Source organism: Microbulbifer sp. YPW16 (assembly GCF_021290385.1).
GTDB lineage: Bacteria > Pseudomonadota > Gammaproteobacteria > Pseudomonadales > Cellvibrionaceae > Microbulbifer > Microbulbifer zhoushanensis.
In genome coordinates, this window is the sequence record NZ_CP089928.1 from 967,844 (window position 1) to 1,429,216 (window position 461,373).

Consider the following 461,373-nt stretch of genomic DNA (forward strand, 5'->3'; position numbering starts at 1 on the left):
TTAAGCATAGAGCTTCTACACAACGGGCGCAGAGAGTAGCATGACGCCTACGTCATCCACTACAGAAAGAACTATAGTGCCATTCATGACCCGTCTGGATCAGTTACTCGTACAGCTGAAGCTGGCCAATTCCCGCACCCACGCCAAGAAACTGATCGACAGCGGCAGGGTGCTACTGGATACAGGACAGGGATGGCGCCCGGCGCAGAAGGCCGGCCAGTCGGTCCCGGAGGACCAGCGACTGCAGGTGGAACCCCTGCCCGAGGACCGCTATGTGTCCCGCGCAGGCCTGAAGCTGGCTGCGATCCTCGACCATACCGGCCTCGACCCAAAGGGCTGGCGGGCACTGGACGTAGGGTGCTCCACTGGCGGTTTCAGCGACTGCCTGCTGCAGCGGGGCGCAGACCTGGTGGTGGGAGTAGACGTGGGGCGCGACCAGCTGGCACAGCGCCTGCGGGAGGAGCCGCGCATGAAGCTGTTCGAGGGCATCAATGCCCGGCACCTGGAACCGGGCCAACTGGCGCCATACGGCGAGACCGGGTTTGACGCGGTGGTAATGGATGTTTCCTTTATTTCCCAAGCCCTGATCCTGCCCCGCCTGCCACCACTGCTCCGCCCCGGCGGGCAACTGCTCAGCCTGGTCAAGCCGCAGTTCGAGGTTGGTGCCGACAATATCGGCAAGGGGGGCCTGGTAAAGGATCCGTCCCTGTACCCGCGGGTGCAGGAGAAAATCACTAACCTCTGCGAAACACTGGGGCTGCAGGTCCGCGACTATATCGAGAGCCCCATCAGGGGCGGCGACGGCAACCGGGAGTTTTTACTCTGGGCCCAGCGAGCAACTGGCTAGTGGGCCGCTGGTGAAGCCCGGCAACAAAGAAGCACAGCCAAATCGATCAGCTCAAGGCGAGAAAGCGCTGGAATAGCAGCGTTATTTAAAGCTTTTTCAACACATAGCCGGGCGAGTCGGCGAGGCGACCTGTTGCCGGACTTTGCGTGCGACCCACTAGCCGAGGATCTTCTCGAGCTTGGCCTTGAACCGCGGGGATGCGGCTTCCGTAGGGGAGGATTTGCGCGGCGGGCGCGCGGTGAGTACACCCTGGCAGTTCACACAGGTGTGGCCCAGCTGCTCGTAGCAATCGGGGCAGTAAGTGCACTCAAAAGAGCAGATATAGGCCCGATCGGTCAGTCCCAGCGATGCACCACAGCGCTCGCAACTCTGCTTCATTTTCAACATGGCGGTTCCAGATCCTTGCATTTACAAACACCGCAGGCCACCGGGCAGGTCGCTCCCACGCGGACGTATCCGCGTATGAATCCACCTGCCGGCGCTGGAGACCGCCAGTCGGGTGGCGCTTACTCTGTCTCGAGCTGCTTATCGGTGCGTGCGGCCATAATAAAATCATTCTTGTGCAAGCCACCGGCCTCGTGGCTCCACCAGGTCACGGTCACCTTGCCCCACTCGGTGAGCAGTGCCGGATGATGCCCCACCTCTTCCGCGATCTCGCCAACGCGGTTGGTAAAGGCCAGGGCCTGCTTGAAATTGCGAAACTTGAATACACGCTCCAGCTGCATCACGCCGTCACGGGTGACAGGCGTCCAGTCGGGAATTTCGCGTATCAGTTGTGCAAGTTCCTCGTCACTTACCAGGGGTGCGTCGGCACGGCAGGCTTCACACTTCTGTTCGGCAAGTTCGGTCATGGGGAGTTCCTCTGCTGATTCAATTTTTTGGTTATGCTTGGAATTGCATCCCACTCTACTCGCCGCCCCCGACCTAGACAAGCTCGCCGGAAAAAACCGGATTGTATGTGGTTTTTGCCCGCACAGATGGGACAGAGTCCTAAAAAATGAGCAATCAGCCGCCACAGGCCGGGTGCATCCACCCGCCACTAATTCAAATAAAAACGATTAATGCCCCCCGGCATTCGGGCACAAATGCCGATGCAGATATGCTAATTTCCCTGCCAAGCATACTTTGACCAAGAGAGGGACCATGAAACGCTCACTCACCACCCTGGCACTGCTGGCGATGTTCAGCGGGTGTACACCGGACAAAGCTGAACAGTACGATGGCAGCGAATCTGCCACCGCGACCACAGCCGGCGAACATCAGCAGACCGCGACGCAGGATCAGGTCACAGCCGATAAGGCATTTGCGGATTTATCGAACAAAATGATTGAACAGCTGTGGCAGCTGTACCCATCCTGGGCTGTGCGCGAGGGCTACTATGCGGTTGCGGACCAGCTGGCTATTCCCGACGACCAGCAACGCCAGCGCCTGCTGGAATTTGCCGAGAGCTACCGGGCCCGGCTCGCTGAAATAGATACCCAGGCGCTGGATCCCGGTGCCCGCAGCGACCTGGCATTGATCCAGAACTTCCTCGACAAACTGGTATGGGAGATAACCGAGTTCAAATCACACCAGTGGAACCCGGCCAACTACAACGTTTCCCACGCGTTCTCGCTGATCCTGAATACCGATTACGCCCCGCTGGACGAGCGCCTGCGCACCTTCAGCAAGCGGCTGGAGAAAGTACCGGCCTATTACGAGGCAGCAGAGGCATCACTGGATAAACCGGCATCACCGCAACTGGTGCTGGCCATCCAGCAGAACGAGGGCGCCAAGGGAATTTTCGCTGAAGAACTGGAGGAGAAAATTGCCGAAAGCGGCCTGGCACAGGCAGAAAAAGAAGAGCTGCGCCAGCGAGCAGAAGCAGCCCGGGAGGCCATCGAGGGCTATATTACCCACCTGCAGACCCTGCACGCGGAACTGGAGAAAACCCAGGACTACAGGGACTTCCGCATTGGCGAGGAACTCTACGAGCAGAAGTTCGCTTACGATATCCAGATCGGCATGACGGCCAGCGAACTCTACCAGCGGGCCCTGGCAGAGAAGGACCGGCTGCACAACAAGATGGCGGAACTGGCCGACGAGCTGTGGCCAAAATATTTCCCCGACCAGCAGCCGCCAGAGGACCGCCTGGAAAAGATCCGCGCGGTACTGGAAGAGCTGTCCCAACACCACGCCACCAAGGAGACCTTCAAGGCCGAGGTGGAGAAGCAGATCCCTGAACTGGTTGCCTTCGTCAAGGACAAAGACCTGCTCACCCTGGACGAGAGCAAGCCGCTGGTGGTGCGCACCACCCCACCGTATATGCGCGGTTTTTCCGTGGCTTCCATCAACGCGCCAGGACCCTACGACAAGGAAGCCAATACCTACTACAACGTCATGCCCATCGAGGAGTTAGAGGATGACGCAGCAGAGAGCTTCCTGCGCGAGTACAACACCTACATGATGCAGATCCTCAATATCCACGAGGCCATTCCCGGGCACTACACCCAGCTGGTCTATGCCAACCAGTCCCCCAGCCTCGTCAAAAGCATTCTCGCCAACGGTGCCATGATCGAGGGCTGGGCCGTTTACACAGAGCGCATGATGCTCGATGCCGGCTACGGGGATTTCTCGCCGGAGCTGTGGATGATGTATTACAAGTGGAACCTGCGCGTGGTCATCAACACCATCCTGGACTACGAGATCCAGGTGAAGGGCATCGACGAGGAACGGGCCATGGACCTGCTGGTACGCCAGGGCTTCCAGCAGAAAGCCGAGGCCAAGGGCAAGTGGCGCCGTGCAACCCTGAGCCAGGTGCAGCTCACCAGCTACTTCGCCGGCTATGCAGACATCCTCGCCCTGCGCGAGGAAATGAAGGAGAAACTCGGGGACGACTTCAACCTCAAGGAATTTCACGAGAAATTCCTCAGCTATGGCAATGCACCAGTGCCGGTGATCCGGGAGCTGATGCTGGCCGAGCTGGACCAGCAAAGCTGAGCGGGAATTCCGTGCGGGGCCGGGCGATAACAAGGATCCCGCCACGTCCCCAGTTTACCGCAGGGGCGCACCTCGTGTGCGCCCGGGGATAGCCAGGCAGGAAGCCGGCTACACAAACAAAAAAGGCCGGGCACCTCGCGGGGCCCGGCCTTTGTTCTCTCAGGGCAGTATTAAACCACGCCCTCCTCGATCTTGGCCTTCCAGACCAGCGGCCCGGTGTTGTGCACCGACTCGCCCTGGCTGTCCACGGCCACGGTCACAGGCATATCTTCCACTTCGAACTCGTAGATCGCTTCCATACCCAGTTCCGGGAAGGCCACCACCTTCGCGTCCTTGATCGCCTGGGCCACCAGGTAGGCGGCGCCACCGACGGCCATCAGGTAAACCGCCTTGTTGTCGCGGATGGCCTCGATGGCGGTCGGGCCGCGCTCGGCCTTGCCGATCATGCCCAGCAGGCCGGTCTCTTCCAGCATGGTACGGGTGAACTTGTCCATACGGGTGGCCGTGGTGGGGCCAGCCGGACCCACTACCTCCTCGCGCACCGGGTCCACCGGGCCCACGTAATAGATGAAGCGACCAGCCAGGTCCACCGGCAGGGACTCACCCTTTGCCAGGATATCGACCATTTTCTTGTGGGCCGCATCGCGGCCGGTCAGCATCTTACCGTTCAGCAGCAGGGTCTCGCCCGGCTGCCAGCTCAACACGTCCTCGCGGGTAACCTCGTCCAGGTTGACCCGGCGGGTATTGCTGCCGGCCTCACGGGTGATCTCCGGCCAGTCTTCCAGCTTCGGCGGGGCCTGCCGCGCTGCGCCGGAACCATCCAGGGTGAAATGGGCGTGGCGGGTGGCAGCGCAGTTGGGGATGATTGCCACCGCCTTGTTGGCGGCGTGGGTGGGATAGTCCTTTACCTTCACGTCCAGCACCGTGGTCAGGCCGCCCAGGCCCTGGGCACCGATACCCAGCTTGTTGACCTTGTCGAACAGTTCGAGGCGCAGCTCCTCGGCGCGATTGGCAGCGCCCCGCTCCTGCAGGTCCTGGATATCGATCGGATCCAGCAGTGACTCCTTGGCCAGCAGCATGGCTTTCTCGGCGGTTCCGCCGACACCGATGCCGAGCATACCCGGCGGGCACCAGCCCGCACCCATCTGCGGCACCATCTTGAGCACCCAGTCGACCACCGAGTCAGACGGGTTCAGCATGGCGAACTTGCTCTTCGCCTCGCTGCCACCACCCTTGGCGGCCACATAGACTTCCACGGTATCGCCGGGAACGATCTCGTAATGGATCACCGCCGGGGTATTGTCCCCGGTATTCTTGCGGGCGCCGTCCGGGTCCTCGAGGATGGAGGCACGCAGCACGTTGTCCGGGTTGTTATACGCTCGACGCACACCCTCGTTGACCATGTCGGTCACGCTCATGTCCGCATCCCATTGCACATTCATGCCCACTTTCAGCTTTACGGTCACGATACCCGTGTCCTGGCAGATGGGGCGGTGCCCCTGGGCACACATACGGGAATTGATCAGGATCTGGGCCATGGCGTCCTTCGCCGCCGGGTTGGCCTCCTTCTCGTAGGCCTGGTTCAGGGCCTGGATAAAGTCCTGCGGGTGGTAGTAGGAAATAAACTGCAGCGCATCCGCGACGCTGTCGATCAGGTCATCCTGGCGGATAGTGGTCATAGCCGTCTCCGGTTTACGTCTCAAGGCGGGCGATTTTACACGAATTGCGGGCAAATTCCCCGATTGGGGCGTGGGGACAGGATATGGCCGGCAATAGTGGAAAGCAGGGAAGTCGCGGCCCGGGGAATCCGGGCCGCGGCGAGGGGCAAAGCCTTACTGGATGCCGGCGGTGCTGCCACCAGACTGCAGGCTGCGGATGGCGTCGCGCAGCTGTACCAGGTCCTTGTTCACGGAGCGGCGGTAGGCGTCGATGGACTCAACAGCCTCCTCGTTGGCGCTCACCCGGCCGCCCAGGTCACTGCGCACCGAGTTGAGCTGGCGCTCCAGGCTGGCGAGCTTGTCCTTGAGGTCGCGCTGGCTGCTGGTAGTGGTCTCACGCAGCTCGGACAGGGCGAATTCCACGGAAGCAATTTTCTTCACGCTGTCGTTCAGGCCACTGACCTTGCCGGCCAGCTGCGCGGCCTGCTTCTTGGCCGCAGCAGCGTCCTTTGCGGCAGCGGCGGCCGCTGCCTTGTTGGCGGCGATGTTTTTGCGGTTGGTATCGTGGGAAACACCCCACAGCTTGCGGATCTCGGAGGAATTCTCCTTCACCCGGGCATTCAGGACCTCCACGGACGCCGTTGACTCCTCGTCCGACATTTCGAAACGCTTCTCGAGTTCCACGATTCGCTCTTCCGCGCTCACCAGTTGCGAGCGGGTGTCCTGCCACTGGGTGTAGAGGAAGCCCGCACCGCCGACGCCGGCGAGAGCCAGGATCAGGGCCACAACAGCCAGGACTGAGGAGCCACCGGAGCCACCCTCATCGTCAGCGGGCGGCTGCGGGGCGCTGCCACGGGGGGCGCCACCGATCGGTTTGTTGTCCATTGCCGGGTCTATGGCGGGACCGCGGCCATCCAGGGTCGGCTCTCTGCGTTGCATCGTTAGATATACCCGATTCGTGCGTTTGGCTCGCGCACCTGGCCAGTGGCCCGTACACGAGGATTGATTGGTCGATTTCAGCGGCAGTTATACCAAAAATTGACGAAAAAGTAAGCGTTTACCGCTTAAGATTAGCTGACCCACTTGTCTTCGCCGTATTTGCCCCCATACGCTGTAGTCAGCCACATGCCGGGTTAATTCTGCAATCCGGCGCGTGTAGAATGCCTTCATCCACAAACCGAGACATAAGGAAGGAAGAAATCATGGCTCACGTTCTCCCCGAACTCCCCTACGCGATGGATGCCCTGGAACCGCATATCTCCCAGGAAACCCTGGAGTATCACTACGGCAAGCACCACAAGACCTACGTGGACAAGCTGAACGGCCTGCTGGAAGGCACTGCCGACGCAGAGAAATCCCTGGAAGACGTGATCAAGTCCTCTTCCGGCGGCGTGTTCAATAATGCCGCGCAGATCTGGAACCACACCTTCTACTGGAACTGCCTGAGCCCCAACGGTGGCGGTGCCGCCTCCGGTGCCGTAGCTGAGGCCATCGACAAGGCATTTGGTTCCTTCGACAAGTTCAAGGAAGAGTTCACCAACAGCGCTGTGAACAACTTCGGCTCCGGCTGGACCTGGCTGGTGAAGAAAGGCGACGGCTCCGTGGCCATCGTTAACACTTCCAATGCCGGTACCCCGCTGACCGAGGCTGACCAGACCCCGCTGCTGACTTGTGACGTCTGGGAGCACGCCTACTACATCGACTACCGCAACGCCCGTCCGAAGTACATGGAGGCGTTCTGGAGCCTGGTGAACTGGGACTTCGTCAACCAGAACTTCGCCTGATCCGGGAGATCGAGAAAGCGGGCTGGCGGCCCGCTTTTTTACTTTCTGGAGACCGGAAACCCCATAACGGTCCCCCGCTCAACCCCATAACTATTTCAATCGGACGGGAATGCGAAACATGCAGTTCAACAAGACCCTGATTGCCGCTGCCATCAGCACGCTGGTAATGGCAGGCTGTGACCGGGCTGAAAACAACCAGCCCACCACCACTGAAACCGAGGTAGCCGCCGAAAGCAGCACCGCAAATCCCAACGGCAACACTGCGGACGCGGCAGCAGAATCCGCCAGCGACTCTTCTGTCAACCAGGAGATGGTAACCAAGGCCAACCAGCTGTTTGAGGACCACTTCCAGGAGCTGCTGGAGCGCAGCCCGGAATTCAAGACCTTCCTTGGCAAGACCGATGATGAGGATTATGGCAAGTGGGACAATCTCTCGCCGGAATTCGAGCGGGAAACCATGGAGATCCAGAAGCGCCAGCTGGAAGAACTGAAACAGATCGATTCCAGCCAACTGGACGATGCCACCGCGCTGAGCCTGAAACTGGCTGTCCGCAACAAGGAAGAGGAAATCGAGGGCTTCCAGTGGCGACTGCACACTTACCCGGTCAACCAGATGTATGCCGTGCACACCGGTGTCGCATCCCTGTTGATCAACCAGCACCGTATCGACGATGTCGAGGATGCCGAGGCCTACATCTCCCGCCTCAACGCGTTGCCCGGTCACTTTGACCAGCTGATCGCCAACCTGGAAGAACGCGCCGAGGCCGGCGTTATCCCACCCAAGTTCGTTTTCCCCTACGTTATCAGCGACGGCAAGAACCTGATCAGCGGCGCCCCCTTCACCGACGGGGAAGACAGCACGCTGTTTGAGGACTTCAAGGGCAAGGTTGAGAAGCTGGAAATTCCGGAAGAAAAGAAACAGGCACTGGTGGAGCAGGCGCAAACTGCCCTGCTGGAGAGCGCCCAGCCGGCTTATGAAAAGCTGATCGCCCACTTGGGTAAACTGGAGAAAAAAGCCACCAAAGACGACGGCGCCTGGAAACTGCCGGACGGCGATGACTTCTACGCACATCGCCTGAACGTGTATACCACCACTGACATGACCGCCGACGAAATCCACCAGAAAGGCCTGGACGAAGTCGAGCGTATTCATGGTGAAATGCGCGAGATCATGGAGCAGGTGGAATTCGACGGAACCCTGCAGGAATTCTTCGAATTCATGCGCACCGATGAGCAGTTTTACTACCCGAATACCGAGGAAGGGAAAAAGCGCTACCTCAAGGAAGCCACGGCAATCATCGACAACATGAAGGGCCGCCTGGACGAATTGTTCATCACCAAGCCGGAAGCGGACCTGGTCGTCAAGGCCGTGGAACCCTTCCGCGAGAAATCGGCAGGCAAGGCGTTCTACCAGCGCCCGGCACCGGACGGCTCGCGCCCGGGCATCTACTACGCCAACCTATACAACACTGCGGACATGCCCACCTACCAGATGGAGGCGCTGGCCTATCACGAAGGTATCCCGGGCCACCACATGCAGCTGTCCATCGCCCAGGAACTGGAGGGCATTCCCAAGTTCCGCAAGTTCGGTGGCTATACCGCCTACACCGAGGGCTGGGGCCTCTACTCCGAGCTGGTGCCGAAGGAGATCGGCCTCTACAAGGATCCCTACTCCGACTTTGGCCGCCTGGCCATGGAGCTGTGGCGCGCCGCGCGCCTGGTGGTGGACACTGGCATCCACAGCAAGAAGTGGACCCGCGAAGAGGCAATCGAGTACCTGGGAGAGAACACCCCCAACCCCAAGGGAGACCAGGTCAAGGCGATCGAGCGCTACATCGTGATGCCCGGACAGGCCACCGCCTACAAGATTGGCATGCTGAAGATTATCGAGCTGCGTGAAAAGGCCAGGCGGGAACTCGGTGACCAGTTCGATATCCGCGGCTTCCATGACACGGTACTGGCCAACGGCGCCGTGCCCCTCGATGTGCTCGAGGAGCTGGTGGACGAGTGGGTCGCAGAAGTAAAGGCACAGTCGTAACACCTTAGAGCGGTGAACAAAAGGCGGGCCCCCGGGCCCGCCTTTTTTATTGCTATTGCTCCCAAAGACTTTCCACGGCGGATTTCCCCGCAGCTTTCAGTGCACCGGTGACTTGAAATCCCCCGGCTTCAGTGCCAGCAGGGAACAGCTGATTTTCTGCAGGATGTTTTCCGCCGTATTGCCCATGATAAAACCGGGGATGCCTGTGCGGGCTACGGTACCCATCACCAGCAGGTCGAATTTTTTCTCCTCCACCAGCAACGGGATAAAACGCGCCGGATTGGCGATGGTGTGATGTATTTCCATCGGGCCACCGATCCCGGCCGCACGGATCAGTACATCCAGCTTGGCACGGTGTTTGGCGCCGGCCTGTTCCACCACCCGGTCTATCTCCGCATCCGGCAGGTCAAGCGGGAAGTTCTGGCGCAAGTAAGCATCCACATCGTAATCCCAGCACGAAACGATATGTAAGGTGCCCTCCCAGGAATCGGCCAGTGCGCGTGACAGCCGCAGCAGGCGGATGGCCAGGTCATAGGCATGCCCCTGCTCGCACTCCGGGTCTATTGCCACCAGTACCCGGATATCGCTGCGACCGTGGTGTACCGGCCGGCACAACCAGACCGGGCAGGGACATTTGCGCAGTAACTCCATGTCCATGGCCTTGAAACCCTTGCGCTGGCTGCGCCCCTCGACATTCTTGATCACCATGTCGAAGTCTTCATCTATCACCCGGTGGATCACCCGCTCGGCCGGCGTGCTGCCGCACTCTACCTGCAGGGAAACGGGGAGGTCGTCAGCAGCCAGGCCCTCATCCGCCAGCACCGAATCCAGGGAGGATTTCACGCGGGCCGCCAGGCCGTCCCCATAAGCGTCGGCATAGTCACCGAACGCCTCCGGCAGCGCCGGACACACCGCCATGATATGTAGCTCCGCACCACTACTCCTGACGAGACTGACGGCCTGGTGGAGCCCTTCATTGGGCTCGTCGACCGCGTGGCTTACAAATAGCACTTTATGAAGATTCTGCATATTGGAGAACCAGAAGATCAGAAAACTGAATAAATACGCATGAGCGCCGGATTCTTGCCCGACGCCACAATTCCCGGTGCCACAATTAAAGGGCCGGGCGGCCGGATTTCCCAGCCGTATCGGACAGTATGGAGGCGGTTGCGCGGTGGCGCGCGCCAGCAGCATCAAACAGGGGAGACAGCAGCGACATGGATCCAGCCTATGGCACGTGACCAGTACCTGCGTGCGCACCTGATGGGGATCAACACCCATGAGGAACCGATTGTGTTCATGCGCGATGACTGCGCTATCTGCCGGGCTGAGGGGTTCACGGCCAATACGCGCCTGCAGGTACGAACGGCCGGTCGCAACCTGATTGCCACCCTCCATACCGTCAGTGCCGAAGTGCTGCCGGGAGGCGTCATCGGCTTCTCTGACGGCGCCTGGGAGTTCCTCGGGCTTACCCCCGGACAGGAGGTCGAGGTCCGCCATGCGCCCCTGGTCCACTCACTCAGTGCCCTGCGCAAGAAAATTTATGGCAACGAACTGAACGCGACGGAAATCAGTGGCATCATTCGTGACATCAGTAACCGGTTGTATTCCGATATCGAAATTGCCGCCTTCCTCACCGCATGCGCCACCGGTGGTGTGAGCCGGCGGGAAACCAGCGCCCTCACCAACGCCATGGTCCGCAGCGGAAACCGCCTGCAGTGGCCGGAATTCCCACGCATTTTCGACAAACACTGTATCGGCGGACTGCCCGGTAACCGCACCACCCCGATCGTGATTTCCATCGCCAGTGCCGCCGGCCTGGTAATTCCCAAGACCTCTTCCCACGCCATTACCTCGCCCGCCGGCACCGCGGACACCATGGCCGTGCTGACCGAAGTGGACCTGTCCCTGCGCCAGCTGCAGCAGGTAGTCATTGATACCGGGGCCTGCCTGGCCGCGGGTGGACGGGTTGGCCTGAGCCCGACTGACGACATCCTGATCCGGATAGAGCGGGCACTGAACCTGGACAGCGAGGGACAGCTGGTGGCATCGGTGCTGTCCAAGAAAGTGGCCGCCGGTTCCACCCACGTGCTGATTGATATGCCCGTGGGGCCAACGGTCAAGCTGCGTGACCAGGAGCAGGCTCAACGCCTTTCCCTACTTTTCTCCGAAGTGGCCGAAGACCTGGGCCTGCATCTCCGTTGCATCATCACCGACGGCACCCAGCCAATTGGCTATGGTATTGGCCCGGTGGAGGAAGCGCGGGATGTGCTGGCGGTGCTACACAACCGGGCAGAGGCGCCAGGGGACCTGGTGGACCGCTCGGTATTGCTGGCCTCCCGACTGCTGGCCATGGCTACTGGCGAGGACGACCAGGGCTGCGAATTGCGAGCCCGCGAGCTACTGGAATCCGGCCGGGCACTGCGGCAATTTGAGCGGATCTGCGCCGCCCAGGGTGGAATGAAAGAGTTTCGTGAGGCCCGCCACCGGGCCCCGCTCAGGGCCGGGCGCTCGGGGGTACTGGCAGCGATGGATAACAGGCGCCTCGCGCAGCTGGCGAAACTTGCCGGGGCCCCGTCCTCCCCGGCGGCAGGGCTGCGGCTGCACGTAAAGATCGGCGAGCCCGTAACCGAAGGCCAACCCATGGCCACTTTGCTCGCCGACTCTCCCGGGGAACTGGCTTACGCGCAGGAATACTACCGCCGTAACCACAAACTGTTTTACGTCGCGGAGGTCGCGGAGAAGGGAGCATGAAACCACTGCTATTCGCACTCGAGGAAGGACTGCCGCTCGCAGCCCCGCTGTGCGCACAACTGGGCGCGGAACCAGCTCAACTGGCACGACGGCGCTTTCCCGACGGTGAAACCTACCTGCGGGTGGACACGCCGCCAAAGAACCGCGACTGCATCATCCTCGCCAACCTGTGTGACCCGGACCCCGGTTACCTGGCACTGGTTTTCCTCGCCGCCACGCTCCGTGAACTGGGCGCGGCAACGATCGGCCTGGTGGCGCCCTACCTCAGCTACATGCGGCAGGACCGGCGATTCCGGGAGGGCGAGGCCATCACCTCAAGAGTTTTTGCCCGGGAAATTTCCGCCCGGGTGGATTGGCTGGTTACCGTGGATCCTCACCTGCACCGCTATGACCACCTCGACGAAATCTATTCCATCCCGGCATTCGCCCTCTCGGCCGTCAGTACGATCGGCGACTGGGTGCAGCAACAGGAGTCCTCTTATTTACTGGTGGGTCCGGACAGTGAGAGCCGCCAGTGGGTCAGCACACTGGCCGGGCAGACCGGGCTGCCGTTTGTCGTTTGTGAAAAGACCCGGACCGGTGATCGCGCGGTATCAGTGGAGGTACCCGACGTATCAGGTTACCGCAACCGGCCGGCGCTGCTGGTGGACGATGTCATCTCCAGTGGCCACACATTGATGGAAACGGCCGCGGCATTGCAGCACGCCGGCATCGACCAGATCCACTGCGCCGCGGTACATGGGATTTTTGCCGGTGACTGCGAAGCGCAGCTGCAGGCAAGCGGGATACACCAGCTGTACACCAGCAACAGCATCCCGGGCCCCCACTGCACTTTCGACCTGGCCCCAGTAATCGCCGGGCCGCTGCACGAACTGCTGGCCGGGTCACATCCCGCTACCGGCCGTAACCGGGAGTCGAACCCATGAACCTGCTTTTTCTCGGTGCCACCCAGACGGTCACCGGTTCCAAATTCCTGGTGGAGCACGGCAACACCCGTCTGCTGGTCGACTGCGGCCTGTTCCAGGGCTACAAGTGGCTGCGGCAGCGGAACTGGCAGCCACCGGCCTTCGATATCCATGGCCTGGACGGCATCCTGCTCACCCATGCGCACCTGGACCACTCGGGCTATATCCCGCGACTGTACCAGCTCGGTTACCGCGGCCCGGTGTTCTGCCATCCGGCCACCGTGGACCTGTGCAGCATCCTGTTACCGGACGCCGGGCATATCCAGGAGGAAGATGCCCGTTTCTATGCCCGCCACCGGCTCGGCAAGCATGCCCACCCGGAGCCCCTCTACGATGGCGAGACCGCCGAGCGCAGCCTGGAGCTGTTCCAGCCGATCGCATTCGGCGAGTCGGTGCGCATTGGAGAGATCACTGCCAGGCTGCAGAGCGCCGGCCATATCCTCGGCGCCGGCAGCGGCATCCTCGAGGCCGGCGGCAAGCGGGTGGGCTTTTCCGGCGATGTGGGCCGGCCCGACGATGTCCTGATGTACCCGCCCGATCCCCTGCCGGCCCTGGACCTGCTGTTGCTGGAATCCACCTACGGCGACCGCCGCCACCCGGACCTGGACATACAGGAGGAGCTCAACCGGGTGGTGAATGAGGTTGTGGGTCGCGGGGGAGTGCTGGTGATTCCCAGCTTTGCCGTGGGTCGGGCGCAGACACTGCAACATATGCTGGTCCGGGCGATGGAGGCCGGTGATATCCCGCGCCTGCCCATCTTCCTCGACAGCCCCATGGCCATCGATGCCTCCCATATCTATAACCGCTACCCGGAACTGCACCGGCTGACGAAGGCCGAGTGCCGGCGCATGAGCGAGGGAGTCACCTACACCCGCGAAATCGAGGAATCCAAGGCACTGGATAATATCCAGTATCCCCACATCATCATTGCCGGCAGCGGCATGGCCTCCGGTGGCCGGGTACTGCACCACCTCAAGCGCCTGCTGCCCAACCATCGCACCACGGTCCTGTTTGCCGGTTACCAGGCGGGCGGTACACGGGGTGCCCGGCTGATGGCCGGCAGCAGTACGGTAAAGATTCACGGGGAATACATTCCCTGCCGGGCGCAGGTGGAAATGCTAGAGGGACTATCGGCACATGCTGACTACCGGGACCTGGGTCGCTGGCTCCACTCCTCACAGCTGCAACCAGGCACCGCCATCCAGCTGGTGCACGGGGAGCCGGATGCCGCCGACTGCCTGCGCCTCTACCTGCAGGATCACACCCGCTTCGAAGTGGAAGTGGCACAGTATCGCCAGATCCTGCGCCTGTAACCCCGGGGCCCTCAGATCTTCAGGACTTCCTTCACAAAGGGAATGGTGATTTTGCGCTTGGCCATCAGCGAGGCCCGGTCCAGCTGTTCCAGGCAGGCAAACAGGGCACCGGTGTGGCGTGGTGCCCGGTGCAGGATATACAACGCCACATCTTCCGGGAGGTCAAAGCCACGCCGGCGGCTGCGCTGGCGCAGGGCCGCCAGCTTGTCATTGTCGTTCAGGGGCTGCAGCTGGAAGGTAAGCCCCCACTGGAGCCTTGAGGCCAGGTCAGCCAGTTCCAGCTCAAGGCCACGGGGCGAGCGCCGTGCCCCCAGCAGCATCTGGCCGCCGGCATCGCGCACCCGGTTGAACAGGTGAAACAGCGCCGTCTGCCACTGCGGTTGCCCTTCCAGCTGGTGCATACCGTCAATACACAGCAGCTCCACTTCCTCCAGGCCATCGAGGATGACGGCAGGATCCATCGGCAGGAGTTCCCCCAGCGGCAGGTACTGGAAACTCCGGCCGCTGTCCTCAGCACTCTGGCAGGCGGACTGCAACAGGTGGCTGACACCGGAGCCCTCTTCACCCCAGAGGTAAATCAACTGCTCCGGCAGGCTGCCGGCGGCAAAGCCCTGCAGGGCGGCCACAACCTGGCGGTTGGGATCCTCCGGCGACAGGTAAAAATTGTCGAAGGTGGCGTCATCGCGCAGCGATACCCCCAGGGGCAGCTGCTGCGGCACACCGCTTTGCTTGTTCATCTCACTGCCAGCGATAACGCAGGGGATTCTCCGCGCTGCCCGCGGGCGCGCGATAGCCATTGAGGTCGATCGGGTCCTGTTCCGCCTCGGCCCGCAGTTTGCGGTTCAGTGCCAGGGCATCGCGCAGGTTCCGCATGGGCACGCCGGTACTGAGGGCGAAACGCATACGGTCGCCATCCACCTGCAGCAGGTCTGCCCGGCTGACCTGGGCCAGGCCCCGAAGGTAAGCCGAGGCCTCGTTGTAATCCGCAAACGTGGACACGCCCACCAGCTCCAGGACCACGGAGCTGGATTCACCACCGCCGGCGTCCGGGCGCACCGCGTAGCGCTGGGCCAGCAGGTTGGCGGCCTCATTGACCCCCTGCTGGGCCACGGTTTCCAGGGAATCCCCGGTGGCGTCAAAAGCATAGCTGCGGCCGCCGTGGATCAGCAGCCAGTTGCCCTGCCAGCGCCCCTGGGACAGCTGCAGCACGCGCCCCATCAGGCTCGCATCGGGCTGGTAACGCGCCGCGGCACTTTTAGCCGCCCGCTCGTCCTGGGCCCAGAGATTGCCCAGCGGCATGGCGCGCCGGTCAGTACTGTCGAGTGCGGGGAATTCCAGCGGCAGGCCGCGGGCGATAGCGGCGGCATCCAGGGCGGAAAAGACTTCCGGCGACTCGGTCTCGCTCAGATAGCTGCGTCCCTCCCCGAGGGTGTCCACAGCCAGCCACACCAGCGTGCCGGGACGGTTATTGGGCCACATGGGCAGCTGCAGTTCGTGCACCTTGGCCGCCACCGCCTGGGGATCGAAGGTCAGCTGCACGTACAGCTCGTCCTCCTCGGTGACATAGCGGTAACCCTGCATAAAGGACTGCGCCTCCCGCAGTACCGGGCTCAACACGCCGCTACCGGCAATTGAGGGCTCGCCGGTAACCCGCACGAAAACCTGCTCGAGGCCACGGCTGGCCGCGGCCGCACGGTCACTCGCACTGCGGCTGGGAACGGGCTCCGCCACCTCGTAAAGGTCTGCAATCACCCGAGCCTGCGCCGGCAACATCGTTAGGCACAGGGCAAGGGCCAGCAACTTCGCTGCTGTTGCCACACCGCGCCGGACCAGCATCTGCATCTCTCAAACTCCCCCAAACCACTTATTCGGTTGACCGGCTAGCGCGCTCTACCGGGCCCGGGAAAGGGGCGCCGGCACGGCTGCGGGCCGGAATCGATCCCGGGTCAAACCGGGCCAGAGGGGCTATTGTATCAGTGTCGGTTTTTTCTCCCAGCCCCGAGTTCGCACATTTGGGCGAAATTCCTCTAGAATACGCGCCCTTCGAAAGCCCATTGCAGGAAGAATCATGAGCGATTCCAAGCCCCAATCCCTCAGTTATAAAGATGCCGGTGTCGACATCGACGCGGGCAACGCCCTGGTCGACCGCATCAAGCATGTCGCCAAGCGGACCCAGCGCCCGGAAGTGATGGGCGGCCTGGGCGGTTTCGGGGCGCTGTGTGAGCTGCCCAAGGGCTACAAGGAGCCGGTACTGGTATCGGGCACCGACGGTGTAGGCACCAAGCTGCGCCTGGCGATGGACCTGGGGATTCACGACACCATCGGCATCGACCTGGTGGCCATGTGCGTGAACGACCTGGTGGTAGCCGGTGCCGAGCCCCTGCTGTTCCTGGATTACTACGCCACCGGCAAGCTGAATGTGGATATCGCGGCCGAGGTTGTCAATGGCATCGGCCGTGGCTGTGAGCTGGCCGGCTGTGCCCTGGTGGGCGGTGAGACCGCAGAGATGCCCGGGATGTACGAAGGCGACGACTACGACCTGGCAGGCTTCTGCGTGGGTGTGGTGGAGAAGTCCGGCATCATCGATGGCAGCAAAGTGGCTGCCGGCGACAAGCTGATCGGCCTGGCCTCCAGCGGCCCCCACTCCAACGGCTACTCCCTGGTGCGCAAGGTGCTGGAAGTCAGCGGCGCCGACCTGCAGCAGGACATGGGCGGGGTGACGCTGGCCGAGGCGCTGATGGCCCCGACCCGGATTTACGTCAAGAACCTCCTCGAGCTGATCGCTAAATCGCAGGTCAACGCCCTGAGCCACATCACCGGCGGCGGTTTGCTGGAAAACCTGCCGCGCGTGCTGCCGGAAGGCACCTGCGCCCACATCGATACCAACAGCTGGGAAATGCCCCCGGTATTCGAGTGGCTGCGCAAAAACGGCAATATCGACCGCCGCGAGATGTACCGCACATTCAACTGCGGTGTGGGCATGGTGGTCTGTGTCCCCGCCGACCGGGCCGACGAGGCCCTGGGGATCCTGCGCCAGTCGGGCGAGGAAGCCTTCATTATTGGCAGCATCGAATCCGCCTCCGGTGACGAGGCCGTGGAACTCTCGGGGCTCTAATGACGCAGAAGGCTCCGATGGCGCGGGAGAAATGTCGGGTGGCCGTGCTGATTTCCGGCAGCGGCACCAACCTGCAGGCCCTGATCGACGCGGCGGCAACGACCGATGCCAGCTTTGAGCTGTGCGCGGTGATCAGTAACAAGGCGGAGGCCTATGGCCTGACCCGCGCCCGCGAGGCGGGCATTCCCGCGGCGGTGGTCAACCACCGGGACTATGAAGACCGGGAATCATTCGATCGCGCCCTGATCGACAGTATCGACAGTTATGGCGCCGAGCTGGTGGTGCTGGCCGGGTTCATGCGTATCCTCACCCCGGCGTTTGTCCGCCATTACAGCGGCCGCCTGCTGAATATCCACCCTTCCCTCCTGCCCAAGTACCAGGGCCTGCACACCCACCAGCGGGCTCTGGACGCCGGCGACGCCGAACACGGGGTTACCGTGCACTTTGTCACCGAGGAACTGGACGGCGGCCCACCCATCGTACAGGCGGTGATTCCCGTCGAGTCCGGTGATACCGCGCAGAGCCTGGCCCAACGGGTACAGGCTCAGGAGCATGTTATCTACCCGCTCGCAGTGAGCTGGTTTGCCGAAGGGCGCCTGCGCATGGTCGGTGACCATTCGGAACTCGATGGCGAACGCCTGCCCCCCACAGGAAACGTGGTCAGGACCTGAGCGATTGCGTGCCCGGGACTCTCCCGGGCACTTTTTGCAGCCGGCAGCGGTCAAAGTTATCGTAGGGTCCAGGCACCGGCAGGCAAGGTTTTGCCCACCGGATATGCCCCGCCCCAGCGAACGCCACCAGGAAAAGGGAGATCGCCGTGCCCGTTCGACAGTTTGTACTTTTTCTCGTTTTCAGCTGCCAGGCCCTGGCCGCCAGCGCCCAGGGCCTGGAGCCCTTCTCCGCCACCTACTCTGCCAGTTACAACGGCATCAAGGTAGAAGCCAGGCGCGAGCTCTCCGGCGCCGGAGACAACTGGCGGCTGGATTTCCGGGCGGATTCTTTCCTCGCCGACATCCGCGAGCACTCCCGCTTTTCCCTGGCTAATGCCAGCATTACCCCCCGGCACTATGAGTACCGTCGTACCGGACTCGGGCGCAATCGCCACACATCCCTGAATTTTGAAAACGGCCGGGTCGTCAATGTGTCAAAGCCGGACCGCACGCTCGAGAATGTCCCGAAGGATATCCACGACAAAATCAGTTACCAGCTGCAGCTGGCACTGGATGTGGCTGCCGGCAAGGAAGATCTCGTCTATCAGGTAGCCGATGGCAAGCGAGTGCGCACATATCGTTTTGCCGTTGCCGGTACCGAGAAGCTGCAGACGCCACTGGGTCCCGTGGACACGGTCAAGGTGGAACGCGTGCGCGAAGAAGGTGCAGATCGCACGACTTATATCTGGTTCGCCCCGGAGTGGAATCACGCACTGGTTAAACTGATGCAGGAAGAAGATGGCGAAACCTACCAGATTTCCTTGACCAAATTTTCCACCCATAGAGACTCTTCCCGCCAACAATAAAAAAGTTTCGAACAACTCGTAAAAATAAAGAAAAAGTGGCGCGAAATGATAGATTTTTCGCCTCTTTGTCTTTATAAAGTCGCCCGCCTCCCCTGAAACAATATTCTGGCACTGCTAGAATTTTCGGGTCAGGGAATCAATTGCAAACCCGGGAACCTGAACAGGGTTCTCCATCGCGCGCCGGAAACTGCCACGCAGTCGTCGCGTGATGCATTTGTGATCCGCGATTTAAAAACAGAGTGGGACCTCATGAAAAAGAAACTTCTGCGTCGTGCAGTTCTGGCTGCAGCAATCAGCACCGCTTCCAGCGGTACCATGGCTGCGGGTTTTTACCTGCAGGAGACCAACCCTTCTGGCCTTGGCCGCGCGTTCGCGGCGGAAAACACCATCGGTGACAATGCCGCCATCCTGAACCGCAACCCGGCCGGTTCTGCTCTGTTTGACCGGATTTCACTGTCCGCGGGCGTCACCTACGTCAACCCGGAAATTGACGCCGCCGGTGAGGTCGACTTTTCCGTTGTAGGCACCAACCCGGTTACCGGCCAGCCGGTGCCGCTCGCCCAGGTAGGCCCGTTCCGCGACACTGCCAGCGACTACGCCAGCGATGCTTTTGTCCCCGACTTCGCCCTGGCAGTTCCTTTTGATGACTGCTGGTCTTTCGGCCTGGGCATGTTTACCGACTACGGCCTGGAAACCGACTTCGACCCGGACTGGCTGGTGACCCATATTGCCGATAAAACTGAACTGCTGACGGTTAATATTGCACCCTCGGTGGCGTACAACTTCAACGACCAGTTCAGTATCGGCCTTGCAGTAAACTTCCTCTACGCCGACGCCACCCTGAAAACCAAGGTGCCGCGCAACCTGAGCCAGCAGACCGGGCTCTTCCTGCCCGACGGGTCCGGTATCCCCGAACTGACCATCCTCGACCTCGAGGGTGACGACTGGGATGTGGGCTGGTCCCTGGGCGCCCTGTGGCAGATCAATGAACAATCCCGCTTCGGTATCTCCTATCACTCCGAGCTGGACCCGGAGCTGGAAGGTGATGTCAATTCCCAGGCCCTGCCCAACAATATGGGTGGTATCGGCCTGCGGAATGCATCCGCCAACCTGACCCTGGACCTGCCCGACACCCTGGAGCTGGGTTTCTACCATCGCTTCAACAGCCAGTGGGGCCTGGCGCTGGGTGCCATGTGGACCGACTGGGATGACTTCGAACGCCTTGAGGGCTTCATCCCCGGCCAGAAGTTCGGCGTGGACCCCGAGCCCTACAATCCGCTGCTGATCAAGGAAGAGAACTTCGAGAGTGGCATGCGTTACAGCATCGCCGGCGAATACTACCCGTGTGAGGAAGTCACCTGGCGCATCGGCTACGCCTACGACGAGGGCGCTGCACGCGACGGCCTGTTTGACGAGGAAACCGCCAGCTTTGGCCGCCCGATCACCTGGCGCACCCTGTCCATCCCGGACACCGATCGCCAGTGGGTGACTTTCGGCGGCACTTACAAGTTCAGCGACCAGTTGTCGGTTGACGGCGGCTTTGCCTACCTGTGGGGTGACGACGAAACCATCCAGGAAGGCAGCGTGATCCCGACCGATTCACTGGTCGGCCCGGGTACAGCCCTGGTTACTTACTTCGATGGCGGCACCACCAATATCGAAGCCTGGCTGGCTGGTGTTTCTGTAAACTACAACTTCTGATCCCCCGATCGGAAGCCAGCATAAGGGCCGGACAGCGATGTCCGGCCCTTTTTGGTTTTGTTGCCAGCGATATTCCCACCTTCCCTCCGGCACACAATGCCCCATCAGCGGGCAGCGCCCCCCGCTTCCGCACTACCTTAAGGCTTGCGGCCGCAACGCAGTACACCGGGACCATATCATCGCGATGCATTGCAACGATTGCCGCACGCGGCATTGTCACAACCAGCAGCATCCCCGGAACACATGAAATCCCGTGCTCCCGCGCCCATATAACAACCCGGGGCCAGCCTCAGGAGCCTGTCCCAGCCCATCTTCAACATGCAGTGGCCGCAGCCTTGGCACGATCTGTGCAGTTTGCTTCGGTGAAGAATGAATTTTGCTGCCCTGGCCACACCAATCAATGCCCCCTGATTTTTGCGGTGTGAACTGAAAGGCAACACCCGGCAAGACACCGGAATTCGGGAGTATAGGAAACAGGGGCAACAACAACTGAACACTGACGGCAGGCACAAGCCTGCCAGCTGCCGAGCAAAGACGCTCATTGACCCGTGCCAAAGGCACCGATCAATGAGCGTTTTTTTTTGGCCCGGAAAAGTACAGGAAACCCGCACAGGAGAGAGCCAGATGAACTGGAACAAATCATTCGGGGCATGGGCAGTCGCCGCCATGCTAGTGGCCACAATAGCAATGGGCACGGCACCCGCCCGGGCGGAAAAGCTCGGCTACCCGGAAAAAGAGGAGCTGACGTTTGGCTTTATCAAGCTGACCGACATGGCGCCAATTGCCGTCGCCTATGAAAAGGGTTTCTTCGAGGATGAGGGCCTTTACGTCACCATCGAGGCGCAGGCCAACTGGAAGGTGCTACTCGACGGCGTGATTGATGGCCGGCTGGATGGTGCCCATATGCTGGCGGGCCAGCCGATTGCCGCCACCATGGGCTTTGGCACCCGGGCCGACATCATCACCCCTTTCTCGATGGACCTGAATGGCAACGGCATTACCGTCTCGAACGAAATCTGGGAACAGATGAAACCCAATATTCCCAAGCGGGAAGATGGCTTGCCCGTGCACCCGATCAAGGCGGATGCCCTGAAGCCGGTGGTTGAGGCTTACAAGGACGACGGCAAACCATTCAACATGGGCATGGTTTTCCCGGTTTCCACCCACAATTATGAACTGCGTTACTGGCTTGCCGCCGGCGGCATCCACCCAGGCTTTTATGCCCCGCACAAGGGGGATATCTCGGGCCAGATCAATGCGGATGCCCTGCTGTCAGTGACGCCCCCGCCGCAAATGCCCGCCACGCTCGAGTCCGGCACCATCTACGGCTACTGCGTCGGTGAACCCTGGAACCAGCAGGCGGTATTCAAGGGCATTGGTGTGCCGGTGGTTACCGACTACGAGATCTGGAAGGACAATCCGGAAAAGGTCTTCGGTATCACCAGGGAGTTTGCGGAAAAATACCCCAACACCACAATCCGCCTGACCCGCGCGCTGATTCGAGCGGCTATGTGGCTGGACGAAAACAACAATGCCAACCGCCCGGAAGCGGTGGAGATCCTCTCGAAATCCCACTATGTGGGAGCCGACTATGAAGTAATTGCCAACAGCATGACCGGCACCTTCGAGTACGAGAAAGGGGACAAGCGCTCAGTGCCGGACTTCAATGTTTTCTTCCGCTACAACGCCACCTACCCCTATTACTCGGATGCCATCTGGTACCTGACCCAGATGCGGCGCTGGGGCCAGATCCCGGAAGACAAGAGTGATGACTGGTACAAGGATCTTGCACAAAAGGTATACCGCCCGGACATCTATGAGGCCGCCGCGAAATCATTGATCGCAGAAGGCCTGGCCAAGGCGGACCAGTTCCCGGATTTTGACACCGAGGACGGCTTCCGCGAGCCCCAGACCCACTTTATCGACGGGATTGTATACAACGGCAGGACACCCAATGCCTATATCGACAAGTTTCCCATCGGCCTGAAAAGTGGCGAGAAACTCTGAAAGTAAACCGTGGAATTGCCGGGCGGCCATGGACGCCGCCCTGAAAAGTGATGCAAACGAGATAACGCACTATGACTAGCAGCACCCTGACTTCCGGCAAGATATTAAACTGGCGCCTGCCCCGGGCCGATGGAGGACTGCTCCTGCGCACCGCGGCCCTGCTCGCCCTGCCTGCAACCGGGATACTGGTTTTTCTCCTGCTGTGGTCGGTGAGCGCCCGCAATATCGATACATCACTGGGGACTTTCCCGGGACCGGTGGCGGTCTGGGAGCAGTTCGGCGCCCTCTACAGTGAGCACCAGCGCTCCCGGGAGAAAGAGGCCGCCTTTTATGAGCGGCAACGGGAGCGTAATGCCAGGCGGGTCGCCGAGGATCCGGGCTACGAACCGAAAATACGGGATTACACTGGCAAGGAAACCTTTATCGACCAGATCCGCACCAGCCTGGTCACGGTCATGAGCGGTTTCCTGCTCGCGGCACTGATTGCCGTTCCCCTGGGTATCGCCATCGGGCTCAGCCCCGCACTCAATGCCGCCTGTAACCCGATTATCCAGGTATTCAAGCCGGTCTCCCCACTGGCATGGTTACCCCTGGTGACCATGGTTGTGAGCGCCCTGTACGCCACCCCGGACCCGATGATCGCCAAGTCATTTATCAACTCCATGATCACGGTAACGCTTTGCTGCCTCTGGCCGATGGTGATCAACACGGCTGTGGGTGTCGCCTCGATTGATCGCGACCTGTTAAACGTCAGCAAGGTCCTGCGCCTGCCGGCGCTGAAGCATGTACGACGTATCGTGTTGCCAGCTTCGGTGCCAATGATATTCACCGGCATGCGCCTGTCCCTGGGCGTCGCCTGGATGGTACTGATTGCGGCCGAAATGCTCGCCCAGAATCCCGGGCTGGGCAAGTTCGTCTGGGACGAGTTCCAGAACGGCAGCTCCGACTCGCTGGCCCGCATTATGGCCGCAGTGCTCGTGATCGGCTTTATTGGCTTCCTGCTTGACCGTTGCATGCTGCAGTTACAGCGGTTCTTTTCCTGGGACAAGGAAATAACCACCCACTGAATGAAACAATGCCGCCGGACAAACTCGCCGGCCTACATTTGCCAGCAACACTGAACGAGGTTTCCATGAACACGCTTCTCGATATCAGCCAGGTAGGTATGCAGTTCCCCACGCCTAATGGTCCGTTCACGGCCCTGCGGGATATCAACCTGAAAATCCGCCAGGGCGAGTTCGTCTCCCTGATCGGCCACTCCGGCTGCGGCAAGTCCACGGTTCTCAATATTGTCGCCGGGCTGCACCAGGCAAGCTCCGGCGGGGTGATTCTGGATGGACGTGAGGTCACTGAGCCCGGCCCCGAGCGGGCGGTGGTATTCCAGAATCACTCCCTGCTGCCCTGGTTGACCGCCTACGAGAATGTCGAGCTGGCAGTGAGCCAGGTATTCGGCAGGAAGATGTCCCGCAGCGCAATACGGGAATGGATCGATCACAATCTCGAGCTGGTACACATGGCCCATGCTGCGCACAAACGGCCCGGGGAAATCTCCGGGGGTATGAAACAGCGAGTGGGTATTGCCCGCGCACTGGCCATGCAACCCAAGGTCCTGCTGATGGATGAACCTTTTGGTGCGCTGGATGCACTCACCCGCGCACACATGCAGGATTCCCTGATGGAGATCCAGGCGGACCTGAAAAACACCGTCATCATGATTACCCACGACGTCGATGAAGCTGTGCTGCTATCAGATCGGATTGTGATGATGACCAACGGTCCCGCGGCCACCATCGGCGAAGTGCTGGATGTAGAGCTCGAGCGCCCCCGCCATCGATTGGACCTGGCGGGCGACAGCCACTACAACCACTATCGTGCCCGCGTACTGAAATTCCTGCACGAAAGACATGACAAAGTCGGTGCTGACCCGGCTCTGGGCCGAGCCGCTGTAGCACCCGGCGAATCAGCGCGGGCTTGCACCCGCGATACCGGGGAGGTGGTCGACGCAGCCTGACCTGGTTCTCATTTTAGAAAGAAACCCTTTACCCACGGGGTTCATAACTTCCCTACCCTTCCGCCATTGCCTGTAATCGGTGACGATGCCCGGCTTGTGCCTGGAATAAAAAGATTTACCGAGAAAACCTGGAGACAAAAAATGACACAGATGAATGGACCCATCCGAATCACTCGCCGGGGCCTGCTGGCAGTTGCCGTGGCAACGGCATATTCCCACAACGCCTTCGCCCAGGACGCACCGCTGGAACAGCCCCCCGCGGTGACGAACTTTGCCCAGGCATTGCAACAGGGGGATGCCACCGTGAACTTCCGGGCCCGCAGTGAAACCGTGGACATTGAAGGCAGTGACTCTGTCGACCTGCTGAGCCTGAAGACGCGACTGACCCTGTCCTCGGCAGAATACCAGGGCTTCAGCGTGCTGCTGGAAATGGATGACGTGACCCATGTAACCGAGTTTGAAGGAGGGATTGCGGACCCCGAAGGTACCGAGGTCAACCAGTATATGCTCGCTTACTCAAAAGGAAGCACGACCCTCAAGTATGGTCGACAGCGCATACTGCTGGACAACCAGCGCTTTGTCGGGGGGGTGGGCTTTCGCCAGAATGAGCAGACCTACGATGGCTTCAGCCTGAGCAACACCAGCCTGGAAGATACAACTGTCTTCCTCGCCCATATCGACAACGTCAACCGGATCTTCGGCGAGGACAGCCCGCTCGGCGATCATGAGAACGATACCTACCTGTTCAATGCCCGTTACGAAGGGTTTTCCGTGGGTGCCCTGTCCGCCTATGCCTACCTGATCGACAACGAGACGGCCCCACTTTTTTCCACCGACACCTACGGCCTGCGCTTTGCCGGTGCCGCCGGCAACCTGGGCTACCAGCTGGAATATGCCACCCAGACCGAGGCCGGCGACAGCCCTGCCTCATATTCCGCAGACTACGTATTGGTTGACGCTGGCTACAAGCTGGGCCCCGTCAGGCTTGCCGCGGGATATGAGCTCCTGGGTGCGGATGGCAGCGACGGCCAGTTTATTACCCCGCTGGCGACGCTGCACAAGTTCCAGGGCTGGAACGATAAATTCCTCGGCGGCGGTACCGGCAATATTCCCGGTGGTATCGAGGACACCTATCTTTCAGTGGGGACGACACTCGCCGGAGTCAAACTTGCAGTGAATTATCATCAGCTGGGTTCAGATGACCCGGACGTGTCCGGCATGGATAAGCTTGGCAGCGAGTACGGCTTCCTGGTCGCCGGCAAGCTCGGCGTGGTGGGCATGAGCCTCAAGTACAGCCAGTACCAGGCCGATGAGTTCAGTGTGGATACGGACAAGCTGTGGCTGACGGCCCAGGCCGAGTTCTGAAGGCCCGCACACTGGCGAATTGGCACCGAATCATCGCCAACACAAAAAAGCCCGGCGTTGCCGGGCTTTCTATTACGGGTTATTCACGTCGCTAGAACTGCTCGCGGCAGCGCCCTGAGCAAGCCTTTCCTCGCCATCCATGGCGCTACTAACAAGCCTTTGTTCAGGCTCCGGCCCGGCTATCTGACCGCCATGGATGGCGGGAATGCAGGTTTTGCATGGAGCAAAAACCTGCACTGGCCGGTCGAATAATCAAGCAGCGAGCAGTGCTCGCTATGCGCTTGATTATTCCCAACCGCACTGGCGGTCTTGGTTTTGCTCTTCCAGGTACGCCATCAGCGGCTGGAAGTAATCGATGATGGCCGAGGAGTCCAGCTCGCGCTGGCCGGTCAGGGCTTCCATCGCATCCGGCCACGGCTTGCTGGCACCCATTGCAAGCATATTGCGGAGTTTCTCACCGGCGGCCGCGTTGTTGTAAATCGAGCAGCGATGCAGTGGTCCCTCGTGGCCCGCCGCCTCACACAGGGCGCGGTGGAACTGGAACTGCTGGATACGAGCCAGGAAGTAACGCGCATAGGGCGTGTTGCCCGGGATATGGTACTTGGCGCCCGGATCAAAATTGGCCTCGCTGCGGCTTACCGGCGGCTGGATGCCCTGGTAATCCTCGCGCAATTCCCACCAGGCCTTATTGTAATCGCTGGGGTCCACCTCACCGCTGAACACCTGCCAGCGCCACTTGTCCACCAGCAGCCCGAACGGCAGGAAGGCGATCTTGTCCAGTGCCTGGCGCATCAGGAAGCCGATATCCTTGCTCTCGTCCGGCACCTCGTCCATCAGGCCAATCTGTTTCAGGTACTTCGGCGTGATGGAAAGCGCAATGGCATCACCCACCGCCTCGTGGAAACCATCATTGGCACCCTCCTGGTACAGGAACGGCTGGTCGTTGTAGATACGCTGGTAAAAGTTGTGGCCCAGTTCGTGATGGATGGTAATGAAGTCATCCGCGGTCTTCTGGATACACATCTTGATACGGATGTCGTCCTTGTTATCCAGGTTCCAGGCACTGGCATGGCAGACGACGTCGCGATCACGGGGCTTGGTGAACTGGGAACGCTCCCAGAAAGTTTCCGGCAGTGGCTTGAAGCCCAGCGAGGTAAAGAACCGCTCGCCGACCTTGACCATCTCCTTTTCATCCATGCCGGAATCAACCACCAGCTGGGTCAGGTCGTAGGGGGCCTGCATATCCTCGTCCTTGACCACGTCATAGACGTTGCCCCACTCCTGCGCCCACATATTGCCCAGCAGGTGCGCCGGGATCTTGCCGTTGGGCGGCACCACGTCGTCGCCGTAGCGCTCGTTCAGCCTGGCCCGTACATGGCAGTGCAGGGCTTCATACAGGGGCTTTACCTTGCTCCACTGTGCATCCATGTCCGCGGAAAAAGCATCCGCCTCCATGTCGTACTTGGAGCGCCACATCTCACTCAGGTCCTTGTAGCCCAGCTCCCGGGCACCGGCATTGGCGATCTCCACCTGGCGCTCGTAGAGCGGCTTCATGGGCGGCGCTACCTTGCGCCAGCCAACCCAGAGCTCCTTCAGCAGGTCCGGATCGCGGCTCTCCGCCATCAGGCGGCCCATCTCAGTGAGGCCGTAGCATTTTTCCTTGTCGCCCTCGCCGGAGCAGTACTTGCCGGAGCCATACATGCCCTGCAGCTTGGAGCCGATCTGGGCCAGCTCGGCGGTCAGTTCCGGATCCTGCGGCGCTGGCAGTACCAGGCCCTGCTTGAGCATGGTGAGCTGGCGACGGGTTTCAGGGGCGAGCTCCAGGTCATCGAAGCGGGCTGCCTCGTTGGCCAGCTCGACCGCCAGGGAGGTAAAGCGCTCCGAGGCCAGCGCCTCGGTGTACTGGGAATCCACGTTAATGTAGGTAGCTGCAAGCCAGGATGCGTGTGCGCCTTCCTCCGCCATCTTGGCCAGGCGCTGCTGTGCCTGCTCGAGGAAGGCCTTGGCATCCTCGGCGGTCACCGGGCCATTGGCGGACTCGCCGGTACCGGTTTGGGTGGCGGACTCACCTGTCCCGGCGCCGGCACTCTCTGCGGCCACATTCGCCGTAGCACTGTCTGTCGCGGCATCTTCGGGCTCTGCCTGGCGGTTGTCACAGCCAGCCAATACCACCGCCACAGCGGCGGCCAGGGCAATCTTTTTCATCAGCTCCCTCTCTGCTTTTCAGTTATATTTGACGACGTTTTATAGCATAAGCGCGACACCGGGCGGGCTGCAGCCGCCATAACGAGCGCACATCGGCATGAAATTCCCCCAACACGGCATAGAAACAACAAAAATCCTGTGAATCCGGGATTCAGCGTCAACATCGGGAGTCGGTGCCCGGTCGGGCGAAAACAAAAGGAGGGGGCAGAAATGGAGGCAGCCCAACCAGCAACACCCTCGGCACATGACGTCACTGCTACCGTTGCTCCCTTCCGGGCCTGGCGGAGTTCACAGCTGTTCATTGCGAGGGGACCGGAAGGGCCGCCACTGCAAGCTTCGACAATGCTTCACTGCCGAAGAGGGCGCGATTATAGAGACTCACAGGCGCGAGTTCCACCCCCCTATTCAGGTTATACTGTGCACCGCAGTAAACCCGGAAGTTTCAACGCCTGAGGAACCTCATGCACCTCTTTGTCGACAACCTGATCAACATCGATTTCAGCTACCTGGACCATCACCGTGGCCTGGTGGGCGAGACCTGGCTGGCAAACGCCGCGCTGGACGGCGCACTGGATGAACAGGGCATGGTGTGTGACTTCGGTGTCGTCAAGAAGACCCTGCGCCACTGGCTGGACGAGGAGCTGGACCACCGCCTGCTGGTCCCGACCGGCTCACCCCACCTGGTGCTCGAAGAGAACGGTGACCGCGTCTCGGTGGACTGGCGGCTCGACAGTGGCAGGCATATCAAGGTCAGCGGTCCCCGCCAGGCCTTCGCCCTGGTCGAGGCAGACATTATCGATATGGGCAGTGTGGCAGCCTGGAGTGTTGCCCAGCTCGCCAGCGCCTTCCCCACCAGCGTGGAGCAGTTGAAGCTGTCCTTCAGCTGTGAAGAGATCAACGATGCTTTCTACCACTACAGCCACGGCCTGAAAAAGCACGGCGGCAATTGCCAGCGCATTGCCCACGGCCATCGCTCCCGTATCCAGGTGTTCGTCAACGGCGAGCGCAGTGCCCGCTGGGAAGAGAAGTGGGCCGAACGCTGGCGGGACATCTACCTGGGCACGCGGGAAGACCTGGTTCCGGATGGCAATGGCGACCCGCTGAACTTCGCCTATCGCGCACAACAGGGAGAGTTTGCACTGGAAATCCCTGCTGACTGCTGCGAGCTGGTCGACTGCGACACCACGGTGGAGCAGCTGGCCATGTATATCGCCAACACCATTGCCGCCGACGAACCCGGGCACGAGGTGCGTGTGCGGGCCTTCGAGGGACTGGGCAAGGGCGCGGTGGCGAGCGCCCGCCGCTGACACGCCCAGTATCCTTCCCCTGCCGCGAAGCCAGAGACTGCCCGCCGTGAACCTGATCCTCCTGCACCCGGAAGACTTTATCTCCCCGGAGCGCGCCCGGCTCCGTGACCGCCGCGCCGGGCATATCCGCACCGTCCACCGCGCAGCCCCCGGGGAGCAGCTGCGTGTAGGCCTGCTGAATGGCCACATCGGCACCGCAGAAGTGACGGCACTGGATGACGAACAGGTCGAACTGGAGGTCTCCTTCACTGATGCGCGGCAACCACCCTCAGCGCTGCCCCTGAAGCTGGTACTGGCGCTCCCGCGCCCGAAAATGCTCAAGCGCATCATCCAGCACGCCACGGCGATGGGCGCCAAGGAAATCTACCTGGTTAACGCCTACCGGGTGGAGAAGTCCTACTGGCAGACCCCGTGGCTGGAAGCGGAGAAACTGCGGGAACAGTGGCTGCTGGGGCTGGAACAGGCCGTGGATACGGTGATGCCCCGCATCGAGCTGCGCAAGCGCTTCAAGCCGTTTGTGGAGGATGAACTTCCGGGCATCATCGCCGGCACCGAGGCCCTGGTGGCCCACCCGGTATCCGCCGGGCCCTGCCCCGTCGATGTGCAACACCCGGTAACCCTGGCAGTGGGGCCCGAGGGCGGATTCATCCCGTATGAAGTGGAAAAACTGCAGCAGCAGGGATTTGCCCCCGTCCACCTGGGCCCGCGCATATTGCGGGTTGAGACCGCCCTGCCGGTACTGCTGTCAAGGCTGTACCCCGGTCGCTGAGGACCAGCCCGCCCCTCGAAAACCTCACGATCCTCCCCTGTGCTCCCGTTTTCCCCGATTTCCGGACATAAAAAAGCCGCGTAAAAACGCGGCACTAAACTGGTGGTTTGAGCCACCGGGTCTCACAGAGTGGGGGCATACCCTGCCCCCGGGGAGAAACTCCCTAAGCTGCCGGAAAGTGCCCGGCAGCATCACAAGCAACGTCAGTTCGCGTTAACTCTTGCGGTGCGGGGCTCAGGCCGCCGCACCTTCCGCCGCTGCATCTTTCTGCAGCGCCAGTTTCGGGTCCACATACTCGTAGCCCAGCACATCGGCAACCGCCTGGTAGGTAACCATGCCGGCGTGGACGTTGAGGCCCTCCAGCAGGTTGGCGTCGTCCAGCAGTGCCTGCTTGGCGCCCTTGTTGGCCAGCGCCACAGCGTACGGCAGGGTGGCGTTGTTCAGGGCCATGGTGGAGGTGCGCGCAACGCCGCCCGGCATGTTGGCCACGCAGTAGTGCACCACACCGTCGACAACGTAGGTCGGCTCCTGGTGGGTGGTCGCCTTGGAGGTTTCGAAGCAACCGCCCTGGTCGATGGCCACGTCCACAACCACGGCACCTTTCTTCATGCGGCTGATCATGTCGCGGGTCAGCAGCTTGGGTGCAGCGGCACCCGGGATCAGTACTGCTCCGACAACCATGTCCGCTTCCAGCGCATGCTGCTCGATCGCGTCGTTGGTGGAATACTCGGTGCGCACGGCGCCGCCGAAGATATCGTCCAGCTGGCGCAGGCGCGGCAGGGAGCGGTCCAGGATAGTGACGTCAGCACCCATACCCAGCGCCATCTTGGCCGCGTTGGTGCCCACGACACCACCGCCGATGATCAGCACCTTGGCCGGGGCAACACCGGGCACACCGCCCAGCAGTACACCCAGGCCGCCCTGGGCTTTTTCCAGGTGGTGGGCGCCACACTGTACTGACATGCGACCGGCAACCTCGGACATCGGCGCCAGCAGCGGCAGGCCGCCGGTGCGGTCGGTGACGGTCTCGTAGGCGATGCAGGTGGCACCGGACTTCACCAGCAGCTCGGTCTGCTTGGGATCCGGGGCCAGGTGCAGGTAGGTGTACAGCAGCTGGCCGGGGCGCAGCATTTCGCACTCGTGCGGCTGCGGCTCTTTGACCTTGACGATCATGTCGGCGCTGGCGAAGATCTCTTCAGGCGTGTCGATGATCTTGGCACCAGCCTGCTCGTACATCTCGTCAGTAAAGCCGATGGCAGAACCACCATCTTTCTGCACGATCACCTCGTGACCGTGGCTGATGAGCTCACGAACACTCGCCGGCGTCAGGCCAATGCGGTATTCGTGGTTCTTAATCTCTTTCGGTACACCGATCAACATTGTTATCTCTCCCAGTGTTCTGGCTGATGCGCCGGTTTTAGTCAGGTGACGGGTTCAGCACCCTGTCTCTGTGATTTCACCCAGTATAAGAACAGCCAGTAAGTGTATTTATGTAAGATTTTCTGCTTAACTAGTGGAATCCACTATTTATGGCACTCAAAAGGCCGCTTTTTAAGCAAACTGACCAACCCGGAGCCCCCAGATGCGCAAACGCGCCAGTGAACTCAGCACCATCGACCGCAATATCCTGCGGGTCCTGCAAAAGAATGGCCGCACCAGCTACGCCGAACTGGCGCGCCAGGTAGGCCTTACCGCGACTCCCTGCGTAGAACGGGTCAAGCGCCTGGAAAGCGACGGGGTGATCCAGGGCTATACCACCCTGATCAACCCGGAGTTCCTCGATGCCGCGCTGGTGGTGTTCGTGCAGATCCGCCTGAATCGCTCGGCCCAGGACGCATTCGAGGAATTCCGCAACGCAGTGGCAGAGCTGCCGGAGGTACAGGAGTGCTACCTGGTGTCGGGGAACTTCGACTACCTGATCAAGGCGCGGGTGGCCGACATGAGCGCCTACCGACGGTTCTACGGCGAGACACTGCTGACCCTGCCGGAGGTGCAGGAATGCACCAGTTACGTGGTGATGGAGGAAGTAAAGGAAACCCTGGAGGTTCCGGTGCACTACAACCGCTAGCGCGGCCCGCACTGCCGGTACCGGGTAGAACGGTGTGGCCGGGCCCGTTGTTGCCCGGCCGGTGACTGGCTCAGTAGCGGATGCCGAGCGCGCGATAGACGAAACCGATCACCCACGCGGGGCCGATCAGCAGGAACTGGAGGTCCTTGAAGAAAGACGGTTTTTTGCCCTCGACATGGTGGCCGACAAACTGCAGCACCCACATCACCACAAAGATTCCCAGCGCCGTCTGCCATACCGGAATACCGATCCGGTCGGCCACGCCCCAGCCCCAGAAACACACCGCACTCAGCGCGGCCATGCCCAGCGCCACGGGAAAAGACAACATCAGGTAGAAGGCCAGCGTGGGGACCAGGGCCACCACGGCCCAGTTCAGCCAGGATATGGCTGCCATAAAGCCGGGCTGTGGGATCTCCCACAGCAGCCCCACTACAGTCGCGTAGATGGCCGGCACCGCCAGCCAGTGAATCGCCTTGTTTACCGGGTTCTGGTGGCTCTCACCATATTCCGCGAACCACTGCTCTGCCGTGCGCATGCTCTCACCTCGTATTGTTATCGTTCTCTTCTGGAGGTCCCAATCATCGGGCAGCGGCGCCCGGGAATCAATATCCCCGGGTCCGCACGCAACGCGGCGGGCTAGCGCCGCACCACCGCATCCAGCTGCAACCGGTAGAGCTCTGCCATGGATTCATCGAAACAGCAGAATACGATTCGCCCCGGTGCAGTATCCCGCTCCAGGTGCGACTGCACCTCTTCCACGGCGATTTCCACGGCCTGCTCCGGCGGGTAATCGTAGACACCACAACTGATGGCGGGGAAAGCAATCGAGCGGATATGTTCACGACGGGCCAGGGCCAGGCAGTGCCGGTAGCAACTCGCCAGCAACTCCGGTTCCCCCAGGTTACCGCCGCGCCAGACCGGCCCGACCGTGTGATAGATACGCCTGACAGGAATCTCGAAGGCGGGGGTGGCACGTACCTCACCTACAGGACAGCCACCTAACTTGCGGCAGGCCTCGGACAATTCCGGGCCCGCGGCCCGGTGAATGGCGCCGTCTACGCCACCACCACCGGCCAGCCGCTGGTTGGCGGCATTGACGATTACATCAACCTGCAATCGAGTGATATCACCGACATGGACTTCGATCACTCAGTATCTCCAACCGCTTATTAAACGAATCGCTGCGGATGGACATCCTTTTCGCTCTACAGCTGCCCCGCTGCCGGCATGCGACGGCGGGGACGGCCACTGAGAACGCTGCCGGACAGGCGTATCCCACGCCGTCCGGACAGCCCCGGCAGCGCGTACGGCAGGCGGGCGCCCTCAGGAGCCCAACAGCTGCCGGTGGCGCGCTGCCACCGCGGCGGGACATTTCGTCGCCGCACTAACTATCACGATAGCAGCTGCAGAGAGAATGAAGCCCGGCAGCAGTTCATAGAGGTCGAAGATACCACCGGACAGCTGGCGCCAGACCACCACCGTGAGGCCGCCGACAATCACGCCGGCAATCGCCCCGGCGCCAGTCATACGCGACCAGAACAGGCTGATCAGTGTGGCGGGGCCGAACGCCGCGCCCAGGCCCGCCCAGGCATAAGCCACCACGTCCAGCACCTTGGATTCCGGGTCCATGGCCACCGCCACGGCAATCAGGGACAGCGCCACCACCGCCCAGCGGCCCACCTTGACCATCGCCTCCGGGGTCGTCTTGCGCCCGAACCATACATGGTAGATATCCTCGGCCAGCGCGGCAGAGCTCACCAGCAGTTGCGAGTCAGCGGTACTCATGATGGCCGACAGGATCGCTGCCAGCAGGATACCGGCTACCAGTGGGTGGAACAGGGCCTCCACCAGCGCCATGAATACGCGCTCGCCATCCGGCAGTGTCTGCGCCAGTTCCAGGTGGCCGAACAGGCCCACGGACATGGCCCCGAGGAAACCAAACAGCGACCAGATCGCCGCCACGGTGGCCGCCGCAGGCACATCCTCCGGGCGGCGGACCGCCATAAACCGCGCCACGATATGCGGCTGGCCGAAATAACCCAGGCCCCAGGCCAGCGAACTCAGCACCGCCGCTACACCCAGTGCCTGGCCGGTGTTGTCCTGCATCCAGTGCATCAGCTCCGGCACCTTGTCGTGCAGCTGGCCCCAGCTGGCTGCAAAGCCGCCCTCATCATTGATCACCACCAGTGGAACCGCCACCAGCGCCAGGCTCATCAGCAGGCCCTGGATCACGTCGGTCCAGGACACGGCCAGGAAACCACCGAACAGCGTGTAGGAGATTACCGCCGCGGCACCGATCAGCACCGCCCACTCGTAGTCCCAGCCAAACACTGTCTCGAACAGCTTGCCGCCGGCAATCAGGCCGGAGGCAACGTAAAACAGGAAAAACAGCAGGATAAAGAATGCACACACCGTGCGCAGGTAGGGGTGGCCCAGGTTGAACCGCCGGTGCAGGTAGGCCGGCACAGTCAGGGCGTCGTCCAGTTCGTAGGTATAGATACGCAGGCGCCGGGCCATGGTGGTCCAGCTCAGCACAATGCCGGAAAACAGTCCCAGCGCAATCCAGGCCGAAGACAGGCCACTGGCATAGGCCGCCCCGGGCAGCCCCAGCAGCAGCCAGCCACTCATGTCCGAGGCACCGGCACTGAGTGCCGCCACCGCCGGCGGCAGCGAGCGACCGCCGAGGAAGTAGTCACTGGCGTTACGGGTGCGCAGGTAGGCGTAGACACCGATGGCCAGGATCATCGCCAGGTAGGCGACAAAGGTAAGCGCAATAAGCCATTGTCCAGACATAGGGTGGTTCCTTGATCCTTGGTGACCACAGCAGCTGACCCGTGGCGCGACGCACGAATACAAATTATTGCGCCAGCGAGCTTCCGGATAGGTTCTGCGGCCGGTTTTTGTGTTTATTGCGCGCAAATCTACCCATTAGCTGGCGGCAACTCAAACCACAAACTAAACATTGGGGTAGACACGGAAAAACCTGACAACATTATGGGCATTTGTCTGGACGAATTACGGCTTCTGGTCATTCGTCCCACACTCAAGCATCTGCGGGCATGGTCAGCCGGCATGGAAAACCTGCTACTGGGCACGGCCGCGCAGGAATCACAGCTCGGCTTCCACCTGAAACTCGGCCGGCGCCATGGCCTGGGGCTGTACCAGATCCAGCCCCATACCCACCGGGAAATCTGGGACAAGTTCCTGATTGACTACCCTGCCCTGGCCTCCAAGGTTCGGGGACTGGCCAGCCAGCGGGACTTCCTTGACCACCCCCACAGCGAACTCACCACCAACCTGCGCTACGCAACGGCAATCGCCTGGCTGATCTATCGCGCTGCCGGCGTCGAGCGGGTCGAAGACGGCAACATCCGCGCCATGGCCAAGCTGTGGCACCGCCACTTCCACCACGGCCCAGTCGCCAGCGCCCGTGACTATGTGCGCAGCTACACCGGCCTGGTTCTGGGTGACGCTACAGATTCAGCGCGTCAATATAGCGCGGCGCCTCTTCCTGCCCAGGCTCAGGCTCCCACTCGCCAGGCACCCAGGAGTGCACCTGCCGCTCAATTGAGCGCCCAGACGGCTCGCTAGCGGCCGGCTGCGAGCGGTCCAGTTCCAGGCTGTTGAAGTCGTAGAGCTCCGTATCCGCCAGCTGCGACGGGGAGACCCGGGTCAGTGCGGCAAAGATATTCTCCGAGCGTCCCGGGAACTTGCGATCCCACTCCCGCAGCATCTGTTTGATGGCCTGGCGCTGGAGGTTTTCCTGGCTGCCGCACAGGTTGCAGGGAATGATGGGGAACTGCTTGTGTTCGGCGAACTTCTCGATGTCCTCCTCGCGGCAGTAGGCCAGCGGGCGGATCACGATATTGCGGCCATCGTCGGCGCGCAGCTTGGGCGGCATGGCCTTGAGGCGCCCGCCATAGAACATGTTCAGGAACAGGGTCTCGACGATATCGTCCTTGTGGTGGCCCAGCGCCACCTTGGTGGCACCGATCTCCTCGGCGAACCCGTACAGGGTGCCGCGACGCAGGCGCGAGCAGAGGCCACAGGTGGTCTTGCCCTCGGGTACCACTTCCTTCACCACTGAATAGGTGTCTTTCTCCACGATGTGGTAGGGGACGCCGAGTGATTCCAGGTACTCCGGCAGTACGTGCTCGGGAAAGCCCGGCTGCTTCTGGTCCATGTTGACTGCCACCAGCTCGAACCGCACCGGCGCCGTTTTCTGCAGATTAAGCAGGATATCCAGCATGGCATAGGAGTCCTTGCCACCGGACAGGCACACCATGATCTTGTCGCCCTCTTCAATCATGCTGAAGTCGGCGATGGCACGGCCCACATGGCGGCGCAGGCGCTTTTGCAGTTTGTTGAATTCCAGCCGCTCGCGGCGGTTTTCCAGTTCGGACATGGTGCTTCTCTATCAGACCGGTTCAGCCAGGGGCGGACGCCCCCGGGCGGACAGCAGGTCCGCCCCTACAAGTCAGGGCCATGCACCCGCACGGCTCAGGTGCGCGATTGTACGCATTTCGCTCAGGGCTTGCACAGTTTCTCTGACCCGACGGTCCCACCCTCGATCAGCGATTCCACACACGGCCAGATATGCTCCAGCAGCGCCGGCTGTGCCGCCACGGACGGGTGGATGCCATCGGTCTGCATGCCGCCCTCCTCGAGCGCCACCGGCTCCAGGAAAAAGGGCACCAGCGCTACCTCCTCCGCCTTCGCCACCTCGGGGTAAACCGCCGCAAAGGCATTGGTATAAGCGGCGCCATAATTCGGAGGCATGCGCATACCCAGCAGCAGGACACCCGCGCCCTCCTCCCGGGCCATCTGTACCATCTGTTGCAGGTTATTCTGCAGGGCCCGCGGCGGGTAGCCGCGCAGGCCATCGTTGCCACCCAGCTCCACGATCAGCCAGCTGGGGCTGTGTTCTTCCAGCAGCCGGGGCAGGCGCGCCAGGCCACCGGAGGTGGTTTCCCCGCTGACGCTGGCGTTGACCACTTCCACATCACGGCCCTCTTCCTGCAGCCGTGTGCGCATCAGCTCGACCCAGCCCTGGGACTCATCCATACCGTATGCGGCGCTGACGCTGTCGCCCAACACCAGCAGCTTCTCCCCGGCGCGCGCGTCCGCCTGGCCCAACGGGACCAACAGCAGCAGGCATACGCCGAGCTGCCAGAGTCGCTGCCGGAAAAATTCTGTCGTCATGTCATACTCTCCACTGCTTTCGTCGTATAAGCACAAGAATCCCTGTATCCCAGACAGTACGCAAGGTTAAGGAAGTCGCATGTCCGCTATGTTGAGGGCCGAGAGCCTCTCTCACCGGGTACCCACCAGTGAGGGCCCACTGACCCTATTAAATAATATTTCCCTGCAATTGGCCCGCGGCGAGAGTCTGGCCATCACCGGCGCGTCCGGCTCCGGCAAGTCCACCCTACTGGGCCTGCTGGCGGGACTGGACCGGCCCACCGAAGGCAGGATCTGGCTGGCGGGCGATGAGATCACAGCCATGGACGAGGAGCAACGGGCAGCGGTCAGGGCCCGCTGCGTGGGCTTTGTGTTCCAGACATTCCAGCTACTGCCGGGCCTTACCGCCCAGGAAAATGTGATGCTGCCCAGCGAACTGCGGGGCGACCGCAACGCCGCCGGGCGCGCCGCCGAGTTCCTCGGGCGCGTAGGCCTGGAGCATCGCCTGGGCCACTATCCCCGGCAGCTATCCGGGGGCGAGCAACAGCGGGTGGCCATTGCCCGCGCGTTCGCCAGCTTCTCCGGTAACGATGGCATCCTGTTTGCCGATGAACCCACCGGCAGTCTGGATGCCGGCAACGGCGAGAAGGTGATCGACCTGCTGTTCGAGCTCAATGCCGAATCCGCCACCACCCTGGTACTGGTCACCCACGAACAGCGCCTGGCAGAGCGCTGCCATTCCCACCTGCGCATGGCCGCCGGGGAGATCCAGGGCGCCGACCTGCAACCGAGGGATGGCGGCAACCTGTCGGAGGTATCTGCCTGATGGCCGCGACCCCCACCCTGCCGCTGAAACTGCTCGGCCGCGACTGGCGCGGTGGCGAACTGGCCCTGATTGCCACCGCACTGGTGCTGGCAGTGGCCTGCGTAACGGCGATTGCGCACTTCAGTGACCGCCTGACCCGCGCCATGCATATCCAGTCGCAGACCTTCCTGGCGGCCGAACGGGTCGTCCGCAGCAGCAAGCCGGTCGATCCCGCATGGACCGATGAGGCCCGCGATCGCGGCCTGGAACGGGCCGAAACAGTATCTTTCGCATCCATGCTCTCCGCCGGCGAGCAGTTCCAGTTTGCCGCCATCAAGGCGGTCAGCGCCGGTTACCCGCTGGTGGGCCACCTGGAAATGCGCACCGCCGCCGATGCCCCCAGGGAGGTGGTGTCGCAGGGACCCGGCACTGGCGAGGTATGGCTGGAACCGCGCCTGCTGCCGCTGCTGGAACTGCAGATGGGCGACCGGCTGCAGGTGGGCGAGGCGGAACTGCTGGTAACCGGCCTGCTGGACCACGAACCCGACCGCAGCGACAACCTGTTTTCCATGGGCGCGCGGGTGATGATGAATATCGCCGACCTGCCCGCCACCAACATCATCCAGCCCGGCAGCCGCGTGCGCTACCGCTACCTGTTCGCCGGCGACGACGCGGCACTGGAGAGTTACTTCAAGTGGCTGGAGCCGCGCCTGACCGAGCACCAGCGGGTGATCGACCTGCGCGAGGGCCAGCCGCGGGTGGCCTCTGCGCTGGACCGGGCCGAGAGCTTCCTGTTCCTGGCTGGCAGCCTGGCCGTGCTGCTCGCCAGCGTGGCAGTGGGCCTGGCGGCGCGCCGCTACAGCCTGCGCCACACCGCCTACGTGGCGGTAATGAAAAGCCTGGGGGCGGGCCGCGCCAAGGTGCTGCAGATCTACATCGGCCAGCTGGTCGCCCTGGCATTGTGTGCCACTGTCGTCGGGCTGCTGATCGGGAGCCTGATCCAGGCCCAGGCGGTCAGCCTGATGGCCGATTTCTTCCCGGTGGAGCCGCCGCCCAGCAGCTGGAACCCGCTGCTGGTGGGCCTGGCTACCGGATTTGCCTGCGCCTTCGGTTTTGCCCTGCCGCCGTTGTTCCGGCTGGCCCGGACCGACCCCATGCAGACCCTGCGCCGCGACTGGAGCAATCCGGACCGGCGCGAATGGCTGGGCATGGTCATGGGGCCCACCAGTATGCTGCTCCTGATCTGGTGGCTGTCGGGCAGCCTGCCCATCACCCTGGCCCTGTTTGCCGGCATGGCCCTGCTGGTGGGTGGCAGCGCGCTGGTGAACCAGCTGCTGGTGCGCGGCCAGCTGGCCTCCCTGGGCGGCGCCTGGCGGATCGCGCTGGGCAGCCTGCAGCGGCGCGCGGCCTTCAATACCCTGCTGATCGCCGCATTTGGCACCGGCCTGCTGGCGATGCTGGCCCTGGTGTTCGCCCGCACCACGCTGATCGAAGAGTGGCGCATGCAGTTGCCAGAGAACGCCCCCAACCATTTCATGTTCAATATCGCTCCCCATGATGTGGAGCGACTGCAGGCATTGCTGGATGAGAACGGCATCGCGGCCACCGAAATCTATCCCATGGTCCGCGGCCGCCTGGTGGCCATCAACGATGTGCCGGCGACAGGGCGCGAGGAGCAGGCCGGGGCCCTGCGCCGCGAACTGAACCTGAGCTGGACCGAAAACCTGGCGCCGGATAACCGCATCGTCGCCGGTGATTGGTGGGACAGGGCTGATGAGGGCGTCTCCGTGGAGGTGGAACTGGCGGCGCGCCTGAACCTGGCCCTGGGCGACAAGCTGCGCTTCTCGATTGGCGGCCTGGAAGTCGAGACCCATATCGCCAGCCTGCGCTCGCTGGACTGGAACAGTATGCGGCCCAATTTCTACATGCTGTTCGCTCCCGGAACACTGGATGATTTCCCGGCCACCTATATCACCAGTTTTTACCTACCGGCAGACCAGAAACTGCTGGTCAACGACCTGGTACGCAATTTCCCCAGTGTCAGCCTGATCGAGCTGGACAAGATCATCGAGCGCATTCGCGACACCATCGGGCAGGTCTCCCTGGCCATTGAGTCGGTGATGGCGCTGATGCTGGTGGCCGGGGTCCTGGTGCTGATCTCCGGTGTGCGCTCCAGCATTGCCGAGCGCTTGCAGGAGGCGGCCATCATCCGCACACTCGGCGGCCGCCGCGGCCTGCTGCTGAAGAGCCTGGTGATCGAGTTCGGCCTCCTCGGCATCGCCGCCGGGCTGCTGGCCGCCATCGGCGCCGAGGCAACGCTGGCGGTACTGGCGATGCGGGTGTTCGAGTTGCCGTTCAGCCTGCACCCGCTGTTGTGGCTGGCCGGCCCCATTGCCGGCGCCCTGCTGGTGGGCATCGCCGGCACCCTGGCCTGCCGCAGCTCGGTCAGCCAGCCGCCGCTGAAAGTACTGCGCGAGCTGGCCTGATAACTGCCCTCCCCCGCGGCAGGGACCTGTCGACGCGACCTTACCGGCTCCCGCCGCGGTCGCGCCGCTGGTCCCTGCCGTGGGCTACTCCCGCAAAAACGGTACAATGTCGCCTTTGCCCCGGCGCGCCACGGGGTTGTCACTCACCACAATCATTGCTGTTTCTATGGATCTCGATTTCGATCGCAAGCATATCTGGCACCCCTACTCCTCACTGATCGCCCCTCCGCCGGTGTATCCGGTCGCCCGCGCCGAGGGTGTGCGTTTCTACCTGGAGGACGGTCGCGGCCTGATCGATGGCATGTCGTCCTGGTGGTGCGCCCTGCACGGCTATAACGTGCCGGAACTCAACCGCGCCGCCCGTGAGCAGATGGAGAAGATGTCGCATGTGATGTTCGGTGGCCTCACCCACGAGCCGGCGATCGAGCTGTGCCGCAAGCTGGTGGACATCACCCCCGAGCCACTGCAGCGGGTCTTCCTCGCCGACTCCGGCTCGGTATCCGTGGAAGTGTCGATCAAGATGGCCCTGCAATACTGGCAGTCGCAGGGCAAGAGCGAAAAGAACCGGCTGCTGGCCCTGCGCAATGGCTATCACGGCGATACCTTCGGTGCCATGGCCACCTGCGACCCGGTCACCGGCATGCATCACCTGTTTGCCAGTCACCTCACCGGGCACCTGTTCGCGCCAGCGCCGGGTCCGCGATTCGAGGAACCGTGCAATGATGAGGATATCGCCGAACTGCGCCAGGTGATCGAGGAAAACCAACACCAGCTGGCGGCACTGATCCTGGAACCGATTGTCCAGGGCGCCGGCGGCATGCGGTTTTATTCGCCGGAGTACCTCCGGCGCGTGCGGGCACTCTGCGACGAGTTCGACCTGCTACTGATCGCCGATGAAATCGCCACCGGTTTCGGCCGCAGCGGCAAACTGTTCGCCTGTGAGCATGCCGGAATCAGCCCGGATATCCTTACCCTGGGCAAGGCCCTGACCGGCGGCACCATGACCCTCGCCGCCACCCTGTGCACCGACCGCGTCGCCGAGGGGATCTGCCGCGGCGAGGCGGGTGTATTCATGCACGGCCCCACATTCATGGGTAACCCGCTGGCCTGTGCGGTCTCCAATGCCAGCATCGACCTGCTGCTCGCCGGCCCCTGGCAGGAACGGGTCAGCGCAATCGAGAACCAACTGCGCGACGAACTGGCCCCGCTGGCCGACAACAGCGCCGTCCAGGACGTGCGCAGCCTCGGCGCTATCGGTGTAGTGGAAATGCGCGAGCCGGTAGACATGCAGCGGGTACAGGAGGCCCTGATCGAACGCGGCGTATGGCTACGCCCGTTCGGCCGTATGGTGTACGCCATGCCGCCATATATCATCGAGCGCGAGGAGCTCAGCCAGCTGACCACAGCGATGGTGGAAGTACTGGGCCGGCAGCAGGCCTGATCGTCCAGCAACCCGATATTACAAATCGCCCGCGGGAGCCTGGAAGCAGGCTCCTGCAGCAATAAGATTCGTTTGATTGAGTGAACCGAGTGCAGCCGCTATTACAAATCGCCGACCTGGAATGCCGTTATGGAAAGCGGGTGATCCTGGAAGCCGTTTCCCTCACCCTGCACCAGGGGGAGATCGGCTGCCTGCTGGGCCCCAGTGGCTGCGGCAAGACCACACTGCTGCATGCCATTGCCGGCTTCCAGCCCATTTTCCACGGCAGCATCTCCCTGGATGGAGAGGTCATCTCCACTCCCACCGCGGCCCTGCCGCCGGAGAAACGCCAGGTGGGCGTGGTATTCCAGGACTACGCCCTCTTCCCGCACCTGTCCGTCGCCGGTAACCTGGCTTTCGGACTGGCGGGGATGCCCCGGGCGGAACAGCGGGCCCGCGTCGAGGAAATGCTGGAGCTTGTGCACCTGCAGGAATACGCCGGCCACTTCCCCCACCAGCTGTCCGGTGGCCAGCAGCAGCGCGTGGCACTGGCCCGGGCCCTGGCACCACGCCCGCGGCTGCTGTTGATGGACGAGCCGTTCTCCAACCTGGATACCGAGCTGCGGCGCAGTCTTGCCAGGGAGGTGCGCCATATCCTGCGCGAAACCGGCACCTCGGCACTGATCGTCACCCACGACCGCAGCGAGGCGTTTATTGCCGGGGACCGGATCGGGGTTATTACCCATGGGCGCCTGCAGCAATGGGATACACCGGAAACTGTTTACCGCACACCGGCCACCACCGGGGTGGCGCGGATCGTCGGCGAGGGCAACCTGCTCCGGGGCAAGGTGGTGCAGCCAGGGCTGGTGGATACGGAACTGGGACAGGTGGAGATCCGTGATACCGACCGGCCCGCTGGTTCCCACGTGGATATTTTCGCCCGCAGCGGCGACCTGGTCGCGGGCGAGCACCACCGCGCAGTCACGGTACAGGTGGTGGAAAAGCACTTTCTCGGCGACAGCGCCCTGTATCGCTTCCGGCTGCCGGGCGGTCGCACCATTGAGGCCAACCTGGAAAGCCCGGTGGACATTGCACCAGGCCAGGAAATCGCCCTGCGCATGGAAGGCCCACTGGTATTTGCCCGGGGCCGCGGCCACACCTGAGCGCCGGCCAGTCTCGCTACAGTGCCGGGGCCTCGGTCTCCCGCAGCAACTCCGGCCCGGCCGCCCGCCCCTTCCGTCCCATTGAGCGGCTGAGCAGGATCACCGGCAGCAGCCCCACCAGCACGATCATCAGCGCGCCCAATGCCGAGCGCTCCAGCATCTCGTCAGAGGCGAACTGGTAAACATAGGTAGCCAGGGTCTCAAAGCCGAACGGGCGCAGCAGCAGGGTTGCCGGCAGTTCTTTCATGCAGTCGACGAACACCACCAATGCACCGCTCAGCAGTCCCGCGCGCACCAGCGGCAGGTGCACATACCACAGGGTCTGCCAGCTATTGCGGCCCAGGGCCCGGGCGGCCCGATCCATCGACGGGGTGACTTTCTCCAGGCTGGTTTCCGCCGCCCCGGCCGAGACCGCGAGGAAGCGCGCCGTGTAGGCAAACAGGATGGCGAACACCGTGCCGCTCAGGAGCAGGCCCGTGGAAACCCCGAACTGGCTGCGCATAAACGCATCCAGTGTGTTGTCGAAAGCCCCCAGCGGAATCAGCACCCCGATCGCCATCACTGCGCCGGGCATGGCGTAGCCCAGCCGCGCGAAGCTGACCAGTACCCTGACCGCGCGGGTGGGAAACAGGCGCTTGCCGTAAGCCAGTATAAGCCCCAGCAGGGCGGTGCAGGCAGCGGCCCCGGCCGACAGCGCAAAACTGTTGCCCGCGATGCCGATAAAATCATCCGTCCAGTAACTGGCAAAATTCCCCAGGGCATAACTGCCCAACACCAGCAGCGGCACACCGAAGCCGGCGACAAGGAGCAGCAGGCAGAAACCACACGCCAGCCAGGCGCCACTTGCGCGCAGCCGATAGGTATCTTCGTTGCGCGCGGGCGATTGCACATAGTGCCGCTGGCGCGCCCGGCCGAGCCGTTCCAGCGAGATCAGCAACACCACAAACACCAGCGTACTGCAGGCAATCTGCGCCGCCCCGCCCAGGTTGCCGCGGCTGAGCCAGGTATCGTAGATCCCCACACTCAGGGTGCGCACCGCAAAAAAGTCCACCGTACCGAAGTCGTTCAGGGTTTCCATCAGTACCAGGGACAGGCCCACGGCGATGGCCGGTCGCGCCATCGGCAGGGATACCCGCAGGAAACTCTGCCAGGGAGAACAGCCGAGGGCCCGGCTGGCCGCGCGGATACTGCCGCACTGTTCCAGGAAGGCCGCGCGCGCGAGCATGTAGACATAGGGATAGAGCACCAGTGACAACATGGCGATGGCGCCGCCCATGCTGCGGATCTCCGGGAACCAGTAGTCCCGCGCCGTCTGCCAGCCAAACCAGTCACGCAGGGCCCCCTGTACCGGCCCGGCGTACTCCAGCAAGTCGGTGTACACGTAAGCAATAACATAGGCGGGCACGGCGAATGGCAACAGTAACGCCCACTCGAAAAAGCCGCGCCCGGGAAACCGGCACATGGTCACCAGCCAGGCCGCGCCCACCCCGGTCACCAGGGTGAAGAAGCCCACTCCCGCCGCCAACACCAGGGTCTCGGACACATAGTGGAAGAACACCGTTTCCAGCAGGTGCGGCCAGATATTCTCCTCGGGAAAAAACGCCAGCCAGAATATCGCCAGCACCGGAAGTGCCACCAGCAGCGCCACCGCGGCCACGAGCACCAGCCAGCTCCGGCCAGAGGCATCGGCCCCGGCGGCGGAGAAATTATTCTGCATGTTCACCATACGCAAAAAGCGCGACCCGCCCGGGCCGCGCTTCCATCATCTGACAGCTTATATCGCCGGCCCGTGGACCGGCACCTTGTCCAAACTAAAAGTCAAAACCGACTTCATCCACCAACTTTGACGCGGTGGGCACATGGGAGCCGATTTCCGTCAGGCTGATATCGTCTTCCTTGAACTCACCCATATACTGGTTGATGAGGTCGGAGCGCTGCGTCCCCGGACGCACCGGGAACTCGAAGTTCTTCTCCGCATACAGGTACTGGGCCTGCTCGCCGGAGAGGAATTCCAGCAGCTTGACCGCATTGTCGCGGTTGGGCGCATACTTGGTCAGCGCCGCACCGGAGATAAACATATGGGTACCGCGGTCTTCCTGGTTGGGGAACACCAGGTTGACAGACTTCGCCCAGTCCACCTGCTCCGGCTCCTCTTTGTTGGTGATCATCTTGCCGAAGTAGTAGCTGTTGCCCAGCGACAGGTCACAGACACCCTCACTGATGGCCTTTACCTGGGCGCGATCGTTACCCTGCGGCTTGCGCGCCAGGTTCGCCTTGAGACCCTCCAGCCATTTTTTGGTCTCTTTCTCCCCATGGTGGGCAATCATGGAGGCAAACAGGGACAGGTTGTAGGGGTGCTTGCCACTGCGAGTACAGATACGGCCTTTCCACTTCGGGTCCGCCAGTTCCTCGTAGCGGGTAATCTCCCCCGGCTTGACCCGGTCCTTGGAGGCATAAATCAAGCGCGCGCGGGTGGTCAGCCCGAACCAGTGGTCCTCCCGGTCCCGGAACTGGGCCGGTATATTCTCCTCCAGCACTTCCGATTCAACGGGCTGGGTCAGCCCCTTGTCCACCAGCTCCACCAGGTTACTGGTATTGGAGGTCAGCACCAGGTCCGCGGGGCTGTTGCGCCCCTCGCGCTGCAGGCGCTCATTGAGTCCCTTGCTGGCGTAGACCACACGGGTTTCGATACCGGTCTCTTCGGTGAACCTGTCCAGCACCGGCTCGATCAGGAACGGCTGGCGATATGAGTAAATATTGACCTGCTCGGCGGCAACGCTGCCCATGGCAACGCCCAGGGCCACCGCTGCGGTGGTAAGACGGCAGAAAACACGCGCGATCATCCAATGTCCCTTTTACTGTTTGTGGATACAGTGACGGCACTGCACTTTGAGAAGGATTCTCATTTCTAATGAAGCCAAAGTCAACTTTCGCCTGCCCCGGCACCGCGAGCCGGGAAATTTTCCTGCAAAGTCGCATATTTCAACCTATGCTTTGAATCACAACACCGAACGCTAACCCCTGAACCCGAGGAGACGATATGAACCGCTATTTGCCCCTGCTGGCTCTGGCACTGCCCCTGGCCCTCGGCGGGTGTGGCCCCAAAGAGGAAGCCGAGACCGAAAGCGAGACCATTGAGTTCGAGAGGGAAACCCCGGCTGAAAGCACTTCCGACATGGATGCTGGCGGCACCTCTGATATGGACAGCATGCCCGAGTCTGACCAATCCCAGGACATGCCCGGTGACGCCACCTCGCCCGACGACCAGGAAACCACCGGCCCGCAAATGGGAGATACCTCAGAGGTGGAGGTCTGTACCGACCAATGGTTTGTCTGGCTGAACCAGAAAGTCATGGCCATGCCGGACAAGAAAGCCAAACTGGACGAGATGCACCCCGACGGCCCGCCAGAAGTCGGCAGTGATGAATGGTTCGTGGCCATGGACAAACTCACCGGTGGCGATGGCGCCCACGGCCCGGATGGCGGCAGCGATGAGTGGTGTAGCATGATGGAGAGCCGCTTCGACAAGATGCCGGACTCCTACTGACAGACGCCCGCCCCGCCCGGGGCGATCCGGCATTGCCCGGCCGGGGTTGCCATGCGCATCCCCGGCTCCCCTGCACGCAGGAGGATTCCATGAACCCGTTGAGAAGCCTGCTGGTGGCCGCTCTCTTTGCTTCGGCTTCAATGCCGCATGCACTCGCCGCAGATGAAGATGAGGAAAAACCACCACCCGGAGCCATGGCCCTTTCCACAGTGCTTACACAGCTGGAACAGCAGGGCTACACTCCCATCATCGAAGTCTCGCTCAGCGATGAGCGCTGGGAAGTGGAGGCCTATAAAACCGGCGAGAAACGTGAGCTTGAGGTGGACCCGAATTCCGGCGAAATTCTTTCCGACAAGCCCGCTGACTGAAACCCTCCCGCCGCGTTCGCGGCGGGCTCCCTCCCCCTGATTGCTCGTCACTCCCCGGTCAACGCCTCTGGTCACTAGGATTAAGCTCCTGCGGCGCATACCTCGCCGTACCTGGTATTGCTGGTAAATTTCTCTCTGCAGACAGGCGTCAGCCCCAAATAATATTTCCGGTAAATTCCTGTTGGAATTCGCCGCGGCGCACATTACCAATCATATATTTTCCAGTTGGTTCGGAGTGCGCTATGAGCCTGTTGTCCGGAATCCTGCCCAGCATCCTGCTCACCGGGGGGCTCACCATGCCCATCCCCCCGGATCCGCAGGTCGAACCCAACATCAACCTGTATGACAGCGAGGACCTGTACGGGGACGAACCCGATGTAATCGCACTGGAAGTTTCCACCGTGCGCCAGCGACTGCGGTCGCTGGGTTACCACCCGATCACCTCGATGGAATTCGAGAACGGCCGCTGGTCGATTATCGCCTATCGCGGCGATCGCGCCCGCCACCTGCGGGTGGAGCCCAATACCGGCTGGGTGCTGTCTGACCGGCCCGCCGACGGGCGCTGACCGGTCACAGGAAACTCGCGCAATCACATCGGCGCCTTTACTCAGCCTGCCGGTGACAACCCCAGCCCGCTATCAAACGGCTTGCTGGCCAGGTTCCGCGCATACTCGAGGAAGCTCCGGGCCGCCGGGGACAGTGGGCGCGAGTGACGCCGCGCCAGGTACCAGCGCGTATCGATTGGCAATTGCTGCACATCCAGTACTGCCAGCCCCGCACTGCCACCAAAAGCCAGCGTGTGTTCGGACAGGATGGACACACCGAGTCCCGACATGACCGCGTGCTTGATCGCTTCGTTGCTCTCGATGGTCATGCGCACATTGAGTTCCTCACCCTCGCGCTCCAGGAATCGCTCGATCGCATGCCGGGTACCCGAGCCCTCCTCCCGGCGCAGGAACGGGAGCCCGGCGAACTCCGCCAGCGGGATATCCTTCTTGCCCGCCAGGGGATGGTTTTCCGGGGCGATGGCAACCAGCCGGTTGGGCAGGAACTCCACCAGTTCCAGGTCCGGGTTATCCGGCGGATGGCTGAATACATAGAAGTCATCCTCGTCCTCGGCGGTCCGCGCGATGATCTGGCGCCGGTTGCCCACGCGAAAGCGGATATCCAGCTGCGGGTGCTGGTCGTAAAACTCACCGATCAGGTGGGGGATAAAGTATTTCGCCGTGGTCACCACCGCCAGGTGCAGGCTGCCCGTCTCCAGCCCGCGCAGGTTCGCCAGCTTCAGGTCCAGGTATTCATAGCAGCGCAGTATCTCGCGGGCGCTCTCCACCAGGGCCAGCCCCGCCTCGGTAAAACGCAACTGCCTGCCCACCGAATAGTAGAGTGGCAGGCCCACTGCATCGGCCAGCTTGGCCAGCTGCATGGAGACACTGGGCTGGGTCAGGTGCAGCTGGCGCGCGGCGGCACTGATACTGCGGTGCTCAAATACCACCAGGATGATTTCCAGCTGCCGCACGGTGCCGATATGGGCATGAACGCGGTGAGAGACCATTTGCCACCTATAATCAAAAGTCTATAGAAGGTATTTTAATTATCTATTTTTATCTATTAAAGCCCTTGTCGATAATGCGCGCCAATTCGGACACTGTGACAAGGGGGAACCATGACAAAAGCCCAACTCCTGTTTGGTATGGCCGTCGGCACGGCCGTGGCGGCACTGGGTATCACACTCAATGCGGCCGAGATCACCGGTAACGCCCTGGCAGGCACCGGCCTGCTGGTCCTGCTGGTCAATAGCGCATACTGGGCGCTGGAGCGCAGGGCCGCCCGGCCAGCGGCACCGGCCGGAGCCACCGTCCGCGATGGGGTGGCCTGAGCATGCAGCTGGATATCGTTGTCGGCTTCTTCATCCTGGGGGCCTTCGCCCAGCTGGTGCGCAGCGACCTGCGCCTGCCGGAGAGTCTCTACAAGTCCTGCGTGATCTTCCTGTTGCTGGCCATCGGCCTGAAAGGCGGCGCCGCCCTCAGCAAGTCACCCATCACAACCCTGCTGCCGCAATCCATGGCGGTGGTGGCCTTTGGCGCCCTGCTGCCCCTGGTGGCATTCCCGATCCTCCGCTATATCGGCCGCTGGTCGCGGATCGATGCCGCCGCCACCGCAGCGCACTATGGCTCGGTGAGCGTCGCCACCTATGCCGTGGCGATTGCCCTGCTGGAGAGCCGCGGGGTCGACTACGAGGCCTACTTCCCGCTGTTCGTGGCCCTGCTGGAAGTACCGGCCATCATTATCGGCATCCTGCTGGCAGGGACAGCTGCAACCAGTAGCGGCGGCGCCAGCCGGGGCGCGGACTGGGGCAAGATCATCCGTGAGATATTCCTCAACCAGGGTGTGCTCCTGCTACTCGGAGGCATCGCCATCGGCGCCTGGGCCGGCGACCGCACCGTATCGGTGATGCCCTTCTTCGGCGACCTGTTCCACGGCGTGCTGGCGCTGTTCCTGCTGGAGATGGGCCGGGTGGCAGCGGAGCGCCTGCCCACTATCCGCCGGCAGGGCGCCTTCCTGCTCAGCTTCGGCGTACTGATGCCGCTGCTCGGCGCCGCCGGGGGGGCCGCCCTCGCCGGCCTGCTGGGCCTGAGCCCCGGCGGCATCGTGCTGCTGGCGGTGCTCGGCAGCAGCGCCTCCTACATTGCCGTGCCGGCAGCCATGGCGGTGGCACTGCCTCAGGCCAACGCCAGCCTGTCGATCACCCTGTCACTGGCAATCACTTTTCCCTTCAACGTGCTGGTGGCCATCCCGGCCTACCTGGCACTGGTCCAACACTGGAGTTAACGCAACGTGGAAATAATCAATTTTGAAAAGGTCATGATCGTGATGGGCTCCCGTTCCGACTGGCCCACCATGAAGAATGCGACCCTGCCACTCACCGACCTGGAAGTTCCCCACGCTGCGGCTGTCGTGTCCGCGCACCGCACGCCCCACCGGATGGTGGAATTTGCCGAGCGTGCCCGGGATGCCGGCACCCAGGTCATCATCGCCGGTGCCGGTGGCTCGGCTCACCTGCCCGGCATGATCGCCGCACTCAGCCCGCTGCCGGTGATTGCCGTACCGGTGGAAAGCAAATTCATGACCGGGATGGATAGCCTCCTGTCCATCGTGCAAATGCCAAAAGGCATCGCCGTCGCCACACAGGCGGTGGGGAACTCTGGCGCGTTCAATGCCGGGCTGATGGCCGCACAGATGCTGTCGCTTGCCGATCAGCAACTGGCAGAGCGTCTCGTCGCCTGGCGGGAAAAGCAGAGCGCACAGGTACCGCTGGAGGTCGAATAATCATGAACCACCGTGTCGGGATTATCGGTTGCGGACAGCTGGCCCGGATGATGGCTCAGGAGGGCCAGGCACTCGGGCTGGAATTCGCTTTCATTGCGCTGGGAAAGGAAAATGTCACCTGTGTGAAAGGCCTCGGGGAAATCGTCCGGGCAGGTGAAGCCCCCGATCCCGCGGCGCTGTACCAGGCCCTTGGCTCCCCGGAAGTAATCACCACCGAGCGCGAGGATGTGCCCCTCGACCTGCTGCGCGCGCTGGAAGATTTCTGTCCGGTTTACCCGCGTCCGGATGCCGTGGCCAAGACCCAGCACCGCCTGCGGGAAAAACTCTCACTGCTGGAATCTGGGATTCCCGTCGCACCATTTCTCCCCGCCGGGGACGCCCACGAAATCAGCCGGGCAATCCGTTACCTCGGCTACCCGGCGTTTATCAAGGCCTGCGAAAGCGGCTATGACGGCAAGAACCAGTGGCGTATCGATAGTCCGGCGCAGCTGGAAAAAATTCGCGGCGAGATTGGCAACCTGCCCTGCGTGGTGGAAAAAGGCGTGCCCTTCACGCGCGAGGTTTCCATCATTGGCGTACGCAGCGCCAGCGGCGAGACCCGCACCTACGCCATGGCCGAAAACCTGCATGTGAACGGCACCCTGCTGGTCTCACGGGCACCGGTGCCACAGCGGGACGATGAACAGCTGGATACCGCACACCGCTACCTGGAAACACTGCTGCGGGACTGGGACTATGTGGGCGTGCTCGCCATGGAATGCTTTGTCACCGCTTCCGGTGTGCTGGTCAACGAGCTGGCCCCGCGGGTCCACAACAGTGGCCACTGGAGCCTGGGCGGCGCCGCCACCAGCCAGTTTGCCAACCACCTGCGGGCGATACTGGATATGCCCCTGGGGGATACCCACTGCGATCGCCCGGCGGCCATGGTCAATATGCTCGGCATTGATACCGCTCCGGAGACACCCAACGAGGGTGTGTGGGTTTACGGAAAATCCCCGCGCCCGGGCCGCAAGCTGGGCCACGTCCTGCTGCTCGACGAGGTCAGTGCGCGCCTGGACCGGCGGGTGGAGCAGCTACTGGCGGAACTGTACCCAGAGCGGCAGACGCGGCTCGCGGCCAGCGCCTGAATACGCGGTAGATCCAAGCCCAGTATGGCCAAAACTTCAGCCATCCTCGGCCGGCGCCGCCGGCCGGGGATCGTCTTCCAGGACCGTATCCTCCCACATGGGTGAGCGGGTGCGGAATGCCGCCCGCGCAATCATATGGGCGCCGACGGGTACCGTAAGCAACAGGAACAGAATTGCTGCCACTGCCCGCGCAGTGACCTTTGCATCCTGGAAAAGGATCGCAACACCCGCCAGCAGCAGGCCACAGCACAGTGTGGCAGCCTTGCCCGATGTACTCATACGCATGTAAATATCCGGCATACGCACCAGCCCGAGAGCAGCGGTAAAGCCGAAGAAGCTGCCCCCGAGAATCAATGCCGCAATCAGCCATTCAGTGATCCACATCGTTTTTCCCCCTGTCAGTTTCGGGTTGCTCCCGCAACACACTGCGCTCCACGAAATGGGCAAACGCCACCGTCACCAGGAATGCCACCAATGCCAGCGCGATTGCCGCATCGAGGTACACCGCCCGTCCGGAAGCGATCGCCAGCAAAGCGCAGTAAGCCACAGCGAGGATATTCAGTACGTCCAGGGCGACTACGCGATCCGCCAGTGACGGCCCGCGGGCCAGGCGATAGAAACACAGGCCAAGCGCCAGCAGCAGCAGCCACGAGGCAATATTGGCCGCCAGCGCCAGCAGTGGCGACCTACCCTCCACAATAACTTCCAACATCAGTCGAGTACCTCCCTCACCCGCTTCTCCAGCCCCTCGCGAAGCTCCCGCCGGAACTGCTCTGGATCACCGACAAACATGGTGTGCACATACAGGGCGTTTGCCGTGGGCGAGACATCGAGGACCAGGGTACCGGGAGTCAGTGATATCAGCTGCGACAGCAGCAACACCTGGTTGCGCTCCCGCAATTCAACTGGCACACGGATTACCCGTGGCTGACTGCGCCGGACGGGCGAGAGCACCTCCCGTGCCGTGCGCCATCCAGACACCAGCAGCTCGCGCAGGAAATAAATGAGTAGTCCCAGGGCCTTTGGCAATCGCCGAAAGTAATCCCGTCCCCCGGTCTCAAGCGGGGACAGTGCCAGAGCTGCATAACCGATGGCGAAACCGGCCAGGAAATTCAGCAGTGAAGCGTTTCCAGTCAGGGCTGACCAGCTGATTGCCAACAGTATGTTTAAAAGGAAGAGCTTCATACCCCACTACCTCCGCATATCAGTCAGGCGACTGCGATAAAACCGCATCGATATAGCCAGCCGGATTCAGAAGTTCATCTGCCGTATCCCTGGCAAATGTAATCAGGGGTTCCGGATAGATCCCCATCGCTACTGTTACCAGGACCAGCAACAGGGATGGCACCACTCGCTGCCACTGCTCAGGCCTGCCCAGCGCAGCCAGTGCCAGCGCCCCACCGCCCGGGTGTTCCTTCCAGAATGCCTCGGCCCAAATTTTGCTCATCGAGAATAGCGTCAGCGCCCCGGTGACCAGCAGGACCGCGGCCACCCAATAAGACGCCTCTTCCAGGCTGGCGGTTACCAGAAGCAGTTTGGCCCAGAACCCGGACAGTGGTGGGAAACCGGCAAGGCTGAACGCGGCAATAAAAAACAGCGTCGCCATCAATGGGCTGGCCCGGTACACCCCCCCGATCTGTGCCAGCTCGAAGCTTCCGGCCATTCTCCTGACTGTGCCGCTGATCAGCAGCAGGTTCGTCTTGGCCACGATGTTATGAATCATGTAAAAGACCGCCCCAGCCAGGGCCAACGGGGTGAAAAGGGCCAGCCCCAGCACCAGGAAACCGATCTGGCTGATGATGTGAAACGCCAGTATGCGACGGAATTCATACTGGGCTGCGGCCCCGAGAACACCTGTGAGCATGGTCAGTAACGCTGCTACCAGCAGCAGGTTGTGGGCAAATTCGAGGTCAGCAGGGAACACCAGGGTAAAGGTACGAATCAGCGCGTAGACTCCTACCTTGGTGAGTAAACCGGCAAAGACCGCCGTCACCGCTACCGGGGGGACGTGATAAGAGGCCGGCAACCAGAAAAACAGCGGAAACAGTGCCGCCTTGATACCGAAGGCACCGATCAACAATACCGCTAGCGCGTTCACCGCCACCGACTCACCCTGCGCTGCAATAGCCAGGTGCAGGTCGGCTAGGTTGAGGGTGCCGGTAAGCCCGTAGACCAGGCCAATGGCAGTCAGCATCAGCAGGGTGGAAACAAGGTTCAGGGCCACATACTTTATGCCACCATCGACCTGCTGCCGCTCGCCCCCGAGCACCAGCAGTGCGAACGAGGCTATCAGCATTACCTCGAACCAGACATAAAGGTTGAACAGGTCGCCGGTGACAAAACTCCCACAGACACCCGCCAGCAATAGCTGGAAAAAACCCTGGAAACCCAGGCGCTCGCGCCGCCGGTCGATATCCGCGAGCGCAAATACCCCCACGGCCAGCCCCACCAGGCCAGTGACCAGGAGCATGATCGCACTGAGACGGTCCACAACCAGGGTAATACCGAAAGGTGCAGGCCAGTTACCCATCTGGGCAACGAGCGGCCCCTGCCGCGAAACCGATGCAAAGATCCAGGCCGTGACAAGCAGCAGCAGGCCGCAACCCAGCAGGCTGATACCGCGAGCCAGCCCGGTGTTGCGCCTGGCTGCGAAAGCCAGCAGTCCGCTGGCGATCGGCAACAGGAATGGCAGCGCCAGCAACCAGCCCAAGTCAGTGCTCCCCGCCCGCAGCGGGCGGTTCCGCCAGGCGCATGGTGTCCGAATTCAATGTGCCCAGCTGCCGGTAGCAACTGACCACCAACGCCAGCGTAAAGGCCAGCAGGCCAAAGCCGATCACGATTGCCGTGAGGATCATAGCCTGCGGCAGGGCGTTGGCTACCGGCACGGGCGGGACATCGAGGCCCTCGGGGACCAGCGGCGGCACGGCGCGGGTCAATCTCCCGGCCGCAAAAATGGCCAGGTTGGCCGCATTGCTAAGCAAAATCAGCCCGAAGAGGTAACGTAAAAGATTTGGCGCCAGCATCAGGTAAACCCCAGTAGCGGTCATGGCACCAACCAGTACAGCCAGGGCCGTCTCCACAATCAGTCCTCCTCCAGCACAAAGAACAGGGTCAGCACCGAACCCACCACCGCCAGGTAGATACCGGTATCGAACAGCAACACATTGCTGATTGGTATGCCCTTGGCGGTTTCACTGCCACCGATAAACAACCACAGCCCCGTAAAGGGCGGCAAACCCGCAAGCGCTGCCAGTGAGCCCGCTGCGGCGGCCAGCAGCGCGCCCGCTGCCGCAAGGCGAGCGGGAGCCACACGCAGCGAGGCGCGCGCCGCGGCCATCCCCCAGGCCAGCGCGTAAAGGATGAATGCCGCGGCGGCAATCAGGCCCGCAATAAACCCTCCGCCGGGCTGGTTGTGGCCGCGGAGCAACATGTACACGGAAAACAGGAGTATCAGGGCCACCAGCAACCGGGTCGCGCCCTGGAGGATAATCGAATTCACGGTTGCCGCTTCCCTCCTGCCGCTTTGCCGCCGCGTAATCGCTGCCCCAACAGCGACGCAGCACCCACCGCTGCAACCAGGACCACCAATACCTCCCCGAAAGTATCCAGTGCGCGAAAGTCCACCAGGATGACATTGACGATGTTGCGGCCGTAGGCTTGCGCCACTGCTGCCTGCTCGAAAAAGCTCCTGGTGGGACTGGTAAACGGCTGTTCCAGGACCGCGAGCATAGTGAGGGACACAGCACTGCCCACCAGTAACGCCAGCAGTGCGTCCCAGGGGCGAAATCCAGCAATATGGGCACCGGACAGTACCGGCAGCCGGTGCAGGGTCATTGCCACCAGCACCAGGAACAGGGTTTCCACCAACAACTGGGTAATCGCGACATCCGGCGCACCAAAGAAGAGATAAATCAGCGCAATCCCCACGCCCAGGGCTCCCAGGCTGCAGATCGCTGCCAACGGCGCCCGACTGGTTGTCGCAAACAGGGCCCCGGTCAGGACCAGCACCAGTGCCGCCCACTCCTTGACCGTGAGTTCCGGCCAGGACAAACCCATCGATAAAACACCGCCTTCCGCCAGCACCCACAGCAGCACGATCGCCACACTGGCAAACACCACCGCCAGGTAATGCCTGAGGATGCCATGCTGCAGAAAGCGAGTCTGTACCGTGGCCAGGTGCCTGAACAGCGCCAGTGCCCGGTCCCAACTGTGGTCGGCACTGACAGGTAGCAGGCGTGCCAACCTGTCAAACACCGACCGCAGCCGCCGCTGGCCGAGGAAGATCGTCGTGCCGAGTAACAGCGTCACCACACTGAGGAAAAACGGCAGGTTAATTCCGTGCCAGAGTTTCAGCTTCACTGTCTCCGGCCGCCCCAGGACCGCAGTGACGGCCGGCTGCACCAGACTTTCTGCCACCAGCCCCGGCGCCAGCCCAAACGTCAGCCCCAGGCCAGCGAGCAGCAGTGGCCCGGCCAGCAGTCCCGGCGTCGCCTCTCGTGTCGAGCGGAGCCCGGCCGGCAAACGACCCCAGAAGGGTTTCAACACTACCGTCGCCGCCACCGCCACCATCAGCGCATTGGCGAACACGGCCGCGCCGGCCACCAGCAGGGGCTCAGAGGCAATCGCCAGTGCGCCCTCGTACTTGAGCTCCTTGCCAATAAAACCGAGAAATGGCGGGAACCCCGCCATCGACAGGCCCGCCGCAAGTGCTGCGATAAATGTCACCGGCAAACGTGCAGCCAGTCCCCCCAGGGAGCCGAGCTCCCGTGTACCCGCCTGGTGATCGATGATCCCCACCACCATAAAAAGTGCCGCTTTATAAAAAGAGTGCACCAGGATAAATGTCATGGCTGCGGCGATCGCGACCGATGCTTCCGAGCCGAGGAACATGGTCAAGGTGCCCAGGGCGACAACGGTGGTATAAGCGAGCGCCAGTTTGAGGTCTGTCTGGCGCAGGGCCAGTACTGCGGCAATCACTGCAGTGCCGGCCCCCACCAGCGTCAGCGTCCACATCCACAGATCGGTATATCCCAGCACCGGATGCAGCCGCGCTATCAGGTAGATACCCGCCTTGACCATGGTTGCCGAATGCAGGTAAGCGCTAACCGGTGTAGGTGCCGCCATGGCATTGGGTAGCCAGAAGTGGAGCGGCACCTGTGCCGACTTCGCAAACGTGCCCAGCAACACCAGGATCAGTATCGGTCCGTAAAGCCCATGGCTGCGGACGATCTCTCCCTGTCCCAGTACGGTAGAGAGGTCGTAACTTCCGACTACCATCCCCAGCAGTACCAGACCGGCCAGCAGGCATAACCCACCGAGCGCGGTCACCAGTAATGCCTGCAAGGCGGCACGCCGGGCCGTCTCGCTGGAGTGGTCAAAACCGATCAACAGGTAGCTGGCAATGGTGGTGACTTCCCAGAAGACGAACAGGGTGATGAGGTTCCCCGCCAACACCAGGCCCAGCATGCCCAGCATGAACAGCAGCAGCGACAGATAGAAGCGACGCAACAATGCGTGCCCCGCAAGATAACTGCCTGCATAAAGGGTTACGAAAACACCGATCCCACTGATCAGTAACGCAAACAGCAGGCTGAGGCCGTCGACGAGGAAATCCAGCGACACACCGAGACTGGGCACCCAGGGCAGGGCAAATTCCAGCGAGCCGTGTTCGCGCACGGTCCCTACCATGGAAAGCAGCCACAGCGACAGGCACAGCGGCACTGCCAGTACCACCAGGGTCAGCGCTATCTCGCTTCGCCGGCCCGGCGCCATTGCAACGGTATGCTTCCTGCCAACCATACAAGTCCCTGCCCGGCACCAGCATGTTTCAATGCTGGCGCTGCCGATTCAACGCCCCGGCCGATTACCCATCGGGTTCGAGAATTGTAGTCGGGCGGCAGGGTGCTGGGGCGAAGCACGCCAGTGCGTTTTGCGACGGCAAGCCACACCGGAACCATCCAGCAGGATTTACCGGCTGTCACGGGCCGATGTGGCGCCGGGACCGACGCCCCATGAGGGAGCCGAGCTATCGGCCGGCGGTGGACCCGGCGGAACTGAGCGCCGAGGTGGCATCGGTGACGCCATCGCGCTCGCGCAAGGCAAATCGCAGCACAGCCCAGCCGATGACACCTGACATCAGGGACCCCAGCAGGATGCCAACACGCTCATCAAAGAAGCGGTCCACGCCCGACTCCTCAAACGCCAGGGAGCCGATAAACAGGCTCATGGTGAATCCAATACCGCAGGTCACACCGACGCCGTATAGCGTCAGCCAGGACATATCACCGGGCAGGCGGGCGATGCCCAGTCGTACGCCCAGCCAGCACAGGGAAAAGATCCCCACCTGGTTGCCGACAAATAAGCCCAGTGCGATACCCACCGGCACCCCGTGGAAAACGTAGTCCGCATCCATGTTGTCAAAACTCACGCCGGCATTGGCGAAGGCGAACAGGGGGAGAATCAGGAAAGTCACCATCGGGTGAATCTCGTGCTCCAGGTGCCTCAGTGGTGAGAAGCCCTCCCGGTGACGGGAATGCAGCGGGATAAACATCGCCAGCAGCACACCGGCAAGTGTCGCGTGCACGCCGCTCTTCAAAAGGGAGGCCCACATCACCAACCCCACCGCCAGGTAGATCCGGCGCTTCTCCACCCGCGCTGCGACCAGCGCCGCCAGGACCAGGATGCACCCGGCCGCAGTTGCCAGCGCCACCAGAGAGATATTGTCGGTATAAAAGAATGCGATAATCAGGATGGCGCCGACATCATCAAAGATGGCAAGTGATGCCAGGAACACCTTTGCCGATCGCGGTACCCGGGAGCCCAGTAGCGACAGCACACCCAGGGCAAAGGCGATATCCGTGGCTGCCGGCACCGCCCATCCCTCCAGGGCGAGCGGGTCATCCCAGTTGAAAAAAACGTAAATCAGTGCCGGGAACAGCATCCCCCCGACCGCCCCGAGCGCCGGCAACACCACCCGCGAGGGCTCTGAAAGCTCTCCCTCCAGTAACTCGCGCTTCAGCTCCAGGCCGATCAGGAAGAAGAAAACCGCCATCAGGCCGTCGTTTACCCACAGCAGAAGCGGCTTGTCGATGGCGAAGCCGCCCACCCGAACTTCGACCGGCGTCTGTAACAGCAGGTCGTAATACGAATGCAGTGGTGAATTGGCAATGAGGATCGCCAACAGTGCCATCAGTATCAGCAATATTCCCCCGGCAGACTCCATACGAAAGAATCGCTGCAGCAGCCCCGCTATGGAATGGCTCATTCCTCCTCCCCTTAAAGTTCCTCCAAAGCCGGTGTATACGCACGGCAGACCATTTTGGAGCAGCTAAGGGTGCAAAAAAGAACGCACAATTACCCTGCTGTCACGGTGGTGATTGACGTGCCGTTAGCTGTTAGGCTCTCCGTACCCCAGCCTGGACCCAGAGAATGTCTACATCCGCCTTTGTCACTATTGCCGTTTTTATCCTGGTCGCAATCTCCCTCTACCAGCGTTTCCACAGTGAGGGGGCACGCAAGCGGGATCAGCAGGCCCGCCCTGGCACCGCGCCGGATACCGGACCCGGCACACTGAGAGGACCCACCCTGTCGCGGGAGGAGCTCGACGCCGCGCTGGAGCAGATCGACCGGCGCCTCGAGCAGTTCAGGCTTGAATACATCGCCATCAGCCCTCAGCCGAAACCGGCCCTGCACCCGTGGCAGAGCAAGTTCGGCGGCCGTCCCTACTGGCCCCGCGACCTGGACTATCCGCGGGCGGACAACGGCCGGTCACTGTTCCTGCTGGCGCAACTGAATTTTGAGGAGATCCCTGAGCTTCCCTCTTTCCCGGGGCTGCCGGACAGCGGCCTTTTGCAGTTCTTTATCACCGATGACGATCTGCTTGGCCTGCCGCTCGATGGCGCCGGAGCCGCCACCGGCAAAGCACACCGGGCGAGCAATTACCGCGTGGTTTACCACCCGGTGATCGAGCGCGACACGGCTGCGCTGGAACCGGATGTGCCGGACACCCGGGATGCCGAGTTCTTTCCCCTGCAGGATGAGTATGCGCTCACATTCTCACGGGAATCCGGCCTGCCGGCCCTGGCTGACTACCGCTTCGGCCGTACCGGTATCGACCTCTCCAGCCTGCCCGACGAGGTCATGGACGAGCTATTCGACCGCAACGAGGCCGACGGCAGCCGCATCGGTGGTTACGCCAACTTCACCCAGGATGACCCGCGCGAAGGGGAAACGGAAAATGCCTGGCCCCTGCTGTTCCAGATGGACAGCGAAAGCCGTGAGGGGGTGGAAATCCTGTGGGGTGACGCCGGGGTGGGCAATTTCTTTATTCGCCCCCAGGACCTGGCCCGGCGCGACTTCAGCCGGGTCTGGTACAACTGGGACTGCTGCTAGGGAGGCAGCTCAGCAGGCGCCGGCCGCTCGCGCCACCAGGTACAGCAACCGGCTGAACGCCGCGTTGCTCTCCACCGAGGCAGACTCCTCCATGGTGTGGTAACCGGTAGTGGGCACCTGCAGGGTGGTACCCTGCACAAAGCCCTCGGAAGCCGCCACAATCCGGCCCAGCTCGGTACTGCCCAGTGACTGCGGCTCCTGGCCCGCGGCCTCCGCCCGGCGATTCAGCTCCTCGATATAGGCATCCTTGTAGCCGTAGGCAATGCCGTGCTCCCGGCACAGAGCCTCGAGCATGGTGGTGGTGGGCCCGTGGAAAGCCGCGTTGGCATCGCACCGGCGCAGGGCCACCTGCTGCTGGTCGGCCGTGGCACGGTCCGGGTAGGGACTGGTATCCACCACAATCAGCCGGTCAGTGCCGCCGTTGAAGCGGCGGAACCACTCCAGCAGGTAGCGCCAGCTGCTACCGGACTCCTCCTGGGCGGTGAAAAAGGCAGTCCCCTGGAACCCCAGGGAAAACAGGTGCACCAGGTGGGCCACCGTGAGTACATTGTCGAGCTGCGCGCTCAGGATGCCATCCCCGACGGTCAGCCCATCACGAAATGCCACCGGCGTACCGGCTACCAGGTGATCGAGGCCATTCACCTCGAATATCAGGTTATTGCGGTACTCGCACACGTAGGCGCGGTCGATCTCGCCGCTGCCGAGATAGGAGCCGGACCAGGGCTCGTAAGCCGTCACCGGCACCCCGTGGAACCGGTCGACGATCTTCCGCATCAGCTTTTCGGAAACCGAGTTGCCCAGCAGGTCGGAGCGGCGCCCGGCAACAAAAGCGGCATACTGGAATTCATTGGGGCCGGTACAGATCAGGCCGTGGCGATCGGCATGGGCGGAAAACATCACCGACTCCGGCTCGCGCCCCCGTGCCACCAGCAGCCCCTCATACCAGGTGACCTCGGCACCCCGTTCCTCCAGCTCCCGCTGGAGTACCCGGAAGAATGCGTGCTCTGCACCCACCACGCTGGGGCTACGCACCAGCAGCTTGAGCAAATCGATAAACTCGTCCGGCTTCTGCATGTGTCACAGCCTCCGTATTGTTGTTGGCCCGGTAACAGTCAGTCCGGCAGCGCCGGCGCAACCAGGCCGTTTTTTCCGGCCCCAGCCACTGGCTGCCCGCCCCGGGCGCCGATGCCCCGCACCCGGTTGACCAGCGATACCAGTACAAAGCTCAACAACATCAGCAGGTACCAGGAAGACAGCTTGGCCAGCGGCACCGGGTTCCAGCCGGCGGACTGGTTGGGGTAGATCCAGATGTTTACATAGGTAGCGATATTCTCCGCCAGCCAGATAAACAGCGCCACCAGCAACCACCCCAGCAACAGCGGCATATAGCGGTGCTCCCGCTCGACACGGAAATAGATCCGGGTACGCCAGAATAACAGGACCGTTATCGCCAGCAACAGCCAGCGCAGGTCTGGCAGGAAATGATGGGTGAAGAAATTGAGGTAAATCAGGGCCACCAGCGCCACTGCCCAGTAATGCCCCGGGTAATCGGTGAAGCGGAAATCAAAGATGCGCCATACCCGGGCGATATAGCTGCCGACCGCGCTGTACATAAAGCCGGTAAACAGGGGCACATTACCCACGCCAAACACAAAGGCTTCCGGATATACCCAGGAGCCAATTGCATCCGCGGTCTTGAACAGCTCCATCACGGTGGCCACCAGGTGAAACACCACGATCACCAGGGCCTCGCGCAGGGTCTCAAAGCGGAACAGCAGCAGGAACAGCTGGAAAGCCACCGCCGCCAGGAAAATAAAATCGTAACGGTGCAGGGATTCCAGCGGGTACCAGTAACGGGTAACGATCATCACCAGCAGCAGGAAGCCACCAAACATACAGGCGTAGGCCTGCTTGACGCCAAACAGCCACAGCTCCCTGATAAACACCGCCAAGCTCATACCGCCCCCTCTAAACTGCCGGTCTGTGCCGACCATTGCCCCAAGTTTCCCCTCACTTCATGGCAGGTGCAAGCAGGCGGGGCGATGCCGCCATGGTGATGGCCGAGTATGGCAAGCGGATACCCCGGTCACCCTGGCCTCACCTGTTCCACGCTGCAAGCTGCCTTGCGTCCCTCCCCGCTGGTCGCGCACTCCCGGTCAGCTTGTGCTCGGCTGCCCCAACCAGGCTTATCGACATCGGAGAATATAGGTGGCAATTGAACAGTCATACGCCAGGCACAGGAAGCCGTAGGCGAGCGGGATTTCAGTCAGGGGAAGCCCGATGCCAACGCCAGCAACTGCCCAGGCTTCGTGCAGCAAGTCCCAGAGCCCGTGCAGCAGGTACCCGGCCACCAGGGCGCCGGCGAACCGCAAGCCCAACAGCCCCAGCAAGCCGAATCCGGCCGCGGCAACCAGTTCTGTTGGCCAGCTGGCGGGGTTGGTGAAGTATACGCTGAACACGGGATAGAAGACGGCGATCAGGATTAACAGCAGGCTATAGAAAACCCACTCGCCCACTCCGGCAAACAGGCGCCCGGAAATGGCAATGGTACCCGCTGCCGCAAGTATCCCCAGTGATACATACAGCGCAATAATGGCCACAAACGCCATATCAGCTTCCCGGTAATCGATCCCTTGCTATCAGCGATGGAGGTGGGCACCCGTATCCGGGGTTCCTCCGGAATAGGGACTTGTCAGGCTTTCACTGCCTTCTCAATCCTGTCACCTATATCCTTGTCGATATTGCGCCAGTACCCGAAGGCCCGCTGCAGCACCTCATCCGTCACACCGGCCCTCAGGTGGCCCGCCACATTCGATACCAGGCGCTCGCGCTGGGCATCGTCCATCACTTTGCGCACCAGGGTCCCGGCCTGCACAAAGTCGTCGTCCTCAGCATGGGGGGTGTAAGCGGCATGCATAAACTCGCCGCTGGCGGACCACTTCTCCCGGTAGGGATATTGCCCCCCGTCCGCAGCCGGGCCGCCCTTGGAATTGGGCGCGTAGACCGGGTCAGATACTTTCTGCACCCGCATGGCGCCATCCTTGCTGTAACTGTGCACCGGACACTTTGGCGCATTGACCGGGATCTGCTTGTAGTTGACCCCCAGACGTGCACGGTGGGCATCAGCATAGGAAAACACCCGGCCCAGCAGCATCTTGTCCGGGCTGAAGCCGATACCGGGGACCGTATTGTTAACTTCGAACGCGGCCTGCTCTATCTCGGTATGGAAGTCGGTGGGATTTTTATTCAGCACGAGCTTGCCCACTTCCTGCAACGGATAGTCGTCGTGTGGCCAGACCTTGGTCAGGTCGAACGGGTTGAAACGGTATTTCTCCGCCTCATCGAATGGCATCAGCTGGACCTTGAGCGTCCAGCTGGGGTAGTCGCCCCCGGCAATGGCATCGAACAGGTCGCGGCGGTGTACGTCGGCGTCTTCCCCGGCCAGCCGGTCTGCCTCTTCCTGGGTGAGGCATTCGATGCCCTGGTCAGTCTTGAAATGGTACTTGACCCAGAACCGCTCGCCATCCTTGTTCACCCACATATAGGTATGGCTGGAGTAACCGTTCATATGCCGATAGCTTTTTGGGATGCCCCGGTCCCCCATCAGCCAGGTGACCTGGTGCGCGGTCTCTGGCGACAGGGTCCAGAAGTCCCACTGCATATCGTGGTCCCGCAGGCCATTGTCGGCACGGCGCTTCTGGGAACGGATAAAGTGCTGGAACTTCATCGGGTCCCGCACAAAGAACACCGGCGTATTATTGCCCACCAGGTCGTAGTTACCCTCGCTGGTGTAGAACTTCAGGGCAAAGCCCCGCGGATCCCGCCAGGTATCCGGGCTGCCCCGCTCCCCGGCCACCGTGGAAAAACGGATGACAGTATCGGTTTTGGTACCGGGCTGGAACACCGCCGCCCTGGTGTAGGCGGTCACATCCTGCGTCACCTCGAAATAGCCAAAGGCACCGGAACCCTTGGCATGGGGCTGGCGCTCCGGAATCCGCTCCCGGTTGAAGTTGGCCATCTGCTCGATCAGGTAATGGTCCTGCAGCAGGATCGGGCCATCCGGCCCAACGGTAAGGGAGTATTCGTCACTGGGCACCGGCATGCCGGCATCATTGGTGGTGGGCTTGCGGTCGTCCTTGCTCACGGGTCTTATCCTCGGGATCGAAATGGCGGGGGAGATTGCTAGGGGTAACATAGCCCAGCCGCACCGGGAGCAAGTGGCAAAAGGCGCACAACAACCGTTGCCCTGCCCGGCCCACCAGCGGCCTGGGCTACAGGGGCGGGCCTCGTCTGGCTCGGTGCGGACGCACAGCTGCCTCATCAGCGGCCAGTGTGGGATTCACCAGCCTCAATAAGAATTTGAATACCACCGCGACAAACCACCATCGCGATGACGAGGCCAACCACAAGGTCGGGATAGCGACTGTCCAGCAGCCATACCAGCCCCGCGGACACAATAACGCCCAGGTTGGCGATCACGTCATTGGCAGAAAAGATCAGGGAAGCCCGCATATGTATCCCGGCGTGGCGCTGGCGTGCAACCAATAGCAGGCAGGCCACATTGGCAACCAGCGCCACGATGCCCATCCCCGCCATCAGGCCGCTGGTTGGTTCGCTGCCCAGCAGGAAACGGCGAAGCACATCGAGCAGCACCAGCCCCGCCAGGGTAACCTGCAGTACTCCACTGAGGCGTGCGGCACGCCGCTTAAGCTGACTGCCCCTGCCCACCGCATAAAGACTGATGGCGTATACGGTGGCATCGGCGAGCATATCGAGGGAATCGGCAATCAGCGCCGTTGATTCCGCCAGCACACCGGTCAGGAGCTCAATCACAAACATCACGGCGTTGATGGCGAGAACGGCGATCAGCGTCCCCCGTTCACGCCCGGCACTGGCATCCAGCTCTTCATCACACCCTGTCATCTATACCCCGGCTAGCTGGTGCTGTATAAAACCCCCTGCCGCAACGCACTCATACAAGATACCCAAGGGTAAACCACCTGCAAATGCGTAGCTCTCACTATTCTGCGGCTAATAGTGCAAAAGAGCTGCAACCAGCCAGGCCAGCAGCGGTCACCCATTCGGCTACCCGGGTAGGTCTACTTATCCTGCCGGGCCGGAAAATTCCTCCAGCGCTCTGATGGCGTGCGTGGCGTAAACCACGCTGGTTCCACCACCCATCAGTATCGCCACACCGAGTGCGTCGGCAATTTCCTCGCTGCTGGCGCCGGCTTCAAGCGCGTCATGTGTATGGTGCGCGATGCAGTCATCGCAATGTGTAGCAACGCTGATTGCCAGTGTTATCAGCTCCTTCGTTTTCGAATCGAGGGCGCCCCCAGACACCGCCGCCTTGTGCAAGTCCCAGAATGCACTCATTACCGCGGGCTGTGCCGATGACAGGGTGCGGGCGTGCTTTTCGAAGTTCTGTAACCTGTCGGGGTACCCACCAGCTTCTGGCGCTTTTTTAGTCATGGCTTATATCCTCACCGTGTATCAAAGCCGGAATACCTGCACAGATCCGGGGGCTTACGTCAAGACTTGGCAAACGCCTTTCCGCTCAAAAGAGCTGGCGATGGCGCCGCTGCTACCCGGATCAAAAACAGGCAAGCTCACGCCAATGTAGTTGAAAACATGATCCCAGCCAGGACCTTGCAAGCGCCCACACGCCGGAGCCGGGCAGCACGGGGGCAAGTGGTGGGCTGAGGCTGCCTAATACTGTGCCCAGGATAAAAACCGCGCTTCGGCACGCCTGGGAGTCCGCACACCTTGCTGGAATCGCGCCCTTCCCGGATCTTCTCACCATGCTAGAAGGACTTTGATCCTTCCATTGGCCGCCGCTACCCAAAGCGCTGGAGCAATCTGCCTGCGATTATCATGCAATGGCTGCCATGGCTCACGGAAGAAGCCACAGGGTAAGGGTAACCAGCAGAAAATATAGCAGCGACCCGAGAATAAACTTCCAGAACGCAGGGAAATAGCTCCTGCGGCCCGATTCCAGTACGATCATCCATGTTTTTCCGAATGAGACTCTTAGAAAGCGATAAACCGCCGCACCGAACAGGTAACTGAAGCCAACTATCATCCAGAAGCTCACGGAAAATCTTAAAATGTAATCAATTGTGTCACTAGAGGATTGCCAATCACCACTCATGAATTCTGCCAGCATCCAGTACTCCAGCAGGAACGACGGTGCCAACGCAAACAAAACCATGACTAGAACTAACAGCAACGCTATTGCCGATAGCCCAGTTATTACTCTTACTAAATAGCTCATCTAGATTTCACATAATGCTGCCCGCAGAGGGCGATCTTCCCTATGCGCAGTTTACACGAAAATGGGTGCGCAGCCGCCGCACAAAAATCGCACAAAGCAAGGCATCAGCTGCAGCTAGTTGTTGTTAGCCTACCAGATCGGTAGCACAACCCGGCGGTATCGCGCTATAAGGCAGCTTCTCAGAGCGCTTTTCCATCAACTGTAACTTCACAGAATTATAATTGAGCTCACCCTCGTCGCTGGCGGGAATGCTCAGTTCAACAAGAGCAAAGTTCCTTTTTTTATTCGTATAGTCTTTAATTTCCAGTTCAGTATACTGGCTTTGCCTCCAACCACATTCAAAACCGTAGTCACGCCATGTTTCATTGCCGTGATAAGGCAATATCTTAATATCCTTGGCCCCAATCACTCGATACGGGAAGAACTCATACGGTAGGTCCGGGCCGGTTGCAGAGGTCAGAAAGATATACCCGCAATCTTCATAACAGTGGTATTCGTAGAGCTCCTCAGCCTTAAAGAAGCGAATCCGGTTCTTGCTGTCTTTTACGGTATCTACAATCATTGTCAGATACTCGCCCAAGTCTACTTTATTATCGATTTTTTCAAGTGAGATACCTGGTTCAGATGCGATTGCTTGAGAGCACAAAAAAAATAGTACAAGTAGCTTCTTCATTTATTCCTCTGAGTCAAAAAAGGTGGCCTTACCCACAAAAAGTAGACACTATAACTATGCGCATTTGCGCTCATATTCAGCTGGACTTATGTATCCCAGTGTAGAGTGTCTACGTACCCTGTTGTAAAAAACTTCGATGTATTCGAACACTTCAGCCTTCGCCTGGTTGACACTCTTAAAATGCCCCGCGTATACCAGCTCTAGCTTCAGGCGGCTGAAGAAGGACTCCATTGCGGCGTTGTCCCCGCAATTGGCCTGGCGGCTCATACTGGATCTGCAGCCATTCGCCATTAGCAGGTCCTGATACCCCTGGGCTCGATACTTAACGCCCCGGTCTGAATGCACGATCAAGCCTGGCTTTGACTCCCTATGCTGCAGGGCCATCTTCAATGCCCGCTGCGTAAGCTCTTCGGTCATCTGGGTATCCAGCGCCACCCGACGATGCGACGCGAATACAGGTCCATCACCACGGCGAGATACAACCATCTATCTCTAACCCAGATGTGGGTAGTGTCGCTGGTCCAGCGACGGTTAGGCCGATTTAGCTGAAAGCATCGCTTCAGCAGGTTGGTAGCAACGTTGACTCTACCTTCGACGGGCCTGCTATAACGAAAACCTTTTCCATTCCTCGCACGGATATGCTCTTTATGCATAATTCCAGCGATATAGTTGGTTGAGCAAGGGACCCCTGCATCCAAGAGCTCTCGGGCAATCCTGGGAGCCCCATAGCGAGCCTTGAAGGTCTCAAAGGTATCTATGCCATTTTCTGTAACGCGCTTCCTCCGGATCGCCCGTGGACTTTCACCTCTACCTAGCCACCGGTAATAACCGGACGCTGACACCTCCAGGCACCGACACATCAAGCGGATCGGGTACAACCCTGCATGCTCGCGTATCAGTGCGTACTTTACTCTTGGTGGTTCGCAAAGTACGCAGCTGCCTTTTTTAGAAACTCGACCTCCTGGCGCGCTTCATGCAGCTCCTTCCTAAGGCGGCGCACCTCGGCGCTCTCTTGCTTCGAATAATCTACGCCATCCAGGCTATTGAATTGCTTCTCTGACAGCCGATTGAACTGCCTTCGCCAGTTATAAATCTGCTGGGCGCTGACACCGAGCTCCCTCGCCACTGAAGCCGTGGTCGCCCCGGGCTTCTCCGCCCGCTTTACTGCCTCTCTGCGAAACTCTTCCGTATACGCCTGAGCTCTCTTCTTACCCATGGTACACCTCCGTGTTAGGCCGAAACCTAACTATACAGGGTGTCTACTAAACGTGGGTAAGTCTTCCCTATAACGCCTTGCTCACCGGCACATACTGCGGAGAGCGTTTTGTGTGAAAATGGAGCGCAGCGAGTAACACAAAAAGTGCGTAGCGTTGGCTGTCGCTCTGCCGCTGCTTGTATGGTGAAATCCCCCAAAAATTCGGTAAGGTGAGGCCCGTAACTTGCCACGAACAAGTTACCGGCGTGACAGCTCGATGCAGCGCAGGTGCAGGCGATGCCTAGCCCGTTAACAAGCATGTAGCGTCACGCCGACCCTATGTACAACCCGAACAGTCGAATGGGCCTCACGAGCCCGAATGTAGCAAGGATGGGAAGATCTCACAATGAACAAGAAGGCTACAGCAGGGGTAAATGTTGGCGTGGATGTCGGTAAGACATTCCTGGATATCTACATCCACGAGCGTGATCGGTATTGGCAGATTGAGAACACCCGATCTGATATCGGTAAATGGATTAAGGCGATTCGCCGCTTCAACGTTGAGAGAGTGGTCATGGAGGCCACCGGTCGCTATGAGAGGTTGCTGTATGAGCTGCTGGTGGAGGCGGGGCTACCGGTGGTTATCGTGAACCCGCGGAACGTGCGCCGGTATGCGGGCGCCGCAGGGCAGCTCGCCAAGACCGACAAGGTCGATGCCAAGCTGATTGCCGCTTTCGGGGCTGTGATGCAACCAGAGGTATTGCCGCCCGAGTCGAAAATTCAACGGCAGATCAAAGACTTATTAGCACGACGCCGCCAGATTATGACCATGCGCACCATGGAGCTTAACCGGGCTAAAATCATGCCCAAAGCGTTCCAGGCTGACTATCGCCGCCACATCAAGTTCCTGGACAAGGAAATCGAGCGTGTGGATCAGAAGCTGGATAAGGCGGTGAAGAGTGAGGAGCTCTGGCGCACCAAACGGGAACAGCTCGAAACGGTACCAGGCTTCGGCAAGCTGCTGTCCACCACTCTGATCGCGGAGCTGCCCGAGCTGGGAAGCCTCAACCCGAAGGAGATTGCTGCCCTGGTTGGTGTGGCGCCCTTCAATCGCGATAGCGGGATGTTGAGAGGCAAGCGACGCATCAAGGGAGGACGGGCACAGGTCAGGACAATCCTGTACATGGCGACGCTTTCAGCGACGATCCACAATCCGATGATCAGGGCCTTTTACAGCCGCCTGGTGAGCGAGGGCAAGCACCGGAAAGTCGCACTGACGGCGAGCATGCGGAAGATGATTGTAGTGCTAAATGCGATGGTGAGGGACGGGACTTACTGGGGAGGGCGCGATGTCAAACAGGCTGCTTGACATCACAGTCGCTTGTTAGGCGCTGACACCTAGATTGATAGGAAAAGATTTGCGTAACCTGAGTTTTCATTTAGAAAATCGCGCAAACCTGCTAAATACTGTCTAAGTGGCTCCTCAGGAGCACCATGAAATTCTTCAATTTTTGACCACCTGCCAATTACCCCAGATATTTCGTCGTCATTCAGGCTCTTAATCTTATCCTGGAGCGCTTGAGGGAATGACAAAATGAAGGCACCCCCTTCCGGCGGATGAACGGGCTGGAACCCCTTCATTAACTCCTTATACGAAGAGACACCTAGAAGTTCACCAAGTTGAGATAGCGGGATCATGTCGACATTTTTTGCGTTAAACCACTTGCCGTACGAATACGGATCGTCACTATTCACAACGTCCTCAGGGTCATTTCCTTCGAGGAATACTACATCTGAAATTGGCACTGATCTCTCCTTTTATGTACGCCTAACGCTTTTGTTCAGCGGCGCCCTGACAAGGGCGTCCGATGGAGGGCCGTAGGCCCGGAATAAACTGCAACACCTGGTTAGGCGCGGCTCAGCGCATCAAGGAAATCCTGCTCTCCATCGGCACCCCACCATGGAACAGAAACTTGTCCTCCGAGTTCACAAAGTTGGCCTAGGAGGGTGAGAAACGACTGGATCTCGCTTTTGCCCCATGCAGCCCCCATCCGATAGTCGAAGTCGAGGCCATCTTTATAAACAAATACTCCAAGATCCGGTATTGGAGTGGAAGAACCAGCTATGCCAGCAAGGACAACATGGAATGCCTCTGCGTCACCAGACGCTACAAGCGCGGCGTCCTCATGGCCGAGAAATGGCTTCTCGATTTTCGAGGTCTTGATCCAGAGATCCCCCCCGTTGGCTGTGACATTTCTAGCACCTCTGTCGTAAAGATGCTTGAAGGCTACTGGAACAAGCGATGGTACCGAAAAGCTAACTTGCACCTCCGGAAGCGAGCCATCATCTGTCACGAAGTACTCAGATAGATCCATTTTTCGCCTAACGCCAAGCTTTGGGGCGGCTGGAGCGCAGCGTAAGCCGTCCCAGCCGCGATAGCGGCGACAACAGCGCCTTGTATGGTGAAATCCCCCAAAAATTCGGTAAGGTGAGGCCCGTAACTTGCCACGAACAAGTTACCGGCGTGACAGCTCGATGCAGCGCAGGTGCAGGCGATGCCTAGCCCGTTAACAAGCATGTAGCGTCACGCCGACCCTATGTACAACCCGAACAGTCGAATGGGCCTCACGAGCCCGAATGTAGCAAGGATGGGAAGATCTCACAATGAACAAGAAGGCTACAGCAGGGGTAAATGTTGGCGTGGATGTCGGTAAGACATTCCTGGATATCTACATCCACGAGCGTGATCGGTATTGGCAGATTGAGAACACCCGATCTGATATCGGTAAATGGATTAAGGCGATTCGCCGCTTCAACGTTGAGAGAGTGGTCATGGAGGCCACCGGTCGCTATGAGAGGTTGCTGTATGAGCTGCTGGTGGAGGCGGGGCTACCGGTGGTTATCGTGAACCCGCGGAACGTGCGCCGGTATGCGGGCGCCGCAGGGCAGCTCGCCAAGACCGACAAGGTCGATGCCAAGCTGATTGCCGCTTTCGGGGCTGTGATGCAACCAGAGGTATTGCCGCCCGAGTCGAAAATTCAACGGCAGATCAAAGACTTACTGGCACGGCGCCGTCAGGTTATGACCATGCGCACCATGGAGCTTAACCGGGCTAAAATCATGCCCAAAGCATTCCAGGCTGACTATCGCCGCCACATCAAGTTCCTGGATAAGGAAATCGAGCGCGTGGATCAGAAGCTGGATAAGGCGGTAAAGAGTGAGGAGCTCTGGCGCGCCAAACGGGAACAGCTCGAAACTGTACCAGGCGTCGGCAAGCTGCTGGCCACCACTCTGATCGCGGAGCTGCCCGAGCTGGGAAGCCTCAACCCGAAGGAGATTGCTGCCCTGGTTGGTGTGGCGCCCTTCAATCGCGATAGCGGCATGCTGAGAGGCAAGCGAAGAATTAAGGGAGGGCGGGCACAGGTCAGGACAATCCTGTACATGGCGACGCTTTCAGCGACGATCCACAATTCGATGATCCGTGATTTTTACAGTCGCCTGGTCAGTGAGGGCAAGCACCGGAAAGTCGCGCTGACGGCGAGCATGCGGAAGATGATTGTAGTGCTAAATGCGATGGTGAGGGATGGGACTTACTGGGGAGAGTGCGATGTCAAGCAGGCTGCTTGACATCACAGTCGCTTGTTAGGTGGTCGACGGCGGAGTGCAAATAGGGCTGCCGCACATACCAACCACCAGAAAACTAAGAAGAATGCCAGAAAAAACGATGCACCACTGTAAGAGCTACCAGGGCTAATCGCTAATTCTGGCGATAACGCCGGAAAGCCACTTTGAAGCAACCATAACGGTGGACCAATAAAAATATCTCTGACATTGTGCCAAATCCCTCCAGCCCCATCCGTGACAAAGCTTATTGCTGCGAATAGCAAAGCTAGGGTAAGACCTAGTAAGAATGAAAAACTTACTCGCCTCATGAGCTATAGACACCTAACGCCGTGCTCAGTAGCGGCTTACTTTATGCGCTTTTTGCGCAAAAATAGGAGCATAGCGACCGCGCGAAAAGCGCATAAGTATGACGTCAGCTGCAGCACCTTGTTATGGCTGGCACGCCGCATAGTTTGCAATATCTTCCGCATCTGAAGTTACTACACCCTGCCAGTTATTAAATCTACCACCATACGCGGATGTAGCGTGATAACCCACTTTAGCCTTTTGACCCAGAGGCGATCTTGATTTATATATTTCATACACTTGGGCACCCTCTGTAGGTTGGATGGTTACTAATCCAAGTTCCGCACTATCTGGCACAATTAAAACGCCGTCGATCTTAAGCTCATTGACGTTGCCAATCAGTACTGTAGGTACAGCTGGATCATCATAATGCTTTGACCCCCCTTGTGACTTTGAAATCAATGTAATTTCTTTGTCCGAAGTATTTTTTAGAACTAAGCCAACACGGTATTCGTAAAATCCGTTTTGATTATGACCAATACAAGAGATATTCGCAGTAGAAACTTCAAGTTCAGTCGCCGCTGAACTGAAACTAATGACAGCTAGAAGTACAAAAATTTTTTGTTTCATGTAATGGCCATAACGCCCAGCGCAGGCGCAGCCAGCGCGGAGCGCATTTTGTGTTAATGTTTGAGCGCCAGCGAGTAACACAAAAGGTGCGTAGCGTTGGCTGTCGCTCTGCCGCTGCTTGTTATGTGTGGACTGTGAATAACTGCTCATTAGCTGGCCAGTCACCACCATATGTAAAACACTCTAAGGTATCCAGGAAGCCAGAATTTAACCATAGTATGACACCTGCGCCTGCCTCTAAAGCAGGATGTGTAAGGTAAGCCCCTGGAAAATCTTCGAGCTTTACTCTCTCTTTACCTAATTTTTCTGCGGACTCGCTCACCTTAAATTTTGTGAATACTCCTACGCCGCTATAACTACGCTCTAGAATCTCTACTTGAGAAATCTGGCTTTTAAGGATTTCTTTTTCAGGATCTTCTTGAATCAACAGATCGAATATTTTTTGCTCTAGAGGACTTAAATTCATACTGACACATAACAGTTTATTCAAAGGACGCGTCTTTATATCCAGACGTCGTGTATCTACAGAGCCGAGACGCCGAAAATTTATAGAATCACCCTTAATATCAAAGGGTTACAGCCTCCTCGGCAATAGAAAGCTACGGAATAGCACGACGCGTCGCTTGAACTAGCCTGCATCCCTGTCAATTGATCTTACGGGCCACTCCTTTCAAGTCAACGAGTTAGAGCGCTTTTTGCGCAGATAGGCGACGCGTCTCGTAATCCTGGCGCATCCGGGTCTCGTATCAGCAGCTACTTAATACCGCTCCCGTGCAAAAAACAACCGTGTATAAGCAGGCGGAGACAGTAATGGGCGTTGAGGCAGCTTTCAGGGCATCACTATCGGAGTGAGCGTGGCACCTTTGCTCGAACGAATCTTATTCAACAGCCACGAGGCCGGCTGTCGATTGCCGGAATGACATGGCTTTCTATCGGGCGGGCTCACCGGGTGCTGGTGACTGGGGACGGTGTCGGAATGGATAAGGGGGAGATACAGGGGGGATGACGCCAATAAAAAAGCCCCGCAAATGCGGGGCTCTTCTTGGGGTTTGGCCGGAAAGGCTGGCTTACATCATGCCGCCCATACCACCCATGCCACCCATGCCGCCCATGTCCGGGGCAGCCGGCTTCTCTTCCGGGATCTCGGCGATCATGGCCTCGGTGGTGATCATCAGGCCGGCGATAGAGGCAGCCGCCTGCAGTGCAGAGCGGGTTACCTTGGCCGGGTCCAGGATACCCATGTCCAGCATGTCACCGTACTCGCCGGTAGCAGCGTTGTAACCGTAGTTACCTTCACCCTGCTTGATCTTGTCGACGACTACAGAAGACTCGTCACCAGCGTTTTCGACGATCTGGCGCAGCGGCATTTCCATGGCGCGCAGCGCGGCGGCGATGCCGTGGTTCTGGTCTTCGTTGTCACCGGTCACGGAGATGGCCTGAACGGCGCGCACCAGGGCAGTACCACCGCCGGGTACCACACCCTCTTCCACTGCTGCGCGGGTAGCGTGCAGGGCGTCTTCAACGCGTGCCTTCTTCTCTTTCATCTCCACTTCGGTGGCAGCACCGACGCGGATTACCGCAACACCGCCAGCCAGCTTGGCTACGCGCTCCTGCAGCTTCTCCTTGTCGTAGTCGGAGGAAGACTCTTCGATCTGGGCGCGGATCTGCTTGACGCGCGCTTCGATGTCAGCGTTGGAGCCGGCACCGTCAACGATCACGGTGTTTTCCTTGGACAGGGTCACGCGCTTGGCGGTACCCAGGTGCTCCAGGGTAGTGGCTTCCAGTTCCAGGCCAACTTCTTCGGAAATCACGGTACCACCGGTGAGGATGGCGATGTCCTGCAGCATGGCCTTGCGGCGGTCACCGAAGCCCGGTGCCTTGACGGCGGCAACTTTCACGATACCGCGCATGCTGTTCACAACCAGGGTGGCCAGCGCTTCGCCTTCCACGTCCTCGGCAACGATCAGCAGCGGCTTGGAAGCCTTGGCTACCTGCTCCAGCAGCGGCAGCAGGTCGCGGATGTTGGAGATCTTCTTGTCTACCAGCAGGATGAACGGGTCGTCCAGCTCGGCGGTCATGTTCTCCTGGTTGGTGATGAAGTACGGGGACAGGTAGCCGCGGTCGAACTGCATGCCTTCAACCACGTCCAGCTCGTTCTCCAGGCCGGAACCTTCCTCGACGGTGATTACACCCTCTTTACCTACCTTCTCCATGGCCTCGGCGATGATGGTGCCGACGCTGGCGTCGCTGTTGGCAGAGATGGTGCCTACCTGGGCGATGGACTTGCTGTCTTCGCACGGGGTTGCCAGGCCGGCGATGTGGTCAACGGCGGCGATTACTGCCTTGTCGATACCGCGCTTCAGGTCCATCGGGTTGAAACCGGCGGCCACGGACTTGAGGCCCTCGGTTACGATGGCCTGGGCCAGTACGGTGGCAGTGGTGGTGCCGTCACCGGCGGTGTCGGAGGCCTTGGAAGCCACTTCCTTCACCATCTGGGCGCCCATGTTCTCGAACTTGTCTTTCAGCTCGATTTCCTTGGCTACGGATACACCGTCTTTGGTTACGGTCGGGGCGCCGAAGGACTTGTCCAGCACCACGTTGCGGCCTTTCGGGCCCAGGGTGGTTTTAACGGCGTCTGCCAGGATGTTTACACCGGCCAGCATCTTCTGGCGGGCGTCGTCACCGAATTTAACGTCTTTTGCTGCCATGATTCTTTTTCCTCAAATTCTTTGTGTGCGTATCGAGTGCGCTGGGCTTAGCCTTCCAGCACGCCGTAGATGTCGCCCTCGCTCATGATGATCAGCTCTTCGCCGTCCACCTTGAGGGTGTTGCTGTCGGCATAGCGGCCGAATACCACAACGTCGCCTACTTTCACAGACAGTGCGCGCACGTCACCGTTGTCCAGCAGCTTGCCTTCGCCCACGGCGACCACTTCGCCCTGGTTCGGCTTTTCTTTGGCAGCGCCCGGCAGCACGATGCCACCGGCAGTCTTTTCTTCTTCTTCCTTACGGCGTACTACGACGCGGTCGTGTAAAGGACGAATTTTCATGGATAGGCTCTCCATTGAGTCGTTTTTAGGGTTTCCAGACCGGGGACCCTTGGTCCGCTCGACCTCCGGCCCCGGGTGCCCGCTCCTGTCGCCAGGATCGGGACAAATTCTCAGGGTGCTCCCTATCTATGGGCGGCAAGGGAGATTTCAACAGTCTGGGGTAAAAAAATTGCCGACAAGTGTCGGCAGGGAAACTCGCGAGGGCCGGCCTCGGTAGCGGGAGACCGGACTGCTCATTTTTTATTCAAGGCGATCGCGATCACGAGTCCCGGGCTTCTCGCGAGATCCGTTTCCCGCGTCATCCCGGGAATAGTCCCCCTCGATGATGTCGTCATCCCCCGGCCGTCGGTAGGGTCCTGCGCCCGGGCCCCGGGGCCCGTAGGAGCGCACCACGATCACCCGGTTGAGGAAGCGGCCCAGTAACAGCTGGCGCAGGCCCGGCACCAGGCAGGCAAAGCCCAGCGCATCGGTGAAGAAGCCGGGAGTCAGCAGCAGGGCGCCCCCCACCGCCAGGAAGATCCCCTCGGCCATTTCCCGGGCGGGCAGTTCGCCGGCCTGCATCTTCTGCTGGGCGCGCATGACGGTGGAAAGGCCCTGGCGGCGCAGCATGGCCAGTCCCACCACCGCGGTGAGCAGCACCAGGCCGATGGTCGGCAGTGCGCCGATCTGCTGGCCTACGGTGATCAACAGCCACATCTCGATGATTGGGACGACAATAAACAGCAATAACAGCGGGCGCATAGGGCTCCTCCGGGCAGTTCGCTTGAGGGATTCGGCGAAACTGCTATTTTCGATAGAGTCAGGGTATCGCATACCCAACCGTTTAAATGCGGCCTGTCGCGTGATTTCTCAAGGCCTGCGGGTCCCGGGGGACCGATAATCGAATAACAACAGCAAGGAGGCACTGATGGGGAGCAACCAACAGGATATTGTGGAGGCGCCGGTGCTGGCACGCAGACGTCACCTACTGGATGAGGCCCTGGCAGGGGCCGGGGTGCGCATCAACGGCGACCGCCCCTGGGACCTGCAGCTGCATCGGGAGGAGGCGCTGGACGAGATCCTCGCCCGCGGCAGCCTGGGGCTGGGGGAGACCTATATGCTGGGGGACTGGGACGTCCAGGCACTGGACCAGTTCTTCTGCCGGATCCTGCGCGCCGACCTCACCCGCCTGGTGCGCCCCTGGCGCAACGCCCTGCGGCTGCTGCGCAGCTACGTGGTCAACCTGCAGAGCCGCCATCGCGCGTTCGAGGTGGGCGAACGGCACTACGACCTGGGCAACGACTTCTACCAGGCGATGCTGGATCCGCGCATGGTCTACAGCTGTGGTTACTGGCGTGCCGGTGCGGAGACCCTGGAACAGGCCCAGGAGGCCAAGCTGGACCTGATCTGCCGCAAACTGGGGCTGGAACCGGGCATGCGCCTGCTGGATATCGGTTGTGGCTGGGGCAGCCTGGTCAGCTACGCCGCCCAGCATTACGGTGTGGAGTGTGTGGGGGTCACTGTGTCGCGGGAGCAGCAGGCCTGGATCCACCAGCAATACCCCGACCTGCCCATCAGCGTTCACCTGCAGGATTACCGCAGCCTGGACCTGAAGTTCGACCGCATCGCCAGTGTGGGGATGTTCGAGCACGTGGGCCACCGCAACCACCGCACCTTCATGAAGGTGGCAAAACGCTGCCTGAAGCCGGACGGCCTGCTGCTGTTGCACACCATCGGCAAGAACCAGCGGCACTCCGCCACCGACCCCTGGATCGAGCGCTATATCTTCCCCAACGGCGAGCTGCCTTCGGCGGGCCAGATCGGCGATGCGGCAGACCGGCTGCTGGTGACCGAGGACCTGCACAACTTCGGCAGTGACTACGACCACACCCTGATGGCCTGGCACACCAACTTCGAGCAGCACTGGGACCAGTTTGCCGATCGCTACGGCCAGCGTTTCTACCGTATGTGGCGCTACTACCTGCTGTCCTGCGCCGGCGCCTTCCGCGCGCGGCATATCCAGCTGTGGCAGTGGATGTTCTCTGACAGGGTGGAAGGGGGCGTCGACAGGGTCTCCTGAGGGCCTCGCGGGCAACGAAAAGGGCGGATACAAGATCCGCCCCTACGGGTCCTGCCGCACCCTGCTCTACTGTAGGGGCGATCCTTGTGATCGCCCGGCCTGACGGGCAACGAGAAAGGGCGGACACAAGGTCCGCCCCTACGGGTGTCGTCGCTCCCCGGTTTCAGGGATCGTGCCTGTGGCAGTTACAGGCGTGCACCGCCGTCGATTTCCAGTACACGCCCGGTGATGTAGTCGTTCTCGAGGATGAAGGCCACAGTGGAGGCGATCTCCTCCTGCTCGCCGAGGCGGCGCAGGGGCACCTGCTTGACCAGGCCCTCGAGAATTTCGGGGCGCATCTGCGCAACCATATCGGTATTGATAAAGCCCGGCGCAATACCGGCCACCCGGATGCCGTGGCGGGCCAGCTCGCGGCCCCAGGAAACCGTCATGGTGGCCACGCCCGCCTTGCTGGCGGAGTAGTTGGTCTGGCCCATGTTGCCCGCGCGGGACAGGCTGGAGATATTCACGATAACACCGCCCTGCCCGCTCTCGGCCATGATGCCGGCGGCGGCGCGGCCACACAGGAACACACCGGTCAGGTTCACGTCGATCACCGACTGCCACTGGGACAGGGACATGCGGTCGGTCACCTTGCCGTCTTTCACCTTCAGCAGCATGCCGTCGCGCATGATACCGGCGTTGTTTACCAGCACGTGCAGCCCGCCGAAGTCATCGCGGATACGGGCAAAGCCCTGGTCCACCTCGGCTTCATCGGCCACGTTGATCACATAGGTGCGCACATCGGCACCAAGCTCACGGCAGGCCTCGGCACTCGCCTGCAGGGCGTCCTCGTTCACATCCACCAGCGCCAGCCGGGCATTCTGTTTTGCCAGGTGTTCTGCCATGGCACGGCCCAGGCCCTGGCCGCCACCGGTAATAACCACAACGCTGTTTGCGATCTGCATGGGTAATCCTCGTCTACTGTCTCGTTATTCTTGGTTGATTATTATTTGCCGCCCTACCACTGGTAGCCGACACCGATGGTCAGTTTGGTGTCTTCCTTTTCGCTTTCCAGTGAAGGTGTATTGTCGTACAACCAGTGCTGGGCGATCTCCATCATCAGGTTTTCCATCAGGGGCGTGCGCAGGCCAAGCTTGACGTTGGTCTGGTAGTCCTCGCTGCTGTTCACTGACTGCAGGATTTCCTGGTCGTAATAGATCTCCGGCCCCAGGGCGAACTTGTAGCGATAGTTGATCGCCGCCCGTGCCGCTGCGTAGCGGTCGTCCTGGGATTCACTCAGGTCGGTATTGATAAAGTTTTCCTGCAGGCTGCTCACACCGCCCTGGACGGAGAGCGCCGCTTTTTCGGTATCAAAGAACAGGTAACCCAGGCCCAGACCGACGGTGGTACCCAGGTCCAGGTTGCGGGCCTCTTCCTTCTCTGCGGCCGTGTTGGCGGCGGCGAACCATTTCTCGGAAAAAATCCAGCGCAGGTCGTAGCCCAACTGGTACTTTTCCAGTGAGTCCACCTCCTGGTTGCTCTGGCTCTGGTAGAGCGCATTCAGCAGGTGATGAAAGTCACCGTGGCGCAGGTCCAGGTTGATGTTGACGTCCAGGTCCTCGCGCTCGCGGTTGCCGTGCTCAAATACACCGCCGGCGCTGACGTTGCCATGCAGGGTGTAGGGCTTGCCGATGTAATTGATGTAAGGTTCAGCGCGGTTGATCGCGGGAAAATCCATGACCCAGCCGCTGCCGCTGTCACAGTAAAGCTCCCACTGTTCGCGGCGGTGGCCGGCAAGGGCACAGGGTTCATCGCGCCCGGCGATCTTCAGGTCCTGGTCAGTGTCGAGAGACAGCACCTTGGCTTTCTCAATCCGGATTTCACCGAAGTTCTCGGACTGCCAGACCACGTGGTCCTGTTCCACTACGACCAGCTGGCCGTGGATCCTGTCACCATTATCCAGTGTCAGCACGCCGGCCAGGGCTGTTGATGCGACCAGAGGTGCCAGGAACAGCAAAAATATGGGCAAGCGTTTTATTACTACAAGCACAAATAGACCTTGTTGTTAGATAGGTTGGTTTCGGGAGAATTTTTTAGTGGGGAACAAAGCGCAAAATCATGACTATGATGCCATATCGAGGATCTGCCGTGTACTGGCGGAGATTCCCCGGGGGCGGGTCATTACTTATGGGGACCTGGCAGAGATGGCCGGGTTCCCCCGCGCGGCGCGGTTTGCCGGCCAGGCCCTGCGCCGGCTGCCCCAGGGCAGCAAGCTGCCCTGGCACCGGGTCATCAATGCCCAGGGCCGGATCTCGCTGCCCGAACCCGCTGCGCAGCGCCAGCAGGAGCGGCTGGAGCGGGAGGGGGTAGTATTGATTGGTGGGCGGGTAGACCTGGGCAAATACCGCTGGAGTCCGTGAGCCGCGGCCCAGGGGACACCAGGGGTCTTTATCCCGCGCCGGTAGAGGGCTCGACCGACTGCAGGCGGGAGTCACGCCACCAGATATAAGTGGCCAGCAGGACGGCCGGTATGCCCAGGATTGCCGCGTAAACAAAGAACTCGGCATATCCCTGGGTGTCCACGACGATCCCGGAGAAGGCACTGATAAACTTGCCCGGCAGGGTCATTAGTGAACTGAACAGCGCATACTGGGTGGCGGTGTACTCCTGGTTCACCAGGCTTGAGAGGTAGGCAATAAAGACAGTGTTGGATATCCCGGCGCTGACGTTATCCGCACTGATCACCAGCGCCAGCCACGCTTTCTCCGGGCCGATCAGGGCCAGGTTGGCGAACAGCAGGTTAGTTGCAGCCACCAGTATCGCACCCAGGATCAGCGGCCGCAGGATGCCGTAGTGCACCACCAGCAAGCCCCCCAGGTAGGCCCCCAGGATGGAGAAGAAGAAGCCGTATACCTTCACGATCTGGGCGATATCCGTCTTCGAGAACCCCAGGTCCAGGTAAAAGGGGTTGGCCATCACCCCCATGGCCAGGTCACTGACACGGTAGATGCCGATAAACAGCAGCAGCACCAGCGCAAAGCGGCCGTTGCGCTGGAAGAACTCCAGGAAGGGACATACCACCGCGCGGACAAACCACTCCTTGATCGGCCCGTGCGTGCCACTGCCCATGATCCGGTCGACCCAGGTGTGCTCGAACGGCTCGGCCAGGTTCTCCGCGCGGGTATGGTCCGGCTCGGCGATCAACAGGGTGGTGATGATGCCCACACCCATCAGGCCCGCCATGCTGATGTAGGAAGAAGACCAGTCCCAGATATCCGCCAGGAATAGCGCTCCGCCACCAGCCACAAGCAACGCCACCCGGTAACCGAATACATAATTGGCCGCCATGGCCCCCTGCAGCTCTTCCCGCACAGACTCGATCCGGTAGGCGTCGATCACCACATCCTGGGAAGCGGCGCAGAAGGCGATGACCACCGACACCACGGCAATCTTTACCAGGGCCAGCTGCGGATTGATCTGGGACAGCGCCAGTAAGCCCAGCGCGACCCCCAGTTGCGACACCACCATCCAGCTGCGGCGCTTGCCCATCCAGCGGGTAAGGAACGGCAGGCGGAGGTGGTCGATAACCGGTGCCCAGGCAAACTTGATCGAGTAAGTGAGGCCCACCAGGGCAAAGAAACCGATGGTGGTCTTGCTGACACCGTAATCGGTCAGCCAGGCAGAGAGGGTGGAAAATACCAGCAGGAACGGCAGCCCGGCAGAAAAGCCGAGGAAAAACATCGCCAGCACACGGGGTTTGAGGTAAACCCGCATTGCCTGTCCCCAAGAAAGCGTCTGTTCTGGCATGCCGCTGCGTTGTCCTTGTTATCCGTTAATTCCCGGTCGACTGTTTCCTGCAAACCAACTGATCCGGTGCCGGCACTAACCGTTAGCGCCCCCAGACCACTTCCAGCTCCGCCTCCGCCAGCTTGTTGGCGTTCACCTGGAAACCCACCTGCGCGGGCGTTGCATCCTGGTCGAGGGGCAACTGCTCCACCCCCAGCGCATAGATACGGAACTGGTAGCGGTGGTCGCCGTCGCCCTTGGGCGGACAGGCACCGCCGTAGCCCGGGCTGCCGTAATCATTGCGCACCTGGATTGCCTCCGGCACCAGCCCGTTCTTGGGGGTACCCGCCCCCTCCGCCAGGCTGGTGGTGCCAGCGGGGATATTGAACATCACCCAGTGCCACCAGCCACTGCCAGTGGGCGCATCCGGGTCATACACCATCAGGGCATAACTCCGGGTTCCCTCGGGCGCACCACTCCAGCTCAGCTGCGGAGAGAGGTTCTCCCCACCACAGCCATGGTACACATGCTCCATGGGCATGCGTTCACCGGGACCGAGGCTGTCCGAAGACAGTACCAGCTCGGCGGCGGATACTGATGCGGCAAACAACGCCAGGATGGCGGACGCCACCAGTTTAGCAGTCCGCACCGGCTGGATGCGGCGCTGCGATGAAACAGCTTGGCCAGGTTTCATGATTCTGTTGCCTCCTCTGCAAATAGGGACGCCGCGCGTTCCAGGTCCATATTGCCGCCACTCAGTACCAGCACCACATTTTTGTCCCTGAAGCGGGCAGGATGTTCCAGCACCGCTGCCAGTGGCACTGCCGCAGACGGCTCCACCAGTTGCTTGGTGCGTGTCCACAGCAGCTGCATGGCATCGACGATGCCCTGCTCGCTTACGGTAACTATATCCTTCACCGTTTCCCGGATCAGGGCAAAGTTGCGCTGCCCCAGAGTCGTGCGCAATCCATCGGCAATGGTATCCGCAGTCTGCGAAGTGACATGGGTGCCGCTGCGCAATGAGCGCTGGGCATCATCCGCCCCTGCGGGCTCGGCGCCCAGCACCAGCACTTCCGGTGCCATGGCTGCCATGGCCAGCCCGGTACCCGCCAGCAGGCCGCCACCGCCGACCGGCGTGAGGACGATATCCGGGTTGAAACCCCGGGCGCGACTCTGCTCAATTATTTCCAGTGCCACCGTGCCCTGCCCCGCGATGATGCGGCTGTCGTCGAAAGGCGGCACAACATGGGCGCCGGTACTTTCCACCACTTTGCGCAGCGCTGCCTCACGGTCCTGCAGGGTCGGGCCGCAGAGCACGATCTCGGCGCCGTAACCCGCAACCGCCGCGCGCTTGGCCAGCGGCGCCGTGTCCGGCATCACCACAGTACAGGCCAGGCCGCGCGCAGCCGCTGCCCAGGCCAGCGCGGCGCCGTGATTCCCGGAGGAATGGGTCGCCACCATACTGGTCCCCGCGGGCAAATGGCACAGGGCGTTACTGGCACCGCGGGCCTTGAAGGCACCGGTCTTCTGCAGGTGTTCACATTTGAAAAAGAGATGAGCGCCACAGATACGATCGATCTGCGCACTGGTGATCAGGGGTGTGCGGTGAATCCGCTCCGCAATCGCCTGGGCAGCGCTGAAAATGTCAGCGCTGCCCGGCAAGTCGAGATTTTCATCAGGCATAGCAGGTACGGGAAATCCAAGTCTCTGAATAGTTTACCGCACCCTGCCGCGGCCGGGCGCTCGGCGCAACCTTATCGAAACGTCAACGCAACCAGCGCAAGAGCTTGAACTTGCGGGCGGTGAACGGGGCATAGCGCAGGTCCAGGTCAAAGGCATAGCCGCGCTTCATTACCGCCTTGTAGTGGCTGAAAGTCCGGAAACCATGCTCGCCGTGATAGGCGCCCATGCCACTCTGGCCCACGCCGCCAAACGGCAGTTCGTGCACGGCCATAAACATCATGCAGTCATTCACACACGCGTTACCGGAACTACAACGCGCCAGGATGCGATCGGCAGTGGCACTGTCATCGGAGAACACATACAGGGCCAGCGGTTTCTCGCGCCGGTTGACGAAATCCTCCGCTTCACGGAAATCGTCCAGCTCGATCACCGGTAACACCGGGCCGAAAATTTCTTCCTGCATCACCTTGGCATCGATGCCGGTACCGCGCAGCAGTGTCGGCGCAACATAGCGGTCAGCGATATCGACCTGGCCGCCCCAGGCAACATTACCCTCCGCCACATACGCCGCCAGCCGCTCGGTATGGCGACGATTGACGATTCGCCCGTAGTCAGGGGACTGGCGCGGGTCTTCGCCAAACATGCTGCGTACTTCCGCCTCGATAGCCGGCACCAGTCGTTCCGCCGTGGCGCGGGTACAGAGCACATAGTCCGGGGCGATACAGGTCTGCCCGGCATTGGTGAACTTGCCCCAGGCAATACGCCGGGCGGTAACCGTGATGTCCGCGTCGTCGGCGACAATACAGGGGCTCTTGCCCCCCAGTTCCAGGGTGACGGGAGTCAGGTGGCGGGCGGCCGCCTGCATGACGATCTTGCCCACGCGCCCGCCGCCGGTATAGAGAATATGGTCCCAGCGCTGCTCCAGCAGGTCAGTGGTTTCCGGCACGCCCCCCTCAACACAGGCGAAGGCATCGCTGTCGAGGTAGCGTGACAGCAACCCTGCCACCAGCGCTGACGTGGCCGGCGCCATTTCGGAGGGCTTGATTACCGCGCAGTTTCCGGCGGCAATCGCGGGGACCAGCGGCGACAGCAACAGCTGCAGCGGATAATTCCAGGCCCCGATGATCAGCACCACTCCCAGTGGTTCGGGCTGCACATAACTGCGCCCCGGCTGTGCTACCAGTGGTGTCGATACCCGCCGCGGCTTCACCCAGTTTTTCAGGCGCTTGAGTGCATGGTCGATGTCCCCGCAGGTAGCGGAGACCTCGGTCATAAAGCCTTCCTGGGGAGCCTTGTTCAGGTCTTCCCGCAGTGCCTGCAGGAATCGGGATTCATTCTCCACCAGCATTTTGCGCAGCTGGCGCAGCTGCTGCCGGCGCCAGGACAGGCTGGATGTGGTGCCGCTGCTGAAATAGGTGCGCAGGCCCCCAACCAGCGCAGCGGAATTGGGGGATGGGCCCTGGCCGGATCCATCGTCAGAGCCCAGCCGGGGCTCAAGGGTTTCAGCTTCCATCTAGATTTGCTCGCCCTTCATCAGTGTTGTCATTGTTTTTCTATCGGTACAGAGCAGTTTGTCCACAGCCAACTGGTGTCCATTACGCTCGCCTTCAGGCGGCAATATCCGAGTCCGCCCGGGGGCAAGTCAAGGCACAAAAAGGAACAAAGTTCTAAACTAGGCACCAGTTCACCAAAACCTGTTCCAGCCTTGACAGGCCAAAATCAATAGCCGAACAGCACCGCCAGGGCCAGCACTGTCACCCATAGTAGCAGTGAGCGCGACAGCAGCGACTGCAGGCCCTCGAGCTGGGCTCCACAGAATCTCTGGGCCTCTGCCACTTCCCCGCCAACGCTGCACTGGCTGGCATCGATACCGCCGAGCGCACCTTCCAGATAGGCTTCGAGCACCTCCGCGGTATCACGCTCGCGGCAGGTCAGGCACTGTCGCCAGGCCTGGTAGCAACCGGCGAAGTTGCCCACGATGGCAAAACTGAACCCCATTACCCTGACCGGCAGCCACTCCAGCAGCCACAGCCAGCGTGACGCGGTGGCCTCGTCAGCGGTACCCCGCGTCTCGTCGGCGTAGAGCGCACTCAACCGGAACAGTAACGCCCCGGGAATCCCCAGCAGCAGGAACCAGAACAGCACGGCAAACAGTCGCTCGAACGCCAGGTAGGCGGAGCCACGGAAAACCTGTTCATGCAACTGCTGCGGGCCACCTGGCTCCTCGTGCAGGTCACGGATCAGGGGGGCCGCAGCCGCCCGGGCCTGCTCCAGGTCGCCGCGGTACCAGGCCCGCAGGTAATCGGACAGCATTTCGTTGAAGTTGCCCCGGCCGAGGCAGTAGAGAAGAAGGATTACGCCGAGTGCCAGCGTACCCAGCCAGCCCATGGCGACTTCTGCCAGCACCATCAGCACCGCCGCCAACAGAACCGCCGGATATACCGTCGCTGCGAGGCGCAGGCCCGCGTTCTGTTGCATGGCCTTGCGGCCGGCAATGTTTTGCCGCCAGCGCGCGAACCAGCCGTCATGGTGAACCGGCTTCCCGGAGCCCCAGAGTTGCACCAGGGCCAGGGTCAGTAAAACGATGATCAGTGCCATACGTTATTCTCAATATAAGCTCTCCCAGAGTCAGAGAATAACGCCATGGGCGAGCAGAAAAAACCTCCCCGGCCCGCCAGTGCCCAATCCGGGGGAGATCAGCCGGCTGTCTGGCGCAGCGTCTCCACCTCGGCCAGGTATCGCCGCCAGTCAAACCCCGGGCCCGGGTCGAGCTTGCGACCGGGAGCTATGTCGGAGTGGCCGGTGATGGTTTCCGGGGTAATTCCCGGGTAGGCACGCATGATCGCCACGGTGGCACGCGCAAGGGAGTGGTACTGGGCGTCGGTATAGGTATCCGTATCCAGGCCTTCCAGCTCGATACCAATGGAAAAGTCATTGCACCCTTCCCGGCCACAGAAACTGGATTGTCCTGCATGCCACGCACGCCGGTCGAATGGTACGTACTGGGTTACTTCGCCGGTACGGTTGATCAGCAGGTGCGCCGAGACTTTCAGCTCGCCGATCTCTTCAAAGTAGGGGTGGGCCGAGGTATCCAGGTGACCCTGGAAGAAGTCGTCGATCCAGGAGCCACCGTACTGCCCCGGGGGGAGGCTGATGCAGTGGATTACCAGCAGGTCTATGTCGCCCCCGGCGGGGCGCTCGTTACAGTGGGGGCTGGGTACCCGGCGGGCGCCGCTAAGCCAGCCGGATTCTACCTGTTGGTCCACGCCCTGCCCTCCTTCAAACACTGGCACTCCAATCGCGGTTGCAGGACATTCTAGGGAAGCCCCGGGAGCATTGCCACAAGGCTTGCCCGCGGGGCAGCGGATCCCTTTTAACTCACCGGCTCCGCGGCAGGCTCATCCACCTCGACCGCAATCTTTGTCTCGCCAATATTGCCCATCACATAACGCAGGGCCCGCTCGAACAACGGCCCATCCTCAAGGGGCTTGAGGTTACCGCTGCGCAGCGCATGGGCCAGCTCCAGGCGCGAGTACACCGCCACCTTCACGCCGCTGCGGTTTACAAACATAAACTGGTCCAGGTCGCGGATGATCGCCGCCAGGCGGCAGCGGGTTGGGTGGCTGTCCCCAGGCTGCAGCATGAACCAGCTGCCCTTCAGGTGGTAGGTCTGGCGCCAGTGCTCATCGGTGTTGGCGATGGCAGGCAGCTCCTGTTGCGGGGGAACCACCGCCTCGCGCGACAGGCGATCCAGCTCTTCCGGGGCCGGCAGGTCCGTCTCGCTGTCCTCCAGCTCAACATTGTCCGCACTGGCAGCGGCTTCAGCCCCAGGGTGCGAGTCCGGCTCACGGTCGGGCAAGGGAGCCTCTTCCGCCCCCGGCTGCACCGCCGGGATTTTCATTACGCTGTCGGCCTCGCGCAGCAGCTCTTGCACCAGGCGTTCGCGGGTACGACGCTCCCGCTCGGACTCGACCCGGTCGGCCAGGCTCTGGCGCTCTCGGTAGAATGTATCCAGCCCACCCAGGAGACGCTCGAGCTCGGTCCGGTTAATGGACAGGGATTCCGCCCCGTCCTTCAACCTCTGCCGTAGCCCGGGCAGCAATTGCTGCATCTTGAAACTGCTTTCCGGCATCGGGGCGACGGCGCTCCAGACCAGGTCGCGGGCCGTCAGAACACTGCGGCGCCAGCTCTCGCTGTCAGTCCCCTCTTTCAGGCAGGCGCGGAACAACACATTATTCCAAACCCGGTTGAGCCAGATATGGACAATCCTGGGCAGCTGGCGCTCAGCGGTCAGCGCGTCGAATACTGCGGCGACACGCGCCTTGGCCGCCTCGATGCGGGCCTTGCCCTGCACTTCGTCGAGCGTGCGCTTTTCCATGATCCGCGCGCGCACGCGCTCGCGGGAAACAAAGGTATCGAAATCCTGGAGCAATTCCTGGAATACGCCCTCGTCATTCTCGAACTCCTGCAGGACCCGCTCGACAATCTGGCAGACCTCGCGATAGAAGCGGTCCTCGCGGTAATTATCCCGCGCCTGCCAGCCGATCGCCGCATCGGCCAGTGCGTTGAACAGCCGGCGCGCCGGGTGCCCGCCCTTGCTGAAAAAAGTCTTGTCGGCCACAGCCAGCTTGAGCAGGGGCAGCTGCAGGCGGATCAGCTGGACCTTGATCGGCTCCGCGAGGTTGCGGTCTTCCAGCATGAAGGAGAACAGCATGTCCACCATGCGGATGACTTCAGTGTCCAGTTCCTCCAGCGAGGCTTTCTGCTGCGCCTGCACCAGCCGCTGTTCCAGCAGCGTATTGACGTTGAGCACTGTGCCGAGGGAAGAGGCTTCCATCGGTACAGTTACCTGCAGCTCACCGAGATGCTGCAACAGGTCCGGGGTGGCCAGCGAGGCTACACCGGGGGCGGCAGGGACCAGGCCGTAGCCGCCAGCCCCCTGGGCTCCGGGAGCATGGCCGCCACCGACAGGGGCAGCACCAGTCCCATGCGCTCCGGATGCATGGCCGCCGGCGGCGGGGACACCCCCTGGAGAATTGGATTGGTAACCCGGGAAGCCCGGTGATTGCGCCCCGGCGACATCCCCCTGCCCATCGGGAACCGGGCCTGCTGAAGGCTGGGCCGGTGTGCTCCGGCTGCCCGGCGGCGCCACCGGAGTCCGCGAGCCGCGGGACTGCGCGCGCCGCATCAACAAGGGGTCTTTCAGGTCCGGCAGCACACCTTTCTCGACCAGTACCTGGTTACATTTCCCGTAAAGCTCACCCAGTCGCACGGCAAGCAGCTTCTCGAACTTTTTCAGGACGATCAGGCGCGCCCGCAGGTGGATATCCAGGGGCTTCAGGGTCTTGCGCAGGGCGCGACAGATGGCCACAGGGGCCAGCGGCATATTGCCGTCGTAGACTTTCACCGGCAGCAGGGTATCCAGCCGCAGCGACATTTCCGCAATGGGACTGGCGAAATCCCGCCGCGCCGCTGCGATAATGCCCTTGAGGGCCACCTGCTGCTCCAGGTCTTCATCTTCCACCAGCGCCAGCCCGGGCTCAGCCGGCTCTTCCGCCTCCTCCAGCGTACTGTCATCGGCCCCGGCCTCGGGGATCTCGGCGAAGCCCTGCCCCACCAGGTTGACAAAGCGGTCGATCAGGCGATGCCGTTCGAGCCTCAGGCTACGCAGGGCCTGGAAAATACCATCCTGCTCATCCTGGCGGTTCACCTTTTCCGCCGTTTCGAACAGGCTGTCGTCAACCGCCGCGAAAACTTCTTTCATACGCGCGAATAACCAGCTTACGGCGGTGTCCCGTACAGCGCTCACCTCACGGGGAAGCGTGACCGGGCGGGTATTGCTGGGGCCTGGGCGGCCGCGGGAAAAGCTGACTACGCGGGGAAATTCATCAGTGCTCATATAAGCCTCAAATCGTCGTCCTGACTCAGGCAAATTCCGTTTTATCGGCGATTCGGGGGAATGCCGGCTTGTCTACATTTTGTTCATTCTGGTTATTTCGCACCGGTGAAATTCGCTTGGCCGTAGGTTATCGCATGACGTTTGTGCGAAAATTGCACGGTCAAAACCTGACGAACCTCACACTTTTTATGGCTATTGGTGCGCTTTTGAAATATCCGCCACTGGCGTCTTGTTGGCAAGGTCCCGGGGCACACTTTTACGCCAAGTTAGTCGATTTTTTTCTAGGTATAGAATTAAAGTCAGTTTTGACAATCAACTGAAACGCCAACTTAGTACGTTAGTACCGATTAGACAGGGGGAATCAGGGGGTAAAAGGGTATCGGTCCGCCGCCGCCCGGGCGGGCCAGGCTACCGGAGCTGACTGCGGGATTGGGTACAGGGAGTCACCCCGCTACCGGGGAGGTAGCAGCCCCCGCGGATGCCTGGCCTGGCCAATGGGCCTTCAACATCAACCCTGGTCGTCACGCTTGCGCCGGGTACTGCCAATCACTGACTGCAGCGCGCGCTCAAATAACATACCGTCGTCCATGGGCATCAACTGGCTGCGTCGCAGTGCATAGGCCAGCTCCAGGCGCGTGAACTCGGCGACTTTGGCACCGTTGCGGTTGACGAAAATAAACTGGTCGATATCGCGGATCACTGCGGCCAACCGACAGCGAAACTGTTCACTTTCACCGCGCTGCAATTCAAACCAGCTGCCCTGGGACAGGCGGAAGGTCTGCTTCCAGTGGGCGTCGTCTTCGGGCAGCGGGGCCATCTCTTCGCCGACCTGCTCCGCTACCGGATCGACAGCCGCGGCAGCCTGCTCGAGTTCCTCGACCTGGGGCAGGACATCACCACCACTTTCCTCCCGGGAATCCCTGACTTCGCTGCCCGCACTGCCCGGGGACTCGCCGGGCCCGGCCGTATCCTCCCGCTGCTCTACCGCTGCCCGCGCAACATCAAACTTCTGTCGGTAGACCTCCTTCAGGTCCGCGAACAGTCGCCGCGCCTCAAACGGGTTGAGGGACACCGCCTGCACGCTGTCGCGCAGGCGGACCTGCAGTGAGGGCAGTAATGCCTGTAACTGCCGGGCATACGCAGGCATCGGCACCTGCACACTCCACACCAGGTCGCGGACGGCGCGCACTTCGTTACTCCAGGCCTCGCTGTCAGGTCCCGAATTTACGCAGGTGAGAAACAATGCGCGGCGCCATACCTTATCCAGCCACTCCCCCACCACCGGTGGTAGTTCGCGGTCGGCGGTGAGGGCTTCCATCACCGCCTCCACCCGCGCCCTGGCGGCCTCTGCCCGGGCACGGCCGCCAGCCTCGTCAACGATACGTTTTTCCAGCACCTGCGCTCGCTTGCGCTGGTTGCGGACAAAACTGCGGAACTGGTCCAGCAATGTCTCGAACAGGCCAATATCCCGATCGAACTCGGCGATCACCCGCTCCACCACAGAACGCATCTCCCGGTACAGCGGGTCTTGCCCCACGTCGGAGGATGGATGCCAACCGGTGGCGGCATCGGCAAGTTCATTCAGCAGCTTGCGTGCCGGGTGCCCGGCTTTACTGAAGAACGTACGGTCGGCAATGGCGACTTTGAGCAACGGTAACTGCAGGCGTCCCAGCAGGGATTTTACCGGCGCAGCCAGATTGCGATCCTCGACAATAAACGAGAACAGCATCTCCATCAGCTTGATAACGTCGGTGTCAGCCTTGGCCAGCGAGGCGGCCTGGTCGGCGTCCTGTAATCGTTGCTGTAGCAATGCCGCCACGTCCAGCGGCTTGAGCTCTGCCCCGGCCTGGCCCGGCACCTGTTCCTGCAGGACGCCCAAATGAGTAAGCAGGTCGGGCACCGGCATTGGCGCGAGACCAGTGCCGGCAGGTACCAGTCCCGGCTGCAGCCCCATGGCGCTGGCGGAGACCATCCCCCCGCCGGCTGCCATATTGCCAGCCCCGGAAGCAGGCCCACCGGTACGGGGTTGTGGCGTCGGCGCCGACTCTTTCTTTACCCTTCGTTGCTGCTGCAGGTCCGGCAGTACGCCCTGCTCCACCAGCAGGCTATTACAGCTCTCGTACAGGGGGCCAAGCCGCTGCATCACTTCCAGTTCGAATTTCTTGAGCAGGGTAAGGCGGGCACGGATATGGATATCCAGTGGCCAGATGGCAGCGACAAAGGCATCACACAGGGCTGCCGGGCCGATGGGCAGGTTCTTCTCGTAAACCTTGTCCCGGTACAGCGTATCGAGGCGCAGGCACAGCTCGGAAATCAGTGAGGAGTAATCGCGGCCGGCGTTGTTCACCATGGTGTCGACAGCGACCAGCTGTTCCAGCTCGTCGTTCTGCACCAGGGACAGCCCGCTGCGGGAATCGGGTTCGCGTTCCGGCGTAGTGACACTCTTGAGGCTGAAAGTATCGGCAAGGTTCTCGCCGAAGCGCCGGGTGATGCTGCGCCGCTCCACCCGTAACAGCCGCAACGCCTGGAACAGGCCATCCTGCTCGGCCTGGCCATGCGCCCTCTCGGCCATTGCGAACAGCGAGTCATCCACGCGCCCGAACAGGCTCTTGAGCTGCTCAAGGAGCAATTCCCGCGCACGTTCATGCAGCGAATCGAGGATCGTCTCGGGGGGCCTGGATTTAGAGTCGCCCGGGCGCGGCTCTCCCGCCGCAGCGCGATTCCGGGCCAGCTCGAGAGAGAGCACCTTGTCCGGTTTTTCCATTGGCACGTCGCTTAACATCCCTGGCTCCCTCGCGGCCTCACGCCGGGGCGTGCGGGCCGGGGACCGGGCCAATCGTCAGTTTTCGGATTCCGGGTTTGTCTCGGGCGATGGCTGCCATAGGCCCAAACCACCGCGCGATGATTTAGCGGCCATTCTAGCGCGCGGCTTTGGGAATAAAACGGTCATTGACCTGCATTTGCGACCCCAGTCACAGTTGACGCCGATTAATTGTCGTACCCGGTAAGGCAGTGACAGGCGCCCCACGGCGACCGATTTTGTTAAACTTGCGCCGTCAAGATTGAGGTTCCGCCTATGCACCCGAAAGATACCGCCATCCCCAACCTCCTGGAGGATTTACAGCAGCTGGTTGCCTTTGCCCTGCGCGAGGACATCGGCGATGGGGATATAACGGCACAACTGATTCCGGCCGACCGGGACGCCCGTGCAAGGGTCATCACCCGCGAGGACTGCATCCTGGCGGGCCGCGCCTGGGTAGAGGAAGTTTTCCGCCAGATCGACCCGGCACTGGACCTGGACTGGCACTTCAATGACGGCGACCGCGTGCCGGCGGAGGCGGTGATCTTCGAATTGCAGGGCAATGCACGTTCTATCCTGACTGGTGAGCGGGCCGCACTGAATTTTCTCCAGACCCTTTCGGGCACCGCGACCACGGCAGCAACCTACGCGAAGCTTGCCGGAAATTCGGGAATCCGGATCCTCGATACCCGCAAGACTATTCCCGGCCTGCGCAGCGCGCAGAAATACGCAGTCCTGTGTGGCGGCTGCCACAATCACCGTATCGGGCTCTACGATGCCTTCCTGATCAAGGAGAACCATATCGCCGCTGCGGGCGGCATAGACCGCGCGGTGAGCCAGGCGCGAGTCATCAAGCCCGGTGCCCTGGTTGAAGTCGAAGTGGAAAACCTGGAGGAGCTGGAACAGGCGCTCGACAGTGGCGCCGACGTGGTGATGCTGGACGAGTTCTCGGATGCGGATACCCGCGCAGCCATCGAGCTTGCCCGTGGCCGGGCGAAGATAGAAATCTCCGGCAGTGTGGACAGCGAGCGCCTGGAAAAGCTCGCCGGGCTGGAGGTCGATTTTATTTCCTCGGGCAGCCTCACCAAGCACCTGAAGGCCGTCGACCTGTCCCTGCGCATCGATATGTAAAGACGATGCACACCGGGGCCGGCCTCGCAGGGCCGGCCCTTACTGCGATACGCTATTTCATCCGGTCGCGGGCGTGGTCGACTGACTTCTTCAATTCATCCCAGGCCTTCTCGACACCCCCTTTCACCTCGTCCCAGGCCGAACCACTCTTGCTTTTCATGTCATCCAGCTTGTGGCGAAGGTCGTCGCGTTTTTTGCGCACATCATCCAGCTGTTCGCGGTACTTGATTTTGGCATCCGCTTCCGCCTTGTCGGCCTTGGCCTCCAGCTCATCAATTTTCGCGTTCCACTCTTTCAGCTGTGCGGCGACCTTTTCCTCGAAAGCGCTTTTATCGTCTTCCTTGCTCATGGCAAACCCCATTAATCCCTGTTGACCAGCACAGTGTAAGACGGCTGCGGAGCGCTGACGCCCCCGGGGATGAGAATGGCGCCGGAAATTGGCGCTGTCGAGCGCGCGGGAATACCGCCGGCACGGGGTATCTTTCCTACCATTTACCCATACCCGGTCAACTCATGATCAATGTAACTGCGGCCGTTCCCGGACGGAAGCAACCCACCTAATCCATCGGAGACTACAAAGTGAGCCAGTGTGAAACCTGCGGCAACGAGTACGACAAAGCCATGAAGATCACGATCGGCAATGAGGATCACACCTTCGACAGCTTCGAGTGCGCCATTCAGGCCCTGGCGCCCCGCTGTGCCCAGTGCAGCTGTCGTATTCTCGGCCATGGTATGGAGGCAGGAGGGGATTTCTTCTGTTGCGCCCACTGCGCCGCACGCGCGGGGCACGACGAAATTGTCGACCGGGCCTGAGAATCAGCTGGCGGGCACAGTACAGTCAGCGCGGCCGGGTGCTATTGAGACGACTCAGTGATGATGGTGGTGTCCGCCACCATCCTCCTTGGAAGGGGCCGGGGATTCCATATTGGCGTGGGCGCCGTGCCCTCCGTGGGGCAGGCCACCCCAGATGGTCCAGACGCCAAACAGCAGGATCAGGCCGGCAAACACCAGGCGCACCGACGGCCGCTGCACCAGCCCCCGCACCCGTGCCGCCGCCGCACCACTCGCCACCACCGCCGGCACTGTACCCAGCCCGAAGGCAAACATTGCCAATGCCGCGCGCAGGGCACTGCCCTGGGCCAGGGCAAATGTGAGCGCGCTGTAGACCAGCCCGCAGGGCAACCAGCCCCACAGGGATCCCAGGGCCATTGCCTGGGGCGTGGAGCGCACCGGCAGCAGGCGTGCGGACAGCGGCTGGACATGGCGCCAAAGGCGCGCACCACCCTTTTCCAGCCACACAAGCCCGCGCCACCAGCCGGCCACGTACAGCGCCATGGCAATCAGCATTATCCCCGCGAACACCCGCAGCGGTCCCAGTGCAGGCAGCACCACTGCGCCCAGTGCCCCTGCCAGCGCCCCCATCAGCGCATAACTGGCCAGGCGACCTGCCGAGTAGCCCAGCAGCCGGCTCCAGGCTGGCTGGCCACCGGGTACGGCCATCCCCAGCGCACCGGAAATACCGCCACACATGCCAATGCAGTGGCTGCTACCCAGGAAACCGATTGCCAGGGCCGCCGCCAGGAACCCCCATTCTCCCGTCAACGTCCGGACTCCTTATCGCTTTCCGGCTGCCTGTCGGGCTCTGCGGGCACCCGGTTCGGGTCGAGCGGGTCGTCGTCATCAAACAGGATGCGTCGCCCCTCGGTCTCCAGGTCGTCGTACTGGCCATTGTTGACCGCCCAGAAATACAGTTTTACCGCGACAGTCACGAATACGATGGCGATGGGAATCAGGTAGTACAGGCTGTCCATTGGTTTACCTCGCGCTGTCCATCACAGCTTCAGGCCCAACCCGGGCGCCCACCGCCGGGGGTTGCCACCCGGACAGGCGCAGCGCGTTGAGCACCACAATCAGCGAGCTGGCCGACATGCCCAGGGCCGCCACCCAGGGCGGCACCAGGCCACAGACGGCCAGCGGCAATGCCAGGGCATTGTAACCCAGCGCCCATGCCAGGTTCTGGCGCACAATGCGCCGGCATTGGAGTGCCAGCTCCAGTGCCTGTGGCAGCACCTGCAGGTCGCCCCGCAGCAGGATGGCATCGGCACGGGACTGGGCCAGGTCGGCGGCGGACATCAGCGCCACCGAGGCATCCGCGCCGGAGAGTACTGGCACATCATTGAGTCCGTCCCCAACCATGAGTACGCGCTCGCCGGCGCGTTGCAATTCATGCACCCGCTCCAGCTTGTCCTCGGGGGCAGCACCCGCACGGTGCTCATCGATACCTGCCGCACCGGCCACGCGGGCCACCTCTGCCGACTGGTCGCCACTCAGTAACTCCACATCCAGGCCCCGGCTTCCCAGTGCCGCTACAGCCGGCGCAGCCGAGGCGCGCAGGCGATCGCCGATGGCGATCCAGGCGATGGCGCCAGTGTTATCCCCAAGCAACAACCACTGGCCCTCTCTCCCCGGCGGTTCCTCACCCCGTCCGGCAAAATCGGCGCGCCCCAGGCGCAGCCGCTGGCCGCCCACAATGCCCTCCAGGCCGCGCCCGGTGTGAACCTGTACACCAGAGGCCACAGCGTTGCCCCGCCAGGCACGAAATGCCCGGGCCAGCGGGTGATTACTGTGGGATTCCAGTGCCGCCGCCACATCCCGCACCCGCTGCGCATCCCAGTCGTCGCGCCGGCATTGGATATCCAGCACGCGGGGCTCCCCGCGGGTCAGGGTACCGGTCTTGTCGAAGACCACCCGGCTGATGCGCGGCAGCGTCTCCAGCAGCCCGCCGCCCGCTACCAGCAGTCCCAGCTGCTGCAACCGCAGAGTCGCCGCGGCCAGCGCCGCCGGCGTGGCCAGGGACAGCGCACAGGGACAGGTCACCACCAGTACCGACAGGGCAATCCAGAATGCCCGCTCCGGTTCCACCTGCCACCAGAACAGGAAGGCGCCGCCGGCTGCCAGCAACACTGCTGCCACGAACCAGCCCGCAACCCGGTCTGCCAACGCCACCTGGTGCGGCTTTTCCAGCTGGGCCCGCTCCACCAGTCGCTCGATCGCCGACAGGCGCGTCGACTCCCCGGCGGCAGTGACCCGCACCACCAGTGAGGAGTCGCCATTCACACTGCCGGCGTATACGCGACTGCCGGCCTGTTTCGCCTGTAACGCGGACTCGCCGCTGAGCAGGGATTCATCCACGCCGCTGCAGCCCTCCAGCACCTCTCCGTCAGCCGGGATGGTATCGCCCGGGCGCAGCAGGATGCGGTCATCCGGGTGCAGCGCGGTAACTGGAACCTGGATCTCGGTATCACCATCGAGCCGGGTGGCGGTAATCGGCAGTAGCTGCGCCAGGCCACCGCTGGCGAGCCCGGCACGGTGGCGCGCACGCATCTCGATCGTGCGCCCCAGCAGCAGGAAGAAGGTAAACATCGAGATGGACTCGAAGTACACCTCTCCCGTATTGAATACGGTGGCATAAAGGCTGGAGACGTAGGCGAGGCCGATAGCCAGGGACACCGGTACGTCCATGCTCAGGTGGCGGTTGCGCAGGCTGCGCCAGGCGCCACGGAAAAAAGGTTGTGCGGCAAACAGGACCACCGGGGTCGCCACCAGCAGTGACACCCAGCGGAAATACCGTTCCATCTCCGCCTCGATCCCGGAGCTGCCACCGAAATAGAGGGCGATGGCGAACATCATTACCTGCATGGTGCCCAGCCCCGCAACGCCCAGGCGCCGCAGGGCGGTGCGGCGTTCACGCAGGAGTAACTGCTCACTGCCGGCAGCGGTGGCCGGTGCCGGCCGGTAGCCGATATCCGCCAGTGCCGCAAAAAGCGATGAGGGAGTCACCTGGCCAGGGTCGAAAACCAGCTGCGCGCGATGGGTACTGGCATTGACCGACACCTTCTCCACGCCGGGAATGGCACCCAGGTGCTGTTCGATCAACCACACGCAGGCCGCACAAGTGATTCCACCCACCAGCAGGCTGGCCACCCGGCGGCCGTCCTCCCAGTCGCGTACAAACTCACGCTGTACTTCGGGCAGGTCATAGGCGGACCAGCGATCTGCCGGGGGCGCGGTTTCGGGGCGCTCACTGCTGGCATCGCGGTAGCGATAGAAATTATCCAGTCCCCCGGCGGCGATGGCGCCGGCCACGGCCTCACAGCCGGGGCAGCACATGGGCTGTTCGCTGCCGTTGATCACCACCGAGTGACGGCTGCCGGCGGGCACCGGCAGGCCGCAATGGAAGCAGGATCGGGCGGTCATCAGCGGGCGGGAGTCAGGGGGGCGGCATCCCCGAGGTCAAAATTGATCTCCCCCTTCAGGCGCCACTCCGCCTGCAGGTGCTGGCCGGGATCGGTTTCGGGCATCAGGCGCAGGTACCAGCGGTGTTTCAGCGGCTCTGGCAGGCTGGCGCGGTAGCGCCCCGGCGAGACAGCCTCCAGTAGGATGTGGCGGTCCATATCCGCTTCCACCGGATGGCTCAGGGTAAGCAGCAACTGTTCCGGATACTCCAGGTCACCGTTCAGCTCCAGAGTCACCAGCTGATCGCCACTGGCAAATTTCACCAGGCCGGCCAGGCCCAGCGCTTGCGCGCGGCGATCCTGCTCCTCGCTGAAGTGATACATGCGGCTGTCTTTGTAGTAGGTATCGCTGACAGTGTCGTCAGCGAACCGCACCGCAATGGAAACGAAAACAGTGGAGGCAATCACCACCAGGATCAGGGGCGCCAGCACCATCCACGCCCACGGCTCGCGATACCAGGGACGGGGAGAGGATTTCGGGGAATGTTCAGTCACGTTCACGCTCATGTTGAATCAGGAAATACTGCCGGTCTTCCCGACCTGGGCCCGCAATATCAGGGTTTACTGCTTGGGGCCGATAAAGACAGTGCGGTGCCGGTCAACCAGTTCCGGCTTGTCCACCGCCTGCACGATAATCGAGATACTGTGCTTGGTTTCGGTGAGCTGCTCCTTGGGGACGCTCACGCGGATGGGCACCGAATAGATCTCGCCTTCCTGCAGGTAAATCTCCCGCGGCATCCGCAGGGAGTAATCGTACCCTTCCTCGCCCTCGACGCGAATGGTGAATTCGTGACCGGCGCGGTCCATGTTGTTGATTTTGACCGTATAGACATTCTGGATATCGCCGCGGTATTCACGGTACATCCGGGCACCGCGATCGCGCAGGACTTCCGCCTCGATCGGGCTGCGGGTCACCACCTGCTGGGTAAAGAGGCCGATCATGGCCAGCAGGACAAAGGCATAGCCGAACAGCCGCGGGCGGAAGTAATTGGTCTTGCCGGTCTCCAGCTCATCCTCGGAAGTGAAGCGGATCAGCCCCCTGGGATAGCCCATCTTGTCCATCACGCTGTTGCAGGCATCCACACACAGGCCGCAGTTGATGCACTCGTACTGCATGCCATCGCGGATATCGATATCCACCGGGCAGACCTGGACACACCAGTAGCAGTCAATGCAGTCGCCCATACCCTCGGCCTTGTAGTCGACGCCCTTCTTGCGCGGGCCACGGACCTCGCCGCGGTCGGCATCGTAGTACACCGCCAGGGTGTCCTTGTCGTACATCACCGACTGAAAACGGGCATAGGGGCACATGTATTTGCACACCTGCTCGCGCATAAAACCGGCATTGAAATAGGTAGCCAGGGTAAAGAAGGCGGTCCAGAACACGCCCTGTGGATGGGCACTGAAATTGGCCAGGTCCACAACCAGGTCGCGGATACCGTAGAAATACCCCACAAATGCCAGCGCCGTGGCAAACGAGATCAACAGCCAGATAAGGTGGGTCCCGCCCTTGCGCAGCACCTTCTCCACCCCCCAGGGAGCGGCATCCAGTTTCATCCGCTTGCTGCGGTCGCCCTGGCAGATCCGCTCGCCCCACATGAACATCATGGTCCAGACCGTCTGCGGGCAGGTGAAACCGCACCACACCCGGCCGAGCCAGGTGGTGACCGCAAACAATGCAAACGCGGCAATGATTAGCAGCCAGGCCAGCAGGAAGCCGTCCTGGGGACCGAATGTGCTCCAGAGAATATGGAACTTTCGCTCTGGCAGGTCAAAGTGGACCGCCTGGCGCCCCTCGATGTTCAGCCACGGGATAAAGAAGAACGCGGCCAGCAACGGCAGGCCGGTATATTTGCGCACGCGGGTAAAGAAACCGCGGATATGGCGGGTGTAAACTTTGTCTTCGGACTCGTAGAGCATGCGATAGCGGACTTCGCCATCACCTTCCTGCTCTTCCCTGGTCGGTATCAGATCGCTCACGGAACCTCACTTATACCCGGATGCCTGGGTGGACGGGCACTCTGGTCTGGTAACAAACGATGAGGCTTTTCTTTTTCGTCCCTGTGGCGCCCGAGTCCTGAATATGCCCCGCGCGGAGGCGGGGCTGGATTATGGTTACTTGGTAGTTATTGCGCCGCTTCCTGCTGGCGTGACAGGCTGTAGACATAGGCCGCCACCAGGCGGATCTTGTCTTCGCGCAGCTTGTCTTTCTGGGCGGGCATCTGGTTGCTGCGGCCACCCCGGACAGTGTGCTGGATCTGCTCGCGGCTGCTGCCGTAGAGCCAGATATTGTCGGTCAGGTTGGGAGCGCCCAGGGCCTGGTTGCCCTTGCCGTCCATACCGTGACAGGCCATGCAGACGGTGCCGAACACCTGCTTGCCAGCCGCTGCCATTTCGGCGTTGTGCTCGAGACCATTCATGGACAGAACATACTCGGTCACATTCTTGACGCCCTCTTCGCCGATGATCGGGCCCTGCGGCGGCATCATGCCCTGGCGCCCCTTGTACAGGGTCTCCAGGATTTTCTCGGGCGTACCGCCATACAGCCAGGCTTCGTCAGTCAGGTTGGGGAAACCGTAGTTACCGCCACCGTCCGCGCCATGGCAGACCGCGCAGTTGTTGGCAAAAATACGGGCGCCCATTTTCAGCGCCTCGCGGTTGTCGGCGATCTGCTCGATGGGCATTTCAGCGTACTTGCCGAAGGTTTCGTCAAACCGCTCGAGGGCTTTTTCCTGGCTGTTTTCCAGTTCGCCCACGGAAGTCCAGCCGCTTACGCCCTTGAAGTTACCCATGCCCGGGTAAACCACCAGGTACAGGGCAGAGAACACCAGGGTGCCCACAAACATCAGGAACCACCAGCGCGGCAGCGGGTTATCGTACTCCTCGATGCCGTCATAGACGTGGCCGGTAGTCTGGTTACCCGGCTCCTGCTGGTCATCCACCGCCACCTTGCGGTTGGCAAACAGTACCCAGATCACCAGTGCCAGGTTGGCGAGCGTGAGCACAATTACCCAAATACTCCAGAAAGTACTCATTTTTCGTCCTGCCCCTTGTTCTTGTCTGCGGGTGCTGAACCGGCATCGCCCCGGTTCACAGCCGCCGAATTCTCTTCAGTGTCTTTATCGTCTGCCGCCTCAGCCGAGCGCTGCGACAGCTCTTCGTCAGCAAACGGTAGTTTGGCATCCTCCTCGAAGCGCTTGCGACGCTTCGGGGAGAAGGCCCACCAGCACACTGCCAGGAAGGCCACCGCGCCCAGTACAACAGCAATCTGACGCAAAATATCCATAGCAATTACCGCCCTTCCGTTAGCGCTTCTGCTGTACCAGCACCCCGAGTTGCTGCAGGTAAGCCACAAGGGCATCGATTTCCTTTACGCGACCGCCAACAAACGGCTCGCTTGCCTTGGCGATGTCCTCATCGGTGTAGGGCACGCCCACGGCGCGCATGGCACGCATCTTGGCAGCGGTCTGGTCACCGGTGACGACATTGTCGAACAGCCAGGGGAAGGCCGGCATATTGGACTCGGGCACCACGTTGCGCGGGTTGTACAGGTGCGCGCGGTGCCATTCGTCGGAATAGCGGCCGCCCACGCGCGCCAGGTCCGGCCCGGTGCGCTTGGAGCCCCACAGGAACGGGTGCTCGTAGACGTACTCCTGTGACATGGAGTAGTGGCCGTAACGCTCAACCTCGGCGCGCAGCGGCCGCACCATCTGGGTGTGGCAGACGTGGCAGCCCTCACGGATGTAGATGTCGCGCCCTTCCAGCACTACCGGGCTCCAGGGCTCCAGGCCCTCGATCGGCTCGTTGTTGGCCTTGATAAAGAACTGCGGGACGATCTCAACAAGCGCGCCGAAACTGATGGCGACACAAATGAGGACCACCATCAGACCGATATTTTTTTCTACGATGTCATGGTTTTTCACGATCTGGCCTCCTTATGCTGTCTGCGCGTGCGGCACGATGTTGTCTTCACGGGCGGCGTTCTCTTTGTCCGTCACCGTGCGGAACACGTTGTAGGCCATCAGCAGCATGCCAAGCAGGAAGAAGCCACCACCGATAAAGCGCACCACATAGCCCGGGTAGCTGGCGATCACGCTCTCGACAAAGCTGTAGGTCAGGGTGCCGTCGGCATTGAAGGCGCGCCACATCAGGCCCTGGGTGATGCCGTTTACCCACATGGCGGCGATGTACAGCACGGTGCCCACAGTGGCCAGCCAGAAGTGCGCGTTGATCAGCTTCACGCTGTACATCTGCTTGCGCCCGAACAGCACCGGCACCAGGTGGTACAGGGCACCGATGGAGATCATGGCAACCCAGCCCAGGGCGCCGGAATGTACGTGGCCCACGGTCCAGTCGGTATTGTGGGACAGGGCATTCACGGTCTTGATGGACATCATGGGGCCTTCGAAGGTGGACATGCCGTAGAAGGACAGGGATACCACCAGGAAGCGCAGGGTCGGGTCAGTGCGCAATTTATGCCAGGCACCGGACAGGGTCATGATGCCGTTGATCATGCCGCCCCAGGAGGGCGCCAGCAGGATCACGGACATGATCATCGCCAGGCTCTGGGTCCAGTCAGGCAGCGCCGAGTAATGCAGGTGGTGACCACCGGCCCAGACGTAAATGGAGATCAGTGCCCAGAAGTGCACGATGGACAGCTGGTAGGAATATACCGGGCGGCCCGCCTGCTTGGGCACGAAGTAATACATGATGCCGAGGAAAGCCGCGGTCAGGAAGAAGCCCACCGCGTTATGGCCGTACCACCACTGGATCATCGCGTCGGTCGTGCCGGAGAACATCGAATAAGCCATGAACGGCGCATAGGGAATCGCCAGGTTATTGATGATGTGCAGCACGGCGATTGTGATGATGTAGGCGCCGAAGAACCAGTTGGCCACGTAGATGTGCGAGGTGCGGCGCTTGGCGATGGTGCCGAAGAATACCAGCGCGTAGGCGACCCAGATCAATGCAATGAGGATGTCCAGCGGCCACTGCAGCTCGGCATACTCCTTCGCGGAAGTCAGCCCCATCGGCAGGGTAATCGCAGCCCCGACGATCACAACCTGCCAGCCCCAGAAGGTAAACGGCACCAGCCAGCCACCCCACAGCGGGGTCTGGCAGGTGCGCTGTACCACGTAATAGGAGGTTGCGAACAATACACTGCCGCCGAAGGCGAAGATCACCGCGTTGGTGTGCAGGGGACGCAGGCGCCCGAAGTGGGTGAACGGCTGGAACAGGTCGTTCAGCGCCGGCCATGCCAGCTGGGCAGCAATGAGCACACCCACCCCCATTCCAACGATACCCCAGACCACCGACATGATGGTGAACTGGCGCACGATCTTGTAGTCATAGGCTGGCACCGGGCCAGTCCTTACCACGCTTGTCGTCATTGTGTTACTTCCATTGCTTTATTGAATTAAATTCCAATAAACGAGCGCAGGCCCGCCCCTCGGTTACTCGGCTCCATCCCTACACGATAGACAGAGCCCGCCAGCAGGCGACGATTTAAACGCATCATTCGCCCGCCAAACTTGATTTAGATCAAGTCGCGCCCCTTGCCCGCGGCAATCCGCAACCGCAGGGCATTGAGTTTGATGAAGCCTTCGGCATCTTTCTGGTCGTAGGCCCCGGCGTCATCCTCGAAAGTGGCAATGCGCTCATCGAACAGGCTGTCGGCAGAGCGCCGGCCCACGGCGGACACACTGCCCTTGTACAGTTTCAGGCGCACTTCGCCATTCACCACCGCCTGCGACTCGTCGATAGCCGCCTGCAGCATGCGGCGTTCCGGGGACCACCAGTAGCCGTTGTAGATCAGCTTGGCATAGCGCGGCATCAGCTCGTCTTTCATATGCGCCACCTCCCGGTCCAGGGTGATGGACTCAATGGCGCGGTGCGCCTTGAGCAGGATGGTGCCGCCGGGAGTCTCGTAGCAGCCGCGGGATTTCATGCCCACATAGCGGTTCTCAACGATGTCCAGCCGGCCGATGCCGTTGGCGCCGCCCAGCTTGTTCAGGCGCTCGAGCATGGTCGCCGGGCTCAGGCGCTCGCCGTCGATCGCGACCGGGTCGCCGTTCTCGAACTCCAGGGTGATGTAAGTCGGGATATCCGGCGCCGCTTCCGGGCTGACACTCCAGCGCCACATGTCCTCTTCCGCCTCGGCCCACGGGTCCTCGAGGATGCCGCCCTCGTAAGAGATATGCAGCAGGTTGGCGTCCATGGAGTAAGGGGACTTTTTCTTCTTGCCGGAAAAATCCACGGGAATATTGTGCTGCTCGCAATACTGCATCAGCTTGTCGCGGGAATTGAGGTCCCACTCGCGCCACGGGGCAATCACCTGGATGCCGGGCTTGAGTGCGTAGGCGCCGAGCTCGAAGCGAACCTGGTCGTTGCCCTTGCCGGTGGCGCCGTGGGAGATGGCATCGGCGCCGGTCTCATTGGCGATCTCGATCAGGCGCTTGGCAATCAGCGGGCGGGCGATGGAGGTACCCAGTAGGTACTCACCCTCATAGATAGTGTTGGCGCGAAACATGGGGAAGACGAAATCCCGCACATACTCCTCGCGCAGGTCGTCGATATAGATTTCCTTGACGCCCAGCGCCTCAGCCTTGGCCCGCGCCGGCTCGACCTCTTCCCCCTGGCCGATATCGGCAGTGAAGGTCACCACCTCGCAATCGTAGGTCTCCTGCAGCCATCGAACGATTACCGATGTATCCAGTCCGCCGGAATATGCCAGTACAACCTTATCGATCTTGCTCATTGCGTTCCTCAGCCAGGAGTGATGCCAGCACCATAAACAGGCCCGCAGGGCAGCAATCCGCGCCGCGAAAACGTGTTGATGGTGTGTTTCTGGGGGGAGTTGTTATTAGAAGTGCGCCCAGGTACGACGGTCCCGCCGCCGTATTCGGGGCGCGATTGTAGCGCCTCAGGCCGCGATCGACTAGCACCTATGCTGATCTCACTGCATTAAGATACAACACTGATTATTTTTTAAGCAGGCGGCGCCGTCGCAATTTCCCGGCGGTTCGGTTAGCATCGGCGCCCCAACAGCCCTGAGACAGATATCCCGCGGTACAGCCCCATGGAAAAACTCACTCTTCGCGCCCCCGATGACTGGCATATCCACCTGCGCGATGGCGACGCCCTGGAGCGCACTGTCGGCGACGCCGCGCGCCAGTTCCGCCGCGCCATCGTGATGCCCAACCTGGTGCCGCCGGTGGTCGATGCCGAGGACGCCCTCTTCTACCAGCTCCGTATCCGCGAGCAGATACCGGCAGGCAACCCGTTCGAGCCGCTGATGGTGATCTACCTCACCGACAAGACCGATGCGGAGGTCATCCAGCTGGCGCACAAGGCGGGCGTGGTTGCCGCCAAGCTGTACCCGGCCGGGGCAACCACCAACTCGGACTCCGGCGTGACCGATATCACCAATATCTACCCGGCGCTGGAAGCCATGCAGGAATGCGGTATGAAGCTGCTGCTGCACGGCGAGGTCACCACCAGTGATATCGATATCTTCGACCGCGAACAGGTCTTTATCGAGAAGATCCTCTCCCGGGTAGTGGAGGACTTCCCCGCCCTGCGCATCGTGCTGGAACATATCACCACGGCCAATGCGGCGGAGTTCGTGGGCAAGGCGCGCGACGGTGTCGCCGCCACCATCACCGCCCATCACCTGTTGTATAACCGCAATCATATGCTGGTGGGCGGCATCCGCCCCCACTACTATTGCCTGCCAATCCTCAAGCGCGGCTACCACCAGTCCGCGCTGATCGAGGCGGCCACCAGCGGCAACCCGAAGTTTTTCCTCGGCACCGACTCCGCCCCCCACGCCCAGGACAAGAAAGAGACTGCCTGTGGCTGTGCCGGTTGCTACACCGCTTTCAGCGCCATCGAGCTCTACGCCGAGGTATTCGAGCGGGCCGGGAAGCTCGACCGGCTCGAGGCCTTTGCCAGCGAGTTCGGCCCCGACTTCTACGGCCTGCCGCGCAACCAGGACACCATCACGCTGGTCCGCGAACCCTGGCAGCTGCCGGCGAGCCTGGCGATGGGCAGTGAGCAGCTGGTCCCATTGGCCGCGGGCGAGACCCTGAACTGGCGGCTGGCGTAATCGCCCGGCCACCGGAAAGGCATCCGTACCGTCACAACAATATATGAAGGCCCGGGTGCCGGGGGGCCAATTGTGAGACGATTGCCGGTGAGGCCGTCGAGCAAACGGCCACCGACACCCGGGCCAGCCCAGAAAACCAAGTAATAGCGATTAAGGAGTCCCAGTGACCCCCGCCGAAGAACCCACCGGACCAAAAAGCCTGCTGGCCCAGCGATTCCGCGGATTCCTGCCCGTTGTGGTGGATCTGGAAAGCGGTGGATTCAACAACAGTACCGATGCCCTGCTGGAGATCTCGGCAGTCATCCTGGACATGGATGAGGATGGTCACCTGTTCGCCGAAGAGACCCACAGCTTCCACCTGGAGCCCTTCGAGGGCGCCAATGTCGAGCAGTCGGCGCTGGACTTTATCGGTATCGACCTGGAATCCCCGGACCGGGATGCCTGGCCCGAGGAGATCGCCCTCCCCGAGCTGTTCCGCAAGATCCGCAAGGCGATCAAGAAACACAGCTGTACCCGCGCAGTGATGGTGGCGCACAACGCCCACTTCGACCTGGGCTTCCTTAACGCAGCGGTGGACCGCTGCGGTATCAAGCGCAACCCTTTCCACCCCTTCTCCTGTTTCGACACCGCCACCCTGGCCGGGCTTGCCTATGGCCAGACCGTGCTGGCCAAGGCCTGCCAGGTGGCAAAGATCGAGTTCGACAACAGTAGCGCCCACTCTGCCGAGTACGACGCCGAGAAAACCGCCGAACTGTTCTGCGGTATCGTCAACAAGTGGCGCGAACTGGGCGGCTGGCCGCTGCCCGATAGAGCGGCTGGCGAACCGGAGGAAGACTGATCGCGACTGCCCCCGCCCCTGTCCGCAGCCGGCGGGGGCACTCAGGGCCCCGCCTGACACTTCTTTTCGTTTCTAAACACCGCCACTCCCCCGCCCCGCATAGACTGCCCCGCTCAAGTACAAGCCAGATAGGGCAACGGGGAAGTCACCATGCGACCACTTATTCCGCTGATAGTTACCACCGCAATTCTGGGCGCAACGGGCTGCACCACCAGTTCCACTGCAAACGACCGCGCAATGCGGGAGTTCTTCAACACCCAAATCAGTGACAACGGCTCCAAGCAGTTCGAGTACACCATGCATATAAAGCCCCCGGAACGCCGGGATCGGGGCAAGGAGAAAGGCATGGGTGGCAGCAACCGGGCCGGCATGCAGGCGCGCGCTGGGGAAATCAGGGAAAAGTACGAAGAGCAGATGAACCTGACACTGCAGGAGGGCGCGCGGGCGAAACTGGCCGAGACCGGCTACTGCCCCGAGGGTTATATGGAACTGGAGCGGACCGTAACCCGGGGACGCCTGTCCCTGCGCGGGGAATGCCGGGACGGGGCCCCCGCTGAAGGCCGGGAGCAGCTCCCCAACCCGGCTGTCCCCGACCCCGGCGGCCTGCCCGAATTTGAAGCCGCCGACTGATCTTCCCGCGGCCGCAGCCTTCCGCCCCGGCGCCCCTCCGGCCTACAACCAAAGTCCCATTCCCCCCGCGACTGGACCGACCTAGTCTGGCCGGTGCACAACTCCAACAATAACGGTGAATGCGATGATGACCCCCAATCCCCGGCGCGGCACAGGCCGCGCGCTGGCGCTCGCCGCTGCGCTCTGCGCACCGGCAGCCGCGTCAGCCGGCAGCTGGCAGGAAGATGCAGCTGTCGGTGGTTTCAACAATGTCCATATCTATACCCCGGACAGCCGCTCCAGCATCGGTGATGGCAAGGCGCTGCTGATCGTGTTGCACGGCTGCGTACAGCCGATCGACAATTACCTGACCGCCAACCTCGAGGAAGCGGCCGAGGAGTTCGGCATGGTTGTAGCGGTGCCGGATGCCATGAACAAGGCGGGCTACAGCTGCTGGTCCTACTGGGAAGGTACGAAATCCCGCGGCGCCGGTGACTACAGCAACCTGATCCAGCTCGCCAACACCCTGTCTGGCGACACCGGCCGGGACATCGACCCCGACCAGGTCTATATCGCCGGCCTCTCCTCCGGCGCCAGCTTTGCCAATACCACCGCCTGCCTGGCGCCGGATGTGTTTGCCGGCGTCGGCGTCAGCGCCGGTCCCAGTATCGGCACCAGCTCCAATGGCGCGCTGGGTCCCTGCGAATCCGCCGACGTGACCAGCCGCTGCCGCACCTATGCCGGCAGCTATGCCAGCCACTTCGAAACCCAGGTGGCCTCCGTTGCCCACGGTACCGAGGACACCACTGTCAACGCCTGCTACAACGAGCAGAACGCCAGCGGCATGGCCGGCGTCTACGGCGTGGCCCAGCTGCCGGGCACCAATTCCGTGACCGAAGGTAGCCGCACCGCAGACGAGACCCTGTGGCAGGACGGGCGCGTCTCCATGCTGTGGCTGGACGGGGTGGATCACTCCTGGTCCGGTGGCGAGGGCGCCAGTGGCAGTTACATCAGTGGTGCCGGTATCAATTATGCCCGCTACCTGGGCCAGTTCTTTCTCGATAACAACCAGCGGGCCGACCGCAACCAGCCGCCGGTGGTCAGCGAGGTGGATATCTCCACCAGTGGCGACCAGGTCCTGGTCAGCGGCAACGCCAGTGACACCGACGGCATGGTAAGCGAAGTCACTGCCTCCTTCTCCACGGACTCCACCACCAGCAGTACCAGTGGCGGGGTCGATAGCAACGGTTTTTTTAGCCTGGCCAGCGCCGCGCTGACGGACGGCCTTTACCTGGTCTCCGTTACCGCCACCGACGACAGCGGCGCTGGCAGTGAACCCTATGAGGAAACCGTGCGCGTTGGCCCCGAGCCCCCGTCCGCCCCGCCCGTACTGAGCGGACTGGCGGCGGAAGTCGCCGGCCAGTGCGTCACTGTCTCGGGACAGGTGGTGGATGACAACCTGGACCTGGACACCGTGGTGGTGGCTTACTCCACCGGCGACAGCCCGGCCGCCATCACCGGCACCAGCTTCAGTGCCGAGCGCTGTGACCTGCCTGGAGGGGATGGCAGCGCTACTGTGACCGCCACCGATCTCGCCGGCCAGAGCAGCAGCGCGACAGTCAGCTTTACCGTGGATGTCGGTGTTACCGCGGACCTGGATGCCCATATCGCCGCCGGGCGCCTCGACTACACCGGCTACTCCACCTGCTACCTGGAATACAGCACGGCCCCCTTCCGGCTCGACGAGTATCCGGCAAGCGGCGGGCAATGCCAGTGGCGGGACGACGACGCCAGCTGTGTCGGCCCGCAGGTGGCCTGCTCCGGCAGCGAGACTGGTGGTGGCGGTGGGGACGATAGCGGCGACGGGCCGGACCCTTCTGCCTGCGTGGAGGAAAGCACCTATAACTACTACCACAAGACTGCGGGCCGCGCGTACAGCAGCGGGAATTACTTCTCCCCGGACTACTACGCCAATGGCACCGACGAGCCGATGCCCGGCTCCACCTGGGGCCTGAATACCCTGTCCAGTAGTGATGGCACCAGCTGGTCAGTGGGTGGCTGCCCCGGCGGCTGACCTGACCCACAAGCCAGAAAAAGCCCCGCTCAAAAGCCCGGTATTCAGCCGGGCTTTTTTATGTTGCCAATGGAAAACATCGGGGCAGGAAATGCTGCGATCTGCGCGCAACGGAGTGGCATTTGGCGAAAAGGTGATTTTTTGTGCAAACTGCTGTAGAATAGCCCGCTCACGCAGAAACCGGATAATGATTGTGGCCAAGAAATCGACTTCTGCTGCCAAGCGCAAGCAGCCAAACGCCCTTGAAACCAGCGAGAGTATCGAAGCACAGGTACAGGCCTTTCTCGCTTCCGGCGGAGAAATCCAGCAGGTCCCCAAGGGGGTAAGCGGGCAGACCAACACCTCCGGCCCCAAGCACATTACCCTGGGCAACAAGAAGCCCCGCGCCTGATTCCATCCCGCCAGGATCCCCACACAGGGATCCATTGCAGATCCTGTTGAGAAGCTTGCACGGGCGGCCGCCGGCCGCCCCGCTACAGGACCTGGTGCCTCAGGGCATTTCCTCCAGCTCAGCCCCCTCCTTCACCGGCGGCATCATGTCTTCCTTGGTGATACCCAGCGCCATCAGGATATTCGCCGACACGTAGATGGACGAGTAGGTACCCACCAGCACCCCGACCACCAGCGCCAGGGAGAAGTTGTGGATCAGCTCACCACCGAAGAACTGCAGGGCAAACAGCACCAGCAGGGTCGTCAATGATGTCATCAAGGTACGGCCCAGGGTCTGGCTCAGGGAGATGTTGATAATCTCCTCGGAATCGGCCTTGCGCACCTTGCGGAAGTTCTCGCGGATCCGGTCTGCCACCACGATGGTGTCGTTCAGCGAGTAACCGATCACCGCCAGCACCGCAGCCAGCACCGTCAGGTCGAAATCGAGCTGCAACAGCGCGAAGAAGCCCAGCACCAACACCACGTCATGGATCAGGGCTGCCACGGCACCGATCGAGAACTTGTACTGGAAGCGCAGGGCTACATAGCCCATCACCACCGCCAGTGCGAACAGCATACCCAGGCCGCCGTCGTCACGAAGCTCTTCACCGATCTGCGGCCCCACCACTTCCACGCGGCGCAGGTCCACATCACCCTCGGTATTCTGGCGCAATACGGTTACCACCTTGTCGCCAATGGACTGGGTGGCCTCCTCGTCACGGGCACTGGTCTGCACCTGCTTTTCGGTCACTTCCGGCGGCAGCTTGATCAGCAGCTCGTTGTCGGAGCCGAAACGGACCACCGTGGCGCCTTCATAGCCGGCATCGGCCAGCTGGCCGCGCACATCCTCGATCTGCGGGGCAATCTCGTAACCAACCTCCACCTGGGTACCACCGGTGAAGTCCAGGCCAAACTTGAGGCCGTTCATCGCCAGGGCGGCAATGGAGGCGACTATTGCCACGATCGACAGCGCCGCGGCCAGCTTGCGCCAGCGCATGAATTCAAACACGCGCTTGCCCATATACTCGGTAATCTTGCCTTCTTTTACTTTTGTCTCGCTCATGGTCGCCTCGTCTCCTAGATCCACAGCTTCTGTACACGGCGACCGCCGTAAAACAGGTTAATGAGTGCGCGGGTGCCCATGATGGCGCTGAACATGGAAGTCAGGATGCCGATGGACAGGGTGACCGCGAAGCCCTGTACCGGGCCGGAACCAATGGCGTACAGGATCACCGCCACGATCAGGGTGGTGATATTGGCATCCACGATGGTGCTGTAGGCGTTGTCGAAGCCGGCGCTGATTGCGGTCTGTGGTGGCATGCCATTGCGTAACTCCTCCCTTATTCGCGAGAAGATCAGCACGTTGGCGTCCACCGCCATACCCACGGTCAGCACGATACCGGCGATACCGGGCAGCGTCAGGGTGGCGCCGAGGATCGACATCACCGCCACCAGCAGTACCAGGTTAACTGCCAGGGCGATATTCGCCGCCAGGCCGAAGACCCGGTAGAAAATCAGCATAAAGATCAGCACGCCGATCAGGCCGATCTGCACCGATTTCACACCCACCTTGATGTTGTCGGCACCCAGGGACGGGCCGATTACCCGCTCCTCGACGAAATACATGGGTGCCGCCAGGGCACCGGCACGCAGCAACAGCGCCAGCTCCTGGGCCTCGGCCGGGCTGTCCAGGCCGGTGATGCGGAACTGCCGGCCCAGGGCACTCTGTACCGTGGCCAGGCTGATGATCTTCTTCACGTCGGTGCGCTTCTGCACCACGGTCTCGTTGCCCTCTGCATCCACCACCGTCTCGGGGGTGAAGCGGCTCTCGATAAACAGGGTGCCCATGCGGCGACCCACGTTCTTCCAGGTGGCACGGTGCATCAGTTCACCACCGCGGGCATCCAGGGTGATGTTCACCTGCGGGAAGCCGCTCTCGTCATAGCCCACGCGGGCATCGGTGACCCGGTCACCCTTGATGATCACCTTGCGCTCCAGCCAGGCACCACCGTAGGCCTGCCGCTGTTGCTCGCTGCGGTACTCGAAGTATTCCTTATTGGTGACCAGGGTGTCGGGCCGGGCCTCCATGCGGTATTCCAGGTTGGCGGTCTTGCCGATGATGCGCTTGGCCTCGGCAGTGTCCTGCACGCCCGGCAGCTCCACCACGATGCGGTTGCGCCCCTGGCGCTGCACGATCGGTTCCGCCACACCCAGCTCGTTCACCCGGTTACGGAGGGTGGTGAGGTTCTGGCTGACGGCGTAATCTTCCAGCTGCTTGATCTCCTGGTCCCCCAGGGTCGCCCGCACCTCCAGGTTGTCACCGCTGCCTGCCTCGGTCAGCTGCAGCTGCGGGAATTCCTTGCGCATGGTGGAAACCGCCTTGTCTCGCAGCTCCTCGGTGCGGAAGCGGGCCACGATCTCACGTTCATCCACCAGGTCAACACCGCGATAGCGGGCGTCAGCGGCCCGCAGCTTGGCCTTCACATCCTGCTCATAACCTTCCATGTTGGTGCGCACGATCGTGTTGGTATCCACTTCCATCAGGAAGTGCACACCACCGGCAAGGTCCAGGCCCAGTTTCATCGGGCTGGCACCCAGGTCGCTCAGCCAGTCCGGGGTGGTGGAGGCCAGGTTCAGGGCCACCACGAAGTCGCTGTGCCCCAGGGACTCCTGGATGACACGCTTGGCGGGCAGCTGGTCTTCGACGGAATCGAGCCGCAGCAGTACTGCCTTGTCCCCCACTTCGCCACCGAAGTGCTCGATACCGGCCTCATCCAGGGCTTTCTGCGCCCTTTCCAGGACGCCCTCGCCTATCTCCATGGCACTCGACTGGCCGGAGATCTGCACCGCCGGATCCGGTTTATAGAGGTTGGGCGCGGCGTACAGGAAGCCGAGCGCCACGACGATGAGAATCAGGAGGTACTTCCAGATGGGGTAGCGATTCATGCTGCTCTCGTTGTTGTAATGCGGCCTTGTGGGCCGGTAAAGCTGGCGATTTCGGCAGATATGCGGGCACATGCCGGGAATTGCAAGGCGGGCGTCACAACCGAATCGGGGGCTGATTATACGGGGATCGCCTGAGGGTACAAATCAGCCGGGACCCGACGGGGTCAAACCTCTTGCCCGGCCGGAAGGGGGATCTGCAGGGACGGGCGGATACAAGATCCGCCCCTATAGGTGCAAGGCTCAGGATTGGGCGGCCAGCGGTGGCACCTCCCGCCCCAGCCCTGCATAAAATTTGGCCACATAGTCCTCCAGCGCCCCGGCGGCAATGGCGTCGCGCAGGTATTGCATCAGGCGCTGGTAGTGGCGCAGGTTGTGGATGGTATTGAGCTGCGAGCCCAGGATCTCACCGCAGCGGTCCAGGTGGTGCAGGTAGCCGCGGGAGAAATTCTGGCAGGTATAGCAGTCACAATCGGGATCCAGCGGGCCTGTATCATGGCGGTGTTTGGCATTGCGGATCTTGACCACCCCCTCGAAGGTGAACAGGTGGCCATTGCGCGCATTGCGGGTGGGCATGACACAGTCGAACATATCCACGCCCCGGCGCACCGCTTCGACGATATCCTCCGGTTTACCCACGCCCATCAGGTAGCGCGGCCGGTCGGCGGGCATCTTGTGGGCCAGGTGGTCCAGCACCTTGATCATCTCTTCCTTGGGCTCCCCCACCGACAGGCCGCCGATGGCATAACCATCAAAGCCGATCTCCGTCAGGCCACGCAGGGACACATCCCGCAGCTCCGGGTACATGCCCCCTTGCACAATGCCGAACAGCGCCGACGGGCTGTCGCCGTGTGCCTGCTTAGAGCGCTCGGCCCAGCGCAGGGAGAGCTCCATGGACTTGCGCGCCTCATCCGGTGTCGCCGGGTACGGGGTGCATTCGTCGAAGATCATGACGATATCGGACCCCAGCGCCTTCTGCACACGCATGGACTCCTCAGGGTCCATAAATACCGGGCTGCCGTCCACCGGCGATTTGAAGGACACGCCCTCTTCGGTGATCTTGCGCATCTTGCCCAGGCTGAACACCTGGAAGCCGCCGGAATCGGTCAGAATGGGGCCCTGCCACTGCATGAAGTCGTGCAGGTCGCCATGCTCCTCGATCACCTGGGTACCGGGTCGCAGCATCAGGTGGAAGGTATTGCCGAGAATGATATGGGCCCCGATGGCCTCCACATCCCGCGGCAACATACCTTTCACGGTGCCGTAGGTACCCACCGGCATAAAGGCCGGGGTCTCCACCACCCCGCGCGGGAAGCGCAAGCGGCCCCGGCGCGCGTGGCCATCGGTGGTATCCAATTCAAACTGCATAAAGCACTGGCGGCTCAACGGAAGCTCCTGGATTTTCTCTGAAACGGGGTTCTGCCGGGCGGCGACAATATCCGCCCAGGACATAACCCGCTCGTAACGTAGGGGCGAACCTTGTGTTCGCCCGGCAAAGAGGCCCCGTGGCAAGGCAGACAGCAGGTCCACCCCTACCAGGGGTTAACGTCGGGATTACGCTCGATCAGCATGGCATCGCCATAACTAAAGAAACGATAGCGCTCCCGCACCGCCTCCCGGTAGGCGTTCATGGTCTGCTCGTAACCGGCAAAGGCGCTCACCAGCATCATCAGCGTCGACTCCGGCAGGTGGAAGTTGGTGATCAGCCGGTCCACCACCCGGAAGCGGTAGCCCGGATAAATGAAGATCGAGGTCTCACCTACCGTCGGGCGAAGCTCCCCTGAACCTGCCGCGCTCTCGAGCGCGCGCACGCTGGTGGTGCCCACGGCAATCACCCGGCCGCCACGGGCACGGCAGTCGGCCACTGCCCGACAGACAGACTCGGGTACATTGAGCACCTCGCTGTGCATCTGGTGGTCGTGTATATCGTCCACCCGTACGGGCTGGAAGGTCCCCGCCCCCACATGCAGGGTCACAAAGGCAGTCTCCACGCCCATATCCCGCAGCGTATCCAGCATGTCATCGTCAAAGTGCAACCCGGCGGTGGGGGCCGCCACGGCACCCGGCTCGCGGCTGTAGACTGTCTGATAACGCTCGCGGTCGGACGCCTCGTCGGGACGGTCGATATAGGGTGGCAGCGGCATATGCCCCAGCCGCTCCAGCACCGGCAGTACACCCTCACCGGGGAACTCCAGCTCGAACAGCGCCTCGTGGCGCGCCACCATCTCCAGCGGCGTATCGTCCTCCAGCAGCAGGCGGCTGCCGGGCTTGGGCGACTTACTGGAACGGACATGCGCCAGCACCCGGTACTCGTCGAGCACCCGCTCCACCAGGATCTCCAACCGGCCACCGGTCTCCTTGCGCGCATAGAGGCGCGCGGGAATCACCCGGGTATCATTGAATACCAACAGGTCCCCCGGCCTCACCAGCTGGGGCAGCTCGGCAAAGCGGCGGTGGCTCACCGCACCGGAGGGCCCGTCCAGGCACAACAGGCGGCTACCCCGCCGCTCCTCTGCAGGGGCGCGGGCAATCAGCTCATCGGGCAGATCGAAATGAAAATCCTGGCGACGCATGGTTTCAGTTTAGGTGGTTGGGAAGTGGCGCGAAGAGTACCGGAATCCCCCGCCACCGCCAAATCCGGTTGACCCCCAACCGGCCATCGCTATAATCAACACCCCTATCCGGGGCACCCCGCAAAGCGGGCACAACACGCCCCGAACCGCTGCCAGAGTGGTGAAATTGGTAGACACGACGGATTCAAAATCCGTTGGGGTAAAACCCGTGCCGGTTCGAGTCCGGCCTCTGGTACCAAACAAAAAAGGCCCGCAATAGCGGGCCTTTTTTGTTTGGAATCGGAGCGTCGGCGAGAACCGACACTCGGTTCGACCGATTGCGCCCCATGGCGCAATCAACGACGAGCGACAGCGAAGCCCGCAGGGGCGCATCGGCAACGCCGATGCGATCAGTCCGGCCGGTTGAAGAAAACTGAATCCTCTGCCCCCGCGAACTCTTTTCCTTTAGTACCACGGGCCGGTGAGAGCAGCCCCCCGGTTCGACCGGTTGCGCCTATCGCCTTCCACCCTGGGGGCGCAATCAATAACGAGCAACCGCAGGTTGCGAAGCCCGCAGGGCCAGAAAGCCACAGCTTTTCTGGTTAGTCCGGCCGAGGGTCTTCAGGATCCTCGCCCGACGACAAACCGTGGCTCTAGTCCCACTGAATATCGGCGAGAACCGCCCTCCGGTTCGACCAACCACTCCAGCGGCTGGGACACCCCAATGCGGTGCGCGCAGGGGTACACCCGCCATGCCAATGCAGTCAACTCTCCAGTCCACCTCCTCCACCGGGTGCCCCTTCCCTTTTGCGCCAACTTTGGCATAACCTCGTTACATCCATGCAGTAAAGAGAATAACAATGACAGACATACTGATTGTCGGCGGCGGGCACAACGGTCTGGTGTGCGCCTGCTACCTGGCCAGAGCAGGAAAACAAGTCACGATACTGGAGCGCCGCGACATCGTCGGCGGCGCCGCGGTCACCGAAGAATTCCACCCCGGTTTTCGCAACTCCGTGGCCAGCTACACGGTCAGCCTGCTGAACCCGAAAATCATCCGGGACCTGAACCTGCACGAACATGGACTGCAGGTGAAGCTGCGCCCCCAGTCCAACTTCTTTCCGCTTTCGAGCAGCGACAGCCTGTCGTTCTACAAGAGCCCGGCCGAAACGCGGGCGGAGATAGCCCGCTTCTCCCAGAGGGACGCCGACGCCCTGCCCGCTTTCTATGAGATGCTGGAAACGGTCGCCGACGTGCTGAGGGAAGAGCTGCTACGGACACCGCCCAACGTTGGTGGCGGGCTGGCTGACCTGGTCCGTGCCGGGAGCTTCGGCATGCGCGCGAAAAAACTCAGCATGGCCCAGCGCCGCGATGCCCTGGACCTGTTCACCAAGAGCGCCACCGACGTCCTCGACGCCTGGTTCGAGAACGATCATGTCAAAGCAGCATTCGCATTCGATTCCATTGTCGGCAACTACGCTGCGCCCAGTACACCGGGCTCGGCCTACGTATTGCTCCACCACGTATTCGGTGAAGTGAATGGCGAAAAGGGCGCGTGGGGCCATGCCATCGGCGGCATGGGGGCCATTACCCAGGCCATGCTGAAAGAGGCAGAGCGCCTCGGCGTCGAGGTGGTTACCGGAGCCGGAGTCGAGGAAGTGATTATCGATGGGGGACAGGCAAAAGGCGTCAGACTCGCCGACGGTGAGGTGCTGCATGCAAACAAAGTGGTTTCCAACGTGGGCCCGAAACTGTTGTTCGGCAAGCTTCTCGACCAGCAGCACCTGGAGCCGGAATTCCGCCGCCGGGTGCGGGGGTTCAAGGTGGGCTCGGGCACCTTCCGCATGAACGTGGCCCTGTCCGAACTGCCCGACTTCAGCTGCCGCCCCGGGACCCAACTCCAGCAACACCATCAGGCAGGTATCGTGATCGGCCCCTCCATGCAGCACCTGGAACAGGCCTACCTGGATGCGAAACAGTTCAGCTGGTCGAAAAAGCCCATCGTGGAAATGTTGATCCCCTCCACTGTCGACGACACCCTGGCGCCTGCAGGGCAGCACGTAGCCAGCCTGTTCTGCCAGCAATTCGCACCGGAGCTGCCGGACGGCAAGGACTGGGACGACTATCGCGAGCAGGCCGCGGACACCATCATCGACACGGTGACTGAGTATGCCCCCAACTTCCGCGATGCAATCATAGCCCGGCAGATCCACTCACCACTGGACCTGGAGCGCAAGTTCGGGCTGGTGGGCGGTGACATATTCCACGGTGCACTGGGCCTCGACCAGCTCTGGTGCAATCGCCCGTTTATGGGGTTCAGCGACTACCGCACCCCGATCAAGGGACTCTATCTGTGCGGTTCCGGTACTCACCCGGGCGGCGGCGTAACCGGGGTTCCGGGACATAATGCGGCCCGTGAAATATTGAAGGATTGATTGGCAAAATCCATCACAAAAGGGGGCTCCGGCAGTCATTCACCCGGTCTCCGGTACAACCAATTGCAGTGCCTGCCGGGGGCTTCAATGCCACACACAGGAACACTTGACTCTGCCACCAATTTGTCAAAGCTTTTCCATTTCGGCTTGTCGAGAGCTGCAATTACGAGCTACCCCAGGTTCCACCTTCCGCGATCAAGTCAGGTTCAGGCCATTTGTGGTACTGCCCGGCGGAGGGTTGTTACTGACAGGATAACCGCCAGCACAGAACATATGGCAATACTCGCCGCGAGCACCACCGGTGTGCCATCAAAAACCAGGCTGACCAGCACGATCGCCACCGCACCCAGCAACATCTGCAGGGCACCGCCCAGGGCTGCCGCAGTGCCGGCAATGGGGCCGTGGTCATCCAGGGCCAGCACCATGGACGTGGGTACCACGAGGCCCAGGAAGGTGTTGCCGGTCAGCAGCAGGGTCACCAGCAATACAAAGCTGTCGAACCCGGCACTGACCAGGCTGACCATTACCAGGGATGCCACCGCAAAACCGGCCACGGCAACCCTGACGACCGGCTGGGGCCCATAGCGCTCGCCAAGGGTGGCAGCGAACTGGCTGGAAGTGAAGAAGCCCAGGGCATTCAGGGCAAAGGCCAGGCTGAACTGGGTCGGCGTCAATCCGTAGAACTCCGTATACAGGAATGACGAGGTGGAGATAAAGATAAAGAAGCTCGACATCCCCAGCCCACCAATCAGTGTCAGGCCCATATAAGTTCGGTCACGGAACAGCACGCCAAAGGCTTCCAGCATCGACGACAACCGGAATGGCACCCGGCTCTCCGGTGCCAGGGTCTCCTCCAGGCTCCAGCGTGTCAGCAGCAGGCTCACCACCGCGGCCAGGGCTACGGCAATAAAGACCGATGGCCACCCGAGCCACCCGATTACCGCACTACCCGCCAGTGGCGCCAGCATCGGCGAGATGGAGATCACCAGCATCACCGTGGTCATCAGGCGGGTGCCCTCGTTGCCGGTGTACTGGTCACGGATAATCGCCCGCGGGATCGACATCACCGCCGCCGCACCCACACCCTGCAGGAAACGCAGCGCGATCAGCCAGTCGATCGTGGGCGCGAAGGCGCACCCCAGGGAGGCCAGCAGGAACAACCCCAGGCCAAAATACAGCGGCGGCTTGCGCCCGAACATGTCCGACGCCGGTCCGTAGAAAAGCTGGCAGACACCGAAGGCCACAAAGAAGGACATCAGTGTGTACTGCACCGCTTCCACCGGCGCATCGAGACTGGCCGCGATCTGCGGCAGCGCGGGCAGGTACATATCAATCGCAAACGGACCGACACAGCTGAGCAGGCCCAGGATCAGGGCCATCTTGATAAATCCGGGTTTCATAAACTCTCTTTGGCTCAACGGGACTGCGGACTGCGCCGGCAGCGGGAGGGAACTCGGTTGACGATGTTACGGCATCTAGCCCCGCTTGTGACCAGCCGGGGAATTGTCATCCTGGTGGACCCAGTACTTCTGCATCTTCAGGAACATGAAGGATGCGGTCCAGGTAATCATCACCAGGCCGGTCAATGCCTCCAGGCCGGCGGTAAAGCGCACGTAGCCGTGGGGTTCGATATCGCCGAACCCCAGGGATGTGTAGGTGGTGAAGGAAAAGTAGGCACAATCGAGCAGGGAACCGTCGAAATTGCCCTCCAGCATCTCAAAGCGGTCTGAATGCACCATGTAGTAGTATCCCAGTGCAAACAGCCACATCTCAATCACATGGGCGATCAGGGCGCCGAACACCCCGATCAGCAGGGCCAGGTTGCGGTGCACGGTGATTCTCTGGCCCAGGCGGAAGAGCCCGTTCAGCGCCTCGTGGTGAATCACCACCACCGTTGCCACCAGGGCACTATTGATAAACATGGCGTACAGCATGTCAGCGCCTGCCCCGGAAAAATTCCCGCACCAGCTGTGCGGCCTCCTCTGCCATCACGCCGCCCTCGACCGCGATGCGATGGTTGAAGAAACCCGCCTCACCGAGTTGCAGCTGGCTCTCCACCACACCCGCACGGGGCTCACTGGCGCCATACACCAGCCGCGCAACCCGGGCGTGCATCATGGCCCCGAAACACATGGTGCAGGGCTCGATGGTGACGTACAGGGTGGTTTTCGGCAGCCGGTAGTTCTGCTCTTTTTCCGCCGCCCGGCGCAGGGCGACAATTTCCGCGTGGGCGCTGGGGTCACAGTTACCGATGGGGCGGTTGCTGCCCTCACCGATGATCTGCCCATCCCGGACAAGTAGCGCGCCCACCGGCACCTCGCCGCGCTCCGCGGCAATGCGGGCGAGCTCCAGGGCGTGCTGCATAAATGTGTAGTCTTTCGGTGTCGCCATTGTCTCTCGATCAGGGTTTGGCAACCAGGCGGCGCAGGACGAAGTCGCCTTCCAGCTCCAGTCGTTCTTGCTGCTCCAGTGCCTCGCGGGCGCTGCTGTCACCTTTCCAGGCAAACGGCGTCATGGCGAGGAAGTCGGCCACGGCTGCAGTCCCATCCAGTACAAAGCGGAAGCTGCAGCGCATTTCCACTTCCGGCGCAAACCCCTCAACCGGTTTCGGTGGCGCATGCTCCCGCGGCTCTTCATACAGCGCGCGCTTCAACGACCAGAGATGCACCGGTCCCGGCGCCACATCGAGTAGCGTGCCGCCGGGATTCACAATCCGTTTCAGCTCGCTGTCCGCCGCCGGGGCAAACACCCGTAACAGCTGGTCCACACTATCGGTCTGCACCGGGATTGCATAGCTGCCGGCCACCACATACTGGATATCCAGTTGGGCTTTGGCGGCCATACGTGCACCCGCCTTGGAGATATCGAGCCCCCCGAGCGCCCCGGCGGGCCAGCCGGCCCGGAGCAGCTGGCGGGTGTAAAACCCCTCGCCGGAGCCAATGTCCAACAGCTGGCGCCCACTGCGATACGGCAGCAGCGCAGCGATGGCATCAACCAGTGGACGGTAGTGGCCCGCCTCCAGGAAGCGGCGACGCGCCCGCAGCATGTCCGCGGAGTCGCCCGGTTCCCGGCTGCGCTTGCGATTTGCCGGCAGCAGGTTCACGTAGCCTTCGCGGGCGCGATCAAAGCTGTGGCCGTTTGCGCAGCACCAGCTGTCTCGGGTGTTCTCAATAGCCGACTGGCAAACCGGGCACAACCAGATCATCCTGTCTCTTTTTCCTCACTTGGGTACGCCTGCGCGGGCTCCCGCTGCAGGATCATATCGGCGGCTTTCTCTGCAATTGCAATGACCGGCGCATTGGTGTTGCCGCTCACCAGCGTGGGCATCACCGATGCATCCACCACTCGCAGGCCGCCGACACCGCGTACCCGCAGCTCATTGTCCACCACGGCCATATCATCGCTGCCCATTTTACAGGTGCCGGCGGGGTGATAAATACTTTCCGCGTTTTCTCTAATAAATGCCTCGATCTTGCGCCGCGTCGCCAGCGCGCCCTCCGGGCTCCACCAGCGTTTCTGGTAACGTTGCAGGTCCGCCTGGGAGAGAATATCGCGCACCATTTCGAATCCCTCCACCAGCACATCGAGGTCCTCGCGCTCACTCAGGTAATTCGGCTGGATACGCGGCAGCGCCGCCGGGTCGCGGGAAACCAGTGAAATTGTGCCGCGGCTTGCCGGGCGCAGGCCGCACGCGTGCAGCGAGTACCCATAACCACCGGGCTTCTTCAGCCCGTGCTGGAACAGGGGCGCAGCACAAAAATGGAACTGGATATCCGGCTGCCCGCCGGCATGGCTGGAACTGGCGAAACCGCCCGCCTCGGCAACATTGCTGCTGAGCGGGCCCCGGTTGAGCAGTAACAGTTCCGGCAGGCGCAGTGCGTTTTTCACTATCGGCCAGAACGAATTGGAAAAAGTCACCGGCGCATTGGCTTCCACCACCTGGGTGATGTCCAGGTGATCCTGGAGGTTGCGACCCACGCCGGGCAGGTGCGCCTGCGGTGTGATACCCAGCCGTTTGCTCTCGGCCACATCCCCGATACCGGACAGCTGTAATATCTGCGGCGACTGGATGGCCCCGGCACTCAGGATTACCTCGCGGTTGGCAATGATGCGCCGGCCATCGAGCAGCTCCACACCGGTGACCCGGTCGCCGTGAAACAGCAGCCGCGCCACCTGGGCTCCCGTATGGACATTGAGATTGGGGCGGTTGATCACCGGGTGCAGGTAGGCAGCGGCTGCCGAGCAGCGCCGGCCGCGACGCTGGGTCACCTGGTAGAACCCCACCCCATTTTGCTGTGAGCCATTGAAATCGCTGTTCAGCCGGTGCCCGGCTTTCTGCGCCGCGCGCACGAAAGCACGACCGGACTCGGTCTTCCACTTGAGATCCGACACCGCCAGGGGGCCGTAGCCGCTGTGGTGTGCATCGCTGCCACGCTCGTTGCCCTCGGCCATCAGGAAATAAGGCAGCATATCGCGCCACCCCCAGCCGGGGTTGCCCGCCGCCTCCCAGGCATCGTAATCCGCGCCATTGCCGCGTATGTAGATCATGGCATTAATGGCACTGCTACCGCCCAGGGTACGTCCACGGGGCCACAGGAGGCGCCGTTCGTTCAGGTGTTCCTGGGGCTCCGTATGATGGTGCAGGTTATAACGCTGGCCCGGTACCAGGTAGCTGATGCCGGCGGGAATACTGATCATCAGGCTACGATCGCGACGGCCCGCCTCCAGCAGGCAGACCCGGTTCTGTTCCTGGGCACTGAGGCGGTTGGCGAGCACACAGCCGGCGGAACCGGCACCCACAATGACATAATCGAAAATCATCTGGCGGGGCATTTACTGTTTCTCTCTTATTCTCTGTTTTACCTTCAAGGTACACTTGGCGCGCTCCTTCTCCAAGGCGAATGGAAAGCTTGCCATGACCGATTCCGAATTCAGCGATAAAAAGATCCTGCAGAGCTGGGAGGTCAACGCCTCGCCCTGGGCCCGGGCTGTCGGTGCCGGTGAGATTGCCAGCCGCAGGCTGGTCACCGATGGAGAAATTGTAGCCGCCCTGCTCGAGGGCAAACCCGGGACAGTGCTCGACGTTGGCTGTGGCGAGGGCTGGCTGGGACGGGCGCTGGCCGCGCACGGGATAAGGGTTTGGGGGATCGATGCCACCGCGGAACTGGTGGAGGCGGCCCGCCGCCAGGCGGGGCCGCTGGAAAATTACCGGCAGGTCTCCTACGAAGGGCTGGAGCCCGGCTACCAGGGACGTCGATTCGACGCCCTGGCCTGTAACTTCTCCCTGCTGGGCAGGGAGTCGGTGGAACAGGTGTTTGCCAGCGCTCCCGGCCTGCTGAAGCAGCGCGGCCGGCTGGTGGTGCAGACCCTGCACCCGACTGTTACTACTGGTGGGGAACCCTACCGGGATGGCTGGCGCAGCGGGTCCTGGAAGGGATTTGGCGCAGGGTTTTCTGATCCTGCGCCCTGGTACTTTCGCACAATCACAAGTTGGGTCGAGTTATTCCAGCGCAATGGGCTGGACCGGGTGGCGCTGCGCGAACCGCTACATCCCGAGACCGGCCAGCCCGCATCATTGATACTGGTGGGCAGTCGCAGCGAGTGACCGCCGCCCGGCCCACCAGCCGGGCTTCAGTCGGCCGCAGCAGCCTGTGGCCGGTCTTGTCCCTGTTGCCCGGCAGCTGCCAGGGTCGCAGCGCGCCCCTGGCGGCGCCCGTCGGCGCTGAGTGCGCGCACAGCCCGGACGCCCCCGGCGTCAACTGACTCGCCGGCAGCCAGTGGATACCACTGCTCGCCGTCAAAATACTCCAGCTGCAGGCCAGGGAAAGGCATCGCGGTACGCAGTTCACCGCCACTGACGACGGCACCCGGCACCGGAACCCGGTAACCCACACCGGCCAGGTCGAGTTTGGGTAGCTCGCGATGGCCAAGCACAGTTGCGAAGCCCCGCCAGTCCTCTTCCAGCGCCCGGCGATCGACGTGGGAGGATTCGGCGGAGAACTTTTGCCCGGCCTGCAGGGGCAACTCCCATTCCGCCCCGTGCCAGGCCCGTTCTGCCAGTGCCAGCAGCCTGGGGAACACCATGTACTCCACCAGCGCATCGGTGCGCACCACTTCACTCCACAGCTGTCCCTGCACACCGCGCACCCGCTCGGCGAAGGATGGCGCCGGCGCAGTGGCGGACCAGGAACCACCATCGCGGTTCAGCGAGATCTCCGCCAGCTGTGCGGTATTGAGGGGTGCGTAGCTGAAGGTCTTGCGTGTATCGGTGCCCCGCGACGCCCAGTAGTAGCCACTCTCTTCCGGGTCCAGCTCGTAGGGCATATCAAAATAGAGAAAGTCAGAGTGTGACTGCACCACGTCGAACCCGGCCTCCGCCAGGTGTACGCTCTCGTCTCCGCCACCCCAGAACAACGGTGCCCAGGCATTGGCGTAATTATCATCCGTGGACAGGGTGCTACCGGCATCCTCGATGGTTTTGACGCCGTCATTCCACGCCGCAAAAGTCTCAATCCCCGCCTCTGCCACCAGGGCACTGACACGCTGTGCGTAATAGGCGCCCAGCTCATCGATGCTGTCCACCGCCCCGCTGGCAATCAGTTTTTCGCACCGCGGCGAGCCCGACCAGGGCTGGCGGCGTGACTCGGCGGGTACATCGCCCTTGCCCGGGTCATTCCCGGGGCCCGCCTCAAAGGCATCGCTGGCCAGGATGTTGACCGCCTCATCACCACCGAAGTGCCAGCTGCGCAGGGGCTGCCCGGCCTGCTCGTGCATGGCCTGCACCTCGCGCAAGACCTTGCCGACAAAGGCGTAGGTGGAATCGATGCACGGGTTGATATAACTGTCATCGTAGAACTGTACTGACAGGTAGCGGGTATCGTCCTCCGGGTCCACCAGCCGGTACTCGCCGGCCTTCCCAGGCGACTCATCCGCCAAGCGCTGGTAGCGAGCCTCCATCGACACGACAGCCGCACGGGCGTGGGCCGGCATATCAAATTCCGGGATGACCTCGATATGCCGCGCAGCCGCATAGCGAACAATCTCGATATAGTCGTCCACGGTGAAATGGCCGCTGCCATTATTGTCAGTACCTGGCCCGGAACCCAGCTGCGGCAGCAGGCAGCGGGTCTCGCCCGGATCGAAGCAGCGTCGCGCCCCCACCTCGGTAAGCTCCGGCAAGCCGGGAATTTCCAACCGCCAGCCCTCGTCGTCGGACAGGTGGAAGTGGAAGCGGTTGAGCTTGTACGCGGCCATCTGGTCCAGCAGTTTCAGCACCAGTGCCTTGCTGTGGAAGTTGCGCCCCACATCCAGGAACATACCGCGATGCGGGAACCGTGGCCCATCTGCAATTGATACAGTAGGCAAAGTTGCGCTGCGGGGATCTGCCAGTGCCAGGAGCGACTGCACGCCATAAAAAGCCCCCGTCACGTCAAAACCGACGATCTCGGCGCCATCCGCACGGGTCTCCAGCCGGTATGCGCCCGCGACACTCCCTGCACCACTTACGCCCTCTTCCCCGGCACCCTCACTAAACACGTCCGGGTCGACAGTCACTGCTACCGGGTAGGCGCCGCTATCGCCGGCGGCCAGTCCCAGCTGCTGCAGTCGCGCCTCGATCGCGGCGCGGGTTGCCGGAGCCAGTGCGTTTGCATCCAGGGTAATGCCCGCATCAATCGCCACGGCTGTACCGGTGACACGGGTCTCCTGCGCCCGGGGGATAATACGGTGGCGCCACTCTGCCGCGGCTCCATGCTCCTCGGCGGAAAATTCCTCGTAGCGACTGGCGGCGCTGGCCAGGGTATTGGCATCGTCGGCGGTGCGTTTCCAGTTGTCCTGGTGGTGGGCGTTGATGGGTGCCACCAGTGCATCAATCGCATCGCTATCAGTGGACTCGATCACCCTGGCCTGCCCTTGACCATCCACCACAAACATACGCGGCATCAGGTCTGACTCTGCCTGCAGCCAGTGCTCCGCCAGCAGGTCGATATCCAGTGTTTCCCCCGCACCCAGACCGGTGAATCCGTGTGTCGGTCGCAGCCGGTGCAGGTCTCCCTTTACGTGCTCCAGGGCCAGGTCGTCGCGATTCAACACAGCCAGTGCCCGGCGGACGCTGTGGAAGTAGAGGGTCCAGTCCCGCTCGCCGGGCGCAATGGCCGGACCATTATTGGTCAGCGAGATGCGATAGGTGGAACAGGTTGCGCCACTGCCCCCGGCCCGCTTGCAGCGCTCGCGCAGGTCGGCATCGATGGCCTGGAAGTTAACCAGCACCGCCTGCTGCACCTCGACATTGCCGGCTATGCGCGCCGCCGCCGAATCCGCGGCCGGGCCCCGGCCGGAATCGCTGCAGGAAGCGGCAAGCAGGCAGGTAAACAGCGTGGACAGGAGTCTGGCGGGTCGTTTTGTGGCCATGGGCTTCTCATTGCTTATTGTCTTTGTCGGCCAAGATAGCGAATAAGACAGCGCTGTCAATAGCGCTAAACTTTGATTGCTGTTTTCCTGTGGCCCTCTCAGGGCCGGGCTTTCAATTCAGCGGCCCCAGGATTGATCAATTTGCGAGCAACTTGATGAATCTAGCGTCTGGCGGCAATGATAACTAGATCAAGTTTTTATAAAAAAGGTCCGGACGCCATAGCCGCGCAATAAAAAACTTTGACGCTTTGCACCCCACCGCCAGGCAAGGCTGGTCAACAATGTGAGAGGTGAGTAGTGGCGCGGGCTGCAGAAAAAACTGACTGAAAACCCCCATTGGTCCACGCTTTTCCATTGCAACTGCTGACGGCTCTGTGAGATACATCTTGTTGTTCTGGGTGAGCCATAATAATTACAGCGGTTGTTCAGTAACCGTACAGGAAAACAGACACCCCCGGGGTAAATCCAATGGAACTCTGCAGTACTCGTTTCCGTAGCTCCAGGCACCTGACAGCGGTGCTCGGGCTGTTTTTGCTCCCAGCTACCTGCCTCGCCGACGATCTTTTCATTCCCGATTCCAGTCACGCTCTCAACCTCCAGGCCGATAACGCCTTTTTCGTCGACAGTGCCTTCGCGCTGGATAACACCGCTCTCTACCAGGCGGCCGACAACCTGCGCAACAACTCCATGAGCAACGTCCAGCGCCAGTTGAATTACCAGTGGCTGCAGATGCACACGCATCCGGACAAGTTCAAGCCCACCATGGGTGGCCGGGCGCTCAACCAGATCCTGAAAATGGGCTGGGATACGTACCGGGAGCAAAACAAGCGCAACTCGTCCAACCCGCTGCTGCGATACTCCAACGCCGGCCATGGTCGCATTGGCAAGTCGATGGATTACGATGTGCGCCTGTCGGACGACAAGTTCAAGGTGAGCTTCGAATACGAGTTCTGAAGCCAACCTGGAGCTCACGAAATTCCGCAACGCACACAGGCGTGGCAGTTTGTTAGAATCTCCGCCAGTCCAACCTGGCGGAGCCTCCCGTGAGCAATCCTACCCCCCCTGCAAGCTTTAATGACCTGCCCCTGGCCGGCGTCGGCCGTCGCCTGGCGGCCCTGCTCTATGACAGCCTGATCATTGCCGGCCTGTTGATGGTCTACGGCTTTATCGCCCTGATGGTGGCATCCGCTGTGGTGGGCCTAGACTGCCAGTCCGGGGCGCAGGATTACTCCACCCCCTGTGTCAGTGGCGACGAACCACTGTTCCGGCTGGGGGTACTGGCGGTAATCGCCGGTTACTTTATCTGGTCCTGGCGTGCCGCGGGACAGACCATTGGCATGCGCGCCTGGCGCCTACTGCTGGCAAGCCCCGAGGGCGTGCAGATGAGCTGGCGCCAGTGCGCTATCCGCGCTTTAGTGGGACCGCTGTCACTGGTGACCCTGGGGGCGGGTTTCTTCTGGTCCTGGACCCGGGCCGACCGCGCCAGCTGGCATGACCTGCTCTCCGGCACCCAGGTGCGCGTGCTGCCCAAGAAGAAAAAATAGGGATCGGGATAATACGGGTCGATTTCGGCCTCCCGGGGCCGCCCCGGGATCCAGGCGCCTGCGGCGCGGCCTTCCCGGGTAGCTGCTACAGGGCGCAGCGGGGCTAGCGCGCCCGCTTCAACAGCATCCAGCCGAGGCCGAAACAGAGCAGGATCGGCACCAGCACGGCGATAAACGGCGGGAAGCCAAACACCAGTGAAGACGGCCCGAGCATGTCCTGCAGGGTCTGGAAGACAATGCCCACCATCACCCCGGTGAACACTCGCAGACCGGTGGTAACCTCCCGCAGGGGACCGAAGATAAAGGAAATGGCCACCATCACCAGGCTGGCAATAGTCAGCGGCTGCAACAGTTTCTTCCAGAACTCCAGCCAGTAACGGCTGGCATCCTCACCCTTGTTATCCAGGAAGTTGCCGTAGGACCACAGGTTGCGCGGTGACAGGTCCGATGGCAGCGGCACCACCAGGGAGAACAGCTCTGGCAGGATATCGGTTTCCCACCCCTGCTTCTCGCTGGTCTCCGCGATCGCCTCCTCCTCGGTGAAACGGGTCGAGCGATTATTGACCAACTGCCATTGATTGTCGGCAAACTGCCCCCGCTCGGAGAAAGTCACCCGCTCCAGGTCCCGGTCGCTACCGAAGCGGTAGCGGGTCACACCGTACAGGTCCCCACCGGGCATCGCGGCATTGAAATGCACAAACTCCCCGCCCTCGCGCAGCCACAGCCCCTGCTCCAGGCCACCCCGCTGCAACTCACCCAGGGCCACCGCCTTGCGTGTTTCCGCGGTCTGGCTGGTGTGCGGGATCACGAACTCTGCCAGCACCAGGCCCAGCAGGATCAGGACCAGCACCGGCTTCATCACCGCCCACGCCAGCCGGCCGATGGAGACACCGGCCGCGCGCATCACGGTGAGTTCACTGGTACCTGCCAGCGTACCCAGGCCGATCATGCATCCCACCAGGGCCGCAAAGCCCAGGTATTCGTAGGCCCGGTCGGGAATCGTCCACAGCAGGTACCGGACCACATCCGCCGGCTGGTAGTTGCCGTCGATATCCTGCAGCTCATCGATATAGGCGAAGATCATATCCAGCCCCAGGATGACCAGCAGTACGCCGGCAATCGCTGCGGCCACCGTGCGGCCAATATAGAGATCCAGCTTACCCATCATTGCTTGTCTCTCCCCGCGTTTCTCCACCGGATTCCCCCGGCTTCAGGCCACTGCGCCTGGGACAGCGGCGGAACCTGCCCCCGCCCAGTAGCAGCAGCCCCAGCACCAGGAAAGGCGGATGCACCAGCCACAGGGCTGCAGGATTGCTGATGTCTCCGTCCTCGACCGCGCCGCGCACCCAGATCAGGCTGTAGAGGTAGACCATGTACAGCAGCACTGCCGGGATCATCTTCAGGTAGCGGCCCTGGCGCGGATTGGTACGGCTCAGCGGCACCGCCAGGATCGCCACCACCAGCACCAGCACCGGCAGGCTGAAGCGCCAGTGCAGGTTGGCTCGCTCCTCCGGTTTATCACTGCGCCAGAGGTCCAGGGTGGAGGCACTTTCGATTCGATCGCTCTCGCGCTCCCGCAGCCGCGGCATCTCCAGCAGGGTTTCGTAGCTGGAGAATTCCATCAGGCGGTAATCGCGCTGCCCCGGCACACCCTCATAGCGATATCCGTCGCGCAGCACCAGGTAGCGCAGGCCGGTCTCCGGGTCGATCTGCTGTACTCCCTCGCGGGCAAGAATCACCACCTGGTAGTCGGATTCCGTCTGTGCCCGGGCGGAGCCCAGTTCCGCCAGGAACACCTCATTCATGGTGGAGCGGTCCTCGCTCAGGGAGTCGGCGTAATAGACCGCCCTGCCCCCCTCGGTAGCGACAAATTTCCTCGGCACCAGGTGATCGAATTCATTGCGGGACTTGTCGGCGGTAAGCAGGCCGGAGGAGCGCTCCAGGCCGGTGGGCGTCAGGTACAGGCTCATGGAGGCCACCACCAGCGCCACCAGCAATGCGGGCGCCAGGGTGTAGGTAAGCAGGCGCCGCTCACTGAAACCACAGGCGTGCAGCACCGTCATCTCACTCTCGATATACAGGCGCCCATAGGCGAGCAGGATGCCGAGGAAGAACCCCATCGGCAGCAGCACCTCCAGGAAACCCGGCAGGCGATAACCCATCACCGGGAAAAGAATACTGGCAGACAGGTCTCCGGCAGCCGCCTCAGCAAGGTACTTTACAAAACGACCACTCATCACCATCAGCAGCAGTACGGCGCTGACTGCCAGCGTGGCATAAAGCAGCTCGCGGCAGAGATAGCGGAAAATAATCACAGGACGAATGGCTTCCTTGGTAACAGCAGTGCGTACGGCCGGACAAAATTTGCACAAGTGCAAACCCAGTTAAGCATTACAATCGCTACCGGGTTAAACTTGAGCGGCGCATTATCACCAAAATCGCAAGCAATGTCTCGGTTCGGGGACATTGATCCAGTTTTCAGTAAAAGGAAAGGAATGATGCAGTTCACCGCCAAGGTCTCTGATATCACCAAGCAGCGCAGCGCCTGCGCAATTCTCCCCGCAGACAGCAAGAACCGCCTGACCGCCAGCGGCAGCAGCCTCGACGGTGAGACTGGTGGTTATATCAGCCGCATCCTCAAGCGCGGCGACCTCGGCAGCAAGCCCGGCAGCACCCTGCTGCTCACCCCGAGTGAGGGCAAGGCAGACCGCATCCTGCTGGTGCGCACTGGCGACGGTGTTCTTGACCAGGCAGAGTTCCGCAAACTCGCCCGCGCCGCCGCCGGCGCCGTGAAGGGCTTCAAGGACGCCACCAGCTACCTGACGGAAACAGAAGTAACCGACGCCGATATCGGCTGGCAGGCGCAGCAGCTCGCGCTGGCTGCCGGGCTCGCCGCTTACAAATTCACCCGCTGCCTGAGCGAGGCCAAACCCAATCCACTGGCCAAGTTCCAGGTGCATGTGCCCGACCGCAAGCAGCTCAAGGCCGCACAGCAGGGCGCAGCGCTGGGTGGAGCGCAGGCCTCCGGCAGCAACGTCGCGCGGGAACTCGGCAACCTGCCGGGCAATATCTGTACCCCCATGTACCTGGCCGGGCAGGCCAAGGAACTGGCGAAAAAACACGCAAAAATCACCACCAGTGTGGTGGATGCCAAAAAGATGCAGTCCCTGGGTATGGGCGCATTTATGAGCGTGGCCAAGGGCAGTGACGAACCACCAGCCTTGATCGCCATGAACTACAAGGGCGGCAAGGCCAGCGACAAGCCTGTCGTGCTGGTGGGCAAGGGCATTACCTTCGACACCGGCGGTATCAGCCTCAAGCCCGGCATGGCCATGGATGAAATGAAATTCGACATGTGCGGAGCGGCCAGTGTCTTCGGCGTGATGAATGCCCTCGCGGAGCTGCAGCCATCGATCAACGTGGTGGGCCTGGTGGCGGCGGCGGAGAATATGCCCAGCGGCCGCGCCAGCAAGCCCGGCGATGTGGTCACTTCCATGTCCGGAAAGACCATCGAGATCCTCAATACCGACGCCGAGGGGCGCCTGGTCCTATGTGACGCGCTGACCTATGCGGCCAAGTTCAAGCCGGAAGTGGTCATCGACATCGCCACCCTGACCGGTGCCTGCGTTATCGCACTGGGCAACCACGCCACCGGCCTGTACGCCAACAAGGAAGAGCTGGCGGATGCCCTGGTCGCGGCCGGGGAGCGCGCCGGCGACCGCGCCTGGCAGATGCCCCTGTGGGACGAGTACCAGTCGATGCTGGATTCCAATTTCGCCGACATGCAGAATATCGGCGGCCGCGAGGCGGGCTCGGTAACCGCGGCCTGCTTCCTGTCCCGTTTCGCCGAGGACTACACCTGGGCGCACCTGGATATCGCCGGCAGCGCCTGGAACTCCGGCGCCAGCAAGGGGGCCACTGGCCGCCCGGTGCCACTGCTGCTGGAATACCTGCTGGGCAAGTAAGCCCGGCCCAGAAAGGCGGGAGCGTCCCCGGGCGGGACGCCCCCGCCTGTTGCCATAACCCCAGATCCTGCACCATCCCGACAACCGGAAAGTAATGACCCGCATCGATTTTTACGTCCTCTCTACCGACCGGCCCGGGCAGGGCGACCTGTTCGCCTGCCGCCTGGCGGAAAAAGCGTTCCGCGCAGGCATGCGGGTACTGCTTGCCGTGGATGACCGCACCCGGGCCGAACAGCTGGATGAACTGTTGTGGACCTTCCGCGAGGACAGTTTCCTGCCCCACGCACCACAGTCCGGTGAGCAGCAGGCCGCAGTGGAAATCAATTGCGGTGAGGACCCGGGCCTCCACCACGGCCTCCTGATTAATCTTTGTACAGAAGTGCCGGCCTGGTTCAGCCGCTTCGAACGCCTGGCAGAAATCGTTGTGCAGCAACCGGATTCACTGGCGCGCTCACGATCCCGATTCAGTCACTTTCGCGACCGTGGATATCCGTTACAATCCCACCGAATCGGCAGCAACTAACCAAAGCAACAGCGCCACACCATGTCCGGTCGAAAGAACAAAAACAGGCAGCGCGGGCAGCGACACCAGCATCAGCGCAACCAGGGGGAAGGCGGCAAGTCCACGGAACTGCTGGACGAGCTCAACTCCATCCGCGACCTGCTGGGTAGTGAAGAGCTCGGCGATATCCCGCTACTGGACCAGGTTGCAGACCCTGCACCTGTAGCTCCGGCACCGGTAACCCCACCAGCTGGGCCGGCGGCCAGTTCCCACGCCCGGATACAGCCTCTGGAAGATACGGACCTCCCCACCCTATTCTCTCCGGAGGACGAAGAACCGGTTGAAGATGATGCGCAGCCTGAAGGGCAGGAACCGGCCGGTAGTGCTGTGCCGCCCTCTCCGGTGCCGGGCATTTCAACCGAACTCAGCGAGACCGAGCGGGCCCTCCTGCGCCCCCTCGAGTCATTACCGTCCGGACTTGACACAACCCCGCCCCGGGCAAAGCCTGCCGGCAGCGAACAGCAGCAGGAGCTGTTCGGCGAGGATACCGCGACCCCGGCCAGGGAAAATCCTTTCCTGCCCGCGCATATCCGTGCCCGCCTGACCGGAGGCCGGGTGCCGCGATCGGAAGACACCGCCCCCGAGCCAGCCACCGACCAGCCTGTGGACGCAGCCAGCATCCCGGAGGACGAGCCGGCCGCGACTTCCGCATCTCTCGCCGACAGCACTGCCGCGCGACCCGTGGCAGATGAAGCCCCGGCAGACCCCGCCGAACCTGGCCAGCACGGGCCGGGTCCCGATGGCACTGCCGAACACCCAACGGGGCGTGAAACTGGCGCCGAGCGCCTGGCGCGGGAGGAGCAACGCCAGCAGCTGGTCGAAAAACTCGTGGCCCGGCAATTACCCGAGCTGGAGCGCCAACTGCGCGCGCGCATCGAGATAATGGTGGACGAATTGATGCGCCGGCGCTGAAGCCGCCTCACGAGTACCTGCTTTTGCCGCTGCTGTTCCAAGCAGCACTCCACCGGTTTTATACCATCGGCGGGCCTGCAACTTTGCCGGCCCGGGCCCCAGCGGTATAATTCCCGCCTTTTTGGCGCCGCCCCCCTGTCTGCCACAATAACGGCCAGGGGCGGGACTATCCCGGCCCGGTACCGGCGCCCGCCGTCAGTCAACAGAAGGTTCCCCCTCGCGCATGGACAAGACATACCAGCCCAACGCCATCGAACAGCAGTGGTACCAGACCTGGGAGGAGAACGGCTACTTCAAGCCTTCCGGCGACACCAGCGCCGATCCCTACTGCATCATGATCCCGCCGCCCAACGTCACCGGCAGCCTGCATATGGGCCACGGCTTCCAGGAATCCATCATGGACGCGCTGATCCGCTATCACCGCATGCAGGGTGACAACACCCTGTGGCAGGTGGGCACCGACCATGCCGGTATTGCCACCCAGATGGTGGTCGAGCGCCTGCTGGCCGCCGAGGGTAAGAGCCGCCACGAGCTGGGGCGGGAGAAGTTCATCGAGAAAGTCTGGGAGTGGAAGGAGCAGTCCGGTGGCAATATCACCCGCCAGCTGCGCCGCCTGGGCGCCAGCCCGGACTGGTCGCGCGAGCGCTTTACCATGGATGACGGTTTCTACAAGGCGGTACAGGAGGTATTTATCCGCCTGTATGAGGACGACCTGATTTACCGCGGCAAACGCCTGGTGAACTGGGACCCGAAACTGCACACCGCCATCTCCGACCTGGAGGTCCTCAACGAGGAAGAACAGGGCCACCTGTGGCACTTCCGTTACCCGCTGGCAGACGGTTCCGGCCACCTGGTGGTGGCCACCACCCGCCCCGAGACCATGCTGGGCGATACCGCCGTGGCGGTGCACCCGGAAGACGAGCGCTACAGGGACCTGATCGGCAAGAGTATCCGACTACCGCTGGCGGAACGCGAAATCCCGATCATCGCCGATGACTATGTCGACCGGGAATTCGGCACCGGCTGTGTGAAGATCACCCCGGCCCACGACTTCAATGACTACGAGATGGGCCAGCGACACAATCTCGAGATGATCAACATCCTCGATGCCGACGCCAACCTCAACGACAGCGTGCCGGAAAAGTACCGCGGCATGGAGCGTTTCGCCGCGCGCCAGCAGGTGGTGGACGACCTGGACGCGCTGGGCCTGCTGGAAAAAGTCGAACCCCATACCCTGAAAGTACCTCGCGGCGACCGCTCCGGCGTGGTGATCGAGCCCTGGCTGACCGACCAGTGGTATGTGCGCACCCAGCCGCTGGCCGATGAAGCCATCAAGGCGGTAGAGGACGGCAGCGTCAATTTTGTGCCGAAAAACTACGAGAACATGTACTTCTCCTGGATGCGCGATATCCAGGACTGGTGCATCTCCCGGCAGCTGTGGTGGGGGCACCGTATCCCGGCCTGGTATGACAACGACGGCAAGGTTTACGTTGGCCGCGATGAAGCCGAAGTACGCCAGAAACACGGACTGGGCAGTGACGTAACCCTGCGCCAGGACGACGATGTGCTCGACACCTGGTTCTCTTCCGGCCTGTGGACCTTTGGCACCCTGGGCTGGCCGGAAGATACCGAGGAGCTGAAGACATTCCACCCCACCTCGGTGCTGGTAACCGGCTTCGACATCATCTTCTTCTGGGTGGCCCGGATGATGATGCTGACCCTGTATTTCAAGAAAGAGGTGCCCTTCCATACGGTGTATGTACACGGCCTGGTGCGGGACAGCCACGGGCAGAAGATGTCCAAGTCCAAGGGCAATGTGCTCGATCCCATCGACCTGATCGATGGCATTGACCTCGAGAGCCTGGTGCAGAAGCGCACCACCGGCATGATGCAGCCGCACTTGCGTGACAAGATCGAGAAGCAGACCCGCAAGGAGTTCCCCGAGGGCATCGCCGCCTACGGCACCGATGCCCTGCGCTACACCTACTACTCGCTCGCCTCCACCGGCCGCGATATCAAGTTTGATGTGGGCCGTATCGAGGGCTTCCGCAACTTCTGTAACAAAATCTGGAACGCATCGCGCTACGTGCTGCAAAACTGCGAGGGTTACGATTGCGGCCAGGACAACAGCAGCGATTTCGAGCTGTCCCTGGCGGATCGCTGGATCATCTCGCAGCTGCAGCGTACCGAACAGGCAGTGCGCGAGGCCATGGATACCTATCGCCTCGACCTGGCCTCACAGGCGCTCTACGACTTTACCTGGGGTGAGTACTGCAGCTGGTACCTGGAGCTGTCCAAGCCGGTCCTCTGGGATGACAATGCCTCGGATGCGATCAAGAAAGGCACCCGCCGGACCCTGATCCGGGTGCTGGAGACGATCCTGCGCCTGGCCCATCCGCTGATGCCGTTTATCACCGAGGAAATCTGGCAGCGGGTCAGGGACCTGGCCGGTAAAAGTGGTGAAACCATCATGCTGCAACCTTATCCCGAGGCGGAAGAAAACCGCATCGACGGTGAGGCGGAAGCAGCTATCGCGGCCCTCAAGCAGGTGATCGAGGGGGTACGCAACATTCGTGGCGAGATGAATATTTCCCCGGCCAAGAAGATCCCGCTGATCCTGCGCGGCGGCAGCAGCGATGACCGCGAACGCCTGGATTCCGCCCGCGCACTGCTGGCCAAGCTGGCCAGCCTGGAGTCCATCAGCTGGATCAACCCCGGCGAAACCGCACCGGCATCAGCCACTGCGCTGGCCGGCGATATTGAGCTGCTGGTGCCCATGGCCGGACTGATCGATGTGCAGGCAGAAAGTGCACGCCTGCAGAAGGAGATCGACAAGCTGGCAAAAGAACTGCAGCGTGTCGAGGGCAAGCTGAACAATCCCAAATTCGTCGACAAGGCACCGGCGGCCGTCGTCGAAAAGGAGCGCGGCAAGATGGAAGAGATGCAGGGCGCACGCCAGCGCCTGGAGCAGCAGCTGGAGGAAATCAGCAAGCTCTGACACGATTGAAAACGGCGCCAGCAGGCGCCGTTTTTTCTACCTCACCAGGAAAGCAACCTGCCCACCCTTCTTCGCCAGCCGGCTCCAGCGAACTGCTGATATTGTTCCACTGTGGCCAGTGGAAGCTCTGTACAGGCCCGTGCGCCACAGCTTTTCAGGCGGACAGCGCAAGACGGTTGGCCTGCCCCGACGGCTCAGAATATCCTCTCGTTACAGCGAATCACATTCCTTTCTTCAAGCGTCAAACCACGGCCAATCGCCAGGCGGACAACCGCTGAGAACTGATTGTCACGTAAATATACAGAATCCAAATGTATAAAAAGCGAATCACTGATAATCAATCGTTCCAGCGTTTTACTGGCGCTAATCCTCTCCAGCATTTATATAACTGGCAGCGCTGAAAAAAAACAGCGACGAAAGGCGCCGTATCAGTCGGGATGCCCGTAAACAAACAATAATGGGCGCCCATACCTGGCAATGAACCGCCACTGGCAGCGCCATTTATTTCCACTTGTCTCCGAGGTTACGCAGTAGTCATCAGGTGGTCTCAGCGATGAACCGCGGGCCCAGTCGTGCCCGCCAGAGAAACGGGGAGAAATCAGTTGAACCCTGCAAACCAGACCGACCCCCAAATCTGGACACTGTTCGTTTATGGCTTCGCGGTCGTCGCCCTGATCGGGGTCATGCTGGGCCTTTCCCATGTGCTCGGCCAGCGACGCCGGGACAATGCCACTGACGAGCCCTACGAATCCGGCATCGTCTCCCAGGGCAGTGCCCGCCTGCGCATCTCGGTTTCCTATTACCTGGTCGCGATCCTGTTTATCGTCTTCGACCTGGAGGCAATCTATCTTTTCAGCTGGGCCATCGCTTTCCGGGAGACCGGCCTGACCGGGTTTATCGAGGCGGCGGTATTCATCCTGATCCTGGCGGTGGGCCTGGTCTACCTGTGGCGGCTGGGCGCGCTGGACTGGGGCGGCAAGCAACTCAGCCTGCAGCAACGTGAACCCCGGGACGCCACAAAACCTATCGTTTGAGGACGGGCTATGCGCTGGAAGCTGACCAAGGCACAACAGGATGGCGACCTGATCGCCGCCGACAGCGGGCGTACTGAGGGCGAGTTGATTTCTGAGGAGGTGCGCAAGAATGTACTCCTAACCCGTCTCGAGGACCTGGTGGCCTGGGGCCGGGCCAATTCACTCTGGCCATTCAATTTCGGGCTGTCCTGCTGCTATGTGGAAATGGCTACCGCCTTTACCAGCCGCCACGATATTTCACGCTTCGGCTCCGAGGTAATCCGCGCAACACCACGCCAGGCCGACCTGATCGTGATATCCGGCACGGTGTTTATCAAGATGGCACCAGTAATCCAACGTCTCTATGAGCAGATGATGGAACCCCGCTGGGTGATTTCCATGGGCTCCTGTGCAAATTCCGGCGGCATGTACGACATTTACAGTGTGGTGCAGGGTGTCGATCGCTTCCTTCCCGTGGATGTCTATGTGCCCGGCTGCCCACCTCGACCAGAGGCATTGATGCAGGGTCTGACCCTGTTACAGGAATCCATCAAGACCCAACGGCGCCCAGTCAGCTGGGTGATTGACGAACAGGGACCGCGTCCGGCCCCAAGGCCCAGCCAGCGGGACAAACACCGCGAGGAACGTATGCGGGCGGAAAAACTGAGGACACCGGATACCGTCTGAACCGCTATTGGCAGTAGCCGGGTTCAACTGGCTGGGGAGCAAGTGATCCTTGCCGCGAGGGCACGGAAAAACGATAACAACAGAGAGACCGTATGGACGGCGTAATAGCAAAAAGTGTTCACCGGGCCAGTCCCTACCGGGAGGCGGCGGAGGCATTTGTCGCCGACCTGGAGCGCGAACACAGCCTGCACAGCTACTGGTTGCAACCGGATTGCCCCGACCTGCCCACACTCTGGGTGGGTCAGGAAAACCTGCTGCCGTTCCTGCGCTTCCTGAAGCAGGAAATTTCCCGTCCTTTCGACATGCTCTACGATCTAAGCGCCATTGACGAACGCCTGCGGCGCCACAGGGGTGATGGCGGGAACAGGCAGCCGGAAAGTGATTTTACCGTTGTCTACCACCTGCTCTCTTTCTCCCGCGACCTGTTTATCCGGGTAAAGCTGGCACTGCCTGAATCGCGCCTGTGCGCACCCTCGGTGTCATCCATCTGGGCCAATGCCAACTGGTATGAGCGGGAAGCCTGGGACCTGTTCGGGATCGAGTTTGCCGGCCACCCCAACCTGCGACGCATCATGATGCCACAGACGTGGGAGGGGCACCCATTGCGCAAGGACCATTACGCGCGTGCCACTGAGGTTGACCCCTTCACCCTGTCGGCGGAGAAGCAGCGACGCGAGCAGGATGCATTGCTGTTCAAGCCTGAAGAGTGGGGAATGGCCCGCGCCAGCGACAGTTCGGAGTTCATGTTCCTTAACCTCGGCCCCAACCACCCGAGTGTCCACGGTGTTTTCCGCGTCGCCCTGCAATTGGATGGGGAAAAGATCGTCGATGCGGTACCGGACATCGGTTACCACCACCGCGGTGCCGAGAAAATGGCCGAGCGCCAGGCGTGGCATACCTACGTCCCCTACACCGACCGCGTCGACTACCTGGGCGGAGTGATGAACAACCTGCCCTATGTGCTGGCACTGGAGCAGCTGGCTGGTATCCAGGTCCCGCCACGGGCGCAGGTAATACGGGTCATGATGTGCGAGCTATTCCGTATTGCCAGTCACCTGGTTTTCTACGGCACTTTTGCCCAGGACGTGGGGCAGATGTCTCCGGTCTTCTACATGTTTGTCGACCGGGAAAAGTTGTTTGGCATTGTTGAAGCGATTACCGGTGGACGCATGCACCCCGCCTGGTTCCGTATCGGCGGCGTGGCCCAGGACCTGCCCGAGGGCTGGGACAAAATGATCCGCGAATTCCTCGACTACATGCCGGCACGCCTGCGTGAATACGACGGCATGGTGATCGACAACAAACTGCTACAGAAACGCACCAGAGGCATCGGTGTGTATAACCGCGAAGAGGCCATAGAGTGGGGTATTACCGGGCCAGGGTTGCGGGCCACAGGATATGAGTGGGACCTGCGCAAACAGCGCCCTTACTGCGGCTATGACCAGTTTGAATTCGATATCCCCACCTTTGACGGCGGCGACTGCTTCGACCGCTGCCGCGTGCGGGTGGAGGAGATACGCCAGAGCCTGCGTATCATCCGGCAATGCCTCGACAATATGCCCGGCGGCCCCTACAAGTCTGACCACCGGCTCACCACGCCGCCGGTCAAGGGACGCACCATGCAGGATATCGAGACCCTGATCCAGCACTTCGTCAATAACAGCTGGGGTCCGGTGATGCCGCCAGGGGAGACCTGCTTCCCGGTGGAGGCCACCAAGGGACTGAACAGTTACCAGATTATCAGCGACGGCGGCACCAACGCCTACCGTACGAGAATAAGAACGCCCTCGTTTCCGCACCTGCAGATGATCCCACTGATGTCGCGCGGACTGCTGGTGGCGGACCTGATTGCCATTATCGCCAGCATCGACTTTGTCATGGCGGATGTCGATCGTTAGAGACCGGTAGAGGAAACACAATGTCGAGCACCATCGCAGCGGACACAATTGAAGTAATGGAGCAACAAGATACCGGCCCTCGCTCTGCAGGGCGCAGCCTTAACGCCGAGGAAAAACGGGATATCGATCGCGAATTCTCCCATTACGAGGACCGGGGCTCGGTGGCCCTGGAGGCACTGCGGGTGGTGCAGAAACACCGTGGCTGGATCTCCGACGACACCCTGTACGCCATAGCCGATTACCTGGGTGTCTCCCCCACGCAACTGGAAAGTATTGCCACCTGTTACCAGTTGATATTCCGCCAGCCTGTGGGTGAGGAAGTGATACTCCTGTGCAAAAGCTCCAGCTGCTGGATCATGGGATGCGAAAAGCTGCAGCGCCACCTGGAGCAGCAACTCGGCATACGCCCCGGCCAGACCACCCCCGACGGGCTCTTCACCCTGCTGGAAACACCCTGCCTGGGCGATTGCGACAAGGCCCCGGTGATGCTGGTGGGCGAGGAGATGCACCGCCACCTATCGGCAGACAAGCTGGACGAGTTCATTCAGGAAAAGAAAAAACATCATGCTGACCAATCCGCTGACTAAGAATATCGGCGAACCGGGTATCGTCACCACGCTCGAGCACTATCTCGAAAACGGTGGGTACCGTGGCTGGCGCAAGGCACTACATATGGCGCCTGACGAGATCATCCAGACGGTGCAGGATGCCGGCGTCCGGGGGCGCGGCGGTGCCGGCTTCAACACCGGGCTGAAATGGAGCTTCGTTCCCCGCGGGAAGGATGCCCCGCCAACCCGCTACCTGGTATGCAATGCCGATGAGATGGAACCGGGCACCTTCAAGGACCGGCTGTTGATGGAGCACGACCCCCACCTGCTGCTGGAGGGCATGGCCATTGCCGCATTTGCCATCGGTGCCCGCCGGGCTTACATATTTATCCGCGGAGAATATCACCTGGCGGCGGCGCGGCTGGAAACCGCGATAGAGGAAGCGCGCGGGGAAAACCTCATCGGCACACACATAACCGGCTCCGACTTCCAGCTCGATTTTCATGTGCACCGCAGCGCCGGCAACTATATCTGCGGCGAGGAGACCGCCCTGATCAATGCCCTGGAGGGCCAGCGCGCGATCCCCCGTGCCAAGCCGCCGTTTCCGCAGGTCAGTGGCCTGTGGGGGAAACCCACAGTGGTGAATAATGTCGAGACCCTCTGCAATATTCCGCACCTGATTGAGCTGGGTGTGGACTGGTACAAAAAGCTCGGACGCGGCGAAGACGGCGGCACCAAGATCTTTGGCGCCAGTGGCCGGGTGAAAAATCCCGGGGCCTGGGAACTGCCAATGGGCACACCCATCCGCGAAATCCTTGAGCAACACGCCGGCGGTATGCAGGACGGACTCAAACTGCGCGCATACCTGCCAGGTGGGGGCTCGACAGATTTCCTCGGCCCGGACCAGCTGGACCTGCCCATGGACTACGACGCCGTGGGCAAGGCCGGCAGCCGCATGGGCACCGGCACCATCACCGTACTCGATGACCACACCTGCCCGGTGGGGCTGGTGCTCAACCTCACCCGTTTCTTTGCCCGCGAGTCCTGTGGCTGGTGCACACCGTGCCGGGACGGCCTGCCCTGGGCGGTAAAACTCCTCATGCGGATCGAGTGTGGTGAGGCGCAACCCGAAGACCTGGAACTGCTGCGGGAGCAGGCCCGGAGGATGGGCCCGGGCAATACCTTCTGTGCCCTGGCACCGGGTGCGGCAGCGCCGATCCTGAGCGCGCTGAAGCTCTTCGAGCAGGACTTCAATGACCATATTACCCGCGGCTGCTGCCCTTACGACCAGGAGCGGCAGCACATTCCGCTGGCCGTCTAGGCCCAAACCGGGGAATTGCGATCCATGCCAACCATAACCATAGACGGCAGGCAGTATGAGGTGGAAGAGGGCCAGAACCTGCTGGCCAGCTGCCTGTCACAGGGGCTGAACCTGCCCTACTTCTGCTGGCATCCGGCCATGGGCTCGGTCGGTGCCTGCCGCCAGTGCGCCATCATCGAGTACAAGGACAGCGATGACGAGCAGGGCAAGCTGGTGATGGGCTGTATGACACAGGTTCGCGACGGAGGAATCTACAGCCTGGCTGCCCAGCCGGCGCAGGAATTCCGCGGTGCAGTCATCGAGGACCTGATGACCAACCACCCCCATGATTGCCCCGTCTGTGAGGAAGGTGGTGAGTGCCACCTGCAGGATATGACAGAGATGTCCGGGCATACCTATCGCCGCTTTCGCGGCCTCAAGCGTACCCATCGCAACCAGTACCTGGGTCCATTCATCAACCACGAAATGAACCGCTGCATTGCCTGCTATCGCTGCGTGCGCTTCTATCGCGATTATGCCGGTGGCGATGACCTGGAGGCTTTGGGACGCAACAACCAGGTCTATTTCGGGCGCCAGTGCGACGGCAAGCTGGAAAACGGCTTCAGTGGCAACCTGGTGGAGGTTTGCCCCACCGGCGTCTTTACCGACCAGACCTTCAGCCGTCACTTCGTGCGCAAGTGGGACCTGCAGACTGCACCGTCTGTGTGTGAGCACTGCGGTGTCGGCTGTAATACCGCGCCCGGAGCTCGCATGGATTTCAGCAGTCGCGACGAGAACCTGCGGCGGGTGGTCAACCTCTACAACCGCGATATTAATGGTTACTTTATCTGTGACCGCGGGCGCTTTGGCTACGAATATGCCAACAGCGACCTGCGCATCAAGAACGTGCTGATCGCCCGCCGCGAGCAGGTAATCGAGACCACCGGCAGGCGCAAAGACAAGCTGCACCGGGAAATAGAGCCGCCGGCGGCCCTGGAGCTGCTGGCCTCCGCCATCGTCGATGCCCAGCGGGGGCGTCGCCGCCTGGTCGGCGTCGGTTCCCCACGCACATCACTGGAAAACAATTTTGCCCTGCGCCAGCTGGTGGGCCCCGGCAACTTCTTCGCCGGCCTGGGTGCGCGTGACCTGGAACTGCTTCACACCCTGGACCGCATCCAGCGCGACCCGAGAATCTCTATCCCTACAATGCCGGACATCGAGGACGCCGACGCGATACTGGTACTCGATGAGGAGATCGGCCGTACTGCACCGCGGGTCGCACTCGCGGTGCGCCAGGCTGCCCGCAATCAGCAGCGCGATCATGCCCGGGAACTCAAGATCCCGCTGTGGCAGGATGCCTCGGTGCGACAGTTGCGCGGTGAAAACACCCCGATCTTTGTGCTCGGCTCAAGTGCATCCACATCGCTGGAGGATATCGCCAGAGAGCAACGACTAGCATCGCCGGCCGCAATCGCCAGCTTTGCCGGGCGTCTCGCCGAGTTGATCACTGCCGCAAACGGGCCCACAACCGGCGATGAAGCAGGTAGTGGGCGAACACCGCTGCCGGAAGACCTGGAGAAACTGCTTCGGGGCGTGGCGGATACCCTGCTCTCCGCCAGGCGGCCACTGGTAATTTCGGGCTGCGGTAGTGGGGAACCGGATATCCTGGCCGCAGCAGGGAAGCTGGCGACCGCGCTCGCCGACAAACAAGGCTCCCCCTGTGCCACCTATCTCGCCTGCCCGGAGGCCAACAGCCTGGGGCTGGCACAGTTCTTCGAGCCCGGTGAGGGCACCCTCGAGCAATTACTGGAGGACCTGCGCGAGCGCGATTCGGTGGATCCACCGGTGACCCTGCTGGTACTGGAAAACGATCTGTACCGGCGACTGCCCACCGCTGCGGTGGAAGCACTTTTTGACCGCGCCGCTGAAGTTGTACTGTTCGACTCACTGTTACAGCCCTGCAGCCGTCGCGCCGACCTGGTTTTTCCCGCTGCCGCCACGCCCGAATCCCAGGGAACGCTGGTCAACAGCGCGGGCATGCTGCAACGTCATTACATGGTCTACGAAGGCAGCGGCTATATCCAGGAAAGCTGGCGCTGGCTGGTGGACGCCGTCAATGACCCCGCCTGCCGCGAAGCTGGTATAGATACTTCACCTGCCCTGCTGCGGCAATGGCAGCACTGCCACGAGGTAACAGCAGCGATCGCCGCTGCCCTGCCCTGTTTCCGGAACCTGACAGAGGCTGGCCCGGACGAGAATTTCCGCATCGAGGGCATGAAGCTGGCCCGGCAGAGCCACCGCGTCAGCGGCCGCACTGCCAACCGCGCCCACTTGCATGTCGCCGAGCAGGCGCCGCTGACAGATCCCGACTCGCCCTTCACTTTCACCATGGAGGGAGTGCAGTACGCTGGCGCCTCACCGCTGCAGGCCAATATCTGGTCGCCAGGCTGGAACTCCAACCAGGCAATCCACAAATTCCAGCAGGGTGTCGGCGGGCCGCGCAGGGGGCGCGAGCCGATCCCTCGCCTGCAGCGTGAGCCGGCACCCATGCCGGCCTGGCTCGCGCGAGAAAAACTGGTCCAGGAGCCCGGTCAAATGTACCTGGCGCCCACCTGGCAATTGTTCGGCTCGGGAGAGTTAAGCAATTACAGCGAAGCCATAGCCGGACTCACGGATGCCCCCTGTGCACAGCTCAGTGCCGCCGATGCCGGCGCCCTTGGCGTGGCGCCGGGCGCGCGGTTACAGCTACGCCTGCCCGGTGGCGAAATCACCCTGCCCGCGTCAGTTTCGGACCATATCGCACCAGGGGTAATCGCTGTCCCGGTGGGTCTACGGGAAGCTCCGGACCTGGCTGCCCTGCTACCGGCAGCGGCGGAAATCGCGCGCATCGAAAATCCTGAGCCGGTCGAACCTGGAGAGAGTGTATGAGCACCACGATCTGGATATCGCTGGCCAATATCTTCGGCGTGCTGGTCGCGGCAGTCTTGCTGGCCGCATTGCTGACCTGGGGCGAACGCCGCCTGCTGGGCTTCTGGCAGGACCGCCCGGGACCCAACCGGGTGGGACCGTTCGGCCTGTTCCAGGTAGTGGCGGATATGATCAAGCTGTTCTTCAAGGAGGACTTCATCCCGCGCTTCGCGGACCGGCCGGTGTTCATCCTCGCCCCCACGATCGTTATGGCATCGATGTTACTGGGCTTTGCAGTGATTCCCGTGGCACCCATGGTGGGCGTGATCGACCTCAATGTGGGCCTGCTGTTTTTCCTCGCCATGTCGTCGATGGCGGTATACAGCGTCATCCTCGGCGCTTACGCCTCCAACAACAAGTATGCCTTGCTGGGCGGCCTGCGTGCGGCAGCGCAGACGGTTTCCTATGAAGTATTCATGGGCCTCTCCCTGATGGGCGTGGTGATGATGGCCGGTAGCTTTAACCTGCGGGAGATCGTGCTGGCCCAACAGGGTGGCTGGTTTATCTTGCCCCAGGCCATTGGCTTCCTGGTTTTCTTTATTGCCGGTATCGCCGAGAGCCATCGCCTGCCCTTCGACCTGCCGGAGGCCGAGCACGAGCTGACAGCGGGTTTCCATACCGAGTACTCCAGCATGAAGTTCGGTATGTTCTTCGTCGGGGAGTACCTCTCGGTGATCCTGATTTCCGCCCTGATCACCACCCTGTTCCTGGGCGGGTGGCTCGGGCCGTGGCTGCCGCCAATGGTCTGGTTCTTCCTCAAGACCGGTTTCCTGGTGATGATTTTTGTCCTGCTGCGCGCAGCCATACCGCGGCCGCGCTATGACCAGCTGATGCAGTTTGGCTGGAAAATCATGCTGCCACTGTCACTGGCAAACCTCCTGGCTACCGGAGGCGTTTTGCTATGGCTCGGATAAATCACCAGGCACAGACCCCGACAAGGAGGCATGAGCGATGATTGCAAGTCAACTGCGCAGCATGTGGCTGGTTTTCCGTCACCTGTTCAGCCGCAATGCCACAGTCCAGTACCCGGATGAAAAACCCTACCTGGCACCGCGCTATCGCGGGCGCATTGTCCTGACCCGGGACCCGGATGGTGAAGAACGCTGTGTCGCTTGCAACCTCTGCGCCGTCGCCTGTCCACCGGACTGCATATCGTTACAGAAAACCGAAGATGAAGACGGGCGCTGGCGACCGGAATATTTTCGCATCAATTTTTCCCGCTGCATTATGTGCGGCCTCTGTGAAGACGCCTGCCCCACCTACGCGATCCAGCTCACACCGGATTTCGAGATGTGCGAGTACGACCGGCAAAGCATGGTCTACGAAAAAGAGGACCTGCTGATCAGCGGTCCGGGCAAGTACCACGATTACAGCTTTTACCGGGTCGCCGGCATGTCCATTTCCGGCAAGGACAAGGGCGAGGCGATCAATGAGGCGGAGCCCGTGGATGTGCGCAGCCTGAACCTTTGACAGTCACTGGCGGTGAACTTCCCGTTGGGAAGGCCGATAAAGATAACAACCCTAACCGAGGGAAAAGACATGTATCCAGTCTATTTTTACCTCACTGCCGCAGTTGCCATTATTGCTACCGCAATGGTGATCTTCAGCCGCAATGCAGTGCACGCGCTGCTGCACCTGATTGTTTCCCTCCTCGCCGTCGCAGTGATTTTTTTCCAGCTGGGCGCGCCACTGGCGGCGGCACTGGAGGTAATTGTCTACGCGGGGGCAATCATGGTGCTGATGGTTTTCGTCATCATGATGCTCAACCAGGGTGACGCTGCCGTGGAACAGGAGAACACCTGGCTGCAGCCCGGGAGCTGGGTGGCACCCGGCATCCTGTCGGGCGTGCTACTGCTACAGCTGATACTGATGCTGGGCGGCCAGGGTGTAAGTACAGCTGGGGGCGGGGCCGCCGAAATCAGCTATGTGGGGGCCGGGGAGGTAGGTATTTCACTGTTCAGCCGCTACCTGCTGGCGGTGGAACTGGCCTCCATGCTGCTGCTGGCAGGTCTTGTAGGCGCCTTCCACCTGGCGCGGCAAAAATCCACCGCAGACCTGGAGGCGGGCCATGATGAGTGAAATGCTCTCCCAGGGCGGCATGTACCACGGCCTGGCACTGGCTGCCATCCTGTTCTGCCTGGGACTGGCCGGGATGCTGGTACGACGCAATATCCTGTTCATGCTGATGTGTATTGAAATCTGTACCAACGCTGCAGCGCTGGCATTTGTAGTCGCCGGTGCCCACTGGGGAACCGCGGACGGCCAGGTCATGTTTATCTTCGTGATCACCCTGGCGGCGGCCGAGGTCGCCATCGCCCTGTCCCTGGTGTTGCAGCTTTATCGTCGCCGGCACACGGTGGATATCGACCAGCTTAACTGGATGCGGGGTTAACCATGACTGAGACCGTCGGCCTGATCCCGCTGTTTCCCCTGCTGGGCTTCCTGGTTCTGGTACTGGCTCCGCTGGTCGTGCGCCAGGAAATGCCCGCGGGGCTCGTTGCCAGTATTGGCGTTGGCAGTGTGGGAATCGCCGCGCTGCTATCCCTGGCCCTGCTGTTTACTGTGTTTATCGGCAATCCCGCCGCAAGCATACAGGTAACCGGCTGGACCTGGATGGCCACCGGGGGACTCTCACTGGGGTTTAACTTCCATGTGGACTGGCTAACGCAGGTCATGTTGCTGGTGATTACCGGTGTCGGTTTCCTGATTCATCTTTATTCCGCCGGCTATATGCGAGGTGACGCCGGCTATCGACGCTATTTCGCCTACCTGAACCTGTTTGTCTGCGCCATGTTGCTGCTGGTGTTGGCGGACAACCTGGTGTTGCTCTACCTCGGCTGGGAGGGGGTGGGCCTGTGCAGCTACCTGTTGATTGGCTTCTGGTATCGCAACCCGGAAAATGGTGCGGCAGCGCGCAAGGCATTTGTCGTTACCCGCGTGGGTGATACCGCAATGGCCCTGGGGCTTTTCCTCTTGTTCCGGGAATTCGCCACCCTGGATATCGCGAGCCTGAATACCTCTGCCGGAAGTGCGGGTGATAGCTATCTACTGACTCTGGCAGCCCTGCTGCTGCTCGGCGGCGCCGTGGGGAAATCGGCGCAGGTACCGCTGCAGACCTGGTTGCCCGATGCCATGGCGGGCCCCACCCCGGTGAGTGCGTTGATCCATGCCGCCACCATGGTCACCGCCGGGGTTTACCTGGTCGCGCGCATGCATCCCCTGTTCGCGGTCTCTGACACCGCTATGCTGGCGGTGGGCTGGGTCGGCGCGCTGACATTGCTGATAGCCGGTTTCAGTGCACTGGTACAGACCGACATCAAGCGGGTCCTGGCCTACTCCACCATCAGCCAGATCGGCTACATGTTCCTGGCCCTGGGCGTGGGGGCCTGGTCCGGGGCCATCTTCCACCTGATGACCCACGCTTTCTTCAAGGCGCTGCTGTTCCTCGCTGCCGGCTCGGTGATTCTCAGCCTGCATCACGAACAGGATATTTCCGCAATGGGCGGGCTGCGCCGGAAAATTCCGCTGACATTTGCCTGCTTCGCCGTCGGCAGCGCTTGCCTCGCTGCACTGCCATTTACTTCCGGCTTCTACAGCAAGGACCAGATTCTCCTGCAGGCGTGGGAGGTCTCCGACGGTTTCAACCTGCTGTGGCTGGCGGGAATTATTGGGGCACTGGTGACCGGCATTTACAGTTTCCGCCTGTTGTTCCTGGTATTTTTCGGCGACGAAGGCCGGGCCTCTGCCCATTGTGGCGATGCCAATTCCCGCGTCATGAGCATACCACTGGTCGCGCTGGCGCTGCTGGCACTCGGTGGCGGCCTGCTGGCACCGCCACTGCAGGATGTTTTCCCGACAGCAGAGGGTGGACACCCGTCGATGCTTATTGAAGCGGTCGCCATTGCCATGCCGCTGCTGGGTATCCTGGTGGCCTGGACCATGTTCTCCCGTGGCCAGCGTGCGGAAGCGCCCATTACCCCGGTGGAGCGCTTCCTGTTCAGCGGTTGGGGGTTCGACTGGCTTTACGACCGGTTGCTGGTAAAACCGCTGGTAACGCTGGCAAACATCAACCGCAATGACATCGTCGATGCCGCCTACCGCGGCTCGGCGTCGCTCAGCCGCCAATTACACCTGCTCGCAAGCCAGACACAGAATGGCCAGGTGCGCTGGTATATGGCTTCCCTGGTGGGCGGATCCATCCTGTTCCTCGCAATCCTGGTGGCGCTATGACTCTCGCAGCAATCATCGCGGTACTTTTTCTCGGTGGGGTGGCGGCCTGGCTGGTAGAGCGATACCGGCCGGGAGCCAGCCGCTGGGCGACACTGGCGAGCCTGGTTGTCAGCCTGGTACTACTGGCACAGTTGTGGGCCAGCGCCACGCCGGGTTCCGCACACCATTGGTGGCAGAGCCTGGAAGTCGCCTGGATCCCCAGGTTTGGTATCAGCTTCTTCCTGGCGGTGGACGGGCTGGGGTTCCTGATGCTGGCGCTGACCCTCTTCATGGGACTGTTCGGGCTGGTGATGACATGGAGCGATATCCGCTTTCGCCGCGGCTTCTTCTATTTCAATTACCTGTGGACCCTGGCCGGCGTGGTCGGAGTCTTCACCGCACTGGACCTGTTCCTGTTTTTCTTTTTCTGGGAAGTGATGTTGATTCCCATGCTGATGCTGATCGCAGTGTGGGGTCACGAGGAACGCACCTTCGCTGCAATCAAGTTCTTTATTTTTACCCAGGCAAGCAGTCTGCTGATGCTGATTGCCATCGTCGCACTGGTGTATATCCACTTTAATGCCAGTGGCCAGGTGACTTTCAATTACCTGGAGCTGCTCGATGCGCAGCTGTCACCGGTCAGTGCCTGGTGGCTGATGCTCGGGTTCTTTGTCGCTTTCGCGGTCAAACTGCCCGCGGTTCCGCTGCACACCTGGCTGCCCGATGCCCACACCCAGGCGCCCACTGCCGGTAGTATCCTGCTGGCCGCCATCCTGTTGAAAACCGGGGCTTACGGGTTGCTCCGTTTCACCCTGCCCCTGTTCCCAGACGCCTCGATCCAGTTTGCTCCGGTCGCCATGGCCATCGGTGCCATCAGTGTTGTTTACGGTGCGATACTGGCTTTCGCCCAACGGGATATGAAACGCCTGGTAGCCTATTCCAGTGTGAGCCATATGGGATTTGTGCTGTTGGGCCTGTACGCGCTGAATACCGTCGCCATCCAGGGTGCGGTCATGCAGATGGTTGCCCACGGACTCAGCACAGCCGCCCTGTTCGCGATTGTCGGTGCACTGCAACATCGGTTGCACACGCGCAATATGGAGCAAATGGGAGGCCTCTGGACCGAACTGCCCCGGCTGTCCGCCATTGCCCTGTTCTTTGCCGTGGCATCGCTGGGGCTACCCGGGCTGGGCAATTTCGTTGCCGAGTTCCTGGTGCTGCTCGGCAGCTTCGGCGTGGATCACTGGATCACTGCGTTCGCGGCCCTGGGCATGGTCGGCGCCGCGCTCTATGCGCTGGCAATGATGCAGCGGGCCTTTTTTGGCGAATCGCGCCGTACCACCACGGCAGCGGACCAGAAGGGCCTGGTTGACCTGGACCTGCGCGAAACACTGGCAATGCTGGTTTTGGCCGCTTTCCTGGTTTTCCTGGGGCTGCGGCCACAGCCGGTCTTCGATACTGCAGCACCGGCCATCGCCCGCTCGCTGGCCCCGGTCACCGCGGTGGAAGCTGCCGTCACAAGCAACAGTACCGACCGCCCCACTACCGCCGCCAACTGGCCTGCCGCCACGCACAGAGGTGAGACGCCATGACCAGAGAGGAACTCTTCGCCATCCTGCCACTGCTGGTGCTGACCGCCGGTATCGTCCTGCTGATGCTGCAGGTTTCTTTTCACCGCGGGCACCGCGCCGCGCTGGTGACGACGCTGGCAATACTGGCGGCAACACTCTGGGCCTGCTTCTCGGTTGGCGCAGCCCTGCCAACCAGCGGCACAGTGGCCGCAACCGGGCTGTTCAGTGTCGACCACACAGCGCTGTTCTTCTGTGTGCTGATGGTAATGGCCGCCCTGGCGGTGGCAATCCTGGCATTTCACCACCTGGAGTCGCGCGGTGCCAGCCGGGCTGTGGGCAGTTATCCGGAAGAGTTTTACATCCTGCTGTTACTGGTAATACTGGGCGCCTGCTGCCTGGTCACTGCCAGTCATTTCGCCAGCCTGTTCCTGTCCCTGGAATTGATGGGGCTGGCACTGTATCCGCTGCTGGGATTTACGGTCGTGGGCGACCAGTCGCCGCAGCGCGACCAGCTATTGTCACTGGAATCGGCAATGAAATACCTGTTGCTGTCGGCCCTCTCCACAGCCCTCAGCCTGTTTGGCATTGCACTGGTATTTGCCGCCAGTGGAGCGCTGGACTTCAGTGCCGCGGCAGCGGCTCTGCGGTCAACCGGTCCCAGCGCAGGAATACTGACTGCCGGGCTGACCCTGCTGCTGATCGGGGTGGCGTTCAAGCTGTCCCTTGTCCCCTTCCATATCTGGACCCCGGACGTTTACCAGGGTGCGCCCACGCCGGTAACAACACTGATCGCGACGGTCAGCAAGGGCGCCGTCGTGGCACTGACCCTGAGGTTTTTCACCCAGGTCGACCTGTTTTCACTACCGGTCCTGTCCACCATGCTGGCGGTGATGGCTGCAGCCAGTATGCTGGTGGGCAACCTGCTTGCTTTGCAGCAGGGTAACGTAAAACGGCTGCTTGCCTACTCGTCCATCGCCCACATCGGCTACCTGATAGTGGCCTTCCTGATCGGTGCCAGTGCCTTCGGCCAGGAGGCCGTTATTTACTACCTGGTTGCATATGTACTCACAACTACCGGGGCCTTTGCTGTGGTCAGCCTGGTGGCCGACGCCGCACAGCCTTCGATCCCGGGTGGGCCCCAGCCAATCGGTAACGCAGGTGAAGACCCGTTCCAGGTCGAATTTTATCGCGGCCTGTTCTGGCGCTCTCCCGGGCTTGCCTGCTGCTTTGGCCTGATGCTGTTATCACTGGCCGGAATTCCCCTGACCATCGGCTTTATTGGGAAATTTTACGTGTTTGCCGCCGGTGTACAGGGACAGATGTGGCTACTGCTGGCAGCGGTGGTCATTGGTAGTGCGCTCGGTCTCTACTATTACCTGCGCCTGTTGCTGACCATGTTGCAACGCGACAGCGAATCCCGGGACCTGGAGCCCGGGGCAATCCAGGTGGCTGTGTCAGGACAAGTGCTGGTGGGGACCCTGACCGCGATACTGCTTCTGTTCGGCATTTTTCCCCAGCTCTTGATCAACTGGATAAATGCACTATAAAGGTACATGAGGAGAAAGGTTCAGGGACGGGCAGGCCAGGAGGGTCAGCTGCAACCTGATGTTGCCGTAAACCGATAACAATACCAAGATTGACGAAGGCGAGCCTATGAAAACATTCAAACAGGCGTACGAAGTACTCAAGGACGCCGAGAAGTTCCACCTGGAGATGGCCGACCTCTATCGCAGTATGCTGGAGAAAGCCGAAGATAACCGCACCCAGCTGCTGCTGAAGCACATGCTCGAGCACGAGCAGCGCATGGCAAAGAACCTGGCCAATTACGGCGAAGTTGCCAAGCACAAAGTGATGAAGACCTGGCTGCAATACACGCATGAGGAAACTGCCCGGGATTTTGTCAGGAGCCTGAACCTGAGCGACCCGCCGGATATCCGTGAGATCAACAACCTGGGGCGCGAAGTGGACCGCTACTTTTCCGAGCTATACCAGGCGGTTTACGGTGCTATCGAGTCTGCAGAGGTCAAGGAAGTATTTGAAGACCTGAAGCAGATCCAGGACAAGGAACGTATCACACTCTCCATGGCAACCAATTCACTCTGGGATATGTAATTAACCCCGGTACCGCTGAACCAAAAAACCCGCTGCAAGCAGCGGGTTTTTTATATGCGGGCTAATAATGGCTATCAGAACTCATAGCGTGTCCGCAGGTAGTAGAAACCACCCTCAAACCCGAACGGTGAGAACTGGCTGTACTGGTTGCCAACGCCACCTGCTGCACCGGGGTTCTCCTCCGGGTACTGGTCAAGCAGGTTCTGGGCACCAAGTATGACGGAAGCCTGGTCGGTAAAGGCGTAGGATACCTCGGCATCCATCAGCACCTCGCCACTGTAAACCTGTCCGTCCTCGGAATCGAACCAGTCGTCATACGAACTCACCCGCGCAAGGAAGCCCCAGCTACCCACAGCGGTATTGCTAGACAGTGTCCAGCGGCTTTCCGGCAGGCCCTCCTCAAGTTCACGGATGCGTGTTGCATCAATGGTTTCAGGAGAGAACTGGTCCACCTCGGTCTGGGTCTGGTTGTAGGCCAGGCTGATATCGGTATTGTCACCAACCATGTCAGTGCTGTAGGTCGCGACAATGTCCACACCAGTGGTGGTGGTATCGAAATCATTGGTGAAGAAACGGAAGTTCTGCAGGTTGGCTGCACTGGTCACACCGGATGCCACCAGGCTATCCACTTCTGCCTCAGTCAGGGAGTACAACTGGGACGGGGCAATGCGGTCCTCAACCTCAATGTTGAAGTAATCCACCGTGATATCGATGGCCCCGACCGTAAAGACGGCGCCCAGTGTCCAGTTGGTGGACTTCTCCGGATCCAGCGCCTCACCACCACGCAGCAGTGCCACCGGGTTGGTGGAGGGGATGGTGCCGTTGTTCACCAGGTCATTCAGGGCCAGGTCGAACTCTGTGGAAACATTGAACGCGTTTGACTGCCCCGGCGTGGGCGCCCGGAAACCTGTGCTCCAGGAACCGCGCAGGGCAAAGCTGTCGGTGATATCAAGGTTGGTCGCCAGCTTGCCGTTGGTAGTGGTGCCGAAGTCCTCGAAGTCCTCGACCCGTAGCGCCAGGCCCACCAGCCAGCCCTCGGTAACATCTGCTTCCAGGTCAACATAAGTAGCGTAGTTGGAGCGGCTCCACTGCCCGCCGGCCAGCGGACCAAAGCCGGGGAAGCCGTTGGATGCAGCACTGAAGCCCTGTGATGCCAGCGGACCGATTTCATAAGAAGGCTGGTCACCGGTGGTAATTTCAAAGGTCTCATCGCGCCATTCGAGGCCGGTGGCCACACTCAGCTCGGAGGCGAAGCCCACGTCATACCCCTTGACGAAGTCCAAGTTAAAGTTCTTTTCCAGCTGGGTATAGGCACCCGGATTGAAAGCCGTCGGTGTCTGCGGACCCAGGGAAGCATTTACCGTGTTGTAGATAAAGAAGTCCACATCGTTATAACCGAGGCCGGCGCTGACATCGTACGCCCAGCCATTGGCCAGTTCACCGCGCACGCCGGTAACCCCGGACAGGTCAGTCACTTCACCGCCAAAACGCGGGGTGAAGCCGCCCGGGAAAATCTCCTGGAAGGAGAAGCACTCGGCGCTGGAGAGCGCATCCGCATGACTGAAGCCCGCACAGCTGTCCAGGCCGTTACTGGGATCCAGGTCACCGATCAACGGGTCAGCACCATTGGCGAAGACCGCGCTACGGGTCTCGGGGTTCCGGAAATAGAAGCCGCCGTCAACTGTCTTGGTGCCATAATTACCGAACGCATAGAATTCCTTGCCACCGCCCAGCTCGACACCCATGTTGACTACGGTTTTCAGGTCATCGCTGATTTCCGGGCGACCCCAAACCTGTGCCGGGTCTGCCACCTCCGTATTACCTGCGGCGATCAAGGCCGCGGCGTCATCGCGCTGGACACTGCGATCGGTATCCTCCTGGGCACCGAACTCGAAACTCACATTGGCAAAACCCTGGGATGTAAACGGCATACCGTAATTGCCGGAGACCGTATACTGGCGGCCATCGCCCTCATAGAACTGGCCCGCCTTGACCTCGACGCTGCCCCCATCGGGCGAATCCTTGAGCTCGAAGTTGATCACACCGGCAATGGCATCCGAGCCGTACTGGGCGGCTGCGCCGTCACGCAGTACTTCTACCTGCTGCAGGGCAATGGCGGGAATCTGGGAGATATCCGGGCCCTGGGCACCATCGGAAACACCGTTGCCCAGCCAGGCGATCACGGCTGCACGGTGACGGCGTTTGCCGTTTACCAGGACCAGGGTGTGGTCGGGAGCCAGTCCACGCAGGTTGGCCGGGCGTACCAGGCTGGCGGCGTCACTGATGGGCTGGGTATTGACGTTGTATGAGGGAACCACGTTGCGGAGTAGCGAATTCAGGTCTGAATCACCCTGCTTCATAAAGTCATCGCCACTGATGATATCGATGGGTACCGCCGAGTCGGTCGCGGTGCGCCCCTCTACACGGGTACCGATGGTAATCACCTCTTCCATCACCCGCGTGTCCGATTGCTGGGCGAAAACGGGACTGCTCGCGGCGGCAATGGCGGCTGCCAGCAGGGTAGGGGTACTCAGGTTTGTGGTCTTGTTCATAGGAGCTTCCGTAAGTTTTTATTGTGGACAATGCGCCCCGGCGCATCGCGTGAGAGTCCGCCAATGGCAAATGCAAAAAGCATGACAATTCATCACAGTTGCGCACATCCGATATGCCTCTGGAAAGCGCCCCCTGCTCTCTGTTGCCATCGGTTTTATCCCGGTTCAACTCTTTCAGTTCCGTCACCGATCCCTTTCCTTGGGGACCCGATGGATACCCATCCGATAGTGCCTGTTTCTTGTGTACCTCCCGGTTCAACTAATGGAGTTTCCGAGGCTGGCCGGCAACTGTTGCCTGCACCCGGCTTCGCTAGAGTCCAGGCCTCTGTACCGAACACCCGCCACGCTCCAGGTCAGGGCGCCCGGCCAATTACCCAGGCCAGCTTGCACATCAATGGATCATTGTATTGACCAACGCGCCTAATCTGGTCCGCCCGGGTGTGACCCAACTCTCATTAAGCTCCATAAGGCGGCAGAATCCGCGACTATTGCAGTTATCTGACAATTCATCGTTGCCACTCGCGGTTGCGATTGTTATTTTGACAGCGGTGTCATTCGGCGGCAGCAGCATCGACCAGCCAGTGATTCATTGGAAGAAGTAATAAAAATAAGATCTCAAGGTGAAAATCATGCACAAGCCAATCGCGCTCGGCGCCCTCGCCGCAGCCATGCTCGGGGCGGGACACGCCCATGCCGTGGACTGTTCCAGCCTCCCCGACTGGGATGCCGCCACTGCCTACGTGGGTGGCGACCAGGTCCAGCACAACAGCAATGCCTACGAGGCCAACTGGTGGACCCGGAACCAGGATCCCGAACTCTTCTCTGACGCCTACCAGGAATGGTCGCTGCTCGGGGCCTGTGACGGCACCATCGATCCCCTGCCGGTGGGTTCGATAACCTCGCCGACGACCGGTTCTGTCTTCAGCGAAAATGACAGCGTTATCATTTCCGTGGATGCCAGCGATGACCAACAGGTGGTCGTGGTGGAGTTCTATGTGGATGGCAGCCTGGTGGCATCGGATACCAGCGCCCCCTACTCCACCACCTGGTCCGCGGTGGCAGGCTCGCCGGTACTCAGCGCCCGCATCGAGGACAATGCCGGGCAGGACATTCTCACCGACGATGTCGTCATCACAGTCGAGAGCGGCGGCCCGCAACCGCCCTCAGTCAGCCTGAGTGAGCCGCTGGATGGCAGCAGCTTTACCACCGGCGACAGCGTCACCATTGCCGCCTCGGCCTCAGACAGCGATGGTTCCGTCAGTGCCGTGGAGTTCTTCGTCGATGGCAACAGCATCGGCAGCGACACCAGCGCCCCATTCTCCGCCAGCTGGACCGCCACTGCCGGCAGCCACACCATTACGGCTACCGCCACCGATAATGATGGCCAGTCCAGCGACTCGGCGCCGGTCACCATCAGCGCAACCGACGCAGACTACAAGCCCACCGTCACGCTGGACTCGCCCGCCGCGGGCAGTACGTTTAATGAAGGGGTGACAGTTAGCCTGGCCGCTACCGCCAGTGACGCCGAGGGCGATGTTGCGCGGGTGGAGTTCTTTGTCACCGGCCAGGAAGTGGGCGAGGACAGCAGCGCTCCCTTCGCCGTGGAATGGACCGCAGTTGCCGGCACCGCGTCGGTCTATGCCCGGGCATACGACAGCGCCGGCCAGTGGACCGATTCCGCCCCGGTCTCCATTACCGTCAACGGCGAGCCGGTGGTTACTGACCATCCCTGCCGACCCGATGGGCTCTTCACCACTCCCGGCACCGCACCGGACTACTGCGATGTTTACACCGCAACCGGCCACGAAGCCATGGGTACCGATCACCCGCGCCGGATCATCGGCTACTTCACCAGCTGGCGAAACGGCGCCAATGGCCAGCCCAGCTACCTGGTGGACGATATCCCATGGGACAAGATCACCCATATCAACTATGCGTTCGCCCACATCGATGACAATAACCAGGTATCCGTGGGCAACACAGCCAACCCGGACAATCCCGCGACCGGCATGACCTGGCCGGGTGTCGAGGGCGCTGAGATGGATCCGGAGTTTGCCTACCAGGGCCATTTCAACCTGCTGAGCAAGTTCAAGAAGCAGCACCCGCAGGTGAAAACCCTGATCTCCGTCGGTGGCTGGGCCGAGACCGGTGGCTATTTCAATGAGTTCGGCGACCGGGTCGACAACGGTGGATTCTATACCATGACCACCAATGCGGACGGGACCATCAACCACGCCGGTATTGAGACCTTTGCCAACTCGGCGGTGGAGTTTATCCGCGAGTATGGCTTCGACGGCGTGGATATCGATTACGAGTATCCCACATCCATGAACGACGCCGGCAACCCGCTGGATTTCGGCGTGGCCAACCCCCTGCGCGGCTCACTGATGGAATCCTATGTGGAGCTGATGCGTGTACTCAGGCAGAAGCTGGATATCGCCGGAGAACAGGATGACACCCACTACCTGCTGACTATCGCCTCACCCTCGTCCGGCTACCTGCTGCGCGGTATGGAAACCATGCCGATCACCCAGTACCTGGATTACGTCAATATCATGACCTATGACCTGCACGGGGCCTGGAACGAGTACGTGGGCCACAATTCTGCGCTGTTCGATAACGGCAATGACCCGGAACTGGCCGCTGCCAGTGTATACAGTACCTCGCAGTATGGCGGGATCGGCTACCTGAATATCGACTGGGCGGTGAAATACTTCCGCGGCTCCATGTCGCCGGGACGGATCAATATCGGTATCCCCTACTACACCCGTGGCTGGCAGGGTGTCACCGGTGGCAACAATGGCCTGGGCGGCACAGCGGCACTGCCCGACCAGACGCAATGTCCCGAGGGAACCGGTGGTGCGGCCGATTGCGGTTACGGTGCACTGGGTATCGATAACCTCTGGCATGACCTGGACGAGAACGGCAACGAGATGGGCGCCGGCTCCAACCCCATGTGGCATGCCAGGAACCTGGAAAACGGTATCCAGGGCAGTTACCTCGACGACTACGGCCTGGATCCCGCCAACAATCCGGCAGACGCGCTGGTGGGCACCTACGTGCGCAATTATGACAGTGTGTCCGAGGCACCCTGGCTGTGGAACGACACCAAGGATGTATTCCTCTCCACCGAGGACGAGGAATCCATGGAAGCCAAGGTGCTGTATGTGATCGACCAGGGTGTCGGCGGCATAATGTTCTGGGAGCTGGCTGGTGACTATGACTGGGATGCGGCCACTGGCGAGTACTTTATGGGCGACACCCTCACCACCCTCGCCTACGACCGCTTTGCCAACGCGGCTCCCTACCGGGAACTGCGCAGCGATCGCCCGCTGCCTGCGGAAGCACTGGATATCAGTATGGAAGTCACCGGCTTCAAGCTGGGTGACCAGAACTACCCGCTGAACCCACAGCTGGTGATCACCAACAACACGGGCGGAACCCTCCCAGGTGGCACCGTATTCGAGTTCGATATGCCCACGGCAACCTCCAACATCATCACCGACCAGAGTGGTGCCGGCCTGGAGGTTATCGAGGACGGCGCGAACCCCGGTGGCGGTAATGTGGGCGGGCTGGAAAACGAGTTCCATCGCGTGCGTTTTTCACTACCCAGCTGGCAGAGCCTGGCCGATGGTGAGAGCTGGGAGCTCACCCTGAATTATTACCTGCCGGTATCCGGGCCCCAGGCGTACACCGCGACGTTTAACGGCACTACCTACGCACTGGCCTTCGAGTACCCGGACCTGCCGCTGGGCACTGTCAGTAGCGGTGGCAGTAGTGACGATGGTGGCAGTGGCGGTGACAGCTGCGCCGATGCCGGTGTGGCCACCAGCGGGCTGGTGACCTACCCGGATTGGCCGGACAGTGACCATGCCAATGGCGGTGACCGGATCATTCATAACGACAGTGTTTACGAGGCAAACTGGTGGACTAATTCCGAACCCGGCACGGCGGACGGAAGCTGGACTTACCTCTGTAACCTGAACTGATTGGCAGGGGGCGACTCACCGCCCCAATAAAGGGCCGTGTGGGAAGTTCGGTCACAGGGAAGCCCGGCGTATTGCGGACGCGAACTGTGACATAACTTCCCCAATGGCCGACTGATATTCTCTCTGTGGTTGTTGTATAGGACTCATCTCCTATCTTTGCCCCGGCCAGCCGGGGCTTTTTTCATTGCGCTGATCGATGCTCGTTCCTGGAGCGCGGGACGCGCGGTAGAAAGCTGGATAAAACGATAAACAGAATGGAAGGAAAGAAAATAAAGATGAAGCTGCGTTATCTTCCACTACTAGCCCTGCTGACTGCGTGTACACCGGAACCTCCCCGGGAACCCGGGATTCTTTTCGACGACTTTAGTTACGATACTGTAGACAGCCTGCTCGAAAACGGATGGCGTTTCCGCACCCAGCGCGGTCACCCGGGTGTGAACGGCGCACGCTGGTCCGGCGACGGAATCTCATTCTTTGCCGATCCCGACAACGCCGACAACACATTACTGCGCATGACTTCCTTTACCGATGGCACCGGCGAGAATACCCGGCACACCCAGTTCTGCCACCAGCGCAAATACCGCGAGGGTACTTACGCTGCCAGGGTTTTCTTCCGTGATGAGCCAACCAGCGGGCCGGATGGAGACCAGATTATCGAGACTTTCTACACCATCAGCCCCCTCGAAGCCCCCATGGACCCCGACTACAGTGAAATGGACTTCGAGTACCTGGCCAACGGTGGCTGGGGGGAGGAGGACCACGGCCTGTTCGCCACCAGCTGGGAGACCTTCAAGCTGGATCCCTTCGTCAAGGACAATGAGTACACGGTAAAACAGGGCAGCTTTGCCGGCTGGCATACCCTGGTGTTGCAGGTAGCAGATGAGCGCGTACGCTATTTTGTCGACGGCAGGCAATTCGCAGAGCACAGCGAGCACGTGTACCCGGAAGAACCCATGTCGGTCAATTTCAATCTCTGGTTCACCCAGGAAGGCCTGATCGATTCCAGCGAATGGCGGGTTTACCAGCAGGACGTGGACTGGGTCTACCATATCGCCGACCGGGTCCTGAGCCCGGCAGAAGTGGAACAGGCAGTGGGCGAGATGCGCTCACAGCAGGTCGCCTACCGGGATACCGTACCGCCATGGACACCGGAGCTGGATTCCCCCTGCGGACTGTAAAAATTTCTATCACACCCTGTAGGGTCAGTGCATCGCGGCGAGATTCGACCTGGTATTTTCCGGTATATTCGCGGCCATGGGCCGCTCCTACAGAAAAATGAAGTAACTTTCGAAGCAGTACCCATGACAACCAAAAAACAACGCCTCGCCTCGGTGGATGCCCTGCGCGGATTTGACATGTTCTGGATTATCGGTGGCGAGGCCCTGTTCCTGCCACTGCTGGCCATCACCGGCTGGTCGCTGTTCGCTTTTGGTGATGCCCAGATGAAGCACTCCCAGTGGCACGGCTTTACCTTTTATGACCTGATCTTTCCCCTGTTTATCTTCCTGTCCGGCGTTACGCTGGGCCTGGCCGGGAAGTCCCTGCGAGGGCTTCCACTGCATGAGCGCCGCCCGCTGTACCGCAAGGCGCTAAAGCGCCTGCTAGTGCTGGTAATACTGGGCGTTATCTACAACCACGGCTGGGGCACTGGCATTCCCGCCGATCCGGGAGAAATCCGCTATGCCAGCGTGCTGGCCCGGATCGGTTTTGCCTGGTTTTTTGCCGCCATTATCGCCTGGCACTGTATACCACGGACCCAGTACGTTGTGGCTGCGGCCATATTACTGGGTTACTGGCTGCTCCAGGCCACCTCTGGTTCCATGACCCCGGAAGGTTCCATCAATGCATGGATTGACCAGTGCTGCCTGCCCGGCATTACCTACCAGAATCGCGCTTATGACCCGGAGGGCCTGCTGTCCACGATTCCCGCAGTGGTCAATGCCCTCGCCGGTGTTTTCGCCGGGCGCTGGCTGAAAAAGCATGCCGGTAATCACCGCCAGATCCTGAAAGGGCTGGTCATCGGAGGTGTTGCCCTGCTGCTGGCAGGCTATCTCTGGCACTGGATATACCCGGTAAACAAGGAACTCTGGACCGGCTCCTTCGTGTTCATCACCGTCGGCTGCAGCCTGCTACTGCTGGCAATCTTTTACCTGCTGGTGGATGTTTTACGGTGGCACGCATTTACGGTCTTTTTTTCCGTAATCGGTATGAATGCAATCCTGGTTTACCTGGGCACCAGCCTGGTGAACTGGGGGTATACCAGCGAGGGTCTGCTTGGTGGTATTGCCAGAGTGCTGCCAGAGGCATGGGGCACTCTGGTCATCGCCTCTGGTGTGATCCTGCTGCAGTGGCTGGTCCTGCGATGGCTCTACAAACGGGCCATCTTTATCAGCCCGTAATAAGAGAGACCCGGCACAGGTGGTGGTACAGCAGTTATGGTGCCAGTCTTTCGCGGCGTTGCCGTTGTCCCTCCAGGTAGGCCTGGCGCGCTTCCGGATCACAGTGCTTTGCCCTCCCCTGCCGCTGGTTCGCACCCACCGATGCTGATGAGTAGTGCTCGGCACACCAGGCTGAACTTTCCTTCTGGGGATACTGTTCTGTCGAAGCGTACAGGTTGCTGGGCTTCACCGTGCCGGTGCAGCCCAGCAGCAATACAGATGTAACGGCAACTGGAAACATTGATACCAGTATTTTCATCGTCCTCTCCCTGACTTTTGCTTGTGAGTACAGGCCAAGATGAACACAGAGGACACAGGCATTTCAACCATTGAACGGGAGCTCGCTCACACTTCCGGACCTGCCAGTCAATGGTAAAGGTCCAGGTCAACCTCGAGCGCAGAGGCAACCAGGTTGCGCTTGCTGAAATTGTAGCGGCTGATGATACCCACCAGGCTTTCCTCGCCCAGCAACTCACTGGTAATGGCATCCAGCGCCAAACCTTTTGCCTGTAAACGCTGCGCGTCCGCGGCCAGGTCAAGCAGGTACTGGTATTTTTCCCGCAATCGCTGCCTGCCGTTTTCCACCACGCCGCGATGCGGGCAGAGAATGACATCGAACTGCTGCGCCAGGACATGGTGAATACTGGCCAGCAAAGTAGGGATATGCTCGTCGCTGCGCAAGAATTTCAGGTAATTCGCAATATAGAGGTCGGCACTGAAGAGCCAGCCACGCTCGGGTAACAGGTAACAGACCATGTCCCGGGCGTGACCCGGCGTGTACAACGTTTCTACCGTCTCACCGTTGATGGAGAGATTGTCCGGCAGCTGGCGAGCCTGTACCCGACCCGCCGAGCCCCAGAATAGTTTCTGGATTGGCGGGATACGGAAACCACGCTGCAGGATTTCCACCGTTGCTGCCGGGGCCAGCGGCTGCACGCCGGTGAGTTGCTGGATCGCACCGGCATTGCCGCTGTGATCCTCATGGTGGTGGGTAAGCAGTAGCTGCTCCAGCGGCCGCTGGCGGATAAAGGGCCGTACATGGCGCCACTGGTTACTGGGGCCGGTATCGATCACCGTGCCGCCCAGCCGGTACACCACAAAGGTGGTATTCACCCCCAGGTTGAAACGCCCCACGCGAATGGCATCGAGATCGCAATAGCGGAAACTTTCTCTGACGGACACCGGGCACCCTTTCCTGCTTCTGTGTCTTTTTGCCGGCCGGCACCAGATGGCCCCAACAGGGCCAATGAATCAGGGGCCAGGCCAGCACAACGACCTCCATTCTGGACGCCAATACACATGCCCGGAAGTGCCGATCCCGCTAACCGCATTGACATTTCCTGGTGCGAGACGCGAAACGTTACATGACGTTCACAAGGTCCATTGCCTAGTCAGTCATCGCCAGGCGCCACTGCAAGCCCCATTTGGTGGTAGTGCCGGATGTCACCCAGGCCACCTCGCCGCGGCTGTCGACAATCACGATGGTGGGTGTGACGCGCACCCCCCACGCTGCGCTGATTGTGCCAGAGGGGTCATTGATGGTTGGAAACTGCAGGTCATTCTCCCGCAGGTAGTGAGAGACCGTTTCCGCGGAGCCGGACTGCAATGCCACAGTGATTACCCGGTGTTCACCGGCCAGGTCGGCAATGGCCGGCGACACTACACGGCAATAGCCGCACCAGGTGGCCCAGAAATACACCAGCACCGGGCCATCGGAAGCCATTTGCTGCAGGTCCAGTACCTGCCCGCCAATGGATTGCCCCGCCAGTGGCGGCGCCTGCTCCCGGGGAATATCGCGCTGCTGGTACAGGCCGACTGCAGACACCGCAAGTATCGCCAGCAGTGCAAACCCCGCCAGGCCGCGAAAGGCTGTAACAATCCGGGTGAAAGCGCCCTTCACAAGCTGCACGCCAAAATTATCAAAGGCCAGCCCTTCAGTACTTCACCGAGCAGCCGTAGGCGCGGGAGGAAGCAACCTCGACCCCCTCTCCCTTCATCGATGCATCGAGTGCTGCAGCCACAAAATTCTTCGATTGCGGGATCACGGCCGGGTTTGCGGAATCGTTGTCGTCAATGGCCCCGGCGTAAACCACTTCGCCCTCGGGATTGATGATAAACATATGCGGCGTGGTCTTGGCACCGTAGGCACGGCCCATGCTGCCGTCACTGTCCAGCAGGAAGGGGGCGGAGGCATTGAGGTTGTGGCTCTCCGCTACCTCCAGTGCCGCCGCGGGCTCCAGGTAACCCTGCTTGCCCCTTGCCGACGAGATTACCGTAAGCCACTTGATTTCCTCACCGGTATATTTTTTCTGCAGGGCCTGCATGTTGCCACTGCCATAGTGCTTGCGGACATAAGGGCAGTCCTTGTTGAACCACTCGATCACCAGCCATTCACCCTTGTAATCCGCCAGTGAATGCTTCGTGCCACTGGCATCCATTTCGGAAAAATCCGGTGCTTTCTCGCCCGGTACGGCTACTGCCAGGGCCAGTGCCGGGGCCGCCAGGAACATCGACAACAGTGCCTTGCCAAACGTCTTACCGCCAATGCGCTTACCGTTCATGGTGTGTCGTCCTCTTTGGTTTGGGTCAGTGATTCACCATTATTGAAGAGCGCCGTGATCATGCGCTCCTGCAGAATCTGTGGTAACAGCTCCGGCTCGCTTGCGCCGGGGGTATACCAGGCGTAGACCGGCACCGAATTGCGGCCCAGTTCACCCAGTGCCGCGGTGATTTCCGGATCGTGGTTGGTCCAGTCGGCGCGCACCAGCATCACACCATTGGTGCGGAACAGCTCCATGACTCTTTCCGACTCCAGTACCAGCTTCTTGTTCACCTGGCAGGTAATACACCAGGCGGCGGTATAGTCGATAAACACCGGGCGGTTGTCGGCACGCGCTTCCTCGATGGCTGCGCGATCATAGGGCTGCCATTCACTCCCGGCGAGTTCCGGTGTGGCGTGCTGCGGGGCCCGCAGGGCCGCGAAGGCGATGATTGTAGCCACGGCAAATATTGCATAGCCGGCGAACCGTCCGGTGCCCGGGCCGAACAGTGTAAAACGCCGCCCCAGCCACAGGGCGAAAACCACCGCCACCAGCAGCAGCGAGCCGATCAGCCAGCCGCTGTCTCCCAGCAGCCGCCCCAGGACCCAGAGCAGCCAGATCACCGTGAGGTAGAGCGGAAAAGCCAGGAACTGTCGCAACGTGTCCATCCACGGGCCGGGTCCCGGCAGGCACCTCAACAGCGCAGGACTGGCACAGAGCAGCAGGAACGGTGCCGCCAGCCCGGCGCCCAGGCCGAGGAAGATTGCCATGGCGGACACGGCTGGCAGCACCGAGGCGGCGCCCAGCGCCGCTCCCATAAAGGGCCCGGTGCAGGGCGCAGCGACGAATACCGCCAGCACGCCGGTGGCAAAGGAGCCGCCGCGGGTACTCCCGGCCAGGTCCATCAGCCGGTGGCCAAATTCAAGCACGCCGCTGAATGACAGCGCCATGAGCCAGAACAGCAGGATCAGGCCCAGTACCACCGACGGGGACTGCAGCTGGAAGCCCCAGCCAATTGCCGCGCCTCCGGCGCGCAGTGCCAGCAGCAGGGCCCCCAGGGCGGCGAATGTCACCATCACGCCGGCACTGTACAGCAGTCCCTCGCGCAGCCGGTGGGGCGCACCGGCGCCGGCATTCACCAGCCCAAACAGCTTGATCGACAGCACCGGGAAAACACACGGCATCAGGTTCAGGACTACCCCGCCGGCAAATGCCGCCAGCACCAACAGCCACAGGGCCTGTGGCGGGGCCGCGGGCACCGCGGCCCCCAGCGGCACACGGTTAAACTGCCAGGCGCGCTTACCGTCCGCGACCACGAATCCGGTCGCCTCCGGCAGCGGGGCACCGGGAACCCGGGCAAAGCGGTAGTGCACCCGGTTGCCATCGGCCTCCACCTGAGGCGCCCGGGCGGTCAACAAACCACCGTCCAGGGGGAACACAGCCGGTGGCGGCGCCTCCCCGCCACGGGTATCGCGCAGTGTCAGCTGAAGCCCACCCGCGGGTAACTCGGCCAGTCGTTCTGCGCGCCAGGGGCTAAGGGCGGCGTTGGCGGGCACCCGGTCCAGGAACTGGTCGCGCAGGGCCAGGTCCCGCTCGTCCCATTGCGCGTATTCGGCCACCGGCCGGTCCAGGGTCATGGAACCGAAACCGGGTATGCAATCGATTTTGCACACCAGCCATTCGAGGTCCGCACGGAGATCCACACGCCCAGCGTCCGCGACGGGCGTCACTTCAAAGAGATAGGCTACATCACCCGCATAGCCGAGGTTGGTGAGGTGTTCAATGGGGAGCCGGACCGGGAAGGGCCACTGGATCGGGCCGAGAGTCGCACGCTCGGAGCGGGTATCGAAGCGCGGTGCGGCGCCGGAGTCCCCGGCATTGCGCCAGTAGACATGCCACTCGGGGTCCACTTCAAAGTAGAAACCGATGGTAGTGGTCTCACCGGCGGCGAAGGTATCGGGCGCCAGCCAGCGCACGCGTACGTGATCGCCACTGGCGGTATCCTGGGCGAACGCGGGGGAAGCGATTGCTGACAGGGCAACCGATACAAGAATTATTGCGATACTGCGCAGGAATCGCACGGGCGACGCTCTCCCGATCGACGGACCGCTTAACGCGGATTTCATGGGTTTTACCTACGGCAACCCCATTGAAATGGATTGGCCCAAGAGCTGCAAGTCAGCTGTCGCCACCGGGCTCCAGGGCAAGCACTTCAATCTTCCCTTCCCCCGAGTAGCGCCAGCGCAGGTCAAAGCCACACAATTTCATTCCGTAGATGCGATCCGGTTCCGGTTTCTGGTAAGCCGGTTTGGGATCCTGCGCCAGCACCTGCCGAATCAGCAGTGGCAGGTCGGTACCCCAGCAATCCCGGTAATCACTGGCTACCTGGAGAACCTCCCGGGGAATATCCACCGTCACCGGAGCGGGGGCATCACCGGCAAAGGCGCTCTGCGCCTCTACCAGTACATCGGCATAGGGAATGTAGGGTTTGATATCCAGTATCGGGGTACCGTCCACCAGGTCGGCACCGCCGACGATCAACTCCACTTTCGGCGAGGTACGCACTTCCAGCAGCCGCACCACCGACAGGCCGATATTATTCGGGCGAAACGGCGAGCGAGTGGCGAGTACACCGAGTTTTTTGTTGCCCCCCAGGCGCGGCGGGCGCACCTTGGTCGACCATTGCCCGGCGGCCTGGTGGAACTGGAATACCACCCAGATATGGGTATTATCCTCCAGCCCTGCCACGGCATCGGGAGTGTTTAAGGGCGGCAACAGCTCGATGGCCGCACGGCTGGCATCAGCGAGCAGGGGCTGGCGTGGCACACCGAATTTCTCGCCGAAACAGGAGTGGACAGTGGCGATGGGATTGAGCTGGATGGACGCGTCGATTGCGGTATTCCCTTGCAGTCGGCTACCGTCGGCTCCCCTGCCCCATCCGCACGGATTGAATCCACCCGCGGAACAGGGACAGGGGAATGCCTGGATGATTACTGGTCAATGCCGCCCATGCACAGGTACTTGATCTCGATATAGTCATCAATACCGTACTTGGAGCCCTCGCGGCCCATGCCGGACTCCTTGACGCCACCGAAGGGGGCCATCTCGTTGGAGATAATCCCCTCATTGATGCCTACCATGCCGTATTCAAGCCCTTCACTGACACGCCAGATGCGGCCGATGTCGCGGGAGTAGAAGTAGGAGGCGAGGCCGAACTCGGTGTCATTGGCAAGCTTGATGGCCTCCTCCTCGGTGGAGAACTTGAACAGTGGTGCCACCGGGCCGAAGATCTCCTCCTTGAAAAGCTTCATCTCGTCATTGGCGCCCGTAAGCACGGTGGGCGCATAGAAGCAGGCACCCATTTCGCTGGGCCCGCCCTCGACGACCGCCTGGGCGCCCTTGGCAGTGGCATCCTCCACCAGCGCCTGGACATCCTTGACTGCCTTGGGATTGATCATCGGGCCGACATCAACGCCCTCTTCCGCTCCATCCCCCATTTTCAGGGCCTGCACGGCGGCGGCAAATTTTTCCGCAAAGGCATCATAAACGCCTTCCTGCACGAAAATACGGTTGGCACAGACGCAGGTCTGGCCGGCATTGCGGTACTTGCAGATGATCGCACCCTTGACCGCGGCATCCAGGTCGGCGTCGTCAAAAACGATAAACGGCGCGTTGCCGCCCAGCTCCATGGATGTCTTCTTGATGGTCTCGGCGCACTGCGCCTGCAATTTCTTGCCTACTGCCGTGGAGCCGGTGAAGGTGAACTTGCGCACCAGCGGGTTGGACGTCATCTCCGCGCCGATTTCCCGCGAGCTCTTGCCCACTACCACGTTGAATACACCCGCGGGTACCCCGGCCTCTTCCGCCAGCACCGCCAGCGCGAGGGCAGAGAGGGGGGTCTCCGAAGCGGGCTTGGCCACGAACGGGCAGCCCGCGGCCAGCGCCGGGGCCATCTTGCGGGCGATCATGGCGCTGGGGAAGTTCCATGGGGTGACCGAAGCAGTGACACCGACTGATTGCTTGATCACCACGATTCGCTTGTCGTTGGCAGGTGGCGCGATTACGTCGCCATAGATCCGCTTGGCCTCCTCGGAGAACCACTCCAGGTAGTTGGCTCCATAAATGACTTCGGTACGGGCCTCAGCCAGGGGCTTGCCCTGTTCGGTGGTGAGGATCTTTGCCAGGTCGTCCGCGTTATCCACAATCAGGTCGTACCAGCGGCGCAGGACCTTTGCCCGCTCCTTGACCGTGGTATCGCGCCATGAGGGCCAGGCATCACTGGCAGCCTCGATGGCCCGGCGGGTTTCTGCGGCGCCGCAATCGGCGATGCTGGCGACAACCTCGCCGTTGGCCGGGTTGGTGACGTCGAGGGTCGAGCCGGAATCCGCATCGATCCACTCGCCGCCCACAAAGGACTTCTTGCGCAACAGTGCGGGGTTCTTCAGGTCCAGCATGGTGTTCTCCTTATCGATTGCCCTATCCGTATCTAAACCTGCGGCCGGCGGGCGTTATTTCAACTGCATTGCGGCCACCCTGCGATGGCCTATTTCTTCTTTTTCACAAACTTCATCAGGCGGCGCTTCTTGGCTTTCTGGCGATCGGTCAGCTTGTTCTTCTTGCCGGCGTAGGGATTATCGCCGGTGCGGAACTCGATCTTGACCGGAGTACCGTGCAGGTCCAGTGCCTTGCGGAAAGTCTTCTCAAGGTAGCGCACATAGTGTGACGGTACATGCTCGGTCTGGTTGCCGTGAATCACGATCACTGGTGGGTTCTGCCCGCCTGCGTGGGCATAGCGTAACTTGATGCGATGGCCGTGCACCAGCGGGGGTTGGTGCTCACTAACAGCCCACTGCAGGATTCGTGTCAGGTGATTGGTGGACAGCTTGTCCGTGGCGGACTGGTAGGCGGCCTCGATGGACTCGTAGAGGTGACCCACACCAGTGCCGTGCAGTGCAGAAATAAAATGGATGTCGGCAAAGTCCACAAAACGCAGGCGCCGCTCCAGTTCCGTCTTGATAAAGTCGCGATGCTCCGGTTCCAGCCCGTCCCACTTGTTCAGTGCCACAACCAAGGCCCGCCCGGCCTGGATCACGCTGCCCATCAGGTGCAGGTCCTGGTCCACCAGTCCCTCGCGGGCATCCACCACCAGTACCACTACGTTGGCATCTTCCACTGCCTGCAGGGTCTTGACGATCGAGAACTTCTCCACCGATTCGCGGATATTCTTGCGCCGGCGGATACCGGCGGTGTCGATCAGGGTGTAGGGCCGGTCGTCACGCTCGTAATTGATATAAACACTGTCGCGGGTGGTGCCGGGCTGGTCGTAGACCACCACCCGGTCCTCACCCAGCAGGCGATTGACCAGGGTCGACTTGCCCACGTTCGGGCGGCCCACAATGGCAATCTTGATCCCCTTCGCCTCGTCTTCCTCCTCCGGCGCTTCCTGCTCGGGCAGCCCCTCGACCACGCGCTCCATCAGGCTGCGCACACCGCGGCCATGGGTGGCGGTGGTAGGGAAGAGCTCACCGATCCCCAGCTCGTAGAACGGCGCCAGGGCGATATCCGGATTGACGCCATCGACCTTGTTGGCCACCAGCAGGGTGGGCTTGGATCGCGTACGCAGCTGTTCCGCAATCATTTCGTCCGCGGGTGTCAGCCCGGCCCGGCAGTCCACCAGGAACAGCACGAAGTCCGCTTCCTCGATGGCCTGCATGGACTGCTCTGCCATTGCCGCATCGATGCCCTCCTCATCACCGCTGATACCGCCGGTGTCGACCAGGATCATCTTGTGGCCATCGAACTCCGCCTCACCGTACTTGCGATCGCGCGTCAGGCCGGCGTAGTTCGCCACCAGGGCATCGCGGCTCTTGGTGAGCCGATTGAAAAGGGTGGATTTGCCCACATTGGGGCGCCCGACCAGGGCAATTACTGGCAGCATACTGATTCCGGCTTCAGCCTGATATGAAAATGCAAACGCCCGCGGGACGCGGGCGAGGATCGGTTCGCCCGCATGCAGGCGTGTTCAAAACCCGGGGCAGAGACCGGGCGGACCCGGCCAGAACTCCCCCGGCGATTAGCGGCGCTCGAGACGCAGGGCCACCAGCTCGCCGCCATCGGAGAGGGCGAAAAGGAGGTCACCATCCACCAGCAACGGGATGCGCACGGCGTCACCGTCAATTTCTTCGCGCCCGATCAGCTCACCGCTGGTGGGTTCCAGCACATGGAGGTAGCCCTCCAGGTCACCGACCACCACCGTGTCGCCGAAATACGCTGGTCCACTCAGCTCGCGTCGCAGCAGCTTGTCATTGCCCCAGGCAATCTGCCCATTGCCCACATTGTAGGCGTAGACACTGCCGGAGGCATCGCTCAAGTATACATTGCCCGCCCCGACGTCGACGCTGTGGTGGGTGGAGGCATCGCGCGCCCAGAGACCGCGGCCGTCCTGGCGCGACAGGGCCACAACCCGCCCCTGGTAACTGGCGGCGAATACCAGGTCGCCGCGAACCAGCGGCGAACCATCGATGTCCACTACCCGGTCCAGTTCCGCGGAGCCCTGCGGGATCGCTACCCGCTGCTCCCAGCGGGGAATACCGTCACGGGCATCCAGGGCGATCATCTTGCCGTTGTCCAGGCCGGCATAGACCAGGCCGCCGGAGATGACCGGGGCTGCGGTGCCACGCAACGTCAGCACCGGCAGGGAGGTACTGTGCTGCCAGATCTCATCACCACTGCCAGCATCGAGGCCATACAGTTTGCCATCCACAGTCTGCAGCACCACCGCACCGGAGCCAACCGCTGGCGCGGCCACTACTTCCCCGGAAAGCTGGCGCTCCCAGAGGGCCGAGCCGTCATTGAGGTTCAGGGCCACAACGCGGCCGCGGTAGTCGGAGACCACCGCCAGGCCCAGGCCCACACCCACGCCGCCGCTCAGCGGGACATCGAGGTCGGCCTCCCACAGGCGGTCGCCCGTCTCGCGGGTGAACGCGCTCACTTCACCGTCACTGCTGGCTGCAACGATGCGGCCGTCGCCGATGGCGGGCTTCAGCATTGCATAGCGCTTGACGTCGATATCGCCAATATTGCGGGACCAGACCTCGCGCAGCTCCACCGTTTCATTGATCTCGGTGAGTTCCAGCGGATCGGTGTCCTCTTTCTCTTCATTGGAGGCGCAGGCGGCCAGGGTAGCGGCCAGCGCCACCGCTGCTGCGCGGTTCAGTGCGCGGGAAAGGTGTCTCATTGCTCGTCACTCTCCTGTGCCGGCTGGGTGTCAGTCGCTTCCGGTGCAGCTGCGTCATCTTCCGCGGTCTCCGCGGGGGCCGCGGCGCCAATGCTGTCGGCCTTGAGGCGTAGCAACTGGGCGCTGCTCGCCTGCTCCGGCAACAGCTGGGCCAGGGCCGACTCATAGGCGGCTTTGGCACCCGCTTCGTCGCCCTGCTGGAGCAGGATGTCACCGCGGGTCTCGGCATAGAGTGCAGCGAAAGCCTCGGGCACCTTGCCCTCCAGCAGCTTCATGGCCTCATCCGGTGTGCCACGGGCAGCCTTGACCGCTGCCAGGCGGCGCTTGGCGACCAGTTCCAGCGAAGTGTCCGGGGTGTTGTCGAGGACCCACTGCAGCTGCTTTTCCGCCGCTTCCAGGTCATTGCCCTGGGCCGCGATGGCAGCCAGGTGCAGTGCCGCCTGGGAGGCATAGATACGGTTGCCGAATTCGTCCTGCAGCTGGCGACCCAGGCTCCTGGCCGTGGTCAGCTGCTTGTTGTCCGGGTTGCCGTCATTGGCTGTGGCAGCCTGCAGGAAGCTCTGGTAGAGGTTGGAAGCTTCCTCGGCAGTGGTGCGCTCATTGCTCTGCCAGAACTGGTAACCGAAGTAACCCGCCAGGGCCAGCACCACGCCGGTGACAATGCCCTTGCCGTTCTCTGCCCACCAGCGTTTCAGCGATTCTATTTGTTCTTCTTCGGTAATATGGTCAGCCATCGGGTAACTCGTCTTTCCTGTGATTGTTAGGGTCTTCCTGCAGGAGTGGCCCCGGGGCCTTCCTGCTAAATTCTGCCTGGTTCGTTCACTCAGCCCTGCAGCACGGACGCCAGTTCAGCAACCGGTACCGTCTGCTGTGGCTCCTCCGCGCGCAGGAACTTCACCGTCACCTGCCCTGCCGCGGCCTCGTCCTCACCGATGATCAGGGCAAAATCCGCATTGCTGCGATCCGCCTTTTTCATCTGGCTCTTGAAGCTGCCACCGCCGCAGTGGGTCTGCAGGCGCAACCACGGGAGGCTGTCACGCACCTGCTCTGCCGCCGCCAGGGCGGCCGATTGTACATCACCCACCGCAACCAGGTACGCATCCACCTGTTGCGCCAGGGCATCGGGCAGGGCCTCCAGCGTCTGCAGCAACAGCACCAGGCGCTCGACGCCCAGGCCAAAGCCAATCGCCGGGGTGGGCTTGCCACCCATCTGCTCCACGAGCCCATCGTAACGGCCGCCGGCACAGACGGTGCCCTGGGCCCCGAGGCTGTCGGTCACCCACTCGAACACGGTCTTGCCGTAGTAGTCCAGCCCCCGCACCAGCTTCGGGTTGACCTCATAGGTCACGCCGGCAGCATCGAGCATGGCCCGCAGGCTGTCAAAATGCGCCGCGGATTCCTCGTCAAGGAAGTCCAGTAGACACGGCGCGCCTGCCAGCAGTTCCTGCGTCTGGGCGTTCTTGCTGTCCAGGATACGCAGGGGATTGCGCTCCAGGCGGCGCAGGCTGTCTTCATCGAGCTGGTCGCGGTGGCGGCCCAGGTAGGCCACCAGGGCCTCGCGATAGGCGGCACGGCTATCGCTGTTACCCAGCGAATTCAGCTGCAGCGTCACCTGGTCGGCGACTCCCAGCTGGCGCCACAGGCGCGCTGTCATGATCAGGATCTCGGCATCGATATCCGGTCCCTCGATGCCAAACACCTCCACGCCAAACTGGTGGAACTGCCGCAGGCGGCCCTTCTGCGGACGCTCATAGCGGAACATGGGGCCGAAATACCACAGGCGCTGGGGCGTGGTCAGCAGGTTGTTCTGGATTGCCGCGCGAACGGTGCCGGCGGTGCCCTCCGGGCGCAGGGTTACGCTGTCCCCGCTCTTGTCGTCAAAGGTGTACATTTCCTTCTCGACAATGTCGGTGGCCTCACCCACCGCGCGGCTGAACAGCTGGGTCACTTCCAGCAATGGCGTGCGGATTTCGCTGTAGCCGTAACGGCCGAACAGCTCACTCAGGGTTGATTCCACGTACTGCCAGGTGGGCGAATCCACCGGCAAAAGGTCGTTCATGCCGCGAATTGCGCGAAGCTGTTTCAACGGTATTCCTTAACTGGTTATCTCGGGTTTGTCTTTCCTGGCGGCAGGAGCGCACCGTGCCCGTTCCCGCGGGCCAATTGCCGGCCCCTGTCAGGACTTGGCGATGATGTCCGCCTCGCGCGCTTCCTTGGCCGCGGCTTTTTCCCGGATCAGGCGCTCCAGGTCATCCACCAGGTTGTCATTCTTGAACTTGCGGTCCGGCTGGCCGTCCACGTAGATGGCATGGCTCGGGGTGCCGCCGGTGAGGCCGATATCCGCCTCCTTGGCCTCGCCCGGCCCGTTGACGATACAGCCGATCACCGCCACGTCCAGCGGTGTGGTGATATCCTCCAGGCGCGTCTCCAGCTCATTCATGGTCTTCACCACGTCGAAATTCTGGCGGGAGCAGCTGGGACAGGCGATAAAGTTGATCCCCTTGGTGCGCAGGCGCAGGCTCTTCAGCAGGTCCCAGCCCACCTTGACCTCTTCCACCGGGTCCGCCGCAAGCGAAACCCGCAGGGTATCGCCGATACCGTCCAGCAGCAGCGCCCCCAGGCCGATTGCCGACTTGACCGTGCCGGAGCGCAAGCCACCGGCCTCGGTAATGCCCAGATGCAGGGGCTGCTCAATCTGCTGCGCCAGCTTGCGGTAGGCGGCAGTGGCCATAAAGATATCGGAGGCCTTGACGCTCACCTTGAAATCCTGGAAATCCAGACTGTCGAGGATGTCTACATGGCGCAGCGCGGACTCCACCAGCGCATCGGGGGTCGGCTCGCCGTATTTCTTCTGCAGGTCCTTTTCCAGTGAACCGGCGTTCACACCGATCCGGATCGGGATGTTGAGGTCACGAGCCTTGTCCACCACCGCGCGGATCCGCTTCTCGCGGCCGATATTGCCCGGGTTGATACGCAGGCAGTCCACGCCCAGGTCCGCCACCCGCAGGGCAATGCGGTAGTCGAAGTGGATATCCGCCACCAGCGGCACGCCCACCTGCTTCTTGATCTCACCAAAAGCCTCCGCGGCGTCCATGCTGGGCACGGAGACCCGCACGATATCCGCCCCGGCCTGCTCCAGCCGTTGCACCTGCGCCACTGTGGCATCAACATCACAGGTATCGGTATTGGTCATGCTCTGTACGGATATTGGCGCTCCGCCCCCGACGGGCACATTGCCGACCATGATCTGGCGTGACACGCGGCGGACAATGGATGACTCGAATTGCATAGGGCTGACCTGCCAGTTTCGCAGAGTAAAAAACAGAGGGGGGAATTATAGGGCCTGTTCACGCGAAATTCGATGGCAGCGTCGGGGCGCTCATGTGACCGCAACGCAGTGACCTGGAACAGCGTAGACTCGCCCGGCGTGGACTCACACCGCAAGGCGCAAGCCTGGCGGCTGCGCGTATACGGTGCGTTTGAACTTACTCGCCGACGGTGATCCGGCGGGTGCGGCGGTTGCCCAGCGGATCGCTGTTGACCAGCTCCCCCTGGAAACGGACTTCCGTGGCTGCGGCATTGCCCAGCATCAGTCGGAATGGCGGCTCGCCCCGCAGGTCCACATCAGCCCCGGCAGGCTGCAATTTAGCCATCAGCACGCTGCCGCTGCCATCCTTCACTTCAATCCAGGCTTCCTCGGCAAACTTGAGCTGCAGGCGCGCTTGCGCGGCCGCCGCTTCGACAGCTGCCGTCTCGGCGGCCCGGGCAGCAGGAGTCGGGGCAGTTTCTGCCGCTGGGCCCTCGACTGACGCCGCAGCGGGCGTCGCATCGGCCACTTCTTCCCGCACGGGCTCTGCGGTCGGCTCGGGCATTCCCCCTGCCTGTGACTCTGCAGTCCGGGGATCGGGCCCTGCGGCCAGTCCCGATGGCCCCGCATCACCTTCCACCACTGCCGGCGCAGCCTCATCGACCGCACCGCCCATTGCTTCACCAGCCTCAAGGACCGGCTCATCGACCGCTGTCATATCGGCAGCCGCTTCCGCGCCCGTACCGGCCTTCCCGGCACTCTCCTCTCCGCCAACGGCCGCCCCGGCCGTCGACTGCACATCGGCCACCGGGTCCATGTCGGCGATTTCGGCCGCAGTGTCATCCGCCGGTGCGACCACCGCGGCGGTCTCGGCTGCGGAACTGGACATGCCACCTGACATCATGGCCGGTGGAGTAAAGTCCCGGCCGTTCATCCACCAGAAGACCCCGGCAACAGCGATCAGCGGCAACACTGCCAGGCCTGGCAACCTGCTGCGACCACCGCCCTCCGAAAGGGAATCACGCTGCACATGATCCAGGATCGCCCGGCTCTCCTCTTCCTCACCGTAGTAACCGGCATAGGCCTTCAGGATCGGAGCCTCATCGATCTTCAGCTCTTTGGCGATATTGCGGATATAGCCCTTGACGTAAAGTGCCGCCGGCAGGCGATCGTAATCATCGTTTTCGAGCAGGGAAAGCTTGTCGCCGATAAAGCACATGCGCTCGGAGAGCTCATCGCGCGTGAGACCCGCCTCCTCGCGGGCGCGGCGAATCAGGGTGCCCGGTGTATCACCGGACACCTGCTGGGCGCCACCGGATACCTCGGTGGTGTTATCAGTTTCGGGCTGGTTAACCGTCATTGGCCTTCATCTTCTGGTATTTGAGCGTTTCCGCCGAATAAGGATAGAGGTTCTTCAGGGCAAGGGCGTAACTGCGTTCCTTGTCGCGGTTGCCAAATATCTTTTCCAGGCGGATACCGAGCCACAGGGACTGGGGTATCTGCCGGTTATCCGCACTGTAACGATCCAGGTAGTGCTTTGCCTCTGTATAGGCACCAGCGTCAAACCTGAGTTCCGCCATCTCCAGCAGCGCCTGGGGCAGGTCGTCATTCAGTGCCAGCGCGCGGGTGTAGGCCTTCTCCGCCTCTTCCTCGTGGCCGAGCTTGCGGGCACAGAGGCCCAGGTTTGCCAGGGCGTAGGAGCGACGGCGGTAGGTGAGGTCCTCAGAGGCGATGCGGAATTGCTCCAGGGCCTCCTCATAGCGCTCCTGCTGGTAGAGGAATACACCGTAATTGGTGTGGGCCATGGAGAAGCTGTCGCCGTATCTCAGCGCCTTGCGGAAATGGTCCTCCGCCACCTCCAGTTCCTGATCGGCCTGGTAGAGCAGTGCCAGGCCGTGATGGGCGCGGGGATCGCGGCGCCCCAGTTCCAGGGCCTTGTTGAAGTGATAGCGGGCCAGGTCCCGGTTTTCCCCGGTCTTCAGGTAGCGCAGCCCCAGCTGCACGTGCGTTTCCAGCGCCTTGTCCAGGTTTACCTCACTGCGGTCAGGCAGGCCGGTAGTAACGCAGCCGCTGAGCCAGACACTGAGGATCATCCCCGCCAAAGGCAGGGCAAAGGATTTAGACAACACAACATCACCTGTAGTTTTTATAGTGTTCGCGCCGGGATCCGCCGGTTAGCCGGGCGCAGGAGCCGACAGCTCCCATCAACCCACGATGCGTACGGCCTGCGCAGCGTTGCGATAGCGTTCGGCGCGACGGGTACGGTCGTTTACCGTGCCGGCCAGCTGGCCGCAGGCTGCCGCAATATCGTCGCCACGGGTCGTGCGCACGGTAACGGTAAAGCCTTTGTCGAGCAAAATCTGCTGAAAGCGTCGCAAAGCGTTGTTGCTCACGCGCTGGTAGTCAGACAGCTCAAACGGGTTAAAGGGTATCAGATTTATCTTGACCGGCACATCGCGCAGCAGCTCCGCCAGCTGTTCGGCGTGCTCGGGGCGGTCATTGACCTCCCGCATCAGGGTGTACTCGATGGTCATTTTCCGGTGGGTATCCGGCATCCGCTCGATATAGCGCTTGGCGCTGTCGAGCAGCATGGCGATGGGGTATTTCCTGTTGATGGGGACCAGCTCGTTGCGGAGCTCATCGTTGGGCGCATGGAGGGAAATCGCCAGGCTCACGTCAGTCACGTCTGCCAGCTTATCCAGTGCAGGCACCACGCCGGAGGTACTCAGGGTGACGCGACGCTTGGAGATGCCATAGGCATTGTCCTCCATCATCAGGTTCATTGCGTCCACCACGTTATCGAAGTTGAGCAGCGGTTCACCCATGCCCATCATCACGACGTTGGTCACCTTGCGCGGCCCCCTGGGCTCCAACTGGCCGAAAGACTTACAGGCGATCCAGACCTGGGCGATGATCTCCGCCGCAGTCAGGTCCCGATTGAAGCCCTGCTTGCCCGTGGCGCAGAAGCTGCAGTCCAGTGAGCAACCCACCTGGCTGGACACACACAGGGTGCCACGCTCGCCGTCGGGGATATAAACCGTCTCGATGGCGCTGCCACCATCCACCTTGATCAGCCACTTGCGCGTGCCGTCCGACGAGTCCCACTGCCCCAGCACCTCCGGTGCGCGAATCTCGGCCACCTCGGCCAGTTTCTCGCGCAGGGCCTTGCTGACATTGGTCATCTGGGAAAAGTCATCCACGCCACTCTGGTGAATCCACTTCAGCACCTGCACGGCGCGAAAGCGCTTTTCACCCAGCGACTCGAAGAACGCGGTCAGCTTTTCGACCGATAGGCCGAGCAGATTCACTTTTTCGGTTTGTGCCTGGGTCATGGGTTCACCTCGGGGAGTGGATTGCGCCGGCCCGGACGGGCCGGCGCGAGTGCGGCCTTAGGCGCGCGGGCAGATTTCGTCGTCGGCGAAAAAGTAGCTTACTTCGCGGGCGGCGGACTCGGTGGAGTCGGAGCCGTGCACGGCGTTGGCGTCGATGCTGTTGGCAAAATCCGCACGGATGGTGCCGGCTTCGGCTTCCTTCGGGTTGGTGGCACCCATCAGGTCGCGGTTGGCCAGTACGGCGTTCTCACCTTCCAGTACCTGAACGACAACCGGACCGGAAGTCATGAAGTCCACCAGATCCTTGAAGAAGGGACGCTCCTTGTGCTCGGCGTAGAAGCCCTCGGCCTTTTCGCGGCTCAGGTGCAGCATTTTCATCGCGACAATGCGCAGGCCGGCCTTCTCGAAACGGCTTTCGATTTCGCCGATAACATTCTTTGCTACCGCGTCCGGCTTGATGATGGAAAGAGTGCGCTCCAGGGCCATGTTGTTCTCCAGTTAACAGTGTTTAAAAAGCAAAAAGAGCAACCGCAGCTGCTCTTCCCTGAATTCCTTACAGTCGCGACCGGGCCAGTGGCCGGCCGCCGACGCCGCGAACCGGGGCCCGGCAATGCCGACCCCACCTATCGCGGCGGGCGGATTATACGCGTAACTGCATGAAGTTTGTACTATTTCTATGTGCCAGCGGGGCCGAAACCCGGCCAGGTAGACTGCTCAGTCGGCTTCCTCGATCCAGGCGGCCTGGATGGCCTCGAGGATCTTCTCACCGCAGCGCGCCGGATCGTCATCGAAACCCGGCAGCTCGATTACCCAGTTGCGCAGGTCGACAAAGTTCACCCGCAGGGGGTCCGCTTCCGGGTGGGCCTCGACCAGCTCGATGGCGATGTCATTGATATCCGTCCACTTCATGTGCGCGTCTCCGCTCCTGTATTCAAAGACCGACCTCGGGGTCAGTGCTTCTCAGATACCTGGTTGATAGTGTACTTGGGAATCTCGACCACGAGATCCTCGTCGTCGACGATGGCCTGGCAGGACAGGCGCGACTCGGGCTCCAGGCCCCAGGCCTTGTCCAGCAGGTCCTCTTCCAGCTCGTCCGGCTCACCCAGGGAGTCGAAGCCCTCACGGACAATGACGTGGCAGGTAGTGCAGGCACAGGATTTTTCGCAGGCGTGCTCGATTTCCACACCGTTGGCCAGCGCCGCATCGCAGACACTGACACCACTTTCCACTTCCACCACCTTGCCCTCCGGACAGATCTCCTCGTGGGGCAAAAATACGATTTTCGGCATAGTTGGATAACTCGCTATGGTCTCAATTCCGGGCGGTCTCGCCCGCCCCGCCCGATCGCCGGCTCCTCTTACTGAGAACCGGGTCAAAGGCTGTTATTGATCGAATTCGTCCAGGGTATGGCCCTGCATGGCGCGCCGGATGGAAGCATCCATCCGCCGGGCCGCAAACGGTCCGGAAACCTCGTTGAGGGTCTCGATCCTCCGGCGTATCTCGTCGGCGTCACCACCGTTATGGGCCAGCCGCAGGGCCTCCATGGCCTTCTCCAGTTCGTTCAGCTCACCCTCGTCCAGGAGTTCGGCGCCATTTTCCTGCAGCGCCACCAGCAGCGCCTCCAGGCTGCGCTCTGCCTCGACCCGCGCCTCGCGCACTGCGCGCGCGGCAACATCCTCTTCGGCGTGCTCGTAGGAGTCCTGCAGCATACGGGTGATATCAGCGTCCTCGAGGCCGTATGACGGCTTGACGGTGATATCGGCACTCACGCCACTACTCTTTTCCATCGCCGTAACCGACAGCAGCCCATCCGCATCCACCTGGAAGGTCACCCGGATATGGGCCGCGCCGGCGGTCATGGGAGGGATTCCCCGCAGCTCGAAGCGGGCCAGCGAGCGGCAGTCCTGCACCAGCTCCCGCTCGCCCTGTACCACATGAATCGCCATCGCGGTCTGGCCATCCCGGAAGGTGGTGAACTCCTGCGCCTTGGCCACCGGTATGGTGGTGTTACGGGCAATCAGCTTCTCCGTTAGACCGCCCATGGTCTCGATGCCCAGCGACAACGGAATCACATCCAGCAACAACAGGTCGTCGCCGGACTTGTTGCCCACCAGCACGTCCGCCTGCAGGGCGGCACCGATCGCAACCACCTGGTCCGGGTCGATGTCCGCGTGGGGAGCGCGACCAAAAAATGACTCGACCCGCTCGCGGACCCGCAGGGTACGGGTGGAACCGCCCACCAGCACCACTTCCTGCACGTCCTCGGCTGTCACACCGGCGTCACGCAGGGCGCGCTTGCAAGCGCGCAGGGTCTTGTCGATCATCGGGTCCAGCAGTGCCGCCATTCCCTCGCGATCGAGGGTGCCACGCCAGTCGCCGTACTCCACCTCGACCGCATCCTGTGCGGACAGCGCCTCCTTGGCGGCACAGGCGCGATCGAGCAGTGCCCGCTGGGTCGCCACATCGTGATTGGTCCCCAGTCCGGCCTGCTCTGCAATCCAGCCGGCAATGGCCCGGTCGAAATCGTCGCCGCCCAGGGCGGAGTCGCCGCCGGTGGACAGCACTTCAAACACGCCACGGGACAGGCGCAGGATGGATATATCAAAGGTACCGCCACCCAGGTCGTAGACGGCGATGACGCCCTCCTCTCCCTGGTCCAGGCCGTAGGCAACGGCCGCCGCAGTAGGCTCGTTGAGCAGCCGCAGCACGTGCAGGCCCGCCAGTTGCGCGGCATCCTTGGTGGCCTGTCGCTGGGCGTCGTCAAAATAGGCAGGCACGGTGATCACCGCGCCATCGAGTTCGCCGCCCAGCGCCCCGCTGCCCCGGGATGCCAGCACTTTCAGGATTTCGGCGGAAACCTGTACCGGGTTGACCGGACCGGCAACTGTCTCGATCGATACCATACCGCCCTTGTCCGCCTCATCACTGGACTGGACAAAATGATATGGCAGCTGCTCACCGAAGCTCTTCACGTCCCCGATGCCACGGCCCATAAAGCGTTTGATGGACAGCATGGTGTTGTAGGGGTCGGCACCCGCGCATTGCCGCGCCGCAGAGCCCACCGTAACTGCACCGCCCTCACTGTAGTGGACCGCCGACGGCAGGATGACACTGCCATCCTCACCCTCTATCGCCGCAGCACTGCCACTGCGGACAGTCGCAACCAGCGAGTTGGTGGTACCCAGGTCGATACCCACCGCACGCTTGCGCTGGTGGGGCTCGGGAGTCTGTCCGGGCTCGGATATCTGCAGTAATGCCATCAGCTAACTCGTTCTCGCTATCGGTCACTTCATCTGGTGTGGGCGCCAACCCGGCTTCCAGCCCGGGGAAAAGCATTCCTGCCGGGACAGCCGGCCGAATTGCAGCCGCTCACCAGTCTTCGAATTCTCAGCAATCCGCCGGGATCAGAAATCGCCCAGCAGATCCTCTTCCAGTTCCTCAACCTGATGCTGCAATTTGCGCAGGAACTGCAGCTTGAGCAGGGAGTCTTTCGCCGGTTCCAGCTCGCCATCGGCAAATCGCCGGGCAAAACGCTCCTGCTCCGAGGAGAACAACCGGGAAACCTCGTCTTCCAGCGCATCCAGTGCGGCGGCCGGGTCCGCCTCACTGCGCACCTCCTCGAGGCGCTCGCGCAGCATCATCTGCTGCATCAGGAATTCCGCATCTGCCGTGGTCTGCTCGGGGCTGATCTCTACTCCGGCCAACTCCAGCAGGTAGCCGGCACGGGCAACCGGTTCGCGCAGGGTGTTGTGCGCCTCGTTGATCTGCGCCGCGTACTGCATGGCCAGCATCTGCTCGCGGTCAGAGCGGGCAGCGTACTTGTCCGGGTGGAATTCCCGCTGCAGCTCGCGGTAGCGCTGCGCCAGCGCCTCGCGGTCCACGCTGAACCCCGGTTTCAGGCCAAAAATCTCGAAATAATTGTGTTGCTCACTCATCGAATTTCCGGTTCCCACCCTGTCCTTACAAAAAAGGCCGGCGTGCAGTGACGCACCCGGCCTCCCAACCCGGCCATGCCAGGCTCACACGTGAAAACTTTCGCCGCAACCGCACTCGTTCTTCACATTCGGGTTGGAAAAGGCAAAGCCCTCATTCAACCCTTCCTTGACGAAGTCCAGCTCGGTGCCGTCGAGGTACACCAGGCTTTTGGGATCCACGACCAGCTTTACCCCACCGTGGTCAAAAACCTCATCCTCGGCACTGGCCTCATCCACGAACTCGAGTACGTACTGCATACCCGAGCAGCCGGCAGTCCTGACACCCACGCGGATGCCGATGCCCTTGCCGCGGCTGGCGAGCTGGCGCTCGATGTGCGCCCGGGCCGCCTCTGTCATGGTAATTGCCATAAAATCGCCTTACTGCTTAGCTGGCCGCGCTCTCATTCACCTTGCTGGTACGCTTTTCACGGATATCGCGCACCGCGGCCTTGATTGCGTCTTCGGCCAGTACGGAACAGTGAATTTTTACCGGCGGCAGGGCCAGCTCTTCAGCGATGGCAGTGTTTTTGATCTGCTCCGCCTCATCGATGCTCTTGCCTTTCACCCACTCGGTCAGCAGGGAGCTGGAGGCAATGGCTGAACCACAGCCGTAGGTCTTGAACTTGGCATCCTCGATAATGCCGTCGTCATTCACCTGGATCTGCAGGCGCATCACGTCGCCACAGGCGGGCGCACCGACCATGCCGGTACCGACATTGTCAGACTTGTCGTCCATACGGCCGACGTTACGCGGATGCTCATAGTGATCGATTACTTTGTCGCTATAGGCCATGACTATTCTCCTGGATCATTCACGTGCGTTAATGGGCGGCCCATTCAATAGAATTGAGGTCGATACCGTCTTTATACATATCCCACAGCGGTGACAGCTCACGCAGTTTCTCCACCGCCTTGCGGACCTCGGCCGCGGCGTTGTCCACGTCCTGCTCGCTGGTAAAACGTCCAAAACTGAACCGCAGGGAGCTGTGGGCCAGCTCGTCGTTCACGCCCAGGGCACGCAGCACGTAACTGGGCTCCAGGCTCGCGGAGGTACAGGCAGAGCCGGAGGAAATTGCCAGGTCTTTCAGTGACATGATCAGGCTCTCACCCTCGACAAAGGCAAAACTGACATTCAGGTTGCCCGGAATCCGCTGCTCGAAAGATCCGTTGACGTGGACTTCCTCCATGTCCTTGATGGCGTCCCAGAACCGGTTGCGCAACATCAGCAGGCGCTCGTTCTCTGCCGCCATCTCTTCTTTGGCGATGCGGAACGCCTCACCCATGCCCACGATCTGGTGGGTCGGCAGGGTACCGGAACGCATGCCGCGCTCGTGACCGCCACCGTGGATCTGAGCCTCAATCCGCACACGCGGCTTGCGGCGCACAAAGAGGGCACCGATACCCTTGGGTCCGTATATCTTGTGGCCGGAGAAGGACATCAGGTCCACTTTCATCTCGCCCAGGTCAATCGGCAGCTTGCCGGCGCTCTGGGCCGCATCCACATGGAAAATCACCTTACGCGCCCGGCATATTTCACCGATTGCGGCGATGTCATTGATCACGCCAATCTCGTTGTTGACATGCATCAGGCTCACCAGGATGGTGTCCTCACGCAGTGCCTCCTCGACCTGCTCCGGGTAGACAATGCCGTCTGCACGGGGATTCAGGTAGGTCACTTCAAAACCCTCGCGCTCCAGCTGGCGGCAGGCATCCAGCACCGCTTTGTGCTCGATCTTGGAGGTGATGATGTGTTTACCGCGCCCCTGGTAGAAGTGCGCAGCGCCCTTGATGGCCAGGTTGTCTGACTCGGTGGCGCCGCTGGTCCAAACAATTTCACGGGGGTCTGCATTCACCAGTTCGGCGACATGGCGACGTGCGTCTTCCACCGCCTCTTCCGCTTTCCAGCCGAACAGGTGCGAGCGGGAGGCCGGGTTACCGAAGTTACCCTCCATCGTCAGCTGCTCCGCCATCTTGGCGGCGACCCGCGGGTCCACCGGGCAGGTAGCGGCATAATCCAGGTAAATGGGAAGCTTCATATTCAATTCTCTCCGCGCACTGGTCTGTCTATTCGCGTGTGCTCTCGGGTTTAAATCCGGGGGCCTGGCAGGCTGCTGTCACTGCAGGCTGCCAATAACCGCCACTTTCTCTTCCGGCGCCGCCTCCCGCATATCCTGGCGGCGCGCCACTTCCTGAACTTCGGCCCGCGCCACCAGGTGCGCCAGGCTGATACCGCTCAGGAAGCCGTGAATCTGTTCGCTCAGGTCACACCACAGATAGTGGGTGAGACACTGTTCGCCACCGGCACAATCACTGTTGCCACCACAACTGGTGGCATCCACCGACTCGTTGACCGCGTCGACGATCTGGGCGACATAAATGTCGTCACCGGTGCGCGCAAGGCGATAGCCGCCGCCCGGGCCGCGCACGCTGGAAACCAGCCCCGACTGGCGCAGCCGGGAGAAGAGCTGTTCAAGGTATGACAGGGAAATCCCCTGGCGCTTGGATATGTCTGCCAGGCTGATCGGGCCACGATCGGCGTGTAACGCCAGATCCAGCATCGCTGTGACCGCGTAGCGGCCTTTGGTTGTCAAACGCATGTCAGCTCCTGACTGGTCCATCGCCCTATCGACGGGGCGCGAGTATGGAATAACCAACTATCTCAGTCAAGTATATAACCCCGCATGCCAGTCGGGTATTCAGCGACAGCCCGCCCGCGGGCTCCGGCCCTATTTTTCCGTCGATTCGCTGTCGGACTGGCTGTCCGGGCGCCCTTTGCCACCGGTGCGGTAAATATAGTTCTGGATTGCCGTCAGCATGCCCCGCAATATGCCCAGCTCCATATCATCCGGACGGACCCGACTGAACAGTCGACGCAACCGGGTCATGGTCTGGCGGGGATTGTCGGGGTCGATAAAGCCAAGCTCTCCCAGGGACTGCTGCAGGTGCTCGAAATAAAGCTCCATATCGCTCGCCTTGGCCGGCGGCCGGTCCCAGTCGGCATAGCTGAGGGGCTCCCCTTTCTCCGCCTCCAGTGCTGCCACACGTACCTCGTAAGCGAGCACCTGCACCGCGGTGGCCAGGTTGAGGGAGCTGTATTCCGGGTTGGCAGGGATATGCACATGGAAGTTACAGGCCTGCAGTTCCTCGTTGGTGAGGCCACGGTCCTCGCGCCCGAATACCAGCGCCACCGGGTGGGTGGCCGCTTCCGCCACCGTCCGCTCACCACACTGCCGCGGGGTCAGCAGGGGCCAGGGAATCCGGCGTTCACGGGCGCTGGTAGCCACCACCAGGCCACAGTCCGCCACTGCCTCCTCGAGGGTATCCACCACCACCGCGGTTTCCAGCAGGTCGGCGGCGCCGGCGGCGCGCCAGATGGCATTGGCGGCGGGAAACTCGCGCGGCGCCACCAGGTACAACTGCTTCAGCCCCATGTTCTTGAGGGCACGCGCGGCACCGCCAATATTGCCCGGGTGGGCGCTATTCACCAGCACCACGCGCACGTTGTCGAGCGCACTGGGCGGAGCGGTATCGATAGGAGACTTGGCCATACTGTAGAAATAGTCCGGGCGATTGCGGGCGCGCGAGTGTAGCAAATCTGGCCAAGAATCCCTACAATCGCCGCGGCCGGCCAGCCCGGCCCCGGAGATCCTGGGACTTCCCAGTCATGCATCTCCCGCTTTTTAACCTCTCAACCACTTAGTGCGGACAAGTTATGGAACCCATGCTGAATATCGCCCTGCGCGCGGCGCGCAAGGCCGGTGAACTGATCGAGCGCGCCTGGGAGCGCGACGTGACCAGGTTCGAGGAAAAGGGGCGCAACGATTTCGTCACTGAAGTGGACCGCGCCAGCGAGCAGGAAATCATCTATCACCTGCGCAAGGCTTACCCCAAGCACAGCATCCGCGCTGAAGAGAGCGGCTTTCACGAGGGCGCCGAACCCGAGTACGAGTGGATCATCGACCCGCTCGACGGCACCACCAATTTCATTCACGGTATCCCTCAGTTTGCGGTCTCCATTGCCTGCCGTTACCGCGGGCGCATCGAGCACGCAGTGGTCCTGGACCCGATCAAGCGCGAGGAATTCACTGCCAGCCGTGGTCGCGGCGCAGCGCTGAATGGACGCCGTATCCGCGTCACCAACCGCCAGAACCTGCGCGGCGCACTGATCGGCACCGGTATCCCCTTTAACGGTCCGGCACTCGACAATATCGACCCCTACCTTGCCGCCCTGAAGGAAATTGCCGGCCAGACTTCCGGTATTCGCCGCCCCGGCGCTGCCGCACTCGACCTGGCCTATGTGGCCGCGGGCCGGTTTGACGGCTTCTGGGAAATGTACCTGAACACCTGGGATATCGCCGCAGGCTCACTGCTGGTCAAGGAAGCCGGCGGACTGATCAGCGATTTCCGCGGTGGTGATGATTACCTGGACAGCGGTCACCTGGTGTGCGCCAGCCCCAAGGTGTTCAAGCCCCTGCTGCAGATCGTGGGGCGTCACCTGGGCGGGGTTCGCTGATCACTTCCCCGGGGGCCCGGTAGTCCCACACCAGCCCCCGAAACTCAGGCTGTTTCTGTCGTGTACCCTTCCCTGCCGGGAAGGCGATCGCGCAGGAACTCCTCGAGCGGCCGGGGGTGGCCGACATGGTAGCCCTGCACCAGGTTCACACCCAGCGATGCCATGCGCCGCAGTGTCGCCTCATCCTCCACATACTCCGCCACCGTCCGCGCGCCGAGACGCTGGGCAATCTGGTGAATGGACTCGACGATAATCAGGTCGACAAAGTTCTCCTCCACCTGGCGGACAAAGCTGCCATCGATCTTGATGTAATCAATCGTGAAAGATTTCAGGTAGCCGAACGAACTCAATCCGTTACCGAAGTCATCCAGGGCGATGCGGCAACCGAGCCTACGCAACTCGGTTACAAAGCGGCTGGCGCTGTCCATATGGCTGATAATCGCCGTCTCTGTAATTTCGAAACTGATCCTGCCGCGCGGCACCGGCGTTCGCTCCAGCACCCCGAGCAGGTAGAACTGGAAGCCCTCATCGCCGAGGGCATCAGCCGAGATATTTAACGCAAAACTGAAGCCCGCAGCGGCTATTGCCCCGCCGTTCTTTACCAGTGTCTCATCCACCACCCAGCGATCAATTGCCAGCATCAGTCCATAACGCTCGGCCGCCGGCACGAATGAATCGGGCATCAACAACTGCCCCGAGTCGTCATACATCCTCAATAAGAACTCGTAATGACTGACGCGACCGGTATTTGCGGCCTCGGCAATCGGTTGCATGTGGAGGGAGAACCGCCCACTGTCGATGGCATCCCGGATTACCGAAGCCATCATGATTTCCCGGTGCTGGTCGGCGGCAGCGCTCTTGCCCAGGTCATAGGTCATGACAGAACCGCGCCTGGCTCGCTTGGCGGAGAAGCAAGCCACGTCAGCCTGGCTTAGCAGGTCCCCGGGGTGGTGGTTGCGGCTGTTGATTTCGGTAATACCGGCACTCGCGCCGACATCGTACACCCGGTTGTTCCACGGGAACCGCAGGGCGGCAATCTGGCCCAGCAGGGCCTGGCAACGCTCCCGCGCCCGCTCTCGATCACAGTAACGCAGTAACAGGCCGAATTCGTCGCCACCGAGACGGGCGACACTGTCCGCCTTCTGCAAGTGTCCACGGAGGCATTTGCTGACCTGGCGCAACAGGTCGTCTCCGGCGATATGGCCGGCGCTGTCATTGACCAGCTTGAAGCGATCCAGGTCGAGGTAGACGAGCGAGTGGCAGGCATTATCTTCCAACGCCTCGCGGGTAGCCTCCTGCAGCGCCCGCTTGAATGCATCGCGATTGGGCAGGCCGGTGAGGTCGTCGTGAGACGCCTTGTAACTCAACTGGCGAATCAGCTCACGCTGCTGGCTGACATCCTGGATGACCAGCACCGTCCCCAGCAGGTCACCTTCATGTCTCCGCAAGGGGGATACCGACCAGGTAATGTCATAGCGGTGCCCGCTGAGGCTCGTCAGGCTGGCATCGCCACTACCGAAAATAACCCGCGACTGCCCCAGGCAACTGGCAACGGCAGTGCTGAGGTCGGGACCGTCCTCATCACCTTCCACATGGCAGACTGCATCCAACGGCCTGCCTTCGGCGTCCCGGCCCAGCCAGCCGGTAAGGTTCTCGGCCATCGGGTTCATGTAGTTGACACGCATCTGCGCATCGGTGGAAATCACCGCATCGGTAATCGACGCCAGCGTCACCTGCAGGCGCTCCTTCGCTTCCAACAGTCCCTGTTCACTGCGCTTGCGCCAGTCTATATCTTCGACCTGGGCCAGAATATAAAGGGCTTCCCCGCGGATATTGCGGGCTACCGATGCCCGCAGCTCGCCCCACACCGGATGGCCTTCGCGATGGGAATAACGCTTTTCCAGGCAGAGTGACTGGCCACTGTTCGCGGAAAATTTTTCCAGCAGGTCACGACTGCGCTCCATATCCTCCGGGTGGGTGAAGTCAAGCACGCTCCGGCCAAGAATCTCCCCTTCCGGGTATCCGAGGAAGTCGCAGAAACTCCGATTTACCTGCCGGACTCGCCCCTCCAGTGAAACCACCAGGACACCGATGCGCGAACTTTCCACAGCGTCGCGAAAACTGCTTTCCATCTCCACGGCACGGGCACTGCGCCGGCGCTCAATATTGGTGAAAACCGCAACCAGGTAGGCCGGCATTACCGCAGCAAATGTGGCCAGCACGAGGCCAAACTGGGGTATTTCGACACCCGGGCCGGCAGGCTTCGGCCAACCGGAAATACCAGTGAGATGGCCCGCCATGGCAATGGTCACCACACAGATCACCACCAGGCTGGCAAGCAGGTTCAACACCGTTGCCGCCCAGACCAGTGCCAGGGAAATAAAAACGAATGGATAGGACTTGTATTCCAGCAGGACGAGGGTCAGCGCGGTGACGGCGATGGTAACCAGGGTGCAGTGTCCCCATCCGGCCCAGTTACCGCGAAAGCCATTCGCATCCTCATACAACAACAGAACTGGCAACAGGATCAGGATGCCCATGGCATCGGCGGCATACCAGAGCGGGAAGACCTCCGTGAACGCCGCGCCGGTATTCAGGACGACAAAGTAAGAGCCGATACTGGCACTGGAGAGCGGCGGCACAATGGCCGAGACCACGACGAATCGCAGCCAATGCCGTATACCGGAGAAATAATCATGCCGCGGGCAGAATTTTCTCAGCAGGACAGCCGCAACCGCGATTTCCGCAAGGCTGGCGAGGGTATATTCAACAGCTGACAACCACTCGAGCCCCAGCCACAGCACGGCGAAAAATGACGCGGTAAAGAAAGAGGCAAACAACACTGGCCAGTGCCGCACCGGGTGCCGATAGAGATAGGCGATAGCCACAGCATCAGCCAGCCACAGGAAAGCCGCACCATCGTCTGCGCTCAGCGCTTTTTTGCAGAAGACAATCAGAGCCGCACTGAGCATCGCGAGCGCCAGAGCACTTTCCCAGAGCGCGGAAGAATGCGCTCTGCGGCTTAACCGGTCATCTTGCCGAATTGAAGAAAACAATGGTTTCCCGCCCTATTATCCTGGTAGCCGCCAATAACGGCTGAATCCTGACTGATAGCCTTTCCCCGCGCCACACACCGTCATTTCAGGCCTGCAGCAGGCGCTTGAGTTGTCGTGCCAGCTGCACCAGGTCAAAAGCTGCAGGCAGGTGATCGGGGCCGCCGCCCTCTCCCGGCTCCCCTACCCGGATAAACGCAACACTACCGGTCAGCGGGTCTTCCCGCAGGATACGTCGCATATCGTCGGCGGACATGCCTGGCATACCGGACTCAAACAACACTGCATCCACTTTACGGGTCCGCGCCATAAAAATCGCCTCAACCGCATCGGTCGCGGCAACCAGTTGCACCTGCTCGGAATCTCCCAGGAGCACTCGCAACCGCTCGAGTTCGGAGGGACGGTTATCCACCAGCATCAGCTGGCACGGGGGCAGCTGCACGGGCGTACCGGCATGGGCTGGCATCTGGATCACTTCCGGCGCTGCGTCGATCAACGGAAAGTCGATCCAGAATATTGACCCCTGGTCCTCGTGACTGTCGAAGTCAATTCGCCCGCCCATCGCCTCTGTCAGGCGCTTGGCAATCGCCAGGCCCACGCCCGTCCCCTCTATTTGACCACGTTCCGCACCGAGGCGATTGAACGGCTCGAACACCTCGGCACGCCGACTCTCCGCAATTCCCTTACCGGTATCCAGGATGCTCAGGCGCAACCAGCCCTCCGCTTGCGGGGAAAAGTTGATCACTACCCGGCCGTTTTCCCGGTTGTACTTGACCGCGTTACCGGCAAGATTCAGGACGACCTGCTTGAAGCGCACCGGGTCAGCACAAATATACGCAGACTCCCACCCCAGCGGCTCGAAGATCACACTCACTTTACGGGTCTCGGCCAGGGGTTCCAGCAACCGCTTACAGTCCTCAACCAGCGCCGCGGGCTTGATCGGCTCCATGGAGGGCGCCAGGCGCTGGCTGTCAATACGGGCCAGCTCGAGCACATCCCCTACCAGGTGCAACAGGTGCTGGCCGGCACGGCGAATTTCACCGAGGCGCTGGCGCTGGTCCGGGTTGAGGCTCATTTCCAGTTCGACCATCTGGCTGTAACCCAGGATCGAATTCAGGGGAGTGCGGAGTTCGTGGCTCAGGCTGAGCAGCAATTCCGCCCGCACGGTACTCTCCTTGCGCTCGCTATCCAGCTCGCGCTCCAGGCGCTGCTGGGCCTCCCGGTACCCGGTGACGTCCTGGGCCAGTCCGAGCACGCGAACCGGCCTGCCTTCGCTGTTCTTCTGCAATTGCCCCCGGCAACGCACCCAGATGATTCCCCCATCGCGATGCCAGAGCCGGAATTCCACGTCCAGGGGCAACTGTTCCGAGATATGGTCGTGAAAAGCGCGTTCAGCGCGGGGCAGGTCTTCTGGCAGGATGCGCGACTTCCAGAGTTTCAGGGCACTGCGGGCATCCCGGTCTATGTGGTCGCTGTCGTAACCCAGCATGGACCAGCATGCCAGGTCCATCACCACCTCGTCCGCGAGCAGGTCCCACTCCCACAGGCCATCGCCCACCGCGCCCAGGGTCCAGAGGGCCCGCTCGCCCTGCAGCCCCGACTGGTCGCGCATGGCCAGCGGGTCAGTGAAGTCGGCGCAGCCACCAATAATCACCACATTGCCATTTTCGTCACCTGGCACACTCCGTCCCCACCAACGCAACCAGAGTTGCCGGCCGTCACGGGCAAAAGCGCGCACAGTGATATCAAAGGCCCCGCCCCCTGCGCTGACCCTGCGCCGGGCAACAAGCAGTTTCTCACGATCTTCACTGTGGACCGGGGTGAGTTCCTCCCCCGCCCAGAGGTTTTGCACCGCCGTGGCACCATCCTCGCCGAACAACGCCCAGATATCGCCGAAAGCGCTACACTGGCCACTATTCGGGTGCCATTCCCACAGGCCACAGTCCACATCGCGTAGCAGCTGGCGCATATGCAGGATTTGTCGCCGCACCAGCCATGGCGGTGCAGTCCTATCAGCCCCGGGCGGGGACAGCTGCAGGGGGAAATCGGTCACTTCGACAGGCATGGCTGGGTCACAGCATTGGTTGTTATTGGGGCTTTACCGGAAGTGAATCACTTATCCGCCTCCAAGAAAAGCCTGATCGATGGCAAGTACCGCGACCCGCAGGCAGGCAGGAGTGCCACCACCTGTCGCCTGGGCAAAAAAAAGGCCCCGCAATGCGGGGCCTGAATCAGCGATGATGAGAGAAAACGGGAAGTCACGCAGTAAAAGCTTTGCCATAAACCCCGTGATGGGTTCCCGTAGCGAGGACCTTTCGGCCGCTCGCAATCTAGATAATGCAACCGGTATGCCAACTTTGGTTTTTTTACGGATTTCCATCCACGGACGGCATGGCGCGGGGTTGGAACAGAGGGCAAAGCCCGCTGCGAAGCCGGATGGCGTGATCAGTACGCTCAATTTTCACCTCCCCCACGCTATCCTGAACCAATTCAGCCCGGAAACTGGTGCTAACGCACCAAAATCACGCACGCACGACCCCATAGCTGCCACATTTCGCAAACAGGCCGTGTCGGGCGTGCCTTGGCCCCCGGGATCGGGTAGGATCAAACCAGCAGCGACATCCTCGCACCGACTGGCAATTAGCCACTACCGGGTGCCCCCAACTACCGGTTCAATCAGGGTGTCGCTGGATGTAGCGCACAATTTAAGGTTGTTCTATGAATGCAGTATCCGAGGCCCCGCGTGTCTGGGTCACCACAATTCTTTTTGCCAGCACCGCGCTGGCGGCCCTCATCCTGGTGCCGCTGTACGGCCTGATGGTCGGTTACCACTGGTACCAGTGGCTGGCCTTTGCTGTTTACGGCGCCCTGTGCGGCCTGTCCATCACCGCCGGCTACCACCGCCTGTGGTCCCACCGCACCTACGAGGCCCACTGGTCCCTGCGCCTGCTGTTTGCGCTGTTCGGTGCCGCCGCGCTGCAGAACAGCGTGCTGGTATGGGGCTCCAGTCACCGCAGGCACCACCGCCATGTGGATGACAACGACCAGGACCCCTACTCCGCCCGCCGCGGTTTCTGGTTTTCCCATATCGGCTGGATGTTGCGCGATTACCCCAGTGGTCGCGAGAATTTCGAGAATGCCAAGGACCTGCAGCGCGACAAGATCGTGATGTGGCAACACAACCACTATATTGCCATCACCCTGGCCATGAACGTGGGCCTGACCTTCCTGCTTGGCTGGGTCACTGGCGACATCATCGGCATGATGCTGCTGGCGGGTATCCTGCGGATCGTGGTCAATCACCACACCACGTTCTTCATCAATTCACTCGCCCATATCTGGGGCCGCCGCCCCTACACGGACGAGAACACCGCCCGCGATAATGACCTGCTGGCGTTCTTTACCTTTGGCGAGGGGTACCACAACTACCACCATATCTTCCAGACGGACTACCGCAACGGCATTCGCTGGTATCACTGGGATCCCACCAAGTGGCTGATCCGCACCGCCAGCTGGTTCGGCCTGGCGAGCAACCTGAAGAAAGTGCCGGATATGCGTATCCACCGCGCCATGCTCACCATGCAATTCAAGCGCGCCGAGCAGAAACTGCAGGAATCCACGCACAAGGAGAGCTGGCGCGAGCTGCTGGAAAAGGAAGCCCAGGAATTTTCCGCAGCCCTTGGGGAGTGGAAAGAACTGCAGTCACGCCGCTATGAGAATGCCCGCGAACGCCTGCTGGCCAAGTGGGAAAGCGCGGCCATCCGCACCCGCGTCAAGGAGCTGGAATACAGCATGAAGATGCAGCGCAAGCGCCTGCAGATCATGATGGAACAATTCCATCTCTGTCCCGCCACTGCCTGACCGGGCAACCGGCGCAGACAAAAAAGGGCGATCCTCGGATCGCCCTTTTTTTATTACTGTACCCTGCGCCAGTCCGGCGGGCGTATCACGGTCGCGCCCGGCTTAATCTGCCCTGGACGCCGCGAACTGTTGCACCGAGTATGCAACGCGCTCTTCCACATTGCGCTCCAGCTCTTCCAGGTCCATGTTTTCAATCAGTCGCAGGCGGTTACGCAGCCCCACTCCATTGGCAATCTGGATTGCCAGCCCCGGCCTCGCATTCGCCTCGAGCAGCAACGGGCCGCGCTTGCGGTCAAGCACGATGTCACACCCCAGGTAGCCGAGCCCGGTCATTTCGTAGCAACTGGATGCCAGGCGCAGCAGGTCACGCCATCCCGGCACCTGTAGTTTGTCGAAGGGCATCTCCGTATCCGGGTGCTGGTTGATGCGCAGTCCATTCTGCACCGCATGGGAACTGCGACCAGTGGCCAGGTCGATACCCACCCCGACGGCGCCCTGGTGCAGGTTGGCCTTGCCGTCAGAAGAATGGGTGGAGCAGCGCAGCATCGCCATTACCGGGAAGCCGCGAAATACAATAACGCGGATATCCGGCACGCCCTCGAAGGAGTAGTTGTCGAAGACCGGGTCGAAATCCACCAGCGCCTCGATCATCACGCGGTCGGGCTTGCCACCCAGGCTGTACAGGCCACTGTGGATGTTGCTGACGTGGCGCAGGATATCCAGTGCTGTAACCCTGGCGCCGGAAGGCTTGATGTACTCATCCCCCTCGCGCCCCACGATCACCAGGATGCCCTTGCCCCCGGAGCCGCGCGCCGGCTTGATCACAAACTTCCACAGGGGCTCGATGACTTCCATCACACGGGCACGACTGGGCTGGGTCTCGAAGGCTGCAATCAGCTCCGGCACCGCGATACCCGCGCGCCGGGCGGCACGCTTGGTATTGAGTTTGTCATCGACAACGGGATAGAGATTACGATCGTTATAGCGTGCAATGTAGTTCACGTTGCGCGCATTCATCCCCAGCACTCCCATCCGCCGCAGTGCAGAGGGAGAAACCAGGCCACCGCGCAACTTGGCGCCGATCCGGGCAAGGGAAAAAGTGTTCATTTATCGCACCAGCTGCCGGAAGCGCATCAGCTCACCGAGGCGGAAACCGGTGTAATTGCCGACGATCAGGATCAGGCTCAGCAGTACCAGCAGCAGCTCCGGGAAGTTGAACGTCCAGTGCTCGATATAGCGGTTGGTCATCACCCAGAAAGCCAGCACCGCCACCAGCAGGCTGCCGCCCGCCTGGACCACCACCTCGTAGGGGCCATCCTCCTCCCAGACGATCGACATCCGCTCGATTGTCCAGGCGAGGATAATCATCGGGAAGAAGGTTACCGTCAGCGCCTGCTCGATACCCAACTTGTAGCTCACCACGCTGATCGCAGCCATCAAGATCACCACCGTGACCACCACGGCAGCGATCCTCGCCACAAGTAACAGGTTAAGCCTGCTCAGGTAGAAGCGGACCCAGAGTCCCAGCACCAGGATCAGCACAAAAATTGCCAGCCCCGTCATCAGGCGCGTTTCGATAAAGGCAATGGCCAGCAGCACCGGCATAAAAGTGCCCGAGGTCCGCAGGCCCACAAACACCCGCAGCAAAACCACTACCAATGCCCCCACCGGAACCAGCAGGATCAGCTTGAAGATACTCTGCTGCTCGATGGGCAGGCTGTAAATGGAGAAGTCCACCAGCGCCTCTTTTTCCATGCTGGTACTCAGCATCGCCACATCGCGGGCGGGGACATCGTTGGAGATGACCGAGAAAGTAACGCGTGAATCACTGCCGCCCTCAACGTCCAGCAGGCTCTTGCCGCCCCGCTGCCAGATAAAGAAGTTCCTGGGCACGCCCGGGGAACCGCTGCGGGGTTCGAACACCACCCAGCGCTTGCCATCGAAAACCTCCAGCAGGTCCTCGGGGTCCAGCCTGCGGCGATCGTCCTCAAGGTAGAGCCCGCGAATCCGGTGGGCCGGGATCTCCGCTGCCGAAAGCATCAGCAGTGCCACATCTACCAGCGAGCGGTCCTTGTAATAGCCGAAAATCAGGTTGCGGTCCTGGTTGCGGGTATCCCCCAGGGAGGTCAGCAGCTGAGTGGTGAAGGTCTCGGTGTCGGAGGAGCGCTCACGGGCGCTGTCCACCATGGAGTAAATGGCCTGGCGGACCGCCTCCTGCTCCCGCGCCCCCAGGAACGGCTTGTCCACCTCGGTACTCAGGTCCAGCGGTTGCTCCAGCGCCGCGCCCGGCGTCTGGTGCACATCCAGCTGGTAGAACAGGGACTGGCTACCGCTGGCGTCACGCCGTGACCAGACCGCGCGATACTCATCGTTGTCACGGATGACGTTGAAACCGAACCCGGATGAACTGAAGGTTTCTCCCAGAACTTCCATATTGCGCTGTTCGCGCGGCAGGGTGAGCGAAGCCTTCACCGGGCCGCCATCAGCATTGAAGCGTACCTTCGCCTCGATGGTCCAGACGGTCCGATACTCCCCCGGCAGCAACGGGAAGCCCAGTTCACGGTTCTTGTAGATGGTAAGGGCCGCGCCCATCAGCGCGAATAAAGCAGCGAGAATATATACCTGAGCGCGTGGCGACATTCGCCAATCCCCATATTCATGATTGGACGGCGCCGGTTCGTGCGCGGCAGCCGCCAGATTGATAGCCAGTGTTATTTTGCGACGGGAAGCCGGGGCTCACCCTGGACCTCGCGGCGGCTGACATCAACGACAGCGGCATCCTTGAGGAAGTTACGGCCCACCAACAGTGGGTGGTCCATCCCGCTGCGCTCGGTCAGGTTGACCTCGACCATGTGGGTCACATCGCCGACGGTAAGGCTCATATTGACAATCGGCCGCCGCTGGCTGCCAAAGCCGGGCCTTTCCACCCGCACCTGGCGCTTGATCGGCAACTCCACGGTAACCGGCTCGTCATCCCCGGGCGTAGACACCAGGAAGCGAACCCAGTCCTTGCCATCACGCTCGAACGGCTTGAGTTCCTTGACGCTGAGGGAGGAGGTCGGTGCCCCCGTATCAATCAGGGCCTTGAGGGTTACGCCACCGGGCTCCAGTGCCACGATTTCCACTTCCCCCAACACCAGCTTGTCCTTGGCGACGGGCACTTCGACTACTTTCTCGTAGGTCCGTTCGATCACCCGCTCGACAACCTTCACTTCCGGCTCGGCGCACACCACTTCCTGCGGCTCCGGGCACTGGGCAGCCGCCCCTGCCGGCGGGACGGTCCCCTCCGGGGGCTGCTCCGGCATCACCGCCCCGGGCTCTTCCGACCAGGGCCCGCGCAGTGTGAAGGACTCGCATCCCACGATTAATTGTGAGGCCAGCAACAGACATAAAATGGGAAAAAACCGCATTTTTGCTTACTACCTTAGGGCCTTTCGGCCAACCTGTGCGACGATCGCAATTTCCTGTCCCTGTTTCTTATTTGGCCGGAGAATCCATGCCCGGCTTGGTATAAACGAAACATACTACCGCATCCGCCCCTGAGCTGAACAGATTCGCGCCTCTGTTCTCATGCTCTAGGTGGAAAACCATTACCCCGGGATAACGGCTGCAAGGCACTCAGCCCCGCTCCAGGCGTGCATCTATTTCACCCAGCAGGGCGATCAGGCGGCCACCGTCATTGCGCTCGCGGAAAAACTCCTCCGCAATGGGTGCGGTGCCGCATTTCTGCGGCAGCGGACCGCCGGCCTCCACCAGCTGCGCCATACGCGGGATAAAGATGAACTGCAGCCACTGGGGCAGGGTCAGGGTATCGACGCAGAACGGCTGGCTGCTGGCCAGGTCCTCGGCGGACGGCGATTCCGCCTGCCAGAGATCCAGCCGCCGCAGTTCCGCTTCCAGCTGCAGCAGCTGGTCCGCTACGTCGAGGTAAATACTGCTCATAGGGACTCCGTCTGTTCGGTTGCGGTGTGATCGGTAACCGCCCACTAGTTTATGTCGCGCCGGAACGGCGGCAGGGAATCCAGCATCGCGCGACCATAGCGGCGCGTGACGACACGCCGGTCCAGCAGGGTGACAGTGCCCTCGTCCCGTTCGGTGCGCAGCAGGCGCCCACAGGCCTGCACCAGCCGCACGGCCGCATCGGGGACGGTAATCTGCATGAACGGGTTGCCACCGCGGGCCTCCACCCATTCCGCCAGGGCCGCCTCGATAGGGTCATCGGGCACCGCGAACGGCAACTTGGCGATCACCACGTGGCGGCAGTAATCCCCGGGAAGGTCAAGCCCCTCGGCAAAGCTGGCAAGCCCGAACAGCACGCTGGCCCCGCCGCCATCAACGGTCTCGCGGTGAATTTCCAGCAACTGCTGGCGCGAACGCTGGCCCTGCATCTGGATACGGTTGCGCCAGGTCCCCGGCAGCGACTCATAGACCGTCTCCATCTGGCGACGGGACGAAAACAGCACCAGGGCGCCACCCCTGTCACCGAGCAGTTCCGGCAGGGCAGCGATGACTGCATCCGTATGCTGGTCCGCGTTACCCGCATCCACGGCGCTCGCCGGCACCTGGAGCGTGGCGCGGGAGAAATCGAACGGGCTGGGCACCACCTCGTAGGTGGCGTTATCGGGGGTACCGGCGCGCATCCGGAAACGGTCAAAGCGCCCCAGTGCGGTCAGGGTCGCCGAGGTCAGCACCGCGCCGTAGCAGCGCCGCCAGAGGCTGTACTCCAGTGTCTTGCCCGCCAGGATCGGCGAGCTGCACACCTCGAAATCGAATGAGCCACCCCAGTCCACCAGGGTCACCCAGCGGGCCTGCGGCAAAGCGTCCCGGGCATCCGGGCGGGCATAATTGGCCCACAACTGCAGGTTGGCCTCGGCGCGGCCGTACCAACTCCCCAGCAGGGGATACCAGCGCTCCAGGTCCACCGCCGGGACGGGGCTGTGCGGATCCTCCAGCAGCTTCTGCGCGGCCTGCACCATCTTGCCCAATACGGCTTCCAGCTCGTCGAAGTCATCGCGCAGGGTCTCAGCCAGGTGCATCAGCGCCTCCGGGACCACTCCACCCTCAAAGCGGTGACGGACGGTATTGCCGCGCTCGTCCTCAAACTCACAGGTCTCCTCGAGCAACGGCCACATCTGCTCCAGTGACTGCTTGGCGGAGGCCAGCAACCCCGGCAACTCCTCACCATGGCGATCCAGTTCGGCGCCATCGCCGATCTCGCCCAGCATCTGGCCGAGATTCTTGTTGGCCTGGTCGAGCCAGCCGGTGGAAGCCCCCACCCGGCTGTGGTGGGAAAAGTGGTTGAGCGCCTTGTCCGGAAGGTGATGCGCCTCGTCGAGCACATAAATGGTCTCTTCCGGCGGCGGCAGAATGGCACCGCCCCCCAGGGCCAGGTCGGCCAGCAGGAGATCGTGATTGGCCACGATTACCTGGGTCTTGCCCAGGTTTTCCCGGGCGCGGAAGAAGCTGCAGTTGCCCACATGGGGGCAGCGCCGACCACTGCATTGGCGATGGTCAGTGGTCACGCGGCTCCAGTCGGCCACCTCGATGGTGTCCGGCCAGTTGTCCCGGTCACCGTCCCAGCGACCGCTGGCTAGGCTCTCTGCCATATCCCGGTACAGCTGCGCCCCGGTCTCGTCAACCTTTGGCAGCTCGTCCTCGTAGAGCCCCATGCTGGTGCCCACACCGCTGCCGCTGAATTCGGCCAGCAGCTGGTCGAGTTTGCTCAGGCACAGGTACCGGCCGCGGCCCTTGGCAAGGCTGAAGTCAAATTTCAGGCCACTGTGGCGCGCAACCTCCGGCAGGTCCTTGTGGATAATCTGCTCCTGCAGCGCGACGGTCGCGGTGGAGATAACCAGCTTCTTGTCCTGTGCCTGCGCCAGCGGAATCGCGGCCAGCAGGTAGGCCACTGTCTTGCCGGTCCCGGTGCCGGCCTCCACCACGCAGATATGTTCACCGTCGGTCTTGCTGCTGTCGCGCTCGCCACTGGCATCCTGCTCGATGGCTCCCAGCGAGCGCGCGATAGCCGCCACCATGAGCTTCTGCCCATAGCGGGCACGAAGCTCGCGCCCGGCCAGGAATTCGCTGTAGGCGGCCTGAATGGCCTGTTTGTCTTGTTTGCTTAACACAGTGTGGGAGCGCCGGCTGCTGGTGAATGGTCAGGGGCCGGCATTATCGCGCAAGCGCCCGTCGCACTCCACCATCGCCGCCAGCGATCACAGGTAGGCCAGCTTGGAGACTACCGGGTTGGCGTAGCCCCGAATCGCCCGCTCGCGCCAGCGCTCGTCGATGCGCTGCATGCGGGCCTCGAACTTCTCCCGCGTCTCCCTGTACTCGTCTGGGTTCCACTGCCTGGCAGGCCAGGATACCGGCAGGTCCGGGGTCTCGCCGTAGATCATCTGGTAGGCAATGAGGTTGGTCGGGTGAAGCACATAATTGCCGATCACCTGGCGATCGATCTCCTCCGCCAGTGCCCCCACATCGTGGTAATCACCCTCGATCGGGGTGCCGAAAGCCGCATGGACATGCCCTTTCTGGCCCACCACCCCCTTGGCGATGGAGTTCAGGTCCTCGTGGCGGGCCTTGCGATAGCCTTCCGGGTGCTCGGCGAAATACAGCTCGCGGGCCTTCTGCCGGTCGCAGGGGTCCCACTCGTAGGAGATGGCCAGCGGCACGATGTGCAGCTTGCGCCAGAACTCGGCAAACGGGGTATCCCGGTCCTTGGTCATGGCAAACATGGCCGCCAGCGCCGGGTTGGTGCGGTCCAGCCCATCCTTGGCACGGCCGGACCGCTGCGCGATCCAGACATGTTCATTCTCATTGACCACAGAGTGGTAGATGTAATTCGACAGCTTGGTGGCGGACTCCAGCTTTTCCCGGCGGGTGCTGGCCTTGCGCTTCACCGTAAAGCACTTGTTGAGCTTCATGATGTCCGTGGCAAACTGCTTCGTCAGCAGGTTGTCACCGATGGCGATACGGGCAGTCTCATGTCCCTCCTTGTACATGGCGAGGATGGACAGGGCCGGATCCATGGCAATATCGCGATGGTTGCTGACGAACAGGCAGGCACGATCCTTGGGCAGGGTATCCAGGCCCGAGATGGTCAGCCCGTCACTGGTACGGTTGACCGCCATCTCCAGGTACTTGGCCACCACTTCCTGTACGCCCCGCACGTCGCGCGCATTGCGGAACTCGAAGCGCAGGAACTGGCGCACCAGCCAGGCAATGGGTCCCTCAAGCTTCGCCAGCTTTGGCACCAGGAAATGCGCAGCTGCGTGGGACATTTCCGGGTCGCTGATCAGGCGCTTGAGGGCATCGCGCACCTCGTCGTCGCGGTAGGGGCGAATATCCTCGAACTGCGAGGGATCCAGTTCACTTGCTCTCATGAAATCACTACCTGCCACCTGACGCCACCGGATATCGGTGCCATCGGGCTCATTCTTATTGATGCTAGACCGGCTCACGGGCCGGGGACGATCGGTCCGGGGGGCCGGTAAAGCCCGGCCGGCGCAGAACATACCGGAACCGCCGCCGAACTGCCAGCACCGCCCGCGACCAGCCGGTGTGGACAGCTCGCACCGCAGCCGTGAGAATAGAGCGCTTCGCGCCGGCCGGCGCCCCGACAACGATAACGAGAATGGCCGCTGACCAGGCCCGAGAAGCAGATTTAGGAGCCCTACCTTGACCGAGCCCAGTTCCTCCCCCGCCGCCAAGCAGCCCAGCCTGCTGGACGCGCTGATCCCCTTGCTGATCCTGATAGCCCTGCTGTCCCTGTCGGTCTTCTTCTACGGTGCCGACTCATCTTATGGCCCCAACCAGATTGCCCTGCTACTGTGCGCCGGCATCGCCGCCCTGATGGGAATGAAAAACGGCCACAGCTGGGACGAGATGGAGGGCGGCATGCTGCACGGTATCGGGCTGGTGTTCGGCGCGATCCTGATCCTGCTGGCGGTGGGCGCCCTGATCGGCAGCTGGATCCTCGCTGGCACTGTGCCCTCGATGATCTATTACGGCGTACAGATACTGTCGCCACAGTGGTTCTATGCCGCCTCCTGCATCATCTGCGCGATTGTGGGGTTGAGCATCGGCTCCAGCTGGACCACTGCCGGCACCCTGGGTGTGGCCCTGATGGGCATCGCCGGCGCGCTGGGCCTGTCACCGGCGGTAACCGCCGGTGCGGTAATCTCCGGCGCCTATTTTGGTGACAAGATGTCGCCCCTGTCCGACACCACCAATGTGGCGGCAGCGGTGACGTCCAATGACCTGTTCCTGCATATCCGTAATATGCTCTGGACCACCATGCCCGCCTTTATCATCGCGCTGGTGGTGTTCTCCATCATCGGCCTGCGCACCGATGCATCCGGGGCCTCGGCGGAAGACATCCAGTTGCTACTGGGTGCCCTGCAGGAGGAGTTCAACATCTCCATCGTCAGCATGCTGCCCCTGGCCCTGCTGCTGTTTATGGCCTGGCGCAAAATACCTGCCTACCCGACGCTGATGATCGGCGCCCTGGTGGGCTGCGCGATTGCCCTGGTATTCGAGCCGGAAACTGCCCGCCGCCTGGGTGGTGATGGCCCCCTGGCAGCCATCAAGGGCGCCTGGTACAGCCTGTTTGACGGCTACAAGTCCACCTCCAGTAACGAGGATGTGGCCGCCCTGCTCTCCAAGGGGGGCATGAGCAGCATGCTCAACACGATCTGGCTGATCGTATCCGCCATGGCTTTCGGCGGTGCCATGGAGCGCGCCGGGTTCCTCGAGCGAATCGTCAACTGGACCCTGTCGCGGGTGAAGACCGTGGGCGGGCTGGTGACATCCACCGTACTGACCTGCTTCGGCATGAACGCCGCTGCCGGCGACCAGTACATGGCCATCATTATCCCCGGCCGCATGTTCCGCGAGGCGTTTACCGAAAAAGGCCTGCATGGGCTCAACCTGTCGCGGACCCTCGAGGACTCCGGCACCATCACTTCGGTACTGATCCCCTGGAATACCTGTGGGGCCTACATGAGCGCGACCCTGGGCATCGCTACTTTTACCTACGCACCGTTCGCGTTGTTCAATATCCTTTGCCCGTTGCTGGCCATTGCCTACGGCTGGACACACTTCAAGCAACTGCCGCTGGATGCGGCACCAACGGCACAAGCCGCAAAATGAATGCACTTTCGCGCGAGACCAACCCGGCATGACCGACAACAGTAATCCTGGCACGCTGAGTGACCTGATCAGCCAGGCCCGCTTCAAATTGCGCTGGTTCGACCTTGGCCGGCGCGTCCGCTCGGTGCCCCGCAGCGCTGCCGATGCATTCGAGGCCGGCGATGCGCCCTGGCCACACCCCTACCTGCGCGAGGCCTGGGTCGGGCTACTGCTGTGGCCGGAGGAAGGTGGCGAGCCCGCCGTCTGGTTCCTGCGCCTGCCTCTCGATGAGCAGGGCAAACTACAGTTTGCGGCGCGGGACAACTTCCTTGCGCTCCTGAACCGCAAGCTCGTCGCCGGAGATGGCAGCGACGCCGGCGAGCAGCTCGGCAGCGCGCTCAGCGAGAGCGGCCTGGTGTATTCCCCCCCGCCCGAGCGCCAGGCAACTTTTCACGCCCACGCAGCCCGACTGCTACGGCGTGCCCCCAGTGCCCATTACGAAAACGTCCTGGCCTACCTCCGTGCGCCGGATTCCGGCACCTGGGGTCACCTGGGCCTGCAGGGGATCGCCGATGTCAGCGCGCGCTGGGAAGAGCACCGGCAGCTCATAGACGAGGCTTTGCCACAAATCGCTGCGCCGGTATTCGTCAGCCTCTGCCAGTGCCTGGAAAGTGAGGCGATCGACCACCGCCTGGCCGCTGCCATTATCCGCCGGGCAGACGCCGAGCTGCAGCAACAGCAACCGGAAGCCGCCATCCTTGCTGCGGCGGTGCGCGGCATTTCCTTCTCCCCGGCCCGGGGCCTGCGGCACGAATTCCTGCAGCGGCTGCTGCACAGCGACAGGGCCCGGGCGGGGGAAACCCTCGCCGCTATGGGCAGCCGCTGCCCGGAGGACCTCCAGGAACCGGCCCTGGCCGCGCTCTGGCTCACGGCGCTGGCCGAGAGCCAGAAACAGGAAACCTTCAACCTGCTGCTGGCCGACCTGATGTTCCTCCCGGCAACCCGCACAGCACTGCTGGATGCCCTGCGTTCGCCGGAACGGCCGGAAGCCCTGGCACGCGCATTCGGCGTGTTTCTCCACGGGCCGCAACCGACACACTGATTGCGCACCCCGGTGCGCCCTCCTCCTCCCGCTCTCACCCCACCTTCCACAATGCGGCGATGCGCACGACTAAAATAGGCCGGTGATCGGGAGAAATCCGGATCGGCGGCATACCCCCGGTATCGGCCACACTTTACGCCCTGAAACAGGGAGTGCCACCGGGCAATTGGCGCGGAAAATTTTGTCGAGACCCACTGGGAAAAAGTTTTTTTCAAGTTTCAAAAAATAAGTCGATGCGCCCCGCAACAGCTTACGCCACCAAATGGCAGGAAAGACTTTAAATATAGGTATTTTAAAGCGCCAAACTGGCGCCTGGTTTATCCTGAGTTAACGGCTGGCAGCTATTTTTCCCGCCCGCCTATTACACTCCAAAGGGCGGCTCTTTGTAGAACATCATTTTACAAAGCAGACCAAACAGGTGACGTTTTATTGGCTATGCTAATGGCTGACATCAACGGAAAGGAGTAAGGGGATGAATTTCACTCCAGCCAAGTACCTAATGGGAATTATCAGTGCACTGGTTTTGGCGGGCTGCTGTGCGGCACCTGCGCCACCGGCATCCTGCCCTCCGGGCTCTGAGCAAATCCCGCTTTCAATGGCTTGCCCGGCGGATGCCGATTGTTGGATGGCTTCCGACAATGTTCGCTGCATGAAAGTGGTCAAGTAAATCCACTTTTCGGCAAACATAGCAATGCCGCTTTTCGAAGCGGCATTTGCTTTTCCGGTACAACCGTTTGCTTTTCAGGTACAACTGCCTGCCCCTCCCCGATCTTCGACTGACCGCGGCAGCCACCACCCGGCACTGGCTGTAATTCCCATTTAGCGCTAGCATTGACGCGAAAAACTCCGTCGCAGCACCCGTCGCCTCTCCAGGTTGTCGACTGGGCAGCGCCACTCCCATTGCGCCGGAACACCTCCAACAGCAATAAAATACAAGCCAGTAATCCGGGGATAACATGACAGCCGAAACCGCAACGGCAAGCCGCTCCGCCGCCATCGCCCAGCTGCAATCACACCAGCGCGAACAGAGATGGTCACTGCGGGAGCTATTTGAAACCAACGCCAATCGCGCCGCGCAATACAGCAGCAGCGCCGCCGGAATCTACCTCGATTACAGCAAGAATCACCTGCAGGACCAGACCCTCGGGCATCTGCTGGGTTACGCCGACCTGTGCGGACTGAAGGAGCAGATCGGGGCATTATTCTCCGGCGCAAACATCAACAACACCGAGCACCGCCCCGCATTGCATACAGCGCTGCGTTTCCAGGGGGAACCGGCCAATGAGCACGAGCAGGCGGTGGCCGATTGCCGTGCGCAAATGCGCGACTTTACCCGCCGGGTACACAGGGGCGACTGGCGTGGCTTTACCGGCGAACCGATCCGCCATGTGGTGAATATCGGCATCGGCGGCTCTGACCTGGGTCCACGCATGGTAGTCGAGGCCCTGCGTCCGTGGCAGAAGGAAGGACTCAAGACACATTTTGTAGCCAATATCGACGGGGCGGACCTGAGCGATACACTCGCTGGCCTGCCGCCCGCCAATACCCTGTTTATCGTTGCCTCAAAATCCTTCTCGACCCTGGAGACGCGCGAGAATGCCCTGGCCGCACGCCGGTGGATGCTGGACGCCGGATGCGATGAGGCACAGCTTGCCAGGCACTTCGTTGCGGTAAGCAGCAACATCGTGGCCGCCCAGGACTTCGGCATCGCTGCGGAAAACATCTTCCCCATGTGGAGCTGGGTGGGGGGCCGCTACTCACTCTGGTCGGCCATCGGGCTTCCCATCGCGCTGGCCTGTGGCTACGAAACCTACGAGGCCCTCCTGTCTGGCGCACACGCCATGGATCGCCATTTTGCGACGGCGCCGCTGGCGGAGAACCTGCCGGTACTGATGGCCCTGATTCATTTCTGGTACCGGCAATGCTGGGGCGCTGGCAGCCAGGTGGTACTGCCCTATGCCCAGCGCATGGCCAAGTTTCCCGCGTGGCTGCAGCAACTGGACATGGAGAGCCTGGGCAAAGGGGTTGACCGGGACGGCCAGCCCCTGCACTACCCCAGCGGCAGCGTCATCTGGGGAACCGAAGGCAGTAATGGGCAGCATTCTTTCCACCAGCTGCTGCACCAGGGTACCGATTTAATCCCGGCAGACTTTATCGCCATCCGGGAACCGACATCCGGCCTGGTGGAACAGCATCGCTGGCTGCTTTCCTGCTGCATCAGCCAGAGCCAGGCACTGCTGCAGGGCAAAAGCCTGCACGAGGCCCGGCGGGAACTGGAAGACCAGGGTTACACCCACCGCGAGGCACATGCGCTGGCCCCGCACAAGGTGGTTCCCGGCAATCGCCCCAGCAATACCCTGGTGGTGGAAAAGCTGGACCCCTATCACCTGGGCGCCCTGCTGGCACTCTACGAACACAAAGTCTTCGTCGGCGGCTGCCTGCTGGGGATCAACCCGTTCGACCAGTGGGGAGTGGAACTCGGCAAGTTACTCGGCAATGCGGTGCACGAGGCAGCCGGTGGCGGCTCGACCGAGGGCTGGGACGGGTCCAGCAAAAAACTGCTGGAGCTGCTGTTCCAGGAAATCCCCGGCTAACCCCACAGTGCCTCGCCGCGATGGTGGGCTCAGGCCATCCACTCCCACCATCGCTCGATCCCCTTGAGGATCATGTCCACACCAAATGAACCGGTGAACAGGGCAGTCGCCCTGCCCGCCACCTCGATATACTTGCGCACGTAACGCTCGTGGCGCGTCTGTACCCAGTCGTAAAGCATTTTCAGCAGGATCAGGGACGCCAGTGCTACCGCCATCGCCAGGGTAATCGATAAAGCCCCTCCCACTGCACCCAGCCGGCTACCCGCCAGCACAGCGGCGCTGATGGTACCGGGACCGACAATAAACGGCATGGCAATGGCGCCGGCGACTTCATGCGAATGCAGGTTGATACTCTGCATCGGGCTCCCCATCCCCAGGGTCAACCGGATTCCCACAATCAGGAAAATAATGCCGCCAAAAATCATAAAGGCGAGAAAGCGGACCTGCAGCACACTGTCAAATATCTTCTCGCCAAACCAGGCAAACGCCAGGAATACCGACAGGCTGATCAGGAATGCCCGCATCAGCAGGCTGGAGAACATCCTCAGGTCCAGCCCGCGGATCAGGTCGAGCAGGTAGACACTGAGAACGAAGGGGTTCAGCAATACCAGCAGCAGCAAGAAAGTATTACTGAACTGTAAAAAATCCAGCTCAACCATGTTACCTCCGCCACTTCCCTTGATCCTGCCGGCTCACAGCAGCGCCGGGGTTGGTCGCTGCTGTCGGCGCGGCCCGGTTATGACTCAGCTTTCTGCTGCCCGGCCATCATGTTTTTCATCAACGGCTGGATCAGGTCCATGGGCAGCGGGAAAACGATGGTGGAATTCTGCTCGCCGGCAATATCAATCAGCGTCTGCATGTAACGCAGGGTGATGGCGTTTGAGTTACGCGACAGCTGGTCGGCTGCCTCGGTGAGCTTCATCGCTGCCTGGGCTTCACCCTCGGCATGGATGACCTTGGCGCGACGGGAGCGCTCTGCCTCTGCCTGCCGGGCGATGGCGCGGATCATGCTCTCATCCAGGTCTATATGCTTGATCTCGACATTGGTTACCTTGACACCCCAGGCATCGGTCTGTTCGTCGAGAATCTTCTGGATATCCACATTGAGCTTGTCCCGCTCGGACAGCATCTCGTCCAGCTCGTGCTTACCCAGCACAGAGCGCAGGGTGGTCTGCGACAGCTGGCTCACAGCCTCGTGGTAGTTCTCCACATTGATGATCGCGGACTGCGGGTCAATCACCCGGTAATACACAACTGCATTGACCTTCACGGACACGTTGTCACGGCTGATCACATCCTGCGTGGGTACATCCATTACCACCGTGCGCAGGTCTACCCGCTCCATGGTCTGGATCACCGGGATGATGATGATCAGGCCCGGCCCCTTGACCGACTGGAAACGGCCCAGGAAAAACACCACCGCGCGCTCGTACTCGCGCAGGATGCGGATGGCATACATCAGGATGAGTGCCACCGCGGCAATCAACAACCCCATAAAATAACTGACCATTTCGGACTCCTGTCTCTATCGCGTTGTTATCTTATTCCGGCCGGACCCGCAGCCGCAGGCCATGCTGTTCAGTAATGATTACCTGCTGGCCCGGCGACACCGGGTCATCGCTGTGCGCAGTCCAGATCTCGCCACCCACGTGTACCAGGATTTCGTCATCCTCTACCCTGTCCACCGTGGCGGTGCGCCCCACCAGCGCCTGGTCGCTGGCGACCCGGGGTCTGCGCAGGCTGCGCCCGACAGCCATCAATAACCCCAGCAGCATCAGGCCGCTCACCCCGGCGATCGCACCGATCAGCTTGCGCGAAACCTGCATACCAGGGACATCCGTATCGATCAGCATCACCGAGCCGATTACCAGCGCGATGACGCCACCGATACCCAGGGCGCCGAAACTGGGCATAAACACCTCTGCCACAATCAGCAATGCGCCGAGGATAATCAGTGCCAGGCCGGCGTAATTGATCGGCAACACCTGCAGTGCGTAGAAGGCCAGCAGCAGGCAGATGACCCCGACAATGCCGGGCACCAGCGCGCCCGGGTTATAGCCCTCGAAAATCAGGCCGTAGATTCCCACCAACAGCAGGATATAGGCCACCTGCGGATTGGTAATCAGGGCGAGCAGCTTGTTGCGCCAGTCGGGCTCATACTCCTGCACGCGGACATCCTCGATCTTCTCGTCGATGGTGACCTCGCCGGATTCCAGCTTCACCTTGCGCCCGCCCAGCTGCTGCAACAGGTCATCGGTATCGGTGGCCACAATATCCACCACATTCTGCTCGAGGGCCTCACCGGCGGTCAGCGTGGCGGCATCGCGCACTGCCTTCTCGGCCCAGTCCGCATTGCGGCCATGCCGGTTGGCGAGACCACGGATATAGGCCACCGAATCGTTGATCACCTTGCGCTCCATGGCGCTGCCAGGTTCTGGCGCCGTCCCCGCCCCTTCTTCCCTGTCGCCATCCTTTTTTTCCGTTTCCCCAGTATCACCAGCGGGCTGGTCGCCCCCTCCACCGGGTTGCTGGCCGGGTTGCGGCTGCCCCGGGGCGCCGCCCATCTGTACCGGTGTCGCCGCTCCCAGGGTGGTGGCAGGGGTCATGGCGGCGATATGGCTGGCGTAGAGGATATAGGTGCCGGCACTGGCGGCGCGCGCGCCGGAGGGGTGCACATAGGTCGCGACGGGGATTGGCGAAGCCAGGATATGCTTGATGATATCCCGGGTGGCGGCGTCGAGGCCGCCGGGAGTGTCCATGCGGATCAGGAACAGCTGGGCACCGTTTTCCTGTGCTTCCTCCATGGCCCTGATGAGGTAATCTGTCGTGGCGGGGCCGATGGCGCCCTCGATGGTGAAGCGGGCAACATGGGGCCCCTCCACGATCTCTCCCACTTCCTCCTGTGCCGCCACCAGGGGGGCGAACAGCGAAAGTAACAACAGCAACACCGACCGCAGGGGCAGGCTGCGCAAACCTCCTGTGAACCGCTTCAGCATGGCATCAATCCTGGATGCGAGAGTTGTTATACCTGCAGGTTAACAGAAATATCGGCCCGCCGTCGTGCGTCGGTGCAGCCCCGCCTTTCCGCCTGGAACCAGCGGGAACAAGGGGACGTGACGGCAGCATTTTGGAGAGGGGCAGCGGGGGAGTGTGGCTATACGGGAAGGGCAACCGGCGGGCCCCATGCCCACCGGCTTAAGGCGGTCAGATGGGGCTGCGGCGGCTGTGCCAGCGCACCGGGCGGGAGTACTTGTCCACATCCCCCTCAACACCCAGCAGCATGGCAAACAGGGCCATGCGCACCAGCAGGCCATTGTCGGTCTGGCGGAAAATTGCCAGGCTGGGGTGTTCGTTGAGATCCGTATCCAGCTCATTGGCTTCCGCACGGGAGTCCCGCGGCAGCGGGTGCATGATCACGGTGTTGGGCTCACAGTGGCGGGTAAAAATTTCCCGGTTCAGGCGGAAGCGACCGCGATAAAGGTTGGCCTCTTCCTGGGAGGCAAAGCGCTCCTCCTGGATGCGGGTGGAGTAGACGATATCGACGTGCCCGATCGACTCCTCCAATTGGTCAGTGACCGTCACCTGGTGGCCGGCGGCCCGCAGCTGCTCCACCACCGCCTCCGGCATCGCCAGTTCCGGCGGGGAGATAAACGTCAGCTGCACCTTGTCGAACAGGCACAACAGTTTGCACAGGGAGTGCACCGTGCGGCCATGCTTCAGGTCGCCAATCATGGCAATACGAACATCGTCGAGGGTACGCCCCTTGCCCGCCAGCTCCTTGCGGATGGTATACAGGTCGAGCAGCGCCTGGGTGGGATGCTCGTTGGCACCGTCCCCGCCATTGACCACCGGCACCCGGCTGGCGGCAGCAAACTCGGCCACCGACCCGGCCTGCGGGTGGCGCATGCAAATGATGTCGCTGTAGCCGGACAATACCCGTGCGGTGTCATACAGGGACTCGCCCTTGGCCATGGCACTGGCGGTAATTCCCACCGTCTCCCGCACCATGCCACCCAGCAGATTGAAAGCCGCGCCAAAACTGAGGCGGGTGCGGGTGCTTGGCTCCAGGAACATATTGCCGAGAATAGCCCCTTCCAGCACACGGGTGACTTTTTCCCGCCGTGCGTAGGGACCCATGCTGTCAGCCACTGAGAAAACACGGTCGATATCCGCGCGCTCGAACTGGCTGACAGAGAGAATGTTGGCTCCGATAAAGTCCATTGTTACTCCACTTGCTGCGCCTTGTGGGCGCGAGTCTTTACCGGGGCCGTATTCTAGCGGCGCGGCGCCCCGGAGCATAGCCGCGGGCTGCCGGCGGCGGTCTTTTACAGGGCCCGCCCGGCGGGCACCCCGGGTATCAGCCCTCAGGTAAGCAGGCCATCACCCCAGGCCTCCAGCTGGTCGAGCAGCCCGGCGCGCTCCGGGTACTGCTGGCGCAGCGCGGCAACCTCCTCGAAATACGGCTCCAGGGTGATGCTGGCACCTGCGGCCGGGTCGGTCAGGCGGCGGTAGCGCCACTCCTCCCAGCGCTGCTGCTCGTCAGCTGACAGGGTGTCCGGGAAGTTCCGGGCCCGCAACCGGAACAGCAGCTCCGGCAGGCGTCGGTCGGCGAACGGCACCTCGCCGGCCAATGCCTCCGGCCCGCGCTCCCCGAGCGCACGGTGGAGCTCCCGGCAGAGGTCGCGGTCACCGTCGTCCAGGAAGCCATCGTACAGGCTGGCCTCCACATCGCGGGGCGGAAATTCACTGTCCAGGTATACCCGGTGGAGCTTGTCGGTCAGCTCCGTATCCCGCAACTGCTGCCAGTGCCTCTCGCAGGCAGCCTTGTCCAGGCCCAGCTCTGCGGCGCGACGGTCGTCGAGCATATTGGCGGGTGCCAGCACCGGGCAGCGGTTCAGGTGTACCAGCTTGAGGCCCGCCGGCAATTCCCCCTCGCCCAGGTTGTCCCGGCCCGTATACAGGCGCTCGCGGAGGGCGTCCGCATCCAGTTCCAGGATCGGCCCCGGGTCCATGGCCAGGTTGGCGACGATAATGGCATTGCGATTGACCGGGTGGCTCGCCAGCGGCAGTACATAGGTGATGTGTCCCTGGCTGGCAGGGACCTTGCCGGATACATGCAACAGTGGCTTGCGCGCCCGCAGGTCAACCAGCTTTGCCGCCTCCTGCTTGCGACGCAGGCGGAAGACGTAATCGTACAGCCGGGGCTGGCGCTCGCGCACCAGGCGCGCCATGTCAATGGTGGCGCGCACATCCGACAGGGCATCGTGGGCGCCCTCGTGGGCAATCCCGTTGGCGGCGGTCAGTTCCTCCAGGCGAAAGGAGGGCGCGCCATCTTCGCGCCGCGGCCACTCGATACCTTCCGGCCGCAGGGCGTAGGCGAGCCGCACCATGTCGATGATGTCCCAGCGACTGTTGCCGCTACGCCACTCGCGCTCATAGGGGTCCAGCAGGTTGCGGTAGAGGGTGTGGCGGGTCACCTCGTCATCGAAGCGCAGGCTGTTATAGCCCACCCCACAGGTGCCCGGGGCGCCCAGCTCGGCCAGGATCCGGCGGATAAAGTCGATCTCCGGCACACCCTCTGCAAGCGCCCGCTGCGGGCTGATCCCGGTGACCAGGCTGGCCATGGGCTGCGGCAGGCAGTCGCTGGCAGGTCGGCAATAGAGCATCAGCGGCTCGCCGACGATATTCAGTTCCTCGTCCGTGCGGATACCCGCAAACTGGGATGGCTTGTCCGCGCCCGGGTCGGTGCCCCAGGTTTCATAGTCGTGCCAGTAGAGTGTGTTTTTGCTCACCTGTTCCCCCCTCTCGGTCTGCCGGCATCATATCATCAGCCGCAGCCCCCCCGGCACCATGCCCGGAACCGCTACCATTACAGCAGCGCTGCCCGGCCGGGAGCGGGGTTCAGTTGCAAAGCCGGCCCCGCCCATTAAAATCGCGCGTTTCCCTACATTACACAGCAGAAGTCCAATCACCCTATGAATATTCGCCAGCTCCTTTCCGACAAAGTCCAGGCCGCCATGCTGGCCGCCGGCATCCCCGCCGAATGCGGCCCGGTGGTGGCGCAGGCCAAGAAAGCCGGCTTCGGCGACTACCAGGCCAATGGCGCCATGGCCGCCGCCAAGCGCATGGGCACCAATCCCCGCGAGCTGGCCAGCCAGATCGTCGAGCAGCTGGACCGCGGCGATATGATTGCCAGCGCCGAGGTGGCCGGCCCCGGCTTTATCAACCTGCACCTGAGCGAGCAGTGGCTGGCTGACCAGGTGGCAGTGGCAGGCCGCGATCCGCGACTGAATATCGCGGAGGTAGAGAACCCGCAAACAGTGGTGATCGACTACTCCCACCCCAACCTGGCCAAGGAGATGCACGTGGGGCACCTGCGCTCCACCATCATTGGCGACGCCCTGGCTCGCCTGCTGGAATTCCAGGGCCACCGGGTCATCCGCCAGAACCATATGGGCGACTGGGGCACCCAGTTCGGTATGCTGCTGGCACACCTGGCCGACAAGCTGGAAAACAACGATGCCGAGGTAGCACTGGCGGACCTGGAAACCTTCTACCGCGAGGCCAAGGTGCGCTTCGACGAGGAGGAGGGTTTCGACGACCGCGCGCGGGAGTATGTGGTGCGCCTGCAGGGCGGCGACGCCGATTGCCTGAAGCTGTGGCAACAGTTTATCGACATCTCCATCAGTCACAGCGAGGAAATCTACGACAAGCTGAACGTGACGCTGAAGCGCAGCGATGTCTACGGCGAGAGCCAGTACAACGAGGACTTGCCGGTACTGGTCGAGGAACTGCTGGATAGCGGAATCGCTGTCAGGGACCAGGGCGCAGTGGTCGTATTCCTGCAGGAGATGGCGGACAAGGAGGGCAATCCCAGCCCGATGATCATCCAGAAAAAGGGCGGTGGTTACCTCTACTCCACCACTGACCTGGCCGCGATCCGCTACCGCGCAGGCAAGCTCGGTGCCGACCGGATCCTGTACGTAGTGGACGCACGCCAGTCCCTGCACCTGCAGCAGGCTTTCACCGCAGCGCGCAAGGCCGGGTTTGTCGACGAATCGGTCACCCTGGAGCACTGCGCCTTCGGCACCATGATGGGCGATGACGGCAAGCCCTTCAAAACCCGGACCGGTGGCACCGTGAAACTGGCGGCACTGCTGGACGAGGCAGTGGAACGCGCAGAGAAACTGGTGGCGGAGAAGAACCCGGACCTGGGCCCGCAGGAGTGCGCCGAGATCGGCCGGACCGTGGGTATCGGCGCGGTCAAGTACGCCGACCTGAGCAAGACCCGCACCAACGACTACGTCTTCAACTGGGACGCCATGCTGGCCTTCGAGGGCAATACTGCCCCCTACCTCCAGTATGCCTACACCCGTGTGCGCAGCATCTTCCGCCGTGCCGGGGTCGAGCCGCAATCCCTCACCGGTGACATCCTGCTGGAAACGCCGGAGGAGCGGGCACTGGCGGTCAAGCTGAGCCAGTTCGGCGAGGTGCTGGACCAGGTGGCCCGGGATACCTTCCCGCACGTACTGTGCAGCTACCTCTACGACCTGGCCAGCGCCTACATGGCTTTTTACGAGGCCTGCCCGGTACTCAGGGAAGGCGTGCCGGAAGCCCAGCGCAACAGTCGCCTGCAGCTGTGCAACCTGGTTGCCCGCACGATCGCCTGCGGCCTCGACCTGCTGGGTATCGAGGTCCTGGAAAAGATGTGATCCCCTTCCGGGCGGGGCCTGCCGCCCCGCCTGTCCAGCCCGCAGCGGATGCGGGCTCCCGGTTTCCTCTCGACAGGACTGAAATAATGAACATCCTTGTGACCGGCGCAACCGGCCTGCTGGGTCGCAGCGTATTCCGGCAACTGGCCGCCAACCCGGACTGGCAGGTGACTGGCACCTGCCACTCGCGCTCCGGGCCCGGGCTGCTGCCACTGGATCTCAGTGAGCCCGGGCAAATCCGCAATGCCCTGGAACAGCTGCAGCCGGATGTGGTGATCCACTGCGCCGCGGAGCGCTGGCCCGACCGCTGCGCGAACCAGCCCGACGCGGCCTGGGCCCTGAACGTGGATGCCACCGCCCTGCTGGCAGGCGCCTGCGAGGAGCTGGGCGCACAGCTGGTATATATCTCCACCGACTATGTGTTTGATGGCACTGCCCCACCCTACAGCGCCGACGCCCGTCCCGCCCCGATCAACTTCTATGGCCGCAGCAAGCGCGCCGGCGAGGAGGCGGTACTCGCCTGCCACGGGCACTGGGTGCTGCGCCTGCCACTGCTGTTCGGGCCGGTGGAGGAACCCCGGGAATCGGGCGTGACGGCACTGCTGGACACTATCCGCACACGGGAACCCATGGCACTGGATCACTGGGCCATCCGCTACCCCACCAGTGTGGAGGAAGTTGCCAGCGTCCTGGAGCAGTGCCTGAGGCTAAAGGCCGGGGGCGAGATCCTGTCGGGTATCTACCACTGGAGTGGTGATACCGCCTGTACCCGTTTTGAGCTTGCGATGATGATTGCGGACCTGCTGCAACTGGACTGCCGCCATATCAGCGCCGATAGTGCCCCGCACTTCGTCGAGCCGCGGCCCCAGAACTGCCAGCTGGACAAGGCGCGCCTGCTGGCGCTGGGAATTCGCGGCGGTGCCCCACTGCCACAGCAACTGGCGAGCGTGCTGCGACCGCTGCACGGAGAGCCTGTGGAATCAGGGTAAGCCCGGCGGGAGGCTGATTTACTGGAGGGGGGATCGTGGGAACTGGCAGGGGTACCCCGGGCATCCGGGACAGTTTTCCGTAATCTCAGGCGCCGGTAACTGGCCGCGAATCGGCTGCACGGTGCCGCGCCACTGGTACAGCGGGCGCGACAGTCTCACCGTCGAGCACCTTGCGCAATACTTCCTGGGCGTTGGCCAACTGGCCATCCTGCATAATCCACAGTTCCGAGTACCAGGCTACGGGACCCGATTCCTCCTGCGGCACATCCACCGCCGCCTGCTGGGTGAGCGCCCGGATTCCCGATTTCTCCAGGAGGGTGTAGAGGTGGCTCACCAGCAGCTGGTCGCTGGCGAAGTAGATCCTGCAGGCCATGGCTTACGTTCCGTCGATATTCTTCTTCCCACCGTTCACTGGCAGGGAGTCGTCTTTATGCTTGTGGAATCCCTGCGGGGGCAGGAATTCACTTTCCGTTAACTTAAAACATAGACGACAGGAGAATATGGCGCGACAGGCGCTGGAGGGGAGTGGCGCCAACTGGCAGTAAAAAGCGCGCCCGGATAAAGCGGCGCCCAGGTTCAGGCAGTTACCGGCGATGCCCGGCGAGAGGCACAGGCCTCAGGATTTATCATCGTTGCCGGCTATGGCCGTAGGTACCTGCCCCCGGCGCCGACCAGTGGAAAGGTGTTCGATACAGGATAAGCGGTCGGAATAGATCTGGTAATTGTTCTTGCCGCGATACTTTGCGTGATACATGGCCACATCGGCCCGCTGCAGGATCGCCTCGAGCGTGTGCCCATGTTCCGGAATGGCAACAATGCCGATACTGAGAGTCACCCGCAGCACCTGATCGCCAATCTTCACCGGTTGTGCCACCACACCAAGCAGCTTCTCCGCCAGCACACGGCAGGCATCATCGCCGCCGGCAGAGGGCACAAACACGCAGAACTCATCACCGCCGAGTCGGGCCACCGTATCGCCCTGGCGCACCACGCTTACCAGTCGCTGGGCCAGCACCCGCAGGAGGTCGTCGCCACGCTGGTGCCCCAGGGAATCGTTGACACGCTTGAAATCATCCAGGTCGATAAAAAAGACATACCCCGTGTTCTGCAGGTGGGACTCGCTGTGCAGGTATTGCTCGAGCTTGTCGACCAGTGCATGGCGGTTGGCGAGGCCGGTAAGCGTGTCGTGCATGGCGATATGCTCCAGCTCGGCGGTATTCTGCGCAACGATTTCCTTCATCACCTCCAGCTGGTCGCAGACCGCCAGGCCGGTATAGTCCAGTACGTCTATCTCATCGAAGTGGGTCCGGGGTTTGCGCACCGGGCGAATCAGTTGCCGCGCGCGGTCGAAATTGCCATCACTGAGCAGCGGCAGCGCTTCGGCCAGGCGACGCAGCCGGAAAATCGGGCTCCATAACATTCCCACCAGTGCGGCGATAAACGTGGCCGAACCCAGTGCCGCAAACCAGAACAGCAGCTTGAGTGAGTCCTCGATATGGCGCACCTGTGTGGTTACATCGTCAATGATGACAAAGCGGGCCCCACCGGGGTTGCCGTCCTGCAACGGGAAGGTGCGGACATCGTAACTGGCCGGACCAAAGTCATAACTGCCCGAGAACCGCAGTTCCGGCACCTGCGCCCCCTGCGCTGCCACCTCCCGCAACAGCGGCATCATCCGCTCGTGCGAAGTCAGGGCGATAACAGACCGGCTCCAGCCATCCAGGTAGGCATCGACCACCTTGTCCCCTTCGTCACCGGTCGCCGACAGGATGCCGATATCGGAGCCGGTGATCTGGCGGAATGCCAGCAGCTCATCGGCGAGGGAGCGGTCCACCTGCAGGACATATTCCTCTGACAGGTCGCCGGCGGTAATACCCATTACCAGGCTCTGTACACAGGACTCGGCACAATAGACCGACTCCCGTGTTTCGCCGCTGACGATCACATCCCGGACCTGTTCCGGCGTCAGGCGCCGGGTGGTCGCGCCCCATACCCTCGGCGGTCTCTGGCCCGGGCTGTATAGCTTGAGGGACTCCAGCCCCCAGCTGTCGCGCAGATGCTCCCACTGCTGGTCAAACAGTTTGTGGAGGATATCGGAATTGGGTGCCAGCCCACCGCGCCACAGGACAAACAGGTCGGTGAGCTGGTTCAGGTCTTCGCGCGACTGTTTCAGCAGGCCGGAAATCTGGTACTGGTAGGTGAGGTAACGACCCTCGCGGTTCTTTTCCAGCAGGGAGTGCAGGCTGCGGTGATCCAGCCAAATAAAGAACAGGCACATGGCGATGACCAGTGCCAGGGAAAATATGCCGACCCTGAACCGCAGACTGTGTAATTGCATATCCCTCGCAACTCCCGCCTCTGCCCTGATTGGATACGGAGCCCCGCGGCTCCCACCGGCCATTCCCTAACCGGTCATTTATTCTCTGTTGTGGTCTTTCAGCCCGGGGATGCCCTTGCCCATTACCCAAATCGCACCGGTGGGCAACCTGCCCCGGGGCAGGAGCCGGCTCCCTCCGGGTATACCAAGTATGATCAAGCCACCCTGCCGTGATTCCCGCGAGGCGGCCCATAGCAGTTTAAAATAGCGCCAACTCGGTCGTTTCTGGATTTAAATCACAAAAATCAGCGCAAAATAGCTTTTCCAGCGCTGCAGATCCGCCGATTGCCCGGCAGCCCGGCGATTGCTAAGATGCGCGCGGCTCACGAGGCCCACAAGCGCCCCGAGCAGCAGGCTGCCACTCCCCGTGGCACCGCGGCCATCCCGCCGCGCAGCGATCCCGCGTCCGTGCCGGCAACCCCGGTACGCAAATGGCGCCCGGGCCGCTCTGCTATTTTTTTAACCGGTGCCAGACCCCGCCGGCGGGCGCAATTCCAGCGACCTATCCCTGCGATACAGGAAACGACGTTTATGACCCAGCCATCTCTGCTGCAGTTGGAACAACACGACGCCTTCATTCACCGCCATATCGGACCCGACGAGGCGCAGATCAAAGAGATGCTGGAAACGCTCGGCGTGGCCAGCCTGGATGAACTGATCGAGAAAACCGTCCCCGCCTCCATTCGCAAACAGGACGAACTGGCCCTGGACGACGCGGTTAATGAGGAAGAGGCTCTCGGTGAGCTTCGCCAGCTGGCCCAGCGGAATAAAATTTACCGCACTTTTATCGGTATGGGCTACCACGACACGATTACACCCAATGTCATCCTGCGCAATGTGCTGGAGAATCCGGGCTGGTACACCGCCTACACCCCCTACCAGCCGGAGATTGCCCAGGGCCGGCTGGAGGGCCTGCTGAACTTCCAGCAGATGATCATGGACCTCACCGGGATGGAGCTGGCCAACGCCTCCATGCTCGACGAGGGCACCGCCGCCGCCGAGGCCATGGCGATGTGCAAGCGCCAGGCCAAGCGCAACAAGTCCAACATCTTCTTCGTGGACGGGGACTGCCACCCGCAGACGATCGCGGTGGTGAAGACCCGCGCAGAGCACTTCGGCTTTGAGATTGTGGTAGGCAACCCGGAGCAGGACCTGCCGGCCGAGCTGTTCGGCGCGCTGCTGCAATACCCTGGCTCCACCGGCGTGGTGCGCGACCTGACCGGCATCATCGACAAGGTGCACGAGGCCAATGGCCTGGTAACCGTGGCCGCCGACCTGATGAGCCTGGTGGCGCTGAAAGCACCCGGTGAAATGGGCGCCGATGTAGTGGTTGGCTGCAACCAGCGGTTCGGCATTCCCATGGGCTACGGTGGCCCGCACGCAGGCTTCTTCGCCTTCCGCGAGGCCTACAAGCGCTCCGCCCCCGGCCGGATCATCGGCGTTTCCGTGGACAGCAAGGGCAAACGCGCCCTGCGCATGGCCATGCAGACCCGCGAGCAGCATATCCGCCGCGAGAAAGCGAACTCCAATATCTGTACCTCCCAGGTACTGCTGGCGGTGATGAGCGCCTTCTACGCTGTCTACCATGGCCCCGAGGGCCTGAAGACCATCGCCACGCGCATCCAGCGCCTGGCCGACATCCTCGCCGCCGGACTGAAAAAGCAGGGTTTCGACCTGGCACACGACAGCTGGTTCGACACCCTGACCATCACTGCCGGTGACCAGCGCGATGCCATTTACCAGCGCGCCCTGGATGCGGAGATCAACCTGCGCAAGGTGGGTGAGGACGCGCTGGGTGTCAGCCTGCACGAGACCGCCAGCCTTGCTGATGTGTCCGACATCCTGCAGGCCTTCACCGGTGGCGAGCACGGACTGGACCTGCACGAGCTCGACAGTGAGATCGCCGCCAAGGGCCCCCTGGGCGTCCCCGCGGCCCTGGTTCGCGAAAGCGAGTTCCTGACCCACCCGGTCTTCAATACCTACCACTCCGAAACGGAGATGCTGCGTTACCTGAAGATGCTGGAGTCCAAGGACATCGCACTGAATCACTCCATGATCCCGCTCGGCTCCTGCACCATGAAGCTGAACGCCACTGCGGAGATGATTCCGGTGACCTGGCCGGAATTCGGCAAGCTGCACCCGTTTGCCCCCGCTGACCAGGCCCAGGGCTATGCCGAGATGTTCCGCCAGCTGCAGCAGATGCTGGCCGCCTGTACTGGCTACGACGCCGTCAGCCTGCAGCCCAATGCCGGCTCCCAGGGTGAATATGCCGGCCTGGTAGCGATCAAGAAGTATTTCGAGGCCAGGGGCGAGACCCAGCGCGATATATGCCTGATTCCCGCCTCTGCCCATGGCACCAACCCGGCTTCCGCCATGATGGTGAGCATGAAGGTGGTGGTAGTTGCCTGCGACAACAAGGGCAACGTGGACATGGATGACCTCAGGGCCAAGGTGGAAGAACACGGCGATCGCATCGCCGCGCTGATGGTCACCTACCCGTCCACTCACGGCGTGTTCGAGGAAGGCATCCGCGATGTCTGCGAGCTGATCCACAATGCCGGCGGCCAGGTGTATATCGACGGCGCCAACATGAACGCACTGATTGGTGTCGCCGCACCGGGCAAGTTCGGTGGTGATGTCTCGCACCTGAACCTGCACAAGACCTTCTGTATCCCCCACGGTGGTGGCGGTCCCGGCATGGGCCCGATTGCCGTCGGCGAACACCTGAAGCCCTACCTGGCGGGCCACCCGGTCAGCGAGGTACCGGAGACCGATACGGCCAATGGCACCATTTCCGCGGCACCCTGGGGCTCTGCCAGCATCCTGCCGATCAGCTGGATGTATATCCGCATGATGGGCAAGACCGGCATGAAGCGTGCTACCGAGGTGGCGATCCTCAATGCCAACTATGTGGCCAAGCGCCTGAGCGAGCACTATTCCCTGCTGTATACCGGCACCAATGGCTTTATTGCCCACGAATGCCTGGTGGACCTGCGGCCGCTCAAGGAATCGGCAGGCATCTCCGAGGAAGATATCGCCAAGCGCCTGATGGATTTCGGTTTCCACGCGCCCACCATGTCTTTCCCGGTGGCCGGCACCCTGATGATCGAGCCCACGGAAAGTGAGTCCCGCGAAGAGCTGGATCGCTTTGTCACCGCCATGGCCACCATTCGCCAGGAAGTGGAAGATGTAGCCAATGGCAAGTACAGCGCGGAGGACAACCCGCTGCACAATGCCCCCCACACTCTCGAGGACGTGATGGTCGACGAGTGGGCCCACGGCTATTCCCGCGATGTAGCCGGGCGCCCGGCAGCGTGGCTGAAGGAACACAAGGTGTGGCCGGCTTCCAACCGCATCGACAATGTCTACGGTGACCGCAACCTGATCTGCTCCTGCCCGCCGGTAGAGAGCTACATGGACTGACCCCGCGCAAATAAGGGGAAAAATAAAAATGGCGAGCCAAACAGCTCGCCATTTTTTTTGCGGTATCGTCACCCGTGAATCACCAGGGCACACGACCCGGGTCCGGTTTCATTTCCCGCGCTGCCCCTGAAGTAATTCTCAAGGCTCTCGCTAGCGCTAATAAACCAGTGCACCCAGCTTTGCACGAAAACTGCAGGCATACGGCAGTGGATAAAACCCTTCCGGCTCCAGCTCTACAAAATAGTCCCGGGCTTCCCTGTTCCCGCTGGTCCTCTCCCGCTGGTAACGGAGGTAGCGGAACAGGTATTTATCATGGCCATCATAAACAGCGATCGACGCGGGGGATTCCTGTTCCCACCGCAAGCCTTCCCTCGCGCTTTTCCCTGCCGTCAGCTCGTTCAGTGCCAGCTCGCCACTCTCCTTGAAGCGGAACAGGTAGCGACGCTCGCAGTCCGTGCTTTTCAGCTCGAAGTCCGTAATGGAGAACTCAACCTCCCCCTGTCGCGGACCATCCCAGTCAACCCGGGTCATCGCGCTATCCACCAGGTATAACCCCATATTACCCTCGGTGTAGCGATGGCCGCTGACTTCTGCAGGATAGGCCCCATTCAGGGAAAAACCGCTTTTTGCGACAGCTTCAGTCACTTTGGCAACATGCCTCTCCGAAAACCTGCCCGGCTGGTATACCAGGATACTGCCAAGCAACGTGGCGGGATGGCGGTTATCGCGGGCAATGACTTCAAAACCTGACGATTCCAGGGATTGGGTTACCTGGAGGACCCGGTCTTCAGGTAAATACTTCGTGTGCAGGTGAATCCTTGTCGGCGCACATCCGGGAAGTGCGACTATCAATGCAAGTAACAAGAGGGCGGGACGTCTGCTTGGGAACAAGGGAGCCTCCGGATGTGATCTTGCCTCTCGGGCTGGGACGAGGCGTGCGTTAACCTCGTAAAAACGGGTGTGTTCACAGATAACTCAACCACCAGTCGCGGCGCCGCGCCTTGACCCCTGCTAGCCAGCGGCAGAATGGATACAGCAGTGCGACGACCGCCAGCCAGGTTACATAGACCGCTGGCAGGGAAACCCCGTAACCGTCCGGCAGCCCCCACCAGCCTCCCGCTGCGGCACGCCAGCCAAATCCCTGCCACTGGGCGATGGCCAGCGCCAGCAGGTGGGCCAGGTAGATATGCAGGATGTAATAGGCAAAAGGCACGCGCCCGAAGGTATTGATGATATCCACCAGCGGGCCCCGCAGGCGCTCGGACCAGGCCAGCAACAGCAGCCCCGGCCCCAGGGTCATGAGTAGATACAGTAGTGATGGCGGGTATTTATCGACATTGAAGAAAGACACCAGGGTCATGCCATAGCTCGCCTGCGACATCCAGGGAACCGGGTCACCGTAAAAATTGCCCACGCGCAGAACCAGGAACAACACCACTGCGCCGAAACCGAGGGCCAGCAGTACCCTCCTGCGGCGCACCGCGGGCTCTCGGTATAGGCCGGCCAGCAGGTAACCCAGCGGCATCACCGCCAACCAGGGCAGCAGCGGGTAGACCACCACCAGCGGGAGGCCGGCAATACGGGTAAAGATATCCTCGTGCAGCGCATACCAGACCGGCGGTGGCCCCTCTTCCGGCATCACAAGGCGACCATCAAGCAGGTTGTGCCCGGCAATAATGACGACGCTGAGCACCAGCAGGGGATATCGCGGCAGGTGAATGAAAAGCGCCATGAAGATCATGCAGAAACCGATCATCGACAGGGTCGTCAACACCAGTGCGTAGCCCTGTGGCTGCACAAAACTCCAGCCAAATGACATTACCGTCTGCTCGATCAGGATCAACCAGAATCCCCGGGAGAGCAGAAACAGGCTCAACTCCCGCGGTGAGCGGCTGGCCCGCATAAACCCGGCTCCCATTCCCGCCAGGAGTACGAACAATGGCGCACAGAAATGGGTAATCCAGCGTGTAAAGAAGTAGGCGGGAGAGGTCTCCCCCAGCTCCTCAGGGGCGAATCGCGCTGCGGTGGTGAAGTCGCGGACGTGATCCAGGGCCATGATGACCATCACCAGGCCCCGGGCAAAGTCCACCGACACCAGCCGCCCGGCCCGGGTATCAGAGGCCTCCGCAGCGGGCCCGGGGGTTAGCGGCCCGACGGCAGCCGCAGGAGTAGCAGGATTTTGCATGGCAAGCACCCGTTGTTCTAAGTTTTGGGATACTTCCTGATTGACGCGGGAATCGCAGGCCCGCTGGTTTGTGCCCCAAGCAGAAACCAATTTCGCACGCAGTGCAAGTTTCGCCGGTCACAGGCATTTACACCCGGCCGGCACGCAGCCTACCCCCAGCCGGTAAAATACTGGACGTCCTGCCAGAGCGCCCACAGGTAGGCCAGTGTACCGCTGCCGGATGGCGACAGCAGCCATACCAGCGCCCCCAGGTTGCCAAGCACGGTTAACCAGAACAGCATCCGGAAAGACGCCTTGGATGTCTTGTGCCGGAATATTTCCCGGCCCACGAGCGCGCCGGTCCAGCCTCCGGTGATTGAAAACAGGTGCAGGGTGTTCTCCGGCGTGCGCCAGCGGCCGTTACGTGCCGCCGACTTGTCTTTCGCGTAGAGCACAAAAGTCAGCAGGCCCAGTGCCAGGAACCATAGTGGCACCAGTGGCGGAAACCGCCCCGCCAGCACCAATGCGGCCAGTACCGTGTAGAAAACCAGGCAGAATAGAACTGCACGACCGCCCCGGCCGCCCGCAACGACAGGGCGGTGATGTCCCCGTCGGGGCCTCACCCGGATGGCGCGTGGCCGCCCCCGGTCGTCAGCCGAAACAGCGAAGCTCACGATCAATCCTTGCTCTGGCCGCCGATGCTGCCGGCTGAAATCGCGGATATGCAGGAACAGTTGCCTGCCGCCACCGGACGGTTCGATAAAGCCAAACCCCCGTGCGTCGTCCCAGGTGACAATGGTGCCAGTACCACTGTTCATCGCCCATTCCTCCCTCTGCAGCCTGATTGGCCTCCCCCGGACCAACCGGGCAATGACCGGGTCACATGCGTTTCCTGGTTTTACTGGTGGCCTGTGCACTGAGCGGATCATCGGGCCAGTAATGTTTCTGGTAACGGATGCGCAATTCCTTTTTGACTTCCGTGTACGTATTCTGCCAGAAGCTTGCCAGGTCGCGGGTAACCTGTACCGGCCGCTGTGCTGGCGACAAGAGGTGAATCATTAGTTCGAACCGGCCCTGCAGGATCGCCGGTGTCTGTGCCAGCCCGAACAACTCCTGCAGGCGCACTGCCAGCACCGGGATATCCTCCCCGTAATCGATCGGCATGCGCGAGCCACTGGGCACGACAATATGCGTGGGTGCAAACTCATCAATCTGCTGCAGGTCCGCCCATTCCAGCTGCCCCTGCAAAATGCCGTGCATGTTGAGCCCGGACAATTGCTCGAGGCTACGCATCCCCGCCAGGTGTGGCAACAGCCAGTCTTCCAGGCTCTCCAGCAGGCAGTCATCATTCCACCGGGGCAGTGACAGGCCCGCCAGCAGGTCGGGATAATTGTCGGCCTGGGCCCGCAGGAACCCCACCCGTGCGCGCAGCGCATTCGCCTCGCGTGTCCAGGGCAATACCCCCAGTCCCTTCTGCCGGACCGCATCGAGCAATGCACGGCTGAGTGCATCCGGGGAAATATTTTCGGCCGCTCTTTCATCCAGTACGATCCGGCCGAGACAGGTGCGCACGCTGGCAACGGCCCGGCCCACCCGGTCATCCCAGCGGACCTGTTCTTCCTGTTCAATCAGGTGGGGGAAATATTCCGGCAATAACTCACCGGGGATCTGCGCAGCCAGCAGAATACGCGCGTCGCGCCCCTGCCCGTCCAGCTCTGCCACTACCAGGTAATCGGCTACAGCCAGTTCATCATCGTGGGAGAAGTGCGCCCCGCGGCCACTGGCAAGCAGGAAGCGGCGGCCGCGGTCATGGCGATTCCGGGCAATGCGGTCCGGGTATGCCAGTGCTAGCAACAGTCCGGTGCGGTCGGCCGTATCGATGGCGCTTCCCCCGGAACCAGCAGTGGATCCATCCATCCGGGCGAGCTGTGCCTGCCAGGTCCTGGCCTGCTGCCGGATTCTCTGCACCGCACCGCGATCTACAGTGCCGTCCCCTTTGCCCCCCTCGAGTAACCATTCCATGCGCCGGTGCAGGTCCCGGTCCAGGCGTCGCTCGCCGCGAAAGATATCCCGCTCCGACAGCAGCGCCGCCAGCAGGCAGGCTTCCCGCTGCAGGCCCCAGTCGCAACTGTGCAGCATCATATGGGCGAGCCGCGGGTGGGTCCCCAGTGCCAGCATCGCAGCACCATGTGCGGTAATGCGCAGTTCGGCGTCGAGGGCCTCCAGACGCTGCAGCAGGTCGCGGGCCTGGCCCAGCGGCCCCGGCGGCGGCAGGTCCAGCCACTGCAACTCATCCGGGTCGCTCACGCCCCACTGCGCCAGCTCAAGCACCAGCGGGGCCAGGTCACTGTTGAGGATTTCCGGCGTGTTCTTGGCTGGCAGCCCCCCGTGGCGCGACTCGGTCCACAGGCGCAGGCAGGTGCCGGGCCCCAGTCGCCCGGCGCGGCCACAACGCTGGGTGGCGGACGCCCGGGAAATAGTGGTGGTCTCGAGCCGGTTCATACCGGTGTTGGGGTCGAAACGGGATTCGCGCATCAGGCCGGAATCCACCACCAGTGAAATCCCCTCAATGGTCAGGCTGGTTTCCGCCACGTTGGTAGCCAGCACTACTTTGCGGCGCCCCTGCGGGGCGGGCGCAATGGCTGCGTCCTGCTGTTCCCGGCCCAGGTCCCCGTACAGGGGGGCGATATCGACATCGTTGAAAACCTCATCCCCGGCCCTTTCCGCCAGCAGCTCCCCCACCCTGCGGATCTCGCCTACACCAGGCAGGAAAGCCAGCAGGCTGCCGCCGGCCTCAGCGAGCAGTTCGCCGATCTTGCGCGCCATCAGCGCCGGCAACTGGCGCGCGTCTTCCACCACTTCCCGGGGGGCCAGGTAACGGGTCTCCACCGGATAGCTGCGCCCCTCGCTGCTCACCACCGGCGCACCGCCGAGCAGGCTTGCCACGCCCGTCGCATCAAGTGTGGCGGACATCACCAGTAGCTTGAGGTCCTCGCGCAGGACTTCCTGGGATTGCAGGCAGAGCGCCAGTGACAGGTCCGCCTGCAGGTTGCGCTCATGGAATTCATCGAAGATGACCAGGGCCGTCCGGGCAAGCTCCGGATCCGACTGCAGCAGGCGGGTGAGTATGCCCTCGGTAACGACCAGGATGCGCGTGCCTGCCCCGGCCTGTCGCTCACCGCGAACCTGGTAGCCGACGGTCTGGCCCACCGGCTCACCGAGCAGCGAGGCCATACGCCTGGCCGCGGTGCGCGCCGCCAGCCGGCGGGGTTCCAGCATGATGATATTGCGCCCCGCCAGCCAGCCGCACTCCAGCAGCGCCAGGGGGACGGCGGTTGTCTTGCCGGCACCGGGGGGCGCCTGCAGAACGACATTGTTGTGGCCCGCCAGTGCTGCGAGGAGGTCCGGCAGGGCGGCGTTGATCGGTAGTTCCGGCATGGGCGCGATTATATCGGTTTTACCGCCTGCCAGCGTCCGCGATTGGGGCCGGGAAACGGATGCGGGATCTCTCCCGCAGGCTCAGCCCCGGCTGGTGCTATCGAGCAGTGCCAGGTCGAGCAGTCCCGGCACCAGCTTGCGTGCACCATAGGCACTCAGGTGGTCATCGTCGCGATAGAGCGGCACCCCGCGCTCCTCGATTCGGCAGGCGGACGAACAGAGCTCCGGCACCGGGCTGACCTGGTCCGCCCCCAGCTCCGCGGCAATGGTGTCGATAATGTGGTTGGCACGACGGTTGCGACGCTCGACCTCTTTGCGTGTGGGTGCGTGCTCCAGCGACGTACCGATAAATTCCGCGTTGATCACTGCCAGGGGTACAGAGAAACCCACTTCAGGCACCCCCTTCACAATCAACACCCGGCGCCCGGTGGCCCGGATACGCCGGACGGTGTCGGCAAGGCTGCCCCGCACCAGCTCCGCGTTAGTCTCGCGATGGTCATCGCCGGCCACCAGGCCATCATTCCCTGCATCAGCCGAGCGTTGCAGTACCGCATTGTCACCGCCCTCTCCCGGTGCCGGTGTACCTTCCACCGCCTGTGCCCAGCGGGCCACCAGGATAACGGTATCCAGGTCATCCCGAGCCTCGAGAAATTCCATCACCTGCCGGTTGAACAAGTCACAGCGATGGGACTCACCCTTATCAGCCCGCACCAGCCCCAGCAATGGGGGGCAGGCAGACTTGACCGCCGCCAGCCCTGCCTGGCCCCGTCCCCGTACCCAGAGATCAAACCCGGGCAGGAAGGCTCCGGCATGGGAATCGCCCCAGATCAGCACATCCGCAAGCCCGTCCGCCGCCGTGTCACCAAAGCGGCACAACCCCTCGTCCGGCAAACGCCCCATGCAGCGCTCCTGCCGCGGCGTACGCTCCACCGCCTCGGTATATATCGCCAGCAGCTCCGGCGGCAGCCGGCCGGGAAACCCCTTGCCGCTGTTGATAATCACCGCCACCAGCACCAGCGCCACTGCCGCCACACTCCCGGCCCGCACAATCGCCGGGCGTGAACCCCAACGACCGCCGCGACGGCGAAAGGGCCCCTCCACCCAGCGCCAGCTGGCGTACGCCAGCCCTCCGGCCACCACCACCGCCAGCAGGGCGGAGAGCAGCGGTAATTCCGCCGCACCGTGGATAAGGCGCGCAAATACCAGCACCGGCCAGTGCCACAGGTACAGGGAATAGGAAACCAGCCCCACACCGACAAAAACCGGCAGGGACAGCAGGCGGGTGGCAAACACCGGCCGCTGCGCGCCCGCCCAGATCAGGGCCACCGCCCCGCCGCAGGGTAGTAGTGCCGCGAGTCCCGGAAATGGCGTGGCGCTGTCATAGGCAACCACGCTGCAGGCGATAGCCAGCAATCCGGCGGCGGCCACCACCTCCACCACGATACGGCGCCCGCAACGGGGCACTGCGCCCAGTGCCAGCAGGGCGCCCAGGCCCAGCTCCCAGATACGCGTGGGCGTGAGGAAATAATTTGCGAATGGCTGGGCCTGCGTGGCCCACATCGAGGCACAGAGTGAAACAAGGGAGAGCAGCGCGACCACCGCCAGCATCCAGCCGGATCGCCTCGCCAGCAGGCACAGCAGCAGAGGGAAAAACACATAAAACTGCTCTTCCACTGCCAGCGACCAGGTGTGCAGCAGTGGTTCCCATTCCGCCGAAGCGCCAAAGTAGTCACCGCTACTGCGCCAGAACCAGAAATTGGAGACAAAGAACACCGTGGCCAGCACCGATCGTGCATAGCCCTCAAGCAGGTCGGGCGGCAGCACCAACCAGCTGGCCAGGGTGGTGGCGGACAGTACAGTGAAAAGGGCCGGCAGGATCCGCCGCGCCCGGCGCTCGTAAAAATCTGCCAGGGAGAAACGCCCCTGGCGGATTTCCCGCACCAGGATGCCGGTAATCAGGTAGCCTGAAATGACAAAGAAAACATCGACCCCGACAAAGCCGCCGGAAAAGCCCGGCAGGCCCGCGTGGGCAAAAACCACTGGCAGCACCGCCAGCGCCCGTAACCCGTCGATATCCCGGCGGTAACCACTGTTCACTGTCATCGTTATCCAGATTGGCTCGTTACTTGCGGATCCCTGTGTGGATCCCCCGATGCAGTCCCTGCGGTTGCCGCCGGTATCTTACCGGCCGCTGCGTTTTTTCCTCCTGAGGCGACTCCACCAGGGAGTCCTTGCCGGCGCGATGGCCGCGGTGCAGGCAAGGCACTGCCGGATACCCTGCAACTCCCCGGCCACACCCTGCGACAGGGTTCCTGCCGCCACCGGGTCTTCCAGCAGGGAGCGAATGCAATCGTCCAGCAGCGCATCCCTCAGCCCGCGGGGATTCTCTATGCCCGAGCCCAGAAGATCTGCCGACCACTCCGCAAGATCGGCGCAGGACAGCAGGTCATTGCCCGTTTCCGGGTAGGTGGAGAAATCATCACTGAATGCCAGGCCGGATTCATGCTGGAGATAGCGCTCGCTCAACTGGCGGTTCGACTCGGCAAACGCCTCGAAAAAGGCCCGGGCGTTGTCCCGGCCCGGCGTCACACGGCTGCTGTCGCCGCGCATCCCGGGTTTCAACCGGCGGATATCGCCGGGCGCTGCACCCAGCTCGATCAACTTGTGGGTGAGCAGGAATTCCCGGCGCCCCACGCCCTCGTTGACACGACACGGGGGAATATCCAGTCCATCGCCAAGCAGGCTCGCGAAGTCGGTGACGATATCGCCCCCCTGCAGCCTTGCAGGCCTGAACTCGCGCACCTGCAGCGCGTCCCGCCCGAAACTTGCCTCCCACTGCCGCAGCTTGCTGAAGTAATCGTAATAAGTGCGCACCGCCGGCGTCAGTTGCGGCAGCGCGCCTGCCTCGTGGCCCAGCAACTTGCTTGAGGAGCTGCGCCCACGCTCACAGCCCCGCGCACCCTGCTGCTTGAAAGAGCGGGCGTGCAGGTCCTGGCGGCGCAGGTAGGCGACCACCACAGTGCGGTCGAAATGTTCCGCGCAGATGTCCCGCACCCGCTCGATATCCACGGGCCGGTACAGAAAGGAGAAGTGCTCGGCGGAGACAATGACGGTATCGCTGCGAGTGGCTGCCAGCAGCTGGCGGAAGCGATCATTCAGGTGAAAGTGCAGGCCAGTGTCCCGCGCCTCCACGTCGATGGCTCCCGATGAATTGCCCTTCTTGCCGAGGGCCGCAAACTCCACCCCGCGATCCAGCAATGCCGCGCGGCAGCGGTGCAGGGCCAGTTGCAATGAGCTGGAGCCGGTCTTGTGGAAACCGATATGCAGGTAGAGAGTACGCATTATTATTCTTTACCAGGGGAACAGAGTTTACCGGCCGGGCCGGTGCCGGCTTCCCCGCCCGTTTTTGATCAGTAAAACGTCACCAACAAGGATGTCACCAATAAAAAAGGCCGGTCTTACCGGCCTTCAGGCTCCCGGCGATACTCCCGCAGGAGTTCGACCGGGATTACAGTCTGTCAGCGACGCGGCCCGCGGCTCCCGCCGCCGCGACGGCCGCCTCCGCGACCATCCCGGCTGTCCCGGCCACCACGCGCGCCGCGGCCATCGCCGCCGCTGCTGCGTTTAACCTTGACCTTGGGCGGCTCTTCCAGCAGCTCCAGGGGCGGCTGTTCGCAGTTCAGCTTCTGACCCAGCAGCGCCTCGATTGGCTCCAGGCGCATGGCATCGTCCTCACAGGCAAAACTGATCGAGGTGCCTGTCTTGCCGGCGCGACCGGTACGGCCGATGCGGTGGACGTAGTCCTCGGGCTCTTCCGGCAGGGTGAAGTTGACCACGTGGCTGATGCCATCGATATGGATACCGCGGCCGGCCACGTCGGTGGCCACCAGCACCCGGGTCTTGCCCGTCTTGAAATCCTCCAGCGTGCGTACGCGCTTGTTCTGCGCCACCTCACCGGATAACAGGCCCGCCTTGAAACCGTGCGCCTCCAGGTTCTCGTGCAGGCGACGGCACTGGTCGCGACGGTTGGCAAAGACAATCAGGCTTTCCACCTCGTCACTCTGCAGGATGTTATACAGCAGGGTGTATTTCTCCTCGCTGGCAGCCAGGTAAACGCGCTGGTCGACGGAATCGGTAGCAACCCGCTCCGGCTCGATTTCCACGATCACCGGCTCGTCAGTCCACTGCTCCACCAGGGAATCCACTTCCGGGGTAAAGGTGGCGGAGAAGAACATGGTCTGGCGATGGGTCTTGCGCGGGGTCTGGCGCACGATCCGGCGCACCTGGGGAATAAAGCCCATGTCCAGCATCCGGTCCGCCTCATCGATCACCAGGACTTCCACCTGGTCGAGGTAGCAGTCGCGGTTGCTGGCGAAATCCAGCAGGCGGCCCGGCGTGGCCACCAGGATATCCACAAGGCGCTCGTTCAGGTTGCGCTGCTGCTTGCCGTAGTCCATTCCCCCCACGAGGGTGTGGATCTCCAGGTCCGTATATTTACACAGGGCCTTGGCATCGTCGGCGATCTGCATTACCAGCTCACGGGTCGGGGCAATGATCAGTGAGCGGGCCTCACCGGCGTAGCGCTCGCCCTCGAACGGGTTCTTGAGCAGGTCGTCGATTATGGTGATCAGGAAGGCCGCGGTCTTGCCGGTACCGGTCTGCGCCTTGCCCACCAGGTCGTGGCCATTGAGGGTGTGGGGCAGCGAGCGGCCCTGGATCGGCGAACAATATTCGAAGCCCAGGTCGTGAATCCCATGCATCAGGTCCAGCGGCAGGTCCAGGTCGTGAAAGCGGACCTTGCCCTCCTGCTCCGGCACCTGGAACTGGTCCAGCGACCATTTGGTCGCCGGGCGTGACTGGCGGCGCTTATTGCCGCCTTTCCCGCCCCGCGAGCCATCTTCATCCCTGCCCCGGCCGGGACCCTTGCCTTGAGGCTTATCCCGAGTCTTGCCCTTGGCGGAACTGCTGGCCTCGCGCGACTCACCGCTGCCCTTGCTGCCGGTATTCCGCTGGCCACGGGCAGGCTTGTCGGCATCTCCGCGCTGGCGGCCGCTGTCCTGACTATTGTCAGTTTCATTGCTGGCATCTGCCGCGTCGGCAGATGAACGGCGAAACAACTTTCCTATCAAGTGAAATACTCGCTTACATGCTCAAATAATCGGCGAGTATATCATCTATGGGCGAAGACTACCTGTTAGCGTCTTGCGGCGGCTGGCCGCGACCGTGAGAGCGCCGGCAAATCCAGTAATCCAGGCTGGCATAGCGCCCCCCACCGGTTCCCAGCAGGGCCAGCAGCATTACGAAGTAGGTGGCTGCGAACTCGATCCCGTTCTTGAGCACGGTGAAGCTGCCCGCCTCCGTAAGCCAGCTGTAATTGCCATGGGCCTTAAGCAGTTCAACCGCTTTGTCCTTACGCGCCACGGCCTCCGCAATCAGGTCCTCGCGCCACTCCCAGGGCATGGTCAGCGTCTGCTCGGGAAGCGCGTGCCAGCCGTACTGCCAGTGGGCGGTAGCTGCTGCCACCACCATCACAAACATCAGCGGGACGGTTGCCAGCCGCACCCCCAGCCCCAGTAGCAGCGCAACACCACCGAGCAATTCGGTCAGCGCAGCCATCCAGGCCAGCAACTGCGGTGCCGGCAGGCCCAGCCCCCAGTCGGGATTGCCGAACCAGGCCGCCACGTCACCGATATGGCCCAGCTTGTTTATTCCCGCCAGGATAAAGATCGGCGCCAGGAACAGTCGCAGGGCCAGTGGCCCCAACCAGTCGGTGGCACTGGCCAGGCGCAGGAAGCTGCCGTACAGGCGATTGAACCAACCCGATGAGCGCTCCATAATCCCTCCCTCCTCTACGATTGTTTGTGCTGGTGGGCCGCACGGGCAGTCTGGTGACTCGTCGCCAACAGGCGAACGCATTCGGGGCACTCCGGTAAAAGACGGGAAAACGCGGGCATAGCAGTGCTATTCCAGGTTTTCTCACCCCCGGCCGGGTGTTCGGGAGACGCGGACTGTCACCTGTTGTCCATATGGTCCACTGTAGGTCGGTCAACCGGCCCACCTGTTACACACCGAATTAAGGTAGCCCAGCGGCGCTCTGCCATGTTCAAGATCTACAAGCGGGCCACCGCCACCGAACTCTCCCGCATTACCACCCTCGGCGGCCCGCTGGTCATCAGCAACCTGGCGGTCATCAGTATGGGGGTCACCGATACCATCGTTGCCGGTCGCGCCGGCGAGGTGGACCTGGCGGGACTGGCGCTGGGTTCCAGCATCTGGGCCGTTTGCGCAGTAACCCTGATGGGCCTGCTGGCAGCGGTATCGCCGGTGGTGGCCCACCTCCGTGGCGCACGCAATGAAGTCGGCGCGGCGGCAGAGCTGCAACAGGCGTTCTGGATCGCACTCGCCGGCGGGCTGGTGGTGGTGGCCGCATTGCTGGCGGTGCCCTGGTGGAGCCAGTGGATCGATACCGAGGAACCGGTGCGCCGCGTGATGCAGCACTACCTGCTGGCACTGGCCACCTCCACCCTGCCGTTTGCGCTCGGCACCGCGTTGCGCGGCTACTGCGAGGGCATGGCCCAGGTGCGGGCGGTAATGCGTATCTACCTGGCCGCAGCAGTGCTGAATATTCCCCTGGATATGGCGCTGGTCTTCGGCTGGGGACCACTCCCGGCCCTGGGCGGGGCCGGCTGTGGCTGGGCCACCAGCCTGGTGAGCTGGGCCATCGCCCTGGCGCTGTTCTGGCATGCCAACAACGACCGAACCTATCGCGCCCTCGACCTGCGCTTCGCGCTGCCGAAACCCCACTGGCCCACACTGCGCCACCAGCTGGCCCTGGGCCTGCCTATCTGTATCGGCGCCGGCAGCGAGGTCACCTTTTTTGCCAGCCTCACGGTGCTGCTGGCTCCCTATGGCGCCACCATCGTGGCCGCCCACCAGATCGGCATGAACATCGGCTCCATTTTCTACCTGGTGGCCCTGGCACTGGCCCAGGCCCTGAGTATCCGCGTGGCCCAGTTGCTGGGCCAGGGGCGGCCGAAACGGGCACGCTTTAGCAGCACGGTGGGGGTTTCCGGCGGACTCCTGTACGCCCTGGCCACCGGGCTGGTACTGATCGTCCTGCGCCATCCGTTCGTGTCCGTATACACCAGCGATGCGGACATCATCGCGGTAGCCACCAACCTGCTGCTGCTATGCGCGGCCTTCCAGCTGGTGGATGTGGCCCAGGCCATGGCCTGGGGCGCACTGCGTGGCTATAAAGATACGCGGGTACCCATGTATATGCAGATACTCTCCTACTGGCTGGTGGGGCTCACCAGTGCCCGCTGGCTGGGTGAGAGCTTCTGGGGTGTCTACGGTTACTGGGCAGGCATCTGCATCGGTCTCGGGGTCGCCTCGGTGCTGCTGGGGGCGCGCCTCTGGCGCACCAGTGGCATGGCGATCAAACACCGGGGCCGGCTGGGCATTTCGCCAAGTGGCGCGCAAACCTGAGGGAACGCTTTCGCTATACTCGCGCTCCAATTTATTACAGGCCGGCAACCTCTACGCGACGCCCGGTCATCAACATGCCAACAACCGGAGTTACTGCATGCCCCTGCGCTCGACAATGCGCCATTCCCGCCACGCTTTATTCCTCGCCACCGCCCTGGCATCGTCCCTTGCCCTCGGCCTGACCGAGGACCCGGACGATCCCCAGGAGGTGCCCCTGCCCAAGGCTGAAAACCTGAAGCTGGACGAGCCCACCACCGAGGAGGCCCTGAACAAGCCACGGGAACAGGAACCTGGTGACGACGGGGACGCGCAGCAGGCCCCGGCCCCCGAACCCGCAAAGCCAGCAGAAGACAAGCCGGCCGCTGGCGACAACAGCGAAGCGGGGGAAGAGACCGAAGCAGAGCCCGTGGCTGCCAAGCCGCTGCGCCTGCTGGGGTCCGAGGTGCCGCCGGCCACCGCCACGCGGCTCGCCTGGTCACCCAGTCAGCATTTCGAGGGCGTCTACAGCAATACCGCCGTGCTGGTGGTAAACGGTGCCCAGCCCGGCCCTACCCTGTGCCTGACCGCCGCCGTCCACGGCGATGAGCTGAACGGCATCGAGACCGTTCGCCGGGTGCTGTACAACCTCGAGCCGGCCAGCCTCAGTGGCGCCGTGATCGGTGTGCCGATCGTCAACCTGCAGGGTTTCCATCGCGGCTCGCGCTACCTGACCGACCGCCGCGACCTGAACCGCCACTTCCCCGGTCACCCGCACGGTTCTTCGGCGTCCCGTATCGCCCACTCGTTCTTCAACGAGGTCATTGTCAACTGCGATGCCGTGGTCGACCTGCATACCGGTTCCTTCTACCGTACCAACCTGCCCCAGCTGCGCGGTGACCTCCGCAACCCGAAGGTGGTGAAGATGACCAGGGGCTTCGGCTCCACCGTGGTTCTGCACAGTGACGGTGCCGAGGGCACCCTGCGTCGCGCGGCCGTAGAGGCCGGCATCCCCACCGTCACCCTGGAGGCCGGCGCCCCCATGGTGCTGGACGAGACCTCGGTCAGTCACAGTGTAAAGGGCATCCGCACCCTGCTGAACCAGTTGGGCATGGTGAGCAAATTCCGCCTCTGGGGCGACCCGGAACCGGTGTACTACAACTCCACCTGGCAGCGCGCCACTACCGGCGGGATTATTTTCAGTGAAGTGGAACTGGGGGAGACGGTCAGCAAAGGCGACCTGCTGGGCACCGTCACCAACCCCATCACCAACGTGCGCAAGGAAATTCGCTCGGAGCACAACGGCCGCATACTGGGTATGGCCCTGAACCAGGTGGTGCAGCCCGGCTTTGCCGCCTATCACATCGGCATCCAGGCACCGCAGGAGCAGATCAGCCCGCCGGAGGAAGTGACCGCCGATACTGCGGAGAAAAGTGCTGCCGGGCTGGAATCCAGCCAGCAGGAAACCGCGACCCAGCCTGCGGAGGCCGCCGGGGAGGAAGAGGGACTGGAAGAGGAGTCCGCCGATCCGGGCCCGATTTCCGAAAAGATGGCCAAACCCCAGGCGGTCAGCCCCGAGGGTGAGGACGACTAGGTAACTACCGGCCCCCGGTTTCTGACGGCTGGCCCGGCGATCACTCGCGGGGCTGGCCGGATACCCGGTCGATGATATGGATATGGTGTTCGCCCAGCGGCTCTGGTTGCAGGGTGATATGGTCGATGTCAAAGCGCCGTACCAATGTATCCCGCAGCCGCTCCAGCACAGCGGGCCAGGCCTCCAGGTCATCGACGACAATATGTGCCGACAGCGACACCGTGCGCGAATCCAGTCGCCAGATATGCAGGTCGTGCACCGAGCGTACCCCCTCCACTGCCACCAGCGCCTTGCCCACCACCGGCAGGCTCAGCTCCCGCGGCACCCGCTCCATCAGCACATCGACAGAATCCCGCAGCAGGCGCAGGCTGGATACCAGGATCAGCAGGCAGATAAGCAGGGACAGCAGGGGATCGATCGGCGTCCAGCCGGTGAAGTGAATCACCGCCCCCGCCACCAGCGCGGCCACGGAACCCAGCAGGTCACCCATCACGTGCAGCAGGGCACCGCGGATATTCAGCGTCTGCTCACCGCGGTGCAGGATCCACGCCACCAACAGGTTCACCAGCAGGCCGATGGCCGCAATCAGCATCACCATGCCCCCCTGCACCGGTTGTGGTGAACGCAGCCGGTCGATGGCCGCCACGCCGATGGCAATGATGATCACCAGCATGAAGACCGCGTTGGCCACCGCCGCCAGCACCTCGGCGCGACCCCAGCCATAGGACAACTGCCGGTCGGCGGGTTTCTGCGCCAGCAGGGCCGCCACCGCGCCCAGGGCCAGGGCCAGGGCATCCGTGGCCATATGGCCGGCGTCACCCAGCAGCGCCAGCGACCCGGAGAGCCAGCCACCCACAGCCTCCACCAGCGCGAAGGCGAAGGTGACCACCAGCCCCCAGACCAGGGGACGCAGGTGCCCGCTGCCGTGATGATGGTGTGAGTGTTCGTGCATCGCCGCTGCTTCCCTGGATGGCTTCAAATTATTGCGGGGGCGCCGCGCGGGCTACTTCCGGCCCAGCGTGAGCCGCTCCCGGCCGCTGTAATCGTTGCGGCTGGATACCTCGTGCAGCCCTGCCGCGGTAAATATTCTGCGCGCGCCGGCGGCCTGTTGCCAACCATGCTCCACCACCAGCCAGCCACCGTTTTCCAGGTAGTCGCCACAGGCGGTGGCGATGCGCTCAATATCGGCAAATCCACCTCTCTCAGCCACCAGCGCCGAGCGCGGTTCGAAGCGCACATCGCCCTGTTGCAAGTGCGGGTCAGCGGCGTCGATATACGGCGGGTTGCTGACGATCAGGCCGAACTTCCCGCGGGGAACATCGCTGAACCAGTCGCTCTGTCGCACCTCGACATTCTCCAGCCCCAGCGCCCGGCGGTTCTCGTCCGCGAGAGCCACCGCAGCGGCAGACCTGTCCACCGCCAGCAGGTGCCACCCCGGGCGCTCGGTGGCCAGCGCCAGGGCAATGGCCCCGCTGCCGGTACCCAGGTCGAGCGCGCGCAGTTGCTCCTGCGGACAGAGTTCCAGCGCGGTCTCCACCAGCAGCTCGGTCTCCGGGCGGGGGATCAGGGTGGAGGTATCGACTTTCAGGTCCAGCGACCAGAATTCCCGCCGGCCGACGATATGAGCCACCGGCTCGCCCGCCGCCCGGCGCGCCAGCAGCTGGTCAAACAGCTGCTGTTCTTCTGTGCCCAGCTCGTATTCGGGCCAGGTATAGAGCCAGGTGCGGGTTTTCCCCAGCAGGTGCGCCAGCAGCACCTCGGCATCCAGCCGCGCGCTGTCACTGTGCTCCAGTTCACCACTGCGGGCGAGATTCTGCTTGATGGTGGCCATGGCCGGTTTTCTCGTAATGTCCGCGGGATTCCTGTGGCAAACCCGGCCCGCCTGTTCGGGCGGGACCGGGCTTACTGCCCCAGCGCCGCCAGCTGGTCGGCCTGGTGCTCGGTGCGCAGGGGCTCGATGACCTCGGCCAGGCCGCCCTGCATGATCTCATCCAGCTTGTAGAGGGTCAGCCCGATGCGGTGATCGGTGACCCGTCCCTGTGGGAAGTTGTAGGTGCGAATGCGCTCGGAGCGATCGCCACTGCCAACCAGGTTGCGCCGTGCGTCGGAAATCTCCCGGGCGGCGGCCGCTTCCTGCTCACTGCTGAGCCGCGCCTGCAGCAGCGCCATGGCCTTGGCGCGGTTCTTGTGCTGTGAGCGCTCGTCCTGGCACTCCACCACAATCCCGGTGGGAATGTGGGTCAGGCGGACCGCGGAATCAGTCTTGTTAACGTGCTGGCCGCCGGCACCCGACGCACGGTAGGTGTCCACGCGCAAGTCGGCCTTGTTGATCTCGATCGCATCCTGCTCGTCCGGCTCCGGCATCACCGCCACCGTACAGGCGGAGGTGTGAATCCGGCCCTGGGACTCGGTTTCGGGCACCCGCTGTACCCGGTGGGCGCCGGACTCGAATTTGAGCCGCGCGTATACATCGTCGCCGCTGACACGGGAGATGATCTCCTTGTAGCCGCCGTGCTCACCGGGGTTTTCACTGATGATTTCAATACGCCAGCCCTGCTTTTCGGCATAGCGCGAATACATACGGAACAGGTCACCGGAGAATATCGCCGCCTCGTCGCCGCCGGTACCGGCACGGATTTCGAGGAAGACATTCTTACGGTCGTTGGGATCGCGCGGCAGCAACAGTGTCTGCAGCTGCCGTTCCAGGGGCTCCAGCTGGCCCTCTGCCTCGCGCAGTTCTTCCTGCGCCATCTCGCGCATCTCGGCATCGCTCTCGTCGAGCATTTCCCGGGCCGCGTCCATATCCTCGCGCACCTGCCGGTAGCGGCCATAACATTGCACCACCTCTTCCAGCTCGGAAAACTCGCGCGAGAGATCGCGGAACTGCGCCTGGTCGCTGATGATATCGGCATCGCCGAGCAGGGCGGAAACTTCCTCGTGACGCTCGACGAGGTTTTCCAGTTTATTCAGTAACGAGTCTTTCATCCGTTCTTCTTGGTGCCTTCCAGTTTGCGGCTCTCCGGCCCCGGCTTGGCCGGTGCCTCCAGGCCGATGATCTCCCGCGCGATACGCAGGCGCTGCGGATCCCCTCCGGCGGCGCGCTTCAGGTTCACCGTGGGTGCATGGATCAGTTTATTGGTCAGGGAGCGTGCCAGCTGCTGCATCAGGCGGCGCGGGTCGCCGCCCTTGTCCAGCAGCTGCAACACCTTCTCAAGCTCTGCATCGCCAATTTCCTGCGCCTGCTGGCGATAGGTGCGGATCGTGTCCACAGCACCCAGCGAGCGGTACTGGCGCATAAATTCTGTCGCCGCCTGCTCGACAATTTCATAGGCGGCGCGGGCGGCCGCCTCGCGCGAGCGGCGCCCCTCATCAATCACCCCGCGCAGGTCGTCAACGGTGTACAGGTAGACGTCGTCCAACTGCTCCACCTGCGGCTCGATATCCCGCGGCACGGCGATATCCACCATAAAGACCGGCCGGTGCCGGCGCTGCTTGAGGGCGGTTTCCACCGCGCCCTTGCCGAGGATCGGCAACTGGCTGGCAGTGGAACTGATCACAATGTCGGCCCGCGGCAGGTACTCGGGAATATCCGCCAGCAGGATCGGCTCGGCGCCCAGCTCCTGCGCCAGCTGCTCGGCGCGACTGAGGGTCCGGTTGGCCACGATCAGCCTGTCGATACCCTGCTCCCGCAGGTGGCGGGCCACCAGTTCGATGGTCTCGCCGGCACCGATCAGCAGCGCGGTCTGCCGGGTGAGGTCGGTGAAGATACGCGAGGCCAGGGACACCGCGGCATAGGCCACGGATACGGGATTCTCACCGATTGCAGTTTCCGTGCGCACCCGCTTGGCCACCGCGAACACCTGCTGGAACACACTGTGCAGCAGGCTGCCGACACTGCCCGACTCCTGCGCAACGGCGTAAGCCGACTTGATCTGCCCGAGGATCTGGGGCTCCCCCAGCACCAGCGAGTCCAGGCCACAGGCGACACGCATCATATGGCGCACCGCTTCCTCGCCGGTATGGCGGTAGGTACAGCCCAGCAACTGGTCGAGCGCAACGCCGTGGTACTCCGCCAGCCACCCCAGCAGCCGGTCGGGATCCGTGTCGGCGTAGATCTCGGTGCGATTGCAGGTAGACAGGATGGCCAGCTCCGGACAGTCGAGCGCGGCGCGAGCCTCCTCCAGGGCCGCTGGCATCACCTCCGGGGCAAACGCCACCCGCTCGCGCACCTCGATTGGTGCACTGTCGTGATTGATACCCAGGGCAAGGATCGGCATAAATTCTCGCTGGCAATGAAACAAGTCGGGCCGCCGGACTGTCTTATTCCACAGTCGTACCGGCCCGGGTCGCAAGGGCTGTCAGGGTGGCGCATTTTCAGGCCCCGCAGCCCGCCTTGCAAGCGCCGGGGCTCTGCGCGTCACCGCGGATGGCGGCGGAAGCAAAGCCCGGCGGGCAATTCGCGACTAGAATTATACGGCTACCGACACACGGATCACGCTTTCCACGCCCTCCCGGCGCGGCGACAACGTATGGATACGCCCTATGCCCGCACTTCGGCTTTCGCCCCTCTCCCGCAACCCCCGGATTCACCCCCTGGCCTGCCTCCTCACCGCCTCATGCCTGCTGGTGGCCTGCGTCCAGGCGCCGCAGCAGGCGGCGGAAATGTCCACCGCCAGGGAAGCCGGCACCGGGGCCGCGACCGCTGGAGCGGATGTGGCTGAAACACGCGCCTTCCCCATCGAGACTTTCTACACACTGCTGGTGGCGGAAGTGGCGGGCAATCGCGAGCAGTATGATGTCGCCCTGGCCAATTACTACCACCAGGCGGCGAGCACCCGGGATGCCGGCATCGCGGCCCGGGCCACCCGTATCGCCCGGTTTCTCAACGCCCGCCGCGCGGCGCTGGAATCTGCGCGCCTGTGGGCGGAGCTGGAACCGGACAGTGCCGAGGCACAACTGGCAGTCACTGCCGAACTGACCCTCGCCGGGGAACTGGATACCGCCCTCGAGCATGCCGAGCTGGCCCTGGCGCTGGGCGGCGATGCCCCGCTGCAATCCCTGGCTGCCACCGCGGTGTCCAATCGCGAACTGACGGAGTCGGTCCAGCCCACCTTCCAGCGCCTGGCGGACAAATACCCGGAAAATCCCGAGGCCGCCCTGGCCCACGCCATGACCCTGCGCGCCACCGAGAACTATGCCGAGGCCCTGGCCATTGTGCAGCGGGTCCAGGAGCGCCACCCGGACCTCCTGGATCCTCCCCTGCTGGAATCCCACCTGCTGGTTGACCAGGGCAAGGAGGCGGAAGCCATCGCCATGCTGGAAAAGCTGGTGGAACTCTACCCACAGGAGAGCCGCCTGCGCCTGCAGTATGCACGGCTTCTGGTGAGCGAAGATCTGGAGCGGGCGCAGACGCAGTTCACCGAACTGGTGCGGCAACGCCCCAGGGATGGCAACCTGATCCTGTCCCTGGCACTGATCCGCTTCGAAACCGAAGACCTGGCCGCCGCCAAGCCCCTGTTCGAAAGGCTGCTGGAACTCGAAGAGCATGAGTCCGCTGCGCATTTTTACCTCGGCGGTATTGCCGAGGATGAGCAGCGTTTCGAGCAGGCAGTGACCCACTATCGCCAGGTGGGCCCGGGCAACGACTATCTCAACGCCATCAAGCGCGGCACCGAGCTGCTGGCAACCAACGGCCTCTCCAACGACAACCGGGACTGGTTCGCCGAGCTGCGCCAGCGTCACCCGGACCAGGCCGAGCATTTCTACCTGGTGGAGGCCGACCTGCTGCGCCGCCACGACCGGCCGGAGGAAGCCCTGCAGCTGCTGGATCGCGCGGTCGAGGACCATAACGACAGCGGCCGGCTGCTCTATACCCAGGCGCTGGTGAACGAACAACTGGGTAACGCGACCGAATTCGAGCAGGGCATGCGCAAGCTGATTGCCCGGGATCCCGACAATGCCACCCTCCTCAACGCACTGGGGTACAAGCTGACGGACTATGACGACCGCCTCGACGAGGCCCGGGAACTGATCGAGAAGGCGCTGGAGCTGCGCCCGGACGACCCCGCCATTATCGACAGCATGGGCTGGGTAGAGTACCGTCAGGGCAATCACACCGAGGCCGTGAAGTACCTGGAACAGGCACTGGAAAAACTGCCCGACCACGAGATCGCCGCCCACCTGGGTGAGGTGCTGTGGATGCAGGGCAATCGTGAACAGGCCGTTAAGGTCTGGAAACGCGGGCTCGAGATCAACCCGGAAAGCAAGATTATCCCGGCTGCCATGGAGCGGCTGCGGATCAGAGACACCATGGAGCAGCATGTTTCGGATAGCTGACTGGCATCGGGCCCGGTTCAACCACCTAACCATCGCACTTGTGGCACTGCTGCTCGGCGCCTGCGCCGGGCAGCAAAAGAATCCACTGCCCGTACCGGTACCCGGGACTGGTGGGCATTCGGTGGAGCAACTGCAGAGCTTTACCATTGCCGGCAAGCTGGGTGTGCGCTCACCCACAGACAATGGCAGCGCCAACATCAACTGGGAGCAGCAAGCCGCCGCCAACTACCGCATTCACCTGAGCGGTCCCCTGGGGGCCGGCGCCACAATCATCACCGGTAACTCCGGTGGCGTCAGCTTGAAGCGGGGCAGCGAGCCCCCCATGCGCGCCGCCAACCCGGCCCAGCTCACCCAGCAGATGCTGGGCTGGCCGCTGCCGGTACGGGAGATGTTTTACTGGGTTCGTGGCCTGCCGGCACCGGGAGGTACTGCCGGTGAAAAGCGCAATTCCGCCGGCCAGCTACAGGCACTGCAGCAGGCTGGCTGGCAACTGGAGTTCAGCGACTACCAGCGGGTAGGCCGCTATACCCTCCCCACCCGTATCAAGGCCCGCACCAACCAGGCGGCGGGTCCGGTGAAGGTAACCCTCGTCATCAAGGAATGGCAGACCTAGGAAGGGTGCAGGCGCCCGGCCCATGCACAGGGGGCCGGGAGGCGCTATGATTGCGCCTTTTACGACGCACGTATTGCCCATTCCCTATGCCCCTGGAAGAGCCACACACACACCGGCCGCCGGCAGACCTGGTGCTGCCGGCCCCCGCCAAGCTTAACCTGCTGTTACGCATTCTCGGCCGCAGGCCCGACGGCTACCACGAACTCCAGACCCTGTTCCAGTTACTGGATTTCGGGGATGAGCTGGCACTTACCCGAACCGATGCAAAGGACATTACCCTGGCATCCGACGGCGATGCCGCCGGCATCCCGCTTACCGACAACCTGGTTTACCGGGCTGCACGGCTGCTGCAGGAGCACAGCAACAGCAGCCATGGTGCACATATCCACCTCCACAAGCATCTGCCCCTGGGCGGTGGAATCGGCGGCGGTAGCAGCGATGCCGCCACCACTCTGCTGGGCCTCAACCATCTCTGGCAATGCGACCTGCCTGTCGACACCCTGGCGGAACTGGGACGACAACTGGGCGCCGACGTCCCTGTTTTCGTGCGCGGCCACACTGCCTGGGCCGAAGGGGTGGGAGAGGAACTGGTCCCGGTGCAGACAGCGACACGCCACTTTATCGTGGTGGTACCTGGCTGCTCAGTGAGCACAGCTGCCGTTTTCGGCCACCCCCGTTTGACAAGAGATTCCGGCGCAATTACATTACCGCACCTTCGCGACGGGCGGCTGGACACAGACTGGCTGGAAAGACATTCCAGCAACGATTGCCAGCCGCTGGTGGAAGACCTCTACCCCGCGGTGCGTGCAGCCAGGCAGTGGCTGCAACAGTTTGCCAGGGCGCAACTGACCGGCACCGGGGCCTGTGTTTTCGCAGCATTCGACAGCGCCTATGAAGCGCAACAGGTTCTGCGACAACTACCGGCCAAGTGGGAGGGCTTTGTCGCGGCAGGCGTGAACATTTCCCCTGCCCACGAGCGACTCGCGAAGGCGACTCAATAAACAGTCGCAATCCACTGGGGCGTAGCCAAGCGGTAAGGCAGCGGGTTTTGATCCCGTCATGCGTAGGTTCGAATCCTACCGCCCCAGCCACTTTTAAGTTTCAGCGAAAACGTCCGTGTTTTCGCTGAAAAGCGCAGTTTGCGGCACATGTCCGCAAGCCGCTCCCGGCACTCCCCGGTGCCACAGAGAACTGATGTTCAACTTCCTCCGCGGCGCCTGTGCCGCCACAGCAAAAGGTGACGCTACTGCGCGCTACAAGCTTTCACAACCGCAGGCATCTAAACTTCAACGACATCAACTTCATCGGATCAAAAGGTACACGCAGTGGCTGACTTAATGGTCTTTACCGGCAATGCCAACCCGGAACTGGCGCAGAAAATTGTTGACCAGATGGCAATCCCCCTCGGCGAGGCCGTGGTAAAACGCTTTTCGGATGGCGAGATTGCGGTGGAAATCACCGATAACGTACGCGGCCGCGACGTTTTTGTGGTCCAGTCCACCTGCCAGCCCACCAACCGCAACCTGATGGAACTGATCCTGCTGGTCGACGCCCTGCGCCGTGCCTCTGCCGGCCGCATCACCGCAGTTGTGCCCTACTTCGGCTATGCCCGCCAGGATCGCCGCGTGCGCTCCCAGCGCGTACCCATCTCCGCCAAGGTCGTAGCTGACATGATGGTCAGCGTCGGTATTGACCGGGTACTGACCGTGGACCTGCACGCCGAGCAAATCCAGGGCTTTTTCGACGTACCGGTGGACAACGTCTACGGCTCCTCCGTGCTGCTGGACGATATCGAGCGCCAGAATTATGAAGACCTGGTTGTCGTCTCCCCGGACATCGGCGGCGTCGTGCGCGCCCGCGCCGTGGCCAAGAGCCTCGAGTGCGACCTGGCCATCATCGACAAGCGCCGCCCGGCCGCCAATGTCGCCGAGGTGATGAATATCATCGGCGAAATCAACGGTCGCACCTGCCTGCTGGTGGACGACATGGTCGACACCGCCGGCACCCTGTGCAATGCCGCCAACGCCCTGAAAGAGCACGGCGCCAAGAAAGTTGTCGCCTACTGTACCCACCCGGTGCTCTCCGGTGCGGCCATCGACAACCTGAACAACTCCGTGCTGGATGAACTGGTAGTCACCGACTCCATCCCGCTGGGCGACAAGATGCAGAAGGCGCCCAAAATCCGCCAGCTGACCCTGTCCGCCATGCTGGCCGAGTCAGTGCGCCGCATCAGCAACGAGGAATCCCTGTCGGCGATGTTCCGGTCCTGACGCCGGGGCGGACCCGAAGTCCGGAAAAACGGCAGGCGCCACTGGCGCCGCCGCTGCGATTCCCTTAGAATACGCGCCCGCCCGGCCCCGCCGGGCGTTTACTATTGGGCCCGGGGTACCCGGGACCCGTTTACAGCAATGCCAGAGCGGTCCGGTCGCAGGTCGCCCTGGACAGACAACCAGAGGTTTACCCCATGTCTGATTTCACCCTGAACGCCACCGTCCGCAGCGACGAAGGGAAAGGTGCGAGCCGCCGCCTGCGTCGCGAGGAAGGCCGTGTACCCGCCATCGTTTACGGCGGCAAGGCCAAGCCTGCCTCCATCTCCATTGAAGCCCGCCAGATGTGGAAGGCCCTGGAGAGCGAGTCTTTCTTCTCTTCCGTACTGACCCTCGATATCGAAGGCAAGAAAGAGACCGTGATCCTGCGTGACCTGCAGCGCCACCCGGCTCAGCAGATCCTGCTGCACGCCGACTTCCAGCGCGTGTCCGCCAACACCAAGGTTCACCTGAAAGTGCCGCTGCACTTCCTGAACGAAGACAGCTGCAAGGGCGTCAAGGCAGGCGGCATCGTCTCCCACACCCTGACCGAGCTGGACATCAGCGCGCCGGCCTCCAAGCTGCCCGAGTTCATCGAGGTAGACCTGGCCGACCTGGAGCTGGACCAGACCGTGCACATCTCCGACATCAAGCTGCCTTCCGGCGTCGAGTCTGTGGACCTGAGCCACGGCGAAGACCACGACCTGGTTGTCGCTTCCGTGCACAAGCCCCGCGGCGCTGTTGAAGCTGAAGCCGAAGAAGGCGAAGGCGAAGCTGCCGAAGGCGAAAGCGGCGAAGAGTAAGCGCTTTGTCGAAGGCACCGGACACGCCCATCCAGTTGATCGTGGGACTCGGCAACCCGGGTCCCGAGTACGACCGGACGCGCCACAATGCCGGTGCCGACTATGTCACCGAGCTGGCACGCCGCCACGGCGTCCAGCTCGCGTCAGACAGCAAGTACCACGGTCTCTCCGGCCGGGTACGCATCGGTGGGCAGGACATTCGCCTGCTGATCCCCACCACCTACATGAATCGCAGCGGCCAGTCCGTCGGCCCGCTGGCGAACTTTTTCAAGATTCCCCCGCAAGCGATCCTGGTCGCTCACGATGAGCTGGACCTGCCACCGGGCACCGCGCGCCTGAAGGCCGGCGGCGGCCATGGCGGCCACAACGGGCTGCGGGATATCATCTCCGCCCTGGGCAACAGCCGCGATTTCATGCGCCTGCGCCTGGGCATCGGTCACCCGGGCAGCGCCCGCGAAGTGGTCAAGTTCGTCCTGCAGCGGGCCCCGCGCACCGAGCAGGAGCAACTGGCAGACGCCATCGACCGGGCCGTGGACGTTACCCCCATGGCCGCCGCCGGTGACTGGGGTGCAGCCATGAAGGAACTCCACTCCGCCAGAGCGGCGGCAAAATAGATCGCCCGATCGCTTTCCCGGAAACAATACACCGTATGGGCGCAACCGCGACCCATCGCTGAACGAGCAAACAGGAACCAGACCATGGGCTTTACTTGCGGTATCGTCGGCCTGCCCAACGTGGGCAAATCCACCCTGTTCAACGCCCTGACAGAAGCGGGCATCGACGCCGAGAACTTTCCTTTCTGCACCATTGAGCCAAATGCCGGCGTGGTGCCGGTACCCGACCCGCGCCTCGACAAACTGGCAGAGATCGTCAAGCCGCAGAAAGTGATCCCCACCACCATGGAGTTCACCGACATTGCCGGCCTTGTGGCTGGCGCCTCCAAGGGTGAGGGCCTGGGCAACAAGTTCCTGGCCAATATCCGCGAGACCGACGCCATCGCCCATGTAGTCCGCTGTTTCGAGGACGACAACGTAATTCACGTGTCCAACCAGGTGCACCCGGTGGCTGACATTGAGGTCATCAATACCGAGCTGGCACTGGCCGACCTGGACACCGTGGAAAAAGCCCTGCAACGCTATACCCGCGCCGCCAAAGGCCAGGACAAGCACGCCATCAAGATGAAGACACTGCTGGAAAAGATCCAGCCGCACCTGGACGAGGCCAAGCCCCTGCGCTCCTTCGGGCTCAGTGACGACGAACTGGCGGGCCTGCGCGAACTCAGCCTGCTGACCATCAAGCCCACCATGTACATCGCCAACGTGGACGAGGACGGCTTCGAGAACAACCCGCACCTGGACGCCGTGGCCGCCATCGCCGCGGAAGAGAACGCCGTACTGGTGCCGATCTGCAACAAGCTGGAAGCCGAAATCGCCGAGCTGGACGATGAAGAAAAACAGGAGTTCCTGGAGGAGCTGGGCATGGAGGAGCCGGGCCTGAACCGGGTGATCCGCGCCGGTTACGACCTGCTGGGCCTGCACACCTACTTCACCGCCGGCGTCAAGGAAGTACGCGCCTGGACCATCCCGCTGGGGGCCACCGCGCCGCAGGCAGCGGGCAAGATCCACACCGATTTCGAGAAGGGCTTTATCCGCGCCGAAGTGGTCAGCTACGACGACTTCGTCAGCCATAACGGCGAGGCCGGCGCAAAAGAGGCGGGCAAATGGCGCCTCGAAGGCAAGGACTATGTCGTCGCGGATGGCGACGTTATCCATTTCCGCTTCAACGTCTGATACCCGCCCTGCCCGCCGCCTGTGGCGGGCCCCTCCCCTGCCGGCAACAGCCGGCAACAACCGACCCGGTAGCCGCCCATGATCGAATCCAACTGGCGCATCGGCCTGCCCATGGCCCTGATTACCGCGTTTATGTGGGCACTGTTACCCATTGCCCTGAAAGGCCTGCTGGACGAGATTTCAGCCACCACCGCCACCTGGTTCCGCTTTGCCGGCGCAGCCGTACTGGCGGGAGGCTACCTGACGTGGAACCGCAGCCTGAACCTGCGCCAGCTGTTCCAGCGCTCGCTGCTGCCGCTGACACTGCTGGCAGTGGCGGGCCTGCTGACCAATTACCTGTCCTACGCCTCCGGCCTGCGCTTTATCACACCGGGCGCGGCCCAGATCGTCATCCAGCTGGCGCCGCTGTTACTGCTGGTCTCCAGCGTTATCTGGCTGGGGGAGCAGTTCTCACCACGCCAGTGGCTCGGGGTCCTGATGGTACTGGTGGGCCTGCCGCTGTTCTTCAACCAGAGGCTGCCGGAACTGCTGCGAGGCCAGGACACCGAATACCTGCTGGGCCTGGCACTGTTTGTACTGGCGGCAGTGGGCTGGGCCGTCTACGGTTTCTTCCAGAAGAAGATCCTGTCCCGCGCCCGGGCCCAGGACCTGCTGGTGCTGATCTACATCGCCGGCACCCTGTGCTTCCTGCCCGGCGCCGATCCCCTGAGCGTCCGGGGGCTCGACTGGATCGAGTGGGGACTGCTGCTGTTCCTCACGGTCAACACCCTGGTGGCCTACGGCGCCTTCACCAGGGCCCTGGGTAACTGGGAGGCCTCGCGGGTGAGCGCCACCCTCGCCCTGGTGCCACTGATGACCCTGCTGATCGGCAGCGCCATCGGGGCCGTCTGGCCGGACTATATTGAAGTAGAGCCCCTCAACTGGGTGAGCTGGGTCGGCGCCGGAGTGGTGGTCTGCGGCTCGCTGTTTGCGGCAATCGGCCGCGGCCGCTGACAAAAACCGGGCGGCGCTTTTGGACCTCACAGGCCGGCCCAACAGGACCCGTGAGGGTGACCGCACAGAAATCGCTCGATTCGCTAACTTACTGAAAAGAAACGAAAATCAGGGGTTGACAGCCCCCCTCAGGCGCACGATAATGCGCGCCCTCGGTTAAGCCGAGACACAAATTGAAAAGTCAGTGGCAAGGTAGCTCAGCCGGTTAGAGCGCAGCACTCATAATGCTGAGGTCGGGAGTTCAAGTCTCCCCCTTGCTACCATTTTCAATTCGCGAGAGCAGATCTCGCATCCCTTCACTGGGGCGTAGCCAAGCGGTAAGGCAGCGGGTTTTGATCCCGTCATGCGTAGGTTCGAATCCTACCGCCCCAGCCATTTTTCCCGATTCGCACCCAGCGGATCGAAGCTCCGGAGCTCGACAGGTTCGAGCCGGAGGCGGCGGGGCCGCCGGAGACCAGCGAGCCGACAGGCGAAGCTCATCCTACCGCCCCAGCCACTTTTCCCCTCTCTCCAATCTCCAGTTTCACCGCATCGGTATAAACACCAGGCGCTATGGTCCCCTGTATCCCGGGTTTCCCCGAGCCCCGGCCGGGCGCACACAAGGTGCGCCCCTACGCAAGCGTCCTGTAGGGGTGGTTCTTGTGATCAGCCAGGATAAAGCGCAGGTTCGTGCACCAGTTTTCGCCCGTCGCGATGCCGGTGCAGCGCACTTGTCTCACCTTTTTTACCCCATGACGCCCCCCGGGAAAAACGCCCATAAAAAAAGCGGCCTTTCGAGCCGCTTTCAGTTATCGGAGCGCCTGTGGTCAGCGACTCTCCATCGCCAGCCCCGCCACAGGCAACCCTGCCGGGGATTCCGAATGCGGCCCGCCGGCGCGCCGGGCACGGGAGTGGCGCCGCGCCTCGCGACGCAGGCCCAGCACCCGCAACCACTCGAAGCCAGCCAGGCACAGCAGGAGTGCCACTATCGCAGCCAGTGTGCCTGTTACACCCAATGTCTCCCGCTCCGCGAGGCAGGTCCAGGCAAACTGTCCCACACACAGCAAGGCGACCACCAGCAGGGTCGGCCGCCTTCCGATCAGGCTCACCACCAGCACACCCAGCGGTGCCCCCAGGGCGACCACCGGTGCCGCCGCCAGCCAGTTACCGAAGACGTCGGGCTGCCAGTCGCCAGCCAGCGATTTCACTGCAACACCAACCACAGAGGAGAACGCCATGATCACCACCGACGTGGGAATGGCCACCTTGAGATCTACCCGGCTCAGGAGCACCAGTGCGGCATAGATCACCATATCGATCCCCACCCCGGTCACCGCCACCGCACTGAAACCCGCGAGCCCGCCCAACAGCAGGCCCACCCGGAAGTCGAGCGGGCAATCCGGGTCACCGGTGTGGTCGTGGGCGGTAATTTCCCGCAGACGATACAGGTGCAGGATACCGAAACTCCCCCACAGGATCGCGAAAGCCAGCTTGACCCAGAGATCCGGCACCAGCGGGGCAAACAACAGGATACCGGCCGGCGTCGCCACCAGCGCCCCCATCAATGCGCCTCGCAGCATCGCCCAGGCAAGGGGCTGCCGCCGGGCGAGGATATACAGGCTGGCACTCACCATCCCGATCGACTGGACCGCAAAACTGAAGTCCCGCCCCAGGCTGGCGGGCATATCAAACAGCAGCACCAGTACCGGGAACCCCACGGTTCCACCTCCCATGGGGGTTGAACCCGCTGCATAGCTGCCGAAGGCCATGGCCAGCGCCATAGGCCAGTGCTCGAGCGCAACGTCCAGCTTTCCCTGGCCAAAAACAATAAGCGCCCATACGGCATAGAACAGGGCCAGCCCGGTATACCAGACCCAGAGGAAGGAGCCGGAGCGGCGCTTACTGAACACCGTCACCTCCGGCCATGTCCTGGCGCACCGTCTCGAGAAAATGCTCATGGGTCTGGCACGCCGGCAATACCTGGCCCACCTGGGCGGAAAAGCGGGAGAATATCCCCATCGAATCACGCTCATCGAGCGACATCGTCAGGCGGGGGTAGCGGTTCATACCATAGAGAACATAGCGATAATTCATGTCGGTAAAGATACTGGCAAAACTGCCGGCAAAGTCCTGGTGCTCGCAGATCTTGTGCTCCCAGACCCGCAGCTGTTGCTCCAGCCACGGGCAACGGGACAATGTTGACGCTGCCGCACGCCAGAACGCCGTATCGTCCCTGTCAGTCAGCGCGTAGTGCAGCACAATAAACTGCTTCAGGTCCTCGTAGAAACCGCGCATCTTGGCGTTGTAGGCCTCCCGCAGCGGGGGCACACCCATTCCCCCGGCGAGGTGCGTTGCCAGCAGGCCAACCCCCAGGTGAATCATATGCAGCCCGGTGGATTCCAGCGGCTCGATAAAACCTCCGGCGAGCCCCACTGCGACACAATTGCCGACCCAGAAGTCCTGTCTCCGGCCAACACGCATGTCCAGGTGGTTGCAGCTGAGGAACTCTGAATCCCGTCCCAGGAAGTCACGCAACTCGGCTTCAGCCTGGGATGGAGTGAGTCGTTTGCTGTCGTAGACATAACCGCAGCCCTGGCGGCTGGTCAGGTCAATCTGCCAGGCCCAGCCGTGATCGAGGGCGGTGGCCACGGTATAGGGGCGTGGCCGCCCGTCCCCGGGCAGGGCTCTCTGGATCGCAACGGCCTTGTCACAGGGCAGCGCATCTGCGAAGGACTCCCAGTTGTCGGCCTTCAGGCGGTCGATCAGGAGTCCCCGAAAACCCGTGCAGTCGACGAACAGATCCCCGGAAATTGATCCGGAGTCAGTCACAACGCTCCGGATCTGCCCATCGCCAACCACGACATCGGAAACCGTCGCCTCAATATGGTTGACCCCCGCCTCGACCGCCTTGCGCCGGAGGAAGCGCCCCATAAGGGTGGCGTCGAGGTGATATCCGTAGGGCGTGACGCCACCAAAATCGGGCGACCTGAGGGCCTTGGGGCATAGTCCATCGGTAATCAGGTGGGAATTGATACTGACAGCTTCATCGTAGCGTTCACTACCGGCGCGATCACTGAGCAGCCAGGCAGAGGAAATATCGATCGATCCCCCCGGCTGCTGCTGGTCAAAGGGGTGGAAGTACTCATGGACCCTGGCCCCGGACGGTTTTTTCCAGTTGCGGAACATAATGCCGGTTTTGACCGTGGCATTGGTTTCGGCCATCAGTTCCTTTTCATCCAGCCCCATGGCGGCGAAAAAGAAGCGAATACTGTGGACCGTGGCTTCACCGACACCTATTGCCCCGATATCCGGGCTCTCGATGACATTGATCGAGAAATTCTTCCGGGCCTGGTTGAAGTAACGGTTCAGGTAGATGGCCGTCATCCAGCCGGCAGATCCCCCACCGACAATGTTGATCACTTTCATGGGACTCACGGACATAATTTGACTAGACAGCCTGCAGGCCAAAGCGGGAGATTTTCTCGATCAGCTCGCGGTGCTGCGGCAGGTGTTCACACAACTGTTGCCCGAGTTGTGCGATTTCGGCAAAACGGGCGTTTGCGTGCCCCCCCGCGCCGTACCGGCCATGGACAGCATCCAGGGAGGTGCCGTACTCCATGCCGTAAAGCACATACAGGTAGTTGGGCAGGTTGAAGATTTCCAGCTTGCTGGGAAAGTCATACTCGGTGGGCGGCTGGAACCGCCAGAGCTCCAGCTTCTCGAGCAAACTGTCGGGGATGGATGCAGGATCGCGATTATCCCTCCAGAACTCGCTGTCGTTCCTCCGGGAAATACAGTAGTGGAGCTTGATAAACTCGATAACCCGGTCCCAGGCGTAGCGCGTGTGCCGGTTGAACTGGTCTGCAGCAATACCCATGACGTGCCGGTTGGCCGGGAAGGTATCCGCCAGCATCCGCGCCGTCGCGTCGTAGACCAGGATCCCCGTCGCCTCCAACGGCTCAACAAAGCCCTGGGAGAGCCCGATGGCTACACAGTTACCCTGCCAGAAGCGCTCCCGGTAACCTACCTTCATGGGAATACGGCGTACCTGCGCCGTTTCACCAGCACTACCCAGGTACTGGCGAAATACGTCCTCCGCCCTCTGGTGCTCCGTATGGGCACTGGAGTAGACATATCCAGTCCCCCTGCGGTGCGGCAGGCCGATATCCCATATCCAGCCGGACTCCTGCGCTGTGGCGGTGGTGTGGCTGGGTATGGGTGCACGCTCCTCGCCATAGGGCACCTGGGCCGCAAGAGCGAAGTCGGCAAACAGTTGTCCAGACTTATCCTTGAAGGGGACCCGCATCGCCTGCCCGAGCAACAGGGAGGAAAACCCGGTGCAGTCGACAAAGAGATCTGCGGAAATCTCACCGTGTTTATCGGTTTCTACCGCTGCGATATCGCCATTTTCAGCCTGCTTGGCCCGCAATACATTGCCGGTCAGGTGCCGTACCCCCAGCTTCTCCACTGCGTGCCGGGTCAGCAGGCGGGCAAATTTGGCTGCGTCCAGGTGATAGGCGTAACTGGTATATCCCTGGTATTCGGGCTGCGTAATATCCTTGGGCGCCAGGCCCCGGTCACAGACCCTGCCCTGTACCGAAACGGCATCCACATAAGGAACAGCCCCATCCTGTGCCAGCCAGTATGGCGTCAGGTCGCCAGCGCGACTGTCGGGGTAATCAAACACATGGTGATAGTAGCGGCGGCCAGACTGGCCCGGGGATCGCACCCAGTCGACAAACTTGATGCTCTGCTTGAAGGTGGCATCACACTCGCGAATAAACTCGCTTTCACTGATACCGAGGTAATTCAGGCTCTGCCTGATGGCAGGCACGGTGCCCTCACCGACACCAATGGTGGGGATATCTTCGGACTCGATTAACGTGACCCGGACACCATCGGGATTATCCGGGGAAAGCCTGCGAGCGAGGTGGCACGCCGACAACCAGCCGGCCGTGCCCCCTCCAACTACCAGCACATGTCTTATTTCACCCGGTTCGTGGCTTTTATCCATGAGCTGATACAGGCCAGTCTATCAGGCACCGGCCTGCAGTTTCGCCAGCTTTGACAGCTGGTGCAGGGAACCCAGTTGTGCATACAGCGCCGGCAGGAAGCCGCGCTTGCGGAAGTCGGCAAAGTCTTCCTCGCTCAGCTCGTTGAGTTTCTTCTCGTCGACAATGTAGAGACCAGACAGGTTGATCTTCTCCTCGCCGGCATTGACCGAAACGGACTGCTGGGTCAGCAGCTCCTTGTCGGTCAGGACCTTCACGAATGCCCGGGTCACCTGGTCACTTTCCAGGTAGCTTACCAGGGACTCCTTCTTGGCCTTGAGGTACTCGCTCTCTGCACCGCCCTCCTCGAACAGGTCGTTGCCCTCTTCCTCGCTGACCAGGTGGCTGTTCTCAACCAGGCCCACGACCAGTTGGTCCTGGTTCTGGCCGCTGGGAGCGAGCACAAACGGATGGTTGCGAATGCTGGCCGGCAGGAAAACGCCCTGCCACTTGCCTTCCTTCAGGAACAGGTTCTCGCCCACTTTCAGACCCAGCAGGGCCACAGACTGGAACTGCCCGGTTTCGGAGTTCTTTACAAAAACGATCGGGTATTCGGCTCCCAGGCGGGTGAATTCATGGGCGGTGACCGGCACCATGTGGCTACCCTCTACGTGGTCAAAGCCACCGAGTTCACGCACTTTCAGCTTGCCATGAACGTCGCTCTGCAGGGGTACGATTTTGGGAGACTGTTTATTAGTCATACAACACCATCAATGTAACGTAGTTATTCTGTCAGATGATCAGCTAGTATATTTTTTATACGAAAAAAGGGAAGCCTAAACTTCCCTTTCTTCGCTACCGCTTATACTACCAGATTCCCGATCAGAACTTGGCAGAAACGCCCAGGTTTACCCGGCGAGCAGTCTCGTACTCGTACAGCGGGAAGCCCGGCGTAAAGCCGCTGCCCGGCGTCTGCTCGGCATTGTTACCCAGCTGCACAGACTCCTCGGCCAGCAGGTTGTTGACATCCAGCTTTACATCGACATTGTCAGTCGCGTGCCAGACGCCACTCAGGTCGAGGCTGCCGAAGTCATCGTGCAGGCGGTTACCGTAGGAACCGGACTCCCGAATCATGTACTCACTGCGCCAGTTGTAGGCGATACGCGCCGAGAACATGGCATTCTCGTAGTAACCGGTCAGGTTGTAGACGTTCTCGGAGCTGTCGCTCAGGAACGGGTTACCGTCGGTGAAGGTATCCTCGGCAGTTGAGGTGTCGGTCCAGGTGTAGTTCACGATGGTGCCGAAGCCATTGCCGAAATCCTGCTGGTAGCCCAGCTCGATACCGGTAATGTCAGCACTTTCGCCGTTATCCAGCTCCTGTACCGTCCAGCCGAATGCCTCTTCACTGGCTGGCAGGTCAAAGGGAATCTCGCTGGCGTCGGCAGCGTACTCGCTGATGGTCACGAAATTGGACACATCCTTGTAGAACACTGCACCGGACAGCAGGGAGCCCTCGGCGAAGTACCATTCCACACCCAGGTCAAACTGGTTGGCGGTATAGGGCTCGAGGCCAACATTACCCACTACCCAGATCTGGTTGTTGTCGATTTCGTCGTCCGCACCCAGCACATTCGGGTTTACGTACATGTCAACGTATTGCGGGCGCGCAATGACCTTGGCCGCAGAGGTACGCAGGATCACCTCGTCGGTGAGGTCATAGGCCAGGTTGAAGCTCGGCAGGATTTCCGAGTAGTCCGCACCGCTCTCGGTACGCTGCCCGTCCAGGTAATAAGTGGAGGTGGCATCGGTCGCGATATAGCGCAGGCCGAAGTTACCCCGAACCCGGTCACCGGCATAATTTGCCATTACATATAGAGCATCGTTGGTCTCGTCGATCTCGCTGTAGGAACCGAGATCCTCAACCTTGCCAACGATGGAGGAACGAGCCCAGGCCTTGAGGGCATCGGCGTCCAGCTTCGGAATTACATAACCACCGGCACCCGCCTCGATGGTGCCGTCGAGCACGTCAGCCGTGGCGATGGAAGTTTCGAAATCCGGGTCCTGCAGGAACTCGTAACGACGGCTGGTCGCGTTGTGGTCAGCGGTCTTGATGCCGGTCTTGATGCTGTTGATCAGGCCCAGCTCGACATCGAACTCGAGGTCTGCCTGGAAGTAAGACTCTTCGTCGGTTTTCGGGGTCGCATTGAAGTTGGCACCGGTACCCATGGCTACAGAGCCCGGGTCGTAGGAAGCCAGGTCGAAACCATTCAGGTCCCAGCTCTGGCCGCCGCCAAAGAAATCGTAGGTACCGCCCGGAATCGGGGTGCCACCGGAACCATCATCCAGCACCATCTCGAAGTCGGTGCCACCGCTGGAGGTGGTGCGGCCAACCTGGAAGCTCAGCTCGTATGAGTCACCGGAGTAGGTAGTGGACAGATCGAATACATCGGAATTCATGGTCGCTTCGCGGGGACGGGCCTGCAGGAAGGCGACGTTCAGGGGGCCGCGGGCGGTAGTGCCATTCAGCTGGTCAGCCGGGTCAACCTCTACGCCACACCAGCCACAGTTGCCCTGGGTCAGCCACAGTGCGTAGTTGGTATTGTCCGCTTCCATCTGCATGTCGATGGCATTGAACACGATGTCCAGGCGCTCGGTCGGCTGGTACTGGAAAGTGGCGTTGATCGCAGAGCGGTTACGCTCCTGCTCGAATGCCACCGGGCCTGCGCCCCACTCCCAGAATGCCTCGTTGCCCTGGCGCTGCAGCTGGCGCTCCTGGGATACGGCGGATACCAGCACACCAAAGGTTTCAGAATCGTTTTTCCAGCTGGCCAGGCCTGAGAACTGCGGGTCGGTGGAATCGGAATCGGATTGGGAAGACGCTTCAACAGCGCCGTGCAGGGTCATTGCATCGAGGTCCAGCGGCTTGCGGGTATTAATCACCACGGTACCACCAACACCACCCTCGGCCAGGTCTGCCTGGGAGCTCTTGTAGACTTCGATATCGCCTACCAGCTCAGACGGCAGCAGCTCATAGTTGAAGCTGCGCTTGGCCGGCTCCAGCACGAACCAGCCGGTGGATGCCACGTTCTGGCCATTCAGGGTGGTCAGGGTCAGGTCGTTACCGGCACCGCGGATAGACACTGCCGCACCTTCACCGAACTGGCGCTGGATCGTCACGCCCGGGACGCGCTGCAGGGACTCGGCAACGTTCTTGTCCGGGAACTTGCCGATATCTTCAGCAGAGATCGCATCTACAATCGCATTGGAATCGCGCTTGGTGCTGAGGGCATCCTGCAGAGAACCGCGAATACCGGTCACGGTAATCTCTTCAAGGGATTGGTCAGTTTGGGCAACGGCCAGCGGAGCCATCAGGCCGCCACTGAGCACGGCCGCACTAATGGAAAGTGCGAGTTGATTGCGCTTTAGCATCGAGTTTCCCCTTCCTTTTTATTGATATGAAGGTTGGTTAATAATTTTTTTCACCTTGTACCGCCTAAATGATAGCGCTGTCATTCCGTTTTATGATAGCGCTGTCATCTACACGCTCGAAGATACACACAAAAAAAATAAAAAGCTACTGCCCCGCGGGCAAAACAACCGTCAATTACGGACAGGAGATGCGCGAAAAGCGACTAAAAAATACACAACTTTCTGAAAATTGTTTTCGCTTCAGTCACTTACGCAAGCAAAGATGTCTGGGGAAAATCTGGGGAGGGATTGGCCTGTGGGGCGGAGGATGATCAACTTCCGGGCAGAGAGCCGCAATACCGGGAAAGCCGGGCGCAACTCCTGTTCCGCCCGGCCAGCGTTGTTGGCTAAATATCACTCAATCTCTTTAATCCGCATCGAGCTGGTGTGACCACCGACATTAAGCCGCTCACCCTGGGTAATCAGGATTCGCTGGCCCTTCTGCAGGTCGACCCGGGAACTCAGGACTTCGATAATCGACTCGGTCAGGTGGCCGAGAGGTACCGGAGCCGGATCGAATTCCGCCGGCTCTACCCCGCGCAACAGCACCAACTGGCGCGCGACGCGCGGGTGACGGGTCAGGGCGTAGATCGGCAGGCGCGTGGTGGCCCGCGACATGAGACGCGGCGTGCGGCCGGATTCCGTCAGCGCGGCGATCGCACACAGGTTCTCAACCCGCGCCGCCGCGTCGATGGCGGCCTGGGCAATCACGGTATCAATACGCTCGGACGCCCCCCGCTCTACCGCCGGGCGCGGCACGCTGCCCAGGTATTGCTCCGCACCCACGATCACCTCGGCCATGGACTCCACTGCGGCTACCGGGAAATCACCCGCAGCAGTCTCTCCCGAGAGCATCACCGCGTCAGTGCCATCCAGCACCGCATTGGCCACGTCCATGACCTCGGCCCGCGTGGGCGTGGGGCTGGTAATCATGGATTCCATCATCTGCGTCGCGGTGATCACACCACGGTTCAGGGCATTGGCACGGTTGATCAGTTTCTTCTGCACGCCGATCAGTGCCGGGTCGCCAATCTCCACACCCAGGTCACCACGAGCCACCATGATCACGTCGGCGGCCAGGATCAGGCTGTCCATGGTGTCGTCATCCGCAACTGCTTCAGCGCGTTCCACCTTGGCCACGATTGCCGCCTGGCTACCGGCCTCTTCCATTGCGCGGCGGGCGGTTTCCAGGTCTTCCGCACAGCGCGGGAAGCTCACTGCCAGGAAATCCACGTCCAGCTCAGCCGCCAGCTTGATATCGCGGTAATCCTTCTCCGTCAGTGCCGGCGCGGACAGTCCACCGCCGAGCAGGTTGATGCCCTTGTTGTTGGAGAGCTTGCCCCCCTGCAACACGCGGCAGAACAGCTTGGTAGGCGTGGCACCGGTCACTTCCAGGCGGATCTTGCCATCGTCCAGCAGCAGGATGTTGCCGGTCTCGCAGTCCTCGATCAGCGACGGGAAGTCGACACCCACGCGGTGCTCGTCGCCGCCTTCAGGTGGACAGTCCGCATCCAGGGTGAATTCGGCGTCGTTGTCCAGCCAGACACTGCCGCTGGCAAAGCGCGCGATACGGATTTTGGGCCCCTGCAGGTCACCCAGCACTGCCACCAGGCGGTTCTGCGCGGCCGCGGCAGCGCGCACTTCCTCGACACGGCGACGATGGTCGTCGGCACTGCCGTGGGAAAAGTTGAGGCGCACCACGTTGACCCCGGCACGGATCATTTCCTCGATAACGTGTGGCTTGTCGGTGCCCGGGCCGAGAGTGGCGACGATTTTAGTGTGTCGGATCATAAATGGCTGTCGTTCTCTGGAGACTGTTGTTTCCGCTGCGCGGATATTTTGGAGTTGCCGCCTGCTCAGGCAGTTTCTGCGGCAACCCGTTCGAGTTTCAGCGCCTCGGCCATGGCCAGGCTGGTATCCAGCATGCGGTGCGAGAAGCCCCACTCGTTGTCGTACCAGGCCATCACCTTCACCAGGTTGCCGTTGACCCGGGTATGGTTGGCGTCAAAGTGGCTGGATGCGGTGGTGTGATTGAAATCCACCGAAACCAGGGGCTGGTCGCAGTATGTCAGTACCCCACCGCTGGCCTCGGCCGCCTGCTGCATAACCTGGTTTACTTCCTCGGCGGTGGTGTCGCGGCCGGCGATAAACTGGCAGTCCACCAGGGATACATTGCTTACCGGGACCCGCACGGCCATACCGTCCAGGCGCCCTTTCAATTCTGGCAATACCAGGCCCACTGCAGCCGCAGCACCGGTCTTGGTCGGGATCATGTTGTCCGCCGCAGCACGGGCACGGTAGATGTCGGCGTGTACCGCATCCTGGGTATTCTGGTCGTTGGTGTAGGCATGCACTGTGGTCATGAAGCCGCGCTCGATACCCAGCTCGCGGTGCAGTGCCTTGGCTACCGGTGCCAGGCAGTTGGTGGTACAGGACGCATTGGAAACCACCTTGTGCTCGGCGGTGAGCTTGTCGTCATTAACGCCGTAAACCACGGTCAGGTCCGCATCCTTGGACGGGGCCGAAATCAAGACAGCCTTGGCACCCGCAGTAATGTGCGCAGAGGCGGCCTCTTTGCCCGTAAAGCGGCCAGTGCATTCCAGCACAAGATCGACGCCCAGTTTCTTCCACGGCAGCTGCGCCGGGTCCCGCTCCTGGCATACCTGGATACGGTCGCCGCCAATCAGAAGCGCGTCCCCCTCGACGCTCACCGGCGTATTGAACCGGCCGTGAATAGTGTCAAACCGCGTCAGGTGCGCATTGGACTCCACCGGCGCGAGATCATTGATGGCCACCAGCTGCACTTTGTCGCTGTAGCCGGATTCGTAAATTGCACGGGTGACATTGCGCCCGATGCGGCCATAGCCATTGATCGCAATTCTGATTTTCATATCCCAAGCCTCAATTATTGAACTTATTACTACCGCGTCTCGCAGCGGGGCTGCACCCCGCCGTTAATTTCTATCCGTTGCCCAGTGCCGCAGCCTCACGCGCCAGCCGCGTAACCTCGTCCCAGTTCTTCTCCTTCACCAGGGCCGGTGACGCCATCCAGGAACCGCCCACACACACCACGTTGGCCAGCGCCAGGTAATCCGTCGCATTGCCGGGACCGATGCCACCGGTGGGGCAGAACTGCACCTGGGGCAGTGGCCCGCCGATGGATTTCAGCATTGGCACACCGCCGGCAGCCTGCGCCGGGAAAAACTTCTGGTACCGATAGCCACGCTCGTACAGGCGCATGACCTCGGATGGGCTGGCCGCTCCCGGCAGCAGCGGTACCGGGCATTCCGCGGCGGCATCCAGCAGCTTTTCGGTCGTCCCCGGGCTCACCATGAAAGTTGCCCCGGCATCCACCGAACGGCGAATGTCCTCCGCACTCATCACGGTGCCTGTGCCCACATGGGCATCCGGCAGGTGTTTGGCGATTTCCTCTACCGCCGCAAGGGCAGCTTTGGTGCGCAGGGTTACCTCGAGCACATTCAGGCCACCCTCAACCAGGGCCTGGGCCAGGGGCAGTGCCTCTTTGGCGTCGTCGATGACCAGTACCGGCACGACACCCGCCTGCGCCAGCACTTCTCCTAATTTGTTCTGCATTGATCAATCCCAATTTCTGTATCTATCAAATCCACCAGATGACCCGGCCAATCAGGGTGCCCAGTAAACCGTGACCGGTTTCCGCCCCTGGCGCAGCACGCTGCGAATCGGCATCTCCAGCTCGTCCGTACCCAGCAGTGCCTCGCGGTAAACTTTCAGTTTCTCGTCACCGGTAATCAGCAGCTTGATATCCCGCGCCTGCAGGATGGCGGCCAGGCTCAGGGTCATGCGCTCGGTGTGGCTGCCAGTCACCTCACTCTGCCGCGCGGTAATGGCACGGCAGAGTTCAGCCGCATCCGCATCGAGGGCCTGCTCCAGTCCCGCCGCATGCGGGAAGAGTGAGGCGGTGTGGCCATCACTTCCCATTCCCAGCAGGCACACGTCAAAAGGACGCGGTAGTTCAGCGTAGGCGCGCTCACAATCGGCCTGCCCTTCTGCCGCGCTTGTGTGAGCGTTCTTCATGCCCAGGAACGGCGCTTCGGCAGCGTTGTTTTGCAACAGGCTCTTTTCGATAAAAGAGTGGTTACTGCCGCTTTGCCCGGGCTCTACCCAGCGTTCATCTACCAGGGCCACATTGATCTGGTTCCAGGGCAGCGGCCGCTTTGACAGCGCCTGATAAACCGGCTCCGGTGAACTGCCACCGGAGACCAGGAAGGTGGCCTGGCCCTGCTCCTTGATACCCCGCTGCAGGGCGCTGGCACAGTCATTTGCCAGCGCCATCACCAGGCGTTCGCGATCCGGATAAAACTTTTCTTCTACCATCATGGCTTGGGGCCCCGATCGGTGTTAATTCAATTGATTTCTGATTTCTATCGGCAAGTGGCTACTGGGCGTTAAACCAGTGCCGCCCGTCCTCCTCGAGCAGCTCGTTGGCAGCCTGTGGCCCCCAACTGCCCGCCCGGTACAGGTCCGGCTGACTATCGGTTTCCCGCCAGTGATCGATGATCGGGTCGACCCAGGCCCAGGCCGCCGCCACTTCCTCCCGGTGGATAAACAGTGCAGCGTTGTTTGCCGCCGCATCGAGCATCAGGCGCTTGTAGGCGTCACTCTTGAAGCTGTCGTAGGTTTCGGACAGTGAAAGGTTGAGTTCAGCAGGCTGCAGTTCCATTTCCAGGCTGTCCATTTTCTTGGACATGAGCACCAGCTTGATGCTCTCCTCGGGCTGCAGTCGGATCACCAACCGATTCGGGATGACCTTGCCAGCGCTCTCGCCATACACCCGGTGCGAGACATCCTTGTACTGGATCACAATCTCAGCGCAGCGCTTCTCCATCCGCTTGCCGGTACGGAGGTAAAAGGGCACGCCCGCCCAGCGCCAGTTATCGATATGGGCACGGATGGCGACAAATGTTTCTGTATTGCTGGAGGCTGCATCCAGCTCCTCGAGATAACCGGGCACCAGCTGGGTGCCCAGGCCACCGGCCACATACTGGCCACGCACGATATTTTCTTCCACCGCTTCGCCAACCAGCGGACGCAGCGCTTCCAGCACCTTGATTTTTTCAGTGCGGATATTTTTCGAGGACATGCTGTTGGGGGATTCCATCGCAATCAGGCACAGCAGCTGCAACAGGTGGTTCTGCACCATATCCCGCATCGCGCCGGTCTCATCGTAAAAACCGGCACGTCCCTCCAGGCCCACGGTCTCGGCAATACTGATCTGGATGTGGTCAATAACGCTGGCATCCCACAGGTGTTCGAACAGCACGTTACTGAAGCGCAGTGCCAGCAGGTTCTGGACCGTTTCCTTCCCGAGGTAATGGTCGATGCGGAAAATATGGTTTTCCGGGAAGTATTCGCCGATCTTGCCGTTGATCTCTGCAGAGGTCTGGGCGTTATATCCCAGAGGTTTTTCCACCACTACACGCGATTGCTCGTGGATCAGCCCCTTCAGGGAGAGGTTCTCGCAGCAGGGCCCAAAAACAGCAGGCGGGATCGCCAGGTAAAACAGACGTACCCGCTCCTCGCCGGCGCCCAGGATGTCACCGAGTTGATCCCACTTGTCGTCCGGCTCAGAAATATCCAGCGCCACTGCACGCAACAGGTTGCTGAACGACTTCCATACCGACTCGCTGTACTCCCCGTTGCGCAGGTGGGTCTTCAGGGCCTCACGGGCCAGGTCCAGGTAATTGTCTACATCCTCCTGGCGACGGCAGACCGGCAGGATGCGGCTGCCCTCGGCCAGGCCCCCTTCCAGGTGTGCACGGTAAAGGGCCGGAATCAGCTTGCGCAGGGCCAGGTCGCCCACACCGCCAAACAACACCAAGTCAAAAGGATTATTCATGTCTCTTGCTCTGCCATCCTGTAAGAGTTTTTGAGCCCCACGTTAAAAAGCTCCGTGACGTCTTGGCGCCGGTTAGTAGAGAACGCTCGCGCCGCTTTCCGCGCCGCTGGCGAGGGCCCGCAGGTTGTTAAAGAGTTCGCGCCCCATACCCCGGCCATTTGCACTCAGGTCGTGCTCTGCCGGCTCCCGCGCGGCCAGCTCGGCGTCGTCTACATGCACCTGCAGCACACCGGCCTCGGAATCCAGCTCAATGATGTCGCCGTCCTGGATCCTCGCAATCCAGCCGCCATCGGCAGCTTCAGGAGACATGTGGATCGCCGCAGGTACCTTGCCCGATGCGCCGGACATACGGCCGTCAGTCACCAGCGCCACCTTGAAACCGCGATCCTGCAATACACCCAGGGTCGGGGTCAGCTTGTGCAGTTCCGGCATACCATTGGCCTGGGGGCCCTGGAAGCGGACCACCGCGACAAAATCCCTTTCCAGCTCACCGGCCTTGAAACGTTCCAGCAATTCGTCCTGGCTGTTCATGACGATAGCCGGCGCCTTTACTTTCAGCTGGTCATTCTTGAGGGCGGACACCTTGATGACACTGCGGCCGATATTGCCTTCAAGCAGCTGCAGGCCGCCGTGATGGGAGAACGGGTCGCTGACCGGGCGGATGATGTCCGGATTACCGGTTTCCTCGACCGTCGGGCGCCAGACCACATCGGTCTTGTCATCGTTAAGGAAGGGGTCGTGGCAGTAAGGCTTCAGCCCGGAGTTGCCCAGTACTGTGTGTACATCATTGTGCAGCAGGCCGGCGCTGAGTAATTCGCGGATCAGGAACTGCATACCACCGGCAGCGGCGAAGTGGTTGATGTCCGCCACACCATTCGGGTAGACGTGGCACATGAGTGGCACCACGTCGGACAGCTCGGCCATATCCTGCCAGGTGATCTGGATACCGGCAGCGCGCGCCATCGCCACCAGGTGCAAGGTATGGTTGGTGGAGCCACCGGTGGCAAGCAGCCCGACGATACCGTTGACGAACGTCTTCTCGCTGAGGATTTTCGCAATCGGGGTATGCTGGCTCGGCTCGGTGATGTTTACCAGCTGCTTCACTGCCGCATCGTTCAGTGCGTTGCGCAGCTCCGTGCCCGGATTGACAAATGAGCTGCCCGGCAGCTGCAGCCCCATGATCTCCACCAGCATCTGGTTGCTGTTGGCGGTCCCATAGAAGGTGCAGGTACCGGGACTGTGGTAGGAGGCACTCTCGGCCTCCAGCAGTTCCTCGCGGCCCACCTTGCCCTCGGCGTACAACTGCCGCACCCGGGCCTTCTCCGGATTGGGGAGCCCGGAAGGCATGGGACCCGCCGGGACAAATATCGCCGGCAGGTGGCCAAAGGCCAATGCACCGATCACCAGCCCGGGGACAATCTTGTCGCAGATGCCCAGGTACATGCTGCCTTCAAAGACATCATGCGACAGCGCAATGGCCGTGGCCATGGCGATGACATCCCGGGAAAACAGGCTCAGCTCCATCCCGGTGCGTCCCTGGGTCACACCGTCACACATGGCGGGCACACCACCCGCCACCTGCGCGGTAGCACCGTTGCGCGCCGCGGCCTGTTTCAGCAGGTCGGGATAGGCACCATAGGGTTGGTGTGCCGAAAGCATGTCATTGTAGGCGTTGACGATTGCCAGGTTGGGACCGCGGCCAGAGGCAATCAGGTTCTTTTCTTCCTGGCTGGAAGCCGCGATCGCGTGCGCCAGGTTACCGCAGGAAAGGTGGCTGGCCGCCCGCCCCTGGATATGCGACTTTTCGACCTGCGCCAGATATTCCGCGCGGGTCTGTTCGCTCCGCTCGATGATTCGCTCGGTAACCGCTTGAACCTTGCTGTGTACCATAAACTTTCTGCTCTATTGTGTATTTACCCGGCAAACTCCCGGGCTTCACTCCCCGGGTTCGCCCGCCGGTAGTACTCGATCAGGCGCGCGGTGGAACTGTCCTCACCGGCCAGGTCACCACTCCGTAACTTCGGTTGTAGTGCCGATGCCAGGCCTTTACCCAGTTCCACGCCCCACTGGTCGAAAGAATAAATTTGCAGCACAACACCCTGGGCAAAAATCTTGTGCTCGTAAAGTGCAACCAGAGCCCCCAGAGACTGCGGATCCAGCCCGCGCAGCAGCACGGTGTTGCTCGGCCGATTCCCGCGGTGCTCTTTAAAGGGCACCAGTTCTTCCACCTGTTGGGCCGGAAGCCCCTTTTCACCCAGCTCGGCAGCCACCTGCTCGCGATTCACACCGGTCATCAGGGCCTGGCTCTGCGCAAACATATTGGCCAGCAGGATTTCGTGGTGCGCCCCGAGACTGTGCCCGGGCCGTGTGCTCCCAATAAAGTCAGCGGGAACCACTTCCGGGCTCTGGTGCAGGTACTGGTAAAAAGCGTGCTGGCCGTTGATGCCGAGCTGTCCCCATATTAGGGGGCCGGTGGTGTAAGCCGCCTCCTCCCCCGTTCTGGTAGTAGATTTACCGTTACTTTCCATCTCCGCCTGCTGCAGGTACGCCGGCAACATGTGCAGCGCCTGCTCGTAGGGCAATACCGCCTGGGCGGGCCAGCCCATAAAAGTGCAGTTCCACAAACTCACCAGCGCCATCAGCACCGGCGCATTCTCTGCCAGCGGCGCCTGCCGGAAGTGCCGGTCCATACTTGCCGCACCATCCAGCACTGCACGGAACCCACCAAAGCCGACCGCAATCGCCAGCGGCAGGCCGATGGCGGACCAGAGCGAGAAGCGCCCACCAACCCAGTCCCAGAACCGGAAGGTAAACCTGTCAGGGATACCGAATTCCCGTGCCCTGTCCGGGCTCGCTGTCACCGCCACAAAGTGGCGCCGCAACAGCTCCGCCTCGGGTGCCAGCTCGCCGAGCCAGGCCAGTGCACTGCGCGCATTGGTCAGTGTCTCGACGGTGGTGAAAGTTTTTGATGACACCAGGAACAGTGTGGTCTCCGGTCGCAACCCCTCCAGCGTGTTTTCCAGCTGGGCGCCGTCTACGTTGGAGACGAAATGAACCCGGATCTTGCCCTGCCAGTATGGCCTGAGCGCTTCCACCGCCATCTGTGGCCCCAGGTGCGACCCCCCAACCCCAAGATTCACCACATCGGTAACAGGAGAGCCGCCGCATCCGCGAATGTCGCCATTATGTAGTAAATTTACAAACTCTTTCAAGCGTGCCAGCTCCGCCTCGACCTGGCTGCTCACATTTTGACCATCAACTGTGACAGACGGCCCTGCAGAACCCCGCAGGGCCGTGTGCAGTACCGGGCGTCCCTCGGTGCGATTGATCGGCTCGCCGGCAAACATTGCTTCCCGCCAGTCTTCCAGGCCGGTCTCGCGCGCGAGCTCCAGCAGCGCCTGTAGCACCTGCTCATCGATGAAGTTCTTGGAGTAATCAAGCAGGAAGTGCGGTGTTTCCAGCGAGTAACGGTCGGCACGCGACGGATCCCGGGCAAACATCTGCGCCAGTTTCCGCTGCTTCATTTCCCCCGCGAGCACCTGCAGTTTGTGCCAGACCGGCAATGTGGTGATATCCATGGCTGCCCCCTATTTTCTGTTATCGCCGGCGCCCAGGCCGGGACGGCAATTCTTATTTCCTGGCTGCCACCCTGGTCGACACGCCGGCATAACCGGGGCGCCAAACGGTCAAAATCCGATGACAACGCTGTCATACTAACCGAAACAGAACATCCGCGACAGGCGGTCGGCGCGTTTTTTGTAGTAATACTTCACAAAGCCGGCAGGCCCATCGCCGACACTGCTCCCGGTCCTCGCCGTGGGCACACAACCCTTCAAAGCCGTGCACGCGAAGCACCCGGGAATTGCTGGTAGACTGGGACGATACGCCGCCTGAGAGGGAAGGCCCCGGAATGGAAGTCCCGGCAACCGGGACCAAGGACAAGACCGCCGCCAATGAAAGTTACCATCAACGATGTCGCCGCTCGCGCCGGCGTATCCATAAAAACGGTTTCGCGCGTTATCAATAATGAGCCCTCGGTCCGCCCCGCCACGAGGAAGAAGGTGCAGGATGCGGTGGACGCGCTCCACTACCAGCCCAACCTGGCGGCACGCAACCTGGCCGGATCACGGGCCTATACCATTGCCCTGATCTACGACAACCCCAACGCCTACTACGTCATCAACATGCAGAACGGTATCCTGGATGCCTGCAAGGCACGGGGGTACGAACTGCTGATCCACCCCAGCAACTCCCGGTCGGAATCCGTATACCAGGAGCTGGAAGACCTGGTGCTGCACTCGAAAGTGGCCGGCCTGGTCCTCACCCCGCCGTTCTCGGAAACTCCCTCTGTCATCGACACTCTCAAGAAGCTCAATGTGGACTATGTCCGTATTGTCTCCAAGACGGCCGACCTCGAGGACAGCGAGGACTGTATCCAGGTGGACGATACCGCAGCTGCATTCGACCTGACCCAGCATCTCTTGCAGCTGGGCCATAAACGCATTGGCTTCCTCTGCGGTGGCGAAGAGCACGTCTCGACCTACGGCCGCCTGGAAGGTTACCGCCAGGCCCTGGAGCAGGCCGGGATCCCGGTCGAGGATGACCTGGTCCTGAAAGGGGAGTACTCGTTCGACTCCGGCGTGCAGGGAGCAAAAAAACTGCTGGGCCAGGACAACCCGCCCACCGCCATCTTTGCCAGTAACGACGAAATGGCGGCCGGCGCCCTGTTTGCCGCACGGCTGATGAATATCGATATTCCGGGGCAGCTCTCCATTGTCGGCTTTGAGGACAGCCCCTTCTCAAGGCAGACCTGGCCCAAACTCACCACCGCCCACCAGCCCAACAATGAAATTGCCAAGTGCGCTGCCGCCCTCGTACTGAGCAAGGCGAGGGGCCATACCGCTGCCGAGAGCGGCTCGGCCAGCAAGGAGGCGGGCATCAAGCGGGAGTTCACTCCGGAGCTGGTGGTGCGCGATTCCAGCGGCCCCGCACCGGCGGAATAATCTCGCCATCCCCGGGCCCCGCACCAGCGGGCGCCCCGGCACACCCGGCTTTGCCCTCCCCTTATGCCGCAATCAACCGGCAATTGATCCCCCGCTTTCACGGCCCCGGCCCCACAGGCGCATCGAGGCGATTCCCCACGCATAAAAAAGCCCTCCAGTGGAGGGCGAAGTCACGAGAACCAAAGGTTACAACGATGAGAAAACAAAACTGATTGACGCGGGTCAGCTCCAGCTGCGCATCTTGTGCCCCTTGAGGGCATAGAAAAGGATAAACAGGTAACAGGGTAGTGCCACCCAGTAGCCCACCTGGGTATTGTCTGCAAAGTGCGCCATCTTGCCGAACACCAGCGGGATAATCGCACCACCGGCGATCCCCATGATCAGCAGCGCTGAGCCCTGGGCGGTAAAGCGGCCCAGGCCTTCCAGCGCCAGCGGCCAGATTGCGGGCCAGCAGAGGGCATGCGCCAGACCCATCAGGGCGACAAAGGTCACGGTGTCCGGCACCACCGGGATACCCGACCAGCCCCACAGGATACTGGCAATCGCCGTGCTCTCGGATGAACCGAACAATACCCCCATAACACACAGGCTACCGGCAACGGCCGAGCCCAGCAGCGCCTGTTGCTGGCTGATATAGCGCGGGATACCGACCACCCCAACCAGGTAGCCGATCACCATAAACACCATGGTGTAGGAAGTCAGCGAGGCATAATTGGCCAGGCCCAGGCGCTCGCCGTAAAGGCCAATGGTGTCGCCGGCAATCACTTCCACCCCCACGTAGGTGAACAGCGCCAGCGCCCCGAGCACTACCTGGGGAAACTGCAGGATGCCGGATTTCGTCTCGCTGTCCTCGCTCTCCTCTTCGTCGATATCAGGCAGTCCGGACAGCTTCACCAGTGCCACCAGCATGAACAGCAATGCCGCCATATAGACATAAGGCATGATGAGGCGGTTGGAAACCTCTTCCAGCCGTGCCGCGCGCTCCGCTTCACCGAGCCTGGAGATCGCCTCGGTATTGAAATCGGCGAGACCCGAGAGCACCAGCGCCGTGAACACGATCGGCGCCAGGACACCGGCGCCCTTATTGATGATGCCCATTACCGCGATGCGCGTGGCAGCGCTCTCCGCCGGACCCACCTTGACCACATAGGGATTGGAGGCGGTCTGCAGGATGGTCAGGCCCGCACCCAGGCCGAACAGGGCCAGCAGGAATACCGGATAGCTACCCGTCTGCGCCGCGGGGATAAAAACCAGTGCGGCCACGCCCATGATCGCGAGGCCGATAGCCATGCCGTCGCGATAGCCCGTCCGGCGCAGGATATAGGACATCGGCAGGGCCATGACGGTGTAGGCAATATAAAAGGCGAAGGTAACGAACAGCGCCTGGAACTCATTCAGGTCGCACAACACCTTGAGAAACGGGATCAGTGAACCATTCAGCCAGGTCACAAAACCAAAAATAAAAAACAGCATGCCAATGATTGCCATGGGCAACAGGCTGCTGCGGGATTCGTTCTGGCTCAGAACTGCAGTTTCCATAGGGAGCACCTTTTATCGTTATAATTTCAAGTCTGTTTACTGGGCGGAAAAAACTTCCTGTCCGGCAATCCAGGTTTTCGTGACCCGCTGATCGCCATTCAACAAAATCAGGTCTGCACGCACACCTGCCGCAATCTTCCCGCCCGCAAAACCGAGAAACTGTGACGGGTACAGCGAGGCCATCCTCAGCGCCTCAATCAACTCGACACCGCACCAGTCGCGGATATTGCGCACCGCGCTGATCATATCCAGGTGTGATCCCGCCAGCTCTCCGGTGGTGGAGGTCAGGCGGTCGCCCTGCCGCACCACCGTGCGATCGAACAGCGGGAAGCTCGTCTCCTCGCTGCCCACCAGGGACATGGCATCGGTGACCAGCATGACCTTGCCCCGCGGCTTGGCCTTCAGCGCCAGGATCATGGCTTCAGGGCTCACGTGGTGGCCATCCGCAATCAGGCCACACCAGGCGTCGTCGCTGATCAGGGCCGTACCCACCATGCCCGGCTCGCGCGAGTGCAGCGGCGACATGGCGTTGTACAGGTGGGTAAAGCCGGTGGCCCCGGCCTCCAGTGCCGCAGCGGCGGTAGCGCCATCGGCGTTAGAGTGGCCAAGGCAGACTCTCACTCCAAGGTCCACCAGCTTACTGATATCTCCCGGCGCAACATTTTCAGGGGCCAGGGTGACCATCTTGATCCCCAGGTCGTCACGGGCGTAGATGGCCAGCTCCCCGTCGGTCAGCGGCCGGATGAAACGCTCTTCATGGGTACCCTTCTTGGGCGCACTCAGGTGGGGCCCCTCGAAATGCACACCCAGCACGCCCGGCACGCCCTCTCGCAGTGCAGCACTTACGGCGTCCGCCGCCCGCTGCATCACCTCGATTTCATCCGTGATCAGCGTGGGCATAAAACCGGTGGTGCCATAACGCGCATGGGCGCGACTCATTCTGACCAGTGATTCCACGGTAGGCTCATTGTTAAACAGTGCACCGCCGCCACCGTTGACCTGGACATCAACCAGGCCCGGGGCCAGCAGGCCCCTCAGCCGCTGTGCCCCCTCCGGCGCAGGGCCTCCCACACTGGAAATCCGGCCTTCGCCATCAACCTGCAGGGCTACATCCCGATGTAACTGCTCGCCGTCGAATAACTGTTCGGCTACCAACACCTGGCTCACGAGTATCTCCAAATCCGCTTACAGCGCCCTGTCATCAGACCGTCTGGGTGACTTTCTTGAGGCCGGCAGGTTCGTCCGGGTTGATCCCGCGACTGACCGCCACATGAGCCACATCGATATAGAAACGCTGCAGCAGGGCCAGGGGCGCGACGCGCGGGTGTACGCCCTGGCTTGGCACATGCAGGTTGATCAGGGTGCCGCCACGGCGGATGATATCGGCAATCTGTTCGCTGTGTGCCTGGAAGGACTCGTCCTCGATCGGTACGTTGATCACGGTGAGCTTCTGCTCCACCAGGGTGACCGGCCCGTGCAGGAACTCCGCACTGGAGAAGGATTCCGCGTGAATGTTGCAGACCTCCTTCAACTTCAGAGCAAGTTCACGGGTAATGCCGTAACCGGGGCCGCGCCCCAGCACCACCAGGTTTTTCACCGCGGCCAGGTCCTCCGGGCGCAGCTGGGTCTCCGCGTCGACAGCGTCGCGCAGGACCTGCGGCAATGCGTCCACCCCGGCCAGCAAGTCGTCGCTCTCGGTCCAGTTGGCCACCAGCTGCAGCACCGCCGAGAGCGTCGCCAGGTAACTCTTGGTGGCGGCCACCGCCTTTTCCGGGCCAGCCTTGAGCGGTACTGTCAGGTCGGCGATATCCTTGATCGGGGCCGATTCATCATTTACCAGTGCCACGGTGTAGGCACCTGCCTCCTTCGCCATGCGCGCCTGCGCCAGGATGTCCGGGCTGCGGCCGGACTGGGAAATTACCAGCACCAGCGCGTCCTCGAGCTTCAGCTTGCGGCCGTACACACTGGAAACAGACGGGGCCGCGGCAAAGGTGGGAACACCGGTCTCGATTTCTATCAGGTACTTGGCGAACACCCCGGCGTGATCCGATGAGCCGCGCCCGACGATCATTACGAAGCGCGGTGGCTGGCGCCGCAGCCGCTCACCGAGCTCTGCCATGACGCCGGCGTTGGCCTGTAGCTGTTCGGCGATCCTGTCCGGCGCCTCGCGGGCCTCCATCTCCATAACCGTCTTGACCATGGTGCTACCTACCTGTGTTGCCTCGGCGGGATTTCCTGCAGTCATAATATTCTCGAGCTTCTCTGCTTGTTAACCGAACAGGGCCTTGCCCTCAGCTTCTGTGGCCGTCTCCCCGGCACTGATTTCCGTTGCCATCGACTGCTGCGCGAAGTGCACGCATCCGATTTCCGGCGGGTCCAGCGGATCCGCCAGTCGCTCGACCACGTGTGGCGCCAGCCAGGGCCGCAGGCGCGGCGCCAGGCCGCCAATAATCGACAGGCGCGGCGCATTGAATTCCAGCAACTTGTCTGCAAGGTCACTGATATAGGACGCACCATCACGCATGATCGCGGAGGCTACCGGATCACCGGCTTCCGCACACTCAACCACCTGCACTGCCAGACGAGCGTAGTGACTGGAGGACTTGCCTCCAATTTTTTCGAACACGTCGTTGGCGTCACTGCTCTCCAGGACGCGCAGCAGCTCGTCTTTCAGCTGCGAGTCCTCCGCCAGGCCATCGAGGGCGAGGAACAGGTACTTCACCGCTTCCATGCCCATCCAGGCACCACTGCCCTTGTCTCCGTGGGGGAAACCGTGACCACCCAGGACTTCCGCGCGCCCGCCGACCCAGGCATAACCACAGGATCCGGTACCGGCGATAATCACTGCGCCCTCGCCGCCACGATGGGCACCCAGGCATGCCGAATGCTGGTCGGTGGTGAGGTACATTTTGCGGAAGGGGTGTGACCAGGAGGCCATTTTGTTGTAGAGACTGGGCATATTGACCCCGGCGAGCCCTACACCGGCCACCAGCTCACCCAACAGGTCTGCGGACAGGCCGGCATCTGCCAGGGCGAGGGAGGCGGACCGCACCACAGAATCTATCGTCTGTGCGTAACCATGCAGGGGATTGGCGGGACCTGCGACTCCTGTACCCAGTACACGGTTATCGCTGTCGACGACTGAAGCGCGGCATTTGCTGCCACCGCCATCGATACCTATATAAAGGAGTTCCCTATCTCTCGAAGCAACCATCTCAATCGGCCTCTAAGAATTTCTTTTGTTATGTATCTCTTCCCCTACCCGTTCCCAAATCCCCCGGGAGGCAGGAGCGGCGCACGGGGCGCCGGTGCCATACGATAAAAACCATACTACAGGACGCATGACAGCGTTGTCATCCCCTTTTTGGGAAAAATTCCGCTCTCGGGCGGCAAACTTCACCCCGCGTAACCTCCCTGTGCCACGCACGTGACAAACCGCCTCCTTCCCGCAACGACCCTGTCACACTTTTCTGCGATAACAGCGTCCGCTTTCCCCGCTGGCAGGCGGTCGGACAGGGAGGCGCCTTGAAGCATAAAGCAGGATAGAGGGGATTTATCAATGGGGGCTTTCACGCAGCTGGGTGTAGCGTTGCTAATGGTTCTGGTGGCACTGCCCGTCACCGCCCTGGAGACACAGACCCTGTTCAGGCTTACCGGTTCCAATACCATCGGTGCCGAACTGGGCCCCGCCCTGGTCCGCGGTTACCTGGAAAGCCTGGGTGGCAGGCGCATCGACCAGCGCAGTGCCGGCGAGCAACACTGGATAACCGCCGAGCTCTCGGGCCGCCGTGTGCAAGTACCGATCATCGCGCGGGGATCCAGCACCGGCTTCAAGGCCCTCGACACGGGAAGCGCAGACATCGGTATGGCCTCGCGGAGAATAAAGCCGGCGGAAATTAACCGGCTGGCACGTTTTGGCGATATGACCGGGGTTGCGGCGGAACATGTCATTGGCCTCGACGCCCTGGTGGTTTCCGTGCACCCGATGAACCCGGTACAGCAGCTCACCATCGAACAGTTGCAGCGCATCTATCGCGGCGAGATCCGCAACTGGCGCGAACTAGGCGGCGCAGACCAGCCTGTATACCCGCTGCACCGGGATATCGAATCCGGTACCCGCGCCACTTTCGACAGTGAAATCTTTGGCGGCAGCCGACAGGCAGAGCCCCATGTCTACGAGGTCTCCGGCAATGCCGAGACCCGTGAACTGGTGATGTCCAGGCCCGGCGCGATTGGCTATCTACCATTCGCGGATGCCACAGGCGTCAAGAAGGTTGCCATCAAGGCGGGACAACTGGCTGCGGTAGTGCCAGACCGGGGCATTGTCGCCACAGAAGACTTTCCCCTGACCCGACGCCTCTACCTGTACCGCAATCCGGCCCAGTACCACCCGCAAGTGGAGGATTTCCTGCGTTATGTTGAGTCGGCCGCCGGCCAGGCACTGGTCGCGGACACCGGCTTCATCAACCTGTCACCGGTCGCCCTGGAAATAACGCCCTACCCGAACGCACCCGGCGACTACCAGGCACTGATGCGTGAAGCACAGCGCCTCAGTATCTCGTTCCGGTTTGCCGACGGCAGTGCCGAACTGGACAACCGCGCCCTCAAGGACCTGCGACGACTGGAAGACTACCTGCAACAGGCCGAGCGGGAGCTGGAACTGACCCTGGTGGGGTTCTCTGACCATGGTTCCAACAGCAATATTACCGACCTCATCTCCCGCTTCCGCGCACTGAAAGTCCGCGGGGCGCTGTTGCGGGAGCACAGCATCAGCAATATCAATGTAATGGCACTGGGTGCCTTCGCCCCCCTCGCAGCCAATGCCGGCCAGGCGCCATTCAAGAACAGCCGCGTCGAGGTCTGGATCCGCTAGCGGCCCGGCCTCGATTACCTGCCAATCCACGCCACTTTACCGCACGTATGTGAATCGATGGGCCGCGTTTCTGTCCAATGCTATCCAGCATACGCAGGCAGCAGGTCTGCCAGCGTCCGTCTTGCCCTGGATTGAGTAGACTTACCAGTGGGACCTATGCGTGCGCGGGCAATGGCTCACCGGGGATAACAGCAGAAGGCGTGAACAATGTACGGTGTCGATGGCTACCGACTTTTCCAGGCAGGACGAGGTACCGGTGGTGGCCGGCGATGGCGCCGGACACTGCTGATTAGCTGCCTGTTGCTGCTGGCCAGCTGTTCCAGCATCCAGTTTGCGTACAACCAGCTCGACCGCTGGATGCGCTGGCAGATTGACGACTATGTGGATTTCAATGACCGGCAGGAGCTGATGCTGCGACAGTCACTGGACCAGTTTCACATCTGGCACCGGCGCACCCAGCTCCCCCGCTATGCAGATTCCCTGGAAGAACTGGCAGCACGAGTCGATTCACGCGACTTCGGCCCCGAAGACCTGCCAGCGGTAGAGGCACAACTCGAGGAATTCTGGGAGACCTCCAGCGCCCAGCTCTACGACCTGCTCCTGCCGCTCAGCGCCACTCTCACCCGGGACCAGGTGCGCGAACTGGCGCAGGAAATGCGCGAGAAACGTGAGGAGAGCCTGGAGAAGTGGCAGAAGTCCCCGGAAAAAATCGAACAGAAGCGCAGGAAACGCATTCGCAAGCAGAGTGAGCGCTGGCTGGGCTCCCTGAATGATGAACAGGAACAACTGATCTCTGCCTGGGTGCACCAGGTGGCCTATAACCCCCTGCTCCGGGACCAGCAGCGACAGAAGTGGCAGGCAGCCTTTCTCGACCTCCTATGGCGTCGCCCCGAAGGTTACCAGGAGAAACTGCGGGACCTGATCGACAACCCCCAGCAACTCTGGTCCGCGGAGTACCGCCAGCTGCAGGAGGAACGCCAGCGCCGGGCGCGGCAACTGGGAGAAAAGATCTTCGCCACCATCACTGACCGGCAGCGCAATCACCTGACCCGCACATTGCGGGAATACGCCCGGGACTTTCGCACGCTCAGCGCGCAATAATTACTACTGTAACGAACGCCGCGCCATCAATAGTTGCTGACGGCGACGGCGCCGGCCTGCTAAGCTCGCCACCTCAGTTATCAGCTATACGAGGGATGAACGTGCGTATCGACTCCGCCAGACGCGACCAGTTACTGGAATGGGAACAGGAACTGGAGGCGCAGTACCGGCGTATCTGCCAACACGAACTCAACCTGGACCTGACCCGGGGCAAGCCATCCGCGGATCAGCTGCACCTCTCCGACAAGCTGGACGGTATCCTGAATGGCGATTACCGCTCGCCGGACGGCATCGATACCCGCAATTACGGTGGCCTGGAGGGATTGCCCTGCACCCGCGCCCTGGGGGCAGACATCCTCCAGGTGCCCACTGAAGAAGTTCTCGCCGGGGGCAACAGCTCGCTAACCCTCATGTACCACGCAGTGCTTACCGGCTACCTGTTCGGTTTTGCCGGCACCACGCCCTGGCGCGAACTGCAGGCACCCAAGTTCCTCTGCCCGGTCCCCGGCTATGACCGCCACTTCACCATCTGTGAGCAGCTGGGCATCGGCATGGTGAACGTGCCGATGACAGCGACCGGCCCGGATATGGATGCGGCGGAAAAACTGGTGCGCGAGGACCAGGACATTATCGGTATCTGGTGCGTGCCCAAGTTCTCCAATCCCACCGGCGTCACCTACGACCAGGATACGGTCAACCGCCTGGCCCAACTCGGGCAGGTAGCCAATCCGGGATTCCGGATATTCTGGGATAACGCCTATGCCATCCACGACCTGGACCAGCATATCAACCTCCCCAGCATCCGCTCGGCGACGATCGAAAATGACACCGCCGACTCCGTGCTCCAGTTTGCCTCAACCTCCAAGGTCACCCACGCCGGCGCCGGCGTCGCCTTTGTCAGCGCCAGCCCGGCGAACCTGGATTCGCTCAAGCAGCAGATGCAGGCCATGACGATCGGCCCGGACAAGGTAAACCAGCTGCGCCACTCACGTCTCTTTCCTGAGTTCACCCTGCTAAAAGAGCATATGCAGCAGCATGCCAATATCCTCAAACCCAAGTTCGAGTGTGTGCTGAAGCACCTGCAGGACGCCTTTGGCGACTCCGACCTGGACGAGTGGGAAACACCCCACGGCGGTTACTTTGTTTCCTTCGACACGCGTCCCGGCTGTGCCACTGAGGTAGTGAAGCTGGCCGCCGAGGCCGGGGTAAAGCTCACCCCGGCCGGTGCCACCTTCCCCTATGGCAAGGACCCGCAGAACCGCAATATCCGTATCGCCCCGAGCTTCCCGCCACTGGAGGAACTGGATACCGCCATGTCGGTACTGGTGCTGTGCATCAAGCTGGCCAGCGTACGGGTGCAGTTGCAGCAGGCCTGACCCTTCCGCCACCGGAACGACACCCGGCCAATCAAGAAGGGGCGCAGCGGCGCCCCTTTTTGTTTTGCTGGTTCTGCCGGATATCGGTGACCCGGGCAATGAAGCCGCTGTCAGCCGGCCAGGTACCTGCGGGAAAATTTCGGGTCCATTTTCTGCAGGTCCACCACCACCAGCCCGTCCACCGAATCACAGAAATCCGGATCCACATTGAAGGCGTGGAAACTGGTCCCCCCGGGAGTGGTCACCGCAGTGTATTTCTTGAACAACGGCGGCAGCAAAACACCCTCCTGCTTCAGGACCTGCTTGAGCTGCAGCATATCCTCTCCGGCACTGCCCACCAGGGGTGGCAGGTCCTGCCGGACCTCCTCGAACGGCAGGCGCGCATCGCCGAGCGGGTTGTCGGTGGAGAAGTGGTGCAGGAAATAACGCACGATCGCGGACTTGGCCCGCACCGTGAATGTGCCCGGCATTGATACCGGGCCAAACAGGTAACGCACATCATTCCTGGCAATCCACTGGCCAATACCGCACCAGAGCAGGTCCAGGCCGCGGCCACGCCAGTAGTCCGGCAACAGGAAACTGCGGCCCAGCTCCGCCGAGCCGGGCAGGCACTCCTGCGGCGGGCGCGGATAATTGAACAGGGTGCTGCTGTAAACCTGCTCCGGCTGCAAGCTGTCGGTGCTGGCAAGCCGGTAGGCGCCGGCAATCTGCCGGGCGTCTTCATCCCACAGCAGCAGGTGATCGTAGTGCGCGTCAAAGGCATCCCAGTCGCGGCTCAGGCCAGTGCCCTCCCCCACAGCCCGGAATGACACCTCGCGGCAGCGAGACAGCTCCCGCATTACCGGGCAGTCTGGCTGCTGGCGGTACAACCGGACCGTAAAGCCGCCCTGCTCCACCAGCGCTTCACACTGGCGGATGACCGCGGCCACTTTTCCAGCTGCTTCCGGTGCGGCAACCGGCTCGGGCCCCAGAGGGCGCGGGGAATGACTCAGCTGGTAGACATGCTTTCGCCACAGGCGCGCCTGGGTAGGGGGCGTGAGCGGCCACTGGCGAAAATAATCCGCCTCCACCGGGCTGCCGATACGGATGTCGATACTGCGGCTGGCCTGTTTGAACATTTCGCGGATCAGCCACAGGGTCGATAGTGGTTTGTTGACCATCGACAGGCCGTAGAACCACAGGGAGTTGCGGCCACGCACCTGCACCGGCAGGATCGGCGCCCCGGCCCTGGCGGCAAAGCGGACAAACCCCGGATTCCAGCGACCGTCACGCACGCCCTTCGGGGTCAGGCGCGAGACTTCGCCGGCGGGAAAAACAATAACCGCACCACCCCGGTGAAGATGCCGGTGAATCCCCTCCACGTCTGCCCGCCGGGTACGCCCGTTGAAATTGTCGACCGGCAACAGGTATGGGCGCAAGGGCTCGATGTTCCACAGCAACTGGCTGGCCACCGCCCGCACATCGCCACGCACTCGCGCCACCATGTCGATCAGAGCCAGGCCATCGAGGCTCCCCAGCGGGTGGTTGGATACAATCACCAGGGGGCCGTCCCTGGGGATCCGCTCCAGCTCGCCGGGATACAGGTCATAGTGGAAATTGAAGTGGGCGAACACCTGCCGGATAAAGTCCAGGCCGCCCAGGTGGGGGTAGAGGCGCCCAAACTCCTGCAGTTTCTGTTCGCAGCATATTATCTTCAGCGTGGCTGAAGCCAGCCGTCGGGCGGGCTTTTGCGGCGCGGCACTGAACCATGGGTTGCGGGCCAGCAGGCTGTCCAGCTGGATCATGCCGCCACCACTTCGGTCATGATATGGGCGATTTTCGGGGCGCGCCGCCAGTGCAGCAATTCGAGGCTGCCATCACGCTGCTCCACGACTGCACTCATGGAGTCGACCCAGTCACCGCAATTCGCGTAGGTGACTAGGTTATCCCCAACCCGGTCATCGCGAACCGCCCCACGATGGATATGGCCGCAGATCACGCCATCGTAGCCGCGGCTGGCGGTCTCACGGACAGCCACCTGTTCAAACCGGTTCATCATTCGCCGTGCCGCGTTTACGCGGTTCTTGACGTGATTGGCCAGCGACCACCAGGGCAGGTCGAAACGGCTGCGCCAGTAATTGATCCAGCGATTGAAGCGCAACATCAGGTAATAGCTCTGGTCACCGATATGGTAACTGACAGGATTGATGCTGATATGGTGCTCGAACTGGTCGCCATGGGTTACCCAGTAACGCTTGCCACTGGCGGCCTCGTGCACCCACTCCCGCTCGATGCGGATATTACCCAGGCGCTTGCCGGCCCAGCTCCGCATGGGGGCGTCGTGGTTGCCCGGCACATAGATTACCTCGGGCGTACTGCTGCTGATTTCAGATAGTATCCCCAGCAACAGGGTGGAAGCCTTGCACCAGCTGCCCTTACCCTGGGAAAGTGCTTTCATATCGAAGATATCGCCCACCAGGTAGACGGTATCGGCGCGGTGCTGGGCGAGGAAGTCGGCCAGGCGCTGGGGTTCACTGTCCCGGCTGCCCAGGTGAACATCGGAAATCCACAGTGCGCGGTAGCGGTTACTCATTGCAAGGCCCCAAGTAGCGGTTTGCACTAACTTGCAGGATATTTTTTACATTACAGGGGCGATTTGTTGACGGTTATGTTGCGCGTAACAGCTGCGGGCTCGCGCCAGCCTCGCCTGTGCCTGGCAAGGGCCTAGTTGCGCACCCGCTCTATCTGCTCAAAACGGGAAACACTGGCCAGGTAATCCTGCCAGCTGCGCTGGAGTTCGGTAGTCTGGTATTGGCGATATTTCTCCCGATCCAGCCAGAGCACCGTCGTCCGCGCCCTCCTCAGGTTGATCAGGGGCAGGTTGTCGATGGCAGCCGAGCCACTGCTGAACACGGACCCCGCCCTGGAGTTCTGGATCATGTCGCTGACAATCGTCAGGTGTACCTCCTGTGCCCGGCCATCCAGGCGATCCAGCGCCACCACATCCGACAGCGCCTCGTAAATCGGCGACACTTCCTGGTCACCGGCGGCAACCACCTCCGCGATAGCCCGGTCCAGTGGCTGCTCGAAGCGCTCCAGGTAGAGTCGCTCGACAAAGGCGCGGTTTGCGGTCAGTGCACTGACGGCGTCGGCGGTTTCGGGCTTGCAGATATCCACTACAGACTCGGAGAGTCCATGGTACTTCTCATCCAGGACAAAGAGGGTAAAGCGGTCGTTTACCGCGGCCTGCTCCAGCACACCGGATATATGCGTGCGGAGGAAGTGTTTCTGGTAATCCGACAGGGCGTCAGAAACATCAATGATAAAAACATGGTGCAGGGGGCGCGGCAGGCTCGTATTACACAGCGTTTTACGGTCGTAGTCATTCTCCGGTGCATTGATCACTCGCACGACGGTTACCGCAAGTGCGGCCAGGATCACGACACCGAGCGCCGCCACCATCAGGCCTTTCCTGTCATCGCCGGACAGGCGACTGAATATCTCCCTCATTAAACCCCACTCAGTCCCTTGTCCTGCTCTATCCGCTCGATGGCGGCATTGATCTGCCCATTGATGCTCTCGAGTTTCTCGCTGATCGCTTCCATGGCCGCGGCATATTCCTCATCGAGGCCTGCAATGACCCGTTCGAAACAGGACAGGTCCTCCCGGTGCTGGTCCAGCCCGGCGGTATTCAGCTTTGGCAGTTTTTCCAGCTCCACCTGCAGCAGCTTGCCAAAATAGGCGGCGCGCCGGTTGGTGATGCGCTCGGCATGGGACTGGTAGTGGCGGATCAGCTCGTCGAGCAGCCCCTGGGCCTTGACGATATCTTCCTCGTACTGCCGGCGGATATGCTCGCTGCGCTCGATACTTGCCTTGAAATCGATAAACTCCGAGCGTATTTCCTGCTCTCTCCCGGACACTTCCCGCCGGGTCTCCTCGGCCTCCCTGCCAACCTCGCGGAAAGCATCGGCACAGCGCTGCAGCCAGAGCCGGCGGGCCTCCCGGTGCCGGCGGGTCACCGCCGTATAGCCCGGATACCGATCGTCAACCAGGAAGAACTTGGCCGCCAGCAGCATTACCGCCATACCGCTGACAATCACCATGATCCAGGAATTGAAATCGCGGATGCCCAGCGGCTGGCCCGACAGGCTGGCGACTGCCAAGCCCGAGGCCGCAAACGGGTCGGCCTCGAGAGCCTCCCGGTAGTGGCCCACTCCCAGTACAAACAGGGTGGTCAGCGCTGCCGCGCCCAGGAACAGGCAGAGGAACAGGCTCTTCCTCAGGATACTGACGTGAAACAGGTTGCGCAGCGTGAAGGCCAGGAACGCCGCAAGGCCCAGGTTCACCAGGGAAATGATAAAGGCCTGGAAGAAGCCCCCCACCAGTCCCAGCTCGCTGCCTTTCGAAAGGAAAAAGGAATTGAGGGCGGTCTCGAGGATCACCACGAAGAAAATCACGGAAAAATGCAGGATCCTCGACTCGCGGTACTCCGCGTCCCGGGTCAGTCCGTTGCGGAGCCGGAATATCTCCAGGTCCATGCGTGTCGAAGATACCGTCGCGGCGGCACCTTCCATTTCCCGGCTCAGCAGGGCAAAGCGGTTCGCCAGCCGCTGGTGGATAGTGCGGCCGGTATTTCGCAGTTCCTGGTAGTGCTGGCGGATTTTGGCCTCACCGCGACGTTCGGCCTGTTCGTCCAGTGCCGCCTGCCGCTCCCGGTGGACACGGCCGATGATCTCACTGGTGACATAGGAGCGCAGGCTTTCTTCGCTCTCGGTGTGACTGTTCCGGTCCGATTCGGGTATGCCGGCTTTGACATCCCGCTCGACGCGCTGCTCGATCTTGAGGGTTGAGATGGCAGCCTTGGTCGCAGGTATTGAGGCCATATCCGTCACCTAAAAGACATCCCTTACATTTAGGTATCCGCGCTGCGCCAGACCACTGCGGTGCCGGTACTGGCAACGGCACCCGGAGGGTAGCGACACACGCATCCCTTATTCTTCAAGAATAGTGCTGATTCGCGGCGCCGGGTCGATTCGGCCGCCGGGGCGCGACGACCGGTTGCCCATCGCTGACGGGGAGAGCGGTATAAGGCCTGAATGGAAACGGGGCATGGGGGAAACGGGAAGCTGCGGGGCGGCACACCGGTGCCGCCGGAGTTCACTCGCCGTCTTGCGGCGGCTGCATGGGACTCGGGAAGGGGAACTTGGCGACCTTGTCACCCTTGACCTCGACAATCTTGCCGGTGCCCTCTTTCTCCACCTCGTCGATGCGCACGATGCTGTGCATGGGGATGTAGGAACGGGTCACCGAGGCGAACTCGGTCTTGAGCTTCTCCTCACTGGGATCCACTACCAACTGCGACTTTTCGCCGAAAACAAATTCCTCTACCTCGATAAAGCCGTACATATCGCTCTGGTAGATGGCCCGGGCGTAGAGTTCATACACCTGGTTCTGGTTGTGAAAGATGACTTTGTAGATCGGATTCGCCATAGAGTTCCCAGGATGGAGGTTGTCCCTCGCGGATTCTGCTTTTGGTACGGGGATCTCCCCGCAGTGCTCACTCACCGTCCCTGGCGCGACTAGCGGACATTCGGCCAGTCTCGGGCCCAGCCATCCATGGCTGGTGGATGGCCCCAGCGCGAAGCATTGCTTCCCCTGCGCCTGGACCATCCCGGAAAAAGCGCGCAAGAATAGCACAGGACCGCAGTCCCACATATAGTAGCTGCCCCGCCATCTATGCAGTGCCGGCGCGGGTCGCTATAATGCCCGCCCCTTTGGATTGCACAGTTTTTAACCAGGCCAGTTATGTCCGAAACCACGCCCCAGGCAAAAGTGAAAAAGCTCTATATCAAGACCCACGGCTGCCAGATGAACGAGTACGACTCGGCGCGCATGCGTGACCTGCTCGGGGAGTCGCACGCCATGGTGCCGACGGATGACCCGGAGGATGCGGATGTCCTGCTGGTGAACACCTGTTCTATCCGCGAGAAGGCCCAGGAAAAACTGTTCCACCAGCTGGGGCGCTGGAAGCACCTGAAGGAAAAGAATCCCGAGCTGATCATCGGCGTCGGCGGATGCGTGGCGAGCCAGGAGGGCGAGGCCATCTCCAAACGCGCACCCTACGTGGACCTGATTTTTGGTCCGCAGACCCTGCACCGCCTGCCGGACATGATGGAGACCCGGGAACAGAAAAACGGTGCTGTAGTGGTGGATGTCACTTTCCCGGAAATCGAGAAGTTCGACCGCCTGCCCCAGCCTGAGGCCGACGGCGCCACCGCCTTTGTCTCCATCATGGAGGGCTGCTCCAAGTACTGCACCTTCTGTGTCGTGCCTTACACCCGTGGCGAGGAGGTCAGCCGCCCGGTGGCAGACGTGCTGGAGGAAGTGGCGCACCTGGCGGACCAGGGTGTGCGCGAGGTCAACCTGCTGGGCCAGAATGTGAACGCTTACCGGGCCACCGGTGACGACGGCCAGGTGGTGGATTTTGCCGAACTGATCACCTACGTGGCGGCCATCGACGGGATCGACCGTATCCGTTACACCACCTCCCACCCGGTAGAGTTTTCCGACGCACTGATCGATGTCTACGCCGAAGTTCCGGAGCTGGTAAACCACCTGCATCTGCCGGTCCAGAGCGGCTCCGACCGTATCCTGATGGCGATGAAGCGAGGCCATACGGCGCTGGAGTACAAATCCAAGATCCGTCGACTGAAGAAGATCCGCCCGGAAATCTGCCTGTCTTCCGACTTTATTATCGGCTTCCCGGGGGAGACCGAGCAGGATTTCGAGGCCACCATGAAGCTGATCCAGGACGTGGGTTTTGACATTTCCTTCAGCTTTATTTACTCGGCGCGCCCGGGCACCCCGGCCGCCGACCTGCCGGACGACACCCCCGAAGCAGTGAAAAAGCAGCGCCTGCAGCTGCTGCAGCACCGTATCAACCAGCAGGCGGCGGAGATTGCCCGCCGCATGGTGGGCAACACCGAGCGGGTGCTGGTAACCGGCGTCTCCAGGAAGGACCCGGGCCAGCTGCAGGGCCGGACCGAAAACAACCGCGTAGTCAATTTCCGTGCCGACGATATGGCCCTGATCGGCAAGTTCGCCGATGTGGTGATCGAGGAAGCATTGCCAAACTCGCTGCGCGGCACGCTGGTGACCTCGGAACTGGAGGGGCCGCTGTTCTAGCGGCACCCCATCCAGGCTGGCGGCAGGCAGAGGACGGCGTCCCGGTTCTGTAATACCAGCCTGGTATAAAGGCCTTATAAGCTTAGAACCGATTCGTCACAGCCCGCCCTTTCCCCTACAGGGAAAATGGGTATACCCTAGCAATGAAATCCCGGATATAGGTGCACGGAAACCAATTTGGAAACACATACCCTCGCTCACAGCATCACCCTTGAGCCCAACGACGCCCGCCGCCTGGCCAACCTCTGTGGCCAATTCGACCAACACTTGCGCCAGATAGAACAGCGACTGGATATCGAGATCCGCAATCGCGGCAACGAGTTCGCGTTTTACGGTGAACCAGAGTCGGCGCGTGCCGCCGGGGAACTGCTCAGCTTCCTCTACCGCGAAACCGGCAGCCACGATCACCTGACGCCTGAGGAGATCCACCTCGCCCTGCAGCAATCAGGCGTGGAAGAGCTCCAGAACAAGAGCACAGGGGACAGCGAAGGCAGCGCGGAGGAATCCGAGCCGGTGGTGCTGATCCGCACCAAGAAATGCTCCGTGCGCCCGCGGGGCCTGAACCAGCGACGCTACGTGCGCGCGGTGCAGACCAACGATATCAACTTCGGCATCGGCCCCGCTGGCACCGGCAAGACCTACCTGGCCGTCGCCTGCGCTGTGGAAGCGCTGCTGAAGGACGAGGTGGAGCGGATCCTGCTGGTGCGCCCGGCAGTCGAGGCCGGCGAAAAGCTGGGCTTCCTGCCCGGCGACCTGAGCCAGAAAGTGGATCCCTACCTGCGACCGCTGTACGACGCCCTGTTTGAAATGCTGGGCTTCGAGACCGTGGGCAAGCTGATCGAGCGCAATGTGATCGAGGTGGCCCCGCTGGCCTACATGCGTGGCCGCACCCTCAACAACGCCTTCGTGATCCTGGACGAGAGCCAGAACACCACCCGCGAACAGATGAAAATGTTCCTGACCCGGATCGGCTTCGGCTCCACCGCCGTGATTACCGGTGACCCCAGCCAGATCGACCTGCCCCGCGGACAGGCCTCCGGCCTGCGCCATGCGATTGAGGTCCTGGGCAAGGTGAACGGCATCAGCTTTACCCATTTCGGAGCCAAGGACGTGGTACGCCACCCGCTGGTCCAGCGTATTGTGGAGGCTTACGACGCCCATGAGGCGGAGCGTGACGCCCTCGCGGGGAAACCCGACGAGAACGCGGCCTGACCCGGTGATGCCCAACCCCCATGACTGACCTCCACCTGGACGTGCAGCGGCCCAGCCGCTGCACCGACCTCCCCTCTGATGGCCAGATCGCCGAGTGGGCGTCAACCGCCCTGCGGGACCACCGCGATGAGGCAGAGCTGAGCGTGCGCATCGTCGATGAGGCGGAAAGCCGCGAGCTTAACCGGCAATACCGCGGCAAGGACAAGCCCACCAACGTACTCTCATTCCCGGCGGACCTGCCGGCAGACATCGCCGTGCCCCTGCTCGGGGACCTGGTAATCTGTGCCCCGGTGGTTGCCGCGGAGGCGGAACAGCAGCACAAAGCCCTGCCTGCGCACTGGGCACACATGGTGGTCCATGGCACACTGCACCTGCTCGGTTACGATCATATTGACGATGCCGAGGCAGAAATCATGGAGACCCTGGAGACCCGCCTGCTCGGGGAGCTGGGTTTCCCGGACCCGTACCGCCCCCCGCAGGGGCTGGACACCCGGCGCCCGCAGGGCCATCCGGAGTGATGACGGATCATTCACGCCGCCCGCAGCAGTTGCGGTAGCGGCCCTGATGTACGACTAATGTACAGGTATAGAGAGAGAAAGACGGAGCATGGCCACATCCATGACCACTGACGAACCCCCAAGTAGCCAATCCTCCAGCAAGCCCCGTTCCGGGGAGAAAAACTGGCTGGAAAAGCTGTTTGGCGCGTTTTCCGCCGAACCAAAATCGCGCGACGAACTGCTGGATATCATCAAGGATGCAGCAGAAAACAAGCTGGTAGACGCCGAGGCCCTATCGATTATCGAGGGCGCCCTGGACGTATCCAGCCAGCAGGTGCGCGAGGTCATGATTCCGCGCTCACAGATGGTTGTGGTCAGCCTGCAGGATTCCCCCGAGGAGTTCCTGCCCAAGATCATTGAGTCCGGGCACTCACGCTTCCCCGTGATCGGCGAGAGCGTGGACGATATCCGTGGCATCCTGCTGGCCAAGGACCTCTTGCCGCTGGTACTCAAAGGGCTGGAGAAGTTCAGCCTCGAGGAAATCATCCGCCCCGCCAATATCATTCCCGAGAGCAAGCGCCTGAATATCCTGCTGCGTGAGTTCCGAGAAAACCGGTACCATATGGCTGTGGTGATCGATGAGTACGGCGGTGTATCCGGCGTGGTCACCATTGAGGATATCCTCGAGGAAATCGTCGGCGAGATCGAGGACGAGACCGACGAGGAAGAGGAAGACAGCTTTATCCGCAAGGTGGGCGACAACGACTTTATCGTCAAGGCGCTCACCCCGATCGAGGATTTCAACGAGTACTTCGACAGCGAGCTCAGTGACGAGGAGTTCGATACCGTGGGCGGCCTGGTGATGCAGTCTTTCGGCCACCTGCCAGGACGCGACGAGATCACCCAGCTGGGCGAGTTCCGCTTCCGGGTACTCTATGCGGACAACCGCCAGGTGCACCTGCTACGGCTCAGCCGCCAGCAGTCGCCGGCCACCGACGCGGAATAACCCCGCGCCGCCTGTAGTGAACCGAAAACCCATGCGCAGACTCATCTACCCCCTTGCCAGTGCCGCTGCGGGCGCGCTCATGACACTGTCCTTCGCCCCGTTCAATCTCTGGGTGTGTGGCCTGTTGTCACTGGCAGCCTTCGCCGGACTGGTTTTGCATCGCAGCGGGGGGCTGCAGCTGCGCGGGCGCAGCAGCGCCTGGCTGGCGTTCTGGTTCGGCCTGGGGCTATTCGGCAGTGGCGGTTCCTGGGTTTATGTCTCGATCACCCAGTTCGGTGGCTCCTCCATGCCACTGGGCCTGCTCCTGACCGGCGGCTTTGTGGTGATCCTGGCGGCCATGCTGGCCGCGCCCTTCTATTTCCTCGGTCGCTTTACCGACCGCGCCCTGCCATTTGCGCTGGCATTTCCCGCACTGTGGTTTATCGGCGAATGGCTGCGCAGCTGGCTGTTTACCGGGTTTCCCTGGCTCTATGCCGGCTACGCGCACACCGGTACCTGGATGGCGGGCTGGGCACCACTGCTCAGCGTCTTCGGTATCGGCCTGCTGCTGGCGCTGACCGCCGCTGTCATGGCCCTGCTGGTGGCGGGGCGCCCCCTGCCCCTGGCCCGGCGCACACGCGTAGGCCTGTTGGTAGCGGCCCTGCTGCCGTGGCCCGCCGGTGCCCTGCTCGAGCAGGTGGAGTGGACCCGCGCCACCGGAGAACCGGTGACCGTGGGCCTGGTGCAGGCTAATATCCCGCAGGAGAAGAAGTGGCTGCCGGAGTTTCGCGCTGAAACCATCAATCGCTACCAGAGCGGCAGCCGGGCACTCGGCGAGAGCGGTGCAGAGGTGATCATATGGCCCGAGGCAGCCCTGCCACTGCTCTACAGCCAGGCCCCCAACCTGATGTCGACGCTGCAACGCAATGCCGAGGAAACGAAGATCGACCTGATCACCGGCGTGCTCTACGACCGGGTCGATAACGGGCTGCGTGTGGTGCACAACTCTGCTGCGGTCTTCGGCGGCAGCCCCCACGTCTACCACAAGCGCCACCTGGTGCCTTTCGGCGAATATGTACCGCTGGAGGAGTGGATCCGGGGCACTATCGAGTTCTTTGACCTGCCGACTTCATTTATCCGCCCGGGACCGGACGAACAGCCCCCCCTGGCTGCCGGCGGCCTCACCTGGGCCCCGCTGATCTGCTACGAGATTGTCTATCCCACACTTGTGGCCGGGTCCGCACAGACCTCCCAGGTCCTGCTCACGATCAGCAACGATGCCTGGTTTGGTGATTCCATCGGCCCGCTGCAGCATATGCAGATGGCGCAGATGCGCGCCCTGGAAACCGGGCGCTACCTGGTGCGCGCCACCAATACCGGCGTAACCGCAATCGTCGACCCGCAGGGGCAGGTCGTGGAGCGGCTGCCGCAGTTCCAGCGCGCCAACATGATTGGGAAGGTGACCGGCAGGAGCGGTTCCACCCCGTTTATGTGGGCCGGTATCTCCCTGGTATTCGCACTGGCGCTGCCGATGCTGGCCGCCGCCGTCGCCCTGCGCATCCGCCGTCGCGGGCCGGCAGTGGCAGCTGTCGCCGGCCAGGCAACCGACTGACGAGCCGCTGGCGGGGCGGTCCTCCCGCCCCGGTGAGCCAAGACGCAGCTTTCCTCGTACCACCTCCTGCACCGCCCTTGCGGCCTGCTATGATGCAGTCACATCAACAACTTAAACGATCTGGCAAGGACGCCCTTGGCAATATGCACTGTTTAATCACTGGCGGCACGGGGCTGATCGGCCGCCTGTTCTGCCAGCACTGGCTGGCCCGGGGAAACTCTCTGACCGTGTTGAGCCGGCGCCCGGAACGTGTGCACGACCTGTGTGGTGAGGCGGCGCAGGGCTGCCGTGAGCTGCACGAGGTCAATGGCCCGGTGGACGTCATCGTCAACCTGGCCGGGGAACCCATCAGCCACCGCTGGACCAGCAAACGCAAGGCCGAGATCCGCCGCTCCCGCGTGGAGACCACCGAGAAACTGGTGGAGTGGACCCTGGCCCAACCGCAGCGACCGGCCTATGTCCTGTCGGGATCCGCGGTGGGCTACTACGGCGACCGCGGCGGCGACCTCCTGCGTGAGAGCAGCTCTCCCGGTGGCGGCTTCGCGGCCCAGCTCTGCCGTGACTGGGAGGCGGCCACCCTGCCCCTGCAGCAGGCCGGCATCTGTGTTGGCACCATGCGCACCTCCATTGTGCTATCCACCCGTGGTGGAGCCCTGCCGCAGATGCTGCCGGCATTTCGCCTTGGTCTTGGCGGCCCGATGAGTACCGGTGAGCACTGGATGAGCTGGATTCACGAGGAGGACATCGTCGGCCTGATGCTGCACGCCATCGATCACCACCTGTGCCAGCCATTCAATGCCTGCGCACCCGAGGCAGTTACCAACAACAGTTTCTCCCGCCTGCTGGCCAAGCAGCTACACCGGCCGTGCCTGATGCGCACGCCCGCGTGGATGCTGAAGCTGATGTTTGGCCAGATGGCCGAGGAATTGCTGCTGGCGAGCCAGAAGATGGAACCGCGCACCGCCCTGGACAGCGGCTACAGCTTTCGCTTCCCGACCCTGGAGCAGGCCCTGGCGGACCTGCTGGAGAATGGCCACGCGAACAAGGCACGAGCCTGATATCCCTGCCCCCGTTTGCTGCCTACAGGTTCATTACGCCCCCGACCGCCCGTCAGGCGGCCTCAGTACGCTGCTCGAGCGCCTGCTCCAGGTAACGACGACTGGATACCGCCACCACCTCTTCAGAGCGGCATTCCATCGGAGCGGAGCCCACCCACTGGGCATGCCAGCGAATCCAGTGCCACTCTTCACCATCACCACGCACTTCAATGAAATCGGTCTGCGCCGGGTCCAGGTGAAACTCACGCACTACCTGTCCGGCAAAGGTTTCGAAGTTCTTGCTGACCAGGCCGCTGGTACTCGCGGTCAGGAACACCAGCTCGCGGCCGTCGCGCTGCACGCGCCTGATGCCAAGCCATACCGGGCGATTGAGCCGGTTATGCAACTGGATCGGGGAGAAGGATGAAGGCAGGTCCGTCATCTCTGGGTACCTCTGTTATTTTTATCTTTACTGACCACAGCGGCGCTCCGACTGCAAAATTCTTTTTTATCCGCCGGTAATGGCTACCAGGCAATACCTTGTGTCCGGAAAAGCCCGCTGGCATCTGGCGCTTGCATGATTGGCGGCCCGAGCCAGCCTGCTGTCACTGCGGTGGGGTGGACATCTTAGTGCGCGGCCCCAAACTGGACAAGCTCAAAGAGTGACCGGATCTTTGAACCGGCCACAACGCCAGGGTTCCCGTCTGGCCAGCGATTTAACTGCCCCGGCACTACTTCTGCGACCGATACGGGCCGGAACGCCACCGCTTAACAGTTATATTCCGGTGGCAGGGGTCGCCAGTGGTACCACGCAGAGGCCAGCACTTCCCGCCAGTAGACCTGGGTTCGCAACAGGGCCCCGGCACTGGGCATCCAGCGCAGCAGCCCTTCCTGGGCACGGGGCAACAGTTCTGCGGCACTGCCCACCGGCAACGGCTTTACCTGCAGGCCGGCCCGGGCGAATACCCGCGCTGCCCGCGGCATATGCCACCAGTGGGTGACCAGCACCACACTCTCAACCCCGGAATCATGCAGAATACTCGCACTGTTAACGGCATTTTCCGCGGTAGTGCGACTGCAATTGTCGCGCCAAGTCACCGGCCGCTGCAGCAAATCCTGCATCGCCGACGCCATAAGCTCCGCTTCCGGGGCGCGTTCCGCCTCGTATACACGTCCGCCTGAGACCAGCACTGGCAACTGTGCCGGCGCCTCCCGGGCAGCCCAACTCACCCGCTCCAGGCTGGTGGCCGACAGGCGTTCGTTACCGGAATTCCCGTCCCGGTAACGGCCACCCCCAAGCACCACGACGGCCTGGGGCACGCTCTGGGTCTCAATCGATTCTCCCACCAGGCGCGCACCCAGCCAGGCGGAGAAGGCCGGTGTCGCACAAATCCACAGCACGGCAAACGAGAGCATAGCCAGTGGCAATGACAGTTTGGCGACAGGGGAGGATTCCGGGAAACACCAGAATACGAAAGCCAGCACCATGCCCAATAATGGTGCAAGCGGCGGCAGCACCAGTGTGGTCAGTATTGCCTGCAACTCCATTATTCCTGCAGACCACCCTTGATCTGGCGGAAGCAGCCGTAGCCACAGCGGTGACAGGGGGTGATCTGGCTGCCGCGGGGCGGCAGGGCGCGATAGCCGCAACCGAGGCACTGCAGCTCCTCGTCAGGACCGACAATCTCCCCGGCCAGCGCCCAGGGCTCACCGGAGCGGATACAACGCATCAGGTTGGGCCAGGCGGTCTCCGTGGGGTCGGCGGCATCCAGTAGCCAGTCGCCGGTGCGCTCCTCCAGGGTCTGCAACTCCCCGCCGAGCCCCCGTAGGTAGTCGACTGCACGGTGCAGGTCATCTTTTAACCAGGCGCGCAGGAAAGCGGCCTTGTTGGCGGTCAGGTCTTCCACCGCCAGCTCATCCTCGATCAGATTTTCCAGATCGCGGCGCAGTTCTTCCGCCAGATCGTCTTCCTGTGGCAACTTCGGTTCCTTCGCCATGGCATCCCCCATATAATTCGGCGCTCGCCAGCCTATCCGGTAGATGGCTATTTGACCAAGAAATGAATCACAAGAGTATAGGTTCCCGCCGATGGAAGAGCAGTACAACCCCGCCGCAGTCGAGGCCGCCGCCCAGCAACACTGGGAGGAGCAGAAAAGCTTTGAGGTGACGGAGGACGCCAGTAAGGAAAAATTCTACTGCCTGTCGATGTTCCCCTACCCCAGCGGCAAGCTGCACATGGGCCACGTGCGCAACTACACCATTACCGACGTGATCTCGCGCTTCCAGCGTATGCAGGGCAAGAATGTCCTGCACCCCATGGGCTGGGATGCCTTCGGCCTGCCGGCCGAGAATGCGGCGATCCAGAACAAGACTGCCCCTGCAAAGTGGACCTACGCCAATATCGATTACATGAAAGGCCAGCTGAAGGCGCTCGGCTTCGGTTTCGACTGGTCCCGCGAGCTGGCCACCTGCCAGCCTTCCTACTACCGCTGGGAACAGTGGTTCTTCACCCGCCTGTACGAAAAGGGGCTGGTGTACAAAAAGAACTCTGCAGTCAACTGGTGTCCCCACGACGCCACCGTACTGGCCAATGAGCAGGTGGAAGACGGCTGCTGCTGGCGCTGCGGCACCACTGTCGAGCGCCGTGAGCTGGCCCAGTGGTTTATCAAGATTACCGACTACGCCCAGGAGCTGCTGGACGACCTGGACAAGCTGCCCCACTGGCCGGAGCAGGTCCGCACCATGCAGCGCAACTGGATTGGCAAGAGCAAGGGCGTCGAGCTGAGCTTTGCCCTGCCCCGGACCGTTGCCGGCGTGGGCCATTTCGATGTCTACACCACCCGCCCGGACACCCTGATGGGCGTCACCTATGTCTCCCTGGCCGCGGAGCACCCCATCTCGCTGGCGCTGGCGGAAGACAACGCCGAACTCAAAGCCTTCATTGACGAGTGCAAGAAGCAGTCCCTGTCCGAGGCCGACATGGCCACCATGGAAAAGAAGGGCATGGACACCGGACTGGTGGCCATCCATCCAATCACCGGCGAGGAAATCCCGGTTTGGGTGGCCAACTACGTGCTGATGGATTATGGCTCCGGTGCGGTGATGGCGGTGCCCGCCCACGACCAGCGCGACTGGGAGTTCGCGCGCAAGTACGGCCTGCCGATCAAACAGGTAGTGGCGCCCAACGGCGAAGAGACTGTCGACCTGGAGCAGGAGGCATTTGTCGACAAGGGCGTACTGGTAAATTCCGGCGGCTTCGATGGCCTCGACTTCGACGCCGCTTTCAATGCCATTGCCGACGCTCTCAAGGCAGCGGGCAAGGGCCGCGTCACCACCAACTTCCGCCTGCGTGACTGGGGTGTATCCCGCCAGCGCTACTGGGGCGCGCCCATACCCATGTTCAACCTGCCCGACGGGGGCGAGATCCCGGTGCCGGCGGAAAAGCTGCCGATCCTCTTGCCTGAGGACGTGGAGCTGGACGGGGTCCAGTCGCCCATCAAGGCCGACCCGGAATGGCGTGTGGACGACCTCAACGGCGAGCCCGTCGAGCGCGAGACCGACACCTTTGACACCTTTATGGAGTCCAGCTGGTACTACGCCCGCTACACCTGCCCCGACTTCGAGGAGGGCATGCTGGACCCGGACCGCGCCAACTACTGGCTGCCTGTAGACCAGTATGTGGGCGGTATCGAGCACGCTATCCTGCACCTGCTGTATGCGCGTTTCTTCCACAAGCTGATGCGCGACGAGGGCCTGGTCAACAGCGACGAGCCATTCAAGCAGCTGCTGTGCCAGGGCATGGTACTGGCCGAGTCCTTTTACCGGGAGGAGAACGGCCACAAGACCTGGATCAACCCGGCAGATGTGGACGTCGAGCGGGATGACAAGGGCAAGGCGGTAAAAGCCGTGGAGCGCGCCACCGGCGAGGAAGTGATTGCCGGCGGCGTGGTCAAGATGTCCAAATCCAAGAACAACGGCATCGACCCCCATGCGGCCGTGGAGCAGTATGGCGCCGATACCGTACGCCTGTTCACCATGTTCGCCGCCCCGCCCGAGCAGACCCTGGAGTGGCACGATGCGGGCGTGGAGGGCGCGAGCCGCTTCCTGCGCAAACTGTGGAAGACTGTGCATGGCCATATTGCCGCCGGCGGCAGCAAGGTTGCCATCGAGCCCGGCAGCCTCGGTGACCAGCAACAGCAGTTGCGCCGCAAGACCCATGAGACCATCCAGAAGGTCAGCGACGATTACGGTCGCCGCCAGACCTTTAACACGGCCGTTGCCGCAGTGATGGAGTTGCTGAACGAAGTAGGCAAGCTCGCCCAGCGCGACAGCGACCAGGGCCTGGCAGTGGAGCGTGAGGCACTGGAGGCCGCGGTACAGCTGTTGGCCCCGGTCACCCCGCACATCTGCCACCAGCTCTGGGCGGCCCTGGGTAACGATACCCCCCTGGTGGACGCCGAGTGGCCCGCCGTGGATGAGCAGGCCCTGGTGCGCTCCAGCATTACGCTGGTAGTGCAGGTGAATGGCAAGGTACGGGCCAAGCTGGATGTCCCCGCGGATGCCGATAAGGAAACCCTGGAGAAGCTGGCGCTGTCCAATGACAACGTGCAGAAATTTATCGGCGATGCCATGGTGCGCAAAGTAATTGTCGTACCGGGTAAACTGGTCAACGTTGTTGCCAAGTAAGCGACCTGCGGATGCCCCGCGTGGCGGTCCGGCGGCAGCGCCCCGGTTCCGCCGCCATCTACAGACTCGCTTACCCGAGGGGGACACGACAATGAGCAGAACCCTGGCTACCCTGGCCGCAACCCTGCTGGCCACAGGCATACACGCAGACACCGGGACGGAATCGCTCGACCAGCAGCTGGTGGGCAAATGGCTGAGCCAGTGCAAGGAGACGTCCGGCAGGTATGTGCAGATCGCCAGCGAATTCAGCGATGCGGGCAGATACCGGGCGCGTTCCAGGTTCTATCTGGACGCCAGCTGCACCAACGCCATGAGCATGGACATTGTTTCCACCGGGCGCTATCGCCTGGGCAAGCCGCTGGCTCTCGCCAGCGGTAAAACCGCGCGGGAAATCGATATCGATGTTGCCGAAATGCGCAGCGGCCAGATGGAGCTGCCCGGGGCCGGCCAGCAGATCCAGCAGATTATCGCCATCGTCGACGGGCGCCTGGTCTTTGGTGATGCGCCGGCGTTACACGCCGTGACCGGCGGCGCGCGCCCGCAAAAACTCAACCTGCAATTTTACTCCCATAAACAATGATAAAAACTCTCCGACGTTCACTAACCATTGCCCTTATTGCCATCATCGCCACCGGCTGTGGCTGGCACCTGCGCGGCGCCCCGAAGAATTTTCCTCCCGGCAGCCAGCTCTATATCACTGCACAGGACACCCAGAGTGATATCGCCGCACGGCTTACGCGCCTGCTACAGAGCAGCGGCCTGCCGATGGCGGAGTCGCCCGAACTCGCCGACTACACGCTGGTCATTCATGATGAGATTGAGCGCAAGCGCACAGTATCGGTGGATGCCAAGGGACGCGCATCGGAATACGAACTGATCACCAGCGCGGTTTACAGCGTGAGAGACGCCAACGGGCGGGTGCTGCTCAACAACGCCCAGGCGGATGTCTACCGGACTCTCGAGTGGGATGACAACGAGGTAGTGAGCAAGGGTGAGGAAGAACTCCTGCTGCGCGAGGAAATGCGCCGCGAACTGATCGGCCGTATCATCGACCGGCTGCGCCGGATCGATGTGAACGCCAGCCCCGCAGACCGCTCTTACTGATCGGCAGGAAAGCAGTAATGCGCATCAACCCCCGACAGCTACCGCAAAATCTGAAACAGGGCCTGGCCCCCATTTACCTGGTATCCGGCGACGAACCGCTGCTGGTGCAGGAATGTTGCGACAGCATTCGCGCCGCAGCCAGGCAGCAGGGATTCAGTGAGCGGGAGCTGCTGCATGCCGAGGCCAATTTTGACTGGGGCCAGCTGCTGGCCTCTGCGGGCAGTATGTCGCTTTTTGCCGAGCGAAAAGTGATCGAGGTGCGGCTGCCGAATGGCAAGCCCGGAGACAAGGGCAGCAAGGCACTGCAGGAGTTCGCCCGGCTCGCCAGTGAGGACCTGTTACTGCTGCTGGTGTTGCCGCGACTGGATCGCTCGCAGCTCAACAGCAAGTGGGTCAAGGCGCTGGACCAGCGCGGCGTGATACTGCAGGTGTGGCCGGTGGACACACAGGAAATGCCACGCTGGATCCACCAGCGCCTGCGCGCGGCGGGGCTGGACGCGGAGCCCGAGGCAATACAGATTCTCGCCGAGCGCGTGGAGGGCAACCTGCTGGCAGCACGGCAGGAAATCGACAAGCTCAAACTGTTAAGCGACGACAACCTGATTACTGCCGACACCATGCGCCACGCTGTCGCCAGCTCGGCGCGCTATGATGTCTTCGGCCTGATCGACCGGGCCCTGGCGGGTGACGCGGAGAATGCCGTGCGCACCCTGCAGGGGCTGCGTGCCGAGGGTGTCGAGGCACCGGTGGTACTCTGGGCTATCGCGCGGGAAATCCGCAGCCTGCTGGAGATCGGTGAAAAACTCGACCAGGGCCAGCCGCTCAGCCGCCTGGTGCGTATCCAGAAGCGCCAGCCACTGGTGCAATCCGCCCTGTCGCGCCTGCATCCCCGCCAGCTGGAAGCCCTGCTGTTGCGGGCACGGGCAGTGGACGGCGCCATCAAGGGCGGCCGGGACCAGGATCCCTGGGCCGGACTGCTGGAGCTGACCATCAACCTGTCCGGCCGGCGCAGCCTCTGACCTTTCGCGCCTGCATTCCAACGCGCCATACCGAATCCCGTCCCGCGATCAGGCACCGGAAAGATCATCGGCGTTGGCAGGAATTACAGTTTGCTTTGGACTCCACCACGGCTAGATTGTAGGTTGCCACGCTGCCTGACCGCAGGCGGCGGAGAATAAAACCAGTCCCTGCGAGGTCCGCCATGCGCGAAGCCGAATTCAGTGCCGACTCGGCATATACCCACGAAGTCACCAACCAGGCCCCACCGCTGGCAGGCCACAACCTGTTTGCCGGTGACGCGGCATTGCGCGATGCCGTCAACCACAATGGTGGCCACTGGGCCGAGGACGACCTGCAACGCTATGGCGAAGTCTGTGGCCGGCCGGAGATGATCGAGCGCGGTTTTCTCGCCAATGAGCACAAGCCCCGCTTCGAGAGCCACGACCGCTCCGGCAACCGTATCGACCTGGTGCGCTATCACCCGGCCTATCACCAGCTGATGCAGCTGGCACTGAGCGAGGGCCTGCACAGCGCGCCGTGGACTGATCCCAAACCCGGCGCGCACGTAGCCCGCGCGGCCAAGTACTACCTGCACAGCCAGCTGGAGTCGGGTCACGGCTGTCCCATCACCATGACCTTCGCCTCCGTGCCGTCACTGAAACTCAACCCGCACCTGGCCGCCGAGTGGCTGCCCAAGGTCACCGCCCGCAGCTATGACTCCAGCAATCGGCCTTATACCGAGAAAGCGGCGCTCACCATAGGCATGGGCATGACCGAGAAGCAGGGCGGCTCGGATGTGCGCGCCAATACAAGCCGCGCCACACGGCTGACCGGCGACCACACCCTGAACGCCTACGAGCTGGTGGGGCACAAATGGTTTATGTCCGCCCCCATGTGCGACGCCTTCCTGATGCTGGCCCAGGCGCCCGGTGGCCTGTCCTGCTTCCTGGTGCCACGCTGGCGTCCGGACGGCAGCAAAAACCCCCTGCAGGTACAGCGACTGAAGGACAAGTCGGGCAATGTCTCCAACGCATCCTCCGAAGTGGAAATGCGCGGTGCGCTGGGCTGGCTGATTGGCGAAGAGGGGCGCGGAGTGAACGCCATAATCGAGATGGTTTCCGCCACCCGCTTCGACTGCATGATCGGCTCGTCAGCCGGACAACGGCAGGCGGTGGTGCAGGCCATCCATCACGCCGCACACCGCAAGGCCTTTGGCAAAACCCTGCTCGACCAGCCCCTGATGCAGAATGTCCTGGCAGACCTGCAGCTGGAAGTGGAGGGTTCCATTGCCATCACCATGCGTATGGCTCGCGCACTGGATCACCTGGACGATGAGCAACAGCAACTGCTGATGCGCCTGGGCACGGCGGCGGGCAAATACTGGATCTGCAAGCGCACCCCCCACCACGCCTACGAGGCCATGGAATGCCTGGGGGGCAATGGCGTGGTGGAAAACTTTATCACCGCGCGCTTGTATCGCGACGCCCCCATCAACGCCATCTGGGAGGGCTCCGGCAATATCCAGGCGCTGGACGTACTGCGCGCCATCGGCAAGACCCCGGCGGTACTGCTGGCCTGGTACGAGGAACTGGAGCGGAGCGCGGGGGCTGATGCCAACCTGGACCGGGCGGTAACCGGCCTCAAGAACGAGATGGCCAACCTGGACCAGCTCGAATACCGGGCGCGCCACCTGGTAGACCAGCTGGCACTCACCATGCAGGCCCACCTGCTGGTACAGGGCGGCGACAGTACCGTGGCCGAGGCGTTTATCGCCTCCCGGCTGGCGAGCAAGGGCGTCCACAGTACCGGCACCCTGCCCACCGGGCTTGATACCGGCAGAATCATCGAACGGGGCAATCCACTGGTTTCCTGATACTGGCCCGCTGCCCGGCCACGACCCGGCAGCTACCAGGGCAGGACCTCGCCGTCCCAGAACAGCAGTTTGCCGTTTTTCTCCCCGGTGAGCTGCCCGAGCACATCGATGATGCGCCCGGCACTGGTGGCGGGGCTGTAGAGCCTATCGTCTTTGATATTCTCCTGAAACGGCCTGGACAGCGCAGTATCGGTGGTGCCCGGGTGGATGGCGACCACACAGCAATCATCCACCTTGCGGCCCCACTCAATCGAGAGGTTGCGCACCAGCATATTGAGTGCGGCCTTGCTCATTCGATAGCTGTACCACCCGCCAAGGCCATTATCCCCGATGCTGCCAACCTTGGCCGACAGGGAAGCCCACATCAATGGCCGGCGCTTTTTCAGTAACGGCGCCAGCGCCTGGGCCAGGTGCAGGTGCGTGATGACATTAATGCGCATGGACTGCAGCAGCCAGTCGTCATGGCACTGGTCTAGGGATTTTTCCGGCCCGTGGTTGTCGTCGTGGAGAATGCCACAACAGTGCACTACCCAGGACGGGGCCGCCCCCTGCTCCTGGAGAAACTCCCGTGCCGTCTCTACCGCCTCCGGCTCTGTAAGCTCCAGGCTGCAGTGTCCATGCGCAATATCGGTTTCCAGCTCCCGCTCGCGACTCATGGTCAGCAATTGCGCGTCCGGCCAGCGCCTTGCCACCTCCGACAGAATTGCATCGGCAATACCGCCGCCGGCGCCGGCCACCAACACGGATTCCGGTTCGGCATGGGGTTTATCGGCCACGACTTCCTCCCTTCCCGTTTGATTCAACCAGGGCCTGTGGCCGGCAATACGCGGTTCCGCGGCCTATGGTTCAGTGCCGTCGGTGTCACCCTCAACAGGGGGCCGTTCACGTACCACCCGCAGCATCGGCTCATCGGAGCGGAAGATCAGCCCGTGAATCTCGGTTGCGGTCTGGGCCTGCAATAACTGCTGCAGGAACTGGACAATTTCCGCAGAGATTTCCTGGCCCGGCACCAGTACCGGGATTCCCGGCGGGTAAGGCACTATCTCATCGGCGCTGGTGCGTCCCACCAGGCGTCGCTCGGCCTGGATGCCGTTGTCCATCAGCGGCAGCTCCTCCGCATCGGAGAAATAGGCGTCCGCGGGCAGGCAGGTGAGGCGCGTGAACTCCGGCAACCGTCTCGGGCTGCCGATATAGGGGCGACGACGACATTGCTGTGCCAGTTGCTTGAATGCGTGAACCAGGCGCAGCAGCTTGCTTTCGGTGCTGCCCAGGGTTACCAGCACACTCACGGTGTTGTAAGTGGTCTTTTCCACCTGGATACCGTACTGGTCAAAGAGCCGAATCTGCATCTCCTTGCCCGAGTAGCCACTGGCGGAAATATCGATGGTCACCTTGGTGGGGTCCAGCCGGATATTGTCGCCGGCCAGTGGGGCGGGAATCAGGTCCTCCAGCTCCAGCGCCCGGAAAACCCCGGTTTCATCCAGTGCCCGGCGCAGTTTCTCCACCATCAGCATGCAGCGCCGCAGGCAGCTGTAACCCTCCATCGCCATCTGCTTGCGCGCCACGTCGAGGCTCGCAATCATCGCGTACTGGGGACTGGTGGAAGCGTGCATATTCAGGTTTTCGCGAAAGCGGAACTCGTCGAAATCCGGGTCTTGCACATGGATCATGCTGGCCTGGGAGAATGCCGACAGCATCTTGTGGGTGCTCTGGGTGACATAGTCGGCACCGCATTCCAGCGCGGTAGGCCGCAATTCCGGGTGAAAGTAGCCGTGGGCATACCAGGCCTCGTCCACCAGCACCTTCACGCCCTGGCGGTGGGCGAGTTCGATAATCGGCCGCAGGTCATAGCGCAGCCCATCGTAGGTGCAGGAAGTCACCACCAGCAGGCGGGCATCGCCGTGTTCCTCCAGCGCCCACTCCAGGTCCGCGCGGCGCACCGGCCCGTAAATCCCGTACTCCGGATGCAGCGTGGACTTGAGGTAAACCGGTTCGCAGCGATTCATCACAATCGCATGGTGAACTGACTTGTGACAGGCCTGGTCGACGATGATCTTGCCCCCGCCGCCCAGTACCTGCTGGATTACCACCTTGTTGGCGGTGGAAGTGCCGTTGGTGAGGAAAAACGTGTGCTCGGCACCAAAAGTCTTCGCCGCCAGGTCCTGCGCCTCCTGGATTACCGAGTGGGGTTCCAGCAGGCTGTCCAGCACCTGTACCGACACCGACAGGTCGGTATTGAAAATGTGCTCGCCCATAAAGCGGTAAAAATCACTCACCCAGGGACTGTTGCGCAGGCTGTCACCGCCAGAGTGCCCCGGGGTATGCCAGGCGTCACGGGCACTGAATACGTACTGCTTGAGGGTATCGGCGAAGGGCGTGGAAGCGCGACGGGCGATAAACGCCTGCACCAGCCGGAACATCTGGTTGAAGTTGCCTTCGCGCCGGTCGAACAGTTCGTCGAAACGCTGGCGTGCGGAAACCGATAACGAGCAATCCTGCGCCACCAGGAAGATATCCAGCTGCGCCCGGAACGCGTGCAACCGGTCCACCAGCTGTTCCGCCGCGGTGAGGCCGGCCGGCTCCGCACCCGCATCGACAATCAGCGCCTGCAGGTGGGTTTCCTCCCGCATCAGGCGGTCGACTCCCGGCAGTGGCACCGACTCGAAACGCAGGCCAAAAGGGTTTTCATGCTGGGCTGCGGTGATATTCAGCGCCTCGACCCAGTCGCCCGCCAGCTGTGGGTCCGAGCTGATCAGGACAACCCGGCACTCCAGCGGCTGGCGGCGTTCGGTCAGATTGCCCAGGTCAGGCATGCTTGGGTCCCAAAGGGTAACTCACCCCTTGAGCATAGCTGCTGCAGTGGCGCCGGGGTGTCCCTCCGGAACTTAACTCACTGATTTTTCAGGGGTTCAGGAGCGAACCGGAACGTAAAGAAAAAAACGCCAGCCGACAGGCTTCCCCGGAACGGGTCAAAACTTGTCGCTGCGCACCCGGCCATCGAACTCCAGGCATTCGAGCACCCGCTGTCGCTGCACCGGCGACAGGTCGTCCAGGGCAAAATATGCCAGCTCGGAATGTTCGTCGGACAGGGAGATGGCGCCGTGGTCGGCAAAATGGGCGCGAAAGATAAAGACATGCGAGCGGTAAACACGGTGGTAATACACGCCGCTCAGGTAATCGATCCGGACTTCCCGTCCCAGCTCCTCGCGGCACTCGCGCAACAGGGCTTCATGAATCGTCTCGCCCGGATCCAGCGCCCCACCCGGCAGGCCCCAGTTGCGATCGGCATAGGTGGCCCTGAGCTGCAGCACCTCGCCCAGTTCATTGGTAATCACGGCGTGGGCACTGAGGCGATAGGTATCTTCAAATCCCATGCTCACTCCTTCTACTGGAGCCCTGTGAAGGCCGGGCCAGGCGGCCCTGACCAGTATCCGCCAAAAGCCCGGGCGTTGCTACTCCATCAGGGCAACCACCTATTGGGCCCCGCGGGCCAGCTCAAAGCCGATACCCAGGGTATTCACTGACTCATCGTAATCGATCAGGCTTTCCCCATAACCACCAAAGTACTTGACGAAGCCCCGCACGCGGCCACCAAGCGGGAAGCCCCAGCGCAGCTCAACCGCACCGCGATTGTCCGAGCGCAGGTTGTTACGCAGCATCAGCGACACGCTGTGGCCATTGTCCCCACTGTAAGTGCCCGCCAGTTCAAAGTGCCCCAGGTAGGCCTCGATGTCCGGGTTATCATCGTCATCGCGGTCCTCCGGAATGCGATACCAGGGCTTGAAACTGATGAATATATTCTCGCGCTCGAAGAAGAAGTTGGCATAGACCCGGTTCCAGCTGCGGGACAATGGCTCACTGCGACCGTTGGACTGGTGGTTGATAGCCAGCTGGTTGGCCACATTCTGGAAACCGAACAGGGACCAGTCGTTGAGCCAGGTCATCAGCAGCTCCGGCTCGTGGTTGGTCTCGCGAAACGGCGAGGAATCGTCCGAATTGTACGCCTGCCAGAAGCTCTTGTTGGTGTACGCCAGGCTCATAAACGAGGCCTGGCCCAGGAAGCCCCGCCAGATGGGCACCTGCACCGAAAGCTGGAACTGTACCTCGATTTCATCCAGGTCGATATCTACGCCATTGACCTGGAAATCCTCCAGGCCGGCCTCATTCGGTGAAGGGTTGTAAACCACCGGCAGCAGGTAATTGACCTTGTGGGAAGCGAGCGTGAACGGGTTGTTGGCAGCGTCGCGGATCGCCTGGGCAGCCTTGCTGGACTCCGGCGCCACGGTGGTCTCCGTCTCGCCCGGCAGAGGCTCGGTGACCGTACCGAACACCGGCTGCGGCTCACGCTCATCCGGCGTTTCCCGCACACGCTGGGCGCAGAAGCGCCGCATCTCCTCGAGTGTGATGCTGGCAGGGGCAACCAGCAGCTGCTCGCGCAGACAGGCCTGCTCGCGCTCCTCGAGGGTCAATTGATCGGAAACCAATCTTTCACCACCGGGATTCTCCGGTTCCGATTCACTCACGCTGAAGCCGGTATCACCCCCAGTTCCTACCTCACCCCCGGGTGGTACCTCCGCAGCAGCCGCACCCTCCTGCGCCGAAGCGGCCCCGGCTACCAACAACCAAAAGGACACAACAACCAGCTTTATCAATCCAGGCTCCGACAAATCCCCCCTCCCTCACTGATAACCGGCGACTACCGGCTGTTTTCCAGTCGGCATCATACACGGGTTAAGGGAATCTGGATTGCCAGCCCCGCAATCTCCACGAGGGAAACTGTGAGCCGGTTAACACTGACGGGAATCGTGCGCCAATGGAGGTTGAATCAACGGCAATTGGCCATTAGCCACGTACCACGCGGAAGGCAGGGGCAGGACCACTTTTCCCGGGGTAGGGCCCGCCTGCAGGGGCTGGGATGCGGCCACACAGGCGGAATCGCTTTGAAGCACAGTCACAAAAGCCGACGAAAGAGGCGTAAAACCGCTTAATCGGTCCGGAGCCTAATCAATATTACACCAGGCCATCCAGCGCCCCGGACCACTCTAGGTCGCGCAACCTGACCTGCCACAGTCGCCCGGTGCTCGACGGCCAGTCGTACCCCACCAGCAGGCCGCGCTCATCGACATAACAGTGTGCGTCGCGTTCCGCCTCATCACCCTGGTAGATATAGCCGACTACGTCCGGCCCCAGCTCGTGGGCGCCCTGGTTGGTGCCGACACTGGACATCGCACGTGCCGTCCTGTGACTAACGCGCGGGGCCAGCAGCTTACCGCGCTGGGAGGGATCAACAATGTCCGGCGATACCACCTCCAGGCCCCGCTCGCACTGTTCCAGCTTGAGCAGTAACGGCCCCATAAAGATTCGCATCAGCGGAAACAGCAGCCGCGAACGGCCCCCGACCCGAGCCTCCTGGGGACCATTGGGTCCGCTCCAGTGTGCCTCGATATCGTTGCCGAGCATCTGCGCCCCGGGCCCCTCGCCCAGCAGTCGATAGCGGGCTGTCACCTCGTCGACCTCATCGCGCCAGCTCAGCTCGCATTCCGTCACCAGGCCCCGGTCCAGCACCGCACCGACCTCCAGGCCAAACCGCTCGGACCCCACCAGGCGCTGGCTGATCAGCACCTGGCGATCCGCCTCATCCCGGCCCAGCTGCCAGTAATCCCGCACCGGCATCTCCCGGCCATCGCAGCTGTAGTAGTAGCGTCCCTGCGCCAGATTGGACTTCAATCGCATTTTCAACCTCCTCAACGTCCTGTGATCACAACCCTGTGAATACACGGGACTAATGCATGAAAAAGTATTGCACAAGGAGGGAGAAAAACGCCGCGATTGGCGCGACAGGGGACCCTGAATAGTATTTGCGCCAGCATGGTGCATGCTTCCGGCAGGCCGCATCGCTATCGGAACTACCGGGATAAATGTAATCCTGTCGCGGCCGGGGCATCGGCTCGGACGCGACAGGGCCGGCTCAGGCCACCGCAGATGCCTCCTCCCCTGCCATCGACCACTGCATTATTCCTCCCGCCTGGCCAGTATCGTAGAGACTACTTCCCACCAGGTCGTTGACAACCCGCGCCGCCCGCCATGCCGCCAGGCTGAGTTGTGGCTCTGCGATCCCATGTGTGTAGCGGCCGCCACCGAGGATATATACCTGCCGCCCGGCGGCACCACGGAGGTCCGCCGCAAACGCACGATTGAGGACCAGTCTTCCCTGCCCATCCAGCAAGAAACGCTCCCGCAGGGGCTCAAGGCAGTGCGGAATGGTTTCCTGCAGGCCGGTGCAGAGGATTACCAGGTCTGCGCGGTAATGTTCGGGAGCCCCCTCGAGGCTGTTATAAAGGCCCAGCTCATAACTGCCGGTGCGTGAAAGTTCGCATAGCTCGCGTCCCGGCAGAAGCGCGATGCCGTCGCCCTTCCCCTCCAGGTGCACCAATCCATAGAAGCGCCGGTAAAGCGCCTTCAGCGTGGTTGTCGAGATACCGTCAGAGGCCAGTTTCTGGGCCTCGACGATTTCTTCACGGCGCGCCCCCGACAGGCGATGGAATACATCCACGTAGTCGGGGCTAAACCACGTATTGGTAAAAGGCGTTTCATCGAGTGGAAGGTAATTCTCGCGACGGGAGATCCATAGCACCCGCCGGGGGTGGCCCCAGTGACCGTCCAACAAGTTGAGAACCAACTCCGCCCCTGTCTGGCCACCGCCAACGACCGCGACCCGCAGTCCCTGCACCGCAGGTTGCCGCAGGGCGGTTTCCAGCGCGTGAAAACAGTGGTCCGAGAGCAATGGCCGCGCGCAGTCCGGTATGTACGGTTCCTTGCCGGCGGCAACACACAGATTGCGTGCCCGCACGAGCCGGCTTTTGCCCGCCACGTCCATTTCCAGCTCGAACCAGTGATCCCGGTCCATTACCCGCTCTACGCAGCTGCCCATCTGCAACCGGTTCAACCCCGCCAGCCGATCCGCCACCCATGCCAGGTAATCGGCAAACTCGCGTCGCCCAATCGCCGGCTGGTCTGCGTTCAGGAAATCATAGAAGCGCCGTTTGGCAACCAGGTACGCAAGAAAACTGTAGGGATTGGTGGGGTCAACCGGTGTTACCAGGTCCTTGAGATAGGAAGTTTGCAACTCGGCGCCTGGCAACATCAACCCGGGATGCCAGGAATGGCTGGCTTTACTGTCAAAAAAACGATAGGCCAGCGCTTGCCGGTGCAACAAAGCAGCCACGGAGAGGTTGAAAGGACCGGCCCCGATGCCGGCCAGGTCTAGGGGAGTATCCATGCTTGGGCCTCGTTAAAATCCTTGTTCTGAAGGTTGGTGATCTGCGAGCCACAGGGGGTTCTCCAGCGGCGTACCGATAGCGGGCACGGGTCTCTCGCCGGTGTCGTCATACCCCTGCTGCAGCCGCACACGGTTGATACATACCCGCTCCATGGCTGGCCGGAAGATATCGAAGCTGGCAAACCGCTCGTCCATATCCGGCCAGTTACTTCGCGCTTCTTCCTGGTAGCGACGTAGCACTCCCGCCAGGGAGCGGTAGAAATCCAGTTCCTCCAGCCCAGTTTCCCGCTCCAACTGTGCAGACAGATAGCGGAGCACTGAAACAAAATGACCGGTGTATAGATCGTGCGTCAGGTGTGCTGCCGGCAGTCGCGACAGCACCCGGTCCGCGCTCGGTGGCAGTCCGTCCCGCTCGGGGAAGTGCCCCTCTGCCAGGCGCAGGTCGCCCTGGAAGTCCTTGAGCAGGACACCGTTTACGACATCATTGCGCAGCACCAGGGTCAGGTTCTGCCCGTGCGCGACCAGGCCCACCCCGTAACGGCAGAGAAGGTGGTAAAGCGGCACCACCACCCTGTCGAAAAGATTTTGTAACCAGTCTCGCGGCCCCAGTCCGGAGGACTCGATCAGTGCACCAGCGACTGACCTGCCGTGGTCATCACATTGCAATAGGGCTCCGGCCATGAGGCAACGCTCCCCCGTACCGCAGTGTGAAACCGGGCTCTCCCGCCAGGTAACGCCGAGCATTTCCCGGTAGCGATAGGGAGTTCCCGCAACCTGTTCGTGATGTGGATGGGGCACGTGGATCCCTGCCACTTCCTGCATCACGCCCGTTTCCCGCATTTTCAGCTGGGGGTCCTCTTCACATAGTGCCTGCATCCACTGCGACAGTGCCGGACCACAGGCCATATATTGGCCGGGGATACCGCGGTAACAGGATGTATTCAGAACCGTGAGCGGCAGCTTCAGGTGCAGGGCCGCTGGTCTCTTCAGGTTCGAGAGCGTGCGCAGGGAAACCTGCGGCAGGTATTCATCGCCAAAAATGCCGAGGTACCGGATCTGACCAAGGGCAATCATCCCGCCGTAGTTATGGCGGATGTGCCTCTCCCATTGCCACGGGTGAACCGGCAAGGGCAGGTACTCATCCCAGGTTATCCCGTGAGACCGGCACCCCCTGGCAAGGCGCTGTAACTCTGACTTATCCATGCTCTGCTCGAGCAGGCATGCAAAATCCCAGTCACGGTGGTTCCCAAAAACCGCCACGCCCGGTTTCACTGCCAACCAGACCAGGCCCACACCCGCCCCCGACTCGGTACCGTAATGGGCAAACTCTCCCGCGCCCCAGCCGATACGGCCCTTGTTGACGATCGCCTTGGGATGACCATCCAGGAGGCACTGGAGTTTTTCGTCCGGTAGCTTTGCAAGGGCACCCGCTGTTATTCCACGACGGGACTCCAGCAGAGCAGTATCTGCAGCCAGCGTATTGGCGGTTTCATGCAACAGGTTGCCCAGTGTGGCCGCGCTCAAAGCAAGGTCTTCACCGGCATCGACAAAAAACTGGGCCGCGTCCACCGCTGCGGTGCGCTGGCCGTTGTAACTACGCTGTACGCTGGCGCAATCGATATCGAGCCAGGTCCAGATAGTCTCACGAGCGGCAAATTCATAATGCGCACCCGAGGCGAGTGCAACACGGTACTTGCCAGGCGTAACCTGCTCGGCTACCAATACCTCCTCGTAACAGAGTTCTGCCAATGACTTGGCAATAAGCGCAGTGTTCGCACGTTCCCAGTCATGTTCTGTGGGCTGTGTCGGGGCCGTCCCTGAATTCGCTTCAGTCACAGCGACCCCCTCCAGCCATGCCGCGGAAAAAAGCACCGCGCTCTCCCATGACCAGCGCCGCACGCTTGTGGGGAAAATCAAATTCCTTCACTTTGCGCCAGCCGGGCATATGTTCGATATATTTGAGTATGCTGTGATTATCGGCGCGTGGCTCGCCGACGAGACGCTGGGTGCGATCATCATCGAGGAACATGAAATGGAAAATGCATTCGAGCCAGGCATGGGCAAAACGGCGCCCGAGAAATTCCGGGTTCCCCACCAGCAGGTGTAATCCCCGGTCATACGGTTGCGCATCGTAGTATGCCCCCAGCCGGTCTTCCATTGCCCAGTAGAGTTCAAAATAGGCGAAGGGACGACCATCAAATGCTGCGATCATTGGATCCTTGTGCGGTTCTGCCAGCACGCTTTCGATATAGCGGCGCTGCTTTCCTGCATCACCCTGTTCCTCCCAGAACTCTGCCACCCGCGGCTGGTTCATCCAGTCCACAAAGCGCTTTGTATCCAGGGCCGGATCAACACGCCGCAGGGTAAAGTCCATTCCCAGGGAATAACAGTGCCGCCGAAATACCTCACCGGCAGGCACTTCCCGGCGCAGGGGATGACGCCCCCCCTCACCTTCTCCCTGTACCCATTGCAGTGGTATGCTCCCTCCATTCACTCCCCGGTACCAGTCTCCTTGCGACTGGAAAAATTCAGCCCGTTCAATCACACCGTGGATCCCAGGGACAGCGGCCCGCAGGTTGCTGCCGGGGACAATGCGCTCAAGGGCCCCGTCGCTTGCGAACAGCCATTCCATCCATGGAGCCAGCGAATCCAGTTCGACTTGAGACGCTTCGCTTCCCGGGATATCAAGGCGAGCTTCCCCCCGGCCCAGGTCCATGCTGATTACCAGTTCCCGCCCGGACCCGAGTTCGCCATCAATTTGATTGCCACGGATAGACCAGGCACGACCGTCAGGCAATTGCCCGCAGTCACCATCCGCTCCCCCATATGTAGTCGGTACACTCAGTTCGTTAAGTACCCGTTGGCTCTTCATTGCAAGTTCCCTGTCGTTATCGATGGATCTTGTATCGGGTGGAAATTGTGGTCAGTTACCGGAGTCCTTTCGCCGCCATGCCCAGTCACGGGGCCAGCAACGGGTTATCCATGGTGTGATAGATGGCGAGCGGATCTTCCGTAGTGGTCTCATTCATGCCCCGCATGGCACACAGGAAGTTTCCCTTGGCCCAGAGTTGCTTCGAGCCGAGCAGGTAATCCAGGCAACTGGTATCCCGGCGTGGGCCGTCGGCAAGGGCCTGCAGGCGCGTGCGCAGTTGCTGCAGCAGTTCGACCTCAGACAGCACGCCCGCAGCACCCAGCGCACCAATCAGGCCGAAACAACTGTTCACAACCAGGTAATAAACGAACAACCGGTTGGCCATGGTCTCGTTGAGCAGGTTCTCGGTATCCGTTGCAAGATCCGGCAGGTAGGGCCGTAACAGGGATTTACCCAGTGGGCTATAGGCACTGCCCTGGCAATCACGGAAGTACCCGGCTCGGGGCAGGTCGCCCTCGAATGCGATAATCAGGTTCTGTTGGTGGGCGCCGTACAACAGCCCGTAATCAGACTGGGCAATCAGCAGGGGTTCAACAATCACATCCAGGAACCGCCCGAACCATTCGCGCGCAGCATTAGCGACAGGTATTTCCTGCGTCTTGGCATGGCGATAAATCATCTGTGCCGCCCGGCAGTCCTCCCTCCCCGGGTGGTCCTGGGTCAGGGTCGCGAGAAGACTGGTATTTCGGGCAGCATGACCGAGGAAAGGGTTTTCCCGGAACATCACCAGGCTCTCAGTTACAGGCTGGTCGTCCCGGTCGAGTAACAGCAGGTAAGCGGGTTCCGCCAACACTGCAAAATGCGGGTAGCGCTCGGCGAACTCCCGCCCCACCGGTGTGCGCTGCACCCGGGGCACTTCCAGCCCGCGGGCCATTTCCCTGGGTAGCAGGGTGCGCACGGAATTGGTAAGGCGCAGGCTGAGTGAGAACTTGAGCATGAAAGGGCTGTCCTCGCTGTACAAAGCCCGCAATGAGGAAGTAGCCCGCCACGGCCGGGTGCCGGAACCCAGCTGCAGGATATCGCCGCTCTGCAGGAGCGCAGCGACCCGGGCATCCCGGCGCAGCTGCTGCCACTGCCACGGATGCGCGGGAAATGGGATAAACCCCTCGGGAAAGGGCTGGCCGGTAAACTCCTCGTGCCATAGGCTGCAGGCAAACTCATCGGCCGTGTCGCTGCTTCCGCTGCCACCCCCAAGGCGTTCCGCTGCCACAGCAAGCCACTGGAGGGGAAAGCCCCGGCCAAATTCAGGCGCGTACTGCATTGCTTCAGAGTCCGTAAGCGGCTCTCGACTCTTTGGCGTCGGGTGCATGGCATGACCGCACAGGAGTGCCTGCTCCGCATCGGCAAAGTCCAGCGGCGCGGAGAATATCGTCGTAAATTCCTCGCGCCGCGCCTCAATCGCCAGGGACATATTGCGCACGCTCTCTTCAGTACGCCGGACGAACTCGCGCCGGGAATCCGGCCCTGCATCGGGGAAAAAGCCCTGTTCCCCCGCAACGAGTTCCGCTGCATCCGTGAGGGAAATTACTTCGCACTGACCCTGCCCGCGCTCTACCAGCAATGGCAGCTCGAACTGGTGCCGACCAGCCCTGCTGCGGTAGCGGACACTGAGCCACAGGCGCGCAGCGCTTTGCGGCAGCTCGAGCGCGACTGCGGGAGGCGTTACGGCCGCGGGTAGTCCAGCCGCGGTCTCATGCCACTGTCCCACCCCACTCTCACGTAGCAGCGCGTTGAAAAAGCTGTTGGCAGACAGCCTCTCGGCATCCCGGCACTCACTCGCCGGAGCAGCCCCTGTCTGCGTAACTGTTCCCTGCCCTGCCATTTCCCGCTGTCCCAACAGGTGCTGTAAGGCCTCTCCCATGGACTGACTCCTGTATTCCGCTGTTCGCGCACCGATTCCGGCGATACTCCGGCGCAATCCCCACGGATTCTCTGCTCAGCGGGGAATGCCGAATCCACCCAACCCGGGCCGATACTCCGACAAAGGCAAATAAATTCAAATACGAATCATTTGCATTATTAAAAGCATGAAGATACTTTAGCCGCGTTGCAACCGCCAAATGAGAAAAATTCACCGATCCCCAACCGGGGATAGGACCGGTGCCATGGAATCAGGTGGCTGACAGAGAGGAAGGCGAGATTGGAATGAAAGTTGGTGTGAATGCTTCAGGTGCGAAGCCGCATTCCTGGCGACTTTACGTGGTGGTCGCCAGCCAGGGGGCTGCACAGGTTATCCTGTTGTCACTGGTTCCGGTCATTGCCCGGCAGTGCAGCCTTGATCTTGCCGCTATTGGCAGCCTTGTCGCGGTTGGGACGCTGTCCCTGATGGCATCAAGCCGGGCCTGGGGAATCGCGAGCGACCGTTACGGCCGCCGGCCAGTCCTCCTGCTCAGCCTGTTCGGGACACTGATAGCGCAGGCATCGTTCGTGACTCTGCTGCTGTTGCTGGCTGCCAGGGAAATCAATGGCGCCACCGCAATGCTGCTACTCGGGTTGAGCCGGATTCTCTACGGTATCAGCGCCGCCGGGGTTTATCCTGCTTGCCAGGCCTGGGCAGTCGATCTGTCCCGTCCCGGCCGGGAACTCGCAGCCCTGTCTTCCGTGTCTGCAGCAGCCAACCTCGGTCGGGGATTCGGCCCGTTGCTTGTAATAGCGACACTCGGAAGCGGGGAAATCCGGACTCTGGGCTGGCTTGCACTGCTGCCCCTGATCGGCCTCATGGTAATCACTGGCAGCGGGCGGGGGAGGCGCGCTCCCGGGGTGCTGCCGGTGGCGCCCCGGAACACCGGGCTACCGATGGCCCTGTTTGCCCTTGCGGTTCTGGGCACGGCCTCAATCGGCCAGCTGCAACTGGCACTGGGTCCGGTGCTGATGGATTATTATGGACATGAGGCGGGCAACGCCTCTTCCACCGCCGCGCTAATCCTGGTCGCTGCCGCCGGCTGTGGCGCACTGGTTCAGTGGACACTGGGGAAAAGACTGCGCGGGCCCCGCACTGCCCTGGCGCTCGGGGCCCTGCTATTCGCGGCGGGTGCCGCCATTGCCAACCTCAGCCTGGGAAGCTGGCCGGCTTTCCCGGGATTACTCCTGGTGGTGGCAGGTGCTGCGCTGCTGATACCCGGCTACACGACACTGCTTGCTGCGCAGGGCAGCCAGGGCTTCGGGCGGCAGTTCGGCAGCCTGTCACTACTGCACACTGGCGGATATACCCTCGGTTTTGCTGTGGGCGGCTGGATCTACCAGGCGATGCCGCAGGCCCCACTTTCGGGCTTATTGCTGGGCGCCGTGCTGATTGCGGTAATCACACTGCTCAAACTGGCACAGGGTCACAGGCGGGCCAGTGAGAAACCCTCGCACCAGCCCGCAAAATAAGCGGCTACCATAACCGGGCTCAGGACCAGATCCACTTGAGTGGATTGATGTCAGAGATAACGCTCCCAGAAGAGCGCCGCCCCGTGCGCCTCGTCGAGGATATAAGGCTTGAAACCAGACTTGCGGTAAGCGGTCTGCGCCGGCTGGTTCTTTTCCAGCACTTCCATTGTCAGTTTGCAGCAGCCTCTCACCCGTGCCTCTGTCACCACCAGGTCGAGCATGGCAGCGCAGATGCCGGCGCCGCGGGCATCCCGGTGAACCACCACATCGTGAATATTCACCAGGGGCGCGCACTGGAAAGTCGAGAACCCGGTAAAGCAGTTGACCAGGCCGACCGCACGCCCCTCACTGTAGGCAAGCACAGTAAAAGCCCCGGGAAACTTGCCCAGCTTCTCCACCAGCTCTGCGCGGCAACGCTCACTGAGCGGTTCACCCCCGCCGAAGGGATCGCGGGAATAGTGGTCCATCAATGCGACGATATCCGCCCCGTGGCGCGGGTCACTGTAATCCGCCAGGCAAATGCCCACAGACAGGTCGGGTGCTTTGGCGACTTCGGGTTGGTCGGTGGTCATACTCCACTCCAGTTGCAGATTCGATGAATGTCTTCAGGAGGCAGGCCCGGCGCCATTTCAGGAGCTGGAATCCCCTTCTTTCCGGCCATTTTTTTCATCTTCGGGAAACAACCGCTTATAGCTGCGTATGCGGGTCCGCTGCTTCAACAGCCATCGCACCCGGGTCCGGTGGCGACAGAGGGGCGTGGCTCGGAAGGCGCGGCGGCGGGTGCGCAGGGAGAGCCGGGCGGGACGACGACGGGCCATAATCAGGAAACCCCAGTTAAAAATCTCTTGTTCCAGACCGGCCAGCGCCTGCTAGGGCCAGATAATACCGGTCGGCTGGGAGGCAGCTTACCAGATACGCGGGACCGCAGACGACGCCCCGGGACGGTACTCCCAAAACTTGGCCGGCCGGGGTAAACCGGATATGCTCTGTGCACTGTCCGACCAAAGGGTCAACCCGCATTCATACTGGGAAACGATATTGCACCCGCTCAAGCACCTGTTAAAAAACAATCAACAATGGTCCCTGGCTACGCGGCGGGAAAAGCCGGACTTTTTCGTCAAACTGTCCAGGCAACAGACGCCCGAGTACCTGTGGATCGGATGCGCCGACAGCCGTGTGCCCGCCAATGAGATCGTCGGCCTGCTGCCGGGTGAGCTGTTCGTACACCGCAATGTCGCCAATGTTGTGGTGCACACTGACCTCAATTGCCTGTCGGTGCTGCAGTACGCGGTGGAGATCCTCAAGGTCAAGCACATCATCGTCTGCGGCCACTACGGCTGTGGCGGCGTCCAGGCGGCCCTGGAAAACCAGCAGCTGGGCCTGATCGATAACTGGCTGCGCCATATCCAGGACGTGCGGGAAAAACACCACACCCTGATCGACCTGTTCCAGCAGAAAGAGCGGATCGACCTGTTGTGCGAACTGAACGTACTTGAGCAGGTCATTCATGTCTGCCAGACCACCATCGTTCGCGACGCCTGGCGCAAGGGCCAGAAACTGTCAGTCAATGGCTGGGTCTACGGCCTGCGGGACGGACTGGTGCACGACCTGGGCATATCCGTAACCCACCCCGGCGAGATTGCCGAGGTCTATCACAGCGCGCTGACCAATATCGCCCAGCGCGACGTCGAGTAGCAGACTTAGCCCGCGATTTTCCTTACACTGCCACGCTTACCTCGCCGGGCCAGGAACGGCGAGGACGGTAGTGCCTGCCTGTTTTTCCATCTCGGTCCGGGCCGCATACCGCATTCACGCATAATTAGTCGGGGGAGCAATGACTGAATACCGTGTCTGGGAATGCCAGATCTGTGGCTGGGTTTACGACGAATCCAAGGGCTGGCCGGAGGACGGCATCGCCCCGGGTACCCGCTGGGAGGACATCCCGGAAGACTGGAGCTGTCCCGAGTGCGGCGCGGCGAAGGAAGAGTTTGTGATGCTCGAGGTGAAGGCCGCCGCCGAACCTGCCCCCGGTACAGCAGCCGTATCCACCACCCACAGCGGCCCGGCAAAAGCAGAATCCTCAGCACAGGTGCCGACGGGTACCCGCATCTGGGAATGCATGGTATGCGGCTGGGTTTACGATGAATCCAGGGGCTGGCCGGAAGACGGCATTGCCCCGGGCACCCGCTGGGAAGATATACCCGAAGACTGGTGCTGCCCGCAGTGCGGCGTGGGTAAGGAAGAATTCGATATGGTGCTGGTATCCGATGGCGCGGAAGCACCGGAGCCCGAAGCGGCACCGACCCCGGCCATCGACGGCAACGCCGAGCCCCTGGTGATCATCGGCACCGGCCTGGCTGGCTACAACCTGGCACGTGAATTCCGCAAGCTGGATCGCACCACACCGCTGGTGCTGGTTACCGCAGACGATGGCACTTTCTACTCCAAGCCGTTGCTGTCCGCGTCACTGGCCCATGGCAAGACACCCCAGCAGCTGGCCAACAGCTCCGCGGAGGAGATGGCGCGGGAACTGGATGCCGAAATCCTGGTACACACCCATGTAAACAATATCGAAACGGCCACGCGAACCCTGACCGTGGCACCGGTGAACGGCAGCCACCAGGCGACCTTGCGTTACGGCAAGCTGGTTCTGGCCACCGGTGCCAGCTGCCGTCCGCTGCCCGCCATCGAGGGTGATGGCCTGGCCCGCCTGTTCCGCGTCAACAGCCTCGACGACTACCACGGTTTCCGTACCGCGCTGGCCGGCAGGCGCCGGGTACTGTTACTGGGCGCCGGACTGATCGGCTGTGAATTCGCCAACGACCTGGTGCAGGCGGGCTACGAGGTCAATGTGGTCGATCCCCTGCCCTGGCCCCTGGCCACGCTGCTGCCGGAGACCGCCGGCCGCGACCTGCGGCGCAAGCTGGAAAGTGCCGGCGTGCGCTTCCATCCCAGGAGCTGCCTCACCCGACTGGATCGACAGGGTAGCGGGCTGCGAGCAGAACTGGACAATGGCAAGACCCTCGAGGTGGATATTGCCCTCGCGGCCCTGGGCCTGCAGGCCAATACCGGACTGGCGGAAATGGCCGGACTGGACGTGGACCGGGGCATCCGGGTGGACCGCCACCTGCGTACCAGTGACAGCAGCGTGTTTGCCCTCGGTGACTGCGCCGAGGTCGAGGGCCACCAGCTCTACTTCGTGGCACCGTTGATGGCCTGTGCACGTGCGCTGGCAAAGACCCTCAGTGGCGAACCTGAAGCCGTACGCTACGGCGCCATCCCGGTGGCGGTGAAGACGACCCTGCGACCCACTACCGTGTGCCCGCCGCGTTCCGGGGCCGAGGGCGAATGGCACGTGCAGGCGGACAGTGATGGTGTGCAGGCGGAATTCCGCGACAACAGCGGCCAGCTACTGGGCTTTGCACTGACGGGATCACGCATCGCTGCGCGGGATGAACTGGTATCCCGGTGTGCACCGCTGATGCAGGCTGACCAGTAAGTCACACCCCGGATAGCCGCCCGCGGGGGGCTATCCGGGGGGCAACGTTTTTCCGCAGGATGCAAAACGCGCAATAAGCCAGATTTTCGCGTAGAATGGCCGCCAACCTTAAATTTGCTCAATTTTTAAACGACGGTATGACCACAGACAGCACCACAGCGTCCTCTCCCGCCACCCAGCCGGACCGCGCCCTGCGCGACACCCTGGGGCTGTTCGCCACTGGCGTGACCGTGGTCACCACCACCGACGCGGCCGGGCAACCTGTGGGCATGACCGTGAACAGCTTCAATTCCGTATCGCTGGACCCGCCCCTGGTGCTGTGGAGTATCGACAAGCAGTCCCTGGGTTACGATGCCTTTACCGCCGAGGGGCACTTTGCGGTGCATGTGCTCAAGTCCGACCAGCAGCACATCTCCAACCTTTTCGCCGGCCGTGGTGCCGACAAGTTTGGCCACGTGCAGTGGCGGCCGGGCCCGCACCAGGTTCCCCTGCTGGACGACTGTGCGGCCCTGTTCCAGTGCCGCCTGGCCCAGTGTATCGAGGGCGGTGATCACACCATCCTGCTGGGCGAAGTGACCGATTTCACCGCCTCGGGCGGCGAGCCCCTGGTTTTCCACCGCGGCCGCTACCGCGCCCTGGCCGGAGACTGACAGGCCACTGGCGCCCCCGGCTCCGCCGGGGGCGTACCACCCGCCAAAACTGCATTTAAGACCCTTCCCGCGCTTGGTTGCCCTGTCATTTTGACGTCATAATTCAGGGGCAAACTGTAAAGTGAGCACTTTTTGAGCAGCGACCTATGCAGACACCCGGCTCTCTCTTCTGCTTCGCCCACCGCGGCTACCGGCAGAAAGCCACTGAGAACACCCTGCAGGCCATCGAGCACGCACTGGAGTTCGACGTGGACGGTATCGAGATCGATATCTGGAATATCGGTGGCCAGCTGCTGGTCAAGCACGACCGGCGCCTGGGCCGGTTGATTGCCGGCAGCGAACTGCTCACCGACCTTTGCCCCAATGCCCTGCGCGAAAAACTGCTGCCCTGTGGGGGGCGCGTACCCACCCTGCGCGAGGTGCTGGAAACCGTGGGCAACCACTGCCAGCTCAATATTGAAATCAAGGGCCCCAGCTGCGCCGCGCTGGTGGCAGAGGAACTGGAATCCTTTGTCCGCGACACCGGTGCCAGCTTCGAGCAGTACCTGGTATCTTCCTTCGATCACCGCCAGCTCTATGAGAGCCTGCAGATGATCCCGGAAGTCCGCCGCGGCGTGTTATTGGGCAGTATCCCCCTGGACCTGGCCGCCTGTGCCGAGCCGCTCAAGGCCTACTCCATGCACCTGAGCCTGGATTTCGTCGATGCCGAGCTGATTGCCGACGGCAAGCGTCGCGGGCTGCGCAATTATGTGTTCACGGTCAACAACCTCGACGACCTGCACCTGGTCGCCGCCATGGGCGCCGATGGCGTTTTCACCGACGAACCGCAGCTGGTGATGAACTACAATGCTGCCCGCACTGCAGAAGTCCTGTTCCTCAATGAGGAAGAACAGGATACCCGCCCGGCCGGACCACTCTGACAAGCATATGCACCGACAGCTGCTTTGAAGCAAAAGCAGCTGGACAGAAACAAAAAAAGCCGGCGCAAGCGCCGGCTTTTTTGTTGGTTGCCCGGGAACGGGTCAGAACTGCGCGCTGGCCCGCAGGTACCAGAAGCCTCCGTTAAAGCCAAACGGCGAGGTCAGGGACTGCTGCACTCCCAGGAACTGCAGCGTCGGGTCCGCTTCCTCATCAGCCTCGACATCAAAGATATTCTCACCGCCGACAGCCACCTTGTAGTTGTCTGCCAGGTTGAAGGTCACCTCGAGGTCAGTCAGCAGCTCGCCGCTATACGTAGCCGGGCCAGACTCAAACAGGCCGCCGGTGGATTCCCAGTCGCTGTAGCGATTGAAACGCAGGTAACCATTCACCAGGCCGCCGGTGTCGTAGTCGAAGGTCAGCGTGGTGCGGTCGCTGGGCACCTGGTTTTCCAGGTCGTAAACGCGCAGGTCATTGATCGTGTTGGCAGCAACATCGGTCACTTCCTGCTGGTTGTGATTGTGGCGCAGGTCCACCACCAGCAGGTTGCCGGCAACTTCGAAGTCGCTGGTGATCGCCAGGTCGATGCCACTGACCTCGGAATCATAGGCGTTTACGAAGAAGTTGGCATTACTTCCCTGCAGCAGTGCGGCATCCTCGATTCCGGCGTTCGACAGCAGGGCTACCTCGTCTGCGCCAATGGTGTTATTGCGCAGTGCCAGTCGGTCCTGGATGTCGATGTTGTAGTAATCGATAGTGATACTGGTGTTGTCCAGCGGGTTGATCACGGCACCGATGGTAAAGCTGGTGGACTCTTCCGGGTTCAGTGCCACTGCGCCGAGAGCTTCAGCGACCGGGTGATTGACCGGGTAGGTACCGTTCGGAATCAGGTTACCGCTGGCATCTGCAGTGGTGGTGACATTGAGCGTATTCACCTGGCCCGGGGTCGGCGCACGGAAACCGGTATTCATGGTAGCCCGCAGCGCGAAAGCCTCACTGAAGTCGTAACGGCCGGAGAGTTTCCAGTCCGAGGTAGAACCAAACTGGTCAAAATCCTCGTAGCGCAGCGCCGCACCCACTGTCAGCTGGTCAGTGATATCCGTTTCCAGGTCCACATAAGTTGCGACGCTGTCGCTGTCGTAACTTCCGGCAGCCTCTTCCGGGAAGCCCTGGAACCCGTCGGAGCCCACGCCAAATTGTGCGGCGGTGGGACCGGATACAATCGATGCCTCGTCACCGGCACCTATCTTGTAGGTCTCGCGACGCCACTCCATACCGAAAGCCACGTTCAGGGGCGACGCAAAGGCCGCTATATCAACCGGTTGCACAAAGTCGGCATTCACACTGGTCTCTTCCTGGGTCAGTGTGCCCGGATTGAAAGAGGTCGGCGACAGTGCACCAAGGCTCGGGTTGATGGAGTCCTTCAGTACGTAGGAAACCTCGTTTTCCGCCGTGCGAGCCCGCACATCCCAGCTCAGGCCGGAAGCCAGCTCGCCACGTGCACCGAATACCGCTGACAGGTCGGTAATATTGGCGCCGAACTGTGGGTTGTAGCCGCCAGGAAACATGGAGTAAATCGGGTTGCGCAGCACGTAGCCACTGGGGCTCGAGGCATCGGCCACCAGGTAGTCGGATGGGGTCAGCCCCTGGCCGACAATGCTGTCGATGAGCGACTGCGGTGCGGGATCCGGCATAAAGTCGCCATCCCCGTCTACCTGCAGTGTGCCGCGGGCAGCGAATTCATACTGCGGCTCCAGCACCGGTCCGCGGTAGAAGAAATCCGAAATGGTCTCGTTGTCAGAGTACCCGAGGTTGCCGTACAGCTCGACGCTCTCGCTGAGATCGTAGCCGGCGTTCACGAATAGCTTCGTGGTTTCCACTTCCGGGTCGCCCCAGCGCTGGCCGAGGCCTTCCAGCGGCACCAGGTCCTCACCGACAACACTGCCGACAAATTCCGCATCCGGGCGGGCCGCACCGCGCCATGTCTTGTCAGCCGTAGAGCGCTCGATGGTCGTGTTCACAAAACCACGATCGCCCAGACCGAAACCGGCGTTTACGGAAACACTGTTGCGGGTGCCATCGCCCTCAAAATACTCACCGGTCTGCGCCGCTACATTAATGCCCTCGGCATCGTCTTTCAGGATCACGTTAACCACGCCCGCGATGGCATCGGAGCCATACTGGGCCGAGGCGCCATCCCGAAGTACTTCCACACGCTCAATTGCGGCAGACGGCAGGGCAGAGAAGTCCACCGCCTGGGCACCCTGGTTAACAGTACCCAGTGGGGCCACCTGCAGGTTTACCAGCGCCGAGCGGTGCCGGCGGGTACCGTTCACCAGCACCAGGGTCTGGTCCGGGGACAGGTTACGTAAGGTCACCGGGCGGATAAATGCGGTACCGTCGGCAATCGGGAAGCGCTGGGTATTGAATGAAGGCGCAATCTTGGACAGCGACTCGGTCAGGTCAAAGCTCGCCTGGTCGGCCAGGTCGCCCCCACCAACCACATCCACCGGAGACAGGGTCTCGGTGGGCAATGTGCCCTCCCGCCGCGTACCGGTGGCAATCACTTCTTCCATAACCCGGTTGTCGGCACCGGGCGTGGACTCTTCCTGCTCCTGGGCGAAAGCCCCGGAAACCGGCACCGCCAGGGCGGCGGCAATCGCCAGTGACAACGGCTTGAATGAATATCTACTCATGATGGGCCCGTCCTCTCTCTTATGGTTATTCCATCGAGCTTCCCGCCATCTGATACCCCAGGAAGGCGCGCGATGCTTATTTTTTGTGCAACTACGTACGGTAGACGCACTTTTTATGTGCAGCCAGAGTATGCAAACGTGGCAGTACGGGCAATGCTTCAGGACAATTGACAAAACACCGGCCGCTTCACTGGATAATTTGTTACAGGTGAGACTGAATTTCGCGCCAAGCGTATGTTTTATTATCGCTTTTAGCGGTTTTTGAAGAGATGCCTCCTCCCAGCAAATCCGACCTCGCAATGGCGTCCGCCCAGTTGTCGGACCGACTGGTACAGGTAGCTTTCACAAACACAAACAGAGTTCACCAATTGTCAGCAAAGACACAATATTGTGAACTCCTGGCACTTACCAGTTTCGGCCAGTCTCACACCGAGCCCGGCAATGGCTCGCTATTGATGAATGGGGTTTCTCAAAGGACTTGAGAAACGGCAGTCACATACTCCCGGACGCAGTATCTCTTTTCGGGCAACTTCTACCGCAGCTGCCGGCTCTATCATCATTCCTCCAGGGGAGCTGTCAGCTCCTTCGACACACTCCCGTGAGCGGGGTCTCGTTTCCGGGACAGCTCCCTTGCATACCCACCAGTATTGGAAAATGTTTTAACTTCCGGAACCGAATTTACTGTGTCCTGAAGTGAGGTATCCAGGAGCATATACCACCCCGGTTTTGGGGGCGCGGGGGCGCGATCGCCAGCGGCGACCCCGCACCACGCGCTTTTCAATCACTCCATTTACCAATTCGGGAGAAGAATAAGAATGCAATCCATTCTGAAGGGGTCTCGTCTCGCCGCGCTCACTGCCGCCCTCACCCTGGGCGCAGCCTCAAGCGGCACTCTTGCGGTAACCGGCAGTAACGTCACAGATTTTTCCAATATGCCCCAGCGCATCATCGTTCAGTACAAGGACACAGCGCAGCGTGACTGGCCCGCCCGGGCCAAAGCCTATGGTGCACGGGCCAATACCAGCCTGGCCCATGTGCGCGGGCTTGCCCTGCGCGACCGGCAGGTTTACCAACTCGGCCAGCGTATGGCACCGGGGCAGCTGCAGAAGTTGATGGCAAAACTGGAAGCCGATCCCAACGTGGTGTCGGTTGAGGAAGATGCGCTGATGCAGCCACAGTTCGTGCCCAATGACACTTACTACGATCTTCAATGGCATTACTATGAGGCCACCGGCGGCATCAACCTGCCCGCCGCCTGGGACAAGCAGACCGGCACCGGTGCCACTGTCGCGGTGCTGGATACCGGCTATGTCTACCACTCGGACCTGGACGCCAATATCCTGCCGGGCTACGACTTTATCGACGATACCTTCGTCTCCAACGATGGCGACGGTCGCGACGCCGATCCCAGTGATCCCGGCGATGCGGTTAGCTTCAGCGAGTGCGGTTTCCTGAGCCCGCCGCAGGACCAGCCCAGCAGCTGGCACGGGACCCACGTGGCCGGAACCGTTGCCGCGGTTACAGACAATGGCAAGGGCGTTGCTGGTGTAGCCTTCGATTCGAAGGTAGTGCCGGTGCGGGTACTGGGCAAATGCGGCGGCTACCTGTCCGATATCGCCGACGGTATTGTCTGGGCTTCCGGCGGCAGTGTGTCCGGCGTACCGGTGAACAGCAACCCGGCGCAGGTAATCAATATGAGCCTGGGCGGCAGTGGCTCCTGTGACTCCACCTACCAGGCGGCTATCGATGTCGCGGTAGCCAATGGCACAACCGTTGTCGTGAGTGCCGGCAACAGCGATGCGGATGCCTCAGGTTATCGCCCGGCCAGCTGCGACAACGTCATTTCCGTAGCAGCTACCGAGCGCTTTGGTGCCCGGTCTTACTATTCCAACTACGGCTCCACTGTGGATGTAAGTGCCCCCGGAGGCGACCTGCAGTACGATTCCACCCACGGGGTGGCTTCCACCCTCAACGACGGCCAGACCAGCCCCGGTAACGAGACCTATGTTTATTACCAGGGCACCTCGATGGCAGCACCGCATGTTTCCGGTGCTGCGGCCCTGATGTATGCCACCGATAGCGGCCTCACCCCTTCCGAAGTGGAGAGCATCCTCAAGTCTACCGCGCGTCCCCTGCCCGGGGCCTGTAGCGGCGGCTGTGGTGCGGGGATTATTGATGCGAGCGCGGCGATCGACGCGGTCGGCGGCGGTGGCACCCCCACCAACCAGGCGCCGGTGGCCGGATTCAGCTTCAGTGCCAGCGACCTGTTCGTGACCTTTACCGATTCCAGCTCTGACAGCGACGGCACCATTGTCAGCTACAGCTGGGACTTTGGTGACGGAGGCTCGTCCTCAGACCAGAACCCCACCTACACCTACAGTGCTGCGGGTACCTACTCGGTCACCCTGACCGTCACCGACGATGATGGCGCCACCGGCAACAGCACCCAGGCTGTGACTGTCAGCGACGGCGGCACAGAGCCCACCAGCGACGGCTTCACCGCCACTGGCGTCAGCGTCGCCGCGGACGGATGGCAGTACTACACCATCGACGTGCCGGCCGGCGCCACCAGCCTGGATGTATCAACAACCGGTGGCAGCGGCAATGCCGACCTGTACCTGCGCTTCGGGGCCGAGCCGACCCGCAGGAACTACGACTGCCGTGACGCAGGTGGTGGCAACGACGAGACCTGCACCATCAGCAACCCGGCCGCGGGCACCTGGCATATCGGCCTGAATTCCCGCCGCGGTGCCAGTGGTATGCAACTGGATGCCTACTGGTTCAGCAACTGACAGGCCAGACTGGTAGTACATGAGACAACAAGGGGCGCAGGGCGCCCCTTTTTTATGGCTGCCTGCCGCTGTCCGGGAAAACGGGAGCACTGTAACAAGTCACTGCAAGGCAGTACTGCCAGGTTTCCAACCGGCGTTTGCAAACCATCAACCAGGTTGATCCAGGTCAATATCGAGGGATCCTGCATCGGCAATATATTGGTACCAGATTGTCGAGTGTGGCCTGCGAAACCCAGGACCGGCCGCCAACAAAGGGAGAGAAAAATGCTCAGCATCAAACGCACCGGGCCAAAGCGGATCGATATCGAGTTCTCGGGCGACCTGAACGGCGCAGGAATGGAGAAAGCACTCGATGAATTCGTCGCGCTGTCCAGGGAGCTTGAAAACGGAAGGATGCTGTACCGGATCCGGGACTTTCATTTGCCAAGCTTCGGGGCCATGGTCATCAAGTTCTCACGCCTGCCGGAGTTACTCCGCGCAATGACACATTTTGAGCGTGCGGCAGTAATCACCGATGCCGACTGGATACAGACTGCCAGTGAGCTGGAGGGGAAGCTATTCCCGGGCCTGGATATCAAGGGGTTTGACCTGGATGAGGAAGACGAAGCGGAGGCCTGGTTGGCCGGCGGGTCATGCAGCCGGCATGAACAACCAAACCGGCCGGGTAGAATATCGAAAAAAGCGAATTTACAGCCTGGGTTCAACCAAAATCCTGCTTCTCCATCCACGGAATGATCCGCTCGAACGCCCGCTCTATCTGGTCGATGGAGGTGGCATAGCTGATGCGCAGGGCGTTGCGGCAGGACTCGCCAAAAGTGTCACCGGCAATGGTACAGACACCGGTTTCCCGCAACAGCCGCAGGGCCACGTTATTGCCGTTAACCCCTTCCGGCAGCGCCGGGAACAGGTAGAAGGCCCCGTCCGGTACATACCCCTCCAGGAACGGCGTTTCCTCCACCAGCTGTACCAGCCGATCCCGGCGCGCCTTGTAGGTGCTGATTATATCCTTGATAAAACCGCGGTCGCCGCGTAATGCGGCCACCCCGGCCCACTGGCACGGGGTGTTGGCCACCGTGGTGGTGAACATATGGTAACGGCGCAATTTGCGGATCGCGCCCTGGCTGGCAATCAACCAGCCGATACGCATACCCGCCATACTGAATGTCTTGGAGAAACTGCTGATGATCATCACGTGGTCGAGGTCGGAACAGCAGGACAGCACGCCGGCATAGTCGCGGTCGTAAACCAGGTGATCGTAAACCTCGTCACTGATCACGTAGATGCCCCGGTAGGCCGCTTCCTGCACGATGGTCTCCACCGTCTCCCGCGGGTAAACTGTGCCAGTGGGATTGCTGGGGGAGTTGAGCACAATCGCGTGGGTGTTGGTGTCGATCGCGTCAATCACCTCCTGCGGGTCCAGCTGGTGATTGTTCTCGGCGCGGGTGGGAATATGCCGGACTTCGCCGCCGTTCATGCGGATCAGCGGTGCATACAGCATAAACGCGGGGTCCGGCACGATAAATTCCCGCCCCGGCGCGGACACTGCAGTCAGCGCCAGGTAGATGGCCTCGGTGGCGCCGGTGGTTACGAGGATATTCTCCGGCGTGATGGCCCTGCCGTAGCGCTCGCCATTGTACTCGGCCAGGGCCTCCAGCAGTTCCGGCAGGCCCGCATCCATGGTGTAACCGGTCTGCCCCGCCTCCAGCGCATCCACCGTGGCCTGGATCACATGGGGCGGCGCCGGCGCATCGGGCTGGCCAATGGACAGGTGGATTACGTCGTCCATGGTGGACGCCAGGTTCACCATCTTGCGGATTCCCGGCACCGGGATGGTCAGCAGTGCCGGGTTCCAGACCGGATCCTCGGATTCATAGAAATCGAAATCCAGCCGGCTCATACCTGCACTCCAGCTTCAGCACCTTCGTGGAACAATGCCGGGCGGCGGTCGGTCAGCGGCCGCGCCAGCTGGTAGGCCTGCGCGGCGCGCAGCACCGCGGCGTCTTCGAATCGCCGCCCCACCAGCTGCAAGCCAATCGGCAGGCCGTCGCCGGCAAAACCACAGGGTACCGAGATCGCCGGCTGGCCCGTCATATTGAAGGGATAGGTATAGGGCGTCCACGAAGGCCAGCGGGTGCTGGGCCAGTCCTCTGGCACCTCGCGCCCGGCCTTGAAGGCGGTGATCGGGAGGGTCGGGGTGAGCAGCAGGTCGTACTTGCGGTGGAAGGCCACCATGCGCTCGCACAATGCCATGCGCTCATTCACCGCCCCCAGGTAATCCAGCATTGAAAGCTGCGCCGCTTTTTCCGATACCGCCACCAGCTGCGGATCCATCTGCGCGCGCTGGCGCTTGCCCAGGTCGCGCAGGGCATTGGCGGCGCCACCGTAAAACAGGTGACCGAACGAGGCCAGGGGATCGTCAAAACCCGGGGCCACCTCCACCACCTGCGCGCCCAGTGACTGCAGTACATGGGCGGCCTCACGCACGCTTTCTTCCACTTCCTGGTCCACGCTCACATAACCCAGGGTGGCACTGAAGGCGATCTTGAGGCCCTTGAGCAATTCTTCCGGCTCGCCCTGTATCGACGCCAGGTAATCGATATTGCGGCGCGGGATGGCGTTGGTATCGCGGTCATCGGCCTCGCTCAGCACGTTCATCATCAGCGCGCAGTCGGCCACGGTCCAGGTCATGGGACCCGCGTGGGCGAGGGTCCCGAACGGGCTGGCGGGCCAGTGCGGCACCTCACCGAAGCTGGGTTTCAGGCCCACATGGCCACAGAAACCCGCGGGAATGCGAATCGAGCCGCCAGCATCGGTTCCCAGTGCCAGCGGCCCCATACCCAGTACCACCGCCGCCGAGCTGCCACCACTGGAGCCTCCGGCGGTCCTGTCGGTATGCCATGGGTTGCGGGTAACGCCGTCGATTGGGTTATCGGTTACACCTTTCCAGCCGAATTCCGGTGTAGTGGTCTTGCCCAGGGGCACGTAACCGTTGCGGTCCAGCGCGGCCACACAGGGGGCCTGCTTGTTGAGCGTGGATTCCGGGTTGACCGTTTTCGAGCCCTTCAGGGTGGGCCACATGGGTGTGAGGAATACGTCCTTGATTGCCACCGGTACACCGTCGAGCACCCCCCGGGTCGCCCCGGATTGGTATCGCTGCTCCGAGGCACGTGCGTATTCCAGCGTGGTCTCCGGGTCCACCAGGTTATAGGCGTTCACTGCGCTGTTGCAGCGCTCAATCTGCTCCAGCAGTGCACCGGTAACTTCCACGGGGGAAAATGACTTGTTCCGATACCCTTCCAGTAGTTGCAGGGCGGTCATACCGACGAATTCGTTCATCCGCGGATCCTCTCGCTTGTGCTTCTTCTGTATTGCCATCCAATCCTAGTACCAGTTGGCGCCAATTCGGGCGTCTTCTCGTGGACTATGGCGCCCCGATTTTCTCACTGGCATCAACTGGGACAGGGGTACTCAAACAAGATCCCTTCCGGGGCGGGGAAATCCTCATGCATCGACTGCCGGATGCGGCATGCCCTCTCTTGCTTCTCGCCGAATTTGTGATGCGCCTCACGATTTCCGTGTCGGCTTCAGGCTACAGACAGGATGAATGCGGTACCTTAGGCGCAGTAATCATCGCGAACGGGAAGCAATCGTGAACAAACTGATACGGATAACCTTCGCCAGCCTGCTGGCGCTGTGGCTCGGTGGCTGCGCCACCATGAGTGAAGAGGAATGCCTGGTAGCCGACTGGCACGGCATCGGGTTCGAGGACGGCGCCGCCGGCCAGCCTGTCGCCCAGCTGGGCCGGCGCCGCGAGGCCTGCGCGGAACACGGGGTGCAGCCGGATACCAGTGCCTATCGCGCCGGCCGCAACGAGGGCCTGGAGCATTACTGTACAGAAATGCGCGGGTTTCGCCTGGGCCGCGCCGGGGGCAACTACAACGGTGTGTGCCCCGCGGACCTGGAAGGGCTGTTCCTGCACGCCTATGAAGCCGGCAGGGAAATTTATGTGGCCCGCAGTGCGGTCAACAGCGTCGCCGGTGCCATCGGTGATCGCGCCGAGGAGCGCGAGCATATCCTCGACGATATCACCGGCATGAGCGCCCGCCTGATCAGTGACGAGGCTACCCGCGAGGAGCGCATCACCCTGCTGGCGGACATCGCCCGGCTGAAGGAACGCCATACCGAACTGGGTATAGAGATCGAGGACCTGGAACACGAACTGGCATTGCGCGAGGCGGAGTACCAGGAGGTCCAGCGCCGCTCGCCCTACCGGTAAACGCCCAACTGCCGGGGAAGCCTGCCGCAGTAACCCGTTACTTCAGCAGGCCATCCTCGGCCGCTCCCCGCAGGCGCTTTTCCATCTCCTCCCAGAGCGCCCTGCTGCCCAGGGCGATGCGGCTGTTCAAATCCATCACGCGCTCTTTCGATACCTGGTGCTTGCGCCAGGAGTGGCCGCCGCCATGCAGGTTGTGGAGCAGCGGCGGCACCCGGTCCACGGCGCGGGCAAAGCGGGCATCGGCGGTGGCGCCCTCCTCAAACTCCTCCCACAGGCGAAAGTATTCGTCCCCGCGCCCCTCCGGCAACAGGTCCAGCAGCCGGCGGACACCGGCTGCCTCACGGCTTTTCTGCTCGGCAGTTTCACTGGCATAAATGATCTTGTCACCGGCATCGATCTCACCCAGGTCATGAATCAGCAGCATGCGGATCACCCGGTCGATATCGATCGGATCGTCGGCATAATCCTTCAGCATCAGTGCAGACAGGCAGACGTGCCAGCTGTGCTCGGCAGAATTCTCGTAGCGCTCCAGGCCCACCGGGCGAGTCTTGCGCGTAACGCTTTTCAGTTTTTCGATCTCAACAATAAAGTCGAGGACACGTTCTATCGCATGCATCCAGTCAGCCTTTACCTGTCTGCGGGGTGGTTGACACCGTCATTGGTGGGTACTTCCTCCAGGTCCGCCGGGTTTACCCCGTCGAGGCAACCGACATTAAAACCATACTCTCCCGGGCTGGAACGCCGCTGGTGATGGGTGTAAATGCCGCAACGGCCACAGAAATAATGCCTCGCCGTGCGGGTGTTGAACTGGTAGAGGCGCAGGTCCGCCTCACCCTTGCGGATGCGGATTGCGGCCAGGGGTACCGAAGCCATGATGGCCCCGCGGCGGCGGCACAGGGAGCAGTCGCAACGCCGCGGGTCCACGACCCCATCCGGTAACTGCAATTCCAGTTCAACCGCGCCGCAATGGCAGCGGGCAAGATGGACAGGGTTGATTGCTGTTCCACCAATAGACCTGATCATTTTCATGCCTGCTCCTCAGGCAATGGGCTCCGGTATGGCGACACCGAGTTTTTCCGCCCAGGGCCGGATATCCTCCATGATCGACGGGTAAAGTGATACCCCATCGCGCAGCTGCTCAGTCCGCGCGTGCCAGGCACGCTGGCCCGGCACCCGAACCTCCCCGCCCCCGTCACTGGGATTGTTTTCCCACAAGTGACACAGGGCTCGGGTCTGGCGCAAGAAGTCGGACTGCGGCCCGAAGGCACGCGGATCAATTATCTGCAGGAACACCGAGTTGGCCTCATCGTCACCACTGGCAGTCTCGTCGGCGCGGCCGTAACCACCCAGCCCCATGGACAGGACTTCCAGCATTGCGCTAAGGGCAGCACCTTTGTAACCGTGGTCGGCACCGCCCACCGGCAGGATGCTGCCACCATCCTGGAATGCCGCCGGGTCATCGGACAAGCGGCCTTCACTGTCTTTCAGGCAGGCCTGGGGCATCTTCCTGCCCTCGCGCGCGGCGCGGGCCACGTAACCGCCGGCCGTCACCGACATACTGATATCAAACAGGAGCGGGTACTCCCCGGCAGGTGCGGCAAACGCCAGCGGGTTGGCAGAAAACAGGGGCGCGCGCCCTCCCTGGGGCGAGACGGTATTCTCCGCCGGGGTGGAGCAGGTGAGAATAGCCACGCAACCCGCCTCGATCACCGGCGGCAGGTAGGCTGCCAGGCAGGCAATATGCTGGCTGCGGCGAATGGTCGCGGTCACCACGCCGTGTTCCTCGACCCGCTGCAGTGCGAGGCCGACGGCCTGTGAGAGCACCCAGGGACCCGGCAGGAAATTCGCATCCCAGTTGAAGCAGTTGCCACGATCAGACAGCTCCACCGGCTCCCCTTTCGCCCGGGATTCACCGCTCTGCAGCCAATCCAGGTTGTGCGGCACCCGGTTGAGGCCGTGGGTAGTGAATCCCAGCAGGTCTGCCTGCAGGAAGATATTGGCCATTACCGCGGCGCGTTCCTGCGCCAGTCCCGCTGCCTGGAACAGCCGGGTGGCGAATTCATGAAGTTCGGCGGCGGAGTAGCGGGTGTCCATGGAATGCTCCTGTTTCATTTATACGGGTTAATCAATGTAGTCGCCCCGACCGTCAGTGATCACTTACTTTCCCGCGCAGTGACTTCACCTGCCCGCGACGGGTCTTCTGCTTCAGGCGGCGCTCTTTCGACGCACGGGTCGGCCTGGTCGCCAGGCGCTTCTTGCGCCGTCGCGTCGCTTTCCCGACCAGCGCCGCCAGTCTCTCCAGCACATCCGCGCGGTTTTTCTCCTGGGTACGGAAGCGCTGGGCCTTGATCACGATGACCCCATCAGCGGTGATGCGCTGGTCCTGCAGGTTCAGCAGGCGCTCCTTGACTTCTTCCGACAGCGAGGAGGCACGGATATCAAAGCGCAGGTGAATGGCACTGGCCACCTTGTTGACATTCTGCCCACCCGCGCCCTGCGAGCGCACAGCGTGCATGTCAATTTCCTCGAGCGGAATCGCGATTTTGCTAGAAACTTTTAACATGTCAGACTTGTTTCTTATAAGGCGCCTTAATAAATAGTTTTATTGTCTATGCTGAGAGCGGCGGGCGCAAAATTTAACCTTTCAATGTGTCGGCAACGTAAGGTGGTATCCGCACTATGACCGAAAACAAACCCCGGACCCAGGGGCATTATGACCCGCCGGTATTCTACACTGCCACCGCCGTGCTACTGCTCCTTGTCGCCTATGCGGTTTTCTTCCCGGATAATGCGACCTCCCTGTTCAAGGATGTCCAGGCATGGATCGTCACCAACATGAGCTGGTATTACGTCATGGTGGTAGCGATCATCCTGGTCAGTGTGATCGTAATCGGCCTCTCCAAGCTCGGGGAAATCAAGCTGGGACCGGAACATATCGAGCCCGATTACGGGTTTGGCTCCTGGTTCGCGATGCTCTTCTCCGCCGGTATGGGTATCGGCCTCCTGTTCTTCGGCGTTGCCGAACCGGTCATGCACTACCTGAACCCCCCGGTGGGAGGCACCGGTACGGTTGAGGCAGCTCGCGAAGCCATGGTGCTGACCTTTTTCCACTGGGGTTTCCACGCCTGGGCCATCTACGCCATCGTGGCCATGATCCTGGCGTATTTCAGCTATCGCCATAACCTGCCGCTCACGCTGCGCTCCGCTCTCTACCCGATGATCGGTGAACGCATCCATGGCCCGATCGGCCACGCGGTGGATGTTTTTGCCATTGTCGGCACGGTCTGTGGTGTGGCCACAACACTTGGCTACGGCGTCCTGCAGATCAATTCCGGCCTGAATCACCTCTTCGGCATACCGGTGGGCAGCGGCGTCCAGGTCATTCTTATCATTGTGACCACCATCCTGGCCACCATATCGGTGGTAATGGGCCTGGATGCGGGCATCAAGCGCCTGTCGCAGCTGAACATGACCCTGGCCGGCATCCTGTTGGTGATGGTGCTGCTGCTGGGCAGCACCGTCTACCTGCTCCAGGCCTTTGTGCAGAACTTCGGCAGCTACCTGTCGGTGATCGTGAGCAAGACCTTCAACCTCTACGCCTACAACCCCACCGACTGGCTCGGCGGCTGGACTATTCTCTACTGGGGCTGGTGGATGTCCTGGTCCCCCTTTGTGGGTCTGTTTATTGCGCGGATTTCCCGTGGTCGCACGATCCGTGAGTTTGTCGTGGGAGCGATGCTGGTGCCCGCCGCGGTAACCCTCCTGTGGATGACTTTTTTCGGCAACTCGGCGATCCACATGATCCTGGACGAGGGGCTTACCCAGCTGGGCGAAGTGGTTGCAAAGGACCAGTCGGTGGCACTGTTCCAGTTCCTGGAGCAGTTCCCTTTTTCCGGCGTGTTCTCCTTTGTGGCCGTGATCATGGTCGTGGTGTTTTTCGTTACATCCGCTGATTCCGGCGCGCTGGTGGTGAATATGCTCTCCTCCCATGGGCGTGACGATACCCCGGTATGGCAACGGATTTTCTGGTGTTTCCTGATCGGCGCAGTGGCGGTCGCCTTGCTGCTCGCCGGTGGCCTGGGTTCACTGCAGACAGCAGTAATCGCCAGTGCACTGCCGTTCTCGGTAATCCTGATGGTGGCCATTTACGGGCTCGTTGCCGGTCTGCGCACCGATACAGTCAAGCGCATTACCCAGTCGGCACCGGTCTCCCCGATCAGTGCACGCAACCCCGTGGTATGGCAGCGTCGCCTGAAAAATGCCTTGCAGCTGCCATCGCTGGAGGAAGTGCGCGAGTTTATCCGGGAAACCGGCAAGCCTGCCCTGCACGAATTCGCGGAAGAGATGAAGAAAAATGGTTACGAGGCCACGGTTACCGAGGGCGAGAACGAGTGGGTGCAGATTGAGGTTCACCAGGGTGAAGAAACCAGCTTCGTTTACGGGCTGCACCCCAAGGCCACACTCAAGCCCGATGCCACCAACGCGGACAAGGTGCTGGACGATACCCTGGATGACGGCTCCCCGGACACCTATTTCCGTGCCGAGGTCCACCTCTACGAAGGCGGCCAGGACTACGATGTCATGGGCTGGACCAGGGATCAGCTGCTGACTGACATGGTGTCGCAATACGAGCGCCACCTGCAGTTCCTGCATACCCTGCGCTAGCGGGAGCCACGGGGCGTGACGGAGCGTCCCCGGACTATGCTGGAAAGATGATGTCCGGCCCCCGGCCCGGGGGCTGGCAGACAGTTTCACATCCGGTTGACGTTTATGAAGCTCCGCACCACCGATGAGGGCAAGGCCCGCTTCGATCCCCCGGTGTTCTATACCTCTACCGGCATACTGCTGTTGCTGGTGGCCTACGCGGTCTTTTTCCCCGATGATGCAACCGAACGCTTCAAGGCCATGCAGGTCGCCATTGTCGACTACATGGGCTGGTACTACGTCCTGATTGTCGCCATCCTGCTGATCACCGTGGTAGTACTGGGCGTCTCCCGCCTCGGGGATATCAAGCTGGGGCCCGAACACGCCAAGCCGGAATACGGGTTCACCTCCTGGCTGGCAATGCTTTTTTCCGCCGGTATCGGCATCGGCCTGCTGTTCTTCGGGGTGGCCGAACCAGTGATGCACTACCTAAACCCACCGGATGCCGACACCGGCACTGTCGAGGCGGCGCGGCAGGCACTGGTGCTCAGTATTTTCCACTGGGGCCTGCACGTCTGGGCAATTTTTGCCGGCGTGGCACTGATCCTTGGCTACTTCAGCTATCGCCATAACCTGCCCCTGACACTCCGCTCGGCCCTCTACCCCATGATCGGCGAGCGTATCCACGGGCCCATTGGCCACGCCGTCGATATATTTGCGATTGTCAGTACTGTCTGCGGTGTGGCCACTACCCTGGGCTTCGGCGTGCTGCAGATGAACTCCGGCCTCAACCACCTGTTCGGTGTGCCGGTCGGGGAAGGTGTGCAGGTCATCCTGATCGTGGTGACCACCGCGCTGGCGACGATCTCCGTGGTGGTGGGACTGGATGCCGGTATCAAGCGCCTCTCGCAGCTGAATATGGGCCTGGCCGCTATCCTGATGGTCACCGTGCTGGTCCTGGGCAGCACCGTCTACCTGCTGCAGGCATTCGTCCAGAATGTCGGCAGCTACCTATCAGTGCTGGTCAACCGCACCTTCAATCTCTACGCCTATGCTCCCACCGACTGGATCGGTGGCTGGACCATCTTCTACTGGGGCTGGTGTATGTCCTGGTCGCCCTTTGTGGGGCTGTTTATTGCCCGTATATCGCGCGGGCGCACCATTCGCGAGTTCGCCATCGGCACCCTGCTGATGCCCACCCTGATTACCATCATCTGGCTCACGGTATTCGGCAATTCAGCCATTCGCATGATCCGGGATGAAGGGCTGCAGTCGCTGGCCGACACGATCCAGAAAGACCAGTCACTGGCACTGTTCCAGTTCCTCGAGCAGTTCCCCATGTCCGGTTTCCTGTCGATGCTGGCCATCATCCTGGTGGTGATCTTTTTCGTCACCTCGGCCGATTCCGGCGCCCTGGTAATGAATATGCTCTCATCCCACGGCCGCGACGACACCCCGGTATGGCAGCGGATCTTCTGGGCCGGCATTATCGGTGTGGTCGCCATTGCCCTGCTGCTGGCAGGCGGCCTCGCCTCATTGCAGACTGCGGCCATCACCAGCGCCCTGCCCTTCTCGCTGATATTGCTGGTGGCCCTTTATGGGTTGATCAAGGCTCTGCGCACCGATACCGCCAAACGCGACGCCCAGAGCGCACCGGTTGCCCCGGTCAGCGCCCGGAACCCGGTGTCATGGGAGCGTCGCCTGAAAAACCTGGTGCAGCTCCCCTCCCTGCGCGAGGTGCACGAATATATCGCCGAGGTAGGCCGCCCGGCTCTGCAGGACTTTGCCACGCAGATGGAGAAAAACGGTTTCTCCGCGCAGGTCTCGGAACTCGACAACGCGGTCGTGCAGCTGGAGGTGATGCAGGGGGAGGAGCTGGACTTCCTCTATAGTATCCACCCCAAGGCGCACCTGAAGCCCAATGCCGGCAACCCGGACGCGGAGCTAGACGACAGTCACGACGACGGTTCCCCCGACAAGTACTTCCGGGCCGAGGTCCACCTGCGTGAGGGCGGCCAGGATTACGACGTGATGGGCTGGACCCGCGACCAGCTGCTGACCGATGTGCTGTCCCAGTACGAGCGCCACCTGCAGTTCCTGCACACCCTGCGCTGACAGGCGTCCCCTGCTCGTGCAGAATGGCTTCCTTTCAAGGGAGCCCCACATGGTTATTCTCGAGACTGACAGGCTGTTACTCAGCGAGTTTACCGGAGACGACACCACCCCGGTCCTCGCCGTCCTCAACGACCCGGACTTTATCCGCAACGTCGCCGACCGTGGGATCCGTACCGCCGACCAGGCTCGCGGATACCTGCGGGAGACGCTGCTGCCCTCCTATTGCCAGAACAGCTTTGGCATGTACCGGGTCATGCTGCGCGACGGCACGGATATCGGCATGTGCGGGCTGGTAAAACGGCAATGGCTCGATTACCCGGATATCGGCTTCGCCTTCCTGCCAGCGTATCGTGGCCAGGGGTATGCCCAGGAAGCAGCTAGGGCAGTAATCGAACTCGCCCGCAACAAGCTCGGGCTAGCCGTGATAAAAGGCATCGTCAACCCGGATAACGGGCCTTCCATCCGCCTGCTGGAAAGACTCGGCCTGCAACCGCTCGGGAAGACACTCTATCCCGGGGAGGACCAGGAAGTGCTGGTCATGGAGTGGCGGAAACCCGGCACCTAGGCCAGCGGGTATTGCAGGCACACAAAAAAGCGGGCCTTTATCGGAAGTATCCCGGGCCCGCCATGGATGGTGAAGAGAAGTGGGATTGGATTGAGTGGGCCGGTTACCGGCCCACTCACCCGGGCGCGTTATCAATGAGCGCTTGCGGCACCAGCTCCTTTCGGGAAGCGAATATCCGCAACCATGGCCTGCACATCCCTGGGTGCATCGGCGGTAAAGCGGGCAACTGTGATAGCCACTGCGAAATTCAACAGCATACCCAGGGTACCAATGCCCTCCGGTGAGATACCAAACCACCAGTTCTCCGGGATATTGCCCGCCGGGTTAATGAACTTGAAGTAGATGATATAGGCCGCGGTAAAGCTAATACCGGAAACCATGCCGGCAATCGCCCCTTCCTTGTTCATCCGCTTGCTGAAGATGCCCAGGATAATCGCCGGGAAGAACGACGATGCCGCAAGCCCGAAGGCAAAGGCCACCACCTGCGCCACGAAGCCCGGTGGATTGATACCCAGGTAGCCGGCAATACAGACGGCCACCCCCGAGGCAATCCGCGCGTACATCAATTCCTGTTTGTCCGAGATATTGGGCATCAGGTTGCGCTTGAGCAGGTCGTGGGAGATCGACGTGGAGATCACCAGCAACAGGCCCGCAGAAGTGGACAGCGCGGCGGCGATACCACCGGCGGCCACCAGCGCAATTACCCAGGCGGGCAGGTCCGCAATTTCCGGGTTGGCCAGGACCATGATGTCGCGATCGATGTTCATCTCGTTGCGCTCATCGCCGGAGTAGAACATCTTGCCATCGCCATTCTTGTCCTCCCAGCTGATCAGGCCGGTACTCTCCCAGTTACTGATCCAGCTCGGGGCCTCCTCGTAGGCGGTACCCTGCGCTTCCGGACCATTGATGGTGTCGATCATATTGACCCGCGCAAAGGTGGCGATGGCCGGCGCGGTGGTGTACAGCAGGGCGATAAAAAGCAGTGCCCAGCCGGCGGACTTGCGCGCATCGCGCACCTTGGGAACCGTAAAGAAACGCACTATCACATGCGGCAGCCCGGCAGTACCCACCATCAGCGCCGCAGTGATAAAGAAGACATCGATGGTGCTCTTGGTCCCCGAGGTGTACTCGGCAAAGCCCAGCTCCGTCGACAGGCCATCGAGCTTATCCAGCAGGTAAGTCCCCGAGCCGTCATTCAGCTCGGCGCCAAAACCGATCTGGGGAATAACGTGGCCGGTCATCATGATGGAGATAAAGATCGCCGGCACCAGGTAGGCACAGATCAGTACGCAGTACTGGGCCACCTGGGTGTAGGTGATGCCCTTCATGCCGCCGAGAACGGCATAGAAGAACACGATCGCCATGCCGATGATCACACCGGCGGTGATGTCCACCTCAAGAAAGCGGGAGAACACCACCCCGACACCACGCATCTGGCCCGCCACGTAGGTAAAGCAGACGAATACCGCACAGATGACCGCCACGGTTCGCGCGGTATTGGAATAGTAGCGGTCGCCGATAAATGCCGGCACGGTAAACTTGCCGAACTTACGCAGGTACGGAGCCAGACACAGTGCCAGCAATACGTAGCCACCGGTCCAGCCCATCAGGTAGACGGCACCGTCGTAGCCCATAAAGCTGATCAGCCCAGCCATGGAAATAAACGAAGCCGCTGACATCCAGTCGGCCGCCGTGGCCATGCCATTGGCAACCGGGTTGACACCGCCGCTGGCGACGTAGAAATCGTGGGTGGAGCCGGCCCGGGACCAGATGGCAATGCCGATATACACGGCAAAGGTCAGCCCCACGATAATGAAAGTGAGAGTTTGAATATCCATGACCCGCTCCTAGTGTGTGAACTCTTCTTCGAGGGCTTCCTCGAATTCTTCCGGTTCCTCGTGATCCTCGTGCACGTTGTACTTGCGGTCGAGCTTGTTCATCTTGACCACATAGACAACGATCAGCGCCAGGAATACGTAAATGGCACCCTGCTGGGCGAACCAGAAGCCGAGCTTGAAGCCGCCGAGGCGGATTGCATTCAACTCATCGACAAACAGGATTCCACAGCCGAAGGACACCGCAAACCAGATACTCAGCAGGGTGAGCATCATGCGCAGGTTTTCTTTCCAGTAATCCTCTGCATGCTGTTCGCTTTCAAAGCTCATGATTGATCTCCAGGTTTATTGTTATCGCTTTCCGGGTACATGGGGCTTATGCCTCAGAACCCATACTTGACGGAAAATTGCAGCCTTTGCAAGTCACCCTCATCGTCGACCAGGGTCCCGCTGGCGTTTTCCACCTGCTTGCTGGCAAAGATGTACTCACCGCCAAGGGTCATTCCGGGCAACGGTGAATAGAGCAGGTTCAGGTGGGCGCTGCGATACTCCGAGGCAGTGGTGTCCCCCACAAAGTCGGGATTGTCAGCACTGGTCATGGAAAGCACCAGGTTGGAGCGCCACCGCTCACTCCAGAAATGCCGCAGCGCAACAAAACCGCCGGACTGGTCGATCAGCTCGATATCACCATCCGCATCGATAATTCCCGCGCGGTAGCCGTTCAGGCCCATATACCGCCCGAGGGCGTTGCCGTAGCTGTACATAAAGCGGATGTCGTCGGCCCCGAGCGGATACTTGCCCGACAGGCTGATGGCGTAGCCCCGGCGCGACTCCTGGCCCACCGCATTTTCGTAGGCCAGTTCACGGCTCATTGAGGCAATCGAGTAATTCAATCCACCGGCGTTGTTGTTATAACGCAACACCACATCCGGCGTACTGTTGTCGTCGTAGGGGTTCTCGGTGCCGTTGTAGAGTGTGGTGGCCGGGTTCTCTGCCGCCAGCTGCAGGCTGCCGTCTCCGATACTGTGGGTGTAGCGCAGCTGCGGCTGGCGCTCGAAGATGGTGCCCACCGGGCCGACAAAGTCCATGCCCTCCGGCAGGGCCCCCACATTGAAGAAGGTGGACCAGGTCTGCCCCGCCAGCAGTGAGCGCCTGCCGTCGATATCCCAGTCCACATAGGCGTGGCGCAGGCGCTGGGAATAGGAGTTACTGATACGCTCGTCGCCCTGGGCACTGCCCATGGCGTCGATTTCCAGGTGGGTGTTTACCTGGCCCGTACCGAACCTGGTGCGGGTCTTCACGAACAGCCGGGTCGACTTGGCATGGGCATGGTACTTGGCCTCCCCGCCCTCTCCCCCGATCGGAATGGTGGATGGCACCAGGAAGTCCTCACCGATACCCGCCGTGGCCGAGTCGCCGTCGGAGTAGTCGCTGACGGCGCTGTCGAGCTTGACGAATCCGCCGAACTGCAGCTCGGTTTCGCCGTCCGCAGGACGCGTGGGTTCGGGATCTTCCGCTATATCCACAGCCTGGCGCTGCCGGGCCGCTTGCGCCTCTTCTGCCAGGTTCTGCACCTGCGCCTGCAGCTCCTGGATGCGCAGCTGCAGTTCCTCGTTGGTCGGGGGTTCCGCTGCGGCACTGGCAAGGCCACCGGCAGAGGAGACAAGAATGCCCGCCGAGAGGCGAGCCATGATTTTCCGTGTTGTTATGGTCATAACCTCTCCCTCATCGCTGTTTGAATGGACGGCTACCGTTCGCAATCAAACCCTGTCCTGGCGACAGAGGGTATTAACCATTGGTCTAAGTCACCCACCGAATTAGACCAATGTCTAAGTTGGGATCAGGCCCTTCCTTTATATTTTCCCCGGGTTTCGACGTTTGTCTAATACGCCGATGTGCGCCCCGGTGACAGAATTCGATGCAATCCAGAATATTCCCATCATTGAACCCAGCGAGGCAGCGCAAGATGACAGAACCAACGCTCTACCCCGTACCCGATTCCTATGCCGGCAGGACCCTGCTGGATGAACAGGGCTACTTCGAAATGTACCGGCGCTCGATCGAGGACAGCGAGGGCTTCTGGCGCGAACAGGCCCGGCGGCTCGACTGGATGAAGCCGTTCACGCAGGTAAAGGATGTCTCCTTTGCCCGCGATGACCTGCACATCCGCTGGTTCGCCGACGGCACCTTGAACGTGGCCGCAAACTGCCTGGACCGCCACCTGGCCACGCGCGGCGACGATACCGCCATCCTGTGGGTTGGCGATGAGCCCGGCAACAGCCGTGAGATCAGCTACCGGGAACTGCACAATGAGGTATGCCGCTTCGCCAACGGCCTGAAGTCCCTGGGGGTAAGGCGCGGGGATGTGGTCACCATCTACATGCCGATGATCCCGCAGGCGGCGGTGGCCATGCTCGCCTGTGCCCGGATCGGCGCGGTCCACTCGGTGGTCTTCGCCGGCTTCTCCCCTGAAGCGCTGGCAGGGCGTATGGACGACGGCCAGTCGCGGGTGATTGTCACGGCCAATGCCGGCCGGCGCGGTGGCCGCTCAGTGGTGCTGAAGGAGAACGTGGATCGGGCCATCGACCTGTGCCGGGAAACCACTGTGGAAACAGCGGTGGTGGTGAACTACACCGACGACCCGGTGGACATGGTGCCCGGCCGGGACGTGGACTATGGAGAGCTGCTGGCGGCACAGAACGACGAATGCCCGGCCGAGGAAATGGGCGCTGAGGACCCGCTGTTTATCCTCTATACCTCCGGTTCCACCGGCAAGCCCAAGGGGGTCCTGCACACCAGCGGCGGATACCTCACCTATGCGTCCCTGACCCACGAATATGTATTCGACTACCGTCCCGGCGAGCGCTACTGGTGCGCCGCGGATATCGGCTGGGTCACCGGCCACACCTACATTATCTACGGGCCGCTGGCCAACGGCGCCACCACGGTGATGTACGAGGGCGTCCCCAATTACCCGGATGTACGCCGCGTGGCGCAGGTAATCGACGAGCACCGGATCAATATCCTGTACATTGCCCCCACTGCCATCCGCGCCCTGATGGCCGAGGGTGACAGGCCCACGGAGGGCGCCGACCTCTCCTCCCTGCGACTCCTGGGGACCGTGGGCGAACCTATCAACCCCGAGGCCTGGCGCTGGTACCACCGCAGCTTCGGCCGCGGCAAATGCCCGATTGTGGATACCTGGTGGCAGACGGAAACCGGCGCCGCCCTGCTGACGCCCCTGCCCGGTGCCACGGCATTGAAGCCCGGCTCCGCCACCCGCCCCTTCTTTGGCATCCGCCCAGCGCTGGTGGACAACGATGGCAACATCCTGGAAGGGGCTGCCGAGGGCAACCTGGTGATGCTGGACAGCTGGCCGGGGCAGATGCGCACCGTGTTCGGGGATCACCAGCGCTTTGTCGATACCTACTTCAGCACCTTCCCGGGAATGTACTTCACCGGCGACGGCGCCCGGCGGGATGCAGACGACTATTACTGGATCACCGGCCGCGTGGACGACGTGCTGAATGTCTCGGGCCACCGCATGGGCACCGCGGAAATCGAGAGCGCACTGGTGGCCCATCCCGCTGTGGCAGAGGCCGCGGTGGTGGGTTTCCCCCATGACATCAAGGGCCAGGGCATCTACGTATACGTAACCCTGAACAGTGATGTGGAGCCGGATGAGAAGATGCGCATAGCCCTGCGTGACTGGCTGCGCCGAGAGATCGGCCCCATCGCGACACCGGATATCATCCAGTGGGCGCCCGGGCTGCCAAAGACCCGGTCCGGCAAGATTATGCGGCGGATCCTGCGCAAGATCGCCGCTGACGAGTGCGACCAGCTGGGGGATATTTCCACGCTGGCGGACCCGGGAGTAGTGGAGCAGCTGATCGAGAACCACGCGCAACTGGCCGAACCGGCCTGAGGAGTGGCCCGGCGGCCCCGTTGCCCCTGACGCCTGTACCGGCCCTCACGGCGCCGGTGCGGGCAATTGGCTATGGCCACCAGGAGTGTCACATTCACAGATAACCGAGCCAACAGACCCCGTCCCGTCGTAAACTGAGCCGCACCCGGCGTTACAATAATGAAAATGACAAAGGGCTCCGCGAGAGCCCGCACGATGATGAGGGAGTTATGGGCATTCAATCCGATTCCCATCGGCACAGGCGCCAGTTTATCGTCGCCGATGACCACCCACTGTTCCGCAGTGCGCTGCGCCAGTCCATCCGCCAGATCTTCCCCGAAGCGGAGCTGCACGAGGCGCACGATATGGAATCCCTGCAGGCATGTGTGGCCGGGCACGGCGACTGCGACCTGCTGCTGCTCGACCTGCATATGCCGGGGGCACATGGCTTCAGTGGCCTGGCCTTCCTGGCCGGGCAGTACCCGCAGTTGCCGGTCATGGTGGTGTCCGCCAATGAGAAGCCGGAGGTGATGTGCCGGTCGATCGACTACGGTGCCTGCGGTTTCCTGCCCAAGTCAGCCCCGGTAGAGACCATTGCCGAGGCCATCGGGGAGGTGCTTGCCGGCGAGATTTGGCTGCCCGAGGGGATTTCCAGTCTGTGCGCAAGGCAGGAATCGGACAGCGACGCGGTAGCGGATGTGGTTGCCGCGCTGACCCCCCAGCAGTTCCGCGTCGCCACCATGCTCGGAGAGGGCCTGCTCAACAAGCAGATCGCCTACGAGATGAATGTAACCGAGGCGACGGTGAAGGCACACCTGACCGCGCTGTTCCGCAAGCTGGGCGTCAATTCGCGGACCCAGGCGGTGCTGGCCCTCAACAGCCTGGACGTCGAGCAGCCGGGCCAGTTCAATCCACCTCCTCGGCAACCTGAGCCCGCCTGACCCGCCGTACCAGGTTACGCAACGCCGCCGGCTTTGCCGGCTTGGGCAGGTAGTGCAACCCGGCAACCCGCGCGCTGTCTCGCACCTGTCCCGAAATATCAGCGCTGATCAGTATCCCCGGCACGCGCTCCCCCCATACCTCGACCAGTCCCTCGAAAGCGTCCACGCCGGTTTCATCGTTATCCAGGTGATAATCGACAATTACCAGCTCCGGAGGCGGGGACGCCGCACTGATGGAAAACGCCGCCTCCAGGGAATGGGCTACAGATACCCGGCAGCCCCAGCCCTCAAGCAGGCTCTGCATGCCCCGCACTATCGCATCCTCGTTATCGATACACAGCACCCGCAGCCCCCCAAGTCCGCCGGGCCCGGCGCTGGCGCCCGGCTCCCGCCCGGGCCGGCGACCAGTCGAGACACTCCCCAGGGGCAGCCGGATGGAAAACATGGCGCCGCGGCCCGGTGTGGAGCGCAGGTCAATGGCATGCCCCAGCAGGCTGGCACTGCGGCTGGCAATTGCCAGCCCCAGTCCCAGGCCCTTGTCGGGACCGCGCTCGGCCGTCGACAGGCGCACGAACTCGTCGAATATCCGCGATTGCTCCTGCGGGGCAATACCGGGCCCCGTGTCCCAGACCTGGATCTCCAGCTCGCCGCCGCGGCGGCGCACACCGAGCAATACGCGCCCGCGGCGGGTGTAATGCAGCGCATTACCCAGGAAATTCTGCAGGATACGCCGCAATAACTGCCGGTCACTGTAGACCCAGGCGCTGCAGGCCACATACCGGAACTGCAGGTTGCGGTCTGCGGCAATGGCCGCGAACTCGGTCGCCAGCCCCCCCAGCAACTCGGCCAGCGGAAAATGTTCGCGGTTGGGCGTCAGCTTGCCCGAGTCCAGCCGGCTGATTTCCCGCAGGGCGCCGATCAACTGCTCGGCGGAATTGAGGGCACCGTCGATACCGGCGATATCGTGCATGGCCTCTGGCCAGTCCTGGCGCCCGGCTTTCTGCTGGGCCGAGGCGATAAAAAGCCGGGCCGCGTTGATGGGCTGCAGCAGGTCATGGCTGGTGTGGGCGAGGAAGCGGGACTTGGCTGCATGGAGGTCCGCCAGTTCAGCAGTGCGCTGCGCCACCCGCTGTTCCAGGGTACGCTGGTTCTCCTCCAGTGCATCCACCGCCGCCCGGTAATCGCTGATATCGGTGAAGGTGCTTACGAAACCACCGCCCGGCATCGGCGTACCCCGCACTTCGACGATAACGCCATTGGGCAGGCGGCGCTCGAACCGGTGGGCACTGCCGTGGCGCAACAGGTCCAACCGTCTCGCCACCTGGGCATCCAGGTCACCCTGGTTGTCCCCGTAGAGTCCCCGCTCGGCGTTGTGGCGGTAGAGGCGCTCGATCGGGCAACCGATATACAGCAACCGCCGGGGATACTCGAACAAATCGATGTACTGCTGGTTCCAGGCCACCAGGCGCAGCTCCGCATCCACCACGCTGATTCCCTGGCTAATTGTCTCGACCGTGGTCTGCAGCAGCTCCTGGCTGAAACGCAGTTTCTCCGAGGCACCGTCCACCAGGCGCGCGATATCCTCCACTTTCAGGGGCCGGTTGCGCCGCAGCAATTCCACCACCTGGTGCGCGGTGGCGGAACCCACCACCCCGGCGAGGACGCCTTCGGCCTCACGCACGGCAAATCGCGGGGCCTGGTCGTCGGGCAGCAGGCGCTGTCCCGAACGCTGCTCGAACTCGCGCCATATCCCATCGAGGCGCCCGGCACCGACAAATGGCTTCATCAGGCTGTGCAACTGCCCCATGGGAATGCTGGTGGGGGACAGCTCGATACTTTCATCCCGCACCGTTTCACCGCTGCCCACGAATAATTCCGCCTGGCGCCGATCGAGCTTGCCCTGCCGGCACAGCCCTGACACCAGCACAAACAGCGAGATATTGGCCAGCAGGCTCCAGAAGACACCGTGACTCAGGCTGTCCAGTCCCGCGAGCCCCATCATCTGCTCCGGGCGCAGCCAACTGATTCCCAGCGGGCCCGACTCGACCAGGCTCGCCCCGGGGAAGATCGCCGGCACTACCAGGCAGTAGAACCAGAGCGCATAGCCGGCGGACAGGCCCGCCCAGACGCCATTGCGATGGGCACGCCGCCAGTAGAGGCCCGCCACCAGTGCCGGGGCCAGTTGCGCCGCGGCTGCAAAGGACAGCAGGCCAACGGGCGCCAGGGCATCCAGTCCGGTGATGGCGCGGTGCACCCCCCAGCCCATCAGCATCAGGAGCATGATGCTGGCAGCGCGTACCTGGCGCAGGTAATTGCCGAAGGAAACCGCGGACAGCCGTGTATAGCGACTCAGGTAGAGCCACACCGGGCCCACCAGCTCATTGGAAATCATGATCGCCAGTGTCACCGCCGCCACCACCACCATGCCGGTGGCCGCGGAAAAGCCCCCCAGGTAGACGAGCGCGGTCAGGGCGCCCTGGTCGGCGGCCATGGGCAGGGTCAGCACCAGGCTATCCGGCGCCAGTCCCTGTGCAAGCAGCGGCTGGCCGGCCATGGCGATAGGCAGGATCAGGATCGAGAACAGCACCAGGTAGAGCGGCAGCAACCAGCGCGCGGCCTGCAGGTCCCGGGGTCCCTGGTATTCCACCACCGCCATATGGAACTGGCGCGGCAGGCAGATGATGGCGACGGTGGCCAGTAAAGTCTGGGTGAGGAAACCGGCATCCAGTTCCAGAGGGTCCCAGCGACGCTCCAGCACCGCGCCGGACGCGAGCGTCTCGTCCAGCAGCAGCCAGCAGGCGAACCCGCCGATTGCGGCGAAGGCCAGGAGTTTCACCAGCGACTCCAGGGCGATCGCCGCCACTACACCGCGGTTGCGCTCGCGCCCCTCCAGGTGGCGGGTTCCGAAAAACACCGCGAACAACCCCATCAGCAGCGCGGTGACCAGGGCCGTATCCAGGTTCACAAAGCCACCGCCGGCACCACCGCCGACCGTATCCCAGGCCATGGTGACGGCGCGCAGTTGCAGCGCGATATAGGGCAGAGTCCCGAAGATTGCCAGCAGCGCCACCAGCGCAGACAGGCCGCGACTCTTGCCATAGCGGGAGCCAATGAAATCGGCGATGGAGGTGACTTTCTGCCGCTCGCCAACCACCAGCAGCCGGCGCAGGAAGGATCCACCAAACAGGAACAGCAGGATTGGCCCCAGGTAAATGGGCAGGTAGCTCCAGGTACTGGCTGTCGACTGGCCCACCCCGCCGAAAAATGTCCAGGAGCTGCAGTAAACCGCCAGCGCCAGGGCGTAGACCAGTGGCCGGTAGCGCCCCTTCCCACTGCCCCGGCGGTCTGCTCGCCATGCCACCGCGAACAGCAGTGCCACGTATACCAGGGCCAGCAACAGCAGGAGGGGTTTGCCGATCATATCTCAGTCCACCGAGTACAGGGGTGCGCCTAAAACATCTTTCCCTTTATACCCGAAGCCCGGGGGCCCCCGCTATTAGCGGATGGTCGCAAGGGTGGCGCCGGGTTCCGTTGACAAGCACGGGCGCTGGGCTAGTCTCCAACATATCTCCCCATCCATCCCAGGAGCAGCCAAGCGAGGCCATGATGATAATTGCCACCGATATGCCGGAAGTCGCCAACTGCGCTGTCACCCAGTGCGCCTTCAACACCGATGATTCCTGCCACGCCCGCGCCATTACCATCGGCCATGGCCAGGATCCGGACTGTGACACCTTCTTCGACAACTCGCAGCACACCGACAGTGACCGCACCGCCGGGGTCGGCGCCTGCAAGATGACCGACTGCAGCCACAACGATGACTTCGAGTGCTCCGCGGACAGTATCCAGGTGGGCAAGAGTGGTAATTCGGTCAATTGCCTGACCTACAGCGCCCGGCACTGAACCTCCCCATTCCACCCGGCCACCTGGCCGGGTGGGAAACCCGCACCTTGCATCCCAGCCGCTGCGGCCCTTCCGCCGCAGGCAATTCCCCCTCCGCAGGATCTGTGTTGAAATCAGTGGTCAAAGCCGCCGCTTGGCGGATATGGACACCTTCAATGCAAATGGCAAGGATGGCTGAGGCATGCTGGATTCCGCCGACCCGGTCGAACTATCACGGCGATTTGCCGGCCCGATAACAGCGGTCGAGTTGCCGGGCCTGAGTGGCGTGGCGGGGCTGTGCGCCGAGACCCGGTTCGACCCCGGGGCCTACGATGACCAGCTCTACCAGACCCTGCAGGTCACCTTTCCCCGCTCTCTCGCCAGAGCCGTGCCCCGGCGCAGGGCTGAGTTCCTCGCCGGTCGTTACCTGGCCGGCACCCTGCTGCGCCGCCTGGGATCCGTGCAAACCACAGTCGGCATGGGTCAGCAGCGCCAACCACTGTGGCCAGAGGGTTTCACCGGCTCCATCACCCACGACGCCGGCCGTGCAATCTGCACCGTTGCGCCTGCGCCTGCCATCCTCGGGATCGACTACGAGCCAGTGCTCCCCCGGGGACAGTGCGCAGAAGTGCTCGCAGCGATTACCGCCGGTGGTGAGGCGGGGCAACTGACAAGAGTATTCGGCGACCCGGCGCTTGGAACGACTGTGCTGTTCTCGGCCAAGGAAAGCCTGTTCAAAGCCCTCTACCCGCTGGCGCGAGACTACTTTGAATTTACCGATGTGGGACTGGCGACTGCCTACCCATCGAAAGGACTGCTGCAACTGGAAGCCCTGCGGGACCTGTCAGCAATAGTACACCGGGGGCAGGTATTCAGGCTCGGCTTCCGTCGGCATGGCGGCGGCATCCTTACCTGGCTGGTCGATGGTGCAGAATCCCGGCCAGCCGGTTAGCCACCGGGTGCGGGATGCCAAACCGGAACCGGGAACTGCTGCCCCGGCTCCCGGTTCTGGAAGAGGCCAGTGATCAGGCTGCTGCGCTGCCCGATGCCAGGGTGTCCGCGATATATCGGTTCACGATTTTCTCGAGAATATCCAGCGGCACCGCGCCGTTCTTCAGCACCACATCGTGAAAGTCGCGCAAATCAAAACGATCACCCAGCTGTTGCTCGGCCTGCTCGCGCAATTCCAGGATCTTGATCATGCCGATCTTGTAGGCTGTCGCCTGGCCGGGCATGACGATATAGCGCTCGATTTCCGCGGTGACATCGCTCTCTGCCATGCCCGTATTTGCCAGCATATATTCTATCGCCTGCTCCCGCGTCCAGCGCTTTTGGTGAATGCCGGTATCCACCACCAGGCGCACCGCCCGGAACAGCTCCGCTACCAGGCGACCGACATTGTCGTAGGGGTTGTCCTGGAAACCAAGCTCCCAGGCCACCCGCTCGGCGTACAGCGCCCAGCCTTCGGTGTAGGCCGTGAACGGCGCCATACGGCGCAACAACGGCATACCTTCCAGTTCCTGCGCAATCGCGATCTGGAAGTGGTGCCCGGGGATGCCCTCGTGGTAGGCCAGGGTGCGCATTCCGAATTTTGGCGTTGCCTCGATATCATAGAGGTTGGCAAAAAACCGTCCCGGGCGGCTGCCATCCAGTGCCGGCTGTTGATAATAGGCACCGGGCGCGGTCTTTTCCTTGAACTCGGGAATGCGGACAACCTCCAGCCCGGCCTGGGGACGCACGCGGAAAGCGTCATCCAGGCCCGCACTGATCTCATCCAGGATCTCCTGGTAATCAGCCAGGATCTGCTGACGCCCCGCATCGCTGTCCTCGTAATAAAATTCGGGACGGTCATTCAACTCATCTATGGCCGCGGTAAATCCGTCGGAGGTGTCCATGCCCTGCTGTGCCAGGATCTCCAGTATTTGCCCCTGGATCCGCTCAACTTCTGCCAGCCCAAGGCGGTGAATTTCGTCCGCGCTGTAATCGGTGGTAGTGAACATCTTCAGGGCCAGCCGGTAAGCCTCTTCCCCCTGCGGCAGGTGCCAGTAGCCATGGTCGGTGCCGGCGCGGTCAGACAGGTTGGCGAAGTAACTGATCAATCCCTGGTATGCGGGATACACATGGGACTCGATCCGCGCTTCGGCCTTCTCGAGCATGGCACCTGCCTCTGCGGGAGCGATGGCAGTGGACTCATCCATCTTTTTCGCCAGTGAGGTGTAGAGAATATTCTCCTCCACCGGCGCTTTCACAAATCCACGCATTTCGTCGAGTACCCGTTCAATCACAAAGCGCGGCGGGATGATGCCGCGGTCCTCGCGAATGCGGAGGTCGTCCAGTAACTGGGCGAATTTGGTTTCCACAGCCTCCAGGCGCGAAAGGTAATTCTCCGCGTCCTCCAACTCGTGTACCTGGTGCTGGGCCTCCATAAAACTGGGATAGCCGTTCTGAACGCCAAACAGCTGGTTGACCGGGTAGGTGTGATAGCGAAACTTTTCCGCCTCGGTCACCATATCGGCCAGGTAGATGGCAATTTCCCGGGTCAGTTGCTGCTGTTCGTCCAGGCCCTCATAGCGGTCAAGCGTCTTCCGGAACTGGCGGAAGTCCGCAAACATGGCCTCGGTTTTTGCCGTGCTGATCTCGTCCAGCTCCGCGTTGTGCCCCTTGATCCCGAGGGATTCCAGGAAACCCAGTGAGGTGAGCATTTCCGGGCTGTCGAACGCGACTTTCACCAGCTGGCGATCGACAAAGACACGGAATGAGAAAGGTTTTTCGGCATACCATTCATGGGCAGCCAGGGAGCCGGCGGCCACTACCAGTGCCAGCAGGCTGCCGCCGATTATTTTCAGGATTTTCACAGTAAGGCTCTCTGTTCTTTTCGATCAGCCACGCATTCGGCACAGGGGCCAGCCGGTAGCGATCCAGGTCTTGTATATCAGGACACGCCTATTTCATGCCCCATCGGACTCACACCACCACGATGCGGAATTGCGACCGGATTCTTTTTATAGTCACAGAGAGAATACACTGATCCCGCCAGTGAATCACAGCGGGACGCCCTTGCTAGTCGATGTCCGTGGCCGGTCGTTCGAAGCCACTGTCCCGGGGCGAACGTTCGGCCGGGGCAGCAACCGGCTCCCGGACCACCCCGGTGGCGGTCGGGTGCGCCTCGATCCAGGGACGATACTGTGCCTCCACGGCCTTACGCTTGATTTTAAGCGTGGGTGTGGCCAGTTCATTCTGCGGTGTCCAGTCGCCCCGGACCAGGAATATCGCCCGTATGCGCTGATGATAGGCCAGCGTTTCATTGACGGCTTCCAGGTCCCGGGACAGCTGCTCCGCACACTCGTGCGGATCCATTTTTTTTGCCAGCTCGGACAGGGTCGCCAGCATTACCGGCTGGTCCATGCCGTGCCCCAAAACACATACCTGCCCCAGCAGCGGGTTATCACCGAAGCGGCCCTCGAGCTCGGGAGGCTGGATAAACTTGCCCTTGCTGGTCTTGAAGGAATCGGCCAGGCGGCCTGTAACGTGCAGCAGCCCATCACTGTCGATATAGCCTTCATCACCGGTGTGATAGTAGCCGTCCCGGAGCACTTCGGCGGTTTTCTCCGGCTCCAGGTAGTAGCCCTTCATCAGTGCGCGACTGCGAAACAGGATTTCGCCCCGCTCGGATATTTTCACTTCGCAGTCCCAGAACGGCTTGCCCACTGTGCCCGGAACCGGCGTTTCCCCCATGTGGGTAATGCAGCCATAAATAAAATTCTCGGTCATGCCATAGCCATCAGTGACCATCATGCCCATGCGGTGGTACCACTTCTGCAAATCGATGGAAATCGGCGAAGCGCCGGTTACCAGCATTCGCGCCTGGTCCAACCCCAGTCCCTTTTGCACCTTGTTGCGGAACCAGCGATTGACCCCGGGGAGCTGTAACAGCAGATGCTGGATGCGTGGCGGTATCTTTGCGTCGATCCCTTCCTTGAACTTGGCCCACAGGCGCGGTACCGAGAAAAACATGGTCGGGCGGGTACGCTGCAGGTCTGCAAGGAAAGTATCGAGGGACTCGGGAAAGTGTACCGGGGTCCCCGCATAAAGGCTGTGGAACTCGACCACGATCCGCTCGGCGGCATGCGCCAGCGGCAGGTAGGAAAAAAAACGGTCACTTTCATCAAAACCGAAGCCACGCACCATATTCGGCACGGCGAAAGAGATTGCCGACCAGGTATGCATGACTCCCTTGGGGTTACCCGTGGTACCCGACGTGTACATGATGGTGAAGACCTGGTCATCGGGATAGAGGGGACAGTCGGTTATGGCCCGGTGCTCGGCCACCAGCTGCTCCAGGGATTCATCACAGTCAATCTCACAACGCTGGATTGCTACAGAAGGCAGGGTCGCAGCGACTTCCTTCAGGGCCTCATTGTCGTCACTGGCACCACAGAAAATCAGCCGTGACTCGGAATGCTCCAGCACATAGCGCATGGATGTTGTGGACTGGCCCGGGTATAGCGGGACACTGACCATACCCGCCAGCATGATGGCAATATCGACGATGATCCAGTCAGCGCAGTTCTTGGCATGAATCGCGATCCGGTCACCGGGCTGGTACCGCTCACCGAGGAATGCAGCAATACGGCGAGCCCGGTCCATGACCTCGCCCCAGGTGTATTCGCGCCACTGGCGTTGCTGCATCTGCCGCAGGTATATGCGGTCGGGCTGCTCCCGCTCCCGTTGGTAGAGGATATCCAGGGGCTGCCGGCCCTGCAGGCCAGCGTACTTCTCTTCAGGGGTCATACCGGCACCTCACAATCGTTATTGTGTTTGTTGTGACTCTGCGGCTACCTCATCGCTGTTTTGCGGTCCCTCTGCCAGGACCAGAAGCTAGTATAAGCATAATTTTTTGCGCCTGTCGCAGCTGTTCGGCAGGCCCCAGCCGGGCAGCGGGTGACTTACCCGGGCAAAAAAAGCCCGGCAATGCCGGGCTTCCAGATAACACTTTAAAAGTGAACTTAATTTGGCAGCGATTTCATTCCCATATTGAACAGGGTAAAGCTGAAGATATCCGCGTACTGTTCGATGCTCTTCGAAACGGGGGTGCCCGCCCCGTGGCCGGCCTTGGTTTCGATACGGATCAGTGTCGGGGCCGCCCCCGCCTGCTTGGCCTGCAGCTCTGCGGCAAACTTGAAGGAATGAGCCGGCACTACACGGTCATCATGGTCTGCGGTGGTGACCAGGGTGGCCGGATACTCCACGCCCGCCTTCACATTGTGTACCGGCGAGTAACCCTTCAGGTACTCGAACATCTCCTTGCTGTCCTCAGCAGTGCCGTAATCATAGGCCCAGCCAGCACCGGCGGTGAAAGTGTGGTAACGCAGCATATCCATCACGCCCACCGCCGGCAGGGCGACCCGGAACAGGTCCGGTCGCTGGGTCATAACCGCACCAACCAGCAGGCCGCCATTGGACCCACCACGAATGGCGAGGTAATCGCTGGATGTGTAGTTCTTCTCGACCAGGAACTCGGCCGCAGCGATAAAGTCATCGAACACGTTCTGCTTTTGCAGCTTGGTGCCCGCCTTATGCCAGTTTTTGCCGTACTCGCCGCCACCTCGGAGGTTGGGCACCGCATACACGCCGCCCAGCTCCAGCCAGGCTGCGTTGGCGATACTGAATGATGGCGTCAGGCTGATATTGAAGCCGCCATAGCCATACAGGATGGTCGGGTTCTTGCCGTCGAGCTCGAGCCCCTTCTTGTGCGTGATCATCATGGGCACACGTGTGCCATCCGCGGAGGTATAGAACACCTGGGTGGACTCGTAGCGATCGCTGTCAAAGTCCGCACCGGACTTCCGGAATACAGTGGAGTCACCTTCATCCGCATCCAGCGCAAAGATGGTTGAGGGTGTCTTGTAGTTGGTGAACGAGTAATAGAGGACATCGTCCTCACGCTTACCGCTGATGGAAGAGGCACTTCCCGGCCCGGGCAGCTCGATCTCGCGCACACGCTCGCCATCGTAGTCATACTGGTAAACCTTCGACAACGCATCGACCATGTATTCAGCAAAGAGGTAGCCACCGCCAGTGGATGCAGTCAGTACATTCCCGGTTTCGGGAATAAAATCCACCCAGTTGTCAGGGGAGGGAGCCGACGCATCAACAGTCACAATCTTCTTGTTCGGTGCATCGCGATTAGTCACCAGGTAAAGCTTGCTGTCGACATTATCGATCACGTAGGTATCTGATTCGAAATCCTCCAGCACCGGTACCAGTGGGGCCGACTCCTTTGTCAGGTCGCGGATGAAAAGATCATTACCGGACGTGGAACGGGCCCCGGAGATAACCAGGAAGCGGTCGTCCTCGGTCACGTAACCCTGAACATAGCGGCGCTTCTGTTCAGGCTTGCCTCCGAAAACCAGGCGGTCCCCGGATTGCGGCTGGCCCAATTTATGATAGTAGAGCTTGTGCTGGTCGGTTTTCGCGGACAGCTCACTGCCCTCTGGCTTGTCATAGCTGGAATAGTAGAACCCCTCATTGCCTTTCCAGGAGATGCCGGAAAACTTCACGTCCACCAGCGGCTCCTCGAGGACCTCTTTCGTTTCGGCATCCATGACAATGATCTTGCGCCAGTCACTGCCGCCCTCGGAGATGGCATATGCGGCGATAGAGCCGTCCCGGGAAAAGCTCAGGGTAGCGAGCGATGTGGTCCCATCCTCGCTGAACTGATTCGGGTCGAGGAAGACCTCGGCCTCGCCTTCGCCCTTGCGGCGCCATACCACGTACTGGTCCTGCAGGCCGTCGTTGCGATAGAAGTATGTGTATTCCCCCTCGGTGAAGGGGCGCCCCACTTTCTCATAATTCCACAGGGATTCCAGCCGCTGCTTCAGTGTCTCGCGATAGGGGATACTTTCCAGGTAATCAAAGGTGACAGCGTTCTGCGCCTCAACCCAGGCCCCGGTTTCCTCACTGCGGTCATCCTCCAGCCAGCGATAGGGGTCTGCCACTTCAGCACCGAAATAGGTATCGATCACCTCGCCCTCCCTGGTTTCCGGGTAAACAATATCGGCGATGGGGTTGTTCGCCACGCTCTCGCTTGCCGAGACCTGTGATTCCCCCGGGGACTCCCCGGAACAGGCAGCGAGGAGGCCGACAACAGCCAGTGAGGTAAGCTTTCTCATGCGTAAGTTTCTCGCGTCTTCTTATTGGACATTCCGGCAGGACAACCTGCCTCCAGCTACGGCGACTTCCGTCACCACAGCAAGGGAAACAGCAAACCGCTTCCGGCAATAAATAGCAAGCCGCCCCCGGGCGACAGGATATTTACCCGGGAAAACAGCAACTGGCAGCCGCATACCCCGCCAGCCCGCCGTCTGACAAAGGAATCTGTCAACCGTTATGCCGGAGTGAACAGCTGAAAGGGAGAGTGTGTGCGGGGGAAACCTGCAGCCATGGAACAGCTCGGCAGCAAGGTTAATGGGGCGGGGAAAAATAAAGGGCGATGCCCGGTTGGGCACCGCCCTCAATCGAGACGCCAGCGGTGGGACCTAGCCCACCTTTTCGCCGTGCGCCTGCTTGTCGGCGTGGTAGGAGGAGCGCACCAGGGGACCGCAGGCCGCATGCTTGAAGCCGATCTGCTCCGCATAGCGGCGGTATTCCTCGAACTCGTCGGGGTGCACGTAACGCTGTACCGGCAGGTGTTCCTTGCTGGGCTGGAGGTACTGGCCAATGGTGAGCATATCGATGTCGTGCTCGCGCATATCATCCAGTACCCGGAAAATCTCTTCCTTTTCCTCACCCAGGCCCACCATCAGGCCGGACTTGGTCAGCACATCCGGGCGACGTTTCTTGTATTCCTTGAGCAGCTTCAGGGACCACTTGTAGTTGGCGCCCGGGCGGGACTCACGATAGAGGCGCGGCACCGTCTCCAGGTTGTGGTTGAACACATCCGGGGCCTCGGCTTCAAGGATATCCAACGCCACATCCATCCGGCCGCGGAAATCCGGCGTGAGGATTTCCACCTGCAGGTTGGGGGAGTGCTCACGGGCAGTACGAATGCATTCCGCAAAGTGCTGGGCACCACCATCGCGCAGGTCGTCTCGGTCCACGGAGGTGATCACCACGTAGCGCAGGCTCATGGCCGCGATGGCCTCGGCCAGGTGCTTGGGCTCTTCCGGATCCAGCGGGTTGGGCTTGCCGTGGCCGACGTCGCAGAAAGGACAACGGCGGGTGCAGATCTCGCCCATGATCATGAAGGTAGCGGTACCACCGCTGAAGCACTCGTGCAGGTTCGGGCAGCTGGCCTCCTCACACACGGTGGCCAGCTTCTGCGAACGCAGGATTTTCTTGATCCGGTCCACTTCCTTCGAAGCCGGCACCTTCACCCGGATCCAGTCCGGCTTGCGCAGTACCTGGTCACTGGCAATCACCTTGACCGGGATGCGCTCAACCTTTTCGCCATCCCGCAGTTTCTCGCCCTGCTTCAGCCGGCGGGTCCGTTTTACCGGTACCAGGTCGGGCTTCTCAGTTCTGGAATCGTCAGCCATTACTCGTTTCCTGCTCCTCTTTGCCCTTTTCAGGGGCGCTTGCACGCGCAAAAATTTGCTCGTCTACCGGTTGCCAGTCGGCTGCCGGCAGCGAGAGTGCACGAAGCAGTTCGCGCACGAAAATATCCGCTACCTGCGACCAGGCAGGTGTCGGTTGAATCAGCTCGGCCATCTGCACCATCTGCATGCCCGCGTAGCCGCAGGGGTTGATCCGCAGGAAGGGCGCCAGGTCCATATCAATATTGATGGCAATGCCGTGGAAACTGCAGCCGCGGCGCACGCGCAGGCCGATCGAGGCAATTTTACTGCCCGCCCGCGGCCCATCCGTGAGGTAGACACCGGGGGCATCGGCACGGGGTGCCGCAACAATACCGTACTCGGCCAGCATGGCCACTGTCGCCTGCTCCAGGCCCGAGACCAGGTCCCGTACTCCCACCTTGATCCGGCGCAGGTCCAGCAGCGGATAGACCACCAGCTGTCCCGGGCCGTGGTAGGTCACCTGCCCGCCGCGATCCACCTGCACCACCGGGATATCCCCGGTATTGAGCAGGTGCTCGGCCTTGCCGGCCTGGCCCTGGGTGAATACCGGCTCGTGCTCGACGCACCAGATCTGGTCTGCGCTGTTCTCGTCGCGCCGATCGGTGTAGCTGGACATGGCGCGCCAGACGGATTCGTAGTCGCGGCGCCCGAGGTTACAAACCCTGGTCATCACATCACCATATGGACGGAGGGGTGGGCCTTCAGCTCATCGAACAGGGCCTGCAGCTGGGGCTCGCCGGTGGCGAGGATATAGAAAGTCATCGAGGTAAAGCGACCGTTGCGGCTCTCCCGCAGCGTGACGCGGTCCTCATCGAGACCCGGCGCATGGCGGCGCATCACCTCTAGGACAAATTCATGGGTCTCATCATCGGAATCCCGCACCACTTTGACCAGGTAGTCTTCACAGGGGAATTCGATCTTCGGGGGCTGCTGGCTTTGATCTTGGCTCATTGCACTCTCTCCGGGCCGCATAATTGCACATTAAATAAACACAGTAGCGGCCGGGCGGCGATTATACAGCCCCGGGAGTGGAGTGGACAGGGATCACAGGATTTGGCGGGAACCGCACAGTTGGCGGCGAAAATGTCCGCCCCCGCGCCCCGCATCAGGGGCACAGGGGGCGGACAGGAGAGTTATTCGAAGAAGCTCATCACGAAGCGTTTCAGGGCATCCCACATACGCTTGAAGAACCCGGCCTGCTCCACCTCTTCCGCGGCAACGGCACGAACATCCGCGACCGTTTCACCATCAAGGGTCACGACCACCTTGCCCAGCTGTTGGCCCTTTTTGATCGGTGCCTCCAGCTCGCCATCGATGATCAGGTCAGCCTTGATGCTCTCCTCGCCACCGCGGGGAATGGTGACGAAAACATCTTTCTCCACCGCGATGCCCACCTGGGGCTCCTTGCCACCCCAGACACGCTCGCTCTGCAACACATCGTCGGCACTGTATACCTTGTGGGTCTGGTAGTAGCGAAAGCCGTAGGCCAGCAGTTTCTGGGACTCGGCAGCGCGCTTGTCATCGCTATCGGTTCCCAGTACCACGGAGATCAGGCGCATGCCCCGCTTCTGCGCGGATGCCACCAGGCAGAATCCGGCGGCCTCGGTGTGGCCGGTCTTGATACCGTCCACTGCATTGTCGCGCCACAACAGGCGATTGCGGTTGGGCTGGTTGATACCGGCGTAGCTGAAATATTTCTCGGAGTAGATCTGGTAGTGCTCGGGGTGATCATTGATCAGTGCCCGTGCCAGCGTCGCCAGGTCACGCGCCGTAGTCATATGACCCTCGGCCGGCCAGCCGGTAGCATTCTTGAAGCTGGTATCGCGCATCCCCAGCAGCTCTGCCTGCTGGTTCATCACCTCGGCAAACACTTCCTCGCTGCCGGACACGTATTCCGCCAGTGCGATACTGGCATCGTTACCGGATTGGATGATAACACCGCGCAGCAGGTCGATCACCGGCACCTTGTCACCGACCTTGACGAACATCTTGGAGCCGCCTTTCTTCCAGGCCTTCTCCGAGATGGGGACCAGGTCCGTTTCCTTGATGCTGCCTTTCTCGATCTCCTCCGAGACGATATAGGCAGTCATCATCTTGGTCAGGCTGGCCGGCGGCACCTGCTTGTCCGCATTGTGCTCCACCAGCACCTGCCCGGTGTGGGCATCAACCAGCAGGTAGGCGGTCGCGGCCAGCTGGGGCGGCGCGGGAATCAGCGGCTGTTCAGCAACGGCTACGCCGGTGGTCAACGTCAGTAGCAGGCTGGCAAAAAGGCGCTTAAGCATGGCTGAAAGTCTCATTATTCCTCATGTCAGTTGGATATCCATACAAATCGGGCCGCTCTTCCGGCCCGGCTGTTCGCGGCGACCCCCACTGGGCCCATATGCCGCTCAGTCGTAAACGACCTGGGGGGTGCCGAGACGGTTCTCCTCGACCGACTCGCGCAGCGCCACCAGCGCGCGTTGCTGGGCAATGGGCCCGATACGCACCCGGTAGAGCGTTGTGCCGTCAGCCCGAACCGGACTGACCGATACAGGATAGTCGACCACAGCCGATACCTGCCCGCGTATGCGATTAGCCTGGGTGGCGTCGCTGAACGCGCCCACCTGCAGGAAAGTATTATCAGGCAGCTTGAAGCTGGCATCCTGGGCCAGGGCTTCCCTGGCGGCCACATCCTTTTCACGGACCAGCGTCTCATTCGCGGCCGGCAGGGTCTGCGGGTCGATGGCCGTCACTTCCACCCGGGCCACCCCCTTGTCGATATACCCCAGCTTCTGTGCCGCGGTATAGCTAAGATCAATGATGCGGCCCGGCACAAACGGTCCGCGGTCGTTGACCCGCACGATCACGCTGCGACCGTTCTCGAGGTTGGTTACCTTGGCATAGCTGGGCAGCGGCAGGGTTTTGTGCGCCGCGGACATGGCGTACATATTGTACACCTCGCCATTGGCGGTACGACGGCCGTGGAACTTGGTGCCATACCAGGACGCATGGCCGCGCTCACTATAGCCCTTGACGCCCCGCAACACCGAATACCTGACACCGTTCACCACATAGGGGGATTTGTTGCCCGCCTTACCGATGGGCTCCCGGACCGGGGTCGGTTCCGGCGCCGCCAGCATATCCACTGGCTGCGGCGGACCACTGTCCTTGACCGTATCCGGCGCCGGGCCCGGAACCGGTTTGCGTGTTGGCTTCTGGGCCTGGTGGCTACACGCCGCCAGCGCCAGCACGGCAATCATCGCCGCAATTCGCGAATTGGTAAGAATCATGGTCCCCCCACATACGGTGCCCAACCGCACACCCACTAGTTATTGGATTTGAACAGGCAAAGAAGAAAATCAGGTCAAATTGATTCTTTTCTGGTTATTTGGTTCAGTCTAAATACACGAATCCCGCGAGTTCCAGGCGGAAGGAAGCGGGATTCGGGGCCATTCGGCACTCGCGCGATCAGGAACGGCCGCCGCGCGCCTTGACGATTTCCTGGGCCAGGTCGTAACCGGCCATGGCGTACAGGCGGCTGCGATTGTAGCGTGTTATGACGTAAAAGTTTTTGAGCCCGATCCAGAATTGCTTACCGTTTTCGGTCTGCAGTGAGAAAACATTGGCCACCATATCGTCCTCGACCTGGGTAGTCGCCGGGAACCCCTTCTCCGCCAGCTGGCCGACGGTCCACTTGGGCTCAAGTGAGTCGTTGACGATGGTCATGTCCGCATTCGGGCGCGGGTTGGCCAGCACAGTCACCGGCTCCAGCGGCAACCAGCCATGGCGGGCCAGGTAGTTGGCGACACTGCCGATGGCATCCTCGGTATCGCGCCAGATATCGACGCTGCCGTCGTTGTTGAAGTCCACCGCATAGGCGCGGTAACTGGAGGGCATAAACTGGCCGAAGCCCATGGCACCGGCGTAGGAGCCCTTGAGTTCGCGGGGATCCATGTTCTGGTCGCGGGTCAGCAACAGGAAGTTTTCCAGCTCCTTGGTAAAGAACTTGGAGCGGCGTGGATAGTTGAAGGCCAGGGTCGCCAGGGCGTCCAGCACACGATAACCGCCCATATTGCCACCGTAGCGGGTCTCGATGCCGATAATGGCGACAATCATCTCCGCCGGCACGCCGTAGCGCTTTTCCGCCTCGGCCAGTGCATTGGCATTTTTGTCCCAGAAATCCACTCCACCGCTGATGCTCCGCGGGGTGACAAACAGCTTGCGGTATTCATACCAGGGCTTGGCTTTTTCCGCCGGGCGCTGGATAGCCTTGAGGATCGAATCCTTGCGCTTGGCCTCGCGCATCAGCTGGGACATTTCCTCGCGGTCGAAATCGTGTTCGGACACCATGTAATCGACAAAGGCCTGCGCCTCCGGGTTGTCCGCATGGCCGGGCTCCTGCGCGCATGCGGCGAGCACGAGCCCCATCCCTGCCAGTAATCCTGTGGTCCACTTCAAAACAACCGCTCCTGTTCTCATATAGTGCTTCTCTACGTCCAAGTTTTTATTTACTACAGCAGACCACCCACAATGATGGCAGCTGACGGCACTAAAACGACACCCGTCGCCTTTCCGTACCTATGGCCATGAGGATACCGAAGCCCGCCATCAGGGTGATGACTGAAGTGCCGCCGTAACTCACCAGCGGCAGGGGCACCCCCACCACTGGCAGCAATCCGGTCACCATGCCGATATTCACAAACACATAGACAAAGAAAGTCAGCGTAATACTCCCCGCCAACAATCGCCCGAATACATCCTGGGCCATAAAACTAATATAGATCCCCCGGGCAATGATCAGCACGTATAGCAGGAGAAGCAACAAAGCACCGCGCATGCCCCATTCCTCGGAGAGTACCGCGATGATGAAATCGGTATGGCTCTCCGGCAGGAAATCCAGCTGCGACTGTGTTCCCTGCATATACCCCTTGCCGTAGATGCCGCCGGAACCGATCGCAGCCTTGGACTGGAAGATGTTCCAGCCGGCGCCAAGCCGGTCCGCATCCGGGTTGAAGAGGGTGAGAATGCGCTGGCGCTGGTAATCCCGCAGGCCCCACTGCCAGATCGGCCAGGCTGCCATCAGCAGCGCCAGCAATGCGCCGCCGATCATGCGCCAGCTGAGGCCGGCCAGGTAGAGGGCGAACACACCGGAGGCTGCGATGAGGATCGAGGTACCCAGGTCGGGTTGCTGGACGATCAGCGCCGCCGGTATGGCGGCAATCGCCAGGGCGCCGGCGATGCTGATCAGTGATGGCGGCAGGGTGCGCTTGTGCAGGAAGGCCGCCACCGACATTGGCACCGCCAGCTTGAGGGCCTCCGAGGGCTGGAAGCGGAAACCGCCAATCTCCAGCCAGCGCTGCGCGCCCTTGGCCCCCACCCCCACATAGAGCACCGCCACCAGCAGGCAGCAGCCAATGACATACAACCAGGGCGACCAGCGCCGGTACATATCCGGTGGTATCTGGGCGGCCACCAGCATGCCGGCGAAGGCGACCCCCATAAAGATCGCCTGGCGGCGCACATGGTGAAACTCCCCCCCGGAGGCACTGTAGAGCACCACCAGGCCGGTACCGCATAGAATCAACAACAGCACCAGCAGGGGTACGTCGATATGCCAGCGGCGCGACAGGCTGACCGGGCGGCTGAGGCTGCTGTGGGAATCCGGCAGCCGGTGCATGAAATCGCGACTAGCCACTGGTCACCTCCTCCCCGGTTTTCGTGTGGGCGCGTGCTGTTTCCTCGAGCGGGCGCGATATCCAGTCGGCAAACAGCTCCCGCGCCACCGGCGCGGCAACGCCGCCACCGGTCTCACCATTTTCCACCAGCACCGCCACGGCGATCTGCGGATCATCCACCGGGGCAAAAGCGATAAACAGGGCGTGGTCCCGGTGACGCTCTTTCAATGCTTCGGAATCGTATTGCTCCCCCTGGGCGATGCCCACCACCTGCGCCGTGCCGGATTTGCCGGCGACGCGGAAATCCAGGTCAGCACCGGCCTTCTTGCCGGTACCCTTCTGGTGATAGACCACCGACTCCATGCCCTCAAAAATCAGGTCCCAGTTCTCTTCGCTGGCCTCGACGTGGTGCAGCACTTCCGGCGGCTGCTCGACACCGTCAATCGCCATTACTACCTGCGGTTTGAAGTGCGTACCGCGGTTGGCCATGGTGGCGGTCATCACCGCCAGCTGCAGCGGCGTGGCCAGCACAAAGCCCTGGCCCAACACGGCGTTCAGGCTGTCCCCCGGGAACCAGGGCATGCCGCGGGCGCCGCGCTTCCAGGCCCGCGACGGGAACAGGCCCGGCCGCTCGATGGGGAGGTCGATCCCGGTCCTCGCGCCGAGGCCGAAGCGGGTGGCGATGTCGTGCATACCGTCGATGCTCCAGCGGTGTGCGGTGTCATAGAAGAAGACATCACAACTCTCGGTCAGGGCCTGGATCAGGTCGATCTTCTCCCCGTGCCCCCAGCGCTTCCAGTCCCGGTACAGCCGGGTGTCGTTGGGCAGCCGGTAGAATCCCGGGTCCTTCACCTCGGTCTCGCGGTCAATCACACCGGCGGCCAGCGCCCCCAGGCCCATCATCGGCTTGAGCGTCGACCCCGGCGGGTACTGGCCCTGCAGGGCACGGTTGAACAGGGGCACATCGAGGGAATCACTCAGGGCCCGGTAATCCTTGAAGCTGATGCCGGTCACGAAGAGGTTGGGGTCAAAGGACGGCTGGCTGACGAATGCCAGGACACCGCCATTCTTCACATCCAGGGCCACGACAGCACCGCGGTTATCGCCCAGGGCTTCAGTGGCCACCTGTTGCAGGCGGGCGTCCAGGTGCAGGGTCAGCTCGCTGCCAGGCTTGGGATCGTGGCGCTCCAGCACCCGCAGGACCCGGCCGCGGGCGTTGGTCTCCACATTCTCATAGCCCACTTCCCCGAGCAGCACATCCTCATAGGAGCGCTCCAGCCCCACCTTGCCAATACTCTGGGTACCGCGGTAGCGCCGCACGTCCTCCTCGGTAAAGCTGGACAGCTCCCGGTCGTTGATACGCCCGACATAGCCGACACTGTGGGCAAACAGCTTCTTGAGGGGGTAATAGCGCACCAGCTCCGCCTCCACCGACACCCCCGGCAGGCGAAACTCATTGACACTGATGCGGGCAATTTCCTGCTCGGACAGGCGAAAGCGCAAGGGGATTGGCTGGAAGGGCCGACGGCGCTCCAGGCGGTCGCGGAATTTCTTGACGTCACTCTCGTCGAGCTGCACCAGGCGACCGATCAGTTCCAGGGACGCATCCAGGTCGGAGACCCGCTCCATCACCAGGGACAGCGTATAGCTGGGCCGGTTGTCCGCCAGCATGGTGCCGTTGCGATCGTAGATCAGGCCGCGGGTGGGGGGCACCGGACGCACCTGGATACGGTTCTCGTCCGACTGGGTGCGGTAGTCCTCGTAATTGACCACCTGCAGGTGATAGAAGCGCGCCACCAACACAGAAAGCAACGCCACCACACCCGCCAGCGCCACCAGCATACGATGGCGGAACAGCCGCTGCTCGGTGTGGCGGTCTTTGAGTTGCAGATCTTCGACCATGGGAATTCGCTGGCGATACTCAGGCTAAGTGGCGCAAAAATTGTCTATTTTGCATACATTATCACAACTGACCAGCGATTAATGGGCAGTGGTCATCACTGCCCAGACAGGCCAGCCGCGGTTGTCGGGTCACTTGTGGTAGGGATGACCGGTCAGCAGGGTCCACGCACGATATAGTTGCTCCGCGAGCACCACGCGCACCAGCGGGTGCGGCAGTGTCAGGGGCGAGAGCGACCAGCGCTGGCGGGCCCGCGCGAGCGCCTCGTCAGCAAGCCCGTCGGGGCCGCCGACCAGCAGGCTGACGTTTTCCCCCAGCATCTGCCAGTCCGCCAGCTGGCGGGACAGCTGCTCGGTGGACCAGGGCTTGCCCTTCACGTCCAGCGCCACCACATGCTCTCTCGGGCCGAGTGCGGCCAGCATGGACTCCCCCTCCTTGCGCCGGGCCTTTTCGACCAGCGCCGGCGAGTTTTTCTGGCCCCGCTGCCCCAGGGGGATTTCCACCATCTCGAGGGTCATCTCCCGCGGCAGGCGGCGGGCATACTCGCTGTAGCCCTCCTGCACCCAGCCCGGCATCTTTCCGCCGGCGGCCAGGATACGGATCTTCACTGCTTGCCGTCGCGCGATGCCGGGGTCATGGACCAGAGTTTCTCCAGCTCGTAGAAGCTGCGCGTCTCGGCCTGCATCACGTGCACCACCAGGTCGCCGTAGTCCACCAGTACCCAGTCGCTCTGCTCCATGCCCTCGACACCGATCGGCCGGATACCGGCTTTTTCCCGGACCTCGTCCACCACGTTATTGGCCAGCGACTTCACCTGGCGATTGGAGGTGCCGGTGCAGATCACCAGCGTGTCCATCACGTCGCTCAGCTCCGAAACATCCAGGGCCACAATGTCCTGGCCTTTCAGGTCCTCGAGCGCGGTAACGGCAATATCTTTAATCTTTGTCATAACACCTTAATTCTGGCCGGCACCATCGCCGGCCCCTGTATAGAGTTGATTGTCTTCAATGTACTGTAAGACCGCCGCCGGCAGCAGGAAGCGCGGCGAGCGGCCGTCCGCCACCAGCTGGCGGATATGTGTGGCCGAGATCGGCAACAGGGTCTGCTCGCGCAGCACCAGGCGGCCGCGGGGTTCCGAGAGCAGGTGGCTCACCTCGCCGGCATGCCGCTCCATCAGTACCGCCACCTCCTCGTGGCCCGGCCCCGAATTCCGGTGTGGCAGCTGCCAGCCCGGACGCGTCACCACCACCAGGTGGGCCAGCTCCAGCAGGTGCTCCCAGCGGTGCCAGGACGGCAGCGTGAGCAGCGAGTCCAGGCCCATGCAGAAAGCCAGCGATACCTCTTCGCCCAGCTCCGCACGGAGCTCCTCGAGCGTATCCACGGTATAGGTGTCGCCAGCCCGCCGCAGTTCACGTTCATCCAGTTGCAGTTCACTGCAACCCCGCAGGGCGATCGCCAGCATCTCGCGGCGATGCGCCCCCGATACCCCGGGGGTCTCGCGGTGAGCGGGGCGATGGCTGGGCAGCATACGCATTTCGTCGACCCCCAGCGCCTCTTTCAGTTCCAGCGCCATGCGCAGGTGGCCGAAATGCACCGGGTCAAAGGTACCGCCGAACAGCGCAATGGAGCGAAGTCTGCGCGCATCCGCCATGGCTGCCTCCCCTGTCCCCGTCACCACTCGCGCCGGCTCACTGGCGAACCTGCCCGTCGCCCAGCACAATCCATTTCTGTGAAGTGAGCCCCTCCAGTCCCACGGGGCCGCGGGCGTGGATTTTATCCGTACTGATACCGATTTCAGCCCCCAGGCCGTATTCAAAGCCATCGGCAAAACGCGTCGACGCATTCACGATCACGGAGCTGGCGTCAACCTCGGCCAGGAAACGCCGGGCACGACTGTAGTCCTCGGTGACAATGGCCTCGGTATGCCCGGAGCCGTAACTGGCGATATGCTCCATGGCACCATCGATATCTGCCACCACCCGGATCGCCAGGATCGGCGCCAGGTACTCCTCACTCCAGTCGCCCTCGCTGGCCTCGGCGCAGTCACCCAGCACCTGCCGGGTACGCGGGCAACCACGCAGTTCCACGCCCTTGTCACGGTAGGCCGCAGCCAGTCGCGGCAGGATATCGTCGGCAACCCCGTCCGCCACCAGCAGGGTTTCCATGGCGTTGCAGACGCCGTAGCGATGGGTCTTGGCATTCAGGGCAATATTGAAGGCCTTGTCACGATCGGCGCGGTCGTCGATATACACATGGCAGACGCCGTGCAGGTGCTTGATCACCGGTACCCGCGCATCGCGGCTGACCCGCTCGATCAGGCCCTGGCCACCGCGGGGGACAATCACATCCACGTACTCGGGCATGCTGATCAATGCCCCCACGGCCGCGCGATCGGTGGTATCCACCACCTGGACCGCAGTTTCCGGCAGGCCGGCCTCACCGAGACCAGCGGCGATGCAGGCGGCAATGGCGCCATTGGAGTGCAGGGCCTCACTGCCACCACGCAGGATCGTGGCATTGCCGGACTTGAGGCACAGGCTGGCAGCATCGACCGTCACGTTGGGGCGCGATTCATAGATGATGCCCACCACACCCAGTGGCACACGCATCCGGCCCACCTGGATACCGCTGGGCCGGTAGGCCATGTCCTCGATCTCGCCAACCGGATCCGGCAACTCGGCGATCTGCTGCAGGCCAGCGATCATCGCGTCGATGCGCTCGTCGTTCAGCTCCAGCCGGTCGAGCAGTGCCGCGTCCAGGCCACTGTCGCGGCCGGCCTGCATATCCCGCGCATTGGCTTCCCTGACCGCCTCACGGTCACTATCCAGTCGCGCCGCGATCGCCCGCAGGGCACGGTTCTTGGTGGCCGTATCCGCCCGGGCCATCAACCGCGAGGCGGCGCGGGCGGCACGCCCCATCCCTGCGATACGTTCCTCGGCGGACTGCTGCCCGGCCTCTGCCGGGGTACTGGCGCTGTTCACTATGGCTCTCCGTGCTGTTTACTGCATGACCGGTAATAAATAAGGCCGCGCAGTATAACGCACCGACAGCGCAATGCGGCCAAACGGCAGCGCGGAATGAAACCCGGCCGGGCTGCGGGCTACTCCCGGGTCCAGCGGTCCAGGTTGGATGCGATGGTGGCGAGGCGTTCCAGCGGGTCCCCGGTACCCAGCAAGTCGATCCGCACGCTGTCCTCCAGCGGCAGCAGCTGGGCCAGCTGCCACGACAGGGCATCCGCAGAGTCGACCGGGGAAAACTTGAGGGACAGCATGGCGGCGTGGTCTTTCAGCTCCTCCAGCATTGCCAGCAGGCCGTCGCACTCCGGGGGGACGGGCCGCTCCGGCTCGTCGGGCAGCCACTCCACATCGCCCAACAACAGGCCATCCTCCGCCCGCCGGGTGTCCAGTAGCCGGAAGCGGCGCTGGCCGAGCACGTCCACATGCAACAGGCCCTCGTCGCCCTGGCTCCAGTCGACAATCTGCACTTCCACGCCAACCGGCCAGACCTGCGCCCGCCCCACCTCACTGCCGTCGCGAATCAGCACCACCCCGAAGCCGGTACCGGATTTCAGTGATTCACTCACGAGCCGCAGGTAGCGCTGCTCAAAAATCCGCAATGGCAGGGTGATGCCGGGAAACAACGCGACACGCAGGGGAAACAGGGGGATCTGCTGCAAAACGGGCTCTCACTCCGGACCGGTAACTCATTAAAAGATAACATCTGCCGTCCGCCAGCCCACCCCCGAAAAAGAATTTTGTGCCACCTGGTCTAGACTCTAGGAAAAGTGGTTGTGGAGAATGCCCATGCGGTGGCAGAAAGGTCGCAGAAGCAGCAATGTGGAGGACCGCCGCGGCGAATCCGGGGCCGGGGGCGCCGGTGGCCTGGGTAACCTGCTGGCCCTTGCGCCGCTGTTGCTCCGCAGCAAGACCGGCTGGATCATCCTGGCGGTACTGGCACTGTTCTACCTGTTCGGCGGAAACCAGCTCTTTACCGGCGCCCCCCGGGAAGCCCCCCCGGGGCTGGACAGCGGCCAGGCTGGCCAGCCCGGCACGGCAGCGGGCTCCGGCAGTGATACGGTGGCGGACTTTGTCTCGGTCGTGCTCGCCGACACCGAGGACACCTGGGGCAAGCTGTTCCAGACCGCCGGTTCCCGCTATACCCCCCCCAAGCTGGTCCTCTATGACGACATGATTCGCTCCGCCTGCGGCACCAACTCCTCCGCCGTGGGGCCCTTCTACTGCCCTGGCGACGGCAAGGTCTACCTGGACCTGGATTTCCTCGGTGAACTGCGCAGGATGGGTGCTTCCGGTGACTTTGCGTTTGCCTACGTCATCGCCCACGAGGTCGGGCACCATGTGCAGAACCTGCTGGGCACGTCCCAGAAAGTGCAACAGGCGCGCATGCAGTCTGACAAGGCCACCGGCAATCGCCTGTCCGTCATGCTCGAGCTGCAGGCCGACTGCTACGCCGGCGTCTGGGCCTTCTATGCACACCGTGACCGCCAGATGCTGGAGCCCGGCGATATCGAGGAAGGCCTGGCCGCTGCCTCGGCGGTTGGTGATGACGTGATCCAGCGTCGCTCCGGCCGGGCGATCACGCCCGACGCCTTCACCCATGGCAGCGCCGAGCAGCGCATGTTCTGGTTCAAGCGCGGCTTCACCACCGGGGACGTGAACCAGTGCAATACATTCGCTGCCATGTCCGGCCAATAACGCACGCTTCACACGCAATATTGAGAATGCGGCTGCTAAGCTCACACCGCATCCGCTATCATCGACAACCTTTCAGACCAATTGGAGAAATACCATGCCGAAAGCCACTGCGCGCCACATCCTGGTAGAGACGGAAGAAAAGTGCCAGGAACTGAAAAAGAAAATCGAGGAGGGTGGCGACTTTGCCGCTATCGCCCAGGAACAATCCAAGTGCCCTTCCGGGCGCAACGGCGGCGACCTTGGGGAGTTCAGCAAGGGACAGATGGTGCCGGAATTCGATGAGGCCGTGTTTACCGGTGAGCTGAATAAAGTCCTGGGGCCGATCAAGACACAATTTGGCTATCACCTGGTAGAGGTCACCAGTCGCAGCGACTGATCAATTGCCTGCGCCCACTGAGACCAACGGCCCAGGGGGCGCAGCTATTGTCACTTTATGTCAATGCACCCTCTCGGGCTATCGGGCGCTCGCCAACCCTGGTCCATCTCACTCGGCCACCGCGCGGGCTTCGCCTTCCCCTTCAGTCACCACTGCGGGCTTTCCCCGCGCCTCCGGGGCCGTCAGCGGCCTGATCAGCAGCAGCAACAGCGGCAGCAGGGTCAGGGAACCCAGCAGCGCTGCCGACATAGCCAGGGCGGTCAGCAGGCCAAAGTAGATCGACGGCACGAACTTTGACAGTGCCAGGATCGAGAAGCCGGCAATAATGGTAACCGCGGTGTAGAACATGGCCCGGCCGATGGTCGCATGGCTGCGGTGCATGGTCGCTACATAATCGCCGTCTTTGGCAAACTCTGCGCGGAACCGGTACAGGTAGTGGATCGCATGGTCCACACCGATCCCCACGGTAATCGCCGCGATGGTGATGGTCATCATATCCAGCGGGATCCCCGCCAGGCCCATCCCGCCGAGCACCACGGTGGCCGCCAGCATATTGGGAATCAATGCGATGATCGCCAGCCACAGCGAGCGGAACAGTACCAGGAACATCAGCAGAATACCGATAAACACAGCACCCAGGGTGAGGATCTGCGACTTGAACAGGCTCTGCAGCATGTTGTTGTAGAGCACCAGCAGGCCGGTCTGGCGGATATTCTCGGGTGCGATGCCCAGGTCGTTGTGCGCGTAATCGTAGATACGCTGGATCAGCTCATCGCGGCGCAGGTTCGGGTCTGTCTCCATGACCCGCAGGGTGATCCGTGCCTGGTTGTGCTCCAGGGACAGGTACGGCTCAACCAGTACATCGGTGATTTCCTGCGGCAGGCTGGTACGGGCCACGGCCAGCTCAAAATCGTTCAGCGGGCCGTTATTCAGGTCGCGCGCCACCTTGTACAGGGTCGCCAGCGACTGCACCTTGCCGATTTCCGGCTGTTTCTCCAGGTAGTCGTGCAGCTTCTCGATCTTGTTGAGGCCGGCCACGGTAAACCAGTAGCTGTCCTGCACGCCCTGCCCCTCTGATGCAAAGGGGTCCTCCTCCACCGCGAAAGGATCCTCGGCCTCGCCATACTCATCACCGCCTTCCGCAGCGAAGGGATCCTCCTCTCCCTCGAAGGCAGGCTCTTCCTGCTCCGGCTTGTCGAGGATGATGTCCAGCGTCACCGTACCGCCCAGGCGGCGATCGATCACCAGCATGCCCTGGTAGATCTCGGTGGAGCTGTCGAAATAATCGATAAAGCGGTTTTCCACTCGCAGCTGGGTGGCCCCGGCCACGCTGATTACCGCGGCGACGGCGGCAGCGCCCAGTACGATCCCGCGGCGGCGCTCGGCAAAGCGCGAGAACAACAGGGTGAATGCGTGGGAGTTGTCCTGGCTGACCCCGTCACTGCGCTTGGGCAGCAGTACCAGCGCCGCGGGGATAACCAGGAATGACATAACCAGCGCCAGTGAGACACCAATCACCATCATCCAGCCGAAATCGATCACAGGGCGGATACCACTGACAACCAGCGATGCGAATGCGACGATGGTGGTAAGGGCTGTGTACAGGCAGGGCTTGGCCATAAAGCGCACCGCCGCCAGCGCCAGGTCCTCCCGGGTCCAGTCCGGGTTCTGTGCGATGAATTCCCGGTAGCGCACCGACAGGTGGATGGTGATGGCCAGGGTGATGATCAGCAACAGCGCCACAAAGTTGGCGGAGATCACCGTCAGGCGCCAGTCCAGCCAGCTCAGCAGGCCCAGCATGGTCACCGCAGTGACGATACAGGTGGCCAGGGGCAGCAGCACCCAGCGCACCTGGCGGAAAATGATCAGCAGGGTCACGATGATGAACAGCAGGATGCCCACCCCGAACACCACCAGGTCGCTCTTGATAAACGCAATCATGTCGGCGGTGATCATGGACACACCGCCCAGGAACAGCTCTGCATCAGCCCGGTAACCGTCGAGGATCCCGCGCACTTCCGCCACGCGCTCACGGGACTCGAGGTCCATCCGGGTGCGGTGCTCCAGGTAAGTCTGGCTGACCTCTTCCAGGCGCGCCGCCTCCGCTTCAGTCAGGCCCTCCTCATTGCGCTTGCGGCGCAGGGCATCCCGCTCGCGCACCAGCTCGATACCGCGCTGGTCCAACTCCAGGTTTACCAGCAGCGCCGTGGTCTGGCCGTCGGGACTCAGGATCAGGTCGCGGTAAATAGGGCTAGACAGGAACTCCTTGCGCGCCTTGTCCTTGTCGGTACCCGGCGTGGACAGGGTGCGGATACCATCGGAGATTTCCGAGATGGCGGGCTTGGGGCTGTACAGCAGCGGCACGTCCAGGATCGTCTGTACGCTCTCGACACCGTCCACCTGCACCAGCTCGTCCCGCAGGTTGCCCAGGGTGGCCAGGGACTCGTCCTGAAACAGGTCGCCGTGGCGATACTTGTAGGTAACAACCAGGAAATCGCCGGTAGCGTAGCGCTTGGCGATCTTGCGGTAGTAATCCAGCGCGTCGTCGGTTTCCAGCGTCAGCGAGTCCGCCGAGGCATCGATCTTGAAGCGCGGCAGGCCGGCGGCCGCGACCAGGGTCAGCAGCACCACCACCGCGAGCACCGTCTTCGGGCGCCCGGTTACCAGCTTTTCGTAGAAGGTCTTGAAAGCAGACAGCATAAATTTTCGCTATGTAATCGTAATAACAGGTTCACGCGCGCCGCCAGGCGGCCGTGAACTGCCGGCCACGGGGATACCCGCGGTGACGGCACCGGGCCCGGGAACGCTCATCGGTCCACGTGCCCCAGGTCTCGGTCCGGGAATAACAGATCCCGGACCCGCCGTTTGAGTTCCTTGGGCGAGGGAAATCCCCCGTCCCGCACGCGCTCCCAGATGGGCTGCCCGTCCACGGAAATCTCGAACACTCCCCCGCTGCCCGGCTGCAGGGCCACCTGCTGCAGGTCGTCGGAAAAGGTATATAACAGCTCCTGCGCCATCCAGGTGGCGCGCAGCATCCAGTTGCACTGGACACAGTAATGAATGGTCACCGTGGGCTTCACCGGCCACGCCCTTCGCCGGCGGGCTCGCCCCAGCGCGGCAGCAGGGCCTGCTCCACGCCAAGCTGGTCGAGCAGGCGCGCGACGATAAAGTCCACCAGGTCTTCCACCGTCTGCGGGCGCTGGTAAAAGCCAGGGCTGGCGGGCAACACGGTGGCACCCATGCGCGTCAGCTTGAGCATATTCTCCAGGTGAATCTCCGAATACGGCGCCTCACGGGGTACCAGGATCAGCTGGCGACGCTCCTTGAGCGCCACATCTGCCGCGCGCTCGACCAGGTTGTTGGAGGCCCCGCAGGCGATTGCCGACAGGGTGCCGCCGCTGGCCGGGCAGATCACCATACTGGCCGGGGCACCGGTGCCGGAGGCCACCGGCGAGAACCAGTCCCGCTTGCCGAACAGCTGCAGCTGGCCCTCGCGGGCACCGAAGCGCGCCGCCAGGAAGGCCTCCACTTCGGCATCGCCGCCCTCGGGCAACCGGCAGTCGGTCTCGGTATCAATCACCACCCGCGCAGCGTCGGACAGCAGCAGCCAGACGCGACAGTCCGCCGCCAGCAGGCACTGCATCAGCCGCAGGCCATACTGGGCCCCGGAGGCACCGGTAATCGCAAGGGTGACGGTTTTGCTGAACGGGTTCTGGGACAAATCGGTTTCCCTCAGGAACGGTGCGTCACGACGGTGCGCCGCCGTACTTCTGCTCCAGCGTATCGAGCAGCCGCTGGTGAATACCGCCGAAGCCGCCATTACTCATGATCACAATGTGACTACCCGGTTCGGCCAGGTTTACGGCGGATTCTACCCCAGCCTCTATATTGTCGAAAATCTTTGCCGGCACAGGGGAGTGGTGAACCACATCACCCAATGACCAATCCATGCCCTCCGGTTCATACCAGAGCACCAGGTCGGCGCCGGCACAGGCCTTCGCCAGCCTGCCCTGGTGGATTCCCATACGCATGGTATTGGAGCGCGGTTCAATCAGGGCAATGATGCGGTCACTGCCCACTTTGGCGCGCAGGCCATTGAGGGTGGTTTCAATAGCGCTGGGGTGGTGGGCGAAATCGTCGTACACACTGATATTGCCGACGCGACCCAGGCACTCCATGCGCCGCTTGACTCCCTCGAACTGCTGCAGCGCCTCGGCCGCCACCGCCGGGTCCACGCCCACATGGCGCGCCGCTGCCATGGCCGCCAGGCCATTGCGGACATTGTGCAGGCCGGTAAAGGGCCACTCCACGCGCGCCACTTCAGCCCCGCGGAACTGCACCGCAAAGGCGGTACCGTCGGCAGAGATATTCACGGCACACCAGTCTCCCAGCCGCACACCGTCCTCGCCCTCGCAGGTGAAGCGCTGCACCTCGGTCCAGCAGCCCTGCTCCAGTACCTGCTCGACGGACTCATCGGGCGCAGACACGATCAGGCCATTGCCGGGCACGGTGCGCACAAGGTGGTGGAACTGGCGCTGGATATCCTTCAGGTCATTGAAGATATCCGCATGGTCGAACTCCAGGTTATTGATCACCAGCGTACGCGGGCGGTAGTGCACGAACTTGGAGCGTTTGTCGAAGAAGGCGGTATCGTACTCGTCCGCCTCCACCACAAAGAACGGGGTTTCCCCCAGTCGTGCGGAAACGCCGAAGTTGCGCGGCACCCCGCCGATCAGGAACCCGGGCTTCATATCCGCGCTCTCGAGGATCCATGCCAGCATGCTCGCGGTGGTGGTCTTGCCGTGGGTACCGGATACCGCCAGCACCCAGCGACCGCCCAGGAAGTGGTCACACAGCCACTGGGCGCCGGAGGTATAGGGCAGCCCGCGATCCAGAACCGCCTCCACCGCCGGGTTACCCCGGGACAGCGCATTGCCGATGATCACCAGGTCCGGCGCCGGCTCCAGCTGGGCCGGGTCATAGCCCTCGGTCAGGTGTATCCCCGCCTGCTCCAGCTGGGTGCTCATGGGTGGGTAAACGTTGGCATCGCTGCCGGTCACTTTGTGCCCCTCGGCCACCGCCAGCTGGGCCAGGCTGCCCATGAAGGTGCCGCAGATACCTAATATATGAATATGCATACCGTAAAAGATTGCTCTTGCTGGTCGCGAAGGCGGGCAAGCTTACCACGCCGCCGGGCAACCGTGATTGTCAAATCCCGCCGTTTCCTGTGCAAATGCAACGGCATTCCAGTAAACTCCGCCCCCAAATTTGCCCGTCTCAGCCCCCCTGTAGGATGACTATGCCCAAGAAGAACGCTTTTTACGCACAATCTGGCGGCGTGACCGCCGTGATCAACGCCTCGGCCTGCGGTGTCATCGAGGCCGCCCGCGAACACAGCGACCAGATCGGCAACGTTTATGCGGGCCTGAACGGTATTGTAGGCGCCCTGCGTGAGGAGCTGATCGACGTAAGCCAGGAGAGCGTTGAAACCATCGCTGCCCTGCGCCACACCCCTTCCGGCGCCTTCGGTTCCTGCCGCTACAAGCTGAAGAGCCTGGAGAAGAACCGGGCCGAGTACGAGCGCCTGATCGAGGTCTTCAAGGCCCACGATATCGGTTACTTTTTCTACAACGGCGGCGGTGACTCCGCAGACACTTGCCTCAAGGTCTCCCAGTTGTCCGAGAAGATGGGTTACCCCATCCAGGCAATCCATATTCCCAAGACCGTCGACAACGACCTGCCGCACACCGACAACTGCCCGGGCTTCGGCTCCGTCGCCAAGTACGTGGCCGTATCCACCCGGGAGGCGGCGCTGGACGTGGCCTCCATGTGTGACACCTCGACCAAGGTATTTATCCTCGAGGTAATGGGTCGCCATGCCGGCTGGATCGCCGCCGCCGGCGCCCTGGCGCAGGAGCAGGAAGGCGATGCACCGCACATCATCCTGCTGCCGGAAGTGGCCTTCGACCGGGAGAGATTCCTCGAGAAGGTGCAGAAAACCGTGGATGAAAAAGGTTACTGCGTGGTGGTGGCCTCCGAGGGCACCCAGTATGCCGACGGCACCTTCCTCGCCGACGCCGGCAGTGTGGATGCCTTCGGCCACAAGCAGCTGGGCGGTGTAGCCCCCACCCTTGCCACGATGGTGAAAGAGGAACTGGGCCTGAAATACCACTGGGCCCTGGCCGACTACCTGCAGCGCGCCGCCCGCCACATCGCCTCCGCCACCGATGTGTCGCAGGCCTATGCCGTCGGCCACGCCGCAGTGGAGATGGCGGTAAAGGGCAAGAATGCGATCATGCCCATCATCGTCCGCGACAGCGGCCCCGAGTATGGCTGGTCCATCGGCGAGGCCCCGCTGTCGGAAGTGGCCAACGTGGAAAAGATGATGCCGGAAGATTTTATCAGCGAAGACGGTTTCGGTATCAGCCAGGCCGGCCGCGATTACCTGCTGCCGCTGATCCAGGGTGAGGACTACCCGCCCTACAAGAACGGCATCCCCCACTATGCACGCCTGAAGAAGAAGCTGGTGGAAAAGAAGCTGCCGGACGGCTTCGACGTTTAAGCGTCCTCCTGGCTGCCCTCCCGGCGAACGAAACCCCGCACTGCGGGGTTTTTTCATTTTCGGGCCCCACCAGGGTCAGCGGACACGCCCGGCGAGGATTTCTCCCGCGATCCGGAAGGATTCGAGCCGGGCGTCGTGATCGTACATGGCCCCGGTCACAATCAGCTCGTCGACCCGGGTCCGCTCCAGGAACCGGTCGATCCACGCGGACACCATCTCTTCTGTGCCCACGGCTGTCTCTGCCAGCGCCTGTGCCACCTGCATCCGCTCTGCAGCGGGGGCAATCATTTCCGGATCGTCCACCGGTGGCTTCAGGGGCCCGGGATTACCCCGGCGCAGGGCAATAAACTGCTGCTCGACAGAAGTCATCAGCCTCCGCGCCTCTGGCTCGGAGTCCGCGGCGAATACATTGATCGCCGCCGCAGCGTAGGGGGCATCGAGGTATTGCGAGGGCTGGAATTGCTCCCGATACAGGTGCAGGGCCCGGTCCAGCATCGCCGGGGCAAAGTGGGAAGCAAAGGCAAATGGCAGGCCCATGGCGGCCGCCAGCTGCGCGCTGTACAGGCTGGAGCCCAGCAACCACACCGGCACCCGCAGCCCGGCACCGGGCACGGCCTGCACCCGCTGGCCCGGTTGTGCCGGCTCGAAATACCGCAGTAACTCCTGCACATCATCGGGAAACTGGTCGGCAGCCGTCATCGGGTCACGGCGCAGGGCGCGCATGGTGGCGCCGTCAGTGCCAGGCGCGCGCCCCAGCCCCAGGTCGACCCGGTCCGGGTAGACCGCAGCCAGGGTACCGAACTGCTCGGCGATCACCAGCGGCGCATGGTTGGGCAGCATCACGCCGCCCGCGGCCACCCGGATCCTGCGGGTGCCCGCGGCAATATAGCCCAGCGCCACCGACGTAGCGGCACTGGCAACGCCACCGAGGTTGTGGTGCTCGGCCATCCAGAAGCGCCGGTAGCCCCAGTCTTCCGCATGCTGCGCCAGGTCGAGGGAATTACGCAGCGCGCGCCCGGCATCGCTGTTTTCGGTAATGGGGGACAGGTCGAGCAGGGAATAGGCTTGCACAACAGCTCCTTTCTGCGTCTGGGGAAGGCGCCGGTCACCGGGACCGGTCTTGCTCTGGCCACCGCGCGATAACGCCCCGGCTGCCACGACGTTAGTTGGGGCCCGCCCCGACGGAAATCAAGCGCATCCACGGAATCCCGCACCCGGCCCCAGGGCAGTAACAGCGCCAGAGCTGGATGGTCAGCTGGCGCCAGCGCCCCGGTCAATGCAGGTGCCACGGCCCTGCCGGTAAGATAGGCTCACTTGGAGATTACACAACACAGAATAACGACAATGGAAACCGCCATGAAAAAAGCCCTGCTGGCAGTGGCCGGCCTGTCCCTGCTGCTGGCAACCGTACTCCTGGTGCGCACCGCCAGCTACTCGGCCCCGGCACCCGTGGACACAGCGGCCGATACCCATGTCCCGGACGGACAGCAGATCGCCCGCCACCTGTCCGAGGCCATCCGTTTTCGCACCATCTCCGCGGACATGGAGTCGGCCTCCACGCGGGCGCAGTTCGCGGCATTTATCGAGTGGCTCGCGGCCACCTACCCCGCCGTCCACACCGCCATGCCACCGCAGCAGCTGGGTGTGGACACCGAGCATCCCTACACCCTGCTGTTCACCTGGCCCGGCCAGCGCGAGGACCTGGCGCCCATCCTGCTCTCCGCCCACTACGATGTGGTACCGGTAATCCCGGGCACTGAAGACGAGTGGCAACACCCGCCCTACGACGGCATCGTGGACGAGACCCATATCTGGGGCCGGGGCACCCTCGATGACAAGGGGGCGGCCATCGCACTGATGGAGGCCACTACCGCACTGCTGGAACAGGGCTTCCAGCCACAGCGCACCATCTATATCAGCCTCACCAGCGACGAGGAGATCGGCGGCGATCACGGCACGGCCGCCGTGGTGCAGAAACTGCAGGATGACGGCGTACAGCTGGCCTGGAGCCTGGACGAGGGCTCATTCCTGCTGGACGGCTTTATTCCCGGCGTGGACCAGCCGGTGGCCAGCATCAATATCGCGGAGAAGGGTTACCTGACCGTGGACCTGGTGGCCCGCGGCCGCGGCGGCCACTCCTCCATGCCGCCGCGGGAAACCGCAGTGGATACCCTGGCAGCGGCGCTGGTGCGGTTGAAACAGCAACCGCTGCCCGGCGGCCTCGAGGGCGTGGGCGCCGGCATGTTCGATGCGGTGGCCCCGCATATGCCGTTTGGCAAACGCATGCTGTTCGCCAACCGCTGGCTGTTCGGCGGCCTGATTGAATCGGTACTGGAAGACCAGCCCGGTACCGCCGCCATGCTGCGCACTACCACCGCCCCCACCATGCTGTCCGGCAGCGTCAAGGACAATGTCCTGCCCATCGAGGCGGTGGCCACCGTCAACCTGCGCGTACATCCGCGGGACACTATCGACGGCATCGTGAGCCACCTGGAGCAGGCAATCGACGATGAAAGGGTTGAGGTAAGGGTACGGGAAGGTCGCCCTGCCTCCCGCGTCTCCAGCAAGGATGCCGACGGCTTCCGGGCAATCGCGACCGCCAGCCGCGCGACCTACGGCCCGCAGGTAATTGCCCCGGGCCTCACCATCGGCGGCACCGACAGCCGCCGCTACGAGGAAGTGGCGGATAACAGCTACCGGTTCAACCCCATGGTGGTCACCAGCGAGGATACCCACGGTTTCCACGGCACCAACGAGCGCATCAGCATCGACAACATGGTCGGCGCCACAAGGTTTTACCGGCAACTGATGGAGGAAGCTGGAAACGAGTAACTCGGCTGGTGCCGGCTCCAGCCCTGGCAAGGCCAGCTGGAGTCGGTGCCCCGGAGCAGCCCGGTTCGCTTCAGGAATAAGCCCACGCAGTGAGAGGCTGCGGTGACAAACTCGGGACAGGAGCGGTGGCTGCTACGCCGGCAGCCACTACAGACTTTACTTTACTTTCAGTAAGCCGATGGCAAAACAGATGGCACCACCGACCATGCCCACCCAGGCTTCCGCCGGCGAATCGCCGGTAAGCGCCCGTGTGACCTCGGAGCTGGCCGAATCGTAAATGTTGTAGCCCCAAACGACTGCCGCGACACCCACGACCATCAGCACAACGCCGAGATATTTCTTCTTCATACACCCCCCAATTTCAAAAACCAGACGCATTGGCAAATGCGTTGGGACTGCTTCCGGGTAAAACTTCCAGGCCTTGTCAAGGCCGGCCAAATCACAACCATAACGAAGCCCCGGAAGTTATGGACAACTATTATGTCAGTCCGAAGTCTGACTATACAGGTGTCTGCTATTCGAGGGTAGCGTGTACCTTGTCGTAGCTACAACTTACCGCTTTCATATATCGCCTCTCATTTTTTGCCATGCTCTACTCACCTTTTAGCTAGAGCACGCCCACACCACTTTAAAGATGCGACAGCAGACAACCTCTACTTTTTATCACCTATTCCGCTTTCTTAACTCTTCTGTGTGAGCTACCCCACAACACTGCCTTTCTTATTATATTGACCATCGCGCATTGCAAAGATAGATAGCGCCGCAAGGTAAACCCAGTTCCACAACATGGAAAAACTGAGCATCACCGCCAGAAATGTACACGCGAGCCGGGCCTGCCAGGTACGCCCCCGGGTAAAGTAGAGAGCAACTGTTACCGAGACAATGATTGAAAACACCATATATGCGGTAAACAGAGACGCAGGAAACGAGAATCCATTGATTGAAACTGACATACTTAACTTTCCTCCCTGAAAAAATGATACATCAACATGACGCATGCGTCCGCGATCTGCGTTAACTTTTTAGCTGGCCGCACCAGCAACGATCCAGATATAAAAACAGTACAAAGCCAGCAGCAGATAACTAAGTGTGAAAACCCCATTTATAGCCCAGATGCCATGCCAAAACATACCATGGAAATTCGCTCGCAAACGGTTTCCATTCCATAGCAATGCTATAGAAGTTGGAACAACCATTATCGCTAAAGCCCCCAGGGCTGGGACTAAGACAAACATGATAACCAACCCCGCCGCCCCGGCAGCAGAACTTCCAGTATCCGGCCCAACTGGATCTAAAAAAATGTAGCCGATAGAAAGCGCTATCAATCCGGTAATCAACCCGGCTAATTTCAGGCCTTTCATATTTCTCCTTGGGACAACTAACGCCCCGCGAAGGGCCGGAGGGCCTTAGCATACTGCCTGTGATTATTAGAGTTGGCGGACTCAGAACCTGGAATCGTTCTCACAGGGAATACCATCATTGTCTCCATCCATTTTTGTATTAGGACAGTTTCTTATGAAGAAAACCGCCTCTTCTCTGGACGTCATTTGGCTACAATGCTGCCGGCCATCACATTTAAACTTTTGATATAAAACCTGGCTAGATTTATCAGGCCCCCTAGATGGAGAAAGTTTGATCGTTTCCATGCCATCAACGGAACGACCGACCTTCTCTACCTCATAATCTCCCCAACGAGCTCCATGAGCAGCGAATTTTTCTTGGTACAGCTTCCAGCCAGCGAATGCTAATAGGCCGAAAATTACTATTTTTTTCATTATTACCACTCAAAGCTCTCACGCCCGGCTTTTAGGGCGGACTTGGAGCCGCTCCAGCCCCACAGGGGGCGATAACAGCCGCTTGTTATGTGTGTACTTGATTTTCGGTATAAGCAACCTTTTCCCCTTGGAACGATTCATAAAATCTACGATGCGACTCATAGGAAAATGAGTCTGATCTGACCTTATAATCTTTAATCCAATTTATTAGCATATTTAAGTTGGCATCTTGCGCTTCTTTAGACTCGTACTTATGCGGCTCCCATGGACGATTCTTGGCATTGGCGATGCATTGCTCAATAGTTAGGTCCATAAACACAATTTCCGATGCCTCATGCTTTAGGAGTTCTAATAAATCGGTATAGCAGCCCTCAACCACCCAACTTTCATGCTCGGCTGTGAAATCATTAATTTTTCCCTTGGATTCTTCAATAGACATTCTTTGGGGTGGAGATGTCGGAAGCCATGCCAAGACATCCAAATCTAAATGAGCCAAACCGAAATTCCGCGCAATGTACTTAGAAAATGTGGACTTACCAGAACCGGAGTTTCCAAAAACTAGAATTTTACTCAAAGTGCCTCCGAAGCTTTAATGGCACATAACGTTGCCAACAGGGGCCCGCGTTAGCGGGTCCCTGCTTGCTTGGCCTTGTTAAATGCTTACCAGCCATCGTATCCAAATTCCGTGCCGTCATAGCGCAGATAGTAGGCTTGATCTTGTTGGGCATCTTGACCATACCCTCTGGCCTTCCACGCTAGGTAGCCCATATTTAGCTCATTTTCGCCCATAAGAGCGTAATAGCTCTCATTATCACTGATCTGTGCGGACACAATGATCATTCTGTGTCCGTCTTGGCTGGAGAAGCGGCCTACTATGGGTTGGGACACCAATTCATCTGCGCGGTTAAATCTTTCTCCGTCTTCCTCTAAGAGGAAATTAAAATAGCTAATAGCGATCTTGTCGGTCTCATCACAAAGGCCAACCTGAGAGAGTAAAATCAAAATAGCCGCTACGATTGTTTTCATATCATTTAACGAGCCTGTAGAAAAACAGGATGACAACCTGATATCCCATCGGCTCTCTTTCTTATAAGTTTAATGATCACGATTTAAACACATCCGTTTTACATAATCACTCATTGCACGTATTAAGGGCCTCTTTTGCGCAGACGAGTGTGGATATCCCTGTGAATCAGTGGATCGCCCCGTATCTCATCAACTTCTCAATGTTATGCACCAGGCAGAACATACGCCATTGCCCCTGGACCTTCTCACGACCACGTAAAGAGAAACGGCCTAGCCGTTTATTGGTACCAATATTACCGAACACCGGCTCTACCACCGACATCCGGTGACTATAGATCGTCTTTCCCGCGATACTGTCGACGCGCTTTTTCATCCAGTCGGTCGCCGTGCGGCCATTGGTCCAGGTGGTGGACACCTGCCGGCCGTGGCCGTCGCGGGTATCGGCAGAACCGGGGTTGCGCATGCACTGGTGTTTGAGGTGACAGTGGCGGCAGTCAGTCAGGCGGCCCTCAAAGAACAGCTTGCGCTTGCCCTCACTGACTTGCTCCTCCCTGTAGAGAAGCAGTTCTTTACCGGCTGGGCAGATACAGGTCTTGCGGCGCTTATCGAAGGTGAATTCCCTGGCAGGAATCACCTGCTTGACGCCCACCAGGGTATCGCGATGACGCTTGCCATACTTTTCTTTTTGTTTGGCGAACGCCTTGTCCCGCGAGCGGAACTGGTTGTCGGGGATATAGGCGTTGATGCCTTCCTCTTTCAGATAGGCATTATTGCCCTCGTTGGAGAAACCAGTATCGGCGGTCACGATGGTGCCATCGGCGAGGATGTCCGGATGGATGCCGGCTTTCCGGTAGTGTGCGGTGAGACCATCCAGCATGGGCTTGAGCGTATGGTATTCCTGGCCCTCGCCGAAAGCCTGCGCCTCGACAATGATCTGGTGTTTCTTGTCCACTGCGGCGACACCGTTGTACCCCTGGATGGTGCCCTTGCTGGTGGTCATCTTGGCCGACTCATTGTCGGTGATATTACTTTTGACTTCTTTCGGGGTCTTGCCTTGCCCCATCCTTGGGGCTTGCGTCTTTAGGAACTTGTCTATCTTCTCGAAGTGCTGCTTGAGCGTATCCGTCGCCTGCGCCAGTCGCTGCTTGCGCTCCCGCTCGGCGGGCTTGCGGCCATCCAGCTTCTTGTGTTCCTTGATGCAGTGCCGGATCTTCTTGCGGATCTTGGCCTGCTTTTGCTCGAGTTCCTTGAATGTACCGGAGTGCTCCTTACTGGCATTCGACGGCATCTTGCAACCATCAATCGCAAACAGCTCGTTGCCCAGCAGTCCCTCCTGGTCACATACCATCAGTACCTGCTCAAAGATCGACTCGATCGCATCCGGGTAACTGCTGACAAAGCTGGCGATACTGGTGAAGTGCGGCACTGAATCGCAGGAAAGCGCCTTGAAGATGATATTGTGCTCACATTGCCACTGGATCTCGCGGCTGGAGGTGATGCCCTTGGAGTATGCGAACAGGATGATCTTTAACAGAATGGCGGGATCGTAAGCCGATCGACCACCGGCGTCATTCTGGTACTTTTCGTAGAAGGCAGACAGGTCGATATGGTCATCGATCAGGTGGTGGAGGGTAAATTCGAAGGTATTCGGCTGCAATTGCTCTTCGAAATTGATCACAACCATCGCGTCCTGGTTGTAATTGTACCGCTTGAAGTTTGGCATGGCGGGATTCCCCTTTTCGACCTGCCAATTCTATCAAAAAACACTATATTTTAAGAGTTTTTCTACAGCCAGAACGCCGCCAGCAGGGGCGGCTTACCTTGTGCGCTTTTTGCGCAAAAATGGGAGCACAGCGACCCGCGCAAAACCCGCACAAGGTAAGCTGTCCCGCGGAGGGCCGCAGGCCCGGAGCAAACTGCCTGGCTTTGTTATAGGTTTTCCACTGCACGCTTGATTTCTTCGCAGCTAGATTCGTAACCATGCAAAGGCAGCTTTTCAAGATCATTGCTCAACTCAATGAGGTCGCTCTTTTCATCTGATTTTTGTACAGCTTTAACTTCGGCTGTAATTTTTCTAATAACCTCCGAATAACACATGTTGGTGTTAAATGAGGTAGAGAACGCACCAAACCAGTAAGCAATGCCGATACATAACAGAATAAATACAGACAGTACCAACCCCAAAGTGACTTTCATTATCTGACTGACCTATAACAGTTTATTCATGGGCATGGTCATATCTGCCCATATGCCTATATCTGGACATACATGGCTACATCTAACCATTGATGTCGATATCTAGCCACATATCGGCGTAACAGTCACTCTTACCGCCGGACCCAGCAATTACACGCAATTACGCCTACCTTTCGGTTTCGACGGCCATAAAACATACAAAGCCGGCACTCACGCAGTGAAATGCAATAAAAAAAGGGCCCTGACAGGGCCCTTCTGTGCTCAAAATCCTGTTGGATCCGGTGGAATACCAGTTACCACCCCATCCGTGCGATGGTGACCGGACGGCTGGCCGACAGCTTGCGGCCGGTGTCGTCTGTGGCGGTCAGCGTGATCCGGTAGCTGCCGCGCTGGTCGTAGCGGTGCCAGCCTCCGGTGCCCTGCTCCAGGGTACCGTCGCCGAAGTTCCAGCTGTAGCTCTGGTACGCGGCGCCCCGCCCACGGGCGCTGACCCATACCCAGTTCAGGAAGCGGTGTACGCGGAAGCGCAGTGGTTGCGCGTTTTGGGCATCCGGAGCCACGACCTGGCGCTGGACCATTGTGGTGGCCCCTAGATCATCTTCCACCAATAGCGTCGCGGTGTATTTGCCCGGCGCCCCGTAGCGGTGCTTCGGGTTCTGCTCGTCGCTGGTTGCTCCATCGCCGAAAGTCCACTGCCAGCGCACGATTTCACCGTCCGCATCCGAACTGAGGTCGGTGAACTGGACATGCCGATTTGCGGTATCAACAGTGAAATCGGCCTGTGGCGCGCTGTTGGCCGGGGTCAGGTCCAGCTCCACGATTACCGGGTCGTGGTCCGAGGCTCTGTAGGCGTCGGCGCTGTAGAGGCTATTTACCTGCTCCGCACTCTTGTACTCCGTGTTGTAGTCCAGCGCCCGGGGCTCATCGGCGTTGATATGCCAGGCAGTGGCACCGGTGACCGAAGGCGCCAGGGCAGCGTTGGCCAGGGCATGGTCCAGGTAACCCGCCTGGCCGGCGAAGATATAGGAATACGCCCCGCTGCCGCCGAACTGGTCCAACAGGTCGGTATAGCCGGCCTCCTTCAAGGTGGTGATGGGGTTTTCCCGTGCATAGCTGTTCAGGTCGCCGAGGACCAGCACCCCCTCAGTGCCGGTACCAGCGGGATCGGTGGCGATCCAGCTGGCCAGCGCTTCGGCGGCCTGGGTGCGCACCCGGTTCCAGCAGCCCTGGCCGTCGTTCTGGTCATCATCGAGGCTACCGTCACCGGGGCAGCTGCCCTTGGACTTGAAGTGGTTAACGGCTATCGCCACGGTTCCGCCACTGGATATTTCCGTAAACCCTTGCAACAGCGGCTGGCGGTTAAGGTCATCAAACGGGTAGCTGTCCAGGGTGACGGCGGGGCCCAGCGGCTGCACGCGGTCGCTGCGGTAGACGATACCCACCGTAATCTGGTCGTCGCCCAGCTGCGCGGTGCCCGGATCGACAACACCATACACCTCGGCACCGGCGGTGGTATTGAGACCATCCACCAGGTCCCGTATGGCACTATCGGCGCCGTAGCCGTCGTTCTCGATTTCCATCAGGCCGATGATGTCTGCGTTCATGGCCCGGATTGCAGCGATGATTTTGTCCCGCTGGCGCTGGAACTCTTCCGGGGTGTCAGCACCGCGATCGGTCGGGAATCCTCCACCATTACCGTCGCCGTTGAAGTAGTTCAGCACATTGAAGCTGGCCAGCCGCAGGCTGCCCTCACCCGGTAGCTCCGGCGCCGGGTTTCGTGGGTTGGTATCGCTGAACTGCGGCGCCTCTACCGGGTGTACACGGTAGGCTCCGAAACCGTAGCCGATCACCCCGCGCAGGCCGGCAACCCTAGCCCCCGCGCGCAGGCTGTTAGTGGCATCCAGCTGCGGTGCCGGGTAGGGAATTACCCCTGGGTTCTGCACCGTTGAACCGTCATCCAGCAGTATGCGGTTCAGGTCATTGGCGGCCTGCTGGGCCAGGGCCGCCGGCCCCGGCTCGACGATATTGGTGGGAATAAACAGGCGGCCGAAAGACAGCTCTGCCTCCCCATAACGGGCCAGGTTGTAATGGCCGGTGACGGTCAGTTCCTGCGCAAATTCCACCAGCATGCCCTCGAAACGCTCGGGCGCATCGGCGCTGGCAAAAGGCAGTACCGGCTGTGCAGCGGTAACACTGTGACCGCTGCTACAGACCTTGACGCCGTCGATCCCGGTCAGCTCGGTAAAGTCGTAATACTCGGTGACATTGCCGACGACACGCACCAGGTCACCGACCTGTACCTCGACACCAAAACCGCTGTCATAGACGAATAGGCCCTCTGAGGTAGTATCGAGCCCATCCTGGTCTGCGTCCTCTTCCTGCAGGAAGAATCCCCCCAGGCCACTGGCCGTGTCCCGGAAATCCCCTACCACCACGGCCTCCACCTCGACGCGTTCACCGTCGAGCGGGCTGGCGGCACCACTGCCCTGTACGGCGCTGACCAGGGTGGCGGACTCGCCGCACTGGCCCATCGCGACGCCGCCACCGCCAGTGTCGCCATCGGCCCCGCCGTGAGAGCCGAGGTTGTCAAAGTTGTCCTGCCCGGCACTGGTCCATTCAAGAAGCGGATCAAAGGTGTTGCCGCCATCGGTACGGCCGCTGGTGACCCCCTCATTGCGCCGTAGTGTCTGGTTCTGGGTGCCCACCGCGCTGTCGCCCCACTGGCTGCCGGGGTCCACGCCGACCTGGCCGATCACATCCACCGGTTGTCCCAGCCGGCTCAGCACGACTGCGTCATCGCCATTGAACAGGCCGCCGCCATAGGTCTGGTCCGCCTGCGCCAGCATGGCGGGATCGGCGCTGCCATGAGCCAGCACGAATACCTGGCCGTCGGCCAGGGCCCCTGTCAGGCCAATACTGGCACCCGGCGATACCGAGCCGTTGAAATAGACCTCTACCGCATAGTCCGCCAGGTCCACGGGTGCACCGGTACCGTTATAGATTTCCAGTGCCTTGTTGTTACTGCTGCCCTCGATGTATTCGGATATCAGCAGGTCCGCGGAAGCCACACCGGGAAGCATGCCGGAGAGAAGTAACGTGGGCAGCCATGCGCCCTTGAATCGTTTCATTAGGTTTGTCCCTGTCGTTATCGTGCAGTGGAGGCTGCGTTCACAAGTGCCCGGGATGACACTCTCAACCCGGCCCCAGACACGCGGTTTATTCCCCCTGCGCTAATGGATTTCCGGAACAACCGCTTCCGGGAGCGCGACAGGATGACAGCCGTTTCCTAACAACAGATGAGAAAAGGATGAAGAATTGCGGTACAGGAGGTTACCGTGTGGAGCATCCCACACTTGCAATGTGACTGGTGACCATTCATAAAAAACCCGCGTTATGGCGGGCTTCACTCGTACAAATCCAGGTGGGCGATCAGGTCCCTCCCCACACCTCTTCCAGCCGCTGGTCGCGGCCACAGCGGTAGCGATAAAACTTGTAGCGCACGGGGTTGCGCTGGTAATAATTCTGGTGGTACTGCTCGGCAGGGTAGAAGGTAGCGGCTGGGACAATTTCAGTAACGATTTTCTTGCCCAGTTTTTCCTCTAGCACTTTCTTGCTTTCCTCGGCCTGGCGCTTCTCGCGCTCATTGGCATAGAAGATGGCACTGCGGTACTGGCTGCCGCGATCACAGAACTGGCCGCCGGCATCGAAGGGGTCCACATTGCGCCAGAACACCTGCAATAGCTGCGGGTAGCTTACCTTGCTCGCATCGTATTTCACCTGCACCACCTCGGCGTGACCGGTACCCCCGCTTGAAACCTGGTCGTAGGTGGGGTTTTCCACTTCGCCGCCGCTGTAGCCGGATGTTGTCTCCAGTACACCCTCAAGCTTGTCGTAGGGCGGTTCCATGCACCAGAAGCAGCCGCCAGCAAAAACCGCGGTACGGATGCTCTTGGTATCGTCCTGGGCCAGCGGGCCCGCCGCACCGATAATCAATAATAAGGCCAGTAGCCAGCGCATCCTCACATTCCTTCTCCGGGTTATGTATATGTGCACCATACGTGCATAGCCGCGCTCCGGATTCCGGGGCGGTATCTCTCAGACCACGCCCCGCAGCGCCCGTTCAAGGATGGCGCTGTATCCGGCCGCATCGAATTCCAGCGGGTTGCCCGCCGCCGCCGCGTCGGCCACAGCCATATTGCCCACCTGCTCCACCTGGTCAGTGCCGATACCGATTTCCTCCAGGCTGTGGGGAATACCGATCTCGGCGCGCAGGGCCAGGATCCAGTTGAGTACACCGGCAAACCCCGCCTGTGGCAGGTCCAGGTAGCGCGCCAGCCGCTCCATTGGTGCCTCCAGTGCGTCGCGATTGGCCTGCAACACGTAGGGCATCAGTACCGCATTCAGCAGGCCGTGGTGCGCATCGTAGAGCGCACCCAGCGGGTGGGACAGCGCATGCATGGCCCCCAGCCCACGCTGGAAGGCGGTGGCACCCATGCTGGAAGCCACCAGCATCTGCTGGCGCGCCTCGATATTACGTCCATCCGCCACCGCACGCGGCAGGTATTCATGCACCAGCCGCATGCCCTCCAGTGCGATTCCCTCGGCCATGGGGTGGTAGCCGCGCGCACAGAAAGCCTCCAGATTGTGCGAGAGCGCGTCCATGCCGGTGGCAGCAGTGATACTGTGGGGCAGCCCTGTGCTCAGCTCCGGGTCCAGGATCACCAGTGCCGGCAGCATTTTCGGGTGGAAGATAATCCGCTTGACCCGGGCCACCTCGTCGGTGATTACCGACGAGCGCCCCACTTCCGAACCGGTGCCGGCGGTGGTGGGAACGGCGATGACCGGTACCATGCCGGCCTCGTCCACACGCCGGAAATTGTCCCCGACGTCCTCGAAATCCCACAGTGGCCGCCTCTGTCCGGCCATCAGGGCGATGGCCTTGGCGGCATCCATGGCCGAGCCGCCGCCGAAGGCTATTACCCCGTCGTGCCAGCCGGCACGCAGGGCCGCCACCCCACTGTCCACATTGGCGCCGTTGGGATTACTTTTCACATCGGCAAACACCGCAATCTTCAGTCCGTCATTGCGGCAGATCCGCAACGCGGTTTCCACCATTGGCAGGTCCGCCAGGCCGGGATCGGTCACCAGCATTGGCGTGTGGATTCCCAGCTCCCGGCAGGCCGCGGGCAGTTCATTCACCCTGCCGGGCCCCACGCGCATGGCGGTGGGGTAATTCCAGTTTACGGAGGGGGCTCGGGTGTTCATGGCGGGCCTCGGGGCTCAGGGTTGGTGTTTCAGGTGAAAAGACTTGGGACGGGTCAGGTGTTCGTAGCCGATGCCGGACAGGGTGCAGCCGCGACCGGAGTTCTTGACGCCGGTCCAGGCCAGGGCCGGATCGAGGTAATCACAGCGGTTCATAAATACCGTACCGCATTCCAGCCGCCCACCCAGTGCCAGTGCGGCCTGTTCATCGGCGGTGAAGATGGCCGCGGTCAGGCCGAATTCGCTGTCGTTCATGAGTGCCAGCGCCTCGGCATCATCGCGTACCGGCATCAACCCCACGACCGGTCCGAAAGACTCCTCGCGCATCACCCGCATACTGTGGTCCACGCCGGTAAGCAGCTGGGGCGCCAGGTAGGCAGTGCCGCGCCGGTCCATGGCAAAACCGGACGGATCGATATGGGCGGTGGCACCCGCGGCAATGGCCTCGTCCACCTGGGCGCGGACAAAGTCGGCCGCCTCGGCACGCACCAGCGGGCCCAGGTTGGTGTCCGGGTCATCGGGCCGGCCCAGCCGGTAGGCGCCCACAATCCCGGCCGCGCGCTCCACAAACTCGTCGTGCAGCGACTCGTGTACGTAAATACGCTCGATACCGCAACAGGACTGGCCGGAATTGAAATAGGCCCCGTCGATCGCGGCGGCCACCGCATGGTCCAGGTCCGCGTCCGCCCGGACATAAGCGGGATCCTTGCCGCCCAGCTCCAGGCCCAGCTTGATAAAACGACCCGCGGCAGCGCGCTCCACCATGCGACCACCGGCCACCGAGCCGGTAAAGGCCACATGAGCCACTTCCGGTGCGCGCACCAGGTTCTCGGTGTCGGCATGGGACAGGTGCAGGTACTGGAATACCCCCTGCGGCAGCCCGGCTTCGGCAAACACCTCCACCATCTGCTCAGCGCACAGCGGCGTCTGTGCGGAGTGCTTCAGGATCACCGCATTGCCCGCCAGTAGCGCCGGCACCACGGCATTGACCGCCGTCAGGTAAGGGTAATTCCACGGCGCCACTACCAGGGAAGTACCCAATGGTTCGCGCCGGATCAGTCGCGTGAAGCCGGTCTTTTCCGGCAGGCGGATATCCGCCAGGGAGTCTGCGGCAATATCTGCCATGTAATTGGCCCGCTCGGCAAAGCCGAGGATTTCGCCCTCGGCGAAGCGGATCGGCCGGCCCATCATCCAGCACAACTCTTCCCCCAGCCGCGCCCTGCGATCCAGCATCAACATCACTGCCTGGCGCACGATGGCGACCCGCTCGGCCAGCGGGGTGCGGGCCCAGGCCGGTTGCGCACCAGCCGCCAGCTCCAGTGCCGCGCTGATTTCAGGAGGTTCCGCCAGCGGGCGCTCGACGTAGACCGAGTGATCGATGGGCGAAATACACTGCAGTTTTTGCATGAATTCCAGTATCCGGTAATGGTCGGCGCGGGCCTGCCCGCGCTCAGATAATCTCGAAGTAGCGCTCCAGCTCCCAGTCGCTCACATGGCGACGGTACTCCCGCTCCTCCCACTCGCGGCTGGCGACAAAATGGTCCACGAAGCTGTTGCCGAACAATTCCCGCGCGGCGTCTGACTCCCTGAGGCGTTGAGCCGAGTCCCACAGGGTGAGCGGCAGGGCCAGTTCCTCCGGCTGCTCCAGCGCGTAGGCATTGCCGGCTACCGGCTCGCCGGGCTCCCAACCCTGCAGGATGCCGTAGAGGCCCGACCCCAGCGCTGCCGCCAGGGCCAGGTAGGGATTGGCGTCGGCCGCGCCCAGCCGGTACTCGAGCCGCTGTGATTTGTCGCTGCCGGGAATCACCCGCAGGGCCGCGGTGCGGTTCTCCACCCCCCAGGTGGCTCCGGTGGGCGCCCAGAAACCGGGCACCAGCCGCCGGTAGCTGTTGACCGTGGGAGCCATCATGGCGAGGAGTTCGGGCATCAGGCGCTGCTGGCCGGCGAGGAAATGCCGCTGTACGGCACTCATGTTCTGTGGCTGCTGCGGGTCGAAGAAGGCCGACTTGCCCGAGTCGCAATCGCGCAGGGACAGGTGTATATGGCCGCTCTGGCCCGGGTAGTCGCCGGACCATTTGGCCATAAACGTCGCCATCAGCCCGTTGCGCTGGGCCAGCACCTTGAGGAAGGTCTTGAACAGGGCAGCCTTGTCACCGGCAGCCTCGGCGCCGTCCACGGTGATCGCCGCCTCCAGCACGCCCGGCCCGGTTTCCGTATGCAGCCCCTCGATGGGGAAGTCCATCCGCTCGCCCAGCTCCAGGATCTGGCGATGCAGTTCCGAGTGGACCGAGTTGCGGATGACCGAGTAACCAAACCAGTCCGGGGTAAAGGGTTTGAGGTTGCGGAAACCTTTTTCCCGCGCGGAATCCGGCGTCTCGTCAAACAGGAAGAATTCGTACTCCAGTGCGCCCATGGGCTCGAAACCCGCCTCACGGCAGCGTTGCACCACCCGGCGCAGGGTGCCGCGGGGACAGACCTCCTCTGCCTGGCGGTCAAACTCCGCCAGGAACAGCAACATGCCATCCTCGAAGGGAATCTCACGACAGCTTTCCGGGAGAACCCGCACCGGGGCATCGGGATAGCCCGTGTGCCAGCCGGTGTAGCTGGCATTGTCGTAGAGCTGGTCCTTGACGTCCCAACCCAGTATCACGTCGCAGAAAGCGAAGCCGTGCTCCAGGGCGGAGAAGAATTTGTCGCGGCTCATGTACTTGCCGCGCATCACGCCGTCGTTGTCAAACAGCCCCACCTTGACGTGGGTCAGCTGGCGTTCTTCGACAATCTGCCGGGCCTGGGCGGCAGTCCGTACCTCTCGCGGCAATAATCCGGGGGGCTGGCTCGGATCGAGCATCGGGGGCCTCGCTATTGTTGTTATCCACCAGCGGGTATCTCGCTAACAGCATAGTCAATGCGGGGCCATTCGGTGACCACAGGGCCAGATGTGCACTTCCCGCACGCCGGTGCTTTCAGCGACGCCGCGCAGGGTTTATAATCCGCCCTCCCGAATTTTCGTCCACTTTTTAATCAGGAACAGCAATGAGCTTCGACAAGGTTTCCGCAGGTAAGGACCTGCCCAACGATATCAACGTCATCATCGAAATCCCGGCCAACCACGACCCGATCAAGTACGAAGTGGACAAGGATGCAGACGCGGTGTTCGTGGACCGTTTCGTGGCCACCCCGATGTTCTACCCGGCCAACTACGGCTACGTGCCGCAGACCCTGTCCGAGGACGGCGATCCCCTCGACGTGCTGGTTGTGGCCCCCTACCCGGTAATGGTTGGCTCCGTGATCCGCTCCCGCGTAATCGGCGTGCTGAAGATGACCGATGAGTCCGGTGTCGACGCCAAGCTGCTGGCGGTACCGCACACCAAACTGACCAAGCTGTACGACCACGTACAGGAAATCGGCGACCTGCCGGAACTGCTGCTGAAGCAGATCGAGCACTACTTCGAGAACTACAAGGCGCTGGAAGCCGGCAAGTGGGTGAAGGTAGACGGCTGGGACAACGCCGACGCCGCCCGCGCCGAAGTTATGTCCTCCCGCGAGCGCTACCTGAAAGAGGAAGGCTGAATACGCCATTCCGCCCAGGTATAAAAAAACCGGCCATATGGCCGGTTTTTTCGTTTCTGGAGCTGTCCGTGGCAATAGCCCTATTGCAGCTGCCAGTCCGGCACGCTGATCGGAGCGGCGGCCGGCCGCTGGTGTTCATTCTCCTCCACCAGGTTGCCCTGCTGCGGTTTAAGGCTCAGGTGGCCGGTATCCACGTCCACAGCCGCACTGCGCTGGCGCTCGCTGTCCCGCACCAGGTTGCCTTCCATCGGGGCAACACTGAGGCCTGCCGCACCGGCAGCCGGTTTCTGCTCCGGGGCACCGGCTGTCCCGGCTCGCGATTGCGAGGGAGTTGCAGCGGATGAACTTCCCGGCTGTCCCTCGGCCTTCAATACGGCCTTTGCCCCCACTTTCTCCAGCGCCGCGAGCATCTGCTGCGCCTGCGCCTCGGGCAGGTTTTTCTTGATCGCCAGCGGGCGACCGCTGAACAGTTTCTCCACGGTGTCCGGCCCGGCCTTGAACAGGCGCGCCAGGTTGGCCTTGACGTCGCCGGCAGTAAAGCCCGGCACCAGGTCGCCGCGGAATATCAGGCTGTAGCGAGGTTCGGACATGGCTTCCTCAATCCCCTGTCATGCTTTCTTCATTGTTGTTATGGCTATTATGCCGGCCTGGCGGTGGGATTCCGTCGCTCAGTCGTCAGAATCCAGGGTCTGGTCCATGGTATAGGCCGGAGCCGCCGCCGTCCTGCCGCCCACCTGGCGCGCCGGCACACCCGCCACCGTGTAATGGGCCGGCACATCGGCCAGCACCAGGCTGCCGGCGGCAATCTTTACCCCCTCCCCCACATGCACCGGGCCCAACACCTTGGCACCGGCACCGATCATTACGCCACGGCCGATCTTCGGGTGACGATCACCCCCACCGCTGCCACTGCCGCCCAGGGTCACCGAGTGCAGGATGGAAACGTCGTCGCCCACCACCGACGTCTCACCCACTACCAGCCCGGTGGCGTGATCAATCATGATGCCGCGGCCGAAACGGGCCGCAGGGTGTATATCCACTGCGAACTGTTCCGATACCCGGCTCTGGAAATACAGCGCCAGCGTGCGGCGCCCCTGCTCCCAGAGCCAGTGCGAAACCCGGTGCGACTGCAGGGCATGGAACCCCTTGAAATAAAGGAAAGGCGTGAGGTAGTGCTCACAGGCGGGGTCGCGGTCATACCAGGCACAGATATCCGCCTGCATGGCCCGGGAAATTTCCGCGTCGTTCTGCAATGCGGCGGCAATCACTTCCTGTAGCGCCGTGGCCGTCAGCGCGCTGTGGTCGAGTACCGAGGCGAGCTGGTAAGACAGCGCATCGTCCAGGGATTTGTGCCGCAGGATGGTATTGTGGAAATAACTGGCGAGCACCGGCTCACCCGCGGCCAGTTCCTGCGCCTCGACGCGCATCATGCCCCAGACGTCGCGCCCATTGCCGCCGCCATGATTGCTTCCCTCGATTGCGCTTCCCTCTCCCATTGGCTACCGCCTGGCTCCCGTCTGGCTCATGTCATTCTCTTAGCTGGCATTCTCACAACCGGTACTCACCCGGTATCCGGGTAGCATTCCGGCGGCACACGGATAAACCGCCGGTAGATATCGTCGAGATTTGCGCAGACAGTGTCGCACAGTTCCAGCTCATTGTGCTCCCACAACCGCCGCAGGCCATCCGCTGTCAGCAGGTCATCCAGCTCGCGGGAACGGGGCGCATAACTCAGGTGCCAGCGTTCCGGCGCGATACCGCCCCGATCCTCTGCATAGGGCCGGAACAGGCCATGGCTTTCCCCGGCGGCAATGCGCTGGTCCAGCCAGCAATGGAATGGACCGAATACGCCGCAATCCTCCACTTCCCGGGGGGTGAGCTGCGGGCGATAGTCCTCCGGCACCGCAGCGGCGTCAATAACATCAAAGTCCGTACCCCAGTGGTGTCGCGAGGCGCCGGGCAGAGCCGACCAGCGCAGGATGGCGTAAACCCGGTCCCGGGGTGAAAGTGCCGCCGCATCCAGGGGCTCCCCCCCGCTGTCCAGCAGCGGGCGCTGGCCACCGGCCTTGCCGTTCCAGATCGTGCGTTGGCGCTCGAAGTCGCGGAATCCTGATACCACACGGGGTTCAAACCCGGCCGCACGTGCATCCTGGCGCAGGCGCTCAAAGGCCACCAGGGCCTCCGGGTGCAAAAGCTGCCCGGAAATCGGTTCAAGAATGACATGTTCATCCGAGAGCCCAAACAACATCCGCTCAATCGCGGCATCTAACATCACATGTACCCCGGTTTAAGGCCTGAATCCCAGTAAATTCCAGCTAAATTTACTACATTTCCGATATTGGACGGTATCAAAAGTCAGCTGAGGTCCAGGCGACAAGTCGCCGGTTCAAAACTGGCATGTAACTCCAAAAAAGTTGCTTACTTCTTTTGCTAATCAGCTTTTGACTGCTTATCCACTTATGTTATTTTGCATAGCCCGGTTCAAGGAATGAGCCGATCCGTGCATTGCCGGCGCCAGAATCTGGCACCGCCGATTAAAGTGGCGTATCTACCAGGGAAGACCACCATGCACCCGAGTCAATCAGAGCTCCTCAAACTCAAAAACCTCGGACTCGCGTCAGTCAATATTCTCCATTCCATCGGGATTCGCACTTGTGATGACCTGCGCCGGATCGGTCCGGTGGAGGCCTTTACCTGCATCCGGGCCCGCGGTATCAACGCTTCCCGTGTACTCCTCTACGCATTGCAGGGGGCACTGCTGGATGTTCACTGGAACGAGCTGGACCCCGACCTGAAACGACGCCTGGCCGATGAGGCGGATCGCGCCATGTCCGCGCAGGGCCAGGACTGACCCGGGCGCGGGAACCAATCCGGCATGCCACTCCCGCGGCGGGGCGAATCTTGTAATCTCCCCGCAGCGCCCCAATCTACACTTCTCCCAAGGATTACTACTGGAGAGTGAGCCGATGTTGCGCATTGGTTTGTTTTTACTGACTAACCTGGCCGTGCTGGTGCTGGCCGGGATCATTTTTAACCTGTTCGGTTTCCAGGGGATTCTCGCCGCCAACGGCGTGGACCTGAACCTCACCGGGCTGCTGACTTTGTGCGCCGTATTCGGTTTCGGTGGCGCCCTGGTGTCGCTGCTGCTTTCCAAGACCATCGCCCGGATGAGCACTCGCACCCAGGTGATCACCCAGCCGCAGACAGCCGACGAGCAATGGCTGGTGGATACCGTGCGGGACCTGTCCGAAAAAGCCGGCATCGGGATGCCCGATGTGGGCATCTTCCCCATGCAACAGGCCAACGCCTTTGCCACCGGCTGGAACCGCAACAGCGCGCTGGTAGCGGTGAGTGCCGGCCTGCTGCAGCGCTTTAACCGCGACGAGGCGCGGGCGGTCATCGGCCACGAGATCGGTCACGTCGCCAACGGCGACATGGTGACCCTGGCACTGGTCCAGGGCGTGGTAAACACCTTCGTCATGTTCTTTGCGCGCCTGGTGGGCTTTTTCGTGGACCGGGTGATCCTGAAGAACGAGCAGGGCCTGGGGATCGGTTACTTCGTGACTTCCATCATCATGGATATCCTGTTCGGCTTCCTGGCCATGATGGTGGTGGCCTGGTTCAGCCGTCGACGGGAGTACCGCGCCGATGCAGCGGGCGCCGACCTCACCACCCGCGAGTCGATGGCCGCGGCCCTGATGCGCATCAAGTCTGAATCCGAGGCCGGCCGCGAGCAACCGCTGCCCAGCAACATGAAAGCCTTTGGCATCTACGGCAATATGGGGGCGCTGATGGCCAGCCATCCGCCGCTTGAGGATCGTATCCTGGCCCTGCAGAATCGATAACCGGGGACGGCCCCGTCCCCAGGTATGGCCGGTCCGCGCCAGCGCGGCCGGCTGCTGTCCCAGTTAGAACAACATACCCGGACCATGAAAAAACTGGTTTCACTGATTTTCGCCATCACCCTCCTGGCGTTCCCCTGCCTCGCCAGTGCGGGATCCCTGCTGCCCGACTTCTCCACCGACGACGAGAAGAACACCATGCAGGTGTTCAATTTTGCCAGCCCATCCGTGGTGTATGTCACCAACGAGACGCTGGTGCGGGATCGCTGGAGCCTGCGCATGCACACGGTGCCCAAGGGCGCCGGCAGCGGCTTTATCTGGGACCGCCAGGGACATATCGTCACAAATTTCCATGTGATCGAGGGCGCGCGCAAGGTAACCATCACCCTGCAGGACCGCAGCGAGTGGCCGGCGGAGCTGGTGGGATCCGCACCGGAGAAGGACCTGGCGGTGCTCAGGATCAATGCGCCACCGGAGCTGCTGGCACCCCTGGTGCCGGGAACCTCCAACACCCTCTCGGTCGGCCGCAAGGTGCTCGCCATCGGCAATCCCTTCGGGCTGGACACCACCCTGACCACCGGTGTGGTGAGCGCCCTGGGTCGCGAGATACAGGCTGCCAATAACCGCACCATTCGCAATGTGATCCAGACCGACGCGGCCATCAATCCCGGCAATTCCGGTGGTCCGCTGCTGAATTCCCGCGGCCAGTTGATCGGGGTGAACACCGCCATCTACAGCCCCAGCGGCGCCAGCGTAGGCATCGGCTTTGCCATCCCCGTGGACACCGTGAAAAAAATCGTACCGGAACTGATTGCCCACGGCCGCCTGGTGCGGCCAGTACTGGGTATCGAGTCCGCGCCGGACCAGTGGGCCAGCCGCTTTGGCTTCGACGGCGTGGCAGTGCTGCGCATTGCTCCCGGCATGCCCGCGGAGGAGGCCGGGCTGCGCGGCGTGTTCCGCACCGAACGCGGTGGCTGGCAGCTGGGGGACGTGATCATCGCCGTGGATGACGATCCCGTGCGTAATTATGATGACCTGCTGAATGCCCTGGAAAAACACCGTGCGGGCGACCAGGTAAGGCTGGAGTTCCTGCGCGACGGCCGGGAACAGCAGGCTTACATCACACTGGCCGCACCGGAGTAAACTGGCGCGGCCGATAAAACGCAGAAAACACTAAAAGGGTTAGCGTGCAGAAATACTTTCTTTGTCGTTACGACGAGTTGAGCGAGGGGCAGTCGAAAGGCTTTTCCCTGGGGGACACGGCCGCAGGCACGGACAATGTCTTTGCGGTGATGAAAGACGGCGAGATCTACGCCTACAAGAACAGCTGCCCGCACCAGGGCATCAACCTGGACTGGCAACCCGACCAGTTCCTGGACCCGGATGGGGCACTGATCCAGTGCGCCTCCCACGGCGCCCTGTTCATGATCGAGTCCGGCGAGTGCATTGCCGGCCCCTGTGCCGGCGACGCCCTGACCCCGGTGCCGATCGAGCACAGCCCAGAGGGACTGTACGTTATCCTGGCGGAATGACAGCGCGGTGGCGGCTGCCAGGACCAAGGTGTCGTCGCAGCCCCGGGGCAAACGGGCCCCTTACTGACCTGCCCTAGACGCTGAAGGGCACGGAATCCGCCAGTGCAATTTCCCCGGCGCCCAGATGCGCGCGATACGCGATAACCTCAACGCCCGCGGCAACCGCCGTGTCCAGCGCAGCGGCATAAGCCGGGTCGATTTCCCGAGCCGGCGCCACCGTCTGGATGCCCGTGTGCTGCACACAGTAGAAGAGCACCGCGCGCACACCTTCTTCGGCCAGCTTCTGCAGTTCCCGCAGGTGCTTGGTGCCCCGCGCACTGACTGCATCCGGGAACAGTCCCCGGCTGCCCTCGGCCAGGGTGACGTTTTTTACCTCGACATAGCAGTCGCCCCTGTCGCCGGACAACAACAGGTCGATGCGGCTGTTTTCGGCGCCATAACGCACTTCCCGCCGCACCCGCTCGTACCCCTGCAGCTCGGTAACAATGCCGTTGGCAATTGCCTCCTCCACCAGGGCATTGGAGCGGCCCGTATTCACCCCCGCCAGCGCCTGCTCCGGAGTGGTGGTGATCTCGAGGGTGTGCCGGTACTTGCGCTTGGGATTACCGGAATCCGAGTACCAGCAGGGGCTGTTCTCTACCCAGCAGTTCTTCATCGAACCGGTGTTGGGGCAGTGAATGGTGAAAATGTCGCCGGTTTCCGTTTGGATATCGGCGAGAAAGCGCTTATAGCGACGCAGCAGCGTGCCCCGTTGCAATGGAGGATTAAACTTCACAGTAAGACCTTTGCGGACAAATCTTGCGCCACAAAATACCAGACAACATTTTGTGGCGCGAACTGCAGAGATTTGATAGTTTCCTCGCTCTCGGTCGCCCGGGGTATGGCGCCGGGACAGGAGCAGCCTGCCGCTTATCGGACCGATGCATCTTCCCAGACGGTTACCAAACCGCCAACAAGGTTAAAAATGCATCAACCCGGTAAAATCCGGTCTAGGCTAGTGTCCAGCCTCACGCGAATTGCAGGCGCGGGACCGGACATATTGAATTTGGTGGTACAGCCCTCATATCAGGGGGCCCGTATAGAAAGAGAGGCAACGACTATGCCCAAAACTGCTGCGAGCACCGAATCTCTGCACGGCTTTGAGCCCTACAAGGAGAAGAAGGGCGAAGAGTACATGAACGAGAAGCAGCAGGAGCACTTCCGCAACTTGCTGCTGGCCTGGAAAGCCGAGCTGATGGCGGAAGTGGACCGCACCGTTTCCCACATGAAAGACGAGGCAGCCAACTTCCCGGACCCGGCCGATCGGGCCAGCCAGGAAGAGGAGTTCAGCCTGGAACTGCGCACCCGCGACCGCGAGCGCAAGCTGATCAAGAAAATCGACGCCACCATCGAACTGATCGACCAGGACGATTATGGCTTCTGCGAGGCCTGCGGCGTGGAAATTGGCATCCGTCGCCTGGAGGCCCGGCCCACCGCCACGCTCTGCGTCGACTGCAAGACCCTGGCGGAAATCAAGGAACGGCAGATCTCCGGCTGAGCTCTGCCAGCCCCTGCGGGCGATCCCGGTGATCGCCCCGCTCCCCTCCCGGGGCAGCGGTGTCCAGCGCCGCTTTGCACACACCTTCCCATGATGACCTCGGCACGCTATATCGGTCGTTTCGCGCCCTCGCCCACAGGCCCGTTGCATCTCGGCTCACTGGTTTCCGCCGTGGGGAGCTACCTGGATGCCATCGCCCATGGCGGCCAGTGGCTGGTGCGGATGGAGGACCTGGACCCGCCCCGCGAGGAACCGGGCGCGGCCGACCGTATACTGAAGTCCCTCGACGCCCACGGCCTGCACTGGCACGGCCCCCTGTGCCGGCAGAGCCAGCGCCATAAGCGCTACGACGAACGGCTCGCAGAGCTGGCCGGGCGCGAACTGACTTATGCCTGCCACTGCTCCCGTGCCCAGATTCGTCGCCGCGGCGGCCACGACAACGACGGCTGCCGCGCCACCCGCGAGGAACAGGGACCCAGCGCGGTGCGCCTGAAGTGCGCGGGCGGAGAGGAACACTTCGACGACATCTGGCACGGCGCGCAGCACCAGGCGATCGCCGAAGACACCATCCTGCGCCGCCGCGACGGTCTCTATGCCTACCAGCTGGCGGTGGTGGCGGACGATATCGACCAGGGCATCACGCATATCGTACGCGGCGCAGACCTGCTGGAGACCAGTGGTGCGCAACAACGACTGTTCCGGCTTTTTGGTGCGGCAGTACCGCAATTCGGGCACCTGCCCCTGGTGATGAACCCCGGCGGACAGAAACTCAGCAAGCAGAACCAGGCACCGGCACTGGACGACCGGCAGCCATCCGCCAACCTGGTGCAGGCGCTCGGGTTTCTCGGTTTCCATGTCCCCCCGGGCCTGGAGGCTGAGACACCAGAGGCTATCCTGCACTGGGCCACTGCCCGCTGGCAGCGACACCAGGTGGACCGGCGCAACCGGGAACCGGCGCAGATTGCACAGACGGGCACCGGCCATTAACATTTTCCCGCCAATTTCCACCGGAATCCCGCTGCCCGGGCGCAACCATGAGTAATCGCACACTGCTAATCCTGCTGGTACTGGTGGGCTATGTCTTCTCCCCCACCGTGTTTACCTGGATGATCAATCCGTCCGGGGCCTGGTATCGCCCGTTTATCCTCTGGTTTGTGCTGATCCTGCTGGCACTCTTCATCCAGCTCAGGCGCGGCTCCAATGACATTTGATATTGTCCATATCGCACTGATCGGCGTGGCGTATATCGCCATGCTGTTTTTTGTCGCCTTCGCCACCTCCAAGGGCTGGATGCCGACCCGATGGGTGCGCCGGCCACTGGTTTATGTCCTTTCACTGGGTGTATCACTCAGCGCCTGGACCTTCTACGGTGTAGTGGACCTGGCCTGGCAGCACGGCTATGGGGTTCTTGCCTACTACCTGGGTACCGGCGCCATGTTCCTGTTTGCGCCCGTGGCGCTGGAACCCCTGTCAAGACTGGCGCAGCGCTACCAGCTCACCTCGCCCGCGGACCTGCTGGTATTCCGCTACCACAGCCGCGGTGCCGGCACCCTGGCCACGCTGTTTATGTTGCTGGGCCTGCTGCCGCTGATTGCCCTGCAGATCCAGGCGGTGGCCGAGACCCTGGCCCTGCTCTCCAGCGACAGCGTCGCCGCGCTGGCACTGCCGGGGGCCGGTATCAGCGCCAAGAACCTGATCGCCTTCTTCTACTGTGTGCTGCTGGCGGTCTTTACCGCCCTGTATGGCGCCAACCGCGAACGGCGCACTGGCCTGGTGGCGGCGATGGCGGTGGAATCCAGCGTCAAGCTGGTGGCGCTGCTGGCAGTGGGCCTGTATGCGGTATTCGGCGTGTTCGGCGGTATGGGCGGGCTCGACCAGTGGCTGGCGGACAACAGCGACATGCAGCAGCTCCTGTACAGCCCAATCGAGCAGGGTTCCTCCCACACCCTGCTGCTGGTATTTATCGCCACCGCGGTGGCCATGCCCCATATCTTTTACCTGAGCATCGCCGAGCGCTCCGCAGAGAAAACCCTGCGCATCGCCAGCTGGGCATTCCCGCTGTTCCTGCTGCTGATGGCACTGCCGATCTTCCCCATCATGTGGGCCGGCTTCGCGCTGGATGTGACCGAGCCAGTGCAGTACTTCGCCCTTGCCGTGCCTCGAGCGAGCGGTTCGGCGTTGCTGACGGTGGCCGCGTTCGTGGGCGGACTCTCGGCTGCCACCGGTGCCCTGATCATGATCACCCTGGCCCTGTCCACCATGGTGATGAACCACTGGCTCCTGCCCGGGACCCGCTGGCACTCCGAAGACAATATGTACCGCCAGCTGGTATGGCTGCGCCGGGCGATCGTAGGCGCACTGTTCCTGGCCGGCTTTGCGTTCTACCTGTTGCTGAACAACCGGCTCTCCCTTTCCGACCTGGCCCTGATGGCGTTTATCGCCTCACTACAATTCCTGCCCGGGATCTTCGCTGTCATTCACTGGCCGCGAGGCAATCGCCGCGGGTTTATCGCGGGTTTGCTGGCGGGCATGCTGGTTTGGGGAGGCGGGCTCCTGCTGCCATCCATCTTCGCGATCGACGGCTTCACCCTGCCGGGTACCGACCTGCAGCTGCCTCTGGGCATGGCCATCTGGACCCAGGTCACCACCCTGTCGCTGGCAGTGAATGTGCTGCTGTTCGTGGGGCTCTCACTACTCACCCCGACCAGTAACATGGAGCAGTATGCCGCCGACCTCTGCAGCGACGACACCCTGAGCCAGGCCCTGCGGCTGGAGCTGGACGTGCAGTCCGCCGCCGATTTCCGCCTGCGGCTGGCGGAGAGCCTGGGCGCCGCCACCGCCAATCACGAGGTCAAAAAAGCCCTGCGACAGTTGCGGTTACCGGCAGACGAACGCCGCCCCTACGCCCTGCGCCAGCTCCGCAACAAGGTCGAGGCCAACCTGTCGGGCCTGCTGGGGCGTGTGCTCGCGGGCCAGATCATCGATCGCCACATCCCGTTCAAGAACAGCGACCAGCCCGCCAACCGGGATATTCACCTGATCGAGTCGCGCCTGGGCCGCTACAAGAACCAGCTCACCGGCCTGGCCGCGGAACTCAACAACCTGCGCCTGTACCACAGGCAGATGCTGGAGGAGCTGCCCCTGGCCGCCTGCTCACTGGGAAGTGACGGCGAGGTCCTGCTATGGAACTATGCCATGCAGGACGTCACCGGCATCGCCGCCGGCGATGTCCTGGGCGCCAAGCTGGATTACCTGCCCGAGCCCTGGCACAGCCTGCTGCGCGACTTCGCTGCATCGGACGAGGGCAGCCGCTTCAAGCAACAAGTGGACATCGACGGCCACAGCCACTGGCTGAACCTGCACAAGACCCGCCTCAGGAGCAGTGCCAGCCCCCGCGGGCGCCGGGAGCCCAGTGATGCCCAGATGCTGCTGGTGGAGGACATCACTGAAACCCAGGTGCTGGAGCAGGAGCTGATCCACAGCGAGCGACTGGCTTCGGTCGGCCGCCTGGCCGCTGGGGTCGCCCATGAGGTGGGCAACCCGGTCACCGGGATCGCCTGCCTGGCCCAGAACCTGCAGTTTGAGTCGGACAGCAACGAGGTGCGGGATACTGCCGACCAGATCCTCAGCCAGACCCAGCGTATCAGCCGCATCGTCCAATCCCTGGTCAACTTCTCCCACAGCGGCAAGCAGGAGAGCGAGCGCGCCCCGGTAGATCTCTACGCCACCGTTCAGGAAGCGGTGCAATTACTTTCCCTGCAGCGCGACAAGACCCAGGTGACCTTCACCAACACGGTTCCGGAGGACCTGGTGGCACCGGGCGACAACCAGCGCCTGATCCAGGTCTTTATCAACCTGCTCAGCAATGCCCGCGACGCAAGCCCCGATGGCGGCAATGTGCACATCCACGGCTACATCGAGGGTGGTTACGCCTGCGTTTCGGTCACCGACGAGGGGCCGGGCATTTCCCCACGCCACCGCGAGCGCATCCTGGAGCCTTTTTTCACCACCAAGGAGCCCGGCGAGGGAACGGGGCTGGGCCTGGCAATGGTCTACAGCATCGTGGAGGAGCATGAGGGGCAACTGGAACTGGTCAGCCCTGCCGACCAGGAATCCGGCCGCGGAGCAAAGTTCATAGTCCAGTTACCCCTGGCAAGATAAATGTCGCTGGGGTGCGGATCTGGGCAAAATTCGTGCAAAGTTGGTGACAAAAGTCCCAACTGAGTTGCAACGAAACGCTTTGCGGGTAAAACTAGGCCCCCTCTGAGTGTTTTGTAACCAGGCGTAACACATGAGCCACATCCTGATCGTCGAAGACGAAGCCATCATCCGTACCGCACTGCGCAAGTTGCTGGAGCGGCACAAATACCGGGTGAGCGAAGCGGGCTCCGTGCGCGAGGCGACCAGCAAGTACCATCTCGGCGAAGTTGACCTGATCATCTCCGACCTGCGCCTGCCCGGCGCCCCCGGCACTGACCTGCTCAAGCTTGCGGGCGACGTTCCGGTACTGATCATGACCAGCTATGCCAGCCTGCGCTCGGCCGTAGACTCCATGCGTATGGGGGCCGCAGACTATATCGCCAAGCCCTTCGATCACGATGAGATGATCGCCACCGTGCGCCGGGTCATCGGCAAGGCGGAGCAGAGCCGTGCCGCCAGTAACAACCAGCAGGCCCCCAGCCGCACTATTGCCGGCATGATCGGCAACAGCCCGGTGATGCGCGAGCTCTATGCCCGCATCCACAAGGTAGCGCCCACTGACGCCACGGTGCTGGTCCACGGCGAGACCGGTACCGGCAAGGAGTTGGTTGCCCGCGCCATCCACGAGGAAAGCCGCCGGGCTGACAAACCCCTGATCTCGGTCAACTGTGCCGCGATCCCCGACACGCTGATCGAAGCGGAACTGTTCGGTCACGAGAAAGGCGCATTTACCGGCGCCCAGACCGCACGCGAGGGCCTGGTGGCCGCCGCTGACGGCGGCACCCTGTTCCTGGACGAGATTGGTGAGCTGCCGCTGGAAGCCCAGGCACGGCTGCTGCGTGTGTTACAGGAGGGCGAGGTACGGCCAATTGGTGCCATCGAGTCACGTAAAGTGGATGTACGCCTGGTGGCAGCAACCCACCGCAACCTGCGCCAGCTTGCCACCGAACGCAAGTTTCGCGAGGACCTCTACTACCGCATCAATGTGGTACAGATGAGCCTGGCGCCCCTGCGGGAGCGCGGCAAGGACGTACTGGCCATCGCAGAGCACCTGCTACAGAAGTTTTGCACCAAGGTGGGGCGAGCAATCCTGAAGCTCTCCCCGGAAGCGGTACAGGCGGTAACGACCTACACCTGGCCGGGTAACGTGCGGGAACTGGAGAATGCGATCCAGCGTGCCGTAATCCTGACCGAGGACAACAGCACCGAAATCGATCACAAGACGCTGGATATCGACCTGGACCTGGTACCGGTGGAAGAGGCCGATCCGGAGCGCCGCCCCCGCAGCCTGCACTCCGATCCCCGCGAGGACCTGTCCCTGGAAGACTACTTTGCCCGCTTCGTGCTCGAGCACCAGGACACCATGAGCGAGACGGAACTGGCCAAGAAGCTGGGCGTCAGCCGCAAGTGCCTGTGGGAACGCCGACAGAAGCTGGGGATCCCGCGCAAGAAGAGCCGCCGCGCAGCCGCAGAGGCCTCCTGACCACCTCCCGATCCCCCCTTTCCGGGCTGCTCCTGCGGCCCTTTCTCCTCGCAGCCGCGCCAGAAACCTGACCTTCCTGACTTTTCATCCATGGTGCGGCTGGCCGGATGATTACCGTACGGCCAGAAAGTTCCCACCTGGAGCACTCAAAGTGTTACCCCGGTCTCACCGTCCGTAACAACTGCGGCGACTTACGTAACGCCGGGCCCGGGCTTTGTGGCACAAAATTTTACCCCAAAAACCATAAGTCATTGATTTTAAAGGACTTTAAAAAGTTGGCACGCTAAATGCTTTCTTACTAGTACAACAATGAAGAACAGCCAAGAATAAAAATAAATGACTGTTTAAGCCCTAAGAACAACTGACAATAAGTGGGCGCAACACAATAAGAATAAAGGGGCGGTCGACAATAAAAGCAAACAGTGACCAAAACCTGAACAACAATAACAACAAACAATAACAATAAAGAATAAAAATAAAGAAAGCAGAACAAAAATAACCACAAGCGCGTTACAAACTGACTGATTGTACCTGGGAGAGGGTGTTTGCTAGACAGCAAATTGATAGCGCAAGGATGCCGCTGCCTTCATAGCCATAACAATAACTCCCTTTACTCCTTTCTCTTTGGAATGGAGAGTCTGTAAGGGGGCGGTTGCTGCCAGCACCGCCACCATCCTATCCCCCCCTGAGCTTTCCCCCTGTTCAAGCAAGCGCCGGGCCGTCCATGGCTGTGGTAGAATTCGCGCGTCAATCCAGACGGGATCTATCGCCACACGTTGGCAGCAGTCAAGACAGACAGCCGTATGCTCAATTCCCTGATCAGCAGTATCAAGCGCTGGCGCAAGCCGGCCAGTAACAACACCCTGCGTGTTATCCCGCGCAGCGACCACAACCTGTCCCGGCGCGATATCAGCCGCGCGGCGCTGACCGTCCTGAAGCGCCTCCAGGAGGCGGGCTTCGAGGCCTACATTGTCGGGGGCGGCGTACGCGACCTGCTGCTGGGCGGTCACCCCAAGGACTTCGATGTCGCCACCGATGCGACACCGGAGGAGGCGAAGAAACTCTTCCGTGGCGCGCGTATTGTCGGCCGGCGCTTCCGCATCCTGCATGCCCGCATCGGACGGGAAATTATCGAGGTCACCACTTTCCGGGGGCACCACAGCGAGGGCGAGGACCACGAGGCACAGCAGTCCGAGCATGGCATGCTGCTGCGGGACAACGTCTATGGTGACCTGAAGAGTGATGCCGTAAGGCGTGACTTTACGGTCAACGCCCTCTACTACACCACCAATGGTTTCGAAATCCACGACTACACCGGTGGTGTGAAGGATATCGAGGACCGCCTGATCCGGATGATCGGCGACCCGGAGACACGCTATAAGGAAGATCCGGTACGGATGCTGCGAGCTGTTCGCTTCGCCGCCAAGCTGGATTTCCAGATCGAACCGGATACGGCCGCCCCGTTGCGGGAGCTGGCCCCCCTGCTGCGCAATATCGCGCCTGCACGGCTGTTCGACGAAGTACTCAAGCTGCTGATGAGCGGTCACGGCGAGCGTACCTTTGAGCTGATGCGGGAGCACGGCCTGTGGCAACACCTGTTCCCTGAAAACGATGCCCTGCTCGGCGACGCGACAGCCCTGGAACTGACCCGGATTGCCTTGCGCAACACCGACGACCGAATCCGCGCCGACAAGCGCGTCACCCCCGCTTTCCTCTATGCCGCCCTGCTCTGGCCTGCGGTCAACCGCGAGCAGCAGCGACTGACAGGCAAGGGAACTCCGCCGGTACCGGCCCTGGCGGGTGCGGCGCAAAAGGTGATTGGCGCCCAGCTGGCGCACACGGCCATTCCCAAGCGCTTCTCCCTACCCATGCGCGAGATCTGGGAGATGCAATCGCGCCTGCCCCGCCGCAACGGCTCGCGGGCACAGCGACTCAGCGAGCACCCGCGTTTCCGCGCCGCCTACGATTTCCTGCTGTTGCGCGAGGAGTGCGGTGAGATAGCACCGGGACTTGGCCAGTGGTGGACCGATTTCCAGCAGGCCGATGCGGATAGCCGCGAGCAAATGGTCAGCAAATTGCCGCGTTCCGGTGACGGCCGGCGCAGGAGTCGCGGCGGTCGTCGCCGGAAGCCCCGCTCTTCCGCGCCACGCCAGGACTGAATACCATGCAGCGATGTTACGTCGGCCTGGGCAGTAACCTCTCGCAGCCGCAGCGACAGCTGCAGGATGCGCTTGCCGCAATGGGCAGCACTCCCGGCATCCGCCTGCTGCGCTGCTCCAGCTTTTATCGCAGCGCACCGGTCGGCCCGGGGGACCAGCCCGACTACATCAATGCGGTCGCGGAGCTGGAAACAGCGCTGGCCCCGCACGAATTACTCGACCGGCTGCAGCAGATCGAGTCCGACCAGGGGCGGGAACGCGATGTTCGCTGGGGGGCGCGCACGCTTGACCTGGATATCCTGCTGTTCGGCCAGGACACGCTGGATACGCCCCGACTGCAGGTCCCGCATCCACGCATGGGTGAACGCAATTTCGTGCTATTACCACTGGCAGAACTGGCACCTGCACTGGTTTTACCTACGGGTGAGTCCCTGGCGGCCCTGCTGCGGCAGTGCCCGTCGAATCGCCTGGAGAAGCTCTGACGCAGTCGCCCGGACCGGATCCGGTTGCGCGGGCGAGGATGGAACAACAGAAAAAGGAGTAGAGGCCGGTGTCTACTGAAACCGAGATCCCGCCGTCGATGGAACCCGATATCTCCGCCGCCGCCCCGCCCCGCTTTATCGCGGTGGAGGGTAATATCGGCGTGGGCAAAACCACCCTGGCGAAGAAGCTTGCCGCCACTTTCAATTACGATACGCTGCTGGAACTTCCGGAGGAAAACCCGTTCCTTGAACGCTTCTACCGGGATCCCAAAAGTGCCGCTTTACCGACCCAGCTGCACTTCCTGCTGCAGCGCTCGCAGCAGATCCAGTCGCTGCGCCAGGACGATATATTCAATCCGGTGCGCGTTTCCGATTTCCTGATCGAGAAAGACCAGCTGTTTGCCGAGGTCACACTGGATGCCGACGAGCTGGAGATCTACCAGCAGGTATACCGGCACCTGACCCTGCAGGCCCCCAAGCCAGACCTGGTGATCTACCTGCAGGCTCCGCTAAATGTGCTGCAGGAACGCATCCGCACCCGCGGCATTGCCGCCGAGCGCTCTATCAGCAATGAATACCTCGCCACCCTCAACGAGGCCTATACCCAGTTTTTCCACTACTACGACGAGGCCCCGCTGCTGATCGTCAACAGTGAAGATATCGATATCGTCAGCCGCCAGGATGACTACTGCCAGCTGGTGGAATACATGCTGAACATCACCAGTGGCCGCCACTACTACAACCCGGGGAACTGATCTCATGCCTTACGGACCCTCAGCGCTGACCAAGCCAGTTACCGTGCAAACACTCCAACGAATGAAGGCCGACGGTGAGAAATTTATTACGGTGGCCCTATACGACGCCCCCATGGCAGCCATGGCCCAGAAGACCGGGGTGGAGGTGCTACTGGTAGGCGACTCCCTGGGAATGACCGTGCTGGGCTACGACAGCACCATCCCGGTCACCATGGACCATATGATCTACCACGTGGAAGCGGTGGCCCGGGGAAATAAAAAGTCGCTGATCATGGGCGACATGCCTTTCATGACCTACGCCACCCCGGAGCAGGCCCTCGCCAACGCCACCCGCATCATGCAGGCCGGCGCACATATGGTGAAAATCGAGGGCGGCGCCTGGCTGGCGGAAACCGTCCGTATGCTCACGGATCGGGGCATCCCGGTCTGCGCCCACCTGGGCCTGACACCCCAGTCGGTACACAAGCTGGGAGGGTTCCGGGTACAGGGCCGCGACGAGGACACCGCCGGTACCATCCTCAGTGATGCCGCGCTGCTGGACGAGGCCGGCGCGGACCTGCTGGTACTGGAGTGCGTGCCGTCGACGCTGGCCAGGCGCATTACCGAAGCCGTCTCCATGCCCACCATCGGCATTGGCGCGGGCCGCGATACCGATGCGCAGGTGCTGGTAATCAACGATATCCTTGGCCTTACGGAAAAGCCGCCGAAGTTCTCAAAGAATTTCCTGGTAGAAGCCGGGGATATTCCCGGCGCGCTGCACAAGTACGCCGAGGACGTGAAGGCCGGCACCTTTCCCGATGACAGCCACACCTTTGGTTAAGCGGATGTAAACCCGATGGAATTCGATGTATTGATGTCCCGCAGCCGCGCAGCCGGCGCCACAGTGGAAATCCCGGAGGGCTGGGCCCAGGGGCGCGCCACCTTTGGCGGGCTGGTGGCAGCCATGCTGTACGAGCAGCTGACCGCACAGGTCGATCCGGACAGTACCCTGCGCTCGATCACCTTTTCCTTCGTCGCCCCCGTCGCCGCGGGCCCGGTCTCACTGCAGGGCAGCGTACTGCGCGCCGGGCGCTCGGTGAGCCAGGTGGAAGCGCGGATGGAACAGGACGGCCAGGTGGTACTGGCGGCTTTTGCCAGTTTCGGCAGCAGCCGCGATTCCAGTATTCATGTGCCCGCGGACACCGCCCCGCACTTTGTCGCCCCCGAGGAGCTCCAGCCGCTGCCCTATATCGAGGGCCTGGTGCCGGAATTCACGCAGAAATTTGACTACCGGATTTCCGCCGGCGACATGCCCTTCAGCGGCAGTGCGAGCAACCGGTTCGGGGGCTGGGCTCGCTTCCGCGGCGAAGAAGCCGCCACCAGGCGGGTAGAGATAGGTCACCTGCTTGCCCTGATCGACGCCTGGCCGCCGGCAGTCCTGCCGATGCTCAAGCAACCGGCCCCCGCCAGCTCACTGACCTGGACTCTGGAGTTTATGGAACCATTGCCGGAAGCCACCTGTGGTGACTGGTGGCAGTACCTGGCCGACGTGGAGCAGGCCGCTGACGGTTACGCTGTCGCCCAGGCGCGCCTGTGGAGCCCCGCGGGCAAACCGGTCGCTTTCAGCCGCCAGACCGTGACCGTGTTTGGTTAACCACCGAGCCACGCATTACGCTTTCGCTCAACGCGCCCTGACCTCCTGATAAGGCCGGCAGGGTGCAATAAGCGCATTCCTGAAGGGCCTTCGCCAGGGCCCATGGCCGAAGCTACAACCAATTTTTCCAGCGAAAAATAACAAGCTGGACGATGACCGCCACAACCAGCAAACCGCTGAACAGGTAAAAGGCCCCCGGGTTTTCCGCCCCGGGGATACCTCCCACATTCACCCCCAGCAGACCGGTCAGGAACCCCAGGGGCAGGAAGATGGCGGCGACGACGGAAAGTACATACATGCGGCTGTTGAGCTGTTCGGAGATGCGGCTCATCAGCTCTTCCTGGGTAACCGCGGCGCGCTCGCGCACGGCATCGATATCCTCGATATGACGGAGCAGGCGGTCACTCACCTCTCGCAGCTGCAGGCGACTGCCTTCCTGCATCCAGGGGGCTTTCTCCTGGACCAGCCTGGCGAGCGCTTCCCGCTGCGGCGCAAGATAACGACGCAGGGTGATGGTCTGCTTGCGCAGCCGGGCCAGGTCCACCCGCAGGGCCGCACTGCTGCCATCGAGCACCCGGTCTTCGAGGCTGTCGATGGTATCCTCGAAAGACTCCACCGTCGCGCCCATACGCCACACCAGCAGGTCCGCCAGCTCCACCAACAGGCTGGCACTGTCCCGTGGCCCCCGCCCATTGTGGATATGCTCCTGCAATTCGGTTACCGACAGCAGGCGCCGCTTGCGGGTGCTGATCACCCGGTGCTCTTCCACCCACAGCCGGATCGAGACCATGTCCTCCGGCTGCGATTCAGGGTTGAGGTTCACCCCGCGCAACGCAACCAGCAGACCGTCATCGATCGACGTGGTGCGTGGCCGGGTCTCCTCCGTCAGCAGGGCCTCGGCCACCAGTGAGGGCACGTCGTCCCGGCCCCGCAGCCATGAGGCAACGCCATCGTCGGTGTAATCCAGGTGCAGCCAAAGGCAGCCCTGCTCCGGAGTCCATTGCTCGACATCAGGCCAGGACAGCGCCCGGCCCCCGCCACGCCCGTCCAGTAACAGGGCATGCAGCAGGCCTGCCTGCTCCCGTTGCCCGCTCCCTGCAGCCGCAGTAACCATTTACTCGCGCTCCAGTTCCAGCCAGGCGGTGCGGCGCTCACCCGGACCCAGTTGCCAACTGTCGGCAAAGGCATTGCCGTGCTCTACGCATACGAACCCGGCATAGTGCTCGCCCACATCTGCAAGCGTGGCTGCCAGCTCGGCGCCCGGGTTCCAGGTAATCACGGAACAACAATCACCACTGTGCGCCTGAATCGGTGCACGTGTCTCAATCCGCTGGGTATCGCCTGCGTGTTCGTAGACCCGGTCCACTTCGCCGGGAAAGCGGACCGCGCCTTCCTGCCGGGCCGGTTGCAGCCCGCGGGTATTGTCCAGGTAGCCGGTATCCTCCAGGCCGTGCACCCGGATATCGTGCACGTTATCCACCGGGAAATAGGTATGCCAGGCCCAGCTGAACCTGGCTGGCTCATCGGCGGAATTTTCCAGGTCCAGCGCCAATCGCAGTTTTTTGCCAAGCTGCAGGGTGACACGGCAATTAAAAGGCGTGAAATCCTCATCACCGGGGTGACAGTAGGTAAACACTAACTCGCGGATACCGCCCGGCAGCTCCCTGACAGCATCCAGCTCCCACGACCTGGTACGTGCCAGTCCGTGCTTGGGCCTGGCGGGATCCGGGTGAACGCCAAACCATGGCAGGCACAGGGGAATACCGCCCCGCACTGCCTTGCCCGGCTCAAATACCGCCGCGGGACTCAGCCACAACAGGGGCTCGTGACCCTTTGCCTGGAATTCGAGTAACTGCGCCCCCTGCAGGGCAACTACCGCCCGGCAGAGGTTGGTCTCCACCACCACCAACTCCAGCCCGGGCTTGCCATAGAGGGCGCCACTGTCGGTATATGTGACGTTTCCGGTTTGTACCTGCTCACTCACAGCGGGTTTATCTCCTCTCAATCCTTCCGGGACTCGATAACCGTCCCGCTTGTCTTATCGATATGCAACTTCAGCCCTTGCTGAGATGAGCCAGCGCGCCGGCATTGCGCTCCCAGTTCCGGCCATCAAACGGCTCCACCTTTACCCCTTCGGGCAGTTGATCCAGGCAGCGCAGGTTGATGCTGTAACCGTCGGGGTTGGAGCGCGGGATGTAGAAAGACTTCACCCCACAGTGACGGCAGAAATAGTGCTTGGCCACACCGGAATTAAATGTGTAACAGGTGAGGTCGCCCTCTCCCTGCTGCAGGTCGAACGCCGAAGCGGGCACGATCAGGTGCTGGAAACCCACCATTTCACACATGGAGCAGTTACAGGCATGGGCGACCAGCGCCTCCCCCGGCCGGCGGGGTATACGCGCTTCAAAACGAACAGCGCCACAGTGGCAGCCACCCTGCAGTTCCCAGTGGGAGTTACCATCCATTCTCACCCCTCCTTTGCTCGAATAGCGGCCGTGCGCAGAGCAGCGTCAGTACCGCCAGCGCCAGCAGCAGGTGGAACCAGTTGAGCCGTGGCATGCCCAGCAGCTCCACATGGCTGGTGCCCACCAACAGACTGGCGACCACAACCAGCACCGGGCCACAGGCCAACAGGCACGCGGGTAGTGTCGACAGCCCCCCTCGCAGGCGACCGATTATTGCTGTGGCAAACCAGGCCCCCAGCCCCAGCATACTGAGAAGCCGACCTGCCGGGCCGGCGTCGGTCATCAGTAACACCGCGACCGCTGTCGCCACGGTCAGCACCACGTAGGCCGGAGGCCGGCTGCGATAGCCGAGATCGGGCTTCAGGGCGACCCATATGAGTGCCAGTCCGGAAAGCAGGAAGGTCAGCTGCCCGGAGAGACCGGACAGGATCCGGTGCAGTCCGTTGACACCGGGATCAATGGTGTAGCGATAGGCGCCAACCAGCGCAGCCATCGCCAGCAGCGACATTCCCGCCACCACCAGCAGGGACGGCGACAGGCAACGATCCCGCGCGATATACCAGTACTGGCTGGCAACCAGCAGTGCAGCCAGCGCCAGCAGGACTTCCAGCAGCCAGAAACTTACCAAGGGGTCGCTCTCCCGTTATTGTTTATTGGGATTCTAACGGACTGGGACGGGGATTGCTCTGGGGCAAATAAAAATGCCCCGGCGGGCCGGGGCATTGGAGAGGTACATTCCCGCTAAGAGAAGCAGGACGAACGTCGCTTAAAAGTCCATGCCGATTGAGAGCTGCAGACGACGCGGATCATAGTAGCTACGCGGTTCGCCAAAGGCGAAGTAGCCTACCTCGGGATCGATATTGTAACCAGTCTGGCGATTAAACACGTTGAACAGGTCTGCACGGAACTTCAGCGTGTAATCTGCATACACATTGAAATTCTGGGTGTAGTTCAGGTCCATTTGCCAGTGGCTATCAGTACGGCGGCTACCTGCCGGTTCGGCATAGCGGTTAGTGGCGCTAGAATAACCATAGACGCTGCCATCCCAGGCTTCCCAGGGTTCGCCAGACTGGTACACAAAATAGGCACCGACATTGGCCTTCCAATCCAGGGTGTACTGGCCAAAGAACTTCAGCAGGTTTGGCTTGTCACCACGAAGTGTACCGTCCTTGTTATCCCAGACCTGGCGACCAGCACCATCCGCGAGATACGAAGAGCCAATAAAGGTATTGGCATCGTTGGTCCAGGTGGTGTTGTCCTGGTCGAAGTTGCCACGATAACGGCTGCGGGTGTAGGAGGCGTTCAGGTAAGTGCGCTCCCCCATCCAGGAGGCTTCGAGACTGAACTCCAGGTACTTCGTATAAGCATCATCCAGTTCGGCGATCACGTAACTCGAGCCGCTACCGATCTGCTCGAGTTTCTCATCGAGATCGGGGATGTAGAGGCCTTTTGCAGCGATGTCATCCGGCACACAGGTCTGGTTGTCTTCGGGACCGTAGCAACCATAAGTACGCGAGCCATTCCACGTATCTTCCCAGAAATGCGAGCCTTCACGGTAACGTAGATGCGAACGCAGGCTGATGCCATTGTCGAACTCTTTGGTTGTGCCGAGTGTCAGTTCGTCAACCCTGCGGGGATCCAGGTCATCTGCAAACAACTTGCCAGATGAACCTTCTCGAGGTGTGGAGCTGATGTAATTGCCGTTTTCATCCCAGTAAACCTCCACTGTGGCGCGGCTGTTACGATCCCATGACGCGGCACGGGCAAGGGAGGAGGCTGCCGGGTTGTACTGGGCGAAACTGGCGAAAACCGTATCGACACCGTTGTAGGCCCAGGTAACCCCGAGGCGCGGCTGGATCATATCTTTCCAGTCGACCTTGTACATTTCGTATTTGTTGCCCGGTGCGGCCTCGTAGCCCGAAATGGTGTTGGCCTCACGCAGCCCCTGGCCATACAGGGTGTCCTGGCTGATCAGGAAGCCCACATCGAAGGTGAAATCCCCCCAGGCAATCGAGTCGTTAACTTCGAAGTTCTGGGTCTCTGTGAAGGAGTCGATGGGTGGCACTCTTCCACCATCCTCACCGATGAAGCTCATCTGCTCGGTATAAGCACGGAAACGCGCATTATCCGGGGCATTAACATCCTCTGCTCCATCTATGACACTAATAGAACCCCAGCCATTAGACAGGCGAGCCAGCTCCTCGTGACCTTCCGACCACTGGTAGCCAACATGGATCTCGTGAGAAGTGGAGCCAATCTCAAGGCTATGGTCCAGTGCGATTTCAAAGCTTTCACGATAGAAGTTTTGCACATTGGACTGATAGTAAGCACCGACACCGCCACCGCCGACACGAGTACCGTTTTCGTCATAACCGTATTGGTTAATATAGGGTGCTACGGCAGCATTCCAGGCATCATCGTTATCGCGAAAATCGGGCACATTGAAATAGCCCAATTGATCCAGACTGGCAGCATCGAGCATCTGCCCAATCGCAGGTTGTACACCCAGTCGGGTATCCGGCACACCCGCAGTTTCAAGCGCGTAGTCGCTGTACTGGAAGCTGAGCGTGGTCGCGTCGTTGATAATCCATGAGCCGTCAAGAGAGAGAATGTCCTGGCCGGACTCCTCCCCTACCGATACCGAATCTGCCTCATCGAAGGAAATAGAAGCGCCTTCATTAACCCGGTCTGAAGTACGGTATGCCGCGTTGAGCAGCACATCCTCAATCGGTGCCCATGTCAGCTTGCCGTAATACTCATCACGCTCACTGGAGTAATCCTTGGTCGGTCCGTAGGCTGTTTCTTTATTGTCCCGGGATTCGCGCGGGCCATAGTAGGAACCATAGAAAAACAGCTGATCCTCGATAATGGGACCACCTACATTTGCAGTCATCCAGCTGTAGTCGGTCTCGGCCTTGGTGCCCTCTTCCGTCTTTTCGCGCATATCGGCTGTCTGGAACTTGTATTCCACACTACCTTTGTACTCGTTAGTACCGGACTTGGTTTTGGTGTTGACGGTAATACCACCAGACCGGTTGAAACCTATCGCTCGCGCGCCGCCTCGCTCAACAGACAGTTGCTCAACATCCTGGCTGGAAGGCTCCGCCGACAGGGTGCCGAACATCGGCAATGTTACGTTCACACCATCAAAATTGTAGACATTGTCCTGACCACTGCCGCCGGCGCTGGGACCGCGAACAGAGTTCTGGGTGTACTGTACACCGGGGGCCAGCTTTATCAGGTCTCTCAAGTCCTGGCCGACGGGCAACCCCTTGATCACATCCGCCCCAATGGCATCAGACAGCGAGGAGTTGCCACCGACAGTAATTGCCTCACCGGTGACCACCACCTGTTCAAGGTCCCCTTCTACCTGGGGCGTCAGGCTCATGTCCACCATCGTCATCTGGTCAAGCAACACCTCTGCTTGCACAGTGCGCGTTGTCCCGTCTGCAGAAGTGAAGGTCAGCTGGTAGATACCGGGAATCAGCATGGGTAGCCGAAACTCACCATCCTCGTCAGTGGTTGCAGTCCGGCCGCGCGGCATTACGCTACTAGTGGCCTTGACGGTAACCCCTTGGGCCTCAATACCTTCATCGAGGAATACCTGGCCCTCAATACTGCCAACCTGCTGTGCCATCGCAGTTGCTGAGAACATAACCCCCGCAGTGACAGCGGCGGCACGCGCGAAGTTGGAAGCGCCTTTCAGCGATTCCAGTGTGCTACTGAGTTTTTTCTTGTGGAACATGAGTGAGTCTCCCAGACTGTTTTATCTTTATTTCCTGGAACGGTCTTCCGCCCTGATAATCCGCGCCGCCTTCCCCGGGTGCCTCCCCGGATTACAGTCAGCGCGATCATCCCGCCTGCGTATCACAACCCCACTCGCAGATCGGGAACGACTAAATACTTTATGTACGCCCAATTAAAGTCGAGGAATATCTTATTCCTAAGTGCATTCTGCGGATTTTTTTAATGAATCGCGACAGAAAAATGATAAAAAATTCAAAAAAATATTCTTGAAGTATCTTAATGGCAGGTAAGACAGTCAATTATTCCGGGTTTATTCCTGCCGAAGGGGGAACCTTTAACTTGAAGTACCCAGGAAATTTCGCAGTTGCCAGCCGGCCTCCCCGCAGGGCCAGGTAAGAACTTTCATTTTTGGTGTGTACGATCGTACAAGAATTGGTGAGGGAGACTTTGTAGATACGGGACAGGAAGGATCCGGCGTGTCCCGCAACCACCGACAGGACAGCGCCCCGGGCGATCACAAGGATCGCCCCTACATCAGGGCACGGGATATAGGAACCAGTAGGGGCGGATCTTGTATCCGCCCAATCCCACGCACAGGGAACCGGCAGCCCGGGCGATCACAAGGATCGGCCCTACACCAGGGCACGGGGTAAGGGACCTGTGGGGGCGGATCTTGTATCCGCTCTTCCCGGGCACGGAGAACCGACGGACCGGACGATCACAAGGATCGCCCCTACACCGGGGCGCGGGGCAAGGAACCTGTAGGGGCGGATCTTGTATCCGCCCTTCCCGGGCACGGAGAACCGACGGACCGGGAGATCACAAGGATCGCCCCTACACCGGGGCGCGGGGTCAGGGACCTGTAGGGGCGGATCTTATATCCGCCATTCTCGCGAATACCCCAGCTTTCAGGGCAAAAAAAACCCCGGCCAAGGCCGGGGTTTTCGTTCGAAGGTGGGCGGCCGGGGCCGCACCACTCAACTTACAGGGCTACACATCAGCCCTCTTCGGAGGCAGAACCTTCCGCTTCGGCACGGTCCGCGTTCGCTTCCTTGATGGACAGCTTGATGCGGCCACGCTGGTCCACGTCCAGCACCTTGACGAATACCTTCTGGCCTTCGCTCAGGTAGTCCGTGACCGCATTGACGCGCTCTTCGGCGATCTGGGAGATGTGCACCAGACCGTCCTTGCCCGGCAGGAAGTTGACGAAAGCGCCAAAGTCCACGATACGCACCACGGTACCCTCGTAGATAGCGCCGATCTCGGCTTCCGCGGTGATTTCCTCGATGCGAGTAACTGCCGCTTCCAGGCTCTCGCCATCCTCACCGAACACCTTCACGGAACCGTCGTCCTCGATATCGATGGAGGCACCGGTTTCCTCGGTAATAGAACGGATGGTGGCGCCGCCCTTGCCGATCACGTCGCGGATCTTGTCCGGATGGATCTTCAGGGTCGCGTAGCGCGGTGCGTTCTCGTTCACGGTGGCACGGGATTCGCCGATCACCTTGTTCATTTCCGCGAGGATGTGCAGGCGCGCGTGCAGGGCCTGCTCCAGGGCGGTTTCCATGATCTCTTCGGTGATGCCCTCGATCTTGATGTCCATCTGCAGGGCGGTCACGCCGGAAGCAGTACCGGCCACCTTGAAGTCCATGTCGCCGAGGTGGTCCTCGTCACCGAGGATATCAGTCAGTACTGCGTAACCCTCGTCTTCCTTCACCAGGCCCATCGCGATACCGGCTACCGGCGCCTTCAGCGGCACACCTGCGTCCATCAGTGCCAGGCTGGAGCCACACACGGAGGCCATGGAGCTGGAACCGTTGGATTCAGTAATCTCGGAAACCACACGCAGGGTGTAGGGGAACTCTTCCGGGTTCGGCAGTACTGCAGCAATGCCGCGGCGCGCCAGGCGGCCATGGCCAATCTCGCGACGGCCGGTAGCGCCGACACGACCCGCTTCACCCACTGAGTAGGGCGGGAAGTTGTAGTGCAGCATGAAGTAGTCTTTACGCTCGCCTTCCAGCGCATCGATGATCTGCGCATCACGGGTCGCACCCAGGGTGGAAACCACCAGGGCCTGGGTTTCACCGCGGGTGAACAGCGCGGAACCGTGACCTTTCGGCAGGACGCCTACTTCGACGCTGATCGGGCGCACAGTCTTGGTGTCGCGACCGTCGATACGGGGCTCACCGCGTACAACAGCGCCACGGACAATCTGCTTCTCGAGCTTGCCGAAGTACTTCTTCACCGTGCCCTCGTCCACCTCTTCGGTAGCCAGGGCCTCAGCGGCTTCGTTGCGCAGCTCACCCAGGCGGGTGGTACGGGCCTGCTTGTCAGTAATCTTGTAAGCTTCCGCCACCTTGTCGCCGAACTGGCTTTCCAGGGTGGACTTGAGCTCTTCGTTGACGGCTTCTGGCTGCCAGTCCCACTCGGGCTTGCCAGCTTCGGCCTTCAGTTCCTCGCAGACCTTGATGATGGACTGCATCTCCTGGTGGGCGTACAGCACGGCGCCCAGCATGATGTCTTCCGGCAGCTCTTTGGCCTCGGACTCCACCATCAGCACGGCGTCCTTGGTGCCGGCAACCACCATGTCCAGCTCGGAGGTGGCCAGGGCCTTGTAGCCCGGGTTCAGCAGGTAGCCGTCTTCCTGGGTGTAACCCACGCGCGCAGCGCCAATCGGGCCACCGAAGGGGATGCCGGAAACGGACAGGGCTGCGGAGGTGCCGATCATGCCGGCGATATCCGGGTCCACATCCTTCTCGGCGGACAGTACGGTGATCATCACCTGGACTTCATTCATGAAGCCGTTCGGGAACAGCGGGCGGATCGGGCGGTCGATCAGGCGGGAAGTGAGGGTCTCTTTCTCGGACGGGCGGCCTTCGCGCTTGAAGAAGCCACCGGGAATCTTGCCGGCCGCATAGGCCTTTTCCTGGTAGTGCACGGACAGCGGGAAGAAAGCCTGGTCCGGCTTGGCTTCCTTGGCGCCTACCACGGTACACAGCACCACGGTCTCGCCCATGGTGACCAGCGCCGCACCGGTAGCCTGGCGCGCAACGCGGCCGGTCTCGATGGTGACCTGGTGTTGTCCGTACTGGAATGTCTTGCTTACTGGATTCACGTTTTTTTCCTATTTCCTGTCGGTTACTGGCCCATTCCAGTAACCCCTACATGTGGCTCGAATAATGCCAACGAGCCTCGGACAGTGCGGCACAAGATGTACCGCGACCGGCGGGGAGCCGGTCGTAAAAGCGCCGGGAGACCCGACCATCCATACTTCCAGGCCTGGTTTCCCGACGCGACTGCCGGAAAGTGGCATGAATCCCACTTTCCAACAAGTATCTGAAAAAAGAAAGCCCGCCGGGGGCGGGCATTCCAGGGTCTTAGCGACGCAGGCCGAGCTTGGCGATCAGCTGTGCGTAACGGTTCAGATCCTTCTTCTTCAGGTAGTCCAGCAGCTTGCGGCGCTGGTTTACCATGCGGATCAGGCCACGACGGGAGTGGTGATCCTGCTTGTGCTCAGAAAAGTGAGACTGAAGCTTGTTGATGTTGGCGGTCAGCAGGGCCACCTGGACTTCCGGGGAACCGGTATCGCCTTCGGATTGGCCGTGCTCTTTCAGGATTGCGGTTTTTTCTTCGGCTGACAGTGCCATAACGAAATACCTCGTCGTAATATGCTTTGATGATCCGGCTGGCCCGTGCATATTTACAGACCAGCTAGTCGGTTTTGTGGCTAATTGCCACTTACCAGTCGACGCGGTGCCACGCACCCGTCGTCGGTAATCTCTCCAACGCCCAGAAATTCGCCAGTTTCCAGGAAGAGGCGCACCATATCACCTTCTTGGCCGATACGGTAGACCTGCAGGTCCATGACGGGTTGTCCCTGGCGCACATAGTAGCCGGTGCTTTCCGGCAGGGTCAGTTTCGGCAGTCCCGAGGCGGGTGCATCCACCGGTAACAGGTGGTGGTCCAGCTCTTCGGCGCGACCCTCACCCCGCTCTTCGGTCAGCTCATCCAGGGTCAGGGCATCGGCCTCATCGAAGGGGCCCGCGGCGCTGCGGTGCAGCTTCTCCACGTATGCCCCCACACCCAGGGCCTCGCCCAGGTCCTCCGCCAGGCTGCGCACGTAAGTGCCCTTGGAACAATGGATCTCCACTTCGGCGCGGGGCTGGGGGCCGGGAGTAAAGGCCAGCAGCTCGTACTCGAAAATCTCGACCTCGCGCGCCTCGCGCTCCACCTCCAGGCCCTGGCGGGCCAGCTTGTAGAGTGGCTGGCCCTTGTGCTTGAGGGCGGAGTACATGGACGGCACTTGCTGGATACGGCCACGGAACTGGGCCATCGCCTCCCGCACATCCGCCTCTTGCAGGCCGGAGGCGTCCGCGGTGGCAATCACATCACCATCCGCATCTCCGCTGGCCGTTCGCATCCCGAACACGAAGGTGCTCCGATAGCGCTTGTCGGCATCCAGCAGGTACTGGGAGAACTTGGTGGCTTCGCCAAAACACACCGGCAGCACGCCGGTGGCGAGCGGGTCCAGCGCACCGGTATGCCCGGCACGGTTGGCGAAAAACAGTCGCTTGGCTTTCTGGAGGGCGTCGTTGGCGGTGATTCCGGCAGGCTTGTTCAGCAGCAGGACGCCGCTAACCGCACGGCCCCATTTTGGTCTGCGGCCCATGGTTACTCTTTGTCGTCGCCCTTGTTGTCACCCCGGTCACCGCTGTCGTCGTTACCGGCATCGTCCGGATGATGACTGCGATCGGACTTTACCGCCTTTTCGATCAGTGCGGACAGTTCCTGGCCGCGAACCGACGTTTCGTCATAGCGGAACTGCAGGCGGGGGATAGTGCGCATCTGGATGGCACGCGCCAGCTGGCTGCGCAGGAATCCGGCAGCCTTGTTCAGGACCTGCATCGAGGTATTGATCTTGCTGCGGTCATCCTCACCGACAAAGGTGACATAGACCTTTGCGGATGCCAGGTCCCGGCTGACCTCAACGTCATTGACATTGACCATGCCCAGGCGTGGGTCGCGCACTTCACGCTGGATCAACTGCGCCAGCTCACGGCGCATGGCGTCAGCGACTCGGTCGGCGCGGTAAAATTCTCTTGCCATTGGTTACCTGTAAGAGTGGCTGGCATAACACGCCATCCCGGCAGCGGGCCGGGATGGCGCTATGGAGTGGTCCCGGTTACAGTTCGCGGGCGACCTTGACGATGTCGAAGACCTCGATCTGGTCCCCGGACTTGACGTCATTGTAGTCTTTCACGCCAATACCGCACTCCATCCCGTTGCGCACTTCCTGGACGTCGTCCTTGAAGCGGCGCAGGGACTCCAGCTCGCCCTGGTAAATCACCACGTTGTCACGCAGGACGCGGATCGGCTTGTTGCGGTATACGGTACCCTCGGTGACCATACAGCCGGCGATGGCGCCGAACTTGGGCGACCGGAAGACATCGCGCACCTCGGCGATACCCACGATTTCCTCGCGCACTTCCGGCTCCAGCATACCCGACAGGGCCTGCTTGACCTCGTCCAGCAGATTGTAGATCACGCTGTAGTAGCGGATTTCCACGCTCTCGGCCTCGGCCAGCTTGCGGGCCGCAACATCGGCACGGGTGTTAAAGCCGATGACGATTGCACCGGAGGTCAGGGCCAGGTTGATGTCGTTTTCTGCGATACCACCCACGCCACTGGACACTACGTTAACCGAGACTTCCTCGTTACCGATGTCCGCCAGCGCCGACAGGATAGCTTCCAGCGAGCCGCGCACGTCGGCCTTGATGACTACCGGCAGGACCTTCCTTTCACCGGCTTCCATATCGGCAAACATGTTTTCCAGCTTGGCCGCCTGCTGGCGCTGCATACGCTCACGACGCTCCTTCTCGGAACGCTGCTCGGCCACTTCACGGGCCTTGCGCTCGTCGGTAACCACCATGAACTCGTCACCGGCATTGGGCGTGGTGTCGAGACCCAGCAGTTCCACCGGAGTGGACGGACCAGCCTCGGTTACGCTCTTGCCCAGCTCGTTGGTCATGGCACGCACACGGCCATAACTCTGGCCGGCGAGAACAATATCGCCGCGCTTGAGCTCGCCGCTCTGTACCAGCAGGGTAGCAACCACACCGCGGCCCTTTTCCAGGCGCGATTCGATGACAACACCGCGTGCGGGCACGCCCACTTCGGCTTTCAGTTCCAGCATTTCTGCCTGAAGGGATACTGCTTCCAGCAGGTCGTCGATGCCCTGGCCGGTATGGGCGGATACTTCGATAAACTGCGTGTCGCCGCCCCAGTCCTCGGGGATAACCTCTTTCGCTGCCAGCTCGTTCTTGACGCGATCCGGGTCCGCACCTTCCTTGTCGCACTTGTTGATGGCGACAACCAGCGGCACACCGGCCGCCTTGGCGTGCTGGATGGCCTCCTCGGTCTGCGGCATGACACCGTCATCCGCTGCCACCACCAGGATTACAACGTCAGTAGCCTGGGCACCGCGGGCGCGCATGGCGGTAAATGCGGCGTGGCCAGGGGTGTCGAGGAAGGCGACTTCGCCCTGGCTGGTCTGCACCCGGTAGGCACCGATATGCTGGGTGATACCACCGGCTTCACCGGAGGCCACCTTGGTCTTGCGGATGTAGTCCAGCAGCGAGGTCTTGCCGTGGTCCACGTGGCCCATCACGGTGACGACAGGGGCGCGGGAGACCTGTTCACCCTCGGCCTTCTCGACTTCAGCCACCAGGCTTTCCTCGAGCTCGTTCTCGGAACGCAGTACCACCTTGTGGCCGAGGTCCTCGACGATCAGGGTGGCGGTCTCGCGATCCAGGCTCTGGTTGATGGTGACCATCTCGCCCATTTTCATCAGGCGCTTGATGAGTTCGCCGGCCTTCATGTTCAACTGCTTGGCCAGTTCGCCGACGGTGATGGTTTCACCTAACTGTACTTCGTACACCTGTTTTCCCGTGGGCTTCTTGAACCCATGTGTGTTCTTGATCTTGAGCGTCGGGCGGGACAGGGAGCGCGTGCTGCGCTTCTCGCTTTCCGAATCCTCAAACGCTTCCAGTGCCTGCTCGTAGAGCGCGGTCTTGCTGGACTTCTTCGGGCCACCCTTGGCACCGCGACGACCGCGGCGCTTGCGCGGCTCGTCTTCCTCTTTCTCGGTGACGGTGGGGGTCGCCTCCAGCTTGCGACGCAGGGACGGCTTGACCGTTTCGGTCTTGGCCTTGCGCTCGCGCTCCTGCTTTTCCTGCTCGGCGCGCTGGCGCTCCTCCTCGAGGCGGGCCTTCTTCTCTTCCAGCTCCTGGGCTTCCCGCGCGGTCTGCTCCTTGCGACGCTCCATCGCGGCGATACGCATCGCCTCGATGTCGTCAACGTAAGTCGAGCGTGCCGGCGCGGGCTTGGCTTCCTCTGCTGGCTGGGGCTTTTCCTCGGCGGGCTCCGCTGCCTGCTCGGGCTCGGCCTCGGCAGCCGGTGCTTCTGCCTCTTGCTCCGGCGCAGCGGCCTCGGCTGCCTCCTGCTCGGCCGCTGCAGCTGCAGCCGCCGCCTCGGCTTCAACACGGGCCTTCTCGGCTTCCGCCTCGGCCTGCTCGGCGCGCACGCGTTCCTGCTCGGCCTGTTCCGCCAGTGCTTTCTCCAGCTCTGCCCGCTGCTCCTCGCGCTCAGCTTCCGCGGCCTGCTCGGCCTCGGGGCGCTTCACGTAGGTACGCTTCTTGCGCACTTCCACATTCACGGTCTTGCGGCCGGTGCCAGAGCCGGTTTTGAGCGTGGTGGTGGTCTTGCGCTTGAGGGTGATTTTGCGTGGCGCAGAAGTCTTCTGCTCCCCGTGACTGCTTTTCAGGAAGTTGAGCAGGACCTGTTTTTCCTCATCCGACACTACAGCATCGGCAGAGGTCTGGGGCAAACCCGCATCCTTCATCTGCTTCAGCAGACGTTCCTCGGTGGCACCAACCGATTTGGCGAGTTCGCTAACTGTTACTTCGGCCATTCTCTCTCCTAAAATTCGCTTGTCGGAGGGGTTTTATCTGGATTACCCGCAATTGTTACATGACAGCATTCCATAGGGCCCGCCAAGCGGACCCGGCTATTCTACTACCGTCGGGCTTCGTTACGCCTGCTCGCCGCTGTCGTCGGCAAACCAGGGCTCACGAGCCTTCATGATCAGGGCGGCAGCGCGCTCCTGGTCGACACCCTCAAAATCCAGCAGGTCATCCACAGCCTGTTCGGCCAGGTCTTCCATGCTGGCGATGCCGTTGCTCGCCATCTGGTAAGCCAGCTGGCGGTCCATGCCATCCATGTTGAGCAGGTCTTCCTGCGGCTCGGCCGCATCCAGCTGCTCTTCGGAGGCCAGCGCCTGGGTCAGCAGCGCATCCTTGGCTCGGGCGCGCAGTTCCTCGGCGATTTCCTCGTCGAAGCCCTCGATACCCAGCATCTCCTCAATGGGTACATAGGCGACTTCCTCGAGGGTGGTGAAACCTTCTTCCACCAGTACACCGGCAACGTCTTCGTCGATATCCAGGCGCTCCATGAAGGTTTCCATGATACTGCCGGACTCGGCTTCCTGCTTCGCCTGCCACTCCTCAACGCTCATCACGTTGATCTGCCACTCGGTCAGCTCGGAGGCCAGCCGCACGTTCTGGCCGCTGCGGCCAATCGCCATGGCGAGGTTTTCCTCGGCCACCGCCACGTCCATGGAGCCGGCGTCCTCATCCACCACGATGGACTCGATCTCGGCAGGGGCCATGGCATTGATAACAAACTGGGCCGGGTTGTCGTCCCACAGGACGATATCCACGCGCTCTCCAGAGAGCTCGTTGGAAACCGCCTGTACGCGCGCACCGCGCATACCCACACAAGCGCCCACCGGGTCGATGCGACCGTCATTGGTGTTGACCGCGATTTTGGCGCGCAGGCCAGGGTCGCGGGCAGCGCCCTTGATTTCGATTACCTCCTCGGCGATTTCCGGCACTTCGATGCGGAACAGCTCGATCAGCATCTCCGGGCAGGAGCGGCTCAGCATCAGCTGCGGCCCGCGAGCTTCCGGCTGGATCTCCAACAGGATTGCGCGCACCCGGTCGCCCAGGCGGAAGATCTCACGACCCACCAGCTGGTCACGCGGCAGGCGGGCCTCCGCATTGTTGCCCAGGTCCACGGCGATAAAGTCCCGGGTCACCTTCTTCACGGTGCCGCTCACCAGGTCACCAACGCGATCGCGGTACTCTTCCACAACCTTGGCGCGCTCGGCTTCCCGCACTTTCTGCACGATTACCTGCTTGGCAGTCTGCGCGGCAATACGGCCAAACTCGACGTTCTCTACCTGTTCGCGGTAGACATCCCCGGCCTTCAGTTCCGGGTCTTTCTCATGTGCTTCTTCCAGGGTGAACTGGGTTCCCAGCTCAGCCAGGGTATCGTCATCCACGACTTCCCAGCTGCGGAAAGTCTCATAGTCGCCGGTCCTGCGATCGATGGCCACCTCAATGGTGGAGTCTTCGTCGTAGCGTTTTTTGGTGGCAGTTGCCAGGGCCACTTCAATCGCCTGGAAAATAATATCCCGGTCGACGCCCTTTTCGTTGGAAACCGCCTCGGCTACCAGCAAGATCTCTTTGTTCATGCAGCTGTGCCTCTAAATCGCCTGTGCGCAGGCGCCTACTAGAAAATGACTGAAAAGTTACTTGGTAAACTGGGGAACGATGTTGGCCCGCTCGATACTGTCGATCGGCAGCAGGTATTCGTTCTCGCCGTCGATACGCAACACCACTTCCTCGCCCTCGACACCGGCGAGCAGGCCGCGCCACTTGCGCTGGCCTTCCAGCGGCATACGCAGACGCACTTCAATCTGGTGGCCAACGAAACGTTCATACTGGTCCAGGCGGTAAAGCGGTCGATCCATTCCCGGCGAAGAAACCTCGAGGGTGTACTTGCCGCTGATGGGATCCTCCACATCCAGCACCGCACTGGCCTGGCGGCTGACCTTTTCACAGTCCTCCACCGCGATCCCGTCTTCGGAATCGATATAAATGCGCAACAATGCGTTGCGGCCATGGGTCTGGTACTCGATACCCCAGAGTTCGCAGCCCAGCGAGGCCACTACCGGACCCAGGAGTTCTTCCAGCTGTTCGCGCTTGGTCGCCATTCTATTCACCACACTCTTCGGCTAGCCGCCGGTCCCGGTTACCTGTGCGGTATCGGGTGGCCGGCCAGGCCGCCATAAAGCTGGAGCACACCGACGTACCCCACAAACAAAAAATGGGCTGGGAAGCCCGCCCCACGGTCCGAATGACAAACCGCGGCGCCTACTTCCGGCCCATTCGGAAACCGTATCTCGCAGATACGAAAAAGCCCCTGACCGGGGCTTCAAACGCGAAACGCCGGATTGCGACCCAACGTTTCAAATTTGGTAGCGGGGGCAGGATTTGAACCTACGACCTTCGGGTTATGAGCCCGACGAGCTACCAGGCTGCTCCACCCCGCATCAACTCCGAGAAGCGAAGCCTGGTGCTCTCCGCTCCCCTGCGGCCAGTTGCCTAACCGCTCAAGAGGCTGCGCATTCTATGGGGACGGGGCCGCGGCGTCAACCCGTCCATGGCATTTAATTTCACCTTCCCCGGCGCATCCCGATTCCTATTATAGAACCAAATCGATAGAAGCAAATCCGGCCGGGGTTTCACCACTTCCACAGGCCCCATTGGTGCCCCATCGCTGCCCCCGGGCGCAGCGGGTGGGCACGTCATGCGCCTGCGGTCGCGCGCGCCTCACACGTACTGCAGCGTCGCGCGCCAAGGCCCAGGCTGCGCCATTCGAGGTATTCAGCCTCAAACACCTGCAGGGAATCCAGGCTGCCGAGGGGCAGGCCTACCAGCAACTTGATGGCCTCCAGCGCCTGGGCGCTGCCAACCACCCCCAGTGCCGGCCCAATCACGCCACTGGTCTCGCAATTGGCCAGCGGCGCGCGTTCCGCCTCTGGAAAGAGGCACGCATAACATGGTGAACCCTCCCGGCGAAAATCAAAACTCACCAGTTGGCCCGAGAATCCCTGCACCGAGGCCATGATGGCCGGTACCCCCAGCGCCCGACAGGCACGGTTGATACTGTGGCGGATTTCCATGTTATCAGTGCAGTCCAGCACCAGGTCGAAGGCAGGCAGGTGACCTGTGAGCCACCCCTCGTCCGCCATCACCGAGTGTGGGTGGATCCGGATTGCCGGGTTGGCGGCCTGCAGCTGCTGCGCGGCAACCAGCACTTTCGGCTTGTACAGGTGGTTGGCTTTGTAGAGTACCTGGCGCTGCAGGTTGGACAGCTCCACCTCGTCGCCATCCACCAGGTGCAGCTCGCCGACGCCCGCGGTGGCCAGGTACAGCGCCGCGGGACAACCGAGCCCGCCCATGCCCACAACCATGACCCTGGCCCCGGCCAGCTTTTCCTGCGCAGCCTCCCCCATCTGCGGCAGCATTATCTGGCGGCTGTAGCGGATACGTTCTTTATGACTGAGCATGTTTCACCAATCGATAAAATCACCGCCTGAAGACTCGGCGGCGATGCTGTTATCAGAGGCCGGTCAGGCTGCCGGCCTTGAACTGCGCAAAGTAGCGCCTGCCCACCTCCAGTTGCAGGCGCTCCCGCGACAGGCGCGAGATATCAGCGCAGAATGCCTGGCCGCAGGCTCCGAGTTCCAGGCGCACGCGCCCGTCCGCAACCGGCACCATGGCCAGCAACTCGGCCGGGAGGCAATTCAGGATACTGGAAAGGCCGGGGCGCTCGAGGCTCAGGCTGATATCTCCGGAACCGAGCAGGAAAGGGACGATATCCCCGGGCCGGTGGCACCCCACTACATTGTCCGCATAGAGCAGGACATCGCCGAGGGACAGGGTCAGCAGGCCCGCCTCGCAGGACTCGACCCGCGCCTCCAGGCGACTACAGCAGGAGTGTTCCGCGCTTTCGCCGGACGCCTGGAACCCGATCAACTCCCGGACGGCGACGGGTCCACGCAGTGCGGCCTCCTCCATCCACAGGCAGTGGCTGGCAAGCAGCTGGATTTCATTGAAATCGTGACTGGTCCAGATCACCAGTGCCGGGTTTCTGGCCCAGAAAGCTCTCAGCGCCGGGATCAGGCCACGGAGTACCTGTGACCGATCCACCGCGGACAGGGGCTCGTCGTAGAGCTGCACTGCAGCATTACTGAATAGCTGGCGTAAAAGTGCCACCCGCTGGGCCTCACCGCCAGAGAGCTGCTCAACCGGCTGCCCCAGTAACGGTGCGATCCCGAATGCCTCGATCAACCCCGCCCGCTCCTCGTGTGCCAGTCGACGGCGACTGTAGCGATGGGCCAGGGCCAGGTTGTCGGCAACGGTCTGCCCGGCAAACAGGCGTACATCCTGGAAGCCAAGCACCAGGTCGCGTTGGTGGGCAGCAAGTCCCCAGGTGCCTTCCTGCCAGCACATGCCGGCAAAGCTCACCCGGCCCGAACAGGCGCGCTGTCCGGCAAGCGCGGCCAGCAGGGTGCTCTTGCCGCTACCGGACGGACCGCTGAAGCCGAAGGTTCCCCTGGCCGGGAGGGCGAGCTGCCAGGGCGTCGTGGTATTCAGTGAGGTAACCAGCCCCTCGACGGCCAGCCCCCGCGTGCCGGTTTTCTCGCCGTACCCATGACGCGCCGCCGGACGCAGGAATGACAGTGCCAGATCCATCAGCCCAGCGCCCCCATTACAGGAACGTCCCGGTCTTTCACTACCGCGCTGCGCCCCAGCCAGCGGGCGAGCAGCAACAGTGCCGTGGTGACCACTACCAGCAGGAGCGCCAGGCGGTGGGCCGCACCGTATTCCATCGCCTCCACATGCTGGTAGAGTGCAACCGATACTACCTGGGTCTCACCCGGAATGGCCCCGCCGATCATCAGCACCACGCCAAATTCCCCCAGGGTATGGGCAAAGGTCAGGGCGCAGGCGCTGATGATTGCCGGGCGGCTGGCCGGCAACAGCACCCGCAGCAATGCCGCCAGCGGCGGCATGCCGAGAGCCGCGGCGGCAGAGGTCAGCCGCCCGCCGTGCTGGCTGAAGGACACGAGTAGCGGCTGCACCATAAATGGCAGGGAGTAGATCACCGACGCTATCACCAGGCCGGTGAAGGAGAACACCAGCGGCTGTCCCAGCGCTTCCGCCAGCCAGCTTCCCGGCGCATAGTTCGGCGAAAGCACCAGCAGCAGGTAGAAGCCCAGTACTGTAGGCGGCAATACCAGCGGCAGGGTGATGATCACCTCCACCGCGTGGCGCCAGCGACTCTGCCAGTGACTCAGTTTCCACGCCAGCGGTACACCAATAACCAGTAACAGCGCTGTGGTTACTGCAGCGAGGCGCAGGGTCAGCCACAGCGCGCCCAGGTCGGCAATATCAAGATTCATAAGCCCTTCCCCGCCCCGGGGCCATAACCCAGGGCCACCAGTCGCTGGCGGGTGTCATCACTGGCCAGGAAGTCTGCCAGGGCCTCTGCCATTGAGGGACTACGAGCGTGCCTGAGCACCACCAGCTGCTGTTCAATCGGCTCATAAAGATCCTGCGGTATCAGCCAGACATTATTACGGCCGGCCGCGGTCATCTGGCTCGCGGCGACAAAGCCGAGTCGGGCGTGCCCGGATTCGAGCAGCATGAAAGCATGGCCGGCATTGTGGGCCCGCGCCAGCCGCGCGCCACCGGCCTCCCACAGCCCCAGCGACTGCAGCACCTGCCTGGCAGCGACCCCGAAGGGCGCCACCTCGGGATCGGCCAGCACCAGGGTATCCCGCCAGCGCCGCAGCAGCGCCTCCGATCCCCCCCCGGTATCCGGGAGCCACAGCGCCAGCAGGCCCCGCGCATAGGTGCGGCGGCTGCCCGGCACAATCCTGCCCTGCCGCTCCAGCAAGCCGGGGCGTTGCCGGTCGGCGGAAAGGAAGAGGTCAAACGGCGCGCCGTGCAGGGCCTGCTGGTAAAGCGCCCCGGAACTGCCGCTGGTCAGCACGACACGACAGCGGGTGGCGGCCTCGAATTCCGGCAACAGCGTTTCCAGGGCGGGACGGAAACTCGCGGCCACCGCCACCTTCAGCCGGCAGTCGTCGGCCCCGGCCGGGAGCGCGAGCGCGAGCAGCGCCCCCAGCACGGCCAGCGCACGTATCAGCCCCACTTTTCCAGCTCCGCCTGGTCACTGGCCCGGGCCTCGACCCAGCGCTCTTCCTCAGCACCGCAGGCCCGCCGAACGGTTTCGCGCTTCCAGAACGGCGCCTCGGTCTTGAGCCGGTCCATGATGTACTGGCAAGCCGCGAACGCCGCCTGGCGGTGGGGGCTGGTGACCCCGACAAAGACGATTTCGTCATTCACCTGCATGGGACCTACCCGGTGGACCAGGTTAACCCGCCCCAGGGGCCAGCGCCCGCGTGCATCTGCGACGATAGCCCGCAGGCTTTTCTCCGTCATGCCGGGGTAATGCTCCAGGGCCAGGCCGCCGACCGCACTGCCGGCATTGAAATCCCGCACCGAGCCGACAAACATCGCGCAGGCGCCATCGGCCGTATTCGCCTGCTGCACGGCCGCGTATTCGGCGGCCACATCGAGGGGGGCCTCGCGTACATCGATGCGGTCCATATCAGCCTCCGGTCACCGGGGGAAAGAAGGCCACCTCGTCACCGGCGGCGACGGCTGCGTCGCTGTCTGCCAGTTCCTGGTTCACCGCCACCCGGATAGCATCGTCATCCAGGTGTTCCCGCCACTGGGGATACTTCTCGCAGAGGACTGCGCACAGCGAGCGCACAGTGCCGGAAAAGTCCTCGAGCCGCAGTTCACCCATACCGAGCTGCTGCCGAAGTCGCGCGAAGAACAGAACCTTGATCATGTCGTTACTCCTGCATGCCTGCATCAGCGAGCTGCCAGTGGCCCCGCTTGCCGCCGGTTTTCTCTGCCAGCCGGGTGGGCCCGATGACCATCGCCGGATCCACCGCCTTGCACATGTCGTATATCGTCAGCGCCGCCACCGAGGCCGAGGTCAGCGCTTCCATTTCGACACCCGTACGTCCGGCCAGTCGGCAAAATGCGGAGATGTCTACCCGATGATCCTCCGGGCACAACTCGAACTCCACGGCCACCTTGGTCAGCGCCAGCGGATGGCACAGAGGAATCAGGTCCGCGGTGCGCTTGGCTGCCTGGATGCCGGCGATGCGCGCCACCGCCAGCACGTCCCCCTTGCGGTGGGCGCCCTCGCTCAACAGTGCAAATGCGTCCGCACTCATGGTTACGCTGCTTTGCGCCCGCGCACTGCGGTCGGTGATCTCCTTGGCCGTGACATCGACCATGCTGGCCTCGCCGCGCTCGTTCAGGTGGGTCAGGTGGCTCATGGCATTATCCCCGGGTCGCACAGTTCTGGCGCTGGAAATCCACGTGCGGCACGAAGTTGCACGGCCGGTGACGCGCGTCCAGCTGCTGCTCCAGTATGCCCTCCCAGGCGGTGCGGCAGGCGCCGGTGGAACCCGGCATGCAGCACACCAGGGTACGGTTGGCGAGCCCCGCCAGGGCCCGCGACTGGACCGTCGAGCTGCCGATATCCCCCAGGGAGATATGCCGGAACAGCTCGCCGAAACCGTCCACCGTTTTGTCGAACAGGGGCTGCAGTGCCTCCGGCGTGGAATCCCGCTCGGTGAAGCCGGTACCGCCAGTCACCAGGACCACCTGCACCTGCGGATCGGCGATCCACGCGGAAACCACCGCGCGCAGCTGGTAGACGTCATCCGGGATTATCCGCCGGTCGGCCAGCTGGTGACCGGCCCCCTGCAGAACCTCGCGCAGGTAACCGCCGGAGGTATCGGTCTCTTCGGTGCGGGTGTCCGAAACGGTCAGCACCGCGATATTGAGCGGGATGAATTCAGTGGAAGCGTGTCCGGCCATTGTTCAGTACTCTCTCGGAAAATTGGTATCGGGAATTTCTTTTCGGGCACCCGGCTTCAGCCACTGGATGCACGAACCGGGCGCTGCCCGGCAGTGCGCTACCTGGCAGGGCGTAGTAGTCCGCCGGCGTATTGACGTTGTGGCACCAGTCGCCCGCGCCCGGCAGGGAAAGAGCCCCCAGGTGCCGCAGCAGCGCACCCACGGCATTGGGCGCGTCCCCTTCCACCGCGCGCTGCAGGTAGGCCCGGCACCCGGTGTCCAGCGGCAGCCACAGCGGGAAGAAATAGTCGCCGAAGTAGCTGGCGCGGCCGCTCTCGACGCCGGCATGCAGCAAACGGGCTAGCGCTCCTGCCGGGAGCAGCGGCATGTCGACGGGGATCACCAGCGCCGCTGGCGCTTTGGTGGCACTGGCAACAGCGTGCAGTCCCCCCAGCGGTCCCCGGCCGGGGACCAGGTCGGGGACACCGCCGGGCCGGGCACCACTGACAACCACCTGGGCCAGGGGCAGCTCACGCAGCAGCGCACAGGCGTGGTCGAGGAAGGTGCGGTTACCGGCAGTGGGCAGCAGGGCCTTGTCCCGCCCCATGCGGCTGGAGCGCCCGCCCGCCAGCACCACGCCGATGCTCTGTTGTGTAGTTGCCATGTTCATCCCCCCAGCATTGCCAGGTTGCGGGTGGCGCCGGTCAGTCCGCGCTGCAGCTCGTGACCCGCGCTCTTGCCGCCAATCAGTTCACGGATATGGTCGGCCAGGGCCTCCGCATCGCCGGCGGCGATCTCCCGGCGCAGGTCGAAGCCCGCGTCGGCGAACAGGCACAGGTGCAGCTTGCCCTGCGCAGACATGCGCAGCCGGTTGCAGCTCGCGCAGAAATCACTGCTATAGGGGGTGATCAGGCCGACACGGCCGGCGTAATCCGGGTGGTAATACTCCCGGGCCGGACCCGCATCCCGAGCGCGCACCACCTGCTGCCAACCGTCCTGTACAAGTCGGGACTCAATATCTGTGCCAGAGACATGGTTGCTGGCAAAGAACTCACGGTTGTCGCCGGTGCGCATCAGTTCGATAAAGCGCAGGGTCACCGGCATCTGCCGGACCCAGTCCAGGAACTGGTCGAAACCGGCGAGGTTGTGCTGACGCAGGAGGACGGCATTGACCTTGGTCTGGATACCCAGCTCCAGGGCGCGGTCGATCCCGGCCAGGGCCTTCTCGAGGCGGTCGTGACCGGTAATCCGCTGGAATTGCGCGGGATCCAGGCTGTCCACGCTCACGTTCAACTGGTCGAGCCCGGCCGCATGCCAACCGTCTATCTGGGATGGCAGGCGATAGCCATTGGTGGTGATTGCCACGCGACGGATGCCATCGCAGTCATGCACTGCCGCAATGAGTGAGTCGAGGTCGCGGCGCAGGGAGGGCTCGCCGCCGGTGAGGCGCACCTTTTCGGTACCGAGCGAGGCAAAGGCGCGGACGACGGTGTCAACTTCCGCCACGGAGAGGGGGTTTTCACCCTCGAGCGATCGCCCACAGCCAATCCCGTCGGGCAGGCAGTAATTGCAGCGGAAGTTGCAGATGTCGGTCACGGACAGGCGCAGGTAATAAAACCGGCGGCCATAGCTATCTTGTAACATTAAACGCCTTTCCAAAGTCGGGAGGCCACCCGGTTTCCCGTGTGACCCTGGTGGCCTTTCCGGCCACGGTCCCGGCACCTTGCGGCTGAGGCCGTGTAGGCAGCGGGACTCGGTGTTTAAACTGTTGCCAGTGTACCAGCGCGACAGGTTTCTGCTTGGGGCAAAGGTGGTACTCCTCCCGGGGCAAGTACGTTTCGATAATCGACGATAGCGGGGTTCCGTACCCGGACGCCCGGGGGCAACAGTAAAAAAAGCCCCGACGCCTGGCCGGGGAAACGGTTTCCTGTTGTTATCAGAAGCTGGCGGTGAGCATCAGCCAGATTTTGTCAGTATCCACGCCGTACTCATCGGCACTGTAGGTCGCGTACTTCACCAGTGCGGAGAGCTGGTCATTGATCTTGCGGCCGTAGCTGACATCCCACTCTTCGCCATAATCCAGGGACGAGGCGTTAGCGCCAAAGTTGTGATAGGTCACTCCGAAATTTCCACCGGCGAGTTTCGCACTGGCCCCGACATACAAATCCTCGATCCCGTCGGCCGGTGTCGCCAGGAACTTGTCGGCGAAGCCCTGGAACTTGTGCAGGGTGGCAAGCGGCGTGGTGAAGGCCGCTCCGTCATCGCTGCCGAGCACCTCGTAGCCTATTTTCGGCTGCACCGGGCCGATGCTGGCGGCCACTTCGGCGAGGTAGTATTCCGCTCTGTACTCGAGGGTGCTGTCGCCGGTCTCGGACTGGGTGGCGTAGCTCAACCGGGTTGAGACAGGCCCGAATGCACCCTCGTACCGCACGCCGATAGTACGGCTCGAGGCGTTGACCACCGTGTCCAGGTCCAGCTCGTAGAGAAACGCCGTCAGCTTATGGGATTCGTTTACCGGGTAGGCGGCGTGAAGCAGCTGGATAGCGCCCCGGAAGTCGGAATTGACGCTGTCCTCGCCAAAAATCCGGTTGACGTTGTATATGTAGCTGTAGTCGAGCTGGAAACTGTCAGGCTGGCCATACTGGAAACGGTAACCATCGTAAGTCTGCTCGTTCTGGCGCCAGCCCACCCCACCGACAAATCTCTGGTCATCGAGGTTGATGCGCTGCCGGCCGGCGGTGGCTATGGAGGACTTGCCGCGGTACTGCAGGTAGGCCTGGTTGACTTCAGTCCCGGAGGGATCAGCAACCACCGGGTAGAGGGCGTTGCCATTGGTAGTGGAATTGTAATCGCCATCGCCGATCACTGAGACATCATCAAATTCAAGCAGGCTGGAAAATCCGTGGTAAGCCGCACTCTCCCAGGTCAGGCGCGACCTGAGGGTGGAGGCGATGGCATTTTCCTCCAGGTTTTCCTGATCGACGCCCTCGACCCGGTAACGCAGGTTGAGCCCCACGCTTCCGGAACCCAGGGCGTCTGCCATCGAGGTCGCGCCGCTATCCTCCTCTGCCGCATGCACTGCCAGGCTGCTGCAAGCACCCAGAACTAGAACGCCCATTAATTTCGGTAGATATTGCGTATTCATCCGCTTTTCCTATGCGAGTGGGTGATCGGGATCGGGAGCAAGTTACACCCCTTTGCGCACCGGGAAAATCCACCGCTTTTTCACCCCCTGAAATTTCCTACCACCCACTCGCCCCACCGGTTACCACCAAATCGGTAAGCGGAGTCATTCTACGGAAAGAGCCCCTCCGGTGCCGGTATCGTCGTGAAGGAAGTTATGCTGCCGCGCGAACTGCAGTCGTTGCTGATAACGCTCTCTCTGGATCGCCAGGTACATCACCACCATGCACAGTGCGAGCACTCCGTAGAGCAGCATAAAGGCCGCACTGTGAATACCCACTAAATCCTGCGCCATACCAAACATGACTGGTAGCGTGAAGCCGCCAAAGGCGCCGATAGTCGCCACGGTCCCCCCGACACTGCCCATATGCCCGGGAAAGTTGTCATGGAGCGCCTTGTATACCGAGGCGCGTCCGAAGCCCTGGGCTATACCGATCACCAGCAGCAGCAGGGTGAACAATTCGATACTCACTTCAATACTGAGCTCCACATCCCTTTCAACCCCATGGATTGTCATGCTGGTCGGCGGGTAGCTCAGGAAGAACAGGCATACCAGGCAGGTCCAGAAGACACTCCAGTTCACCGTGCGGGCACCGTAGCGGTCGGCAAACCAGCCTCCCAGCGCCCGCACAGAACTCGACAGGGCCACGAACACCAGGGTCAGGGCCATGGCAGTGGTCAGGGATACCTCGTAGACAGAAAGGTAGTAGTGCGGCAGCCACAGCAGCAATGCCAGGAAACTACCAAACACAAAGTAGTAATAAAGCCCGTAACGCCAGACCCTCAGTTGGCGCAACGGCTGCAATTGCTGCGCCAGGTTGCTCGCCCGCCGGCGCTGCATATAGCGGGTCTCCTCCGGTGCGGCCACTGCGAACAGGACTACCATCACCAGCAGGCCCATCCCATAAAGCGGGCCTATCCAGTCTCGCCCGGCCCAGCTCTCTATGGCCGGGGCCAGCGCCAGGGTAATCGCCGCGCCGGCGTTACCGGCACCAAAGATACCCATGGCTGTTCCCTGCTGCCTGCGCTCGAACCAGGGATTGATATAGCGAATGCCCAGCACGAAAGAGACACCGGAAATCCCCAGCCACAGGCCGGCGAGCAGATGCCCCGGAAAAGTGCTGATGGTCGGCAGCAGGACCAGCACCGGTAGCAGCAACAGCATCTGGACCAGGATCAGTTTCTTTGCGGAAAAACGCTCCACCAGCAGCCCGGCCGGGAACCTCAGTAACGCCCCGGTGAAAATCGGGGCCGCAAGCAGCACGCCGAACTCGGTCGCCGAGAGCTGGAACTGCTCCCGCAACTCGACACCGAGAACGGCATAGAGGATCCATACCGAGAAATTGGCCGCAAACATGGCCGTGGCGAGAACAAGTACGCGTCCCGCCAGTTGCTGTGAGTATTGCATTACCGGGCTCCGTTGTTTTCCCCATTTTACGGCAACTGTTTCCCGGCCTGCGTATTTCCGGGGGGCGATCCGCAGTGTTACCTCCAAAAATATCCTGCAAATGGAAGAGGCAAGCACTGCTACCACCTTGGTGGTAAAACAGCGCCCGCTCGCGTTGTTTACCGGCGAGACGCCCTAACCCATAGGGGTAAGTTATCGGAAAATTGCCCGGATTTTCCCGCGTGCCTACCCCCTTTGTCCGCTTCCTCTCTGGCACCACTCCCATACCATCGGGGCCAGACCCACTTAACCAACGATTCCCGTCACGCCGGAGATATAACCATGAGTGAATCGAGCGGCCTCAATCTACTGAATTGGGGCGATCCCAAGATAAAAACACTGCACATTACCTGGTTCGCGTTTTTCCTGAGCTTCGTGGTGTGGTTCTCCCACGCACCGTTGTTGGTCTTCATCAAGGAGGCCTTCGACCTCTCCAGCCAGCAGGTCAAGGCTCTGCTCATCCTTAACGTGGCACTCACGATTCCCGCCCGCATTATTATCGGCATGCTCGTCGACAAATTCGGGCCGCGGCATGTTTACAGTGGCCTGCTGATAATCTCGTCACTGATCTGCCTCGGTTTCGCCACGGCAGACAGTTATGAATCACTGGCACTGTTCCGCTTCCTGCTCGGCTTTGTCGGTGCCGGTTTTGTTATCGGTATCCGCATGGTGGGTGAATGGTTCCCCGCCAGGCAGGTGGGCCTTGCCGAGGGCATCTATGGGGGCTGGGGCAACTTCGGCTCCGCCGCCGGCGCTATGAGCCTGCCGACTATCGCGCTACTGTTTGGCGGTGACGACGGCTGGCGCTACGCGCTGGGCCTGACCGGGATAATCGCCGGTACTTACGGCTTCATCTATTACCACATTGCCCGCAATACACCGAAAGGCTCTACCTACTTCAAGCCGAAAAAGAGCGGTGGCCTAGAAGTGACCAGTATGCGGGACCTCTACTTTTATCTGCTGATGAACGTGCCCATGTACCTGGCACTGGGCGCGCTGGCCTATAAACTCTCCCCCGCCGGGGTGGCACTGCTGAGCCAGCAGGCCACTTATGCCATGTGGGGACTGCTGGCGGTGCTGTTTGCGCTGCAGACCAGGATGATCTGGCACGTGAACAGCGAACACCTTAAAGATGGTGTACCGGAGCTGGAGAAATACAGCTTCAAGCAGGTGGCCATTCTCGACCTGGCCTACTTCGTCACCTTCGGCTCCGAACTGGCGGTGGTCTCCATGCTGCCGCTGTTTTTTCTCGAGACGTTCGAGGGCCTGAGCCCGGTCAAGGCGGGCCTGCTGGCTTCCGGCTTCGCGTTCATGAATCTTGTGGCGCGGCCCACCGGCGGCTATTTCAGTGACAAGATCGGCCGCCGTCGCAGCCTGATGTTCCTGGTAGGCGGCCTGGCCGTCGGCTACCTGGTGCTGAGCCAGATCCACGGTGGCTGGTGGATTCCCGCCGCGGTGGCGGCCACCATGATGTGCTCCTTCTTCGTACAGGCCGGTGAGGGTGCCGTATTCGCCATCGTGCCCCTGGTGAAGCGCCGCATGACCGGGCAGATCGCGGGGATGGCCGGTGCCTATGGTAACGTGGGGGCCGTCACCTTCCTTACCGTCCTGTCCTTTGTCAGCTACAGCCAGTTCTTCCTGGTCATTGCTGGCGCAGCCGCGGTGATCTTTTTTGCCTGCGCCTTCCTCGACGAGCCTAAAGGCAAGATTGCGGAAGTACTGCCCGATGGCACCGTGCAGCTGATCAGTGTGGAATAACCCGGGCAATTGCCGGACAGGGAAGCGGCCTGCGGGCCGTTTTCCTGTCTCCGGGGTACAGCCGTCCCGACCGCTGGCAGTTGCGGTCTGGACACCGGCACCCCACCCCGGCACAGTAACCTTCTGGCCGCCAGGAAAGAGACATGAATGCACCAACCGCCCCATTGCCAGCGGAAGTCTCCAGCGCCCCGGTCCTGTCTTCCGGCCTGTGTAGCACTGCTGGACCCAAGCCCCAGAACGAGGATGCGGGTGTTTTTCACTGGCCCGCCAGCCCGCACCTGCAACAGTACCTGGGTGCGGTGGCCGCCGTCGCGGATGGCGTGAGTTCTGCCGAGGCAGGCGCCCTCGCCAGCAGCACGGCGACGCAGCAGTTCGTGGAGGATTACTTCCGTACACCCGATACCTGGTCCGCGGCCCATGCCGGGCAGAAAATCCTCGCCTCCATCAACAGCAAGCTCTATCGCAAGAGCCACGAGTTTGCCCAGGAGGAAAAGGGCTTTCTCTGCACTTTCTCGGCGGTGGTGTTCAAATCCCGCAGTGCGCACTATTTCCATATCGGTGACAGCCGCATCTACCACCTGCGCCAGAAGCAGCTGAAGTGCCTGACCCGCGATCACACGGTGGTGCTGTCCCATCGGCGCCGGATGCTGGCGCGGGCGTTGGGCATGGATACCGGCCTGCAGGTGGATTACGGGCGGGTGGAACTGGAGCGTGGCGATTGTTTCCTCATTACCAGCGACGGGGTCCACGACTTTGTGGATGCGGAGTTTATCCGCACACTGCTCGCGAACGCGGACCTGACCGAACAGCAGAAGGCCGAGACGCTGGTCAGGGCCGCGGAGGAAAATGGCAGCGACGATAACCTCACCGCGTTGGTCGTGCGGGTCAGGTCGGTGCCGGAAACCACACTGGATGACTACAGTCGCCAGCTCACCCGGCTGCCTTTTCCGCCACCGCTGGAGCCGGGCATGATCCTGGACGGCTACCGGGTGGAGCGGGAAATCTTTTCCTCCCAGCGCAGCCAGCTCTACCTGGTGACTGATACCGCCTCCGGCGAGGCACTGGTGATGAAGACGCCCTCGATCAACTATGAGGACGACATCCACTATATCGACCGCTTCATCCAGGAGGAGTGGATCGGCCTGCGGATCCAGAACGATCACGTGGTGGAAGTTCAGCGCCAGCAGCGGCCGCGCACAGTCCTTTACTACCTGATGGAATACGTGGACGGCCGCACGCTGGAAAGCTGGATGACGAAAAACCGCTTTCCGAAACCGGCCGAGGCCTTCCGTATTATCCGCGAGGTCGCCGCGGGACTGGCTGCATTCCACCAGCAGGAAACCATTCACCAGGACCTGAAGCCCGCCAACATCATGCTCGACCGTGCAGGGCGCGCAAAAATCGTGGATTTCGGCTCGGTCTATATTGCCGGCAGCGCCGAAGTCTTCCGGCCGCTGGAACATCCCGGCGCCCTGGGCACCGCCTCTTATTCAGACCCGCACTATATTCTCGGGCGCAACACCGGTATCCAGGGCGATATCTATGCGCTGGCCACCATTGCCTACGAGTTGTTCACCGGGGAGCTGCCCTATGGCGAGGGCATCAACGAGTGCCGCTCGCTGGCCGATTACGAGCAGCTGCGTTACCGCCCCGCGGCGACGTTTAACCCCGTGGTGCCAATCTGGTTCGATCGCACACTGGAACGGGGCTGCAGCATCGATCTCGAGGAGCGCTACCACACCCTGGACGCCTTCATCACCGACCTGGGCACCCCCAACCCGGATTACCTGCGGGACGACCCGAGCGATCAGCAGGGCCAGAACGCCTCCATGTTCTGGAAATTGCTGTGCGGACTCTGGGCCATCACCCTGCTGGCACTGCTCGCCCTGTTTTCGTCCGGCAATTGACCGGCCGCTATATTCCGGCCGCCGCGGGCAGAAGGGGTAGTGGGTCCCTGGACAGATATTCCCCGGCTTGTTCACCGGGCAGACAGAAAGCGTAATAACCGTTGAATTGACCGCCTTACCACTACCCCGAAAGGGGTAGAGACGGCCTCGCCTGTAAGTAGCCGTGCAGCCACCCCGCCACTCAGCTCCTCTTGTACCGAGACATAGAACACCATATGTTGTGCCTAGCAAAAACGCAGGCACAACATGTAGATGATAAAAATCAAGTTAGCTCGGTAGCCACCGTGGTGGCATACCGACAACTTCACCAGCCAGGAGGCCCCATGTCCGCATCCACAACCGTCACCCCAGAAGCCAGCGCCGCCGGCGCCGTGCCCAGTGGCCGCATTCCGCCCGGCCTGCTGGTGCGGAAGCGCGATGGCCGCTCCACCGCGTTCGATAGCCGCCGCATCCACAGCGCCATTTTGCGGGCCGGGCAGGCAAGCAGTGACTTTGACGCGGACGAGGCCGACCTGCTGACGGCACAGGTTTGCAAGGTGATTGGCCATCGCTGTGACGGTAGCGCGCCGCTGGATATCGAGGAAATCCAGAATATCGTCGAGCAGGTACTGATCAGCAACAACCACCTGGATACTGCCCGGGGCTACATCGCCCACCGGAGCCGCCATCAGCAGTTGCGCGAGGACCGCCGCACCCTGCTGGATGTCAGCGCCTCTGTCGACGAGTACCTGCAGCGCGAGGACTGGCGCGTGGCAGCCAATGCCAACCAGGGCTATTCCCTGGGTGGCCTGATCCTTAACAGCGCCGGCAAGATGATCGCCAATTACTGGCTCAACCACGTCTACGACCCGGAAATCGGTGCGGCGCACCGGGATGGTGATATCCATATCCACGACCTCGACATGCTGGCCGGCTATTGCGCTGGCTGGTCCCTGCGCACGCTGCTGCAGGAAGGCCTCAACGGCGTGCCGGGCAAGGTGGAGTCCGGGCCGCCCGCACATCTGTCCAGCGCGGTGGGGCAGATCGTCAACTTCCTCGGCACGCTGCAGAACGAGTGGGCCGGTGCACAGGCATTCAGCTCTTTCGACACCTACCTGGCGCCCTTTATCCGCAAGGACGGGCTCGGCTACAGAGAAGTCCGCCAGTGTATGCAGGAACTGATCTTCAACCTCAACGTGCCGTCCCGCTGGGGCACGCAGACGCCGTTTACCAACCTCACCTTCGACTGGGTCTGCCCGGAGGACCTGCGCGAGCAGGTGCCCGTCATCGCCGGCGAGGAAATGCCGTTTACCTACGGTGAGCTGCAGGAAGAGATGGACCTGGTCAACCGCGCCTATATCGAGGTAATGAGTACCGGCGATGCGCGCGGCCGGGTATTCACCTTCCCCATCCCCACCTACAACATCGCGCCGGACTTCCCCTGGCACAGTGAGAACGCCGAGCGGCTGTTCGCCATGACGGCGCGCTACGGCCTGCCCTACTTCCAGAATTTCATCAATTCCGACCTGAGCCCGAACATGGTCCGCTCCATGTGCTGCCGGCTGCAGCTCGACCTGAGGGAGCTGCTCAAGCGTGGCAACGGCCTGTTCGGCTCCGCCGAGCAGACCGGCTCGCTCGGCGTGGTGACGGTCAACTGCGCGCGGCTGGGCTACCTGCACCGCGGAGATGAAGCCGGTCTGATGGCTGCCCTGGACCGCCTGCTGGAGCTGGCGCGCAACTCGCTGGAACTCAAGCGCAAGGTCATCCAGCGCCATATGGACGCGGGCCTCTTCCCCTATTCCAAGCGCTACCTGGGAACCCTGCGCAACCACTTCTCCACCATCGGCGTGAATGGCATCAACGAGATGCTGCGTAACTTCACCGGCGACCGCGACAACATCGTCAGCGAAGAGGGCCAGCGCATGGCAGAGCGCCTGCTGGACCATATCCGCGCGCGCATGACCGAGTTCCAGGAGCAGACTGGCCACCTCTATAACCTGGAGGCGACACCGGCGGAGGGCACCACCTACCGCTTCGCCCGCGAGGACAGGAAGCGCTACCCGGATATCCTCCAGGCCGGCAGTGATGAAGCCCCCTACTACACCAACTCGTCGCAATTGCCGGTCGGCTTCACCGACGACCCGTTCGAGGCGCTCGCGCGGCAGGAGTCACTGCAGTCGCGTTATACCGGCGGCACCGTGCTGCACCTGTACCTGGGCGAGGAACTGCCGGACGCCGACAGCTGCCGCCGGCTGGTGCGGCGGGCGCTGGAGAACTACCGCCTGCCCTACATCACCGTTACACCGACTTTCTCGATCTGCCCGGTACACGGCTACCTGAGCGGCGAGCACCCGTTCTGCCCGCGCTGTGACGAGGAACTGCTGGCGAAAAAACAGTGCGGGAATGAACAGAGCGATAAGCAACAGTGCGGGACGCCCGCGTAGTTAGCAGGCCCCGCAGACTGGAGACAGTGACACCCGAGAAGAAAGAAAGGAGAGCTATCATGCAAGACCACACCAACCTGCTCAACGATGAAGAACGCACCCCCTGTGAAATCTGGAGCCGGGTGATGGGTTATCACCGGCCGGTGTCCTTCTGGAATCCGGGCAAGCAGTCGGAGCATCGCGAACGCCAGTACTTCGTCGCTGACAACGGGAAAACACCCGCAACGGGTACTGCAACAGTGGCCATTAATCCGTGAGTGAGTCCCTGCGGGTCGGTGGCTTTACGCCCTTTACCGCCATTGACTACCCGGGGGCCCTGGCAGCCGTGGTGTTCTGCCAGGGCTGCCCGTGGCGCTGCCGCTACTGCCACAACAGTGAGCTGCTGCCCGCCCGGGCGCCGACGCCGTATCGCTGGAGCAAACTGCTGGCGTTTCTTCGCGGGCGCAGCGGGCTGCTGGATGCCGTGGTGTTTTCCGGCGGCGAGCCCACCGCGCAGCGGGCACTGGAAAGCGCGATGACGCAGGTGCGGGAGCTGGGGTTCAAGGTGGGGCTGCACACCGCCGGCATGTACCCGCGGCGACTGCAGGGACTGCTGCCGCATCTCGACTGGGTGGGCCTCGATATCAAGGCATTACCTGAAAATTATCCCGCTATCACCGGCGTGGAAAAAAGCGGGGCCACCTCCTGGGACAGCGCGCGGTTGCTCGCCGAGGCAGGCATCCCGCTGCAGGTGCGCCTGACCCGGCACCCGCAGCTTACCAGTGAGGCCGAACTCGATGAGGTAAGGCGAAGGCTTGCCGACCTGGGAATCTCCGACCTGGTGGTGCAGGGTTGCAATACCGAACGCTGCCTGGACCAGGAGCTGCGCCTACCCCACTGAGCGGGGAACCGCCAGCGGCGACAAAACCTGCCCGGGAGTGTTTCTGCTCCCGGGCAATTAATTGCTCCCGGCAGCTGCATTGCTGTATTGGCAACCGGAAACTATCGGTGACGGCAGGGGTGGTACTACCGCCGTCAATTGACGGGAATATCTAGCGGGTCAACTGCCAGGTGACCGCCCGGCGGATCGGCGTAAAGTGATTACTCACCCGGAGTACAGCCTTGCGCAGCAGCCGTGCCGGGGCGCGGTCATCGGTAAAGAGCCCGACGACGCGATTGGTGCCCTCGTATACCGGCCATGACTCGAGCCTGTGCGCCAGCTGGTAGCGGCCCAGCGCACGCCGCAGGGCCTGGTCGGAGTCTAGACTGGCTACCCTGCGCAACTGGCGCGCCAGTGACTCTGCGCTGGCCAGGCCGAGATTGAAACCGTGGGCGGTAACCGGATGCATACCCACAGCGGCATCGCCAATCAGCGCAAACCGCTCGGCGCAGAATTGTTGCGAGTACACCGCCACCAGCGGGTAACAGTGCCTCTCGCCCTCGCATTTTACTGCGCCCGGTGCGAACCCGGCCTCCCGCGCCACATGTGCGGCGAAGCCGCACTCTGACAACCCCATCAATTCATTACTGCGACTCGACGGCACCGTCACCACCGCCGACGAGACTTGCGGATCGGCGAGTGGCAACAGCGCCAGCGTGGAGCCGTACCGGAAGCACTCACGCGCAACACCTTTATGGGGTTCGCCGATGCGCACGCGGCCAACGATCGCCGAGCGACCGAAGTCCCGCATATCCGCGCCGATACCGGCCATGCGGCGGGTTTCCGAGAAACGGCTGTCGGCCGCCACCACCAGCGGCACCTGCAGGGAGTCGCCGTCGCTGAGCGTAACTTCACGGTAACCGCCTTTCAGCCCGAGACCGCTTACCGTGGTGCAATCCTGCCACCGGACATTGGCCTGCTGCGCCACCACTTCATACAGCACGCGCCGGATGGCTGCATTCGCCACTATGTACCCCAGCGGTCCCCGCCCACGGTCGTCAAACTGCAGGCAGTAGGGCGAGGTGCCGCTGACCACCTGTGCCTCAGCCAACTCGCTGATCTCCTCCTTGCGCAGCCGCTGCCAGGCGCCCAGCTTTTGTAGCAGGCGCACCGACTTGTGTGTGAGGGCGATCTCCCGGCCATCGTCGGCAGGTTCTGCCAGCGAGGTACGGGACTGGCGCTCAACCAGTGTCAGCCGGTAGCCACTGTGGGCGAGGAACGCGGCAAAGGCCAGGGCCGCCGGCCCGGCACCAACCACGGCGATATCCGTTGCCTGCATGCACTTCTCCTCAGGCCGGCGCGCCGGTCTCCTCCGACGCGATGGCGAAATGGTAAATTTCGGGAATCAGGCTGCGGTCGTCCATGCGCACCCCCAGGTCGCGGATCAGACCGTCGCGAATATCGTAGATCCAGCCGTGCAGGCTCAGTTTCTGGCCCCGCTCCCAGGCGTGCTGGACGATCTTGGTCCGGGCCAGGTTCTGCACCTGCGCCCTGACGTTCAGCTCACACAGCCGCGCCGTGCGCGCCGCCTCGTCGAGCCCCTCCAGTTCCTGGCGGTGCATTGCGTAGACATCCTTGATATGTCTCAGCCAGTTATCCACCAGCCCGCATTCGCTGTGCCCGAGAGCAGCCTGTACACCGCCGCAGCAGTAGTGGCCGCAGACCACCACGTGTTCCACCTTCAGCACCTCCACCGCGTACTGCAACACCGACAGGCAGTTGAAGTCCGTGTGCACCACCACGTTGGCGATATTGCGATGCACAAACAGCTCGCCCGGCGCCATGCCGACGATCTCGTTGGCGGGCACGCGCGAATCAGAGCAACCAATCCACAGGTACTTCGGTGTCTGCTGGCGGCTGAGGCGCAGGAAAAACTCCGGGTCCTCTTCGGTGCGATCACTTGCCCAGGCACGGTTCTGGCGGAATATCTGCTCTATCTCTGCCATCTCAGGCTGCCCTCCCGTCCAGCAGGTCGATGCCGCCGATCTCAGCAGAGGCCACCAGCTGCTGCAGGTAGGCGCCAGTATTGGCCCGGCGCGCGCGCTCCTGCAGGAAATCGCTGATCCTGTCAGCGACATAATCGAACTCGAGGGGACGGCCCGGCTCGCTGTGTTCCACATAGATGAGGTGCAGGCCATACTCGGTTTCCACCGGTTCCTGCACCAGGCCCTGCCCCTGGCGGAAAACCGCTTCCTCGAAAGGTGCCACGGTATCGCCGCGGCTTACCTGCCCCAGGCTGCCGCCCGATTCGCTGGAGGAGCACTCCGATGCAGCCTTCGCCAGGTCGGCAAAGGTCACCAGCGGGTCGCTGGATTCCTGCACCTGGCGCAGCAGGTCGGCTGCCGAAGCCCGCGCCTGTTCCCGCGCCGCTTCGTCGTCGGGATCCGCGGCCAGCAGGATATGGCGGACTTCGGCCAGCGGCTCTGAGCGGAACCTTTGCCGGTTCTCCTCGAAGAAGGCACGGCAGGCCTCTTCTGTAGGCGCCGGCACGTCCATGTCGCCCGCGACGAGCTGCCCCACCGCTTTATCGAACGCCTCACTGTTGATTTCGACATCTGCCTCACACAGGCCGCGCTCCACTGCCGCCTCGCGCAGCAGCTGGCCGATCACCAGCGAGCGTGCCGCGGCATAAGCAGCCTCGCGGGGTGTGGGCGCCGGGTGATATTGCATCTCCGCATAAATCTGCTCGCGCGGGATTTCCATTCCATTGACCGTCACCGGGGCGAGAAAAAGCTCGGTGTCGCCCTGCTTGTCCGATGTCAGCAAGTTGCTCATCTGGACCTCCTGTAAGAGTCCGTTGTAACTGTACTTTTTTTGCGCCCGGGTAATGAGCGCCTGGATTGTTGCGGCGCGCTGGCTTCATCGCGAAAACCGATATAGACAGCATCGGCACCATTGTCGATGGCCGCTCCCAGTGCCGGCAGGAATCCGGCAACGATCCACGGCATCAAGTTTGTTCTTCGCGGTCAGGCCCAGCTCGGTGTCACTGTTGACGGTATCCGGTGCTTGCGGTGGAACTTGCAAGAGAGTTACTGGCAGTCAATGCCTCACTCCTTTTCACAGCAATAGTCGCGGCACCAGCAACGGCGGGCGCCCCCCGCATGCCTGGCAGCACCGGGACTGCGTCATGCGCAACCCCGGCGATCACTCAGACCTCCCTGGTGGGACGCGCGCGCACCACCTGGTAGTTGCGGCGGAAGTATTGCACCGGCACGCTCCACACATGCACCAGGCGGCTGAAGGGGAACAGCAGGAACAGGGTCATGCCGAGGAAGATGTGCAGCTTGAAGATGATGTGCACATTGGCAATGGCCGCTGCCGCGGTGGTACCGTCAAGAGTCACGATGGACTGCGCCCAGGTCATCAGCTTGAGCATTTCTGCACCGTCCAGGTGGCCGGTGGAGACCACGATGCTGATCAACCCCAGGATCAGTTGTGCATAGAGCATCAGCAGGATGGTCAGGTCCATGCGCGAGGTGGTAGCCCGGATACGCGGGTTGGTCAGGCGGCGCTTCACCAGGATGGTCAGGCCGATAAAGCAGATGACGCCGAACAGGCCACCGATGCTCATGGCCATCAGCTGCTTGGTGGCCGCGGAGACGCCAACTGCGTGCCAGACCCACTTGGGCGTGAGCAGGCCCACGAAGTGGCCCGCGAGGATTGCGATCACACCGATGTGGAAGAGGTAACTGCCGACGCGCAGCTGTTTCTTTTCCAGCAGCTGGCTGGAGCCCGTGCGCCAGGTGTACTGGTCGCGGTCATAGCGGATAAGGCTGCCCACCACGAACACGGTCAGGGCGATAAAGGGATAGATGCCGAAGAGTAGTGTATTCAGGTAGTCCATCATCTTACTCCATAGAAGCGCGGTGCTGCGGGGCCGGCTGTTCTGCCGCGTTGACCCAGTTGAGTGGCTGGCCGTCCCGGCGCTGGGTTTCGCTGGGGCGCATGGTGAGCTGGTCACAGGCACTACCCTGGGTGCCGGAGAAGGAAACAGCCTCTTCCTCCCAGATCTTGTCCAGGGCCTCGGGCGTGTCGTCGGGCTCCTCACCGGCGATGCGCTGCTGCAATGCCGGCACATCCACCTCGACTCCGGACAACTGCAACAAAGCATCCATCAGCAGGTGGTAGGGACTGTCTTTTTCCCGCAGGCGCGCGGCGAGCAGCGCCAGCACATGGGAGACTTCCGCCAGCCATTCGGTCGCCGCCTCTCCCTGGGTCGCGCAGAATTCCAGGTAGGTGGGCAGGTAGTCGGGCAGCTCACGCTCGTTCAGGGCCAGCCCGGCACTGCGGTAGCGGGCCATCAGGTCAACCATCGCCTGGCCGCGATCCCGGGACTCGCCGTGCACATGCTCGAACAGGTGCAGGGATACCTGCCGGCCCCGCTCGAACAGCCCGTCGTATTCCGACTGCCAGTCCAGGGCATCCATACGTTCAAAATAGGAAATGAAGGCCACCAGCTTGTCGCGCAGGGCCGTATCGATATCGGAGGACTCCGCTACCCAGCGGGTCAGCTCGTCCAGGTTTGCCACCAGCTCGTCCGCGGGATAGTCGAGCAGGCGTGAAATCAGGTTCAGGGTTTTCATAAGTTTTCTCGCATCAGGCTCTGTGGGGGTCAGGCCCGGCTCCGCGCCGGGCTTTACTGCTTTTTTCGCCTGAGTTAATCCACCTCTTGCGCCGGGATCACCTGGCGTACTGTCTGTTTCTTGCCACCGAATATATTGGTGCTGTCGTTACCGGTACCGCAGCCGTTGCCGAAGCTGAAGCCGCAGGAGGATTTCATGTCGTAGGCATTTTCGGCGTAGGCCTTGTGGCTGCTGGGCACCACGAAACGGTCCTCGTAGTTGGCCAGCGCCAGGTAGCGGTACATGTCCTCCACCTGCTGTACCGACAGCCCGGCCTCTTCCAGCAGCTCGCGATCCTGGACACCGTCCACGTGGATGCCGCGCATGTAGGCGCGCATGACGATCATGCGCTCCAGCGCGCGCGCCACCGGTGCCTCGTCGCCCGCGGTGAGCAGGTTCGCCAGGTACTTCAGCGGAATGCGCAGGGTGGACAGGTCCGGGATCTCGGCGTTGCGCCCCACGGTCACGGTTTCCACGTCGCCCGCCTGCACTGCGTTCTGGATCGGCGACAGCGGCGGCACATACCAGACCATCGGCAGGGTGCGATACTCGGGATGCAGCGGCAGGGCGATCTGCCAGTCGATTGCCATCTTGTACACCGGCGACTGTTGGGCAGCATCGATCCACGCTTGCGGGATACCTTCGGCGCGGGCGGCCTCCTGCACTGCGGGATCGCTCGGGTCCAGGAAGATGTCGCACTGGGCCTGGTACAGGGCCTTGTCGTCCTCCACCGACGCCGCTTCCTCGATGCGGTCGGCGTCGTAGAGCAGCACGCCCAGGTAACGGATCCGGCCAACGCAGGTCTCGGAGCAGATGGTCGGCTGGCCCGCCTCGATGCGCGGGTAGCAGAAAATACACTTCTCCGATTTACCGGTTTTCCAGTTGTAGTAGATCTTCTTGTAGGGACAGCCGGACACACACATCCGCCAGCCGCGGCACTTGTCCTGGTCGATCAGCACGATGCCGTCTTCCTCGCGCTTGTAGATGGCACCGCTGGGGCAGGACGCCACACAGGCCGGGTTTAGGCAGTGCTCGCACAGGCGCGGCAGGTACATCATGAAGGTGTTTTCGAACTCACCGTAGATGTCCGCCTGGACCTCCTCGAAGTTCTTGTCCTTGCGGCGCTTGTCAAACTCGGTGCCCAGGATTTCCTCCCAGTTCGGGCCCCACTCGATTTTCTCCATGCGCTCGCCGCTGATCAGCGAGCGCGGGCGGGCAACTGGTTGATGCTTCTGTTCCGGCGCCTTGTGCAGGGTCTGGTAGTCGAAATCGAACGGCTCGTAGTAGTCGTCGATCTCCGGCATGTCCGGGTTGCCGAAGATGTTTGCCAGCACCCGGTGCTTGCCGCCGATCCTTGGCTGCAGCTTGCCGTTTTTCTTGCGCGTCCAGCCACCATTCCACTTGTCCTGGTTCTCCCACTCCTTCGGGTAGCCGACACCGGGCTTGGTCTCGACATTATTGAACCATGCGTACTCCACCCCCTCGCGGGAGGTCCACACGTTCTTGCAGGTCACGGAACAGGTATGGCAGCCGATACACTTATCGAGGTTCAGCACCATGCCGATCTGGGCTCTTACTTTCATTGCACGGCCTCCTCTTGTGCTACCGGCTCTTTCACTTCTTCTCCGTCGAGCCAGTCCACTTTGTTCATCTTTCTTACGATTACAAACTCGTCGCGGTTACAGCCCACGGTGCCGTAGTAGTTGAACCCGTAGGACTGCTGGGCGTAGCCGCCGATCATATGGGTCGGCTTCATTACCGCGCGGGTCACAGAGTTGTGGATACCGCCGCGGGTACCGGTGGTCTCCGCCCCGGGGGTATTCACGATGCGCTCCTGGGCGTGGTACATCATCGCCATGCCGTCGGGTACCCGCTGGGACACCACCGCCCGGGCCGCGATGGCACCGTTGACGTTGAAGATCTCGATCCAGTCGTTGTCCTCGACACCCGCGAGCTTCGCATCGGTTTCGCTCATCCAGACAATCGGCCCGCCGCGGGACAGGGTGAGCATCAGCAGGTTGTCGGAGTAGGTGCTGTGGATACCCCACTTCTGGTGCGGGGTAATCCAGTTCAACAGGATCTCCTTGTTGCCATTGGGCTTCTGGTTCAGTACTGGCTGCACTGTCTTCAGGTTGATCGGCGGCTTGTACACGCACATGTTCTCGCCGAAATCACGCATCCACTCGTGATCCTGGTAGAACTGCTGGCGGCCGGTGATGGTGCGCCAGGGGATCAGCTCGTGGACGTTGGTATAGCCGGCGTTGTAGCTGACGTGCTCGTCCTCAAGGCCCGACCAGGTCGGCGAGGAGATGATCTTGCGCGGTTGCGCAACGATGTCGTTGAAGCGGATCTTCTCGTCTTCCTTCGGCTTGGCCAGGTGCGTATGGTCGCGCCCGGTCACCTTGCCCAGCGCCTCCCAGGCCTTCACCGCCACCTGGCCGTTGGTTTCCGGCGCCAGCGACAGGATCATTTCCGCGGCGTCCACCGCGCTGTCGATACGGGCGCGGCCGTTGCGCGCGCTGTCCTCGGTCCAGGTGCGGTTGAGCTTCTTGAGGAAGTCCACTTCCACTTCGGTATTCCAGCTGATGCCCTTGCCGCCGTTGCCGAGTTTCTCCAGCAGCGGGCCGATGGAGGTAAAGCGGTTGTAGGTATTGGGATAGTCGCGCTCCACCGGGATCATGCTGGGCGCGGTGACCCCGGGCACCAGGTCGCACTCACCCTTCCACCAGGCCTTCACGCCAAACGGCTGCGCGATTTCGGTGGGCGTATCGTGGTGGATCGGCAGGGTCACCAGGTCGGTTTCCACCCCCAGGTGGCCGTCGGTGAGCTCGGAGAATTTCTTCGCCACACCCTTGAAGATGTCCCAGTCGCTACGTGCCTCCCAGGCCGGGTCCACCGCCTTGGTGAGCGGGTGGATGAACGGGTGCATGTCGGACGTGTTCATGTCGTCCTTCTCGTACCAGGTGGCGGTCGGTAGGACGATGTCCGAGTAGAGGCAGGTGGTGGACATGCGGAAGTCCAGCGTTACCAGCAGGTCGACCTTGCCCTCGCTGGGCTGGTCATGCCAGGTGATGTCCTCCGGTTTCTTGCCGCCGGCCTCGCCCAGGTCCTTGCCCATCAAGCCATGCCTGGTGCCCAGCAGGTGGCGCAGCATGTACTCGTGGCCCTTGCCGGAAGAACCCAGCAGGTTCGAGCGCCAGATAAACATGTTGCGCGGGTAGTTCTGGGGGTTGTCCGGGTCCTGGTTGGCGAACTTCAGTTCGCCGCTCTTCAGCTGCTGCACCGCGTAGTCTTTCGGGTCCATACCCGCGGCGGCGGCGTCCCTGGTGAGCTGCAGCGGGTTAATACCCAGCTGCGGCGCGGACGGCAGCCAGCCCATGCGCTCGGCACGGCTGTTGTAGTCGATGATGGAGGCCTGCCACTTGCTCTTGTCGGCCAGCGGCGAGACCACCTCTTCCATCTCCAGCTTTTCGTAGCGCCACTGGTTGGAGTGGTTGTAGAAGAAGGAGGTACCGTTCATGTGGCGCGGCGGGCGCTGCCAGTCGAGGGCGAACGCCAGCGGCGTCCAGCCGGTCTGCGGGCGCAGTTTTTCCTGGCCCACGTAGTGGGCCCAGCCACCGCCACTCTGGCCGATACAGCCACACATCATCAGCATGTTGATGAGGCCACGGTAGTTCATGTCCATGTGGTACCAGTGGTTCAGCGCGGCACCGACAATCACCATGGAACGGCCGCGGCTCTTGTCGGCGGTGGAGGCGAACTCGCGGGCCACGCGGATGACGTCCTGCGGGCGGCAGCCGGTGATCTTCTCCTGCCAGGCCGGGGTGTAAGGCTTGTCGTCCTCGTAGCTGTGGGCACAGTTGGGGTCGTCCAGGCCGTGCTCGACGCCGTAGTTGGCCAGGGTCAGGTCGTAGACGCTGGCCACGCGCAGGGTCTCACCGTCCTTGCCGGTAACCAGCCTGACCGGCACCTTGCGCTCGATCACGTCGCTGTGGTCGGTGTGCTGGAAGTAGTCGTACTCGTGAGTCTGGCCGCCAAAATAGGGGAAGGCCACCTGGGCGACCTCGTCCGCAGCCTCCTTGAGGCTCAGCATCAGCTGCAGCTCCTCGCCGCTCTTGCCGTCGCGCTGCTCGATATTCCACTTGCCCTGCTCGCCCCAGCGATAGCCGATGGAGCCCTGCGGGGAGACCAGCTGCCCGTCGTGGTTGATAGCGATGGTCTTCCATTCCGGGTTGTTGTCCTGGCCCAGGTTGTCGGCCAGGTCCGACGCGCGCAGGAAGCGCCCCTGCACCAGGCGGCCGTCCTGCTCCTCGAGGGTGACCAGCATCGGCATGTCGCTGGTGGTGCGCACATACTCGGTGAAGTAGGCGCTGGGCTTGTCCACGTGGAATTCCTTCAGGATCACGTGACCGAAGGCCATCGCCAGTGCGGCATCGGTACCCTGGCGCGGTGCCAGCCAGGTGTCGCCGAACTTGGAGCACTCGGAGTAATCGGAGGTGATGACGCAGGTCTTGGCGCCCTTGTAGCGCACTTCGCTCAGGAAGTGGGCGTCCGGCGTACGGGTCTGCGGGACGTTGGAGCCCCACACGATCAGGTAATTGGAGTTGTACCAGTCCGCGGACTCCGGAACGTCGGTCTGCTCCCCCCAGATCTGGGGGGAGGCCGGCGGCAGGTCACAGTACCAGTCGTAGAAACTCAGGCAGTTACCACCGATCAGGGACAGGTAGCGGGCGCCGGCGGCGTAGGAGACCATGGACATGGCCGGGATCGGCGAGAAGCCGGTGACGCGGTCGGGACCGTACTGCTTGGTGGTGTAGACGTTGGCGGCGGCGATCAGCTCGTTGACCTCGTCCCACTTGATACGCACGAAGCCGCCCATGCCGCGGCGCTCCTTGTAGGACCTGGCCCTGGCCGGGTCCTCGACGATGCTGGCCCAGGCCTCAACCGGGTCGCTGTGCTTGAGCCTGGCCTCGCGCCACAGCTTCACCAGACGCTTGCGGATCTTGGGGTACTTGAGCCGGTTGGCCGAGTACATGTACCAGGAATAGCTGGCACCACGCGGGCAGCCCCGCGGCTCGTGGTTGGGAAGGTCCGGGCGGGTGCGCGGATAGTCGGTCTGCTGGGTCTCCCAGGTGACCAGCCCGTCTTTTACGTAGATTTTCCAGCTGCAGGAGCCGGTGCAGTTGACGCCGTGCGTGGAGCGGACAATCTTGTCGAACTGCCAGCGGCGACGGTAGCCATCTTCCCAGCTGCGGTCATCATCGGTCTTTTCCCCGTGCCCGTTGGCAAAGGGTTCCTTGTTCTTCTTGAAGTATTTCAGTCGGTCCAGGAAATGGCTCATGCGTTTCTCCCAGGGCATAAAAATGCGGTTAAACCATCGGGTTAGCGGGAATATAAAAGCCGGCTTCCGGGCGATCACCTGCCCCAAAAGGGGTAGAAAGGGGGGGATCTACCCACGAATGGGTAGGGAACCGGGGTCGGCGGGCGGGTAAGGTGCGGCTGAAAGCGAACAAAGACGGGGCCCGCGGGAGAACCGCAGGAAGCTGATCAAAAAATATGCAACAATGGCGCTCTTTGGTGGTACTACCAAAAACGCCTGCGCGGCAGGGGCATAATAGGCCCCGGGGCCCAATCGACCGACAGATAGCCAGACATGCTCAACCGAATCCGCCAGTCCATCGTTTACCGCATCGGCACCCTGATGCTGCTTACCGTGCTGGTCGCGCTCAGTTCCATGGTCGCGTCCTACGTCATTTCCGATGCCGCCGAGAACGACGCGGCCGCGGTCAACCTGGCGGGCTCACTGCGCGCCATGAACTATCGGCTGGCTGCTACCGCGCCCGCCGGCGACCGGGAGGCCACCCGCCAGGTAGCCGACCAGGTGGCACACCGCCTGCGGCAGGTACTGGATATCTCCGATTTCGTCGCGGACGACACCAGCAGCGCGGCCGCGCGCTATACAGGTGTACTCAACCACTGGCAGCAGGAAATCCGCCCGCTGGTGGAGTCGGTGGCCGCCGGGCAGACTCCCATGAACTCTCTCCAGCTGGCCACGCGGCTCGAGCCCTTTATCGGCGAAGTGGACGCGCTGGTGTCAGAGTACCAGCAGATCGCGGAAACGAAGATCCGGCTGCTGCGCGTGGTACAGCTGGCGTCCCTGTTCGCCACCGTGCTGCTGGTTTACCTCTCGCTGTATATCCTGCATCGCTCCGTGGAGCAGCCTCTACAGCAATTGACCGACCGTTCAATGGGCATCGCGCAGGGTAACTTTGACCTTTCCCCGCTCGATATCGACAGCGAGGATGAACTCGGGGTGCTCGCGCGGACAATCAATTACATGAGCGACGAGATCCACGCGACCCACCGCGACCTCGAGCGTCGCGTGCAGCTGAAGACCGCCCAGCTGCAGAAGAGTCACGAGGCCCTGGACTTCCAGTATCGCCTGGCGCGCCGGATTGGCGAAGGGCCGCTGCAAGGCGCCGAGCTGGAGCAGTGGCTGTCCGAGTTCTCGCGACTGGCCGACCTGGAAAACCTCGACCTGTGCCTGATGACCCCAGAAGGCGAAGCGCCCTACGAACACCTGGTGCGCGGTTTCGGCAACAGTCACTGCGACCCCGGCGACTGCCAGGTCTGCGTCAGCACCTGCGGCTCGACGGTAGAGGGTGACCAGCGCACCTACCGCTTCCCACTGGAGGTGGACAAGCGCAATTACGGCGTACTGGTGTGCAGCCTCCCGCAGGAGAAAGAGCTGGATGAGGAACAGCAGCAGCGCCTGGCCACCTTTGCCGACAGCGTTACCGCCGCCATCGCCATCAATGAGCGCGAGGCCCAGGAGCGCCGCGTCGCGTTGATGGACGAGCGCGCCATCATTGCGCGCGAGTTGCACGATTCACTGGCCCAGTCCCTCTCCTACCTGAAGATCCAGGTTACCCGCCTCACCCGCGCCAACCGCGGCGAGCAGGTCGACCGGGAACAGGTGCAGGAAATCATCGCCGAGCTGAAGCAGGGGCTGGACTCCTCTTATCGGCAGTTGCGGGAACTGCTCACGACCTTCCGGTTGCAGATCGGCCAGGGTGGCCTGCGGGGCATCCTGGAGCAAACCATACTCTCCTACCGGGAACAGCATCCCCAATTGAGCATCCTGCTGGATTACCGCCTCGATGAGATCCCGCTCACCCCGCATGAGGAAATCCACCTCCTGCAGCTGGTGCGCGAGGCGTCGCAGAACGCGGTCTACCACTCCCAGGGCGACCGCGTGGAAATCAGCCTGCTCCAGGGGGACAACCACAGCCTGGAGGTGCGGATCCGCGATAACGGGATAGGTATCAGCGACGCCCCGGAGAAACGTAATCACTTCGGCATGTCGATCATGCAGGAACGGGCCAGCAACCTGGATGGGGAGCTGACGATCCGGCGGCGCGACACCGGCGGTACCGAGGTTTCCTTTACATTTGTGCCCGACTACGCCCGCAACCGGGAAGTCATCTGGCAGGAGGCGTGATCACGCAATGCTCTATACCACCCTGAAGACCCTGCACATGACCCTCGCAATGCTGTCCTTCAGCGGATTCATGCTGCGCACCGGTGGCCAGCTCGCCGGCGCGGGATGGGCGCGGGGCCGGCTCGCCCGGTTACTTCCCCACCTGGTGGATACCGCCCTGCTGGTCTCCGCGCTCTTCCTGTTGCAACGCCTGCAGTGGTACCCGCTGCAACAGCCATGGCTGCTCGCCAAGCTCGGCGGGCTGCTCGCTTATATACTGCTGGGCGTCGTCACCATGCGCCTTGCCCGCAACGGCAGTGAACGTTTGCTGGGAGCAGCGGGCGCGAGCATGGCTTTCGCCTACATGGTGTCGGTGGCGATCAGCAAGTCACCGCTGCCGTTCATCTGAGGCCACGGTCGCCGGAAGGATGGGGTGATGGAAAGCTCACGCAAGCCGGATACCGCGACCGCCATGCGTGCCATTATCAGTGAGGCCCGTCGCGCCCTGCCCTTTCACCTGCCGGCGGCCCAGCTGTGCGCCGGCCCCTGCCAGGGATGCCCCAAGAAGCTGCTGGAGTTTATCGACGGGGAGCTGTTCGACTGGACAGAGCGCCTCGATCAGGAGGAGGTTCCCACACTCGGGGATGTCAGCGCGCTCGGCAAGCGCTGCCGGAAAATCCATGCAGCCATCGCGAAGAATGGCCTGATCCAGCCGGACTGAAGGCCCGGCGTGGAACGCCCGGGGTGGATCCGGGCAACGGGACAATCGCCCCGCTTCCCTCAACCCGGATGCCCGTCGGGGCGCGCGCGGAACAGTACCGGCGTGTAGTAGACAAGGAACAGCCCGTAACCCACTACCCAGGCCGCCACCGCGGCCAGGAAGCCGGCCGCTGCCGGCGCCCAGAAGACCCGGGCTAACGCCGAGAACGCCAGTGCCGCGAATGCCAGCGGCATTAATGACGGTACGGCCAGGAGCCGGCCGGTGTGGCCCAGGCTCACGCGACTGATCATCGCCAGTATCAGTCCACCGATGCCGCCTACCGCCAGTGCGTGCACGGCGCCGCTGCGCCAGGCTGGCGCGATTCCACTCCACCAACACGCCAGCAGGAAAAGACCCAGGATCACGAACCAGTAACTGATGTGCAGGGACCACACCAGCGGCTCGCGCCAGATGACAGTAGGGTGCCAGCGCATGGTGCGCACCAACTGCAGCGCCCCCAGGGTAAATGCGAGCAGCGCCAGTACTGCCCGGGGCAGCTCAAACGCAAAGGCCAGCAACAGCGCGACCAGCACCCCGTGTGTCCCGTACTCGACTGCCGCCAGCTTGTCGCGCTGCGCCAGGTGGAAGCGTCGCGCGGTGAAGAAGGGAATCACGCGGCCACCGATAACCAGTATCAGGCCGGTCATCAGCAACAGAGTCAGCAGCGCGGCATGGCCCTGGCGTGCGGGCGCCAGCCAGTGGTACAGCGCCAGCCCGGCCAGTGCGAGCAGCGCCGGCAGCACGAAAGCGTTGCGCCACTGCCTGGCCACCAGCACCCGCCTGCCCAATAGCACCGCCGCCAGCAGGAAAAACCCGGCCTCCGCCACCAGCGGCAGCCACAGAGGCACCGCGGCGAACAGGTAGCCGATTCGCGCCAGCAGCCACAGGCCGACCAGCAGCTGCAGCTGCCTGCCGTGCGGCGAGGGAATACCGGTCCAGGTCTGCATGGCCGTACCCAGGAAGCCCACCACTACCGCCGCCGCGAACCCGAACAGCATCTCGTGGGCATGCCAGGTAACGCCGCCCCGCAGCACCGGTAATCCCCACCCCGACAATTGGGCCTGCCAGGCCAGCAGGGTGAGCAGGCTCCAGGCGGCCGCCCCCCAGAAAAATGGCCGGAAGGGCATGCGCCAGATGGGCGCCAGGGCTTCGATTCGCGAACGGTCGACTATTGGTATCAAGTTACTACTCCTCAAAACAGAAAGGGGGAGGCGAAGCCTCCCCAAGCGGTGCGAGTTAACGCGGGCCTATCCGGGTCAGGGGTTGTAGAACTCCCCATTCTTACGCAAGTAGAACCAGTAGTTAATCACCATGCATACGGCGTAGAAGATGGCGAAGCCTGCCAGCGCGTATTCCGGTGTGGTGGCCTTGATCTGCTCACCGAAGACTTTCGGGATATAGAAGGCACCGTAAGCGGCCACCGCAGAAGTCCAGCCAAGCACCGGACCGGCCTGTTCGCGGGGAAATACCATGGCAATAGTGCGGAAGGTTGAACCGTTGCCAATCCCGGTGGCGCCGAAAAGCACCAGGAACAGCAGGAAGAATGGTACGAAGAACTCTTCCGGGGTCGCAGACCCGTAGGCTGCCTTCATGTAGTAGGCCACACCCAGCGCACTCGCCACCATGATAGCCGCACAGACCTGGGTAACCAGGGCGCCGCCGACGCGGTCGGAGATCCAGCCTCCCACCGGACGAATCAGGGCACCGATAAAAGGACCCATCCAGGCGTACATCAGGGCGCTGGGACCATTCGGGTTGATGGTGTCGTGAGTCATCACACCGTCGACCATCACGTGGCTGTAACCGAAGATCACCTTGATGGCCAGCGGGAATGCCGCGGCAAAGCCGATGAAGCTGCCGAAAGTCATGGTGTAAATGACGCTCATCACCCAGGTGTGGCGGTTGTTGAAAATGCGGTACTGCCGGTTGAGGCTGGTCCTGATATCGCCCGGCAGCATCTTCAGGCCGAAGACGGTAGCGGCAATCACCATTACCAACACGATTTCCTTGGGCACGCCCCAGCCGGAACCGTTGGCAGCCTCCGGCAGCAGCAGCCACAGGCCCACCACCGCGGTGAGGAAACCGATACCCAGCATCAGGGTCATCTTGGCCATGGCTGACAGCGGGCTGCCCACGTCCGGGGTAATCTCCTCGGTGCGCAGGTTGTTCATGCCGAACCAGCCGACGATGGCCAGCGGCACCAGGAACAGCAGCCATACAAAGCCGGCATTCTGGATCCAGGCCTCGGAACCGGCCGGGATCTTGCCGATGAGGGAGCCGGAGCCACTGACCAGCACCATGGGATCCCCGCCGGCGGCACCGAAGGCGCCGAAAGTCATGAACAGGGGCACCAGGATCTGCATGCTGGTGACGCCGAAGTTACCCAGGCCCGCGTTCAGGCCCAGCGCCAACCCCTGCTTCTCCTTGGGGAAGAAAAAGCTGATATTGGACATGGAAGAGGCAAAGTTACCCCCGCCGATACCGGACAGCAGTGCCAGCAGCTGGAACACCCACAGCGGGGTTTCCTTGCTCTGCAGCGCGAGGCCCGTCCCCAGGGCGGGGATCATCAGCAGCGCAGTGGTAAATACGATGGCGTTGCGCCCACCGAACAGGCGAATGAAGAAGCTGCTGGGAATACGCAGCGTCGCCCCGGTCAGGCCGGCGATTGCCATCAGGGTAAAGAGGTCAGCCTTCGCGAAGGGGAACCCAAGGTTGAGCATCTGGACGGTGATGATTCCCCAGTAGAGCCACACGGCGAAGCCGCACAGCAGGCTGGGGATGGATATCCATAGATTGCGATTCGCAATCTTCTTTCCTTTGGACTGCCAGAATCCACTGTCTTCTGGAGTCCATTCGTATATATCTGACACGGCGGCCTCTCCTGATCTGGTTTTACTGATTCGCCATGCACTATGGTCCCCTGCAGCCCCGCTCTCAATTACCATCAGTAAGTAACCACTTTTCCCGTTCTGGGCCAGAGCTACCCCTTTGGGGGTACTCCCCGCCCCGGGGGCCTGTGCTAAAGTAGCCGCTCACATTTAATACAACCGGCACGACAACGGCAGGTCCACCATGTCCCAACCTGCAACCATCATGATGGTTGATGACCACCCCCTTTTTCGCAAAGGCCTGAAGCAGTTGTTCGCAATGGAGCCCGGCCTGGAGCTCGTGGCGGAGGCCAGCAGTGGTGAAGAGGCCCTGGAGCAGGCCCGGGAACACGATCCCGATATCATCCTGCTCGACCTGAATATGCGCGGGATGGACGGCCTTGACACGCTGCGTGCCATGCGGGCCGCGGATGTCACCTCCCGCATCGTGATGCTGACCGTCTCCGACAACAATGCCGACGTCGTCTCCTGCATCCGCGCCGGGGCGGACGGCTACCTCCTGAAAGACATGGAGCCCGAGGAAATCCTCGACCAGGTACTGGAGGCGACCCACGGCAAGTTGGCAATCAGCCAGCGGCTTACCGAGATCCTGGCCTCAGCCCTGCGCAAACCGGAAACCTCCGGCGCCGACACCCTGTCGACGCTGACCAGCCGCGAATACCAGATACTGCAACTGATTGCCGACGGCCTCAGCAACAAGCTCATCGCCCGCGAGCTCGACATCAGCGATGCCACCGTCAAGGTACACGTCAAGCACCTGCTGAAGAAACTCGGCATGCGCTCGCGTGTCGAGGCGGCCGTGTGGATGGTGAACCAGAAGCGACCGGAGTCCAACTGAGCGAGGTATCCCCATGAGCGATTGCTGCAGCCAGCCCGGCCTGATGCCGGTTGAAACGGCCCGCGAGCGGCTCCTGGAAGCCCTGCAGCCGGTGCCGGGTACTGAAGATATCCCACTGGAACTGGCCGCGGGCCGCGTACTCGCGGAACCGGTGATCGCAGCACTCGACCTTCCACCCTGCGACAACTCGGCCATGGACGGCTATGCGCTGCGCCTGGCCGACCTCGAAAGCGGCAAGCCGCTGGAACTGATTGGCAAGTCGTTCGCCGGTAAGCCCTTCACGGGCATGGTCAATCCAGGCACTTGTGTGCGCATCATGACGGGCGCCGTGGTGCCCCCTGGCGCCGATACCGTCGTCATGCAGGAACAGGTCGAGGCCCGCGAGGAATCTGTGCGAGTAAGCGGCCGGGTCAAGGCCGGCGATCATATCCGCCGTCGCGGCGAGGATATTCGCGAGGGCGAGGTCCTGCTGGCCGCGGGCACCCGGATTACGGTGGCCCATATCGCGCTGTTGGCCGCCGCCGGGGTCGGCTCGGTTACCCTGCGACGGCAACCGGTAATCGCCCTGTTTTCCACCGGCGACGAGTTGCGCCAACCCGGTGAGCAACTCACTGCGGGCGACATCTACGATAGCAATCGTACCGCGCTCAAAGCCGCCCTGGCGGGCCTTGGGCTGGAAATACTGGATCTGGGTATCCTGCCTGACACCCGCTCGGTTATCGCGGGCGCACTGGAGCGCGCGGCGCTCGATGCCGACGCAATCATCACCTCTGGCGGGGTGTCGGTGGGAGAAGCCGATTACACTCGCGAGGTGCTCGAGGACATGGGGGAAATCGGTTTCTGGAAGGTGGCCATGAAACCGGGCAAGCCCTTTGCCTTCGGCCGTCTGCAGGGCACGCCATTTTTTGGACTGCCGGGCAACCCCGTGTCCGCGCTGGTAACCTTTTACCAGCTGGTGCTGCCGGCCCTGTCCATCATGCAGGGCGGCAGCTGGTCCGCACCCCAGACCATGCGCGCCAGGCTGCTGCAGCCGCTGAACAAAAAACCCGGCCGCACCGATTTCCAGCGCGGGTTCTTCCGCAATGACGAGCAAGGCATGCTGGTGGTGGAGGCGGCGGGCACCCAGGGTAGCCATATACTGTCAGGTCTCGCGGCCGCGAACTGCTTTATCGTCCTCGACCGGGACAGTGGGCCGGTCGCAGCGGGAGACATGGTAACCATCGAGCCCCTGCGCGCGCCCCTCTGACGGGACCCCGCCTCCACTAATCAATGGATGCCCCATCGGCATTACGTGAGCAAACCACTGGAATGCAAGGCCGCGCGGCGCTAACCTGAGCCCTGTTGGACGATACGCGGGGCAAAGGGAGGCGCGCTGCGACTTCTTCCGCAGTGCCCCGTCCATACCAGCCAGAAGGGAAGCAGCGCCAGTGAAAGCGATCGGGTTATACCAGTACCTGCCTATTAGTAACGAAAAGTCACTTGTCGACGTCTACCTGGACCGCCCACGACCCGGGTCCCGCGACCTTCTTGTCGCGGTACAGGCGATTGCCGTAAACCCGGTGGATACCAAGGTACGTGCACCGAGACACGGCGACATCAAACCACCGGAAACACCGCAAATACTTGGCTGGGACGCCGCCGGGGAGGTAATCGATACTGGTGAGGAAGTGGAAGGCTTCCGGCCGGGGGACCGGGTCTATTATGCCGGCGATATCACCCGCCCGGGCTGTTACAGTGAAATGCACCTGGTGGATGAACGCATTGTCGGCCACATGCCCGAGAGCCTCGATTTCGCCGCGGCCGCCGCCCTTCCCCTCACCGGCCTCACGGCCTGGGAAGCCCTGTTCGACCGCCTGGGTATATCCCCTGCAGGCGCGGACACAGGTAAGTCCATCCTGGTGATCGGTGGCGCCGGTGGTGTAGGTTCCATCGCCACCCAACTGGCGCGGCACATTGCCGGACTCCGTGTCATCGCCTCCGCATCGCGCACGAAATCCAGCGTATGGGCCAAGCAGATGGGCGCACACCATATCGTCAACCACCGACGTCCACTCGACATTGAGCTGGAGGAGCACAAGCTCGGCCCGGTGGACTATATTCTCTGCCTCAACGACACCGACCAGCACTGGCCCGCCATGGCCAATATCATCAAACCCCAGGGCAGCATCTGCAGTATTGTCGATAACCGGGAACCCCTGGACCTGTCGCTACTGAAACCCAAGAGCGCCACCTTCTGCTGGGAGTTCATGTTCACCCGGTCCATGTTTCGCACCCCCGACATGCACCGGCAGCAGGAAATTCTCAACGAGATTGCCCAACTGGTGGACCGCGGCACCTTAAAAAGCACGGTTAACCTGGTGCAGCAGCCGATCAATGCGACCAACCTCCGTGAGGCGCACCACCTGCTGGAAACCGGCCGTACAATTGGAAAACTGGTTCTTGAAGGCTGGTGATTATCCAGCCTGACTATGCAGGCGGAGACAGAAAAACTGAGAAAAACCCCGAACCTTTGGGGCTACCTACGAAACCGCAGGCCCTGGATATAGTTGCGAGGGCAGGATTTGAACCTGTGACCTTCGCCCGGCCATGCCGGCACGAGGTAGAAAACGAGCCCGACTCTGTCGGGCCTGCCTACGAAGCTGTAGGTCTTGGATTTGGTAGCGGGGGCAGGTTTCGAACCTGTGACCTTCGCCCGGCCATGCCGGCACGAGGTAGAAAACGAGCCCGACTCTGTCGGGCCTGCCTACGAAGCTGTAGGTCTTGGATTTGGTAGCGGGGGCAGGATTTGAACCTACGACCTTCGGGTTATGAGCCCGACGAGCTACCTGGCTGCTCCACCCCGCATCAATACTGTATAACCGAACCCCGTGGGGTTCCGTCTTCCGTCGCCAGTGATTGTGGCTCCGAAGAGGCTGCGCATTCTATTGATAACGCACGGAGATGTCCAAGCTTCTTTGCAAAAAATACTTAGAAATCATGCGCATCCGAAAAAGCACTAATTCAAAACAGTGCCACGGGGTAAGCACGAATCACTTCCAGGGCCTGGCTACACGCCCCGCAGCCAGGAGGCCGCGGGGCGAACCCGTCAGAGCTTGCCCACCACGTTGATGAAGAACCCCTGGCTGTCGTAGTCCAGCTGCGTCAGGTCATCCGAGAAGTCCGTGAAGTTGTAGCCCGCCCCTACCTTCAGGTGCTTCCCTACATGCCGGTAAACACCCAGCAGCGCGCCGCTCCGACGGTCCTGTGCATCCGGCAGGTCCAGCATACGACCCTCGATCAGCAGGTCCCACTCGTGCACGAAGTGCCAGTCCGCCCGCAGCACGTACAGGCTCGCACGGCTGTCGAAGAACTCCGGGTCCACCCGGTCCTGGCTCAGCTGGCCCAGACGGTACGCATACTTGGCCCCCAGGGTCCAGCGGCGCGTCAGGTCGTAGCTGGCGTCCACGGAGAAGATATGGCTCTTCTGGATGAACTCCGCCGCCGTATTCTCCACGGTCACCTGCCCGGCAGTGGGCACGTTGTAGAAGTAGGTGTACTTCATCAGCGTGTTCAGCCGGTCGTTGTCTACCGGGCGGTAGGCGTAGCCCATCACCGCCTCGGTGAACTTGCCGTCGTAGAACTGCCCCTGGGAGCTCTGGCTGTCGGAGTAGTTGAGCTTCGCCACCAGGCGCCAGTTCGGGTTGAGCTGGTAGCTGGCATTGTTTTTCAGCAGCCAGGTCTCCCGCTCGGACTCGGTCACGGTGTCCGCGTCCACCGGCGTTTCCATGGTGTCGGTACGGTATTCCACCGCCGACGACAGGCGCACCGCCTCGGTGCTGTAGCCGACGTTGGCGCCCACGGCACGGCGCTCGGTCTGGGCACCGGTGCGCGGGTCTTCCAGCGTGCCAGCTTCCATGCTGGTGCCGTAATGCCAGCGGTCGCTGGGCGCCAGGTCCATGCCCAGGGCATGGGTCAGGCCGGTGGAGACGTCACCGTGGGTGTAGCGCTCCTCACCGTAGACACTCAGACTGTCGGAGTAGCGACTGCGGAAGCCGCTGGCCATGTTGCCCTTGCGGGCACGCACGCCGGTATCGGTACGCTCGTTGTCGAGGGTGTAGTTCAGGTACAGGTTGGTGCGGTCGCTGATCAGGTAGTCAGTGCCGAGCCGCGCGGCGGTGCCGGTGTCTCCCTCGGACAGTTCGCTGTCGAGGGTCAGGCGCTCGCTCACCCGGTAGGCGCCGCCGAGACCGACGCGGTTGTTTTCATCGCGGTTACCAGTCACTTCCATGGTCTGCTGCACGAAGCCGAACGCGCTCCAGTCGGCGCCGGAGTTGTAGGCCGCTTCCACTGCCACGTCGGTGCGGTCACCCTGGGTCTGGGTCGGTGCCACCACCGGTGAGTAGTCCTCGCGGGTATCGGCGCGACCACCGGTGGTCACCCGCCATTTCTCATTGATGCGGTAGCCCACGGACAGGTCGACCGCGGAGGTCTGCAGCCCGTATTCCTGCTCGCGCTGGTCGGCCTTTACGCCCACATCGAAGCGCTCGCCGATGGGCAGGTTGACGCTGGCACCGCTCTGGGTGGTGTCCTGGTTCACCAGCTGGCCCGGTGCGGCAAAGCCCGCCTCGCGCTCCTGGTGGTAGAAGGTACCTGAAGCGCGCGCCCCCTCGAACACATCCCCCAGGTGCAGGCTGCCTTCCACCTTGTTGGCGGTGGCCTTGGGATCCGGGTTCAGCGCCTCGACGGTGTCGAAGCCATCCGCACCGCTGCGGCTGAAGCTGAAGCCGCCGTCGAGGGAGGACAGGCTGTCGAGGTTATTGCCCTCGCTGGTGGCGGACTCGATCTTGACCCAGCTGCCGGCACTGGCGCGCAGGGTCAGGTCGACGCCCTGCAGGGAGGACTCGTTGTCTTCCTCATCCTGCTGGCTGCCGCTCACACCGAGTTTCACGTGGTCACCCAGCCAGTAGTGGGCACGGCCACCCACGGCCAGGGTGTCCAGCTCCTCGAAGCCCGGGGTGTATTCGTAGCGGGTCACCAGGTATTGCGGGTTGCCGTTGTAGGAACCGTCCTGGATCAGCAGGTTGTCACTGGCGATGGCCGACAGCGGGCGGTTCAGCAGGATGCGGCCCTGGATATAGTCCACGTCGTAGTCGATCACCGGGGTCAGGTTCTTGACCCCCAGCACCAGGCCGGAGTCCTTGTCCCGCACCTCGACCCGCACCCGCTCGGAGCCGGCGAGGATGTCCTGGTGGCGCAGGAAGTAGAGCGAGCCACCGGTGCCGCGGAACTCGTCGCGACCGGCGATGGTGCCGGGCTCGGCACTGAAGCCATCGATCTCGAAGCGCTTTTCGCCGAAGCTGGTGACGTCGTCGGTCTCGTAGTGCGCATTGGCACCGTAGAGGGCACGGTCGATGTGGGCCAGTTCGTTGTCGGTGTAGGAGGCCTTGAAGTTACCCCACATGCCGTAGT

General features: G+C 61.8%; 390 protein-coding genes, 6 tRNA genes, 1 other RNA gene, 1 pseudogene and 1 riboswitch (1 of these 399 running past the window's edge). Of the genes and pseudogenes, 149 read left to right on the top strand and 249 right to left on the bottom strand.

The genetic code is table 11. The annotated features are described in order from the left end of the window. Nucleotides 1-85: 85 nt before the first annotated feature. Complete coding sequence (locus LVE68_RS04220; RefSeq protein ID WP_233005784.1) at nt 86-847, top strand: TlyA family RNA methyltransferase; 762 nt, start codon at nt 86-88, stop codon at nt 845-847. A 156-nt stretch (nt 848-1,003) separates the two neighbouring features. On the opposite strand, the gene LVE68_RS04225 is transcribed toward LVE68_RS04220, so the two are convergent. Together LVE68_RS04225 and LVE68_RS04230 are read right to left on the bottom strand one after the other, a co-directional pair. Further along, the gene (locus LVE68_RS04225) at nt 1,004-1,234 is read right to left on the bottom strand and encodes a DUF1272 domain-containing protein (RefSeq protein WP_233005785.1); all 231 of its coding nucleotides are present in this window, start codon (nt 1,232-1,234) and stop codon (nt 1,004-1,006) included. Nucleotides 1,235-1,353: 119 nt separating this feature from the next. Continuing rightward, nucleotides 1,354-1,698: a 4a-hydroxytetrahydrobiopterin dehydratase gene (locus tag LVE68_RS04230; protein WP_233005786.1), complete on the bottom strand. Its 345-nt coding sequence runs from the start codon at nt 1,696-1,698 to the stop codon at nt 1,354-1,356. 292 nt (nt 1,699-1,990) lie between these two features. On the opposite strand from LVE68_RS04230, the gene LVE68_RS04235 reads away from it, so the two are divergent. Further along, nucleotides 1,991-3,826 carry a DUF885 domain-containing protein gene (locus tag LVE68_RS04235; RefSeq protein ID WP_233005787.1) on the top strand — a complete coding sequence of 612 codons (1,836 nt, stop codon included), beginning with the start codon at nt 1,991-1,993 and terminating at the stop codon, nt 3,824-3,826. 170 nt (nt 3,827-3,996) lie between these two features. Here the strand turns inward: LVE68_RS04235 and LVE68_RS04240 are convergent, their stop codons facing one another. After that, nucleotides 3,997-5,505: a fumarate hydratase gene (locus LVE68_RS04240; protein ID WP_233005788.1), complete on the bottom strand. Its 1,509-nt coding sequence runs from the start codon at nt 5,503-5,505 to the stop codon at nt 3,997-3,999. 153 nt (nt 5,506-5,658) lie between these two features. After that, complete coding sequence (locus LVE68_RS04245; RefSeq protein WP_233005789.1) at nt 5,659-6,423, bottom strand: hypothetical protein; 765 nt, start codon at nt 6,421-6,423, stop codon at nt 5,659-5,661. Between the two features lie 263 nt (nt 6,424-6,686). Here LVE68_RS04245 and LVE68_RS04250 point away from each other — a divergent pair, with 263 nt between their 5' ends. Together LVE68_RS04250 and LVE68_RS04255 are read left to right on the top strand one after the other, a co-directional pair. Then, a complete protein-coding gene (locus tag LVE68_RS04250) occupies nt 6,687-7,268 on the top strand; it encodes a superoxide dismutase (protein WP_233005790.1) in 582 nt (193 codons plus the stop codon). A 118-nt stretch (nt 7,269-7,386) separates the two neighbouring features. Beyond that, nucleotides 7,387-9,306, top strand: a complete 1,920-nt coding sequence (locus tag LVE68_RS04255) for a DUF885 domain-containing protein (RefSeq protein WP_233005791.1) — start codon at nt 7,387-7,389, stop codon at nt 9,304-9,306. Between the two features lie 96 nt (nt 9,307-9,402). Here the strand turns inward: LVE68_RS04255 and LVE68_RS04260 are convergent, their stop codons facing one another. Then, entirely contained in the window at nt 9,403-10,335 is a 933-nt protein-coding gene (locus LVE68_RS04260) for a universal stress protein (RefSeq protein WP_233005792.1), read from the bottom strand. Nucleotides 10,336-10,536: 201 nt separating this feature from the next. Here LVE68_RS04260 and LVE68_RS04265 point away from each other — a divergent pair, with 201 nt between their 5' ends. The 3 genes from LVE68_RS04265 to LVE68_RS04275 are packed head-to-tail and all read left to right on the top strand — an operon-like array spanning nt 10,537 to nt 14,338. Continuing rightward, on the top strand, nt 10,537-12,060 hold the full coding sequence (locus LVE68_RS04265; RefSeq protein WP_233005793.1) for a thymidine phosphorylase family protein: 1,524 nt from the start codon (nt 10,537-10,539) through the stop codon (nt 12,058-12,060). Further along, nucleotides 12,057-12,986: a ribose-phosphate diphosphokinase gene (locus LVE68_RS04270; RefSeq protein ID WP_233005794.1), complete on the top strand. Its 930-nt coding sequence runs from the start codon at nt 12,057-12,059 to the stop codon at nt 12,984-12,986. The genes LVE68_RS04265 and LVE68_RS04270 overlap by 4 nt, the downstream gene beginning before the upstream one ends. Continuing rightward, entirely contained in the window at nt 12,983-14,338 is a 1,356-nt protein-coding gene (locus LVE68_RS04275) for an MBL fold metallo-hydrolase RNA specificity domain-containing protein (protein WP_233005795.1), read from the top strand. The genes LVE68_RS04270 and LVE68_RS04275 overlap by 4 nt, the downstream gene beginning before the upstream one ends. 11 nt (nt 14,339-14,349) lie before the next feature. Here the strand turns inward: LVE68_RS04275 and hda are convergent, their stop codons facing one another. Both hda and LVE68_RS04285 read right to left on the bottom strand, forming a co-directional pair. Then, a complete protein-coding gene (gene hda, locus LVE68_RS04280; RefSeq protein WP_233005796.1) occupies nt 14,350-15,075 on the bottom strand; it encodes a DnaA regulatory inactivator Hda in 726 nt (241 codons plus the stop codon). Between the two features lies 1 nt (nt 15,076). Continuing rightward, nucleotides 15,077-16,180, bottom strand: a complete 1,104-nt coding sequence (locus LVE68_RS04285; RefSeq protein WP_233005797.1) for a DUF2066 domain-containing protein — start codon at nt 16,178-16,180, stop codon at nt 15,077-15,079. 226 nt (nt 16,181-16,406) lie between these two features. Here LVE68_RS04285 and purM point away from each other — a divergent pair, with 226 nt between their 5' ends. The 8 genes from purM to LVE68_RS04325 all read left to right on the top strand — a co-directional run bounded on the left by purM (nt 16,407) and on the right by LVE68_RS04325 (nt 26,053). Continuing rightward, nucleotides 16,407-17,453 carry a phosphoribosylformylglycinamidine cyclo-ligase gene (purM, locus tag LVE68_RS04290; protein WP_233005798.1) on the top strand — a complete coding sequence of 349 codons (1,047 nt, stop codon included), beginning with the start codon at nt 16,407-16,409 and terminating at the stop codon, nt 17,451-17,453. Continuing rightward, the gene (gene purN, locus LVE68_RS04295; RefSeq protein ID WP_233005799.1) at nt 17,453-18,124 is read left to right on the top strand and encodes a phosphoribosylglycinamide formyltransferase; all 672 of its coding nucleotides are present in this window, start codon (nt 17,453-17,455) and stop codon (nt 18,122-18,124) included. The genes purM and purN overlap by 1 nt, the downstream gene beginning before the upstream one ends. Nucleotides 18,125-18,270: 146 nt before the next feature. Continuing rightward, complete coding sequence (locus LVE68_RS04300) at nt 18,271-18,969, top strand: DUF3108 domain-containing protein (protein WP_233005800.1); 699 nt, start codon at nt 18,271-18,273, stop codon at nt 18,967-18,969. A 249-nt stretch (nt 18,970-19,218) separates the two neighbouring features. Next, a complete protein-coding gene (locus LVE68_RS04305) occupies nt 19,219-20,670 on the top strand; it encodes an OmpP1/FadL family transporter (protein ID WP_233005801.1) in 1,452 nt (483 codons plus the stop codon). Nucleotides 20,671-21,357: 687 nt separating this feature from the next. Next, nucleotides 21,358-22,677, top strand: coding sequence for a CmpA/NrtA family ABC transporter substrate-binding protein (locus LVE68_RS04310; RefSeq protein WP_233006669.1), 1,320 nt, complete (start codon nt 21,358-21,360; stop codon nt 22,675-22,677). 71 nt (nt 22,678-22,748) lie between these two features. Beyond that, nucleotides 22,749-23,744: an ABC transporter permease gene (locus tag LVE68_RS04315; protein ID WP_233005802.1), complete on the top strand. Its 996-nt coding sequence runs from the start codon at nt 22,749-22,751 to the stop codon at nt 23,742-23,744. A 65-nt stretch (nt 23,745-23,809) separates the two neighbouring features. Beyond that, complete coding sequence (locus LVE68_RS04320) at nt 23,810-24,688, top strand: ABC transporter ATP-binding protein (RefSeq protein ID WP_233005803.1); 879 nt, start codon at nt 23,810-23,812, stop codon at nt 24,686-24,688. Nucleotides 24,689-24,829: 141 nt separating this feature from the next. After that, nucleotides 24,830-26,053 carry an alginate export family protein gene (locus tag LVE68_RS04325; protein WP_233005804.1) on the top strand — a complete coding sequence of 408 codons (1,224 nt, stop codon included), beginning with the start codon at nt 24,830-24,832 and terminating at the stop codon, nt 26,051-26,053. A gap of 285 nt (nt 26,054-26,338) precedes the next feature. Here the strand turns inward: LVE68_RS04325 and LVE68_RS04330 are convergent, their stop codons facing one another. Both LVE68_RS04330 and ffs read right to left on the bottom strand, forming a co-directional pair. Beyond that, nucleotides 26,339-28,258 carry a M2 family metallopeptidase gene (locus LVE68_RS04330; protein ID WP_233005805.1) on the bottom strand — a complete coding sequence of 640 codons (1,920 nt, stop codon included), beginning with the start codon at nt 28,256-28,258 and terminating at the stop codon, nt 26,339-26,341. 220 nt (nt 28,259-28,478) lie between these two features. Continuing rightward, nucleotides 28,479-28,576, bottom strand: an RNA gene (gene ffs / locus LVE68_RS04335) — signal recognition particle sRNA small type. Between the two features lie 143 nt (nt 28,577-28,719). Between ffs and LVE68_RS04340 the strand changes: the two genes are divergently transcribed. Both LVE68_RS04340 and LVE68_RS04345 read left to right on the top strand, forming a co-directional pair. Further along, entirely contained in the window at nt 28,720-29,565 is an 846-nt protein-coding gene (locus tag LVE68_RS04340; RefSeq protein ID WP_233005806.1) for a 6-carboxytetrahydropterin synthase, read from the top strand. A 46-nt stretch (nt 29,566-29,611) separates the two neighbouring features. Next, complete coding sequence (locus LVE68_RS04345; RefSeq protein ID WP_233005807.1) at nt 29,612-30,334, top strand: 16S rRNA (uracil(1498)-N(3))-methyltransferase; 723 nt, start codon at nt 29,612-29,614, stop codon at nt 30,332-30,334. 234 nt (nt 30,335-30,568) lie between these two features. Here the strand turns inward: LVE68_RS04345 and ald are convergent, their stop codons facing one another. After that, a complete protein-coding gene (gene ald / locus LVE68_RS04350; protein WP_233005808.1) occupies nt 30,569-31,714 on the bottom strand; it encodes an alanine dehydrogenase in 1,146 nt (381 codons plus the stop codon). Between the two features lie 202 nt (nt 31,715-31,916). On the opposite strand from ald, the gene LVE68_RS04355 reads away from it, so the two are divergent. After that, nucleotides 31,917-32,402, top strand: a complete 486-nt coding sequence (locus LVE68_RS04355) for an Lrp/AsnC ligand binding domain-containing protein (protein ID WP_233005809.1) — start codon at nt 31,917-31,919, stop codon at nt 32,400-32,402. Between the two features lie 70 nt (nt 32,403-32,472). Here the strand turns inward: LVE68_RS04355 and LVE68_RS04360 are convergent, their stop codons facing one another. From LVE68_RS04360 to putP, 3 genes are all read right to left on the bottom strand, one after another. Continuing rightward, nucleotides 32,473-32,937: an Mpo1 family 2-hydroxy fatty acid dioxygenase gene (locus LVE68_RS04360; RefSeq protein ID WP_233005810.1), complete on the bottom strand. Its 465-nt coding sequence runs from the start codon at nt 32,935-32,937 to the stop codon at nt 32,473-32,475. 101 nt (nt 32,938-33,038) lie between these two features. Continuing rightward, entirely contained in the window at nt 33,039-33,551 is a 513-nt protein-coding gene (locus tag LVE68_RS04365) for an O-acetyl-ADP-ribose deacetylase (RefSeq protein WP_233005811.1), read from the bottom strand. A 174-nt stretch (nt 33,552-33,725) separates the two neighbouring features. Next, a complete protein-coding gene (gene putP, locus LVE68_RS04370) occupies nt 33,726-35,195 on the bottom strand; it encodes a sodium/proline symporter PutP (RefSeq protein ID WP_233005812.1) in 1,470 nt (489 codons plus the stop codon). Nucleotides 35,196-35,474: 279 nt separating this feature from the next. Between putP and LVE68_RS04375 the strand changes: the two genes are divergently transcribed. After that, nucleotides 35,475-35,993 carry a hypothetical protein gene (locus tag LVE68_RS04375; protein ID WP_233005813.1) on the top strand — a complete coding sequence of 173 codons (519 nt, stop codon included), beginning with the start codon at nt 35,475-35,477 and terminating at the stop codon, nt 35,991-35,993. Here the strand turns inward: LVE68_RS04375 and ttcA are convergent. Both ttcA and LVE68_RS04385 read right to left on the bottom strand, forming a co-directional pair. Beyond that, nucleotides 35,875-36,807, bottom strand: a complete 933-nt coding sequence (gene ttcA / locus LVE68_RS04380; RefSeq protein ID WP_233005814.1) for a tRNA 2-thiocytidine(32) synthetase TtcA — start codon at nt 36,805-36,807, stop codon at nt 35,875-35,877. The two genes, LVE68_RS04375 and ttcA, sit on opposite strands and share 119 nt — an antisense overlap. Nucleotides 36,808-36,929: 122 nt before the next feature. Beyond that, complete coding sequence (locus LVE68_RS04385; RefSeq protein WP_233005815.1) at nt 36,930-37,604, bottom strand: arylesterase; 675 nt, start codon at nt 37,602-37,604, stop codon at nt 36,930-36,932. A gap of 79 nt (nt 37,605-37,683) precedes the next feature. On the opposite strand from LVE68_RS04385, the gene LVE68_RS04390 reads away from it, so the two are divergent. From LVE68_RS04390 to LVE68_RS04405, 4 genes are all read left to right on the top strand, one after another. Continuing rightward, entirely contained in the window at nt 37,684-38,409 is a 726-nt protein-coding gene (locus tag LVE68_RS04390) for an ABC transporter ATP-binding protein (RefSeq protein ID WP_233005816.1), read from the top strand. Further along, nucleotides 38,409-40,874 carry an ABC transporter permease gene (locus LVE68_RS04395; protein ID WP_233005817.1) on the top strand — a complete coding sequence of 822 codons (2,466 nt, stop codon included), beginning with the start codon at nt 38,409-38,411 and terminating at the stop codon, nt 40,872-40,874. Before LVE68_RS04390 ends, LVE68_RS04395 begins: the two co-directional genes overlap by 1 nt. 166 nt (nt 40,875-41,040) lie before the next feature. Next, nucleotides 41,041-42,315: an adenosylmethionine--8-amino-7-oxononanoate transaminase gene (bioA, locus tag LVE68_RS04400; RefSeq protein WP_233005818.1), complete on the top strand. Its 1,275-nt coding sequence runs from the start codon at nt 41,041-41,043 to the stop codon at nt 42,313-42,315. 80 nt (nt 42,316-42,395) lie between these two features. Beyond that, nucleotides 42,396-43,457 carry an ABC transporter ATP-binding protein gene (locus LVE68_RS04405; RefSeq protein WP_233005819.1) on the top strand — a complete coding sequence of 354 codons (1,062 nt, stop codon included), beginning with the start codon at nt 42,396-42,398 and terminating at the stop codon, nt 43,455-43,457. A gap of 16 nt (nt 43,458-43,473) precedes the next feature. Here LVE68_RS04405 and LVE68_RS04410 read toward each other — a convergent pair whose 3' ends face one another. Both LVE68_RS04410 and LVE68_RS04415 read right to left on the bottom strand, forming a co-directional pair. Further along, nucleotides 43,474-45,174, bottom strand: coding sequence for an ABC transporter permease (locus LVE68_RS04410; protein ID WP_233005820.1), 1,701 nt, complete (start codon nt 45,172-45,174; stop codon nt 43,474-43,476). Nucleotides 45,175-45,268: 94 nt separating this feature from the next. Next, nucleotides 45,269-46,300: a Fe(3+) ABC transporter substrate-binding protein gene (locus LVE68_RS04415; RefSeq protein ID WP_233005821.1), complete on the bottom strand. Its 1,032-nt coding sequence runs from the start codon at nt 46,298-46,300 to the stop codon at nt 45,269-45,271. Nucleotides 46,301-46,497: 197 nt separating this feature from the next. On the opposite strand from LVE68_RS04415, the gene LVE68_RS04420 reads away from it, so the two are divergent. The 3 genes from LVE68_RS04420 to LVE68_RS04430 all read left to right on the top strand — a co-directional run bounded on the left by LVE68_RS04420 (nt 46,498) and on the right by LVE68_RS04430 (nt 47,938). Continuing rightward, a complete protein-coding gene (locus LVE68_RS04420; protein ID WP_233005822.1) occupies nt 46,498-47,004 on the top strand; it encodes a hypothetical protein in 507 nt (168 codons plus the stop codon). An 89-nt stretch (nt 47,005-47,093) separates the two neighbouring features. Continuing rightward, complete coding sequence (locus LVE68_RS04425) at nt 47,094-47,372, top strand: PepSY domain-containing protein (RefSeq protein ID WP_233005823.1); 279 nt, start codon at nt 47,094-47,096, stop codon at nt 47,370-47,372. A 242-nt stretch (nt 47,373-47,614) separates the two neighbouring features. Next, a complete protein-coding gene (locus tag LVE68_RS04430) occupies nt 47,615-47,938 on the top strand; it encodes a hypothetical protein (protein ID WP_233005824.1) in 324 nt (107 codons plus the stop codon). A gap of 41 nt (nt 47,939-47,979) precedes the next feature. On the opposite strand, the gene LVE68_RS04435 is transcribed toward LVE68_RS04430, so the two are convergent. Continuing rightward, the gene (locus LVE68_RS04435) at nt 47,980-48,927 is read right to left on the bottom strand and encodes a LysR family transcriptional regulator (protein WP_233005825.1); all 948 of its coding nucleotides are present in this window, start codon (nt 48,925-48,927) and stop codon (nt 47,980-47,982) included. 111 nt (nt 48,928-49,038) lie between these two features. On the opposite strand from LVE68_RS04435, the gene LVE68_RS04440 reads away from it, so the two are divergent. From LVE68_RS04440 to LVE68_RS04455, 4 genes are read left to right on the top strand one after another with little or no spacing between them, the layout of a single operon-like run. Next, nucleotides 49,039-49,251, top strand: coding sequence for a hypothetical protein (locus tag LVE68_RS04440; RefSeq protein WP_233005826.1), 213 nt, complete (start codon nt 49,039-49,041; stop codon nt 49,249-49,251). 2 nt (nt 49,252-49,253) lie between these two features. Beyond that, nucleotides 49,254-50,204 carry a sodium-dependent bicarbonate transport family permease gene (locus LVE68_RS04445; protein WP_233005827.1) on the top strand — a complete coding sequence of 317 codons (951 nt, stop codon included), beginning with the start codon at nt 49,254-49,256 and terminating at the stop codon, nt 50,202-50,204. A gap of 33 nt (nt 50,205-50,237) precedes the next feature. Next, nucleotides 50,238-50,702 carry a 5-(carboxyamino)imidazole ribonucleotide mutase gene (gene purE / locus LVE68_RS04450; protein ID WP_255774794.1) on the top strand — a complete coding sequence of 155 codons (465 nt, stop codon included), beginning with the start codon at nt 50,238-50,240 and terminating at the stop codon, nt 50,700-50,702. A 2-nt stretch (nt 50,703-50,704) separates the two neighbouring features. Then, on the top strand, nt 50,705-51,829 hold the full coding sequence (locus LVE68_RS04455; protein ID WP_233005829.1) for a 5-(carboxyamino)imidazole ribonucleotide synthase: 1,125 nt from the start codon (nt 50,705-50,707) through the stop codon (nt 51,827-51,829). A gap of 36 nt (nt 51,830-51,865) precedes the next feature. Here the strand turns inward: LVE68_RS04455 and mnhG are convergent, their stop codons facing one another. The 8 genes from mnhG to nhaA all read right to left on the bottom strand — a co-directional run bounded on the left by mnhG (nt 51,866) and on the right by nhaA (nt 59,093). Continuing rightward, the gene (gene mnhG / locus LVE68_RS04460; protein ID WP_233005830.1) at nt 51,866-52,213 is read right to left on the bottom strand and encodes a monovalent cation/H(+) antiporter subunit G; all 348 of its coding nucleotides are present in this window, start codon (nt 52,211-52,213) and stop codon (nt 51,866-51,868) included. Then, complete coding sequence (locus LVE68_RS04465; RefSeq protein ID WP_233005831.1) at nt 52,200-52,541, bottom strand: monovalent cation/H+ antiporter complex subunit F; 342 nt, start codon at nt 52,539-52,541, stop codon at nt 52,200-52,202. The genes mnhG and LVE68_RS04465 overlap by 14 nt, the downstream gene beginning before the upstream one ends. Next, the gene (locus LVE68_RS04470) at nt 52,541-53,014 is read right to left on the bottom strand and encodes a Na+/H+ antiporter subunit E (RefSeq protein ID WP_233005832.1); all 474 of its coding nucleotides are present in this window, start codon (nt 53,012-53,014) and stop codon (nt 52,541-52,543) included. The genes LVE68_RS04465 and LVE68_RS04470 overlap by 1 nt, the downstream gene beginning before the upstream one ends. A 19-nt stretch (nt 53,015-53,033) precedes the next feature. After that, a complete protein-coding gene (locus LVE68_RS04475) occupies nt 53,034-54,539 on the bottom strand; it encodes a Na+/H+ antiporter subunit D (protein ID WP_233005833.1) in 1,506 nt (501 codons plus the stop codon). Between the two features lies 1 nt (nt 54,540). Then, the gene (locus LVE68_RS04480; protein WP_233005834.1) at nt 54,541-54,909 is read right to left on the bottom strand and encodes a Na+/H+ antiporter subunit C; all 369 of its coding nucleotides are present in this window, start codon (nt 54,907-54,909) and stop codon (nt 54,541-54,543) included. A 2-nt stretch (nt 54,910-54,911) separates the two neighbouring features. After that, nucleotides 54,912-55,328 (bottom strand): Na+/H+ antiporter subunit B, encoded by a 417-nt coding sequence (locus LVE68_RS04485; protein WP_233005835.1) that lies wholly within the window; start codon nt 55,326-55,328, stop codon nt 54,912-54,914. Next, nucleotides 55,325-57,628 carry a hydrogen gas-evolving membrane-bound hydrogenase subunit E gene (gene mbhE / locus LVE68_RS04490; RefSeq protein ID WP_233005836.1) on the bottom strand — a complete coding sequence of 768 codons (2,304 nt, stop codon included), beginning with the start codon at nt 57,626-57,628 and terminating at the stop codon, nt 55,325-55,327. Before mbhE ends, LVE68_RS04485 begins: the two co-directional genes overlap by 4 nt. Before the next feature lie 226 nt (nt 57,629-57,854). Continuing rightward, nucleotides 57,855-59,093 carry a Na+/H+ antiporter NhaA gene (gene nhaA / locus LVE68_RS04495; RefSeq protein WP_233005837.1) on the bottom strand — a complete coding sequence of 413 codons (1,239 nt, stop codon included), beginning with the start codon at nt 59,091-59,093 and terminating at the stop codon, nt 57,855-57,857. 164 nt (nt 59,094-59,257) lie between these two features. On the opposite strand from nhaA, the gene LVE68_RS04500 reads away from it, so the two are divergent. Beyond that, nucleotides 59,258-60,220, top strand: coding sequence for a YwqG family protein (locus LVE68_RS04500; RefSeq protein ID WP_233005838.1), 963 nt, complete (start codon nt 59,258-59,260; stop codon nt 60,218-60,220). Nucleotides 60,221-60,229: 9 nt separating this feature from the next. Here LVE68_RS04500 and LVE68_RS04505 read toward each other — a convergent pair whose 3' ends face one another. The 10 genes and pseudogenes from LVE68_RS04505 to LVE68_RS04545 all read right to left on the bottom strand — a co-directional run bounded on the left by LVE68_RS04505 (nt 60,230) and on the right by LVE68_RS04545 (nt 68,383). Then, complete coding sequence (locus LVE68_RS04505) at nt 60,230-61,294, bottom strand: peptidase M42 (RefSeq protein ID WP_233005839.1); 1,065 nt, start codon at nt 61,292-61,294, stop codon at nt 60,230-60,232. A 38-nt stretch (nt 61,295-61,332) separates the two neighbouring features. Continuing rightward, nucleotides 61,333-62,178 carry a DUF817 domain-containing protein gene (locus LVE68_RS04510; protein WP_233005840.1) on the bottom strand — a complete coding sequence of 282 codons (846 nt, stop codon included), beginning with the start codon at nt 62,176-62,178 and terminating at the stop codon, nt 61,333-61,335. Nucleotides 62,179-62,406: 228 nt separating this feature from the next. Continuing rightward, complete coding sequence (locus LVE68_RS04515) at nt 62,407-62,829, bottom strand: DUF6010 family protein (protein WP_233005841.1); 423 nt, start codon at nt 62,827-62,829, stop codon at nt 62,407-62,409. 83 nt (nt 62,830-62,912) lie between these two features. Further along, nucleotides 62,913-64,364: a catalase gene (locus LVE68_RS04520; RefSeq protein WP_233005842.1), complete on the bottom strand. Its 1,452-nt coding sequence runs from the start codon at nt 64,362-64,364 to the stop codon at nt 62,913-62,915. A 176-nt stretch (nt 64,365-64,540) separates the two neighbouring features. Continuing rightward, nucleotides 64,541-65,143, bottom strand: coding sequence for a cation transporter (locus LVE68_RS04525; RefSeq protein WP_233005843.1), 603 nt, complete (start codon nt 65,141-65,143; stop codon nt 64,541-64,543). 180 nt (nt 65,144-65,323) lie between these two features. Further along, on the bottom strand, nt 65,324-65,692 hold the full coding sequence (locus LVE68_RS04530) for a carboxymuconolactone decarboxylase family protein (RefSeq protein ID WP_233005844.1): 369 nt from the start codon (nt 65,690-65,692) through the stop codon (nt 65,324-65,326). A gap of 421 nt (nt 65,693-66,113) precedes the next feature. Beyond that, nucleotides 66,114-66,494 (bottom strand): hypothetical protein, encoded by a 381-nt coding sequence (locus LVE68_RS04535; protein ID WP_233005845.1) that lies wholly within the window; start codon nt 66,492-66,494, stop codon nt 66,114-66,116. A gap of 124 nt (nt 66,495-66,618) precedes the next feature. Then, the gene (locus LVE68_RS04540; protein ID WP_233005846.1) at nt 66,619-67,167 is read right to left on the bottom strand and encodes a hypothetical protein; all 549 of its coding nucleotides are present in this window, start codon (nt 67,165-67,167) and stop codon (nt 66,619-66,621) included. A gap of 54 nt (nt 67,168-67,221) precedes the next feature. Next, a pseudogene (locus tag LVE68_RS18210) lies at nt 67,222-68,027 on the bottom strand (IS3 family transposase). 47 nt (nt 68,028-68,074) lie between these two features. Continuing rightward, nucleotides 68,075-68,383 (bottom strand): transposase, encoded by a 309-nt coding sequence (locus LVE68_RS04545; RefSeq protein ID WP_233005847.1) that lies wholly within the window; start codon nt 68,381-68,383, stop codon nt 68,075-68,077. Between the two features lie 385 nt (nt 68,384-68,768). Between LVE68_RS04545 and LVE68_RS04550 the strand changes: the two genes are divergently transcribed. Further along, nucleotides 68,769-69,731 (top strand): IS110 family transposase, encoded by a 963-nt coding sequence (locus LVE68_RS04550; protein WP_233005848.1) that lies wholly within the window; start codon nt 68,769-68,771, stop codon nt 69,729-69,731. 29 nt (nt 69,732-69,760) lie between these two features. Here the strand turns inward: LVE68_RS04550 and LVE68_RS04555 are convergent, their stop codons facing one another. Both LVE68_RS04555 and LVE68_RS04560 read right to left on the bottom strand, forming a co-directional pair. Then, on the bottom strand, nt 69,761-70,168 hold the full coding sequence (locus LVE68_RS04555; protein WP_233005849.1) for a hypothetical protein: 408 nt from the start codon (nt 70,166-70,168) through the stop codon (nt 69,761-69,763). Nucleotides 70,169-70,269: 101 nt separating this feature from the next. Then, nucleotides 70,270-70,737, bottom strand: a complete 468-nt coding sequence (locus tag LVE68_RS04560; RefSeq protein WP_233005850.1) for a hypothetical protein — start codon at nt 70,735-70,737, stop codon at nt 70,270-70,272. Between the two features lie 289 nt (nt 70,738-71,026). On the opposite strand from LVE68_RS04560, the gene LVE68_RS04565 reads away from it, so the two are divergent. Further along, nucleotides 71,027-71,989: an IS110 family transposase gene (locus LVE68_RS04565; RefSeq protein ID WP_233005851.1), complete on the top strand. Its 963-nt coding sequence runs from the start codon at nt 71,027-71,029 to the stop codon at nt 71,987-71,989. A gap of 426 nt (nt 71,990-72,415) precedes the next feature. Here the strand turns inward: LVE68_RS04565 and LVE68_RS04570 are convergent, their stop codons facing one another. The 5 genes from LVE68_RS04570 to LVE68_RS04590 all read right to left on the bottom strand — a co-directional run bounded on the left by LVE68_RS04570 (nt 72,416) and on the right by LVE68_RS04590 (nt 76,691). Next, nucleotides 72,416-73,051 (bottom strand): hypothetical protein, encoded by a 636-nt coding sequence (locus tag LVE68_RS04570; protein WP_233005852.1) that lies wholly within the window; start codon nt 73,049-73,051, stop codon nt 72,416-72,418. Continuing rightward, nucleotides 73,023-73,367, bottom strand: a complete 345-nt coding sequence (locus tag LVE68_RS04575; RefSeq protein WP_232941984.1) for a hypothetical protein — start codon at nt 73,365-73,367, stop codon at nt 73,023-73,025. The genes LVE68_RS04570 and LVE68_RS04575 overlap by 29 nt, the downstream gene beginning before the upstream one ends. A 601-nt stretch (nt 73,368-73,968) precedes the next feature. Beyond that, nucleotides 73,969-75,609, bottom strand: coding sequence for a chaperonin GroEL (gene groL, locus LVE68_RS04580; protein WP_233005853.1), 1,641 nt, complete (start codon nt 75,607-75,609; stop codon nt 73,969-73,971). 47 nt (nt 75,610-75,656) lie between these two features. Then, nucleotides 75,657-75,950, bottom strand: coding sequence for a co-chaperone GroES (locus LVE68_RS04585; RefSeq protein ID WP_091508891.1), 294 nt, complete (start codon nt 75,948-75,950; stop codon nt 75,657-75,659). A 240-nt stretch (nt 75,951-76,190) separates the two neighbouring features. Further along, nucleotides 76,191-76,691: an FxsA family protein gene (locus tag LVE68_RS04590; protein WP_233005854.1), complete on the bottom strand. Its 501-nt coding sequence runs from the start codon at nt 76,689-76,691 to the stop codon at nt 76,191-76,193. Between the two features lie 166 nt (nt 76,692-76,857). Between LVE68_RS04590 and cfa the strand changes: the two genes are divergently transcribed. Further along, nucleotides 76,858-78,009, top strand: a complete 1,152-nt coding sequence (gene cfa, locus LVE68_RS04595) for a cyclopropane fatty acyl phospholipid synthase (protein WP_233005855.1) — start codon at nt 76,858-76,860, stop codon at nt 78,007-78,009. 185 nt (nt 78,010-78,194) lie between these two features. Here cfa and LVE68_RS04600 read toward each other — a convergent pair whose 3' ends face one another. Then, nucleotides 78,195-78,956 carry an SDR family oxidoreductase gene (locus LVE68_RS04600; protein WP_233005856.1) on the bottom strand — a complete coding sequence of 254 codons (762 nt, stop codon included), beginning with the start codon at nt 78,954-78,956 and terminating at the stop codon, nt 78,195-78,197. A 53-nt stretch (nt 78,957-79,009) separates the two neighbouring features. Then, nucleotides 79,010-80,020: a DUF481 domain-containing protein gene (locus tag LVE68_RS04605; protein ID WP_233005857.1), complete on the bottom strand. Its 1,011-nt coding sequence runs from the start codon at nt 80,018-80,020 to the stop codon at nt 79,010-79,012. A 67-nt stretch (nt 80,021-80,087) separates the two neighbouring features. On the opposite strand from LVE68_RS04605, the gene LVE68_RS04610 reads away from it, so the two are divergent. Then, nucleotides 80,088-80,411: an MGMT family protein gene (locus LVE68_RS04610; protein WP_233005858.1), complete on the top strand. Its 324-nt coding sequence runs from the start codon at nt 80,088-80,090 to the stop codon at nt 80,409-80,411. A 28-nt stretch (nt 80,412-80,439) separates the two neighbouring features. Here the strand turns inward: LVE68_RS04610 and LVE68_RS04615 are convergent, their stop codons facing one another. The 8 genes from LVE68_RS04615 to LVE68_RS04650 form a co-directional block, all read right to left on the bottom strand. Then, nucleotides 80,440-81,765, bottom strand: a complete 1,326-nt coding sequence (locus tag LVE68_RS04615; RefSeq protein ID WP_233005859.1) for an AmpG family muropeptide MFS transporter — start codon at nt 81,763-81,765, stop codon at nt 80,440-80,442. Between the two features lie 115 nt (nt 81,766-81,880). Next, complete coding sequence (locus LVE68_RS04620; protein WP_233005860.1) at nt 81,881-82,471, bottom strand: YbhB/YbcL family Raf kinase inhibitor-like protein; 591 nt, start codon at nt 82,469-82,471, stop codon at nt 81,881-81,883. After that, entirely contained in the window at nt 82,468-83,460 is a 993-nt protein-coding gene (locus LVE68_RS04625; protein WP_233005861.1) for a threonine ammonia-lyase, read from the bottom strand. The genes LVE68_RS04620 and LVE68_RS04625 overlap by 4 nt, the downstream gene beginning before the upstream one ends. A gap of 82 nt (nt 83,461-83,542) precedes the next feature. Beyond that, nucleotides 83,543-84,973: an aldehyde dehydrogenase family protein gene (locus LVE68_RS04630; protein ID WP_233005862.1), complete on the bottom strand. Its 1,431-nt coding sequence runs from the start codon at nt 84,971-84,973 to the stop codon at nt 83,543-83,545. A gap of 206 nt (nt 84,974-85,179) precedes the next feature. Further along, nucleotides 85,180-86,058, bottom strand: a complete 879-nt coding sequence (ampE, locus tag LVE68_RS04635) for a regulatory signaling modulator protein AmpE (RefSeq protein ID WP_233005863.1) — start codon at nt 86,056-86,058, stop codon at nt 85,180-85,182. Between the two features lie 98 nt (nt 86,059-86,156). Next, nucleotides 86,157-86,726, bottom strand: coding sequence for a 1,6-anhydro-N-acetylmuramyl-L-alanine amidase AmpD (ampD, locus tag LVE68_RS04640; protein ID WP_233005864.1), 570 nt, complete (start codon nt 86,724-86,726; stop codon nt 86,157-86,159). A 107-nt stretch (nt 86,727-86,833) separates the two neighbouring features. Further along, entirely contained in the window at nt 86,834-89,359 is a 2,526-nt protein-coding gene (locus tag LVE68_RS04645) for a DUF1631 domain-containing protein (RefSeq protein ID WP_255701153.1), read from the bottom strand. A gap of 508 nt (nt 89,360-89,867) precedes the next feature. Continuing rightward, nucleotides 89,868-92,141 carry a DUF1631 domain-containing protein gene (locus tag LVE68_RS04650; RefSeq protein WP_233005866.1) on the bottom strand — a complete coding sequence of 758 codons (2,274 nt, stop codon included), beginning with the start codon at nt 92,139-92,141 and terminating at the stop codon, nt 89,868-89,870. 294 nt (nt 92,142-92,435) lie between these two features. Here LVE68_RS04650 and nadC point away from each other — a divergent pair, with 294 nt between their 5' ends. After that, a complete protein-coding gene (gene nadC / locus LVE68_RS04655; protein WP_233005867.1) occupies nt 92,436-93,290 on the top strand; it encodes a carboxylating nicotinate-nucleotide diphosphorylase in 855 nt (284 codons plus the stop codon). 52 nt (nt 93,291-93,342) lie between these two features. Here nadC and LVE68_RS04660 read toward each other — a convergent pair whose 3' ends face one another. Beyond that, on the bottom strand, nt 93,343-93,639 hold the full coding sequence (locus tag LVE68_RS04660) for a hypothetical protein (RefSeq protein ID WP_233005868.1): 297 nt from the start codon (nt 93,637-93,639) through the stop codon (nt 93,343-93,345). A 230-nt stretch (nt 93,640-93,869) separates the two neighbouring features. Between LVE68_RS04660 and LVE68_RS04665 the strand changes: the two genes are divergently transcribed. Further along, nucleotides 93,870-94,103 (top strand): hypothetical protein, encoded by a 234-nt coding sequence (locus LVE68_RS04665; protein WP_233005869.1) that lies wholly within the window; start codon nt 93,870-93,872, stop codon nt 94,101-94,103. 54 nt (nt 94,104-94,157) lie between these two features. Here the strand turns inward: LVE68_RS04665 and LVE68_RS04670 are convergent, their stop codons facing one another. From LVE68_RS04670 to LVE68_RS04715, 10 genes are all read right to left on the bottom strand, one after another. Then, nucleotides 94,158-94,892 carry a sulfite exporter TauE/SafE family protein gene (locus LVE68_RS04670; RefSeq protein ID WP_233005870.1) on the bottom strand — a complete coding sequence of 245 codons (735 nt, stop codon included), beginning with the start codon at nt 94,890-94,892 and terminating at the stop codon, nt 94,158-94,160. Beyond that, the gene (gene ccoS, locus LVE68_RS04675) at nt 94,889-95,101 is read right to left on the bottom strand and encodes a cbb3-type cytochrome oxidase assembly protein CcoS (protein ID WP_233005871.1); all 213 of its coding nucleotides are present in this window, start codon (nt 95,099-95,101) and stop codon (nt 94,889-94,891) included. The genes LVE68_RS04670 and ccoS overlap by 4 nt, the downstream gene beginning before the upstream one ends. A gap of 4 nt (nt 95,102-95,105) precedes the next feature. Beyond that, nucleotides 95,106-97,547, bottom strand: a complete 2,442-nt coding sequence (locus tag LVE68_RS04680) for a heavy metal translocating P-type ATPase (RefSeq protein WP_233005872.1) — start codon at nt 97,545-97,547, stop codon at nt 95,106-95,108. Further along, nucleotides 97,547-98,080, bottom strand: coding sequence for a FixH family protein (locus LVE68_RS04685; RefSeq protein WP_233005873.1), 534 nt, complete (start codon nt 98,078-98,080; stop codon nt 97,547-97,549). Before LVE68_RS04685 ends, LVE68_RS04680 begins: the two co-directional genes overlap by 1 nt. Nucleotides 98,081-98,146: 66 nt before the next feature. Beyond that, nucleotides 98,147-99,565 (bottom strand): cytochrome c oxidase accessory protein CcoG, encoded by a 1,419-nt coding sequence (ccoG, locus tag LVE68_RS04690; RefSeq protein WP_233005874.1) that lies wholly within the window; start codon nt 99,563-99,565, stop codon nt 98,147-98,149. Between the two features lie 146 nt (nt 99,566-99,711). Continuing rightward, nucleotides 99,712-100,620 carry a cytochrome-c oxidase, cbb3-type subunit III gene (ccoP, locus tag LVE68_RS04695; protein WP_233005875.1) on the bottom strand — a complete coding sequence of 303 codons (909 nt, stop codon included), beginning with the start codon at nt 100,618-100,620 and terminating at the stop codon, nt 99,712-99,714. After that, entirely contained in the window at nt 100,617-100,871 is a 255-nt protein-coding gene (locus LVE68_RS04700) for a cbb3-type cytochrome oxidase subunit 3 (protein WP_233005876.1), read from the bottom strand. The genes ccoP and LVE68_RS04700 overlap by 4 nt, the downstream gene beginning before the upstream one ends. A gap of 19 nt (nt 100,872-100,890) precedes the next feature. Beyond that, nucleotides 100,891-101,508 (bottom strand): cytochrome-c oxidase, cbb3-type subunit II, encoded by a 618-nt coding sequence (gene ccoO, locus LVE68_RS04705; RefSeq protein ID WP_233005877.1) that lies wholly within the window; start codon nt 101,506-101,508, stop codon nt 100,891-100,893. Between the two features lie 12 nt (nt 101,509-101,520). Beyond that, the gene (ccoN, locus tag LVE68_RS04710; protein ID WP_233005878.1) at nt 101,521-102,975 is read right to left on the bottom strand and encodes a cytochrome-c oxidase, cbb3-type subunit I; all 1,455 of its coding nucleotides are present in this window, start codon (nt 102,973-102,975) and stop codon (nt 101,521-101,523) included. A 146-nt stretch (nt 102,976-103,121) separates the two neighbouring features. Beyond that, nucleotides 103,122-104,342 (bottom strand): argininosuccinate synthase, encoded by a 1,221-nt coding sequence (locus LVE68_RS04715; RefSeq protein WP_233005879.1) that lies wholly within the window; start codon nt 104,340-104,342, stop codon nt 103,122-103,124. Between the two features lie 321 nt (nt 104,343-104,663). Here LVE68_RS04715 and pyrC point away from each other — a divergent pair, with 321 nt between their 5' ends. The 5 genes from pyrC to LVE68_RS04740 all read left to right on the top strand — a co-directional run bounded on the left by pyrC (nt 104,664) and on the right by LVE68_RS04740 (nt 109,604). Further along, nucleotides 104,664-105,692 carry a dihydroorotase gene (pyrC, locus tag LVE68_RS04720; RefSeq protein ID WP_233005880.1) on the top strand — a complete coding sequence of 343 codons (1,029 nt, stop codon included), beginning with the start codon at nt 104,664-104,666 and terminating at the stop codon, nt 105,690-105,692. Between the two features lie 163 nt (nt 105,693-105,855). Then, nucleotides 105,856-106,530, top strand: a complete 675-nt coding sequence (gene rnt / locus LVE68_RS04725) for a ribonuclease T (RefSeq protein WP_233005881.1) — start codon at nt 105,856-105,858, stop codon at nt 106,528-106,530. Nucleotides 106,531-106,680: 150 nt separating this feature from the next. Further along, the gene (locus LVE68_RS04730; protein WP_233005882.1) at nt 106,681-107,160 is read left to right on the top strand and encodes a hypothetical protein; all 480 of its coding nucleotides are present in this window, start codon (nt 106,681-106,683) and stop codon (nt 107,158-107,160) included. 124 nt (nt 107,161-107,284) lie between these two features. Beyond that, nucleotides 107,285-109,213, top strand: a complete 1,929-nt coding sequence (locus LVE68_RS04735) for an extracellular catalytic domain type 1 short-chain-length polyhydroxyalkanoate depolymerase (protein WP_233005883.1) — start codon at nt 107,285-107,287, stop codon at nt 109,211-109,213. Between the two features lie 187 nt (nt 109,214-109,400). Then, a complete protein-coding gene (locus LVE68_RS04740) occupies nt 109,401-109,604 on the top strand; it encodes a hypothetical protein (RefSeq protein WP_233005884.1) in 204 nt (67 codons plus the stop codon). 99 nt (nt 109,605-109,703) lie between these two features. Here the strand turns inward: LVE68_RS04740 and secF are convergent, their stop codons facing one another. From secF to queA, 4 genes are all read right to left on the bottom strand, one after another. Further along, the gene (secF, locus tag LVE68_RS04745) at nt 109,704-110,705 is read right to left on the bottom strand and encodes a protein translocase subunit SecF (protein ID WP_233005885.1); all 1,002 of its coding nucleotides are present in this window, start codon (nt 110,703-110,705) and stop codon (nt 109,704-109,706) included. A gap of 14 nt (nt 110,706-110,719) precedes the next feature. Next, on the bottom strand, nt 110,720-112,588 hold the full coding sequence (gene secD / locus LVE68_RS04750) for a protein translocase subunit SecD (protein WP_233005886.1): 1,869 nt from the start codon (nt 112,586-112,588) through the stop codon (nt 110,720-110,722). Between the two features lie 240 nt (nt 112,589-112,828). Beyond that, nucleotides 112,829-113,953, bottom strand: coding sequence for a tRNA guanosine(34) transglycosylase Tgt (tgt, locus tag LVE68_RS04755; protein WP_305080423.1), 1,125 nt, complete (start codon nt 113,951-113,953; stop codon nt 112,829-112,831). A 164-nt stretch (nt 113,954-114,117) separates the two neighbouring features. Beyond that, entirely contained in the window at nt 114,118-115,158 is a 1,041-nt protein-coding gene (gene queA / locus LVE68_RS04760; RefSeq protein WP_233005887.1) for a tRNA preQ1(34) S-adenosylmethionine ribosyltransferase-isomerase QueA, read from the bottom strand. 151 nt (nt 115,159-115,309) lie between these two features. Here queA and LVE68_RS04765 point away from each other — a divergent pair. Both LVE68_RS04765 and LVE68_RS04770 read left to right on the top strand, forming a co-directional pair. Beyond that, nucleotides 115,310-115,396, top strand: a tRNA-Leu gene (locus LVE68_RS04765). A gap of 577 nt (nt 115,397-115,973) precedes the next feature. Then, nucleotides 115,974-117,572 (top strand): phytoene desaturase family protein, encoded by a 1,599-nt coding sequence (locus tag LVE68_RS04770; RefSeq protein WP_305080424.1) that lies wholly within the window; start codon nt 115,974-115,976, stop codon nt 117,570-117,572. A 206-nt stretch (nt 117,573-117,778) separates the two neighbouring features. Here the strand turns inward: LVE68_RS04770 and LVE68_RS04775 are convergent, their stop codons facing one another. From LVE68_RS04775 to LVE68_RS04795, 5 genes are all read right to left on the bottom strand, one after another. Next, the gene (locus LVE68_RS04775) at nt 117,779-118,972 is read right to left on the bottom strand and encodes a multidrug effflux MFS transporter (RefSeq protein WP_233005889.1); all 1,194 of its coding nucleotides are present in this window, start codon (nt 118,970-118,972) and stop codon (nt 117,779-117,781) included. Between the two features lie 75 nt (nt 118,973-119,047). Beyond that, on the bottom strand, nt 119,048-119,506 hold the full coding sequence (locus tag LVE68_RS04780; RefSeq protein WP_233005890.1) for a potassium channel family protein: 459 nt from the start codon (nt 119,504-119,506) through the stop codon (nt 119,048-119,050). Between the two features lies 1 nt (nt 119,507). Next, nucleotides 119,508-119,963: a tRNA adenosine(34) deaminase TadA gene (gene tadA / locus LVE68_RS04785; protein ID WP_233005891.1), complete on the bottom strand. Its 456-nt coding sequence runs from the start codon at nt 119,961-119,963 to the stop codon at nt 119,508-119,510. Between the two features lie 10 nt (nt 119,964-119,973). Next, complete coding sequence (locus tag LVE68_RS04790) at nt 119,974-120,777, bottom strand: putative RNA methyltransferase (RefSeq protein ID WP_233005892.1); 804 nt, start codon at nt 120,775-120,777, stop codon at nt 119,974-119,976. After that, on the bottom strand, nt 120,774-122,405 hold the full coding sequence (locus LVE68_RS04795) for a GMC family oxidoreductase (RefSeq protein ID WP_233005893.1): 1,632 nt from the start codon (nt 122,403-122,405) through the stop codon (nt 120,774-120,776). Before LVE68_RS04795 ends, LVE68_RS04790 begins: the two co-directional genes overlap by 4 nt. An 82-nt stretch (nt 122,406-122,487) precedes the next feature. Here LVE68_RS04795 and LVE68_RS04800 point away from each other — a divergent pair, with 82 nt between their 5' ends. Continuing rightward, nucleotides 122,488-123,177, top strand: a complete 690-nt coding sequence (locus tag LVE68_RS04800; protein ID WP_233005894.1) for a class I SAM-dependent methyltransferase — start codon at nt 122,488-122,490, stop codon at nt 123,175-123,177. A 26-nt stretch (nt 123,178-123,203) separates the two neighbouring features. Here the strand turns inward: LVE68_RS04800 and LVE68_RS04805 are convergent, their stop codons facing one another. Next, on the bottom strand, nt 123,204-125,981 hold the full coding sequence (locus LVE68_RS04805; RefSeq protein WP_233005895.1) for a family 20 glycosylhydrolase: 2,778 nt from the start codon (nt 125,979-125,981) through the stop codon (nt 123,204-123,206). A 531-nt stretch (nt 125,982-126,512) separates the two neighbouring features. Here LVE68_RS04805 and LVE68_RS04810 point away from each other — a divergent pair. Continuing rightward, nucleotides 126,513-126,935, top strand: a complete 423-nt coding sequence (locus LVE68_RS04810) for a hypothetical protein (RefSeq protein ID WP_233005896.1) — start codon at nt 126,513-126,515, stop codon at nt 126,933-126,935. A gap of 89 nt (nt 126,936-127,024) precedes the next feature. Beyond that, nucleotides 127,025-127,525 (top strand): RDD family protein, encoded by a 501-nt coding sequence (locus LVE68_RS04815; protein ID WP_233005897.1) that lies wholly within the window; start codon nt 127,025-127,027, stop codon nt 127,523-127,525. A 103-nt stretch (nt 127,526-127,628) separates the two neighbouring features. Here LVE68_RS04815 and lptG read toward each other — a convergent pair whose 3' ends face one another. Beyond that, complete coding sequence (lptG, locus tag LVE68_RS04820) at nt 127,629-128,693, bottom strand: LPS export ABC transporter permease LptG (protein WP_233005898.1); 1,065 nt, start codon at nt 128,691-128,693, stop codon at nt 127,629-127,631. Further along, nucleotides 128,683-129,840, bottom strand: coding sequence for an LPS export ABC transporter permease LptF (gene lptF / locus LVE68_RS04825; RefSeq protein ID WP_233005899.1), 1,158 nt, complete (start codon nt 129,838-129,840; stop codon nt 128,683-128,685). The genes lptG and lptF overlap by 11 nt, the downstream gene beginning before the upstream one ends. 183 nt (nt 129,841-130,023) lie before the next feature. Between lptF and LVE68_RS04830 the strand changes: the two genes are divergently transcribed. The 18 genes from LVE68_RS04830 (at nt 130,024) to LVE68_RS04915 (ending at nt 152,267) form a co-directional block, all read left to right on the top strand. After that, the gene (locus tag LVE68_RS04830) at nt 130,024-131,490 is read left to right on the top strand and encodes a leucyl aminopeptidase (protein ID WP_233006671.1); all 1,467 of its coding nucleotides are present in this window, start codon (nt 130,024-130,026) and stop codon (nt 131,488-131,490) included. 94 nt (nt 131,491-131,584) lie between these two features. Beyond that, complete coding sequence (locus LVE68_RS04835) at nt 131,585-132,013, top strand: DNA polymerase III subunit chi (protein WP_233005900.1); 429 nt, start codon at nt 131,585-131,587, stop codon at nt 132,011-132,013. A gap of 21 nt (nt 132,014-132,034) precedes the next feature. Continuing rightward, nucleotides 132,035-132,964, top strand: a complete 930-nt coding sequence (locus tag LVE68_RS04840; protein ID WP_233005901.1) for a hypothetical protein — start codon at nt 132,035-132,037, stop codon at nt 132,962-132,964. A 223-nt stretch (nt 132,965-133,187) separates the two neighbouring features. Next, a complete protein-coding gene (locus tag LVE68_RS04845) occupies nt 133,188-135,962 on the top strand; it encodes a valine--tRNA ligase (protein WP_233005902.1) in 2,775 nt (924 codons plus the stop codon). Between the two features lie 602 nt (nt 135,963-136,564). After that, nucleotides 136,565-136,996, top strand: coding sequence for an NADH-quinone oxidoreductase subunit A (locus tag LVE68_RS04850; RefSeq protein WP_233005903.1), 432 nt, complete (start codon nt 136,565-136,567; stop codon nt 136,994-136,996). 9 nt (nt 136,997-137,005) lie between these two features. Further along, nucleotides 137,006-137,662, top strand: a complete 657-nt coding sequence (locus LVE68_RS04855; protein WP_305080406.1) for an NADH-quinone oxidoreductase subunit B — start codon at nt 137,006-137,008, stop codon at nt 137,660-137,662. Nucleotides 137,663-137,754: 92 nt separating this feature from the next. Beyond that, complete coding sequence (nuoC, locus tag LVE68_RS04860) at nt 137,755-139,560, top strand: NADH-quinone oxidoreductase subunit C/D (protein ID WP_233005904.1); 1,806 nt, start codon at nt 137,755-137,757, stop codon at nt 139,558-139,560. 20 nt (nt 139,561-139,580) lie between these two features. Then, on the top strand, nt 139,581-140,147 hold the full coding sequence (gene nuoE, locus LVE68_RS04865; protein ID WP_233005905.1) for an NADH-quinone oxidoreductase subunit NuoE: 567 nt from the start codon (nt 139,581-139,583) through the stop codon (nt 140,145-140,147). Then, nucleotides 140,125-141,429 (top strand): NADH-quinone oxidoreductase subunit NuoF, encoded by a 1,305-nt coding sequence (gene nuoF / locus LVE68_RS04870; RefSeq protein ID WP_233005906.1) that lies wholly within the window; start codon nt 140,125-140,127, stop codon nt 141,427-141,429. The genes nuoE and nuoF overlap by 23 nt, the downstream gene beginning before the upstream one ends. 24 nt (nt 141,430-141,453) lie before the next feature. Continuing rightward, complete coding sequence (gene nuoG, locus LVE68_RS04875) at nt 141,454-144,336, top strand: NADH-quinone oxidoreductase subunit NuoG (protein WP_233005907.1); 2,883 nt, start codon at nt 141,454-141,456, stop codon at nt 144,334-144,336. Beyond that, nucleotides 144,333-145,289, top strand: a complete 957-nt coding sequence (gene nuoH / locus LVE68_RS04880; protein WP_233005908.1) for an NADH-quinone oxidoreductase subunit NuoH — start codon at nt 144,333-144,335, stop codon at nt 145,287-145,289. Before nuoG ends, nuoH begins: the two co-directional genes overlap by 4 nt. Nucleotides 145,290-145,326: 37 nt before the next feature. Next, the gene (nuoI, locus tag LVE68_RS04885; RefSeq protein ID WP_233005909.1) at nt 145,327-145,845 is read left to right on the top strand and encodes an NADH-quinone oxidoreductase subunit NuoI; all 519 of its coding nucleotides are present in this window, start codon (nt 145,327-145,329) and stop codon (nt 145,843-145,845) included. 69 nt (nt 145,846-145,914) lie between these two features. After that, nucleotides 145,915-146,454: an NADH-quinone oxidoreductase subunit J gene (gene nuoJ / locus LVE68_RS04890; protein WP_233005910.1), complete on the top strand. Its 540-nt coding sequence runs from the start codon at nt 145,915-145,917 to the stop codon at nt 146,452-146,454. Beyond that, entirely contained in the window at nt 146,444-146,767 is a 324-nt protein-coding gene (gene nuoK / locus LVE68_RS04895; RefSeq protein WP_441338254.1) for an NADH-quinone oxidoreductase subunit NuoK, read from the top strand. Before nuoJ ends, nuoK begins: the two co-directional genes overlap by 11 nt. 2 nt (nt 146,768-146,769) lie before the next feature. Further along, nucleotides 146,770-148,605, top strand: a complete 1,836-nt coding sequence (nuoL, locus tag LVE68_RS04900; RefSeq protein WP_233005911.1) for an NADH-quinone oxidoreductase subunit L — start codon at nt 146,770-146,772, stop codon at nt 148,603-148,605. Further along, complete coding sequence (gene nuoM, locus LVE68_RS04905) at nt 148,602-150,176, top strand: NADH-quinone oxidoreductase subunit M (protein WP_233005912.1); 1,575 nt, start codon at nt 148,602-148,604, stop codon at nt 150,174-150,176. The genes nuoL and nuoM overlap by 4 nt, the downstream gene beginning before the upstream one ends. Continuing rightward, nucleotides 150,173-151,702, top strand: a complete 1,530-nt coding sequence (locus tag LVE68_RS04910; RefSeq protein WP_233005913.1) for an NADH-quinone oxidoreductase subunit N — start codon at nt 150,173-150,175, stop codon at nt 151,700-151,702. Before nuoM ends, LVE68_RS04910 begins: the two co-directional genes overlap by 4 nt. A gap of 106 nt (nt 151,703-151,808) precedes the next feature. After that, a complete protein-coding gene (locus tag LVE68_RS04915) occupies nt 151,809-152,267 on the top strand; it encodes a hypothetical protein (protein WP_233005914.1) in 459 nt (152 codons plus the stop codon). Between the two features lie 74 nt (nt 152,268-152,341). Here the strand turns inward: LVE68_RS04915 and LVE68_RS04920 are convergent, their stop codons facing one another. Continuing rightward, nucleotides 152,342-154,819, bottom strand: a complete 2,478-nt coding sequence (locus LVE68_RS04920) for a TonB-dependent receptor plug domain-containing protein (protein ID WP_233005915.1) — start codon at nt 154,817-154,819, stop codon at nt 152,342-152,344. 629 nt (nt 154,820-155,448) lie between these two features. On the opposite strand from LVE68_RS04920, the gene LVE68_RS04925 reads away from it, so the two are divergent. The 3 genes from LVE68_RS04925 to nagX all read left to right on the top strand — a co-directional run bounded on the left by LVE68_RS04925 (nt 155,449) and on the right by nagX (nt 161,207). Then, nucleotides 155,449-158,808, top strand: a complete 3,360-nt coding sequence (locus tag LVE68_RS04925; RefSeq protein WP_233005916.1) for a chitinase C-terminal domain-containing protein — start codon at nt 155,449-155,451, stop codon at nt 158,806-158,808. Nucleotides 158,809-159,083: 275 nt separating this feature from the next. After that, nucleotides 159,084-159,986, top strand: coding sequence for a glycoside hydrolase family 16 protein (locus LVE68_RS04930; RefSeq protein WP_233005917.1), 903 nt, complete (start codon nt 159,084-159,086; stop codon nt 159,984-159,986). Between the two features lie 123 nt (nt 159,987-160,109). Beyond that, nucleotides 160,110-161,207 carry a transmembrane glucosamine N-acetyltransferase NagX gene (gene nagX, locus LVE68_RS04935; protein WP_233005918.1) on the top strand — a complete coding sequence of 366 codons (1,098 nt, stop codon included), beginning with the start codon at nt 160,110-160,112 and terminating at the stop codon, nt 161,205-161,207. Between the two features lie 34 nt (nt 161,208-161,241). Here nagX and LVE68_RS04940 read toward each other — a convergent pair whose 3' ends face one another. From LVE68_RS04940 to trmJ, 25 genes are all read right to left on the bottom strand, one after another. Beyond that, on the bottom strand, nt 161,242-161,505 hold the full coding sequence (locus LVE68_RS04940; RefSeq protein ID WP_233005919.1) for a hypothetical protein: 264 nt from the start codon (nt 161,503-161,505) through the stop codon (nt 161,242-161,244). Between the two features lie 107 nt (nt 161,506-161,612). After that, nucleotides 161,613-162,428, bottom strand: coding sequence for an MBL fold metallo-hydrolase (locus LVE68_RS04945; RefSeq protein ID WP_233005920.1), 816 nt, complete (start codon nt 162,426-162,428; stop codon nt 161,613-161,615). A gap of 205 nt (nt 162,429-162,633) precedes the next feature. Next, nucleotides 162,634-163,155, bottom strand: coding sequence for a protein disulfide oxidoreductase (locus LVE68_RS04950; RefSeq protein ID WP_233005921.1), 522 nt, complete (start codon nt 163,153-163,155; stop codon nt 162,634-162,636). A 25-nt stretch (nt 163,156-163,180) separates the two neighbouring features. Next, complete coding sequence (locus LVE68_RS04955; protein ID WP_233005922.1) at nt 163,181-163,807, bottom strand: thioredoxin family protein; 627 nt, start codon at nt 163,805-163,807, stop codon at nt 163,181-163,183. Further along, a complete protein-coding gene (locus LVE68_RS04960; protein WP_233005923.1) occupies nt 163,804-165,912 on the bottom strand; it encodes a protein-disulfide reductase DsbD family protein in 2,109 nt (702 codons plus the stop codon). Before LVE68_RS04960 ends, LVE68_RS04955 begins: the two co-directional genes overlap by 4 nt. A 52-nt stretch (nt 165,913-165,964) precedes the next feature. Beyond that, nucleotides 165,965-166,777, bottom strand: a complete 813-nt coding sequence (tsaA, locus tag LVE68_RS04965) for a tRNA (N6-threonylcarbamoyladenosine(37)-N6)-methyltransferase TrmO (RefSeq protein ID WP_370636819.1) — start codon at nt 166,775-166,777, stop codon at nt 165,965-165,967. Further along, nucleotides 166,777-168,240: an NAD-dependent succinate-semialdehyde dehydrogenase gene (locus LVE68_RS04970; RefSeq protein ID WP_255774727.1), complete on the bottom strand. Its 1,464-nt coding sequence runs from the start codon at nt 168,238-168,240 to the stop codon at nt 166,777-166,779. Before LVE68_RS04970 ends, tsaA begins: the two co-directional genes overlap by 1 nt. Nucleotides 168,241-168,329: 89 nt before the next feature. Then, nucleotides 168,330-169,724, bottom strand: a complete 1,395-nt coding sequence (gene der, locus LVE68_RS04975) for a ribosome biogenesis GTPase Der (RefSeq protein WP_233005925.1) — start codon at nt 169,722-169,724, stop codon at nt 168,330-168,332. A 135-nt stretch (nt 169,725-169,859) separates the two neighbouring features. Beyond that, nucleotides 169,860-171,023 (bottom strand): outer membrane protein assembly factor BamB, encoded by a 1,164-nt coding sequence (gene bamB, locus LVE68_RS04980; protein WP_233005926.1) that lies wholly within the window; start codon nt 171,021-171,023, stop codon nt 169,860-169,862. Continuing rightward, on the bottom strand, nt 171,020-171,757 hold the full coding sequence (locus tag LVE68_RS04985) for a YfgM family protein (RefSeq protein ID WP_233005927.1): 738 nt from the start codon (nt 171,755-171,757) through the stop codon (nt 171,020-171,022). Before LVE68_RS04985 ends, bamB begins: the two co-directional genes overlap by 4 nt. An 89-nt stretch (nt 171,758-171,846) precedes the next feature. After that, on the bottom strand, nt 171,847-173,109 hold the full coding sequence (gene hisS, locus LVE68_RS04990; protein ID WP_233005928.1) for a histidine--tRNA ligase: 1,263 nt from the start codon (nt 173,107-173,109) through the stop codon (nt 171,847-171,849). A 90-nt stretch (nt 173,110-173,199) separates the two neighbouring features. Continuing rightward, the gene (gene ispG, locus LVE68_RS04995) at nt 173,200-174,312 is read right to left on the bottom strand and encodes a flavodoxin-dependent (E)-4-hydroxy-3-methylbut-2-enyl-diphosphate synthase (RefSeq protein WP_233005929.1); all 1,113 of its coding nucleotides are present in this window, start codon (nt 174,310-174,312) and stop codon (nt 173,200-173,202) included. Between the two features lie 196 nt (nt 174,313-174,508). After that, nucleotides 174,509-175,690, bottom strand: coding sequence for a RodZ domain-containing protein (locus LVE68_RS05000; RefSeq protein WP_233005930.1), 1,182 nt, complete (start codon nt 175,688-175,690; stop codon nt 174,509-174,511). Continuing rightward, nucleotides 175,680-176,459, bottom strand: coding sequence for a type IV pilus biogenesis/stability protein PilW (gene pilW, locus LVE68_RS05005; protein WP_233005931.1), 780 nt, complete (start codon nt 176,457-176,459; stop codon nt 175,680-175,682). Before pilW ends, LVE68_RS05000 begins: the two co-directional genes overlap by 11 nt. 75 nt (nt 176,460-176,534) lie before the next feature. Next, entirely contained in the window at nt 176,535-177,662 is a 1,128-nt protein-coding gene (rlmN, locus tag LVE68_RS05010; protein WP_233005932.1) for a 23S rRNA (adenine(2503)-C(2))-methyltransferase RlmN, read from the bottom strand. 57 nt (nt 177,663-177,719) lie between these two features. Then, nucleotides 177,720-178,148, bottom strand: a complete 429-nt coding sequence (ndk, locus tag LVE68_RS05015; RefSeq protein ID WP_233005933.1) for a nucleoside-diphosphate kinase — start codon at nt 178,146-178,148, stop codon at nt 177,720-177,722. 228 nt (nt 178,149-178,376) lie between these two features. Then, nucleotides 178,377-178,571: a Fe-S cluster assembly protein IscX gene (iscX, locus tag LVE68_RS05020; protein ID WP_233005934.1), complete on the bottom strand. Its 195-nt coding sequence runs from the start codon at nt 178,569-178,571 to the stop codon at nt 178,377-178,379. A gap of 41 nt (nt 178,572-178,612) precedes the next feature. Continuing rightward, nucleotides 178,613-178,951 carry an ISC system 2Fe-2S type ferredoxin gene (gene fdx / locus LVE68_RS05025; protein WP_091509122.1) on the bottom strand — a complete coding sequence of 113 codons (339 nt, stop codon included), beginning with the start codon at nt 178,949-178,951 and terminating at the stop codon, nt 178,613-178,615. Nucleotides 178,952-179,044: 93 nt separating this feature from the next. Continuing rightward, nucleotides 179,045-180,922, bottom strand: a complete 1,878-nt coding sequence (gene hscA, locus LVE68_RS05030) for a Fe-S protein assembly chaperone HscA (RefSeq protein WP_233005935.1) — start codon at nt 180,920-180,922, stop codon at nt 179,045-179,047. Between the two features lie 144 nt (nt 180,923-181,066). Next, nucleotides 181,067-181,597 carry a co-chaperone HscB gene (gene hscB / locus LVE68_RS05035; RefSeq protein ID WP_233005936.1) on the bottom strand — a complete coding sequence of 177 codons (531 nt, stop codon included), beginning with the start codon at nt 181,595-181,597 and terminating at the stop codon, nt 181,067-181,069. 84 nt (nt 181,598-181,681) lie between these two features. Then, nucleotides 181,682-182,005, bottom strand: coding sequence for an iron-sulfur cluster assembly protein IscA (iscA, locus tag LVE68_RS05040; protein ID WP_233005937.1), 324 nt, complete (start codon nt 182,003-182,005; stop codon nt 181,682-181,684). Between the two features lie 16 nt (nt 182,006-182,021). Further along, complete coding sequence (gene iscU / locus LVE68_RS05045) at nt 182,022-182,429, bottom strand: Fe-S cluster assembly scaffold IscU (RefSeq protein WP_233005938.1); 408 nt, start codon at nt 182,427-182,429, stop codon at nt 182,022-182,024. 28 nt (nt 182,430-182,457) lie between these two features. Continuing rightward, nucleotides 182,458-183,672, bottom strand: coding sequence for an IscS subfamily cysteine desulfurase (locus tag LVE68_RS05050; RefSeq protein ID WP_233005939.1), 1,215 nt, complete (start codon nt 183,670-183,672; stop codon nt 182,458-182,460). A gap of 78 nt (nt 183,673-183,750) precedes the next feature. Beyond that, nucleotides 183,751-184,233 carry a Fe-S cluster assembly transcriptional regulator IscR gene (gene iscR, locus LVE68_RS05055; RefSeq protein ID WP_233005940.1) on the bottom strand — a complete coding sequence of 161 codons (483 nt, stop codon included), beginning with the start codon at nt 184,231-184,233 and terminating at the stop codon, nt 183,751-183,753. A 129-nt stretch (nt 184,234-184,362) separates the two neighbouring features. Beyond that, a complete protein-coding gene (trmJ, locus tag LVE68_RS05060; RefSeq protein WP_233005941.1) occupies nt 184,363-185,184 on the bottom strand; it encodes a tRNA (cytosine(32)/uridine(32)-2'-O)-methyltransferase TrmJ in 822 nt (273 codons plus the stop codon). A gap of 164 nt (nt 185,185-185,348) precedes the next feature. Between trmJ and LVE68_RS05065 the strand changes: the two genes are divergently transcribed. Next, nucleotides 185,349-186,149, top strand: a complete 801-nt coding sequence (locus LVE68_RS05065; protein ID WP_233005942.1) for an inositol monophosphatase family protein — start codon at nt 185,349-185,351, stop codon at nt 186,147-186,149. Nucleotides 186,150-186,193: 44 nt separating this feature from the next. Here the strand turns inward: LVE68_RS05065 and LVE68_RS05070 are convergent, their stop codons facing one another. The 3 genes from LVE68_RS05070 to LVE68_RS05080 all read right to left on the bottom strand — a co-directional run bounded on the left by LVE68_RS05070 (nt 186,194) and on the right by LVE68_RS05080 (nt 191,660). Continuing rightward, nucleotides 186,194-189,121 (bottom strand): EAL domain-containing protein, encoded by a 2,928-nt coding sequence (locus LVE68_RS05070; protein WP_233005943.1) that lies wholly within the window; start codon nt 189,119-189,121, stop codon nt 186,194-186,196. 169 nt (nt 189,122-189,290) lie between these two features. Further along, nucleotides 189,291-191,267 (bottom strand): ATP-binding protein, encoded by a 1,977-nt coding sequence (locus LVE68_RS05075; protein WP_233005944.1) that lies wholly within the window; start codon nt 191,265-191,267, stop codon nt 189,291-189,293. A gap of 51 nt (nt 191,268-191,318) precedes the next feature. Further along, nucleotides 191,319-191,660, bottom strand: coding sequence for a hypothetical protein (locus LVE68_RS05080; RefSeq protein ID WP_233005945.1), 342 nt, complete (start codon nt 191,658-191,660; stop codon nt 191,319-191,321). Between the two features lie 260 nt (nt 191,661-191,920). Here LVE68_RS05080 and LVE68_RS05085 point away from each other — a divergent pair, with 260 nt between their 5' ends. Then, nucleotides 191,921-193,063, top strand: coding sequence for an acyl-CoA desaturase (locus LVE68_RS05085; protein WP_233005946.1), 1,143 nt, complete (start codon nt 191,921-191,923; stop codon nt 193,061-193,063). A gap of 102 nt (nt 193,064-193,165) precedes the next feature. Here LVE68_RS05085 and LVE68_RS05090 read toward each other — a convergent pair whose 3' ends face one another. From LVE68_RS05090 to LVE68_RS05115, 6 genes are all read right to left on the bottom strand, one after another. Beyond that, nucleotides 193,166-194,170: an alpha-L-glutamate ligase-like protein gene (locus LVE68_RS05090; protein ID WP_233005947.1), complete on the bottom strand. Its 1,005-nt coding sequence runs from the start codon at nt 194,168-194,170 to the stop codon at nt 193,166-193,168. Continuing rightward, nucleotides 194,171-195,703, bottom strand: coding sequence for a UUP1 family membrane protein (locus LVE68_RS05095; RefSeq protein ID WP_233005948.1), 1,533 nt, complete (start codon nt 195,701-195,703; stop codon nt 194,171-194,173). Nucleotides 195,704-195,774: 71 nt separating this feature from the next. After that, complete coding sequence (locus tag LVE68_RS05100) at nt 195,775-196,368, bottom strand: ATP-dependent zinc protease family protein (RefSeq protein WP_233005949.1); 594 nt, start codon at nt 196,366-196,368, stop codon at nt 195,775-195,777. Nucleotides 196,369-196,681: 313 nt separating this feature from the next. Next, the gene (locus LVE68_RS05105) at nt 196,682-197,005 is read right to left on the bottom strand and encodes a YqcC family protein (RefSeq protein ID WP_233005950.1); all 324 of its coding nucleotides are present in this window, start codon (nt 197,003-197,005) and stop codon (nt 196,682-196,684) included. 44 nt (nt 197,006-197,049) lie between these two features. After that, entirely contained in the window at nt 197,050-199,188 is a 2,139-nt protein-coding gene (gene dinG, locus LVE68_RS05110) for an ATP-dependent DNA helicase DinG (RefSeq protein WP_233005951.1), read from the bottom strand. Between the two features lie 87 nt (nt 199,189-199,275). Continuing rightward, nucleotides 199,276-200,445, bottom strand: coding sequence for a 1-acyl-sn-glycerol-3-phosphate acyltransferase (locus LVE68_RS05115; protein ID WP_233005952.1), 1,170 nt, complete (start codon nt 200,443-200,445; stop codon nt 199,276-199,278). 295 nt (nt 200,446-200,740) lie between these two features. Between LVE68_RS05115 and nhaC the strand changes: the two genes are divergently transcribed. The 3 genes from nhaC (at nt 200,741) to pgi (LVE68_RS05130) (ending at nt 205,888) form a co-directional block, all read left to right on the top strand. Beyond that, nucleotides 200,741-202,213 carry a Na+/H+ antiporter NhaC gene (nhaC, locus tag LVE68_RS05120; protein ID WP_233005953.1) on the top strand — a complete coding sequence of 491 codons (1,473 nt, stop codon included), beginning with the start codon at nt 200,741-200,743 and terminating at the stop codon, nt 202,211-202,213. 28 nt (nt 202,214-202,241) lie between these two features. Continuing rightward, complete coding sequence (locus LVE68_RS05125; protein WP_233005954.1) at nt 202,242-203,294, top strand: DUF3549 family protein; 1,053 nt, start codon at nt 202,242-202,244, stop codon at nt 203,292-203,294. Between the two features lie 956 nt (nt 203,295-204,250). Further along, nucleotides 204,251-205,888, top strand: coding sequence for a glucose-6-phosphate isomerase (pgi, locus tag LVE68_RS05130; RefSeq protein WP_233005955.1), 1,638 nt, complete (start codon nt 204,251-204,253; stop codon nt 205,886-205,888). A 29-nt stretch (nt 205,889-205,917) separates the two neighbouring features. On the opposite strand, the gene LVE68_RS05135 is transcribed toward pgi (LVE68_RS05130), so the two are convergent. The 5 genes from LVE68_RS05135 to sbcB all read right to left on the bottom strand — a co-directional run bounded on the left by LVE68_RS05135 (nt 205,918) and on the right by sbcB (nt 211,680). Beyond that, nucleotides 205,918-206,547, bottom strand: a complete 630-nt coding sequence (locus tag LVE68_RS05135; protein WP_233005956.1) for a MarC family protein — start codon at nt 206,545-206,547, stop codon at nt 205,918-205,920. A gap of 77 nt (nt 206,548-206,624) precedes the next feature. After that, the gene (locus LVE68_RS05140) at nt 206,625-207,398 is read right to left on the bottom strand and encodes a slipin family protein (protein ID WP_233005957.1); all 774 of its coding nucleotides are present in this window, start codon (nt 207,396-207,398) and stop codon (nt 206,625-206,627) included. 31 nt (nt 207,399-207,429) lie between these two features. After that, a complete protein-coding gene (locus LVE68_RS05145) occupies nt 207,430-208,884 on the bottom strand; it encodes an NfeD family protein (RefSeq protein WP_233005958.1) in 1,455 nt (484 codons plus the stop codon). Between the two features lie 208 nt (nt 208,885-209,092). After that, nucleotides 209,093-210,109, bottom strand: coding sequence for an aspartate carbamoyltransferase (locus LVE68_RS05150; RefSeq protein WP_233005959.1), 1,017 nt, complete (start codon nt 210,107-210,109; stop codon nt 209,093-209,095). A gap of 143 nt (nt 210,110-210,252) precedes the next feature. Then, the gene (gene sbcB / locus LVE68_RS05155) at nt 210,253-211,680 is read right to left on the bottom strand and encodes an exodeoxyribonuclease I (protein ID WP_233005960.1); all 1,428 of its coding nucleotides are present in this window, start codon (nt 211,678-211,680) and stop codon (nt 210,253-210,255) included. A 183-nt stretch (nt 211,681-211,863) separates the two neighbouring features. Between sbcB and argS the strand changes: the two genes are divergently transcribed. Then, the gene (argS, locus tag LVE68_RS05160) at nt 211,864-213,600 is read left to right on the top strand and encodes an arginine--tRNA ligase (protein WP_233005961.1); all 1,737 of its coding nucleotides are present in this window, start codon (nt 211,864-211,866) and stop codon (nt 213,598-213,600) included. Nucleotides 213,601-213,686: 86 nt separating this feature from the next. Continuing rightward, entirely contained in the window at nt 213,687-214,589 is a 903-nt protein-coding gene (locus tag LVE68_RS05165) for a dTDP-4-dehydrorhamnose reductase family protein (protein ID WP_233005962.1), read from the top strand. A gap of 85 nt (nt 214,590-214,674) precedes the next feature. Here the strand turns inward: LVE68_RS05165 and LVE68_RS05170 are convergent, their stop codons facing one another. Both LVE68_RS05170 and LVE68_RS05175 read right to left on the bottom strand, forming a co-directional pair. Then, nucleotides 214,675-214,962, bottom strand: coding sequence for a hypothetical protein (locus tag LVE68_RS05170; RefSeq protein WP_233005963.1), 288 nt, complete (start codon nt 214,960-214,962; stop codon nt 214,675-214,677). A 243-nt stretch (nt 214,963-215,205) separates the two neighbouring features. Beyond that, complete coding sequence (locus LVE68_RS05175) at nt 215,206-216,927, bottom strand: GGDEF domain-containing protein (RefSeq protein WP_233005964.1); 1,722 nt, start codon at nt 216,925-216,927, stop codon at nt 215,206-215,208. A 570-nt stretch (nt 216,928-217,497) separates the two neighbouring features. Between LVE68_RS05175 and gcvP the strand changes: the two genes are divergently transcribed. After that, complete coding sequence (gene gcvP, locus LVE68_RS05180; protein WP_233005965.1) at nt 217,498-220,389, top strand: aminomethyl-transferring glycine dehydrogenase; 2,892 nt, start codon at nt 217,498-217,500, stop codon at nt 220,387-220,389. 156 nt (nt 220,390-220,545) lie between these two features. Here gcvP and LVE68_RS05185 read toward each other — a convergent pair whose 3' ends face one another. From LVE68_RS05185 to LVE68_RS05220, 8 genes are all read right to left on the bottom strand, one after another. Next, nucleotides 220,546-221,034 carry a hypothetical protein gene (locus LVE68_RS05185; protein ID WP_233005966.1) on the bottom strand — a complete coding sequence of 163 codons (489 nt, stop codon included), beginning with the start codon at nt 221,032-221,034 and terminating at the stop codon, nt 220,546-220,548. Between the two features lie 319 nt (nt 221,035-221,353). Further along, complete coding sequence (locus LVE68_RS05190; protein ID WP_233005967.1) at nt 221,354-222,574, bottom strand: DUF1624 domain-containing protein; 1,221 nt, start codon at nt 222,572-222,574, stop codon at nt 221,354-221,356. A 149-nt stretch (nt 222,575-222,723) separates the two neighbouring features. Continuing rightward, nucleotides 222,724-223,371, bottom strand: a complete 648-nt coding sequence (locus LVE68_RS05195) for a DUF1294 domain-containing protein (protein WP_233005968.1) — start codon at nt 223,369-223,371, stop codon at nt 222,724-222,726. 61 nt (nt 223,372-223,432) lie between these two features. Further along, nucleotides 223,433-225,991 carry an ATP-dependent helicase HrpB gene (gene hrpB / locus LVE68_RS05200; RefSeq protein WP_233005969.1) on the bottom strand — a complete coding sequence of 853 codons (2,559 nt, stop codon included), beginning with the start codon at nt 225,989-225,991 and terminating at the stop codon, nt 223,433-223,435. An 81-nt stretch (nt 225,992-226,072) separates the two neighbouring features. Then, nucleotides 226,073-228,094, bottom strand: a complete 2,022-nt coding sequence (locus LVE68_RS05205; RefSeq protein WP_233005970.1) for an acyltransferase family protein — start codon at nt 228,092-228,094, stop codon at nt 226,073-226,075. A 78-nt stretch (nt 228,095-228,172) separates the two neighbouring features. After that, nucleotides 228,173-229,333: a hypothetical protein gene (locus LVE68_RS05210; RefSeq protein WP_233005971.1), complete on the bottom strand. Its 1,161-nt coding sequence runs from the start codon at nt 229,331-229,333 to the stop codon at nt 228,173-228,175. 176 nt (nt 229,334-229,509) lie between these two features. Beyond that, on the bottom strand, nt 229,510-231,108 hold the full coding sequence (gene rhlB, locus LVE68_RS05215; RefSeq protein WP_233005972.1) for an ATP-dependent RNA helicase RhlB: 1,599 nt from the start codon (nt 231,106-231,108) through the stop codon (nt 229,510-229,512). Between the two features lie 70 nt (nt 231,109-231,178). Then, nucleotides 231,179-231,826 (bottom strand): HvfX family Cu-binding RiPP maturation protein, encoded by a 648-nt coding sequence (locus LVE68_RS05220; RefSeq protein WP_233005973.1) that lies wholly within the window; start codon nt 231,824-231,826, stop codon nt 231,179-231,181. 264 nt (nt 231,827-232,090) lie between these two features. Here LVE68_RS05220 and LVE68_RS05225 point away from each other — a divergent pair, with 264 nt between their 5' ends. Both LVE68_RS05225 and LVE68_RS05230 read left to right on the top strand, forming a co-directional pair. Continuing rightward, the gene (locus LVE68_RS05225) at nt 232,091-233,479 is read left to right on the top strand and encodes an MATE family efflux transporter (protein WP_233005974.1); all 1,389 of its coding nucleotides are present in this window, start codon (nt 232,091-232,093) and stop codon (nt 233,477-233,479) included. 97 nt (nt 233,480-233,576) lie between these two features. Then, nucleotides 233,577-235,049, top strand: a complete 1,473-nt coding sequence (locus LVE68_RS05230; RefSeq protein WP_233005975.1) for a succinylglutamate desuccinylase/aspartoacylase family protein — start codon at nt 233,577-233,579, stop codon at nt 235,047-235,049. Between the two features lie 40 nt (nt 235,050-235,089). On the opposite strand, the gene LVE68_RS05235 is transcribed toward LVE68_RS05230, so the two are convergent. The 4 genes from LVE68_RS05235 to hemA form a co-directional block, all read right to left on the bottom strand. After that, nucleotides 235,090-236,001, bottom strand: a complete 912-nt coding sequence (locus LVE68_RS05235; protein ID WP_233005976.1) for a cation diffusion facilitator family transporter — start codon at nt 235,999-236,001, stop codon at nt 235,090-235,092. A 51-nt stretch (nt 236,002-236,052) separates the two neighbouring features. After that, nucleotides 236,053-236,880 carry a peptide chain release factor N(5)-glutamine methyltransferase gene (gene prmC / locus LVE68_RS05240; protein ID WP_233005977.1) on the bottom strand — a complete coding sequence of 276 codons (828 nt, stop codon included), beginning with the start codon at nt 236,878-236,880 and terminating at the stop codon, nt 236,053-236,055. A gap of 71 nt (nt 236,881-236,951) precedes the next feature. Then, nucleotides 236,952-238,034, bottom strand: a complete 1,083-nt coding sequence (gene prfA, locus LVE68_RS05245; RefSeq protein WP_233005978.1) for a peptide chain release factor 1 — start codon at nt 238,032-238,034, stop codon at nt 236,952-236,954. Next, nucleotides 238,031-239,326 carry a glutamyl-tRNA reductase gene (gene hemA, locus LVE68_RS05250; RefSeq protein ID WP_233005979.1) on the bottom strand — a complete coding sequence of 432 codons (1,296 nt, stop codon included), beginning with the start codon at nt 239,324-239,326 and terminating at the stop codon, nt 238,031-238,033. The genes prfA and hemA overlap by 4 nt, the downstream gene beginning before the upstream one ends. Nucleotides 239,327-239,591: 265 nt before the next feature. Between hemA and LVE68_RS05255 the strand changes: the two genes are divergently transcribed. From LVE68_RS05255 to LVE68_RS05305, 11 genes are all read left to right on the top strand, one after another. After that, the gene (locus LVE68_RS05255) at nt 239,592-241,385 is read left to right on the top strand and encodes a tetratricopeptide repeat protein (protein WP_233005980.1); all 1,794 of its coding nucleotides are present in this window, start codon (nt 239,592-239,594) and stop codon (nt 241,383-241,385) included. Continuing rightward, nucleotides 241,369-241,998 carry a lipoprotein insertase outer membrane protein LolB gene (gene lolB / locus LVE68_RS05260; RefSeq protein WP_233005981.1) on the top strand — a complete coding sequence of 210 codons (630 nt, stop codon included), beginning with the start codon at nt 241,369-241,371 and terminating at the stop codon, nt 241,996-241,998. The genes LVE68_RS05255 and lolB overlap by 17 nt, the downstream gene beginning before the upstream one ends. A gap of 86 nt (nt 241,999-242,084) precedes the next feature. Next, a complete protein-coding gene (gene ispE / locus LVE68_RS05265) occupies nt 242,085-242,999 on the top strand; it encodes a 4-(cytidine 5'-diphospho)-2-C-methyl-D-erythritol kinase (protein WP_233005982.1) in 915 nt (304 codons plus the stop codon). A 15-nt stretch (nt 243,000-243,014) separates the two neighbouring features. After that, nucleotides 243,015-243,089 (top strand) — tRNA-Gln (locus LVE68_RS05270). Between the two features lie 246 nt (nt 243,090-243,335). Next, complete coding sequence (locus LVE68_RS05275) at nt 243,336-244,268, top strand: ribose-phosphate pyrophosphokinase (RefSeq protein WP_255774742.1); 933 nt, start codon at nt 243,336-243,338, stop codon at nt 244,266-244,268. Nucleotides 244,269-244,462: 194 nt separating this feature from the next. Continuing rightward, complete coding sequence (locus LVE68_RS05280; protein ID WP_233005984.1) at nt 244,463-245,107, top strand: 50S ribosomal protein L25/general stress protein Ctc; 645 nt, start codon at nt 244,463-244,465, stop codon at nt 245,105-245,107. A gap of 5 nt (nt 245,108-245,112) precedes the next feature. Beyond that, a complete protein-coding gene (gene pth / locus LVE68_RS05285) occupies nt 245,113-245,721 on the top strand; it encodes an aminoacyl-tRNA hydrolase (RefSeq protein WP_233005985.1) in 609 nt (202 codons plus the stop codon). Between the two features lie 84 nt (nt 245,722-245,805). Continuing rightward, complete coding sequence (gene ychF, locus LVE68_RS05290) at nt 245,806-246,897, top strand: redox-regulated ATPase YchF (protein WP_233005986.1); 1,092 nt, start codon at nt 245,806-245,808, stop codon at nt 246,895-246,897. Nucleotides 246,898-246,975: 78 nt separating this feature from the next. Further along, nucleotides 246,976-247,890, top strand: a complete 915-nt coding sequence (locus LVE68_RS05295) for a DMT family transporter (RefSeq protein WP_233005987.1) — start codon at nt 246,976-246,978, stop codon at nt 247,888-247,890. Nucleotides 247,891-248,076: 186 nt separating this feature from the next. Further along, a tRNA-Met gene (locus tag LVE68_RS05300) sits at nt 248,077-248,153 on the top strand. Between the two features lie 37 nt (nt 248,154-248,190). Next, nucleotides 248,191-248,265: transfer RNA gene (locus LVE68_RS05305), tRNA-Gln, on the top strand. Nucleotides 248,266-248,696: 431 nt separating this feature from the next. Here the strand turns inward: LVE68_RS05305 and LVE68_RS05310 are convergent. The 12 genes from LVE68_RS05310 to pgi (LVE68_RS05365) all read right to left on the bottom strand — a co-directional run bounded on the left by LVE68_RS05310 (nt 248,697) and on the right by pgi (LVE68_RS05365) (nt 265,784). Then, entirely contained in the window at nt 248,697-249,779 is a 1,083-nt protein-coding gene (locus LVE68_RS05310) for a sulfite exporter TauE/SafE family protein (RefSeq protein ID WP_233005988.1), read from the bottom strand. Then, complete coding sequence (locus LVE68_RS05315; protein WP_233005989.1) at nt 249,769-251,295, bottom strand: tryptophan halogenase family protein; 1,527 nt, start codon at nt 251,293-251,295, stop codon at nt 249,769-249,771. The genes LVE68_RS05310 and LVE68_RS05315 overlap by 11 nt, the downstream gene beginning before the upstream one ends. A 22-nt stretch (nt 251,296-251,317) precedes the next feature. Further along, nucleotides 251,318-252,847 (bottom strand): tryptophan halogenase family protein, encoded by a 1,530-nt coding sequence (locus LVE68_RS05320; protein WP_233005990.1) that lies wholly within the window; start codon nt 252,845-252,847, stop codon nt 251,318-251,320. 57 nt (nt 252,848-252,904) lie between these two features. Continuing rightward, a complete protein-coding gene (locus LVE68_RS05325) occupies nt 252,905-253,621 on the bottom strand; it encodes a SapC family protein (protein ID WP_233005991.1) in 717 nt (238 codons plus the stop codon). Between the two features lie 121 nt (nt 253,622-253,742). After that, the gene (locus LVE68_RS05330; RefSeq protein WP_233005992.1) at nt 253,743-256,289 is read right to left on the bottom strand and encodes a TonB-dependent receptor; all 2,547 of its coding nucleotides are present in this window, start codon (nt 256,287-256,289) and stop codon (nt 253,743-253,745) included. Nucleotides 256,290-256,682: 393 nt separating this feature from the next. Further along, on the bottom strand, nt 256,683-258,119 hold the full coding sequence (gene pyk, locus LVE68_RS05335) for a pyruvate kinase (protein WP_233005993.1): 1,437 nt from the start codon (nt 258,117-258,119) through the stop codon (nt 256,683-256,685). 65 nt (nt 258,120-258,184) lie between these two features. Then, entirely contained in the window at nt 258,185-259,219 is a 1,035-nt protein-coding gene (gene gap, locus LVE68_RS05340; RefSeq protein ID WP_233005994.1) for a type I glyceraldehyde-3-phosphate dehydrogenase, read from the bottom strand. Between the two features lie 70 nt (nt 259,220-259,289). Beyond that, the gene (locus LVE68_RS05345) at nt 259,290-259,922 is read right to left on the bottom strand and encodes a bifunctional 4-hydroxy-2-oxoglutarate aldolase/2-dehydro-3-deoxy-phosphogluconate aldolase (protein WP_233005995.1); all 633 of its coding nucleotides are present in this window, start codon (nt 259,920-259,922) and stop codon (nt 259,290-259,292) included. A gap of 51 nt (nt 259,923-259,973) precedes the next feature. After that, complete coding sequence (gene pgl, locus LVE68_RS05350) at nt 259,974-260,687, bottom strand: 6-phosphogluconolactonase (RefSeq protein ID WP_334079078.1); 714 nt, start codon at nt 260,685-260,687, stop codon at nt 259,974-259,976. 58 nt (nt 260,688-260,745) lie between these two features. Next, on the bottom strand, nt 260,746-262,206 hold the full coding sequence (zwf, locus tag LVE68_RS05355) for a glucose-6-phosphate dehydrogenase (RefSeq protein WP_233005996.1): 1,461 nt from the start codon (nt 262,204-262,206) through the stop codon (nt 260,746-260,748). 72 nt (nt 262,207-262,278) lie between these two features. Continuing rightward, nucleotides 262,279-264,096, bottom strand: a complete 1,818-nt coding sequence (edd, locus tag LVE68_RS05360) for a phosphogluconate dehydratase (protein WP_233005997.1) — start codon at nt 264,094-264,096, stop codon at nt 262,279-262,281. Nucleotides 264,097-264,119: 23 nt separating this feature from the next. Beyond that, complete coding sequence (gene pgi, locus LVE68_RS05365; protein ID WP_233005998.1) at nt 264,120-265,784, bottom strand: glucose-6-phosphate isomerase; 1,665 nt, start codon at nt 265,782-265,784, stop codon at nt 264,120-264,122. 375 nt (nt 265,785-266,159) lie between these two features. Here pgi (LVE68_RS05365) and LVE68_RS05370 point away from each other — a divergent pair, with 375 nt between their 5' ends. Further along, nucleotides 266,160-267,209, top strand: coding sequence for a LacI family DNA-binding transcriptional regulator (locus LVE68_RS05370; RefSeq protein WP_233005999.1), 1,050 nt, complete (start codon nt 266,160-266,162; stop codon nt 267,207-267,209). A 222-nt stretch (nt 267,210-267,431) separates the two neighbouring features. Here LVE68_RS05370 and LVE68_RS05375 read toward each other — a convergent pair whose 3' ends face one another. From LVE68_RS05375 to nagK, 4 genes are read right to left on the bottom strand one after another with little or no spacing between them, the layout of a single operon-like run. Next, nucleotides 267,432-268,748, bottom strand: coding sequence for a sugar MFS transporter (locus tag LVE68_RS05375; protein WP_233006000.1), 1,317 nt, complete (start codon nt 268,746-268,748; stop codon nt 267,432-267,434). A gap of 36 nt (nt 268,749-268,784) precedes the next feature. Further along, nucleotides 268,785-269,915, bottom strand: a complete 1,131-nt coding sequence (gene nagA / locus LVE68_RS05380) for an N-acetylglucosamine-6-phosphate deacetylase (protein ID WP_233006001.1) — start codon at nt 269,913-269,915, stop codon at nt 268,785-268,787. A gap of 34 nt (nt 269,916-269,949) precedes the next feature. Continuing rightward, nucleotides 269,950-270,993: a glucosamine-6-phosphate deaminase NagB-II gene (gene nagB-II / locus LVE68_RS05385; protein WP_233006002.1), complete on the bottom strand. Its 1,044-nt coding sequence runs from the start codon at nt 270,991-270,993 to the stop codon at nt 269,950-269,952. A 24-nt stretch (nt 270,994-271,017) separates the two neighbouring features. Then, nucleotides 271,018-271,962 carry an N-acetylglucosamine kinase gene (gene nagK / locus LVE68_RS05390; RefSeq protein WP_233006003.1) on the bottom strand — a complete coding sequence of 315 codons (945 nt, stop codon included), beginning with the start codon at nt 271,960-271,962 and terminating at the stop codon, nt 271,018-271,020. Between the two features lie 345 nt (nt 271,963-272,307). Here nagK and LVE68_RS05395 point away from each other — a divergent pair, with 345 nt between their 5' ends. The 3 genes from LVE68_RS05395 (at nt 272,308) to LVE68_RS05405 (ending at nt 276,098) form a co-directional block, all read left to right on the top strand. After that, nucleotides 272,308-273,621: a substrate-binding domain-containing protein gene (locus LVE68_RS05395; RefSeq protein ID WP_233006004.1), complete on the top strand. Its 1,314-nt coding sequence runs from the start codon at nt 272,308-272,310 to the stop codon at nt 273,619-273,621. Nucleotides 273,622-273,828: 207 nt separating this feature from the next. Then, complete coding sequence (locus LVE68_RS05400) at nt 273,829-274,722, top strand: DUF6279 family lipoprotein (protein ID WP_233006005.1); 894 nt, start codon at nt 273,829-273,831, stop codon at nt 274,720-274,722. 101 nt (nt 274,723-274,823) lie between these two features. Beyond that, nucleotides 274,824-276,098, top strand: coding sequence for an aminotransferase class I/II-fold pyridoxal phosphate-dependent enzyme (locus tag LVE68_RS05405; RefSeq protein WP_233006006.1), 1,275 nt, complete (start codon nt 274,824-274,826; stop codon nt 276,096-276,098). A gap of 110 nt (nt 276,099-276,208) precedes the next feature. Here the strand turns inward: LVE68_RS05405 and LVE68_RS05410 are convergent, their stop codons facing one another. From LVE68_RS05410 to LVE68_RS05430, 5 genes are all read right to left on the bottom strand, one after another. Then, a complete protein-coding gene (locus tag LVE68_RS05410) occupies nt 276,209-277,882 on the bottom strand; it encodes a lysophospholipid acyltransferase family protein (RefSeq protein WP_233006007.1) in 1,674 nt (557 codons plus the stop codon). Next, on the bottom strand, nt 277,879-278,670 hold the full coding sequence (locus LVE68_RS05415; protein ID WP_233006008.1) for a UDP-2,3-diacylglucosamine diphosphatase: 792 nt from the start codon (nt 278,668-278,670) through the stop codon (nt 277,879-277,881). The genes LVE68_RS05410 and LVE68_RS05415 overlap by 4 nt, the downstream gene beginning before the upstream one ends. A 131-nt stretch (nt 278,671-278,801) precedes the next feature. Then, a complete protein-coding gene (locus LVE68_RS05420) occupies nt 278,802-279,587 on the bottom strand; it encodes a hypothetical protein (protein WP_233006009.1) in 786 nt (261 codons plus the stop codon). Next, on the bottom strand, nt 279,587-280,960 hold the full coding sequence (locus LVE68_RS05425) for a hypothetical protein (protein ID WP_233006010.1): 1,374 nt from the start codon (nt 280,958-280,960) through the stop codon (nt 279,587-279,589). Before LVE68_RS05425 ends, LVE68_RS05420 begins: the two co-directional genes overlap by 1 nt. A gap of 274 nt (nt 280,961-281,234) precedes the next feature. After that, entirely contained in the window at nt 281,235-281,567 is a 333-nt protein-coding gene (locus tag LVE68_RS05430) for a DUF1820 family protein (RefSeq protein WP_233006011.1), read from the bottom strand. A gap of 315 nt (nt 281,568-281,882) precedes the next feature. On the opposite strand from LVE68_RS05430, the gene miaB reads away from it, so the two are divergent. The 6 genes from miaB (at nt 281,883) to LVE68_RS05460 (ending at nt 288,626) form a co-directional block, all read left to right on the top strand. Further along, nucleotides 281,883-283,262 carry a tRNA (N6-isopentenyl adenosine(37)-C2)-methylthiotransferase MiaB gene (miaB, locus tag LVE68_RS05435; protein ID WP_233006012.1) on the top strand — a complete coding sequence of 460 codons (1,380 nt, stop codon included), beginning with the start codon at nt 281,883-281,885 and terminating at the stop codon, nt 283,260-283,262. A gap of 177 nt (nt 283,263-283,439) precedes the next feature. After that, nucleotides 283,440-284,474 (top strand): PhoH family protein, encoded by a 1,035-nt coding sequence (locus LVE68_RS05440; RefSeq protein ID WP_233006013.1) that lies wholly within the window; start codon nt 283,440-283,442, stop codon nt 284,472-284,474. Between the two features lie 20 nt (nt 284,475-284,494). After that, nucleotides 284,495-284,992 carry an rRNA maturation RNase YbeY gene (ybeY, locus tag LVE68_RS05445; protein ID WP_233006014.1) on the top strand — a complete coding sequence of 166 codons (498 nt, stop codon included), beginning with the start codon at nt 284,495-284,497 and terminating at the stop codon, nt 284,990-284,992. 88 nt (nt 284,993-285,080) lie between these two features. Next, a complete protein-coding gene (locus tag LVE68_RS05450; protein ID WP_370636787.1) occupies nt 285,081-285,977 on the top strand; it encodes an HlyC/CorC family transporter in 897 nt (298 codons plus the stop codon). Nucleotides 285,978-286,008: 31 nt separating this feature from the next. Next, a complete protein-coding gene (lnt, locus tag LVE68_RS05455; RefSeq protein ID WP_233006015.1) occupies nt 286,009-287,568 on the top strand; it encodes an apolipoprotein N-acyltransferase in 1,560 nt (519 codons plus the stop codon). 143 nt (nt 287,569-287,711) lie between these two features. Further along, nucleotides 287,712-288,626: a TIGR01777 family oxidoreductase gene (locus tag LVE68_RS05460; protein WP_233006016.1), complete on the top strand. Its 915-nt coding sequence runs from the start codon at nt 287,712-287,714 to the stop codon at nt 288,624-288,626. Nucleotides 288,627-288,678: 52 nt separating this feature from the next. On the opposite strand, the gene LVE68_RS05465 is transcribed toward LVE68_RS05460, so the two are convergent. The 3 genes from LVE68_RS05465 to LVE68_RS05475 form a co-directional block, all read right to left on the bottom strand. Next, nucleotides 288,679-289,047 (bottom strand): hypothetical protein, encoded by a 369-nt coding sequence (locus tag LVE68_RS05465; RefSeq protein WP_233006017.1) that lies wholly within the window; start codon nt 289,045-289,047, stop codon nt 288,679-288,681. A gap of 326 nt (nt 289,048-289,373) precedes the next feature. Beyond that, on the bottom strand, nt 289,374-290,153 hold the full coding sequence (locus LVE68_RS05470) for a YdcF family protein (RefSeq protein ID WP_233006018.1): 780 nt from the start codon (nt 290,151-290,153) through the stop codon (nt 289,374-289,376). Continuing rightward, nucleotides 290,153-290,602, bottom strand: a complete 450-nt coding sequence (locus LVE68_RS05475) for a zinc ribbon-containing protein (protein WP_233006019.1) — start codon at nt 290,600-290,602, stop codon at nt 290,153-290,155. The genes LVE68_RS05470 and LVE68_RS05475 overlap by 1 nt, the downstream gene beginning before the upstream one ends. 91 nt (nt 290,603-290,693) lie before the next feature. Between LVE68_RS05475 and leuS the strand changes: the two genes are divergently transcribed. The 5 genes from leuS to LVE68_RS05500 all read left to right on the top strand — a co-directional run bounded on the left by leuS (nt 290,694) and on the right by LVE68_RS05500 (nt 297,267). Beyond that, nucleotides 290,694-293,291 (top strand): leucine--tRNA ligase, encoded by a 2,598-nt coding sequence (gene leuS / locus LVE68_RS05480; protein WP_233006020.1) that lies wholly within the window; start codon nt 290,694-290,696, stop codon nt 293,289-293,291. A 91-nt stretch (nt 293,292-293,382) separates the two neighbouring features. Continuing rightward, nucleotides 293,383-293,871 (top strand): hypothetical protein, encoded by a 489-nt coding sequence (locus LVE68_RS05485; RefSeq protein ID WP_233006021.1) that lies wholly within the window; start codon nt 293,383-293,385, stop codon nt 293,869-293,871. Further along, complete coding sequence (locus LVE68_RS05490; RefSeq protein ID WP_233006022.1) at nt 293,868-294,395, top strand: LPS-assembly lipoprotein LptE; 528 nt, start codon at nt 293,868-293,870, stop codon at nt 294,393-294,395. The genes LVE68_RS05485 and LVE68_RS05490 overlap by 4 nt, the downstream gene beginning before the upstream one ends. A 17-nt stretch (nt 294,396-294,412) precedes the next feature. Then, a complete protein-coding gene (holA, locus tag LVE68_RS05495) occupies nt 294,413-295,414 on the top strand; it encodes a DNA polymerase III subunit delta (RefSeq protein WP_233006023.1) in 1,002 nt (333 codons plus the stop codon). A gap of 182 nt (nt 295,415-295,596) precedes the next feature. Continuing rightward, complete coding sequence (locus LVE68_RS05500) at nt 295,597-297,267, top strand: acyl-CoA dehydrogenase family protein (protein WP_233006024.1); 1,671 nt, start codon at nt 295,597-295,599, stop codon at nt 297,265-297,267. Nucleotides 297,268-297,299: 32 nt separating this feature from the next. On the opposite strand, the gene LVE68_RS05505 is transcribed toward LVE68_RS05500, so the two are convergent. The 9 genes from LVE68_RS05505 to LVE68_RS05545 form a co-directional block, all read right to left on the bottom strand. Then, nucleotides 297,300-298,043 carry an SDR family oxidoreductase gene (locus tag LVE68_RS05505; protein WP_233006025.1) on the bottom strand — a complete coding sequence of 248 codons (744 nt, stop codon included), beginning with the start codon at nt 298,041-298,043 and terminating at the stop codon, nt 297,300-297,302. A gap of 63 nt (nt 298,044-298,106) precedes the next feature. Beyond that, nucleotides 298,107-300,080 (bottom strand): aminotransferase class I/II-fold pyridoxal phosphate-dependent enzyme, encoded by a 1,974-nt coding sequence (locus LVE68_RS05510; protein ID WP_233006026.1) that lies wholly within the window; start codon nt 300,078-300,080, stop codon nt 298,107-298,109. Nucleotides 300,081-300,236: 156 nt separating this feature from the next. After that, nucleotides 300,237-300,641 (bottom strand): NUDIX hydrolase, encoded by a 405-nt coding sequence (locus LVE68_RS05515; RefSeq protein ID WP_233006027.1) that lies wholly within the window; start codon nt 300,639-300,641, stop codon nt 300,237-300,239. A 99-nt stretch (nt 300,642-300,740) separates the two neighbouring features. After that, the gene (locus LVE68_RS05520; RefSeq protein ID WP_233006028.1) at nt 300,741-301,790 is read right to left on the bottom strand and encodes a phospholipase A; all 1,050 of its coding nucleotides are present in this window, start codon (nt 301,788-301,790) and stop codon (nt 300,741-300,743) included. 487 nt (nt 301,791-302,277) lie between these two features. Further along, nucleotides 302,278-303,000 carry a hypothetical protein gene (locus tag LVE68_RS05525; protein ID WP_233006029.1) on the bottom strand — a complete coding sequence of 241 codons (723 nt, stop codon included), beginning with the start codon at nt 302,998-303,000 and terminating at the stop codon, nt 302,278-302,280. Nucleotides 303,001-303,235: 235 nt separating this feature from the next. After that, on the bottom strand, nt 303,236-304,546 hold the full coding sequence (locus tag LVE68_RS05530) for a lysine N(6)-hydroxylase/L-ornithine N(5)-oxygenase family protein (protein ID WP_233006030.1): 1,311 nt from the start codon (nt 304,544-304,546) through the stop codon (nt 303,236-303,238). Between the two features lie 12 nt (nt 304,547-304,558). Continuing rightward, the gene (locus LVE68_RS05535; RefSeq protein ID WP_233006031.1) at nt 304,559-306,382 is read right to left on the bottom strand and encodes an IucA/IucC family protein; all 1,824 of its coding nucleotides are present in this window, start codon (nt 306,380-306,382) and stop codon (nt 304,559-304,561) included. Next, nucleotides 306,375-307,418, bottom strand: a complete 1,044-nt coding sequence (locus tag LVE68_RS05540) for a GNAT family N-acetyltransferase (RefSeq protein WP_233006032.1) — start codon at nt 307,416-307,418, stop codon at nt 306,375-306,377. The genes LVE68_RS05535 and LVE68_RS05540 overlap by 8 nt, the downstream gene beginning before the upstream one ends. Nucleotides 307,419-307,503: 85 nt before the next feature. Beyond that, nucleotides 307,504-309,339 carry an IucA/IucC family protein gene (locus LVE68_RS05545; RefSeq protein ID WP_233006033.1) on the bottom strand — a complete coding sequence of 612 codons (1,836 nt, stop codon included), beginning with the start codon at nt 309,337-309,339 and terminating at the stop codon, nt 307,504-307,506. Between the two features lie 284 nt (nt 309,340-309,623). Here LVE68_RS05545 and LVE68_RS05550 point away from each other — a divergent pair, with 284 nt between their 5' ends. After that, the gene (locus LVE68_RS05550; protein ID WP_233006034.1) at nt 309,624-310,850 is read left to right on the top strand and encodes an MFS transporter; all 1,227 of its coding nucleotides are present in this window, start codon (nt 309,624-309,626) and stop codon (nt 310,848-310,850) included. 50 nt (nt 310,851-310,900) lie between these two features. On the opposite strand, the gene LVE68_RS05555 is transcribed toward LVE68_RS05550, so the two are convergent. Next, complete coding sequence (locus tag LVE68_RS05555) at nt 310,901-311,422, bottom strand: GNAT family N-acetyltransferase (protein ID WP_233006035.1); 522 nt, start codon at nt 311,420-311,422, stop codon at nt 310,901-310,903. A 466-nt stretch (nt 311,423-311,888) separates the two neighbouring features. On the opposite strand from LVE68_RS05555, the gene can (LVE68_RS05560) reads away from it, so the two are divergent. The 4 genes from can (LVE68_RS05560) to LVE68_RS05575 all read left to right on the top strand — a co-directional run bounded on the left by can (LVE68_RS05560) (nt 311,889) and on the right by LVE68_RS05575 (nt 315,919). Further along, complete coding sequence (gene can, locus LVE68_RS05560) at nt 311,889-312,545, top strand: carbonate dehydratase (protein ID WP_233006036.1); 657 nt, start codon at nt 311,889-311,891, stop codon at nt 312,543-312,545. A gap of 139 nt (nt 312,546-312,684) precedes the next feature. Continuing rightward, nucleotides 312,685-314,349 (top strand): FAD-dependent oxidoreductase, encoded by a 1,665-nt coding sequence (locus tag LVE68_RS05565; RefSeq protein WP_233006037.1) that lies wholly within the window; start codon nt 312,685-312,687, stop codon nt 314,347-314,349. 137 nt (nt 314,350-314,486) lie between these two features. Beyond that, nucleotides 314,487-314,999 carry a flavin reductase family protein gene (locus LVE68_RS05570; RefSeq protein WP_233006038.1) on the top strand — a complete coding sequence of 171 codons (513 nt, stop codon included), beginning with the start codon at nt 314,487-314,489 and terminating at the stop codon, nt 314,997-314,999. A gap of 146 nt (nt 315,000-315,145) precedes the next feature. Beyond that, complete coding sequence (locus LVE68_RS05575; protein WP_233006039.1) at nt 315,146-315,919, top strand: glycerophosphodiester phosphodiesterase; 774 nt, start codon at nt 315,146-315,148, stop codon at nt 315,917-315,919. Nucleotides 315,920-316,021: 102 nt separating this feature from the next. Here LVE68_RS05575 and LVE68_RS05580 read toward each other — a convergent pair whose 3' ends face one another. Next, nucleotides 316,022-318,613 carry a TonB-dependent receptor plug domain-containing protein gene (locus LVE68_RS05580; protein ID WP_233006040.1) on the bottom strand — a complete coding sequence of 864 codons (2,592 nt, stop codon included), beginning with the start codon at nt 318,611-318,613 and terminating at the stop codon, nt 316,022-316,024. Nucleotides 318,614-319,428: 815 nt separating this feature from the next. Between LVE68_RS05580 and LVE68_RS18190 the strand changes: the two genes are divergently transcribed. After that, nucleotides 319,429-321,405 carry a S8 family serine peptidase gene (locus LVE68_RS18190; protein WP_305080409.1) on the top strand — a complete coding sequence of 659 codons (1,977 nt, stop codon included), beginning with the start codon at nt 319,429-319,431 and terminating at the stop codon, nt 321,403-321,405. A gap of 264 nt (nt 321,406-321,669) precedes the next feature. Continuing rightward, entirely contained in the window at nt 321,670-322,140 is a 471-nt protein-coding gene (locus LVE68_RS05600) for an STAS/SEC14 domain-containing protein (RefSeq protein WP_233006041.1), read from the top strand. Here the strand turns inward: LVE68_RS05600 and LVE68_RS05605 are convergent. Further along, a complete protein-coding gene (locus LVE68_RS05605; RefSeq protein ID WP_233006042.1) occupies nt 322,106-323,302 on the bottom strand; it encodes a pyridoxal phosphate-dependent aminotransferase in 1,197 nt (398 codons plus the stop codon). The genes LVE68_RS05600 and LVE68_RS05605 overlap by 35 nt on opposite strands. Next, entirely contained in the window at nt 323,299-324,741 is a 1,443-nt protein-coding gene (locus LVE68_RS05610; RefSeq protein WP_233006043.1) for an amidase, read from the bottom strand. The genes LVE68_RS05605 and LVE68_RS05610 overlap by 4 nt, the downstream gene beginning before the upstream one ends. A 313-nt stretch (nt 324,742-325,054) precedes the next feature. Here LVE68_RS05610 and LVE68_RS05615 point away from each other — a divergent pair, with 313 nt between their 5' ends. Next, nucleotides 325,055-325,681: a DUF2799 domain-containing protein gene (locus LVE68_RS05615; protein ID WP_233006044.1), complete on the top strand. Its 627-nt coding sequence runs from the start codon at nt 325,055-325,057 to the stop codon at nt 325,679-325,681. Between the two features lie 37 nt (nt 325,682-325,718). Here the strand turns inward: LVE68_RS05615 and LVE68_RS05620 are convergent, their stop codons facing one another. Genes LVE68_RS05620 through arfB form a run of 4 tightly spaced genes read right to left on the bottom strand, consistent with a single transcriptional unit; the run spans nt 325,719 to nt 328,244 of the window. Then, nucleotides 325,719-326,297 carry an HD domain-containing protein gene (locus tag LVE68_RS05620; protein ID WP_233006045.1) on the bottom strand — a complete coding sequence of 193 codons (579 nt, stop codon included), beginning with the start codon at nt 326,295-326,297 and terminating at the stop codon, nt 325,719-325,721. An 11-nt stretch (nt 326,298-326,308) separates the two neighbouring features. Next, the gene (locus LVE68_RS05625) at nt 326,309-326,710 is read right to left on the bottom strand and encodes a GFA family protein (RefSeq protein WP_233006046.1); all 402 of its coding nucleotides are present in this window, start codon (nt 326,708-326,710) and stop codon (nt 326,309-326,311) included. 9 nt (nt 326,711-326,719) lie between these two features. Beyond that, nucleotides 326,720-327,775: an Ldh family oxidoreductase gene (locus LVE68_RS05630; protein ID WP_233006047.1), complete on the bottom strand. Its 1,056-nt coding sequence runs from the start codon at nt 327,773-327,775 to the stop codon at nt 326,720-326,722. Between the two features lie 52 nt (nt 327,776-327,827). Then, nucleotides 327,828-328,244: an alternative ribosome rescue aminoacyl-tRNA hydrolase ArfB gene (arfB, locus tag LVE68_RS05635; protein WP_233006048.1), complete on the bottom strand. Its 417-nt coding sequence runs from the start codon at nt 328,242-328,244 to the stop codon at nt 327,828-327,830. Between the two features lie 116 nt (nt 328,245-328,360). Between arfB and LVE68_RS05640 the strand changes: the two genes are divergently transcribed. The 3 genes from LVE68_RS05640 (at nt 328,361) to LVE68_RS05650 (ending at nt 333,005) form a co-directional block, all read left to right on the top strand. Beyond that, nucleotides 328,361-330,346 (top strand): BCCT family transporter, encoded by a 1,986-nt coding sequence (locus LVE68_RS05640; protein ID WP_233006049.1) that lies wholly within the window; start codon nt 328,361-328,363, stop codon nt 330,344-330,346. Nucleotides 330,347-330,451: 105 nt separating this feature from the next. Next, entirely contained in the window at nt 330,452-332,440 is a 1,989-nt protein-coding gene (locus LVE68_RS05645; RefSeq protein ID WP_233006050.1) for a BCCT family transporter, read from the top strand. Nucleotides 332,441-332,489: 49 nt separating this feature from the next. After that, nucleotides 332,490-333,005: a GNAT family N-acetyltransferase gene (locus LVE68_RS05650; protein ID WP_233006051.1), complete on the top strand. Its 516-nt coding sequence runs from the start codon at nt 332,490-332,492 to the stop codon at nt 333,003-333,005. A 131-nt stretch (nt 333,006-333,136) separates the two neighbouring features. Here LVE68_RS05650 and LVE68_RS05655 read toward each other — a convergent pair whose 3' ends face one another. Genes LVE68_RS05655 through LVE68_RS05665 form a run of 3 tightly spaced genes read right to left on the bottom strand, consistent with a single transcriptional unit; the run spans nt 333,137 to nt 336,555 of the window. Then, nucleotides 333,137-334,843: a sodium:solute symporter family protein gene (locus LVE68_RS05655; RefSeq protein WP_233006052.1), complete on the bottom strand. Its 1,707-nt coding sequence runs from the start codon at nt 334,841-334,843 to the stop codon at nt 333,137-333,139. A gap of 9 nt (nt 334,844-334,852) precedes the next feature. Then, the gene (locus tag LVE68_RS05660) at nt 334,853-335,170 is read right to left on the bottom strand and encodes a DUF4212 domain-containing protein (RefSeq protein WP_233006053.1); all 318 of its coding nucleotides are present in this window, start codon (nt 335,168-335,170) and stop codon (nt 334,853-334,855) included. Between the two features lie 53 nt (nt 335,171-335,223). Further along, nucleotides 335,224-336,555 (bottom strand): DcaP family trimeric outer membrane transporter, encoded by a 1,332-nt coding sequence (locus tag LVE68_RS05665; RefSeq protein ID WP_233006054.1) that lies wholly within the window; start codon nt 336,553-336,555, stop codon nt 335,224-335,226. Nucleotides 336,556-336,806: 251 nt separating this feature from the next. Here LVE68_RS05665 and acs point away from each other — a divergent pair, with 251 nt between their 5' ends. Further along, the gene (acs, locus tag LVE68_RS05670; protein WP_233006055.1) at nt 336,807-338,765 is read left to right on the top strand and encodes an acetate--CoA ligase; all 1,959 of its coding nucleotides are present in this window, start codon (nt 336,807-336,809) and stop codon (nt 338,763-338,765) included. Nucleotides 338,766-338,974: 209 nt separating this feature from the next. Continuing rightward, on the top strand, nt 338,975-339,685 hold the full coding sequence (locus LVE68_RS05675) for a response regulator (protein WP_233006056.1): 711 nt from the start codon (nt 338,975-338,977) through the stop codon (nt 339,683-339,685). Here LVE68_RS05675 and LVE68_RS05680 read toward each other — a convergent pair. Next, on the bottom strand, nt 339,651-343,106 hold the full coding sequence (locus tag LVE68_RS05680) for a hybrid sensor histidine kinase/response regulator (protein ID WP_233006057.1): 3,456 nt from the start codon (nt 343,104-343,106) through the stop codon (nt 339,651-339,653). The two genes, LVE68_RS05675 and LVE68_RS05680, sit on opposite strands and share 35 nt — an antisense overlap. Before the next feature lie 182 nt (nt 343,107-343,288). On the opposite strand from LVE68_RS05680, the gene LVE68_RS05685 reads away from it, so the two are divergent. Further along, nucleotides 343,289-343,588, top strand: coding sequence for a DUF1540 domain-containing protein (locus tag LVE68_RS05685; protein WP_233006058.1), 300 nt, complete (start codon nt 343,289-343,291; stop codon nt 343,586-343,588). Between the two features lie 181 nt (nt 343,589-343,769). Then, nucleotides 343,770-344,519: a 4'-phosphopantetheinyl transferase family protein gene (locus LVE68_RS05690; protein ID WP_233006059.1), complete on the top strand. Its 750-nt coding sequence runs from the start codon at nt 343,770-343,772 to the stop codon at nt 344,517-344,519. Nucleotides 344,520-344,592: 73 nt separating this feature from the next. On the opposite strand, the gene LVE68_RS05695 is transcribed toward LVE68_RS05690, so the two are convergent. The 16 genes from LVE68_RS05695 to LVE68_RS05775 form a co-directional block, all read right to left on the bottom strand. Beyond that, on the bottom strand, nt 344,593-346,422 hold the full coding sequence (locus LVE68_RS05695; RefSeq protein ID WP_233006060.1) for a DUF885 domain-containing protein: 1,830 nt from the start codon (nt 346,420-346,422) through the stop codon (nt 344,593-344,595). Between the two features lie 205 nt (nt 346,423-346,627). Then, a complete protein-coding gene (locus tag LVE68_RS05700; RefSeq protein WP_233006061.1) occupies nt 346,628-348,358 on the bottom strand; it encodes an AMP-binding protein in 1,731 nt (576 codons plus the stop codon). A gap of 215 nt (nt 348,359-348,573) precedes the next feature. Next, the gene (locus LVE68_RS05705; protein WP_233006062.1) at nt 348,574-350,739 is read right to left on the bottom strand and encodes a prolyl oligopeptidase family serine peptidase; all 2,166 of its coding nucleotides are present in this window, start codon (nt 350,737-350,739) and stop codon (nt 348,574-348,576) included. 366 nt (nt 350,740-351,105) lie between these two features. Continuing rightward, complete coding sequence (gene lipA, locus LVE68_RS05710) at nt 351,106-352,104, bottom strand: lipoyl synthase (RefSeq protein ID WP_233006063.1); 999 nt, start codon at nt 352,102-352,104, stop codon at nt 351,106-351,108. Further along, a complete protein-coding gene (gene lipB / locus LVE68_RS05715; protein WP_233006064.1) occupies nt 352,097-352,813 on the bottom strand; it encodes a lipoyl(octanoyl) transferase LipB in 717 nt (238 codons plus the stop codon). Before lipB ends, lipA begins: the two co-directional genes overlap by 8 nt. Beyond that, complete coding sequence (locus LVE68_RS05720) at nt 352,813-353,094, bottom strand: HP0495 family protein (RefSeq protein WP_233006065.1); 282 nt, start codon at nt 353,092-353,094, stop codon at nt 352,813-352,815. Before LVE68_RS05720 ends, lipB begins: the two co-directional genes overlap by 1 nt. A gap of 182 nt (nt 353,095-353,276) precedes the next feature. Then, a complete protein-coding gene (locus LVE68_RS05725; protein WP_370636792.1) occupies nt 353,277-354,440 on the bottom strand; it encodes a D-alanyl-D-alanine carboxypeptidase family protein in 1,164 nt (387 codons plus the stop codon). Between the two features lie 90 nt (nt 354,441-354,530). Further along, on the bottom strand, nt 354,531-355,412 hold the full coding sequence (locus tag LVE68_RS18195) for a septal ring lytic transglycosylase RlpA family protein (RefSeq protein WP_305080411.1): 882 nt from the start codon (nt 355,410-355,412) through the stop codon (nt 354,531-354,533). Nucleotides 355,413-355,590: 178 nt separating this feature from the next. Further along, complete coding sequence (gene mltB, locus LVE68_RS05740) at nt 355,591-356,580, bottom strand: lytic murein transglycosylase B (protein WP_233006067.1); 990 nt, start codon at nt 356,578-356,580, stop codon at nt 355,591-355,593. A gap of 91 nt (nt 356,581-356,671) precedes the next feature. After that, complete coding sequence (rodA, locus tag LVE68_RS05745; RefSeq protein WP_233006068.1) at nt 356,672-357,817, bottom strand: rod shape-determining protein RodA; 1,146 nt, start codon at nt 357,815-357,817, stop codon at nt 356,672-356,674. Further along, the gene (gene mrdA, locus LVE68_RS05750) at nt 357,810-359,699 is read right to left on the bottom strand and encodes a penicillin-binding protein 2 (protein WP_233006069.1); all 1,890 of its coding nucleotides are present in this window, start codon (nt 359,697-359,699) and stop codon (nt 357,810-357,812) included. The genes rodA and mrdA overlap by 8 nt, the downstream gene beginning before the upstream one ends. Nucleotides 359,700-359,828: 129 nt before the next feature. Beyond that, entirely contained in the window at nt 359,829-360,305 is a 477-nt protein-coding gene (rlmH, locus tag LVE68_RS05755; protein ID WP_233006070.1) for a 23S rRNA (pseudouridine(1915)-N(3))-methyltransferase RlmH, read from the bottom strand. Next, nucleotides 360,302-360,646 carry a ribosome silencing factor gene (gene rsfS / locus LVE68_RS05760; RefSeq protein ID WP_233006071.1) on the bottom strand — a complete coding sequence of 115 codons (345 nt, stop codon included), beginning with the start codon at nt 360,644-360,646 and terminating at the stop codon, nt 360,302-360,304. The genes rlmH and rsfS overlap by 4 nt, the downstream gene beginning before the upstream one ends. Before the next feature lie 6 nt (nt 360,647-360,652). Then, the gene (gene nadD / locus LVE68_RS05765; protein WP_233006072.1) at nt 360,653-361,348 is read right to left on the bottom strand and encodes a nicotinate-nucleotide adenylyltransferase; all 696 of its coding nucleotides are present in this window, start codon (nt 361,346-361,348) and stop codon (nt 360,653-360,655) included. A gap of 37 nt (nt 361,349-361,385) precedes the next feature. Beyond that, nucleotides 361,386-362,678, bottom strand: coding sequence for a glutamate-5-semialdehyde dehydrogenase (locus tag LVE68_RS05770; RefSeq protein WP_255701158.1), 1,293 nt, complete (start codon nt 362,676-362,678; stop codon nt 361,386-361,388). Between the two features lie 119 nt (nt 362,679-362,797). Beyond that, entirely contained in the window at nt 362,798-363,373 is a 576-nt protein-coding gene (locus LVE68_RS05775) for an LON peptidase substrate-binding domain-containing protein (RefSeq protein WP_233006073.1), read from the bottom strand. A 127-nt stretch (nt 363,374-363,500) separates the two neighbouring features. On the opposite strand from LVE68_RS05775, the gene ypfJ reads away from it, so the two are divergent. Both ypfJ and LVE68_RS05785 read left to right on the top strand, forming a co-directional pair. Further along, nucleotides 363,501-364,409 carry a KPN_02809 family neutral zinc metallopeptidase gene (ypfJ, locus tag LVE68_RS05780; RefSeq protein WP_233006074.1) on the top strand — a complete coding sequence of 303 codons (909 nt, stop codon included), beginning with the start codon at nt 363,501-363,503 and terminating at the stop codon, nt 364,407-364,409. Between the two features lie 94 nt (nt 364,410-364,503). Then, nucleotides 364,504-364,785, top strand: a complete 282-nt coding sequence (locus LVE68_RS05785) for a peptidylprolyl isomerase (protein ID WP_233006075.1) — start codon at nt 364,504-364,506, stop codon at nt 364,783-364,785. 108 nt (nt 364,786-364,893) lie between these two features. On the opposite strand, the gene LVE68_RS05790 is transcribed toward LVE68_RS05785, so the two are convergent. The 4 genes from LVE68_RS05790 to mpl form a co-directional block, all read right to left on the bottom strand. Further along, nucleotides 364,894-367,485, bottom strand: coding sequence for an efflux RND transporter permease subunit (locus tag LVE68_RS05790; protein ID WP_233006076.1), 2,592 nt, complete (start codon nt 367,483-367,485; stop codon nt 364,894-364,896). Nucleotides 367,486-367,592: 107 nt separating this feature from the next. After that, nucleotides 367,593-367,853, bottom strand: a complete 261-nt coding sequence (locus tag LVE68_RS05795) for a SelT/SelW/SelH family protein (protein WP_255701159.1) — start codon at nt 367,851-367,853, stop codon at nt 367,593-367,595. An 8-nt stretch (nt 367,854-367,861) separates the two neighbouring features. After that, the gene (locus LVE68_RS05800; protein WP_255701160.1) at nt 367,862-368,506 is read right to left on the bottom strand and encodes a flavin prenyltransferase UbiX; all 645 of its coding nucleotides are present in this window, start codon (nt 368,504-368,506) and stop codon (nt 367,862-367,864) included. 25 nt (nt 368,507-368,531) lie between these two features. Further along, nucleotides 368,532-369,923, bottom strand: a complete 1,392-nt coding sequence (gene mpl / locus LVE68_RS05805; RefSeq protein ID WP_233006077.1) for a UDP-N-acetylmuramate:L-alanyl-gamma-D-glutamyl-meso-diaminopimelate ligase — start codon at nt 369,921-369,923, stop codon at nt 368,532-368,534. Nucleotides 369,924-370,084: 161 nt separating this feature from the next. Here mpl and LVE68_RS05810 point away from each other — a divergent pair, with 161 nt between their 5' ends. Continuing rightward, nucleotides 370,085-371,347: a 6-phosphofructokinase gene (locus tag LVE68_RS05810; protein ID WP_233006078.1), complete on the top strand. Its 1,263-nt coding sequence runs from the start codon at nt 370,085-370,087 to the stop codon at nt 371,345-371,347. Nucleotides 371,348-371,422: 75 nt separating this feature from the next. On the opposite strand, the gene LVE68_RS05815 is transcribed toward LVE68_RS05810, so the two are convergent. Beyond that, nucleotides 371,423-372,418, bottom strand: coding sequence for an LLM class flavin-dependent oxidoreductase (locus LVE68_RS05815; protein ID WP_233006079.1), 996 nt, complete (start codon nt 372,416-372,418; stop codon nt 371,423-371,425). Nucleotides 372,419-372,703: 285 nt separating this feature from the next. On the opposite strand from LVE68_RS05815, the gene LVE68_RS05820 reads away from it, so the two are divergent. Beyond that, on the top strand, nt 372,704-374,179 hold the full coding sequence (locus LVE68_RS05820) for a M20 family peptidase (RefSeq protein ID WP_233006081.1): 1,476 nt from the start codon (nt 372,704-372,706) through the stop codon (nt 374,177-374,179). 156 nt (nt 374,180-374,335) lie between these two features. Here the strand turns inward: LVE68_RS05820 and LVE68_RS05825 are convergent, their stop codons facing one another. The 13 genes from LVE68_RS05825 to LVE68_RS05885 form a co-directional block, all read right to left on the bottom strand. Continuing rightward, nucleotides 374,336-374,527: a DUF3185 family protein gene (locus LVE68_RS05825; protein ID WP_233006082.1), complete on the bottom strand. Its 192-nt coding sequence runs from the start codon at nt 374,525-374,527 to the stop codon at nt 374,336-374,338. A 350-nt stretch (nt 374,528-374,877) separates the two neighbouring features. Then, a complete protein-coding gene (locus tag LVE68_RS05830) occupies nt 374,878-375,132 on the bottom strand; it encodes a hypothetical protein (RefSeq protein ID WP_233006083.1) in 255 nt (84 codons plus the stop codon). 69 nt (nt 375,133-375,201) lie between these two features. Continuing rightward, nucleotides 375,202-375,540: a hypothetical protein gene (locus tag LVE68_RS05835; protein ID WP_233006084.1), complete on the bottom strand. Its 339-nt coding sequence runs from the start codon at nt 375,538-375,540 to the stop codon at nt 375,202-375,204. An 81-nt stretch (nt 375,541-375,621) separates the two neighbouring features. Continuing rightward, the gene (locus tag LVE68_RS05840) at nt 375,622-375,954 is read right to left on the bottom strand and encodes an excalibur calcium-binding domain-containing protein (RefSeq protein WP_233006085.1); all 333 of its coding nucleotides are present in this window, start codon (nt 375,952-375,954) and stop codon (nt 375,622-375,624) included. Between the two features lie 85 nt (nt 375,955-376,039). Further along, the gene (locus tag LVE68_RS05845; RefSeq protein WP_233006087.1) at nt 376,040-376,528 is read right to left on the bottom strand and encodes a shikimate kinase; all 489 of its coding nucleotides are present in this window, start codon (nt 376,526-376,528) and stop codon (nt 376,040-376,042) included. Between the two features lie 86 nt (nt 376,529-376,614). Beyond that, on the bottom strand, nt 376,615-376,980 hold the full coding sequence (locus LVE68_RS05850; protein WP_233006088.1) for a hypothetical protein: 366 nt from the start codon (nt 376,978-376,980) through the stop codon (nt 376,615-376,617). Between the two features lie 166 nt (nt 376,981-377,146). Next, nucleotides 377,147-378,703, bottom strand: a complete 1,557-nt coding sequence (locus LVE68_RS05855) for a transposase (protein ID WP_232940126.1) — start codon at nt 378,701-378,703, stop codon at nt 377,147-377,149. A 206-nt stretch (nt 378,704-378,909) separates the two neighbouring features. Then, nucleotides 378,910-379,176, bottom strand: a complete 267-nt coding sequence (locus LVE68_RS05860; RefSeq protein WP_233006089.1) for a hypothetical protein — start codon at nt 379,174-379,176, stop codon at nt 378,910-378,912. Nucleotides 379,177-379,469: 293 nt separating this feature from the next. Continuing rightward, nucleotides 379,470-382,304 carry an ExeM/NucH family extracellular endonuclease gene (locus LVE68_RS05865; RefSeq protein WP_233006090.1) on the bottom strand — a complete coding sequence of 945 codons (2,835 nt, stop codon included), beginning with the start codon at nt 382,302-382,304 and terminating at the stop codon, nt 379,470-379,472. 301 nt (nt 382,305-382,605) lie between these two features. Beyond that, nucleotides 382,606-383,193: a peptide-methionine (S)-S-oxide reductase MsrA gene (msrA, locus tag LVE68_RS05870; protein ID WP_237064082.1), complete on the bottom strand. Its 588-nt coding sequence runs from the start codon at nt 383,191-383,193 to the stop codon at nt 382,606-382,608. 78 nt (nt 383,194-383,271) lie between these two features. Continuing rightward, complete coding sequence (locus LVE68_RS05875) at nt 383,272-384,441, bottom strand: iron-containing alcohol dehydrogenase (protein ID WP_233006091.1); 1,170 nt, start codon at nt 384,439-384,441, stop codon at nt 383,272-383,274. Nucleotides 384,442-384,456: 15 nt separating this feature from the next. Then, complete coding sequence (locus tag LVE68_RS05880) at nt 384,457-385,845, bottom strand: aldehyde dehydrogenase family protein (RefSeq protein WP_233006092.1); 1,389 nt, start codon at nt 385,843-385,845, stop codon at nt 384,457-384,459. 43 nt (nt 385,846-385,888) lie between these two features. Then, nucleotides 385,889-387,286 carry a glutamine synthetase family protein gene (locus tag LVE68_RS05885; protein WP_233006093.1) on the bottom strand — a complete coding sequence of 466 codons (1,398 nt, stop codon included), beginning with the start codon at nt 387,284-387,286 and terminating at the stop codon, nt 385,889-385,891. Between the two features lie 185 nt (nt 387,287-387,471). On the opposite strand from LVE68_RS05885, the gene ppa reads away from it, so the two are divergent. Next, complete coding sequence (gene ppa / locus LVE68_RS05890) at nt 387,472-388,008, top strand: inorganic diphosphatase (protein ID WP_233006094.1); 537 nt, start codon at nt 387,472-387,474, stop codon at nt 388,006-388,008. Between the two features lie 80 nt (nt 388,009-388,088). On the opposite strand, the gene LVE68_RS05895 is transcribed toward ppa, so the two are convergent. The 3 genes from LVE68_RS05895 to LVE68_RS05905 all read right to left on the bottom strand — a co-directional run bounded on the left by LVE68_RS05895 (nt 388,089) and on the right by LVE68_RS05905 (nt 390,280). Continuing rightward, complete coding sequence (locus LVE68_RS05895; protein WP_233006095.1) at nt 388,089-388,598, bottom strand: hypothetical protein; 510 nt, start codon at nt 388,596-388,598, stop codon at nt 388,089-388,091. A 78-nt stretch (nt 388,599-388,676) separates the two neighbouring features. Continuing rightward, entirely contained in the window at nt 388,677-389,504 is an 828-nt protein-coding gene (gene cysE / locus LVE68_RS05900; RefSeq protein ID WP_370636794.1) for a serine O-acetyltransferase, read from the bottom strand. 65 nt (nt 389,505-389,569) lie between these two features. Next, entirely contained in the window at nt 389,570-390,280 is a 711-nt protein-coding gene (locus tag LVE68_RS05905) for a M15 family metallopeptidase (RefSeq protein WP_233006684.1), read from the bottom strand. Nucleotides 390,281-390,574: 294 nt separating this feature from the next. Here LVE68_RS05905 and LVE68_RS05910 point away from each other — a divergent pair, with 294 nt between their 5' ends. From LVE68_RS05910 to LVE68_RS05925, 4 genes are all read left to right on the top strand, one after another. Continuing rightward, nucleotides 390,575-390,859: a TfoX/Sxy family protein gene (locus LVE68_RS05910; protein WP_233006096.1), complete on the top strand. Its 285-nt coding sequence runs from the start codon at nt 390,575-390,577 to the stop codon at nt 390,857-390,859. Between the two features lie 115 nt (nt 390,860-390,974). Beyond that, nucleotides 390,975-391,853, top strand: coding sequence for a protease HtpX (gene htpX / locus LVE68_RS05915; protein WP_233006097.1), 879 nt, complete (start codon nt 390,975-390,977; stop codon nt 391,851-391,853). An 84-nt stretch (nt 391,854-391,937) separates the two neighbouring features. Then, complete coding sequence (locus LVE68_RS05920; RefSeq protein WP_233006098.1) at nt 391,938-392,993, top strand: S1C family serine protease; 1,056 nt, start codon at nt 391,938-391,940, stop codon at nt 392,991-392,993. Between the two features lie 44 nt (nt 392,994-393,037). Then, a complete protein-coding gene (locus LVE68_RS05925; RefSeq protein ID WP_233006099.1) occupies nt 393,038-393,382 on the top strand; it encodes a Rieske (2Fe-2S) protein in 345 nt (114 codons plus the stop codon). A 73-nt stretch (nt 393,383-393,455) separates the two neighbouring features. Here LVE68_RS05925 and sfsA read toward each other — a convergent pair whose 3' ends face one another. Continuing rightward, nucleotides 393,456-394,157 carry a DNA/RNA nuclease SfsA gene (gene sfsA / locus LVE68_RS05930; protein WP_233006100.1) on the bottom strand — a complete coding sequence of 234 codons (702 nt, stop codon included), beginning with the start codon at nt 394,155-394,157 and terminating at the stop codon, nt 393,456-393,458. Nucleotides 394,158-394,481: 324 nt separating this feature from the next. Between sfsA and dksA the strand changes: the two genes are divergently transcribed. From dksA to LVE68_RS05980, 10 genes are all read left to right on the top strand, one after another. After that, on the top strand, nt 394,482-394,919 hold the full coding sequence (dksA, locus tag LVE68_RS05935) for an RNA polymerase-binding protein DksA (RefSeq protein WP_233006102.1): 438 nt from the start codon (nt 394,482-394,484) through the stop codon (nt 394,917-394,919). Nucleotides 394,920-395,009: 90 nt separating this feature from the next. Then, nucleotides 395,010-395,906, top strand: coding sequence for a tRNA glutamyl-Q(34) synthetase GluQRS (gene gluQRS, locus LVE68_RS05940; RefSeq protein ID WP_233006104.1), 897 nt, complete (start codon nt 395,010-395,012; stop codon nt 395,904-395,906). A gap of 47 nt (nt 395,907-395,953) precedes the next feature. After that, the gene (locus tag LVE68_RS05945) at nt 395,954-396,130 is read left to right on the top strand and encodes a hypothetical protein (protein WP_233006105.1); all 177 of its coding nucleotides are present in this window, start codon (nt 395,954-395,956) and stop codon (nt 396,128-396,130) included. Next, complete coding sequence (locus LVE68_RS05950) at nt 396,120-399,080, top strand: ATP-binding protein (RefSeq protein WP_233006106.1); 2,961 nt, start codon at nt 396,120-396,122, stop codon at nt 399,078-399,080. Before LVE68_RS05945 ends, LVE68_RS05950 begins: the two co-directional genes overlap by 11 nt. Nucleotides 399,081-399,210: 130 nt before the next feature. Further along, nucleotides 399,211-400,602, top strand: coding sequence for a sigma-54-dependent transcriptional regulator (locus tag LVE68_RS05955; RefSeq protein ID WP_233006107.1), 1,392 nt, complete (start codon nt 399,211-399,213; stop codon nt 400,600-400,602). Nucleotides 400,603-401,405: 803 nt separating this feature from the next. Next, on the top strand, nt 401,406-402,761 hold the full coding sequence (pcnB, locus tag LVE68_RS05960) for a polynucleotide adenylyltransferase PcnB (protein WP_233006108.1): 1,356 nt from the start codon (nt 401,406-401,408) through the stop codon (nt 402,759-402,761). 5 nt (nt 402,762-402,766) lie between these two features. Continuing rightward, nucleotides 402,767-403,243, top strand: a complete 477-nt coding sequence (gene folK / locus LVE68_RS05965) for a 2-amino-4-hydroxy-6-hydroxymethyldihydropteridine diphosphokinase (protein WP_233006110.1) — start codon at nt 402,767-402,769, stop codon at nt 403,241-403,243. A 98-nt stretch (nt 403,244-403,341) separates the two neighbouring features. Further along, the gene (locus LVE68_RS05970; RefSeq protein ID WP_233006685.1) at nt 403,342-403,998 is read left to right on the top strand and encodes a deoxynucleoside kinase; all 657 of its coding nucleotides are present in this window, start codon (nt 403,342-403,344) and stop codon (nt 403,996-403,998) included. A 4-nt stretch (nt 403,999-404,002) separates the two neighbouring features. Continuing rightward, a complete protein-coding gene (gene panB, locus LVE68_RS05975; protein ID WP_233006111.1) occupies nt 404,003-404,818 on the top strand; it encodes a 3-methyl-2-oxobutanoate hydroxymethyltransferase in 816 nt (271 codons plus the stop codon). A 15-nt stretch (nt 404,819-404,833) separates the two neighbouring features. After that, nucleotides 404,834-405,631 carry an acyl-CoA thioesterase gene (locus LVE68_RS05980; protein WP_233006112.1) on the top strand — a complete coding sequence of 266 codons (798 nt, stop codon included), beginning with the start codon at nt 404,834-404,836 and terminating at the stop codon, nt 405,629-405,631. Nucleotides 405,632-405,743: 112 nt separating this feature from the next. Here the strand turns inward: LVE68_RS05980 and zntB are convergent, their stop codons facing one another. The 25 genes from zntB to LVE68_RS06105 all read right to left on the bottom strand — a co-directional run bounded on the left by zntB (nt 405,744) and on the right by LVE68_RS06105 (nt 432,291). After that, entirely contained in the window at nt 405,744-406,745 is a 1,002-nt protein-coding gene (gene zntB / locus LVE68_RS05985; RefSeq protein ID WP_233006113.1) for a zinc transporter ZntB, read from the bottom strand. Next, nucleotides 406,746-407,615 (bottom strand): D-hexose-6-phosphate mutarotase, encoded by an 870-nt coding sequence (locus LVE68_RS05990; protein ID WP_233006114.1) that lies wholly within the window; start codon nt 407,613-407,615, stop codon nt 406,746-406,748. 70 nt (nt 407,616-407,685) lie between these two features. Beyond that, nucleotides 407,686-408,096 carry a GFA family protein gene (locus LVE68_RS05995; RefSeq protein ID WP_233006116.1) on the bottom strand — a complete coding sequence of 137 codons (411 nt, stop codon included), beginning with the start codon at nt 408,094-408,096 and terminating at the stop codon, nt 407,686-407,688. After that, the gene (locus LVE68_RS06000; protein WP_233006117.1) at nt 408,086-408,724 is read right to left on the bottom strand and encodes a hypothetical protein; all 639 of its coding nucleotides are present in this window, start codon (nt 408,722-408,724) and stop codon (nt 408,086-408,088) included. The genes LVE68_RS05995 and LVE68_RS06000 overlap by 11 nt, the downstream gene beginning before the upstream one ends. A 138-nt stretch (nt 408,725-408,862) precedes the next feature. Next, complete coding sequence (locus tag LVE68_RS06005; protein ID WP_233006118.1) at nt 408,863-411,841, bottom strand: TonB-dependent receptor; 2,979 nt, start codon at nt 411,839-411,841, stop codon at nt 408,863-408,865. A gap of 999 nt (nt 411,842-412,840) precedes the next feature. Beyond that, the gene (gene pnp / locus LVE68_RS06010) at nt 412,841-414,958 is read right to left on the bottom strand and encodes a polyribonucleotide nucleotidyltransferase (RefSeq protein ID WP_233006120.1); all 2,118 of its coding nucleotides are present in this window, start codon (nt 414,956-414,958) and stop codon (nt 412,841-412,843) included. 262 nt (nt 414,959-415,220) lie between these two features. Continuing rightward, on the bottom strand, nt 415,221-415,490 hold the full coding sequence (rpsO, locus tag LVE68_RS06015) for a 30S ribosomal protein S15 (protein ID WP_233006121.1): 270 nt from the start codon (nt 415,488-415,490) through the stop codon (nt 415,221-415,223). An 80-nt stretch (nt 415,491-415,570) separates the two neighbouring features. After that, nucleotides 415,571-416,512 (bottom strand): tRNA pseudouridine(55) synthase TruB, encoded by a 942-nt coding sequence (gene truB, locus LVE68_RS06020; RefSeq protein WP_233006123.1) that lies wholly within the window; start codon nt 416,510-416,512, stop codon nt 415,571-415,573. Between the two features lie 2 nt (nt 416,513-416,514). Further along, a complete protein-coding gene (rbfA, locus tag LVE68_RS06025; protein ID WP_233006125.1) occupies nt 416,515-416,949 on the bottom strand; it encodes a 30S ribosome-binding factor RbfA in 435 nt (144 codons plus the stop codon). A gap of 76 nt (nt 416,950-417,025) precedes the next feature. Further along, complete coding sequence (infB, locus tag LVE68_RS06030) at nt 417,026-419,812, bottom strand: translation initiation factor IF-2 (RefSeq protein WP_233006126.1); 2,787 nt, start codon at nt 419,810-419,812, stop codon at nt 417,026-417,028. A 120-nt stretch (nt 419,813-419,932) separates the two neighbouring features. Then, on the bottom strand, nt 419,933-421,435 hold the full coding sequence (nusA, locus tag LVE68_RS06035) for a transcription termination factor NusA (RefSeq protein ID WP_233006127.1): 1,503 nt from the start codon (nt 421,433-421,435) through the stop codon (nt 419,933-419,935). A gap of 57 nt (nt 421,436-421,492) precedes the next feature. Beyond that, nucleotides 421,493-421,957 carry a ribosome maturation factor RimP gene (rimP, locus tag LVE68_RS06040; RefSeq protein WP_233006128.1) on the bottom strand — a complete coding sequence of 155 codons (465 nt, stop codon included), beginning with the start codon at nt 421,955-421,957 and terminating at the stop codon, nt 421,493-421,495. Between the two features lie 262 nt (nt 421,958-422,219). Further along, nucleotides 422,220-422,296, bottom strand: a tRNA-Met gene (locus LVE68_RS06045). 255 nt (nt 422,297-422,551) lie between these two features. After that, nucleotides 422,552-423,316, bottom strand: a complete 765-nt coding sequence (locus LVE68_RS06050) for a HesA/MoeB/ThiF family protein (RefSeq protein ID WP_233006129.1) — start codon at nt 423,314-423,316, stop codon at nt 422,552-422,554. 52 nt (nt 423,317-423,368) lie between these two features. After that, nucleotides 423,369-424,505, bottom strand: coding sequence for an ATP-binding cassette domain-containing protein (locus tag LVE68_RS06055; protein WP_233006130.1), 1,137 nt, complete (start codon nt 424,503-424,505; stop codon nt 423,369-423,371). Then, on the bottom strand, nt 424,505-425,215 hold the full coding sequence (gene modB, locus LVE68_RS06060) for a molybdate ABC transporter permease subunit (RefSeq protein ID WP_233006131.1): 711 nt from the start codon (nt 425,213-425,215) through the stop codon (nt 424,505-424,507). The genes LVE68_RS06055 and modB overlap by 1 nt, the downstream gene beginning before the upstream one ends. Continuing rightward, nucleotides 425,212-425,970, bottom strand: coding sequence for a molybdate ABC transporter substrate-binding protein (gene modA / locus LVE68_RS06065; protein ID WP_233006132.1), 759 nt, complete (start codon nt 425,968-425,970; stop codon nt 425,212-425,214). The genes modB and modA overlap by 4 nt, the downstream gene beginning before the upstream one ends. After that, nucleotides 425,961-426,428 (bottom strand): molybdopterin synthase catalytic subunit MoaE, encoded by a 468-nt coding sequence (moaE, locus tag LVE68_RS06070; RefSeq protein WP_233006133.1) that lies wholly within the window; start codon nt 426,426-426,428, stop codon nt 425,961-425,963. Before moaE ends, modA begins: the two co-directional genes overlap by 10 nt. Before the next feature lies 1 nt (nt 426,429). After that, the gene (gene moaD / locus LVE68_RS06075) at nt 426,430-426,675 is read right to left on the bottom strand and encodes a molybdopterin converting factor subunit 1 (protein ID WP_233006134.1); all 246 of its coding nucleotides are present in this window, start codon (nt 426,673-426,675) and stop codon (nt 426,430-426,432) included. A gap of 4 nt (nt 426,676-426,679) precedes the next feature. Continuing rightward, on the bottom strand, nt 426,680-427,174 hold the full coding sequence (gene moaC, locus LVE68_RS06080) for a cyclic pyranopterin monophosphate synthase MoaC (protein WP_233006135.1): 495 nt from the start codon (nt 427,172-427,174) through the stop codon (nt 426,680-426,682). A gap of 4 nt (nt 427,175-427,178) precedes the next feature. Continuing rightward, a complete protein-coding gene (moaB, locus tag LVE68_RS06085; protein WP_233006136.1) occupies nt 427,179-427,721 on the bottom strand; it encodes a molybdenum cofactor biosynthesis protein B in 543 nt (180 codons plus the stop codon). Beyond that, on the bottom strand, nt 427,699-428,364 hold the full coding sequence (mobA, locus tag LVE68_RS06090; RefSeq protein WP_233006137.1) for a molybdenum cofactor guanylyltransferase: 666 nt from the start codon (nt 428,362-428,364) through the stop codon (nt 427,699-427,701). Before mobA ends, moaB begins: the two co-directional genes overlap by 23 nt. Nucleotides 428,365-428,366: 2 nt before the next feature. Continuing rightward, nucleotides 428,367-429,344, bottom strand: a complete 978-nt coding sequence (gene moaA / locus LVE68_RS06095) for a GTP 3',8-cyclase MoaA (protein ID WP_233006138.1) — start codon at nt 429,342-429,344, stop codon at nt 428,367-428,369. Beyond that, a riboswitch (molybdenum cofactor riboswitch) is annotated at nt 429,333-429,471 on the bottom strand. (Overlaps the previous gene by 12 nt.) Nucleotides 429,472-429,636: 165 nt before the next feature. Then, nucleotides 429,637-430,818, bottom strand: a complete 1,182-nt coding sequence (locus LVE68_RS06100) for an alginate export family protein (RefSeq protein ID WP_233006139.1) — start codon at nt 430,816-430,818, stop codon at nt 429,637-429,639. A gap of 171 nt (nt 430,819-430,989) precedes the next feature. After that, complete coding sequence (locus LVE68_RS06105; RefSeq protein WP_233006140.1) at nt 430,990-432,291, bottom strand: MFS transporter; 1,302 nt, start codon at nt 432,289-432,291, stop codon at nt 430,990-430,992. 321 nt (nt 432,292-432,612) lie between these two features. On the opposite strand from LVE68_RS06105, the gene LVE68_RS06110 reads away from it, so the two are divergent. The 5 genes from LVE68_RS06110 (at nt 432,613) to LVE68_RS06130 (ending at nt 439,298) form a co-directional block, all read left to right on the top strand. Beyond that, complete coding sequence (locus LVE68_RS06110; RefSeq protein ID WP_233006141.1) at nt 432,613-434,088, top strand: NarK family nitrate/nitrite MFS transporter; 1,476 nt, start codon at nt 432,613-432,615, stop codon at nt 434,086-434,088. A 143-nt stretch (nt 434,089-434,231) separates the two neighbouring features. Beyond that, a complete protein-coding gene (locus LVE68_RS06115; protein WP_233006142.1) occupies nt 434,232-435,995 on the top strand; it encodes a bifunctional protein-serine/threonine kinase/phosphatase in 1,764 nt (587 codons plus the stop codon). A gap of 323 nt (nt 435,996-436,318) precedes the next feature. Next, complete coding sequence (locus tag LVE68_RS06120; protein WP_233006143.1) at nt 436,319-438,418, top strand: ribonucleoside triphosphate reductase; 2,100 nt, start codon at nt 436,319-436,321, stop codon at nt 438,416-438,418. Nucleotides 438,419-438,477: 59 nt separating this feature from the next. After that, nucleotides 438,478-438,675 carry an anaerobic ribonucleoside-triphosphate reductase gene (nrdD, locus tag LVE68_RS06125; protein ID WP_233006144.1) on the top strand — a complete coding sequence of 66 codons (198 nt, stop codon included), beginning with the start codon at nt 438,478-438,480 and terminating at the stop codon, nt 438,673-438,675. Continuing rightward, nucleotides 438,672-439,298: an anaerobic ribonucleoside-triphosphate reductase activating protein gene (locus tag LVE68_RS06130; RefSeq protein WP_233006145.1), complete on the top strand. Its 627-nt coding sequence runs from the start codon at nt 438,672-438,674 to the stop codon at nt 439,296-439,298. The genes nrdD and LVE68_RS06130 overlap by 4 nt, the downstream gene beginning before the upstream one ends. Nucleotides 439,299-439,449: 151 nt before the next feature. Here LVE68_RS06130 and ubiM read toward each other — a convergent pair whose 3' ends face one another. The 7 genes from ubiM to LVE68_RS06165 all read right to left on the bottom strand — a co-directional run bounded on the left by ubiM (nt 439,450) and on the right by LVE68_RS06165 (nt 449,300). Next, nucleotides 439,450-440,616 (bottom strand): 5-demethoxyubiquinol-8 5-hydroxylase UbiM, encoded by a 1,167-nt coding sequence (gene ubiM / locus LVE68_RS06135; protein ID WP_233006146.1) that lies wholly within the window; start codon nt 440,614-440,616, stop codon nt 439,450-439,452. Between the two features lie 10 nt (nt 440,617-440,626). After that, complete coding sequence (gene can, locus LVE68_RS06140; protein ID WP_233006147.1) at nt 440,627-441,283, bottom strand: carbonate dehydratase; 657 nt, start codon at nt 441,281-441,283, stop codon at nt 440,627-440,629. A 1-nt stretch (nt 441,284) separates the two neighbouring features. Beyond that, complete coding sequence (locus LVE68_RS06145; protein ID WP_233006148.1) at nt 441,285-442,112, bottom strand: peptidylprolyl isomerase; 828 nt, start codon at nt 442,110-442,112, stop codon at nt 441,285-441,287. A 373-nt stretch (nt 442,113-442,485) separates the two neighbouring features. Further along, complete coding sequence (narI, locus tag LVE68_RS06150) at nt 442,486-443,181, bottom strand: respiratory nitrate reductase subunit gamma (protein ID WP_233006149.1); 696 nt, start codon at nt 443,179-443,181, stop codon at nt 442,486-442,488. 4 nt (nt 443,182-443,185) lie between these two features. Next, the gene (narJ, locus tag LVE68_RS06155) at nt 443,186-443,920 is read right to left on the bottom strand and encodes a nitrate reductase molybdenum cofactor assembly chaperone (RefSeq protein WP_233006150.1); all 735 of its coding nucleotides are present in this window, start codon (nt 443,918-443,920) and stop codon (nt 443,186-443,188) included. Nucleotides 443,921-443,994: 74 nt separating this feature from the next. Continuing rightward, complete coding sequence (narH, locus tag LVE68_RS06160) at nt 443,995-445,542, bottom strand: nitrate reductase subunit beta (protein WP_233006151.1); 1,548 nt, start codon at nt 445,540-445,542, stop codon at nt 443,995-443,997. Beyond that, the gene (locus LVE68_RS06165) at nt 445,539-449,300 is read right to left on the bottom strand and encodes a nitrate reductase subunit alpha (RefSeq protein WP_233006152.1); all 3,762 of its coding nucleotides are present in this window, start codon (nt 449,298-449,300) and stop codon (nt 445,539-445,541) included. Before LVE68_RS06165 ends, narH begins: the two co-directional genes overlap by 4 nt. Nucleotides 449,301-449,612: 312 nt before the next feature. Here LVE68_RS06165 and LVE68_RS06170 point away from each other — a divergent pair, with 312 nt between their 5' ends. The 3 genes from LVE68_RS06170 to LVE68_RS06180 are packed head-to-tail and all read left to right on the top strand — an operon-like array spanning nt 449,613 to nt 452,160. Next, nucleotides 449,613-451,460: an ATP-binding protein gene (locus tag LVE68_RS06170; RefSeq protein ID WP_233006153.1), complete on the top strand. Its 1,848-nt coding sequence runs from the start codon at nt 449,613-449,615 to the stop codon at nt 451,458-451,460. A gap of 7 nt (nt 451,461-451,467) precedes the next feature. After that, entirely contained in the window at nt 451,468-451,848 is a 381-nt protein-coding gene (locus tag LVE68_RS06175; protein WP_233006154.1) for a SirB2 family protein, read from the top strand. Between the two features lie 27 nt (nt 451,849-451,875). Then, entirely contained in the window at nt 451,876-452,160 is a 285-nt protein-coding gene (locus LVE68_RS06180) for a hypothetical protein (RefSeq protein ID WP_233006155.1), read from the top strand. A 59-nt stretch (nt 452,161-452,219) separates the two neighbouring features. On the opposite strand, the gene LVE68_RS06185 is transcribed toward LVE68_RS06180, so the two are convergent. Continuing rightward, nucleotides 452,220-453,380 carry an NnrS family protein gene (locus LVE68_RS06185; RefSeq protein ID WP_233006156.1) on the bottom strand — a complete coding sequence of 387 codons (1,161 nt, stop codon included), beginning with the start codon at nt 453,378-453,380 and terminating at the stop codon, nt 452,220-452,222. Nucleotides 453,381-453,455: 75 nt separating this feature from the next. Further along, nucleotides 453,456-455,069, bottom strand: coding sequence for an MFS transporter (locus LVE68_RS06190; RefSeq protein ID WP_233006157.1), 1,614 nt, complete (start codon nt 455,067-455,069; stop codon nt 453,456-453,458). 202 nt (nt 455,070-455,271) lie between these two features. Between LVE68_RS06190 and narL the strand changes: the two genes are divergently transcribed. The 3 genes from narL (at nt 455,272) to LVE68_RS06205 (ending at nt 458,378) form a co-directional block, all read left to right on the top strand. Beyond that, the gene (gene narL, locus LVE68_RS06195) at nt 455,272-455,925 is read left to right on the top strand and encodes a two-component system response regulator NarL (RefSeq protein ID WP_233006158.1); all 654 of its coding nucleotides are present in this window, start codon (nt 455,272-455,274) and stop codon (nt 455,923-455,925) included. A gap of 13 nt (nt 455,926-455,938) precedes the next feature. Further along, nucleotides 455,939-457,171, top strand: coding sequence for a molybdopterin molybdotransferase MoeA (gene moeA, locus LVE68_RS06200; protein ID WP_233006159.1), 1,233 nt, complete (start codon nt 455,939-455,941; stop codon nt 457,169-457,171). A 181-nt stretch (nt 457,172-457,352) separates the two neighbouring features. Continuing rightward, on the top strand, nt 457,353-458,378 hold the full coding sequence (locus LVE68_RS06205) for a zinc-binding alcohol dehydrogenase family protein (protein WP_233006160.1): 1,026 nt from the start codon (nt 457,353-457,355) through the stop codon (nt 458,376-458,378). Nucleotides 458,379-458,692: 314 nt separating this feature from the next. On the opposite strand, the gene LVE68_RS06210 is transcribed toward LVE68_RS06205, so the two are convergent. After that, nucleotides 458,693-458,769: transfer RNA gene (locus LVE68_RS06210), tRNA-Met, on the bottom strand. 241 nt (nt 458,770-459,010) lie between these two features. Beyond that, nucleotides 459,011-461,373 carry the 3' portion of an OmpA family protein gene (locus tag LVE68_RS06215; RefSeq protein WP_233006161.1) on the bottom strand. Its footprint extends 2,842 nt past the window's final position, so only the last 2,363 of its 5,205 coding nucleotides appear in the window; its start codon lies off the right edge, out of view; its stop codon occupies nt 459,011-459,013.

What these genes read in the sequence shown, in the direction of transcription:
- LVE68_RS04220 (WP_233005784.1), top strand. Translation starts at nt 86, where the DNA reads ATGACCCGTCTGGATCAGTTACTCGTACAGCTGAAGCTGGCCAATTCC.
- LVE68_RS04225 (WP_233005785.1), bottom strand. Translation starts at nt 1,234, where the DNA reads ATGTTGAAAATGAAGCAGAGTTGCGAGCGCTGTGGTGCATCGCTGGGA.
- LVE68_RS04230 (WP_233005786.1), bottom strand. Translation starts at nt 1,698, where the DNA reads ATGACCGAACTTGCCGAACAGAAGTGTGAAGCCTGCCGTGCCGACGCA.
- LVE68_RS04235 (WP_233005787.1), top strand. Translation starts at nt 1,991, where the DNA reads ATGAAACGCTCACTCACCACCCTGGCACTGCTGGCGATGTTCAGCGGG.
- LVE68_RS04240 (WP_233005788.1), bottom strand. Translation starts at nt 5,505, where the DNA reads ATGACCACTATCCGCCAGGATGACCTGATCGACAGCGTCGCGGATGCG.
- LVE68_RS04245 (WP_233005789.1), bottom strand. Translation starts at nt 6,423, where the DNA reads ATGCAACGCAGAGAGCCGACCCTGGATGGCCGCGGTCCCGCCATAGAC.
- LVE68_RS04250 (WP_233005790.1), top strand. Translation starts at nt 6,687, where the DNA reads ATGGCTCACGTTCTCCCCGAACTCCCCTACGCGATGGATGCCCTGGAA.
- LVE68_RS04255 (WP_233005791.1), top strand. Translation starts at nt 7,387, where the DNA reads ATGCAGTTCAACAAGACCCTGATTGCCGCTGCCATCAGCACGCTGGTA.
- LVE68_RS04260 (WP_233005792.1), bottom strand. Translation starts at nt 10,335, where the DNA reads ATGCAGAATCTTCATAAAGTGCTATTTGTAAGCCACGCGGTCGACGAG.
- LVE68_RS04265 (WP_233005793.1), top strand. Translation starts at nt 10,537, where the DNA reads ATGGCACGTGACCAGTACCTGCGTGCGCACCTGATGGGGATCAACACC.
- LVE68_RS04270 (WP_233005794.1), top strand. Translation starts at nt 12,057, where the DNA reads ATGAAACCACTGCTATTCGCACTCGAGGAAGGACTGCCGCTCGCAGCC.
- LVE68_RS04275 (WP_233005795.1), top strand. Translation starts at nt 12,983, where the DNA reads ATGAACCTGCTTTTTCTCGGTGCCACCCAGACGGTCACCGGTTCCAAA.
- hda (WP_233005796.1), bottom strand. Translation starts at nt 15,075, where the DNA reads ATGAACAAGCAAAGCGGTGTGCCGCAGCAGCTGCCCCTGGGGGTATCG.
- LVE68_RS04285 (WP_233005797.1), bottom strand. Translation starts at nt 16,180, where the DNA reads ATGCAGATGCTGGTCCGGCGCGGTGTGGCAACAGCAGCGAAGTTGCTG.
- purM (WP_233005798.1), top strand. Translation starts at nt 16,407, where the DNA reads ATGAGCGATTCCAAGCCCCAATCCCTCAGTTATAAAGATGCCGGTGTC.
- purN (WP_233005799.1), top strand. Translation starts at nt 17,453, where the DNA reads ATGACGCAGAAGGCTCCGATGGCGCGGGAGAAATGTCGGGTGGCCGTG.
- LVE68_RS04305 (WP_233005801.1), top strand. Translation starts at nt 19,219, where the DNA reads ATGAAAAAGAAACTTCTGCGTCGTGCAGTTCTGGCTGCAGCAATCAGC.
- LVE68_RS04310 (WP_233006669.1), top strand. Translation starts at nt 21,358, where the DNA reads ATGGGCACGGCACCCGCCCGGGCGGAAAAGCTCGGCTACCCGGAAAAA.
- LVE68_RS04315 (WP_233005802.1), top strand. Translation starts at nt 22,749, where the DNA reads ATGACTAGCAGCACCCTGACTTCCGGCAAGATATTAAACTGGCGCCTG.
- LVE68_RS04320 (WP_233005803.1), top strand. Translation starts at nt 23,810, where the DNA reads ATGAACACGCTTCTCGATATCAGCCAGGTAGGTATGCAGTTCCCCACG.
- LVE68_RS04325 (WP_233005804.1), top strand. Translation starts at nt 24,830, where the DNA reads ATGACACAGATGAATGGACCCATCCGAATCACTCGCCGGGGCCTGCTG.
- LVE68_RS04330 (WP_233005805.1), bottom strand. Translation starts at nt 28,258, where the DNA reads ATGAAAAAGATTGCCCTGGCCGCCGCTGTGGCGGTGGTATTGGCTGGC.
- LVE68_RS04340 (WP_233005806.1), top strand. Translation starts at nt 28,720, where the DNA reads ATGCACCTCTTTGTCGACAACCTGATCAACATCGATTTCAGCTACCTG.
- ald (WP_233005808.1), bottom strand. Translation starts at nt 31,714, where the DNA reads ATGTTGATCGGTGTACCGAAAGAGATTAAGAACCACGAATACCGCATT.
- LVE68_RS04355 (WP_233005809.1), top strand. Translation starts at nt 31,917, where the DNA reads ATGCGCAAACGCGCCAGTGAACTCAGCACCATCGACCGCAATATCCTG.
- LVE68_RS04360 (WP_233005810.1), bottom strand. Translation starts at nt 32,937, where the DNA reads ATGCGCACGGCAGAGCAGTGGTTCGCGGAATATGGTGAGAGCCACCAG.
- putP (WP_233005812.1), bottom strand. Translation starts at nt 35,195, where the DNA reads ATGTCTGGACAATGGCTTATTGCGCTTACCTTTGTCGCCTACCTGGCG.
- LVE68_RS04375 (WP_233005813.1), top strand. Translation starts at nt 35,475, where the DNA reads ATGGAAAACCTGCTACTGGGCACGGCCGCGCAGGAATCACAGCTCGGC.
- ttcA (WP_233005814.1), bottom strand. Translation starts at nt 36,807, where the DNA reads ATGTCCGAACTGGAAAACCGCCGCGAGCGGCTGGAATTCAACAAACTG.
- LVE68_RS04385 (WP_233005815.1), bottom strand. Translation starts at nt 37,604, where the DNA reads ATGACGACAGAATTTTTCCGGCAGCGACTCTGGCAGCTCGGCGTATGC.
- LVE68_RS04390 (WP_233005816.1), top strand. Translation starts at nt 37,684, where the DNA reads ATGTCCGCTATGTTGAGGGCCGAGAGCCTCTCTCACCGGGTACCCACC.
- LVE68_RS04395 (WP_233005817.1), top strand. Translation starts at nt 38,409, where the DNA reads ATGGCCGCGACCCCCACCCTGCCGCTGAAACTGCTCGGCCGCGACTGG.
- bioA (WP_233005818.1), top strand. Translation starts at nt 41,041, where the DNA reads ATGGATCTCGATTTCGATCGCAAGCATATCTGGCACCCCTACTCCTCA.
- LVE68_RS04410 (WP_233005820.1), bottom strand. Translation starts at nt 45,174, where the DNA reads ATGCAGAATAATTTCTCCGCCGCCGGGGCCGATGCCTCTGGCCGGAGC.
- LVE68_RS04415 (WP_233005821.1), bottom strand. Translation starts at nt 46,300, where the DNA reads ATGATCGCGCGTGTTTTCTGCCGTCTTACCACCGCAGCGGTGGCCCTG.
- LVE68_RS04420 (WP_233005822.1), top strand. Translation starts at nt 46,498, where the DNA reads ATGAACCGCTATTTGCCCCTGCTGGCTCTGGCACTGCCCCTGGCCCTC.
- LVE68_RS04425 (WP_233005823.1), top strand. Translation starts at nt 47,094, where the DNA reads ATGAACCCGTTGAGAAGCCTGCTGGTGGCCGCTCTCTTTGCTTCGGCT.
- LVE68_RS04430 (WP_233005824.1), top strand. Translation starts at nt 47,615, where the DNA reads ATGAGCCTGTTGTCCGGAATCCTGCCCAGCATCCTGCTCACCGGGGGG.
- LVE68_RS04435 (WP_233005825.1), bottom strand. Translation starts at nt 48,927, where the DNA reads ATGGTCTCTCACCGCGTTCATGCCCATATCGGCACCGTGCGGCAGCTG.
- LVE68_RS04440 (WP_233005826.1), top strand. Translation starts at nt 49,039, where the DNA reads ATGACAAAAGCCCAACTCCTGTTTGGTATGGCCGTCGGCACGGCCGTG.
- LVE68_RS04445 (WP_233005827.1), top strand. Translation starts at nt 49,254, where the DNA reads ATGCAGCTGGATATCGTTGTCGGCTTCTTCATCCTGGGGGCCTTCGCC.
- purE (WP_255774794.1), top strand. Translation starts at nt 50,238, where the DNA reads ATGATCGTGATGGGCTCCCGTTCCGACTGGCCCACCATGAAGAATGCG.
- LVE68_RS04455 (WP_233005829.1), top strand. Translation starts at nt 50,705, where the DNA reads ATGAACCACCGTGTCGGGATTATCGGTTGCGGACAGCTGGCCCGGATG.
- mnhG (WP_233005830.1), bottom strand. Translation starts at nt 52,213, where the DNA reads ATGTGGATCACTGAATGGCTGATTGCGGCATTGATTCTCGGGGGCAGC.
- LVE68_RS04465 (WP_233005831.1), bottom strand. Translation starts at nt 52,541, where the DNA reads ATGTTGGAAGTTATTGTGGAGGGTAGGTCGCCACTGCTGGCGCTGGCG.
- LVE68_RS04470 (WP_233005832.1), bottom strand. Translation starts at nt 53,014, where the DNA reads ATGAAGCTCTTCCTTTTAAACATACTGTTGGCAATCAGCTGGTCAGCC.
- mbhE (WP_233005836.1), bottom strand. Translation starts at nt 57,628, where the DNA reads ATGGTTGGCAGGAAGCATACCGTTGCAATGGCGCCGGGCCGGCGAAGC.
- nhaA (WP_233005837.1), bottom strand. Translation starts at nt 59,093, where the DNA reads ATGAGCCATTCCATAGCGGGGCTGCTGCAGCGATTCTTTCGTATGGAG.
- LVE68_RS04500 (WP_233005838.1), top strand. Translation starts at nt 59,258, where the DNA reads ATGTCTACATCCGCCTTTGTCACTATTGCCGTTTTTATCCTGGTCGCA.
- LVE68_RS04505 (WP_233005839.1), bottom strand. Translation starts at nt 61,294, where the DNA reads ATGCAGAAGCCGGACGAGTTTATCGATTTGCTCAAGCTGCTGGTGCGT.
- LVE68_RS04510 (WP_233005840.1), bottom strand. Translation starts at nt 62,178, where the DNA reads ATGAGCTTGGCGGTGTTTATCAGGGAGCTGTGGCTGTTTGGCGTCAAG.
- LVE68_RS04515 (WP_233005841.1), bottom strand. Translation starts at nt 62,829, where the DNA reads ATGGCGTTTGTGGCCATTATTGCGCTGTATGTATCACTGGGGATACTT.
- LVE68_RS04525 (WP_233005843.1), bottom strand. Translation starts at nt 65,143, where the DNA reads ATGACAGGGTGTGATGAAGAGCTGGATGCCAGTGCCGGGCGTGAACGG.
- LVE68_RS04530 (WP_233005844.1), bottom strand. Translation starts at nt 65,692, where the DNA reads ATGACTAAAAAAGCGCCAGAAGCTGGTGGGTACCCCGACAGGTTACAG.
- LVE68_RS04535 (WP_233005845.1), bottom strand. Translation starts at nt 66,494, where the DNA reads ATGAGCTATTTAGTAAGAGTAATAACTGGGCTATCGGCAATAGCGTTG.
- LVE68_RS04540 (WP_233005846.1), bottom strand. Translation starts at nt 67,167, where the DNA reads ATGAAGAAGCTACTTGTACTATTTTTTTTGTGCTCTCAAGCAATCGCA.
- LVE68_RS04545 (WP_233005847.1), bottom strand. Translation starts at nt 68,383, where the DNA reads ATGGGTAAGAAGAGAGCTCAGGCGTATACGGAAGAGTTTCGCAGAGAG.
- LVE68_RS04550 (WP_233005848.1), top strand. Translation starts at nt 68,769, where the DNA reads ATGAACAAGAAGGCTACAGCAGGGGTAAATGTTGGCGTGGATGTCGGT.
- LVE68_RS04560 (WP_233005850.1), bottom strand. Translation starts at nt 70,737, where the DNA reads ATGGATCTATCTGAGTACTTCGTGACAGATGATGGCTCGCTTCCGGAG.
- LVE68_RS04565 (WP_233005851.1), top strand. Translation starts at nt 71,027, where the DNA reads ATGAACAAGAAGGCTACAGCAGGGGTAAATGTTGGCGTGGATGTCGGT.
- LVE68_RS04570 (WP_233005852.1), bottom strand. Translation starts at nt 73,051, where the DNA reads ATGAGCAGTTATTCACAGTCCACACATAACAAGCAGCGGCAGAGCGAC.
- LVE68_RS04575 (WP_232941984.1), bottom strand. Translation starts at nt 73,367, where the DNA reads ATGAATTTAAGTCCTCTAGAGCAAAAAATATTCGATCTGTTGATTCAA.
- groL (WP_233005853.1), bottom strand. Translation starts at nt 75,609, where the DNA reads ATGGCAGCAAAAGACGTTAAATTCGGTGACGACGCCCGCCAGAAGATG.
- LVE68_RS04585 (WP_091508891.1), bottom strand. Translation starts at nt 75,950, where the DNA reads ATGAAAATTCGTCCTTTACACGACCGCGTCGTAGTACGCCGTAAGGAA.
- LVE68_RS04590 (WP_233005854.1), bottom strand. Translation starts at nt 76,691, where the DNA reads ATGCGCCCGCTGTTATTGCTGTTTATTGTCGTCCCAATCATCGAGATG.
- cfa (WP_233005855.1), top strand. Translation starts at nt 76,858, where the DNA reads ATGGGGAGCAACCAACAGGATATTGTGGAGGCGCCGGTGCTGGCACGC.
- LVE68_RS04600 (WP_233005856.1), bottom strand. Translation starts at nt 78,956, where the DNA reads ATGCAGATCGCAAACAGCGTTGTGGTTATTACCGGTGGCGGCCAGGGC.
- LVE68_RS04615 (WP_233005859.1), bottom strand. Translation starts at nt 81,765, where the DNA reads ATGCGGGTTTACCTCAAACCCCGTGTGCTGGCGATGTTTTTCCTCGGC.
- LVE68_RS04620 (WP_233005860.1), bottom strand. Translation starts at nt 82,471, where the DNA reads ATGAAACCTGGCCAAGCTGTTTCATCGCAGCGCCGCATCCAGCCGGTG.
- LVE68_RS04625 (WP_233005861.1), bottom strand. Translation starts at nt 83,460, where the DNA reads ATGCCTGATGAAAATCTCGACTTGCCGGGCAGCGCTGACATTTTCAGC.
- LVE68_RS04630 (WP_233005862.1), bottom strand. Translation starts at nt 84,973, where the DNA reads ATGGAAGCTGAAACCCTTGAGCCCCGGCTGGGCTCTGACGATGGATCC.
- ampE (WP_233005863.1), bottom strand. Translation starts at nt 86,058, where the DNA reads ATGGCACTGATCATCGTTTTACTGACCCTGGCCCTGGTGCAACTCTGG.
- LVE68_RS04645 (WP_255701153.1), bottom strand. Translation starts at nt 89,359, where the DNA reads ATGAGCACTGATGAATTTCCCCGCGTAGTCAGCTTTTCCCGCGGCCGC.
- LVE68_RS04650 (WP_233005866.1), bottom strand. Translation starts at nt 92,141, where the DNA reads ATGTTAAGCGACGTGCCAATGGAAAAACCGGACAAGGTGCTCTCTCTC.
- nadC (WP_233005867.1), top strand. Translation starts at nt 92,436, where the DNA reads ATGCACCCGAAAGATACCGCCATCCCCAACCTCCTGGAGGATTTACAG.
- LVE68_RS04660 (WP_233005868.1), bottom strand. Translation starts at nt 93,639, where the DNA reads ATGAGCAAGGAAGACGATAAAAGCGCTTTCGAGGAAAAGGTCGCCGCA.
- ccoS (WP_233005871.1), bottom strand. Translation starts at nt 95,101, where the DNA reads ATGGACAGCCTGTACTACCTGATTCCCATCGCCATCGTATTCGTGACT.
- LVE68_RS04680 (WP_233005872.1), bottom strand. Translation starts at nt 97,547, where the DNA reads ATGACCGCCCGATCCTGCTTCCATTGCGGCCTGCCGGTGCCCGCCGGC.
- ccoP (WP_233005875.1), bottom strand. Translation starts at nt 100,620, where the DNA reads ATGAGTACTTTCTGGAGTATTTGGGTAATTGTGCTCACGCTCGCCAAC.
- LVE68_RS04700 (WP_233005876.1), bottom strand. Translation starts at nt 100,871, where the DNA reads ATGGATATTTTGCGTCAGATTGCTGTTGTACTGGGCGCGGTGGCCTTC.
- ccoN (WP_233005878.1), bottom strand. Translation starts at nt 102,975, where the DNA reads ATGACGACAAGCGTGGTAAGGACTGGCCCGGTGCCAGCCTATGACTAC.
- LVE68_RS04715 (WP_233005879.1), bottom strand. Translation starts at nt 104,342, where the DNA reads ATGAGCAAGATCGATAAGGTTGTACTGGCATATTCCGGCGGACTGGAT.
- pyrC (WP_233005880.1), top strand. Translation starts at nt 104,664, where the DNA reads ATGGAAAAACTCACTCTTCGCGCCCCCGATGACTGGCATATCCACCTG.
- LVE68_RS04730 (WP_233005882.1), top strand. Translation starts at nt 106,681, where the DNA reads ATGCGACCACTTATTCCGCTGATAGTTACCACCGCAATTCTGGGCGCA.
- LVE68_RS04735 (WP_233005883.1), top strand. Translation starts at nt 107,285, where the DNA reads ATGATGACCCCCAATCCCCGGCGCGGCACAGGCCGCGCGCTGGCGCTC.
- LVE68_RS04740 (WP_233005884.1), top strand. Translation starts at nt 109,401, where the DNA reads ATGATTGTGGCCAAGAAATCGACTTCTGCTGCCAAGCGCAAGCAGCCA.
- secF (WP_233005885.1), bottom strand. Translation starts at nt 110,705, where the DNA reads ATGAGCGAGACAAAAGTAAAAGAAGGCAAGATTACCGAGTATATGGGC.
- secD (WP_233005886.1), bottom strand. Translation starts at nt 112,588, where the DNA reads ATGAATCGCTACCCCATCTGGAAGTACCTCCTGATTCTCATCGTCGTG.
- tgt (WP_305080423.1), bottom strand. Translation starts at nt 113,953, where the DNA reads ATGCAGTTTGAATTGGATACCACCGATGGCCACGCGCGCCGGGGCCGC.
- queA (WP_233005887.1), bottom strand. Translation starts at nt 115,158, where the DNA reads ATGCGTCGCCAGGATTTTCATTTCGATCTGCCCGATGAGCTGATTGCC.
- LVE68_RS04775 (WP_233005889.1), bottom strand. Translation starts at nt 118,972, where the DNA reads ATGAAACCCGGATTTATCAAGATGGCCCTGATCCTGGGCCTGCTCAGC.
- LVE68_RS04780 (WP_233005890.1), bottom strand. Translation starts at nt 119,506, where the DNA reads ATGCTGTACGCCATGTTTATCAATAGTGCCCTGGTGGCAACGGTGGTG.
- tadA (WP_233005891.1), bottom strand. Translation starts at nt 119,963, where the DNA reads ATGGCGACACCGAAAGACTACACATTTATGCAGCACGCCCTGGAGCTC.
- LVE68_RS04790 (WP_233005892.1), bottom strand. Translation starts at nt 120,777, where the DNA reads ATGATCTGGTTGTGCCCGGTTTGCCAGTCGGCTATTGAGAACACCCGA.
- LVE68_RS04795 (WP_233005893.1), bottom strand. Translation starts at nt 122,405, where the DNA reads ATGCCCCGCCAGATGATTTTCGATTATGTCATTGTGGGTGCCGGTTCC.
- LVE68_RS04800 (WP_233005894.1), top strand. Translation starts at nt 122,488, where the DNA reads ATGACCGATTCCGAATTCAGCGATAAAAAGATCCTGCAGAGCTGGGAG.
- LVE68_RS04805 (WP_233005895.1), bottom strand. Translation starts at nt 125,981, where the DNA reads ATGGCCACAAAACGACCCGCCAGACTCCTGTCCACGCTGTTTACCTGC.
- lptG (WP_233005898.1), bottom strand. Translation starts at nt 128,693, where the DNA reads ATGATGGGTAAGCTGGATCTCTATATTGGCCGCACGGTGGCCGCAGCG.
- LVE68_RS04830 (WP_233006671.1), top strand. Translation starts at nt 130,024, where the DNA reads ATGCAGTTCACCGCCAAGGTCTCTGATATCACCAAGCAGCGCAGCGCC.
- LVE68_RS04835 (WP_233005900.1), top strand. Translation starts at nt 131,585, where the DNA reads ATGACCCGCATCGATTTTTACGTCCTCTCTACCGACCGGCCCGGGCAG.
- LVE68_RS04840 (WP_233005901.1), top strand. Translation starts at nt 132,035, where the DNA reads ATGTCCGGTCGAAAGAACAAAAACAGGCAGCGCGGGCAGCGACACCAG.
- LVE68_RS04845 (WP_233005902.1), top strand. Translation starts at nt 133,188, where the DNA reads ATGGACAAGACATACCAGCCCAACGCCATCGAACAGCAGTGGTACCAG.
- LVE68_RS04855 (WP_305080406.1), top strand. Translation starts at nt 137,006, where the DNA reads ATGCGCTGGAAGCTGACCAAGGCACAACAGGATGGCGACCTGATCGCC.
- nuoC (WP_233005904.1), top strand. Translation starts at nt 137,755, where the DNA reads ATGGACGGCGTAATAGCAAAAAGTGTTCACCGGGCCAGTCCCTACCGG.
- nuoE (WP_233005905.1), top strand. Translation starts at nt 139,581, where the DNA reads ATGTCGAGCACCATCGCAGCGGACACAATTGAAGTAATGGAGCAACAA.
- nuoF (WP_233005906.1), top strand. Translation starts at nt 140,125, where the DNA reads ATGCTGACCAATCCGCTGACTAAGAATATCGGCGAACCGGGTATCGTC.
- nuoG (WP_233005907.1), top strand. Translation starts at nt 141,454, where the DNA reads ATGCCAACCATAACCATAGACGGCAGGCAGTATGAGGTGGAAGAGGGC.
- nuoH (WP_233005908.1), top strand. Translation starts at nt 144,333, where the DNA reads ATGAGCACCACGATCTGGATATCGCTGGCCAATATCTTCGGCGTGCTG.
- nuoI (WP_233005909.1), top strand. Translation starts at nt 145,327, where the DNA reads ATGATTGCAAGTCAACTGCGCAGCATGTGGCTGGTTTTCCGTCACCTG.
- nuoJ (WP_233005910.1), top strand. Translation starts at nt 145,915, where the DNA reads ATGTATCCAGTCTATTTTTACCTCACTGCCGCAGTTGCCATTATTGCT.
- nuoK (WP_441338254.1), top strand. Translation starts at nt 146,444, where the DNA reads ATGATGAGTGAAATGCTCTCCCAGGGCGGCATGTACCACGGCCTGGCA.
- nuoL (WP_233005911.1), top strand. Translation starts at nt 146,770, where the DNA reads ATGACTGAGACCGTCGGCCTGATCCCGCTGTTTCCCCTGCTGGGCTTC.
- nuoM (WP_233005912.1), top strand. Translation starts at nt 148,602, where the DNA reads ATGACTCTCGCAGCAATCATCGCGGTACTTTTTCTCGGTGGGGTGGCG.
- LVE68_RS04910 (WP_233005913.1), top strand. Translation starts at nt 150,173, where the DNA reads ATGACCAGAGAGGAACTCTTCGCCATCCTGCCACTGCTGGTGCTGACC.
- LVE68_RS04915 (WP_233005914.1), top strand. Translation starts at nt 151,809, where the DNA reads ATGAAAACATTCAAACAGGCGTACGAAGTACTCAAGGACGCCGAGAAG.
- LVE68_RS04920 (WP_233005915.1), bottom strand. Translation starts at nt 154,819, where the DNA reads ATGAACAAGACCACAAACCTGAGTACCCCTACCCTGCTGGCAGCCGCC.
- LVE68_RS04925 (WP_233005916.1), top strand. Translation starts at nt 155,449, where the DNA reads ATGCACAAGCCAATCGCGCTCGGCGCCCTCGCCGCAGCCATGCTCGGG.
- LVE68_RS04930 (WP_233005917.1), top strand. Translation starts at nt 159,084, where the DNA reads ATGAAGCTGCGTTATCTTCCACTACTAGCCCTGCTGACTGCGTGTACA.
- nagX (WP_233005918.1), top strand. Translation starts at nt 160,110, where the DNA reads ATGACAACCAAAAAACAACGCCTCGCCTCGGTGGATGCCCTGCGCGGA.
- LVE68_RS04940 (WP_233005919.1), bottom strand. Translation starts at nt 161,505, where the DNA reads ATGAAAATACTGGTATCAATGTTTCCAGTTGCCGTTACATCTGTATTG.
- LVE68_RS04955 (WP_233005922.1), bottom strand. Translation starts at nt 163,807, where the DNA reads ATGAACGGTAAGCGCATTGGCGGTAAGACGTTTGGCAAGGCACTGTTG.
- LVE68_RS04960 (WP_233005923.1), bottom strand. Translation starts at nt 165,912, where the DNA reads ATGAAATCCGCGTTAAGCGGTCCGTCGATCGGGAGAGCGTCGCCCGTG.
- LVE68_RS04970 (WP_255774727.1), bottom strand. Translation starts at nt 168,240, where the DNA reads ATGCTGGACCTGAAGAACCCCGCACTGTTGCGCAAGAAGTCCTTTGTG.
- der (WP_233005925.1), bottom strand. Translation starts at nt 169,724, where the DNA reads ATGCTGCCAGTAATTGCCCTGGTCGGGCGCCCCAATGTGGGCAAATCC.
- bamB (WP_233005926.1), bottom strand. Translation starts at nt 171,023, where the DNA reads ATGAGACACCTTTCCCGCGCACTGAACCGCGCAGCAGCGGTGGCGCTG.
- LVE68_RS04985 (WP_233005927.1), bottom strand. Translation starts at nt 171,757, where the DNA reads ATGGCTGACCATATTACCGAAGAAGAACAAATAGAATCGCTGAAACGC.
- ispG (WP_233005929.1), bottom strand. Translation starts at nt 174,312, where the DNA reads ATGCAATTCGAGTCATCCATTGTCCGCCGCGTGTCACGCCAGATCATG.
- LVE68_RS05000 (WP_233005930.1), bottom strand. Translation starts at nt 175,690, where the DNA reads ATGACGGTTAACCAGCCCGAAACTGATAACACCACCGAGGTATCCGGT.
- rlmN (WP_233005932.1), bottom strand. Translation starts at nt 177,662, where the DNA reads ATGACCCAGGCACAAACCGAAAAAGTGAATCTGCTCGGCCTATCGGTC.
- ndk (WP_233005933.1), bottom strand. Translation starts at nt 178,148, where the DNA reads ATGGCCCTGGAGCGCACTCTTTCCATCATCAAGCCGGACGCGGTAGCA.
- iscX (WP_233005934.1), bottom strand. Translation starts at nt 178,571, where the DNA reads ATGAAGTGGACGGATATCAATGACATCGCCATCGAGCTGGTCGAGGCC.
- fdx (WP_091509122.1), bottom strand. Translation starts at nt 178,951, where the DNA reads ATGCCGAAAATCGTATTTTTGCCCCACGAGGAGATCTGTCCGGAGGGC.
- hscA (WP_233005935.1), bottom strand. Translation starts at nt 180,922, where the DNA reads ATGGCATTACTGCAGATATCCGAGCCCGGACAGACTCCCGAGCCCCAC.
- hscB (WP_233005936.1), bottom strand. Translation starts at nt 181,597, where the DNA reads ATGAGTGAGCAACACAATTATTTCGAGATTTTTGGCCTGAAACCGGGG.
- iscA (WP_233005937.1), bottom strand. Translation starts at nt 182,005, where the DNA reads ATGGCAATTACCATGACAGAGGCGGCCCGGGCGCACATCGAGCGCCAG.
- iscU (WP_233005938.1), bottom strand. Translation starts at nt 182,429, where the DNA reads ATGGCCTATAGCGACAAAGTAATCGATCACTATGAGCATCCGCGTAAC.
- LVE68_RS05050 (WP_233005939.1), bottom strand. Translation starts at nt 183,672, where the DNA reads ATGAAGCTTCCCATTTACCTGGATTATGCCGCTACCTGCCCGGTGGAC.
- iscR (WP_233005940.1), bottom strand. Translation starts at nt 184,233, where the DNA reads ATGCGTTTGACAACCAAAGGCCGCTACGCGGTCACAGCGATGCTGGAT.
- trmJ (WP_233005941.1), bottom strand. Translation starts at nt 185,184, where the DNA reads ATGGCCAAGTCTCCTATCGATACCGCTCCGCCCAGTGCGCTCGACAAC.
- LVE68_RS05065 (WP_233005942.1), top strand. Translation starts at nt 185,349, where the DNA reads ATGGAACCCATGCTGAATATCGCCCTGCGCGCGGCGCGCAAGGCCGGT.
- LVE68_RS05070 (WP_233005943.1), bottom strand. Translation starts at nt 189,121, where the DNA reads ATGCTCAGTGCGGCTCTGATTGTCTTCTGCAAAAAAGCGCTGAGCGCA.
- LVE68_RS05075 (WP_233005944.1), bottom strand. Translation starts at nt 191,267, where the DNA reads ATGCCTGTCGAAGTGACCGATTTCCCCCTGCAGCTGTCCCCGCCCGGG.
- LVE68_RS05085 (WP_233005946.1), top strand. Translation starts at nt 191,921, where the DNA reads ATGAATGCAGTATCCGAGGCCCCGCGTGTCTGGGTCACCACAATTCTT.
- LVE68_RS05090 (WP_233005947.1), bottom strand. Translation starts at nt 194,170, where the DNA reads ATGAACACTTTTTCCCTTGCCCGGATCGGCGCCAAGTTGCGCGGTGGC.
- LVE68_RS05095 (WP_233005948.1), bottom strand. Translation starts at nt 195,703, where the DNA reads ATGTCGCCACGCGCTCAGGTATATATTCTCGCTGCTTTATTCGCGCTG.
- LVE68_RS05100 (WP_233005949.1), bottom strand. Translation starts at nt 196,368, where the DNA reads ATGCCGGAGCAGCCCCCGGAGGGGACCGTCCCGCCGGCAGGGGCGGCT.
- LVE68_RS05105 (WP_233005950.1), bottom strand. Translation starts at nt 197,005, where the DNA reads ATGAGCAGTATTTACCTCGACGTAGCGGACCAGCTGCTGCAGCTGGAA.
- LVE68_RS05115 (WP_233005952.1), bottom strand. Translation starts at nt 200,445, where the DNA reads ATGAGAGCAAGTGAACTGGATCCCTCGCAGTTCGAGGATATTCGCCCC.
- LVE68_RS05125 (WP_233005954.1), top strand. Translation starts at nt 202,242, where the DNA reads ATGACCGACAACAGTAATCCTGGCACGCTGAGTGACCTGATCAGCCAG.
- pgi (WP_233005955.1), top strand. Translation starts at nt 204,251, where the DNA reads ATGACAGCCGAAACCGCAACGGCAAGCCGCTCCGCCGCCATCGCCCAG.
- LVE68_RS05135 (WP_233005956.1), bottom strand. Translation starts at nt 206,547, where the DNA reads ATGGTTGAGCTGGATTTTTTACAGTTCAGTAATACTTTCTTGCTGCTG.
- LVE68_RS05140 (WP_233005957.1), bottom strand. Translation starts at nt 207,398, where the DNA reads ATGGTCAGTTATTTTATGGGGTTGTTGATTGCCGCGGTGGCACTCATC.
- LVE68_RS05145 (WP_233005958.1), bottom strand. Translation starts at nt 208,884, where the DNA reads ATGCTGAAGCGGTTCACAGGAGGTTTGCGCAGCCTGCCCCTGCGGTCG.
- LVE68_RS05150 (WP_233005959.1), bottom strand. Translation starts at nt 210,109, where the DNA reads ATGGACTTTATCGGAGCCAACATTCTCTCTGTCAGCCAGTTCGAGCGC.
- argS (WP_233005961.1), top strand. Translation starts at nt 211,864, where the DNA reads ATGAATATTCGCCAGCTCCTTTCCGACAAAGTCCAGGCCGCCATGCTG.
- LVE68_RS05165 (WP_233005962.1), top strand. Translation starts at nt 213,687, where the DNA reads ATGAACATCCTTGTGACCGGCGCAACCGGCCTGCTGGGTCGCAGCGTA.
- LVE68_RS05170 (WP_233005963.1), bottom strand. Translation starts at nt 214,962, where the DNA reads ATGGCCTGCAGGATCTACTTCGCCAGCGACCAGCTGCTGGTGAGCCAC.
- LVE68_RS05175 (WP_233005964.1), bottom strand. Translation starts at nt 216,927, where the DNA reads ATGCAATTACACAGTCTGCGGTTCAGGGTCGGCATATTTTCCCTGGCA.
- gcvP (WP_233005965.1), top strand. Translation starts at nt 217,498, where the DNA reads ATGACCCAGCCATCTCTGCTGCAGTTGGAACAACACGACGCCTTCATT.
- LVE68_RS05190 (WP_233005967.1), bottom strand. Translation starts at nt 222,574, where the DNA reads ATGCAAAATCCTGCTACTCCTGCGGCTGCCGTCGGGCCGCTAACCCCC.
- LVE68_RS05195 (WP_233005968.1), bottom strand. Translation starts at nt 223,371, where the DNA reads ATGAACAGTGGTACTGGCACCATTGTCACCTGGGACGACGCACGGGGG.
- hrpB (WP_233005969.1), bottom strand. Translation starts at nt 225,991, where the DNA reads ATGCCGGAACTACCGATCAACGCCGCCCTGCCGGACCTCCTCGCAGCA.
- LVE68_RS05205 (WP_233005970.1), bottom strand. Translation starts at nt 228,094, where the DNA reads ATGACAGTGAACAGTGGTTACCGCCGGGATATCGACGGGTTACGGGCG.
- LVE68_RS05210 (WP_233005971.1), bottom strand. Translation starts at nt 229,333, where the DNA reads ATGCGTACTCTCTACCTGCATATCGGTTTCCACAAGACCGGCTCCAGC.
- LVE68_RS05220 (WP_233005973.1), bottom strand. Translation starts at nt 231,826, where the DNA reads ATGGAGCGCTCATCGGGTTGGTTCAATCGCCTGTACGGCAGCTTCCTG.
- LVE68_RS05225 (WP_233005974.1), top strand. Translation starts at nt 232,091, where the DNA reads ATGTTCAAGATCTACAAGCGGGCCACCGCCACCGAACTCTCCCGCATT.
- LVE68_RS05230 (WP_233005975.1), top strand. Translation starts at nt 233,577, where the DNA reads ATGCCCCTGCGCTCGACAATGCGCCATTCCCGCCACGCTTTATTCCTC.
- LVE68_RS05235 (WP_233005976.1), bottom strand. Translation starts at nt 236,001, where the DNA reads ATGCACGAACACTCACACCATCATCACGGCAGCGGGCACCTGCGTCCC.
- prmC (WP_233005977.1), bottom strand. Translation starts at nt 236,880, where the DNA reads ATGGCCACCATCAAGCAGAATCTCGCCCGCAGTGGTGAACTGGAGCAC.
- prfA (WP_233005978.1), bottom strand. Translation starts at nt 238,034, where the DNA reads ATGAAAGACTCGTTACTGAATAAACTGGAAAACCTCGTCGAGCGTCAC.
- hemA (WP_233005979.1), bottom strand. Translation starts at nt 239,326, where the DNA reads ATGCCGATCCTTGCCCTGGGTATCAATCACGACAGTGCACCAATCGAG.
- LVE68_RS05255 (WP_233005980.1), top strand. Translation starts at nt 239,592, where the DNA reads ATGCCCGCACTTCGGCTTTCGCCCCTCTCCCGCAACCCCCGGATTCAC.
- lolB (WP_233005981.1), top strand. Translation starts at nt 241,369, where the DNA reads ATGTTTCGGATAGCTGACTGGCATCGGGCCCGGTTCAACCACCTAACC.
- ispE (WP_233005982.1), top strand. Translation starts at nt 242,085, where the DNA reads ATGCCCCTGGAAGAGCCACACACACACCGGCCGCCGGCAGACCTGGTG.
- LVE68_RS05275 (WP_255774742.1), top strand. Translation starts at nt 243,336, where the DNA reads ATGGTCTTTACCGGCAATGCCAACCCGGAACTGGCGCAGAAAATTGTT.
- LVE68_RS05280 (WP_233005984.1), top strand. Translation starts at nt 244,463, where the DNA reads ATGTCTGATTTCACCCTGAACGCCACCGTCCGCAGCGACGAAGGGAAA.
- ychF (WP_233005986.1), top strand. Translation starts at nt 245,806, where the DNA reads ATGGGCTTTACTTGCGGTATCGTCGGCCTGCCCAACGTGGGCAAATCC.
- LVE68_RS05295 (WP_233005987.1), top strand. Translation starts at nt 246,976, where the DNA reads ATGATCGAATCCAACTGGCGCATCGGCCTGCCCATGGCCCTGATTACC.
- LVE68_RS05315 (WP_233005989.1), bottom strand. Translation starts at nt 251,295, where the DNA reads ATGAAAGTGATCAACATTGTCGGTGGGGGATCTGCCGGCTGGATGACG.
- LVE68_RS05325 (WP_233005991.1), bottom strand. Translation starts at nt 253,621, where the DNA reads ATGACTAATAAACAGTCTCCCAAAATCGTACCCCTGCAGAGCGACGTT.
- LVE68_RS05330 (WP_233005992.1), bottom strand. Translation starts at nt 256,289, where the DNA reads ATGCTAAAGCGCAATCAACTCGCACTTTCCATTAGTGCGGCCGTGCTC.
- pyk (WP_233005993.1), bottom strand. Translation starts at nt 258,119, where the DNA reads ATGATCCGACACACTAAAATCGTCGCCACTCTCGGCCCGGGCACCGAC.
- gap (WP_233005994.1), bottom strand. Translation starts at nt 259,219, where the DNA reads ATGAAAATCAGAATTGCGATCAATGGCTATGGCCGCATCGGGCGCAAT.
- LVE68_RS05345 (WP_233005995.1), bottom strand. Translation starts at nt 259,922, where the DNA reads ATGCAGAACAAATTAGGAGAAGTGCTGGCGCAGGCGGGTGTCGTGCCG.
- pgl (WP_334079078.1), bottom strand. Translation starts at nt 260,687, where the DNA reads ATGATGGTAGAAGAAAAGTTTTATCCGGATCGCGAACGCCTGGTGATG.
- zwf (WP_233005996.1), bottom strand. Translation starts at nt 262,206, where the DNA reads ATGAATAATCCTTTTGACTTGGTGTTGTTTGGCGGTGTGGGCGACCTG.
- edd (WP_233005997.1), bottom strand. Translation starts at nt 264,096, where the DNA reads ATGGTACACAGCAAGGTTCAAGCGGTTACCGAGCGAATCATCGAGCGG.
- pgi (WP_233005998.1), bottom strand. Translation starts at nt 265,784, where the DNA reads ATGGATATCACCACATTGCCGGTCTGGCACAAACTGCAGGTGCTCGCG.
- LVE68_RS05370 (WP_233005999.1), top strand. Translation starts at nt 266,160, where the DNA reads ATGAAAGTTACCATCAACGATGTCGCCGCTCGCGCCGGCGTATCCATA.
- LVE68_RS05375 (WP_233006000.1), bottom strand. Translation starts at nt 268,748, where the DNA reads ATGGAAACTGCAGTTCTGAGCCAGAACGAATCCCGCAGCAGCCTGTTG.
- nagB-II (WP_233006002.1), bottom strand. Translation starts at nt 270,993, where the DNA reads ATGACTGCAGGAAATCCCGCCGAGGCAACACAGGTAGGTAGCACCATG.
- nagK (WP_233006003.1), bottom strand. Translation starts at nt 271,962, where the DNA reads ATGGTTGCTTCGAGAGATAGGGAACTCCTTTATATAGGTATCGATGGC.
- LVE68_RS05395 (WP_233006004.1), top strand. Translation starts at nt 272,308, where the DNA reads ATGGGGGCTTTCACGCAGCTGGGTGTAGCGTTGCTAATGGTTCTGGTG.
- LVE68_RS05400 (WP_233006005.1), top strand. Translation starts at nt 273,829, where the DNA reads ATGTACGGTGTCGATGGCTACCGACTTTTCCAGGCAGGACGAGGTACC.
- LVE68_RS05410 (WP_233006007.1), bottom strand. Translation starts at nt 277,882, where the DNA reads ATGATCCAGCTGGACAGCCTGCTGGCCCGCAACCCATGGTTCAGTGCC.
- LVE68_RS05415 (WP_233006008.1), bottom strand. Translation starts at nt 278,670, where the DNA reads ATGAGTAACCGCTACCGCGCACTGTGGATTTCCGATGTTCACCTGGGC.
- LVE68_RS05420 (WP_233006009.1), bottom strand. Translation starts at nt 279,587, where the DNA reads ATGAGGGAGATATTCAGTCGCCTGTCCGGCGATGACAGGAAAGGCCTG.
- LVE68_RS05425 (WP_233006010.1), bottom strand. Translation starts at nt 280,960, where the DNA reads ATGGCCTCAATACCTGCGACCAAGGCTGCCATCTCAACCCTCAAGATC.
- LVE68_RS05430 (WP_233006011.1), bottom strand. Translation starts at nt 281,567, where the DNA reads ATGGCGAATCCGATCTACAAAGTCATCTTTCACAACCAGAACCAGGTG.
- miaB (WP_233006012.1), top strand. Translation starts at nt 281,883, where the DNA reads ATGTCCGAAACCACGCCCCAGGCAAAAGTGAAAAAGCTCTATATCAAG.
- ybeY (WP_233006014.1), top strand. Translation starts at nt 284,495, where the DNA reads ATGACTGACCTCCACCTGGACGTGCAGCGGCCCAGCCGCTGCACCGAC.
- LVE68_RS05450 (WP_370636787.1), top strand. Translation starts at nt 285,081, where the DNA reads ATGGCCACATCCATGACCACTGACGAACCCCCAAGTAGCCAATCCTCC.
- lnt (WP_233006015.1), top strand. Translation starts at nt 286,009, where the DNA reads ATGCGCAGACTCATCTACCCCCTTGCCAGTGCCGCTGCGGGCGCGCTC.
- LVE68_RS05460 (WP_233006016.1), top strand. Translation starts at nt 287,712, where the DNA reads ATGCACTGTTTAATCACTGGCGGCACGGGGCTGATCGGCCGCCTGTTC.
- LVE68_RS05465 (WP_233006017.1), bottom strand. Translation starts at nt 289,047, where the DNA reads ATGACGGACCTGCCTTCATCCTTCTCCCCGATCCAGTTGCATAACCGG.
- LVE68_RS05470 (WP_233006018.1), bottom strand. Translation starts at nt 290,153, where the DNA reads ATGGAGTTGCAGGCAATACTGACCACACTGGTGCTGCCGCCGCTTGCA.
- LVE68_RS05475 (WP_233006019.1), bottom strand. Translation starts at nt 290,602, where the DNA reads ATGGCGAAGGAACCGAAGTTGCCACAGGAAGACGATCTGGCGGAAGAA.
- leuS (WP_233006020.1), top strand. Translation starts at nt 290,694, where the DNA reads ATGGAAGAGCAGTACAACCCCGCCGCAGTCGAGGCCGCCGCCCAGCAA.
- LVE68_RS05485 (WP_233006021.1), top strand. Translation starts at nt 293,383, where the DNA reads ATGAGCAGAACCCTGGCTACCCTGGCCGCAACCCTGCTGGCCACAGGC.
- LVE68_RS05490 (WP_233006022.1), top strand. Translation starts at nt 293,868, where the DNA reads ATGATAAAAACTCTCCGACGTTCACTAACCATTGCCCTTATTGCCATC.
- holA (WP_233006023.1), top strand. Translation starts at nt 294,413, where the DNA reads ATGCGCATCAACCCCCGACAGCTACCGCAAAATCTGAAACAGGGCCTG.
- LVE68_RS05500 (WP_233006024.1), top strand. Translation starts at nt 295,597, where the DNA reads ATGCGCGAAGCCGAATTCAGTGCCGACTCGGCATATACCCACGAAGTC.
- LVE68_RS05510 (WP_233006026.1), bottom strand. Translation starts at nt 300,080, where the DNA reads ATGCCTGACCTGGGCAATCTGACCGAACGCCGCCAGCCGCTGGAGTGC.
- LVE68_RS05515 (WP_233006027.1), bottom strand. Translation starts at nt 300,641, where the DNA reads ATGGGATTTGAAGATACCTATCGCCTCAGTGCCCACGCCGTGATTACC.
- LVE68_RS05525 (WP_233006029.1), bottom strand. Translation starts at nt 303,000, where the DNA reads ATGCGATTGAAGTCCAATCTGGCGCAGGGACGCTACTACTACAGCTGC.
- LVE68_RS05530 (WP_233006030.1), bottom strand. Translation starts at nt 304,546, where the DNA reads ATGGATACTCCCCTAGACCTGGCCGGCATCGGGGCCGGTCCTTTCAAC.
- LVE68_RS05540 (WP_233006032.1), bottom strand. Translation starts at nt 307,418, where the DNA reads ATGAAGAGCCAACGGGTACTTAACGAACTGAGTGTACCGACTACATAT.
- LVE68_RS05545 (WP_233006033.1), bottom strand. Translation starts at nt 309,339, where the DNA reads ATGGGAGAGGCCTTACAGCACCTGTTGGGACAGCGGGAAATGGCAGGG.
- LVE68_RS05550 (WP_233006034.1), top strand. Translation starts at nt 309,624, where the DNA reads ATGAAAGTTGGTGTGAATGCTTCAGGTGCGAAGCCGCATTCCTGGCGA.
- LVE68_RS05555 (WP_233006035.1), bottom strand. Translation starts at nt 311,422, where the DNA reads ATGACCACCGACCAACCCGAAGTCGCCAAAGCACCCGACCTGTCTGTG.
- LVE68_RS05565 (WP_233006037.1), top strand. Translation starts at nt 312,685, where the DNA reads ATGACTGAATACCGTGTCTGGGAATGCCAGATCTGTGGCTGGGTTTAC.
- LVE68_RS05570 (WP_233006038.1), top strand. Translation starts at nt 314,487, where the DNA reads ATGACCACAGACAGCACCACAGCGTCCTCTCCCGCCACCCAGCCGGAC.
- LVE68_RS05575 (WP_233006039.1), top strand. Translation starts at nt 315,146, where the DNA reads ATGCAGACACCCGGCTCTCTCTTCTGCTTCGCCCACCGCGGCTACCGG.
- LVE68_RS05580 (WP_233006040.1), bottom strand. Translation starts at nt 318,613, where the DNA reads ATGAGTAGATATTCATTCAAGCCGTTGTCACTGGCGATTGCCGCCGCC.
- LVE68_RS18190 (WP_305080409.1), top strand. Translation starts at nt 319,429, where the DNA reads ATGCAATCCATTCTGAAGGGGTCTCGTCTCGCCGCGCTCACTGCCGCC.
- LVE68_RS05600 (WP_233006041.1), top strand. Translation starts at nt 321,670, where the DNA reads ATGCTCAGCATCAAACGCACCGGGCCAAAGCGGATCGATATCGAGTTC.
- LVE68_RS05605 (WP_233006042.1), bottom strand. Translation starts at nt 323,302, where the DNA reads ATGAGCCGGCTGGATTTCGATTTCTATGAATCCGAGGATCCGGTCTGG.
- LVE68_RS05610 (WP_233006043.1), bottom strand. Translation starts at nt 324,741, where the DNA reads ATGAACGAATTCGTCGGTATGACCGCCCTGCAACTACTGGAAGGGTAT.
- LVE68_RS05620 (WP_233006045.1), bottom strand. Translation starts at nt 326,297, where the DNA reads ATGCATGCGATAGAACGTGTCCTCGACTTTATTGTTGAGATCGAAAAA.
- LVE68_RS05625 (WP_233006046.1), bottom strand. Translation starts at nt 326,710, where the DNA reads ATGAAAATGATCAGGTCTATTGGTGGAACAGCAATCAACCCTGTCCAT.
- LVE68_RS05630 (WP_233006047.1), bottom strand. Translation starts at nt 327,775, where the DNA reads ATGGACACCCGCTACTCCGCCGCCGAACTTCATGAATTCGCCACCCGG.
- arfB (WP_233006048.1), bottom strand. Translation starts at nt 328,244, where the DNA reads ATGTTAAAAGTTTCTAGCAAAATCGCGATTCCGCTCGAGGAAATTGAC.
- LVE68_RS05640 (WP_233006049.1), top strand. Translation starts at nt 328,361, where the DNA reads ATGACCGAAAACAAACCCCGGACCCAGGGGCATTATGACCCGCCGGTA.
- LVE68_RS05645 (WP_233006050.1), top strand. Translation starts at nt 330,452, where the DNA reads ATGAAGCTCCGCACCACCGATGAGGGCAAGGCCCGCTTCGATCCCCCG.
- LVE68_RS05650 (WP_233006051.1), top strand. Translation starts at nt 332,490, where the DNA reads ATGGTTATTCTCGAGACTGACAGGCTGTTACTCAGCGAGTTTACCGGA.
- LVE68_RS05655 (WP_233006052.1), bottom strand. Translation starts at nt 334,843, where the DNA reads ATGGATATTCAAACTCTCACTTTCATTATCGTGGGGCTGACCTTTGCC.
- LVE68_RS05660 (WP_233006053.1), bottom strand. Translation starts at nt 335,170, where the DNA reads ATGAGCTTTGAAAGCGAACAGCATGCAGAGGATTACTGGAAAGAAAAC.
- LVE68_RS05665 (WP_233006054.1), bottom strand. Translation starts at nt 336,555, where the DNA reads ATGACCATAACAACACGGAAAATCATGGCTCGCCTCTCGGCGGGCATT.
- acs (WP_233006055.1), top strand. Translation starts at nt 336,807, where the DNA reads ATGACAGAACCAACGCTCTACCCCGTACCCGATTCCTATGCCGGCAGG.
- LVE68_RS05675 (WP_233006056.1), top strand. Translation starts at nt 338,975, where the DNA reads ATGGGCATTCAATCCGATTCCCATCGGCACAGGCGCCAGTTTATCGTC.
- LVE68_RS05680 (WP_233006057.1), bottom strand. Translation starts at nt 343,106, where the DNA reads ATGATCGGCAAACCCCTCCTGCTGTTGCTGGCCCTGGTATACGTGGCA.
- LVE68_RS05685 (WP_233006058.1), top strand. Translation starts at nt 343,289, where the DNA reads ATGATGATAATTGCCACCGATATGCCGGAAGTCGCCAACTGCGCTGTC.
- LVE68_RS05690 (WP_233006059.1), top strand. Translation starts at nt 343,770, where the DNA reads ATGCTGGATTCCGCCGACCCGGTCGAACTATCACGGCGATTTGCCGGC.
- LVE68_RS05700 (WP_233006061.1), bottom strand. Translation starts at nt 348,358, where the DNA reads ATGACCCCTGAAGAGAAGTACGCTGGCCTGCAGGGCCGGCAGCCCCTG.
- LVE68_RS05705 (WP_233006062.1), bottom strand. Translation starts at nt 350,739, where the DNA reads ATGAGAAAGCTTACCTCACTGGCTGTTGTCGGCCTCCTCGCTGCCTGT.
- lipA (WP_233006063.1), bottom strand. Translation starts at nt 352,104, where the DNA reads ATGGCTGACGATTCCAGAACTGAGAAGCCCGACCTGGTACCGGTAAAA.
- lipB (WP_233006064.1), bottom strand. Translation starts at nt 352,813, where the DNA reads ATGACCAGGGTTTGTAACCTCGGGCGCCGCGACTACGAATCCGTCTGG.
- LVE68_RS05720 (WP_233006065.1), bottom strand. Translation starts at nt 353,094, where the DNA reads ATGAGCCAAGATCAAAGCCAGCAGCCCCCGAAGATCGAATTCCCCTGT.
- LVE68_RS05725 (WP_370636792.1), bottom strand. Translation starts at nt 354,440, where the DNA reads ATGAGACTTTCAGCCATGCTTAAGCGCCTTTTTGCCAGCCTGCTACTG.
- LVE68_RS18195 (WP_305080411.1), bottom strand. Translation starts at nt 355,412, where the DNA reads ATGATTCTTACCAATTCGCGAATTGCGGCGATGATTGCCGTGCTGGCG.
- mrdA (WP_233006069.1), bottom strand. Translation starts at nt 359,699, where the DNA reads ATGGTCGAAGATCTGCAACTCAAAGACCGCCACACCGAGCAGCGGCTG.
- rsfS (WP_233006071.1), bottom strand. Translation starts at nt 360,646, where the DNA reads ATGACAAAGATTAAAGATATTGCCGTTACCGCGCTCGAGGACCTGAAA.
- nadD (WP_233006072.1), bottom strand. Translation starts at nt 361,348, where the DNA reads ATGGCGGATGCGCGCAGACTTCGCTCCATTGCGCTGTTCGGCGGTACC.
- ypfJ (WP_233006074.1), top strand. Translation starts at nt 363,501, where the DNA reads ATGCGGTGGCAGAAAGGTCGCAGAAGCAGCAATGTGGAGGACCGCCGC.
- LVE68_RS05785 (WP_233006075.1), top strand. Translation starts at nt 364,504, where the DNA reads ATGCCGAAAGCCACTGCGCGCCACATCCTGGTAGAGACGGAAGAAAAG.
- LVE68_RS05790 (WP_233006076.1), bottom strand. Translation starts at nt 367,485, where the DNA reads ATGCTGTCTGCTTTCAAGACCTTCTACGAAAAGCTGGTAACCGGGCGC.
- mpl (WP_233006077.1), bottom strand. Translation starts at nt 369,923, where the DNA reads ATGCATATTCATATATTAGGTATCTGCGGCACCTTCATGGGCAGCCTG.
- LVE68_RS05810 (WP_233006078.1), top strand. Translation starts at nt 370,085, where the DNA reads ATGCCCAAGAAGAACGCTTTTTACGCACAATCTGGCGGCGTGACCGCC.
- LVE68_RS05820 (WP_233006081.1), top strand. Translation starts at nt 372,704, where the DNA reads ATGAAAAAAGCCCTGCTGGCAGTGGCCGGCCTGTCCCTGCTGCTGGCA.
- LVE68_RS05825 (WP_233006082.1), bottom strand. Translation starts at nt 374,527, where the DNA reads ATGAAGAAGAAATATCTCGGCGTTGTGCTGATGGTCGTGGGTGTCGCG.
- LVE68_RS05830 (WP_233006083.1), bottom strand. Translation starts at nt 375,132, where the DNA reads ATGTCAGTTTCAATCAATGGATTCTCGTTTCCTGCGTCTCTGTTTACC.
- LVE68_RS05835 (WP_233006084.1), bottom strand. Translation starts at nt 375,540, where the DNA reads ATGAAAGGCCTGAAATTAGCCGGGTTGATTACCGGATTGATAGCGCTT.
- LVE68_RS05840 (WP_233006085.1), bottom strand. Translation starts at nt 375,954, where the DNA reads ATGAAAAAAATAGTAATTTTCGGCCTATTAGCATTCGCTGGCTGGAAG.
- LVE68_RS05850 (WP_233006088.1), bottom strand. Translation starts at nt 376,980, where the DNA reads ATGAAAACAATCGTAGCGGCTATTTTGATTTTACTCTCTCAGGTTGGC.
- LVE68_RS05855 (WP_232940126.1), bottom strand. Translation starts at nt 378,703, where the DNA reads ATGCCAAACTTCAAGCGGTACAATTACAACCAGGACGCGATGGTTGTG.
- LVE68_RS05860 (WP_233006089.1), bottom strand. Translation starts at nt 379,176, where the DNA reads ATGAAAGTCACTTTGGGGTTGGTACTGTCTGTATTTATTCTGTTATGT.
- LVE68_RS05865 (WP_233006090.1), bottom strand. Translation starts at nt 382,304, where the DNA reads ATGAAACGATTCAAGGGCGCATGGCTGCCCACGTTACTTCTCTCCGGC.
- msrA (WP_237064082.1), bottom strand. Translation starts at nt 383,193, where the DNA reads ATGCGCTGGCTACTGGCCTTATTATTGATTATCGGTGCGGCGGGCCCG.
- LVE68_RS05875 (WP_233006091.1), bottom strand. Translation starts at nt 384,441, where the DNA reads ATGAACACCCGAGCCCCCTCCGTAAACTGGAATTACCCCACCGCCATG.
- LVE68_RS05880 (WP_233006092.1), bottom strand. Translation starts at nt 385,845, where the DNA reads ATGCAAAAACTGCAGTGTATTTCGCCCATCGATCACTCGGTCTACGTC.
- LVE68_RS05885 (WP_233006093.1), bottom strand. Translation starts at nt 387,286, where the DNA reads ATGCTCGATCCGAGCCAGCCCCCCGGATTATTGCCGCGAGAGGTACGG.
- ppa (WP_233006094.1), top strand. Translation starts at nt 387,472, where the DNA reads ATGAGCTTCGACAAGGTTTCCGCAGGTAAGGACCTGCCCAACGATATC.
- LVE68_RS05895 (WP_233006095.1), bottom strand. Translation starts at nt 388,598, where the DNA reads ATGTCCGAACCTCGCTACAGCCTGATATTCCGCGGCGACCTGGTGCCG.
- cysE (WP_370636794.1), bottom strand. Translation starts at nt 389,504, where the DNA reads ATGGGAGAGGGAAGCGCAATCGAGGGAAGCAATCATGGCGGCGGCAAT.
- LVE68_RS05905 (WP_233006684.1), bottom strand. Translation starts at nt 390,280, where the DNA reads ATGTTAGATGCCGCGATTGAGCGGATGTTGTTTGGGCTCTCGGATGAA.
- LVE68_RS05910 (WP_233006096.1), top strand. Translation starts at nt 390,575, where the DNA reads ATGCACCCGAGTCAATCAGAGCTCCTCAAACTCAAAAACCTCGGACTC.
- htpX (WP_233006097.1), top strand. Translation starts at nt 390,975, where the DNA reads ATGTTGCGCATTGGTTTGTTTTTACTGACTAACCTGGCCGTGCTGGTG.
- LVE68_RS05920 (WP_233006098.1), top strand. Translation starts at nt 391,938, where the DNA reads ATGAAAAAACTGGTTTCACTGATTTTCGCCATCACCCTCCTGGCGTTC.
- dksA (WP_233006102.1), top strand. Translation starts at nt 394,482, where the DNA reads ATGCCCAAAACTGCTGCGAGCACCGAATCTCTGCACGGCTTTGAGCCC.
- gluQRS (WP_233006104.1), top strand. Translation starts at nt 395,010, where the DNA reads ATGATGACCTCGGCACGCTATATCGGTCGTTTCGCGCCCTCGCCCACA.
- LVE68_RS05945 (WP_233006105.1), top strand. Translation starts at nt 395,954, where the DNA reads ATGAGTAATCGCACACTGCTAATCCTGCTGGTACTGGTGGGCTATGTC.
- LVE68_RS05950 (WP_233006106.1), top strand. Translation starts at nt 396,120, where the DNA reads ATGACATTTGATATTGTCCATATCGCACTGATCGGCGTGGCGTATATC.
- LVE68_RS05955 (WP_233006107.1), top strand. Translation starts at nt 399,211, where the DNA reads ATGAGCCACATCCTGATCGTCGAAGACGAAGCCATCATCCGTACCGCA.
- pcnB (WP_233006108.1), top strand. Translation starts at nt 401,406, where the DNA reads ATGCTCAATTCCCTGATCAGCAGTATCAAGCGCTGGCGCAAGCCGGCC.
- folK (WP_233006110.1), top strand. Translation starts at nt 402,767, where the DNA reads ATGCAGCGATGTTACGTCGGCCTGGGCAGTAACCTCTCGCAGCCGCAG.
- LVE68_RS05970 (WP_233006685.1), top strand. Translation starts at nt 403,342, where the DNA reads ATGGAACCCGATATCTCCGCCGCCGCCCCGCCCCGCTTTATCGCGGTG.
- panB (WP_233006111.1), top strand. Translation starts at nt 404,003, where the DNA reads ATGCCTTACGGACCCTCAGCGCTGACCAAGCCAGTTACCGTGCAAACA.
- LVE68_RS05980 (WP_233006112.1), top strand. Translation starts at nt 404,834, where the DNA reads ATGGAATTCGATGTATTGATGTCCCGCAGCCGCGCAGCCGGCGCCACA.
- zntB (WP_233006113.1), bottom strand. Translation starts at nt 406,745, where the DNA reads ATGGTTACTGCGGCTGCAGGGAGCGGGCAACGGGAGCAGGCAGGCCTG.
- LVE68_RS05995 (WP_233006116.1), bottom strand. Translation starts at nt 408,096, where the DNA reads ATGGATGGTAACTCCCACTGGGAACTGCAGGGTGGCTGCCACTGTGGC.
- LVE68_RS06005 (WP_233006118.1), bottom strand. Translation starts at nt 411,841, where the DNA reads ATGTTCCACAAGAAAAAACTCAGTAGCACACTGGAATCGCTGAAAGGC.
- rpsO (WP_233006121.1), bottom strand. Translation starts at nt 415,490, where the DNA reads ATGGCACTGTCAGCCGAAGAAAAAACCGCAATCCTGAAAGAGCACGGC.
- truB (WP_233006123.1), bottom strand. Translation starts at nt 416,512, where the DNA reads ATGGGCCGCAGACCAAAATGGGGCCGTGCGGTTAGCGGCGTCCTGCTG.
- rbfA (WP_233006125.1), bottom strand. Translation starts at nt 416,949, where the DNA reads ATGGCAAGAGAATTTTACCGCGCCGACCGAGTCGCTGACGCCATGCGC.
- infB (WP_233006126.1), bottom strand. Translation starts at nt 419,812, where the DNA reads ATGGCCGAAGTAACAGTTAGCGAACTCGCCAAATCGGTTGGTGCCACC.
- nusA (WP_233006127.1), bottom strand. Translation starts at nt 421,435, where the DNA reads ATGAACAAAGAGATCTTGCTGGTAGCCGAGGCGGTTTCCAACGAAAAG.
- rimP (WP_233006128.1), bottom strand. Translation starts at nt 421,957, where the DNA reads ATGGCGACCAAGCGCGAACAGCTGGAAGAACTCCTGGGTCCGGTAGTG.
- LVE68_RS06050 (WP_233006129.1), bottom strand. Translation starts at nt 423,316, where the DNA reads ATGCTCAGTCATAAAGAACGTATCCGCTACAGCCGCCAGATAATGCTG.
- LVE68_RS06055 (WP_233006130.1), bottom strand. Translation starts at nt 424,505, where the DNA reads ATGGATCTGGCACTGTCATTCCTGCGTCCGGCGGCGCGTCATGGGTAC.
- modB (WP_233006131.1), bottom strand. Translation starts at nt 425,215, where the DNA reads ATGAATCTTGATATTGCCGACCTGGGCGCGCTGTGGCTGACCCTGCGC.
- moaE (WP_233006133.1), bottom strand. Translation starts at nt 426,428, where the DNA reads ATGGACCGCATCGATGTACGCGAGGCCCCCCTCGATGTGGCCGCCGAA.
- moaD (WP_233006134.1), bottom strand. Translation starts at nt 426,675, where the DNA reads ATGATCAAGGTTCTGTTCTTCGCGCGACTTCGGCAGCAGCTCGGTATG.
- moaC (WP_233006135.1), bottom strand. Translation starts at nt 427,174, where the DNA reads ATGAGCCACCTGACCCACCTGAACGAGCGCGGCGAGGCCAGCATGGTC.
- moaB (WP_233006136.1), bottom strand. Translation starts at nt 427,721, where the DNA reads ATGGCCGGACACGCTTCCACTGAATTCATCCCGCTCAATATCGCGGTG.
- mobA (WP_233006137.1), bottom strand. Translation starts at nt 428,364, where the DNA reads ATGGCAACTACACAACAGAGCATCGGCGTGGTGCTGGCGGGCGGGCGC.
- moaA (WP_233006138.1), bottom strand. Translation starts at nt 429,344, where the DNA reads ATGTTACAAGATAGCTATGGCCGCCGGTTTTATTACCTGCGCCTGTCC.
- LVE68_RS06100 (WP_233006139.1), bottom strand. Translation starts at nt 430,818, where the DNA reads ATGGGCGTTCTAGTTCTGGGTGCTTGCAGCAGCCTGGCAGTGCATGCG.
- LVE68_RS06105 (WP_233006140.1), bottom strand. Translation starts at nt 432,291, where the DNA reads ATGCAATACTCACAGCAACTGGCGGGACGCGTACTTGTTCTCGCCACG.
- LVE68_RS06110 (WP_233006141.1), top strand. Translation starts at nt 432,613, where the DNA reads ATGAGTGAATCGAGCGGCCTCAATCTACTGAATTGGGGCGATCCCAAG.
- LVE68_RS06115 (WP_233006142.1), top strand. Translation starts at nt 434,232, where the DNA reads ATGAATGCACCAACCGCCCCATTGCCAGCGGAAGTCTCCAGCGCCCCG.
- LVE68_RS06120 (WP_233006143.1), top strand. Translation starts at nt 436,319, where the DNA reads ATGTCCGCATCCACAACCGTCACCCCAGAAGCCAGCGCCGCCGGCGCC.
- nrdD (WP_233006144.1), top strand. Translation starts at nt 438,478, where the DNA reads ATGCAAGACCACACCAACCTGCTCAACGATGAAGAACGCACCCCCTGT.
- ubiM (WP_233006146.1), bottom strand. Translation starts at nt 440,616, where the DNA reads ATGCAGGCAACGGATATCGCCGTGGTTGGTGCCGGGCCGGCGGCCCTG.
- can (WP_233006147.1), bottom strand. Translation starts at nt 441,283, where the DNA reads ATGGCAGAGATAGAGCAGATATTCCGCCAGAACCGTGCCTGGGCAAGT.
- LVE68_RS06145 (WP_233006148.1), bottom strand. Translation starts at nt 442,112, where the DNA reads ATGAGCAACTTGCTGACATCGGACAAGCAGGGCGACACCGAGCTTTTT.
- narI (WP_233006149.1), bottom strand. Translation starts at nt 443,181, where the DNA reads ATGGACTACCTGAATACACTACTCTTCGGCATCTATCCCTTTATCGCC.
- narJ (WP_233006150.1), bottom strand. Translation starts at nt 443,920, where the DNA reads ATGAAAACCCTGAACCTGATTTCACGCCTGCTCGACTATCCCGCGGAC.
- narH (WP_233006151.1), bottom strand. Translation starts at nt 445,542, where the DNA reads ATGAAAGTAAGAGCCCAGATCGGCATGGTGCTGAACCTCGATAAGTGT.
- LVE68_RS06165 (WP_233006152.1), bottom strand. Translation starts at nt 449,300, where the DNA reads ATGAGCCATTTCCTGGACCGACTGAAATACTTCAAGAAGAACAAGGAA.
- LVE68_RS06170 (WP_233006153.1), top strand. Translation starts at nt 449,613, where the DNA reads ATGCTCAACCGAATCCGCCAGTCCATCGTTTACCGCATCGGCACCCTG.
- LVE68_RS06175 (WP_233006154.1), top strand. Translation starts at nt 451,468, where the DNA reads ATGCTCTATACCACCCTGAAGACCCTGCACATGACCCTCGCAATGCTG.
- LVE68_RS06180 (WP_233006155.1), top strand. Translation starts at nt 451,876, where the DNA reads ATGGAAAGCTCACGCAAGCCGGATACCGCGACCGCCATGCGTGCCATT.
- narL (WP_233006158.1), top strand. Translation starts at nt 455,272, where the DNA reads ATGTCCCAACCTGCAACCATCATGATGGTTGATGACCACCCCCTTTTT.
- moeA (WP_233006159.1), top strand. Translation starts at nt 455,939, where the DNA reads ATGAGCGATTGCTGCAGCCAGCCCGGCCTGATGCCGGTTGAAACGGCC.